406 protein-coding genes, 3 tRNA genes and 1 riboswitch (2 of these 410 cut by a window edge) are annotated in these 451256 nt (G+C 70.8%); of the genes, 195 read left to right on the top strand and 214 right to left on the bottom strand.

The features are described from left to right. A protein-coding gene (locus FFT10_RS02225) for a methyl-accepting chemotaxis protein (protein ID WP_137731129.1) crosses the window boundary here: on the bottom strand, positions 1-710 show its start. The gene continues 847 nt to the left of window position 1, outside the view; the window shows 710 of its 1557 coding nt (coding positions 1-710); it begins with the start codon at positions 708-710; its stop codon lies beyond the left edge, outside the window. A gap of 163 nt (positions 711-873) precedes the next feature. On the opposite strand from FFT10_RS02225, the gene FFT10_RS02220 reads away from it, so the two are divergent. The 12 genes from FFT10_RS02220 to FFT10_RS02170 all read left to right on the top strand — a co-directional run bounded on the left by FFT10_RS02220 (position 874) and on the right by FFT10_RS02170 (position 12563). After that, complete coding sequence (locus FFT10_RS02220) at positions 874-1392, top strand: low molecular weight protein-tyrosine-phosphatase (protein WP_137731128.1); 519 nt, start codon at positions 874-876, stop codon at positions 1390-1392. A 126-nt stretch (positions 1393-1518) separates the two neighbouring features. Next, the gene (gene iscR / locus FFT10_RS02215; protein ID WP_137731127.1) at positions 1519-2052 is read left to right on the top strand and encodes a Fe-S cluster assembly transcriptional regulator IscR; all 534 of its coding nucleotides are present in this window, start codon (positions 1519-1521) and stop codon (positions 2050-2052) included. 28 nt (positions 2053-2080) lie between these two features. Next, entirely contained in the window at positions 2081-3295 is a 1215-nt protein-coding gene (locus FFT10_RS02210) for an IscS subfamily cysteine desulfurase (RefSeq protein ID WP_137731126.1), read from the top strand. Between the two features lie 19 nt (positions 3296-3314). Next, positions 3315-3734, top strand: a complete 420-nt coding sequence (iscU, locus tag FFT10_RS02205; RefSeq protein ID WP_137731125.1) for a Fe-S cluster assembly scaffold IscU — start codon at positions 3315-3317, stop codon at positions 3732-3734. Positions 3735-3739: 5 nt separating this feature from the next. Continuing rightward, positions 3740-4063 carry an iron-sulfur cluster assembly protein IscA gene (gene iscA, locus FFT10_RS02200; protein ID WP_137731124.1) on the top strand — a complete coding sequence of 108 codons (324 nt, stop codon included), beginning with the start codon at positions 3740-3742 and terminating at the stop codon, positions 4061-4063. Positions 4064-4144: 81 nt separating this feature from the next. Continuing rightward, on the top strand, positions 4145-4627 hold the full coding sequence (locus FFT10_RS02195; protein WP_137731123.1) for a GNAT family N-acetyltransferase: 483 nt from the start codon (positions 4145-4147) through the stop codon (positions 4625-4627). Between the two features lie 19 nt (positions 4628-4646). After that, positions 4647-5165, top strand: coding sequence for a Fe-S protein assembly co-chaperone HscB (gene hscB / locus FFT10_RS02190; protein WP_137731475.1), 519 nt, complete (start codon positions 4647-4649; stop codon positions 5163-5165). 47 nt (positions 5166-5212) lie between these two features. Then, positions 5213-7069 (top strand): Fe-S protein assembly chaperone HscA, encoded by a 1857-nt coding sequence (gene hscA, locus FFT10_RS02185; RefSeq protein WP_137731122.1) that lies wholly within the window; start codon positions 5213-5215, stop codon positions 7067-7069. A gap of 22 nt (positions 7070-7091) precedes the next feature. Further along, positions 7092-7430 carry an ISC system 2Fe-2S type ferredoxin gene (gene fdx, locus FFT10_RS02180; protein ID WP_137731121.1) on the top strand — a complete coding sequence of 113 codons (339 nt, stop codon included), beginning with the start codon at positions 7092-7094 and terminating at the stop codon, positions 7428-7430. A gap of 281 nt (positions 7431-7711) precedes the next feature. Next, positions 7712-11314, top strand: coding sequence for an alpha-1,6-glucosidase domain-containing protein (locus FFT10_RS02175; RefSeq protein WP_137731120.1), 3603 nt, complete (start codon positions 7712-7714; stop codon positions 11312-11314). Positions 11315-11325: 11 nt separating this feature from the next. Beyond that, on the top strand, positions 11326-11931 hold the full coding sequence (locus FFT10_RS27760) for a PEP-CTERM sorting domain-containing protein (RefSeq protein ID WP_162520675.1): 606 nt from the start codon (positions 11326-11328) through the stop codon (positions 11929-11931). Beyond that, positions 11928-12563: a PEP-CTERM sorting domain-containing protein gene (locus tag FFT10_RS02170; RefSeq protein WP_162520674.1), complete on the top strand. Its 636-nt coding sequence runs from the start codon at positions 11928-11930 to the stop codon at positions 12561-12563. Before FFT10_RS27760 ends, FFT10_RS02170 begins: the two co-directional genes overlap by 4 nt. Here FFT10_RS02170 and FFT10_RS02165 read toward each other — a convergent pair. Together FFT10_RS02165 and FFT10_RS02160 are read right to left on the bottom strand one after the other, a co-directional pair. Then, complete coding sequence (locus FFT10_RS02165) at positions 12495-12977, bottom strand: SRPBCC family protein (RefSeq protein ID WP_137731118.1); 483 nt, start codon at positions 12975-12977, stop codon at positions 12495-12497. The two genes, FFT10_RS02170 and FFT10_RS02165, sit on opposite strands and share 69 nt — an antisense overlap. Positions 12978-13054: 77 nt before the next feature. Beyond that, positions 13055-13408 carry a YciI family protein gene (locus tag FFT10_RS02160; RefSeq protein ID WP_137731117.1) on the bottom strand — a complete coding sequence of 118 codons (354 nt, stop codon included), beginning with the start codon at positions 13406-13408 and terminating at the stop codon, positions 13055-13057. Positions 13409-13553: 145 nt separating this feature from the next. Between FFT10_RS02160 and FFT10_RS02155 the strand changes: the two genes are divergently transcribed. Next, positions 13554-14498, top strand: a complete 945-nt coding sequence (locus FFT10_RS02155; RefSeq protein WP_137731116.1) for a LysR family transcriptional regulator — start codon at positions 13554-13556, stop codon at positions 14496-14498. Positions 14499-14513: 15 nt separating this feature from the next. On the opposite strand, the gene tolA is transcribed toward FFT10_RS02155, so the two are convergent. From tolA to FFT10_RS02100, 11 genes are read right to left on the bottom strand one after another with little or no spacing between them, the layout of a single operon-like run. Further along, positions 14514-15485 (bottom strand): cell envelope integrity protein TolA, encoded by a 972-nt coding sequence (tolA, locus tag FFT10_RS02150; RefSeq protein WP_137731115.1) that lies wholly within the window; start codon positions 15483-15485, stop codon positions 14514-14516. Continuing rightward, the gene (locus FFT10_RS02145) at positions 15485-15913 is read right to left on the bottom strand and encodes a biopolymer transporter ExbD (RefSeq protein WP_137731114.1); all 429 of its coding nucleotides are present in this window, start codon (positions 15911-15913) and stop codon (positions 15485-15487) included. The genes tolA and FFT10_RS02145 overlap by 1 nt, the downstream gene beginning before the upstream one ends. A gap of 3 nt (positions 15914-15916) precedes the next feature. Further along, positions 15917-16603, bottom strand: coding sequence for a protein TolQ (gene tolQ / locus FFT10_RS02140; protein ID WP_137731113.1), 687 nt, complete (start codon positions 16601-16603; stop codon positions 15917-15919). After that, the gene (ybgC, locus tag FFT10_RS02135) at positions 16600-17022 is read right to left on the bottom strand and encodes a tol-pal system-associated acyl-CoA thioesterase (protein ID WP_137731112.1); all 423 of its coding nucleotides are present in this window, start codon (positions 17020-17022) and stop codon (positions 16600-16602) included. The genes tolQ and ybgC overlap by 4 nt, the downstream gene beginning before the upstream one ends. Further along, positions 17019-18200 (bottom strand): pyridoxal phosphate-dependent aminotransferase, encoded by a 1182-nt coding sequence (locus tag FFT10_RS02130; protein WP_137731111.1) that lies wholly within the window; start codon positions 18198-18200, stop codon positions 17019-17021. Before FFT10_RS02130 ends, ybgC begins: the two co-directional genes overlap by 4 nt. Further along, positions 18197-18712, bottom strand: a complete 516-nt coding sequence (gene nusB, locus FFT10_RS02125; protein WP_373282448.1) for a transcription antitermination factor NusB — start codon at positions 18710-18712, stop codon at positions 18197-18199. Before nusB ends, FFT10_RS02130 begins: the two co-directional genes overlap by 4 nt. Positions 18713-18721: 9 nt before the next feature. Beyond that, entirely contained in the window at positions 18722-19186 is a 465-nt protein-coding gene (gene ribH / locus FFT10_RS02120; protein ID WP_137731110.1) for a 6,7-dimethyl-8-ribityllumazine synthase, read from the bottom strand. Between the two features lie 19 nt (positions 19187-19205). Continuing rightward, positions 19206-20303, bottom strand: a complete 1098-nt coding sequence (gene ribBA / locus FFT10_RS02115; protein WP_137731109.1) for a bifunctional 3,4-dihydroxy-2-butanone-4-phosphate synthase/GTP cyclohydrolase II — start codon at positions 20301-20303, stop codon at positions 19206-19208. Between the two features lie 58 nt (positions 20304-20361). Further along, a complete protein-coding gene (locus FFT10_RS02110) occupies positions 20362-21132 on the bottom strand; it encodes an arginyltransferase (RefSeq protein WP_137731108.1) in 771 nt (256 codons plus the stop codon). Beyond that, positions 21129-21938, bottom strand: coding sequence for a leucyl/phenylalanyl-tRNA--protein transferase (gene aat / locus FFT10_RS02105; RefSeq protein ID WP_137731107.1), 810 nt, complete (start codon positions 21936-21938; stop codon positions 21129-21131). The genes FFT10_RS02110 and aat overlap by 4 nt, the downstream gene beginning before the upstream one ends. A 16-nt stretch (positions 21939-21954) precedes the next feature. Then, entirely contained in the window at positions 21955-22719 is a 765-nt protein-coding gene (locus FFT10_RS02100) for an SDR family oxidoreductase (protein ID WP_137731106.1), read from the bottom strand. A 123-nt stretch (positions 22720-22842) separates the two neighbouring features. Between FFT10_RS02100 and FFT10_RS02095 the strand changes: the two genes are divergently transcribed. The 8 genes from FFT10_RS02095 to FFT10_RS02060 all read left to right on the top strand — a co-directional run bounded on the left by FFT10_RS02095 (position 22843) and on the right by FFT10_RS02060 (position 40716). Next, complete coding sequence (locus tag FFT10_RS02095) at positions 22843-23751, top strand: SDR family NAD(P)-dependent oxidoreductase (RefSeq protein WP_137731105.1); 909 nt, start codon at positions 22843-22845, stop codon at positions 23749-23751. Between the two features lie 16 nt (positions 23752-23767). Beyond that, positions 23768-24715 carry an alpha/beta fold hydrolase gene (locus tag FFT10_RS02090; protein WP_137731104.1) on the top strand — a complete coding sequence of 316 codons (948 nt, stop codon included), beginning with the start codon at positions 23768-23770 and terminating at the stop codon, positions 24713-24715. Continuing rightward, positions 24712-26001: a TetR/AcrR family transcriptional regulator gene (locus tag FFT10_RS02085; RefSeq protein ID WP_137731103.1), complete on the top strand. Its 1290-nt coding sequence runs from the start codon at positions 24712-24714 to the stop codon at positions 25999-26001. Before FFT10_RS02090 ends, FFT10_RS02085 begins: the two co-directional genes overlap by 4 nt. Continuing rightward, positions 25998-27104, top strand: coding sequence for a phosphotransferase (locus FFT10_RS02080; RefSeq protein WP_137731102.1), 1107 nt, complete (start codon positions 25998-26000; stop codon positions 27102-27104). Before FFT10_RS02085 ends, FFT10_RS02080 begins: the two co-directional genes overlap by 4 nt. A 295-nt stretch (positions 27105-27399) precedes the next feature. After that, positions 27400-35829, top strand: coding sequence for an SdrD B-like domain-containing protein (locus FFT10_RS02075; RefSeq protein ID WP_137731101.1), 8430 nt, complete (start codon positions 27400-27402; stop codon positions 35827-35829). Continuing rightward, positions 35816-39157: a hypothetical protein gene (locus FFT10_RS02070; RefSeq protein ID WP_137731100.1), complete on the top strand. Its 3342-nt coding sequence runs from the start codon at positions 35816-35818 to the stop codon at positions 39155-39157. Before FFT10_RS02075 ends, FFT10_RS02070 begins: the two co-directional genes overlap by 14 nt. Positions 39158-39180: 23 nt before the next feature. Then, on the top strand, positions 39181-40251 hold the full coding sequence (locus FFT10_RS02065) for an OmpA family protein (protein ID WP_137731099.1): 1071 nt from the start codon (positions 39181-39183) through the stop codon (positions 40249-40251). Between the two features lie 87 nt (positions 40252-40338). Beyond that, entirely contained in the window at positions 40339-40716 is a 378-nt protein-coding gene (locus FFT10_RS02060) for a 4a-hydroxytetrahydrobiopterin dehydratase (RefSeq protein WP_137731098.1), read from the top strand. Here FFT10_RS02060 and FFT10_RS02055 read toward each other — a convergent pair. Both FFT10_RS02055 and FFT10_RS02050 read right to left on the bottom strand, forming a co-directional pair. Beyond that, entirely contained in the window at positions 40707-41639 is a 933-nt protein-coding gene (locus FFT10_RS02055; protein ID WP_137731097.1) for a ProQ/FINO family protein, read from the bottom strand. The genes FFT10_RS02060 and FFT10_RS02055 overlap by 10 nt on opposite strands. Positions 41640-41713: 74 nt before the next feature. Beyond that, positions 41714-41998, bottom strand: a complete 285-nt coding sequence (locus tag FFT10_RS02050; protein WP_137731096.1) for a cupin domain-containing protein — start codon at positions 41996-41998, stop codon at positions 41714-41716. Positions 41999-42226: 228 nt separating this feature from the next. On the opposite strand from FFT10_RS02050, the gene paaI reads away from it, so the two are divergent. The 9 genes from paaI (at position 42227) to paaZ (ending at position 50495) form a co-directional block, all read left to right on the top strand. Beyond that, positions 42227-42688: a hydroxyphenylacetyl-CoA thioesterase PaaI gene (gene paaI / locus FFT10_RS02045; RefSeq protein WP_137731095.1), complete on the top strand. Its 462-nt coding sequence runs from the start codon at positions 42227-42229 to the stop codon at positions 42686-42688. 63 nt (positions 42689-42751) lie between these two features. Beyond that, entirely contained in the window at positions 42752-44068 is a 1317-nt protein-coding gene (gene paaK, locus FFT10_RS02040; RefSeq protein WP_137731094.1) for a phenylacetate--CoA ligase PaaK, read from the top strand. 23 nt (positions 44069-44091) lie between these two features. Further along, positions 44092-45102, top strand: coding sequence for a 1,2-phenylacetyl-CoA epoxidase subunit PaaA (gene paaA, locus FFT10_RS02035; RefSeq protein WP_137731093.1), 1011 nt, complete (start codon positions 44092-44094; stop codon positions 45100-45102). A gap of 11 nt (positions 45103-45113) precedes the next feature. Then, on the top strand, positions 45114-45413 hold the full coding sequence (gene paaB, locus FFT10_RS02030; RefSeq protein WP_137731092.1) for a 1,2-phenylacetyl-CoA epoxidase subunit PaaB: 300 nt from the start codon (positions 45114-45116) through the stop codon (positions 45411-45413). A 10-nt stretch (positions 45414-45423) separates the two neighbouring features. Continuing rightward, positions 45424-46197: a 1,2-phenylacetyl-CoA epoxidase subunit PaaC gene (gene paaC / locus FFT10_RS02025; RefSeq protein WP_137731091.1), complete on the top strand. Its 774-nt coding sequence runs from the start codon at positions 45424-45426 to the stop codon at positions 46195-46197. Beyond that, positions 46089-46718: a 1,2-phenylacetyl-CoA epoxidase subunit PaaD gene (gene paaD, locus FFT10_RS02020; protein ID WP_373282455.1), complete on the top strand. Its 630-nt coding sequence runs from the start codon at positions 46089-46091 to the stop codon at positions 46716-46718. The genes paaC and paaD overlap by 109 nt, the downstream gene beginning before the upstream one ends. Next, entirely contained in the window at positions 46715-47800 is a 1086-nt protein-coding gene (gene paaE / locus FFT10_RS02015; RefSeq protein ID WP_137731089.1) for a 1,2-phenylacetyl-CoA epoxidase subunit PaaE, read from the top strand. The genes paaD and paaE overlap by 4 nt, the downstream gene beginning before the upstream one ends. Next, on the top strand, positions 47800-48450 hold the full coding sequence (locus tag FFT10_RS02010; RefSeq protein WP_137731088.1) for a TetR/AcrR family transcriptional regulator: 651 nt from the start codon (positions 47800-47802) through the stop codon (positions 48448-48450). Before paaE ends, FFT10_RS02010 begins: the two co-directional genes overlap by 1 nt. Next, positions 48447-50495 carry a phenylacetic acid degradation bifunctional protein PaaZ gene (gene paaZ / locus FFT10_RS02005; protein ID WP_137731087.1) on the top strand — a complete coding sequence of 683 codons (2049 nt, stop codon included), beginning with the start codon at positions 48447-48449 and terminating at the stop codon, positions 50493-50495. The genes FFT10_RS02010 and paaZ overlap by 4 nt, the downstream gene beginning before the upstream one ends. A gap of 8 nt (positions 50496-50503) precedes the next feature. Here paaZ and FFT10_RS02000 read toward each other — a convergent pair whose 3' ends face one another. Genes FFT10_RS02000 through FFT10_RS01990 form a run of 3 tightly spaced genes read right to left on the bottom strand, consistent with a single transcriptional unit; the run spans position 50504 to position 52254 of the window. Continuing rightward, positions 50504-50977 (bottom strand): DnaJ family domain-containing protein, encoded by a 474-nt coding sequence (locus tag FFT10_RS02000; protein WP_137731086.1) that lies wholly within the window; start codon positions 50975-50977, stop codon positions 50504-50506. Positions 50978-50990: 13 nt separating this feature from the next. Next, positions 50991-51800 (bottom strand): N-formylglutamate amidohydrolase, encoded by an 810-nt coding sequence (locus tag FFT10_RS01995; RefSeq protein WP_137731085.1) that lies wholly within the window; start codon positions 51798-51800, stop codon positions 50991-50993. Continuing rightward, the gene (locus FFT10_RS01990) at positions 51793-52254 is read right to left on the bottom strand and encodes an MOSC domain-containing protein (protein WP_137731084.1); all 462 of its coding nucleotides are present in this window, start codon (positions 52252-52254) and stop codon (positions 51793-51795) included. Before FFT10_RS01990 ends, FFT10_RS01995 begins: the two co-directional genes overlap by 8 nt. 153 nt (positions 52255-52407) lie before the next feature. On the opposite strand from FFT10_RS01990, the gene FFT10_RS01985 reads away from it, so the two are divergent. From FFT10_RS01985 to FFT10_RS01965, 5 genes are read left to right on the top strand one after another with little or no spacing between them, the layout of a single operon-like run. Continuing rightward, entirely contained in the window at positions 52408-54747 is a 2340-nt protein-coding gene (locus FFT10_RS01985; RefSeq protein ID WP_137731083.1) for a bifunctional salicylyl-CoA 5-hydroxylase/oxidoreductase, read from the top strand. Continuing rightward, positions 54744-55280: a MarR family winged helix-turn-helix transcriptional regulator gene (locus tag FFT10_RS01980; protein WP_137731082.1), complete on the top strand. Its 537-nt coding sequence runs from the start codon at positions 54744-54746 to the stop codon at positions 55278-55280. The genes FFT10_RS01985 and FFT10_RS01980 overlap by 4 nt, the downstream gene beginning before the upstream one ends. Beyond that, entirely contained in the window at positions 55277-56146 is an 870-nt protein-coding gene (locus tag FFT10_RS01975) for an enoyl-CoA hydratase family protein (protein ID WP_137731081.1), read from the top strand. Before FFT10_RS01980 ends, FFT10_RS01975 begins: the two co-directional genes overlap by 4 nt. Before the next feature lie 14 nt (positions 56147-56160). After that, positions 56161-56565 (top strand): RidA family protein, encoded by a 405-nt coding sequence (locus FFT10_RS01970; RefSeq protein WP_137731080.1) that lies wholly within the window; start codon positions 56161-56163, stop codon positions 56563-56565. Between the two features lie 19 nt (positions 56566-56584). Continuing rightward, positions 56585-58213: an AMP-binding protein gene (locus tag FFT10_RS01965; RefSeq protein WP_137731079.1), complete on the top strand. Its 1629-nt coding sequence runs from the start codon at positions 56585-56587 to the stop codon at positions 58211-58213. Positions 58214-58250: 37 nt separating this feature from the next. Here the strand turns inward: FFT10_RS01965 and FFT10_RS01960 are convergent, their stop codons facing one another. From FFT10_RS01960 to FFT10_RS01925, 8 genes are all read right to left on the bottom strand, one after another. Beyond that, entirely contained in the window at positions 58251-59564 is a 1314-nt protein-coding gene (locus tag FFT10_RS01960) for a TRAP transporter large permease (RefSeq protein ID WP_137731078.1), read from the bottom strand. A gap of 1 nt (position 59565) precedes the next feature. Then, complete coding sequence (locus FFT10_RS01955; RefSeq protein WP_137731077.1) at positions 59566-60093, bottom strand: TRAP transporter small permease; 528 nt, start codon at positions 60091-60093, stop codon at positions 59566-59568. Continuing rightward, on the bottom strand, positions 60090-61103 hold the full coding sequence (gene dctP, locus FFT10_RS01950) for a TRAP transporter substrate-binding protein DctP (RefSeq protein WP_137731076.1): 1014 nt from the start codon (positions 61101-61103) through the stop codon (positions 60090-60092). Before dctP ends, FFT10_RS01955 begins: the two co-directional genes overlap by 4 nt. A 260-nt stretch (positions 61104-61363) precedes the next feature. Then, entirely contained in the window at positions 61364-62029 is a 666-nt protein-coding gene (locus FFT10_RS01945; RefSeq protein ID WP_137731075.1) for a TetR/AcrR family transcriptional regulator, read from the bottom strand. Beyond that, positions 62026-63219, bottom strand: coding sequence for an amidase family protein (locus FFT10_RS01940; protein ID WP_137731074.1), 1194 nt, complete (start codon positions 63217-63219; stop codon positions 62026-62028). The genes FFT10_RS01945 and FFT10_RS01940 overlap by 4 nt, the downstream gene beginning before the upstream one ends. Then, positions 63216-63683 carry a RidA family protein gene (locus tag FFT10_RS01935; RefSeq protein ID WP_137731073.1) on the bottom strand — a complete coding sequence of 156 codons (468 nt, stop codon included), beginning with the start codon at positions 63681-63683 and terminating at the stop codon, positions 63216-63218. The genes FFT10_RS01940 and FFT10_RS01935 overlap by 4 nt, the downstream gene beginning before the upstream one ends. Before the next feature lie 163 nt (positions 63684-63846). Then, positions 63847-64515, bottom strand: a complete 669-nt coding sequence (locus FFT10_RS01930) for a pyridoxamine 5'-phosphate oxidase family protein (protein WP_137731072.1) — start codon at positions 64513-64515, stop codon at positions 63847-63849. After that, entirely contained in the window at positions 64512-65579 is a 1068-nt protein-coding gene (locus tag FFT10_RS01925; RefSeq protein WP_137731071.1) for a carbon-nitrogen hydrolase family protein, read from the bottom strand. The genes FFT10_RS01930 and FFT10_RS01925 overlap by 4 nt, the downstream gene beginning before the upstream one ends. 227 nt (positions 65580-65806) lie before the next feature. Here FFT10_RS01925 and FFT10_RS01920 point away from each other — a divergent pair, with 227 nt between their 5' ends. Next, positions 65807-66799, top strand: a complete 993-nt coding sequence (locus FFT10_RS01920) for an AraC-like ligand-binding domain-containing protein (RefSeq protein WP_137731070.1) — start codon at positions 65807-65809, stop codon at positions 66797-66799. Positions 66800-66857: 58 nt separating this feature from the next. Here the strand turns inward: FFT10_RS01920 and FFT10_RS01915 are convergent, their stop codons facing one another. Further along, positions 66858-67532 (bottom strand): DUF6064 family protein, encoded by a 675-nt coding sequence (locus FFT10_RS01915; RefSeq protein WP_137731069.1) that lies wholly within the window; start codon positions 67530-67532, stop codon positions 66858-66860. Between the two features lie 22 nt (positions 67533-67554). Then, positions 67555-68487, bottom strand: coding sequence for an aldo/keto reductase (locus tag FFT10_RS01910; protein ID WP_137731068.1), 933 nt, complete (start codon positions 68485-68487; stop codon positions 67555-67557). A 169-nt stretch (positions 68488-68656) separates the two neighbouring features. Between FFT10_RS01910 and FFT10_RS01905 the strand changes: the two genes are divergently transcribed. Then, entirely contained in the window at positions 68657-71653 is a 2997-nt protein-coding gene (locus tag FFT10_RS01905) for a cyclic nucleotide-binding domain-containing protein (RefSeq protein WP_137731067.1), read from the top strand. A gap of 106 nt (positions 71654-71759) precedes the next feature. Then, positions 71760-72746: a Bug family tripartite tricarboxylate transporter substrate binding protein gene (locus FFT10_RS01900; RefSeq protein WP_137731066.1), complete on the top strand. Its 987-nt coding sequence runs from the start codon at positions 71760-71762 to the stop codon at positions 72744-72746. 16 nt (positions 72747-72762) lie between these two features. Here the strand turns inward: FFT10_RS01900 and FFT10_RS01895 are convergent, their stop codons facing one another. From FFT10_RS01895 to FFT10_RS01850, 10 genes are all read right to left on the bottom strand, one after another. Beyond that, positions 72763-73281 (bottom strand): YqhA family protein, encoded by a 519-nt coding sequence (locus FFT10_RS01895; protein WP_137731065.1) that lies wholly within the window; start codon positions 73279-73281, stop codon positions 72763-72765. Between the two features lie 48 nt (positions 73282-73329). After that, complete coding sequence (locus FFT10_RS01890) at positions 73330-74265, bottom strand: M14 family metallopeptidase (protein ID WP_137731064.1); 936 nt, start codon at positions 74263-74265, stop codon at positions 73330-73332. An 80-nt stretch (positions 74266-74345) separates the two neighbouring features. After that, on the bottom strand, positions 74346-75638 hold the full coding sequence (locus tag FFT10_RS01885) for a vWA domain-containing protein (protein ID WP_137731063.1): 1293 nt from the start codon (positions 75636-75638) through the stop codon (positions 74346-74348). Next, positions 75631-76740 (bottom strand): ATP-binding protein, encoded by a 1110-nt coding sequence (locus tag FFT10_RS01880; protein ID WP_137731062.1) that lies wholly within the window; start codon positions 76738-76740, stop codon positions 75631-75633. Before FFT10_RS01880 ends, FFT10_RS01885 begins: the two co-directional genes overlap by 8 nt. Before the next feature lie 10 nt (positions 76741-76750). Further along, entirely contained in the window at positions 76751-77737 is a 987-nt protein-coding gene (locus FFT10_RS01875; protein WP_137731061.1) for a hypothetical protein, read from the bottom strand. A 28-nt stretch (positions 77738-77765) separates the two neighbouring features. Beyond that, positions 77766-78527, bottom strand: a complete 762-nt coding sequence (locus tag FFT10_RS01870; RefSeq protein ID WP_137731060.1) for an SDR family NAD(P)-dependent oxidoreductase — start codon at positions 78525-78527, stop codon at positions 77766-77768. A 44-nt stretch (positions 78528-78571) separates the two neighbouring features. Continuing rightward, complete coding sequence (locus tag FFT10_RS01865; RefSeq protein WP_137731059.1) at positions 78572-79570, bottom strand: acetamidase/formamidase family protein; 999 nt, start codon at positions 79568-79570, stop codon at positions 78572-78574. A 67-nt stretch (positions 79571-79637) separates the two neighbouring features. Further along, positions 79638-80498 (bottom strand): hypothetical protein, encoded by an 861-nt coding sequence (locus tag FFT10_RS01860; protein ID WP_137731058.1) that lies wholly within the window; start codon positions 80496-80498, stop codon positions 79638-79640. Between the two features lie 21 nt (positions 80499-80519). After that, positions 80520-82031, bottom strand: a complete 1512-nt coding sequence (locus FFT10_RS01855; protein ID WP_162520673.1) for a carboxylesterase/lipase family protein — start codon at positions 82029-82031, stop codon at positions 80520-80522. 122 nt (positions 82032-82153) lie between these two features. Continuing rightward, on the bottom strand, positions 82154-82636 hold the full coding sequence (locus FFT10_RS01850) for a hypothetical protein (protein ID WP_137731056.1): 483 nt from the start codon (positions 82634-82636) through the stop codon (positions 82154-82156). A 39-nt stretch (positions 82637-82675) separates the two neighbouring features. On the opposite strand from FFT10_RS01850, the gene FFT10_RS01845 reads away from it, so the two are divergent. The 3 genes from FFT10_RS01845 (at position 82676) to FFT10_RS01835 (ending at position 85457) form a co-directional block, all read left to right on the top strand. Next, entirely contained in the window at positions 82676-83269 is a 594-nt protein-coding gene (locus FFT10_RS01845) for a cysteine dioxygenase family protein (RefSeq protein ID WP_137731055.1), read from the top strand. Then, positions 83266-84888 (top strand): rhodanese-like domain-containing protein, encoded by a 1623-nt coding sequence (locus FFT10_RS01840; protein ID WP_137731054.1) that lies wholly within the window; start codon positions 83266-83268, stop codon positions 84886-84888. Before FFT10_RS01845 ends, FFT10_RS01840 begins: the two co-directional genes overlap by 4 nt. Positions 84889-84992: 104 nt before the next feature. Beyond that, on the top strand, positions 84993-85457 hold the full coding sequence (locus tag FFT10_RS01835) for a DUF302 domain-containing protein (protein WP_137731053.1): 465 nt from the start codon (positions 84993-84995) through the stop codon (positions 85455-85457). Between the two features lie 13 nt (positions 85458-85470). Here FFT10_RS01835 and FFT10_RS01830 read toward each other — a convergent pair whose 3' ends face one another. Genes FFT10_RS01830 through FFT10_RS01820 form a run of 3 tightly spaced genes read right to left on the bottom strand, consistent with a single transcriptional unit; the run spans position 85471 to position 88026 of the window. Further along, positions 85471-86037 carry a histidine phosphatase family protein gene (locus tag FFT10_RS01830; protein WP_137731052.1) on the bottom strand — a complete coding sequence of 189 codons (567 nt, stop codon included), beginning with the start codon at positions 86035-86037 and terminating at the stop codon, positions 85471-85473. Between the two features lie 4 nt (positions 86038-86041). Then, entirely contained in the window at positions 86042-87652 is a 1611-nt protein-coding gene (locus FFT10_RS01825) for an AMP-binding protein (RefSeq protein WP_174246065.1), read from the bottom strand. Further along, on the bottom strand, positions 87649-88026 hold the full coding sequence (locus FFT10_RS01820) for a nuclear transport factor 2 family protein (protein WP_137731051.1): 378 nt from the start codon (positions 88024-88026) through the stop codon (positions 87649-87651). The genes FFT10_RS01825 and FFT10_RS01820 overlap by 4 nt, the downstream gene beginning before the upstream one ends. A 116-nt stretch (positions 88027-88142) precedes the next feature. Here FFT10_RS01820 and FFT10_RS01815 point away from each other — a divergent pair, with 116 nt between their 5' ends. After that, positions 88143-88523, top strand: a complete 381-nt coding sequence (locus FFT10_RS01815) for a VOC family protein (RefSeq protein ID WP_137731050.1) — start codon at positions 88143-88145, stop codon at positions 88521-88523. 7 nt (positions 88524-88530) lie between these two features. Here the strand turns inward: FFT10_RS01815 and FFT10_RS01810 are convergent, their stop codons facing one another. Continuing rightward, complete coding sequence (locus FFT10_RS01810; protein ID WP_137731049.1) at positions 88531-89010, bottom strand: ArsI/CadI family heavy metal resistance metalloenzyme; 480 nt, start codon at positions 89008-89010, stop codon at positions 88531-88533. Between the two features lie 115 nt (positions 89011-89125). Here FFT10_RS01810 and yghU point away from each other — a divergent pair, with 115 nt between their 5' ends. Continuing rightward, a complete protein-coding gene (yghU, locus tag FFT10_RS01805; RefSeq protein WP_137731048.1) occupies positions 89126-89986 on the top strand; it encodes a glutathione-dependent disulfide-bond oxidoreductase in 861 nt (286 codons plus the stop codon). A gap of 7 nt (positions 89987-89993) precedes the next feature. Here the strand turns inward: yghU and FFT10_RS01800 are convergent, their stop codons facing one another. Further along, positions 89994-90266, bottom strand: a complete 273-nt coding sequence (locus tag FFT10_RS01800; protein ID WP_137731047.1) for an ATP-binding protein — start codon at positions 90264-90266, stop codon at positions 89994-89996. Between FFT10_RS01800 and FFT10_RS01795 the strand changes: the two genes are divergently transcribed. Then, positions 90265-90807, top strand: coding sequence for a DUF2889 domain-containing protein (locus FFT10_RS01795; protein ID WP_137731046.1), 543 nt, complete (start codon positions 90265-90267; stop codon positions 90805-90807). The two genes, FFT10_RS01800 and FFT10_RS01795, sit on opposite strands and share 2 nt — an antisense overlap. 16 nt (positions 90808-90823) lie before the next feature. On the opposite strand, the gene FFT10_RS01790 is transcribed toward FFT10_RS01795, so the two are convergent. Continuing rightward, the gene (locus FFT10_RS01790) at positions 90824-91561 is read right to left on the bottom strand and encodes a siderophore-interacting protein (protein WP_137731045.1); all 738 of its coding nucleotides are present in this window, start codon (positions 91559-91561) and stop codon (positions 90824-90826) included. A gap of 36 nt (positions 91562-91597) precedes the next feature. On the opposite strand from FFT10_RS01790, the gene FFT10_RS01785 reads away from it, so the two are divergent. Genes FFT10_RS01785 through mtnA form a run of 4 tightly spaced genes read left to right on the top strand, consistent with a single transcriptional unit; the run spans position 91598 to position 95109 of the window. Further along, the gene (locus FFT10_RS01785; RefSeq protein ID WP_137731044.1) at positions 91598-92080 is read left to right on the top strand and encodes a MarR family winged helix-turn-helix transcriptional regulator; all 483 of its coding nucleotides are present in this window, start codon (positions 91598-91600) and stop codon (positions 92078-92080) included. Then, the gene (gene dusA / locus FFT10_RS01780) at positions 92077-93096 is read left to right on the top strand and encodes a tRNA dihydrouridine(20/20a) synthase DusA (RefSeq protein WP_228026910.1); all 1020 of its coding nucleotides are present in this window, start codon (positions 92077-92079) and stop codon (positions 93094-93096) included. The genes FFT10_RS01785 and dusA overlap by 4 nt, the downstream gene beginning before the upstream one ends. Before the next feature lie 43 nt (positions 93097-93139). Then, positions 93140-94033, top strand: a complete 894-nt coding sequence (locus FFT10_RS01775) for an S-methyl-5'-thioadenosine phosphorylase (RefSeq protein ID WP_137731043.1) — start codon at positions 93140-93142, stop codon at positions 94031-94033. Beyond that, positions 94030-95109: an S-methyl-5-thioribose-1-phosphate isomerase gene (mtnA, locus tag FFT10_RS01770; RefSeq protein WP_137731042.1), complete on the top strand. Its 1080-nt coding sequence runs from the start codon at positions 94030-94032 to the stop codon at positions 95107-95109. Before FFT10_RS01775 ends, mtnA begins: the two co-directional genes overlap by 4 nt. On the opposite strand, the gene FFT10_RS01765 is transcribed toward mtnA, so the two are convergent. After that, entirely contained in the window at positions 95106-95573 is a 468-nt protein-coding gene (locus FFT10_RS01765) for a MarR family winged helix-turn-helix transcriptional regulator (protein ID WP_137731041.1), read from the bottom strand. The genes mtnA and FFT10_RS01765 overlap by 4 nt on opposite strands. A 58-nt stretch (positions 95574-95631) precedes the next feature. On the opposite strand from FFT10_RS01765, the gene FFT10_RS01760 reads away from it, so the two are divergent. After that, entirely contained in the window at positions 95632-97017 is a 1386-nt protein-coding gene (locus FFT10_RS01760) for an MATE family efflux transporter (protein WP_228026909.1), read from the top strand. On the opposite strand, the gene FFT10_RS01755 is transcribed toward FFT10_RS01760, so the two are convergent. From FFT10_RS01755 to aptA, 12 genes are all read right to left on the bottom strand, one after another. After that, complete coding sequence (locus tag FFT10_RS01755; RefSeq protein WP_137731040.1) at positions 96960-97943, bottom strand: DMT family transporter; 984 nt, start codon at positions 97941-97943, stop codon at positions 96960-96962. The genes FFT10_RS01760 and FFT10_RS01755 overlap by 58 nt on opposite strands. Before the next feature lie 24 nt (positions 97944-97967). Continuing rightward, entirely contained in the window at positions 97968-99332 is a 1365-nt protein-coding gene (locus FFT10_RS01750) for a type III glutamate--ammonia ligase (protein WP_137731039.1), read from the bottom strand. Between the two features lie 57 nt (positions 99333-99389). Beyond that, positions 99390-100763: a DUF3138 family protein gene (locus tag FFT10_RS01745; RefSeq protein WP_137731038.1), complete on the bottom strand. Its 1374-nt coding sequence runs from the start codon at positions 100761-100763 to the stop codon at positions 99390-99392. 31 nt (positions 100764-100794) lie between these two features. Then, positions 100795-101634 carry an ABC transporter permease gene (locus tag FFT10_RS01740; RefSeq protein WP_137731037.1) on the bottom strand — a complete coding sequence of 280 codons (840 nt, stop codon included), beginning with the start codon at positions 101632-101634 and terminating at the stop codon, positions 100795-100797. Next, positions 101631-102566, bottom strand: coding sequence for an ABC transporter permease (locus FFT10_RS01735; protein ID WP_228026908.1), 936 nt, complete (start codon positions 102564-102566; stop codon positions 101631-101633). The genes FFT10_RS01740 and FFT10_RS01735 overlap by 4 nt, the downstream gene beginning before the upstream one ends. Positions 102567-102574: 8 nt before the next feature. Next, entirely contained in the window at positions 102575-103681 is a 1107-nt protein-coding gene (locus FFT10_RS01730) for an ABC transporter ATP-binding protein (RefSeq protein WP_137731036.1), read from the bottom strand. Between the two features lie 6 nt (positions 103682-103687). After that, the gene (locus FFT10_RS01725) at positions 103688-104809 is read right to left on the bottom strand and encodes a polyamine ABC transporter substrate-binding protein (RefSeq protein ID WP_137731035.1); all 1122 of its coding nucleotides are present in this window, start codon (positions 104807-104809) and stop codon (positions 103688-103690) included. Between the two features lie 112 nt (positions 104810-104921). Continuing rightward, the gene (locus FFT10_RS01720; protein ID WP_137731034.1) at positions 104922-106310 is read right to left on the bottom strand and encodes an aspartate aminotransferase family protein; all 1389 of its coding nucleotides are present in this window, start codon (positions 106308-106310) and stop codon (positions 104922-104924) included. 10 nt (positions 106311-106320) lie between these two features. Further along, the gene (locus tag FFT10_RS01715; protein WP_137731033.1) at positions 106321-107685 is read right to left on the bottom strand and encodes a glutamine synthetase family protein; all 1365 of its coding nucleotides are present in this window, start codon (positions 107683-107685) and stop codon (positions 106321-106323) included. Positions 107686-107776: 91 nt separating this feature from the next. Further along, positions 107777-108559: a gamma-glutamyl-gamma-aminobutyrate hydrolase family protein gene (locus FFT10_RS01710; protein ID WP_137731032.1), complete on the bottom strand. Its 783-nt coding sequence runs from the start codon at positions 108557-108559 to the stop codon at positions 107777-107779. Further along, complete coding sequence (locus FFT10_RS01705) at positions 108556-109857, bottom strand: NAD(P)/FAD-dependent oxidoreductase (protein ID WP_137731031.1); 1302 nt, start codon at positions 109855-109857, stop codon at positions 108556-108558. The genes FFT10_RS01710 and FFT10_RS01705 overlap by 4 nt, the downstream gene beginning before the upstream one ends. 59 nt (positions 109858-109916) lie before the next feature. Then, positions 109917-111311, bottom strand: coding sequence for an omega-aminotransferase AptA (gene aptA / locus FFT10_RS01700; protein WP_137731030.1), 1395 nt, complete (start codon positions 111309-111311; stop codon positions 109917-109919). A gap of 159 nt (positions 111312-111470) precedes the next feature. On the opposite strand from aptA, the gene FFT10_RS01695 reads away from it, so the two are divergent. After that, positions 111471-111950 (top strand): Lrp/AsnC family transcriptional regulator, encoded by a 480-nt coding sequence (locus tag FFT10_RS01695; RefSeq protein ID WP_137731029.1) that lies wholly within the window; start codon positions 111471-111473, stop codon positions 111948-111950. A gap of 290 nt (positions 111951-112240) precedes the next feature. Next, positions 112241-113539: an isocitrate lyase gene (gene aceA, locus FFT10_RS01690; protein ID WP_137731028.1), complete on the top strand. Its 1299-nt coding sequence runs from the start codon at positions 112241-112243 to the stop codon at positions 113537-113539. 128 nt (positions 113540-113667) lie between these two features. On the opposite strand, the gene FFT10_RS01685 is transcribed toward aceA, so the two are convergent. Genes FFT10_RS01685 through FFT10_RS01670 form a run of 4 tightly spaced genes read right to left on the bottom strand, consistent with a single transcriptional unit; the run spans position 113668 to position 117798 of the window. After that, positions 113668-115593, bottom strand: coding sequence for a GGDEF domain-containing protein (locus tag FFT10_RS01685; RefSeq protein WP_137731027.1), 1926 nt, complete (start codon positions 115591-115593; stop codon positions 113668-113670). A 48-nt stretch (positions 115594-115641) separates the two neighbouring features. Then, positions 115642-116562, bottom strand: coding sequence for a hypothetical protein (locus FFT10_RS01680; RefSeq protein WP_137731026.1), 921 nt, complete (start codon positions 116560-116562; stop codon positions 115642-115644). Between the two features lie 11 nt (positions 116563-116573). Continuing rightward, entirely contained in the window at positions 116574-117449 is an 876-nt protein-coding gene (locus FFT10_RS01675) for an ABC transporter ATP-binding protein (RefSeq protein ID WP_137731025.1), read from the bottom strand. A gap of 1 nt (position 117450) precedes the next feature. Then, positions 117451-117798 (bottom strand): GntR family transcriptional regulator, encoded by a 348-nt coding sequence (locus tag FFT10_RS01670; RefSeq protein WP_137731024.1) that lies wholly within the window; start codon positions 117796-117798, stop codon positions 117451-117453. Between FFT10_RS01670 and trkA the strand changes: the two genes are divergently transcribed. Both trkA and FFT10_RS01660 read left to right on the top strand, forming a co-directional pair. Next, positions 117784-119352 (top strand): Trk system potassium transporter TrkA, encoded by a 1569-nt coding sequence (trkA, locus tag FFT10_RS01665; protein WP_265575317.1) that lies wholly within the window; start codon positions 117784-117786, stop codon positions 119350-119352. The genes FFT10_RS01670 and trkA overlap by 15 nt on opposite strands. Positions 119353-119362: 10 nt before the next feature. Then, entirely contained in the window at positions 119363-120817 is a 1455-nt protein-coding gene (locus FFT10_RS01660) for a TrkH family potassium uptake protein (protein ID WP_137731022.1), read from the top strand. Here FFT10_RS01660 and gbd read toward each other — a convergent pair whose 3' ends face one another. Then, a complete protein-coding gene (gene gbd, locus FFT10_RS01655) occupies positions 120818-121978 on the bottom strand; it encodes a 4-hydroxybutyrate dehydrogenase (RefSeq protein ID WP_137731021.1) in 1161 nt (386 codons plus the stop codon). Positions 121979-122080: 102 nt separating this feature from the next. On the opposite strand from gbd, the gene FFT10_RS01650 reads away from it, so the two are divergent. After that, positions 122081-123001, top strand: a complete 921-nt coding sequence (locus FFT10_RS01650; RefSeq protein WP_137731469.1) for an alpha/beta hydrolase — start codon at positions 122081-122083, stop codon at positions 122999-123001. Continuing rightward, a complete protein-coding gene (locus FFT10_RS01645; RefSeq protein ID WP_174246064.1) occupies positions 122998-123861 on the top strand; it encodes a YbgC/FadM family acyl-CoA thioesterase in 864 nt (287 codons plus the stop codon). Before FFT10_RS01650 ends, FFT10_RS01645 begins: the two co-directional genes overlap by 4 nt. 34 nt (positions 123862-123895) lie before the next feature. Here FFT10_RS01645 and FFT10_RS01640 read toward each other — a convergent pair whose 3' ends face one another. From FFT10_RS01640 to ygfZ, 3 genes are read right to left on the bottom strand one after another with little or no spacing between them, the layout of a single operon-like run. Further along, entirely contained in the window at positions 123896-124393 is a 498-nt protein-coding gene (locus tag FFT10_RS01640; RefSeq protein ID WP_137731020.1) for a nuclear transport factor 2 family protein, read from the bottom strand. A gap of 5 nt (positions 124394-124398) precedes the next feature. Beyond that, positions 124399-124671, bottom strand: coding sequence for a DUF4936 family protein (locus FFT10_RS01635; protein WP_137731019.1), 273 nt, complete (start codon positions 124669-124671; stop codon positions 124399-124401). Then, positions 124672-125604, bottom strand: a complete 933-nt coding sequence (gene ygfZ, locus FFT10_RS01630) for a CAF17-like 4Fe-4S cluster assembly/insertion protein YgfZ (RefSeq protein WP_228026906.1) — start codon at positions 125602-125604, stop codon at positions 124672-124674. It lies immediately after the preceding gene. A gap of 66 nt (positions 125605-125670) precedes the next feature. Between ygfZ and mltG the strand changes: the two genes are divergently transcribed. From mltG to FFT10_RS01585, 9 genes are all read left to right on the top strand, one after another. Next, on the top strand, positions 125671-126690 hold the full coding sequence (gene mltG, locus FFT10_RS01625) for an endolytic transglycosylase MltG (RefSeq protein ID WP_137731017.1): 1020 nt from the start codon (positions 125671-125673) through the stop codon (positions 126688-126690). Then, a complete protein-coding gene (tmk, locus tag FFT10_RS01620) occupies positions 126687-127334 on the top strand; it encodes a dTMP kinase (RefSeq protein ID WP_137731016.1) in 648 nt (215 codons plus the stop codon). The genes mltG and tmk overlap by 4 nt, the downstream gene beginning before the upstream one ends. Continuing rightward, the gene (locus FFT10_RS01615; protein ID WP_137731015.1) at positions 127334-128428 is read left to right on the top strand and encodes a DNA polymerase III delta subunit-related protein; all 1095 of its coding nucleotides are present in this window, start codon (positions 127334-127336) and stop codon (positions 128426-128428) included. Before tmk ends, FFT10_RS01615 begins: the two co-directional genes overlap by 1 nt. Further along, positions 128425-128859 carry a PilZ domain-containing protein gene (locus FFT10_RS01610; protein WP_174246063.1) on the top strand — a complete coding sequence of 145 codons (435 nt, stop codon included), beginning with the start codon at positions 128425-128427 and terminating at the stop codon, positions 128857-128859. The genes FFT10_RS01615 and FFT10_RS01610 overlap by 4 nt, the downstream gene beginning before the upstream one ends. Positions 128860-128902: 43 nt before the next feature. Next, positions 128903-129706, top strand: a complete 804-nt coding sequence (locus FFT10_RS01605; protein WP_137731014.1) for a TatD family hydrolase — start codon at positions 128903-128905, stop codon at positions 129704-129706. Positions 129707-129708: 2 nt separating this feature from the next. Next, on the top strand, positions 129709-130365 hold the full coding sequence (locus FFT10_RS01600) for an ankyrin repeat domain-containing protein (protein ID WP_137731013.1): 657 nt from the start codon (positions 129709-129711) through the stop codon (positions 130363-130365). 144 nt (positions 130366-130509) lie between these two features. Further along, positions 130510-130722 (top strand): hypothetical protein, encoded by a 213-nt coding sequence (locus FFT10_RS01595; RefSeq protein ID WP_137731012.1) that lies wholly within the window; start codon positions 130510-130512, stop codon positions 130720-130722. After that, positions 130712-131164 carry a hypothetical protein gene (locus FFT10_RS01590; RefSeq protein ID WP_137731011.1) on the top strand — a complete coding sequence of 151 codons (453 nt, stop codon included), beginning with the start codon at positions 130712-130714 and terminating at the stop codon, positions 131162-131164. Before FFT10_RS01595 ends, FFT10_RS01590 begins: the two co-directional genes overlap by 11 nt. A 237-nt stretch (positions 131165-131401) precedes the next feature. After that, positions 131402-131641 carry a hypothetical protein gene (locus FFT10_RS01585; protein WP_137731010.1) on the top strand — a complete coding sequence of 80 codons (240 nt, stop codon included), beginning with the start codon at positions 131402-131404 and terminating at the stop codon, positions 131639-131641. Between the two features lie 100 nt (positions 131642-131741). On the opposite strand, the gene FFT10_RS01580 is transcribed toward FFT10_RS01585, so the two are convergent. The 12 genes from FFT10_RS01580 to FFT10_RS01525 all read right to left on the bottom strand — a co-directional run bounded on the left by FFT10_RS01580 (position 131742) and on the right by FFT10_RS01525 (position 142075). Beyond that, complete coding sequence (locus FFT10_RS01580) at positions 131742-132773, bottom strand: aldo/keto reductase (protein ID WP_137731466.1); 1032 nt, start codon at positions 132771-132773, stop codon at positions 131742-131744. A 10-nt stretch (positions 132774-132783) separates the two neighbouring features. Next, positions 132784-133746: a Gfo/Idh/MocA family oxidoreductase gene (locus tag FFT10_RS01575; protein WP_137731009.1), complete on the bottom strand. Its 963-nt coding sequence runs from the start codon at positions 133744-133746 to the stop codon at positions 132784-132786. A 1-nt stretch (position 133747) separates the two neighbouring features. Continuing rightward, positions 133748-134614 (bottom strand): class III extradiol dioxygenase subunit beta, encoded by an 867-nt coding sequence (locus FFT10_RS01570; RefSeq protein ID WP_137731008.1) that lies wholly within the window; start codon positions 134612-134614, stop codon positions 133748-133750. Beyond that, the gene (ligA, locus tag FFT10_RS01565; protein WP_137731007.1) at positions 134614-135003 is read right to left on the bottom strand and encodes a protocatechuate 4,5-dioxygenase subunit alpha; all 390 of its coding nucleotides are present in this window, start codon (positions 135001-135003) and stop codon (positions 134614-134616) included. The genes FFT10_RS01570 and ligA overlap by 1 nt, the downstream gene beginning before the upstream one ends. 2 nt (positions 135004-135005) lie before the next feature. Further along, entirely contained in the window at positions 135006-135938 is a 933-nt protein-coding gene (locus tag FFT10_RS01560; protein ID WP_137731006.1) for an amidohydrolase family protein, read from the bottom strand. Positions 135939-135941: 3 nt separating this feature from the next. Continuing rightward, on the bottom strand, positions 135942-136907 hold the full coding sequence (locus FFT10_RS01555) for an NAD(P)-dependent oxidoreductase (RefSeq protein WP_137731005.1): 966 nt from the start codon (positions 136905-136907) through the stop codon (positions 135942-135944). A gap of 14 nt (positions 136908-136921) precedes the next feature. Then, positions 136922-137911 (bottom strand): Bug family tripartite tricarboxylate transporter substrate binding protein, encoded by a 990-nt coding sequence (locus tag FFT10_RS01550; protein ID WP_137731004.1) that lies wholly within the window; start codon positions 137909-137911, stop codon positions 136922-136924. A 24-nt stretch (positions 137912-137935) separates the two neighbouring features. Further along, on the bottom strand, positions 137936-138619 hold the full coding sequence (ligK, locus tag FFT10_RS01545) for a 4-carboxy-4-hydroxy-2-oxoadipate aldolase/oxaloacetate decarboxylase (protein WP_137731003.1): 684 nt from the start codon (positions 138617-138619) through the stop codon (positions 137936-137938). 29 nt (positions 138620-138648) lie between these two features. Beyond that, entirely contained in the window at positions 138649-139677 is a 1029-nt protein-coding gene (locus tag FFT10_RS01540) for an amidohydrolase family protein (RefSeq protein ID WP_137731002.1), read from the bottom strand. A 28-nt stretch (positions 139678-139705) separates the two neighbouring features. Then, positions 139706-140407 carry a substrate-binding domain-containing protein gene (locus FFT10_RS01535; protein WP_162854842.1) on the bottom strand — a complete coding sequence of 234 codons (702 nt, stop codon included), beginning with the start codon at positions 140405-140407 and terminating at the stop codon, positions 139706-139708. A 117-nt stretch (positions 140408-140524) separates the two neighbouring features. After that, positions 140525-141088 carry a DUF427 domain-containing protein gene (locus FFT10_RS01530; RefSeq protein ID WP_137731001.1) on the bottom strand — a complete coding sequence of 188 codons (564 nt, stop codon included), beginning with the start codon at positions 141086-141088 and terminating at the stop codon, positions 140525-140527. 48 nt (positions 141089-141136) lie between these two features. Then, a complete protein-coding gene (locus tag FFT10_RS01525) occupies positions 141137-142075 on the bottom strand; it encodes a LysR family transcriptional regulator (protein WP_137731000.1) in 939 nt (312 codons plus the stop codon). A gap of 95 nt (positions 142076-142170) precedes the next feature. Here FFT10_RS01525 and FFT10_RS01520 point away from each other — a divergent pair, with 95 nt between their 5' ends. Together FFT10_RS01520 and FFT10_RS01515 are read left to right on the top strand one after the other, a co-directional pair. Further along, a complete protein-coding gene (locus FFT10_RS01520; protein WP_137730999.1) occupies positions 142171-142839 on the top strand; it encodes a flavin reductase family protein in 669 nt (222 codons plus the stop codon). A 17-nt stretch (positions 142840-142856) separates the two neighbouring features. Further along, positions 142857-143513 carry a DUF1345 domain-containing protein gene (locus tag FFT10_RS01515; RefSeq protein WP_162520672.1) on the top strand — a complete coding sequence of 219 codons (657 nt, stop codon included), beginning with the start codon at positions 142857-142859 and terminating at the stop codon, positions 143511-143513. Positions 143514-143528: 15 nt separating this feature from the next. Here FFT10_RS01515 and FFT10_RS01510 read toward each other — a convergent pair whose 3' ends face one another. Beyond that, complete coding sequence (locus FFT10_RS01510; protein ID WP_137730997.1) at positions 143529-144755, bottom strand: acyl-CoA dehydrogenase family protein; 1227 nt, start codon at positions 144753-144755, stop codon at positions 143529-143531. A gap of 179 nt (positions 144756-144934) precedes the next feature. Between FFT10_RS01510 and FFT10_RS01505 the strand changes: the two genes are divergently transcribed. Further along, entirely contained in the window at positions 144935-146122 is a 1188-nt protein-coding gene (locus FFT10_RS01505) for an acetyl-CoA C-acyltransferase family protein (RefSeq protein ID WP_137730996.1), read from the top strand. 345 nt (positions 146123-146467) lie between these two features. Here FFT10_RS01505 and FFT10_RS01500 read toward each other — a convergent pair whose 3' ends face one another. Further along, the gene (locus tag FFT10_RS01500) at positions 146468-147289 is read right to left on the bottom strand and encodes a C1 family peptidase (protein ID WP_137730995.1); all 822 of its coding nucleotides are present in this window, start codon (positions 147287-147289) and stop codon (positions 146468-146470) included. A 105-nt stretch (positions 147290-147394) separates the two neighbouring features. Further along, positions 147395-148507: a 5-methyltetrahydropteroyltriglutamate--homocysteine S-methyltransferase gene (locus FFT10_RS01495; RefSeq protein ID WP_137730994.1), complete on the bottom strand. Its 1113-nt coding sequence runs from the start codon at positions 148505-148507 to the stop codon at positions 147395-147397. Between the two features lie 130 nt (positions 148508-148637). Between FFT10_RS01495 and FFT10_RS01490 the strand changes: the two genes are divergently transcribed. Then, entirely contained in the window at positions 148638-149486 is an 849-nt protein-coding gene (locus FFT10_RS01490; protein WP_137730993.1) for a 3-hydroxybutyryl-CoA dehydrogenase, read from the top strand. Here the strand turns inward: FFT10_RS01490 and FFT10_RS01485 are convergent. Together FFT10_RS01485 and FFT10_RS01480 are read right to left on the bottom strand one after the other, a co-directional pair. Next, complete coding sequence (locus tag FFT10_RS01485) at positions 149480-154252, bottom strand: PAS domain S-box protein (RefSeq protein WP_162520671.1); 4773 nt, start codon at positions 154250-154252, stop codon at positions 149480-149482. The genes FFT10_RS01490 and FFT10_RS01485 overlap by 7 nt on opposite strands. Continuing rightward, complete coding sequence (locus tag FFT10_RS01480; RefSeq protein ID WP_265575316.1) at positions 154245-155288, bottom strand: HD-GYP domain-containing protein; 1044 nt, start codon at positions 155286-155288, stop codon at positions 154245-154247. Before FFT10_RS01480 ends, FFT10_RS01485 begins: the two co-directional genes overlap by 8 nt. Positions 155289-155431: 143 nt before the next feature. Between FFT10_RS01480 and FFT10_RS01475 the strand changes: the two genes are divergently transcribed. The 3 genes from FFT10_RS01475 (at position 155432) to FFT10_RS01465 (ending at position 159332) form a co-directional block, all read left to right on the top strand. Continuing rightward, positions 155432-156235 carry an ABC transporter substrate-binding protein gene (locus tag FFT10_RS01475; RefSeq protein ID WP_137730990.1) on the top strand — a complete coding sequence of 268 codons (804 nt, stop codon included), beginning with the start codon at positions 155432-155434 and terminating at the stop codon, positions 156233-156235. Positions 156236-156301: 66 nt separating this feature from the next. Further along, positions 156302-157297: an acrylyl-CoA reductase (NADPH) gene (gene acuI, locus FFT10_RS01470; protein WP_137730989.1), complete on the top strand. Its 996-nt coding sequence runs from the start codon at positions 156302-156304 to the stop codon at positions 157295-157297. Positions 157298-157412: 115 nt separating this feature from the next. Further along, complete coding sequence (locus tag FFT10_RS01465) at positions 157413-159332, top strand: methyl-accepting chemotaxis protein (protein ID WP_162520670.1); 1920 nt, start codon at positions 157413-157415, stop codon at positions 159330-159332. Positions 159333-159351: 19 nt separating this feature from the next. On the opposite strand, the gene FFT10_RS01460 is transcribed toward FFT10_RS01465, so the two are convergent. From FFT10_RS01460 to FFT10_RS01450, 3 genes are read right to left on the bottom strand one after another with little or no spacing between them, the layout of a single operon-like run. Next, positions 159352-160506 (bottom strand): acyl-CoA dehydrogenase family protein, encoded by a 1155-nt coding sequence (locus FFT10_RS01460; protein WP_137730987.1) that lies wholly within the window; start codon positions 160504-160506, stop codon positions 159352-159354. 10 nt (positions 160507-160516) lie between these two features. Further along, positions 160517-161722, bottom strand: a complete 1206-nt coding sequence (locus tag FFT10_RS01455; protein ID WP_137730986.1) for a thiolase family protein — start codon at positions 161720-161722, stop codon at positions 160517-160519. Further along, positions 161719-162102 carry a Zn-ribbon domain-containing OB-fold protein gene (locus FFT10_RS01450; RefSeq protein ID WP_137730985.1) on the bottom strand — a complete coding sequence of 128 codons (384 nt, stop codon included), beginning with the start codon at positions 162100-162102 and terminating at the stop codon, positions 161719-161721. The genes FFT10_RS01455 and FFT10_RS01450 overlap by 4 nt, the downstream gene beginning before the upstream one ends. Before the next feature lie 206 nt (positions 162103-162308). Here FFT10_RS01450 and FFT10_RS01445 point away from each other — a divergent pair, with 206 nt between their 5' ends. Both FFT10_RS01445 and FFT10_RS01440 read left to right on the top strand, forming a co-directional pair. After that, on the top strand, positions 162309-163274 hold the full coding sequence (locus tag FFT10_RS01445; protein WP_137730984.1) for a Bug family tripartite tricarboxylate transporter substrate binding protein: 966 nt from the start codon (positions 162309-162311) through the stop codon (positions 163272-163274). 91 nt (positions 163275-163365) lie between these two features. Beyond that, entirely contained in the window at positions 163366-164334 is a 969-nt protein-coding gene (locus FFT10_RS01440) for an exopolyphosphatase (protein ID WP_137730983.1), read from the top strand. A 147-nt stretch (positions 164335-164481) separates the two neighbouring features. Here the strand turns inward: FFT10_RS01440 and FFT10_RS01435 are convergent, their stop codons facing one another. The 6 genes from FFT10_RS01435 to FFT10_RS01410 are packed head-to-tail and all read right to left on the bottom strand — an operon-like array spanning position 164482 to position 169130. After that, a complete protein-coding gene (locus FFT10_RS01435) occupies positions 164482-165387 on the bottom strand; it encodes an SDR family oxidoreductase (protein WP_137731464.1) in 906 nt (301 codons plus the stop codon). A gap of 50 nt (positions 165388-165437) precedes the next feature. Next, a complete protein-coding gene (locus FFT10_RS01430; RefSeq protein ID WP_137730982.1) occupies positions 165438-166604 on the bottom strand; it encodes an acyl-CoA dehydrogenase family protein in 1167 nt (388 codons plus the stop codon). A 23-nt stretch (positions 166605-166627) separates the two neighbouring features. Continuing rightward, positions 166628-167041: a MaoC family dehydratase gene (locus tag FFT10_RS01425; protein ID WP_137730981.1), complete on the bottom strand. Its 414-nt coding sequence runs from the start codon at positions 167039-167041 to the stop codon at positions 166628-166630. Then, complete coding sequence (locus FFT10_RS01420) at positions 167034-167477, bottom strand: MaoC family dehydratase N-terminal domain-containing protein (protein WP_137730980.1); 444 nt, start codon at positions 167475-167477, stop codon at positions 167034-167036. The genes FFT10_RS01425 and FFT10_RS01420 overlap by 8 nt, the downstream gene beginning before the upstream one ends. Next, on the bottom strand, positions 167474-168664 hold the full coding sequence (locus FFT10_RS01415; RefSeq protein WP_137730979.1) for a lipid-transfer protein: 1191 nt from the start codon (positions 168662-168664) through the stop codon (positions 167474-167476). Before FFT10_RS01415 ends, FFT10_RS01420 begins: the two co-directional genes overlap by 4 nt. A gap of 31 nt (positions 168665-168695) precedes the next feature. Beyond that, entirely contained in the window at positions 168696-169130 is a 435-nt protein-coding gene (locus FFT10_RS01410; RefSeq protein ID WP_137730978.1) for a PaaI family thioesterase, read from the bottom strand. A 206-nt stretch (positions 169131-169336) separates the two neighbouring features. Here FFT10_RS01410 and FFT10_RS01405 point away from each other — a divergent pair, with 206 nt between their 5' ends. Genes FFT10_RS01405 through FFT10_RS01395 form a run of 3 tightly spaced genes read left to right on the top strand, consistent with a single transcriptional unit; the run spans position 169337 to position 172559 of the window. After that, a complete protein-coding gene (locus FFT10_RS01405) occupies positions 169337-170995 on the top strand; it encodes a Vgb family protein (protein WP_137730977.1) in 1659 nt (552 codons plus the stop codon). Next, the gene (locus tag FFT10_RS01400; RefSeq protein ID WP_137730976.1) at positions 170995-171747 is read left to right on the top strand and encodes a glucose 1-dehydrogenase; all 753 of its coding nucleotides are present in this window, start codon (positions 170995-170997) and stop codon (positions 171745-171747) included. Before FFT10_RS01405 ends, FFT10_RS01400 begins: the two co-directional genes overlap by 1 nt. A gap of 11 nt (positions 171748-171758) precedes the next feature. Next, on the top strand, positions 171759-172559 hold the full coding sequence (locus tag FFT10_RS01395) for a 2-keto-4-pentenoate hydratase (RefSeq protein ID WP_137730975.1): 801 nt from the start codon (positions 171759-171761) through the stop codon (positions 172557-172559). Positions 172560-172571: 12 nt separating this feature from the next. Here the strand turns inward: FFT10_RS01395 and FFT10_RS01390 are convergent, their stop codons facing one another. From FFT10_RS01390 to FFT10_RS01370, 5 genes are all read right to left on the bottom strand, one after another. Then, positions 172572-174359 carry an energy transducer TonB gene (locus tag FFT10_RS01390; protein ID WP_137730974.1) on the bottom strand — a complete coding sequence of 596 codons (1788 nt, stop codon included), beginning with the start codon at positions 174357-174359 and terminating at the stop codon, positions 172572-172574. Beyond that, on the bottom strand, positions 174356-176074 hold the full coding sequence (locus FFT10_RS01385; RefSeq protein ID WP_137730973.1) for a cation:proton antiporter: 1719 nt from the start codon (positions 176072-176074) through the stop codon (positions 174356-174358). Before FFT10_RS01385 ends, FFT10_RS01390 begins: the two co-directional genes overlap by 4 nt. After that, positions 176074-177504 carry an NYN domain-containing protein gene (locus tag FFT10_RS01380; RefSeq protein WP_137730972.1) on the bottom strand — a complete coding sequence of 477 codons (1431 nt, stop codon included), beginning with the start codon at positions 177502-177504 and terminating at the stop codon, positions 176074-176076. The genes FFT10_RS01385 and FFT10_RS01380 overlap by 1 nt, the downstream gene beginning before the upstream one ends. Beyond that, the gene (locus FFT10_RS01375) at positions 177501-178562 is read right to left on the bottom strand and encodes an AraC family transcriptional regulator (protein WP_137730971.1); all 1062 of its coding nucleotides are present in this window, start codon (positions 178560-178562) and stop codon (positions 177501-177503) included. The genes FFT10_RS01380 and FFT10_RS01375 overlap by 4 nt, the downstream gene beginning before the upstream one ends. 117 nt (positions 178563-178679) lie before the next feature. Further along, positions 178680-179210 (bottom strand): PEP-CTERM sorting domain-containing protein, encoded by a 531-nt coding sequence (locus FFT10_RS01370; protein ID WP_162520669.1) that lies wholly within the window; start codon positions 179208-179210, stop codon positions 178680-178682. A 110-nt stretch (positions 179211-179320) separates the two neighbouring features. Here FFT10_RS01370 and FFT10_RS01365 point away from each other — a divergent pair, with 110 nt between their 5' ends. Next, entirely contained in the window at positions 179321-180691 is a 1371-nt protein-coding gene (locus FFT10_RS01365; protein ID WP_137730969.1) for a TIGR03790 family protein, read from the top strand. 190 nt (positions 180692-180881) lie between these two features. Continuing rightward, positions 180882-183017, top strand: coding sequence for a putative bifunctional diguanylate cyclase/phosphodiesterase (locus FFT10_RS01360; RefSeq protein WP_162520668.1), 2136 nt, complete (start codon positions 180882-180884; stop codon positions 183015-183017). Here the strand turns inward: FFT10_RS01360 and FFT10_RS01355 are convergent. The 5 genes from FFT10_RS01355 to FFT10_RS01335 form a co-directional block, all read right to left on the bottom strand. After that, entirely contained in the window at positions 182990-184141 is a 1152-nt protein-coding gene (locus tag FFT10_RS01355; RefSeq protein WP_137730967.1) for an MBL fold metallo-hydrolase, read from the bottom strand. The genes FFT10_RS01360 and FFT10_RS01355 overlap by 28 nt on opposite strands. Positions 184142-184196: 55 nt before the next feature. Beyond that, on the bottom strand, positions 184197-185429 hold the full coding sequence (locus FFT10_RS01350; RefSeq protein WP_228026905.1) for an esterase/lipase family protein: 1233 nt from the start codon (positions 185427-185429) through the stop codon (positions 184197-184199). 192 nt (positions 185430-185621) lie between these two features. Next, on the bottom strand, positions 185622-187187 hold the full coding sequence (locus tag FFT10_RS01345; RefSeq protein ID WP_137730965.1) for a methyl-accepting chemotaxis protein: 1566 nt from the start codon (positions 187185-187187) through the stop codon (positions 185622-185624). Between the two features lie 181 nt (positions 187188-187368). Continuing rightward, positions 187369-188286 carry an AraC family transcriptional regulator gene (locus FFT10_RS01340; protein WP_228026904.1) on the bottom strand — a complete coding sequence of 306 codons (918 nt, stop codon included), beginning with the start codon at positions 188284-188286 and terminating at the stop codon, positions 187369-187371. A gap of 1 nt (position 188287) precedes the next feature. Further along, entirely contained in the window at positions 188288-189856 is a 1569-nt protein-coding gene (locus FFT10_RS01335; RefSeq protein WP_137730964.1) for a class I adenylate-forming enzyme family protein, read from the bottom strand. A 157-nt stretch (positions 189857-190013) separates the two neighbouring features. Here FFT10_RS01335 and FFT10_RS01330 point away from each other — a divergent pair, with 157 nt between their 5' ends. Both FFT10_RS01330 and FFT10_RS01325 read left to right on the top strand, forming a co-directional pair. Next, positions 190014-191225 (top strand): cytochrome P450, encoded by a 1212-nt coding sequence (locus FFT10_RS01330; RefSeq protein ID WP_137730963.1) that lies wholly within the window; start codon positions 190014-190016, stop codon positions 191223-191225. Positions 191226-191248: 23 nt separating this feature from the next. After that, complete coding sequence (locus FFT10_RS01325; protein WP_137730962.1) at positions 191249-192514, top strand: thiolase family protein; 1266 nt, start codon at positions 191249-191251, stop codon at positions 192512-192514. Between the two features lie 73 nt (positions 192515-192587). On the opposite strand, the gene FFT10_RS01320 is transcribed toward FFT10_RS01325, so the two are convergent. From FFT10_RS01320 to FFT10_RS01305, 4 genes are all read right to left on the bottom strand, one after another. Next, a complete protein-coding gene (locus FFT10_RS01320; RefSeq protein WP_137730961.1) occupies positions 192588-193238 on the bottom strand; it encodes a hypothetical protein in 651 nt (216 codons plus the stop codon). A 137-nt stretch (positions 193239-193375) separates the two neighbouring features. Further along, complete coding sequence (locus FFT10_RS01315) at positions 193376-194968, bottom strand: bifunctional aminoglycoside phosphotransferase/ATP-binding protein (protein WP_137730960.1); 1593 nt, start codon at positions 194966-194968, stop codon at positions 193376-193378. Continuing rightward, on the bottom strand, positions 194965-195543 hold the full coding sequence (locus tag FFT10_RS01310; protein WP_137730959.1) for an Lrp/AsnC family transcriptional regulator: 579 nt from the start codon (positions 195541-195543) through the stop codon (positions 194965-194967). The genes FFT10_RS01315 and FFT10_RS01310 overlap by 4 nt, the downstream gene beginning before the upstream one ends. 96 nt (positions 195544-195639) lie before the next feature. Then, positions 195640-196452: a hypothetical protein gene (locus FFT10_RS01305; RefSeq protein WP_137730958.1), complete on the bottom strand. Its 813-nt coding sequence runs from the start codon at positions 196450-196452 to the stop codon at positions 195640-195642. A gap of 204 nt (positions 196453-196656) precedes the next feature. On the opposite strand from FFT10_RS01305, the gene FFT10_RS01300 reads away from it, so the two are divergent. The 4 genes from FFT10_RS01300 to FFT10_RS01285 all read left to right on the top strand — a co-directional run bounded on the left by FFT10_RS01300 (position 196657) and on the right by FFT10_RS01285 (position 201859). Beyond that, positions 196657-197310, top strand: a complete 654-nt coding sequence (locus FFT10_RS01300) for a PEP-CTERM sorting domain-containing protein (RefSeq protein ID WP_137730957.1) — start codon at positions 196657-196659, stop codon at positions 197308-197310. A 131-nt stretch (positions 197311-197441) separates the two neighbouring features. Next, the gene (locus FFT10_RS01295; protein ID WP_137730956.1) at positions 197442-201011 is read left to right on the top strand and encodes an indolepyruvate ferredoxin oxidoreductase family protein; all 3570 of its coding nucleotides are present in this window, start codon (positions 197442-197444) and stop codon (positions 201009-201011) included. 18 nt (positions 201012-201029) lie between these two features. Continuing rightward, entirely contained in the window at positions 201030-201437 is a 408-nt protein-coding gene (locus tag FFT10_RS01290; RefSeq protein WP_137730955.1) for a hypothetical protein, read from the top strand. Next, the gene (locus tag FFT10_RS01285) at positions 201437-201859 is read left to right on the top strand and encodes a hypothetical protein (protein WP_137730954.1); all 423 of its coding nucleotides are present in this window, start codon (positions 201437-201439) and stop codon (positions 201857-201859) included. Before FFT10_RS01290 ends, FFT10_RS01285 begins: the two co-directional genes overlap by 1 nt. Positions 201860-202047: 188 nt before the next feature. On the opposite strand, the gene FFT10_RS01280 is transcribed toward FFT10_RS01285, so the two are convergent. The 13 genes from FFT10_RS01280 to FFT10_RS01220 all read right to left on the bottom strand — a co-directional run bounded on the left by FFT10_RS01280 (position 202048) and on the right by FFT10_RS01220 (position 220812). Beyond that, positions 202048-203850 carry an AMP-dependent synthetase/ligase gene (locus tag FFT10_RS01280; RefSeq protein ID WP_228026939.1) on the bottom strand — a complete coding sequence of 601 codons (1803 nt, stop codon included), beginning with the start codon at positions 203848-203850 and terminating at the stop codon, positions 202048-202050. Between the two features lie 142 nt (positions 203851-203992). Beyond that, positions 203993-204778, bottom strand: coding sequence for an ABC transporter ATP-binding protein (locus tag FFT10_RS01275; RefSeq protein ID WP_137730952.1), 786 nt, complete (start codon positions 204776-204778; stop codon positions 203993-203995). Then, positions 204775-205587, bottom strand: a complete 813-nt coding sequence (locus FFT10_RS01270; protein WP_137730951.1) for an ABC transporter ATP-binding protein — start codon at positions 205585-205587, stop codon at positions 204775-204777. Before FFT10_RS01270 ends, FFT10_RS01275 begins: the two co-directional genes overlap by 4 nt. An 8-nt stretch (positions 205588-205595) precedes the next feature. Beyond that, the gene (locus tag FFT10_RS01265; protein ID WP_137730950.1) at positions 205596-206672 is read right to left on the bottom strand and encodes a branched-chain amino acid ABC transporter permease; all 1077 of its coding nucleotides are present in this window, start codon (positions 206670-206672) and stop codon (positions 205596-205598) included. A gap of 3 nt (positions 206673-206675) precedes the next feature. Continuing rightward, a complete protein-coding gene (locus FFT10_RS01260; protein ID WP_137730949.1) occupies positions 206676-207551 on the bottom strand; it encodes a branched-chain amino acid ABC transporter permease in 876 nt (291 codons plus the stop codon). 175 nt (positions 207552-207726) lie between these two features. Continuing rightward, entirely contained in the window at positions 207727-208119 is a 393-nt protein-coding gene (locus tag FFT10_RS01255; protein ID WP_228026903.1) for a YkvA family protein, read from the bottom strand. A gap of 36 nt (positions 208120-208155) precedes the next feature. Then, entirely contained in the window at positions 208156-208626 is a 471-nt protein-coding gene (locus tag FFT10_RS01250; protein ID WP_137730948.1) for a hypothetical protein, read from the bottom strand. A 4-nt stretch (positions 208627-208630) separates the two neighbouring features. Then, positions 208631-209611, bottom strand: a complete 981-nt coding sequence (locus tag FFT10_RS01245; RefSeq protein WP_137730947.1) for a transglutaminase family protein — start codon at positions 209609-209611, stop codon at positions 208631-208633. Then, positions 209608-212268, bottom strand: a complete 2661-nt coding sequence (locus FFT10_RS01240; protein WP_137730946.1) for a circularly permuted type 2 ATP-grasp protein — start codon at positions 212266-212268, stop codon at positions 209608-209610. Before FFT10_RS01240 ends, FFT10_RS01245 begins: the two co-directional genes overlap by 4 nt. A gap of 84 nt (positions 212269-212352) precedes the next feature. Next, complete coding sequence (locus tag FFT10_RS01235) at positions 212353-215877, bottom strand: transglutaminase family protein (RefSeq protein ID WP_137730945.1); 3525 nt, start codon at positions 215875-215877, stop codon at positions 212353-212355. A gap of 59 nt (positions 215878-215936) precedes the next feature. Next, positions 215937-216893, bottom strand: coding sequence for an alpha-E domain-containing protein (locus FFT10_RS01230; protein WP_137730944.1), 957 nt, complete (start codon positions 216891-216893; stop codon positions 215937-215939). A gap of 20 nt (positions 216894-216913) precedes the next feature. Next, positions 216914-218350, bottom strand: a complete 1437-nt coding sequence (locus FFT10_RS01225; RefSeq protein ID WP_137730943.1) for a circularly permuted type 2 ATP-grasp protein — start codon at positions 218348-218350, stop codon at positions 216914-216916. Next, a complete protein-coding gene (locus FFT10_RS01220; RefSeq protein ID WP_137730942.1) occupies positions 218347-220812 on the bottom strand; it encodes a DNA internalization-related competence protein ComEC/Rec2 in 2466 nt (821 codons plus the stop codon). Before FFT10_RS01220 ends, FFT10_RS01225 begins: the two co-directional genes overlap by 4 nt. Positions 220813-220864: 52 nt before the next feature. On the opposite strand from FFT10_RS01220, the gene FFT10_RS01215 reads away from it, so the two are divergent. Both FFT10_RS01215 and FFT10_RS01210 read left to right on the top strand, forming a co-directional pair. Next, positions 220865-221320: a RidA family protein gene (locus FFT10_RS01215; RefSeq protein ID WP_137730941.1), complete on the top strand. Its 456-nt coding sequence runs from the start codon at positions 220865-220867 to the stop codon at positions 221318-221320. Positions 221321-221333: 13 nt separating this feature from the next. Beyond that, a complete protein-coding gene (locus FFT10_RS01210; RefSeq protein ID WP_137730940.1) occupies positions 221334-221810 on the top strand; it encodes a disulfide bond formation protein B in 477 nt (158 codons plus the stop codon). 6 nt (positions 221811-221816) lie between these two features. On the opposite strand, the gene FFT10_RS01205 is transcribed toward FFT10_RS01210, so the two are convergent. Further along, positions 221817-222665 (bottom strand): TauD/TfdA dioxygenase family protein, encoded by an 849-nt coding sequence (locus FFT10_RS01205; protein ID WP_137730939.1) that lies wholly within the window; start codon positions 222663-222665, stop codon positions 221817-221819. Between the two features lie 113 nt (positions 222666-222778). Between FFT10_RS01205 and FFT10_RS01200 the strand changes: the two genes are divergently transcribed. After that, entirely contained in the window at positions 222779-223402 is a 624-nt protein-coding gene (locus FFT10_RS01200; protein ID WP_137730938.1) for a glutathione S-transferase family protein, read from the top strand. A 14-nt stretch (positions 223403-223416) separates the two neighbouring features. Here FFT10_RS01200 and FFT10_RS01195 read toward each other — a convergent pair whose 3' ends face one another. The 4 genes from FFT10_RS01195 to FFT10_RS01180 form a co-directional block, all read right to left on the bottom strand. Further along, on the bottom strand, positions 223417-224145 hold the full coding sequence (locus tag FFT10_RS01195; RefSeq protein WP_137730937.1) for an alpha/beta fold hydrolase: 729 nt from the start codon (positions 224143-224145) through the stop codon (positions 223417-223419). Between the two features lie 127 nt (positions 224146-224272). Further along, positions 224273-225523, bottom strand: a complete 1251-nt coding sequence (locus FFT10_RS01190) for an MFS transporter (RefSeq protein ID WP_137730936.1) — start codon at positions 225521-225523, stop codon at positions 224273-224275. Continuing rightward, complete coding sequence (parC, locus tag FFT10_RS01185; protein ID WP_137730935.1) at positions 225520-227853, bottom strand: DNA topoisomerase IV subunit A; 2334 nt, start codon at positions 227851-227853, stop codon at positions 225520-225522. Before parC ends, FFT10_RS01190 begins: the two co-directional genes overlap by 4 nt. 87 nt (positions 227854-227940) lie before the next feature. Further along, positions 227941-229563 carry a long-chain-fatty-acid--CoA ligase gene (locus FFT10_RS01180; RefSeq protein ID WP_137730934.1) on the bottom strand — a complete coding sequence of 541 codons (1623 nt, stop codon included), beginning with the start codon at positions 229561-229563 and terminating at the stop codon, positions 227941-227943. Between the two features lie 112 nt (positions 229564-229675). On the opposite strand from FFT10_RS01180, the gene FFT10_RS01175 reads away from it, so the two are divergent. Beyond that, a complete protein-coding gene (locus FFT10_RS01175; RefSeq protein ID WP_137730933.1) occupies positions 229676-230839 on the top strand; it encodes an acyl-CoA dehydrogenase family protein in 1164 nt (387 codons plus the stop codon). A 110-nt stretch (positions 230840-230949) separates the two neighbouring features. Next, entirely contained in the window at positions 230950-231825 is an 876-nt protein-coding gene (gene htpX, locus FFT10_RS01170; protein WP_137730932.1) for a protease HtpX, read from the top strand. Positions 231826-231877: 52 nt separating this feature from the next. Here the strand turns inward: htpX and FFT10_RS01165 are convergent, their stop codons facing one another. From FFT10_RS01165 to FFT10_RS01155, 3 genes are read right to left on the bottom strand one after another with little or no spacing between them, the layout of a single operon-like run. Then, the gene (locus FFT10_RS01165) at positions 231878-232435 is read right to left on the bottom strand and encodes a GNAT family N-acetyltransferase (protein ID WP_137730931.1); all 558 of its coding nucleotides are present in this window, start codon (positions 232433-232435) and stop codon (positions 231878-231880) included. Next, positions 232428-234419: a DNA topoisomerase IV subunit B gene (locus tag FFT10_RS01160; protein WP_137730930.1), complete on the bottom strand. Its 1992-nt coding sequence runs from the start codon at positions 234417-234419 to the stop codon at positions 232428-232430. The genes FFT10_RS01165 and FFT10_RS01160 overlap by 8 nt, the downstream gene beginning before the upstream one ends. 11 nt (positions 234420-234430) lie before the next feature. Next, the gene (locus tag FFT10_RS01155) at positions 234431-234916 is read right to left on the bottom strand and encodes a GNAT family N-acetyltransferase (protein WP_137730929.1); all 486 of its coding nucleotides are present in this window, start codon (positions 234914-234916) and stop codon (positions 234431-234433) included. An 89-nt stretch (positions 234917-235005) separates the two neighbouring features. Between FFT10_RS01155 and FFT10_RS01150 the strand changes: the two genes are divergently transcribed. The 6 genes from FFT10_RS01150 to FFT10_RS01130 all read left to right on the top strand — a co-directional run bounded on the left by FFT10_RS01150 (position 235006) and on the right by FFT10_RS01130 (position 239947). After that, positions 235006-236235: an MFS transporter gene (locus tag FFT10_RS01150; RefSeq protein WP_228026902.1), complete on the top strand. Its 1230-nt coding sequence runs from the start codon at positions 235006-235008 to the stop codon at positions 236233-236235. Continuing rightward, entirely contained in the window at positions 236232-236357 is a 126-nt protein-coding gene (locus FFT10_RS28545) for a hypothetical protein (RefSeq protein ID WP_265575315.1), read from the top strand. The genes FFT10_RS01150 and FFT10_RS28545 overlap by 4 nt, the downstream gene beginning before the upstream one ends. Before the next feature lie 2 nt (positions 236358-236359). Then, positions 236360-236932 carry a class I SAM-dependent methyltransferase gene (locus tag FFT10_RS01145; RefSeq protein ID WP_137731460.1) on the top strand — a complete coding sequence of 191 codons (573 nt, stop codon included), beginning with the start codon at positions 236360-236362 and terminating at the stop codon, positions 236930-236932. A 59-nt stretch (positions 236933-236991) separates the two neighbouring features. Further along, a complete protein-coding gene (dapA, locus tag FFT10_RS01140; protein WP_137730928.1) occupies positions 236992-237873 on the top strand; it encodes a 4-hydroxy-tetrahydrodipicolinate synthase in 882 nt (293 codons plus the stop codon). Between the two features lie 135 nt (positions 237874-238008). After that, positions 238009-239115, top strand: a complete 1107-nt coding sequence (gene bamC, locus FFT10_RS01135) for an NlpB/DapX family lipoprotein (RefSeq protein WP_137731459.1) — start codon at positions 238009-238011, stop codon at positions 239113-239115. A gap of 37 nt (positions 239116-239152) precedes the next feature. Beyond that, on the top strand, positions 239153-239947 hold the full coding sequence (locus FFT10_RS01130) for a TIGR03084 family metal-binding protein (RefSeq protein WP_137730927.1): 795 nt from the start codon (positions 239153-239155) through the stop codon (positions 239945-239947). Between the two features lie 95 nt (positions 239948-240042). Here the strand turns inward: FFT10_RS01130 and polA are convergent, their stop codons facing one another. Further along, positions 240043-242841 carry a DNA polymerase I gene (gene polA / locus FFT10_RS01125; protein WP_137730926.1) on the bottom strand — a complete coding sequence of 933 codons (2799 nt, stop codon included), beginning with the start codon at positions 242839-242841 and terminating at the stop codon, positions 240043-240045. Positions 242842-242904: 63 nt separating this feature from the next. On the opposite strand from polA, the gene FFT10_RS01120 reads away from it, so the two are divergent. From FFT10_RS01120 to FFT10_RS01095, 6 genes are all read left to right on the top strand, one after another. After that, entirely contained in the window at positions 242905-243186 is a 282-nt protein-coding gene (locus FFT10_RS01120; protein WP_137730925.1) for a hypothetical protein, read from the top strand. A 10-nt stretch (positions 243187-243196) separates the two neighbouring features. Then, the gene (locus FFT10_RS01115; protein WP_137730924.1) at positions 243197-244165 is read left to right on the top strand and encodes a homoserine kinase; all 969 of its coding nucleotides are present in this window, start codon (positions 243197-243199) and stop codon (positions 244163-244165) included. Between the two features lie 45 nt (positions 244166-244210). Continuing rightward, entirely contained in the window at positions 244211-245032 is an 822-nt protein-coding gene (locus FFT10_RS01110; protein WP_137730923.1) for a BPSS1780 family membrane protein, read from the top strand. A 136-nt stretch (positions 245033-245168) separates the two neighbouring features. Beyond that, the gene (locus tag FFT10_RS01105; protein ID WP_137730922.1) at positions 245169-247460 is read left to right on the top strand and encodes a TonB-dependent receptor; all 2292 of its coding nucleotides are present in this window, start codon (positions 245169-245171) and stop codon (positions 247458-247460) included. A 2-nt stretch (positions 247461-247462) separates the two neighbouring features. Further along, on the top strand, positions 247463-248428 hold the full coding sequence (locus FFT10_RS01100) for a BMP family lipoprotein (protein WP_137730921.1): 966 nt from the start codon (positions 247463-247465) through the stop codon (positions 248426-248428). Positions 248429-248544: 116 nt separating this feature from the next. Then, positions 248545-251421 carry a valine--tRNA ligase gene (locus FFT10_RS01095; RefSeq protein ID WP_137730920.1) on the top strand — a complete coding sequence of 959 codons (2877 nt, stop codon included), beginning with the start codon at positions 248545-248547 and terminating at the stop codon, positions 251419-251421. 55 nt (positions 251422-251476) lie between these two features. On the opposite strand, the gene FFT10_RS01090 is transcribed toward FFT10_RS01095, so the two are convergent. After that, a complete protein-coding gene (locus FFT10_RS01090; RefSeq protein WP_137730919.1) occupies positions 251477-252400 on the bottom strand; it encodes an NAD(P)-dependent oxidoreductase in 924 nt (307 codons plus the stop codon). 72 nt (positions 252401-252472) lie between these two features. Between FFT10_RS01090 and galU the strand changes: the two genes are divergently transcribed. Next, on the top strand, positions 252473-253339 hold the full coding sequence (galU, locus tag FFT10_RS01085; protein WP_137730918.1) for a UTP--glucose-1-phosphate uridylyltransferase GalU: 867 nt from the start codon (positions 252473-252475) through the stop codon (positions 253337-253339). Between the two features lie 14 nt (positions 253340-253353). Here galU and FFT10_RS01080 read toward each other — a convergent pair whose 3' ends face one another. The 3 genes from FFT10_RS01080 to cysM are packed head-to-tail and all read right to left on the bottom strand — an operon-like array spanning position 253354 to position 255074. Beyond that, positions 253354-253581, bottom strand: coding sequence for a sulfurtransferase TusA family protein (locus FFT10_RS01080; RefSeq protein WP_137730917.1), 228 nt, complete (start codon positions 253579-253581; stop codon positions 253354-253356). Between the two features lie 27 nt (positions 253582-253608). Further along, on the bottom strand, positions 253609-254148 hold the full coding sequence (locus FFT10_RS01075) for an NUDIX hydrolase (protein ID WP_137730916.1): 540 nt from the start codon (positions 254146-254148) through the stop codon (positions 253609-253611). Positions 254149-254162: 14 nt separating this feature from the next. Next, positions 254163-255074, bottom strand: coding sequence for a cysteine synthase CysM (gene cysM, locus FFT10_RS01070; protein ID WP_137730915.1), 912 nt, complete (start codon positions 255072-255074; stop codon positions 254163-254165). 96 nt (positions 255075-255170) lie between these two features. Here cysM and FFT10_RS01065 point away from each other — a divergent pair. The 3 genes from FFT10_RS01065 to FFT10_RS01055 all read left to right on the top strand — a co-directional run bounded on the left by FFT10_RS01065 (position 255171) and on the right by FFT10_RS01055 (position 257074). Then, positions 255171-255255: transfer RNA gene (locus FFT10_RS01065), tRNA-Leu, on the top strand. A gap of 46 nt (positions 255256-255301) precedes the next feature. Further along, positions 255302-255907, top strand: coding sequence for a rhomboid family intramembrane serine protease (locus tag FFT10_RS01060; RefSeq protein ID WP_137730914.1), 606 nt, complete (start codon positions 255302-255304; stop codon positions 255905-255907). A gap of 111 nt (positions 255908-256018) precedes the next feature. Next, complete coding sequence (locus FFT10_RS01055) at positions 256019-257074, top strand: S1C family serine protease (RefSeq protein ID WP_137730913.1); 1056 nt, start codon at positions 256019-256021, stop codon at positions 257072-257074. Between the two features lie 15 nt (positions 257075-257089). On the opposite strand, the gene FFT10_RS01050 is transcribed toward FFT10_RS01055, so the two are convergent. Further along, positions 257090-257980 (bottom strand): NAD-dependent epimerase/dehydratase family protein, encoded by an 891-nt coding sequence (locus tag FFT10_RS01050; protein WP_137730912.1) that lies wholly within the window; start codon positions 257978-257980, stop codon positions 257090-257092. Positions 257981-258091: 111 nt separating this feature from the next. Between FFT10_RS01050 and FFT10_RS01045 the strand changes: the two genes are divergently transcribed. From FFT10_RS01045 to FFT10_RS28540, 9 genes are all read left to right on the top strand, one after another. Continuing rightward, entirely contained in the window at positions 258092-259123 is a 1032-nt protein-coding gene (locus FFT10_RS01045; protein WP_137730911.1) for a CDP-6-deoxy-delta-3,4-glucoseen reductase, read from the top strand. 144 nt (positions 259124-259267) lie between these two features. Further along, entirely contained in the window at positions 259268-260830 is a 1563-nt protein-coding gene (locus FFT10_RS01040; RefSeq protein ID WP_137730910.1) for a COG3014 family protein, read from the top strand. Between the two features lie 35 nt (positions 260831-260865). After that, entirely contained in the window at positions 260866-261267 is a 402-nt protein-coding gene (locus FFT10_RS01035; protein WP_137730909.1) for a YcfL family putative periplasmic lipoprotein, read from the top strand. 56 nt (positions 261268-261323) lie between these two features. Next, the gene (gene lpoB / locus FFT10_RS01030; protein ID WP_137730908.1) at positions 261324-261938 is read left to right on the top strand and encodes a penicillin-binding protein activator LpoB; all 615 of its coding nucleotides are present in this window, start codon (positions 261324-261326) and stop codon (positions 261936-261938) included. 17 nt (positions 261939-261955) lie between these two features. Next, complete coding sequence (locus FFT10_RS01025) at positions 261956-262813, top strand: hypothetical protein (protein ID WP_137730907.1); 858 nt, start codon at positions 261956-261958, stop codon at positions 262811-262813. 9 nt (positions 262814-262822) lie between these two features. Next, positions 262823-263806, top strand: a complete 984-nt coding sequence (locus FFT10_RS01020; protein ID WP_137730906.1) for an alpha/beta hydrolase — start codon at positions 262823-262825, stop codon at positions 263804-263806. Between the two features lie 24 nt (positions 263807-263830). Next, positions 263831-264832: a Bug family tripartite tricarboxylate transporter substrate binding protein gene (locus FFT10_RS01015; RefSeq protein ID WP_137730905.1), complete on the top strand. Its 1002-nt coding sequence runs from the start codon at positions 263831-263833 to the stop codon at positions 264830-264832. Between the two features lie 65 nt (positions 264833-264897). After that, positions 264898-265149 (top strand): hypothetical protein, encoded by a 252-nt coding sequence (locus FFT10_RS01010; protein ID WP_137730904.1) that lies wholly within the window; start codon positions 264898-264900, stop codon positions 265147-265149. Positions 265150-265178: 29 nt separating this feature from the next. Continuing rightward, the gene (locus tag FFT10_RS28540) at positions 265179-265313 is read left to right on the top strand and encodes a hypothetical protein (RefSeq protein WP_265575314.1); all 135 of its coding nucleotides are present in this window, start codon (positions 265179-265181) and stop codon (positions 265311-265313) included. 23 nt (positions 265314-265336) lie between these two features. Here FFT10_RS28540 and mobA read toward each other — a convergent pair whose 3' ends face one another. From mobA to FFT10_RS00975, 7 genes are all read right to left on the bottom strand, one after another. Next, positions 265337-265939: a molybdenum cofactor guanylyltransferase MobA gene (gene mobA, locus FFT10_RS01005; protein ID WP_137730903.1), complete on the bottom strand. Its 603-nt coding sequence runs from the start codon at positions 265937-265939 to the stop codon at positions 265337-265339. Beyond that, the gene (locus FFT10_RS01000) at positions 265940-266575 is read right to left on the bottom strand and encodes a TorD/DmsD family molecular chaperone (protein WP_137730902.1); all 636 of its coding nucleotides are present in this window, start codon (positions 266573-266575) and stop codon (positions 265940-265942) included. A gap of 11 nt (positions 266576-266586) precedes the next feature. Then, on the bottom strand, positions 266587-268830 hold the full coding sequence (locus FFT10_RS00995; RefSeq protein WP_162520667.1) for a 4Fe-4S binding protein: 2244 nt from the start codon (positions 268828-268830) through the stop codon (positions 266587-266589). Further along, on the bottom strand, positions 268736-269332 hold the full coding sequence (locus FFT10_RS00990) for a DUF3306 domain-containing protein (protein WP_137730901.1): 597 nt from the start codon (positions 269330-269332) through the stop codon (positions 268736-268738). The genes FFT10_RS00995 and FFT10_RS00990 overlap by 95 nt, the downstream gene beginning before the upstream one ends. A gap of 8 nt (positions 269333-269340) precedes the next feature. Then, positions 269341-269820, bottom strand: a complete 480-nt coding sequence (locus FFT10_RS00985) for a DUF3305 domain-containing protein (protein WP_137730900.1) — start codon at positions 269818-269820, stop codon at positions 269341-269343. A 75-nt stretch (positions 269821-269895) separates the two neighbouring features. Then, entirely contained in the window at positions 269896-271992 is a 2097-nt protein-coding gene (locus tag FFT10_RS00980; protein ID WP_228026901.1) for a sensor histidine kinase, read from the bottom strand. Beyond that, on the bottom strand, positions 271989-273434 hold the full coding sequence (locus tag FFT10_RS00975) for a sigma-54-dependent transcriptional regulator (protein ID WP_137730899.1): 1446 nt from the start codon (positions 273432-273434) through the stop codon (positions 271989-271991). Before FFT10_RS00975 ends, FFT10_RS00980 begins: the two co-directional genes overlap by 4 nt. A 201-nt stretch (positions 273435-273635) precedes the next feature. On the opposite strand from FFT10_RS00975, the gene FFT10_RS00970 reads away from it, so the two are divergent. The 9 genes from FFT10_RS00970 to FFT10_RS00930 all read left to right on the top strand — a co-directional run bounded on the left by FFT10_RS00970 (position 273636) and on the right by FFT10_RS00930 (position 281948). Next, positions 273636-273857, top strand: coding sequence for a formate dehydrogenase (locus FFT10_RS00970; RefSeq protein WP_137730898.1), 222 nt, complete (start codon positions 273636-273638; stop codon positions 273855-273857). A 17-nt stretch (positions 273858-273874) separates the two neighbouring features. Next, a complete protein-coding gene (locus FFT10_RS00965) occupies positions 273875-276859 on the top strand; it encodes a formate dehydrogenase subunit alpha (protein ID WP_137730897.1) in 2985 nt (994 codons plus the stop codon). Positions 276860-276881: 22 nt separating this feature from the next. Beyond that, positions 276882-277514 carry a formate dehydrogenase FDH3 subunit beta gene (gene fdh3B, locus FFT10_RS00960; protein WP_137730896.1) on the top strand — a complete coding sequence of 211 codons (633 nt, stop codon included), beginning with the start codon at positions 276882-276884 and terminating at the stop codon, positions 277512-277514. Continuing rightward, positions 277511-277750: a hypothetical protein gene (locus FFT10_RS00955; protein ID WP_137730895.1), complete on the top strand. Its 240-nt coding sequence runs from the start codon at positions 277511-277513 to the stop codon at positions 277748-277750. Before fdh3B ends, FFT10_RS00955 begins: the two co-directional genes overlap by 4 nt. A 19-nt stretch (positions 277751-277769) precedes the next feature. Next, positions 277770-278915 carry a formate dehydrogenase subunit gamma gene (locus tag FFT10_RS00950; protein ID WP_137730894.1) on the top strand — a complete coding sequence of 382 codons (1146 nt, stop codon included), beginning with the start codon at positions 277770-277772 and terminating at the stop codon, positions 278913-278915. A gap of 19 nt (positions 278916-278934) precedes the next feature. Further along, the gene (locus FFT10_RS00945) at positions 278935-279291 is read left to right on the top strand and encodes a hypothetical protein (RefSeq protein ID WP_137730893.1); all 357 of its coding nucleotides are present in this window, start codon (positions 278935-278937) and stop codon (positions 279289-279291) included. Between the two features lie 10 nt (positions 279292-279301). Further along, positions 279302-280258 (top strand): formate dehydrogenase accessory sulfurtransferase FdhD, encoded by a 957-nt coding sequence (locus FFT10_RS00940; RefSeq protein WP_137730892.1) that lies wholly within the window; start codon positions 279302-279304, stop codon positions 280256-280258. A 97-nt stretch (positions 280259-280355) separates the two neighbouring features. Beyond that, on the top strand, positions 280356-281237 hold the full coding sequence (locus tag FFT10_RS00935) for a 3',5'-nucleoside bisphosphate phosphatase (protein ID WP_137730891.1): 882 nt from the start codon (positions 280356-280358) through the stop codon (positions 281235-281237). Between the two features lie 87 nt (positions 281238-281324). Then, entirely contained in the window at positions 281325-281948 is a 624-nt protein-coding gene (locus FFT10_RS00930) for an L-threonylcarbamoyladenylate synthase (RefSeq protein WP_137730890.1), read from the top strand. Here FFT10_RS00930 and FFT10_RS00925 read toward each other — a convergent pair whose 3' ends face one another. The 3 genes from FFT10_RS00925 to plsY are packed head-to-tail and all read right to left on the bottom strand — an operon-like array spanning position 281949 to position 283397. Next, positions 281949-282305: a glutaredoxin family protein gene (locus tag FFT10_RS00925; RefSeq protein ID WP_137730889.1), complete on the bottom strand. Its 357-nt coding sequence runs from the start codon at positions 282303-282305 to the stop codon at positions 281949-281951. Between the two features lie 20 nt (positions 282306-282325). Beyond that, the gene (locus FFT10_RS00920) at positions 282326-282670 is read right to left on the bottom strand and encodes a RidA family protein (RefSeq protein WP_137730888.1); all 345 of its coding nucleotides are present in this window, start codon (positions 282668-282670) and stop codon (positions 282326-282328) included. A 4-nt stretch (positions 282671-282674) separates the two neighbouring features. Beyond that, the gene (plsY, locus tag FFT10_RS00915; protein WP_137730887.1) at positions 282675-283397 is read right to left on the bottom strand and encodes a glycerol-3-phosphate 1-O-acyltransferase PlsY; all 723 of its coding nucleotides are present in this window, start codon (positions 283395-283397) and stop codon (positions 282675-282677) included. Between the two features lie 131 nt (positions 283398-283528). Here plsY and FFT10_RS00910 point away from each other — a divergent pair, with 131 nt between their 5' ends. The 4 genes from FFT10_RS00910 to FFT10_RS00895 all read left to right on the top strand — a co-directional run bounded on the left by FFT10_RS00910 (position 283529) and on the right by FFT10_RS00895 (position 287505). After that, entirely contained in the window at positions 283529-283891 is a 363-nt protein-coding gene (locus FFT10_RS00910; protein ID WP_137730886.1) for a DUF2946 domain-containing protein, read from the top strand. Positions 283892-284044: 153 nt separating this feature from the next. After that, positions 284045-286417 carry a TonB-dependent receptor gene (locus FFT10_RS00905; RefSeq protein WP_137730885.1) on the top strand — a complete coding sequence of 791 codons (2373 nt, stop codon included), beginning with the start codon at positions 284045-284047 and terminating at the stop codon, positions 286415-286417. Positions 286418-286422: 5 nt separating this feature from the next. Continuing rightward, positions 286423-286962 carry a YcnI family copper-binding membrane protein gene (locus FFT10_RS00900; RefSeq protein ID WP_137730884.1) on the top strand — a complete coding sequence of 180 codons (540 nt, stop codon included), beginning with the start codon at positions 286423-286425 and terminating at the stop codon, positions 286960-286962. 78 nt (positions 286963-287040) lie between these two features. Next, positions 287041-287505 carry a copper chaperone PCu(A)C gene (locus FFT10_RS00895; protein ID WP_137730883.1) on the top strand — a complete coding sequence of 155 codons (465 nt, stop codon included), beginning with the start codon at positions 287041-287043 and terminating at the stop codon, positions 287503-287505. A 45-nt stretch (positions 287506-287550) separates the two neighbouring features. On the opposite strand, the gene exaC is transcribed toward FFT10_RS00895, so the two are convergent. After that, positions 287551-289074: an acetaldehyde dehydrogenase ExaC gene (gene exaC, locus FFT10_RS00890; RefSeq protein WP_137730882.1), complete on the bottom strand. Its 1524-nt coding sequence runs from the start codon at positions 289072-289074 to the stop codon at positions 287551-287553. A 230-nt stretch (positions 289075-289304) separates the two neighbouring features. Between exaC and FFT10_RS00885 the strand changes: the two genes are divergently transcribed. Next, on the top strand, positions 289305-291341 hold the full coding sequence (locus tag FFT10_RS00885; RefSeq protein WP_137730881.1) for a sigma-54-dependent Fis family transcriptional regulator: 2037 nt from the start codon (positions 289305-289307) through the stop codon (positions 291339-291341). Here the strand turns inward: FFT10_RS00885 and FFT10_RS00880 are convergent, their stop codons facing one another. The 3 genes from FFT10_RS00880 to ggt all read right to left on the bottom strand — a co-directional run bounded on the left by FFT10_RS00880 (position 291342) and on the right by ggt (position 298138). Next, positions 291342-294905, bottom strand: a complete 3564-nt coding sequence (locus tag FFT10_RS00880) for an ATP-binding protein (protein WP_137730880.1) — start codon at positions 294903-294905, stop codon at positions 291342-291344. It lies immediately after the preceding gene. After that, positions 294902-295831, bottom strand: a complete 930-nt coding sequence (locus tag FFT10_RS00875) for a PAS domain-containing protein (protein ID WP_137730879.1) — start codon at positions 295829-295831, stop codon at positions 294902-294904. The genes FFT10_RS00880 and FFT10_RS00875 overlap by 4 nt, the downstream gene beginning before the upstream one ends. A gap of 339 nt (positions 295832-296170) precedes the next feature. Then, complete coding sequence (gene ggt, locus FFT10_RS00870; RefSeq protein ID WP_137730878.1) at positions 296171-298138, bottom strand: gamma-glutamyltransferase; 1968 nt, start codon at positions 298136-298138, stop codon at positions 296171-296173. A gap of 165 nt (positions 298139-298303) precedes the next feature. Here ggt and dbpA point away from each other — a divergent pair, with 165 nt between their 5' ends. Beyond that, entirely contained in the window at positions 298304-299716 is a 1413-nt protein-coding gene (dbpA, locus tag FFT10_RS00865; RefSeq protein WP_137730877.1) for an ATP-dependent RNA helicase DbpA, read from the top strand. A 346-nt stretch (positions 299717-300062) separates the two neighbouring features. On the opposite strand, the gene FFT10_RS00860 is transcribed toward dbpA, so the two are convergent. Further along, complete coding sequence (locus tag FFT10_RS00860; RefSeq protein WP_137730876.1) at positions 300063-301619, bottom strand: Y-family DNA polymerase; 1557 nt, start codon at positions 301617-301619, stop codon at positions 300063-300065. 26 nt (positions 301620-301645) lie between these two features. Further along, complete coding sequence (locus FFT10_RS27975; protein ID WP_373282447.1) at positions 301646-302707, bottom strand: hypothetical protein; 1062 nt, start codon at positions 302705-302707, stop codon at positions 301646-301648. A 120-nt stretch (positions 302708-302827) separates the two neighbouring features. Here FFT10_RS27975 and msbA point away from each other — a divergent pair, with 120 nt between their 5' ends. Genes msbA through FFT10_RS00840 form a run of 3 tightly spaced genes read left to right on the top strand, consistent with a single transcriptional unit; the run spans position 302828 to position 306034 of the window. Beyond that, a complete protein-coding gene (gene msbA / locus FFT10_RS00850; RefSeq protein WP_137730875.1) occupies positions 302828-304564 on the top strand; it encodes a lipid A export permease/ATP-binding protein MsbA in 1737 nt (578 codons plus the stop codon). Between the two features lie 12 nt (positions 304565-304576). After that, positions 304577-305170 (top strand): peroxidase-related enzyme, encoded by a 594-nt coding sequence (locus FFT10_RS00845; protein ID WP_137730874.1) that lies wholly within the window; start codon positions 304577-304579, stop codon positions 305168-305170. A gap of 6 nt (positions 305171-305176) precedes the next feature. Next, positions 305177-306034: an aldo/keto reductase gene (locus tag FFT10_RS00840; RefSeq protein WP_137730873.1), complete on the top strand. Its 858-nt coding sequence runs from the start codon at positions 305177-305179 to the stop codon at positions 306032-306034. 27 nt (positions 306035-306061) lie between these two features. On the opposite strand, the gene FFT10_RS00835 is transcribed toward FFT10_RS00840, so the two are convergent. Then, positions 306062-307252, bottom strand: a complete 1191-nt coding sequence (locus tag FFT10_RS00835) for an MFS transporter (RefSeq protein ID WP_137730872.1) — start codon at positions 307250-307252, stop codon at positions 306062-306064. Between the two features lie 278 nt (positions 307253-307530). Between FFT10_RS00835 and FFT10_RS00830 the strand changes: the two genes are divergently transcribed. Then, a complete protein-coding gene (locus FFT10_RS00830) occupies positions 307531-308181 on the top strand; it encodes a DUF3011 domain-containing protein (protein ID WP_162520666.1) in 651 nt (216 codons plus the stop codon). A gap of 23 nt (positions 308182-308204) precedes the next feature. Then, complete coding sequence (locus tag FFT10_RS00825; protein ID WP_162520665.1) at positions 308205-309095, top strand: transporter substrate-binding domain-containing protein; 891 nt, start codon at positions 308205-308207, stop codon at positions 309093-309095. 31 nt (positions 309096-309126) lie between these two features. Here the strand turns inward: FFT10_RS00825 and FFT10_RS00820 are convergent, their stop codons facing one another. Both FFT10_RS00820 and FFT10_RS00815 read right to left on the bottom strand, forming a co-directional pair. Then, positions 309127-311193: an ATP-binding protein gene (locus FFT10_RS00820; RefSeq protein WP_162520664.1), complete on the bottom strand. Its 2067-nt coding sequence runs from the start codon at positions 311191-311193 to the stop codon at positions 309127-309129. A gap of 62 nt (positions 311194-311255) precedes the next feature. Next, positions 311256-312275 (bottom strand): helix-turn-helix transcriptional regulator, encoded by a 1020-nt coding sequence (locus tag FFT10_RS00815; protein ID WP_137730868.1) that lies wholly within the window; start codon positions 312273-312275, stop codon positions 311256-311258. Between the two features lie 173 nt (positions 312276-312448). Here FFT10_RS00815 and FFT10_RS00810 point away from each other — a divergent pair, with 173 nt between their 5' ends. Further along, positions 312449-313687: a hypothetical protein gene (locus FFT10_RS00810; protein WP_137730867.1), complete on the top strand. Its 1239-nt coding sequence runs from the start codon at positions 312449-312451 to the stop codon at positions 313685-313687. A 489-nt stretch (positions 313688-314176) separates the two neighbouring features. Here the strand turns inward: FFT10_RS00810 and FFT10_RS00805 are convergent, their stop codons facing one another. From FFT10_RS00805 to FFT10_RS00795, 3 genes are all read right to left on the bottom strand, one after another. After that, entirely contained in the window at positions 314177-314641 is a 465-nt protein-coding gene (locus tag FFT10_RS00805; RefSeq protein ID WP_137730866.1) for a hypothetical protein, read from the bottom strand. Next, positions 314638-315006 carry a hypothetical protein gene (locus FFT10_RS00800; protein WP_137730865.1) on the bottom strand — a complete coding sequence of 123 codons (369 nt, stop codon included), beginning with the start codon at positions 315004-315006 and terminating at the stop codon, positions 314638-314640. Before FFT10_RS00800 ends, FFT10_RS00805 begins: the two co-directional genes overlap by 4 nt. 134 nt (positions 315007-315140) lie before the next feature. Continuing rightward, a complete protein-coding gene (locus FFT10_RS00795) occupies positions 315141-315629 on the bottom strand; it encodes a thioesterase family protein (protein ID WP_137730864.1) in 489 nt (162 codons plus the stop codon). Positions 315630-315689: 60 nt separating this feature from the next. Between FFT10_RS00795 and FFT10_RS00790 the strand changes: the two genes are divergently transcribed. The 3 genes from FFT10_RS00790 to FFT10_RS00780 are packed head-to-tail and all read left to right on the top strand — an operon-like array spanning position 315690 to position 319452. After that, entirely contained in the window at positions 315690-316796 is a 1107-nt protein-coding gene (locus tag FFT10_RS00790) for a S1C family serine protease (RefSeq protein ID WP_137730863.1), read from the top strand. 52 nt (positions 316797-316848) lie between these two features. Beyond that, the gene (gene thrH / locus FFT10_RS00785; RefSeq protein ID WP_137730862.1) at positions 316849-317466 is read left to right on the top strand and encodes a bifunctional phosphoserine phosphatase/homoserine phosphotransferase ThrH; all 618 of its coding nucleotides are present in this window, start codon (positions 316849-316851) and stop codon (positions 317464-317466) included. 21 nt (positions 317467-317487) lie between these two features. Next, complete coding sequence (locus tag FFT10_RS00780; RefSeq protein WP_137730861.1) at positions 317488-319452, top strand: peptidase U32 family protein; 1965 nt, start codon at positions 317488-317490, stop codon at positions 319450-319452. Between the two features lie 21 nt (positions 319453-319473). Here the strand turns inward: FFT10_RS00780 and FFT10_RS00775 are convergent, their stop codons facing one another. Both FFT10_RS00775 and FFT10_RS00770 read right to left on the bottom strand, forming a co-directional pair. Next, entirely contained in the window at positions 319474-320334 is an 861-nt protein-coding gene (locus tag FFT10_RS00775) for a metal-dependent hydrolase (protein WP_137730860.1), read from the bottom strand. A gap of 14 nt (positions 320335-320348) precedes the next feature. Further along, entirely contained in the window at positions 320349-320786 is a 438-nt protein-coding gene (locus FFT10_RS00770) for a hypothetical protein (RefSeq protein ID WP_137730859.1), read from the bottom strand. Positions 320787-320909: 123 nt separating this feature from the next. Here FFT10_RS00770 and FFT10_RS00765 point away from each other — a divergent pair, with 123 nt between their 5' ends. Next, a complete protein-coding gene (locus FFT10_RS00765; protein ID WP_137730858.1) occupies positions 320910-321905 on the top strand; it encodes an LLM class flavin-dependent oxidoreductase in 996 nt (331 codons plus the stop codon). Positions 321906-321930: 25 nt separating this feature from the next. Here the strand turns inward: FFT10_RS00765 and FFT10_RS00760 are convergent, their stop codons facing one another. From FFT10_RS00760 to purL, 3 genes are all read right to left on the bottom strand, one after another. Beyond that, positions 321931-324138 (bottom strand): putative bifunctional diguanylate cyclase/phosphodiesterase, encoded by a 2208-nt coding sequence (locus FFT10_RS00760; protein WP_137730857.1) that lies wholly within the window; start codon positions 324136-324138, stop codon positions 321931-321933. Continuing rightward, positions 324135-324683 carry a heme NO-binding domain-containing protein gene (locus tag FFT10_RS00755; RefSeq protein ID WP_137730856.1) on the bottom strand — a complete coding sequence of 183 codons (549 nt, stop codon included), beginning with the start codon at positions 324681-324683 and terminating at the stop codon, positions 324135-324137. Before FFT10_RS00755 ends, FFT10_RS00760 begins: the two co-directional genes overlap by 4 nt. Positions 324684-324796: 113 nt before the next feature. Next, positions 324797-328804, bottom strand: a complete 4008-nt coding sequence (gene purL, locus FFT10_RS00750; RefSeq protein WP_137730855.1) for a phosphoribosylformylglycinamidine synthase — start codon at positions 328802-328804, stop codon at positions 324797-324799. A gap of 115 nt (positions 328805-328919) precedes the next feature. Here purL and map point away from each other — a divergent pair, with 115 nt between their 5' ends. Genes map through FFT10_RS00725 form a run of 5 tightly spaced genes read left to right on the top strand, consistent with a single transcriptional unit; the run spans position 328920 to position 334499 of the window. Next, on the top strand, positions 328920-329753 hold the full coding sequence (map, locus tag FFT10_RS00745) for a type I methionyl aminopeptidase (RefSeq protein ID WP_137730854.1): 834 nt from the start codon (positions 328920-328922) through the stop codon (positions 329751-329753). 36 nt (positions 329754-329789) lie between these two features. Beyond that, the gene (locus FFT10_RS00740) at positions 329790-332408 is read left to right on the top strand and encodes a [protein-PII] uridylyltransferase (RefSeq protein WP_137731456.1); all 2619 of its coding nucleotides are present in this window, start codon (positions 329790-329792) and stop codon (positions 332406-332408) included. Between the two features lie 7 nt (positions 332409-332415). Then, on the top strand, positions 332416-333480 hold the full coding sequence (gene mnmH, locus FFT10_RS00735) for a tRNA 2-selenouridine(34) synthase MnmH (protein WP_137730853.1): 1065 nt from the start codon (positions 332416-332418) through the stop codon (positions 333478-333480). A 12-nt stretch (positions 333481-333492) separates the two neighbouring features. Then, positions 333493-334278: a DUF2189 domain-containing protein gene (locus FFT10_RS00730; protein ID WP_137730852.1), complete on the top strand. Its 786-nt coding sequence runs from the start codon at positions 333493-333495 to the stop codon at positions 334276-334278. 2 nt (positions 334279-334280) lie between these two features. After that, positions 334281-334499: a DUF2788 domain-containing protein gene (locus tag FFT10_RS00725; RefSeq protein ID WP_137730851.1), complete on the top strand. Its 219-nt coding sequence runs from the start codon at positions 334281-334283 to the stop codon at positions 334497-334499. 16 nt (positions 334500-334515) lie between these two features. Here the strand turns inward: FFT10_RS00725 and FFT10_RS00720 are convergent, their stop codons facing one another. From FFT10_RS00720 to FFT10_RS00705, 4 genes are all read right to left on the bottom strand, one after another. Next, positions 334516-335676, bottom strand: a complete 1161-nt coding sequence (locus FFT10_RS00720; protein WP_137730850.1) for an extracellular solute-binding protein — start codon at positions 335674-335676, stop codon at positions 334516-334518. Between the two features lie 153 nt (positions 335677-335829). After that, the gene (gene phbB / locus FFT10_RS00715) at positions 335830-336570 is read right to left on the bottom strand and encodes an acetoacetyl-CoA reductase (RefSeq protein WP_137730849.1); all 741 of its coding nucleotides are present in this window, start codon (positions 336568-336570) and stop codon (positions 335830-335832) included. Between the two features lie 49 nt (positions 336571-336619). Then, the gene (locus tag FFT10_RS00710) at positions 336620-337801 is read right to left on the bottom strand and encodes an acetyl-CoA C-acetyltransferase (protein WP_137730848.1); all 1182 of its coding nucleotides are present in this window, start codon (positions 337799-337801) and stop codon (positions 336620-336622) included. A gap of 43 nt (positions 337802-337844) precedes the next feature. Next, the gene (locus tag FFT10_RS00705) at positions 337845-339578 is read right to left on the bottom strand and encodes a PHA/PHB synthase family protein (RefSeq protein WP_137730847.1); all 1734 of its coding nucleotides are present in this window, start codon (positions 339576-339578) and stop codon (positions 337845-337847) included. A 139-nt stretch (positions 339579-339717) separates the two neighbouring features. Here FFT10_RS00705 and FFT10_RS00700 point away from each other — a divergent pair, with 139 nt between their 5' ends. After that, the gene (locus tag FFT10_RS00700; protein WP_137730846.1) at positions 339718-340002 is read left to right on the top strand and encodes a hypothetical protein; all 285 of its coding nucleotides are present in this window, start codon (positions 339718-339720) and stop codon (positions 340000-340002) included. On the opposite strand, the gene pgeF is transcribed toward FFT10_RS00700, so the two are convergent. From pgeF to FFT10_RS00685, 3 genes are read right to left on the bottom strand one after another with little or no spacing between them, the layout of a single operon-like run. Beyond that, the gene (gene pgeF, locus FFT10_RS00695; protein ID WP_174246062.1) at positions 339925-340752 is read right to left on the bottom strand and encodes a peptidoglycan editing factor PgeF; all 828 of its coding nucleotides are present in this window, start codon (positions 340750-340752) and stop codon (positions 339925-339927) included. The two genes, FFT10_RS00700 and pgeF, sit on opposite strands and share 78 nt — an antisense overlap. Beyond that, the gene (gene maiA, locus FFT10_RS00690; protein ID WP_137730845.1) at positions 340742-341374 is read right to left on the bottom strand and encodes a maleylacetoacetate isomerase; all 633 of its coding nucleotides are present in this window, start codon (positions 341372-341374) and stop codon (positions 340742-340744) included. Before maiA ends, pgeF begins: the two co-directional genes overlap by 11 nt. A gap of 19 nt (positions 341375-341393) precedes the next feature. Next, positions 341394-342092: a fumarylacetoacetate hydrolase family protein gene (locus tag FFT10_RS00685; protein ID WP_137730844.1), complete on the bottom strand. Its 699-nt coding sequence runs from the start codon at positions 342090-342092 to the stop codon at positions 341394-341396. A gap of 85 nt (positions 342093-342177) precedes the next feature. Between FFT10_RS00685 and FFT10_RS00680 the strand changes: the two genes are divergently transcribed. Further along, a complete protein-coding gene (locus FFT10_RS00680; protein ID WP_137730843.1) occupies positions 342178-342720 on the top strand; it encodes an NUDIX hydrolase in 543 nt (180 codons plus the stop codon). A gap of 12 nt (positions 342721-342732) precedes the next feature. On the opposite strand, the gene FFT10_RS00675 is transcribed toward FFT10_RS00680, so the two are convergent. The 4 genes from FFT10_RS00675 to aceE all read right to left on the bottom strand — a co-directional run bounded on the left by FFT10_RS00675 (position 342733) and on the right by aceE (position 350755). Next, positions 342733-344385 (bottom strand): EAL domain-containing protein, encoded by a 1653-nt coding sequence (locus FFT10_RS00675; RefSeq protein ID WP_137730842.1) that lies wholly within the window; start codon positions 344383-344385, stop codon positions 342733-342735. A 147-nt stretch (positions 344386-344532) separates the two neighbouring features. Then, complete coding sequence (gene lpdA, locus FFT10_RS00670; protein ID WP_137730841.1) at positions 344533-346302, bottom strand: dihydrolipoyl dehydrogenase; 1770 nt, start codon at positions 346300-346302, stop codon at positions 344533-344535. Between the two features lie 28 nt (positions 346303-346330). Beyond that, complete coding sequence (gene aceF, locus FFT10_RS00665; RefSeq protein WP_137730840.1) at positions 346331-348004, bottom strand: dihydrolipoyllysine-residue acetyltransferase; 1674 nt, start codon at positions 348002-348004, stop codon at positions 346331-346333. Between the two features lie 24 nt (positions 348005-348028). Next, positions 348029-350755 (bottom strand): pyruvate dehydrogenase (acetyl-transferring), homodimeric type, encoded by a 2727-nt coding sequence (gene aceE, locus FFT10_RS00660; protein WP_137730839.1) that lies wholly within the window; start codon positions 350753-350755, stop codon positions 348029-348031. Between the two features lie 185 nt (positions 350756-350940). On the opposite strand from aceE, the gene FFT10_RS00655 reads away from it, so the two are divergent. The 5 genes from FFT10_RS00655 to FFT10_RS00635 all read left to right on the top strand — a co-directional run bounded on the left by FFT10_RS00655 (position 350941) and on the right by FFT10_RS00635 (position 357979). Beyond that, positions 350941-353550, top strand: a complete 2610-nt coding sequence (locus FFT10_RS00655) for a PAS domain S-box protein (protein ID WP_137730838.1) — start codon at positions 350941-350943, stop codon at positions 353548-353550. Continuing rightward, positions 353547-354188, top strand: coding sequence for a response regulator transcription factor (locus FFT10_RS00650; RefSeq protein WP_137730837.1), 642 nt, complete (start codon positions 353547-353549; stop codon positions 354186-354188). Before FFT10_RS00655 ends, FFT10_RS00650 begins: the two co-directional genes overlap by 4 nt. A gap of 83 nt (positions 354189-354271) precedes the next feature. Next, positions 354272-355123 carry a bifunctional methylenetetrahydrofolate dehydrogenase/methenyltetrahydrofolate cyclohydrolase FolD gene (gene folD / locus FFT10_RS00645; protein ID WP_137730836.1) on the top strand — a complete coding sequence of 284 codons (852 nt, stop codon included), beginning with the start codon at positions 354272-354274 and terminating at the stop codon, positions 355121-355123. A 79-nt stretch (positions 355124-355202) separates the two neighbouring features. After that, positions 355203-357239: a M3 family metallopeptidase gene (locus tag FFT10_RS00640; protein WP_137730835.1), complete on the top strand. Its 2037-nt coding sequence runs from the start codon at positions 355203-355205 to the stop codon at positions 357237-357239. A gap of 125 nt (positions 357240-357364) precedes the next feature. Continuing rightward, positions 357365-357979, top strand: a complete 615-nt coding sequence (locus FFT10_RS00635; protein ID WP_137730834.1) for a glutaredoxin family protein — start codon at positions 357365-357367, stop codon at positions 357977-357979. A gap of 11 nt (positions 357980-357990) precedes the next feature. On the opposite strand, the gene FFT10_RS00630 is transcribed toward FFT10_RS00635, so the two are convergent. From FFT10_RS00630 to FFT10_RS00595, 8 genes are all read right to left on the bottom strand, one after another. Further along, positions 357991-359202, bottom strand: coding sequence for an MFS transporter (locus FFT10_RS00630; RefSeq protein ID WP_137730833.1), 1212 nt, complete (start codon positions 359200-359202; stop codon positions 357991-357993). Then, a complete protein-coding gene (locus tag FFT10_RS00625) occupies positions 359199-360692 on the bottom strand; it encodes a DNA recombination protein RmuC (RefSeq protein ID WP_137730832.1) in 1494 nt (497 codons plus the stop codon). The genes FFT10_RS00630 and FFT10_RS00625 overlap by 4 nt, the downstream gene beginning before the upstream one ends. A 90-nt stretch (positions 360693-360782) precedes the next feature. Next, entirely contained in the window at positions 360783-362933 is a 2151-nt protein-coding gene (locus FFT10_RS00620; RefSeq protein WP_137730831.1) for a xanthine dehydrogenase family protein molybdopterin-binding subunit, read from the bottom strand. Between the two features lie 11 nt (positions 362934-362944). Next, the gene (locus tag FFT10_RS00615) at positions 362945-363415 is read right to left on the bottom strand and encodes a (2Fe-2S)-binding protein (protein ID WP_137730830.1); all 471 of its coding nucleotides are present in this window, start codon (positions 363413-363415) and stop codon (positions 362945-362947) included. Positions 363416-363533: 118 nt separating this feature from the next. Continuing rightward, positions 363534-364538 (bottom strand): 2-hydroxyacid dehydrogenase, encoded by a 1005-nt coding sequence (locus tag FFT10_RS00610; protein ID WP_373282454.1) that lies wholly within the window; start codon positions 364536-364538, stop codon positions 363534-363536. Between the two features lie 7 nt (positions 364539-364545). Next, complete coding sequence (locus tag FFT10_RS00605; RefSeq protein WP_137730828.1) at positions 364546-365955, bottom strand: sodium:proton antiporter; 1410 nt, start codon at positions 365953-365955, stop codon at positions 364546-364548. A 76-nt stretch (positions 365956-366031) separates the two neighbouring features. Next, a complete protein-coding gene (locus FFT10_RS00600; RefSeq protein WP_137730827.1) occupies positions 366032-366493 on the bottom strand; it encodes an acyl-CoA thioesterase in 462 nt (153 codons plus the stop codon). A gap of 36 nt (positions 366494-366529) precedes the next feature. Further along, a complete protein-coding gene (locus FFT10_RS00595) occupies positions 366530-367486 on the bottom strand; it encodes a histone deacetylase family protein (RefSeq protein WP_137730826.1) in 957 nt (318 codons plus the stop codon). 194 nt (positions 367487-367680) lie between these two features. On the opposite strand from FFT10_RS00595, the gene FFT10_RS00590 reads away from it, so the two are divergent. After that, positions 367681-368241: a phasin family protein gene (locus FFT10_RS00590; RefSeq protein ID WP_137730825.1), complete on the top strand. Its 561-nt coding sequence runs from the start codon at positions 367681-367683 to the stop codon at positions 368239-368241. Positions 368242-368367: 126 nt separating this feature from the next. Here FFT10_RS00590 and FFT10_RS00585 read toward each other — a convergent pair whose 3' ends face one another. Next, complete coding sequence (locus FFT10_RS00585) at positions 368368-369285, bottom strand: patatin-like phospholipase family protein (RefSeq protein ID WP_137730824.1); 918 nt, start codon at positions 369283-369285, stop codon at positions 368368-368370. 156 nt (positions 369286-369441) lie between these two features. Here FFT10_RS00585 and FFT10_RS00580 point away from each other — a divergent pair, with 156 nt between their 5' ends. From FFT10_RS00580 to FFT10_RS27600, 23 genes are all read left to right on the top strand, one after another. Further along, entirely contained in the window at positions 369442-370209 is a 768-nt protein-coding gene (locus FFT10_RS00580) for a sulfite exporter TauE/SafE family protein (RefSeq protein ID WP_137730823.1), read from the top strand. Between the two features lie 13 nt (positions 370210-370222). After that, a complete protein-coding gene (locus FFT10_RS00575; protein ID WP_137730822.1) occupies positions 370223-371911 on the top strand; it encodes a nitrite/sulfite reductase in 1689 nt (562 codons plus the stop codon). Between the two features lie 28 nt (positions 371912-371939). After that, on the top strand, positions 371940-372491 hold the full coding sequence (locus FFT10_RS00570; RefSeq protein WP_137730821.1) for a DUF934 domain-containing protein: 552 nt from the start codon (positions 371940-371942) through the stop codon (positions 372489-372491). Between the two features lie 11 nt (positions 372492-372502). Then, entirely contained in the window at positions 372503-373249 is a 747-nt protein-coding gene (locus FFT10_RS00565; protein ID WP_137730820.1) for a phosphoadenylyl-sulfate reductase, read from the top strand. Further along, complete coding sequence (gene cysD / locus FFT10_RS00560) at positions 373246-374205, top strand: sulfate adenylyltransferase subunit CysD (protein ID WP_137730819.1); 960 nt, start codon at positions 373246-373248, stop codon at positions 374203-374205. Before FFT10_RS00565 ends, cysD begins: the two co-directional genes overlap by 4 nt. After that, a complete protein-coding gene (locus tag FFT10_RS00555) occupies positions 374205-375527 on the top strand; it encodes a sulfate adenylyltransferase subunit 1 (protein WP_137730818.1) in 1323 nt (440 codons plus the stop codon). The genes cysD and FFT10_RS00555 overlap by 1 nt, the downstream gene beginning before the upstream one ends. Continuing rightward, the gene (cobA, locus tag FFT10_RS00550) at positions 375524-376288 is read left to right on the top strand and encodes a uroporphyrinogen-III C-methyltransferase (RefSeq protein WP_228026900.1); all 765 of its coding nucleotides are present in this window, start codon (positions 375524-375526) and stop codon (positions 376286-376288) included. The genes FFT10_RS00555 and cobA overlap by 4 nt, the downstream gene beginning before the upstream one ends. 112 nt (positions 376289-376400) lie before the next feature. Continuing rightward, on the top strand, positions 376401-376724 hold the full coding sequence (gene fdxA / locus FFT10_RS00545) for a ferredoxin FdxA (protein WP_137730817.1): 324 nt from the start codon (positions 376401-376403) through the stop codon (positions 376722-376724). Positions 376725-376728: 4 nt separating this feature from the next. Further along, positions 376729-377817: an NAD(P)/FAD-dependent oxidoreductase gene (locus FFT10_RS00540; protein WP_137730816.1), complete on the top strand. Its 1089-nt coding sequence runs from the start codon at positions 376729-376731 to the stop codon at positions 377815-377817. A gap of 76 nt (positions 377818-377893) precedes the next feature. Then, positions 377894-377996, top strand: a riboswitch (TPP riboswitch). A gap of 62 nt (positions 377997-378058) precedes the next feature. Beyond that, on the top strand, positions 378059-380215 hold the full coding sequence (locus FFT10_RS00535) for a TonB-dependent siderophore receptor (protein ID WP_137730815.1): 2157 nt from the start codon (positions 378059-378061) through the stop codon (positions 380213-380215). 38 nt (positions 380216-380253) lie between these two features. After that, a tRNA-Asn gene (locus FFT10_RS00530) sits at positions 380254-380329 on the top strand. Positions 380330-380563: 234 nt separating this feature from the next. Continuing rightward, positions 380564-381049 (top strand): hypothetical protein, encoded by a 486-nt coding sequence (locus FFT10_RS00525; RefSeq protein ID WP_137730814.1) that lies wholly within the window; start codon positions 380564-380566, stop codon positions 381047-381049. After that, positions 381046-381363: a hypothetical protein gene (locus FFT10_RS00520; protein WP_137730813.1), complete on the top strand. Its 318-nt coding sequence runs from the start codon at positions 381046-381048 to the stop codon at positions 381361-381363. Before FFT10_RS00525 ends, FFT10_RS00520 begins: the two co-directional genes overlap by 4 nt. Further along, on the top strand, positions 381356-382333 hold the full coding sequence (locus tag FFT10_RS00515; RefSeq protein ID WP_137730812.1) for a tyrosine-type recombinase/integrase: 978 nt from the start codon (positions 381356-381358) through the stop codon (positions 382331-382333). The genes FFT10_RS00520 and FFT10_RS00515 overlap by 8 nt, the downstream gene beginning before the upstream one ends. Next, positions 382330-382983, top strand: coding sequence for a hypothetical protein (locus tag FFT10_RS00510; protein ID WP_137730811.1), 654 nt, complete (start codon positions 382330-382332; stop codon positions 382981-382983). Before FFT10_RS00515 ends, FFT10_RS00510 begins: the two co-directional genes overlap by 4 nt. Positions 382984-383079: 96 nt before the next feature. Further along, positions 383080-383325, top strand: coding sequence for a hypothetical protein (locus FFT10_RS00505; protein WP_137730810.1), 246 nt, complete (start codon positions 383080-383082; stop codon positions 383323-383325). Between the two features lie 986 nt (positions 383326-384311). Then, on the top strand, positions 384312-384554 hold the full coding sequence (locus tag FFT10_RS00500) for a hypothetical protein (RefSeq protein WP_137730809.1): 243 nt from the start codon (positions 384312-384314) through the stop codon (positions 384552-384554). A 164-nt stretch (positions 384555-384718) separates the two neighbouring features. Then, on the top strand, positions 384719-385000 hold the full coding sequence (locus tag FFT10_RS00495; protein ID WP_137730808.1) for a hypothetical protein: 282 nt from the start codon (positions 384719-384721) through the stop codon (positions 384998-385000). Then, on the top strand, positions 385000-385335 hold the full coding sequence (locus FFT10_RS27755) for a hypothetical protein (RefSeq protein WP_162520663.1): 336 nt from the start codon (positions 385000-385002) through the stop codon (positions 385333-385335). Before FFT10_RS00495 ends, FFT10_RS27755 begins: the two co-directional genes overlap by 1 nt. A 10-nt stretch (positions 385336-385345) precedes the next feature. Further along, positions 385346-386578, top strand: a complete 1233-nt coding sequence (locus FFT10_RS00490) for a phage major capsid protein (RefSeq protein ID WP_162520662.1) — start codon at positions 385346-385348, stop codon at positions 386576-386578. Positions 386579-387044: 466 nt separating this feature from the next. Then, positions 387045-387209 (top strand): hypothetical protein, encoded by a 165-nt coding sequence (locus FFT10_RS27605; protein ID WP_154694074.1) that lies wholly within the window; start codon positions 387045-387047, stop codon positions 387207-387209. Continuing rightward, the gene (locus FFT10_RS00485; RefSeq protein WP_137730806.1) at positions 387206-387832 is read left to right on the top strand and encodes a hypothetical protein; all 627 of its coding nucleotides are present in this window, start codon (positions 387206-387208) and stop codon (positions 387830-387832) included. Before FFT10_RS27605 ends, FFT10_RS00485 begins: the two co-directional genes overlap by 4 nt. 248 nt (positions 387833-388080) lie before the next feature. Beyond that, a tRNA-OTHER gene (locus FFT10_RS27600) sits at positions 388081-388179 on the top strand. Positions 388180-388259: 80 nt separating this feature from the next. Here the strand turns inward: FFT10_RS27600 and FFT10_RS00480 are convergent. Further along, positions 388260-389924 carry an N-acyl-D-amino-acid deacylase family protein gene (locus tag FFT10_RS00480; protein WP_137730805.1) on the bottom strand — a complete coding sequence of 555 codons (1665 nt, stop codon included), beginning with the start codon at positions 389922-389924 and terminating at the stop codon, positions 388260-388262. 197 nt (positions 389925-390121) lie between these two features. Between FFT10_RS00480 and FFT10_RS00475 the strand changes: the two genes are divergently transcribed. Continuing rightward, positions 390122-390667, top strand: coding sequence for a 2,4'-dihydroxyacetophenone dioxygenase family protein (locus FFT10_RS00475; RefSeq protein WP_137730804.1), 546 nt, complete (start codon positions 390122-390124; stop codon positions 390665-390667). 3 nt (positions 390668-390670) lie between these two features. Here FFT10_RS00475 and FFT10_RS00470 read toward each other — a convergent pair whose 3' ends face one another. Both FFT10_RS00470 and FFT10_RS00465 read right to left on the bottom strand, forming a co-directional pair. Further along, positions 390671-390940, bottom strand: coding sequence for a DUF2277 domain-containing protein (locus tag FFT10_RS00470; RefSeq protein WP_137730803.1), 270 nt, complete (start codon positions 390938-390940; stop codon positions 390671-390673). 45 nt (positions 390941-390985) lie between these two features. Then, the gene (locus FFT10_RS00465; RefSeq protein ID WP_228026899.1) at positions 390986-392284 is read right to left on the bottom strand and encodes an MATE family efflux transporter; all 1299 of its coding nucleotides are present in this window, start codon (positions 392282-392284) and stop codon (positions 390986-390988) included. A gap of 227 nt (positions 392285-392511) precedes the next feature. On the opposite strand from FFT10_RS00465, the gene FFT10_RS00460 reads away from it, so the two are divergent. Further along, positions 392512-392904, top strand: a complete 393-nt coding sequence (locus tag FFT10_RS00460; RefSeq protein ID WP_137730801.1) for a DUF1428 domain-containing protein — start codon at positions 392512-392514, stop codon at positions 392902-392904. On the opposite strand, the gene garD is transcribed toward FFT10_RS00460, so the two are convergent. The 10 genes from garD to FFT10_RS00410 form a co-directional block, all read right to left on the bottom strand. After that, positions 392882-394453, bottom strand: a complete 1572-nt coding sequence (gene garD / locus FFT10_RS00455; protein WP_137730800.1) for a galactarate dehydratase — start codon at positions 394451-394453, stop codon at positions 392882-392884. The genes FFT10_RS00460 and garD overlap by 23 nt on opposite strands. Positions 394454-394469: 16 nt before the next feature. Continuing rightward, positions 394470-395600, bottom strand: a complete 1131-nt coding sequence (locus FFT10_RS00450) for an L-talarate/galactarate dehydratase (RefSeq protein ID WP_137730799.1) — start codon at positions 395598-395600, stop codon at positions 394470-394472. After that, on the bottom strand, positions 395597-396496 hold the full coding sequence (locus FFT10_RS00445; protein ID WP_373282453.1) for a 2-hydroxy-3-oxopropionate reductase: 900 nt from the start codon (positions 396494-396496) through the stop codon (positions 395597-395599). The genes FFT10_RS00450 and FFT10_RS00445 overlap by 4 nt, the downstream gene beginning before the upstream one ends. Positions 396497-396521: 25 nt before the next feature. Further along, positions 396522-397310 carry an HpcH/HpaI aldolase family protein gene (locus FFT10_RS00440; RefSeq protein ID WP_137730797.1) on the bottom strand — a complete coding sequence of 263 codons (789 nt, stop codon included), beginning with the start codon at positions 397308-397310 and terminating at the stop codon, positions 396522-396524. A 27-nt stretch (positions 397311-397337) separates the two neighbouring features. Then, positions 397338-398303 carry a Bug family tripartite tricarboxylate transporter substrate binding protein gene (locus FFT10_RS00435; protein WP_137730796.1) on the bottom strand — a complete coding sequence of 322 codons (966 nt, stop codon included), beginning with the start codon at positions 398301-398303 and terminating at the stop codon, positions 397338-397340. A 20-nt stretch (positions 398304-398323) separates the two neighbouring features. Beyond that, the gene (gene gudD / locus FFT10_RS00430) at positions 398324-399649 is read right to left on the bottom strand and encodes a glucarate dehydratase (protein ID WP_137730795.1); all 1326 of its coding nucleotides are present in this window, start codon (positions 399647-399649) and stop codon (positions 398324-398326) included. Continuing rightward, positions 399649-400620 carry a Bug family tripartite tricarboxylate transporter substrate binding protein gene (locus FFT10_RS00425; protein ID WP_137730794.1) on the bottom strand — a complete coding sequence of 324 codons (972 nt, stop codon included), beginning with the start codon at positions 400618-400620 and terminating at the stop codon, positions 399649-399651. The genes gudD and FFT10_RS00425 overlap by 1 nt, the downstream gene beginning before the upstream one ends. A 109-nt stretch (positions 400621-400729) precedes the next feature. After that, positions 400730-401761: a LacI family DNA-binding transcriptional regulator gene (locus FFT10_RS00420; protein WP_228026898.1), complete on the bottom strand. Its 1032-nt coding sequence runs from the start codon at positions 401759-401761 to the stop codon at positions 400730-400732. Between the two features lie 5 nt (positions 401762-401766). Further along, a complete protein-coding gene (locus tag FFT10_RS00415) occupies positions 401767-403242 on the bottom strand; it encodes an amidase (protein ID WP_137730793.1) in 1476 nt (491 codons plus the stop codon). 69 nt (positions 403243-403311) lie between these two features. Then, entirely contained in the window at positions 403312-404862 is a 1551-nt protein-coding gene (locus tag FFT10_RS00410; protein ID WP_137730792.1) for a fatty acid--CoA ligase, read from the bottom strand. 162 nt (positions 404863-405024) lie between these two features. On the opposite strand from FFT10_RS00410, the gene FFT10_RS00405 reads away from it, so the two are divergent. Beyond that, positions 405025-406068 (top strand): alpha/beta fold hydrolase, encoded by a 1044-nt coding sequence (locus FFT10_RS00405; protein ID WP_137730791.1) that lies wholly within the window; start codon positions 405025-405027, stop codon positions 406066-406068. Beyond that, positions 406065-406835, top strand: coding sequence for a tRNA-uridine aminocarboxypropyltransferase (locus FFT10_RS00400; protein ID WP_228026897.1), 771 nt, complete (start codon positions 406065-406067; stop codon positions 406833-406835). The genes FFT10_RS00405 and FFT10_RS00400 overlap by 4 nt, the downstream gene beginning before the upstream one ends. Before the next feature lie 9 nt (positions 406836-406844). Here FFT10_RS00400 and FFT10_RS00395 read toward each other — a convergent pair whose 3' ends face one another. The 9 genes from FFT10_RS00395 to FFT10_RS00355 all read right to left on the bottom strand — a co-directional run bounded on the left by FFT10_RS00395 (position 406845) and on the right by FFT10_RS00355 (position 416531). Continuing rightward, the gene (locus FFT10_RS00395) at positions 406845-407573 is read right to left on the bottom strand and encodes an SDR family oxidoreductase (RefSeq protein WP_137730790.1); all 729 of its coding nucleotides are present in this window, start codon (positions 407571-407573) and stop codon (positions 406845-406847) included. 22 nt (positions 407574-407595) lie between these two features. Next, entirely contained in the window at positions 407596-408045 is a 450-nt protein-coding gene (locus FFT10_RS00390) for a hypothetical protein (protein WP_162520661.1), read from the bottom strand. 44 nt (positions 408046-408089) lie between these two features. Next, positions 408090-409067: an NAD(P)H-dependent flavin oxidoreductase gene (locus FFT10_RS00385; protein WP_137730788.1), complete on the bottom strand. Its 978-nt coding sequence runs from the start codon at positions 409065-409067 to the stop codon at positions 408090-408092. Between the two features lie 103 nt (positions 409068-409170). Further along, a complete protein-coding gene (locus FFT10_RS00380; RefSeq protein WP_137730787.1) occupies positions 409171-410595 on the bottom strand; it encodes an MATE family efflux transporter in 1425 nt (474 codons plus the stop codon). A 22-nt stretch (positions 410596-410617) separates the two neighbouring features. Next, the gene (locus FFT10_RS00375) at positions 410618-412324 is read right to left on the bottom strand and encodes a class I adenylate-forming enzyme family protein (protein WP_137730786.1); all 1707 of its coding nucleotides are present in this window, start codon (positions 412322-412324) and stop codon (positions 410618-410620) included. Between the two features lie 3 nt (positions 412325-412327). Beyond that, positions 412328-413152: an enoyl-CoA hydratase gene (locus FFT10_RS00370; RefSeq protein WP_137730785.1), complete on the bottom strand. Its 825-nt coding sequence runs from the start codon at positions 413150-413152 to the stop codon at positions 412328-412330. A 20-nt stretch (positions 413153-413172) separates the two neighbouring features. Next, on the bottom strand, positions 413173-414084 hold the full coding sequence (locus FFT10_RS00365; RefSeq protein ID WP_137730784.1) for a MaoC family dehydratase: 912 nt from the start codon (positions 414082-414084) through the stop codon (positions 413173-413175). A 36-nt stretch (positions 414085-414120) separates the two neighbouring features. Next, on the bottom strand, positions 414121-415539 hold the full coding sequence (locus FFT10_RS00360; RefSeq protein WP_137730783.1) for a vWA domain-containing protein: 1419 nt from the start codon (positions 415537-415539) through the stop codon (positions 414121-414123). Positions 415540-415541: 2 nt separating this feature from the next. Then, complete coding sequence (locus FFT10_RS00355; RefSeq protein ID WP_228026896.1) at positions 415542-416531, bottom strand: AAA family ATPase; 990 nt, start codon at positions 416529-416531, stop codon at positions 415542-415544. Between the two features lie 144 nt (positions 416532-416675). Between FFT10_RS00355 and FFT10_RS00350 the strand changes: the two genes are divergently transcribed. Genes FFT10_RS00350 through FFT10_RS00335 form a run of 4 tightly spaced genes read left to right on the top strand, consistent with a single transcriptional unit; the run spans position 416676 to position 420772 of the window. Beyond that, a complete protein-coding gene (locus FFT10_RS00350; protein ID WP_162520660.1) occupies positions 416676-417449 on the top strand; it encodes an enoyl-CoA hydratase-related protein in 774 nt (257 codons plus the stop codon). 11 nt (positions 417450-417460) lie between these two features. Further along, positions 417461-418654, top strand: a complete 1194-nt coding sequence (locus FFT10_RS00345) for an acyl-CoA dehydrogenase family protein (RefSeq protein WP_137730781.1) — start codon at positions 417461-417463, stop codon at positions 418652-418654. Positions 418655-418658: 4 nt separating this feature from the next. After that, on the top strand, positions 418659-419810 hold the full coding sequence (locus FFT10_RS00340) for an acyl-CoA dehydrogenase family protein (RefSeq protein ID WP_137730780.1): 1152 nt from the start codon (positions 418659-418661) through the stop codon (positions 419808-419810). Next, on the top strand, positions 419807-420772 hold the full coding sequence (locus FFT10_RS00335) for a DMT family transporter (RefSeq protein ID WP_137730779.1): 966 nt from the start codon (positions 419807-419809) through the stop codon (positions 420770-420772). Before FFT10_RS00340 ends, FFT10_RS00335 begins: the two co-directional genes overlap by 4 nt. Here the strand turns inward: FFT10_RS00335 and FFT10_RS00330 are convergent, their stop codons facing one another. Continuing rightward, complete coding sequence (locus FFT10_RS00330; protein WP_137730778.1) at positions 420773-422083, bottom strand: toll/interleukin-1 receptor domain-containing protein; 1311 nt, start codon at positions 422081-422083, stop codon at positions 420773-420775. It lies immediately after the preceding gene. Between the two features lie 119 nt (positions 422084-422202). After that, positions 422203-422721, bottom strand: coding sequence for an OsmC family protein (locus FFT10_RS00325; RefSeq protein WP_137730777.1), 519 nt, complete (start codon positions 422719-422721; stop codon positions 422203-422205). 185 nt (positions 422722-422906) lie between these two features. Between FFT10_RS00325 and FFT10_RS00320 the strand changes: the two genes are divergently transcribed. The 5 genes from FFT10_RS00320 to FFT10_RS00300 all read left to right on the top strand — a co-directional run bounded on the left by FFT10_RS00320 (position 422907) and on the right by FFT10_RS00300 (position 433343). Further along, entirely contained in the window at positions 422907-424943 is a 2037-nt protein-coding gene (locus FFT10_RS00320; RefSeq protein ID WP_137730776.1) for an NADPH-dependent 2,4-dienoyl-CoA reductase, read from the top strand. After that, a complete protein-coding gene (locus FFT10_RS00315; protein ID WP_137730775.1) occupies positions 424943-425833 on the top strand; it encodes an alpha/beta fold hydrolase in 891 nt (296 codons plus the stop codon). Before FFT10_RS00320 ends, FFT10_RS00315 begins: the two co-directional genes overlap by 1 nt. A 1-nt stretch (position 425834) precedes the next feature. After that, positions 425835-427262: an MFS transporter gene (locus FFT10_RS00310; RefSeq protein WP_137730774.1), complete on the top strand. Its 1428-nt coding sequence runs from the start codon at positions 425835-425837 to the stop codon at positions 427260-427262. Positions 427263-427468: 206 nt separating this feature from the next. Further along, the gene (locus FFT10_RS00305; RefSeq protein WP_137730773.1) at positions 427469-428539 is read left to right on the top strand and encodes a helix-turn-helix transcriptional regulator; all 1071 of its coding nucleotides are present in this window, start codon (positions 427469-427471) and stop codon (positions 428537-428539) included. A 46-nt stretch (positions 428540-428585) separates the two neighbouring features. Then, positions 428586-433343, top strand: coding sequence for a hypothetical protein (locus tag FFT10_RS00300; RefSeq protein WP_137730772.1), 4758 nt, complete (start codon positions 428586-428588; stop codon positions 433341-433343). 33 nt (positions 433344-433376) lie between these two features. Here FFT10_RS00300 and FFT10_RS00295 read toward each other — a convergent pair whose 3' ends face one another. Then, on the bottom strand, positions 433377-436436 hold the full coding sequence (locus FFT10_RS00295) for an ATP-binding protein (RefSeq protein ID WP_162520659.1): 3060 nt from the start codon (positions 436434-436436) through the stop codon (positions 433377-433379). Positions 436437-436641: 205 nt separating this feature from the next. On the opposite strand from FFT10_RS00295, the gene FFT10_RS00290 reads away from it, so the two are divergent. Beyond that, positions 436642-437343 (top strand): helix-turn-helix transcriptional regulator, encoded by a 702-nt coding sequence (locus tag FFT10_RS00290; RefSeq protein ID WP_137731450.1) that lies wholly within the window; start codon positions 436642-436644, stop codon positions 437341-437343. Between the two features lie 55 nt (positions 437344-437398). Here FFT10_RS00290 and FFT10_RS00285 read toward each other — a convergent pair whose 3' ends face one another. The 7 genes from FFT10_RS00285 to FFT10_RS00255 form a co-directional block, all read right to left on the bottom strand. Then, positions 437399-437800, bottom strand: a complete 402-nt coding sequence (locus FFT10_RS00285) for a VOC family protein (protein WP_137730770.1) — start codon at positions 437798-437800, stop codon at positions 437399-437401. Positions 437801-437883: 83 nt separating this feature from the next. Further along, positions 437884-438312, bottom strand: a complete 429-nt coding sequence (locus FFT10_RS00280) for a sll1863 family stress response protein (RefSeq protein ID WP_137730769.1) — start codon at positions 438310-438312, stop codon at positions 437884-437886. 126 nt (positions 438313-438438) lie between these two features. Then, the gene (locus FFT10_RS00275) at positions 438439-439215 is read right to left on the bottom strand and encodes an SDR family NAD(P)-dependent oxidoreductase (protein WP_137730768.1); all 777 of its coding nucleotides are present in this window, start codon (positions 439213-439215) and stop codon (positions 438439-438441) included. A gap of 30 nt (positions 439216-439245) precedes the next feature. Further along, positions 439246-440052, bottom strand: coding sequence for an SDR family NAD(P)-dependent oxidoreductase (locus FFT10_RS00270; protein ID WP_137730767.1), 807 nt, complete (start codon positions 440050-440052; stop codon positions 439246-439248). A gap of 12 nt (positions 440053-440064) precedes the next feature. Further along, complete coding sequence (locus FFT10_RS00265) at positions 440065-441183, bottom strand: acyl-CoA dehydrogenase family protein (RefSeq protein WP_137730766.1); 1119 nt, start codon at positions 441181-441183, stop codon at positions 440065-440067. Positions 441184-441193: 10 nt separating this feature from the next. Further along, positions 441194-442372, bottom strand: a complete 1179-nt coding sequence (locus tag FFT10_RS00260; RefSeq protein WP_137730765.1) for an acyl-CoA dehydrogenase family protein — start codon at positions 442370-442372, stop codon at positions 441194-441196. A gap of 24 nt (positions 442373-442396) precedes the next feature. After that, positions 442397-443629 carry an acetyl-CoA C-acetyltransferase gene (locus tag FFT10_RS00255; protein WP_137730764.1) on the bottom strand — a complete coding sequence of 411 codons (1233 nt, stop codon included), beginning with the start codon at positions 443627-443629 and terminating at the stop codon, positions 442397-442399. Positions 443630-443768: 139 nt separating this feature from the next. Here FFT10_RS00255 and FFT10_RS00250 point away from each other — a divergent pair, with 139 nt between their 5' ends. Together FFT10_RS00250 and FFT10_RS00245 are read left to right on the top strand one after the other, a co-directional pair. Continuing rightward, complete coding sequence (locus tag FFT10_RS00250; protein ID WP_137730763.1) at positions 443769-444578, top strand: enoyl-CoA hydratase-related protein; 810 nt, start codon at positions 443769-443771, stop codon at positions 444576-444578. Position 444579: 1 nt separating this feature from the next. Next, a complete protein-coding gene (locus tag FFT10_RS00245; protein ID WP_137730762.1) occupies positions 444580-445647 on the top strand; it encodes a phosphotransferase family protein in 1068 nt (355 codons plus the stop codon). Between the two features lie 16 nt (positions 445648-445663). Here FFT10_RS00245 and FFT10_RS00240 read toward each other — a convergent pair whose 3' ends face one another. Beyond that, positions 445664-446302 carry a DUF2889 domain-containing protein gene (locus tag FFT10_RS00240; protein WP_137730761.1) on the bottom strand — a complete coding sequence of 213 codons (639 nt, stop codon included), beginning with the start codon at positions 446300-446302 and terminating at the stop codon, positions 445664-445666. Further along, positions 446302-447555, bottom strand: a complete 1254-nt coding sequence (locus FFT10_RS00235) for an acyl-CoA dehydrogenase family protein (RefSeq protein WP_373282452.1) — start codon at positions 447553-447555, stop codon at positions 446302-446304. The genes FFT10_RS00240 and FFT10_RS00235 overlap by 1 nt, the downstream gene beginning before the upstream one ends. Positions 447556-447808: 253 nt before the next feature. Between FFT10_RS00235 and FFT10_RS00230 the strand changes: the two genes are divergently transcribed. The 4 genes in view from FFT10_RS00230 to FFT10_RS00215 are tightly spaced (at most 34 nt apart) and all read left to right on the top strand, a layout consistent with a single transcriptional unit that may run on beyond the window. Further along, complete coding sequence (locus FFT10_RS00230; RefSeq protein WP_137730759.1) at positions 447809-449044, top strand: CaiB/BaiF CoA transferase family protein; 1236 nt, start codon at positions 447809-447811, stop codon at positions 449042-449044. Positions 449045-449057: 13 nt separating this feature from the next. After that, positions 449058-450248, top strand: a complete 1191-nt coding sequence (locus FFT10_RS00225) for an amidohydrolase family protein (RefSeq protein ID WP_137730758.1) — start codon at positions 449058-449060, stop codon at positions 450246-450248. A gap of 34 nt (positions 450249-450282) precedes the next feature. Then, positions 450283-451167 (top strand): crotonase/enoyl-CoA hydratase family protein, encoded by an 885-nt coding sequence (locus tag FFT10_RS00220; protein ID WP_137730757.1) that lies wholly within the window; start codon positions 450283-450285, stop codon positions 451165-451167. Continuing rightward, on the top strand, positions 451167-451256 hold the start of the coding sequence (locus FFT10_RS00215; protein ID WP_137730756.1) for a flavin-containing monooxygenase. It continues 1407 nt past the right edge of the window; the window shows 90 of its 1497 coding nt (coding positions 1-90); its start codon is at positions 451167-451169; the stop codon falls past the right edge of the window. The genes FFT10_RS00220 and FFT10_RS00215 overlap by 1 nt, the downstream gene beginning before the upstream one ends.

Here is a 451256-nt window from a genome sequence, read left to right as displayed (position 1 = left end):
GACAGGTCGCCGGCCGACATGCGCCGGGCCACGGCCACCGCCTGGCGCAGCGGTGCCAGGGCCAGTTGGCGCAGCCAGACCGACACGCCGGCCCCCACCAGCAGGCTGACCACCACCGCGGCGCCCAGGCCCCACTGCGCCAGCAGCCCGGCCGACAGGCCCACCGCCAGGGTGCCGGCCATCGTGAGGGCGCTCAGCCGGGCGCCGATGCCGGGCCGCAGCAGGCGGCCGACCGCGGCCCCCAGGCCGGCGATGTGGACATCGCCCTGGTGCAGGGTGTGCAGCAGGCGGCCGGCGGTGGCCTCGTCGCGCATGCGGGCGTACAGCGCCTCGGCCGTAGCCACCTCGTCGCGGCCCGGCGCGGTGCGCACCGACATGTAGCCGCAGGTGCGGCCGCCCTCGACCACCGGCGTGACGTTGGCCCGCACCCAGTAGTGGTCGCCGTTCTTGCGGCGGTTCTTCACCAGGGCGGTCCAGGGCTGGCCGGCCTTCAGCGTGTCCCACATGTCGCGGTAGGCCTCGGCCGGCATGTCGGGGTGGCGCACCAGGTTGTGCGGCTGGCCGATCAGCTCGTCGCGCTCGAAGCCGCTCACCTCGACGAAGGCCGGGTTGCAGTAGGTGATGTGGCTCTGCAGGTCGGTCGTCGACACCAGGGTCGTGCCGGGCGGCAGCAGATATTCACGCTGGGTGACAGGGCCGTTGTTGCGCATCTTTCTTGGTTCCTCGAAGTCTCGTCGTCTGGTCGACGTGTCTTCCTGGGATATCGGCGCCGCACCGCGCCTGTGCATGGCCTGGCTGTCGGGTGCGCTGGGCCGTGGTTGTGGGGAGTCCTCTCTGTCCGGGACCGCTCACCGCTGGGCTATCCTGCGTGCCATGCTGTCCCGCTGGTTCCGCCGCCCAGACCCGGCCCGTGTGCGCCTGCTGATGGTCTGCACCGGCAACATCTGCCGCTCGCCCATGGCCGAGGCGGTGCTGCGGGCCAAGCTGCAGCGCAGCGGTCTGGCCAACGCGGTGGCGGTGGACTCGGCCGGCACGCATGGTTTCCACAAGGGCACGCCGGCCGATCCGCGGGCGGTGGCCCAGGCCGCGCGCCGGGGGTACCGGCTCGACGACCTGGTCAGCCGCCCGGTGGTGGCGGCGGATTTCAGCCGCTTCGACCTGCTGCTGGCCATGGACCACGACAACCTGGCCACGCTGCACAAGCGCTGCCCGCCCGACGAGCAGCACCGCCTGCAGTTGCTGCTGGCCCACGCGCCGCAGCTGGGCGCTGACGAAGTGCCCGACCCGTACTACAGCTCGGTGGCCGCCTTCGACCATGCGCTGGATCTGATCGAGCCAGCCTGTGAGGGTCTGCTGACCGAGATTCGACGCCGTTTGTCCACGCCGGCCTGAGCGGCACCCGGCGCGCAATGCCGACCAAAACAGTCGGCTTCCGCTATACTTGAGCACATCAGTCGGGTACCCGCTGGTCCCCCCGGGCCAGCCTGCGTACCACTGGTGACCCTCAGGAGAATCCTCATGCGATTGACCACCAAAGGCCGTTTTGCCGTCACGGCGATGATCGACCTGGCGCTGCGCTCGAACAACGGGCCGGTCGCGCTGGCGGCGATCAGCCAGCGGCAGCAGATTTCGCTGTCCTACCTGGAGCAGCTGTTCGGCAAGCTGCGCCGGCATGAGCTGGTGGAATCCACCCGCGGCCCGGGCGGCGGCTATTCCCTCGGCCGCAAGAGCGACGAGATCACCGTGGCCGACATCATCGTCGCAGTCGACGAACCCATCGACGCCACCGGCTGCGCCGGCAAGGAAAACTGCATGGGCGACGACGCCGGCCGCTGCATGACGCACGACCTGTGGGCCAGCCTGAACCAGAAGATGATCGAGTACCTGGATTCCATCTCGCTGAAGAAGCTGGTGGAAGACCAGCTGGCCAAGGGCGTGTCCATCGAGGAGGCGCCGATCAAGCGCGCCATCTCCACCGTGCCGGTGGTCAAGCCGATCAAGATCACCGCCCCGAATTCCGTCTTCGCCCTCGGCAGCGCGCTGTCGAAGTGAGCCAGCGCCCAATCCTGCTCCCCACACCATGACCCCGCATTTCCCCATCTACCTCGACTACGGCGCCACCACGCCGGTGGACCCGCGTGTCGTCGACGCGATGATTCCCTGGCTGCGCGAGCACTTCGGCAACCCGGCCAGCCGCAGCCATGCCTGGGGCTGGGAGGCCGAGGCCATCGTCGAGAAGAGCCGCGAGCAGGTGGCCGCGCTGGTCAATGCCGACCCGCGCGAGATCGTCTGGACCAGCGGCGCCACCGAGAGCATCAACCTCGCCATCAAGGGCGCGGCGCAGTTCTACAAGGGCCGCGGCAAGCACATCATCACTGTCAAGACCGAGCACAAGGCGGTGCTGGACACGGTGCGCGAGCTGGAGCGCCAGGGCTTCGAGGCCACCTACCTCGATGTCGAGCCCAACGGCCTGCTCGACCTGGACAAGTTCAAGGACGCGCTGCGGCCCGACACCATCCTGGTGTCGGTGATGCTGGTCAACAACGAGATCGGCGTCATCCAGGACATCCCGACCATCGGCAACCTGTGCCGTGAGCGCGGCATCATCTTCCATGTCGACGCCGCCCAGGCCACCGGCAAGGTGGTGATCGACCTGGCCACGCTGCCGGTCGACCTGATGAGCCTGGCTTCGCACAAGACCTACGGGCCCAAGGGCATCGGCGCGCTGTACGTGCGGCGCAAGCCCCGCGTGCGGCTGGAAGCCCAGATGCACGGTGGCGGCCATGAGCGCGGCATGCGCTCGGGCACGCTGCCCACGCACCAGTGCGTCGGCATGGGCACGGCCTTCGACATCGCCCGCCAGGAGATGGCGACCGAGGGCGAACGCATCCGCGCGCTTCACACCAAGCTGGTCAGCGGCCTCACCGACATCGAGCAGGTGTTCATCAACGGCGACATGCAGCACCGCGTGCCGCACAACCTGAACATCTCGTTCAACTATGTCGAGGGTGAGTCGCTGATCATGGGTGTGAAGGGCATCGCGGTGAGCTCCGGCTCGGCCTGCACGTCGGCCAGCCTGGAGCCCAGCTATGTGCTCCGCGCCCTGGGCCGCAGCGACGAGCTGGCCCACAGCAGCCTGCGCATGACCATCGGCCGCTTCACCACCGAGGCCGAGATCGACTACGCCGTCAGCACCCTGAAGGACCGCGTGGCGAAACTGCGCGAGCTGTCACCGCTGTGGGACATGTACCGCGACGGCATCGACATCAGCAGCATCCAGTGGGCTGCACATTAAGACTGTTTGGAGGACTGACATGGCATACAGCGACAAGGTCATCGACCACTACGAGAACCCCCGCAACGTGGGCGGCTTCGACAAGGGCGACGCCGACGTGGGCACCGGCATGGTGGGTGCGCCGGCCTGCGGCGACGTGATGAAGCTGCAGATCAAGGTGAACCCGGCCACCGGCTTGATCGAGGACGCGCGCTTCAAGACCTACGGCTGCGGCTCGGCGATTGCCAGCAGCTCGCTGGTGACCGAGTGGGTCAAGGGCAAGACGCTGGACCAGGCGCTGGAGATCAAGAACACCAACATCGCCGAGGAACTGGCGCTGCCGCCGGTGAAGATCCACTGCTCGATCCTGGCTGAAGACGCCATCAAGGCGGCCGTCAGCGACTACAAGGCCAAGCACGGCGACGTGGCGGCCCAAGCCGGCAGCACGCAGGCCGCCTGAACGCCATGGCTGTCACCCTGTCAGAAGCCGCGGCCCGCCACGTCACGCGCTACATCAGCAAGCGCGGCAAGGGCGTGGGCGTGCGCCTGGGCGTCAAGACCACCGGCTGCTCCGGCCTGGCCTACAAGCTGGAATATGCCGACGATGTGGCCCCCGAAGACCACATCTTCGAGGCCCACGGCATCAAGGTGCTGATCGACCCCAAGAGCCTGCCCTACCTGGACGGCACCGAGCTGGACTTCGTGCGCGAGGGCCTGAACGAAGGCTTCAAGTTCCACAACCCGCGCGAGAAGGACCGTTGCGGCTGCGGAGAATCCTTCCGCGTGTGAGCCTCACCAGCCGGGTCTGGCACCCGGCTTGCAACAAGGCGCGGAGGCTGCATCCCGCGCCTTTGTCCTGTCTGGAATGCCATGCATGCAGAGCTTGTGATCCGCTCCGAGCGGCCTGACCAACCCGAGGTGCTGGCGCTGCTGGACGCGCTGGACACCTACCTGGCCGGCCTGTACGCGCCCGAGGACAACCACATCCTGGGTGTGCAGCAGCTGCTGGCCGAAGACGTGCTGTTCCTGGTGGCACGGCGGGGTGGTGCGGCGGTGGGTTGCGGCGCGGCGCGGCGCATGCCGGCCGAGCCCGACACCGGCGGCATGGCCTACGGCGAGATCAAGCGCATGTTCGTGGCGCCCGCCCAACGTGGCCAGCGCATCGCCGAAGCCATGCTGGCCCAGCTGGAGGCCGGCCTGCGCAGCGACGGCATCCCGCAGGCTTTGCTGGAGACCGGCGGCGACCAGGCCGAGGCCCTGCGGCTGTACCGCCGCGCCGGCTACGCGGTGCGCGGTCCGTTCGGTGGCTACCCCGACAACGGCCTGTCGGTGTTCATGGCCAAGGCCCTGTGAGCGCCCCATGGCCCCGACGATGCAACTCTCCGACGACGACTTCACCCTGTTCGGCCTGCCGCAGCGGCATGCGCTGGACGCCGCCGCGCTGGCCGACCAGTGGCGCGCGCTGCAATCCCAGGTGCACCCCGACCGCTTCGCCAGCGAGGGCGCGGCCGCCCAGCGCCTGGCCATGCAGTGGGCCGTGCGGGTGAACGAGGCCTACCAGCGGCTGAAAGATCCGCTCCGGCGCGGCGCCTACCTGTGTGAGCTGCGCGGCGTGCCGATCAACGCCGAGCACAACACCGCCATGCCCGGCGCCTTCCTGATGCAGCAGATGGCATGGCGCGAGGCGTTGGACGACGCCGCCGATGCCGACGCGGTGGAGGCGCTGGACGACAGCGTGGCCGCGCAGGAGCGCAGAATGCTGGCCCAGCTGACCGAGGCGCTGGACGGGCAGGGCGACACCGCAGCCGCCGCCCAGCAGGTGCGGGCGCTGATGTTCGTGGCCCGCTTCCGCGACGACATGGCCCGCCGGTTGAGTGCACTCGACCGCTGAGCGCGCCGACCCCAATCCCGTTTCCGCCGACCCACAAGACCAACAACATGGCCCTGCTGCAGATTTCCGAACCCGGCCAGACGCCCGACCCGCACGCCCGCCGCATCGCCGTGGGCATCGACCTGGGCACCACCCACAGCCTGGTGGCCGCCGTGCGCCACGGCGTGGCCGAATGCTTGCCCGACGGCGAGGGCCGCGCCATCCTGCCGTCGGTGGTGCGCTACCTGGACGGCAACCGCCGCCAGATCGGCTTCGACGCCCGCGCCACCCAGGCCGACGACCCCGAGAACACCATCGCCAGCGTCAAGCGCTTCATGGGCCGGCGGCTGGCCGATGTGGCCGACGCCGGCCGGCTGCCCTACCGCTTCGTCGACCAGCCGGGCATGGTGGCCATCGACACCCGCGCCGGCATCAAGACGCCGGTGGAGGTGTCGGCCGAGATCCTGGCCACCTTGCGCTACCGTGCCGAGGACACCTTCAACGACGACCTGTTCGGCGTGGTGATCACCGTGCCGGCCTACTTCGACGACGCCCAGCGCCAGGCCACCAAGGACGCCGCCCAGCTGGCCGGCCTGAACGTGCTGCGCCTGATCAACGAGCCCACCGCCGCGGCGGTGGCCTACGGGCTGGACAACGCCAGCGAGGGCCTCTACGCCGTCTACGACCTGGGCGGCGGCACCTTCGACATCAGCCTGCTGCGCCTGCAGAAGGGCGTGTTCGAAGTGGTGGCCACCGGCGGCGACGCCGCCCTGGGTGGTGACGACTTCGACCAGGCCCTGGCCGACTGGGCGCTGGCCCAGGCCGGCCGCAGCGCCGACAGCGCGCATGACAAGCGCGCCGTGCTGGTGGCCGCCCGCGCCGCCAAGGAAGCGCTGACCGATGCCGAGGCCACCGTGCTGCAGGCCGATCTGGCCGGCCAGCCGCTGACGGTGCCGGTGAGCCGCGCGCAGTTCGACGCCATCACCCGGCCGCTGGTCGACCGCACGCTGACGGCCGTGCGCAAGGTGCTGCGCGATGCGAAGCTGAAGCGCGATGACGTGGCCGGCGTGGTGATGGTCGGCGGCTCCACCCGCATGCCGGCGGTGCAGGCCGCGGTGGGTGAACTCTTCGGCCGCCCGCCGCTGACCAACCTGAACCCCGACGAGGTGGTGGCCGTGGGCGCCGCCATCCAGGCCAATGCCCTGGCCGGCAACGCCAAGGATGGTGAGCTGCTGCTGCTGGACGTGATCCCGCTGAGCCTGGGCCTGGAGACCATGGGCGGCCTGGTCGAGCGGGTGATCGAGCGCAACACCACCATCCCGGTGGCCAAGGCGCAGGACTTCACCACCTTCAAGGACGGCCAGACCGCGATGGCCATCCATGTGCTGCAGGGCGAGCGTGAGCTGGTGGCCGACAACCGCAGCCTGGCCCGCTTCGAGCTGCGTGGCATCCCGCCGATGGTGGCGGGTGCGGCGCGCATCCGCGTCACCTTCCAGGTCGATGCCGACGGCCTGCTCAGCGTGGCCGCGCAGGAGCTGGGCTCGGGCGTGCAGGCCTCGGTGGTGGTCAAGCCCAGCTACGGCCTGGCCGACGACCAGATCGCCAACATGCTGAAGGACGGCTTCGCCAGCGCCGAGGCCGACATGGCCGCCCGCTCGCTGCGCGAAAGCCGTGTGGAGGCCGAGCGCTTGACCCTGGCCACCCGCGCCGCGCTGGCCGCTGACGGCGAACTGCTGGACGAGGCCGAACGCCAGGCCATCGAGGCCCTGCTGGCCGACCTGGCCACCACCGCCGCCGGCGACGACCACGCCGCCATCGACACCGCGGTGGAACGCCTGGCCGAAGGCACCGAGGGCTTCGCCGCCGCCCGCATGAACCGCGGCATCCAGCAGGCCCTGACCGGCCGCAAGCTGGCCGACATCTGAATCTGCGACTCCCGCCACCACCATGCCCGTCATCAAGATCCTGCCCCATGCCGAACTCTGCCCCCAGGGTGCGGAGGTGAAGGCGCCCCGCGGTACCTCGATCTGCGAGGCCCTGCTGGACAACGGCATCGCGCTGGAGCATGCCTGCGACATGAGCTGCGCCTGCACCACCTGCCATGTGATCGTGCGCCAGGGCTTCCGCTCGCTCAATGCGATGGAAGAGGGCGAGGAAGACCTGCTCGACCGCGCCTGGGGCCTGGAGCCCGACTCGCGCCTGGGCTGCCAGGCCATCGTCGCCGATGCCGACCTGGTGGTCGAGATCCCGAAGTACACGATCAACCACGCGCGCGAGAACCACTGAGCGCTGCGCCCGCCCGCGGCCGGTGACCCGGCGCGGGATCCCCCGTTTCCCGCATAAAGACGCCGTCCCGGCAGGCTGGCGCGTGCCCGCCGCTGGCGTCCATTCGCCGGTGTTGGGAGTAAAACTACACCATCGATCTGCTGCATCGTCGCATGGAGCCCAACGGTCGTCAGCGCCTCACCCAGCCCTGGCCTAGAGATTGACCCTTGATCGGGATTTCACTGGGTTTCGGTTGTAGTTTTACTTCATTAGCATCCCGCCAAACAACGGGGGCTGAGACGATGGCGACATGGGGACGCTGGCTGGGGTGCCAGGCACGGCGCGCGACCACCGCGCTGGTGCTGGGGTTGTGCGGCTTGATCGCCGCCTGCGGCGGTGGTGGTGGTGACGCCGGTGCACAGGCCCAGGCAGTCGATGGCGGGTTGGCCGCCACCACGGACGTCAGCGTGGCCTTGCTGGCTGGCGTGCCGGCGGGCGCGTCGGCGTTGCCCGACCAGCGCATCGCCGCCGTCGCCACGCCGGCGGCGCCGGCCACCTCGCTGCGGGTGCACTACCGCCGCGCCGATGGCAACCATGCGGGCTGGCAGATCCACACCTGGAACGCGGCGCAGAGCCCGAACTGGAACGCCGGCTGGAACGCCTCGGGCAGTGACGACTTCGGCGTCTACTACGACGTGCCGCTGGCCGCTGGCAGTGGCACGGTGGGCTTCCTCTTCCACCTGGGTGACACCAAGGACAACGGTGGTGCCGACCAGAGCCACGTGCTGCAGTCCGGCGCCAATGAAATCTGGCGTCTGGAAGGCGACAGCACCAACTACACCAGCAACCCGCGCCTGCTGCCGGTGCCCGACATCAAGACGGTGCGGGTCCACTACAAGCGCTTCGACGGTGCCTACAGCGCCTGGGGCCTGCACCTGTGGAACGGCAGCGGCCTGGATGTGGCCGCGCTGCCCGCCGGCCTGCAGATCGACCGCTGGAACCAGCCGGTGCCGCTGAGCGCCATGCCGGGCCACGCGGCCGGCGACGGCGAGGTGGTGTTCGACATCCCGGTGCTGAACCCGCAGGGTGACGTGAGCCGCAGCGCGCTGGAATTCATCATCCACGGCATGCCGCCGCAGGAGAACGACAAGGACGGCCGTGACGCCAACATCCGCGTTCCCTATGCCTCGCTGACGGTGCGCAACCAGGTGGGCCACATCTGGCTGGTCGAGCGCGACACCCAGGTCTACACCGCTGCGCCGGATCTTCGCCAGGTGTCCACCACCGACGCCCGCGCCGTCTGGCTGAACCGCCAGCTGGTCAAGTGGCCGCGGCTGGCCGCCAGCGGCAGCGTGCGCCTGTACCACTCGGCCACCGGGCAGATCCGCCTGGGCCTGGACCAGCCGGTGCAGGGCGCCGACGGCTTCATCACGCTCGACGCCTTCACCGGCAGCGTGCCGGCGGCCGAGGCGCAGCGCTTCAAGTGGGTGGCCAGCGGTGCCGTGTTCCAGGTGCGCCCGGCCGACCTGCCACGCCTGCCGGCGCTGCACCAGCAGCAGCTGGTGCTGGTGCAGGAGGACGCCGCAGGGCGCGTGCAGAACGCGACGACGGCCCAGATCGCCGGCGCGCTGGACGACCTGTACACCGCCGCCGAGGCTGTGCCCGACCTGGGCGCGGTGGTGGCCGGTGGCAGCACCCGCTTCAAGCTGTGGGCGCCCACCGCGCAGGCCGTGTCGGTGGTGCTCACCACGCCGGTCAGCGGTTCCACGCTGCTGACCCGCACCACCACCGAGCCGATGACCCGCGATGCCGCCACCGGTGTCTGGCAGCTCAGCAAGCCCGGCAACCTGCAGGGCGCCAGCTACCGCTACCAGGTGCAGGTGTTCGTTCGCGGCGTCGGCCTGGTGCGCAACCTGGTGACCGACCCGTACTCGCTGGGTCTGACCCAGGGCGGCCAGCAGAGCGTGGTGGTCGACCTGCAATCACCGGCCACCAAGCCACCTGGCTGGGATGGCGCCTCGCCCCCGGCCACCGTGGCCGCCCCGGCCGACCTGAGCATCTACGAACTGCATGTGCGCGACTTCTCGGTCAACGATGCCAGCGTGCCCACCGCCCGCCGTGGCAAGTACCTGGCCTTCACCGAGACCCAGTCCAACGGCATGCGCCATCTGGCCGCGCTGGCCCAGGCGGGCCTGACCGACGTGCACCTGCTGCCGGTCTTCGACATCGCCAGCGTCAGCGAGAAGGGCTGCACCACGCCCGCGCCCAGTGGCACGCCCGACGGCACCAGCCAGCAGGCGACGGTGGCCGCCACCGCCGGCACCGACTGCTTCAACTGGGGCTACGACCCGCACCACTTCACCACGCCCGATGGCAGTTACGCCAGCAGCGTGGCCGACCCGCTGGCCCGCATCGTCGAGTTCCGGCGCATGGTGCAGGCGCTGCATGGCGTGGGCCTGCGGGTGGGCATGGACATGGTCTACAACCACACCACCGCCTCGGGCCAGAACAGCACCTCGGTGCTGGACAAGGTGGTGCCTGGCTACTACCACCGGCTCAACGGCAGCGGCGGCGTCGAGCGCTCCACCTGCTGCGAGAACACTGCCGCCGAGAACCGGATGATGGCCAAGCTGATGATCGACTCGGCCGTCACCTGGACGCGTGACTACCGCATCAGCTCGCTGCGCTTCGACATCATGGGCCACCACCCGCGCGCGGTGATGGAGGCACTCAAGGCCCGCGTCAAGGCCGCCGCCGGCCGCGAGGTGCAGATCGTCGGCGAGGGCTGGAACTTCGGCGAGGTGGCCAACGGCGCGCGCTTCGTCCAGGCCGAGATGCTGTCGCTCAACGGCTCGGGCATCGGCAGCTTCAACCCGCTGATCCGCGACGCGGTGCGCGGCGGCGGCTGCTGCGATTCGGGCAACGCGCTGGTGGCCAACCAGGGCTATGTGAACGGGTTCTTCTACGACCCCAACGGCAGCGCGGCGGGCCAGACGCGCGGCGAACTGATGTGGCAGGCGGACCGCATCAAGGCCTCGCTGGCCGGCTCGATCCGCAGCTTCCAGATGCAGACCAGCTGGGACGCGATGCTGCGGCTGGACCAGATCGACGTGGGCGGCATCCCCGCCGGCTGGGTGCTGGAACCGGGCGAGGTGGTGAACTACGTGGAGAACCACGACAACCTGACCCTGTTCGACAACAACGCCTACCGCCTGCCCACCGGCACCAGCCGCGAGGACCGTGCCCGCGTGCAGATCCTGGCGAACGCCATCAACACCTTCAGCCAGGGGGTGCTGTACTTCCATGCCGGCACCGACACCTTGCGCAGCAAGTCGCTGGACCGCAACAGCTACGACAGCGGCGACTGGTTCAACCGCCTGGACTGGACCCATGCCGACAACAACTTCGGCGTCGGCCTGCCGCCCGCCCGGGACAACGCCGACAACTGGCCGCTGGCGCGCCCGCTGCTGGCCAATCCGCTGATCAAGCCGGGCGCCGCCGAGATCGCCTGGACCCGCGATGCCTTCCGCGACCTGCTGCGCATCCGCCAGAGCAGCACCCTGCTGCGCCTGCGCACGGCCGAGGACATCAAGGCGCGGCTGAGCTTCCTCAACACCGGCTCCGGCCAGGAGCCCACCGTGCTGGTCGGCCGGCTCCACGGCGTGGGCTACCCCGGCGCCAACTTCGACGAGCTGGTCTACCTGATCAACGTCGACAAGACCGACAAGCAGCTCACGCTGCCGGCGCTGGCCGGCCGACCGCTGGAGCTGCACCCGGTGCACACCGCCGCCGGTGCCGCGGACCGCCGCGCCGCGCTGGCTGGCTTCGACCGTGCCACTGGCCGCTTCAGCCTGCCGGCGCGGACTGCCGTGGTGTTTGTGGCGCGCAGCGCGCTGTCCAAGTGAAAGGTTCTGTCATGCAATGTCCCCGTGCCTTCCTGCCCCCAGCCATCCGGTGGCTGGGCACCGGCCTGATCGCCTTGTCCCTGGCCGGCGCGGCGCAGGCCGCCGTGGACGTCCACACCACCGGGATCAGCAGCCACGGTCTGCTCGGCGACGAGGGCAACACCGTGCTGCAGATCGACATCGGCGCGTTCACCCGGCTGAATGCGCTGGATTGGTCGGTGCGGTTGGAGGCCTTCGCGCCCAGCACCCTGGCTGAACTGCAGGTCAGCTTCGGCAACAGCACCGGCCTGGATGTGGTGACCTTGGCGCCGGCCGCAGCCGACGGGTTCAGCGGCATCGGCGACTACACCGGCACGGTGGACCTGCGCGACCTCGGCCTGGCCGCCGGCGCGGATGGCGTGCTGCGCATCGAGTTCAGCGAGGCCTACAAGGACGCAGCCGCCGGCGTGGCAGACGGCCAATGGCTGTCGGGCACGCTGCGCTTCGAGATCAGCCCCGTGCCCGAGCCGGCCACTGCCGGCCTGGCCTTGGGCGGTGTGGCGTTGGTGGCCCTCGCCGCCGTGCGCCGTCGTCAACCCCCATCGCCCCAGCTGCGGGCACCAAGGAGCACGTCATGAAATCACCGACCTCGCTGCTGGCGGGCCTGGCCCTGTGCGGACTGCTCGGCCCCGCCAGTGCCGCCACGGGCACCTGGGCCAGCTTCGTCGGCGTCGATGCCGACGCGGACGGCCCGGATGCCACCCAGTGGTACGACACCTCGGCGTGGGCGACCGATCTGCTGCCGGACTTCGCCAACGCCAACCTGGGCAGCTTCACGCAGGGCAGCAGTGCCTGGCTCACCGGCGCCGACCTGTTCGTCTGGAAGAACAGCGGCGGTGACGTGACCGGCGCACGTGCCTACTGGCGCGTGGACAGCGGTGCCTGGCAGGAACTGACCCTGAACTGGGGCAGCAATGTGCCGCTGACCATTCCAGGCACCGCCAGCACCACCGGCGGCGGCGAAGACCAGAGCTGGCGCCTGGTCGGCGGGCAGGTGAACTTCCTGGCCGGTGCCAGCGCGGGCCAGCACCGCCTGCAGGTCTACTTCAAGGCCCTGACCAACGAAGGCGACCGCTTCAATGGGTCGGCCGACACGCCGTTCTCGGCGGGCTTCAGCGTCAGTGCCGTTCCGGAGCCCGCTTCAACGGCGCTGTGGCTGGCCGGGCTGGTCGCCGTCGGCCTGGGTGCGGCGCGGCGTCGCATGCGCTGAAAGCCGCTCCTCCGCCACCCGCTTGAGCGACTGCAGCGCGTGCGGCTGGGATTGGCGCATGCCTGCGCCGATCAAGCGGCCGAACAGCGGCGCCAGCAGCCCCTCGAACACCACCCGGTGGGTGGCTTTGGTGGCCTGGCCGGCGGGCACCAATTCATGCTCGAAACGCATGCGGCACAGCGGCAGCTTGCACAGCACATGGAAGCCGCGGTTGGGCACCACCTGGTTGAACACCACGGTCGACTTCGGGCCACCGTTGGGCACGATCACGCCGGTGCTGCCGCTGGCGAAGGCGCCGTTGATCGAGGCCGACTTGACGTCTGGATCCCAGTCGGTCCAGTTGGCGACGTCGGCGTAGAGCGCGAAGACGCTGGCTGCAGGGGCGTGGATCAGGATGGTGGATTCGATCTGCATGGCGGGGCTTCTGATCAGCAAGGCTGTGGCGGGTGGTGGAGGCGAGCGGGCGTGAAGGATGTGTGGCCGCAGTCGGCTCAGGCCGCCGCGTAGACGATCTCGCGCACCTCGATCGCACCGAACATCGCGATCGGGCACTTGGCCGCCCAGCCGGTGGCCGCGGCCTCGCCCGGCACGTCGACCACGTAGTAGCCGCCGATCTGGGTGTCACCGGCCAGGGCCGGGCCGCTCCGGGTGCGGATGTGGCCGTTGTCGCCGTACACCTTCTGGGCGGTGTCGGGCATCGCCAGCTGGCCGGCCGCGATCAGCACGCCGGCCTGGGTCAGCTGCTGGTTGAAGGCCATCATGGCCTCCATCATCTGTTGCTCGTCTTCGGCCGAGACAGTGGCAAAGGCGGCGGGCTGGATCTGGCAGAGCAGCAGGAATTTCATGGTTGTGTCCTTCGGGTTGGTGGGCCTTGTCGCTGCAAGGTGAAGCCACTTTAGGAAACCGGAAAGCAACGCACAACGCAGGCAATGGTGAATAGATTCCAAATGCAATCTTTGCAATTGACCGGTGCTGGCCTACCATCCAGCGATGCAGACGCTGCGTGGCATCCTCAATTTCACCCGCACCGCCGAGCTGGGCAGCTTCACCGCCGCCGCGCGCGAGCTGGGCATCTCGGCGGTGGCCGTCAGCCAGAACGTCAGCCGGCTTGAAGAGCGCCTGGGCGTGCGTCTGCTGGCCCGCAGCACCCGGGCGCTGACGGTCACCGCCGAAGGGCAGGCCTTCCTGGAGCAGTGCCGCGAGCCGCTGGCCCAGCTGGATGCGGCCTGCCGCGAAGCCAGCAGCGATGCCCGCGCGGCCAGCGGCCGGGTGCGGGCCAGCGTGGTCTCGCCGCTGGCTTTCCAGTACCTGGTGCCGCTGCTTCCCAAGTTCTACCAGCGGCACCCGCAGATCCAGCTGGACTTGGAGCTGAGCGAGGACTCCACGCCGTTGATCCCCAAGCGCATGGACGTGGGCATCCGGGTGGGCAGCCTGGACGACGCCGCCTTCGTTGCCCGGCCGCTGGGTCCGATCCGCCTGCTGCTGTGCGCGGCGCCCAGCTATCTGCAGGCGCGTGGCGTGCCGCGCAGCATCGAGGCACTGCAGCAGCACGACGCGTTGATGTTGCGCATCACGGGGCGGGAGCACACCCAGCCGCTGGTGCTGCAGCAGCGCAGCGACGGGGCGCGCAATGTGCAGCTGGTGCAGCTTCCCGGGCGTCTGGTCTGCAACGACTTCCGCAGCCTGCAGCAGGCGTGCATCGACGGCCTGGGCGTGGCCCAGCTGCCGCAGCCCATGGCCCTGCCGGCGCTGCAGGCCGGGCAGCTGCAGGTGCTGCTGCATGACCACCAGATCGATGGCTGGCAGCTGTTCATCCACTACCCCAACCGCAGACAGTTGCCGGCACGGGTGCGTGCCTTCGTGGACTTCTGTGTCGAGCACCTGGGCGGCCATGCCGACCTGCTGATGGATGCCGGCAAGTGGCGCGCCCGGTGAGCGGCCGCGCCCGGCTCAGCGTGTCTCGTTCTGGGAGAACACCAGCGTCATCGTGGCCGGGATGCGGCCGTTGTCCAGCGGCAGCTGGCGGGTCTTGTCGATGGCGCGCAGCACGGTCTCGTCCCAGGCCGGGTTGCCGCTGGGCTTGGTGATGCGGCGGCCGACGATGCTGCCGTCGGGCGCGCAGCGCACTTCCACCTCGGTGACCGGGTTGCCGCGTTCCTTGTCGGGCTGCACGATGTTGGGCAGGATGGCCGCCTTGATGCGGCCGCCGTAGCCGGCCGACGGCGCCGCATCGGCCTTGGCGCTGCCGGTGGCGTTGGCTGCGCCGGTGGCGCCCACCTGGCCCATCATGCGCTTGAGGTTCTCCTCGCGCAGCTTGGCGATCTGCTCGGCCTGGGCCTTGGCCTCGGCATCCGCCTTGGCCTTGGCGGCGACCGCCTTCTCGCGTTCCGCCTTGTCGCGTTCCTTCTGCGCGGCCAGGTCCTGCTGGCGTTTGGCCTCGCGCGCCTGCTCGGCCTTGACCTGTTCCGCCCGCTTCGCGTCCTGCTGGCGTTTCGCCTCCTGGGCTTCCTCCAGGCGTTTGGCCTCCAGCCGCTGCTTCAGCCGGCGGGCCTCCTCCTCGTCGCGCAGGCGTTGCTGGGCCTGGGCCTTCTCCAGCGCGATCTCGGCATCGCGGGCGGCCAGGCGCTCGGCGGCGGTGGGACCGGGGGGCGGTGCGGGTGCGGGCGGTGGTGGGGCAGGCGCTGGGGCCGGGGCAGGGGGTGGTGGTGCCACCTCGGCCGGGGCCGGGGCGGCCACTTGCGGCACCGCCGCCCACAGCTCGGCGCTGACCGCCACATCGGCAGTCGGCAGGCGCCAGTTCAGGCCCAGGGCCAGCGCGCCGATCAGGCCGCCGTGGGCCAGCAGGGCGAGGCCGGCGCCCAGGCCCAGGCGGTTGTCCTGCCGCGGCAGCAGGGCGTCGTGGCTGGCGGCCCAAGCGCCCATCAGCCGCCTTGCTTGACAGTGAGGCCCACCCGCTGAACGCCGCTGCGCTGCAGCACATCCATGGCGCGCACCACGGCCTCGTACTTCACCGACTTCTCGGCGGAGATCACCACCGGCACCTTGGCATTGCCGGCCTGCAGGGCCTTCACGTCGCTGGCCAGGCTGCGCAGGCTGGTGGGCTTGGGGTCGGCGCCGTCCAGGCGCAGGCGCAGCTTCTCGTCGCTGCCCACGATCACCTCCACCACGCTGTCGGGCCGCTGGGCGGCCTTACCCACGGTGGGCAGGTCGACGACGCCGACGCTGATCATCGGCGCGGTGACCATGAAGATGATCAGCAGCACCAGCATCACATCGATGAACGGCACCATGTTCATCTCGGCCATCACGCGCCGGCTGCGCCGGCCGCCACGGGAGACGACGCCCGGCATGGCCTAGCGCCCCGGCGCCGGCGGCTGGCCGGCATTGCGCTGCAGGATGTTGGAGAACTCCTCGATGAAGCTCTCCAGCTGGATGGCGATGCGGTCGATGTCGCGGGCGAAGCGGTTGTAGGCCACCACCGCCGGGATGGCGGCAAACAGGCCGATGGCGGTGGCCACCAGCGCCTCGGCGATGCCCGGCGCCACCGTCGCCAGCGTCACCTGCTGCACATTGGCCAGGCCCACGAAGGCATGCATGATTCCCCACACCGTGCCGAACAGGCCCACGTACGGGCTGACCGAGCCCACGCTGGCCAGGAAGCCGACGTTGCCCTCGATCACGTCCAGCTCGCGCTGCAGGCTGGCGCGCATGGCGCGGCGGGCGCCGTCGAGCTGGGCGCTGGCTTCCTGCCGGCGCTCGCGCAGCTTCAGGAACTCGCGCATGCCGCTGGCGAAGATGCGCTCCATCGGCGCGCTGTCGGCCTTGCCGCTGGCGGCGCTGTAGAGGTCGTTGAGGTTCTTGCCCGACCAGAACTCGCGTTCGAAATCGTCGTTGCCGCGGCGCAGGCTGCGCAGGCTGAACACCTTGCCGAAGATCACCGTCCAGCTGGCCAGCGAGGTGAGCAGCAGCCCGGCCATCACCAGCTGCACCACCAGGCCGGCCTGCATCACCAGGGTGATGATCGAAAAATCCTGGTTCATCGTGGCAAGACCTGGGTCACGGGTTCGGGAAAGCGGCGCGGGCGGAAACTCTGCGCATCGACACAGCCGATGCGGATGCGGCCCTCGCACAGCAGCACGGGTGCGGCATCGCCGGCATTGTGGCGCCAGGCATGTTGCTGCAATGTCATCGAGGCACGGCCGGTGTCCACCGGTTGCACCGTCACCGTCAGCAGGTCGTCCAGCCGGGCCGGTGCCAAGTAGCGCAGCGCCGTGTCGCTGACGATGAAGATGGCGCCGGTGGCCTCGCGCAGCGCCTGCTGGCCCAGGCCCAGGGCACGCAGCCATTCGGTGCGGGCACGCTCGAAGAACTTCAGGTAGTTGGCATAGAACACCACGCCGCCCGCGTCGGTGTCTTCCCAGTACACCCGCACGGTGTGCTGGAAGGCCGGTGCCGTCATGCCAGCACCCGCCGCAGGCGGTGCAGTGCCTCGTCCAGCTTGTCCTGGCTGCTGGCGAAGGACAGCCGCAGCCAGCGCTGCGGGTCGGCGCGGCCGAAGTCGCGGCCCGGCGTCAGCGCCACATGGGCGCTGTCCATCAACCCGAAGGCGAAGTCCCAGCTGTCGGCGTGGTGGGCGCTGCAGTCGATGTAGGCGTAGAACGCGCCGTCGGGCTCCACCGGCACGCGCAGGCCCAGGGCGTTGAGCGCCGGCACCACCTTGTCGCGCCGGGCGCGGAACTCGGCGCGGCGGCGTTCGTACTCGGCGATCGATTCGGCCTGGAAGCAGGCCAGCGCCGCATGCTGGGCGATGGTGCTGGCGCAGATGAACAGGTTCTGCGCCAGCCGTTCCATCGGTGCCACCATGGCCGGCGGCAGCACCAGCCAGCCCAGGCGCCAGCCGGTCATGTTGAAGTATTTGCTGAAGCTGTTGACGCTGACGATGTGCTCGCCCAGCTGCAGCGCACTGTGGCCGAAGGTGTCGTCGTAGCTCAGGCCCAGGTAGATCTCGTCGACGATGGTCACGCCGCCCTGGCCGCGCACCACCGTGTCGATGCGCCGCAGCTCATCGGGGTGGATGGACGTGCCGGTGGGGTTGGACGGGCTGGCCAGCAGCACGCCGCAGGTGGCCGGCGTCCAGGCCTGGGCCACCGCCGCCGCATCCAGCTGGAAGCGCTGGGCCGCGGTGGTGGGCAGCAGCCGCGCCACCGCATCGGCCGCCGCCACGAAGTGCCGGTTGCAGGGGTAGCTGGGGTCGGGCATCAGCACCTCGTCACCCGCCTCGAACAGTGCCAGGCAGGCCAGCTGCAGCGCAGCTGAGGCGCCGGCCGTGACCATGATGCGCTCGGCGCTGATCTGCAGGCCGAAGCGTTGTGCATACCAGCCGCTGATGGCCTCGCGCAGGGCCGGCAGGCCCAGGGCGTCGGTGTACTGGCTGCGCCCGTCGCGGATGGCGCGCTCAGCGGCTTGCTGCACCAGCGGCGGTGCGGTGAAGTCGGGCTCGCCGATGTTCAGGAACAGCATGCGCTCGCCGCCGCGGGCCGGATCACAGGCCGGGCTGGCGGCGATGCGCTGCGCCGCCTTGGCGCACTCCATCACGTAGAACGGCTCGATGTGCCCGAGCCGGCCGGCGAGCTTCATGCGCCCCGGCGCGCCGCCTGGCGCGCAGCCACTTCCACCGGCCGCAGGTCGGCGGCGCACTTGTCGAGCACGCCGTTGACGTACTTGTGGCCATCGGTGCCGCCGAAGGCCTTGGCCAGTTCCACCGCCTCGTTGATCACCACGCGGTAGGGGATGTCGATGCAGTGGGTCAGCTCGTAGACGCCGATCATCAGCACGCCATGCTCGACTGGCGACAGATCCTTCGTGCGCCGGTCCACATGCTTGGCCAGCGCCGCATCCAGCGCCGCGGCCTCGGCGATGCCGCCGTGCAGCAGGGCGTCGAAGTGCATGCGGTCGAACTTGTCGAAGCCGTCGTGCTCGGCCAGGTGGGCCTCGATCTCGGCGCCATCGGCACCGCTGATCAGCCACTGGTACAGGCCCTGCAGCGCCAGTTCACGTGAACGGCGGCGGGCGGAGGTGCCTTGCGGCTTGCGGGCGGCCTTCTTGGCGGGCGCCGGTGCCGGCAGGTCAGGAGGGGCAGAGTCGGTCACGGTGCGTCTTCAGCCCAGGTCATTCAGAAGGTTGGCCATCTCGACGGCCACACGGGCGGCGTCGCGGCCCTTGTCTTCGGCGCGGGCCCAGGCCTGGGCCTCGTTCTCGACCGTGAGGATGGCATTGGCCACCGGCAGGCTGGCATCCAGCGACACCCGGCTGACGCCGGCGCCGCTTTCATTGGCCACCAGCTCGAAGTGGTAGGTCTCGCCGCGGATGATGCAGCCCAGCGCGATCAGCGCGTCGAAGTCTTCGGTGTCGGCCAGCGCCTGCAGGGCCACCGGCACCTCCAGCGCGCCGGGCACGGTGACATGGCGGATGTTGGCGGCCGGCACGCCCAGCGCGGCCAGTTCGGCCAGGCAGGCCTCGGCCAGCTTGCCGGTGATGTCGGCATTGAAGCGGGCCTGCACGATGGCGACCGACAGGCCGCTGCCGTCCAGGTTGACGGCCTCGCCTTGGTTGGCGTGTTGCATGGATGCTTTCGGGGAAGGGTCAGCGGTCGGCGGCCTGGAAGCTGGTGACTTCCAGTCCATAGCCGGCCATGCTGGGCATGCGCCGCGGGCTGCCCAGCAGCTTCATCTTGCGCACACCCAGCTGGCGCAGGATCTGTGCGCCCACGCCGTAGGTACGCAGGTCCATCTGCATCGGCCGCGGCGGGCGGCTGGCCTGCTGCGGCAGCACCTGCGGCATCAGCGTGGCGATGTCGGTGCCGCAGTTCAGCAGCACCGCCACGCCGGCCGGCGCCGCCTGGATGGCCGCCAGCGCGGTGGGCAGCGGCCAGCTGTGGGCGCTGCGGCCCACATCGAGCAGGTCCATCGCGGTGAAGGGCTCATGCACCCGCACCAGCACCTCGTCGTCAGGCTGCCAGGTGCCCTTGCGCAGGGCGATGTGCAGGCCGCCGGAATGGTCGCGGAAGGCCTGGCAGATGAAATTGCCCTGGGCGGTCATCAGGCCGCGTTCGCCCAGGCATTCGATCAGCGTCTCGTTGTGCGAGCGGTAGGCGATCAGGTCGGCGATGGTGCCGATCTTCAGGCCGTGCTGCTGCGCGAACACCTGCAGCTCGGGCAGCCGGGCCATGGTGCCGTCGTCGTTCATGATCTCGCAGATCACCGCCGCGGGCGTGCAGCCGGCCATGGCGGCCAGATCACAACCGGCCTCGGTGTGGCCGGCGCGCATCAGCACGCCGCCGTCCTGCGCCTGCAGCGGGAAGATGTGGCCGGGCTGCACCAGGTCGGTGGGCTGGGCGTCCTTGGCCACCGCGGCCTGCACCGTGCGGGCGCGGTCGGCCGCGCTGATGCCAGTGGTGACGCCGGTGGCCGCCTCGATCGAGACGGTGAAGGCCGTGCCGTGCACCGTGCCGTTGCGGGTGGCCATCGGCGGCAGCTGCAGGCGCTCGCAGCGCTCCTTGGTCAGCGTCAGGCAGATCAGGCCGCGGCCATGCTTGGCCATGAAGTTGATGGTCTCGGCCGACACATGGTCGGCGGCGAGCACCAGATCACCTTCGTTCTCGCGGTCTTCCTCGTCGACGAGGATGACCATGCGGCCGGCGGCCAGCTCGGCCACGAGTTCGGGAACAGGGGAAAGTGCCATCCCTCGATTGTAGGCGGGCGGGTGTGGCGAGGCTGGCCACCGCCGGGCATGGCCGGGGTCAGTCCGGGGACTGGCTGGGCGGTTGCGGCTCAGGCCACTCCCAGCCGCGCTCGGTCAGCAACTGGTGCGGCCCGAAGCCGGCCTTGTAGGCCATCTTGTCGCTCTCAGCGATCCAGTAGCCCAGGTACAGGTGCGGCAGCTTCAGCAGGCGGATCTGGTCGATCTGCCACATCACGCCATAGGTGCCCAGGCTGCCCTTCAGATCGGGGTCGTAGAAGGTGTAGACGGCCGAGATGCCGTCATTGAGCACATCGACGATCGACACCATGCGCAGCGTGCCGGGGGTGGTGCTGCCCTCGGGCGCGGGGTCACGGAACTCGACCAGGCGGGAATTGACCCTGCTCTGCAGCAGGAACTGGGTGTACTGGTCGATGCTGTCGTGGTCCATGCCGCCACCGGCATGGCGGCCGGACTGGTAGCGCAGGTAGAGCTGGTAGTGCTCGGGCACGAAGCACAGGCGCAGCACCCGGGTCTTCAGGTGGCCGTGGGCCTTGAGCGCGCGGCGCTGGCTGCGGGTGGGCACGAAGGTGGCCACCGGCACGCGCAGCGGCACGCAGGCGCGGCAGCTGTCGCAATAGGGCCGGTAGGTGAACATGCCGCTGCGCCGGAAGCCATTGGCCACCAGGCCGGAATAGGCATCGGCGTGGATCAGGTGGCTGGGCGTGGCCACCTGCGAGCGCGCCATCCGGTCCGGCAGGTAGCTGCACGGATACGGTGCCGTTGCATAGAACTGCAACGACGATAGCGGGAGCTCCTTCGGGTGGGTCACGCGGGCGGGGTGGGGAGGGTGGTGGGGGTGGTGGGCGGCGCGGCGTCGCCGTCGGCCGGCGGGCCCAGATCCAGCTGCGCCCACAGCCCCGGATGATAGGCCCAGGCCCCAGGCGGGCTGCCCCCCAGCGTGCGGGACAAATGCGCTTCAAATTCGGTTCTGGGGATCTGCCGGGCACCGAAGCTGGCCAGATGCCGGGTGTGCTGCTGGCAGTCGATCAGCATGATGCCGTGGGCGCGGCAGAAGGCCACCAGCGCGGCCAGCGCGATCTTGCTGGCATCGGTGCGGTGGGCGAACATCGATTCGCCGAAGAACATCCGGCCGATGCCCACGCCGTAGAGCCCGCCCACCAGCTGGCCGTCGATCCAGGTCTCCACGCTGTGCGCCCGCCCCAGTTGGTGCCAGGCGGTGTAGGCGTCGAGGATGTCGTCGACGATCCAGGTGCCGTCCTGGCCCTCGCGCGGAGTGGCGGCGCAGGCCTGCATGACCTGGCGGAAGGCGCTGTCGATGCGGATCTCGCAGCCGGTCGTGCGGATGAAGCGCCGCAGCGTCTTGCGCAGCGAGTGCGACAGCCTGAACTCGGCCACCGGCAGCACCATGCGCGGGTCGGGCGCCCACCACAGCGGCGGGTCGCCCGGGCTGAACCAGGGAAAGATGCCCCGCCGGTAGGCCTCTTCCAGCCGTTGCGGGGTGACGCTGCCGCCGGCGGCCAGCAGGCCGGGCGCCTCGCTGCTCTCGCCCAGCGCCATCGCCGTGGGCGGCAGCGGGCTGCGGTCGTCGATCCAGATGAGGGAGTTGCCGGCCATGTGGCCGGCATCGTACCTAGATGGTCACGCCACCGTCGATGACCAGGCTCTGGCCGGTCATGAAGCGGCTGGCCGGCGCGGCCAGGTAGACCGCGGCGCCGGCGATTTCGTCCGGGTCGCCGATGCGGCGCAGCGGCGTCTCGGCATTGCGGGCGGCCAGCTGCTCGGGGTTGTCCCACAGGGCCTTGGCGAAGTCGGTCTTGATCAGGCCGGGGGCGATGCAGTTGACGCGGATGTTGTCCGGCCCCAGCTCGCAGGCGAGGTTGCGGGCCAGCTGCATGTCGGCGGCCTTGCTGATGCAGTAGGCGCCAATCACGGTGGAGCCGCGCAGGCCGCCGATCGACGACACGATGACGATGCTGCCCTCGCGCCGGGCGCGCATCTGCGGCGCCACCATCTGCACCAGCCAGTTGTTGGCGACGATGTTGTTGTCCAGGATCTTGCGGAAGGGCTCGTCGCCGATCTCCAGCTGCGAGCCGTAGTAGGGGTTGCTGGCGGCATTGCACACCAGGGTGTCGATGCGGCCCCAGGTGGACAGCGTCTTGTCGACCAGGCCCTGCAGCGCCGCCTTGTTGCTGATGCTGGCGGCATGGGCGATGGCGGTGCCGGCGCCGTGGCGGTCGTTGATGACCTTGGCCACCTCGTCGCAGGCCTCCTGCTTGCGCGAGGAGATCACCACCTTGGCGCCATGCTCGGCCATGCGCTCGGCAATGGCCCGGCCGATGCCGCGGGACGAGCCGGTGATCAGGGCCACCTGGCCTTGCAGGTTGAAGAGATTCATGGGGATTCCTCGGGGTGGGTGGATTAGGGTTTGCCACACCGATCTTTCCAAGGGTTGGTCCAAGCCGCCATCGGTACTTACGGTATAACCGGCGGCCGTTCCATACCCAAACACCAAAATTCCATGACCCTCGAGTTCAGCGGCCGCGTGGCCATCGTCACTGGCGCGGGCGGCGGCCTGGGTCGCGCCCATGCCCTGGCCCTGGCGGCGCGCGGCGCCAAGGTGCTGGTCAATGACCTGGGCGGCACCACGGCCGGCGACGGCGGCTCGCCCACCGCGGCGCAGGCGGTGGTCGATCAGATCGTCGCCGCCGGCGGCCAGGCGCTGGCCAACGGCGCTTCGGTCACCGACCCCGCGGCCGTGGCGGCGATGGTGCAGCAGGCCATCGACGCCTGGGGCCGGGTCGACATCCTGGTCAACAACGCCGGCATCCTGCGCGACAAGAGCTTTGCGAAGATGCCGCTGGAGGATTTTCGCGCGGTCATCGACGTGCACCTGATGGGCGCGGTGCACTGCTGCCAGGCGGTGTGGCCGCACATGGTGGCGCAGAAGTACGGCCGCATCGTGATGACGACCTCGTCGTCCGGCCTGTTCGGCAACTTCGGCCAGGCCAACTACGGCGCCGCCAAGATGGCCCTGGTGGGCCTGATGCAGACGCTGTCGATCGAGGGCGCCAAGAGCGACATCCGCGTCAACTGCCTCGCCCCCACCGCCGCCACCCGCATGACCGAAGGCCTGCTGCCGCCGCCGGTGCTGGCGGTGCTGACGCCCGAGGCGGTGGTGCCGGCCCTGCTGGTGCTGGCCTCGCAGGATGCCCCCAACCGCACCATCGCCTGCGCCGGCGCCGGCACCTTCGAGGCAGCCCACATCACGCTGACCACCGGTCTGCACCTGGGCAGCGGGCCCGACACGCCGGAGCAGCTGGCCGCCGCCTGGGCCCAGGTCAGTGATCGCAGCGGCAGCCAGGTGCCGGCCAGCGGCGCCGCGCAGGGCCAGAACGAGGTCACGCAGGCGATGGCGGCGCGCCGCTGAGGCGCGGCCGCCGGTCATGAACGCCCACCGCGCGCATCCGCCGCAATTCCCGCCGCCGCTGGCGCCGTTTGCCGGTGCCGTGCCGCCGGCGCCCAGCTGGTTCCAGCAGGCGCTGGCCGATGCACCCGAGCGCCGCTTCGTCACGGTGCAGGGCGCGCCGATCGAGGTGCTGGCCTGGGGCGCCACCGGCGCGCCGGGCCTGCTGCTGCTGCACGGCAACAGCGCCCATGCCGACTGGTACAGCTTCGTCGCGCCGCTGCTGCGGGCCGGCCGGCGGGTGGTGGCGATGAGCTTCTCCGGCATGGGTGGCTCGGGCTGGCGCACCCAGTACAGCGTGGCCCAGTGGGCCGACGAAGCCCTGGCGGTGGCCGAGTCCACCGGCCTGTTCGACAGCCCGGTGCCGCCGGTGGTGGCCGCGCACTCCTTCGGCGGCTTCGTGCTGATGAACCTGGCATCGCGCCATGGCCAGCGGCTGGGCCGGGCGGTGATCGTCGACACGCCGCTGCGGCCGCCGGCGCGGGCCGAGGCGCGGCGCAGCCGGCCCGAGCTGCTGCGCTCGGCCAAGGTGTACGCCAGCGAGGCGGAGGCACTGCAGCGCTTTCGCCTGCTGCCGCCGCAGGGCTGCGCGCACCCGTTCATCGCCGACCTGATCGCCCGCCGCGGCCTGAAGCAGACCACCGGTCCCGATGGCCGGCCGGGCTGGGTGTGGCGCTTCGACCCGTTCCTGTTCCGCCACTTCGCCTTCGGCCGGCCGCTGAAGGAGCTGCGCGCCGCCCAGTGCCCGGTCACCCTGGTGCGCGGCGGCCGCTCGCGCCTGGTCACGCCCGAGCTGATGCAGCTGGCCCTGCAGCATGCGCCGGCCGGCACGCCGCTGCGGGAGGTGCCCGATGCCGACCACCATGTGATGGTCGACCAGCCGCTGGCGTTTGCCGAGCTGCTGGCTGAACTGGTGCCTGCGGCATGACATCCGGAAGCACCCTGCGCTTCGCCGAGAAGCGCGAGCTGATCCTCGATGGCGCGGCACGGCTGTTCAACCGCCGCGGCATCAAGGCCGGCACCCTGTCCGAGGTGGCGGCCAGCGTGGGCCTGGCCACCAACAGCCTGACCTATTACTACCGCAAGAAGGAAGACCTGGTCGTCGCCTGCCTGATGCGCAGCATCGCCGCGCTGGACGGCGTCATCGCCGATGTCGATGCCCGCGTGCCGCCAGGTGACCTGGCCGGCCGGGTGCGGGCGCTGGTGCAGGGCTATGTGGCCATGCTGGCGGCCATCGAGGACCGCCTGCGCCCGGCGCTCATCTTCTTCGGCGACATGCGGGCGCTGCCGCAGCCGCAGGCCGAGCCGGCCTTTGCCGCCTATGTGGCGATGTTCCGCCGCCTGCGCGGCCTGCTGCATGCCGGCGGAGCGGGTGCCGACGTGGCCTTGCCGGTCGTGGGCAGCGCGGCGCGGCGGGCGCTCAATGCCCGCTGCCATGGCCTGCTGTCGCAGCTGCTGTGGGCGAGGGCCTGGCTGGGCCGCTACGAGACCAGCGACTACCCCCGTGTTGCCACGGCCATGGCCGACCTGCTGCTGCACGGCCTGGCCGCGCCCGACCAGGCCTGGCCTGCCGCGCCGCTGCCGGCGCCCGACCTGCCGCCGGCCGATGCCCCCGACAGCGACAACGCCACCCGCGAGGCCTACCTGCGCACCGCCACCCGGCTGGTCAACGACCACGGCGTGGGTGGCGCATCGGTGGAGCGCATCGCGGCCACGCTGGAACTGACCAAGGGCTCGTTCTACCACCACCACGACACCAAGCACGAGCTGATCGACGACTGCTTCGAGCGCAGCTTCGCGCTGATCCGCGGCGTGCAGTGGGCCGCGCTGGGCGAGGCCGCGGTGCGCAGCGCCAACGGCTGGCAGACCCTGCTGGCCGCCACCCTGCCGCTGATGGCGCTGCACACCTCGCCCCAGGGCCCGCTGCTGCGCCTGACCGCCTGGACCGAGTTGCCCGGCGCGTTGCGCTGGCAGAAGTACATCACGATGAACCGCCTGGGCGAGCGCTTTGCCGCGATGGTGGTGGCCGGCCAGGCCGACGGCAGCATCCGCCTGGTCGATCCGGCCGTGGCCGCGCAGCTGATCGCCGGCTTGATCAACGCCTTGTCCGAGGTGGAGCACTGGCTGCCTGGCGACGGCCCACCCGCGCTGCAGCCCCTGCTGGCCCGCCCCCTGCTGATGGGCCTGCTGGCCCCGCCCCTGGAAACCCCATGACCGCAACCGACACCAACCACCACAACTTCGCCCAGTTCACCGGCACCCGCCCGGTGGCGCCGCAGCACGCCTTCGATGTCGACAAGCTGGCTGCCCATCTGCATGCCCACATGCCGGCGCTGGCCGCCGGCCCGCTGCAGGTGGCGCAGTTCAAGGGCGGGCAGAGCAACCCCACCTTCATGCTCACCGCCGACGATGGCCAGCGCTATGTGATGCGGCGCAAGCCGCCGGGTGTGCTGCTGCCCTCGGCGCATGCGGTGGACCGCGAGTTCCGCGTCATCAGCGCGCTGGCGCAGACCGACGTGCCGGTGGCCCGCACCCATGTGCTGTGCGAAGACCCGGACGTGATCGGCACCGCCTTCTATGTGATGGACTGCGTCGACGGCCGCGTGCTGTGGGACCCGACCCTGCCCGGCATGACCCCCGCCGAGCGCAGCGCCATCTATGCCGAGCTGAACCGGGTGATCGCCGCGCTGCACCGGGTCGACCCGCTGGCCATCGGCCTGGCCGGCTACGGCAAGCCCGAGGCCTACCTGGCGCGCCAGGTGCGCCGCTGGACCCAGCAGTACCGCGCCGCCGAGACCGAGACCATCCCGGCGATGGAAGCGCTGATCGACTGGCTGCCGCAGCACCTGCCGCCCGAGGGGCCGGTGCGCATCGTGCATGGCGACTACCGGCTGGACAACGTCATGTTCCACCCCACCGAGCCGCGCATCCTGGCGGTGCTGGACTGGGAGCTGTCCACGCTGGGCGATCCGCTGGTCGACTTCGCCTACCACTGCATGACCTGGCACATGACCAACGGCCCCACCAGCCGCGGCCTGGCCGGGGCCGACCTGGCGGCGCTGGGCATCCCGGCCGAGCCGGCCTACCTGCAGACCTACCTGCAGGCCACCGGGCAGGGCGGCCGGCAGATCAGTGCCGATGTCTGGGGTTACTACATCGTCTTCAACATGTTCCGCCTGGCCGGCATCCTGCAGGGCATCCTGGGGCGGGCGCTGCAGGGCAATGCCAGCAACGCGGCGGCGCTGGAATCCGGCAAGCGGGCGAAGCCGCTGGCCGAACAGGCCTGGGCGCTGGCCCGGACCCTGCACCGCGGCTGAGCGGCCGATCGGCGGAAGAACGCACAAACTGCCCAGCATTTCGCAGAATTCAGGCTAAAGCGATCCAGACCTCCCCGCAAGCCATCAAGATCTCCCTGCTGCATTTATCATTTGTGACGGGTGAATCATCATCCAGTGCGGGCTGCAAGGGCCCGCCGAGGTGCACAGCGCAGACAGGGCGCGTCGAGGGGATCTCTTGGGAACAGGCAACGGCACGGCGCAAGCCGGGTGGACCACTGCGGCTGACGCGGGGCAGGGCGGGCAGGTGGCGGGCTGGGCACGGCGTGCCTGGCGCATGGCCGGCCAGCGGTGGCTGGCACTGGCCGCCGGGCTGCTGCCCGCGCTGGCCCTGGCGGCCGACCCGCAGGTGGCCGCACTGGTCGACAGCCCCGACCCGGTGGCCGCCGGCGGCACCTACAGCTACACCATGCGCATCGACAACAACGCCGTCGACGCCGCCACCAACACCCGCCTGACCTTCACGGTGCCCAGCGGCGCCAGCTTCGTCTCGGCCAGCCCGGCCGGCGCCAACTGCGCGCCCACCAGCGCCACCACGGTGCAGTGCAACCTGGGCACGGTCGGGGCCTCGGGCGCGGACGTGCGCACGGTCGTGCTGACCTGGCGTGCCGTGGTGGCCGGGCCGTCGGTCATCAATGCCAGCGCCACCATCAGCGCCGACAACGACACCAACAGCGCCAACAACACCCAGACCGACTCCACCACCGTCGTCGAGGGCGGCAACCTGGCGCTGACCAAGACCGGCAGCCCCAGCCCGGTGCCCGGCGGCGCCGTCATCACCTACACCCTGACCGCCAGCAACGCCGGCCCGAACGCCGGCGGCGCCATGGTCATCACCGACACCCTGCCGCCGTCGGTGGGTTTCCTGTCGGCTTCGGGCAGCGGCTGGACCTGCAGCCACAGCGCCGGCGTCGTCACCTGCAACCGCAGCGGCACGCTGGCCGTGGGTGCCTCCGCGCCGCCGGTCACCGTCACCGGCCGGGTGACGGCTGCAGGCGGCACCATCACCAACACGGCCTCGGTGGAGCCGGCCGTCGGCGGTGTGCTCGATCCCGTGTCCAGCAACAACGTGGCCACGGTGGACACGCCGGTGATCCCCGGCGCCGACGTGCGCATCGCGCAGAAGTCCGTCACCTCGACCTTGCCGGCCACCGCCGGCAGCAATGTCACGTTCCAGATCCAGCCGCGCAATGGCGGACCGTCGGCGGCGGTGAATGCCGTCGTCACCGACCCCCTGCCGACCGGATGGACCTACGTCTCGGCCACCGGCAACGGCTGGATCTGCGGCGCCACCGGCCAGGTGGTGCGCTGCACCCGCGCCAGCTTCCCGGTCGGCAACACCGACAACATCACCGTGGTGGCCACGGCGCCGGCCACGGTGGCGCCCGGCGGCACCGACTTCACCAACACGGCCAGCATCGCCAGCGACACGCCCGATGGCAACACCGGCAACAACAGCGACTCGGTGAATGTGCCGGTGCGCCCGGACGGCTCCGACCTGCGCCTGTCCAAGACCAAGACGCCCAACCCGGTGGCCCTGGGCTCCGACATGGTGTCGTCCATCACCGTGACCAACGGTGGCCCGCGCGTGGCCAGGGGTCCGCTGCGGGTGGTCGAAGTGCTGTCCGGCGAGACCTTCGTCAGCGCCACCGGCACCGGTTGGTCCTGCAGCCTGGTCAGCGGCGCGGTGGTGTGCGAGCACCCGAACACCGCCAACCTGGCGGTCAACGCGTCCCTGCCAGTGCTGTCCATCACCACCACCGCCACGGTGGCGGGTGCGGCGCGCAACGAGGCCTGCACCGGCGCGTCGCTGCCGGCCGGCGGCCCGGCCGGGCAGGCCAGCCCGCCTGTCGATGGCGATCCCAACCCCGGCAACGACTGCGCCACGGTCAGCGCCACGTCCACCACCATCCGGCCCGACCTGGCCATCGCCAAGTCGACCTCCACCCCGACGGGCGGCGACAAGACGGTCGACACCACCGAGGACCGGGTGACCTACACCCTGGTGGTCAGTAACCAGAGCCCGGGCAGCGACGGCGCCACCGGCGTGCGGTTCACCGACAGCGTGCCCGGCTTCCTCACCGGGCGCACCACCTTCGGCGCCTTCACCCCGGTGGTGTCGGCCGGCACGGCCACCTTCAGCTGCAGCGCCAGCGCCAGCGGCACCGTCACCTGCGCGCAGACCGGCGGCACCCTGGCGCCGGGCGAGACCGTCACCGTTCCGGTGGTGGTCATCCGGCCTCTGGCCGATGGCAGCTTCACCAACACCGCCACCGTCACCAATACCGTCGAGGGCGATCCCGACCGCGCCAACAACACGGCGCAGGACACCGTGGTGATCGCGCCCATCGCCGATGTGGAGATGACCGGCAAGTCGGTGACGCCCGGCAGCGTGCGCGCTGGCGAGAACGTCACCTACGTGCTGTCCTACCGCAACAACGGGCCGTCGCTGGCCCAGGGCGTGGTGGTGACCGACAGCTTCAGCTTCGGTGCTGGCGACACCGGCTTCACCGTGGTGTCGATCAGTTCCACCCGCGCCGGCTCGACCTGCAGCTTGGCCGCTGGCGCGCAGGTCACGCCGGCCGCGCCGGACTTCAGCTGCACCATCGGCACCCTGGCCAATGGCGACACCCACAGCGTGACCGTGGTGCTGCGGCCCAACTTCATGGCCGGCAACCCGGCGCGAACGGTCACCAACACCGCCACCATCACCACCACCAGCGTCGAGAACCCGGCCGGTGGCAACAACGGCAACAACGCCCGCAACGCGACGCTGACCATCAACCCGGCGCTGCTGAACCTGCTGACCAACAAGACCGACCAGGTCGACCCGGTGCCCTTCTACCTGCCCGGCGAGGGGCCCAGCGGCGGCACCTTCCTGAGCTACCGCGTCACGGTCAGCAACACCGGGCCGTCCTACGGCACCGGCGTGAAGATCTCCGAGGTGATGACGCCGCCGGCCGGCCGCCGCGTGCGCTTCATCTGCGACACCACCACCTACGGCGGCAGCACCTGCAACGCGCCGCCGCTGTGCACGGTGAGCAACGTCGACTCGGCAGCCGGCACCGCGCTGCCCACCTTCACCTGCGATGTGCCGGCCGGCAATGCCACCACCGGCGTGGGCCGCGGCGACCTCGCCTCCGGCCAGTCCAAGCCGATCTTCCTGCGCTTCGAGGCATTGGACCAGCCGGCGCCCGCCGGTGACGTGTTCCGCAACGTGGCCACGGCCAGCGCCAACGAGCCCGACAGCAACAGCACCAACGACAGCGCCAGCGAGCCCACCACCACCCGCCAGCGGGTGGACCTGCGCGTCACCAAGACCGGCAGCCTGCCCACCGCGGCGCTCAACCAGCCGTTCACCTGGACCATCACCACCGAGAACCGCGGTCCCGGCAACAGCCTGCAGACCGACCTGACCGACACCTTGCCGGTCGGCGTCGAGCTGACCGGCGCGGTGACCTTCACCCGCAGCTCGCCGGCTGGCAGCGGCACCTGCAGCGTCAGCGGCCGCACCATCAGCTGCAGCCTGGGCCTGCTCAATGCCACGGGCGTGGCCACCGTCACCGTGCCGGCGCGCTTCACCAGCGTGCCCGCCGGCGGCGCCGGCACCAACACCGCCACCGTCGATGTCGACCCCGCCAAGACAGGCGGCATCGACACCCCCGGCGGCAACAACACCGGCACCCACACGGTGAACGTGACGGCCGCCTCGCTGGCCGGCCTGGTGTTCCAGGACACCGACCGCGCCGGCAGCAATGCCGGCACGCCGCAGGCCGCCGGCACCGAGCCGCGCGTCGCCGGCGTGGCCGTGCGCCTGACCGGCACCGACGCCTTCGGCAACCCCATCGACCGCAGCACCACCACCGCGGCCGACGGCAGCTACAGCTTCGACAACCTGCCACCGTCCGACGGTACCGGCTACACCGTCAGCCAGACACAGCCCGCCGGCCTGGGCAACAGCCCGGCATCGCCGCCCACCAGCGGCGGCCTGGCGCCTTCTGCTGGCGGCAGCTACAGCGCCGGTGGCGGCAGTGGCAACAGCAGCTATTCCGGCGTGGTGCTGGCGGGCAGCACCGCTGCCACGCAGTACAACTTCCCCGAGGTGCGGCAGCCTTCGCTGTCGGGCTTCGTCTATGTCGACAGCAACCTGAACGGCGTGCGTGACGCCGGCAGCGACGTGGCCATCGCCAATGCCACGGTGCGCCTGCTGAACGCCGGCACCGGTGCCGTGGTGGCCACCACCACCACCGATGCCAGCGGTGCCTACAGCTTCGGCACCCTGGACCCGGGCGTGCTCTACACGCTGGAGGAGCCGCTGCCGTCCAGCCCGGCCAATCTGGCCAATGGCCCGGTCAACCCGGGCCTGGTCAACGGCGCGGCCTGCACCAGCGGCTGCACCGCGCAGGCCGACACCCCGGCCGCCGGCACCGACCGCATCACCAACATCGACCTGGGCGGCGGCCTGGACGGCACGCAGTTCAACTTCGGTGAACGGCAGCTGGCCAGCATCAGCGGCCTGGTCTATGTCGACACCGACCGCAACAACGCGCTGGGCGGCGGCGACACCGGCCGCATCCCCGGCGTGGTGGTGCGCCTGGTGCAGGGCGCCGATTGCGCCAGCGGCACCACGCTGCAGACCACCAGCACAGCGGCCGACGGCAGCTACCGCTTCGACAACGTCGTCGCCGGCGCGGCCTACCTGGTGTGCCAGACGCAGCCGGCCGCCTACGGCAACGGCAATGCCAATGGCACGGCCGCCAGCAACAGCATCAGCATCCCGGCGCTGGCCGCGGGCGGCTCTAGCAACAACCTGTTCGGCGAAGTGACCGCATCGCTGGCCGGCACCGTCTACCAGGACAACGGTACCGGCGTGGCCGCGCAGGCCGACAACGGCGTCAAGGATGCGGGCGAGGTGGGCATCGCCAATGTGCCGATCACCGTGACCGGCACCGATGTGCTGGGCAACCCGGTGAGCCGCAGCACCACGACGGACGCCAGCGGCAACTGGCGCATCGACGGCCTGCTGGCCGCCGACGCCAGCGGCTACACCGTGGTCGAGGGCAGCATCCCGCCGGCGTCGGGCAGCTTCCTCGACGGCCGCGAGACGGCGGGCACCGCCGGCGGCAACGCCTCGGCGGTGAACGACCGCATCAGCGCCATCCCGCTGGCCGCCGGCCAGCAGGCCACCGGCTACCTGTTCGGCGAGCTGGGCATCGCGCCGATCAGCGGCACGGTCTACATCGACCTCAACCGCAACACCACGCTCGATCCGGCACCCACCGATGGCCGCATTCCCGGCGTGACGCTGAACCTGGTGCGCGGCACCGACTGCAGCGCCACCCCGGTGGCCACCACGGTGACCGATGCCGCCGGCAACTACAGCTTCAGCGGCGCCGCCGTGGGGCTGACCTACACCATCTGCCAGGTGCAGCCGGCCGGCTATCTGCAGGGTGGCGAGAACCCCGGCGCCGGCAACACCAGCAGCGCCAACGCCATCACCATCGCCAACCTGCCGGTGGCCGGCTCGTCCGGCAACCACTTCGGCGAGATCGCCAGCAACAGCGTGATCGCCGGCAAGGTGTGGCTGGATGCCGACAACGGCGGCACCGTCAATGGCAGCGAGGCCGGCATCGCCGGCGTGGTGGTCGAGCTGAGCGGCACCGACATCGCCGGCAACACCGTCACCCGCAGCACCACCACCGATGCCAGCGGCAACTACAGTTTCGAGGCCCTGCCGCCCGGCACCTATGCCGTGCGCGAGCCGACCCAGCCGGCCGGCACGCTGAACGGCCGCACGGTGCCCGGCAACATCGGCGGCAGTAGCACCGGCACCGCCACGGCACCGGGCACCACGCCCAGCGCCATCACCGGCATCGTGCTGGGGCTGTCGCAGACCTCGGCCGACAACAACTTCGGCGAGCTGCCGCCCGCCCAGGTGGCCGGCCGGGTGTATGCCGACAACAACGACAACGGCAGCATCGACGCGACCGAGTCCGGCCTGGCGGGTGTGGTGATCACCCTCACCGGCACCGACGACACCGGCACACCGGTCACCCGCAGCACCACCACCGGCGCCGATGGCAGTTATGCCTTCGACAACCTGCGCCCGGGCAGCTACGCGGTGACCGAGCCGACCCAGCCCGCCGGCACGGTCAACGGCCGCACCACGCCCGGCACGCTGGGCGGTGCCGCCACCGCACCGGCGGTGGCGCCGTCGGCCATCAGCGGCATCACCCTGCCGCCGGGCGGCCAGAGCACGGCCAACAACTTCGGCGAGATCGGCAATTCGCCCGACCTGCGGGTGGCCAAGTCGCACAGCCCGGCCACGGTGACGGTGAACAACCGCTTCACCGCCACGCTGGCGGTGCGCAATGCCGGCGAGGTGGCCACCACCGGCGCCTACATCGTCAGCGACAAGCTGCTGGCCGGCATGGTGCTGGATGGCACGCCCGCCGGCACCGGCTGGACCTGCACCGGCGCCGCCGGCTCCACGGCCTTCAGCTGCACCAGCAGCACCGTGCTGGCCGCGGGCGCCAACGCCGCGCCGATCACCGCCCCGCTGCGGGTGACGGCCGATGCGCTGGCCAAGTCGCCGCTGCAGAACCTGGTGCTGGTGGAGGGCGGCGGCGAACTGCCGGCCCGCGCGCCCAGCGATGCCGACCGCGCCGCCTTCAACGCCGGCACGGCCGACGCGCTGCCGCTGTGCGACGCCGCCATCCTGCACAACGTCTGCCGCGATCCGGCGGTGGTGCAGGCCAGCGCGTCGATCGCCGGCACGGTCTGGTTCGACGGCGGCAGCACGCCGCGCCAGCTGGATGCCGGCGACACCCGGCGGGCCGGCTGGACGGTGGAGATCGTCGACGCCACCGGCGCGGTGGTGGCCACCACCACCACCGGGGCCGATGGCACCTGGCAGCAGGCCGATCTGCAGCCGGGTGTGCCCTTGCAGGTGCGCTTCCGCCATCCCGAAACCGGCGTGGCCTTCGGCTACCCGGTCAATGGCGACACCGGCCCCGGCTCGTCAGGCGCCACCTGCGAACCGGATGCCGCGGCCAAGGGCATCGCCAGCAGCTGCGCCCACACCCGCGGACAGCCGGTGCTGGATGTGGTGCTGGCCCCGGGCCAGCGGCTGCCGCAGCAGAGCCTGCCGTTGGGCGTGGACCCGAGTGGCGTGCTGTACGACGCCGGCACCCGCACGCCGGTGGGCGGCGGCGTGGTGACGCTGGCCCCCACGCCGGGCACGGTGTGCACCGGCTGGGATCCGCGCACCCAGGTGGCTGGGGCCACCATGGGCGGCTACACCATCAGCGGCAATGGCATCTCGATGCCGGTGGGCAGCGACGGCCTGTACCAGTTCCTGTTCCTGGCCAGCGCGCCGGGCCGCTGCAGCTTCGACATCACGGTCAACCCGCCGGCGGGCTACACCGCGCCGTCGGCGCTGATCCCGGGCAGCACCACGCCGCTGGTGCTGCCGGAAGGCCCGGGCATCTTCGCGGTGCAGCCCCAGCCGGCGCCGCCGCCGGCCGGTGCCAGCACCACCTGGTACACCACGGTGCTGTCGGGCTCGCGCGGGCCGGGCGTCGTCAACAACCACATCCCGCTGGATCCGGTGCTGCCCGGCGGCATCAGCCTGCAGAAGACCGGCGACCGTGCGGTGGCCGAGGTGGGCGACACGGTGCGTTACAGCATCACCGTGCAGCTGACCAGCGGCGCCCGGCCGCGCCAGACCACGGTGATCGACCGCCTGCCGGCCGGCTTCACCTACATCGCCGGCACGGCGATGGTCGATGGTGTGCGGATTGCCGATCCGGTGGGTGGCGTGGGTCCCGTGCTGGCCTTCAACCTGGGGCCGATGCCCGCCACCAACCGCCTGGTGCTGCAGTACCGGGTGCGCCTGGGCGTGGGCAGCCAGCAGGGCGACGGCATCAACCGGGCCCGCGCCCATGCCTGCGGCGTGCCCGCCGGCTGCGTGGGGCCGGACGGCCGCACGCCGATCGCCTCCAGCGTGGCCACCAACGAGGGCCAGCACCGGGTGCAGGTCACCGGCGGCGTCTTCGCCACCGAGGCCTGCGTGCTGGGCAAGGTGTTCGTCGACTGCAACGGCAACCATGTGCAGGACCGGGAAGAGCTGGGCATCCCCGGCGTGCGCCTGCTGCTGACCGACGGCACCCACCTGATCAGCGACAGCGAGGGCAAGTACAGCGTCTGCGGCCTGCCGCCGCGCAGCCATGTGCTGCGCATCGACCCGCACACCCTGCCGCGCGGCAGCCGGTTGACGACCAGCAGCAACCGCAACCTGGGCGAGGCCGGCAGCCTGTGGCTGGACCTGAAGAACGGCGAGCTGCACCGTGCCGACTTCATCGAAGGCAACTGCAGCAACACCGTGCTCGACCAGGTCAAGGCCCGCCGCGCCCAGGGCGAGGTGCGCGCGCCCGAGACCGAGCGGGCTGGCCAGCCGGCGCTGCGCTTCGACAGCAAGGCCCACGGCCTGGACGCCTTCAGCAGCCCGGCCCAGGGCACCGACGGCGCCAACCAGCAGGCCCCCAAGCCGCGTGCCACCGATGCACCGCCCGCCCGCGGCGCCGCCGATGGCACCGAACAGAACCAGCCCACCCCCGCCTTGCCGATGAACCGACCTCCGCCCTCCGGGCGATCCACCAGCCAGGCGCCTGACGCCGACAACGGAGGCCGCGATGCGAAGCGCTGACCGCCGCCCGTTGTTCCGCCGCACCGCGCTGGCGCTGGCCGCGCTGCTGTCGGGCACCGCGGGTGCCCAGATGGCGGCCACGTCGGCCCCGCCTGCGGGCTCGCCCACCGATGTGCGTTACACGCCGGTGGCCGGCGAGGCACCGCTGCTGTACCCGCGCATTCCGGGCACCGATGCCGAGCCCAGCCAGGTGCTGCTGGGCGACACACCGTTTGCGGCCAACGCCGCGGTGGCCCGTATCGTCGTCGAGGTCGACCGCAATGCCGTGCCGGCCGATGGTCAGAGCCCGGTGCAGCTGGTGCTGAAGCTCTACGGCCGCGATGGCCAGCCGCTGAAGACCAGCGCCTTCGTCACCATCGAGCACTCGGGCGGGCGCATCCTGCTGCCCGGCGGCCGCACGGATGAATTCGGCCCCCGCGGCCGCGATGCCGACCGCGCCACCCCGGGCGTGCAGCTGAAGGTGGACGGCGGCACCGCGCGCTTCACGCTGCTGGCGCCCGACCAGGCGCAGGACGTGCGCGTGCGCGTGTCCGCTGGCAGCCAGGAGGCCGCCGGCGTCGTCAGCTTCATCCCCGAGCTGCGGCCGATGGTGGCCGCCGGCCTGATCGAAGGCGTGGTGAACCTGCGCCGCGGTGCGCTGCAGGCCGTGCAGCAGGGCGATGTGTTCGAGCGCGAGATCCAGGCCTGGAGCCGCAGCTTCAACAGCGGCAAGGCCAACGTCGGCGTGCGCACCGCCTTCTACCTGAAGGGCACGGTGCGCGGCGACCTGCTGCTGACCGCCGCCTACGACAGCGACAAGGACACCCGCGCCCGCCTGCTGCGCGACATCCGGCCCGACGAGGTGTACCCGGTCTACGGCGACTCCTCACTGCGCACTGTCGATGCCCGTTCGGGCAGCAAGCTGTTCGTGCGGGTCGACAAGGACAAGAGCTATGCGCTGTTCGGTGACTTCGTCACCGGCGACGGTTTCACCCAGCAGGCAGGGCAGGGCAACAGCGCCAGCCTGAAGCAGCGCAGCCTGGGCCAGTACAACCGCACCGCCACCGGTGTGCGCCTGCACCATGAGAAGGACGGCCTCACCGGCAATGTCTTCGCCTTCCACGACAGCCTGCGCCAGGTGGTGCAGGAGTTCGCCAGCCAGGGCAGCGGCCCGTACGGCCTGCGCAACAACGCGGTGGTCGAGGGCAGCGAGAAGGTGGAGGTCGTGGTGCGCGACCGCCAGCAGCCGGCGCGCATCGTCAGCGTGCGGGCGCTGGCGCGGCTGGTCGACTACAGCTTCGAGCCGTTCTCCGGCCGCATCCTCCTGAACCAGTTCCTGCCGTCGGTCGACGACCAGCTGAACCCGGTCACGCTGCGTGTCAGCTACGAGGTCGACCAGGGCGGCGACGCCTTCTGGGTGCTGGGCGGCGATGCGCAGTGGCGCATCACGCCGCAGGTGGAAATCGGCGGCAGCCTCGTGCAGGACCGCAACGCGCTGGCGCCCTACGACCTGGCCAGTGCCAATGCCACGCTGCGCCTGGGCCCGCGCACCGCGCTGGTGGCCGAGCTGGCGCGCAGCCAGAGCACGGTCAACACCAACCCGACCAACCAGGTCACCTCGCCCGGCCTGGCCGGCCGCACCGGCGAGGTGTCGGGCAACGCCTGGCGGGTGGAACTGGCGCATGAGGGCGAGCAGCTCGATGCACGGCTGTTCGTCGGCCGCTCCGACCCCAGCTTCAACAACACCGCCGCACCGCTGAACGGCGGCCGCGGCGAGGCCCAGGCCCAGGCCAGCTGGCGCTTCGCCGACAGCTGGAAGCTGCAGGCCGATGCCCTGGCCAGCGAAGACCGCAACACCGGTGGCGGCACCCGCAAGGCCGCCGGCCTGGGCCTGCAGTGGCTTGCCAGCGACCGCCTGACGCTGGAGGCCGGCCTGCGCACCCGCCGCGAGACGGTGGGCACCCAGGCCAATGGCTGGTCGACCGTGCCGTTCGGCGACACCAGCGGCCTGTCCGGCAGCATCGTCACCGGCGCGGCCGGCGGCGCGCTGGGCTACGGCAACCAGACCATCGACACCGCCACCGGCCTGCCAGTCATCGGCCAGGGCGGCTTGGCCACGGCGGTCAGCAGCCTGCCGGTGGGCACGCAGCTGCGCAGCGACACCGTGCGCCTGGGGGCAGGCTGGCGCGCCACCGAGCGCTTCAGCCTGGGCGCCGAGGTGGAGGGTGATGTGTCGGGCGACCGCCGTCGCCGCATCGCGCTGGGTGGCGATTACCGGCTGGGCGAACGCACCCGGCTGTACGGCCGCTACGAGCGGCAGAGCGGCTGGGTCAGCCTGGCCGGCGTCACCGAGACCGGCACCCGCGCCAATGCGCTGGTGTTCGGTGTCGATGCCAGCGTGCTGCGCGACACCCAGGTGTTCAGCGAGTACCGCCTGCGTGACGCCATCAGCGGCCGCGACACCCAGCTGGCCTCGGGCATCCGCCAGGGCTTCGACCTGGCCGACGGCCTGCGCGCCACCGCGGCCTACGAGCAGATCCAGGTGCTCAACGGCAACACCGCCAAGGCCCAGGCCATCGCGCTGGGGCTGGACTACACCGCCGATCCGCTGTGGAAGGGCAGCACCCGGCTGGAGCTGCGGCGCAGCGGCGACATCGCCGACACCGCCACCGACGAGCGCTTCATCACCACGCTGTGGCAGGTGATGGCCGCCCGCAAGCTCGACCGCGACTGGACCTTGCTGGCCCGCAACTACTTCCTGCAGACCGACTACGCCGCCCGCGGCGACGTGCTGCAGAACCGCGCGCAGCTCGGCCTGGCCTGGCGGCCGGTGGACCACAACCGCTTCAACGCGCTGGGCAAGATCGAGCACAAGCTGGAGAAGGACGCCAGCCATGCCGCGTCGGGCGAGTTGCAGAGCCGCGCCTGGATCCTGTCGACGCATGCCGACTGGCACCCGTCGCGGCCCTGGTGGCTGACTGGCCGCGTCGCCGGCAAGTGGCAGACCGACACCCTGGAAGCCGGCGTGCGCAGCCGCTTCAACGCCCAGCTGCTGGCCGGGCGGGTGGTCTACGACATCACCGAGCGCTGGGACATCGGTGCCATGGCGGCTGTGCAGCTGGGCCAGCGTGGCGCCCGCCAGCATGCGCTGGGCGTCGAGGCCGGTTACCTGGTGCAGCAGAACCTGTGGCTGTCGGCCGGCTACAACCACAGCGGCTTCCGCGGTGATGCCGACCTGACCGGCTACGAGTACACCCAGCAGGGCGCCTACCTGCGGCTGCGCTTCAAGTTCGACGAGACCCTCTGGCGCACCCGCGACCCGCAGATCAACCGCAGCCTGGACCGCTGAGGCAGCCCATGAGCGAGAACCCGATGACACGCCCACACCGCATCCGCGCCACGCTGCTGGCCGCTACTCTGGCGGCCGCTGCGGCTGGCGCCCTGGCCCAGCCCGTGCTGACCGCACCCGACCAGCGCATCAGCGACCGCGCCATCGCCGCCGACCAGCAGACTTACGAGGCCGTGCAGGCCCGCCTGCGCGCCATCAACGCCGCCGGCCGGCCACTGCGCGACTACCACCTGGCCAAGGCCCAGTGCTGGCTGGACGTCAGCTTCCACGAGTACACCCGCAACGACCGCAGCGCCTTCCCGCAGGCGGCGCTGACCGAGGCCGACGTCCTGGCGCGCGGCATGGAGACGGGCCAACCCCCGCTGGGCATGGACACCCCGCTGTTGGCCGGCGCCGAGCGCCTGCGCCCCGACCTGTGGGCCCTGGCCACCGGCCTGCGCAACCAGCGTGGCTGGCGCTGCGCCCAGGCCAAGGCGGCCTGCGCCGAGGTGGAGCTGGTGCATGCCGGCCATGAGCAGGTGCAGGTCGGTTGGCGCCAGGCCAAGCCGTACGTGCAGATCGCCGAAGACCTGCTCGGCGAGGCCCAGGACCTGGCCGCCCGCTGCGATCCTCCGCCCCCGCCACCGCCGCCGCCGGTGGTGGTGCCTGTCCCACCGCCGCCCCCCGCACCGCCGCCGCCGGCTCCTGTGGAGCTGGGCGCCAGCGTGGTCTTCAACTTCGACCGCCACACTCCGGCCGATGTGCGGGCCTTCAGCCTGCAGCAGCTGCAGAGCCTGGTGGCCCAGGTCAAGGAGCGTGGCCTGGTGGCGCGCCAGCTGGTGCTGATCGGCCATGCCGACCGGCTGAACAGCACCGGCAACGCCGACTACAACCGCGCTTTGTCGGAGAAGCGTGCGGCCACCGTGCGGGCCATGCTGCAGCAGCTGGGCCTGCCCGGCATCTACACCGCCACGGTGTCGCAGGAAGCCGCCGGCGACAGCCGCCAGGTGCAGGACTGCAGCGGCAAGTTCGCCTCGCCGGCCGAGCTGCAGGAATGCCTGCTGCCCAACCGCCGGGTGGAGCTGCGGGTGGTGGCCCTGCCGGCGCCGCGCTGAACCGGGCGGGGCCGATCAGCCCGCCGGCCGCAGGGTCAGGCGGGCGCTGCTAGCCTTGGCGACTTGTTGTTGTGAGGAGGCATTGCCATGACCGTTGCGGCCCAAGCCGTGTTGCCCCTGGCCGAGGTGCAGGCCCACCTGCAGGCCCACCTGCCACGCTGGACGGTGTCTGACGGCGCCATCCGCCGCACGCTGCGCACCGGCGGCTGGAAGGGCACGCTGATGGCCGTCAACACCATCGGCCACCTGGCCGAGGTGGCATGGCACCACCCGGAGTTGCAGGTCAGCTACGCCACGGTGGCGATTGCGCTGAACACCCACGATGCCGGCGGCATCACTGCCAAGGACCTGGCGCTGGCCGCCAAGATCGAGCAGGTGCTGTGCTGGCAGCCGGGCGCCGACCCGGGCGCGGTGCTGGACGGCACGCCCGACACCGACGCCCACCGCTACATCGTCTACGACTGACCCGCCGGCCCACGCGGGCCACGGGGGCCGGCTGTGCCGCCGGGGCGGGCCGGTCGGCGGTCGTCGCGGCGCGGACCGCGGTGGTCAGGGCGCGGGCCGCCGGGGGCGCCAGGGCCGCGCGGCGCACCGGCATCGCGCCGGTTGTCTGGCCGACCCTCGGGCCGCGGGCCACGGCGGTCGTCAAAGCCGCGCGGCGGCGTGGGTGGCGCTTCGGCCGCTTCCTTCTTCGCCTGTTCCAGCAGCGGGTTCAGCACCTCGGGCGTCATGCCCTTGAGCGCGCAGAAATTGGCCATCGTCAGCGTGGTGCGCTGGAAGTCGCGCAGCAGCGCGGCACGCGCCAGGCGGGCCTGCTGCTGCTCGGCCTGCTGCGCCATCTCGGCGCGCTGGGCTTCGCGCTGCTGTTCACGCTGCTGGGCATGGGCCTGCTGTTCCCGCTCACGGGTGAGCTGGCGGCGGCGGGCCAGCTCGGCCACGGCGGCCTGCTTGTGCTCGTCGCTCAGTTCGCCGGCGGGCTGGCCGTCCAGGTCGAAGCGCTGGCTGGCCTTGCTCAGGCCGATCAGGTAGGCGGTGCTGCCGGTGTGGCGGCGGAAGTAGGCCGACAGCGAGGCCTTGCTGAACACACCCGGCACACGGGCCTGGATGTCCTGCTGGATGCGCAGCTTGAACGGCTTGGCCGGGCCGCTGAACAGTGCCGGGAAATGCTGGCGCAGCAGCTCCGCCGTGGCGGCGGGGGTCAGCAGGGGCAGGGCGGGTGCGCTGGTGCCAGGCGCGGTGACATCAGGCGCGGTGGCCTCATGCGCGGCGTCTGCATCGGCTTCTGGGGCATCGCCATGGTCCTCGGCCTCGACCGGCTCGGCGGGGGCAGCGGCGGGCGCTGCATCTTCAGGCAGGGGCGGGACGGGCAGGTCGGTCGGATCGGGCATGGCGGCGCCGCTGGGCGGCAGTGCTGGGTCAATCGCGCATTGTCGCCCGGCGCGGCGGCTTGGCCGCCACGTGATCAGGCCGCGTTGCGGCGGGCCACCCAGAAGGTGGCGCCCTCGGCGCCATAGCGCTCGGCATGCGGCACGTCCCGGTCGAGGGTGAAGCGGTCGCCGGCCTGCAGGTGGCGGGTGTCGTCGGCCACCGTCAGCCACATCTCGCCCTGCACCACCAGGGCGCTGACCGCGAACGGGTGGCTGTGGGTGCCGACCACCGTGTTCGGTGCCCACGGCCGCTCCAGCACCTCGTCGAAGCCCTGGGCCAGCTGGGTGGTCTTGAACTGCGCGAAGCTGGGTGCGGTCATCGGGGCTCCTGATGGTGGGACGCGTCGGAGCGTGAGTATCGCCATCCTGGTCGCGCCTGGCTGGTGCCGGCCCGGCGCAGCCATGCCGTTGGCGATGGCAGCCCTGCAGCATCGGGTAAACACGGGGTGCCTTGACTTGCGTCAGCCGACCGCCACCCGTAACATTGACCGACCGGTTGGTCGAAAGTAATTCCACCACTGGCCAATCCACCGCCGGAGTGCCGCACGATGTCCTCAGTCTCCTCCTCCGATGCCGCCGCTGCCGCCCAGGCCCTGGCCGAGCAGGTGCGTGATGCGATGTGGGTGGGCGACCACGCGACCAAGATGCTGGGCATGCAGATCACCAGCGTCGGCCCGGGCCGCGCCACCATCGAAATGACGGTGCGGCAGGACATGCTCAACGGCCACGCCATCTGCCATGGCGGACTGATCACCACGCTGGCCGACTCCAGCTTCGCCTTTGCCTGCAACAGCTACAACGAGCTGACGGTGGCCTCGGGCTTCACCGTCGACCTGATGGCCCCCGGCCGCCTGGGCGATGTGCTGACCGCCACCTGCACCGAGGTGAGCAAGGCCGGCCGCACCGGCGTCTACGACGTCACGGTGACCAACCAGCGCGGCGAGCGCATCGCCGTGTTCCGCGGCCGCAGTTACACGGCACGCGGCAAGCCCGTGCTTGCCGCTTCCTGATTCGGCAAGCCGGTCATTCCCGCTGCCTGAACCGACCAGACCAGACCCATCCGGAGACAACCGATGCCCGTGCGCACCCCCGCCCCCGGCGACCTGGAGCCGATCGAGACCGCCAGCCGCGATGAGATCACCGCGTTGCAGCTGCAGCGCCTGCAGGCCACGCTGCAGCGCGCCTACGACAACGTGCCGCACTACCGCAACGCCTTCGACCAGGCCGGTGTGCATCCGTCGGACTGCAAGTCGCTGGCCGACTTGGCAAAGTTTCCGTTCACCGGCAAGAAGGACCTGCGCGACCACTACCCGTTCGGCCTGTTCGCCGTGCCGCGCGAGCAGGTGGTGCGCATCCACGCCAGCAGCGGCACCACCGGCAAGCCGACCGTCGTCGGCTACACCCAGAACGACATCGACACCTGGGCGCACCTGGTGGCGCGCAGCATCCGCGCGGCCGGCGGCCGGCGCGGCGACATGGTGCATGTGGCCTACGGCTACGGCCTGTTCACTGGCGGCCTGGGCGCGCACTATGGCGCGGAGAAGCTGGGCTGCACCGTGGTGCCGATGTCGGGTGGCCAGACCGAGAAGCAGGTGCAGCTGATCACCGATTTCCAACCCGACATCATCATGGTCACGCCCAGCTACATGCAGGTGCTGATCGAGGAGTTCCGCCGCCAGGGGCTGGACCCGGCGGCGATGTCGGTGAGCGTGGGCATCTTCGGCGCCGAGCCGTGGACCGAGGCCATGCGCACCCAGATCCAGGCCGATGCCGGCATCAAGGCGGTCGACATCTACGGCCTGAGCGAAGTGATGGGCCCCGGCGTGGCCAGCGAATGCGTGGAGACGCAGGACGGCCCGGTGGTGTGGGAAGACCACTTCTACCCCGAGATCATCGATCCCGAGACCGGCGCGGTGCTGCCCGACGGCAGCGAGGGCGAACTGGTCTTCACCAGCCTGACCAAGGAAGCGCTGCCGATCATCCGCTACCGCACGCGCGATCTCACCCGCCTGCTGCCGCCCACCGCGCGCAGCTTCCGCCGCATGGGCAAGATCGTCGGCCGCTCGGACGACATGCTGATCATCCGCGGCGTCAACGTGTTCCCGACGCAGATCGAGGAGATCGTGCTGCAGAGCCCGAAGCTGTCGGGCCAGTACCAGCTGGTGGTGGGCCGCGACGGCCCGCTGGACACGCTGCAGGTGCGCACCGAACTGAACATCGCCAGCCTGCAGACGCCGGCGGCCGAGATCGACGAACTGAAACGCTGGCTGCAGCACCGCATCAAGACACTGGTGGGCGTGAGCACCACCATCGAGGTGCTGCCGCCCGACAGCATCGAGCGCACCCTGACCGGCAAGGCCCGCCGCGTGCAGGACCTGCGCAAGAACTGAATCCGATCCCACGAAAGGCTCCCATGTACACCCAGGCAATGGACACCATGCCCAAGGAATTGGGCGAGGCGCCGAAGACGCTGCGCTCGGCCGATGAACTGGCGCTGCAGGAACGCTTCGACGCCCGCATCGACGCCGGCGACTTCATCGAGGCCAAGGACTGGATGCCCGACAACTACCGCAAGACGCTGCTGCGCCAGATCAGCCAGCATGCACATTCGGAGATCGTCGGCATGCTGCCCGAGGGCCACTGGATCAGCCGCGCGCCCACGCTCAAGCGCAAGGCCATCCTGCTGGCCAAGGTGCAGGACGAAGGCGGCCATGGCCTGTACCTGTATGCCGCTGCCGAGACCCTGGGCACCAGCCGCGACCAGATGGTGAACGCGCTGCACACCGGCAAGGCCAAGTACAGCAGCATCTTCAACTACCCCACGCTGACCTGGGCCGATGTGGGCACCATCGGCTGGCTGGTCGATGGCGCGGCCATCATGAACCAGGTGCCGATCTGCCGCTGCAGCTATGCGCCCTATGCCCGGGCGATGATCCGCATCTGCCGCGAAGAGAGCTTCCACCAGCGCCAGGGCTTCGACAGCCTGCTGGTGATGATGAAGGACGGCACCGACGCCCAGCGTGCCATGGTGCAGGACGCGGTCAACCGCTGGTGGTGGCCTTGCCTGATGATGTTCGGCCCGCCGGACGACCAGAGCCCGAACAGCGCCCAGGGCATGCGCTGGGGCATCAAGCGGGTCAGCAATGACACGCTGCGCCAGAAGTTCGTCGATGCGACGGTGGACCAGGCCAAGCTGCTGGGCGTGACCCTGCCCGACCCCGACTTGAAGTGGAACGAAGAACGCGGCCATTGGGACTTCGGCGCCATCGACTGGGCCGAGTTCTTCCGTGTGGTGGCCGGTGACGGCCCCTGCAACCAGGAGCGCCTGGCCCAGCGGGTGCAGGCCTGGGACGACGGCGCCTGGGTGCGCGAGGCTGCGCTGGCGCATGCGCGCAAGCAGGCGACCAAGCAGCAAGCGGCCTGAGGGAGACCAAGATGACTGAACCCAACACCCAATCCGAATGGCCGCTGTGGGAAGTGTTCGTGCGCAGCCGCGCCGGCCTGGACCACAAGCACTGCGGCAGCCTGCATGCGGCCGATGCCCAGATGGCCATCCAGCTGGCGCGTGATGTCTACACCCGCCGGCAGGAAGGCTGCAGCGTGTGGGTGGTGCCCAGCGCCGCCATCACCGCCAGCGACCCCGGCGACAAGGCCATGTACTTCGACCCGGCCGAGGACAAGGTGTACCGCCACCCCACGTTCTACAAGCTGCCGTCCGAAGTCGACCACATGTGAGTGGCCCGAGATGACCGCCTCGATCCAACTGCACCACACACCCCAGCTGCAGTACCTGCTGCGCCTGGGCGACACCTGCCTGATCCTGGGCCAGCGCCTGGGCGAATGGACCGGCCACGGCCCGGTGCTGGAAGAAGACATCGCGCTGGCCAACATGGCGCTCGACCTGATCGGCCAGGCCCGCGCCCTGCTGACCCGCGCCGGCCAGACCGAGGGCCGGGCCTTCGACGAGGACCAGCTGGCCTTCCTGCGCGACGAGCGCGACTACCGCAACCCCACGCTGGTGGAGCTGCCGCGCGGCGACTTCGCCTTCACCGTGCAGCGCAACCTGCTGGTGGCCACGCTGCTGAAGCTGCTGTGGCAGAAGCTGGCCGAGTCCAGCGACGCCGAGCTGGCCGCCATCGCCGGCAAGGCGGTGAAGGAGGCGCGCTACCACCAGCAGCATGCCGCCGACTGGGTGGTGCGCCTGGGTGACGGCACCGACGAGAGCCGGCGCCGCAGCCAGGCCGCGCTGGCCCAGCTGTGGCGCTACGTGCCCGAGCTGTTCGAGGCCGACGCGGTGGACGAGGCGGCCGCCGCCACCGGCCTGGGCCCGCGTTGGGCCGATGTGCAGGCCGACTGGCAGGCCGAGGTGGGCGCGGTGCTGGCCGAGGCCGGCCTGACGCCACCGGCCGCATCGGCCTTCCGCAGCACCGGCAAGCGCGGCGTGCACAGCGAGCACATGGGCCCGATGCTGGCCGAGCTGCAGCAGTTGCAGCGCAGCTACCCCGGGGGCGTCTGGTGAGCCAGGCCCCGGTGGCGGCGGGCACACGCACCCAGCGCGCCTGGGCCGTGCTCGCCACCGTGCTCGACCCCGAGGTGCCGGCGCTCAGCCTGCGTGACCTGGGCATCGTGCGCGATGTGCGCGATGGCGGTGCGGCGCTGGAGGTGGTGCTGACGCCCACCTATTCCGGCTGCCCAGCCACCGAGGTCATCACCCAGAGCGTGGTCGATGCCATCGCCGCCGCCGGCCTGGGCCCGGTGACGGTGACGCTGCAGCGCGCCCCGGCCTGGACCACCGACTGGATCAGCGACGACGGCCGCCGCAAGCTGCGCGCGTACGGCATCGCCCCGCCCGGGCCGGTGGATGCCGCTGCCGGCGTGCCGATCCGCCTGGTCGGCCGCCGTGCGGCCCCCGCCATCGCCTGCCCGCGTTGCGACAGCCTGCAGACCGAGCGGCTGTCGGCCTTCGGATCGACCGCCTGCAAGGCGCTGTACCGCTGCCTGGCCTGCCGCGAACCGTTTGAACACTTCAAGCCCCTATGAGCACGCTCTTCCACCCCCTGACGGTGCGCCGCATCGAGCCCGACACCGCCGAGGCGGTGATCGTCAGCTTCGAGGTGCCGGCCGACCTGCGCGCCACCTTCGGCTTCACCCAGGGCCAGTACCTGACGCTGCGCCACACCATCGATGGCCAGGACCTGCGCCGCAGCTACAGCATCTGCGCCGGCGTGGACGATGGCGAGCTGCGGGTGGGCGTGCGCAAGGTGCGCGGCGGGGTGTTCAGCAACTGGATCAACAGCACGCTGCAGCCCGGTGACACCTTGCAGGTGATGGCGCCGCAGGGCCGGTTCTTCGTGCCGCTGGATCCGGCCGCCCGCAGGCACCACGTCGGCATCGCCGGGGGCAGCGGCATCACGCCGATCCTGTCGATCATGAAAACCGTGCTGCAGCGCGAGCCGCTGTCGCGCTTCACCCTGGTCTATGGCAACCGCAGCCTGCAGAGCACCATGTTCAAGGAGGAGCTGGAAGACCTCAAGAACAGGCACATGCAGCGCCTGGTGCTGCACCATGTGTTCAGCGACGAGCCCACCGATTCGCCGCTGAACATGGGCCTGATGAACCGCGACAAGCTCGGCGAGTTCCTGCGCAGCGTGGTGCCGGCCGACGGCATCGCCCATGCCTACATCTGCGGCCCATTCCAGATGAACGACGAGGCCGAGGCCGCGCTGCTGGCCGCCGGCGTGCCGGAAGACCGGGTGCACATCGAACGCTTCGGCGTGGCGCCGCAGGCGGGCGCCGCGGTGGGCGCCGTTGTCCATGAGGCCTTGCCCGGCGATGCCGAGGAAGCCCGCATCGTCATCCTGCGCGACGGTCTGCGCCGCGAGATCACCTTCCGCAAACAGCAGCCCAGCATCCTGGATGCGGCCGCCGCCGCCGGGCTGGAGGTGCCGTTCTCCTGCACCAGCGGCGTCTGCGGCACCTGCCGCGCCAAGGTGGTGGAAGGCGAGGTGCGCATGGAGCGCAACTTCGCGCTCGACAAGGCCGAGGTGGCGGCCGGCTTCGTGCTGTGCTGCCAGGCGCATCCGCTGACCGAGCGGGTGGTTCTCTCCTTCGACGACCGCTGATGGCAAGGGGCCGCGCCTCCGGCTACGACGCCCAGCGGGAGGCCATCCTGCAGCAGGCGGCGGCGCTGTTCGCCCGCCACGGCTACCCGGCCACGTCGATGAACCAGGTGGCCGAGGCCTGCGGCCTGAGCAAGGCCACGCTGTACCACTACTACCGCGACAAGGACGCGATGCTGGTCGCCATCGCCGAAGGCCATGTCACCCGGCTGAAGGCGCTGGTGGACGACGTGGCGGCCCAGGGCCTGGCGCCCGAGGCCCGGCTGCGCCTGCTGATCCACCGCATCGTGGCCGAATACGCCGATGCCCAGAACGCCCACCGGGTGCTGACCGAGGATGTGCGCTTTCTGCAGGACGATGACCGCCAACGTGTGCTGGGCATGGAGCGGGCGGTGGTGGCCGGCTTTGCCGAGGCGGTGGGCGCGCTGCAGCCCGGGCTGGCGCAAGCCGCGCTGGCCAAGCCGGTCACCATGCTGCTGTTCGGCATGATCAACTGGATGTTCACCTGGGTGCGGCCCGGCGGAGAACTGGACCATGATGCGCTGGCCCCGATGGTGGCCAACCTGTTTCTCGGCGGGCTGCCAGCCCTGGCGGCTGGCCATGTGCCTGCGATTCCACCCTCCAACCCCACTGCCGAGGTGACCCCACGATGAGCCACACCCTGCAAAGCCACATCGCCGGCCGCTGGATCGGCAGCCATGCCGCCACCGCGCTGCGCAGCGCCATCAACGGCCAGACGGTGGCCCACACCCATGCCGAGGCCATCGACTTCGCCGAGGCCGTGCACCACGCCCGCCACGTGGGCCTGCCCAACCTGCTGGCGCTCGACTTCCAGCAGCGGGCCGAGCGGCTGAAGGCCATGGCCAAGTTCCTCAACGAGCACAAGGAACAGCTCTACGCCGTCTCGGCCCACACCGGTGCCACCCGCGCCGACAGCTGGATCGACATCGAGGGTGGCAGCGGCACGCTGTTCGCCTATGCCGGCGTGGGCGCCAACGAGCTGCCGTCGGGCAACCTGGTGCATGAAGGCCCGGCCCTGGCGCTGGGCAAGACCAACCAGTTCGCCGGGACCCACATCCTGGTGCCGCGCGGCGGCGTGGCGGTGCACATCAATGCCTTCAACTTCCCGGTGTGGGGGCTGCTGGAGAAGTTTGCGCCCAGCTTCCTGGCCGGCATGCCCTGCATCGCCAAGCCGGCCACCGCCACCAGCTACCTGACCGAAGCCGCGGTGCGCCTGCTGCTGTCGTCGGGCCTGGTGCCCGAGGGCGCGCTGCAGCTGGTGATCGGCAGCACTGGTGACTTGCTCGACCAGCTGAACGGCCAGGACGTGGTCACCTTCACCGGCAGCGCCGACACCGCGGCCCTGCTGCGGGTGCACCCGAACATCGTGCGCCACAGCATTCCGTTCAATGCCGAGGCCGATTCCTTGAACTGCGCCATCCTGGCGCCCGAGTGCACACCCGACACGGCCGAGTTCGCGTTGTTCGTCAAGGAAGTGGCACGCGAGATGACGGTCAAGGCCGGCCAGAAGTGCACCGCCATCCGCCGCGCCATCGTGCCGCGGCAGCACCTGGATGCGGTGGCGCAGGCGCTGCGCGCCCGCCTGGCCAAGGTGGTGGTGGGTGACCCGGCGGTGGAGGGCGTCACCATGGGCGCCCTGGCCAGCCATGCCCAACTGGCCGATGTGAACGCCTGCGTGGCCCAGCTGCGCCACAACCACAACGCCGAGCTGGTGTGCGGCGGCGAGGGCGCCGTGCCGCTGGGCGCCGGCACCGCGCATGGCGCCTTCTTCGCGCCCACGCTGCTGCTGTGCAACGACCCGATGCACAACCACGCCGTGCATGAGATCGAGGCTTTCGGCCCGGTCAGCACGCTGATGGCCTATGAAGGCCTCGATGAAGCCATCGCCCTGGCGGCCAAGGGCCAGGGCAGCCTGGTGGCCAGCCTGGTCACCCGTGATCCGCAGGTGGCCGCCCGCGCCATCCCGCAGCTGGCGATGCTGCATGGCCGGCTGCACATCCTGGATGCCCAGGCCGCGCCCGAATCCACCGGCCACGGATCGCCGCTGCCGCTGCTGAAGCACGGCGGCCCCGGCCGGGCCGGCGGTGGTGAAGAGCTGGGCGGCCTGCGCGCCGTCACCCACTACCTGCAGCGCGCCGCGGTGCAGGGCTCGCCGGCGATGCTGACGGCGGTGACCGGCGAGTTCGTGCGCGGCGCGCCGCCCCTCGACACCGGCGTGCATCCGTTCCGCCGCCACTTCGAGGAGCTGCAGATCGGCGAGAGCCTGCTGACCCACCGCCGCACCGTCGGTGAGGCCGATCTGGTCAACTTTGGCGGCATCTCGGGCGACTACTTCTACATGCACTTCGACGAGGAGGCGGCCAAGGCCAGCCCCTTCGGCGCGCGCATCGCCCACGGCTACTTCGTGCTGTCGGCGGCGGCCGGGCTGTTCGTGTCGCCGGCGCCGGGGCCGGTGCTCGCCAACTACGGGCTGGACACGCTGCGCTTCGTCAAGCCGGTGCTGATCGGCGACACCATCCAGGCGCGGCTGACCTGCAAGCGCAAGATCGACAAGGCGAAGAAGGATGCCAAGGGCCAGGGCCAGGGCGTGGTGGCCTGGGACGTGGAAGTGCGCAACCAGCGCGGTGAACTGGTGGCCAGCTACGACATCCTGACGCTGGTGGCCAAGAAGGGCTGAGGCCCCGGTCAGCGGCGCAGCGATTCCATCCGCAGCGCCAGTGTCAGCTCCACCTGCGCCAGCGCCTGCTGCGCGGCGCGGGTCTCGGCCTCGGTGGTGGCGGCGGCCAGGCGCTGGCGCAGCGCCGCCCGTTCGCGGATCAGCTCCACCTCGTGCGGCACGATGCCGGCGCTCTTGAGCATCTTGAACGGCATGCGCACCTCGTCGGGCGTCTGCTGCCAGCCGTCGTCCTCGGTCAGCGGCTTGCCGTAGCCCTCGGCGCCGCGCAGGTCGCCGCGCTTCTCGGCCTCGGCGATCTGGCGGGCGATCTCGTCGTCCACCTGCCGCGGCGACGGCCCGGCACCCCCGCGGCGGCGGGCCAGCACCTGCACCTGCAGCCGGGCCTCGCTGCGGCCGGCTTCATCGGGCGGGGTCGCAGCCTCGCGCCGGCGCGCGGCGCGCCAGCGCAGCAGCGCGGCCTTCACATCGTCGAGCTTGAACATGCTGGCACGAAGCTTAGCGCCCGGCCAGATACCCCTGCTGGCGCAGGACGGTTGCCAGCGCGTCGGCCAGGTCTTTCGGCAGCTGCGGGTTCTGGCGCTGCTCGCGCCCCAGTTCGAGCTGGATGGCGTCGATGCCGTCGGGCTGGTGGCTGCCGTAGGTGGCCACGGTGTACCCGCCGGCAAAGCGCGGGTCTTCGCGCAGGTTGTCGCTGCCGATGGGCGGGTGCACGGCGTAGCCCCTGGCGGCCAGCCGGCCGATCAGGCTGTCGGGGCCCTGCAGCGCGGTGGGGCCCAGGCGTTGCAGCAGCGCCCGCGTGGTCAGCCCGGCGCGGGTTCCGCGGAACAGCACCGTGGGCTCCTGCCCCTGGCCGTGCACATCCACCAGCAGTGCGCCCTGCGGGTGCTGCGCCCGCGCCTGGGCCACGCAGCCGGCCACCGCCGCATGGTAGGCGCGGTAGGCGGGCAGGGCGCTGTCGCTCTCCAGGGCCTCGGCCTCGCTGCGGTTGGCATCGATGAAGCGCCGGCTGAAGCGGGCGATCACCACGCAGGGCCGCTGGCCCAGCTGCTGCGCCAGGAGGTCGGCCACCTGCTCGGCGACCGGCCGGGTGCCGATGTCGCGCACCGCCGTGCCCTGGCGCCGCACTGGCGTGAAGCCGACCGGCTGGTCGCCGTCGTGCGGCACGGTCAGCACCAGCGGCAGGGTGCCGGGTTGGTGGATCACCAGCGCATCGGTGTCCTGCGCGGCGGCAGCGCTGGCCATCACCACCTGGCAGGCCGCTGCCAGCAGCGCCTGCCAGCCGCGGCGCACGGCCGGCTCAGCCATGCACCGCCAGCACCGGTGCGCCCACGGCCAGGGCGCCGCCCACCAGCACGTCGGCGCGCAGGCCGCCGCGGTGTGCCCACCAGCGCACCACCTGCGCTGGCGTCAGGTCGGGGCCCTGCAGCGCATCGCCCAGGCCCAGGCAGGGCTCGCACAATTCCACGCCGCGGCAGCGCAGGCCGCCGATGGTGAATTCCTGGCCCACCAGGGCGTTCAGTTGCACACCGCGTGTCACCAGGTTGCGCCCGGTGATGGCCATGTCCAGCGGGCGCTGGTGGGCCTGTGCAAAGGCCTCGATCACCTCGGCCTCCACCAGGGTGAGGTTTTGACCGGGTTCGTCCTGCCGGCCGAAGTAGCGGTCGCCTTCAATGCCGCTGCCGGCCACCACGTCGGCCTGCGTCAGGGCCTGCAGCGGGCCGCCTGCGGGCGGGCGGATGAAGATGTGGGTGATGGTCATGTCGATGCGATCCGGTTTGCACGTGCCTGCCGCGGCATTTTGCTGCCAAGGCGCCAGCCGAGCCGCCGACCCATGGCCGGCCCGCCTTGACATCAAGTGCTTGATGTCTAAACTATTCAGATCTGATCGACTCACGGCCCAGGCCGGCACCCCATGAAGATCGTCTGCATCGGCGGCGGCCCCGCCGGCCTGTACTTCGGGCTGCTGATGAAGCTGCGCCACCCGGCGCACCAGATCACCGTGGTCGAGCGCAACAAGCCCTACGACACCTTCGGCTGGGGCGTGGTGTTCTCCGATGCCACCATGGACAACATGCGCCGCTGCGACCCGGTCAGCGCCGCCGAGATCCAGCAGGCCTTCAACCACTGGGACGACATCGAGCTGCACTTCAAGGGCGAGGTGTTCCGCTCGGGCGGCCACGGCTTCGTCGGCATCGGCCGCAAGCGGCTGCTGAACATCCTGCAGGCGCGCTGCGAGGCGCTGGGTGTGGAACTGGTGTTCGAGTGCGAAGCCACGTCCGACGCCGACTACCCCGATGCCGACCTGGTGATCGCCAGCGACGGCATCAACAGCCGCGTGCGCACGGCCCATGCCGCCGTCTTCCGCCCCGACATCGTCACCCGGCCCAACCGCTACATCTGGCTGGGCACGCCGCGGCTGTACGACGCCTTCACCTTCCTGTTCGAGAAGACCGAACACGGCTGGTTCCAGGCCCATGTCTACAAGTTCGACGCTCAGACCTCCACCTTCATCATCGAGTGCCCCGAGCATGTCTGGCTGGCCCACGGGCTGGACAAGGCCACCACCGATGAATCCATCGCCTTCTGCGAGCGGCTGTTCGCCGCCAACCTGCAGGGCGCGCCGCTGCTGAGCAATGCGCGGCACCTGCGCGGCTCGGCCTGGCTGAATTTCCAGCGCATCACATGCGCGCAATGGTCGCTGCACAACGGCCACAGCCAGGTGGTGCTGATGGGCGATGCGGTGCACACCGCACACTTCGCCATCGGCTCGGGCACCAAGCTGGCGATCGAGGATGCGATCGAGCTGGCCGGCCTGCTGCACGACGCCGGCCACGGCGCCGCTGCGCTGCCGGCGGTGCTGCAGCGCTACCAGGCGGTGCGAAATGTCGATGTGCTGCGCCTGCAGAACGCCGCCTGGAACGCGATGGCCTGGTTCGAGGTCTGCGGCGAGCGCTACTGCGACCAGCTGCCCGGCCCGCAGTTCATGTACAGCATGCTCACCCGCAGCCAGCGCATCAGCCACGAGAACCTGCGCCTGCGCGATGCGCAGTGGCTGGGCGGCTTCGAGCGCTGGTTTGCGCAGCAGGCCGGCCTGCAGGTGCCCGCGGACCGGCCGGCGCCGCCGCCGATGTTCACGCCCCACACCGTGCGCGGGCTGACGCTGAAGAACCGCGTCGTCGTCTCGCCGATGGCGCAGTACAAGGCGGTGGACGGCATCCCCGGCGACTGGCATCTGATGCACCTGGGTGCCCGCGCCCTGGGCGGCGCCGGCCTGGTGATGGCCGAGATGACCTGCACATCGGCCGATGCCCGCATCACCCCGGGCTGCCCGGGCCTGTGGACCGACGAACAAGGAGCGGCGTGGGCGCGCATCGTCGACTTCGTGCATGCGAACAGCGATGCCGCCATCGGCATGCAGATCGGCCATGCCGGGCCCAAGGGCTCGACCAACGCCCCGTGGGATGGCGCGGGTGCCGACCAGCCGCTGGCCGAAGGCAACTGGCCGCTGCTGTCGGCCTCGGCCGTGCCGTACCTGCCGGACGGGCAGGTGCCGCGCGCGATGACCCGCGCCGACATGGACCGGGTGCGTGACGACTTCGTCGCCGCCACCCGCCGCGCCGCCGCGGCCGGCTTCGACTGGCTGGAACTGCACTGCGCCCACGGCTACCTGCTGTCGGCCTTCCTGTCGCCGCTGACCAACCGGCGCGACGATGCCTATGGCGGCAGCCTGGCCAACCGGCTGCGCTACCCGCTGGAGGTGTTTGCCGCAGTGCGTGCTGCCTGGCCGGCGCACAAGCCGATGTCGGTGCGCATCTCGGCGGTCGATTGGGTGGACGGCGGCACCACGCCCGACGATGCGGTGGCCATGGCCCGCGCCTTCAAGGTCGCCGGCGCCGACATGGTCGATTGCTCGTCGGGCCAGGTCAGTGCCGACCAGAAGCCCAGCTACGGCCGCATGTACCAGGTGCCGTTTGCCGACCGCATCCGCCAGGAGGCCGGCGTCGCCACGATCGCTGTGGGGGCGATCTCCGAGGCCGACCATGTCAACAGCATCATCGCCGCTGGCCGGGCCGATCTCTGCGCCATCGCCCGGCCGCACCTGGCCAACCCGGCCTGGACGCTGACCGAGGCCGCGCGCATCGGTTACACGCCTCAGCCCTGGCCGGCGCCGTACCGTTCCGGCAAATCGCAGCTGGAGGCGGGCTTTGCGCGCGCAGCCGCGGCCCAGGCACCGGCCAAGGTGGAATCATGAAGAACGACGCCAGCCGCGCCACGCTGCAGCAGGCCGACCAGCTCGGCCACGAGGCCCGCGCCACCGGCGGCGACCATGCGGCGCTGAAGCTGTGGTTGCGCCTGCTGGCCACCAGCACCCAGATCGAGACCGAGATCCGCCGCCGCCTGCGTGAGCGCTTCGGCATCAGCCTGCCGCGCTTCGACTACCTGGCCCAGCTGCACCGCGCGCCCGACGGCCTGAAGATGAAGGACCTGTCGCGCCAGCTGATGGTGACCGGCGGCAACGTCACCGGCCTGACCGACGAACTGGAGCGCGAAGGCCTGGTCGAGCGCAGCGACAGCCCCACCGACCGCCGCAGCTGGATCGTGCGGTTGACACCCGCCGGCCGCAGCGGCTTCGAGGCCATGGCGGCCGAGCACGAGCAGTGGGTGCTGGAGCTGTTCGCAGGGCTCGATGCCAAGGCGGTGCAGCAGCTGCATGCCCAGCTGGGCGTGCTGCGCGTGCACCTCACCCGTTTGCAACAGAACACACTGACAGGAGACGAGGCTTGAACGACAACACCACCGACACCCCGCGCGTCGATCCCGCCCTGCTGGCCGGCAACCGCCGCCCCATGGCGTCTTACCAGGCCACCCACTTCCAGTGGCAGGTGCAGGGCGGCGTGGGCACCATCACGCTGCACCGGCCCGAGCGCAAGAACCCGCTCACCTTCAGCGCCTATGCCGAGCTGCGCGATCTGTTCAACAGCCTGCGCCTGGCCGACGATGTCCATGCGGTGGTGGTCACCGGTGCCGGTGGCAACTTCTGCTCCGGCGGCGATGTGCACGAGATCATCGGCCCGCTGATCCGGCTGACCGCGCCCGAGCTGCTGGCCTTCACCCGCATGACCGGTGACCTGGTCAAGCACATGCGTGGCTGCCCGCAGCCGGTGATCGCCGCCATCGACGGCGTGTGCGCCGGCGCCGGCGCCATCATCGCGATGGCCTCGGACATGCGCCTGGGCACGGCCAAGGCCAAGGTGGCCTTCCTGTTCAACAAGGTCGGCCTGGCCGGCTGCGACATGGGCGCCTGCGCCATGCTGCCGCGCATCGTCGGCCAGGGCCGGGCCAGTGAGCTGCTGTACACCGGCCGCAGCCTGGGCGGCGAGGAGGGCGAGCGCTGGGGCTTCTTCAACCGCCTCTGCGCGCCCGAGGCGGTGCTGGCCGATGCCCAGGCCCTGGCCGCCGACCTGGTGGCCGGGCCCACCTTTGCCAACGGCATCACCAAGACCATGCTGCAGCAGGAATGGGCGATGACCATCGAGCAGGCCATCGAGGCCGAGGCCCAGGCCCAGGCGCTGTGCATGCTGACGCAGGACTTCCACCGGGCGTACCACGCCTTCGTGGCCAAGCAGAAGCCGGTCTTCCAAGGCGATTGAGCATCGGAGCCCCCATGGACAAGCCCCACCAAGCCCTGCTGCCCGCCGGCTGGCCCCGTCCCAAAGGCTATGCCAATGGCGTGTCGGCCCGCGGCCGCCAGGTGTTCATCGCCGGCATGATCGGCTGGGATGCCCAGGGCCAGTTCCAGAGCGACGACTTTGCCGACCAGGCCCGCCAGGCGCTGGCCCACATCGTGGCGGTGCTGGCCGAGGCCGGCGGCCGGCCGCAGCACATCACCCGCATGACCTGGTACGTGACCGACAAGCGCGAGTACCTGGCCGCCGGTCGCGCGGTGGGCCAGGCCTTCAAGGAACTGATCGGCCACTTCGACATCGCGATGACCGCGGTGCAGGTGGTGGCGCTGATCGAAGACCGCGCCAAGGTGGAGATCGAGGCCACCGCCGTCATCCCGGACTGACAAGCCAGGAGCCCCCGCCATGCAGCCCAGTGCCCACGTCGACACTTTCGCCCGGGACCGGCTGCCGGCACCGGCTGACCAGCCGGCGTTCCTGTTCGAGTTGCCCGCACTGCAGTTTCCGCCGCGGCTGAACTGCGCCGCGATGCTGCTGGACGATGCGGTGGCCAGGGGCTGGGGCGGGCGGCGCTGCGTGATCGGGGCCGACGGCACGGTGTGGACCTATGCCGAGCTGCAGGCCCAGGCCAACCGCATCGCCCATGTGCTGGTGCAGGACATGGGCCTGGTGCCTGGCAACCGGGTGCTGCTGCGGGCGCCCAACAGCCCCATGCTGGCTGCTTGCTGGTGTGCGGTGATGAAGGCGGGCGGCATTGCGGTGGGCACCATGCCGATGCTGCGCGCCAAGGAGCTGGGCCAGATCCTTGCCAAGGCCCAGGTCAGCCACGCACTGTGCGACGCGGCGCTGGCCGACGAACTGGCCCTGGCCGCCGCCGCCCATCCGGTGCTGCGCGAGGTGCTGCACTTCGGTGTGGCCGCCGAATGCGGTCTGGAAGCCCGCGCCGCCCGCCAAAGTGATGCCTTCGCCACCGTCGACACCGCCGCCGACGATGTCTGCCTGCTGGCCTTCACCAGTGGCACCACCGGCCTGCCCAAGGCCACGATGCATGTCCACCGCGACGTGATGGCCGCCTGCGCCTGCTTTCCGCCGCATGTGCTGCGGCCGGTGGCCGACGATGTGTTCATCGGCAGCCCGCCGCTCGCCTTCACCTTCGGCCTGGGTGGTCTGCTGCTGTTTCCGCTGAGCGTGGGCGCCGCCACGGTGCTGCTGCCCAAGGCCGGGCCGAACGAGCTGCTGGAGGCGGTTCCGCGCCACGGCGCCACGGTGCTGTTCACCGCGCCCACATCGTACCGGGCGATGGCCGAGGCCGCCGGCCAGCGCCGGCTGGCGGTGGGGCAGGGCGGCACGCTGCGCAAGTGCGTCTCGGCCGGCGAGGCCCTGCCTGCGGCCACGCGGGCGCTGTGGCAGCAGGCCACGGGCATCACGCTGATCGACGGCATCGGCGCCACCGAACTGCTGCACATCTTCATCTCGGCCGACGAGACGCAGGCCCGGCCCGGCGCCACCGGCAAGGCCATCCCCGGCTACCGGGCCTGCGTGGTCGATGCCAACCTGCAGCCGGTGCCGCCGGGCACCGTGGGCCGCTTGGCGGTGCAAGGCCCCACCGGCTGCCGCTACCTGGACGATGCCCGCCAGGCCAGCTATGTGCAGGGCGGCTGGAACCTGACCGGCGACGCCTATGTGCAGGACGCCGACGGCTACTTCCACTACCAGAGCCGCACCGACGACATGATCATCAGCGCCGGCTACAACATCGCCGGCCCCGAGGTGGAGGATTGCCTGCTGCGCCACCCCGCGGTGGCCGAATGCGGCGTGGCCGGCGTGCCCGATGATGAACGCGGCCAGATCGTCAAGGCCTGGGTGGTGCTGAAGCCCGGCATGGCGGGCGACGCGGCCTGCGTGCAGGCGCTGCAGGACTTCGTGAAGGCCAACATCGCGCCCTACAAGTACCCGCGCGCAGTGGACTTCGTCGACAGCCTGCCGCGCACCGAGACCGGCAAGCTGCAGCGGTTCCGGTTGCGGGCGGGTTAGCCTGGATCTTTCGCGCGCAGCGGTTGCCCGCCGGACCTCAGAGCAAGCCTGGCAGCCAGGTCGCCAGCGACGGGAAGATGCCGACGACAAGCATGCCCAGGAGGAACAGCCCGACGAAGGGCCAGGCGGCTGCGAAGAGTTCCGTCATCGACACGTCGTTGCGGGCGCCCTTGAAGGCGAACATGGCGTAGCCGAAGGGCGGCGTGATGCCGCCCACCGTCACGTTCAGCAGCATCAGCAGCCAGAACCACAGCGGATCGAAGCCCAGCACGCCGACCAGTGGCAGGTAGATCGGAATGATCACCAGCATCACCGCCACCTGGTCGATGAACATGCAGAAGACGAACACCAGGGCCATCATCGCCAGCAGCATCCACACCGGGTCCCAATCCAGGTGGGTCACCCACTCGGTGAGTTGCCCCGTGGCGCCGCTGAGCGCCAGCAACTGGCTGAACAGCGTGGACGAGGCCATGATGACCAGGATCATCGCGGTGATCAGCACGCTGCCGCGCAGCGCATCCTTCAGCATGCCCAGGCGCAGGTTGCCGAAGACCGCCGCCGTGGCCATGGCGCCCAGCACGCCGGTGGCGGCACTTTCCGAGGGCGTGGCAATGCCCGCCAGGATCAGGCCCATGACCGCCGCGATGATCAACGTGAAGGGTAGACAACGCAGCGCCGCCAGGGCCAGACCGGGGCGATCCGCCGCCGCGGTGTCGCCCTCTTCGGCACGCCCCGGCGCGAGCCTGGGATTCCATCGAACCCGGATGAGTGCGTAGGCGATGAACACGCCACCAAGCAGCAAACCCGGCACGACGCCGGCCAGCAGCAAGCCGGCGACCGACACATTGGCCAGCGTGGCGATGATGATGGTGAGCACGCTCGGGGGGATGACCGGCGCCAGGCTCGCGCCGCCCAGGATCATGCCGATCGACAGCTTGCGGTCATAGCCGCGCGCTGCCATGCCGGGGAACACGCTCTTGGCCATCATGGCCGAGACCGCCATGTTGGAGCCCGACAGCGCGCCGAACACCGTTGCCAGCAGGCCCGCCAGCACGAACTGCCGCCCGAGCAGCCTGCCGACGAAGCGGTCGACCGCCTCGAACAGCACCTCGCTGGTGCCGGATCGGAACAGGATCTCGCCCATCAGCACGAACAGGCCGATCGCCGTCAGGCTGCTGGTGCTGGCGGTGGTGAACAAGGAGTTGGCCACCAGCCCGAACGCCTGTGGGCCGAGGAACAGCGCGACACCCGCGGTGTTGATGGCCAGGAACGCCAGGAAGACGGGCACGCCCAGGGCGAACAGCAGCAACAGCAGGGCCATGGCCCCACCCATCATCAGGATGCCGTCCATCTCAATCCGCCTGCGCGGGCGGCCACAGGGCCAGCCGCAGGAAGTACAGTGCCGAGCTCGCCAAGCCGTAGACGATCCACAGCGAGATCCAGGCCTTGGGCACCGGGTAGGCCGCCATCATGCGCACGCCACTGGTGGCCTGCCGCAGGGTCTCACCGAAGGTGATCCAGGTCAGCAGCGCGCACACGGCAGCGCCGACGAGCGCGATCACCTGACCGGCACGGCGCTGGTCTGCAGCCGGCAAGGTTTCGAGCAGGGCCGTGACGGCCACGTGCCCGCCCGTGGCGGTGACATGTGGCATGGCCATGAACGTCACGAACAGCAACAGGTACGACACCAGGTCGGCCGTCCAGCGTGTGGGCGTGTTGAAACCATAGCGCGCCACCACCTCCAGGGTGAATGCAGCCACGATCAACGCCAAGGCCGCCATGGCGGCCAGCACGCCCCACTCGGTCAGGCGGTCGTGCAACCGGAGCAGGGCAGCCAGGTTCCGGGATGCGGGCATGCCAGCCGCCGCGGTGCCGCTCACTGCGTCAGCCCGGCCTTGATCGCCATCGCACGCAGGGCGGCGGCCTCATCGCGGCAGCAGTCGGCGCCCAGCTTCCAGATGCTGTCGACGAAGGCCTTGCGCACCTTGGCAGCGGTGGCCGGGCTCATCTGGATGACCTGGACGCCCCGCTTGTTCAGCTCCGCATCTTCCTCGTCCTGGATGGCGTCGCCCAGTGCGGGCATCTCCAGCTCGGTCTTCTTGCCGGCCTCCAGCAGCACTTGCTGGGTCTTGGCATCCAGCTTGTTCCAGCGGTCCAGATTCACGAACACGGGCTGGGTGGCGGCGCCGAAGGTTGGGCGCAGGCGGTACTTGGCCACCTCGTAGTGGCGCATGCTGACCATGCCTGCGGCCGGCCAGCCGGCACCGTCGATCACGCCCGTCTGCAGGGCTGAATAGATCTCGGACCCGGGCAGCACCACCGGCTGCGCGCCCAGGGCCTCGATCACGCCAAAGTAGGTGGGCGTGCCGCGGATCTTGCGGCCGGCCAGGTCGCCGGCCGGGCTGAGCGGCTGCTTGGTGAAGAGGTGGTAGCCCTCGTTGCTCACCGACATCATCGCCACCAGCTTGAGCTTGTGCTTCCTCTGGTAGAAGGCATCGATGGCGTCCCACACGCCGCTGCTGCGCCGCAATGCCGGGTCCACCGCCATGGCATCGACGGTGAGTGCCAGCGAGCCATTGCCGGCATGGAACACCGGGTGGGTGTAGAGCATGTCGAAGGTGCCGCTGGTCACCGGCTGCAGCTGCTCGAAGATGGGCACCACCTCGGGACCGGCAACGCTGATGCGGATGCCGCCATTGCTGAGTGCCTTGACGTTGGCCAGATAACGCTCGAGCACCGCATAGGTGGGCTTCTGCGTGCTGTTGAAGCTGGAGAGCAGGCGCAGGTCGGCCGCGTGGGCGGCCACGCTGGCACCCGCCACCACCGCGGCGGCAACCAGCTGGCGGGCCAGACAGGCAAGACGGGATGTGGGCATGCGGAGGGCAGTCATCGGAGTCCTTTGGCGAGGTTGACGAAGCGGATCGGGCGCGCAGCCCTGTTCAGGCGCACCGCCTGGGCAGCGGGGCACGGCAGTGGTGCATCGGCGCTCCGGGATGCGATCTGGCGCACCACGGTGCAGCGTCTGGGGCAGGGATGCAGGACGGATTCATGGCAAGTACAGCATTGGTAAGCATCTTCTTACTTACCATGCATGTCCCATGCCAGCTGAGGCTCCCTTGGCGCGTCACCCGCCCGAAGCCCGACCGCCGCTCAGGTCGTCGAACCGCGGGGCGTCAGCAAACCGCCCAGGAGGATCTGCAGGACATGCGCACGCCGCGCCTCGATCCAGTCGGGCTGCGCGAGGTCGGTGCCGAAGGCGAAGGACAGCGTGTGCGCGTTGTTGATGTGGTGACAGGCCAACGCGGCGATGGACACATAGAACTGCAGCGGGTCGATGCCCGTGCGGAACACGCCTGTGGCCGCACCGCGCGTGAGGGCCACCTTGATCGCGTTGATCAGCGGCGAGGCGGTGCGCTGGATGATCGACGACTTCCGGATGAAGAGCCCATGGTTGGTGTTCTCCAGGCTGGTCAGGCGGACGAAGGTCGGATGGGTCCGGAAGTGGTCGAAGGTGAACAGGATCAGCCGTTCCATCGCCGCCTTCGGGTCCAGCGCATCGAGGTCCAGGTCGCGCTCCTGGCTCCGCAGATCCTCGTAGACCGCCTCCAGCACGGCGATGTAGAGCGCCTCCTTGCTGCCGAAGTGGTGGTAGATCATGCGCATGTTGCAGCGCGCTTCCTCGACGATGCGTTCCACGCGTGCGCCGGAGAATCCGTGCGCAGCGAACTCCTGTGTCGCGGCCTCGAGGATGCGCGCCCGTGTCGCCTGGCCATCCCGCGGCGGCTGCGCGGCGCGTTGGCGGGGTGTCGCGCTCACGCGTCGCCCACCCCCAGGGCGCGCTCGAGCGCGAGCGCGAGGCTGACCAGGCTGGCGTCGTCGCCGGGCCGCGCCGCCAGCATGGTGCCCAGCGGCAAACGGTCCCGGGTCTGGCCGCAGGGCAGCGCCGCGAGCGGGCCGCCGAACGCCGTCCAGGGGATCTGGTAATGGGCGGGTCCCGTTGCTCCCAAGCCGGCGGGCGCGGGCCCCGGCGCGGGCGGCAACAACAGGCCGTGCAGATCGGCGAAACCTGCCCAGCAGCTGTGTCCCAGTTCCTGCAGCAGGCTGCGCGCATCCGTGACCTCGGCCGCGCCCAGGACCGCACCCTCGCCAAGCAGTTCCCGGAAGCGGGGACCGACCCGGCCGTCAGCCTCCAAGCGGCCATGCGCTGCGAAGGCCTCTGCGGCCATCACGCGGCGGTGCAGCGCCACGACATGGGGCGTCTCGAAGGGCAGCCGGACCGGCACGATCCGGGCGCCCATGGTTCGCAACCGCGCCGACACCTGTGCGATCGCCCAGGCGCCGGCGGCATCGAGGTCGGGATGACAGTCGGGCATCGGTACCCCGATGACTGGCGCGGTCGGTGCGGCTGCATCCGGGATGCCCCAGCACCGCAGTGCGACGGCCAGGCGGGCCACGTCGCCGGCCATCAGCCCGATGGTGTCGAAGCTCGGCGCCAGCGGCACCATGCCGGTGGTGGGCACGCGGCCGCGTGTGGGCTTGAAGGCGGCCACACCACAGTAGGCCGCCGGGCGGCACAGGGAGCCGGCGGTCTGTGTCCCGATGGCCAGGTCGGCCATGCCTGCCGCGACAGCCGCGGCCGAGCCGCTGGAGGATCCGCCGGGCGTGTGCCCGGGGGCTGCAGGATTGGCCGTGGCTGCGGGGTCCATCGTCGCGAACTCGGTCGTCACGGTCTTGCCCAGCACCACCGCGCCTGCTGCCCGCAGCAGGGCCACGGCCGGTGCGTCGGCGGTGGCCGGCGCCACCTCGGCACGTGTCGGGCTGCCGGCTCGGGTGGGCAGCCCGGCAACGTCCAGCACGTCCTTGACGCCGAGCGTCCAGCCGCTGATGGGCCCGGGCGCTGGTGGAATCCGCGCGCCGACCCGGTCCACCACGGCCCACGCCCGGACCTCCGCGTCCTGCGCGTCGATGGCCGCGAGTGCCGGCCCGACCGGTCGCAACACCGTCATGCCCGCACCCGGAAGATGGCGTCCACTTCGACCACGGCATCCTGCGGCAGCGCGGCGACGCCCACCGCCGTGCGTGCGTGGCGTCCCTGTTCGCCCCAGAGCGCCAGGAACAGGTTCGAGGCACCGTTGATCACCATCGGCACCTGCGCGAAACCGTCCGAGGCATTCACGAAGCCACGCACCGACAGGCAACGCTCCACCTTGTCCAGATCTCCGCCGCAGGCCAGCTTCAGGCAGGCCAGCAGGTTGAGTGCGCAGACTTGGGCGGCTTCGGTCGCTGCCTCGATCGAATGGTCGCGGGGCACCTTGCCACGCAGTGTCGGCACCCCGCCGAGTTCGTTCACCTGTCCGGCGAGGTAGACCGTGTTGCCATCCCGGGTGAACGGGACGAAGGCGGCGATCGGTCGGGGAGGCGGGGGCAGTTCCAGGCCCATCGCAGCAAGGGAGGCTTCAATCGTCGTCATGTCAGCGCTTGGTCCAGGTCAGCCGGCCCGCATCAGCCGGCGCGCGGCTGTTCCGCACTGGCTTGCCCGACGCAGCCGTGGTCCGCAGTGCGCGTTCGAGGTAAGTGAATTATTACATCGAAGCCCGACTTCGCTGACGACCGGCGTCCTGCAGCGCGCTGGCTCAGGCCAGCGGGTCGCCCTGGCCCACCATCGCACCCCATTGGTCCATGCTGATCAGGCCGCCGGCCTGGTCGGCCTTGCCCTGGTCGCGCTGTGGCAGCACGCCCTGGATCGCGTCGATCCGCTTCCAGCCCGGGATCGGCTGGTGGCCGGTGGTCGGGTGGGGCACGTAGCGTGACGGCGCCACGCGCTGCATGCGGGGGATGTAGCGCGGGCAGTTGGTGATCAGCGCGGTGATCGCCACCCGGACGGCAAACTGCGCACCGGGCCACAGGCCGACGGTGTCCGGGTCGTCGGTCAGCACCGCATCGCCCTGCACCCGCAGACGGCTGGGGGTGACGAAGTCCATGAACAGCAGGCCGACATGCGAAGTGGCCGCGATGTTGCCCATCGAGAAGAACATGCCGTTGCCGTCGAAGCACGGGAACAGCAGGGTCTGGTCATCGGGCATCCTGACGAAGCCCGGCGCGCCGCCCTTGAAGCTGACCGTGGGCGAGCCCTGTGGGTCGACGCTGGCCAGCCAGAACATCTCCGCCTGGGCGATGAAGGTGCGGTCCTGCGGCGACAGGCTGTCGTGCACGATCACCTGCAGCTCGGCGGCGGCCAGGGCCTCTGTGTCGAAGCGGCGCTGCAGGGCCAGCGCCTCGTCGGTGTAGGCAAAGCCGCTCATCCCGGGGCTCCGGTGGTGCGGCGGGTGGCGCTGGTGGTGGTACCGACGCTGGCATCGCGCAGCGCGGGATCGGGTTCGCCGGCGTCGGCATCGGCCGCTGCGCGCTGGCGCAGCACCAGGCGGTCACCGGGGGTCTTGTCCAGCAGCAGGCGGGTGACGTCAGGCCGCGAATAGTGGCCTGCCGGATCGGCCGCCGCCTTGGCCAGCGAGATCATGCCGAGGTCGATGTCGGCATAGACCAGGCCTTCCTGGCCCTCGGGCAAGGGCTGGCTGATCAACTGCCCGTCGGGCGCGTAGATGCCGGTGAAGCCGCCGCCTTCCAGCAGCAGCTGGCGCTTCATCGGATCGTCGCCGCACAGCAGTTGGATCATCTCGGCCGACACCGTGGCACAGGGCGCCAGCACGAAGCACTGGCCTTCAACCGCGTAGATGCGGCTGGCGGCATTGTTGACCTCGGCGCCCAGCGCATAGGCGCCGCCGCGGTACAGCGAGAAACTGGGCCAGGCGGCGATGTGCACCTGCTCGTTCTGCGCATACATCGCGTACTTGGACAGCGGCTGCAGGTGCTCCCAGCAGCACAGCGCACCCACCCGGCCCAGCGGCGTGTCGTAGACCGAGAGGTCGCTGCCGTCGCCCTCGCCAAACACGGTGCGCTCCACATGCGTGGGCTTGAGCTTGCGGCGCTGGGCCACGGTGTTGCCGTCGGGGCCGATGATCCACTGGCCCATGTACAGGCTGCCGCCCGACTTCTCGCTGTGGCCCATCACCACCATGATGGCGTTGTCCTTGGCCGCCTGGGCCAGGCGATCGGCCTGCGGCGAGCCGTAGACCAGCGAATGGTCGTGGTAGCGCTGGATGAACTGCATGCCCCAGGCCGGTGAATCCAGCCAGATGAACCACGGGTAGCCCGGCAGCCAGGTCTCGGGAAAGGCGATCAACTGCGCGCCCTGGGCGGCGGCTTCGCGGATCAGGCCGATGGCCTTGTCGATGCCGGCGTCCAGGTCGAGGAAGGCGGGCGCGGCCTGCACGGCGGCGACACGGTACTTGGGGTGGGTGATGGCCATGTCGTGGATTCCTGCTTCAGCGGTGAGAGGGTTGAGGCAAACGGGGCGGGTTGCGCGGCAGACAGTCGATGCCGGCCGGGCCGAAGGCATCGTAGTCAGCAGCATCCCAAGCGGCTTGCCTGGGCGTGGCGTGGCACTTGTTCGCACGTCTCAAGCCCCGGTCGCGCCTGGGCCGCAGGGGCGGCTGCGCATTGCGGCCTGCCGCACCGGGCGATAAGCTCGCTGCGATGCAGCAGATGCTCAGCACCCAGCAGGTGGAGCCGGCACAACGCCTGGCCTTCTGGACCGACAGCGTGTGCAACACCTATGTGCAGCTGGACTGCGATGCCGCGGCCGGTGCAGCCAGCATCGAGGGCGACATCGCGGCGGCCACACTGGCGTCACTGCAGCTGTCGTGCGTCACCGCCACCGCGCAGCATGTGCGCCGCACGCCGGCGCAGATCGCCCGCGCCAGCGAAGACTACTTCCTGGTCAGCATCCAGAGCCAGGGCGAGGGCCTGATCCTGCAGGACGACCGGGTGGCCCACCTGCGGCCCGGCGACTTCGCGCTGTACGACAGCACCCGGCCGTACGAACTGCGCTTCGACGGCCCGTTCCAGCAGTACGTGCTGCGCCTGCCCGGGCCCACGCTGCGCACCGCGCTGCGGCACACGCCGTCGCTGACCGCCAGCACGGTCAGCGGCCAGCGCGGCGCCGGGCATCTGATGATCGGCATGATCCGCACGCTGGCGGCCGACATCGACACGCTGGCGCCCGAATCGGCCCATGCGGTGGCGGAAAGCGTCACCCAGATCCTGATCGCCGGCCTGTCGGGCCTGCCGGCCGCGCGGCAGGCGCCCGTCTCACAGCTGGCCGCCTACCACCGCCAGCAGACCAAGGCCGCGGCGATGGCGCGGCTGCGCGACCCGGCGCTCAGTGTGGCCAGCCTGGCCGCGCAGCTGCGGCTGTCGCCCAGCACCTTGCACCGGGCCTGGGCCGGCGAGGCCTGCTCGATCGCCGACTGGATCTGGGCCCGCCGCCTGGATGCGGCCCGGCGCGACCTGTGCGATCCGGCGCTGCGTGCACGCAGCATCAGCGAGATCGCCTTCGGCTGGGGCTTCAGCGATGCCGCGCACTTCAGCCGCGCGTTCCGCAGCCGCTTTGGCTGCGCGGCACGCGACATGCGCGCCGGCCAACCCGACCGCAGCGTCCAGACCGGCACCCCGCCGACGTCTGCCTGACGCGCCGCGGGTCCGTGTGGACCGTGGCGGGTTTGGCGCCCGACCGTCGCCGACCATCTCACCGCCGCCACCGTCCGACGGCGGCCACCACCACCGCCACCCCCAGCGCCCCCACCTGCGCGCGTTCCATGGTCGCCAGCATGAATCCGTTGAACAGGCACCAGGCCAGCACCAGCCCCCAGGCCAGCCAGGCCATGGCCTGCCAGCCGCGGTGGGCCGGGCGGGGCAAGGCCACCAGCCAGGCCAGGGTGGCGATGGCCGTGGCGTCGGGCGCCAGGCCCAGCACCTCGGCCTGAGCCCAGCCGTGGCCACTCAGCGGCGCCAGCAGCGGGTGCAGCCCCACCGCCCACACGCCCAGGGCCAGCGCCGCCGGCCGGGCCCAGCGGCCCGGTGGTGTGCTGGCGGGATCGGCCGCCGCCCGCCAGCCCAGCAGCGGCAGCAGCCCACCCAGGCCCACCAGCGCCGGCAGCAGTGCGGCCACGGCCCAGAGGATTGGCAGGTAGCGCTGGTGCACGAACACCAGCGCGCACAGCAGCCATGCCGCGCCGAGGCCCAGGCCAGTGGCGCGCCAGCCGCGGCCGCGGACCAGTGCCAGCAGGCCGGCCAGGCCGGCGCCCAGCAGCAGCCCTTGCAGCGGCCACCAGGTGGCGTTCACCAGCTCGAACAGCCGTCCGTACACCCGCGGCGAGAACATCAGGAAGTCCGACGGCCGGTAGCTCCACCAGTCACCCATCGGACCTCCTGCGCCGGGCCGTTCACAGCGCGGCGACGTCGGCCGCCATGCGCCGGCGCAGCGCGGCATCGGGCAGCGGCCCCAGTGCAGCCGCCATGTTCTGCCGCAGGTGGGCCACCTGGCTGGTGGCCGGGATGGCGCAGGTCACCGCCGGGTGGCTGATCACGAACTTCAGCGCCACCTGGGCCCAGTGGCTGCAGCCGATCTCGCGCGCCCAGCCCGGCAGTGGGTGGCGGGCCAGCTGGCGCAGCAGTGCACCCTCGCGGAACGGCCGGTTCACCAGCACCGCGATGCCGCGCTCGGCCGCCAGCGGCAGCAGGCGCTGCTCGGCCTCGCGGTCCAGCAGGTTGTAGCTCAGCTGCACGAAGTCCAGCAGCTGGCTGCGCATCAGCTGCTCCAGTTCGGCATGGCGCCGGCCTTCGCTGGTGGTGATGCCCAGGTAACGCAGCTGGCCAGCGTCCCGCATGGCCCGCAGGCGTGGCAGATGCTGCTCCCAGGCCAGCAGGTTGTGCACCTGCAGCAGGTCGAAGCGTGGCACGCCCCAGTGCTGGCGGGAGGCCTCGATCTGCGCCGGCCCGCGTGCGGCGTCGCCGGTCCACACCTTCTCGGCCGAGAACAGGGCCGCCGGGTGCCGCAGCCGCGCCAGCGCCTGGCCGATCACCGGCTGCGACGAGCCGTACATGGGGCTGCTGTCGATCAGCCGACCACCGGCCTCGAAGAAGGCCCGCACCACCTGGTAGCTGGCCTCCTGGCCGGCCGGATCGGTGCCCACGTTGAAGGTGATCCAGCTGCCCAGGCCCACCAGCGGCAGGGCCTCGCCGCTGCGCGGGATGGACCGGGTCAGCAGCGCCGGGGCAGGCGCGGCGGCCGGTGCCTGGGCCGCCGCGGGCCAGGCGGCCAGCCCGGTCAGCAGGCCCAGGCTTGCACGGCGGGTGGGGTGTCGGTGTGCAAACATGGCCGTGATGATGCGCCGGGTGCCTCAGCCCCGGCGCGGCCGTGGCATTGATTAACATGACCGCCACACGTCCCGCCCCGCCCATGCAGTCCCTCCGGATCCCGCCCTGGCATGCCTGGCCCGTCGCCATGACCGCCAGTTGCCGGGTCGCCGGCCGGGCTCCTGCGGCGTGAGGCTGGCCGGCCGGCTGGCGGCCGTCCCGGTCGAATGGCGGCTCACCGGGCTGCTGTTCGCGCTGTCGTTCTGCATCTCCGGCCTGCCGCGGGTCTACACCCAGACAGCGGCACACACCCTGTTCATCCAGGCTTACGGCGCGCAGGCCATGCCCTGGGCCTACCTGGCCGAGGCGCTGTGCGTGCCGCTGGCCGGCTATGCCTACCTGCGCTTCGAGCGGGTGGCCTCGCTGCGGGGCCTGCTGCTGGGCACGCTGGCCGCGCAGATCGTGGCGCTGGTGCTGTTCCGCGTCGGCATCGCGGCCGGCTGGCCGCTGGTGGCCGGCGCCAGCATCGTCTACTTCGAGATCGAGTTCGTCCTGTCGTCGCTGCTGCTGTGGGGCCTGGCCAACCAGCTGATGACGCTGCGGCAGGGCAAGCGGCTGTTCGGCTACATCAGCGCCGGCGAGCCGGTGGCCATCATCCTGTGCGGCGTCACGCTGCCGCTGCTGCTGCGCGGCCTGTCGGCGGCCGATCTGTTCCTGCTGTCGGCCGCTGGCGCCGTGCTGGGCATGTTGCTGGTGGTGCACATCCTGCGCCACCATGCGCCGGTGGAGGAGCGAGAGGATGCGCCCGCCGCCAGCCCGGATGCCAACGCGGCACCGGCCTCCTGGTGGCGGCACCGTTACGTGCTCACGCTGGTGGGACTGGTCGCCGTGGGACAGATGGCCTACTTCTTCGTCGACAGCGCGTTCTACCTCGAGGCGGGCCGGCGCTACCCCGACGAAGCCGACATGGCGGCCTTCCTCGGCCTGTACTCGGCGGCGATGGGGGGTGTGAGTCTGGTCTGCAGCGTGCTGCTGGCGTCCTGGCTGTTGCGCCGCTGGGGCGTGCGCGCCGGGCTGCTGGCGCTGCCGGGTCTGCTGGCGCTGGGCGCGCTGGGCACGGTGGCGGTGGCGGCCGCCGGCGGGCCGGCGGAATGGGTGTTCTACCTGGTGGTCGGCAACAAGATCATCGACCAGGCCTTCCGTTACACCCTGGACAAGACCACGGTCGTCACCCTGTTCCAGCCGCTGCCGCCGGGCCAGCGCCTGCGGCTTCAGGCCGGGTTGGAGAGTGCGGTGGAGCCGCTGGCCGGCGGCGTGGCCGGCCTGCTGCTGTTCGTGATGATGCAGGGCCTGGGCCTGGGGGCGGTGGGCATCACCGCCGTCATCGCGGCGGTGGCCTGCACCTGGGCCGGGCTGGTGGCCGTGCAGTACCGCGGCTACCTGGGGGCACTGCGGCGCGCCCTGGCCAGCCGGGCGCTGGTGCCGCAGCAGCTGGTGCTGACGGATGCCGCCTCGCAGGCGGTGCTGCGCAGTGCCCTGGCCAGCCCCCGCCCGGCCGAGGTGCTGTACGGCCTGACGCTGCTGGACGGTCTGGGCCAGGCGCCCACGGCCGACGAGGCGCGTGCGCTGTTGCGCCACCCGGCGCCCGAGGTGCGCCTGGCGGCGGCCCAGCGGCTGGATGCCGCGCGGTTGGACCTGGATGCGCTGCAGCAGGCCGTGCAGGCCGAGCGGCACCCACCAGTGCAGGCCGCATTGCTGGCAGCCCTGGCGGCCGCGGCACCCGATCCGGTGGCCGCGCTGGGTCCGTGGCTGGCCGATGCCGACCCGCTGCTGCGCCAGGGTGCGCAGGTGGCCTTGCTGCGCCATGGCGGCGGGGCAGGGCAGGCGGCGGTGGAACCCGCGCTGCAGGCCGATCTGGCCGCTGCCGATGCGCTGCGGCGGCTGGCCGCCGTGCAGGTGCTGGGGCAGGCCGGTGCACTGGCCTGGGCCGAGGCCCTGGCACCGCTGGTCACCGACCCCGATCCGGCGGTGGCCAGCGCCACCCGCCAGGCCCTGGCGCCGCTGGGCGCCGCCGCGCTGCCTGTGCTGGAACCCAGGTTGCGCCAGGCGCTGGCCGACGCCCAGCCGGCCGCCGTGGCGCTGCTGCAGGCCCTGGCCTGCCCGGCGGCCGACCAGCGCCTGCTGGCCGCGCTGCTGGCGCCGGCCACGCCGCCGGCGCTGCGCGGCCTGCTGCTGCAGGCCTGCTGGCAGCGCCGCCTGGCCGGCACGGCCGAACAGCAGCCCGCATTGCAGACCGCCGCCCTGGCCGAGGTGGATGCCGCCGCGGCCGCGTTGCAGGCCGGCGCCGTGCTCGGCGGCGAGGCCGATCCGTTGCAGCAGCTGCTGCAACGGCTGCTTGCCGACCAGGTGCAGCAGCACCGGCAGGCGCTGTTCGCCTGGCTGGCGCTGCTGCACCCGGGGCTGGACCTGCACACCGCCTGGTCGCACTACCGGCACGGCGGCCCGGCCCGGCGCGCCTATGTGATCGAGCTGCTGGACAACAGCCTGCCTGCGCCGCTGCAGCGGCGGGTGCTGCCCCTGCTGGAACTGGACGACCCGGCCCAGGCCGCCCGCGCGCTGGCGCCCGCTGGCAGCACCACCGACCCCACCGCCGCGCTGGCCGCCCTGGCCCGCGATGCCCATCCCCCGGTGCTGCGCGCCACCGCCGTCTGGCTGCTGGCCCGGCAGCACGGCGCCACCCCTGAGCTGGAGCCCGAGACCATGCTGACGATCGAGAAGATGCTGGCCCTGCGCAACGTGCCGCTGTTCGCCGCGGTGCGTGATGGCGAGCTCACCGCGGTGGCCGCCTCGGCCCGGCCGGTGGCGCTGGCCGCGGGCCAGACGCTGTTCGCCGAGGGCGATGCGGGTGATGCGCTGTACGTGTTGCTGCAGGGCGCGCTGGCGGTGTCGGTGCAGGGCCGGCGCATCAACACCCTGGGCGACCACGAGGTGGTGGGCGAGATGGCGGTGCTCGACCCGCAGCCGCGGTCGGCCACCGTCACCGCGCTGGAAACCAGCCAGCTGCTGCGCATCGGCGCGGCCGAGCTGGAGGCCTTGATGGCCGCCGACACCGCGCTGGCCCGCAGCGTGATCCAGGCACTGTGCCGCCGGCTGCGCCAGCGCGACCAGCGCGGCGCGGTGCGCTGACCGGCGCTGCAGGGTGCAGCCCGCGGCGGCCTCAGGGTATCGACTCTGTGCAACCGGCGGCGCCGGCGCCAGGATGGTGCATCCCCACCACCGTCTGTTGAACGCGATGACCCTGCGACTCCATCCCCTGCGCCGCCTGTGTGTGGCGGGCCTGGCCGGCCTGGCGGCGGGTCTGTGCGTGCTGCCCGTGGCGGCGCAGCCGTTTCCGTCCAAGCCGGTGCGCCTGGTGGTGCCGTTTCCGCCGGGCTCGGCCACCGACACCGTGGCCCGGGCCTTTGCCCAGGTGCTGGCGCCGGCGCTGGGCCAGCCGGTGCTGGTCGACAACAAGGCCGGCGCCGATGGCGCCCTGGCCGGGCAGGAGGTGCTGCGCGCACCGGCCGATGGCCACACGCTGCTGTTCGGCACCAACAGCCCGCTGGCCGTGGCGCCCGCGATGAAGAAGACACCGCCCTACGATCCGCTGACCGACTTCACGCCGGTCATCGACATCGGCCGCTACACCTTCTTCCTGGTGGTGCACCCGTCGGTGCCGGCCAACACGCTGGCGGAGTTCATCGCCCATGCCAAGGCCCACCAGGGCACGCTGAACTACGGCACCGGCAACACCACCGGCCAGGTGGCGATGGCCCAGTTCGCGGCGTTGTCCGGCACCCGCATGACGCATGTGCCCTACAAGGGCGAGCCGCAGGCGCTGACCGACCTGCTGGCCGGCCGGCTGCAGCTGATGGTGGTGTCGGCCGGCCCGTCGGTGCCGCACATCCGCGAGGGCAAGCTGCGGCCGCTGGCCGTCACCCTGCCGGTGCGCAGCGCTGCGCTGCCGCAGGTGCCCACCATGGCCGAGGCCGGCCTGCCGCAGTTCAGCATCACCTCCTGGGCAGCGGTGGTGGGGCCGGCACGCATGCCGGCCGAGGTGGTCGAGCGCCTGAACCGCGAGTTCACCGCCGCCATGGCCAGGCCCGAGGTGCTCACCGTCGCAGAGCGCCAGGCCTTTGCGCTCACCGGCTCGTCACCGGCCCGCCTGGGCGCCTTCATGCGGGAGCAGCTCGACAGCTACCGCGCCACGCTGAAGGCCGCGGGCATCGAGCCGGAGTAGACGCCGCCGGCCGCCTTCAGTGCTGCTCGCGCGTCAGCCGCTCGGCGAACGAGATGCCGATGGCCGACAGCACGAAGGTGAAGTGGATCACCGCCACCACCGCCACGATCTGGATGTTCTCGAGCGACAGGTCGCCGCTGAGGTAGGTCTTGAGCGCATGCACGCCCGAGATCGAGATGATCGCGAAGGCCAGCTTCAGCTTCAGGTTGTAGGTGTTGACATGGTCCAGCCAGTCGGGCTTTTTCATGTCCTTGGTGTCGAAGTGCCCGGTGGTGACGAACAGCGACACGCCGGCCAGCGCCACCACCCACACCAGCTGGGCCACCATGGTCATGTCGACCAGTTCCAGCACCTTGATGATCAGGTCGATCTTGGCCATGTCGCCCAGCATCAGGCTGTGCATCAGCTTCCAGGTCTCGACCACGAACTTGCCGAGGATGCCGATAATGATGGTGACCAGCCCGACGTAGAAGAAGAGCATCGTGAACCGCATGCCGTAGAGCAGCGATCCGACGCTGGACAAGAGTTTTTCCATGGAGGTCCTGGGGAATGGTCTGGGGATGTGGGGCGCGTCGCGCGGGCTTCAAGCCGCCAGGGCACGGGCCAGGTAGACGCCCTCGCGGCCGACGATGGCGGTCCGCGCCGGCATCAGCACGGTGCAGCCGTCGTCGGGCGCGTGGATCTGCGTGGGGCCGTCGGTGGCGATCAGTTCGCCCGGGCCGAAGGTCTCGAAGCCGATCAGCGGCCGGGTGAAGCGGAACTCGGGCGTCTGGATCACCACCGTCTGCAGCAGCTGGTAGCGCTGGGCGGGCGCGGGCGGCGCCCAGTCGTCGGGCGCAATCAGCCCGAAATGCGCCAGGAAACGGCGGGCGATGCGGATGGCCCTGTCGGCGCTGGCCTGCTGGAAGTGCTGGCCGCATTCGGCCACCAGGCCCACGCCGTGGAAGCCCGCCTCGCCGTGGCGGCCATGCTGGATCAGCGGCGTGCCGCTGCCCAGGCCCTGGGGCATCACCAGGTGCACCGCCGGTTCGCCGATGGCCAGCGCGGCCGCGGCATTGGCCGGCCGGTCGGGGTACACCCAGAACGGCTGCACCGGCTGGCTGGTGCTGTGGATGTCGAGGATGTGGTCGGCCGCGGCCACCACCGGGCGCATCTCCCGCGCACGGGCCAGCTCGGGGCTCAGCTCGGCGCCATCCAGCCAGGCGTCGCTCCAGATGCGGTTGAGGTTGTGCACCAGCTGCCGGCTGTCGAAGGGCTTGTCGATGGAGAAGCTCTCGTAGGCCGCCACGTTGGCGAAGCTGATGGTCAGCGTGCCCCGCAGCGGCCGCACGCCGGCATCCAGCAGGTGGCAGGCGGCCACCATGCCGCAGAACTCGTTGCCGTGGGTCAGCGCGTTGACCAGCAGATGCGGGCCGGGCTCGCCGCTGTCGAAACGGTGCACATACGGCACGCCGGTGTTGCCGGCGCGGTAGGCCGACAGGTCGCGGGGCAGGACTTCAAAGGCGGGAAGGGCGGACATGGTGCGGCCGAGGTGGACAAGGCCGGCAGCTTAGCGGCTACCGCTCCCATTCAGCCGCACCCATCGACTGGCCGCCGCCATCAGCGCAGGCCCAGCACCCGGCCGAACGGGGCGTCGCTGCGCTCGAAGGCCTCGGGCACGGCCCACACCACCGGGCAGGCCGGGCGGTGCAGGGCCGGGCCCTGCAGGTCGGTCAGCACCACCACCAGGTCGGGCGCATGGCGGCTGGCCTCTTCCAGCAGCGGGGTGAAATCGGTGCCGCCGCCGCCGGTGAAGCGCACGTCGCGCAGGTCGCTGCGGCCGGGCTCGAAGCGGCTGACCGACTGCACCCGCTCGTCGCCCACCACCAGCACCAGGCCGGCGCCCAGGCGGCGGGTCAGGGCCTCCACCTCGCGGGCGAAGCGGTCGAGCAGGTCGTCGGCGATCGAGCCCGACACATCCACCACCAGCACCAGCCGCGGCACCTGGCGGCTGCCGCTGAAGCCGGGCTCCCACGGCAGGCGGCGGGTGGGGCTGCTGCGGCCCTGGCGGGCGATGTAGGAGCGTGCCGGCCGGCTCCACGACAGCGCGCGCTGCGGCGCCAGCGCCCGGGCGGCCTGGGTGCGCAGCACCTGCTCCCACGGTGTGCGCACCGCCGGCAGATCGGCGCCCAGGGTGCGCAGCAGCGAGAACACGCCATCACCCGCATGGGCGCGCAGCAGGCGTTCCCGCCATTCGCGGGTGGCTTCGGCGGCGGCCTCGGGCGGGCCGGCGCTGGCCGGGTCGGGCAGCAGATCGCGGGCCTGTTCGGCGCCGAGGGCGCGTGCCTTGGCTGCACGCTGTCCATCCGGGCGGGGCTGGGCGCTGCTGCCTTGTTGTCCGGCGCGCTTGTCGGACTGCTTGCCGCTGCGGTCGCGCGGCGGGCGGTCGTCGACCGCGCGGTACAGCGCCTCCACGTCCCAGGCCAACAGGGCAGCCTCGGCGGTGGTGGTCTGGTCCAGCGTGGCCAGCAGCAGGCGGGGCAGGGTGATGGCGCCAGGTGGCAGCTGCAGCCAGTCCAGCTCGGCCATGCTGCTGTTGACGATGGCATCCGCGCAGATGTTGAACAGCTGCAGGTCGACCGGGCCGACCAGGCCTTGCAGATCGAGATAACGCGCCGGATGCCGCAGCGCGATGTGCAGCACCTGGTGCGCCACCAGGCCGGCCTGGCGCGGCAGCGGCAGCCCGGCAAAGGCCGGGCCGTAGAACAGGGTGTGGCCGTCGGTGGCCACCACCGGCGCGGCGGGGTCGTCCAGGTCGCGGTGGTGCACCCACAGCGCCAGCCCGCCAGTGGCCGGGGCGAACTCCACCAGGTGCTGGATCGCCCGCGTGCCGCGGTGGCGCAGTTCAGCCACCCAGACCGTCTTTCTGGCGCTGCGCGCTGTAGCGGGCGTAGGCCGGGCTGTCGAGGATGGCGCCTTCCAGCCCGCGCTCCAGGGCCTTCTGCATCATCAGCTCCATCGCCAGGGTCTGCGCCTCGCGCAGCGGCAGCGGCACGTTGCCCTTGGCTTCGGGCAGCTGTTCCACCACCTCCAGCGCGCGGGTCAGCACCGGCGCGCTGGTGCAGGCAGCCAGCAGGCCGTAGAGCATGCCGTACAGGCCGTCCAGGGTGCGCGGCAGCAGGGCCACGGTGTCGGCACCCGGCTTGGCGGCCAGCAGCTTGACCACATCGACGCCGGCCTGGATCTCGCGCAGCACGCCGAAGAACTCGGCCGCGTTGGCGGCGCCGATGCGCCCCTGCACGAAGTGCTGGCGTGCCGTCTCGCCCAGGCCCGACTGCAGCACCCGCGACACATCCTCCCAGCCGCGCGGGCTGGCGCCCACCAGGTGGTCCTGCGCCAGCTGGGCCTGGGTGTCGTCCAGCTTGTCGGGCCGCACCTTCAGGTAGGCCAGCACCTCGGGCGCCAGGCCCTGGGCGATGCCGTACTCCAGGAAGGCATCGACCACCGCCTGCACATGGAAATGGAACATGCGGTCGGCCAGCGCCGTGCCCATGTCGTGGCTGACCGCGCCGTGGAAGCTGGCGTTGCCGGCGGCCACCACCTGCCAGCCGTCGGGCAGGCGGTAGTGGCCCACCTTGCGGTCGAGGATCAGCGAGTAGGCCGAGATCTGCAGCCGCTGGTCGGCCGCGGTCAGCTCGTCCAGGAACAGGATGCCGGCCGGCTGCTCCGGCCCGGGCAGGAACTCGGGCGGGAACCACACCGTCTTGCCCTGCACCTCGTCGGCATAAATGGCGCCACGGATGTCCACCGGCTCGATGGTGGTCAGCCGCAGGTCGATCAGCGGCACGCGGAATTGCTCGGCCACCTGGCGCACGATCGATGACTTGCCCACGCCCCGCGTGCCCCACAGCATGGTGGCGCGCCGGCGCAGCACCGGATCGGCAAACTGCGCCGCCAGCGCGGCCTTGGCCGCCGCGATCGACAGCGGCGGGATGTTCATCGGGTTGGCAAGCATGCGGGGCGGCTCAGGTGGACAGCGTGGCGTGGGTGGTGGGTGCGGCAGTGTCGCCTGCGGCCTGCCAGGCCGCCTGGCGCAGCGGGCGCGGCAACGGCGGGATCTCGATGCGCGGAACCTCACGCAGGCAGAAGAAGCCGATCAGCAGCAGCGGCGGCGCGTTCAGGATCAGCATGCGCAGCACCGACTCCGGCGCCAGCGTGAGCTGCGGCACCGCGGCGGCGGCGGCCACCAGGCCCAGGCTCAGCAGCGCGGGGATGGACCGGCGACCGGTCACCCGCCAGCGGGCGCCCCAGTGTCGGCGGTGGAACAAGGCCGGTGGCGCGGTGAAGGTGGCGGCCAGGTGATCGGCGGTGCGCACCAGGCGCTGCTCCACCTGGGCGAAGGCGCCCAGGCCGTTGCCGCGCTGGCGCAGGTGGGCGATCCAGGCGCCGTCCATCGCCACCAGGCGGGTCCAGGGGTAGCCCAGCACGGCCAGAAGATCTTCCGGCAGGCGGGCCTGCGGATCGGCGGCGGCCAGGCGCAGCTCGCCCAGGCGGCTGTGCACCGGCGGCGGCGTCCAGCGCAGGCGGAAGCCGGGCAGCTGCACCGCCACCCGGGTGGGCTGCAGGCCGCCGCCGGCTGCGTCGGTGCTGCCGGTCACCCGGTGGCTGAGGGCCATCACCCAGCCCGGGCCCTGCCGCCACTGGCGCTGCACGGGCACGGCGGCCAGGCGGGCGAGCAGGGCGCCGGCATCGCTGCCGGTGGCCTCCAGTTCGGCTTCGAGACCGTCGCTGGCTGCGAGCACGCGCCGCAAAGTGAATGGCTCGCCCTCGGGGGCCAGCAGCCACAGCGTTTCGGTCAACGCCGGATGGGTGCCGTCGACCGCCGGGTGCTGCACCGGCCGGAAGGCGAGTTGGCGTTCCAGCCGCTGGCTGGCCGCCAGATCCACCTGCAGACCGGCACGGCTGAATGGCGCCACCAGCGCCACGATCTGGTGGTGGGTCAGCGGTTGCATGGGGCCGCGCCGCCGGTGTTGCCCAGGCTCAGAGCTGGACCCCCTTGGTCAGCGCGCCGTCGACCACCAGGTTGGTGCCGGTGATGAAGCTGGCCGCCGGGCTGGCCAGGAAGACGGCCGCGTTCGCCATTTCCTGCGGCGTGCCCATGCGGCCGGTGGGGTTCAGGCCCAGCGCCATGTTGTACAGATCGGGGTTGCCATGCTGGATCTTCTCCCACACGCCGCCGGGGAAGTAGGTGTTGCCGGGCGACACGGTGTTGGCGCGGATCTTCTGCCCCGCCAGGTGGTAGGCCAGACCTTGCGTGTAGTGGATGATGGCCGCCTTGAAGGCGCCGTAGGGCCCGGCGGCGAAGTCGATCTCGCGGCCCGACACGCTGCTGATGGTGACGATGGCCGCGGCGCTGCTCTTCTGCAGGTGCGGCAGCGCGGCATTGACCAGGCGCACCGTGCCCATCATGTCGGTCTCGAAGCCGGCCTTCCAGCCGGCCTCGTCGTTCGGGATCGCCAGCGCGCTGACGTTGGCCACGATGATGTCCAGCCCGCCCATCGCGGCGGCGGCTTCATCGACGAAGGCGGCCAGCGCCGCACCGTCCGACACATCGACCACCCGGCCGACGGCGGTCACGCCCTTGGCCTTCAGGGCAGCTTCGGTGGCCGCCACTTCCTCCGCGTTGCGGGCGCAGAAGGCCACATGCGTGCCCTCGGCCGCCAGGGTGTCGGCGATCGAACGGCCGATGCCCTTGGTGCCGCCGGTGACCACGGCCCGCAGGCCCTTCAATCCGAGATCCATGTTGACTCCTTGGTGTGTGTCTTGGGGGGGTATTGGGACGGGACTCAGGCCGCCGCCGGCGCCAGGTACTTCTTGTCGATGGCCGCGCCGACGGTGTACTTCGGGTCGACGAAGTTGCCCAGCCGCACCTGGCCGCACTGGCTGAGCATCATGTAGGCGTCCCAGCGGTCGTAGCCGAACTCGGCCTCCATCCACAGCACCAGTTCCTTGTAGGCGATGCGGGTGGCGTCTTCCAGCGGCCGGGCGCTGCCGATGCACATCAGCCGTGTCTCGGTCTCCAGCCGCGGCCATTCCAGCTGCCAGCCCTTGATCAGGTCGACCTGGATGGTGGTGGCGCTTTGGAACTCCACCGCGGTGCCGCAGACCTCGCCGTCGCCCTGGCAGGCATGGGCATCGCCGATGAACAGCCGGCCGCCGGCGGTGCGCACCGGCAGGTAGGTGATGCTGCCCGGGCCCATGTCGGGCAGGTCCATGTTGCCGCCGTGGCTGTCGGGCGTCAGGGTGTTGATCGAGTCGATCTCCGGGCTGCAGCTCAGCGTGCCGATGTGCGGCCGGTAGGGCAGGGTGACGCGCTTGCTCCAGTACACGCCGTTTTCGTCGACGTCGATCTTGCGCACGATCTCGGGCAGGTCGTCGGCCAGCAGGGCGGTCAGGCTGGTGCCGCTGAGCGCACCGAACTGCGGAATCATCGCGCAGGTGCCGCGGGGGTTGGGGCCGCGCGGGTCCATGCGCTCGATGTAGACCGCCAGCACATCGCCCTTCTCGGCACCTTCCACCATGATCGGCCCGTTCTGCGGGTTGACGAAGGGCATGGTCAGCACCTTGGACGGCAGGTCCTGCTCGGTCTTGACCTTGCCCTCGAAGGCATCGCGTGTGTCCACCAGCACCCGGTCGCCGGGCCGGATGGTCAGCACCGGGTCGGAATAGGGGCCGATGGTGTAGTGGAATTTTCCTTGCAGTGCCTCGGTCAGGTGGTGCAGCGTGGGCGTGCGGCCCTGGGCCACACCGCGCCGGCGCATGATGGAGTCGTTCAGCCAGGTCATTGTTTGCTTTCCTCGTGAAAGAAATCCCAGCCCTGGAGTCTGCCTTGCGCCTGCCCTGCGCGCCAGACTACGGCTTCTGGCTGTCGATGGATTTGTCCAGCTGCAACAGCCAGCCGGCCTCGCCGGGCACCAGGCGGTGGTAGAGCGCCCGCACGCCGCCGCTGGGGCTGGCATTGGCATCGCCCGGCTTGTAGACCGGGAAGCGCTGCACCAGGTGCCGGCCCTCGACCTGGAAGCTGTCATGCCCCTGGTAACCCTGGGCCTGGGGCGATGCCGGGTCCAGCGGCGGCAGGAACACGCCGCTCAGGCTCTTGCGCTTGTTCACCGCCCAGCCCAGCAGGCTGCCGGCCGAGCCCGAGCCGGCGCTGGTGATGCCGACGTACAGCTCGGGCGAGCCGTCGCCGTCCAGGTCAGCCACCTCGGCGCTGCTGACGGTGCCGTCGATTTCCTGCCGCTGCGGGCTGTTGTCGATGGTCAGACCGGCGGGCGCGACCAGCAAGGTGTTCTGCGAGCCCTGGTTGGCACTGGCCAGCGTGAAGCGGATGCCCTGCAGCGCCAGCGTGGTCTTCAGCGGCCCGCTGCCCCACAGCACCCGCAGCGTGCGGCCGTCGGCCAGGCGGAACTGCTGGCCACGTTTCCCCAGGCTGGCCTGGCGAAGCACCGGCTGGCCTTGCGCATCGGTGAAGCGGCCGGGGCCGCTGTCCTGCGGGCTGAAGTCATGCCGTTGGCCGCCGGCCAGCTGGATGCCGATGAAGCCTTGCCGCTGCGAGAACACGCAGGCCCGCACGGCCGTGGGCTGGCTGCCGCCCCTGGGCAGCAACTCGCACAGTGCGGCCGCGCTGTCGGCACGGGCGGGGCCGGCGGCAGTCAGGCAGGCAGCGGCCAGCAACACCGGCAGGCTCGGGAAGGCGGAGGTGGGCAGGGGCATGGGCGGGCGCGGGTCGTGGTGTCAACGGCTGCCGGCGAACCAGCCGGCCAGGGCGAGGCCGGCCACCAGGGTGTCCAGGCGCTGGCGCATGAAGTCGGGCACCACCGCCTCGGTCTCGCCGAACTCCAGCACCACCGGTTGCCAGCGGCTGTCGCGCGGCCAGGCCGGGCCGGCGGCGGTGTCGGGCGGGCCGCCGCGGGCAAAGGCGGCCCAGCGCGCCGAGACGCGCTGCCAGGCCTGGCGGTCGGCATCGCTCAGCGGCACGGCCAGGCACCGGCACAGGTCGCCGGTGCCGAACACCGCCGGCACCTCGCCGCCATGCGCCACGCCGGGCTGCGTGCCGCGGGCAGCCTCGGGCAGGCGGTCGAAGTGGTAGCGCCACACCGGTGCCCGGCGCGACTGCAGCACCGCGATGCGGCGGGCAAAGGCCGTGAAGGCCACGTCACGCACCACCTGGCGGCCCAGCTCGGCCTCGTCGGTCACGCCCGGGTACAGCGGCGCGAGCAGGATGCGCGCCGCACCCAGTTGCTGCACCAGCACCGCCGGCTGCAGGCCGAAGGCCAGGGCCACGCTGGCCTCATGGCTGGTGCTGCCGATCAGCAGCGGCACGGCGGCCTGGCGGCCGGCCTGGAAGGCGGGCAGCAGCGCCTGCGGCATTGCCGCGTCGCCGACGATCAGGCTGGGTGCCAGGCTGCGGCCCGGGCCCGCCTGGGCCACCAGCTGCGCCGCCGGCACCCGGCGCAGCTGCGTCAGGCTGGCGCGGGCGCCTGGCAAGCCCACCGCACTCGCCAGCCGCACGCCAGCCGCGCGGGCCTGCGCCCGGCTGTGGCTGGGGATGCCGTAGGCGCTCTGCACGATGGCGCGCTGGACCAGCCCGCGCGCGGGTGGCGCAGCCAGCAGCGCGAGCACGCTCTGCGCACCGGCCGACTGGCCGGCCACCGTGATCTGCCGCGGGTCGCCGCCGAAGGCGGCGATGTGGCGCTGCACCCAGCGCAGCGCGGCGATCTGGTCGAGCAGACCGAAGTTCATGGCACCGTCGGGTGACCGGGCCTCAAGCGCCGGGTGGTTGAAGTAGCCCAGCGGGCCCAGGCGGTAGTTCAGGGTCACCACCACCAGGCCCTGGCGTGCCAGCGCGGCGCCGTCGTAGATGTCGAGGCCACCGGCGCCCAGCACCAGGGCACCGCCATGCAGCCAGACCAGCACCGGGCGGGGACCCGGCGCTGCTGCCGCGTCGGCCGGCGCCCAGATGTTGAGGAAGAGACAGTCCTCGCTGAGGGGGCCGGGGTCGCCGCCGCCTTCCAGCGAGGGCCCCGGCGTCTGGGTGCAGGCGGCGCCGTTGGTGCCGGCCTCGCGCACGCCACGCCAGGGCGGCAGGGCCTGCGGCGGTTGCCAGCGCAGCGCACCCACCGGCGCCCGGGCATAGGGGATGCCGCGGAACACGGCCAGGCCGTCGACCACGCGGCCCTGCAGCCGGCCCGCGGCGGTCTGCACGGTGGCGCCGGCCTCGGCCCGGGCGCCCGGCAGCCACAGCACCAGCAGGCTCAGCAGCAGGGCCAGCTGCGCCAGGCTTTGCCGCAGCCCGCGAGTCGGCCATGCCGGTTCAGCGCCGCCGCACGCCGCGGGCGATCGCCTGGCCGGTGCGGCGGGATGGTGCATCAGGGCCGACCGAAGCCGCCGTCTGCCCAGGCCGTGGCGCTGGCGCGGTTCAACCGGAAGCCGGCCGACACCTTCACCCGTGCCAGCTCGGCGCCGGCCTCGTCGGCGGCGCTCAGCAGTGCATGCGGATCGTCGTCATCGGGCACGATGTCCAGCGCCACGGTGATGCGGCCGGCCACGTAGCTGATGGCGATCTCCTTGTGCAGCGTGGCCTGCAGGCTCTGCTCATGCCGGCGGATCACCTCGCTGGCGGTCTTCACCAGGGTGTTGAAGGCATTGGTGTCCAGCGGCTTCGGGTTCTTCTTGTCGCGGCCCATGGTCCAGGGGCCCACCAGGGCGGGCTCGGGCTCGCCGTCCTTGACCATGGCCACGGCCCAGCCCTCGTCGTCCTCGTTCTTGATCACCCGGGCCGTCCAGCCGTTGTCGCGCCAGAGGCGAGGTTCGTGGATGGGCTCTGCGGTGTCGGTGGGCGCGTCGTTCATGGGACAAGTCTAGCGAGGGCGCCAGCCCACAATGCCGGCATGACCGATCTCCGCCCCTTGCGCGACTTCGTGCGCGCCGCCACCGAGGCCGTGGCGCTGCCCCGGCCCGAGGCCGACCTGCTGGCCGATCTGCGGGGCCGCCTGGCCACGCTGGTGTCGCGCGACGACTGGCTGCCCGACGAGCTGGCCCAGCCGCACCCGCAGTTCTACCGCCAGTACCTGCTGCACTGCGATCCGCTGGAGCGCTTCTCGGTCGTCAGCTTCGTCTGGGGCCCGGGCCAGCAGACGCCGGTGCACGACCACACGGTGTGGGGCCTGATCGGCATGCTGCGCGGGCAGGAGGAATCCCAGCCCTACGCGCCCGATGCCGGCGGCGCCATGGTGCCGCAGGGCGCACCCACGCGGCTGGTGCCCGGCCAGGTGGAGGCGGTGTCGCCCACGCTGGGCGATGTGCACCTGGTGCGCAACGCGGTGCCCGGCCAGGTGTCGATCAGCATCCATGTCTACGGCGGCAACATCGGCGCGGTGCAGCGCTGGGTGTATGCGGCCGACGGCACGCGCAAGCCCTTCATCTCCGGCTACAGCAACACCATGCTGCCCAACCTGTGGGACCGTTCGAAGGAGGGCGCATGAGCACGCCCGATCTGCCCGTGATGACGCCCGCCCAGGTGCGGCAGCTGCTGCTGGACCGGCAGGAGCTCGCCCTGGTCGACGTGCGCGAGGAAGACCCGTTCGCCCAGGCCCATCCGCTGTGGGCGGTGCAGATCGGCGCCGGCCGCATCGCGCTGGACGCACCCTGGCGCCTGCCGCGGCGCGACGTGACCATCGCCGTCTACGACAACGGCGAAGGCCTGGCCGCGCCTGCCGCGCTGGAGCTGCAGGCCCTGGGCTACACCCGGGTGCATGTGCTGGACGGCGGCCTGGCCGGCTGGCGCGATGCCGGCGGCGAGCTGTTCCGCGATGTCAACGTGCCCAGCAAGAGCTTTGGTGAACTGGTCGAGCATGAGCGCCACACGCCCAGCCTGCCGGCCGAGGAGGTGAAGGCCCTGCTGGATGCGAAGGCCGATGTGGTGGTGCTGGATGCCCGCCGCTTCGATGAATACGCCACGATGAGCATCCCCGGTGGCACCAGCGTGCCCGGCGCCGAGCTGGCGCTGCGGGTGCGCGACCTGGCGCCCAATCCCAACACCCGGGTGATCGTCAACTGCGCCGGCCGCACCCGCAGCATCATCGGCACCCAGAGCCTGGTGAACGCCGGCATCCCCAACCCGGTGGCGGCGCTGCGCAACGGCACCATCGGCTGGCTGCTGGCCGGCCAGGTGCTGGACCATGGTGCGCAGCGGCGCTTCGGGGGCGTCAGCCCGGCCAACCTGGCGGCGGCGCGGGCATCGGCCCAGGCCCTGGCCGACCGCGCGGGCGCCGTGCGCCTGACCGCTGCCAGCCTGGCCGCCTGGGAAGCCGACACCCGCCGCACCCTGTACCGCTGGGATGTGCGCACACCCGAGGAATACGCCGCCGGCCACCTGCCCGGCTTCGGCAGCGCGCCCGGCGGCCAGCTGGTGCAGGAGACCGATGTGTGCGCCGCGGTGCGTGGGGCCCGCATTGCCCTGGCCGATGGCGGCCCGGCCAGCGACGGTGTGCGTGCCGCGATGACGGCCCACTGGCTGGCCCAGATGGGCTGGGAGGTGGGCTGGCTGACCGACCAACCCAGCGCCACCACGCCCGAGCAGCACACCGCCCACGGCCCCTGGCAGCCGCCGCACGCGCCATTGCCGGACGTGCCGCAGGTCGATGTGCCGACGCTCGCTGCCTGGCGCGACGCCGGCCGCACGCTGCTGCTGGATGTGGGCACCAGCGCCGCCCATGTGAAGGGCCATGTGCCCGGCGCGCACTGGCTGCTGCGCACCGACCTGCGCACCATCGCGCCCGAGCTGCCGGTGGTCGACCAGCTGGTCTTCACCTGCGGCGATGGCCGGCTGGCCCGGCTGGCCGCTGCTGACTTCACCCGCCTGACCGGCCGCCCGGCCCATGCGCTGGCCGGTGGCACCGCCGCCTGGGTGGCCGCCGGGGCGCCGCTGGAGCCGGGCGAGGCCAACCTGCTGAGCCTGCGCATCGACCGCTACCGCCGGCCCTACGAGGGCACCGATGCGCCGCGCGAGGCCATGCAGGGCTACCTCGATTGGGAGTTCGGTCTGGTCGCGCAGCTGGGCCGCGACGGGACCCACCACTTCCGCGTGCTGCCGGCTGCCTGACGGCAGTGGCAGTGGGTGGCGTGGCATACAGTCACGCCCGGCCGCGCTTGACGGCCCGGCAGGGCCGCACTGCCCTGCACGCCACCATCCCTCCCGAGGACGACATGCAATTCCTGCGTACCCTGGCCACCGCCGGCCTGCTGACCCTGGCCAACCTGGCCGCCACCCCGGCCCTGGCCGCTGACGGCCTGGTGGCCGTGAAGAGCCCGCACACCGCCGCCGAGACCATGAACCGCCTGGAAGCCCAGGTGAAGCAGCGCGGCCTGAACGTGTTCGCGCGCATCGACCATGCCGCCGGCGCCGCCAAGGTGGGCAAGACGCTGCGCCCGACCGAGCTGCTGATCTTCGGCAACCCGCAGGGTGGCACGCCGCTGATGGAATGCGCCCAGGGCGCCGGCATCGACCTGCCGCTGAAGGCCCTGGTGTGGGAAGACGCCCAGGCCCAGGTCTGGCTGGGCTACAACGATCCGGCCTGGCTGGCCCAGCGCCACGGCGCCGCGGCCTGCCCGGTGGTGCCCAACCTGCAGAAGGCCCTGGCCGGGATTGCCGAGGCGGTGACGGCCAAGTAACCCGCCGGGCGCTTCAGCCCAGCGACCAGCGCCCCAGCACCTGGGGCGCGCCGTCGGCGCCGGCCCGCAGCAGCAGGCCTTCGCTCACGCCGGTGTTCTGGCCGACCAGGTCGGCAAGCACAAACATGTGGGTCACCCACACCTCGAAGCGCCCGCGCTGGGCGCTGGCGCTGCGGATGGCCGCGCGCAGCGCTTCCAGGCTCTCGGCATTGGTGGCCTCGGTGGCGCCGCGCGGCGAGCCCAGTGCGGGCCAGGCCTCGTGGGTGCCGAAGGCCAGCTGCGCCGTGTCGACACAGCGGCACCAGGGGCTGGACCGCACCCGCGCCGGCTTCAGCCGCTGGGCCTGGAACCAGGCGCCGATGTCACGCGCCTGCTGGCGCCCCACATCGTTGAGGTTGCGCTGGGTGCTGCAGACGCCCAGCTTGAATTCTGGCGGATCGAAGGTGCCCGGTGCCAGCGCGTGGCGCAGGGCCAGCACCAGGCCGCCCTCGCGCAGCAGGTCCAGCGGTGCGGCCTGCGCGCCCGTCAGCAGGGCGGGCAGGACGAGCGGGGCGGCAAGGAGGTGGCGACGCTGCAACATCCAGTCAATGTACGGCGCGGCCCTGGCCGTGCCAGAACTGCGCCCGAATGGCCTTCTTGTCGAGCTTGCCAAGCCCGGTCACTGGCAGTGCATCGACGAAGTCGATGGCCTTGGGCGTGTAGACGGCGCCCTTCTTGTCGCGCACGAAGGCCATCAATTCGGCCATCAGCTTTTCTGCCGCCACGCTGGCGCCGGGCCGCAGCACCACCAGGGCGCGCACCGCCTCGCCCCACTTGGCATCGGGCACGCCCACCACCGCAGCGGCGGCCACGGCGGGGTGCTGGCTCAGCGCGTCTTCCACCTCGCGCGGGTAGACGTTGAAGCCGCCGCTGATGATCATGTCCTTGCTGCGGTCGACGATGTACAGGAACCCGTCGGCATCCTGCCGGGCCATGTCGCCGGTGTAGAGCCAGCCGTGGCGCAGGGCCTTGGCGGTTTCCTCGGGCTTGTTCCAGTAGCCCTGCATCACCAGCGGGCCGCGCACGCAGATCTCGCCCACCTCGCCACGCGGCACCTCGCGGCCATCGTCATCGAGCAGGCGCACCTGGGTGCCGACGCAGGGTGTGCCGCAGCTGGCCAGGCGTTCGGGGTGGTGCACCGGGTCATGCTCGTGCTGGTGCAGCACGGTGACGGTGTTGGGCGCCTCGCTCTGCGCATACAGCTGCATGAACACCGGACCGAACTCCCGGATGCCCTCGGTCAGCCGGGCCGGCGACATCGGCGACGCGCCGTAGATGATCAGCTGCAGGCTGGACAGGTCGGCGCCTGCGCGGGCCGGGCTGTCCAGCAGCACGTAGACCATGGTCGGCACCAGGAAGGTGGCGGTGATGCGGTGCTGCTCGACCAGGCGGATGAACTTCTCGGGTGTGAAGCCCTGGGTCATGGCGTAGGTGCCGCTCTTGAGCAGCACCGGCATGATCATCGCGCCCGAGGCATGGGTGATCGGCGTCAGCGCCAGGAAGCGGATCTCGCGCGGCCAGTCCCAGTCGGCCATCTCGGTGAGGATCATCGTGACATGCACCCGGTGGGTGTGCGCCACGCCCTTGGGCCGGCCGGTGGTGCCGCCGGTGTAGATCAGCACGCACACGTCCTCGGGTTCGGCCTGTGGCAGCAGCGGCCCCGGGGTGTGGGTGGCGGCGGCAGCCAGCAGGTCCTCGCCCAACCCGCCGCTGTCGCCGAAGGACATGGCCCGCTGCACGCCCGGCACCCGCTGGCGCAGCACCCGGGTGCGGTCGCCGAAGGTCTTCGGGCAGAAGAACAGCGTGGTCACGCCCGAGTCTTCCAGGATGTAGGCGTGGTCGTCCTCCGACGAGGTGGGGTTCATCCAGGTCAGCCGCAGGCCCATCAGGTAGGCCGCGGCGGTGATCAGGAAGGCCTCGGGCCGGTTGGCCGACAGCGTGGCCACCGCATCGCCGCGCCGCAGGCCGCGCGCGGCCAGGGCCTGCACCACCTGGCTGACCTTGGCGCCGAGCTCGCGGTAGGTCCACCGGGTGTCGTCGCTGATGAAGGCCACACGCTCGCCGCCACGGGCGATGGCGCTGGCGACCAGGTCGCCGACATTGGCGCCCTGGTACAGCGGCTGGTTGAAATCGGCCCGGGTGTTGGCGGCCGTCAATTGCGCACCTCGGTGGCAAACACCTTCTGCGCCACCTTCCACTGGCCGCCGATGCACAGCAGGTTGAGGTAATCGGTGAAGTAGCGCGGCGGGATCTGGCACTTGACCTTGACCAGCGCCGTGGTCGGGCCGCTCTGGTCGATCAGCAGGATGGCGTCGTCGCGGGCCAGGCCCCTGGCCTGGGGCGAGGGCCGCTCGCGCACCGCCTTCAGCCAGTCGGCCAGCGGCCACACCAGTACCGTGCCGGCGTTGTCGTAGGTGAGGGCGCTGCCGGGGTGGAACACGCTGGCCAGCTTGTCGGCGTTGCCCTCGTACAGGCCGTCGAAGTAGGTCTGGATGGTCTGCTCGATCGCGGCGCGGACGTCGGGTTGCATGCGTGTCTCCTTGAAAGCGGGCATGCTAGACCGCAGGCCCGGCGCTGCCGTCACCTGCCCGACACGGCGGCCGCACAATCCGCGCCAGCCCATCGGCACCACCCAGGAGCCCCGCGATGATCCACGGCATGAACCACTTCACCATCGTCGCCGACGACCGCGAGGCGACGCTGGCCTTCTACTGCGGCCTGCTCGGACTGGTGGACGGCCCACGGCCGCCGTTCGACTTTCCCGGCGCCTGGCTGTACGCGCCCGGCGGCACCCAGGCGGTGCTGCACATCGTCTTCGGCCGGCCGCTGCCGACGCCGCGCACCGGGGTGATCGACCACATGGCCTTCACCGCCACCGACCTGCCGGGCGTGAAGGCCCGGCTGGACGCGGCCGGCGTGCCGTACGACCTGCGGGAACTGCCCGGCGGCGGCCTGTGGCAGCTGTTCTGCCACTGCCCCAACGGGGCCCGGGTGGAGCTGGACTTCGCCGTTGCCGGCGTGGCCTGAGGCCAGTTCAGCAGCAGCTGCCGGCCGCCCTGACCGGGATGGACAGCGGCTTGCCGCGCGGCGCGGCCGGCGTGCAGCAGGCAGCCGGTTCGGCGGCGGCGGTCACCGGGGCCTCATGGAACACCGGGATGTTGCCCAGGGTATGGAAATGCTCCCAGGCGATGCCCTGCGGGTCGGTCACCCAGTGCTTCTCGCTGCGGGCATAGCAGCAGGTGGTCGTGCCTTCGTCCAGCAGCGCCATGTCGGCGGCGTCGGCGCGGGCCTTCAGCGCCGCCAGTTCGGTGGCGTCATCGGTCTGGATGCCTAGGTGGTCGATGCCGGCCTGTTGCCCGCGGGTGGAGATGGCGAAGTTGACCGGCGGGTCGTCCAGCATCCACTTGGCGTAGTCGTCTTCCTGCCGTGCCGGCTGGGCGGCAAACAGCTGGGAATAGAAGCCGATGCTCTTGGCGAGGTCATCGACATGCACGTGCACATGGAAGCGCTTCATCGGTGTCTCCGGTTGATATTTCGATCATTATGGAAATGAAGGACCGCGTCAAGCCCTGCCGGCCAACGGCCACGGGCGCTTCCCGTACAGTGGCCGGGCTGACAAGGAGACACCGATGACCGATGCAACCGCCTACGTTCCGCCCAAGGTCTGGGTGTGGAACAAGGCCAACGGCGGCCAGTTCGCCAACATCAACCGGCCGGTGGCCGGCCCCACGCATGACAAGGACCTGCCGGTGGGCAGGCACCCGCTGCAGCTGTATTCGCTGGCCACGCCCAACGGCGTGAAGGCCACGGTGATGCTGGAAGAACTGCTGGCCCTGGGCCACAGCGGCGCCGAGTACGACGCCTGGCTGATCCGCATCAACGAGGGCCACCAGTTCGGCAGCGGCTTCGTGGCGGCCAACCCCAACAGCAAGATCCCGGTGCTGGTCGACCGCAGCGGGCCGCAGCCGATCCGGGTGTTCGAATCCGGCGCCATCCTGCTGCACCTGGCCGAGAAGTTCGGCGCCTTCCTGCCCACCACCCAGCCGGCGCGGGCCGAGTGCCTGGCCTGGCTGTTCTGGCAGATGGGCAGCGCACCCTACCTGGGCGGCGGCTTCGGCCACTTCTACGCCTACGCGCCGACGAAGATGGAATACCCCATCGACCGCTTCGCGATGGAGACCAAGCGCCAGCTCGACGTGCTGGACCGCCGCCTGGCCGAAAGCGCCTACCTGGCCGGTGACGACTACACCATCGCCGACATCGCCGTCTGGCCCTGGTACGGCGCGCTGGCCCAGGGCCTGCTCTACAACGCCGGCGAATTCCTGCAGGTGCAGGACTACACCCATGTGCAGCGCTGGACGGCGGCCATCGCCGCCCGGCCGGCGGTGCAGCGCGGCCGCCGCGTCAACCGGGTGTGGGGCGATGCGGCCGAGCAGCTGGCCGAGCGCCACGACGCCAGCGACTTCGACGCGCCGCCAGCCGCCGGCTGAGCCTGCGTCAGCCCGTCGGCCGCACCATCCGGATCGCATCGAACGGGCAGCGCAGCGCGCACAGGCTGCAGCCGGTGCAGCGCTCGGCGCCCTGCAGCACGGCGTGCTTCTTCCAGTGCTGCACGTCGAGGCTCAGCAATTGCGGGGCGCAGGCGCCGACGCAGCGGCCGCAGCCGGTGCAGCGCCGGGTGTCCACCATGGGCAGCCGCGGGCGCCGCGCCGGTGTAGGCTGCGCGCCGGCGATCCCGCCCGTCTGACCCTGGTTGTCGTCCGTCTCCATGCCTCTGCCCACGCCCGATTGCGCCCGCGAAGCGGCCCATTGCCGCACCATCACCATCCAAGCCTACGCCCGCAGCGACGGCTTGTGGGATCTGGAGGGGCATCTGACCGATGTCTGGCCTGCGCCGGTGCCTTGTGCCGGCGGCATGCTGGAGGCCGGCAAGCCGATGCACGACATGTGGCTGCGGCTCACGGTCGACCGCACCGCCACCATCGTGGCAGTGCAGGCGGTGGGGGATGCCGGCCCCTACGGCCCCGTCTGCGGCGCGATTGCGCCCGACTACAGCCAGCTGGTGGGCGTGCAGGTGGCACGCGGCTACAAGGACGCGATCCGCCGCCTGTTCGGCCGCACCGCAGGCTGCACCCACATGAACGAGCTGGCCAGCGCCATGGGCAGCGCCGCGATGCAGGCGCTGTGGGACGCGATGCCGCGCGACCCCGAGCAGCGCCCCTTCGCCATCGACGGCTGCCATGCGCTGAAGGCCGATGGTCCCCAGGTGGCGACCTTCTTCCCGCGCTGGCACAAGCCGGCGGCGGACTGAGCACCGGCGGGGGCGGTCAGATCGCCAGCTCGTCGTGGAAGCTGGCGGCACCGCGCTTCCAGTAGGCCGACACCCGCATCGCCTCCTTGGGCTGGCCCTTGGCCAGCAGCAGGTCGCGCAGCCGCGCCATGGCGCCGGCCTCGCCGGCGCACCAGGCAAAGCCTTCGCCGGGCGGCAGGTCCAGTGCATCGATGGCCGACGCCAGGGCCGCCGTGTCGGGCACCCACTGCAGCGTGCGGTGCGCGGCGGTGGGCAGCAGGCGCTGGTCGGCCGCATCGGCTTGCACGATCACGATGGCCTGCGCATCGGCCGGCAGCTCGGCCAGGCGGCGCTGGATGGCGGGCAGGGCGCTGGCATCGCCGGCCAGCAGGTGCCAGTCGAAGTCGGTGGGCTCCACCATCGAGCCGCGTGGCCCGGCCACCACCACCGTCTGCCCGGGCCGGGCCTGGCGCGCCCAGTCCGACGCCACACCGCTGGTGTGCAGCGCGAACTCCAGCGTCAGCGTGGCGGCCTGGCGGTCGAAGGCGGCGGGTGTGAAGTCGCGCATCACCGGCTGGCCGTCGTCACCGGGCAGGATGAGCTTGAGGTGGTCGTCGAACCCGTCGGAGACAAAGCCGGCGAGCGATGGGTCGGCCAGGGTCACCCGCACGAAGCCCGGGGTGGGCCGGTCGACCCGGACGACGGTGGTGGTGCGGCGGTGGATCTCGTGGCGCACGCGGTGCACGCGGCGCTGGGCGGGGGCGGTGGTGGACATGGAGAGCCGGACAAATGGTTGATAATGTCATCCATCATGTCCAAAACAGTTGACCATGTCAACCAATCGGCTTCCGATCCCGACACCGCCGACGGCGACGAGGTGTTCGAAGCCATCCATGCGGTGATGCACCTGTACCGCTCGCCGCGCCACCGCAGCGCCATGCCCGACGCTGCCGAGCTGACCCACATGGAGCACAAGGTGCTGGGCTTCTTCTGCCGCCACCCCGGCGCCACGCAGAGCGACCTGGCCAGCCATGCCGGCCGCGACAAGAGCCAGCTGGCGCGGCTGATCGCCGGCCTGCGCGCCCGCGGCCTGCTCGACGCCCAGCCCGACCCCGCCGACCGCCGCAACCTGCGCCTGCATCCCACCGCCACGGCGCAGGCCGTGCAGCAGGCGGCGCAGCGCCAGGCCCGCGCGGTGGCCGCCACTGCGGTGGCCGGCCTCAGCGATGCCGAGCGGCTGCAGCTGCTGGCCCTGCTGCAGCGGGTGCGGGCCAACCTGGAGCCCGCTCCGTGACCGCACCGCTGAGCCCCTGGCGCCTGTCGGTCGCGCCGATGATGGACTGGACCGACCGGCACTGCCGCTTCTTCCACCGCCTGGTCACCCGCCACACCCTGCTCTACACCGAGATGGTGACCACCGGCGCCTTGCTGCACGGCGACCTGCCGCGCCACCTGGACTTCAACCCGGAAGAACACCCCCTGGCCCTGCAGGTGGGCGGTAGCGAGCCGGCCGACCTGGCCCAGGCCGCCCGCCTGGCCCGGCAGTGGGGCTACGACGAGATCAACATCAACTGCGGCTGCCCCAGCGAGCGGGTGCAGCGCGGCGCCTTCGGCGCCTGCCTGATGGCCGAGCCGCAGCTGGTGCGCGATGGCGTGCAGGCCATGCGCGATGTGCTGGGCAACGACCTGCCGGTGACGGTGAAGCACCGCATCGGCATCGACCGGATCGAGCGGTACGACTTCGCGCGCGACTTCATCGGCACCGTGGCCGAGGCCGGCTGCACCGTGTTCATCGTGCATGCCCGCAATGCCTGGCTGCAGGGCCTGAGTCCGAAGGAGAACCGCGAGATCCCGCCGCTGCGCCATGCGCTGGTGCACCAGCTGAAGCGCGACTTCCCGCACCTGACCATCGCCATCAACGGCGGCATCACCAGCAGTGACCAGGTGGCCGAACACCTGGCCGCGGTGGACGGCGTGATGGTGGGCCGCGCCGCGTACCACGAGCCGGTGGTGATGGCCGACTGGGACGCGCGCTTCTGGGGCGATGGCACGCTGCCGGTGGTGGACGATGCCTGGCGCCTGGCCATCGAGGACCGCATGCTGGCCTACATCGAAGCCGAGCAGGCCGCCCGCGGCACGCCGTTCGCGCACATCACCCGCCACATGCTGGGCCTGTGGAACGGCCAGCCCGGCGCGCGCCGCTGGCGCCAGGTGTGGAGCGACCACCGCCTGAAGGCACTGCCGGTGCGCCAGGTGGCGCAGCAGGCCCATGCCGCGCGCTGCGGCACCGCCACGCTGGCCGGCGCCTGAACCGACGACGGCAGAATCCGCGGCAATTCCTGGAGCACCTGCCATGACAATCTCTTCAGCCAACGGCCTGCTGGCCATCATCGGCGGCAGCGGCCTGTACGAGCTGCCCGGCCTGGCCGACACCGCCTGGGTCACGGTCGACACCCCCTGGGGCGCGCCGTCCGACCAGATCCTCACCGGCACGCTGGCCACGCCGGCCGGCCCGGCGCGGCTGGCCTTCCTGCCGCGCCACGGCCGCGGCCACCGTCTGACGCCGAGCGACCTGAACTACCGCGCCAACATCGCGGCCCTGAAGCAGTTGGGCGCCACCGATGTGCTGTCGCTCAGCGCGGTGGGCGGCCTGCGGGCCGATCTGCCGCCGGGCAGCTTCGTCATCGTCGACCAGTTCATCGACCGCACTTTCGCCCGCGAGAAAAGCTTCTTCGGCGCCGGCTGCGTGGCCCATGTGTCGATGGCCCATCCGGTGTGCCCGCGCCTGGGTGACCACCTGCAGGCCGCGCTGGCCGGCCTGGGCGTGCCGCATGTGCGTGGTGGCACCTACCTGGCGATGGAGGGGCCGCAGTTCAGCACCCTGGCCGAGAGCCGCCTCTACCGCAGCTGGAACTGCGACGTGATCGGCATGACCAACATGCCCGAGGCCAAGCTGGCCCGCGAGGCCGAGCTGTGCTACGCCACCGTGGCCATGGTCACCGACTTCGACTGCTGGCACCCGCACCATGACGACGTGACGGTCGAGGCCATCGTCGGCGTGCTGCTGCGCAATGCCGAGACCGGCCGCAGCCTGGTGGCCCAAGCCGCCGGCGCCGTCACCCACGACAGCCACGGCCCCGCCTGCACCTGCCGGCATGCGCTGGAGCATGCGCTGATCACCGCCCCGGCGGCGCGGGACGCCGCGCTGGTGGAACGCCTGCGCAGCGTGGCCGGACGGGTGCTGTGACCGGCACAGCAGCGCAGCGCCGCAGCCTCTGGACCACGCCCGAAGGCGATGCGCTGCTGGTGATCGACCAGCGCCAGCTGCCGCACCGGCTGGTGGTGGAACGGCTGGACAGCGTGGCCGCGGTGCGCACCGCCATCGTCGACATGTGGGTGCGTGGCGCGCCGCTGATCGGCGCCGCCGCCGCTTACGGCATCGCGCTCCAGTGCCGGGTGGCCGCCGACGACGCCAGCCTGGCCGCCACCCAGGCCTGGCTGGACAGCGCCCGCCCCACCGCTGTGAACCTGGCCTGGGCCACCCAGCGCATGGTGGTTGCGTTGCAGCCGCTGCCGGTGGACGCCCGAGCCGCCGCCGCCTGGCAGCTGGCCGGCGCGCTGGCCGATGAGGACGTGGCCACCAATGCCGCCATCGGCCGCCATGGCCTGGGCCTGCTGCAGGCGCTGGCCGCGCGGCACCCCGGCCGGCCGCTGAACCTGCTGACCCACTGCAATGCCGGCGCGCTGGCCACGGTGGACTGGGGCACGGCGCTGGCTCCGGTGTACGCCGCGCAGGCCGCCGGCCTGGCGGTGCATGTGTGGGTGGACGAGACCCGGCCACGCAACCAGGGCGCCAGCCTCACCGCCTGGGAGCTGGGCCAGCAGGGCGTGCCGCACACCGTGATCGCCGACAACACCGGCGGCCACCTGATGCAGCATGGCCAGGTCGACATCGTCATCGTCGGTGCCGACCGGGTGACGGCCCGCGGCGATGTCTGCAACAAGATCGGCACCTACCTGAAGGCGCTGGCCGCCCACGACAACGGCGTGCCGTTCTATGTGGCGATGCCGCTGTCGACGCTGGACCGCAGGGTGCACGACGGCGTGGCCGAGATCCCGATCGAGCACCGCAGCCCGCGTGAAGTGACGCACATCACCGGCCAGGATGCGGCGGGTGCCCTGGTGGAAGTGCAACTGGTGCCCGATGGCAGCCCGGCGCTGAACCCGGCCTTCGACGTGACGCCGGCGCGGCTGGTGACCGGGCTGATCACCGAGCGCGGCGTGCTGGCCGCCACCGCCGAGGCGCTGGCCGCCACCGCCTAGGCGCCGGCGTCTTCCGTGATCGGGACCGGCAGGTCCTGCAGGCTGTGCTGCACGTCGTCCATCAGCTGGTGCAGCTGCGCCACCTGGGCCGTGCCCAGGCGGGCATTCAGCGCCAGCTGGGCGCGCTTCCAGTGCTGGCGGGCCTCGGCCTGCTTCGCCGTGCCCGTGGGCGTGATGGTGATCAGCCGGCTGCGGGCGTCGGCCCCCGGGCCCTGCAGCACCCAACCCTTGTCGACCAGCGGGCGCAGGTTGCGGGTGAGGGTGGAGGCGTCCATGCCCATGCGCTCGGCCAGCGCCGACGGGGCGATCGGCCCCAGCGACAGCACATGCGACAGCAGCGAGAACTGCGTGGTCTTCAGCCCGGCCTGCGCCATCTCGGCGTCGTACAGCCGCGAGACGCTGCGCAGCAGCTGCCGCAGCTTGAAGTTGGTGCAGCCCTGGGGCTGTGCAGTGTCGCGTTCCATGTCACACTTGTAGGTGCAATGATTGCATGTGCAGTCGATTGATCCGCAGGATACCACCGTGACCGCTGCCGCCCTGAACCCGAACCCTGCCGCGCCCGCCGCGCGCCCGCCCGATCCGCTGCTGAGCGCGCCACTGCTGCCCACGCTGCTGCGGTTTGCGCTGCCCAACATGCTGGCGATGGTGGCCACGGCACTGGCGGCCATCGCCGAGACGGCCTATGTGGGCAGCTTCGGCGTGGCCTCGCTGGCCGGCATGGCGCTGGTGTTTCCGCTGGTGATGCTGCAGAACATGCTGTCGGCCGGCGCCATGGGCGGCGGCGTGTCGTCGGCCGTGAGCCGGGCCTTCGGCGCCGGTGACCCGGCACGCGCCAGCGCGCTGGCGGTGCATGCGATGTGGATCGGCGTGGCCGCCGGCAGCGTCTACATGGTGCTGATGCTGGTCTTCGGCCCGGCGCTGTTTGCCGCGCTGGGCGGGCAGGGCGAGGCGCTGTCCCAGGCGGTGGCCTATGCCAATGTGGCCTTCCTCGGCTCGGTGTTCATCTGGCTGGTCAACACCTTCTCGTCGGTGATCCGCGGCTCGGGCAACATGAAGGTGCCGTCGGCCACGCTGCTGATCGTGGCGGTGGCGCAGGTGCTGATCGGCGGCGCCCTGGGCCTGGGCTGGGGCCCGCTGCCGCGGCTGGGCATGGCGGGCGTGGCCGCGGGCCAGGTGGTGGCCAACTTCCTGGGCGCGGCCTTCCTGCTGTCCTACCTGGCCAGCGGCCGGGCCAAGGTGCAGCTGCGGGTGCGCAGCACGCCGCTGCAGTGGCCGCTGGCGCGCGACATCCTGCGGGTGGGCGCGGTGGCCTGCCTCTCACCGCTGCAGACGGTGCTGACCATCCTGATCCTCACCCGCCTGGTGGCCCACTTCGGCACCAATGCGCTGGCCGGCTACGGCATCGGCACGCGGCTGGAATTCCTGCTGGTGCCGATCGCGTTTGCCATCGGCGTGGCCTCGGTGCCGCTGGTGGGCATGGCGATCGGCGCCGGCAAGGTGGCGCGCGCCCGCCGTGCCGCCTGGACAGCCGCGCTGCTGGCCACCGGCCTGCTGGGCGTGCTGGGCCTGGTGCTGGCGGTGGCGCCGCAGCTGTGGACCCAGCACTTCACCACCGACCCCGAGGTGCTGGCCGCCGCCGCGCTGTACTTCCACTGGGCCGGGCCCTGCTACGGCCTGTTCGGCCTGGGGCTCAGCCTTTATTTTTCGTCGCTGGGCGCCGGCAAGGCGTTCGGCCCGGTGATGGCCGGCACCGTGCGCCTGGTGCTGGTGGCCGTGGGCGGCGCCGCGCTGGCCTGGGCGCAGACGCCGCCGTGGACCATCTATGCACTGGTGGCCTTCGCGATGGCGGCCTATGGCTTGTCCACCGTGCTGGCGGTGCGCATGACCTCCTGGGGCGTCGAGCGCTGATCGGCCCTGGCTGGCCAGGTGGCCAGCAGCAGCCCGGCCAGCGCCATCACCAGCGCCACCAGGTGGCCTGTGCCGAAGGGCTCGCCGAGAAAGACCACGCCCACCGCGGCGGCGGTGATCGGCAGCATCACGGTGAACACGCCGGCCTGCGGCGCCGGCACCTGGGCCAGGCCGCGCATCCACAGCCACACCGTGGCCATGCTGGCGGCCAGCGCATAGAACACCAGCAGCACCCAGGTGTCCGCGCGCAGGCTGCCGAAGTCGAACTGCAGCGCCTGCCACAGGCCCAGCGGCGTGACCAGGGCCAGGCCCCACAGGTTGATCAGCGCGCTGATGCGCCGGGGTGACACCCGGCCTGTCAGGCGCTTGCCGATGACCACGTAGGACGCCTCGCAGAACACCGCGGCCAGCAGCAGCGCATGGCCCAGCAGCGCGCCGCCGGGCAGCGCCGGCGCGGCCGATGGCGCAGCCTGCGGGCTGCCCGCCGGCGCACGCGCCAGTGCCAGCACCGCGATGCCCACCGCCGCGCAGGCGATGGCCAGCTGGGTGCGGCGGTTGATGCGCTCGCCCAGCCACCAGCGGCTGAGCAGGGCCACCGCCGCCGGGATGGCGGCCATCACCACGCCGGCCGACACCGCCGAGGTGAGCAGCACGCCGTAGAGCATGCACACCGAGAACAGGAAGTTGCCGAGAAAGCTCTCCCAGAACAGCAGCCGGCGATCCTGCGCTGACAGGGGCAGCTCACCCGGCCGGCGGCGCACCCAGTGCGCCATGGCCACCGCCGCGATGCCGAAGCGCAGCCAGGCCAGCAGGAACACCGGCAGCACCGCCACCAGCAGACGCGACGCGCCCACATAGCTGCCCACCAGCGCCATGCTGGCGGCCAGGCAGGCATAGGCCAGCAGCGGCGGTCGGGCGGTCGTCATCCGGCCGCATGCCGGCCGCGGCCGTCAGAACATCGTGGCATAACGGTCCAGCTCCCAGTCGCTGACATGGCGGGCGTGCTGCACATGCTCGTCGCGCTTGAGGGCGATGAACTGCGCCGTCAGCGTCTCGCCCAGGGCGCCGCACAGCACCGGGTCGGCCGCCAGTGCGTCCAGCGCCTCGCCCAGGTGCTGGGGCAGCAGGGCGATGCCGCGCTCGCGCACCTGGTCCAGGCGCAGCGCGAACAGGTCGTCGTCCACCGCGGCGGGCAGCTCCAGCTGGCGGGCGATGCCGTCCAGGCCGGCGGCAATCAGTCCGGCGCTGGCGAGGTAGGGGTTGGCGCTGGCATCGGGCAGCCGCCATTCGATGCGGCCGTGCAGGGTGCGCACCAGGGCGGTGCGGTTGTTCGGCCCCTGGGCGATGTAGGCCGGCGCCCAGGTGGTGCCCGACAGCGAGGTGCCCACGGTCAGCCGCTTGTAGCTGTTGACCGTGGGCGCCGCCAGCGCGCACAGGCCAGCGGAATGCGCCAGCACACCGGCGGCGAACTGCCGGCCCAGCGGCGACAGCAGGCCGCGGCTGTCGACGGCACCATCCGGGTGGTGCGGCACGCACAGATTGCGTGCATTGCCATGGCGGTCGTGCACCGGCCCGTTCCACAGCGACACATGGAAGTGCATGCCGCTGCCCGGCTGGTTGGCGAAGGGCTTGGGCATCATCGAGAACACCATGCCCTGCGCCTCGGCCAGCGCATGCGCGGCCATCTTGAAGAGCATCAGGTGGTCGGCGCTGGCCAGCACCTCGTCGTGGCCGAAGTTGACCTCGTACTGGCCCCGGGCGTCCTCATGGTCGATCTGCAGCACATCCAGCCCGCAGCCTTCCAGCGCCTGCTGCAGACCCTGCAGGAAGCCGCGTTGGCGCGGCAGGCTCTTCAGGTCGTAGCTGGGTTTGTCGAGGCGGTCGGCGTCGTCCGCGGGCAGCCAGCGGCCGTTGCTCTGGCGCAGCAGGAAGAACTCGGGCTCGACGCCGGTGCGCAGGTGCCAGCCCTGGGCCGCCAGCCGCGCCACCTGGCGGCGCAGCACCTGGCGCGGGCAGGCGTCGAACGGTTCACCGGCGACGAAGCCGTCACACACCACGCGGGCATAACCGGGCAGCCAGGGCAGGGCGGTGGCGGTGCTGGCGGCGCCCCGGCCCCAATACTCGCTGCGCGGCCCGCAGCGCGGCAGGCCGCTGCCGGCGATCGACGGACCGGAGAAGCCGACGCCGTCGGTCAGCAGGTCGTCCAGGTGGGCCAGCGGCACAAACTTGCCGCGGGCCACGCCATGCAGGTCGGTGAACTGCGCGATCAGGGTGTGCACGCCCTGGGCGGCGAGGCGTTCACGCAGGTCTTTCATCGGGCGCTCCAGTGCGGTGCCGGGTGGGCCACCCGGCACGTGTCCGGGCGCTGCGGTTCAGAAGGCGACGACCACCGAGGTGCCGAACACCGCATTGGTCTTGCGGTAGCTGCCGGTCTTCACGTCCAGGAACACCGGCAGGTCGGCGCGGTCGAAGCGGGCCTCGGCCTTGAAGGTGGTGCTGAGGTTGTAGCGGTAACTGGCGCCCAGCGACAGGGCCATGCGGTTGGCGCCACGCTCCGGGTCGCCGGCCTGGTCGGGGCCGATGCCGTTGCGGTCGTCGGCGAAGGTGTAGCCCAGCAGGCCGCCGCCGTTCTTGCGGTTGTTCAGGTAGTCCAGCCGCACGATGCCTTCGAGCCGCGGGTCGAACTTGTAGGCCACCAGGCCCGACGCACCCCACCAGCGGGCATCGCGCATCTCGCCGGTCACCGGGTCGGCGGTGATGGCGGCGTGCTTCTGCTGGCCGTAGCTCAGCTGGCCCTGCACCGTCCAGTCGCCGCGGACAAAGTAGCCATCGACCTCGAACAGGTCGAGGCGGGTGTCGGCGGTCTTGTACGGGTCCAGCGTGAACGGGTTGACGTCGTCGGAGCGGAAGTTGGCGCCCTTGCCGTGCAGGCCGGCGAAGCCGAAGCCCTGGAATTCGCCGCGCGAGTAGTCGACGCGGTAGACGAAGGCCGGGGCGCGCTCGCCAGCATTGCGGTTGCTGGTGTTCACGTTGGCCACCATCCAGCGGCTCCACCACTTGCCGCGCACGTACTCCATGCCGACGCCGGTGTACAGCGTGGGCAGGGTGAAGTCGTAGAGCAGGTTGTGGGTGATCAGCTTGTTCAGCGTGCTCTGCTGGTATTCATAGCCCGACCAGTCGGGAATCTGGCCGGCGATGATGCGGGTCTGCAGGTCACCCAGCGGCACCGAGACCGACGCCTCCTGCACGATGGAGCCGTCGCCGATGACGCTGCCGGTGCCACGGTTGGGCACCAGGGTCAGACGCCACTTGATGCCGCCTTCCATCTCCTTCTGGAAATCGAGGGTGACGCCGCCGAAGTAGCTGTTGTCGTAGTTGTAGCCGCCCAGCGACACCGGGTTCAGGAACTGGAAGCCGGCGCGGTTCTGGCGCTGGTTGTACAGCCACACCGGGTCCATGAAGCCGCTGATCTTCAGCATCTTCAGGCCCTGCGATTCGATCGCGTCCTCGGTGGCCTCGGCCTTCAGCGTGGCGCGGTTGAGTTCCCTGGCCTGGTCGGGCGTCATGCCCCACTGGCCGGCGGCCGGCGGCAGCTTGGCCTCCTGGGCCTTGAGCTTGCCTTCCAGCTCGGCGACCTTGTCCTTCAGCGCCTGCAGCTCCTTCAGGATGTCGGCATTGCTCTGGGCCTGGACCGGGAAGGCCGCAGCCAGGGCCAGGGCCAGGGCGGTCGTGGGAAACAGCTTCATCGAGGGGCTCCTCAGGCGGTTGTTGTCGAGGTCAGGCATGGCCGGCAGCGGCCAGTTCCCGGGCGCGCCGTCGTTCGGCGCGGGCAATCATGTAGCTGGCCAGCACCACGCCGATGGCCACCACCAGCACGATCAATGTGGCCACGGCATTGACGCTGGGATCCAGCCCCAGCCGGGCGCGCGAGAAGATCACCAGCGGCATGGTGGTGGCCCCCGGGCCGGACAGGAAGGCCGACAGCACCACGTCGTCGAGCGAGATGGTGAAGGTCAGCAGCCAGGCCGAGGCCAGGCTCTGGGCGATCATCGGCAGCGTGACCAGGGTGAACACCTGCCAGGGCCTGGCGCCCAGGTCCATGGCCGCCTCGGACAGCTGCGGGTTCAGGTCCTGCAGCCGGGCCTGGATCACCACGGTGGCATAGGCCATGCCCAGCAGCAGGTGGCCCAGCCAGATGGTGAGCAGGCCGCGCTCGGGGAAACCGATCGCGCGCTGGATGGACACCAGCATCAGCAGCAGCGACAGGCCGACCACCACCTCGGGCATCACCAGCGGCGCGCTGACCATGCCCGAGAACGCGGTGCGGCCAGTGAAGCGCCGGTACTTGACCAGGGTGAAGGCCGCCAGCGTGCCCAGCACCACCGAGCCGCAGGCGGTGAAGAACGCAATGCGCAGGCTCAGCCACAGGCCGGCCAGCATCTCGCGGTCGTTCGGCAGGTTGGCGTACCACTTCAGCGTGAAGCCGCGCCACACGTTCGGCAGCGGCGAGTCGTTGAACGAGAAGACGATCAGCGCCAGGATCGGCAGGTACAGGAAGGCATAGCCCAGGCTGAGCCAGCCGCGGGCGAACAGCTTGTTGAAGGCCGCCGTGTTCATCGTCCGGCCTCCTGCGCCTCGGCCTGGTACTTGTTGAACAGGGCCAGCGGCACGATGATCAGCAGCACCATCACCACCGCCACCGCGCTGGCCATCGGCCAGTCGTTGTTGCTGAAGAACTCGTCCCAGACCACGCGGCCGATCATCAGCGTCTCGGGCCCGCCCAGCAGCTCGGGGATGACGAACTCGCCGACGCAGGGGATGAACACCAGCATGCTGCCGGCGATGATGCCGGCCTTGGACAGCGGCACCGTCACCTTCCAGAACGCCACCCAGGGCGTGGCGCCCAGGTCGGCGGCGGCTTCGAGCAGGCGCAGATCCAGCTTGGCCAGGTTGCCGAACAGCGGCAGGATCATGAAAGGCAGGTAGGTGTAGGTCATGCCCAGCACCAGCGAGAACGGCGTGTTCATCAGCTTGCCCGGCGCGCTGATCACCCCGGCGGCCAGCAGCAGCTGGTCCAGCCCCAGGCCGACGATGGCGTCATGCGCCCAGCCATGCTCGCTGAGCAGGCCCTTCCAGGCATAGACGCGCAGCAGGAAGCTGGTCCAGAACGGCAGCATCACCAGCAGCAGCAGCAGGGGCTGGCGCTCGGGCTTGGCGCGCGCCATGAAGTAGGCGAACGGGTAGCCGATCAACAGGCACAGCACCGTGGTGGCCGCGGCGTACTGCAGGCTGGCGATGTACGTCTTGACGTACAGCGCATCCTGGGTGATGAAGAGATAGTTGCCCAGCTTGAGCTGCAGCTGCAGCAGGCCGTCCTGGTAGGTGATCAGGTCCTTGAAGACCACGTTCTCCATTTCGGAGACGCTGATCTTGGCCAGGATCAGGAACGGCAGCAGGAAGAACAGCAGCAGCCAGCCATAGGGGATGCCGATCACGGCCGAACGGCCGCTGAACAGCCGGCGGAACCAGGGCATGGAGGTGCTGGCCATGGCGCGGTTTACTGTGTCAGCACCACATGGGCCGAGCGCGACCAGTGCGCCCACACCGCGTCGCCCCAGGTCAGCTCGTCGTCCTTGTGGCGGGCGGTGTTGGCCTGGCTGATCTTGAGCCGTGCGCCGCTGGCCAGCTCGACGTGGTAGACGGTGAAGCTGCCGAAATACGACAGCTCCTTGATGGTGCCGTGGGCGGTGTTGAAGTCGTCGGCCGGCTTGTGGCGCGAGACGTGGATCTTCTCGGGCCGCAGCGCCACGGTGACCGCCATGCCCTGGGTGCCGGTGATGCCGTGGCCGACATAGTGCTTGCAGTCGGGGCTGCCGATCACCACATGGTCGACCTCGTCGACCTCCACCGTGCCGGGCATCAGGTTCACGTTGCCGATGAAGTCGGCCACGAACTTGGTGGCTGGCGTCTCGTAGATGTCGGCCGGCGCGCCCACTTGCAGGAAGCGGCCCTCGCTCATGATGGCGATGCGGCTGGCCATGGTCATGGCCTCTTCCTGGTCGTGCGTCACCATCACGCAGGTGACGCCCACCTGCTCGATGATGTTGACCAGCTCGATCTGGGTTTCCTCGCGCAGCTTCTTGTCGAGCGCGCCCAGCGGCTCGTCCAGCAGCAGCATCTGCGGCTGCTTGGCCAGGCTGCGGGCCAGCGCCACCCGCTGCTGCTGGCCGCCCGACAGCTGGTGCGGCTTGCGCTGGGCGAACTTGCCCAGCTGCACCAGCTTGAGCATGGCCTCCACCCGCTGGGCGATCTGGTCTTTCGGCAGACCCTCACGCTGCAGGCCGAAGGCGATGTTCTGCCACACGGTGAGGTGCGGGAAGAGCGCGTAGCTCTGGAACATCATGTTGATCGGCCGCTCGTAGGGCGGCAGGCCGGCCATGTCCTGGCCGTTGAGCACGATGCGGCCGCTGGTCGGCGACTCGAAGCCGGCCAGCATGCGCAGCAGCGTGGTCTTGCCGCAGCCCGACGAGCCCAGCAGCGCGAAGATCTCGCCCTTGGCGATGTCCAGGCTGACGTGGTTGACGGCCTTGTAGCCGCCGAAATCCTTGACCACGTCCTGGATGGACAGGTAGGCGGCATCGCCGCGCGCTGGACTGCCTGCCATGGTGGTTTACAACCCCGTCTTGAAGGCGGTGTAGGTGCGCGTCATCAGGCGGCGCAGGTCGTTGTTCAGCGCATCCGGCGCCTTCATCTTGGCCAGGTTCTCGGGGCTCAGGAAGACCGACGGGTTGCTGGCCACCTCGGGCTTGACGAACTTCTTCGACTCCAGGTTCGGGTTGGCGTAGAACACCTTGTTCGTCAACGCGGCATGCACCTCGGGGCGCAGCAGGTAGTTGATGAACTTGTGGGCATTGCCCGGCCGGGCGGCGTCCACCGGAATCACCATCACGTCGAAGAACAGCAGGCCACCGGTGCTGGGGATCTGGGCCTCGATCTTCTGGCCGGTCTTGCCGTCGATGGCGCGCTGGCGGGCGATGTTGATGTCGCCCGACCAGCCCAGCGCCACGCAGATGCTGCCGTTGGCCATGTCATTGATGTAGCCCGAGCTGCTGAACAGCGTGACATGCGGCCGGATGCTCTTGAGCAGCGCCGCCGCGGCGGTGTAGTCGGCCGGCACCTTGCTGAACGAGGGCTTGCCCAGGTAGTGCAGCGCGGCGGGGATGACCTCGGTGGCCGAATCCAGGAACGAGACGCCGCAGCCCTTGAGCTTGCTGATGTACTCGGGGTTGAAGACCAGGTCCCACACATTGGCCGGCATCGGCGTGCTGCCCAGCGCCGCCTTCACCTTGTCGACATTGATGCCCACCGTGGTGAACCCCCACAGCCAGTTCACCATGTGCTCGTTGCCCGGGTCCATGCGGGCCAGCTGCGCCTGCACCGCGGGATCCAGGTACTTCAGGTTCGGGATCTTGCTCTTGTCGATCTTGGCCAGCAGACCGCCGTCGATCTGCAGCTTGGCCCAGTTCGACGAGGGCACCACGATGTCGTAGCCGGTCTTGCCGGCCACCAGCTTGGCGTGGACGATCTCGTTGTTGTCGAAGTTGTCGTACCGGACCTTGATGCCGGTTTCCTTCTCGAAGTTCTTCAGCGTGTCTTCGGCGATGTAGTCGGACCAGTTGTAGATGTTGAGGACTTTCTCCTCCTCCTGGGCCTGCGCCGCCCCCAGCGGCAGCAGAGCCGCCAGCGCCAGCGCACCGAGCGTGGCCATCGAGAGCCGGGACTTCCGAGTCATGAAGCAACCTCCGAGGGATGTGGGAAATGCAAGGGTGGCAGAAATGGGGGGAGTCTAGGCAGGCTGCCGGCTGCGGCTCATCAGGGGATGCCCAGGTTGGTGCATGCGCGCGTCACAGCCAGCCGTGGCGCCGTACGTCGGCCAGCGTCAGATCCAGGCAGCGGCGGATCAGGGCCGCCATCTCGTCGATCTGGGCGCGGGTGATGACCAGCGGCGGCGCGATGATCATGCGGTTGCCCACGGCCCGCATGATCAGCCCGTTGGCAAAGCAGTGGCCGCGGCAGACCATGCCGATGCCCACGGCGGCGTCGAACGGCTTGAGCGTGGCTTTGTCCTGGACCAACAGCAATGCTCCCATCAGGCCGCAGGTTTCGGCAGCACCCACCAGCGGATGCTCGCCCAGCAGCGCAAAGGCTTCAGCAAGATACGGGCCCACGTCGTCATGCACATGGCCCACCAGGTTCTGGTCCTGGATGATCTTGATGTTGGCCAGCGCCACTGCACAGGCCACCGGGTGGCCCGAGTAGGTGTAGCCGTGCTCGAACTCGCCGCCCTGCTCGATCAGCACCTTGGCCACGCGGTCGCCGACCATCACGCCGCCCAGCGGGATGTAGCCGCTGGTCACGCCCTTGGCGAAGGTCATCAGGTCGGGCCGGAAACCCATGGTCTCGCAGCCGAACCAGTGCCCGGTGCGGCCGAAGCCGCAGATCACCTCGTCCGACACCAGCAGGATGCCGTGCCGGTCGCAGATGCGCTGGATCTCGGGCCAGTAGGTGGCCGGCGGGATGATCACGCCGCCCGCACCCTGCACCGGCTCGCCGATGAAGGCGGCGACCTTGTCGGCACCGATGGCCAGGATCTTGGCCTCCAGCCAGCCGGCGGCGCGGATGCCGAAGGCGTCCATGGTCTCGCCGGGCAGCTTGTGCTCCACCCAATAGGGTTGGTCGATGTGGGTGATGTTGGGGATCGGCAGGCCGCCCTGGGCATGCATGCCGCTCATGCCGCCCAGCGAGGCGCCGGCCATGGTGCTGCCGTGGTAGGCGTTGTGGCGGCTGATGATCACCTGCCTGGCCGGCTGGCCCAGCACGTCCCAGTAGCGCCGCACCATGCGCACCACGGTGTCGTTGCCTTCGGAGCCCGAGCCGGAGAAGAACACATGCTGGAACTGCGGCGGCGTCACCTCGGCCAGCTTCTCGGCCAGGGCGATGGCCGGCGGCGTGGCCGTCTGGAAGAAGGCGTTGTAGAACGGCAGCTGCTGCATCTGCGTGGCCGCCGCGTCCACCAGCGCCCGCTGGCCGTAGCCGACGTTCACGCACCACAGGCCGCTCATCGCGTCCAGGATGCGGTGGCCGTCGGAATCGCGCAGGTAGATGTTGTCGGCCTCGGTGATGATGCGCGCGCCCTTGCGGGCCAGGCCCTGGAAGTCGGTGAAGGGGTGCAGGAAGTGGGCCGAGTCGGCCGCCTGCCAATCTTGGGTGGTGCGCTGTGTGGTGCCGGTCATGGTGGTTCCTTCAAACGTGCAGGAGCAGGTGCTCGCGTTCCCAGGGCGAGATCACTTTCATGAACTCGGCGTACTCGATCTCCTTGACCTCGCTGTAGACGGTGACGAAGCTGGCGCCCAGCACCTGTTGCAGGTCCTTCTCGTGGCGCAGCAGTTCCAGCGCCTCGCCCAGGCTGCGCGGCAGCTGGAAGTCACCCAGGTAGGCATCGCCCTTGCACTCGGGCGTGGGCTCGATCTGCTGCTCGATGCCGATGTAGCCGCAGGCCAGGGTGGCGGCCAGGGCCACGTAGGGGTTGGCGTCGGCGCCGATCACCCGGTTCTCGATGCGCCGGGCCTGCGGGCTGGCCAGCGGGCTGCGGATGCCCACGGTGCGGTTGTCGGTGCCCCACTGGATGTTGATCGGTGCGGCATTGCTGCGCACCAGCCGGCGGTAGCTGTTGACATAGGGCGCGAACAGCGCCATGGCCGCCGGGATGTACTTCTGCAGCCCGCCGATGAACCAGTAGAACTCCTTGCTGGCCGTGCCGTCGGGGTTGCTGAAGATGTTCCTGCCGTCCTTGTCGACCACGCTCTGGTGCACGTGCATGGCGCTGCCGGGCTCGCCGGCGATCGGCTTGGCCATGAAGGTGGCGTACATGTCGTGGCGCAGCGCGGCTTCGCGCACGGTGCGCTTGAACATGAACACTTCGTCGGCCAGCCCCAGCGGGTGGGCATGGAAGAAGTTGATCTCCATCTGCCCGGCGCCCACCTCGTGGATCAAGGTGTCGACGTTCAGGCCCATGGTCTCGCAGTAGGCGTAGACATCCTCGAACAGCGGGTCGAACTCGTTGACGGCGTCGATGCTGTAGGCCTGGCGGCTGGTCTCGGCCCGGCCGCTGCGGCCGATCGGCGGCTTCAGCGGCATGTCGGGGTCGGTGTTGCGGGCCACCAGGTAGAACTCCAGTTCCGGCGCCACCACCGGGTTCCAGCCCTTGGCGGCGTACAGGTCGCACACCCGGCGCAGCACGCTGCGCGGGGCGAAGGGCACGAGCTGGCCGTCCTTGTCGTAGCAGTCGTGGATGACCTGCGCGGTGGGGTCGATCGCCCAGGGCACGATGCGCGCCGTGGTCGGGTCGGGCCGCAGGTGCATGTCCATGTCGGTGGGGCTGATGACGTCGTAGTACGGCCCCTCCTCGGGGAACTCGCCGGTCACGCCCATCGCCACCACCGCCTGCGGCAGGCGCATGCCGCGGTCCTCGGTGAATTTCAATCGGGGCAGGATCTTGCCGCGGGCCACGCCGGTCAGGTCGGGCACCAGGCACTCGATCTCGGTCACGCGCTGCTCGTTGAGCCAGTTTTCGAGGTCGCTGAAGCTGAAGTTTTCTCGGTTCACCATGGAACACCTTGGGTCGGGTTGCGGGGTCGGGTGCCGGCGCTTGTGGCGCGGCACCGGGGGCGGCGCGGGTGGGCGCCGTGGCAGATCGACACTACGGAATCGGGTTGCGGTGCGGCGTCTGCCGCTGCGCCCGCCAGGCGCGTGCCGCATCGCCGAAGGCGCTCAGCAACTGCATCGACACCGGGTTGCCGGCCGCCCGCCATTCGGGGTGCCACTGCAGGCAGAGGTTGAAGCCGGGCGCCGTCTCCACCGAAAAGGCCTCGACGATGCCGTCCGGCGCCACCGCCTCCACCCGCAGCCCAGGTGCCAGGCGGTTGACCGCCTGGCCGTGCAGCGAATTCACCTGGAAGCTGTCGCGGTCGACGATCTGCGCCAGCCGGCCGCCCGGCAGCACCTGCACCGGGTGGGTGTCGGCGTACTGCACATCGGCTGGCTGACCGCCGGGCGCGCGGTGGTCCTGGAACGGGCCGACCTCCTGCACCGCCTGGTGCAGCGATCCGCCCAGCGCCACATTCGTCTCCTGCGTGCCCCGGCAGATGGCGAACAGCGGCAGGCCGATGGCCAGCGCCTGGCGGATCAGCGGCAGGGTCCAGGCGTCGCGCGCCGGGTCCAGCGGCAGGCTGGGGTCGTGCACCTCCTCGCCGAAGTGGCTGGGGTGCACATTCGATGGCGAGCCGGTCAGCAGCACGCCGTCGGCCAGTGCCAGCAGGCCGGGAATCTCGTCCGCCTCGGCCGTGGGCACAATCAGCGGCGTGCAGCCGGCCAGGCGCACCGCATCCACATACTTCTGGCCGGCGATGTGGAACGGATGGTCGCCCAGTGGGCGGTTGCAGGCGGGCACCAGCACCAGGGGCTTGGGCAGGAGGGCGGTCATGCGAGAGCGTCTTTCAGTCGGTACCAGGCCATGCCCAGCACGAGGGCCGGCATGCGCAGCAGCCGGCCGCCGGGGAAGGGCCGGTGGCGCAGGCGGGCAAAGGTGTCGAAACGGGTGGCATCGCCGGCCATGGCCTCGGCCACCACCCGGCCGGCCAGGCCGGTCAGCGCCAGGCCGTGGCCGGAGAAGCCTTGCAAGTAGTAGACCTGCGGGCAATTGGGCAGGCGGCCGAAATCCGGCGCGCGGTTCATCGAGATGTCGACGAAGCCGCCCCAGGCATGGGTGACCGGCGTGCCGGCCAGCGCCGGGAAGGTGCCGACCATGCGCTGGCGCATGGATTCGGCCAGGTTCATCGGCGTGGCGGTGCTGTAGCTGACGCGGCCGCCGTAGACCATGCGGTGGTCGGCGCTGAAGCGGAAGTAGTCGAGCACGAAGTTGTTGTCGCACACCGCTGCGCCGCAGGGGATCAGCGTCTGCGCCAGCGCCGGGTCCACCGGCGCGCTGGCCACGATGTAGGTACCCACCGGCATGATGCGCGGCTCCAGCGCCGCCGCGATGCCCTGCAGGTAGACATTGCCGGCCAGCAGCACCTGGCGGGCGGTGACGCGGCCGTTGGCGGTGTGCAGCACCGGCCGGTCGCCCGGGGTCAGGGCGGTGACGGCCGTGCCTTCGTGGATGGTCACGCCCAGCCCGGCGGCAGCCCGGGCCAGGCCCAGCGTGTACTTCAGCGGATGCAGGTGGCCCGAGCGCGGGTCGTGCACCGCCGCTCGGTAGCGCGGGCTGTCGATCCACTGCGGCAGGTCGGACTGGGCGATGCGCCGCAGCGGGTAGCTGTAGGCCGTCTCGAGATGGTCGGCGCCAGCCAGCAGGTCACGCGCCTTGCCGGCGCTGGTGGCCACGCCCAGGTAGCCGTCGCGCCAGTCGCAGTCGATCTGGAAGCGGGCGCAGCGCTGGCGGATCACCTCCAGCGCCTCGATCGACATGGCGAAGACGCGGCGCGCTTCGTCCAGGCCGAGCTGCCGTTCGATCTCGTCCTGGTCACAGGCCAGGCCGTGGATGGCTTGGCCGCCGTTGCGGCCGCTGGCGCCGAAGCCGACCTCGCGCGCTTCCAGCACCCGCACCGAGAAGCCGCGGTCGGCCAGCTCGATGGCAGCAGACAGCCCCGCCAGCCCGCCGCCGACGATGGCCACATCGCAGTCTGCATCGCCCTGCAGCGCCGGATGCCGTGCCGCCCGCACCGCCGTGTCGGCGTAGTACGAGTGGCGCGTGAGTTCACGATCGACGCTGAGGAAATGCATACGGTGCGCGCTAGGCAGTGTCCTTGTGACGGTTGGCGGGTGCAGGCGGTCGGGTCAGATCAGGCGGCGTGCCGGCGGATCGCGCCGCGCACGGTGTCGATGATCTGGTCGATGTGGCTGCGCTCGATGATCAGCGGCGGGCTCAGGGCCAGCGTGTCGCCGGTGGTGCGGATCAGCACACCCTTCTCGTAGCAGTCCAGGAAGATGTCGAAGGCGCGCTTGGCCGGGCTGCCGGCGATGGGCGACAACTCGATGCCCGCCACCAGGCCGATGTTGCGGATGTCGATCACGTTCGGCTCGCCGCGCAGGCCGTGCACCGCCTGGGCGAAGTAGGCCGACAGCTCGCCGGCGCGGGTCAGCAGGCCTTCATCGGCGTAGGTTTCCAGTGTGCCCAGTGCCGCGGCGCAGGCCAGCGGGTGGCTGGAGTAGGTGTAGCCGTGGAAGAACTCGATCAGGTGCTCGGGCCCGTTCATGAAGGCATCGTGGATGTGCTGCTTGACGGCCACGCCGCCCATCGGCACCGCGCCGTTGCTCAGGCCCTTGGCCATCACGATGATGTCCGGCGTGACGCCGAAGGTCTGGGCGCCGAACGGGTTGCCGGTGCGGCCCCAGCCGGTGATCACCTCGTCGAAGATCAGCAGGATGCCGTGCTTGTCGCAGATCTCGCGCAGGCGGTTCAGGTAGCCCTTGGGCGGCACCAGCACGCCGGTGGAGCCGGCCACCGGCTCGACGATCACCGCGGCGATGGTCGACGCGTCATGCAGGGCCACCAGGCGCTCCAGGTCGTCCGCCAGTTCCGCACCATGCTCGGGCTGGCCCATGCTGAAGGCGTTGCGCTTCGGGTCATGGGTGTGGACGATGTGGTCGACACCGGACACCATGGCGCCGAACTGCTTGCGGTTGGCGACCATGCCGCCCACCGAGATGCCGCCGAAGTTGACGCCGTGGTAACCACGCTCGCGGCCGATCAGCCGGGTGCGGGTGCCTTCGCCGCGCACCTTGTGGTAGGCCAGCGCCATCTTCAGCGCGGTCTCGACCGACTCGGAACCCGAGTTGGTGAAGAACACCTTGTTCAGCCCGGCGGGCGTGAGCTTGGCCACTTTGTCGGCCAGCTCGAAGGCCTTGGGGTGGGCCATCTGGAACGGCGGCGCGTAGTCCATCTCGGCCGCTTGCTGCTGGATGGCCTGCACGATCTTCGGCCGGTTGTGGCCGGCGTTCACGCACCACAGTCCGGCCACGGCGTCGAGCACCTGGCGGCCTTCGTCGGTCCAGTAGTGCATGCCCTGGGCCTTGACGAACAGCCGCGGGTTCTTCTTGAACTGGCGGTTGGCGGTGAAGGGCATCCAGTAGGCATCCAGCGCGGCGCCACGCGGGCCCTGGACGAACTGCGCCAGCGGGTTGGCGGCGGCGTTGTGTTGGGTGTCGTCCGGTGCTTCGAGGTCGGTGGTGCTCATCGTCGGGCTCCTGGCTGGGGTGTGGGCGGCGGGCGTGCGCGACGCCGCGCAACATCATGCAGTCTAGACAGGCTCATGCGCAATGTGCATGCGCAATGCAGGTCCGCCAACGCAGGTCGCCGCATATAATTGCGCCAATCAACCCATGAACTGCAGAAAATGCGATCCACTGCCAGCAAGCCGCAACTCGATGCGATCGACCGCCAGATTCTCGACGCCCTGCAGCACGATGGCCGGCTGTCGAATGTGCAACTGGCCGAACGGGTGCATCTGTCGCCCTCGGCCTGCCTGCGGCGGGTGAAGCAGCTGGAGGAGAGCGGGGTGATCGGCCAGTACGTGGCCCTGCTCAATCCCAAGGCGCTGGGCCAGCACGGCACCTGTTTCTCGATCATCAACCTGCAGACCATGAGCGACGGCGTGCTCAAGGGCTTCGAACAGGCGGTGCGCGACGAGCCGGAGGTCCTGGACTGCTTCTATGTGGCCGGCAGCAACGACTACCTGATCCGCTTCAGCTACCGCGATGCCGAGGACCTGGAGCGCTTCCACACCCAGGTGCTGATGCGCCTGCCTGGCGTCGAGCGCAGCAATTCGATGCTGGTGCTGCGCACGGTGAAGAAGACCACCGCCTTGCCGGTGTAGCGGCGAGTCTGTCGGCCAGCGCCGGCCGTGTCGGCACATCATCTTTCACATCGGGAAATCCCGCTTTCATGATGTGAAATCAAGCCATGCTGCGCCGCAGCAGAACTTTCCATCATCAAGAATTGCGTTCCGCATCATGGAAAACGGCGTGTAAGTCGTTGATTTCAATGGAACAACAATTTAGTCTTCTATAAGACATAAGTCTTGGCAGCTGGCCGCACCGCCGTTACGCTAGAGCCATCGGTTCAGCCGGTTCCCTTGTTTCCAACTTGTCACTCCCAGGAGCTTCCATGACCAATCTCACCCGCGAACAACAGATTGCCGCCCTCGAAAAGGATTGGGCCGAGAACCCCCGCTGGAAGGGCATCAAGCGCGGCTACAGCGCCGCCGACGTGGTGCGCCTGCGCGGCAGCCTGCCCATCGAGCACACCCTGGCCAAGCGCGGTGCCGAGAAGCTGTGGAACCTGATCAACACCGAGCCCTTCGTCAACAGCCTCGGCGCGCTCACCGGCAACCAGGCCATGCAGCAGGTCAAGGCCGGCCTGAAGGCCATCTACCTGAGCGGCTGGCAAGTGGCCGGTGACGCCAACAGCAATGGCGAGATGTACCCCGACCAGTCGCTGTACTCGGTGGACTCGGTGCCCAAGGTCGTGCGCAAGATCAACGCCACCTTCAAGCGCGCCGACGAGATCCAGTGGAGCGAAGGCAAGAACGACATCGACTTCTTCGCGCCCATCGTGGCCGATGCGGAAGCCGGCTTCGGCGGCGTGCTGAACGCCTTCGAGCTGATGAAGGCCATGATCGAAGCCGGCGCTGCCGGCGTGCACTTCGAGGACCAGCTGGCCGCCGCCAAGAAGTGCGGCCACATGGGCGGCAAGGTGCTGGTCAGCACCCGTGACGCGGTGAGCAAGCTGGTGGCCGCCCGCCTGGCCGCCGACGTGATGGGCACGCCCACCATCCTGCTGGCCCGCACCGATGCCGAAGCTGCCGATCTGGTGACCAGCGACGTCGACGACAACGACAAGCCGTTCTTCACCGGCGAGCGCACCGTCGAAGGCTTCTACCGCAGCAAGAACGGCATCGAGCAGGCGATCAGCCGCGGTCTGGCCTATGCCGAGTACGCCGACCTGATCTGGTGCGAGACCGGCACGCCGGACCTGGCCTTCGCCAAGAAGTTCGCCGACGCCATCCACGCCAAGTTCCCGGGCAAGCTGCTGGCCTACAACTGCTCGCCCAGCTTCAACTGGAAGAAGAACCTGGACGACGCCACCATCGCCAAGTTCCAGCGCGAGCTGGGCGCGATGGGCTACAAGTTCCAGTTCATCACCCTGGCCGGCTTCCACAGCCTGAACTACGGCATGTTCGACCTGGCCTACGGCTACGCCCGCAACAACATGACGGCCTTCGTCGAGCTGCAGCAGAAGGAATTCGCCGCCGCCGAGCGTGGCTTCACCGCGGTGAAGCACCAGCGCGAGGTGGGCACCGGCTACTTCGACGCGGTGACCACCACGATCGAAGCCAATGCCTCGACCGCCGCGCTGAAGGGCTCGACCGAGGACGAGCAGTTCTTCGACCAGAAACACGGTTGATCGACGGCTGATCCGCCAACAACCTGCCGGCCGGGGCACCCGCCCCGGCATGGGGTGGGGAGACAAGCACTGCGGCGTTGCCCCCTCCGGGCAACGCCGTTTTGCTTGATGGGTCGACGTCCGGTCCGTCAGCTGCGCAGGCAGTCGCGGCCGTCGGCCTTGGCCTGGTAGAGCTGGCGGTCGGCCTCGGCCACCAGCGCGTCCAGGCTGGGTGTGTCGGCCCGCATCTCGGCGCCGCCCATCGAGAAGCTGCAGCCGTGCGGGCCGGTCACGCCCACGGCCGGCGTGGCCGCAAACTGAGCCCGCAGCCGTTCGAACACCGCCGGCAGCTCGGCGACCGAGGTGCCGGGCATCACCAGCAGCCATTCCTCGCCACCCCAGCGGCCCAGGCGGTCCTGGCCGCGCAGCACGCTGCGGGCGGCGGCCACCAGGGCGCGCAGCACCGCGTCGCCGCCGGCATGACCGAGGCTGTCGTTGACCTGCTTGAAGTGGTCGAGATCGATCATCGCCACCGACAGCGGCACGCCCAGCTTGCGCGCCTGGCCGAACTGCGCCTGGGCATAGGCCGTCACAGCACGGCGGTTGGGCTGGCCGGTGAGCTCGTCGCGCAGGGCCAGGTCGGCCAGCTGGCGGCGTTGCGCGAAGGCCCGCCATCCCCAGGCCAGCACCGCCGCCAGGCCCAGACCCAGCGTGCCGATGGCCGCCCACAGCGCCCGCTGGCGGGCGCTCTGCGCTTCCAGTGCCAGCTGGGCCGTCTCGCTGCGGTGGCGCAGGGCGGCGTTCTCGGCCTCGCGCTGGGCGGTGGCATAGCGGGCCTGCAGGCGGTTGACCTGCACATCGGTGGCCTGTCGACGGCCGGCCTCCAGCAGGGCATCGCTGCGCTGCACCTCGGCCCAGGCCTGGGCAAAGCGCCCCTGCGAGGCATAGGCCTCGGCCATCGCCCGCACCAGCCGGGCACGTTCCTGGGCGGGCAGGGTGTCGGTGTCCCAGCGGCGGGCGCGGTCGATGGCGGCCAGCGCCTCCGGCCGCTTCAGGCGCGCCAGGGCCTGCAGCTCGGCGCGTGCCACCGTGGGCAGGCGGTAGCCGCCATCGGTGTCGGCCAGCAGGCGGCGGGATTCGGCCAGCAGCGGCAGGGCCAACGCCGGCTGGTCGCGCTGCAGGTGCAGCTGGGCCATCTCGGTGCTGGCCGCGGCCACGCCGGCGCTGTCGCCGATGTCGCGCGACAGGCTTTGTGCTTCGCGCAGGCGCGCGAGCGCAGCGTCCCAGCGCTGTCCCTGGCCCAGGGTGATGCCGTGGTCCCAGGCGATGATGCTGCGCAGCTGCCGTGCCGGCCGGTTGCCCAGCACCTGCTCGGCACGCTGGAACAAGGTGTCGGCCTCGCCCAGGTTGCTGCCGCGGCCCTTGCGCACCAGCTGGCCCAGCGACAGGATGCCGCCGGCCTCGCGTTCGACCGAACCGGTGGCACGGCCGCAGCGTTCCACCGCCTCGGCGGCCAGCCAGGCTTCGTCCAGGCTCTGGATGTCCAGCAGCAGGGCCAGCTCCAGCTCGGTGAATTCGCAGCGCAGATGCGGATCGGTCTGCGCTGCCACCCGCGGCTGCAGTGCGCGCAGGCGGGCCTGTGCATCGGCCGGGGTTGCCAGGGTCCAGCCGACCTGCAGCTGCGCCAGTTCCAGCCACAGCCGCTGGCTGGCGCTGGCGCTGGTGTCGGCGCGCAGCGCCTCGGCGGCCTGCTGGGTGGTGGCCACGGCGTCGGCGCTCTGTTCCAGCTGGTTCTGCGTGCGTGCCAGGGCCAGCAGGGTCCAGAAGCGGTCGGACGCAGCTTGGGTGGCTTGCAGGCGCGCCTGCAGGTCGGCCATGGTGGTGCGCGGGTCGTCCTGCATCGCAGCGTCGACCTCGGCCTGCCAGGCCGGGCGGTCGGCGGCGCGGGCGTTGCCGACCCAGGGCGTCAGCAGGCCCGAGGCCGCCAGCGCCAGCACGGCGCGCGCCAGCAGCCGGCCGCCCCTGGCGGCCAGTTGGTCACCGGGCCGGTCGCGCATGCGCGCAGCGTGCTGCATGCCTGTGTTTTCGGCCGCGGCCGGCCGATCCTGAGGCTGCGCCAGCGGTCAGACTGCGCGCTGGCGCCGCAGCACCAGCAGGGCGAAGCCCAGCACACCGCCGGCCAGGGCCAGCCCGAAGGCCGGTGTCGCGGCACCGGCCAGCACACGGCCGGTGTCCTGCAGCAGCGCCATCGGCAGGCCGGCGACGGCATCGGCCAGGCCGCTCTGCGCCAACCGGTTCGGCCCGTCGAACAGATCGGGCGCCACCAGCGCGTACAGCGCCTCGGTGCCGATGCGGCGGAACGCGGGCCCGACCAGCGGCACCGGCAGGCGCGCATCCAGCCAGTACACCCCCAGCAGGCTGGCGGCCGACACCACCGGCACCGCCCAGCGCTTGAGCCAGGCGGATGCCGCCATGGTCAGCAGCAGCAACGGCGACAGCCACAGCACGCCCAGCAGCAGGCCCAGCACCAGGCGCAGCGCGCCCAGGCCATAGCTGGGCAGCAGCAGGCCCCAGGGCAGCTGCAGCCAGGCCAGGGGGCCGTGGTGCAGCACCACCGTCACCAGCACCACCAGTTGGGCACCCACCAGGCCCGCCAACAGCGCGGCCGCCGGCAGCAGCAGCAGGTGCATCAGCACGGTGGCGCCCACGCCCTGCACATGGCTGACCGGCAGCGAGCGCCAGAACTCGATCGACCGGTCCTGCTGGTCGCGCCGGGCCAGCCCGGGCAGCTGGGCCAGCAGCGTCAGCGCCACCAGCAGCCCGGCCAGGGCCAGCGTGGCCACGGTCCAGACCAGCGCCTGCAGCACCAGCGGCAGCGTCTGCAGTTCGCCGGCGTCGACCGAGCCGATCTGCACCGCCTCGCGGTCGAGCAGGCCCAGGCCCAGCATCACCAGGCTGGGCAGGGCCATCAGCACCAGCCAGCCGGTGCGGTGCTGCATCCATTCACGCAGCAGCAGGGTGCGGAAGCGGGTGAATCGGTCCATGGCGGCGGTGCTCACTGGGGTTGACTGGGGTTGATCTCGGGACGGCGGGTCAGCGCCACGAACAGGTCGACCAGGCTGGGCCGCAGCCGCTGGCCCAGCGCCGCCACCTCGGGCGGCGGCGCGCCGTCGAACAGTGCGGCGTTGCCGCCCTGCACCCGGTAGCGCAGCAGCGGGTGGGCGGCGGCCATGGTGTCGGCCACCGCCGGGTCATGGCCCAGGGCGACGAAGCGGCGGTCGATGTCCTCCAGACTCAGCGACAGCACCAGCTTGCCCTCGTTGAGCATCAGCACGTCCGACAGCAGGGTCTCGATCTCCTCGACCTGGTGGGTGGAGATCAGCACGCTGCGCTGGCCGTCGCACCACTCGTCGATCAGCATCTCGTAGAAGGCCTTGCGTGACAGCACATCCAGCCCCAACGTGGGCTCGTCCAGGATCATCAGCTTCGCGTCGATGGCCGCCACCAGGGCCAGGTGCACCTGCACCACCATGCCCTTGCTGAGGTTCTTCACCGTGTCGCCCAGGCCCACGCTGGTGCGGCGCAGCAGGGTGCGCGCCCGCTCGGCCGAGAACCTCGGGTGCAGGCCGGCCATCAGCGTGACCAGCTGCGACACCTTGGCCCAGCGCGGCAGGATGGCCACGTCGGGGATGTAGGCCAGGTCGTCGAGCAGGGCCACGCGGTCGCGGTAGGGGTCGCGGCCCAGCACCTGCAGCCGGCCTTCGGCGGCATGCAGGCCCACCAGGGCCTTCATCAGCGAGGTCTTGCCGGCGCCGTTGTGGCCCAGCAGGCCCACCACCCGGCCGGGCTGCACGGTGAAGGCGAGGTCGTCCAGGGCCTGCTTGCGGCCGTAGTGCAGTGTCAGGCCTTGGGCCTCGATCAGCGCAGTCATGTCAGGGGTTCCAGTCGAGGTCGTGGGGGGTGATGCCCAGGCGTTGCAGCCGGGCGCGCAGCGCCGGCCATTCGCTGGCCAGGAAGCGCTCGCGCGCGGCCTCGCGCAGCCGCTCGCGGGCACCCGGCCGCACGTACAGGCCCAGGCCGCGGCGGTTCTCCAGCAGGCCGTCCTCGTCCAGCGCCTGCAGCGCGCGGCTGACGGTCAGCGGGTTCAGCAGGTAGCGGCTGGCCAGCGCGCGCACCGAGGGCATGGGCTCGCCCTCGGTGAGTTCGCCGTCCAGCAGGCGGGCGGCCAGCTGGTCGGCGAGTTGCTGGTAGATGGGCAGTTGCTGGTGCCAGGGCTGCATGCAGGCATCCGGTGTGTTGCTGATGTAGCACACCATATCGCCTGCACGCTCCGATGCCCAAGCGGCGTGCGACGGGCTGCGCCAGCGGCCGACCAGTTGCACCTGTTCGTATCATGCGCGCCCATGAACATCATCATCCTGGGCGCCGGCCGCGTGGGCGAGAGCGTGGCCGAGAGCCTGGTGAGCGAGAAGAACGACATCACCGTCATCGACACCAGCCCCGAGCGCCTGCGCGGCCTGCAGGAGCGGCTGGATCTGCGGGGTGTGGCCGGCAACGGCATCCAGCCCTCGGTGCTGGAGGCCGCCGGCGCCCGCGATGCCGACATGCTGATCGCCTGCGCATCGGCCGACGAGACCAACCTGGTGGCCTGCAAGGTGGCACACAGCCAGTTCGGGATCCCCACCCGCATCGCCCGGCTGCGCTCGGCCGAGCTGCAGCAGGGCAGCCCGCTGCTGGCGGTGGAAGGCTTTGCAGTGGACGCGGTGCTGTGCCCGGAGGAATCGGTCACCGCCACCATCCGCAAGCTGATCGAATACCCGGAAGCGCTGCAGGTGCTGGAGTTCGCCGGCGGTGCCGTCAGCATGCTGGCGGTGCGGGTGGTGGGGGGCGGGCCGATGGTGCGCCACGTGATCTCCGAGCTGCCGCAGCTGGTGCCTGACGTGGCGATGCGCTTCGTCGCCATCTACCGCCAGGACGCCCATGGCAACGACCAGCGGGTGGTGTGTGACGGCAACACCCGCATCGAGCCGGGTGACGAGGTCTTCGTGCTGGCCGCCACCGCCGACATCCGCCGCGTGCTGGACACCTTGCGGCTGCGCGATGCGCCGGTGCGGCGGGTGATGATCGCCGGCGGCGGCCGCGTGGGCCTGCGGCTGGCGCGGCACATCCAGGGCCAGTACCGCATCAAGCTGATCGAGCCGAACCGCGAGCGCTGCGAGTACCTGAGCACCCAACTGGGCAGCGAGGTGCTGGTGCTGTGCGGCGACGCCACCGACGAAGACCTGCTGGAGCAGGAGCAGGTGCAGGACACCGACCTGTTCATCGCCGTGACCAACGACGACGAAGACAACATCATGTCCTGCCTGCTGGCCAAGCGCATGGGCGCGGGCCGGGTGGTGGCGCTGATCAACCGCCGCGCCTATGCCGAGCTGGTGCAGGGCACCCAGATCGACGTGGCGCTGAGCCCGGCGCAGACGGTGATCGGCGAGCTGCTGGCCCATGTGCGCCGCGGCGACGTGGAGGCCGTCTACAGCCTGCGCCGCGGCGCCGCCGAGGCGCTGGAGGCCGTGGCCCGCGGCGACCGCAAGACCAGCAAGGTGGTGGGTCGGCGCATCGACCAGATTCCGCTGCCGCCGGGGGCGGAGATCGGCGCCATCGTGCGCGGCACCGAGGCCGCCGGACCGGACGGCCAGCCGCAGCCGCCGCAGGTGATCATTCCCCACCACGACACGGTGATCGCGCGCGACGACCATGTGATCGTCTTCGTGCCGCGCAAGCGCCAGGTGCGCGAGGTGGAGAAGCTGTTCCAGGTCGGCGCCACCTTCTTGTTCTGAGGCCGCCGCGATGCATTCCCCGCTGGCTGTCGTCGCCCTGGTGGGCCGCATGGTGGTGCTGTTCGCTGCCATGCTGCTGGTGCCGCTGGTCTTTGCACTGGTGCAGCGCGACAGCGGCGTGCAGCCGTTTGCCAGCGCCACCATCATCACCCTGGCCGCCGGCCTGGGCCTGAGCCTGGTGACCCGCCGCTACCGCCGCGAGCTGCAGCCGCGCGACGGCTTCGTGCTGGTGGGCCTGACCTGGACGCTGCTGCCGGCCTTCGCCGCGCTGCCGCTGTGGCTGGCCATCCCCGGGCTCAGCGCCACCGATGCCTACTTCGAGGCCATGTCGGGCCTGACGGCCAGCGGCGGCACCGTGCTCACCGGGCTGGACAAGCTGCCGATGAGCGTGAACGTCTGGCGCTGCTTCATGGTGCTGATCGGCGGGCTGGGCATCATCGTGCTGGCGGTGGCGGTGCTGCCGCTGCTGGGCGTGGGCGCATCGCAGCTGTTCAAGGCCGAGACCGCCGGCCCGCTGAAGGACCACAAGCTGACACCGCGCATGGCCGAGACGGCACGTGGCCTGTGGACGGTGTACTTCCTGTTCTCGGGCGCCTGCTTCCTGGCCTACCGGGCCGCCGGCATGGGCTGGGCCGATGCCTTCATGCACATGTGCACCACCATGGGCCTGGGCGGCTTCTCGCCGTACGACGCCAGCATTGGCCACTTCCAGTCGCCGCTGATCGAGGCGGTGGCCATCGTCTTCATGCTGTTGGCCGGCGTCAGCTTCACGCTGTACTTTGCCGCCTGGCGGCTGCGTTCACCGGTGGTGCTGTGGCGCGACATCGAGCTGCGCGGCTTCCTGCTGGTGCTGGTTCTGGCGGTGGCGCTGGTGGCGCTGTTCCTCACCGCCCACGGCGTCTATGGCTTCGGCGAGGCGCTGCGCCATGCGGCCTTCAACGTGATCTCGGTGGCCACCACCACCGGCTATGCGTCGGTGGACTACGGCGCCTGGCCGGTGTTTGCACCGCTGCTGATGATCCTGCTGGGCTGCTTCGCCACCTGCGCCGGGTCCACCGGCGGCGGCATCAAGATGGTGCGCATGCTGCTCCTGCTGAAGCAGGCCCAGCGCGAGCTCGTGCGCATCGTGCATCCCAACGTGGTCAACCCGGTGGTGCTGGGCGGCAACGTGGTGCCGCCCAAGGTGATGCAGAACGTGATCGCCTACATGATGATCTATGGCGCCACCCTGGTCAGCCTGACCATGCTGCTGGTGTTCACCGACATGGATGTGGTGACCGCCTTCACCGCCGTGGTGGCCTGCGTCAACAACATCGGCCCCGGACTGGGCGAGGTGGGGCCGGCGGGCAACTACGGCGGGCTGACCGACTTCCAGACCTGGGTCTGCAGCTTCGGCATGCTGCTGGGCCGGCTGGAGCTCTTGGGCCTCCTCGTGCTGTTCACCCCCCAGTTCTGGAAAGACTGATCACATCGACGTGGCCAGCATCGCCCGGTAGTCGTCCCGCGTGGCGATGCGGGGGTTGGTCTTGTGGCAGTGGTCGGCCATGGCGCCGTCGATCACCCGCTCGAACAGGTCCTCGGTCACGCCCATCGCGCGCAGGCCGCTGGGCAGGCCCAGGCGGGCGTTCAGCGCACGGATGGCCTCGGCCAGCTCGGTGCCCTTGGCATCGCAGCTGCCGATGCCGATGGCATGCGCCATGCGCTGCAGGCGCTGTTCTTTCTGGATGGCTTCGGCCGGGGCGTTGAACAGCACCACCGCCGGCAGGAACATGGCGTTGAGCGTGCCGTGGTGCAGCTTGGGGTTCACGCCGCCCAGGCTGTGGCTGAGGCTGTGCACGCAGCCCAGGCCCTTCTGGAAGGCCATGGCGCCCTGCATGCTGGCGCTCATCATGGCCCAGCGGGCATCGCGGTCGCCACCGTGGGTGGTGGCGCGCTCGATGTGGGCCCAGCCGCGGGCCAGGCCGTCCAGCGCGATGCCGTCGGCCGGCGGGTTGACCGCCGGTGCCATGAAGGTCTCCAGGCAGTGGGCGATGGCGTCCATGCCGGTGGCCGCCGTCAGCCAGGCGGGCAGGCCCAGGGTCAGCTCGGGGTCGAGGATGGCGGCCTTGGGCATCAGGTGCCAGCTGTGGAAGCCCAGCTTGCGGCCGTCGTCGACGATGACGATGGCGCCGCGCGCCACCTCGCTGCCGGTGCCGGCGGTGGTGGGCACGGCGATCAGCGGCGGCACGGTGTCGGGGATCCTCGGGCTGCCGCCTTCGATGGTGGCGTAGGTCTTCAGCGCTCCATCCACCGGACCCTGGTGCGCAGCCAGGATGGCCAGGCCCTTGGCCAGGTCGATGCTGGAGCCGCCGCCCACGGCGATCAGGCCGTCGCAGCCCTGGGCCCGGTAGATGGCCAGTGCTGCGCGCACGCCGGCTTCGGTCGGGTTGCTGGGCGTCTGGTCGAACACCGCATGCGGCAGGTCGCCCAGCGCGGCCAGGGCCATGTCCAGCACGCCGGCCGCGCGCACGCCGGGGTCGGTGACGACCAGCGGCTTCTTCATGCCCACGCGCTGGCACTCTTCGGGCAGGCAGCGGCGGGCGCCGTGGTCGATCTCGATCTGGGTCAGGTACAGGATGCGGGCCATGCGGGCGTCTCCGGCGGTGTGTCTGGAAACCCGCAAGTATGCTTGCGGCCCCGCCCCAAGACTGTGCTGCCGGTGACTGCCTCCACCCTGCTGACCCCGGCCATGGCCGGCCTGCTCGACCGCATCCGCCGCGCCCAGCGGGTGCCCTTCCATGCGATGACGCCGGCCGAGGCCCGCACCGCCTACGACAAGGCCGCCGAGGTGCTGGAGCCGCCGCGCGCGCCGCTGGCACGTGTGCAGGACATCACCGTGCCCGCCGCCGATGGCACGCCGCTGCCGGCCCGGCTCTATGCGCCCAACCATGACCGGCTGCCGGTGCTGCTGTACCTGCACGGCGGCGGCTTTGTCATCGGCGGGCTGGAGACCCACGACAGCCTGTGCCGGCAGCTGGCGCTGCGCTCGGGCGGCGCGGTGCTGGCGCTGGACTACCGGCTGGCGCCCGCGCACCGCTTTCCCACCGCGGTGGACGATACCTGGGCGGCGCTGCACTGGCTGGCCGGGCCCGGCGCGGCGGCGCTGGGCCTGGACGGCAGCCGCCTGGCCGTGGGCGGCGACAGCGCCGGCGGCACGCTGGCCGCGGTGGCCGCCCTGCATGCCCGCGACTGCGGCCTGCCACTGGCGCTGCAACTGCTGATCACCCCCGGCACCACCGCCCACCAGGACACGCCGTCGCACCGGCTGTTCGCCAATGGCTTCCTGCTGGATGCGGCCAATGTCAGCTGGTTCTTCGACCACTACATCGACCACCACCACCGCACGGATTGGCGCTTTGCCCCGCTGCTGGCCGACGACCTGGACGGCGTGGCGCCGGCCTGGCTGCTGCTGGCCGAATGCGACCCGCTGGTGGACGAAGGCATCGCCTATGCCGACCGGCTGCGCATGGCCGGCGTGCCGGTCGACCTGGAACTGGTGCGCGGCATGACGCATGACTTCATCAAGATGGGCCGCGCGCTGAAGGAGGCTGGCCAGGCCCAGCAGGCCGCGGCCGATGCGCTGCGCGCAGCCTGGACAATGACGCCATGACCATCGCCCGTTCCCAATTCCGCCACTTCGAGCGCCTGCGTGTGCGCTGGGCCGAGATCGACGCCCAGCAGATCGTCTTCAACGGCCATTACCTGATGTACTTCGACACCGCCATCAGTGGCTGGTGGCGGGCGATGGCCTTGCCGTATGCAGCGACGATGGCCACGCTGCAGGGCGACTTCTACGTCAAGAAGTCCAGCCTGGAGTACCACGCCTCGGCCCGGCTGGACGATTTGATCGACGTCGGCGTGCGGATGGCGCGCTTCGGCAACTCCTCGATGCTGCTGCAGTGCGCCGTGTTCCGCGGCGATGCGCTGCTGGTCAGCGGCGAGCTGGTCTATGTGTTCGCCGACCCGGCCACCCAGACCAGCCAGCCCATCCCGCAGGCCTTCCGCGACGTGGTGGGCGCCTTCGAGGCGGGCGAGACCATGGTGACGGTGCAGGTGGGCGACTGGGCCACGCTGGGCACCGAGGCCGCAGCCATCCGCAAGGCGGTGTTCGTCGACGAGCAGGGCATTCCGGCCGAACTGGAATGGGATGCGGGCGACGCCGGCTGCGTGCATGCGGTGGCCCGCAACCGCCTGGGCCTGGCGCTGGCCACCGGCCGGCTGCTGGCGTACCAGCCCGGCGTGGCCAAGATCGGCCGCATGGCGGTGCTGCCCAGCCAGCGTGGCAGCCGCGTCGGCCGGCAGGTGCTGGACGCGCTGATGGCCGCTGCCAAGGCCCGCGGCGATGCCAGCGTGCTGCTGCATGCCCAGGCTTCGGCCGCGCCGTTCTACCTGCGCGCCGGCTACAGCGTGGAAGGTGAGCCGTTCGAGGAAGCCGGCATCCCGCACCTGGCGATGCGCCAGGCGCTTTGACGGCCCCGGCGGCCGGCTGCGGCCGCCTCGGCGATCAGCGCGGCTGTTTGCCCTCGGCCAGCCAGGCCTGGGTGGCGGGCAGATCCCGCAACTGCCGGCCCCAGCGCGCCAGCACCTTCTCGATGCGCGGCGCCGCCACGCCCAGCTGGGCCATGGCCACGCCGCCGTTCACCGATTCCCGGTAGTCGGCGATCAGGCCGTCGTGCAGTTCGAACCGGCTCATGCCGTCGATGACCACGAAGCGGCCGGCGAACTCGGGGATCTGCGAGGTGAAGCTCGACAGCGACCAGGCATAGCCCAGCTGGCCGTCGCACACCGGATCGAACATCTGCCAGCGGTAGTCGGGCCCGGCATCGCGGCGGAACAGGTCGGTCAGCATGTGGGCGATGCTGGCGCGGCCGGTGTGGTCGCCGTAGATGTAGTCGTGGTAGACACCATCGGGCGTGAAGCAGGCGGCGAAGGCATCGCCGTCGCCCGCCTCGGCCGCGGCACAGAAGCGTTGCAGCAGGGCGCGGAAGTCATCAGGGCGCATGTCGTTCACTCCAGCGGCTGAAACCACTCACTGTGGCGCGGCTGAGGCAGGGCGCTTGTCGCCTGGGTGATCGCTGCGAACACCGCCTCGCTCAGCGGGCCGGCGTAGGTCTCCATCAAGGTGACCTCGCCGTCGCGCAGCTCGGGCCGGCGCAGCAGTTCGGTCTGCAGGCCGGGATGCGCGGCTGCCAGCGCGGTCTGCACTTGCCGCACCGCCGCCACGGTGGCGGCCAGCAGCGCCTGCGGCACGCGGTAGTAGACGTACAGCCGCCGTGCCATTCAGCCTTGGTCGGCCGGAATGGGATAGGGGAGGTTGCCGCGCTGCAGCAGCGGGCCGTCGGCCGCGCCGGCATGCAGGCTGCCACCGTCCAGCGCCGACAGCTTGATCTCCACCAGCGCGCTGCTGCCGCCGTCGGGCCGCGAGGCGGCCAGCGCCACCAGGCCGGCGGGCTGGGCCGGGTCGTCGCTGTGGAACACCTCCTGACCGATGGCCAGCGGCGCGGCGCTGTGAAACACCAGGCTGCGGCGCTTCAGCGTGCCGCGGTACTGGCTGCGCGCCACGATCTCCTGGCCCGGGTAGCAGCCCTTCTGGAAGTTGACGCCACCCACCAGTTCCAGGTTCACCATCTGCGGCACGAACTGCTCCACCGTGGCGGCGGTGATGCGCACCACGCCGCTGCGCACTTCCAGCGCGGCCCAGTCGTTGGCGGCCAGCGCAGGCAGGGTGGGCGCGGGTACCTCGGCCGGCTGGGCCAGCAGCCAGCGCGGCGTGCCATCCACATCCGGCAGGCGGATCACCTGGCCGGTGCCCAGGTTGGCGCTGGCCCAGAGGGTGGTTGGCGCGGCATCGCCCAGCCAGGCGGCGGCCTCGGTGCCGGCCAGGCCGTACAGCGGCAGGTCGGCGCTGGCATCGCTGAGCTTGCACTTGGCGCGCAGCACGAACATCGACAGCCGCTTCAGCGTGGGCGCCAGCAGGTCGGCGCTGCAGGCCAGGTACAGCGTGTCGGCATCGCCGCGCCAGACGATGAAGCTGGCCATCAGCCGGCCCTTGGCCGAGCAGTAGCCGGCCAGCCGGGCCGTGCCTTCGCGCAGGCTGTTGGTGTCCTGCGTCAGCTGGCCATGCAGGAAGCTGGCGGCATCGGGGCCCTGGGCGCGGATCAGGCCCCAGTCGGTCAGGCGCAGCGCGCCCTGGAGAGCAGTGGTGGCAGTCATGCGTCCCATTATCATCACGCCCCCTCCACCCTGCCGGCGCTGCGGCCACCGGTTCCGCCCTGCAAGATGCTCTGGCGCCTGATCCGTTGGTCCCTGCTCGTCCTGCTGCTGGCCGCCCTGGCGGCGGCCGGCGCGGTGCGCTGGTGGCTGGACCACCCGCTGACGCTGGCCACGCCGGCGGTGGAGCTGTCGATCGAACCCGGCACGCCACCGCGCGAGGTGGCCGCCGCCTGGGTGCGCGCCGGCGTGCAGACCGAGGCCGACTGGCTCTACGCCTGGTTCCGCTTCAGCGGCGATGCCCGTCGCATCCGCGCCGGCAGCTACGAGATCGAGCCCGGCGCCACGCCGCGCAGCCTGCTGGCGCGCATGGTGCAGGGTGACGAGGCCTTCGAGCGGGTGCGGCTGATCGAAGGCTGGACCTTCCGCCAGTTCCGCGCTGCGCTGGCCGCGGCACCGCACCTGAAGCAGCAGGGCGCGGCGCTGTCCGAGGCCGATCTGATGACCGCCATCGGCCTGCCCGGCGTGCCGGCCGAGGGCCGCTTCTTCCCCGACACCTACCTGTACAGCCGCGGCGTCAGCGACCTGACGGTGCTCAAGCGCGCCGCCGCGATGCAGACCCGGCGCCTGGCCGAGGTGTGGGCCGCCCGCGCGCCCGACCTGCCGCTGCAGACGCCGGAGCAGGCGCTGGTGCTGGCCTCCATCGTCGAGAAGGAGACCGGCCGGCCGGCCGACCGCGGCCTGGTGGCCGGTGTCTTCATCAACCGGCTGCGCATCGGCATGCCGCTGCAGACCGACCCGACGGTGATTTACGGCTTGGGCGAGGCGTTCGATGGCAACCTGCGCAAGCGCGACCTGCTCGCCGACACGCCCTACAACACCTACACCCGCCGCGGCCTGCCGCCCACGCCGATCGCCATGCCGGGGCTGGCTTCGCTGCGCGCGGCGGTGCAGCCCGCGGCCACGCCGGCGCTGTACTTCGTGGCGCGGGGCGACGGCAGCAGCGTCTTCAGCGCCGACCTGGCAGCGCACAATCGTGCGGTGAACCAGTACCAGCGCGGCATCCCTCCAGCCGCGGCCAAGCCATGAGCGGTGGCCGCTTCATCAGCTTCGAAGGCATCGACGGTGCCGGCAAGTCCTCGCACATCGACGCGCTGGCCGCGGCGCTGCGCGCCCAGGGCCACACCGTGCTGCTGACCCGCGAGCCCGGCGGCACGCCGCTGGCCGAGCAGCTGCGCAGCCTGTTCCTGCAGCAGCCCATGGATGCGCTGACCGAGGCGCTGCTGGTCTTCGCCGGCCGGCGCGACCACCTGCGCACGGTCATCCAGCCGGCGCTGGCCGCCGGCCAGGTGGTGCTGTGCGACCGCTTCACCGACGCCACCTTCGCCTACCAGGGCGGCGGCCGCGGGTTCGATGCCACGGTGCTGGCCCAGCTGGAAACCTGGGTGCAGGCCGATGGCGCCGGTGGCCTGGTGCAGCCCGACCTCACCGTCTGGTTCGACCTGCCGCCGGCGGTGGCCGCGCAGCGCCGCGCCGCCGCACGCGACGCCGACCGCCTGGAGCGCGAAGACCTGGCCTTCTTCGACCGGGTGCGCGCCGGCTATGCCCGCCGCGCCGAGGCCGACGCGCAGCGCTTCGTGCGCATCGATGCCGACCAGCCGCGTGACGTGGTGTGGGCGGCGGTGCACCAGGCGGTCTTCGGCCGGCCGCTGGCTGCAGGGCAGGGCGGCTGATGGCCAAGGCCGATGCCGCGCTGCGCGACGGCCCGGCCGCGCCGCTGGGCGTGCAGCCCGACGGGCAGTTGCCGCTGCCCTGGCTGGCCGATGGCCTGGCCGCCGCCCGGCAACTGGCCGGCGCCCACGCGCTGCTGATCCACGGCCCGGCCGGCGCCGGCCACTTCGACATGGCGGTGCTGCTGGCGCAGACGCTGCTGTGTGAATCGGTGCCCGCCGGAACCGCCGCGGCCCGCGCCTGCGGACGCTGCGCCAGCTGCCACCTGGTGGCCACACGTGCGCATCCGGACCTGCGCCTGGTGCTGCCAGCCGCGCTGCGGGTGCAGCGCGGCTGGACCGACGAGGACGACTACATCGCACCCAAGGGCGAGGCCAAGCCCAGCCGCGAGCTGCGCATCGACCAGGTGCGCGCCGCCATCGACTGGGCCCAGCAGACCAGCGGCCGCGGCCGCGCCAAGGTGCTTCTGCTGCACCCGGCCGATGCGCTCAACCTGTCGGCGGCCAATGCGCTGCTGAAGACGTTGGAAGAGCCGCCCGGCCAGATGCGGGTGCTGCTGACCAGTGCCGACCCCGAGCACCTGCTGCCCACCGTGCGCAGCCGCTGCCAGCGCCTGCGCATCGCCCTGCCGCCGGTGGACCAGGCCCGCGCCTGGTTGCTGGGGCAGGGGCTGGACGCGCCCGAGGCCCTGCTGGCCCTGGCTGGCGGCAGCCCACTGGAGGCCTTGGCCTGGGTGCAGGAGGGTTTCACGCCGGCGCTGCTGTCGGGTCTGCCACGCCGGGTGGCGGCGGGCGATGCCGCAGCGCTGCAAGGCCGGCCGATCCCGCGGGTGGTGGAACTGCTGCTGAAGCTGGCGCATGACGCCCAGGTGCAGGCCGCCGGCGGCGCACCGCGCTTCTTCGCCGCCGCCGGCCTGCCGGGTGGCACCGATCTGGCGGCACTGCGCACCTGGCAGCAGGCGCTGCTCAGGGTGGCCCGGCATGACGAGCACCCCTGGAGCGCGGCGCTGTTGGTGGAGTCGCTGGTGTCGCAGGCAGCGGCCGTGTGGCCGGCACCCGCGCCAGCCCGCGGCGCTTCGCTACACTCGGCGCGATGAGCGATTCCGCCCCCTTCGGTGCGAGCAGCGGCCTGGCGTCCGCCGGCGCGGGCGGCGTGGCCACCAATGCCAATGGCGCGGCGGCCGCGGGCGCCCGGCCCAGCGTCATCCAGCTGGTGTTCCGCGAGAAGGGCGCGCTGTATGCCGCCTACATTCCACTGCTCAACGACGGCGGCCTGTTCGTGCCCACGCAGAAGCCCTACCGGTTGGGCGAAGATATCTACCTGCTGTTGTCGCTGCCCGACGATCCGCAGCGCTACCCGGTGGCCGGCAAGGTGGCCTGGATCACGCCGGCCAACGCCTCGGGCGGTCGCACCCAGGGCGTGGGCGTGCGCTTCCCCGCCGACGACAAGACCCGCCTGTTGAAGCTCAAGATCGAGGAGATCCTGGGCACGCAGATCTCCTCGTCCCGGCCGACGCAGACCGTCTGAGCCTGGCCGCCGCTGCAGCGCGGCGCCGGTGCGGCCCCATCCCATGTTCGTCGACTCCCACTGCCACCTCAGCTTCCCGGACCTGCACGGCCGCATCGATGCGGTGCGCGCCGACATGGCCGCCGCCCGCGTCGACCGCGCCCTGGTCATCTGCACCACATTGGAAGAGTTCGCCACCGTGCATGCGCTGGCCCTGGCGCATGACAACTTCTGGTGCACCGCCGGTGTGCATCCCGACAACGAGGGCGTGGCCGAGCCCGACATCGGCGGGCTGCGGGCCTTGGCCGAGTTGCCCAGGGTGGTGGGCGTTGGCGAGACGGGCCTGGACTACTACCGCCTGAACGGCCGCAGTGTGGACGACATGGCCTGGCAGCGGGCGCGCTTTGCGGTGCACATCGCGGTGGCGCAGGCGGTGGCCAAGCCGCTGGTGATCCACACCCGCAGCGCATCGGACGACACCGTGGCCATGCTGCGCAGCGCCCAGGCCGGCGCCCGCGGCGCGTTGACCGGCGTGTTCCACTGCTTCACCGAGACCGCCGAGGTGGCGCGCGCTGCCCTGGACCTGGGTTTCATGATTTCGTTCTCCGGCATCCTGACCTTCAAGACCGCCCAGGCCTTGCGCGACGTGGCCGCTTTCGTGCCGCTGGACCGCTGCCTGATCGAGACCGACAGCCCCTACCTGGCGCCGGTGCCGCACCGCGGCAAGACCAACAGCCCGGCCTGGGTGCCGCATGTGGCGGCGGAACTGGCGCGCATCAAAGGCGTGCCGGTGGAGGTGGTGGCGGCTGCCACCAGCCGCAATTTCGAAGCCCTGTTCCAGCTGCCTGCGCCCGCCACGGAGACCTGAGCATGTTCAAGCGTTACCTTCGATTTCTCGCCCAACTTGTTTTGACAATCGGCGTTTCTTCAAGCTGGGCAGGGGCTTACGAGGACTTCTTCAAGTCCGTCATCAACGACGATGCGCACACGGTCGCCGACTTGCTGGCCCGCGGGTTCGACCCCAACAGCCGGGATGAAAAGGGCCAGAATCTGCTGTACCTGAGCCAGCGCGACGGCGCCTTCAAGGTCGCCCAGGTGCTGGTCGACCATCCGCAGATCCGCCTCGATCTGCCCAACAATGCCGGCGAGACCGCGCTGATGATGGCCGCCCTGCGCGACCACGATGCCTGGGTGACGCGGCTGCTGGACAAGGGCGCCCGCATCGAAGGCCTGGCCGAAGGCGGCCAGGCGGGCTGGACGCCGCTGCATTACGCAGCGGCCGCGCCGGGCAGCAAGGCACTCGCCGTGCTCCTGACCCGTGGTGCGCGCGTCGACGCACGCTCGCCGAACGGCACCACGCCGCTGATGATGGCGGCGCAGTACGGGCCGGAGGATGCCGTGACGGCGCTGCTGAAGCAGGGCGCTGATGTGCGCCTGCGCAACGACCTCAACCTGGGCCCGGCAGACTTTGCACAGCGCGCCGCCCGCGAGTCGTTGGCCGCACGCCTGGCCGCCAGCGCCCGCTGACCGCCAGGCACGGGCCCGGCCGCGCTGACGCGGCTGTCATCCAAACGCTGACACGCGGCATGTCGCTGGACCGACTTCAGCTGACAAGGGTGGCGTCCTACAGTGGATTCACAGGCAAACCGCCGTGACCACCCAGGATCCACCATGCAACCGCTGCGCCGCAACGTCAATCCCTTTGCGCTGATGATCGACCCGCAGGCCGTGCTGGCGCAGATCGAGGCGTCGGACCGGCTGGAGCGCTTGCACCGCCGTGTCTGCCGCCCGCTGGACAAGCCGCTGCTCGGTGGTGCGCCGGACGGTGGCGACGATGCCGCCGACCAGAGTGCTGACGCCGGCGAGCCCGACGATGGCATCTGATCGGCCGCGCGCTGCTGGCGCCTGTCTGCTGTCGGTGCTGGCACTGGGGCTGGCCGGCTGCGCCACCCAGTCCGATGTGCGGCAACTGGCCACCGGCCGAAGCGACGTCTCGGCCTACGAATTGAATGGTGGCGACGTGCACCGATTGCGGCGCGAGGCTCAACGCCTCTGTCCGCTGGGCGGCGAGATCGTGCGCGAAGCCGGCCACAGCCTGCCGCCGGAGGCCGAGGCCGGGCGCTGGCGCAGCACCATGAAGACGCTGGCCGCCTGGGTCGAGCCGCCGCGGCGTCCCGCGCAACTGGTGGTCTTGTGCCGTGAACCCGGCGATCGCAGCCGGCTGCAGGCTGCCGTGGCACCCGCGCCGGTGGCGCCGCCGGCGGCCGCACCCGCAGCGGAGTGGACGGCCGGTTTGCCCATCGGGCCGGTGAACCCGGAGTGGTGAGGCCCGGGCGGGCGGCAACGCTGCTGGTGTCGGAGATGGCCAGTCAGATGGACTGGCAGGCGGTGTGGCTGCGCTCAGGGCATGCACCTCACCTTGTCCAAAACCGCGACGATGTATATTATGTCAAATAAACGACCTGTGGCATAATGCATGCATCTGGGCCGGATCTTCAGTATTCAGCCGCAGTGACGTGCAGGTCCCTGCACAGCCACTTCAACGCCCGCCCCGCGCACACCCATGGCCAAAGCCGATACCAAGACCTCCATCGATTCCGACGGCCTGCGTTATCGCAGCAAGACTCCTGGTTCTCCATTCACCGCGGCTGGCGCTTTCGGCGCTGCCACGATGTCCTGCTTCCTCTGCGGCAAACACCGGCCGCGCAGCCAGCTGAAGAGCCGGCGGTTGCTGGGCAAGGCGCAGTTCGTCTGCTCGCCCAGCTGCAAGGAAGCCGACGCCGAAGGCGGCAGCAAGCCCTGATGGCGATGGCCGGGTTCGCGCCCGGTTTGGTCTGACTGGGATTCAGAAAGCCCTGGCAGCGTTCCACGCAGGCCGGGTTGTGTTGTTGCCGTCCAGCCCGTCAGCCACCGTGGGCGGTGCCTGGAAAGTCTTCGGTGTCGATCTCGGCCTGGTTCTGGGCGTTGTAGCGCGGGCCATGGATGACCTGCGGCTGGAAAAGCGCGTCCAGCTGTGCCAGCACCTGCGGTGACAGTTGCACCGTGGCGGCGCCCAGGTTCTCGGCCAAGTGGTCTGGATTCACCGTGCCGGGGATGGGCACGATGTGCTCGCCCTGGGCCAGCAGCCAGGCCAACGCGAGTTGCGCCTGGCTGCAGCCGGCCTGCTGCGCGATGGCCGCGTACGGTTCCAGCAGCACCAGGTTGGCGGCATAGGTGGCCGGCGCAAAGCGCGGCATCGCGCGGCGGATGTCCTTGGCGTCGAAGGCCGACACATCACGCAGGGTGCCGGTCAGGTAGGCACGGGCCACCGGGCTGAAGGCCACGAAGGCTGCGCCGATGCGGTGGCATTCCGCCAGCACCGCGATCTCGGCGTTGCGGCTCCACAACGAGTATTCGCTCTGCACCGCGGTGATCGGCGCCACGGCGTGTGCGCGGCGAAGCGTGGTGGCGGATACCTCGCTCAAGCCCAGCGCGCGCAGCTTGCCTTCGGCTTGCAGCCTGGCCATTTCTCCCACCGAGTCTTCGATGGGCACGGCCTTGTGCCAGCGGTGCAGGTAGTACAGATCGATGACGTCGGTGCCCAGGCGCTGCAGGCTGGCCTCGACATCGCGGCGGATGGCCTCGGGCCGGCCGTCGATCACCCGCTGCAGCGCCCCGCCCTGCCCCACGGGCTGGCCGCTCATGCCACCCTTGCTGCACAGCGTGATGCGCTGGCGGTGCGGCTTCAGCACCCGGCCCACCAGCGTCTCGTTGGCACCGAAACCGTACAGCGCGGCGGTGTCGAACAGCGTGATGCCGGCATCCAGCGCCTGCAGCAGCAGCCGCTCGGCATCGGCATCGGCCACTGGCGGCGGCGCGCCGTAGGCATGGCTCAGGTTCATGCAGCCCAGCCCGATGGCCGAGACGGTGAAGGGGCCGATGCGGCGCTGCGGCAGGCTCATCGCGTCAACCGGCGGCGTTCAGCTGCTGTTCCAGCTTGTGCAGCACCTGGTAGCAGGGCAGCACCTGGGCCAGGCTGCTGTTGGGCTGGCGGCCTTCGCGGATGGCCGCAAAGAACTCGCGATCCTGCAGCTCGATGCCGTTGATGCTGACCGCCACCTGGCTGACGTCGATCTTCTCGTCCTTGCCGTTGAACAGGTCGTCGTAGCGGGCGATGTAGGTGCCGGTGTCGCCGATGTAGCGGAAGAAGGTGCCCAGCGGACCGTCGTTGTTGAACGACAGGCTCAGCGTGCAGATCGCGCCGTTGGCAGCCTTGAGCTGGATGCTCATGTCCATCGCGATGCCCAGCGTCGGGTGGATCGGGCCCTGGATGGCGTTGGCCTGCACGATCGGGCTGCCCGCCTGGTAGGCGAACAGGTCGACGGTGTGCGCCGCGTGGTGCCACAGCAGGTGGTCGGTCCAACTGCGGGCCTGGCCCAGCGCGTTCATGTTGGTGCGGCGGAAGAAATAGGTCTGCACATCCATCTGCTGGATGTGGAACTGGCCGGCGGTGATCCTGTTGTGCACCCACTGGTGGCTGGGGTTGAAGCGGCGGGTGTGGCCGCACATCGCCACCAGGCCGCTGGCCTCGGCCACGCGCACGGCCTCCTCGCCGTCGGCCAGCACGTCGCACAGCGGAATCTCCACCTGCACATGCTTGCCGGCGCGCAGGCAGGCCAGGGTCTGGCTGGCATGCATCTGGGTGGGGGTGCAGAGGATCACCGCGTCCACCTCGGACAGGGCCAGGCTGTCGGCCAGGTCGGTGGTGACATGGGCGATGCCGTACTTGGCCGCCACCTCCTTGGTCTTGTCCAGCTCGCGGCCAATGACCGAGACCACCTCCACGCCGTCGATGTTCCGGATGCCATCGAGGTGCTTGATGCCGAAGGCGCCCGCACCGGCCAGCGCCACCTTGATTGTCTTGGCCATGTCAGTTGTTCTCCAGGATCAGGTGGCCCACCGCGGTGTTGCTGGCGGGCACATGGTAGAAGCGGTGCCTGACCGTCGGCGCCGGGCCGCCGGCCACATCGGCCATCGCACCGCGGGCGATCAGCCACATCACCAGCTCGATGCCCTCGCTGCCGGCCTCGCGCACATAGTCGATGTGCGGCACGGCGGCCTGGCCGGCGGGGTCGGCAATCAGCCGGTCGAGGAAGGCGTTGTCGAAGGGCTGGTTGATCAGGCCGGCGCGTGGGCCCTGCAGCTGGTGGCTCATGCCGCCGGTGCCCCAGATCTGCACCTTCAGCGGCTGGTCGAAGGATTCGATGGCACGGCGGATGGCCTGGCCCAGCATGAAGCAGCGCTTGCCGCTGGGCACCGGGTACTGCACCACGTTGACGGCGAAGGGGATCACCGGGCAGGGCCAGGCGGGGTTGGGGCCACCGGGCTGGCCGAACATCAGGCTCATGGGCACGGTCAGGCCGTGGTCGACGTCCATCTTGTTCACGATGGTCAGGTCGAAGTCGTCCTGGATCACGCTCTGCGCGATGTGGGCGGCCAGCTCGGGGTGGCCGATCACCTGCGGCACCGGGCGCGGGCCCCAGCCCTCATCGGCGGGGGTGAAGCTGGCCGCCGTGCCGATGGCGAAGGTGGGGATCATCTCCAGGCTGAAGGCGGTGGCGTGGTCGTTGTAGACCAGGAAGATCACGTCGGGCGTGTTGTCGGCCATCCACTGCTTGCTGGGCTCGTAGCCCTTGAACAGCGGCTGCCAATAGGGCTCCTGGCTCTTGCCGAGGTCGAGCGCAGCGCCGATGGCCGGCACGTGCGAGGTGTAGACGCTGGCGGTGATGCGGGCCATCAGTTCTTCTCCCCGATGTAGCGGTTGCCTTCGGGCGAGCGGCCGCCGGCCAGCATCATCGCCGCATACTGTTCCTGGGTCATGCCGGTCATGCTGGCGGCCATGTACTGAAAGCTCTTGCCATCGGTGGCGCCGATCTTGGCCAGGAAATAGATGTTGCCGCCGGCGGCGATGCAGCGGTTCAGGTCGCGGGCCAGCACGGCCTGCTTCTGCTCCTCGGTCATCGGCCACTGGTCCAGGTAGGCCCGCTCATCGCGCTTGAAGGCCTCCCGGTTCGCGGCCTTCATCAGGCTCATGCAGAACTGGTTGAGGTGGTAGCCCTTGCGGGACTGGTCGGCGTCGAAGATGGTCGTGCCGGGCACGTCCAGATAGGGTTTGTCCAGGGCCATGGTCATGCCTCCTCGGGCCAGTAGAGACGCATCGGGTTGTCCACCAGCAGCTTCTGCTGCAGGTCGGCGGTGGGCGCGATGTGCGGGATGAAGTCGACCAGCAGGCCGTCGTCGGGCATGTGGTCCTTCAGGTTGGGATGGGGCCAGTCGGTGCCCCAGAGCACGCGGTCGGGGAACTGCTGGACGATGCGGCGGGCGAACGGGATCACGTCCTGGTAGGCATGGCGCTCGCCGTGCAGCGCCTTCGGGCCGGTCACCGACAGCCGCTCGGGGCAGCTGACCTTGCTCCACACATTGCCGTGCTCGCGCATGAAGCGCTCGAACAGCGCGAACTGCGGGCCGTCCACCGGCAGGCTGACATCGGGCCGGCCCATGTGGTCGACCACCACGGTGGTGGGCAGCGCGGTGAAGAAATCCCACAGCTCGGGCAGGTCGACCGCCTCGAAGTAGATGACGACGTGCCAGCCCAGCTGGGCGATGCGGCCGGCGATTTCCAGCAGTTCGTCCTTGGGCGTGAAGTCGACCAGGCGCTTGACGAAGTTGAAGCGCACGCCGCGCACGCCGGCGGCATGCAGGTCCTGCAGCTCGGCATCGCTGATGCTCCGCCTGACGGTGGCCACCCCGCGCGCCCTGCCAACGCTGGCGCGGCAGGCATCGACCAGGGCGCGGTTGTCGGCGCCGTGGCAGGTGGCCTGCACGATCACGTTGCGGGTGAAGCCCAGGTGGTCGCGCAGCGCGAACAGCTGCTGCTTGCTGGCATCGCAGGGGGTGTACTTGCGCTCGGGCGCATAGGGAAACTCGGCGCCCGGGCCGAAGACATGGCAGTGGGCGTCAACGCTGCCGGGTGGCAGCTGGAAGGCCGGCTTGCTGGGGCCGGTGTACCAGTCCAGCCAGCCGCTGGTCTTGGTGAAATCGCCCGTGGTGGGTTTGCTCATCGGTCAGTCCTTATTGCGGGTGGCCGCCAGCAGGCGGTCGGCAACCGCAGCCTCCAGGATGCGGTCGGCCTCTATGCGCCAGTCGGCGCTGCGGGCGAAGCCCGGTGCGCCCTTGGTTCCGAACACGCCGGCGTCGGCCAGGTCGGCGATGTGGGCCTGGCGCTCGGCGGTGCCAGTGGCGCTGTGCGGCACGAGGCCGGCCTCGCGCACCGTCTCGGCCACCTCGCGCACTTCCTCGCTGCGCCGGCGGCCGTGCTCGATCACCCGCTGGAAGAAATAGGCGCCCTGCTTCTCCCAATCGATGCCCGGGAAGGTCTCGTGCAGGCTGGCCAGCACGGCGTCCTCCACACCGTAGAAGCGCGCGGTGGTGAAGCTCTCGATGACCATGGCCTCCAGGCCCTTGATCATCACGCTGCGGCACATCTTGGTGGCGCTGGCCACGCCGAGGCGGTCACTCGCGACCTTCGCATCGAAACCCAGGGCGTTGAGCAGTGGTGCCAGCGTGGCGGCCAGGCCGCCTCCCAGCAGCAGGGGCACGCGGATGCGGTAGGGCGGGATGCTGGTCATCACCGCGCCTTCCACGTACCGGCCCCCTGCCCCGTCGACCAGCGCGGCGGCGCGCTGCTTGGCGCCTGGCGAGGCGGAGTTGAAGTCGAGGAAGAAGGCGCCGGGCTGGATCGCAGGTGCGCAATCGGCCGCCACCGGCACGGCCTGGCTGGCGGTGACGGCACTGACGATCAGGTCGACCCCGGCGGCCAAGGCCGCGGCGGATGTGGCCAGCTGCACGCCGTGGGCGCCGGCGTGCGCCCGTAGCGGCGCGGCACTGGCCGGGCTGGCCAGCTTCAGGTCCCAGGCGGCCACGGCCACGCCCTGGGCGCGCAGGTCCTCGGCCAGGATGTGGCCCACCTCGCCATAGCCGACGAGGCCGACCTGCCAGCGCTGGGGCTCGGTGGTGGCGGCGTGGGTCATCGCTGCAACCGCCATCAGTCGAGGCTGGCCTTGGCGCGCTTGATCACGTCGGCGTACTTGACCGACTCGGCGCCGATGAAGGCCTTGAACTGCTCGCGGGTGACCGGGAAGGCCTCGTAGCCGAAGGCGGCGAAGCGCTGCGCCATGTCGGGCTCGGCCAGTGCGGCGTCGACATCCTTCTGGATCTTCTCGGCCACTGCCTTGGGCAGGCCCGGCGGCGTGGCCAGGGTGGTCCAGCCGGTCATCTCGTAGCCGGCCGGTCCGCCCGATTCGGCCACCGTGGGCACGTCGGGGAAGGCCGGATGGCGCTTGGGTGCGGTGACCGCGATGAACTTGATCTTGCCGCCCTTCTGCAGCGCGCCGGCGGTGGCCAGCGAGCCCAGCGACCAGTTCATCTCGCCGGTGGCCACGGCGGTGTAGAGCATCGACGTCTCCTTGTAGATGACGTGCTGCATCTCGGTGCCGGTCATGGCCTCCAGCAGGGCCGAGCCCAGGTGCACCGGGTTGCCCACGCTCCAGCTGCCGTAGTTCAGCTTGCCCGGGTTGGCCTTGGCGTCGGCCATGATCTCGCCCACCGTCTTGTACTTGCTGCCCGCGCCCACGGCCACGAAGAAGTAGGTGCGGAACAGCGGCGCCACCTGCTCGAAGTCCTTCACCGGGTCGTAGGGCAGCTTCTTGAAGAGGTGCGGGTAGGCCACGAGGTGGGAGTTGTCGAGCTGGATCAGCTCATGCCCGTCGGGCGTGGCGCGCTTGAAGCCGTCGATGGCGATGAAGCCGTTGGCGCCGGGCTTGTTCTCCACCACCACCGGCTTGCCCCAGCGCTTCTGCAGCTTTTCGGCCAGCACGCGCAGCGCGGCATCGGGGCCGGCGCCGGCCGGGAACGGGGTGGTGATGCGCACCGTCTTGGTCGGCCAGTCGGTGGCGTGGGCCTGGGCCTGGGCCGCAGTGCCCAGCGCCAGCAGGCTGGCCGAAGCAGTGGCCGCGATGAGGAAGGAACGTCGCATGGTGTCTCTGGCGGTGGAGGTGGATCAGTCGATGTACTTCAGGCCCGCGGCGGCCAGCGGCTCGCGCATCTTGTACATGTCCAGGCCCAGCACGCCCTGGGCGAGCTGGTCGCGCTTGGCGCCTTCATTGGCCTCGCGGGCCTGGGCGGCCTGCAGCGTCTTGGCGGCCAGGGCGCGCGGCACGCAGACCACGCCGTCGTCGTCGGCCACGACCACGTCGCCCGGTGTCACCAGCATGCCGGCGCACACCACCGGGATGTTGACCGAGCCGATGGTCGCCTTGATCGTGCCCTTGCTGCTGATCGCCTTGCTCCACACCGGGAAGCGCATCTCGGTCAGCGTCTTGACATCGCGCACGCCGGCATCGATGACCAGGGCACGGGCGCCACGGGCGATGAAGCTGGTGGCGAGCAGGTCACCGAAGTAGCCGTCGGTGCATTCGGCGGTGATGGCGGCCACCACGATGTCGCCGGGGCGGATCTGCTCGGCCACCACATGCATCATCCAGTTGTCACCGGGGTGCAGCAGCACGGTGACCGCCGTGCCACTGACCTGTGCGCCGGCATAGATCGGCCGCATGTAGGGCTTGAGCAGGCCGACGCGGCCCATGGCCTCGTGCACCGTGGCGCTGCCCAGCGACGCCAGTGCGTCGGCGGTGGCCGCGTCGGTGCGGGTGATGTTGCGGTAGACGACGCCGAGTTCGTACATGGTGGGTGCTCCTGCGTGGGATGGAGAACTCAAAGGCCCTTGGCCTTGAGCTGCTTGTTGAGCCGGCCGAACACGCGGCGGGCATTGCCTTCGTAGACCAGCTGCTTCTGCGCGGCACTGAGTTGCGTGCTCGCTTCGATGTACCGCTTGGTGTCGTCGTAGTAGAAGCCGGTCTCGGGGTCGATGCCGCGCACCGCGCCGATCATCTCGCTGGCAAACAGGATGTTCTCCACCGGGATCACCTTGGTCAGCAGGTCGATGCCGGGCTGGTGGTACACGCAGGTGTCGAAGAAGATGTTCTTCAGCAGGTGCTCGGTCAGCAGGGGCTTCTTCAGCTCCTGCGCCAGGCCGCGGAAGCGGCCCCAGTGGTAAGGCACGGCACCGCCACCATGGGGAATCAGGAACTTCAGCGTCGGGAAGTCCTTGAACAGGTCGCTGGTCAGGCACTGCATGAAGGCCGTGGTGTCGGCATTCAGGTAATGCGCCCCGGTGGTGTGGAAGCAGGCGTTGCAGCTGGTGCTGACATGGATCATCGCCGGGATGTCGTACTCGACCATCTTCTCGTAGATGGGGTACCAGCTGCGGTCGCTCAGTGGCGGGCTGGTCCAGTGGCCGCCCGACGGATCCGGGTTCAGGTTGATGCCGACGTTGCCGTATTGCTCCACGCACTTCACCAGCTCGGGGATGCAGGTGGCGGGGTCCACGCCGGGGCTCTGCGGCAGCATGGCGGCGGGCACGAAGTGGTCGGGGAACAGCTGGCTCACCCGGTAGCACAGCTCGTTGCAGATCGCCGCCCAGGTGCTGCTGACCTGGAAGTCACCGATGTGGTGGGCCATGAAGCTGGCGCGCGGGCTGAAGATGGTGAGGTCGCTTCCGCGCTCGCGCATCTTGGCCAGCTGGTTCAGCTCGATGGTCTCGCGCAGCTCGTCGTCGCTGATCTTCAGGTCGGCGGCCTTGGGCATCTTCACGGGGTCGGCGATGCCGGCGATCTGCGCATTGCGCCAGGTCTCCAGCGCCTTGGGCGCGGTGGTGTAGTGGCCGTGCACGTCGATGATCATCTTGGTCTCCTGTGACGTTGGATGGGGGTCAGGCGGCGGCCATGCCGTGGCGCTGCTTGGCAGCCGCGGTGTCGGGTGACGCCAGCCAGGCCAGCAGCGCGCGCACGGCGTCGGCCTGCTGGCTGGTGGCGGCTACGGCGCCTGAGAAGATGGTGTCGATCTGCACCGGCGCCGGCAGGTCGCCCAGCAGCTGGATGCCGGCCAGGCCGATCAGCTCGCTGCGCTGCTGGAAGCCCAGCGCCACTTCGCCGCTGGCCACCAGGCTGCCCACCGGCACGCCGGCGCGGGCCTGCACCAGCCGGCCCTGCAGATGGTCGGTGAGGCCCCAGCGTTCGAACAGCTTCAGCAGCTGGGTGCCGCTGGGCCCGGTGGAGTAGCCGATGGTCGGCGCGGCCAGCACGGCGGCGCGCAGCGCGGCTTCACTGCCGATGTCGGGCTGCGGCGCGCCGGCCGGCACCGCCACGGCCACGGCCGACTGCACCAGATCGACCCGGCTGCCGGGCAACAGGTGGCCCGCCGCCAGCAGGGTGTCAATGGCGTCGGATGCCAGCACCACCACATCGAAGGCCTCGCCCGCCGCCACCCGCTTGGCGGCATCCACGCCGCCCACCGAGGTCATCGCCACCGGCTGCCCGCCCTGCGCCTGCCACTGCGCCAGCAGCTCGGCCAGCAGCTGGCGGGTGGCCATCGATGAGATGCCGTTCAGCGGGGCGGGCGGGGTCTGGGCCATGGCATGCGTTGGGGATGGGTGCGCTGCGCCGATTCTGGGCGCGGGCGCACCAACCACCCAGGCATTGCTGGCTCTAGCTGCTATGCCTTTGTGGCATGGCTTGAAGCCAGTGCCCCGTCACCAGCCTTCGCTGCCCGGCGCGCCCTTGAACGGGCCGACCAGCTCGGGCGTGATCCAGCCGCCGTAGAAACCGCCTGGCTGCGGTCGCAACGGTTGGCCGTCGATGGTCCCGGACAAGGCGCCGAGGTAGAACGCCACCCGGTCGGCCAGTGCCTCGGCGCCGGCCAGCGGCTGCGGGTAACTCCAGGCCACGCCGGGCAGCTGACGGCCGCCGTCGACCAGGTTCCAGTACCGTGCCGGGCCCTTCCACTCGCAATACGAGCCGCCGCCCGCCGGCTGCAGCAAGTGCCGCGCGACATCGGCCCAGGGCAGGTAGAAGCTGGGCGGGTGGGCGGTTTCCAGGACACAGAGGGCGCGGCGCGTGCGCGCCACCTCCAGCGTGCCCCAGCGCAGCACCACCTCGCGGGTGTCCGGCGCCAGCCGGGGCGGCCGTGGAAAGTCCCACACCGACACCTGGCCCGGCCCGGGCACCACGGCGAACGGCGGCCGCTGCTGACCGCGCCAAGCCCAGGCGTCACGGGCGGCCTGCAGCCAGTCAGGGGGCGGGGGTGATGGCGGCATGGGCGTGGCGCAGCGGGTGGACCAGCCCGCATCGTCGCCCAGGCCGCTTCACCCCGGCTGCGACGCGGCCGCCGCGCCCTGCGGCAGCGCCCGCACCAGCTCGGTCAGCAAGGCGGTGGTGGCGCGCACCAGCGGGCTGGGCCGCTGCCGGGCCGACACCGCCAGGCACAGCATGCTGTGCAGGCTGGGCTGCACCAGCGGGCGTACCCGCAAGGCGTCGGCCCGGCCGGAGGCCGACACCGCGCTGGCATGCAGCACCGCATGGCCGTAGCCGGCACACACCAGGTCGATGATGGCGGCGATGCTGCTCACCTCCCAGGCGATGTCCAGCTTCAGCCCGGCCAGCAGCGCCCGGGTCTCCAGCAGCTTGCGGATGGCGTGGCTGCGCTCGGGCACGATCAGCGGGTGATTCGGCAGATCGGCCAGCGGCAGTGCGGCACTGCTGGCGCCGTGCCCCCCCTGCCCTCCCAGTCCCATTGGCGAGACCAGGCACAGCGCCTCCTCGATCACCGGCGTGATTTCCAGTGCCGGCTGCGGCTCGGGGTTGTAGAGAAGGCCGGCGTCCACCCGGCCGGTGCTGATCCATTCGGTGATGTGGCTGGACAGGCCCTCGACGATGGCCAGCCGTGCCCGCGGGCAGCGGCGCTGGAAGCCATCGATCAGCGGCAGCGTCAGCTGGCGGCCCACGCTGGGCGGCAGGCCGATGGTGATGCGGCCCAGCGGCTCATCGCGCGCGCCGCCCATGTCGGCCTCGGCCTGGGCCAGGGCCTGCAGCAGGTTGCGGCCATGCTCGTACAGCCGCTGGCCGGCCTCGGTCAGCACCACGCCGCGGCCGTTGCGCAGCAGCAGGGTCTCGCGCAGGTCGGTCTCCAGCGCGCGCACCTGGCGGCTGAGCGCCGGCTGGGCGATGTCGAGCACCAGCGCGGCCTTGCTGAAGCTGCCCAGCTCGGCCACATGCACGAAGGATTCGAGTTGCTTGAAGTTCATGGCGGCCGGTGCGTTGCCCGGGATTGTCCGGCAGCGGACGCCACCCCGGCCGGCGCCGGCCGATACTGCGCCGTTGCCACCTGCCCAGCCCCACCATGCACTACCCCACCTCCGCCCGCGCCCCGGGCCTGGCCCATGATCCGTTCAAGGCCCTGGCCGTGCCGCGGCCGATCGGCTGGATCGGCACCGTCGATGCCGCCGGCGTGCCCAACCTGGCCCCCTACAGCTTCTTCAATGCCATCAGCGACCGGCCGCCGATGGTGATGTTCAGCTCCGGTGGCACCAAGGATTCGCTGCGCAACATCCTGGCCAATGGCGAGTTCACCTGCTCCATCGCCAACCAGGCGCTGACCGATGCGATGAACCTCAGCTCGGCGCCGGTGGCGCCGGGCGTCAGCGAATTCGGCCTGGCCGGGCTGGACGCGGCGCCGTCGATGCTGGTCAAGCCGCCGCGGGTGGCCCAGGCGCCGGCCGCCTTCGAATGCCGGCTGTGGAAGACGATCGAACTGCCCCTGCCCGAGGGCAAGGGCGGTGTACCCTACACCATGGTGATCGGCGAGGTGGTGGCGGTCTACATCGATGACCAGTACATCCGCAACGGCATCGTCGACACCGGCGCAATGCGGCCGCTGGCCCGGCTGGGCTACATGGACTATGCGGTCGTCAGCCCCGAATCGATGTTCACGCTGAACCGGCCGACGGCCAGCGCCGATGGCCAGCGTGCAGACGTGCAGCCCGGGCCCTGGGACGGCGTCTACCGCTGATTCCTGCCCGCCAACCCGTGCCGCGCCACCCGCTGCAGCGCCACCTGCGCGCCCATGTGCGGCTGGCCACGGCGGTGGCGGTGGGTGCCGGTGTCGCCCTGCTGCTGCCCGCCGACTGGGGCGGCCTGCAACGCGCCCTGGCCGGCTGGAACCTGGCGGTCTGGCTCTATCTGGCCCTGGTGGCCTGGATGATGCACCGCGCCGGCAGCGGCCACCTGCGCCGGGTGGTCGACCAGCAGGCCGACAGTGCCCGCACGGTGCTGGTGCTGGTGATCTTGGCGACGGTGGTGAGCCTGGTGGGCACGGTGGTGGAACTGGCCGCGGCGAAGGCACCGGGCGGGGCCCACGCCCTGCCGCATGTGCTGCTGGCGGCCAGCACCGTGGTGGGCGGCTGGCTGCTGCTGCCCACGGTGTTTGCGCTCAGCTACGCCAGCCACTTCCACAGGCCGGGCGGCGGCGGGCTGCAGTTTCCGGGTGCCGACGACCGGTTCGAACCCGGCTATGCCGACTTCCTGTACCTGTCCTTCACCATCGGCGCCACGGCGCAGACCTCGGACGTGGCCATCACCACGCCCGGGATGCGCCTGCTGGTGCTGGCGCAGGCGCTGCTGTCGTTCGCCTTCAACACCGCGGTGCTGGCGCTGGCCATCAACCTGGCGGCCAGCCTGTTCTAAACCGGCCGCGGCGCTTCACTTCGCCGGGGCGTACTTGCCGAGTTCGATCTTGGCAATCGCATTGCGGTGCACCTCGTCCGGGCCGTCGACGATGCGCACGGTGCGCTGGTGGGCATAGGCCTCGGCCAGCCAGGTGTCCTGGCTCACGCCGGCGGCGCCGTGGGCCTGGATGGCCCAGTCCACCACCTTGCAGCTCATGTTGGGCGCCACCACCTTGATCATCGCGATGTCGGCCTTGGCCACCTTGTTGCCCACCACGTCCATGCGGTGGGCGGCGTTCAGCGTCAGCAGCCGGGCCTGGTCGATCATGCAGCGGCTCTCGGCAATGCGCTCGGCCCACACGCTCTGCTGCGACAGCGGCTTGCCGAAGGCGATGCGGCCCGAGAGACGCTTGCACATCAGCTCCAGCGCCCGCTCTGCGGCGCCGATGCTGCGCATGCAGTGGTGGATGCGGCCGGGGCCGAGGCGGCCCTGTGCGATTTCGAAGCCACGGCCCTCGCCCAGCAGGATGTTGCTGGCCGGCACCCGCACGTTCTCCAGCACGATCTCCATGTGGCCGTGCGGCGCGTCGTCGTAGCCGAACACATGCATCGGCCGCAGCACCGTCACGCCCGGGGTGTTGCGCGGCACCAGCACCATGCTCTGCTGGCTGTGGCGCGGGCCGTCCGGGTCGGTCTTGCCCATCAGGATGAAGATCGCGCAGTTGCTGACGCCGGCGCCGGACGACCACCACTTGCGGCCGTTGATGACGTATTCGTCGCCCTCCCGGCGGATGCTGCACTGGATGTTGGTGGCGTCCGACGAGGCCACCGCCGGCTCGGTCATCAGGAAGGCCGAGCGGATCTCGCCGCGCAGCAGCGGCTCCAGCCACTGGTCCTTCTGGGCCTCGGTGCCGTAGCGCTCGATGGTCTCCATGTTGCCGGTGTCCGGCGCATTGCAGTTGAAGACCTCGGACGACCACATCACCCGGCCCATCTGCTCGCACAGCGGCGCGTAGTCCAGGTTCGACAGGCCCTCGGGTGCGCGGTGGCTGTGCGGCAGGAACAGGTTCCACAGGCCGGCGGCGCGGGCCTTGGGCTTGAGTTCCTCGATCAGGTCCAGCGGCTCCCACTGAGTGTCGGCCCGGCGGCGGTGGTGCAGCTCTTCGTGGTGGCGCGCCTCGTTCGGGTAGATGTGCGCGTCGTAGAAGGCCCGCATGCGGTCGAGCAGGTCCTGGGTGCGGGCAGAGGGTTCGGCAAACATGGCAATGGTTGGGTGGCAGGTGTCAATGCGGGCGGATTCAACCACCGGGCCCCAGGCCGGGCGGTCGCCTTGGCGACGTGGCCCCGGCCGCCGGTGCATGCGCTTGCGCAGCGTCAGCCCGCTGCAAAATTCGGGGCCTATCCTGCGATCCGCACACCCCACACCAAGGAGATTCCGCCATGTCCACAGCCCGTGATGTCTACGTCGTCAGCGCCGCCCGCACCGCCATCGGCACCTTCGGCGGCACGCTGAAGGACACCACCCCGGCCGACCTGGCCACCGTGGCGGTGAAGGCCGCGCTGGAGCGCAGCGGCGCCGCCCCTGACAGCGTGGGCCACCTGGCCATGGGCACCGTGGTGCTGACCGAGCCGCGTGATGTCTACCTCAGCCGCGTGGCGGCCATGCATGCCGGTCTGCCGAAGGAGACGCCGGCCTTCAACGTCAACCGCCTCTGCGGCTCGGGCCTGCAGGCCATCGTCTCGGCGGCGCAGTCCATCCTGCTGGGTGACTGCGACGTGGCCGTGGGTGCCGGCTGCGAGGTGATGTCGCGCGGCGCCTACCTGCTGCCCAGCGCCCGCTTCGGTCAGCGCATGGGCGACGCGCAGATGCTCGACCTGATGGTCGGTGCACTGCACGACCCGTTCCACAAGATCCACATGGGCATCACCGCCGAGAACGTGGCCGAGCAGTTCGGCATCAGCCGCAGCATGATGGACGAGCTGGCGACCGAGAGCCACCGCCGCGCCGCTGCGGCCATCGCCGCCGGCCGCTTCAAGGACCAGATCGTCCCGGTGATGATCAAGTCCCGCAAGGGCGATGTGGCCTTCGACACCGACGAGCATGTGAAGGCCGACACCACGATGGAGACGCTGGGCAAGATGCGCCCGGCCTTCAAGAAGGACGGCAGCGTGACGGCAGGCAATGCCTCGGGCATCAACGACGCCGCCAGCGCGGTGGTGCTGGCCGCCGGCGATGCGGTCAAGGCCCAGAACCTGAAGCCGCTGGCCCGCCTGGTGGGCTATGCCCACACCGGCGTGGAGCCCACCATCATGGGCATCGGTCCGGTGTCGGCCACGCGCAAGGTGCTGGCCAAGGTCGGTCTGAAGGTGTCCGATCTGGACGTGATCGAATCCAACGAAGCCTTCGCCGCCCAGGCCTGCGCGGTGGTGAAGGAACTGCAGCTCGACCCGGCCAAGGTCAACCCCAACGGCTCGGGCATCTCACTTGGCCACCCGATCGGCGCCACCGGCGCCATCATCACCACCAAGGCCATCTACGAACTGCACCGCACCGGCGGCCGCTACGCGCTGGTGACGATGTGCATCGGTGGCGGCCAGGGCATCGCTGCGATCTTCGAGCGCTGCTGAGCTTCGGGCCGCTTAGGGCAGCTCTCTGCGGACATGCATTGATCTGCGCGAGGCCGAGGCCAGTGGGCAACTGGCCGACTCCGTGTCCCCCCGGGCCTGCTGGCCCTCCTTCCTCTTACCTGCGTCGGCCAGTCACCCACTGTCCTCGTCCAGCCACCATCGCCGCATGCGGCGCGTGCCACGGTGGTGGCTGAGCGCCGGGCCGGGAGGGCCTGCTTTGCGGAAGTGAAGGCGGAGTCCTATGCGCCGCTTGCGGCGTGTAGGACGGGGGACATGGAGCAAAGCAGGCCCTCCCGGCCCGGCACGATCGCGCAGAACCTCAGATCGCGTCGAGCCCGGAGGCGTCTAAAGCACCACGCCAAACGCCTCGGTGAACGCCGGCTGGGCGTAGCTGTCGGCAGCATGGGCGAAGCCCTTGTCGCCCCAGTCGGTGCCCCAGCTGTTGCGCACGATGAAGCGGCCGTTGACATAGCCCACCAGCGCCACGCAGTGCCCGCCCAGCCCGCTGTTGGGCGTGTAGGTGTCGAGCTTGCCCTTGCTGGCAGTGGCCTGCATGAAGGCGTTGTCCACGTCCAGCCGGGTCAGGATCGGGCCCTTGGTGGCCAGCCAGTTGCGCCAGGCCGACAGGTTGCGCCCCAGGTTGAAATAGGACGCGATGCGCCGCTGCGCCGCCAGCGCGTAGAAGGTGTTCGCGCTGCCGGTGTACATCTGCGACTGGCCGCCCAGCTTGAACGGCAGCACCTTGTCGGTCACCACGCCGAACTTCTGCGCGATGCCCAGCGCCGCCGTCAGCCAGGTGCCGTCGCTTTCGACGAAGCTGGTCGGCCGGGTGGTGTATTGATCGGTCTCCTTCGACGCCATCCAGATGTAGCGCACCGAGAGCTTCTCGGTCTTGGCCAGGCGACCGGCCTTCACGAAGTGCCAGCGCAACACCGCGTCGGCCGTGCCCCAGCCCACGCAGCTGCCGGTGTTGCCCTGGTCGCCGACGGCCCACCAGGCTTCCCGCAGGTCGATGTTGGCGGCCGCGGCGGCGGCCGACTTCGGCGTGCTGGCGCTGGTGATGCCGGCGGCGGCGGCCGTCTCCAGCGTCCAGTTCTTCTCGGGCTTGGGCGACGGCAGGCAGTTCAGGATGAAGGGGGAGGGCTTGGTGCGGCTGCGGGTGGCCATGGCGGTCTCCTGTGGTGGGATGCGCCGCATGCTGCGCCGCCGCCTGCCGGGCCGCAAGCGCTGCACTGGGGGCGAGCCGCTGCCGCGTCCTCCGGCTTGGGGATTTCAGGACCAGACGCGCCGTGCCACTTCCACCACCCGCTCCAGCTTGCGCCACTGGTCGTCCTGCGACAGCGCATTGCCGTGGTGGGTGCTGGAGAAGCCGCACTGTGGCGACAGGCACAGCTGGTCCAGCGGCACCACCTTGGCCGCCTCGTCGATGCGGCGGACCAGGTCGTCAGCGCTCTCCAACTCGCCCAGCTTGGTGGTCACCAGGCCCAGCACCACCTGCTTGCCGGCCGGCAGGTGGCGCAGCGGCTCGAAGCCGCCGGCGCGGGCGTTGTCGAACTCCATGAACCAGCCGTCGACATCGGTGCTGAACATGGCCTCCACCACCGGGTCGTAGCCACCCTCGGCCACCCAGGCGCTCTTGAAGTTGCCGCGGCAGGTGTGGATGGTCACCGCCATGTCGGCCGGCCGGCCGGCCAGCGCGGCGTTGATCACCTGGGCATAGCGGCGCGGCAGGGCATCGGGATCGTCACCGTTGGCGCGGCAGTTGTCGCGGATCTTCGGATCGCACAGGTAGGCGAACGTGATGTCGTCAAGCTGCAGGTATTTGCAGCCCGCATCGGCCAGGTGGCCGATGGCCACGCGGTAGGCTGTGGCCACGTCGTCCCAGAAGGCGTCCAGGTCGGGGTAGGCGGCGCGGGAGATTGCGGCCCGCCCGCCGCGCAGGTGCAGCATCGACGGCGACGGGATGGTCATCTTGGCCACCGCACCGGGACCGCCCTCCCGCGCGACCACGCCGGCCAGGAAGCGGAAGTGCTCGGCCATGATCGGCCCGCTGCAGGCCACCCGGCCGGTGACCGAGGCGATCGGCGGCTGCTCGCTCTGCCCAGCGATCCTGAACTTCTGGCCACTGTTGTCGACCAGCGTCACGCCGTCCAGCTGCGCCAGGAAGTCGAGGTGCCACCAGTCGCGGCGGAATTCGCCGTCGGTGATCGACTGCAGGCCGCAGGCGCGCTGGCGGCGCACGGCCTCGGTGATGGCGGTGTCTTCCGCGGCCTGCAAGGTGGCGGCATCGATGGCCCCGGCACGGTGGCGGGCGCGGGCATCGGCCAGCGCGGCGGGGCGCAGCAGGCTGCCGACCTGGTCGGCACGGAACGGGGGCTGGGGCATGGCGGCTTTCGGCTGTGGACAGTGGCGGCCATGATGCCCAGCCACCGCAGGTGGCCGCCATCGGTGCCGGCCCCAGCGCAGCGGTTAAGCTGCTGCATCGCAACATTCCAACCGTCCGCAGGAGACCCACATGAACATCCAGACCATCGGCGTGATCGGCGCCGGCACCATGGGCAACGGCATCGCGCAGGCCTGCGCGGTCAGCGGCCTCGACGTGGTGATGGTCGACATCGACGACGCCGCGGTGCAGCGTGGCCTGGCCACCGTGTCGTCCAGCCTCGACCGGCTGGTGAAGAAGGACAAGCTCAGTGCCGAGGCCAAGGCCGCGGCCATGGCCCGCATCCAGGGCAGCACCGACTACGCTGCGCTGAAGCCGGCGCAGCTGGTCATCGAAGCGGCCACCGAAAACGAAGGCCTCAAGCGCAAGATCCTGGCCCAGCTCGATGCCACGCTGCCCGCCGAGACCCTGGTGGCCACCAACACCAGCAGCATCTCGATCACCAAGCTGGCCGCCGCCACGCAGCGGCCGGACCGCTTCATCGGCATGCACTTCTTCAACCCGGTGCCGATGATGGCGCTGGTGGAGGTGATCCGTGGTCTGCAGACCAGCGACGCGACGCACGACGCCGTGTTTGCCATGGCGCAGAAGCTGGGCAAGACGCCGATCACGGTGAAGAACGCGCCCGGCTTCGTCGTCAACCGCATCCTGATCCCGATGATCAACGAGGCCTTCTTCGTGCTGGCCGAGGGCCTGGCCAGCGCCGAGGACATCGACGCCGGCATGAAGCTGGGCACCAACCAGCCGATCGGCCCGCTGGCCCTGGCCGACATGATCGGCCTCGATGTGTGCTTGGCGGTGATGAACGTCTACGTCGAGGAATACGCCGACAGCAAGTACCGCCCTGCCCCGCTGCTGAAGGAAATGGTGGCGGCCGGCTGGCTGGGCCGCAAGACCGGCCGCGGCGTCTACCGCTACTGAGGCGCGGCCGCCTCGGCCCGCGGCGCCGACAGCGTGGCCAGCAGGGCCTCGGCCTCGACCAGCGCAGCCTCGTGGTCGTGCTGGCGCAGCGGGCGGGCCAGGCGTGCGGCAGCGGCCGGACCCAGGCTGGCGCGCAGGCCGGGCTCCAACCGGCGGAAGGCATCGCCGGCCTGGAAATCGGCCTGACGCAACAGGCCGGCCAGCTGCTGCAGGCTGTTGGCCAGCGCAGCGGGTGGCGGGCTGTCTGCTGAAGCGAACGGCGGTGCATCGGTGTCCAGGCGTTGCCGCACCGCTGCGATCAGGCTGGCCAGGCTGGCTTGCAGCGCCGCGCCATCCGGCGCAGTCTGCGCTGGCGTGCCGGCGGCGCCCAGGGCCTTCAGCTGCAGCTCCAGGCCCTGGGCCTCGGCCTGCAGCGCGGTGGCGCCCACCGCGCCGCAGGCGCCGCGCAACGCATGCAGCTGGCGCTGCGCGGCCGGCCAGTCGGCCGCCTGCAGCGCGGCGTCCAGCCCGGGCACGCCCTGGCCGTAGTTGTCGCAGAACTGGCGCAGCACCCGGGCATACACCGCATCGCGCCCCGGCAGGTACAGCAGCGCACGCGACATCGTCAGGCCCGGGATGCCGGAGAAGTCCGGCTGGCCCGCCGGCGCCGCCGCAGCTGCGGGCACAGCCGGCGGCACCACGCCCGGCTCGGCAGGCGGGGCCGGCGCTGCGGCTGGCGCGGCGGCCTTGGCGTCCGGGACCCGTGCGGCGGCTGGCTCCGGCGGCGGTTCACTGTCGACCACCCGCGCCGGCAGCCAGCGGCCCAGCAGCGCGTACAGCAGTTCCGGATCGACCGGCTTGGCGATGTGGTCGTCCATGCCGGCGTCCAGGCAGGCGCGGCGGTCGTCGCCGAAGGCGTTGGCGGTCATCGCCAGGATGGGCGTGCGGGCATGGCGGGCGGTGGCGCGCAGCGCCCGGGTGGCGGCCAGCCCGTCCATCACCGGCATCTGCATGTCCATCAGGATCAGGTCGTAGTGGTGGGCCATGGCCAGTGCCATGGCCTGGCGCCCGTCTGCTGCGAGGCTGACCTCGATGCCCACGGCTTGGAGCAATTCGCTGGCCACTTCCTGGTTGATGGGGTTGTCCTCGGCCAGCAGCACCCGCTGGCCGGCGGCACGCTGCAGCAGCGCCCGTTCATGCGGTTGTGCGGTGGCGCGGTCAGGCTCGGCGCGCTGCCAGGGCTGCTGGTCCAGCCGGTCGATGCAGGCCGACAGCGCCGACTGCATCACCGGCTTGACCAGGCTCACCACGGCCGTGCCGCCAGGCAACGGCAGGTGGCCGGTGCCGCGCTCGTCATCGACGATGAGGATGCAGGGCGGCGTGCTGCCTTCGCCCAGCCGCGCATGCAATTGCTGCAGCGCTGCCACGCCACCGGTGCCGGGCATGCCGGCGTCCAGCAGCAACAGCTCATAGGGCCGGCGGCGCTGCTCGGCCTGCAGCGTGGCATGCACCGCCGCCTCGCCGCTGTCCACGCTCTCGACCTGCATGCCCATGCGGCGCAGCATGTCGGCCAGCGCGGCACGGGCCTCGGGCAGATCGTCGGCCACCAGCACCCGCCGCCCGGGCAGGCGGGCCGTGTCCGCCAGGGCTGGTTGGGTGGCGCGCTCGAAATTGGCGGTGAACCAGAAGCAGCTGCCATGCCCCTGCACCGTGTGCACGCCCACATCGCCGCCCATCAGCAGGGCCAGCCGGCGGGTGATGGCCAGGCCCAGGCCGGTGCCGCCGAAACGCCGGGTGGTGGAGGTGTCGGCCTGCTCGAAGGCGTTGAACAGGTCGACGATCTTGTCGGCCGGCACGCCCACGCCGGTGTCGCGCACCGAGAAGCGCAGCCGCAGCATGTCGGCATCGGCGCCCATCAGCTCGCAGCGCAGCACGATGGACCCGTGATCGGTGAACTTCACCGCATTGCTCATCAGGTTGAGCAGCGCCTGCGAGACCCGGGTCGGGTCGCCGCGCAGCAGGCTGGGCACACCCTCGGACTTGAGCACCAGCTCCAGCCCCTTGGCGCGCGCCCGGTCGGCCACCAGGCCGCAGGTGCGCGACAGCACCGCGTCGATCGGGAAATCCGTCTGCTCCAGGTGCAGCTTGCCGGATTCGATCTTGCTCAGGTCGAGCACGTCGTTGATCACGTCCAGCAGGTGGTGGGCGGCGTCGCTCACCTTGCCCAGGCGTTCGGCCACCGGGCCGCTGCCGGCGTCGCGCTGCATCAGGTGGGTCAGGCCGATGATGGCGTTCATCGGCGTGCGGATCTCGTGGCTGATGTTGGCCAGGAAGGCGCTCTTGGCGCGGTTGGCTGCCTCGGCGCGGTCGCGCGCGGCCACCAGTTGCTCGTTCAGGGCCTGCAGCCGCAGTTCGGCCTGCTTGACATCGGAGATGTCGGCAACCAGCACGAACACGCCGGCCACGCGGTCGCCCTGCCGGTCGGGGATGTAGTGGATCCAGGCGTAGCGCACCTCGCCCAGCGGATTGGTGAGGGTGTACTCGAAGCGCTGCGTCTGGCCCGCCAGGGCCGCGTGGAAGGCGCGCTCGGCGGCATCGTCGTCGCGTTCCGGCGGACCGAACAGGTCCAGCCGGGTGCCTCCCACCGGATCCCGGCCCGGGGCGAACCAGTCGCGGTAGGTGCGGTTGGCGAAGCGCAGCACGCCGTCGGCATCCCAGTAGCCCACCATGTCGGGGATGTTGTCGGCGATGGAGCGCAGGAAATGCTCGCCCTCGCTGCGGGCGCGCACCGCCTGCTGCATGGCCCGGGTGCGCTCGGCCACCTCGGCCTCCAGGTGCTGGCGGTGCTGCGCCAGCTCGGCGGCCACCTGCACCCGCTCGGTGATGTCCTCGGTGACCGACACCAGGTAGCTGGGGTTGTGCGCGGCATCGCGCACCACGCTGCAGCTCACCGCCACCCAGATGGTGCTGCCGTCCTGCCGCTGGTAGCGCAGCTCGCGCCGGGCCGAGGCCAGCTCCCCGCGCAGCAGGCGCTGCAGCTGCGGCCACTCCTCCTGGCGGTCCACCGGGTGGAACAGCGTGCGGTAGTCCAGCGACATCAGCGCCTGGCGGCTGTAGCCGGTGATCTCGCACAGCCGCCGGTTGACGGTGAGCCAGCGCCCGTCCAGGCCATGCTCGGCCATGCCCACGGCCGAGTTCTCGAAGGTGGCACGGTGGCGCGCCTCGCTCTCGCGCAGCGCGGCCTCGGCCTGCTTGCGCTGGGTGATGTCGCGGCAGACCGCGAAGACCAGTTGCTGCCCGTCGGCCAGCACCTGGCTGGCGCTGACCTCCAGCTGCAGGGCCTGGCCATCCGGTCCGGCGATGGCCACGTCGAAGCTGATGCGCTGACCCGGCGACTTGCACAGCTGGCCCATCAGATCGGCGTCGGGCAAGGCCACGCCCAGGGCCTGCACCGCCGTGCCGGGCAGCGTGGCCAGCGGCCGGCCCAGCATGGCCGCCATGGCCGGGTTGGCCTCCAGCACCTCGCCGTTGGCGCCCAGCACCAGGATGCCATCGCGCGACTGCTCGAACAGCTCGCGCCGGCGCGCGGCCTCGCGGGCCAGCAGGGCCTGGGCCGCGCGCTGGGCGGTGATGTCGCGCACGGTGCCCACCATGCGCCGCGGCAGGCCGCTGCTGTCCAGCACCAGGCGGCCCCGGTCCTCCAGCCAGCGGGTGCCGCGCGGGTGGTTGACCACCTGCAGCTCGACGGCGAACTCGCCATCCTGCAGCGCCGCGCGGCGGGTGGCGTCCATCAGCCGCTCCAGGCTCTCGGGCGTCAGGCGGTCGGCCAGCTGGCCGAAGGACACCGGCGCGCCGGCGGGGCCGACGGCAGGCAGGCCGATCATCTCGTGCAATTCGGCACTGAAGTGCACGTCGCTGCGGTCCAGGTCCCAGTCCCAGACGCCCGCCCCGCTGGCCTTCAGCGCCATGCCCAGGCGGGCTTCGCTGGCGCGCAGCGCGGCCTCGGCCTGGCGGCGCTGGGTCACGTCCTGCAATGCGCCCAGCAGGCGCAGCGGCTGACCGGCGTCGTCGTGCTGCAGCACACCGGTGGCCGACAGCCACATCACCTGGCCGCCCTGCCGCAGGTAGCGGAACTCCACCGCCATCGGCTGCACGTCGTCGAGCGCGCGACGCGCGGCCTCGCGCACCGGCGCCACGTCATCCGGGTGCAGCGACTGGAACAGCCCGGACCTGCCGGACGCCGCGCCGGCGTTGTCGTCAGGCTGCCGGCCCAGCAGCGCCCACACCTCGGGCGAGGCGGTCAGCCGCTGGGCGCGGATGTCCCAGTCCCAGGCGCCCATGCCGGCATTGGCCATCACCAGTTTCAGCCGCTGCTCGGTGGCGCGCAGGGCCTGCTCGTCCTGGCGGCGGTCGGTGATGTCGCGGCTGCTGCCGACGATCAGCCGGCCGGTGCCGTCGGGCACGCTGTGGAGGCGGGTCTCCACCAGCCGCAGCGTGCCGTCGGCACGCCGCCATCGGGATTCGCAGCTGACGGCTTCGGGTGCATCCTGCCGCAGCAGCGCGCGCGCGCGGGGCTCCGGGTGGTCGATGTCCCAGTCCCACAGCCGCAGCGTCAGCACCTCGGCGGCACTGCGGCCCAGCAGGCGGGCGAAGGCGTCGTTGGCCTCGCACACCCGGCCGTCCACGTCCAGCGCGAACAGCGCATCGGGCGCCTGGGCGAACAGCAGGCGGCGCCAGGCCAGGTCATGCTGCGGCATGCTGCCCGCGGGCGGCGGCGTGTCAGCCATGGCGCAGGCCGATGGCCGGCCAGTCGTCACAGACCTCGAGGAAGGCGTCGACCACGTCGGGGTCGAACTGCCGCTCGCGTTCGGATGCCACCACGGCCCGGGCATCGGCATGCGGCAGGGCCTGGCGGTGCGGACGCCGCACGGTGAGTGCATCGTAGGTGTCGACCACCGCCATCAGCCGCACTGGCCAGGGGATGGCATCGCCAGCCAGGCCGCCAGGGTAGCCGGCCCCGTCCCAGCGCTCATGGTGGCCGTGGGCGATCGCACGGGCCCAGGGCAGCCAGGGCGCCGGCGCCAGCCGCGCCAGCACGTCGGCACCCAGCTGGGCATGGCGCTGCACCAGCTGACGCTCGCTGGCATCCAGCGGGCCCGGCTTGTCCAGCACCCGGTCGGGCACGGCCAGCAGGCCGATGTCATGCAAGGGCGCGGCGCGCAGCACCAGCTGCACCTCGCGCTCATCCATCAAACCGGCGAAGCGCGGGTTGCGGCGCAACACCTTGCACAGGCTGCGCAGGTAGGCCTGGCTGCGCAGCCGGTGGCGGGCGGCATCGGGGTCGCGCACGTCCTGCATCTGCAGCAGGGCCTGCAGGGTGTCGTCGCGTGCCGCGAGCAGTTCGGCCTGCTGCTGCTGCAGGTCGGCCGCCAGCTGCTGCATGTCGGCATGCTGGCGCCGGCTGTCGCTGCGCTGCGCCAGCAGGCGTGCCACGCGCGCCAGCAGCACCGCCGGGCGCACCGGCTTGGTCAGGTAGTCGGCTGCACCCAGCACCAGACCGCGCTCCTCGTCCTCGGCGCTGTCGAGCGCGGTGAGCAGCACCACCGGGATGTCGGCGGTCTCGGGGTTGTCGCGCAGGGCACGCAGCACGTCGAAGCCGTCCATGCCGGGCATCATGACGTCGAGCAGGATCAGGTCGGGACGCGGCGCCATCCGCGCCAGCTGCAGCGCACGGGCACCGCTGTTGGCCACCCGCACCGCATGCCGGGGCAACAGCAGTTCGCCCACCACGCTCAGGTTCTCGGGGTTGTCGTCAACGATCAAGACCAGGGGCGGTGGCACGGTACGACAGGACGTGGCGGACTGCAAGTCACGATGCAGACGTTTGTATCACGCAGCAGATGCGTCCATACGCCGAGGAAACACCGCTTTCCTGCCGCTCGTCAAGCCGCCGGACAATCGCTGCCATGCCCCACACCCTGCCCGAACGCATCGTCTGCCTGACCGAGGAACCCACCGAGGTGCTCTATGCCCTGGGCCAGCAGGCGCGCATCGCCGGCATCTCGGGCTACACCGTGCGCCCGCCGCAGGCGCGGCATGAGAAGCCCCGCGTCAGCGCCTTCACCAGCGCCAAGATCGACAAGATCCTGGCACTGCAGCCCGACCTGGCCATCGGTTTCTCCGACATGCAGGCCGACATCGCTGCGGCGCTGATCAAGGCCGGGGTGGAGGTGTGGATCAGCAACCACCGCAGCATCGACGGCATCCTGGGCTATGTGCGCCGGCTGGGCGCCCTGGTGGGCAGCACGGCCGACGCCGAGCGCTATGCCGACGGCCTGCAGGCCCGGGTGGACGCGGTGCGCGCGGCCGCTGCCCGCCTGCCGCGCCGGCCGAGGGTGTACTTCGAGGAATGGGATGTGCCGGCGATCAGTGCCATCCGCTGGGTCAGCGAGCTGGTGGGCGTGGCCGGAGGCGACGACATCTTTCCGCAGCGGGCGGTGGCCTCGCTGGGGCGCGACCGCATCGTGGCCGACGGCGCCGAGGTGGTGGCCGCCGCGCCCGACATCATCATCGGCAGCTGGTGCGGCAAGAAGTTCCGGCCCGAGCAGGTGGCGGCGCGGCCGGGCTGGGCAGGCATCCCGGCGGTGCGCGACGGCGAACTGCACGAGGTGAAGTCGCCGCTGATCCTGCAGCCCGGCCCGGCGGCGCTGACCGACGGCCTGGACCGGCTGCACGCCATCATCGCCGGATGGGCGCTGCGCCACGGGTGACAGCCCCGGCCGGCAGCGCCTGCGATCATCCTGCCCGACCCCCTTCCACCCCCCCGAGGAGACACGATGTTCAAGGCCATCCTGCTGCAGCAGACCGACGACAAGAAGACCCGCGCCGCACTGGTCGACCAGGACGACAGCGCCCTGCCCGACGCGGCCACCCATGCGGTGACGGTGGACGTGGCCTGGAGCACGCTGAACTTCAAGGACGCGCTGGCCATCACCGGCAAGGGCGCGGTGGTGCGCAACTGGCCGCTGGTGCCCGGCATCGACCTGGCCGGCACGGTGGCCGAGAGCCGCGATCCCGCCTGGCAGAAGGGCGACCCCGTCGTGGTCACCGGCTGGGGCATGGGCGAGAACTTCTGGGGCGGCCTCACCCAGCGCCAGCGGGTGCAGGCCGGCTGGCTGCTGAAGATCCCGGCGCCGTTCACGCCGCGCAGCGCGATGGTCATCGCCACCGCCGGCTTCACCGCCGCGTTGTGCGTGATGGCGCTGCAGAAGCACGGCCTGAAGCCGGGCGACGGCGAGGTGCTGGTGACCGGCGCCGCCGGCGGCGTGGGATCAATCGCCGTGGCCCTGCTGGGCAAGCTGGGCTACACCGTGGTGGCCTCCACCGGCCGGCCGCAGGAGGCCGACTACCTGACCCGCCTGGGCGCCGCCCGCATCGTCGACCGCCAGGCCTACACCGCGCCGGGCAAGCCGCTGCAGAAGGAGACCTGGGCCGGCGTCGTCGACACCGTGGGCAGCCACACCCTGGCCAATGCCTGCGCCGCCACCCGCTTCAACGGCGCCGTGGCCGCCTGCGGCCTGGCCCAGGGCGGCGATTTCCCCACCACGGTGATGCCGTTCATCCTGCGCGGCGTCACGCTGTACGGCATCAACAGCGTGTTCGTGCCCAACGACCAACGTGCGCAGGCCTGGGCACTGATGGCCGCGCACCTGGATGCCGGCCTGCTCGACAGCCTGACCACCGAGATCGGCCTGACCGAGGTGATCGACTACGCGCCGCGGCTGCTGGCCGGCACGGTGCGCGGCCGCACCGTGGTCAACACCGCACGCTGAGGCGCACCGCCTGACGCGTTGGCGGTGTTCTTGCTGCACCGCATCATGGTCTCCCCACTTCAGGCCTGTGGCCTGGCGGCCGATCGGCATGGCTTCGTCCATTCCAGGCAGTGCCATGTCCTTCGTCCGAGATTTGCCGTTGCGTCTGAAGTTCGCCCTGCTGGCCGCGCTGATGGTGCTGCTGTGCACGCCGCCGACGGTGCTGCTGACCGTGGAGGCCTTCGACGACATCCGCACCACCCAGGCCGAGCGTGCCGGCGTGCAGCCGGTCGGCACGCTGCTGAAGCTGGTGCGGCAGACGCAGGTGCACCGCGGCGCCAGCACCGGCTGGCTGGGTGGCAATGACGGCCTGAAAGCCCGCCGCGAGGCCCAGGCCACCGAACTGGACGCCACCCTGGCGACCATGCAGGCCGACACCGCGATCTACCCCGGCGGCCGGCTGGCCGAGCGCCGCAGCGCGGTGCAGCAGGCCTGGGCCGCGCTGCGTGACGATGTGTCGGCGCGCCGCATCGACGGTCCGACCGCCTTTGCCCGCCACACCGCGCTGATCGCCACCCAGCTGCAGCTGCTGGGCGACGTGGCCGACCGCTCGGGCCTGGTGCTCGACCCGGAAGCCGGCACCTACTACCTGCTGGTGGCGGTGGTTGACACCCTGCCGAAGATGAGCGAACTGCTGGGCCAGACCCGGGCGCTGGGCTCGCTCTACCTGACCCGCCAGGCCATCACCCCGGCCGAGCGCGAGCGCCTGGTGATGACGCTGGCCCAGCTGGCCCAGCGCCGCACCGAGCTGGAGCGCTACTTTAGCAACGCCGCCCAGGCCGATCCGCAATTGGCGGCCACCATCGCCGCGCCGCGCCGCGCGGCCGAGGAGGCCGTGGTCGCCGCCGCCGCGCTGGTGCAGCGCCAGCTGGTCGATGCGCCCGCGCCGGCAGGCGAAGCCGTGGTCTATTTCAATGCGCTGACCGGGTACATCGACGCGCTGTTCAAGCTGACCGATGCCAGCTTCGCCAACCTCGACGTCCACCTGGCGGATCGGCTGCAGGCGCAGCAGCGCCAGCTGGCGGCGGTGGCTGTCGCCCTGCTGGTGATCGGCGCGCTGTCGGCGGCCTTCATCCTCACGCTGGTGCGCGGCATCCTGGGCACGCTGGCCGGCGCCCAGGCGGCGGCCGAGGCGCTGGCCCGCGGCGATCTCACCCACCCCGTGGCCACCGGTGCACAGGACGAACTCGGCCGCATGGCGGGCACGCTGGCGGGCGCCATGGACCGGCTGGCGGGCCTGGTGCGGGAGATCAAGACCACCGGCGAGTCGGTGGGCACGGCGTCGGCGCAGATCGCCGCCGGCAATGCCGACCTGAGCGCGCGCACCGAGCAGACGTCGGCCAACCTGCAGCATGCCGCCTCGGCGATGGAGCAGCTGCATGCCACGGTGCGGCACAACGCCGAATCGGCGCACCAGGCCGCCGCGCTGGCCGGCCAGTCGCAGCAGGTGGCGGCCGAGGGCGGCGCGCTGGTGGGCCGGGTGGTGGAGACCATGCAGGCGATCAGCCAGCGCTCGGACAAGATCGTCGACATCATCGGCGTGATCGACGGCATCGCGTTCCAGACCAACATCCTGGCCCTGAATGCGGCGGTGGAAGCCGCCCGTGCCGGCGAGCAAGGCCGCGGCTTTGCGGTGGTGGCCAGCGAGGTGCGGGCCCTGGCCCAGCGCAGCGCTGCCGCGGCGCGCGAGATCAAGACGCTGATCCAGGGCAGCGTGGAGACGGTGCAGGCCGGCACCGCGCTGGTGGGCCAGGCCCAGCAGACGATGCAGGCCATCGTGCAGCAGGTGCAGCAGGTCAGCACCCTGGTCGGCGAGATCGGCACCGCCACGGCGCAACAGACGGCGGGCATCGCCCAGGTCAGCGGCACCGTCGGCCAGCTGGACCAGGCCACGCAGCAGAACTCGGCCCTGGTGGAGGAAAGCGCCGCGGCTGCGGACAGCCTGCGCCAGCAGGCCACCAGCCTGGTGGCGGTGGTCGGGCAGTTCCGGGTGTGAGCGGTGCAGCGCGGCCGCGTCAGCCGCGCTGCTGCTTCATCAGGTTGCGGCCGATCACCAGCTGCATGATCTGGCTCGTGCCTTCGTACAGCCGGAAGATGCGCACGTCCCGGTAGAAGCGCTCGATGCCGTACTCGGCCATGTAGCCGGCGCCGCCGAAGATCTGCACCGCGCGGTCGGCGACCCGGCCGCACATCTCGCTGGCAAACAGCTTGCAGCAGGCGGCTTCGGTGCTGACCGGGCGGCCGTCGTCGCGGCGGCGGGCGGCGTCCATCACCATGCATTCGGCGGCGTAGATCTCGGTTTCGCTGTCGGCCAGCATGGCCTGCACCAGCTGGAAGTCGCCGATCGCCTGGCCGAACTGCTGGCGCTCGGCCGCGTAGGCCAGCGCGTCGGCCAGCATGCGGCGGGCCACGCCCACGCAGACCGCGGCGATGTGGATGCGGCCCTTGTCCAGCACGCGCATCGCCATCTTGAAGCCCTGCCCTTCCCGGCCGCCGATCAGGTTGGCCGCCGGCACCCGCACGTTGTCGAAGATCACGTCGCAGGTGTGGGCACCGCGCTGGCCCATCTTCTTGTCGGGCTTGCCGAGGCTGATGCCCGGCGTCTTGGCGTCCAGGATGAAGGCCGACACGCCACCGGCACCCTTGTCGCCCGGGTTGGTGCGCGCCATCAGCGTGAACACGCCGGCCTGCGGCGCGTTGGTGATGTAGCGCTTGCTGCCGTTGACGACGTAGTGGTCGCCGTCCTTGATCGCCGTGGTGCGCAGCGAGGCCGCGTCCGACCCGCTGCCCGGCTCGGTCAGCGCGAAGCTGGCGATGAGCTCGCCGGTGGCCAGTTGGGGCAGCCACTGGGCCTTCTGTTCGGGCGTGCCGTCGAACACGATGCCCTGCGAGCCGATGCCCACCGTGGTGCCGATCACCGAGCGGAACGACGGCGAGGTGCGGCCCAGGGCCATCATCACCCGCACCTCCTCTTCCATCGTCAGGCCCAGGCCGCCGAATTCCTCGGGGATGGTCAGGCCGAACAGGCCCATCTCCCGCATGTCCTGCACCACGTCGGGCGGAATCTGGTCGGTCTCCGACACCTCGGCTTCCAGCGGCCGCAGCCGCTCGGTCACGAAGCGCTCGACCGTGGCCACCAGGGCCTGAATGGTTTCCTCGTCGCGGATCATGGGGCGGCCCTCACAGCGCGCTGGCCGCGCCGAGGATGGCGGTGGCCTGGCTGCTGAGCGTGCCGCCGTTGCCATGGGCCAGGGCCACATGCACGCCGGGCACCTGGCGCTCGCCGCCCTCGCCGCGCAGCTGCTGCACCGCCTCGATCAGCGCGAAGATGCCGTACATGCCCGGGTGCGTGCAGGACAGCCCGCCGCCGTTGGTGTTGACCGGCAGGCTGCCGCCGGGGCCGATGGCGCCGCTCTCCACGAAGGCGCCGGCCTCGCCCTTGGCGACGAAGCCCAGGTCCTCCAGGAACAGCAGGGTGTTGATGGTGAAGGCGTCGTACAGCTCGGCCACCTGCACATCCTTGGGTGTGAGACCGGCCATCGCGAAGGCGCCGGCGCCGCTCTGGCTGGCGGCGGTCACCGTCAGGTCGGGCATGCTGCTGATCTGGCGGTTCCAGCAGGCGGTGGCGGTGCCCAGCACATAGGCGGGCGCCTTGGGGCCGGCCTTGGCGGCATCGGCCCGCTGCAGCACGAAGGCGCCGGCGCCATCGGTCACCAGGCAGCAGTCGCGCACCGTCAGCGGGCTGGCCACCATGCGGGCCTTCAGCACATCGTCCACCGTCAGCGGGCCGCGCTCGAAGGCATCGGGGTTCTTCTGCGCCCAGGCGCGGGCCGACACCGCCACCTGCGCCAGCTGGCGCCGCGTGGTGCCGTACCTGGCCATGTGGGCCGCCGTGGCCAGCGCATAGGCCGACACCGGGAACACCGGGTCGTAGGGCATCTCGTAGGGCTGCGGGTCCATCTGCCGGCGGGCGGCGGCCACGGCGGCGCGGTTCATCGTGCCGCTGCGCTGGGTGCTGCCATAGCAGACCAGCACGTTGTCGCACTGGCCGGCCTGCAGCGCCAGCATCGCCGGCATCAGGTGGGCGATGAAGCTGCTGCCGCCGAGCATGGTGCCGTCGACGAAGCGCGGGTTGATGCCCAGGTACTCGATCACCGGCATCGGCCACATGGTGCTCAGCACGCTGGCGGTGCACAGGCCGTCGATGTCCTGCATCGTCAGGCCGGCGTCGGCCACCGCGCGCTTGGCGGCCTCGGCCAGCAGCTCCATGTCGGTGTAGCCGGGGGTTTCGCCATTGCCGAACAGGCCGATGCCGCTGATGGCGGTGGCGCCGCGCAGGGCCTTGAGCTGCGGCGTCATTGGCATGGGGCGGGGAAACGTGCTCATGCCGCCACCTCCGGATCGAACACCACCAGGCCCTTGCCATCGGTCAGCTGCACCCGGGCGCGCACCCGCAGGCCGATCTGCACGGCGTCGGGCGCCAGGCCCTCCACCCGGCTGAGCAGGCGCACGCCTTCGTCCAGGTCAACCAGGCAGACGTGGTAGTTGCCGCCCTGGTCGGGCTTGCGGCCGATGGTGGTGACGGCGGCCACCGTGCCGGTGCCGGCCGGCGGCACCAGAGCTGGCTCGTCGGCGCCGCAGTGCGGGCAGACGGCGCGGGGGAAATACACGTGCTTGCCGCAGGCAGCGCAGTGCTGGATCAGGAAACGGCCCTGGTCCAGCGCCTGCTGGTGCCGGGCCTGGATGCCTTGCTGGGGTTGGGTCATGTCGGGGCGCGCAAGCGCGGAACGGGGGAATGACCGCAGTCTGCCCAAGCTGCCGCCCCAGCGCCATTCGGTTTTGCCGAAGGGGCCCCACACCCGGGCGCGAAGCGCGCGGGGCCTTGGTGCAAACCCCGGCCTTGGGTTTTGCGAATTGCCGCCAGGGCCGAGCGGCGCCAAGCTGTGGGCCTGTCCCACTGCCGAGCTTCACCATGCCCCGTGTTTGCCGCCGCACCCTCCTGGCCAGCCTGGCCCTGGCCGCCATCGCCCCGCTCGCCCAGGCCCAGGCCCCGGCCGCCAACGTGCGCCTGCTGGTGGGCTATGCCGCCGGCGGACCGGTGGATGCGATGGCGCGCATCTTCGCGCCGGCGCTGGCCAGGGAGCTGGGCGCCAGCGTGATCGTCGAGAACAAGCCTGGTGCCAGCGGCGCGCTGGCCGGCGAGATGACCAGCACCGCGGCGGCCGACGGCACCACCTTCTGGTTCGCCGCCAGCCCCACCGTCACCATCGTGCCGAACATCCAGAAGAAGCTGAAGTTCGACGCAATGCGCGACCTGACGCCGGTGGCGCCGCTGTTGACCTATGCCAACGTGCTGGTGGTGCCGCAGGCCAGCCCGCTGAAGACGGTGGCCGACCTGCTGGCCCAGGCCAAGGCCAGCCCGGGCAAGGTGTTCTACGGCTCGGCCGGGGTGGGCGCGTCCAACCACCTCAGTGGCGAGCTGCTGGCCCACCAGGCCGGCGTGCAGCTGACCCATGTGCCCTACAAGGGCAACGCCCCGGCGATGAACGACGTGATCGGCGGCCAGCTGCAGATGATGTTCGACATCGTCGGCGGTGCGCAGAAGTTCATCACCGGTGGCCAGGTGCGGGCGCTGGCGGTGACCTCGGCCGCGCGCAACCCGATGCTGCCCGAGGTGCCGACGATGCGCGAGGCCGGTCTGCCCGGCTACGAGGTGGTGGGCTGGATGGCGCTGTACGGCCCGCCGAAGCTGCCCGCCGCGGCCACCGAGCGCATGGCCGACGCCACCCGCAAGGTGCTGGCCACGGCCGACTTCCAGCAAAGGCTGGCGGCGCTGGGCTACACGCCCTGGCCCGGTCCGGCGGCCGAGCTGGTGGCCCAGGCCACCAAGGAGCGGGCGATGTGGGGCACGGTGACCAAGGGCATCGAAATCGACTGAGCCGGCTCAAGCCGGGCGCCGGGCGGCCGATAGGAAAGGCGAGAACGCGCGTCACGCGCGTCGCCCGCCCTGCAGACACGGAGCCCCGCTGATGACCGACACCAAGACGACCTACCGCCTCCTCACCCGCAGCGACATGGACGGCCTGGTGTGCGCCGTTCTGCTGAAGGAACTGGGCATCCTCGGCGAGATCGTCTTCCACCACCCGAAGGATGTGCAGGACGGCAAGGTGCCGGTCACCGAGCGCGACATCCTGACCAACCTGCCCTACGTGCCCGGCTGCGGCATGTGCTTCGACCACCATGCCAGCGAGGCGCTGCGCAACGGCGGCAAGGACACGCCCGGCTACATCCTCGAGCCCGATGCCAAGTCGGCCGCCCGTGTGGTCTACAACCACTTCGGCGGCAAGGCACGCTTCGGCGACCGCATCAGCGACGACATGATGGACGCGGTGGACAAGGCCGACTCCGCCGGTTTCAGCAAGGACGATGTGCTGCATCCCAAGGGCTGGGAGCTGCTGTCCTTCCTGATGGATGCCCGCACCGGCCTGGGCCGCTTCCGCGAGTTCCGGGTGTCGAACTACCAGCTGATGATGATGCTGATCGACTGCTGCCGGGCGATGAGCATCGACGAGATCCTGGCCATGCCGGACGTGAAGGAGCGGGTGAGCCTGTTCTTCACCCAGCATGCGCTGTTCCGCACCCAGATCAGCCGCATTGCCAAGGTGCACGAGAAACTGGTGGTGCTGGACCTGCGCAACGAGGAGACCATCTATGCCGGCAACCGCTTCGTGGTCTACGCGATGTTCCCGCAGTGCGATCTGTCGATGCACGTGATGTGGGGCCGAGAGAAGCAGAACACGGTCTACACCGTGGGCAAGTCGATCTTCGACCGCGGCAACCCGATGGATGTGGGCGCGCTGATGCTGGAGCATGGCGGTGGCGGCCACCATGCCGCGGGCACCTGCCAGGGTCCGAACGAGACGGCCGATGCGATGAAGCAGGAACTGATCGAGACGTTGGTGGCGAAATCGCGGCGCTCACATGGGCTGGCTGCCTGAGGCTGTCGGCTGCGGGCTCGAAGCGGAACTTGCCGGTTCGCCATCATCAGCGCGAGGGCGAACGCCTCGGTCGTGCCTGAGCGCAGGGCCTCCCGGCCCGGCGCGATCGCTCAAACACAGCGACCGCTTCGAGCCCGAACCGGAACCTCAGATCGGATCCCAGGTGAACACGTCGCCTGAGCGGTCCAAGCCGTAGAAGCCGCTCTTGAGCGCCGGCATGGCGTGCGAGGCCACGGTCTCGGCGGTCCAGCCTTCGCTGCGGTGCACGCTGCGCTCGGGGCGCGGCTGGCTCATCAGGAAGATCTCGTTGTTGCGCACGGCGAAGATCTGGCCGTTGACGTCCTTGGCTGCATCGCTGGCCAGGTAGACGGCGATCGGCGCGATCTTGGCCGGGGTCATCTGCTGGATCTTGGCCACCCGGGCCTGCTGCTCCGGCGTGTCGGTCGGGATGCTGCCGATCATGCGGCTCCAGGCGAACGGCGCGATGCAGTTGCTGCGCACGTTGAACTTCATCATGTCCAGCGCGATGCTCTTGCTCAGCGCCGCGATGCCCAGCTTGGCCGCCGCATAGTTGGCCTGGCCGAAGTTGCCGATCAGGCCCGAGGTGCTGGTCATGTGCACATAGGCGCCGCTGCCCTGCTCCTTGAAGTGGTTGGCGGCCGCCCGGCTGACGTAGTAGGCGCCGTACAGGTGCACCTTGATCACCGCGTCCCACTCGTCCAGGCTCATCTTGTGGAAGAAGCGGTCGCGCAGGATGCCGGCGTTGTTCACCACGCCATCAATTCGGCCGTACGTGTCCATCGCGGTCTGGATGATGCGGCCGGCCGCGGCCACCTCGCTCACGCTGTCGGTGTTGGCCACCGCCTGGCCGCCGGCGGCCACGATCTCGGCCACCACCTTCTGCGCCGGGCCGGCGTCGCCGCCCTCGCCCGACACGCTGGCGCCGATGTCGTTGACCACCACCCGGGCGCCTTGCGCGGCGCATTGCAGGGCGATGTCACGGCCGATGCCGCCGCCGGCGCCGGTGACGACGACGACCTTTCCTTCGAGCATGGTTCCTTGGGGCATGGTTGTTCTCCTCAGTTGCGAATGGGGTTGCAGGGTCAGCGCTTGGCGCTGTCCATCTGGCGGGCGATCAGTTCCTTCATCACCTCGTTGCTGCCGCCGTAGATTCTGCCCACGCGGGTGTCGGCATACAGCCGGGCGATCGGGTAGTCGTTCATGTAGCCGTAGCCGCCGTGCAGCTGCACGCATTCGTCGACCACCTGGCCGACCATCTCGCTGACCCACCACTTGCTCATCGACGCGGTGGCCACGTCCAGCGTGTCGTCCAGGCTGCGCTGGATGCAGTCGTTGATGAAGCTGCGGGCAATCGTCAGCTTGGTCTGGCATTCGGCCAGCTTGAAACGGGTGTTCTGCATCGCCATCAGCGGCTTGCCGAAGACCTGGCGCTGCTGCACATAGGCCAGCGTCTCGTCGATGGCGCGCTGCATCGTGGCCACGCCGCCGATGCCGATGATCAGCCGTTCACGCGGCAGCTGCTCCATCAGCTGCACGAAGCCGCGGCCCTCCTCGGTGCCCAGCAGGTTGCTCACCGGCACCCGCATGTCGTCGAAGAACAGCTCGGCGGTGTCGATGGTGTGCTGGCCCACCTTGTCCAGCAGCTTGCCGCGGCGGAAGCCTTCCAGACCGTCCACCTCGGCCATGATCAGGCTGATGCCCTTGCCGCCCTGCTCGGCCCCGGTGCGGGCCACGATGCAGATCAGGTTGGCGTGGTAGCCGTTGGTGATGAAGGTCTTGGCGCCGTTGATGACGTAGAAGTCACCGTCCTTCTTCGCGCTGGTGCGGATGGCCTGCAGGTCGGTGCCGGCGCCGGGCTCGGTCATGGCGATGGCGGCCACCATCTCGCCGCTGGCCATCTTCGGCAGCCACTTCTTCTTCTGCCACTCGGTGGCGTAACGCAGGATGTAGTGGGCCACGATGGCCGAGTGCACGCTGTTGCTGAAGCCGCCGGCCATCTTGTAGGCATGGCTCTGGGTCAGCACCACCTCGTGGCGGAAGTCGCCGCCGCCGCCGCCGTACGCCTCCGGGATGCTGGCGCACAGCAGGCCGGCGGCGCCGGCCTTGGTCCACAGGTCGCGGTCGGCGCGGCGCTGTTCGCGCCAGCGGGCGTCGTTGGGCAGGCATTCGCGGTCGAAGAACTTGTTGCCGGTGTCGGCCAGCATCTCCAGGTCGCTGTCCATCCAGGCGGGGGTGGGATTGGTGATCATGGTCGTGTCCTTCTTGGAAGTGTTCAGGCGATGGCGATCACGGCATCGCCGGTCAGCTTGACGTGGCCGTGCTGGTTGGTGGTCTGCAGGGCCAGGCGGGCGCGGCGCTCGCCGTTGACCTCGAACAGTTCGGTCACCGTGCCGCTGCAGGTGATGGCCTCGCCCACCTGGGTGATGGCGACGAAGCGCACACCGTATTCGCGGATGCGGCGCTGCGGCACCCAGTTGGTCAGCAGCCTGCCCAGGTAGCCCATGCTCAGCATGCCGTGGGCAAACACGTCGGGCGAGCCACCGGCCTTCGCGTAGTCGGTGTCCACATGCATCGGGTTGTGGTCGCCCGAGGCACCGCAGTACAGCGCCAGCGTCAGCCGGGTCACAGGCGGGGTGGTGAAGGCGGGCAGCGCGTCACCGGCTTTCAGTTGCGACAGTTCAACCATGTCTCACCACCGTGATGCCGTGCAAGTCGGCGATGTGTTGACCATGCTGGTTGGTGACGCGGGTCTCGCGCACCACGAACTCCAGCAGCCCGCCCTTCTTGGCATAGATGTCGGCGATGCGCTGCGCAAAGGTCAGCGTGTCGCCGGCAAAGGCCATGGCGTGGTAGCTGAAGCGCTGCTCGCCGTGCAGCACCTTGGGCACCGGCAGGTCCAGCAGGTCACGGATGGCGCCGGGGTTGGGCGCGTCCATCTCCAGGCAGAACAGGAAGGTGGGCGGCACCGGCAGCGCCGGGTGGCCGGCGGCCCTGGCGGCGGCATCGTCGGTGTAGACCGGGTCGGTCTGGCCGATGGCCTTGGCGAAGAACTTCAGCCGGTCCTTCTCCACGTCCACGCTGAACGGCGGGAAGGTGTGGCCGATGTGGCGGGTGTCGATCATGCGCCCACCTTCTCGTAGAGGGTGACGACGCAGGCGCCGCCCAGGCCCAGGTTGTGCTGCAGCGCCAGCCGGGCACCTTCCACCTGGCGCTGCTGGGCCTGGCCACGCAGCTGCCAGGTCAGTTCGGCGCACTGGGCCAGGCCGGTGGCGCCCAGCGGGTGGCCCTTGCTGAGCAGCCCGCCCGACGGGTTGGTGACCACCCGGCCGCCGTAGGTGTTGTCGCCATCCAGGATGAATTGCTCGGCCGTGCCCTCGGGCGTCAGGCCCAGGCTCTCGTAGGTGATCAGCTCGTTGGCGGTGAAGCAGTCGTGCAGTTCCACCACGTCCACATCCTCGGGGCCGATGCCGGCCTCGGCATACACCTTGGCCGATGCCGCGCGCGCCATGTCGGCGCCCACCAGCTTGCGCACATCGTTGCTGCCGAAGGTGGACGGGCCGTCGGTGGTCATCGCCTGGGCGGCGATGCGCACCCGGCCATCCAGCCCATGCCGGCGGGCGAAGTCGGCGCTGCACACCACCGCGGCGGCGGCGCCGCAGGTGGGCGGGCAGCACTGCAGGCGGGTCAGCGGGTCGAACACGCTGGGCGAGGCCAGCACCTCGTCCAGCGTCACCGTCTGGCGGAACACCGCCAGCGGGTTGCGCGCCGCATGCTGGCGCGCCTTCACCGAGATGCGGGCGAAGGTGCTGGGCGCGATGCCGTGCTCGGCGATGTAGTCGCGCGCCGCGCCACCGAAGAACTGCGCCGCCCGCGGCACCGCGGGGTCGAAGCCCTGGTGGGCCTCCAGCGTGTCGATGAAGCGGCCCAGCGGCGACGGCCGATCGGCCCACACGCCCTTCAGCGGCCCGGGCACCATCTGCTCGAAGCCCAGCGCCAGCACGCAGTCGACCATGCCCGAGGCCACCGCCTGCCGCGCCAGCCACAAGGCAGTGCTGCCGGTGGCGCAGTTGTTGTTGACATTGACCACCGGGATGCCCGACAGCCCGACGCCGTAGATCGCCGCCTGGCCAGCCGTGCTGTCGCCGAACACATAGCCCACGTAGGCCTGCTGCACCAGCGCGTAGTCGATGCGGGCATCGTCCAGCGCCAGCTTGGCGGCGCGGCTGCCCATCACGTCATAGGCCTCGCTGGCCCCGGGTTTGGTGAACGGGATCATGCCCACGCCCACCACATGCACGGCCTGTGTCATCGCGGTCTCCTGTCGGGTTGCGGTTGGTCCATCACTCACCGGCCTTGGACGGGCCCGGCGTGCGGTAGCGGAAGGTGCCCATGGCCTTGGCCGTCACCGTGCCTTCGGCATCGGTGATCTCGGCCTCGCAGAAGCACACGCTCTTGCCGCCGCCGGTGGCGCGGCCGGTGGCGGTCAGGTCGCCCACCGCCGGCTTCATGAAGGCGATGTGCATGTCGATGGTGACCACCTCGCGCAGGTAGTCGACGCGGCTGAGCGCGGCATTGGCCATGGCGCTGTCGAGCAGGCTCATCACCACGCCGCCGTGGCCGCCGCCGTGGTTGTTCAGCAGGTCGGGCCGCAGCGCCAGCTGCACCACGGCCACGCCGTCGGCCTCATGCGTGATGCGGGCGCCGATCATCACCAGGAACGGGATCACCCGTGCACGGCCGTCGTACGGGGCGGGGGTGGGTTCGGGCAGCGGCATCGGGGCGGTGGATCAGCGCGAGAGGGTGCAGCATCGGCGCGTGCCGGCGCCTGGCCAATGGCCAAGCCGCACTTTGTCATTGGCCAAACCGATCAGCCAGGGTTTGCCCGGATGCCGGGCCCGCAGGTCAAGGCGGCGACACCAGCCGCCCGGCGGGCCGCCTAGAGTGACCGGTCCCAACACCAACAAGCCTGAAGGAGACCGCCATGCCGCTGCCCACCTCCCCTGCGCCGCGCCGCCTGCTCACCACCCTGGCCGCCGCCACCGCCCTGCTGCTGTCGGCCTGTGCCGGCATGGGCCCCGGCAAGCCGGCCAGTTGGGCTGCGCCGCAGCCATTGGTGGCGCCGTCCAGCTTCACCGGCGTGCATGGCCTGGCGGTCGACAAGCAGGGCCGGCTGCTGGCCGGCAGCGTGGTGGGCAATGCGATCTGGGAGGTCGACCGCAACACCGGCGCGGCCAAGATCCTGGTCGGCGGGCCCGATGGCCAGGCCGACGACATCGCCATCGCCCCGAACGGCGCCATGGCCTGGACCAACTACTTGCAGGGATCGGTGCGCATCCGCGACAACGACCAGCAGCCAGCGCGGGTCATCGCCTCGGGTCTGCCGGGCCTCAATTCGCTGAACTTCGACCCGCGCAACGGCAAGCTCTACGCCACCCAGGTGTTCCTGGGCGATGCGCTGTGGGAGCTGGACCCGAGCGGCGCCCAGCCGCCACGCCTGATCGCCAAGGACCTGGGTGGCCTGAACGGCTTCGAAGTCGGCCCCGACGGCATGATCTACGGCCCGCTGTGGTTCAAGCGCAGCGTGGTGCGGGTCGATCCCAAGGACGGCGCGGTCAGCGTGATCAGCGCCAGCTTCGAGACGCCGGCCGCGGCCAACCTGGACGGCAAGGGCAATGTCTGGGTGATCGACACCGCCACCGGCGAGCTGTCCAAGGTGGCGCTGGACAGCGGCGCCCGCCAGACCGTGGCCAGGTTGTCGAGTGCCCTGGACAACCTGGCCATCGCGCCCGACGGCACGGTCTACGTGTCGAACATGGCCGACAACGGCATCCAGGCCGTCAACCCGGCCACCGGCGCGGTGCGCCAGCTCACCCGCGGCGCGCTGGCGGTGCCCGGTGGCATCAAGGTGGACGGCAACAGCCTGTGGGTGGCCGACATCTTCACCTTGCGCAAGGTCGACCTGGGCAGCGGCGCGGTGACCGATGTCAAGCGCATGCACGCCGTCGACGGCGACATGGAATACCCGTTCGCCGTGGGGCTGGGCAGCAAGACCATGGCCTTGTCGTCGTGGTTCACCGGCACGGTGCAGCTGATCGACCGCGCCAGCGGCAAGACCATGGCCATGCTGCATGGCTTCAAGGCGCCGTACGACGCCATCCCGATGGACGACGGCAGCCTGCTGGTGGCCGAGATCGCCACCGGCAGCATCACCCGCGCCAGCGGCGCCAACTTCGTCGACCGCACGCCGCTGGCCAGCGGCCTGGGCGGCCCGGTGCAGATGGTGCTGGGGCCCGATGGCCAGCTGTATGTGACCGAGGCAGCCGGCAGCATCCAGCGCATCGATCCCAAGACCGGCGCCAAGACCCAGGTGGCCACCGGCCTGGCCCTGCCCGAGGGCCTGGCCTTCACCCCCTGGGGCACGCTGGTGGTCGCTGAAGCCGCCGCCGGCCGGCTGACCGAGCTGGACCTGGCCGCCAACCAGCGCCGCACCATCGCCGAGAACCTGCCCATCGGCCTGAGCGCCGGCCCCGGCCTGCCGCCGCCCTACGTGCCCACCGGCGTGGCCGTGGGGGCGGATGGCAGCATCTACCTGAGCGCCGACCGCAACAATGGCCTCTACCGCATCAAGCCGGTGCGCTGATGGCCGGCCCGGTGGTGATCGTCACCGGCGCGGCCGGTGGCATTGGCGGTGCGGCGGTGCTGGCCTTTGCGCAGGCCGGCGCGCGGGTGGTGGCAGCCGATCTGGACGGCGCAGGCGCTGAAGCCGCGGCGGCAGCCGCCCGGGCTGCCGGTGCCCAGGCGGTGGGCGTGCAGGTCGACGTGACCGACAGCGCCAGCGTGCAGGCCATGGTGGCCGCGGCGGTGGCCCAGTTCGGTCGGCTGGATGCGGCGTTCAACAACGCCGGCGTCGAGCTGGAAGGCGTGGCCACGGCCGATGCCGATGAGGACCTGTTCGACCGCACCATCGCCGTCAACCTGCGCGGCGTGTTCCTGTGCATGAAGCACCAGATCCGCCAGATGCTGGCCCAGGGCGATGGCGGCGCCATCGTCAACACCGCCTCGGTGGCCGGCCTGGTGGGTGCGGCCACAATGCCGGCCTACACCGCCAGCAAGCACGGCGTGGTGGGCCTGACCAAGGCCGCGGCGCTGGAATATGCCAAGCGCAACATCCGCGTCAACGCCGTCTGCCCGGGCGTGGTGCGCACGGCGATGACCGAACGCGCCGTGGCGCAGCGGCCCGAGCGCGCCGCCTTCATCGACAACCTGCATCCAATGGGCCGCATCGCCGAACCGGCCGAGATCGCCGCCACCGCGGTCTGGCTGTGCTCGCCGGCAGCCAGTTTCGTCACCGGCCAGGCGCTGGCGGTGGACGGCGGCATGGTGGCGCGCTGATGGCGTCCAGCATGGCGCCCGCCACCGCCGCCCAGGCCGCCGCGCTGCTGTGGCAGCACCGCCAGGCCGGCAGCAAGCTGACTGCCCTGCCCGCTGGGCTGCGGCCGGCCGATGCCGACGCCGGCCACGCGATCCAGGCGCAGCTGCCGGTGGTGGCTGGGGATGCCGTGGCCGGCTGGAAGATCGCCGCCACCAGCAGCGCCGGCCAGGTCCACATCGGCGTCGGCGGGCCGCTGGCCGGCCGGCTACTGGCGGCCACCGTGGCGGGGGACGGCGCCAGCTGGTCGCTCACCGGCAACGGCATGCGGGTGGCCGAGCCGGAGTTCGTGTTCCGGTTCGGCGCGGACCTGCCGCCACGCGGCGAGCCCTACACCGTGGATGACGTGCTGACCGCCGTGGCCGCGCTGCACACCGGCATCGAGGTGCCGGACTCCCGCTTCACCGACTTCGTCACCGCCGGTGAGGCACAGCTGCTGGCCGACGATGCCTGCGCCCACCAGTTCGTGCTGGGCCCCGCCACGGCGGCCGACTGGCGGGCGCTGGACCTGAGCCGCCATGCGGTGCAGGCCACCGTCGACCAGGCCGGTGGGCAGCAGCTGCTGCGCGAGGGCAGCGGCGCCGCGGTGCTGGGCGATCCGCGGCTGGCGCTGGCCTGGCTGGTCAACGACCTGCGCCAGCGCGGCCTGGGCCTGGCGGCTGGCCAGTTCGTCACCACCGGCACCTGCATGCCGCCGCTGGCCATCGCGCCCGGCGACCGCGTGTGGGCGGATTTCGGCCTGCTGGGCCGGGTGTCGGCCGCCTTCACCGCCTGACCGGCCGCCAGCTCAGTACAGCCGCACCGCGCCGTCGAAGTGCCAGGTGCGGCGGATCTCGACCACGTCGAACTCGCGCGCCAGTGCCGGCTGGAACGGCTGGTAGGGCGCCAGGCCCTCGACGATGCGCTGCACCGCCTGGTCCAGCTCGGGCACGCCGCTGGAGGTGACGAAGCGCACCGATTCCACCGAACCGTCGGCCCGGATGGCCACCGTCACCATCGGCTGGGTGTGCCGACGCCGCACCAGCTCGCGCAGTGGCTCGAAGTTCTGGTTCAGCTGGATGCGGCGGGCCCAGGCCTCCGCATAGTGCACCAGTTCGGTGTTGGCATCGACGCGGCCGAACAGGCGGCCACGGCGCAAGCTGCTGGCCGACGGCGGCCCGCGTGATGGCAGCGCCGTGGCGGCGGCCGCGGCATCGCGCCGGGCCGCTTCTTCGTCCAGCTGGCGCCCGATGGCGCGCAGCCGCGCCTCGCGCCGGGCCTCGGCCTCGGCGGCCGACGCGGCGCGTGCTGCTTGGGCTGCTTGGGCTGCTTGGGCTGCCTGCGCGGATTGCGCCTGTTGTACTGCTTGTGCTGCTTGTGCTGCTTGTGCAGCCTGGGCGGCCTGCGCCATGGCCGCCGCAGCGCGCGCCGTGTCCTGCGCTGCGGCCAGCCGCTCGGCCTCGATGCGGGCTGCTTCCAGCCGGGCCACCTCAGCGCGCTGCGACGCCAGGCGTTCGGCTTCCAGACGCTCGGCCTGCTGCCGTGCCGCGGCCTGGCTGGCCGCCGCGGCGCGCGCGGCGGCGGCTGTGCGTTCGGCCTCCAGGCGTGCGCGCTCTGCCTCCAGCCGCTGCCGCTCGGCCTGTTCGGCCGCCAGCCGTTCGCGGGCCTGCTGCGCGGCTGCAGCGCGCTCGCGCTCCAGCCGGCTGGCTTCGGCGCGTGCAGCGTCCTGCCGGGCCGCTTCGGCGCGCGCGGCTTCCTGGCGCGCAGCTTCCACGCGTGTCGCCTCCGCCCGCGCTGCCTCCAGGCGCGCAGCCTCGGCCCGGGCTGCCTCGACCTTCGCCGCTTCCACCCTGGCGGCTTCGGCACGCGCCGCTTCTTCGCGCGCGGCCTCCAGTGCAGCCTCGCGTGCGGCCTGGCGCGCCTGCGCCTCCGCGGCCGCGCGGGCCTCGGCGGCCGCCAGGGCCTGCGCCGCGGTGTCGGCGGCCGGCGCTGCCGATGCCGCCAAGGTCGGCGCCGAGGCGGCCACCACCGGCAGTGCGGGCAGGTCGTCCCGCGGCGGAGGCATCGCGATCACCACCGGCGCGGGTTCCGCTGCCGGTGTGGCCGGTGGGGCTGTGGCGGGTTCGGCCGGCAGTTCCACCACCGCCATGGCGGGTGGCGGTGCGGCCGGCGCGGTCTGCGGTGTCCCGGCGGCCTCGGGCGGTGGCGCGGCGGCTGTGGCGGTCGCGACAGGCTCCGGCGTCTCGGGCGTGGCGGCCGCTGGGGCCGCCTCGGGTGGCGGCGTCGGCGTGACCTCCGGGATGAACACCGGGACGGGCGCCGGGATCGTCCCGACGGCCCGGTCCGCGGCCACCGGCCCTGTCGGGTCGGCCGCAGCGGCCGGTGCCGGCCGCAGCGCCACCCGCAGGTCCGGCAGTTCGCCCCGGCGCTCCTGCCAGGGCAGGCTGAAGCCCGGCAGGCCGGTGCCGTCGCCGTCCACCACCAGGCCCAGCAGCAGCCCATGCAGCAGCAGCGACACGACCAGCGCGCCATTCAGCCGCCGGTCGCTGACGTGCCACGCCGTCTGCACTGCCAACCCCAGGCGCTGCAGGCTCAAGCCGCGGCCTCCGCGTCCGCCGCCGGCCGGTTGAAGCGGGCCAGCACATGGCCGGCCATGCCCTTGGCGAGCTCATCCTCGCCGAAGAACACCGTGCCCGGGATCGCCTGCCGCAGCAGGTCGCATTCGGCATCGCTGTGGGCCCGCAGCACCACCTCGATGGCGGGGTTCAGCGTGCGGGCGGTGTCCACCATCTGGCGCAGGCCCAGGCTGTCGCCGGTGGCCACCACCAGCAGCGCAGCATGGGCGATGTGGGCCTGCACCAGCACCGTGGGGTCGGTCGCGTCGCCGCTGACGGCGGCCTGCCCGCTGCGGCGCAGACTGTCCACCAGCTCGCGGTTCTGGTCGACCACCACATGCGGGATGCCGCGCCGCTGCAGCGCCCGCGCGATGCGTGCGCCCACCCGGCCATGGCCCACCAGCACCACCTGGCCCTGCAGGTACTGCCGGCCGGTGTCCATCGGCAGCGCGGCCAACGGGTCGTCGCGCTGCTCCAGCCGGCGCGCGGCCGCCGAATGCCGCAGCACCCATCGGCTGAACGGTGCCACCGCGGTGAACACCAGCGGGTTGATGGCGATCGAGATCAGGGCGCCGGCCAGCACCAGGCTCATGCCCTCCGGCGGCAGCAGCCCCAGCGCCAGGCCCATGCCGGCCAGGATGAAGGAGAACTCGCCGATCTGGCCCAGGCTGGCGGCCACCGTCAGCGCGGTGTTCAGCGGGTAGCGCAGCAGCAGCACCAGGCCGGCCGCGGCCAGGCTCTTGCCCACCACGACGATGGCCACCACCGCCAGCACCCGCAGCGGCGCATCGACCAGCACCACCGGCTCGAACAGCATGCCCACCGAGACGAAGAACAGCACCGCGAAGGCATCGCGCAGCGGCAGCGACTCCTCGGCCGCCCGCTGGCTGTAGGCCGATTCCCGCATCACCATGCCGGCGAAGAAGGCGCCCAGCGCGAACGAGACGCCGAACAGCGCCGATGCACCGTAGGCGATGCCGATTGCCGCGGCCACCACGCCCAGCGTGAACAGCTCGCGCGAGCCGGTGCGTGCCACCTGCCACAGCAGCCAGGGCAGCACCCGGCGGCCGGCCACCAGCATGATGGCCACGAAGGCGCCCACCTGCAGCAGCGTCTGGGCGATGGTGCGCCACAGTGGGTGGCCCTCGGGGTTGGCCACGGCGGTGCCGCCCAGCACGCCGGCCAGCGGCGGCAGCAGCACCAGCATCACCACCGTGGCCAGGTCTTCCACCACCAGCCAGCCCACGGCGATGCGGCCATTCATCGTCTCCAGCAGGCGGCGGCTCTCCAGTGCCTTGAGCAGCACCACGGTGCTGGCACACGACAGCGACAGCCCGAACACCAGCCCCGCGCCGCCGCCCCAGCCCCAGGCCCAGGCCAGCGCCATGCCCAGGCCGGTGGCGATGCCCATCTGCACCACCGCCCCGGGCACGGCGATGCGCTTGACCGCCATCAGGTCGGCCAGCGAGAAGTGCAGGCCGACGCCGAACATCAGCAGCATCACGCCGATCTCGGCCAGCTGCGAGGCGATGTCGATGTCGGCCACGAAACCCGGCGTGGCCGGGCCGATGGCGATGCCGGCCAGCAGATAGCCCACCAGAGCGGGCACCCGCAGCCGCTCGGCCAGCACGCCGAAGACCAGCGCCAGGCCGAAGCCGGCGGCCACGGTGGTGATCAGCGTGAGTTCGTGGTCCATCAGCCGTCAGCCGCCATCCACTGCCGCAGCAGGGCGAGGCCGTCGGGCGGCAGCGGCAGCTGTTCACGCTGGCACAGGAACAGCATCTGGTTGGTCAGCCGCTGGGCCAGCGTGGCCACATCGTCCAGCCCGCGGCCGAAGACATGGCCATTGAGCTGCATGCCGCGCAGCAGGAAGACCACGTCGCGCAGCGACACGTCGATGGCCGGCGTGCGCGCCAGGCAGGCGCTGCGCACCCGGCGGGCGGTCTCGGTGGGCTCGTAGGGCCGCTGGGCCAGGTCGGCGCACAGGGCATCCAGCACCGCGCGCACCACCGGCGGCGGCAGCAGCGGCGCGCCGGTGAGCTGGCTGATCTCGCGCGCCAGCGGCAGCAGCAGCGCATGCCCGGCCCACGCAGGGTCGGCCGGCGCAGCGGCATCAGGCCCGTCGGCCAGCGCGGCGGGCACGGTGTCGGCCGTGTCGGCCACGGTGTCGGCCGCGTCATGGGGACCAGGCGGCGCGGCCAGGGCCTCGGCAGCCGGTGCCTCGGCTTCGGCCGGTGCGGCCAGGCCGCTGGCATGGCGGTCGGGGTCGGCAATGCGCCCGCCCGAGCCGCTGAGCCACACCAGCCGGTCCAGCCCCAGCGAGCGGAAGAAGGGCTTGAACAGGCCATGGCCGTTCCAGTTGTCCAGCGCCGGGCCGTGGACCTGGCGCAGCCGCAGCGCCAGCGGCCCGGCCGGCACCGGGTGTGCCGACTGCGCCACCGCCGCCTCGATGCGCCGGGCGATGTCGGCCAGCTGCGCCGGCGCCAGCGGTGGCGGCGGTGGTGCCGCGGGCTCGGCCGGCGCCGCGGCATGGGCCACGGCGGCCTGCGGCGTGCCGGGCGTGGGTGCGGTCTCGGTGTGCTCGCCGTGGTCCGCACCCTCGGCGGCCAGACCCAGGGCCTGCTCGATGAACTGCCGCTCGTCGATCAGCAGGTCGGCGCTGGCCTGGTAGGCCGCCGACGGGAAGCCGATGGCCAGCACCGAGGTGCGGCGGTCGTAGCGGCGCAGCTTGCGCAGCACCGGGGTGAAGTCGGCATCGGCCGACAGCACGATGAACTCGTCGTAGCGGGTCTCGTGCTGCAGCAGCTCGATGATGTCGAGCACCATGTGGATGTCGGTGCTGGTCTTGCCCTGGCTGGTCACCGGCGGGCAGTCGACGATCTCGAACCCCGCACGCAGGAAGGCATGGCGGTACTGCTGGTACCAGTTGGGGTTGAGGTAGCAGCGGCGCACCAGCACCCGCCGCCGCGCGGCGGGGTCGGCATGGCCGTCGGGGATCTCCAGCCGCTCGGCCAGCCAGCGCATCCATTCCACCGGCTGGCGGGCAAAGCGTTCGGCGGCAGCCGGCTGCAGCGCCCGCAGCTGGGTGAAGACATTGTCGAAGTCGACGAACAGGGCGCTTTTCATGGGGATCCGGTGGTGGCGGGGGCAGGCGGTGGCGGGCTGCCGGGCGAGGGGGCGGCGGCGGCCATGCGGGTCAGGCGGTACTCACCGGGCGCCACGCCGGTCCATTTCTTGAAAGCGCGGTGGAAGGTGCTGGCCTCGGAGAAGCCCAGCCGCTGGGCGATCTCGGGCAGCGTCAGCTCGGGCCGGGCCAGGTGGGCGATGGCGGCGTCGCGGCGCAGCGCGTCCTTCAGCGCCTGGAAGCCGTGGCCCTCCTCGCGCAGCCGGCGTCGCAGGGTCTGCGGCGACACGGCGATCGCCTCGCCCACCGCTTCCAGCGACAGGTCGGCGGCATCCAGCCGGCGGTGCAGCAGCCGGCGGATGCGCTCGGACAGGCTGGCCGCGTCGCGGTACTTGATCAGCAGGTTGGCGGGCGACCCGGCCAGGAACTCCCGCAGGCTCTGCGGGTTCTGCACCACCGGCAGCTCCAGCCAGCGGGATTCGAAATGCAGGCCGACATGGGCCTGGTCGGGTCGGATCGGTGCCTGGTAGACACGCGAGCTGTCGCTGCGCGGCGCTGTCTCGGTGTAGTCGACCCGCAGCACCGGCACCCGGCGCGCCACCAACCAGCAGGCCAGGCCGAAGGCGAACAGCAGAAAGGCCTTCTGCGCATAGTCCAGCCGCGGGTTCCAGGGCAGGCGGCGCAGCAGCTGCACCCGGGCGGTGTCGCCCTGCACCACCAGCCGCGGCACGAAGTCGGCCAGCAGGCCGTGGTAGCGGCGAAAACCCAGGCGCAGCGCCTCGTCCAGCGTCTGGCAGCGCACCAGCTGGCTGGCGCAGTGGCCGAAGCTGCCCACCGGCAGCGGCTGGCTGCACAGGCCCCACAGCTCGTCACGCAGCTGGCGGCGCAGCACCCGGATCAGCAGCGCGTACTGCGCCTGCGAGACGCGGGCCAGCGGCGACTCCAGCAGCGCCGGAGGAATGCCCGCGCGCTGCAGCAGCGGCGCAACCGGCCGGCCCTGGTGGCGTGCGCCCTGCAGGATCAGGCGCACCTGCTGGATGGCGACGGTGTGCTGGGTCATGGCCCAGCGGGCCGCAGGTGCGGCGGTGATCGGCAGAGTTGCGGTGTGGCCATGCCCGGATCGTACGATCCGCGGCGACACCGCTGCGGCGCAGCCTGCGCTGCGCGGGCTGCGGCCTCAGGCGCGCTGGCGCCGGCGCACCTGGCGCACGGCCGTCACGCCAGCCAGGCCGGCCAGCATCAGCGCCCAGCTGGCCGCCTCCGGCACGGCCGTCACCGACGCCGTCACGAAGCCACTGTTGTTGAACGAATCCGTGTCCAGAAAGGCCAGGTAGAGGGTGCCGGCGCTGGCTGCCACGCCGCTGTAGCTGGTGCCCACCTTGAACCAGGTGTTGTCGGCCAAGGCGTCAGCGCCGATCTTGCCGATGAGCGAGAAGTAGTTGATGCCCGTGATCGGGTCGTTGCCGTAGCAGGTGGTGCCATTGGCATCGAAGATCCCGCAGCCGCCGCCATCCCACAGGCCGGTGGCTGAGATGGCCAGCGCGTCGCCGAGGTTCAGCGTGATCCCGGTGTTCAGCGGCACGGCATCGCGCGCGGTCGTCGCCAGGCTGTTGGCGTTTGCCTTGACCTCGAAGGTCTGCGTGCCGGCCTGCACCGCCATCGAGACGGACGACAAGACGGCACCGGCCACCAGCCACCGCCCAAACATCTTCACCATCATGCACTCCCACACTTTACCTCGTGACAGTATTCGCGGGTCGGGGCTGTGCCGGTATCCCGCGTCCCGGGGGCTGGTGGTGCGCGGTGTACAACCAGGGCATGCCCCCTGTTGCCGCCTGCCGCCGCCGCACCGCGCGTGACCGTCCCTGGTGGTCGGCGCTGGCCGCCGCGCTGCTGGGCACCCTGTCGCCGGTCGCGGACGCGGCAGGCACGGCGCTGCTGACACTGACCCTGCCACGCGCCAGCCTGCAGGCCGTCGACCTGGCGGTGCTGGTGGCCGAGGGCGATGCGCTGAGCGAGGCCGTGGCCCTGGCCTACCAGCAGGCGCGCGGCATCCCGGCGGCCAACATCATCCGCGTGCCGGTGCCCACCGGCAGCGACAGCATCAGCGACAGCGACTTCGCCACGCTGAAGACCGCCATCGACGCCCAGATGCCCGCCGGCGTGCAGGCCAGCCTGGTCACCTGGACCCAGCCTTCCAGGGTGCAGGGCGCCGGCTGCGCCATGGGCATCACCAGCGCCCTGGCCTTCGGCTACAACCCGGTGCTGTGCGGTGGCTGCGCACGCACCCAGGCCTCGGCTTATTTCGACACCGACACCACCCGGCCCTGGACCGACCTGCGCCTGCGCCCGGCCATGATGCTGGGCGCGGCCACGCTGGAACAGGCCCAGGCGCTGATCGCGCGCGGCCTGGCCGCCGAGGGCAGCGTGCCCACCGGCACCGGCTGGCTGGTGCGCACCGCCGATGCCGCCCGCAGCGTGCGCTGGACCGACTACCCTGCCCTGCCAAGCCAGTGGTCCGCCGTGCCGGGCCTGTCCCTGCGCTACCTGGACGCCAGCGCCGCCACCAGCCCGCAGGAGGTGACCGGCCAGGCCGACCTGCTGTTCTACTTCACCGGTGCGGCGCGGCTGGCGCAGCTGGCGAGCAACCGCTTCCTGCCCGGGGCGGTGGCCGACCACCTCACCTCCTTCGGCGGCTTCCTGCCCGGCGGCAAGGGCCAGATGACCGCCACCGCCTGGCTGGCTGCCGGCGCCACCGCCAGCTACGGCACGGTGGAGGAGCCCTGCAACCACCCGGACAAGTTCCCCCGCGCCTCGGTGCTGATCGAGCACTACCTGCGCGGCGCCACCGTGCTGGAGGCCTACTGGAAGTCCGTGGCCTGGCCGGGCCAGGGCCTGTTCGTCGGCGATCCGCTGGCCCGGCCCTGGGCCCACACGCCCGCCGCCACGGTCGAGGGTGATGTGCTGGTCGTGCGCACCCGGTCGCTGCGCCGGCTCACCACCTACCAGGTGCAGCTGCAGCCGGCCGGCAGCAGCCAGTGGCGCCTGCTCGACAGCCTGTCGGCCGGCCAGCCGCGGCCGGTGGTCTGGCGGATTCCGCTGCCGGCCGATGCCGCCGGTGGCCGCCTGCGCTGGCTGGGCCCGTGCCCGCTGCGTCCGGTCGACCGCTGCGTGCTGGCCGAAGGCTGAGGGATGATCAGCGGGCACGTGCAGTGCGTTTCTGCACGCACCTCCCCGCAGTCCGTTGCATGGTGCTCAAGCCTGCAAGCCTGGGGCCGACATGCCGGACAGAGCCCGCCCGCCGGCCCCCCCAACCGCTGTCTCCGCCGCCCCACGCCCCTGCATGCTGAGCGCTGATTCCTCCCCGCACGGCGACACCGTGGCCGCCACCGCACGGCTGCTGATCGTCGACGACGACGAGGTGATGCGGGCCATGGCCACGCACACCCTGCGCCAGGCCGGTTTCGACGTGGCCGAGGCCGATGACGGCGGCACTGCGCTGGCCATGCTGGCCGCTGGCGGCATCGACCTGGTGCTGCTCGATCTGGTGATGCCCGGCCTCGACGGCTACGAGGTCTGCCGCCGCATCCGCGCCCTGCCCCAGGGGGCGCTGCTGCCGGTGCTGGTGCTGACCGGCCTGAACGACACCGTGTCGATCGACGCCGCCTACGAGGCCGGCGCCAGCGACTTCATCGCCAAGCCCATCCACTGGACGCTGCTGTCGCACCGGGTGCGCTATGCACTGCGTGCCAGCGCCGCCATCACCAGCGCGCAGCGCACCCGCGAGCGGCTGGAGCGGGCGCAGCAGATCGCCCACATGGGCCACTGGGAGCTGGTGGTGGCCAACCAGCAGTTCCACTGCTCGCCCGGGCTGGCCCAGGTGTATGCGGCGCCGCCGGAGGCGGTGGCCACGGCCACCGCGCGCAGCTTCGCCGGCCGTGTCTGCCCGGGCGACCGGCAGCGCGTGCTGTCGGCCCGCAAGGCCGCGGCCCTGGGTGGCCAGCCCTACCAGATGAGCTTCGAGGTGCAGCGCTTCGACGGCGCGGTGCGCACCGTCTTCGAGCAGGTGGTGGTGCTGCGCGATGCCAGCGGCGCGCCCGAGCGGCTGGAAGGCATCACCCAGGACATCACCGACCGCATCGAGGCCGAGCGCCGCATCACCCAGCTGGCGCACTTCGACAGCCTGACCGGCCTGCCCAACGGCCGCTTCTTCCGCGAACTGTGCACCCCGGCGCTGGAGCGCTCGGCCCGGCTGCACCGCAGCTGCGCACTGCTGCAACTGGACATCGACCGCTTCAAGGCGGTGAACGATGCCGTCGGCCATGCCGAGGGCGATGCGGTGCTGCGCCAGGTGGCCGAGCGGCTGATGGCCTCGATCCGCGCCAGCGACCTGGTGGTCAGCAGCCGCTCGCTGCGTGAATCGGTGGTGGCCCGGGTCGGCGCCAACAGTTTCAACCTGCTGCTGGTCGATGTCGACCAGGCACAGGCCGCCACCAGCGTGGCCGAGCGGGTGTTGCGGACGCTGTCGGCGCCCATCCTGCTGGACGGCCGCGAGCTGGTGCTGACTGCCAGCCTGGGCATCGCGCTGTTCCCGCGCGACGCCACCGATGCCGATGGCCTGGTGCGCTGCGCCGAGCAGGCGCTGTACAGCGCCAAGGCCGCCGGCCGCGGCCAGCACCGCTTCTTCGACGAGGCGATGAACCAGGCCGCCAGCGCCCGCCTGGCGCGCGAGAGCGACCTGCGCCATGCCATCGGCCATGGCCAGCTGCGGCTGCACTACCAGCCCAAGGTCGACGCGGCCACCGGCGCCACCAGCGGGGTCGAGGCGCTGGTGCGCTGGCAGCATCCGGTGCAGGGACTGGTACCCCCGGTGCAGTTCATCCCGCTGGCCGAAGAGTGCGGTCTGATCAAGCCGCTCACCGACTGGGTGCTGGAGGCCGCCTGCCACGACAGCCGCCAGCGCCTGGACGCCGGCCTGCCGCTGCTGCCGGTGGCGGTGAACCTGGCCGCGCCCAGCTTTGCCGACCCCGGCCTGCCCGACCAGCTGCTGGCGGTGCTGGCGCGCCACCAGCTGCCGCCCGGCAGCCTGGTGCTGGAGGTGACCGAATCGCTGCTGATGACCGATGTCGACCGCGCGGTGAAGCGCCTGGGTGCGCTGCGGGCCCAGGGCTTCGCGATCGCGCTGGACGACTTCGGCACCGGCTACTCATCGCTGAACTACCTGAACCGCTTTCCGCTGGACGAGCTGAAGATCGACCGCAGCTTCATCACCGACGTGGCCCTGGGCGGCCGTCACAGCGCGATCGCCGCGTCGGTCATCGCGCTGGGGCGCGAGTTCGGCCTGCGGGTGGTGGCCGAAGGTGTGGAGACCGCCGCGCAGGCAGAAGCGCTGCTGCGCCTGGGCTGCCGCCAGCAGCAGGGCTGGCTGCATGCCCGGCCGATGCCGGCCGAGGCGCTGGTGCAGCGGCTGCGCGCCGAGGCGGCGGCTCAGCCGCCCGCCGTGACCGCCCTGTAGCGCCGCACGCCGTCGGCGCCCAGCTCGGCCACCGCCTCGCCGCGGGCCACCAGGTGGTTGATGTGGGCCAGGCTCTCGCCGGTGGCCATGCCCAGCAGCTCGCCCTTGCTGTCGATCGGCCGGGCGAACAGCGCGCCGAACACGTCGATGGCGCGCTTGGGCGCATCGGCCAGGCTGCGGCGCAGGCGGGTCAGGCCGCGCTGGTGGCCGGCGGACAGCCGGTCCAGCCGGGCATGCAGGCCGCGGAACGGCTCGCCATGGGCCGGCAGCACCAGCAGCTGGTCGCCCAGCGTGGCGCGCAGGTGGGTCAGCGAGGCGATCCAGTCGCCCAACGGGTCGGCATCCGGCTCGGTCGGGAAGACGCTGACGTTCGACGAGATCTTCGGCAGCACCTGGTCGCCCGAGACCAGCACACCGAGGTCGTCGCAGACCAGGCAGGCATGTTCCGGCGAGTGGCCGCGGCCGACGATCACCCGCCAGGTGTGCTTGCCGATGCGGAGTTGCTCGTTGTCAGAGATGCGGCGGAAGCTGTCGGGCAGTGCATGCAGGTAGCGGCTGAAGCCGCCGAAGCGGGCGCGGTAGACATCCAGCGCCTCCTCGGGCCAGCCGGTCTGGCGGTAGAAGCGGATCGCGTCGTCGGGTGCCTCGCGGCCGGTGTCGGCGGCCAGGGTGCGGCAGGTCAGGTACTCCAGCCGCGTCATCCACAGCCGGCACTGGGCCTTGCGCGTCAGCCAGCCGGCCATGCCGACATGGTCGGGGTGCATGTGGGTGCAGAAGATGCGGGTGATGCGTGCGCCCTGGGCCGTGGCCGCCAGCGGGCCGTCGTCGGCGATCAGTTGGCGCCAGGCGGCCAGCACATCGGGCGTCTTCGTGCCGGTGTCGACGATGGCCCAGCCGGGCCCTTGTTCATCTTCGTCGGCAATCGCCCACAGGTTGATGTGGTTCAGCGCGAACGGCAGCGGCATGCGCAGCCACAGCACGCCGGGCGCCACTTCCTTGACCGCGCCGGGGGCCGGTGGCTCACCGCAGGGGTAGACCAGGGCGGAGGCAGGAAGCCCGGCACCGTCGGCGGCATCGGGGGTGGCGCCATCCGGGCGGCCGTCGGAGGTGGGGGCATCGGACATGCCGCCGATTGTGCCGGCGGGCGCTGCGCGCCCGTGTCACGTCGGCAGCGGTGGCTCAGCCCATCCAGGACAGGAGCTTGCGGTAGACCAGCGGGTCGCTCAGCAGATCGAGGTGGTGGATGCCATGGCCCACCCAGGTGTGGCCGGCCGGCAGGCCCAGCCGCATGGCCGGGCGGCGGTGGTGGCCCAGGGCGCTGTCCACCGTCACCAGGCCGTCGCTGACCAGCGAGCCGCGCTGGCCCGGGCCGCCCACCGTGCTGGCGATGGCCCAGGCCTGCACACCGGCCGGCAGCGGCACCGGCGTGCGGTGGTCGGCGCTGTCGTAGCGGTTGTGGCCCTGCCAGTCGGCATCGAGCAGGTTGCCGTGGCGCAGGTCGGTGATGCCCTGGCTGCGCAGCCGCGACAGCCGGGTGAACGGCGCCACGTAGGGGCTCAGGTCCATCACCCGGTGCAGCCAGTTGCCGGCCCGCTCCAGCGGCGCGCCATTGTGCGGCGTGCCCAGGAACACCAGCGATTGCAGCCGCGCCGGCCAGGTGTGGCCGGCCGCGGCCGCCTGCGCCAGCGCGCTGCGGGCCACCAGGCCGCCCATGCTGTGGCCCACGATGTCCAGCCGGGTCAGCGGCGTGGGCCAGCGTTGCAGCAGCGACTCCAGCGCCTGCGACAAGGCCCTGCCGTTCTGGCTGATGTGCAGGCCGCTGTTGTAGAAGGCGTAGACCGGCGCGGCGCCCAGCGCCGGCGCCAGGGCCTGGCCATGGTCATGGCCGTTGCGGCACCAGCCCCCGTCGCTCATGCACAGGCCGTGCACCAGCAGCAGCACCCGGCCCGGGGCCTGCGGCCCCAGCGTGGCGGCATCCAGCGGCTGGCCGCCCTGGCGCAGCTGGAACGGCAGCGCCAGCGGGTTGCCGCTGCGCAGCAGGTGGTCGCCCAGCACGCCGTTGAGCGCCGCCACCAGGGCATCGCGCCGGGGCGACGGCGTGGCTGGCACGGCCAGCGCCCGGTCGAACGGGGCCAGCAGGCCGTCGAGCCCGTCGCCCACCAGGCGGGTGGTGCCCTGGATGCTGCGGTAGACCAGCCCGGTGAGTCCGCGGGTGGGTGGCAGGTCGTCCTGGGCGGCCGGACCGCCCAGGTCGGCGTCGAGCCAGTCGCGCCGGCGCAGCGGCGGCGCCAGGCGCTGCACCTGGCCGTGCAGCGCCTCGACCAGGCCGGTGACATGGCGGGTGCCGTCGACCAGCAGGCGCAGGCCGCCCCGGGCATCGGCCACGGGGCTGGTGGTGGGGTATCGGCGCAAGGGCGGTCTCCAGAGCGGGCCGGTGGAGCCGGCATGGCAGCACCGGGGCCCGCGTGCCGCCATTGAGGCGCAGCGTCGGGCTGCCGGGTCTGCGTCAGATCAACGCCCTGCCCTGCAGCGCCCGCGCATTGGAGCATGCGTGCACTGCATCAAATGGGGAGCCGCCCCCAGACCACCGCGGCCAGGAGGCACTCAGCGGGTCCGGGAATTGAACACGCCGATGGCCTCGGCCAGGCGCTCGGCCTGGTCTTGCAGCCGGGCGGCGGACTGGGTGCTGTCCTGCACCAGGCCGGCATTGCGGCGGGTGGCGTCGTCGAGCTGGCTGACGGCGGTGTTGACCTGGTCGATGCCCTGGATCTGCTCGGCCGAGGCCTGGCTGATGTGGTCGATCAGCTGGGTGACCTGGCTCACCTTGTTGACGATGTCGCCCATCGCGCGGCCGGCGTCGTCGACCAGGCTGCTGCCGGCCTCCACCGTCTGCACGCTGGCCTGGATCAGCTGCTTGATCTCGCGGGCCGCATCGGCCGAGCGGCGGGCCAGGCTGCGCACCTCGCTGGCCACCACCGCGAAGCCGCGGCCCTGCTCGCCGGCGCGGGCGGCTTCCACCGCCGCGTTCAGCGCCAGGATGTTGGTCTGGAAGGCGATGCCGTCGATGGTGCCGATGATGTCGGCGATGCGGCGCGAGCTGGCACTGATCTCCGACATGGTGCCCACCACCCGGCCCACCACGTCGCCCCCGCGGCTGGCGGCTGCGCTGGCCTCGCCGGCCAGGCTGGTGGCGGTCTGGGCGGTCTCGGTGTTGGTGCGCACCGTGGCCGTCATCTCTGCCATCGACGAGGCGGTCTGCTGCAGCTGCGATGCGGCCTGGTCGGTGCGCTGGCTCAGGTCGCTGTTGCCGCTGGCGATGGTGTCGCTGGCCTGGCGCACGCCGCTGACCTGCTGGGCCACGTCGTCGACCAGCGACTTCAGGTTCAGCCCCGACTGGTTGACCGCCCGCATCAGCATGCCGATCTCGTCGACGCGGTCGAAGTGCAGGTTCTGCCCGGCCTGGCCGGCGGCCACGCTCTGCGCCTGCGCCAGCACCTGCTTGAGCGGTTGCACGATCTGCGCCTGCAGCAGCCAGTAGGCCAGCAGCGTGGCCACCGCCAGCACGCCGCCCAGTGCGGCCAGGCCACCGAAGCCGTCGCCGTCCAGGCCCAGCCAGTGGGCCGTGGCCAGCGCCAGCACCGCATTCACCACCAGCGGCAGGGCCAGGCGCCAGGTGATCGGCAGGGTCTGTCCGACCGAGCGCCAGGCCATCAGGCCCTTGTGCACCACCAGGCCGCGGTGGAAGGCGCGGCTGCCGGCGCGGCCTTCGCGGAAGTCGCGGTACAGGGTCTCGGCTTCCTGCACCTCCAGCGGGCAGGGCTTGGTGCGCACCGACATGTAGCCCACCACGCTGCCACCACGCACCACCGGCGTGGCATTGGCACGCACCCAGTAATGGTCGCCGTCCTTGCGGCGGTTCTTCACCAGCGCCGTCCAGGACTGGCCGGACTTCAGCGTCTCCCACATGTCGGCGAAGGCCTCGCGCGGCATGTCGGGGTGGCGCACCATGTTGTGCGGGCTGCCCAGGATCTCGTCACGCTCGAAGCCACTGACCTGGATGAAGGCTTCGTTCGCGTAGGTGATGTGGCTGCTGGTGTCGGTGCTCGACATCAGCGTGGCATCGGCGGGGAAGTCGAATTCGCGTTGGGTGACGGGCAGGTTCTGACGCATGGGGGCATCCAGATGGTGGGTGGAGAGACCCAGCGGATGTCGGCGCCGGCGGTCATGGCTTGATGCCCGACCAACTTGGTCAGCTAAATGCACCGATCCGGCGTGGCGGATTGCGCAGACAACCCCGCTTCGGCTGTCTCCGGTTTGTGCTGGATCAACCCGCCGGCCTGGCCGGCCGCTGTCAGCGCCAGGCTTCGGCGCGCGCGGCGGCCCGGGCGGCCGGGCTGTCGCCCAGCACGGTGAGCTGGCGCGAGCCGGCGAACAGGTCACGTGGCTTCAGGCCGTAGACCTGACGGATGCTGTGGCTGAAGTGGGTGGAATCGGGGTAGCCGGTGTCCAGCGCCACATGCACCAGGTTGGTGTCGCGGGTGACATGGTGCAGCAGGCTGCGCGCGCGCTTCCAGGTGCGCAGGCTGCGGAACGGCGTGCCCACCTCGGCCTTGAACAGGTGCAGGAAGCGGGAGAACGACAACCCCACCCGGGCGGCGCAGTCCTGGGCGGTGGTCAGCTGGGCCGGGTCGTCGCGCATGCTGTCGAGCACCTGGGCGATGCGGGCATCGATCTGCCGCGGCGCCAGCGGCTGGCCGAACAGCGCCTGGTCGAAGCAGGCGGTCTGCCAGGCCACCTGGCGGCCCTGGGTGCGCAGCCAGGTGTGGGCGGCGCGCACCCGCTGCAGCATCGGCAGCGCATCGGGGTGGCTGGCCGGCACCGGGCCGGGATGCAGGCGCACCCAGGCCGGCAAGGCGGTTTCGTCGACCGTTTCGGGCTCGATGGTGATGCTGCAGATCAGCCGCTCGTCGCAGGCCACGCGGTGCGGCACCCAGGGCGGCACCACGGCCAGCTGGGCCGCCTGCCAGGGAGCGTCGGCGGCGGTGATGCCGGCGTCGGCCTCTTCCAGTGCGATGCGCAGCGGCGCGCCCAGCGACGCATAGACCAGCCAGCCGCCCATGGTGCGGGTGCTCACCGCGCCCAGCAAGCCGGCGTAGAACACCCGGTCGTTGTTCAACCACATCACGCGGTTGCGGCGGTCGGACAGCGGCAGGTCATCGGCCGGCGGCCGGATGCGGATGCCTTGGAGCGTGTGCAGGGCTGCTGGCATGTCAGATCGCGGTTCCGGTTCCGGCCCAGTAGGGCTCGCGCAGGATGCGCTTGAGCACCTTGCCGAGCGCGTTGCGCGGAAACTCGGCGCGGAACTCCACCGCGGCCAGCCGCTGGTGGCGCGCCAGCCGCTCATTCGCCCAGCCGACGATGGCCGCTGCGTCTGGCTGCACACCGGCCTTGGGGATCACCAGCGCCAGCACCGTCTCGCCCCATTTGTCGTGCGGGATGCCGATCACGGTGACATCCAGCACGTCCGGATGGCCACCGACGATGGCCTCGATGTCGGTCGGGAAGACATTGAAGCCGCCCGAGATGATCATGTCCTTCTTGCGGTCAACCAAGGTGATGAAGCCCTGCGCATCCAGCTTGCCGACATCGCCCGAGCGGATCCAGCTGCGGCCGCGGGCGTCGCGCCAGATCAGCGCGGCGGTCTGCTCGTCGCGCCGGTGGTAGCGCGCCATCATGCCGGCGCCGTGGCCGGCGATCTCGCCCACCTCGCCGGGCGGCAGCACGTTGCCCTCGTCATCGAGGATGCAGACCTCGCAGCCGATCACCGGCCGGCCGACGCTGTCGAAGCGGTGGGCATGCTGGTCGGGCTTGAGCATCGCGCCGAAGCCCTCGGAGAAGCCGTAGAGCTCGATCAGCTTGTTGCCGAAGCGCTTGAGCACCTCGCGCTTGGTGTCGCGCCGCAGCGGGCTGCCGGCGCACAGCAGGGTTTGCAGGCTGCTGGTGTCGAAGCTGTCGAACTCGGGATGGGCCAGCACCATCAGGAACTGCGCTGGCACCATGAAGGTGTGGGTGATCTGCTCGCGCACCAGCGTGGCCAGGAAGTCGCGCGCGTCGAAGGCCGGCATCACCACGCAGGTGGCGCCGACGAACAGCGACGGCAGCATGGTCAGCCAGGTGCCGTTGGAGTACAGCGCCGTGGTGGTCAGCGCCCGGCTGCGCTCGGAAAACCCCTGCTCGATGGCATTGAACATCGCCCAGTGGGTGCGCGTGCGGTGGGTCTGCACGATGCCCTTGGGCAGGCCGGTGGTGCCCGAGCTGTAGATGATGTTGAACGGCAGCGCGGCATGGCAGCTGGCCGGCGGCGGCGTGGTGGGCGCATCGCCCAGGAACGCCGCAAAGCCCTGCCAGCCGGGTGAGTCGCAGAACACGCTGACCAGGCCGTCGGCCCGCAGCTTCGGGCAGCGGCTGCGGTGTGCACCCAGCCGGTCGATGAAATCAGCTGTGGCGAACAGGGCCACGGCGTCGCTGTCGTCGATCAAGGTTGCCAGCTGCTCGCCGGTCAGCAGGCCCGACAGCGGCACCACGCAGGCGCCGGCGCGCACCACGCCGAACATGACTTCCAGGATCTCGACCGAATTGCCCATCAGCACCGCCACCTGGCAGCCGGGGCCGATGCCGCGGGCATTCAGCGCGTTCGCCACCCGGTTGATGTTGGCAGCGAAGTCGCCCCAGCTGCGGCGCACCGGGCCGCACACCACCGCCTCCTTGTCGGGGTGGGTGCGGGCATGCACCTCGAACACGTCGGGGATCAGCACACTGGTGTCGTCGAGGGTGTCCATGCAGCTGCTGTGGTCGGGTTGTCGGACAGAAGTCGGCCTCGCGTCAGCCTAGCAGGCCCACCGCGCCGCACCAGCCGGGAAAGCCTGCAGGCCGCGCCGCCCGGCCGTGTCACCTGCAGGCCAGCAACGGCGCCCGCGCTGCGCTAGGGTGCGCCGCATGACAGCCCTGGCCTACGACCCTGCCGACCCCGCCGTGCGGCGCAACCCGTTCCCGCTGTACGCCCGGCTGCAGGACGACGACCCGGTGCACTGGAGCCCGGCGCTGAAGGCCTGGGTGCTGACCCGCTACGACGACGTGCGCCAGATGCTGCTGACCGACCAGATGTCGCCCGACCGGCTGCGGCCGTTCTATGCCCAGCTGCAGGGCGAGCGGCGCGACACCCTGGCCGAGGTGATGCGCTACATGGCGCTGTGGATGGTGTTCCGCGATCCGCCCGAGCACACCCGGCTGCGCCGCCTGGTCGGCACGGTGTTCAACCTGAAGGCGCTGGAGGCGCTGGACGGCCCGGTGTCCCGGGTGGTCGACCACCTGCTCGACCAGCTGCCGACTGGCCAGCCCGTCGACTGGGCCCGTCAGGTGGCGGCGCCGCTGCCGGCCTACGTGATCATGGACATGCTGGCGATCCCGTACAGCGACTTTCCGGAGCTGAAGGAGGCATCCGACGAGCTGCGTGCCTTCATCGGCGGCGCCCGCGCCGACGGCGACCGCTATGCCGTGGCCCGCCGGGGTGCCGAGCGGCTGGCCAGGTTCTTCCGCGACCTGATCGCCCAACGCCGGGCCGACCCGGGCACGGATTTCGTCAGCCGCATGATCGCGGCCCGCGACGACGAGGGCCGGCTGACGGAAGACGAGCTGGTGGCCACCTGCATGCTGGTGCTGTTTGCCGGCCACGAGACCACCACCCACCTGCTGGGCAATGCGGTGAACGCCCTGCTCGACCACCCCGGCCAGCTACAGCGGCTGCGCGAGGATCCGGCGCTGATCCAGAGCGCGGTCGAGGAATTCCTGCGCTACGACGGCCCCAGTAACGCCCTGGCCCGGGTGGTGAAGGTGGACCACCAGATCGACGGCAAGACCCTGCGCGCCGGCGACCGGGTGTTCGGCTTCGCCAATGCCGCCAACCGCGACCCGCGTGCCTTCAGCGACCCGCAGGGCCTGGACCTGGGTCGCACGCCGAACCGCCACCTCACCTTCGGCTTCGGCACGCATTTCTGCATGGGCGCGCCGCTGGCCCGGCTGGAAGGCCAGCGCTGCATCGGCGCGCTGGTGCAGCGGTTTGCCAGCATCCGGCGCGCGCCCGGCGAGACCGACTGGGTCGACGCGCTGGCCATGCGCGGCGTGTCCACCCTGCCGGTCATCCTGAACTGAGCGCCTGAACGGAGGAATCCACCATGCCCGACGCCTACCTGATCGGCACCAGCTGCACCCGCTTCGGCAAGCAGCCCGGCGCCAGTTTCAAGGACCTGACCCGCCAGGCCTACCTGGCCGTGCTGGCCGATGCCGGCCTGGACAGCGGCGACCAGATCGCCAATGCCTGGTTCGGCAACTGCGGCATGGCCCAGTGGGGCCAGGGCAACATCCGCGGCCAGGTCTGCTTCACGCCGCTGGTGCGCGAGGGCCTGTTCCCCGAGCGGGTGGGCATGACCAATGTCGAAGGCGGCTGCGCCACCGCCAGCATGGCGCTGCACGGCGCCTGGAAGGATGTGCTGTCGGGCACCGCCGACCTGAGCCTGGCCATGGGCGTGGAGAAGACCTACGTGCCCGAGACCGTGCCGGACGCGGCGGCCAAGCAGCAGGCCATCTTCGACAACGGCATCGACCAGCTCGACCCGGCCGACTGGATGGCCTACTACGCCGCGGCCGGCGAGGAAGCCGGCAAGCCCTTCCTGCCCAAGGACGGCGGCGGCACGCTGTTCATGGACACCTATGCGATGCAGGCGGCCTGGCACATCAAGCACCACGGCAGCACCCCCGCGCAGATCGCCATCGGCGCTAGCAAGAACCACGCGATGGGCGCGAAGAACCCGCTGGCGCAGTACCGCTTCGAGGTCAGCCCGGAACAGGTGCTGGCCGACCGCATGGTGAGCTGGCCGCTGACCAGGTCGATGTGCGCGCCCATCGGCGACGGCGCCGCCGCGGCGCTGGTGTGCTCCGAGGCCTTCCTGAAGACCCTGCCCGCAGCGGTGCGCGAGCGCGCGCTGCGCATCCCGGCGGCGGTGCTCACCGGCGGCAAGTACCGGCGGCTGGACGAGCCCGGGCTGAGCCACCTGGCGGCCCGGCGCGCCTATGCGATGGCCGGCATCACGCCGCAGCAGGTCAGCGTGGCCGAGGTGCACGATGCCACCAGCTTCTGCGAGCTCTACCAGGCCGAGATGATGGGTTTTTGCCCGATGGGCCAGGGTGGCGCCTGGGTGGCAAGCGGCGCCACCAGCTTCGGCGGCGTGCAGCCGATCAACCTGTCGGGCGGGCTGGTCAGCAAGGGCCACCCGGTGGGCGCCACCGGTCTGTCGATGGTCCACGAACTGGCGCTGCAGCTGCGCGGCGAGGCCGGCGAGCGCCAGCATCCTGGCGCCCACATCGGCCTGGCGGAGAACGGTGGCGGCGTGATGGGCTTCGACGAAGCGGCCTGCGCCGTCACCATCCTGCAGCGCTGCTGAACCCACGGCCGGGCTTGCATGCCCGGCCGCTTCGCCAGGCACCCAGCGTCCTCAGGACGCTGGATGTCCGGGCTCAGCCAGGCGCCTTGCAGCCCTTGGCGAGGTACAGGCCGCCCAGCTGCTCCTGGCGCGAGCCGGCCAGTTGCTGAAGCGCACCGCCGCCGGGCGTGGCCACCGGCTGCGCGGCCTGGGCGGCGCTGAGCACCCCGCCCAGCATGCTCAGCACGCCGCTGGCCTCGGCCTGGCCACGGCCGAGGCCACGCTGCTGGGCCAGGGCCTGCAGCGTGGCCACCTGGGCCACGGCGGCGGCCTGCGCCTGGGCCTGGGATGACGCCTGGGCCGTGTCACCCGACGGTGCGCCCTGCACCGCCTGGGCCACCTGCACCAGCTGCAGCACCTGGCCGGCCGTGCCCTGGGCGGCCGGCGCTACTGGCGCACCGCCGCCCACCAGGCCACCCAGCATGCTGCCCAGGCCGCCGGCCGACCGGCCGCTGCGGGCCGCGGCCTGCTGCGCCAGCGCGCCCAGCAGCTGGGCGCCGGCGGTGGCGTTGTTGTCGGCCGCCGCGGCGGGCTGGCCGGCAGCCAGCGCCGTCAGCTCGGCATGCAGCTGGGCGCAGTCGAGGTGGGTGTCGGCGGCGGGCTGGGCCTGGGCTGCAGTGGCCAGCGCGGTGAGCACCAGGCAGGCGGCCAGGCGGGCCAGGCGACGGGGACGTTGGATGGACATGGTGGGCACTCCTGCCGGTGGGCATGGCGGGCCTCGGGGCGAGACCCTCTGCCTGCCAACGCAACATGCTGGCCGCAAACGGCTCACAGCCGGTGGTGATTTGCCACGCCGGCCGCCGTGCGGCGGCAGCGGCCGGCTCAGAGTGCCAGGGATTGCACGCGCGCCAGCACCTCGGACAGCGGCGCATCGGTGTCCAGCCACCGGGTGTGGGCGGCATCGTCGGGCCCCGGCCACTGCGCCCAGGTGGCCTGCTGGTCCAGCAGGGCGGGCGTGGCGTCCGAGGCATCGGTGCCAGCGGCCAGGCGCGCCCGCACCCGCTCGGCCAGCACCGGCAGTGGCGCATTGCACACCAGCACGCGGAAGCCGGCGCCGCTGCGCTGCGCCACCGCCTGCATGGCCTGGCGCTCGGCGGCCTGCAGGCTGGCGGCATCCACCACCACCGGCACGCCGGCGGCCAGCGCATCGCCCGCCAACTGCTGCAGCCGGGCATAGGTGGCGGCGCCGGCCTGCGGCGTGTAGAGATCCGGCCCGCCGCGGACCGTGGGTGGCAGGCCAGCCAGGAGCTTGCGTTCCACATCGCTGCGCAGCCGGATGCCGCCCAGGCGCTCGGCCAGCGCTCCGGCCACCACGGTCTTGCCGGAGCCCGACAGACCGCAGGTAAGCACCAGCCAGGGCGGTGATGCGGATGGCGCCGACAGTGCAGCGGCCACCGCCAGGTAGCGCTGCAGGCCATCGGGCAGGCCGGCGCCTGCGGCGTCCCCAGGCGCCGACAGCAGCGCCACCTTGGCCCGCACCGCGGCGCGGTGCACCAGCCACCAGGCCAGCAACGGCAGGCCGTCATGCTGGCCGGTGGCTTCCAGCCAAGCGCTGGCCAGGCGCCAGGCCAACGCCGGCAGGCCGGCCGCCAGCAGGTCCATGCAGGCGAAGGCCAGGTCGCCGACCAGGTCGATGTGGCGCAGCGCGGGGTCGAATTCCAGCGCATCGAACAGCACCGGCGCGCCGTCGGACCACACCAGGTTGGCCAGGTGCAGGTCGCCGTGGCCTTCGCGCACCTGGCCGGCGGCACGGCGCTGCTGCATGCGGTCAGCCAGCTCGGCACCGCGGCGGGCCACCCAGGCCTGCACCTGCACCACGCTGGCGGCGGCTTCGGCGGCACCCGGCAGGCCTTGCCAGCGCGGGCTGGCCAGCAGCGTGGCCAGCTCCTGCAGGTTCAGCGCCGCCGCGGCCTGCAGTGCGGCGGGGTCGCCGAAGGCCGGCGGCGACGGTGGCAGGCTGTTGTGGAAGGCGGCCAGCACGCCGGCCAGGGCGTCGATGTGCAGCGGCGCCAGTTCACCGCGGGCAGCCAGGCGGCTGAACAGCAGGCGGTCGTCGAAGCGGCGCATCTGCAGGGCCCAGTCCAGCAGCGGGCCGTCGGGACGCGGCCGGCCGGCGGCCGGGATGCAGGCGCCACCGGCGGCGCCGATCACCGGCACCACCGCCTGGTACCAGTGCGGCGCGGTGCGGCGGTTCAGCCGCAGGGCCTCGTCGCAGGCCGCGCGGCGCTTGTCGAGGCTGGAGAAATCGACAAACGGCAGCGCCACCGGCCGCATCAGCTTGTAGACCTGGCCGCCGCACAGCAGCAACGACGAGATGTGGGTCTGCACCAGGCCGGCGCCATCGGGGTGGCCGCCACAGGCACCGGGGCGGCGCAGCTGGGCCAGCAGCGCGGCATGGTCGTCGGCAGCCGTCATGCGGGCGGCAGGCGGCCGGGGGCGCGCAGGTGGCCCAGCGGCAGGGCCGCGCCCGACTTCACCTCGCCCAGCGAGAAGCTGGTGTGGATGTCCTTGACGTTGGGCAGCTTGAACAGCGTGTCCATCGCCCAGCGGCTGTAGGCGTCGAGGTCGGTGGTCAGCACCTGCAGCTCGAAGGTGCCGGCGCCGCTGATGTAGTGGCAGCTCACCACCTCGGGCAGCGCACGGATGGCGTCTTCCAGCGCCTGGGTGGCCTCGGCGTTGTTGCGCTCGGCATCCACCCGCACGAAGGCCAGTGCGCCCAGGCCGATCTTGCGGCGGTCGATCTCGGCGCGGTAGCCGGTGATGATGCCCTGGGCCTCCAGCCACTTCACACGCCGCCAGGTGGGCGCCGCCGACAGGCCGATGCGGGTGGCCAGCTCGGCGTTGGACAGGCGGGCATCGCGCTGCAGTTCGCCGAGGATGGCGATGTCGTAGCGGTCGAGCTGGTCGCCGTTCGGTCGGGCGGTGGCGTCGGCCGACGCTGCAGCAGCGGTCGGCCTGGCGGGCATGGGCTTCTTGTCGCGGATCGGCATGGCGGGGCGGCGTGCAGGCTGCAGTGTCGCCCATGGCGGGCGACGGCCTGCGCCGGCCACCGCACGGCTGGCCGCCAGCGGCGGGGCCCGGCCTGCTCAGGGCAGGTGGTCGAGCTGCTGGGCCGCGGTGCGGTCGCGGCCACCCAGGATCGTCGCCCAGTTGCCGGTGGTCTGGTTGTTGAAGCCGCCCACCACCACCGAGTAGGTGCCGGTGGCGATGTTGCCGGTGCCGCCCAGGACCGACGCGTGGTGGCCATTGCTGGTGTTGTTGATGCCGGTGATGTAGGCACCGTTGCGGGTGAAGTTGGCGCCGGAGCCGGCGATCAGGTTGTGGGAGCCGGTGCGCACATCCGGGTTGGCGGCGCCCTGGTTGCGGGATTCGTTGTAGCCCAGGATCAGGTTGCCCAGGCCATTGCCGGTGCTGTAGGTGCTGCCGAGGCCGTTGCGGATGAAGACGTTGGCGCCGTTGATCAGCAGGTTGTTGCCGCTGCGGCTGACATGCACCAGCTTGTCGCTGACGGGCGCCAGGCGGCTGTCCGAGTACGCATTGGCACTGGCCCGCGCCAGGTTGGCGGCATTGTCGGCATGGCTGCGGGTCTCGGCGATCTTCTGGTCGAGTGCCGCCTGCAGGCTGGCGATCGTGGCCGACTGGGTGTTCAGCTGTGTGCCCATCGCCTGCGACCGGGCGGTCAGCTGCTTGACGTCCGTGGCCAGCGTGTTCACCTGGAACACCAGCGCGGCATTCTGGTTGCGCAGGTCGTTGACGGCCGTCGCCAGGTTGGCCGCCAGCGCCTCGACATCGGACAGGCGCTTGACGAAGGCGGTACTGGGCTGGGCGGCCACCAGCGCGGGCAGCGCCAGCAGGCACCAAGCCGCCAGCAGGCGGCGGAACGTCGGCAGGACAGGCATGGATGCTCCTTGTGTGGGGTGGTTCGGGCGGGTCGCCGTGGTGCGTGCAGACCGCACCGGGCGCCGTGAAAGATTGGACGCCGCCCTGCGCCGCACGGCGCCCCCTGAACAAGGGAAACCGGCTGTCAAACTTCAACCGCATCTCCAGCGCCGCGGCGGGCCGCTCCTAGACTGGCTGGGCCGCCACCTGTCCGGAGATGCACCATGTCCCGTCGCCTGCGTTCCTGCGCCGCCAGCCTGCTGGTGCTGGCCACCACCCCGGCCGTGCAGGCGCAGGTGTCAGCCATCACGCTGACCGAGCCGGGCCCGACCTTCGAAAGTGCGCCCTACACCCTGGGATTCGCCTTCCGCGTGGAAGCCGATGTGCACCTGGTCAGCCTGGGCGTGTACGACCACCTGGCCGATGGGCTGGAGGCCGCCGCCGAGGTGGGCCTGTGGGAAGGCGACAGCACGGCCGCACGGCTGCAGACCGTGGTGCCCGCCGGCACCGAGGCCGCGCTGGACGGGCTGTTCCGGTTTGCGCCGGTGACGGCGCTGCGGCTGCAGCCCGGCCGGGTGTATGTGGTCGCCGCCTACCTCGACGCCGGCGTGGCCTCGTCGTTCGGCATCGCGGACACCGGCGCCGCCAGCATCGACCCGCGTGTCACCGTGCTGGGCGACCGCTTTGGCGACGGCTTCTTCAGCCTGAGTCACCCCGGCATGAGCGACGGCACGCCGGGTGGCTGGCTGGGCGCGAACTTCCAGCTGGCCCCGGTGCCCGAGCCCGGCCCGGCCGCCCTGCTGGCGCTGGGCCTGGCCGTGCTGGGCTGGCGGCAGCGGCACTCCGTGTTTTCCCGGAGATCGACTGCTCGCGCCTGATCCTTTCTCTGAAGTCGATTCAATCGCAGGTTTCATTGCGCTGAAGCTGGAAATCGCGACCAACAAAGAAAAGACTTCACCGGCGGCACTTCCTACACTCTGGCATCTTCTTCGGCCTGGAGCCAGATGCCATGAACGCCCCGCTGCCCGAGTCCATCCGCCTGGCCCTGGAGCGCGTGACGCTCGACGACAAGTACACCTTGCCGGCCGGCCGGGCCTTCATGTCGGGCATCCAGGCCCTGGTGCGCCTGCCGATGCTGCAGCGCCAGCGCGATGCCGCCGCCGGGCTGAACACCGCCGGCTTCATCAGCGGCTACCGCGGCAGCCCGCTGGGCGGCTATGACCAGGCGCTGTGGCAGGCCAAGCAGCACCTGGCCGCGCAGAACATCGTGTTCCAGCCCGGCGTGAACGAGGAACTGGCGGCCACCGCGGTGTGGGGCACGCAGCAGCTGGAATTCGACGCCGCCAACAAGAAGCACGACGGCGTGTTCGGCATCTGGTACGGCAAGGGCCCGGGTGTGGACCGCTGCAGCGATGTGTTCAAGCACGCCAACATGGCCGGCACCGCGCCGCACGGCGGCGTGATCGCCCTGGCCGGCGACGACCATGTGGCCAAGAGCAGCACCGCCGCGCACCAGAGCGACCACATCTTCAAGGCCTGCGGCCTGCCGGTGTTCTTCCCCAGCAGCGCGCAGGAGATCCTGGACCTGGGCCTGCACGCCTTCGCGATGAGCCGTTTCGCCGGGGTGTGGACCTCGATGAAGACCATCCAGGAGGTGGTGGAGAGCTCGGCCAGCATCGATGTCTCGCCCGACCGGGTGAACATCCTCCTGCCCGAGGACTTCCAGATGCCGCCCGGCGGCGTGCACATCCGCTGGCCCGACGTGGCGCTGGTGCAGGAAGCGCGGCTGTTCGACTACAAGTGGTACGCGGCGTTGGCCTATGTGCGGGCCAACAAGCTGAACCACAACGTGGTTGCCGGCCCGCACGACCGCTTCGGCATCATCGCCAGCGGCAAGGCCTTCAATGACACCCGCCAGGCCCTGGCCGACCTGGGCCTGGACGACGCCACCTGCCGCCAGCTGGGCATTCGCCTGCACAAGGTGAACGTGGTGTGGCCGCTGGAAGCCACCATCACCCGTGACTTCGCCCTGGGACTGCAGGAGATCCTGGTGGTGGAGGAGAAGCGCCAGGTCATCGAGTACCAGCTGAAGGAAGAGCTGTACAACTGGCGGCCGGATGTGCGGCCCAATGTGCTGGGCAAGTTCGACGAAGTGGAGGGCGACAGCTCCGGCGGCGAATGGAGCCAGGCCAACCCCAGCGGCAACTGGCTGCTGCGGGCCAATGCCGACCTGACCCCGGCGATCATTGCCCAGGCCATCGCCAAACGGCTGAAGAAACTCGGCGTGCCGGCCGACATCGTCGCGCGCATGGACGCCCGCCTCGGCGTGCTGGACGCCAAGGAACGCGCCATGGCCGCCGGCACCACCGGTGGCGCCGACCGGCAACCCTGGTTCTGCAGCGGCTGCCCGCACAACACCAGCACCAAGCTGCCCGACGGCTCGCGCGCGATGGGCGGCATCGGCTGCCACTTCATGGCCACCTGGATGGACCGCGAGACCATCGGCTTCACCCAGATGGGCGGCGAAGGCGTGCCCTGGGTGGGCCAGGCCCACTTCAGCAAGCGGCCGCACATGTTCGCCAACCTGGGCGACGGCACGTTCTACCACTCGGGCAGCCTGGCGGTGCGTCAGAGCATCGCCGCGGGCATCAACATCACCTACAAGATCCTCTACAACGACGCGGTGGCGATGACCGGCGGCCAGCCGGTGGACGGCATCCTGACCGTGCCGCAGATGACCCGGGTGCTGGAGGCCGAGGGCGCCAAGACCATCGTCATCGTGACCGACGACCCGGGCAAGTACAACGGCGCGCTGCAGCTGGCGCCCGGCGTGACGGTGCGCCACCGCGACCAGCTCGACCAGGTGCAGCGTGAGCTGCGCGAGGTGCCCGGCTGCAGCATCCTGATCTACGACCAGACCTGCGCCACCGAGAAGCGCCGGCGCCGCAAGCGCGGCAAGATGGTCGATCCGGCCAAGCGGGTGGTGATCAACGAGCTGGTGTGCGAAGGCTGCGGCGATTGCGGCGTGCAAAGCAACTGCCTGAGCGTGGAGCCGCTGGAAACCGAGTTCGGCCGCAAGCGCCAGATCAACCAGAACAGCTGCAACAAGGACTACTCCTGCACCAAGGGCTTCTGCCCCAGCTTCGTCACGGTGGAAGGCGGCCAGCTGAAGAAGCCGAAGAAGGCCACCCGGCCCGACCCGGCCACCCTGCCCGCCATCCCCGAGCCCACGCTGCCGCTGCCGCTGGACGGCCAGGGCCGCGACCGGGCCTGGGGCATCGTGGTGGCCGGTGTGGGCGGCACCGGCGTCATCACCATCGGCCAGCTGCTAGGGATGGCCGCGCATCTGGAAGGCAAGGGTGTGGTCACGCAGGATTCCGCCGGCCTGGCGCAGAAGGGTGGCGCCACCTGGAGCCACATCCAGATCGCCGCCACGCCCGAGGCCATCCACACCACCAAGGTCGACACCGCCAAGGCGGATCTCGTGATCGCCTGCGACAACATCGTGGCTGCCGGCAAGGCCACGCTGGCGCTGATGCGCGAGGGCACCACCTACGTGGCGATGAACAGCCACGCCACGCCCACCGCTGCGTTTGTGAAGAGCGCCGACTGGCAGGCGCCCACCGCCGGCTGCGAGGCCGCGCTGGTGGGTGCCGTGGGCCGCAGCCAGCTGGGGCTGCTGGACGCAGAGCAGGTGGCGGTGCAACTGCTGGGCGACAGCATCTATGCCAACCCGCTGCTGCTGGGCTACGCCTGGCAGCAGGGCCGCGTGCCGCTGGGCCGCGCTGCGCTGCTGCGCGCCATCGAGCTGAACGGCACCCAGATCGAGAACAACCAGGCCGCCTTCGAATGGGGCCGCCGCTGCGCGCATGACCTGGCGTCGGTGCAAGCGCTGTTCAAGGCGGCACAGGTCATCCAGTTCGTCAAGAAGCCGTCGCTGGACGAGATGATCGCCAAGCGGGTCGACTTCCTCACCGGCTACCAGGACGCCGCCTATGCCGGCCAGTACGCGGCCTTCGTGGCCCAGGTGCGGCAGGCCGAGGCGGGGCTGAACAGCACCCGACTCACCGAGGCCGTGGCCCGCTACCTGTTCAAGCTGATGGCCTACAAGGACGAGTACGAGGTGGCCCGGCTGCACACCGATGCGGCCTTCACTGCCAAGATCGCCGGCATGTTCGAAGGCGAGTACAAGCTGGTGCACCACCTGGCCCCGCCGATCCTGGGCAAGGTGGACGCGCAGGGCCAGCCGGTCAAGCAGGCCTTCGGCCCCTGGATGCGCAGCGCCTTCGGTGTGTTGGCCAAACTGAAGGGTCTGCGCGGTGGCCCGCTGGACCTCTTCGGCAAGACCGAGGAGCGCCGCACCGAGCGGGCGCTGATCGGCACCTACCGCAGCACCATCGAGGAGCTGCTGCGTGGCCTGACCGCCGCCAACCTGGAGGCAGCGCTGGAGATCGCCCGCCTGCCGGAGGACATCCGCGGCTATGGCCATGTCAAGGCACGGCACCTGGCCGCGGTCAAGCCGAAGTGGGACCGGCTGCTGGCGCAGTGGCGTGCCGGGGGCGCGCAAGCCGCCGCTTGAGCGACCGAAGGTGGTGGCATGAGCCTGGACCTGTGGGTTTCCTGCTTCTGCCATGGCGAGCCGCACCCGGCGCCGACCGCCGGGCTGCGCGCGCCCTTCGATCCGCTGGTGCTCCGCACCGAGCCGGGCTGCCTGGTGCTGGGCCTGCCCGGCGACCAGGAGAGCCTGCTGTTCATCGACACCACCGCCGCCACCGCGACCGGCTTCACGCTCAATCGGCCGGTGCGGGATCCGGCGCTGTGGCGGGCCTTGTTCAGCGCGCTGCAGCACACCGGCCGCGTGCTGGTGGTGCCGGGCGAGGTGCCGCCGCTGATCGGCGTGGCCGACACCGTCCCGCACCTGCCGGCGGACCTGGTGGAGTCACTGGGCCCGCCGGTGGTGGTGACCGACGGTCTGGCCATCCGCCACTGGGTGGAGAACGCCTGATGGCCTTCGTGCCGACCCTGCGCCGCGTGCTGGCCAACCTGCGGGAGGGCCTGCCCGCCGAGGCGGTGCGCACCGGTGAACCGGTGCCGGCCAGTGCCGCCTATCGCCAGCGCGTGCAGGCGCAGGCCGCCACCGACGCCTGGCTGCAGACGCTGCTGCCCACCGTGCCCGCCCACCTGCACGCCGCCTTGCAGCAATGCACCGCCCTGCACGAGGACGCGCCGCCCATCACCTGCCTGCCTGCCCTGCTGGAGACCGTCACCCAGAAGCGCCACAGCCTGCAGGCCGTGCTGGACCGCGGGGACATGCCGGCCACGGCGGCCGATCTGGCCCTGCTCGGTCACCTGTCGGAACTGCTGACACGGCTGCCACAGCTGGCGGAACCCGGCGGCGCCGGCGGCATCCCACCTGGCATCCGCTGAGCCACCTTGCCGCGCTGGCACAAGCCTTCGCGGACCTGGCAACGCTGGTCACAGCCCACCTGCCGCCTGAAGCAGCGGCCAGGGCCATCGCCAACATGGTGCAGCGGCTCCAGTCCGGGGCGGCATGCCGGTGTCGGCACCGCTGCGCAGCCTGACCCACCACCTTCACCAACGGCGTGCCGGTGTGATCAGCCGGCCGACTTGCCGCTGTACATGCCCTCGATCATGTCGGCGTACTTCTTGTTGATCAGCGAGCGCTTGAGCTTCATCGTCGGCGTCAGCTCCTCGTCTTCGGCGGTCAGGCGCTGCTCGATCAGCCGGAACTGCTTGATCTGCTCGACACGGGCGAACTGCTTGTTGACCTTGGCGATCTCTTCCTCGATCAGCGCCTGCACCTCGGCACTGCGGCACAGGCTCTTGAAATCGCTGAACTGCACGTCGCGGTCCTGCGCCCACTGGGCCACGTTGTCCTCGTCGATCATCACCAGGCAGCTGAGGTAGGCGCGCTTGTCGCCGATCACCACCGCGTCGGTCACGTAGGGGCTGAACTTCAGCTGGTTCTCCCATTCGCTGGGCGTGATGTTCTTGCCGCCGGCCGTGATGATGATGTCCTTCATCCGGTCGGTGATGTAGAAGTAGCCGTCGTCGTCGACCCAGCCCACATCGCCGGTGTGCAGCCAGCCCTCGCTGTCGATGGCCTCGGCGGTCTTCTCGGGCAGGTTCAGGTAGCCGGCAAAGCAGTTGCCACCGCGCAGCAGGATCTCGTTGGTCACCGGGGCGATGCGCATCTCCACGCCCGGGCCGGGCTTGCCGATGCTGCCGGGGCGCAGGGCGTCCACCGGCGTGATGGTGCCGCCGCCGGTGGTCTCGGTCATGCCCCAGCCTTCACGCAACGGGATGCCGAGTGCCAGGTACCAGCGGATCAGTTCGGGCGAGATCGGCGCCGCGCCGGTCAGCGCCATGTGCACCCGGTTCAGGCCCAGCGCTCGACGCACGTTGTTCAGCACCAGCAGCCGGGCCAGGCTGTACTGCATGGCCAGCGCCCCAGCGGGCTTCTGGCCGGATTCGGCCAGCCTCGCCACCTGCTGGCCGATGCCGATGGCCCAGCCGTAGGCGGCGCGCTGGCTGGCGCTGGCCTCCTTCAGCGTGATCATCACGGTGGAGTACATCTTCTCCCACACCCGCGGCACCGCGAAGAACACATGCGGCTGCACCTCGCGCACGTTCTCGAACACCGTCTCCGGGTTCTCGACATAGTTGACGACAGAGGCGCGGAAGATCGGCACGTACTCGCCGATCAGCCGTTCGGCGATGTGGCACAGCGGCAGGAAGGCCACCCGCTCCTCGTCGCCCGGCAGGCCCTCGAACAACCCACCGTTGACGCCCGACAGCGTGGCGCAGAGGTTGGCGTTCTTCATCATCGCGCCCTTGGGCCGGCCGGTGGTGCCGCTGGTGTAGACCAGCACGGCCAGGTCGTCCGCGCCACGGCGCTTGAGCCGCTGTTCCACCAACTGCGGCTGGCGCTGCAGTTCCTCGCGGCCCAAGGCACGCAGCGCGTCCAGGCTCATCACCTGTGGGTCATTGAACTGGGCCAGGCCTTCCATGTCGATGACGAACACGTGGCGCACCTGCGGCAGCTGGTCGCGCACTTCCAGCCACTTGTCGAGCTGCTCCTCGTCCTCGACGAACAGGTAGACGCTGCCGGAATCGGCCGCCAGGTACTGCAGCTGGCTGGCCGCGTCGGTGGGGTAGACACCGCTGACCACGCCACCCATGGTCTGCGCCGCCAGGTCGGCCCACACCCATTCCCGCCGGGTGTTGGCCAGCACCGAGACCACCTCGCCGGGCTCGAAGCCCAGGCGCACCATGCCGGCGCCGATCTCGCTGACGATCTGGCCCACCTCGGCCCAGGTGTAGGTCTTCCAGATGCCCAGGTCCTTCTGCCGCATCATCACCTTCGGACCGTGCTCCTGGACCCGCAGCCAGAACATCTGGGCGATGGTCTCGAAGGGCAACTGCTCCAGCACCCAGCCGGGCCGGTCGGTGGTGGTGACGATGCGGTGCGGGTCGCGCTTCTGTGCGGCAGGTGCCGGGCGTTCTTGCGTGGTGGTGTTCATCGGTGTTGCTCCTGGGTCAGCGCCACGTCTTCTTCTTCTTCCAGCGGCGTTCACCGCGCACGCCGGTTTCCTTCATGCCAAGGTAGAACTCGCGGATGTCTTCCTTCTCGCGCAGCACCTCGCAGCGGTCTTCCATCACGATGCGGCCGTTCTCCAGCACATAGCCGTAGTCGGCGGCATTGAGCGCCATGTTGGCGTTCTGCTCGACCAGCAGGATGGTGGTGCCGCGCTCGCGGTTGATGCGCACCACGATCTCGAAGATCTCCTTGGTCAGCTTCGGCGACAGACCCAGGCTGGGTTCATCCAGCAGGATCAGGTCGGGCTGGGCCATCAGCGCGCGGCTGATCGACAGCATCTGCTGCTGGCCGCCCGACAGCAGGCCGGCATCCTGGGCCTGGCGCTCGCGCAGGATCGGGAAGTAGGTGTAGACCTGCTCCATGTCACGGGCCACGCCGTCCTTGTCATGGCGGGTGTAGGCGCCCATCAGCAGGTTGTCGCGCACCGACAGCAGCGGGAACACCTCGCGCCCCTCGGGCACATGGGCCAGGCCGCCGCGCACGATCTCGGCCGGGTCCTTGCCGGTGATGTCGGCGCCCTTGAACATGACGGTGCCGCGGGTGGGATCGAGCACGCCGGAGATGGTCTTCAGGATGGTGCTCTTGCCCGCGCCATTGCTGCCAAGCACGGTGCCGATCTCGCCCTTGCGCACCTTCAGGCTGACGCCGCGGATGGCCTTGATCGGGCCGTAGGCGCTCTCGATGTTGGCGACGGACAGCAGCACGTCGGCTTCGGCGGTGCTCATGCTGCCTTCCTCCGCAGGCTCGACACATCGTCCACCGAGCCCAGGTAGGCCTCGATCACGCCCGGGTGGCTCTGCACCTCGGCCGGCGTGCCCAGGGCCAGCACCTCGCCCTGGTTCATGGCCAGCACCCGGTCGGACACGCGCGAGACCAGGCTCATGTCGTGTTCGACCATCAACACGGTGATGCCCAGCTCGTTCTTGATGTCGTGGATCCACCAGGCCATGTCCGAGGTTTCCTCCACGTTCAGGCCCGATGAGGGCTCGTCCAGCAGCAGCAGCTTGGGGCCGGTGCACAGCGCTCTGGCCAGTTCGACGACCTTCCGCTTCCCGTATGGCAGGCCGGCGACGAAGGTGTCGCGGTAGTGCTGCAGGTCCAGCAGCTCGATCACCTGCTCGGCCCGCAACCGGGCGGCCAGCTCGGCCTGGCGCGTCGCCTTGGTGAAGAACAGGTTGCTCCAGAAGCCGGCGCCGCGGTGGATGTGGTGGCCGATCAGCAGGTTCTGCAGCACCGTGGCGTTCTCGAACAGCTCGATGTTCTGGAAGGTGCGGGCGATGCCCAGCGCGGCGATGTCGTGCGGCGGTTTGTCAGAGAGCAGCTGGCCCTCGAAGTGCAGCGTGCCGGTGGTGGGCGTGTAGATGCGGCTGATCAGGTTGAACACCGTGGTCTTGCCCGCGCCGTTGGGGCCGATCAGGGTGAAGACCTCGCCGCGCTGCACGTCGAAGCTGACCTTGTTGACGGCCAGCACGCCGCCGAAGCGCACGCTCAGGTCGCGGGCGCTGAGCAAGGGGGTGGAGTTGGTGTCGCTCATGGTCGGCATCACTTCAGGCGTTCAGACTTGGCATACGACTTCTGCCGCTTGAACATGCCCTTGCGGTAGAACGGGAACAGCTGCAGCCAGGTGCGCACCTTCAGCCAGCGGCCGTACAGGCCATGCGGCTCGAACAGCACGAAGGCCATCAGCACCACGCCGTACACCACCGCCTGCAGGCCGGCGGCCTGGCCGATGGCCGGCGGCAGGTAGTCCTTGCCCAGAGCGATCAGCTGCGGCATGGTGATCAGGAAGATCGCGCCCAGGAAGGCGCCGTGCACGCTGCCCACGCCGCCCACCACCACCAGCAGCAGCAGGTCCACGCTCTGCACGATGCCGAACTGGTCGGGCGAGATGAAGCGCAGCTTGTGGGCATACAGGGCGCCCGCCAGGCCGACGATGGCCGCGCTCAACGCAAACGCCAGCGTCTTGTAGCCCGCCAGGTGGATGCCCATGCTCTGGGCCGAGATCTCGCTGTCGCGGATGGCGATGAAGGCACGGCCGGTGGCGCTGCGCAGCAGGTTCAGCACGCCCAGGGTGACGAGCACCGTGGTGCCCAGGGCGATGTAGTAGAAGGCCTCGCTGCTGGCCAGATCGGCACCGAAGAACTGCGGCGATGTGACGCTCATGCCGGCATTGCCCTTGGTCACGCTTTCCCAGCGGGCCAGAACTTCCTCGACGATGAAGCCGAAGCTCAGCGTGGCAATCGCCAGGTAGATCCCCTTGACCCGCAGTGCCGGCAGGCCCACCACCACGCCCACCGCGGCGCTCAGGCCGGCGGCCATGGCCATGGTGACCGGGAACGGCCAGCCCTTGGCCGACAGCACTGCCTGCACATAGGCGCCCACGCCCAGGAAGGCGGCGTGGCCGATGGAGGCCAGGCCGGTGAAGCCCGAGAGCACCATCAGCCCCAGGCCGGCCACCGCATAGATCAGCACGAAGCTGATCTGCGACAGCCAGTAGTCGCCGGCCCACAGCGGCGCAGCCAGCATGGCGGCCATCAGCAGCCCGTACCAGAAGGCCTGGCCGCTGTGCTTGACGATCTGCAGGTCTTGCGCGTAGTCGGTCTTGAAGATGAATCGCATGGCTCAGACCTTCTTGCGCATCGCGCCGCCGAACAGGCCGTTCGGCTTGACCACCAGCATGATCAGCACCACCACGTAGGCGGCGATGTCCTTGAAGCCCTCGGGCAGGTAGAACCCGGCGAAGGCCTCCACCAGGCCGATCACCAGGCCGCCGACGATGGCGCCCGGCAGGCTGCCGAAGCCGCCCACCACCGCCGCCGGAAAGGCCTTCAGGCCGATGAAGCCCATGTTGGCGTGCACGAAGGTGACCGGCGCCAGCAGCAGGCCGGCAATGGCCGCCACCGCCGCCGACAGGCCCCACACCAGGCCGTTGATGCGCCGCACCGGGATGCCCATGTAGTAGGCCGCCAGCTGGTTCTGCGAGGCCGCCTGCATGGCAATGCCCAGCTTGGTGTACCGGAACATCAGGTACAGCACCAGGCACAGCACCGCCGTCATGCCGATCACGGCCACCTGCTCCAGGCTGATCACCGCGCCGCCGACGTTGAGTACCTGGCCGGCGTAGGGCACCGGCAGGGTGTGGGTCTCGGTGCCGATCTCCGGGATCATCGAGATCAGGCCGCGGGCGGTGTAGCCCACGCCGATGGTCAGCATCACCACGGTGAACTGCGGCTGGCCCAGGATGGGCCGGATGACCGCCCGCTCCAGGCCGATGCCCATGAAGAACATCAGCACCACCGCCAGCGGCGCGGCCAGCCAGAACGACCAGCCGAAGATGGTCATCATCACCAGGCCGCCGAAGGCACCCAGCATCATCAGCTCGCCCTGGGCGAAGTTGACGGTCTCGGTGGCCTTGTAGATGAGCACGAAGCCCAGCGCGATCAGCGCATAGATGCACCCGAGCGAGATGCCCGAGATCAACAGTTGCACGATGGCCAAACAGGTCTCCTGCAGCGGCCGGATGGCCGTTGGTTGACGGGTGGTGGTGGGGGAGGCAACCGCCTCGAACGTCGCGCAGGCTAGGCGCGGCACCGGCGGTTGTCTTGTGCCTAGATGCTGCCAGCCCCGGCAAGGCGTCCAGCCCCGGGAAAGCCCCCGGTCGCTGCCCCCCGGATCAGGGCCGCAGCCACCACCACAGGGCCAGCGCAGCGGCGGCCAGCCACAGCAGCACAATGGCCACCGCCGCCGCCCGGCTGCGCGGGCGCGCCAGGGTCAGCGCGGCCTGGCGGCGGGCATCGGCCAGCACGTCGGCCGGCAGCAGGCGGATGACCAGCAGCAGGCCCAGCGGCACCAGCACCAGGTCGTCCAGGTAGCCGAGCACCGGCACGAAGTCGGGGATCAGGTCGATCGGGCTCAGTGCATAGGCCGCCACCAGCAGCGCCAGCAGCCGCGGCAGCCACGGCGTGCGCGGGTCGCGCGCCGCATGCCAGATGGCGACCACGTCCCGCTTGAGGCCGCCTGCCCAGGCCTTGGCGCGGGCCAGCAAGCTGCGGTGTGCAGGCGTCACCGACAAGCGCGACGCCGGTTGCCCGGGCGTTGCAACTCAGCGTGCCGGCAGCACCGGCCGGTAGACGTCGGGCGGGAACTCGCCGGAGACATACAGCGACAGCTCGCCCTTCTGCACCAGCACCTGGCCCAGGATGCTGGCCGGGTGCTGGCGGATGGTCTGCGGCGGCGCGTTGCAGGCCGGCGTGGCGGTGTGGGTGAACTCCACCGTGTAGCGGCCAGGTGCCTGCCGCTTCCAGCGGCCCATCGACGCATTGCCGATCCGTCCGTTGGCGAAGCAGCTGCGGAAGTAGCCGCCAGGCAGGAAGACCAGCCGCTCGGCGCTGGTGGTGCTGGCCCAGGTGCCGGTGATGGTGTTGCCCAGGCGCTCGGCGGGCGCGGTGGCCGGTCCGGCGGTGGCCAGGCCCGGCACCAGCAACGGCAGCAGGACAGACATCCGCCAAGACCCCCCCAGCAGCGCTGCCAGCCGGCGGGCCGGGTGCAGGCCGAACGTGACCAGGCCAGGCATGCTGCTAGACCGGCTCCACCGTCACGCCCACCGACGGCGGCGCCGTGCCGCCGCCACGGATCACGCCGCGCAGCGGTGCCACGTCGGCATAGTCGCGGCCCCAGGCCAGGGTGACATGGTCCTGCCCCACGCGGACGTTGTTGGTCGGGTCCAGCGCCACCCAGCGGTGCAGCGGGCACCACACCGCCACCCAGGCATGGCTGGCATCGGCGCCCACCAGGCGGGGCTGGCCTTCGGGCGGGTGCGTCAGCAGGTAGCCGCTGACATAACGCGCGGCCAGGCCCAGGCTGCGCAGCGCGGCGATCATCAGGTGGGCGAAGTCCTGGCAGACGCCCTGCCCCTGGGCCAGCGCCTGCAGCGCGCTGGTGGCCACATCGGTGCTGTGGGGCTTGTACTGCATGCGCTCGTAGACCCGGGCCATCAGCGCCTGCGCGCCCTGCAGCAGCGGCCGGCCGGGGGTGAACAGGTCGCGGGCATAGGCCGCCAGCTCGGGCGCATGCTGCGCAAACTGGCTGGGCAACACGAATTCCACCGCCTCGGGCTGGGTGACGCCGGCGCGGTAGCGCAGTGCCGCCGCAGCCTCTTCCCAGGGCGGACTGTGGGCGTCGTCCAGCGCGGGCGGCGCGGTCATCAGCACCTGGAAGCGGCTGGTGACGGTGAGCCGGTCATGCACCCGGGAATGGCTGAAGCCATGGCGCCAGTTGCCGAAGGCGTCCTTGCTCTCCTGCACCGCGCTTTCGGGCAGCGGGTCGATCTCCAGGTCCCAGCGCTGCACCTTCTGCACCTCGGTGTCGCGCGGGCGCAGCCAGGCGCTGTGGTGGGCCACCTCCACCGCCGCGTCGTAGTCGTAGCAGGTCTCGTGGGTCACCTGCAGCAGGCGGTGGCCGGGCGCCGGCGGGCGCCGCTGGGCCGGCGGCAGCGGCGCCGGGCCCTGGCTCTGCGACTGGGCGTGCGCAGGTGCAGCGGCGGGCGCTTGATCGCTCATTGCCACACCGTGCGGTCGCGCGATTCCACATGCGCGAAGAGGTGGCGGCTGATCTGGTCCGACAGGCCACGCGCGGCCGTGCTGCAGGCACGCAGGGCCTCGATCAGCTCGGTGTGGCGGCCCTTGTCGTCGGCACGCGCCATGCGGGCCAGCAGCCAGTCCTCGGGCATGGGCAGGTCGCGGGTGACCTGGTGCACCCACAGCGGGTCATGCCGGGCCAGCTTGCGCAGGCGGTCGCGCATGGTGCGGGCCACCCAGGCCAGGCTGCGCGGGTTGTCGGTGTCCATGGCCAGCAGGTGCAGCAGCGGCAGCACCTCGCGCCGGCCCTGGAACTGGGCGCGGTAGGTGATCACGCTGTCGAACATGCCCAGCAGCAGGTGGAAGCCGTCGTCGGCCTCGTGCACCTTCAGCTCGAAGCCCAGGCCCAGCGCATGCGACAGCATGTCCAGCCGTTCGATCTGCCGGCCCACGCTGAGCAGGCGCCAGCCGTCGTCGCGGGTCATGCGGTCGGTCTGGGCGCCGGTGATGGCCGCCAGGTGGGTGGTGGCGCGGCCCAGCACGCCCAGCACATCGGGCACCGGCGCATGGCCCTCGCCCAGCGACAGCACCACGCCCAGGTGCTGCTCGAAATGGTCGCCCACCTCGTGGATCAATTTCCAGTGCTCGGGCGACAGCCGCTCGCGCAGGGCCTGGGCGCACTGGCGCAGACTGCGCAGGTTGTGGGCCACGCTGGTTGTGGGGCCGTACATCGGCCCGCCGATGCTGGCATCCACCGGCGCGCCGTGGCCGCGCGGCAGCAGGCCGTGGATCAACGCCCGCTCGAACACCCGCGGCGCCTTCAGCACGCCCGGCACGCCGGCGCCCACCAGGCCGTGGAAGCGGGCCAGCCGGTCGAGCAGGCGCAACACCGGCTCGCTGCCCTCGCGCAGCATCTCCAGCATCAGCCGCACCAGGCGCACCGAGTTCTCGGCCCGCTCGGTGTAGCGGCCCAGCCAGAACAGGTTCTCGGCGGCGCGGCTGCTCACCGCCCGGTGCACGCCGCCCAGTTCATCGGCGGTCAGCGGCTTGGGCAGCAGCGTGCTCTTGTCGACCGCGCCGCTGGCGATCACCCAGGTGTCGACGCTGGCGCTGCCGTGCTGCATGCTCAGCCAGGGGTCGTGCGCGCTGCCGGGCTGCTGGCCGCTGCGGTTGGCCACGCGGGTCAGCGCGCCAGGCAGCACCTGCCAGCCACCCTGCCCGTCGGCCAGCGCAAACACCCGCATGACCGCGGCCCGCGGGTGCAGCTGGCCGCCGGGGCTGGCGCTGTCGGCGCTGCCATGGCCCCACACCGGCGTCTCGCTGGGCCGCACCCGGGCCTGCAGGGTGTAGGCGGCGGGGTCGGCGTCGATGCGGTCGCGCAGCGCGCGGCGCTCGGCCTCGCCCATCAGCGCGGCCACCCGCGGGCCGAAGCCGCTGTCGGGGAAGGTGGGCGCCACCACGAAGCTGGCCAGGTCGTCACGCTGGCGGCTCCACACGGCGGATTCGCCGCACCACCAGCTGGTGGAGGCCGGCAACAGCAGGTCCTCGCCCAGCAGGCGCTCGGCCACACCGGGCCAGAAGGCGGCCAGGCCGGGGCTTTCCAGCACGCCGGCGCCGGGGGCGTTGGCCATCACCACCTCGCCGGCGCGCAGCGCCTGCAGCAGGCCGGGCACGCCCAGCTGGCTGTCGGGCCGCAGCTCCAGCGGATCGAGGAATTCATCGTCCACCCGGCGCAGCAGCACATGCACCTGCTCCAGGCCGTGCAGGGTCTTGAGGAACAGCTTCTTGCCGCGCACCGTCAGGTCGCTGCCCTCGACCAGAGTGACCCCCAGGTAGCGGGCCAGGAACACCTGCTCGAAGTAGGTTTCGTTCAGCGGGCCAGGCGTCAGCAGCACGATGCGGCTGCGCTCGCCGGCCGGGCTGGCGCGCACCAGTCCGTCGAGCAGGCTGCGGAAGGTGCCGGCCAGGCGCTGCACCCGCAGGTCGGCAAACTGGTCGTGGAACTGCGGGCCGATGATCAGCCGGTTCTCCAGCAGGTAGCCCAGGCCCGACGGCGCCTGCAGCCGCTGCGACAGCACCCGGAAGCCGCCCTCGGGCGTGCGCGCCAGGTCGAAGGCGGCGATGTGCAGGCCGCAGCGCTCGGCCGGCCACAGGCCGCAGGCCGGCCGCAGGTAGTGCGGATGGGCAAAGATCAGGCTGGCCGGCAGCAGTGCATCGCGCAGCAGGGTCTGCGGGCCGTAGATGTCGGCCAGCGTGGCGGCCATCAACCGGGCGCGCTGGGTGACGCCGGCCTCGATCTGCGCCCACTCATCGGCCGGCACGATGAACGGCAGCAGCTCCAGCGGCCAGGCGCGTGGCGCATCCACCCCCTCGGCATAGATGTTGTAGGTGGCGCCGTCTTCGCGCACCCGGGCCTGCACCCGTTGCGCACGGGCGCCCAGGTCGGCCCAGCCTTCGGTGCCCAGGGTGTCGAAGAACTGCCGCCAGTGCGGCGCCGGCAGGTGGCCGGCCGCGCTGGCCGTGCCCGAGACCGAGGCGCACCACTCATCGAAATGGCCAGGCGTGGCGCGCTGCGCCACCGACGCCACCAGGCTGGCGGCGTCGGGCAGATCGTCGTCGGCCAGCAGACTGCTTTGCATCCCGCCATCATGCCCGGGAAGCGGGGGCTTTTCGCTTGGGCCCATCCCCTGTGAACGCGGGTCAGCAGCGGCTGGACACGGCCGTCAGGCCGTGCGCAGGTCCAGCGTGAACGGGAACTCCAGGCTGCGCACCGGCTTGCCGACCACCATCTTGCCGGGCGTGTGGCCGATGGTGAAGAAGCGCGCCAGCCGCCGGCTCTCGGCCTCGAAGGCGTTGATCGGGAAGGTCTCGTAGCTGCGGCCGCCCGGATGGGTGACGTGGTACTGGCAGCCACCCAGGCTGCGCTGCATCCAGGTGTCGACCAGGTCGAAGGTGAGCGGCGCGTCGATGCCGATGGACGGGTGCAGCGCGCTGGGCGGCAGCCAGGCGCGGTAGCGCACGCCGGCGACGAACTCGCCGGTGCGGCCGGTGGGCTGCAGCGGCACGGGCACGCCGTTGCAGGTGAGCACATGGCGTGGGTTGACCAGGCCGCTGACCAGGACCTCGATGCGCTCGACCGATGAATCGACATAGCGCACCGTGCCGCCGCTCGATCCTTCCTCGCCCATCACATGCCAGGGCTCGAGCGCGCTGCGCAGCTGCAGGTGCACGCCCTCGGCAGTGAGCTCGCCCACCTTGGGGAAGCGGAATTCGAAGTGCGGCGCGAACCAGGCGGCGTCGAAGCCGAAACCGGCCTCGCCCATTTCCTCCATCACATGGCCGAAGTCCTGCCAGACGAAATGCGGCAGCAGGAAGCGGTCATGCAGCTCGGTGCCCCAGCGCACCAGTTCGTGTCGGTACGGCTCGTTCCAGAAGCGGGCCACCAGCGCCCGCAGCAGCAGCTGCTGCACGATGGACATGCGCGCATGCGGCGGCATCTCGAAGGCGCGCAGCTCCAGCAGGCCCAGGCGGCCGGTGGCGCTGTCGGGCGAGTACAGCTTGTCGATGCAGAACTCGCTGCGGTGGGTGTTGCCGGTGATGTCGACCAGGATGTTGCGCAGCGTGCGGTCGACCAGCCAGGGCGGCATCTGCTGGCCGTAGACCGCCTTGTTCTTCTCGATCTCGCCGAGGGCGATCTCCAGCTCGTAGAGCTGGTCGTTGCGCGCTTCATCGACCCGCGGCGCCTGGCTGGTGGGGCCGATGAACAGGCCGCTGAACAAATAGCTCAGGCTGGGGTGGTTGTGCCAGTAGGCCAGCAGGCTGCCCAGCACGTCGGGCCGGCGCAGGAAGGGGCTGTCGGCTGGGCGCGCGCCGCCCATCACGAAGTGGTTGCCGCCGCCGGTGCCGGTGTGGCGGCCGTCGAGCATGAACTTCTCGGTGGACAGGCGGGACAGCCAGGCCGCGTCGTAGAGGAATTCGGTGTGCTCGACCAGCTCGGTCCAGTTGCTGGCGGGGTGGATGTTGACCTCGATGACGCCGGGGTCGGGGGTGATGGCCAGCACCTTCAGCCGCGGGTCGCGCGGTGGCGGATAGCCTTCCAGCACGATGGTCACACCCTGGGCGGCGGCCGTGGCTTCCACCGCGGCCAGCAGCTCCAGGTAGTCTTCCAGTTGCTTGAGCGGCGGCATGAAGACGTACATCACGCCGCTGGGGCTGCCCACGGCCTCGGCCTTGGGGCCGTTGGCGCGGCGCGGGTCGCGCACTTCCACCACCAGGGCGGTGCGGGTGATCCAGTGTGCGGATTCACCGCGGCTGGGGCTGCGGGTCGGGTCCAGCGTGCTGATGCTGGCACCGCTGCCCTTGCCGGCGGCAGCACCCCGCCCGGCCAGACCGGCCATGGCGCCACCGGCGCCCAGGATGCCGTCGCCTGCATCACCGCCAGCACTGCCGCCCTTGGCCTGCAGCGCCACCACGCCACCCTCGGCGAAGCCGCCGCCGATCACATGCGCGGCGTACTGGCTGCGGATGGCCGCGGCGGCCGGCAGGGCATCGCGCGGCGCGAAGGGGTCGCTCTCGATGTGGTACGGGTACTCGGTGGTCTTCACCCAGGGCAGGCTGTCCAGCGGCAGGCGGTAACCCATCGGTGAATCACCGGGGTGCAGGTACATGCGCTCGTCGCGGAAGAACCACGGGCCGGTCTGCCAGCGGCTGCCTTCCAGGGCCGGCACGCCATCCAGCCCATCGCTGCGCTTGAGCGGCAGCGCATAGCCCACCGGGTACTCCAGCCCCTGGTCGAAGACGCGGCGCAGGCGGATGCGCTCCATCTCGTCCTCGAGCTTGGATTCGAACGGATCGACGTTGACCGGCAGCCGGCGCTCGCGCCACAGGTGGTACCAGGTGTCCTCGTAGCCGGTCTGCACATGGGTGTCGGTCACGCCCAGGCGGGCGCACAGGGCCGACATGAAGGCCTTGGCATCGGCGCTGGTGTAGTGGGTGGGGTAGCGCTCGTCGGTGAACAGCTTGGGATCGTGCCAGCAGGGTTCACCATCGGCGCGCCAGCAGATGCTGAGCGCCCAGCGCGGCAGCTGCTCGCCCGGGTACCACTTGCCCTGGCCGAAGTGCAGGAAGCCGCCCTGGGCATAGTGCTCGCGCAGGCGGTTGGTCAGGTCAGTGGCGAACAGCCGCTTGGTCGGGCCCAGGGCATCGGTGTTCCACTCGGCGCCGTCGCGGTCGTCCACGCTGACGAAGGTGGGCTCGCCGCCCATGGTCAGCCGCACATCGCCAGCATCCAGCTGCGCATCGACCTGCTCGCCCAGGGTCAGCACCTGCTGCCACTGCGCATCGGTGTAGGGCTTGGTGACGCGCGGCGATTCCCAGATGCGGCTGATCTGCATGTGGTGGGAGAACGCCACCTCGCACTCGTCGATGGCGCCGCTGATCGGCGCCGCGCTGCCGGGCGTGGGCGTGCAGGCCACGGGGATGTGGCCCTCGCCGGCCAGCAGGCCGGAGGTGGGATCCAGCCCGATCCAGCCGGCACCGGGCAGGAACACCTCGCACCAGGCGTGCAGGTCGGTGAAGTCGACCTCGGTGCCGCTGGGACCGTCCAGCGCCTTCACATCGCTCTTCAGCTGGATCAGGTAGCCGGAGACGAAGCGCGCCGCTAGGCCCATGTGGCGCAGCGTCTGCACCAGCAGCCAGCCGCTGTCACGGCAGCTGCCGCTGCCCAGGGTCAGCGTCTGCTCCGGCGTCTGCACGCCCGGCTCCATGCGGATCAGGTAGCGGATGTCGCCCTGCAGCCGCTGGTTGATGGCGACCAGGAAATCGATGGTGCGCTGTTCTTTCCGGTCGATCGTGGCCAGGAACTTGGCAAACGCCGGCGTGGCCGGCTCGGTCACCAGGTAGGGCTGCAGCTCCAGCTTGGTGGGTTCGTCGTAGGCGAACGGGAAGTTCTCCGCCTCCGGCTCCAGGAAGAAGTCGAAGGGGTTGTAGACCGACATCTCGGTCACCAGGTCCACCGTCACCTTGAACTCGGTGGCCGGCTCGGGGAACACCAGCCGCGCCAGGTAGTTGGCGAAGGCATCCTGCTGCCAGTTGATGAAGTGGCCCTCGGGCTCGACCTTCAGGCTGTAGCTCAGGATGTTGCTGCGGCAGTGCGGCGCCGGACGCAAGCGCACGATGTGCGGCGACATGCTCACCCGGCGGTCGTACTTGTAGTGGGTGACGTGGTTCAGGGCGACGTGGATCGACACGGTGTGCTTTCAATGGCTTGCGATGCTGCGTTGCAGCATTGTCGCCTGCGAGACAGGATTCAGGCCGGGACGAGGAAATCGCGGCTGATGCCGGCGCCGATGTCGTTGACGCGGTCCAGGAACTGGGTGAGGAAGGCATGCAGGCCGGTGGCCAGGATCTCGTCGATGCGGCCGAACTGCAGGTCACTGCGCAGGCGGCCGGCGCGGCGGCGGGTCTCGGCGCTCTGCTCGTTGGCCACCAGGTCGAGATTGGCCATCACCTCGTTCATGCAGGCGGCCAGCGAGCGCGGCATGTCGGGCCGCAGGATCAGCAGCTCGGCCACCTTGTCGGGCCGGATCACGTTGCGGTAGACCTTGCGGTAGATCTCGAAGCCGGAGACCGATCGGAGGATCGCGCTCCAGTGGTAGAAGTCGACCTCGGGCGCGCTGTCGTCGGCCCAGGTGCCGAAGTAGTCGCCGGCCAGGGCATGGAACTTCACGTCCAGCAGGCGGGCGGTGTTGTCGGCCCGCTCCAGGAAGGTGCCGATGCGGATGAAGTGCAGCGATTCATCCTGCAGCATCGTGCCCACGCTGACGCCGCGGCTCAGGTGAGAGCGGAACTTCACCCATTCGAACAGCGCCGCCGGGTCGCGCTCGAAGTCGTCGCCCTTGAGCATGCGGTTGAACTCCAGCCAGGTCTGGTTGGTGGTCTCGAACAGCTCGGTGGTCAGGGTGCCGCGCACCGCGCGGGCGTTCTCGCGCGCCGCATGCAGGCAGGAGACGATGGACGACGGGTTGCTGGCGTCGCGCACCATGAAATCCATGACATTGGCGGCGGTCACCGCGTCGTGCTTCTGGTTGAACGACCAGGTCAGCTCCGAGATGCCCAGCACGCCGGCCCAGCCTTCTTCGGCCCGGTCGGCCGACTGCGGCAGCAGCGAGGTCTGGTAGTTCACATCCAGCATGCGGGCGGTGTTCTCGGCCCGCTCCATGTAGCGGCTCATCCAGAACAGGTGGTCAGCGGTTCGCGAAAGCATGTTGTCGTGTTCCCTCGTTGTCAGGCTTCCAGCACCCAGGTGTCCTTGGTGCCACCGCCCTGGCTGCTGTTGACCACCAGCGAGCCCTCCTTCAAAGCCACCCGGGTCAGGCCGCCCGGCACCATCTGCACGTTCTTGCCCGTCAGCACGAAGGGCCGCAGGTCGATGTGGCGCGGCGCCACGCCGCTTTCCACGAAGGTGGGCGTGGTGCTGAGTGCCAGCGTGGGCTGGGCGATGTAGTTGCTGGGTCGGGCCAGCAGCACCTCGCGGAACTCGGCGATCTCGGCCTTGGTGCTGGCCGGGCCCACCAGCATGCCGTAGCCGCCGGCGCCGTGCACTTCCTTCACCACCAGCTCGGGCAGGTGGTCCAGCACGTACTGCAGATCGTCCTTCTCGCGGCACAGGTAGGTGGGCACGTTCTCCAGGATCGGCTTCTCGCCGAGGTAGAACTCCACCATCTTCGGCACATACGGGTAGATCGACTTGTCGTCGGCCACGCCCGTGCCGATGGCGTTGCACAGGCTGATGTTGCCCTTGCGGTAGACATCCAGCAGGCCGGCGCAGCCCAGCGTGCTGTCGGGCCGGAAGGCCTTGGGGTCGAGGAAGTCGTCGTCCACCCGGCGGTAGACCACATCCACCCGGCGTGGGCCCTGGGTGGTGCGCATGTAGACGAAGTTGTCCTTGACGAACAGGTCCTGCCCCTCGACCAGCTCCACGCCCATCTGCTGGGCCAGGAAGGCATGCTCGAAGTAGGCGCTGTTGTACATGCCCGGCGTCAGCACCACCACGGTCGGGTCGTTGACGCCGGCCGGCGCCACGTCGCGCAGGGTTTCCAGCAGCAGGTCGGGGTAATGCGCCACCGGCGCCACCCGGTGCTGGGCGAACAGCTCGGGGAACAGCCGCATCATCATCTTGCGGTTCTCGAGCATGTAGCTCACGCCGCTGGGCACGCGCAGGTTGTCTTCCAGCACGTAGTAGGTGCCGCTGCCGTCAGGTTGCGCGGCGCGCACGATGTCGATGCCGGCAATGTGCGAATAGATCTGGCCCGGCAGGTCCACGCCCATCATCTCGGGCCGGAACTGGGCGTTCTTCAGCACCTGCTCGGCGGGCACGATGCCGGCCTTCAGGATCTCCTGGTCGTGGTACACGTCGTGCAGGAAGCGGTTGAGCGCCGCCACCCGCTGGGCCAGGCCCTGCTGCATGCGGGCCCACTCGTCGCTGGGGATGATGCGCGGGATCACATCGAACGGAATCAGCCGCTCGGTGCCGGCGCCGTCCTCATCCTTGGCGCCGTAGACGGCGAAGGTGATGCCGACGCGGCGGAAGATCATTTCTGCCTCGTCGCGGCGGGCGGCCATCAGTTCACGCGGTTGCTGCTGCAGCCAGCGGTCGAAGCCGCTGTAGTGCGGCCGGACCGCGCCAGCACCGGCCTGCATTTCGTCAAAGGAAGGTTTCATGGGGAAGGGGCTCCTGGCCCTGACGAGTTAGCAACAATCGCACCACCCACGGGCGCGGCCGCGTGCCAGTAGCGGCGGCGCACATCGCGGGTGCATGCGGCCGCACCATCGTGCCACAGCCATGCACCGCAACCATCCGTACGCACCACATCAATGCGGCGCTCGGCATAACGCGCCAGCACATCAGGCGCCGGATGGCCGAAGCGGCTGCGGTAGGCGGCCTGCACCACCGCCAGCTGCGGCTGCACCGCATCCAGGAAGTCGGCGGTCGACGAGGTGCGGCTGCCATGGTGGGGCACCACCAGCATGGTGCTGGCCAGCGCCGCGCCGGTGCGCCGCAGCAGCGCGGCCTCCTGCGGTGCCTCGATGTCGCCGGTGATCAGCAGGCTGCGGCCCAGCGCGTCCTGCACCCGCAGCACGCAGGACACGGCATTCGGCTTGGCAGCAAAGGCCACGTCGTCGGGCGTAGGGTGCAGCATGCGGAACTGCACGCCGTCCCAGTCCCAGGACTGGCCGGCGCGGCAAGGGGTGTGCGGCACGCCGCGGTCCAGCAGCGGATGGCCCGGCTCCAGCGAGCTGTTGAGCGCCTTCACCGGGTGGGACGCCAGCAGGCTGGCGGCGCCACCGACATGGTCCATGTCGCGGTGGCTCAGCACCAGCAGGTCGATCGGACCCTCGCCACGGGCGCGCAGCAGCGGCAGCAGCACCCGCTGGGCGGCATCGCTCTCGCGGGAATACTGCGGCCCGGTGTCGTAGACCAGCAGGTGGTGGCGGGTGCGCAACAGCAGCGCCGTGCCCTGCCCCACATCGGCGGCCAGCACGCTGAAGCGGCCCGGCGCCGGCCGGTCCAGCGGCGGCCACAGCAGCGGCAGCACCAGCGGCAAGGCCAGCCAGCGCAGCGCCCAGGGCGCCGGCAGCACCGCCAGCACCGCGCCCAGGGCTGCGGCAGCCACCAGCCATCCGGGTGCAGCCGGCACCTGCCACACCGCCAGCGGCCACTGCGCCAGCCAGCCCAGGCCCCACAGCAGCGCCTGCACCAGGGCGGCGGCCAGCCACCACAGGCCCGGCACCAGCATGCCCAGCAAGGCCAGCGGCGTGATCAGCAGCGTCACCAACGGAATGGCCACCAGGTTGGCCAGCACCCCCACCAGGCTGAACTGCTGGAAGAACACCAGCGACAGCGGCGCCAACCCCAGCGTGGCCACCGCCTGGGCACGCAGGTGGCCAGCCAGCAGCCCGCCCGCGCCACGGCCCGGCACCGGCCCGCCGGCCATCGGCTCGCTGGCCATCAGCAGTGCCACCGCGGCGAACGACAGCCAGAAGCCCGGCTGCAGCAGCGCCCAGGGGTCGACCGCGGTCACCACCACCGCCGCGGCCAGCAGCACCAGCGCCCAGGGCCAGCGCCAGCCGGCGCTGCGCAGGGCCACGGCCACCGCCAGCATCAGCACCGTGCGCTGGGCCGGCACGCCCCAGCCGGCCAGCAGCGCATAGCCGGTGGCCGCGGCCAGGCCGATCCAGCGGCCGGCGGTGGGCGTCGGCAGCCAGGCCATCGCGCGCGGGCTGCGGCGCCAAGCCCAGCCGGCCACCGCGGCGGCCAGCCAGGCGAACATGGTCACATGCACGCCGCTGATCGAGACAAGATGGGCGATGCCGGTGGTGCGGAACAGCTCCCAGTCGTCGCGCTCGATCGCGGCCTGGTCGCCCACCGTCAGCGCGGCCAGCATGCCGGCGCTGCGCGGATCGGCCACCGCGCGCTGCAACTGGTCGCGCAGGGTCTGGCGCAGGCGGTCGACCGGGTGGCCGGCATCGGCCGCCAGCAGCTGCGCCGGCTGCCAGCCGCGCACCACCCGCACATAGCCGATGGCGCCCACGCCCTGCTCGAACCACATCAGCTCGACATCGAAGCCATGCGGATTGAGCCCGCCCTGCGGCCGCTTCAGCCGCAGCGGCAGGCGCCAGCGCTGGCCGGCACGCAGCTCGTCGCGCGGGTCGTCCAGCCAGGCCTCGTCGTTGTACTGGGTGTACCAGCCCAGGCTCAGCCGGGGCGGCAAGGCCACCGCCTGGCCGCGCCGGGTGGCCGATTCGACATCGAACAGGAAGCGGGTGCCGGCCGGCCCGGTCTGCGGCAGGCTGGCCACCACGCCGGTGACCAGCAGATCCTGCCCCTCCAGCGCCGCGGGCAGGCGCTCGGCCAGCCGCTGATCGGCACGCCAGCCGGTGCTGCCCAGGGCCAGCAGCGCCAGCGCCAGCGGCCACAGCCAAGGCTGCCAGCGCAGTGCCACCAGCGCCAGCAGCAACGCCACCGCCACCAAGCCCTGGTAGGTGGCCAGCGGCCACAGCACCGTTTGCTGCAGCTGCCACGCCAGACCCAGCAGCCAGCCCAGGCCGGCGGCCACGGCCAGCCAGCCGGTGGCCTGCAGGCCGGTCGGCCAGCCCCTGTGCCCGATGCTGCCGGCTGCCATGGGGCCAGTGTAGGATCGCCGCCCACCCCTGAACCAACCCCGCACACCTGCCATGTCCGTCTACGACAAGCTCACCGCCCTGGGCATCAGCCTGCCCCCCGTGGCCACGCCCGCTGCCGCCTATGTGCCCTTCGTGCGCACCGGCAACCTGGTGTTCCTGTCGGGCCACATCGCCAGGCGCGAGGGCAAGCCCTGGGTGGGCCAGTTGGGCACCGACATGGTCACCGCCGATGGCAAGACCGCCGCGCGCGCCATCGCCATCGACCTGCTGGGCACGCTGCATGCCGCCGTTGGCGACCTGAACAAGGTGACCCGCATCGTCAAGCTGCTGGGCCTGGTCAACAGCGCGCCCACCTTCACCGAGCACCACCTGGTGGTCAATGGCGCGTCGGAACTGATCGGCGAGCTGTTCGGCCCGGCCGGCGCCCATGCACGCAGCGCCTTCGGCGTGGCGCAGATCCCGATGGGCGCCTGTGTCGAGATCGAGCTGATCGCCGAGGTGGCCTGAGGTTGGTGCGCTGATGCGATCCCCTGCCCGCCTGCTGCTGGGCGGCATGGTTGTGCTGCCGCTGCTGGCGGTGGCCGCCGCGCTGTACACCCAGTACCGCATGGACATGATGCCCTGCGCCTGGTGCGTGCTGCAGCGGCTGTGCTTCGTGGTGCTGTCGCTGGCCAGTCTGCTGGCCTTGTTGATGCCTCGGCTGGCCCTGCGCCGCGCCGCCGCGCTGCTGGCGCTGCTGGCCGCACTGGGCGGCATCACCGCCGCGCTGTGGCAGCACTTCGTGGCGAATGCATCCGCCTCCTGCGCGATGTCCCTGGCCGACCGGCTGATGGGCTTCACCGGCCTGGACAGCCGATTCCCCGAGGTGTTCGCGGCCTATGCCTCGTGCGCCGATGCCAAGGTGGACCTGTTCGGGCTGCCTTATGAATTCTGGAGCCTGGGCCTGTTCATCGTGCTGGCCGCGGCCGCGCTGCGGGTGGTGGCGCGGCCGGTCTGAACCACCTCACCGCTCGCCGACGGTGATGCGGTGCAGCAACCGGCGGTGGCCGTCGTAGCCGCCAGTGGCGGCATGCACCAGGCAGCGGTTGTCCCACAGCAGCAGCGTGCCCTGCTGCCAGACATGGCGGTAGACGAACTCGGGCCGCGCCTGGTGCTGGAACAACTCCTTCAGCAGCGGCCCGGCCTCGTCGTCGGGCATGCCGTCGATGCCGATGGTGTAGCCCGGGCTGACGAACAGCGCGGTGCGGCCGGTCTCGGGGTGCACCCGGGCGATCGGCTGCAGCTGCGTGGCCAGGGCCGAATCGTCGTAGCGGATGGCCATCGAGCGGCCCTTGTCGCCCGCACCATAGCGGCCGTCCTTGGCATAGCCGCGGCGGGCCGAGTGCACGCCCTGCCTGCCCTGCAGCAGCGCCTGCATCGCCGGGGACAGCGCGTCCCAGGCAGCGTACTGGTTGGCGAACAGCGTGTCGCCGCCCATCGGCGGGATCACGTCTCCGTACAGCATCGTGGCCGCCGGCGGGCTGGCCAGGAAGCTCCAGTCGGAGTGGAAGTTGTCGGCAAACAGGGTGCTGGTCTCGTCGGCCTCGCGCTTGACCTGGGCCACATGCGGATGGCCGGGCACCGACTCGAAATACGGATCCTGCCCGTATGGACCGATGGTGAGCGCGAACCGCTCCAGGTCCTCCAGCGTCATCGACTGGTCGACGAAGGCCAGCACCTGGTGCTGCAGCCAGGCGGCGCGGATGGCCTGCGTGGTGGCGGCATCCAGCGGTTGCGACAGGTTCAAGCCGCGCACCAGCGCGCCGCAGGGCGCGTCTTGCGGGGTCACTTGCAGGGCGGTTGGCAAGGCCATGGGTGTCTCCTGGGTTTCGCCTCGGGCCGGGCGTTCCGGGCAGGATACGCAGCGCGCCGTGTCGGCGCACCCCGTGCAACCCCCCAGACCCCCTTCCATCGACAAGGCCCGCCATGCTGACCGTCCACCACCTCAATGATTCCCGCTCGCAACGTGTGCTGTGGCTGCTGGAGGAACTGGGCACGCCCTACGAGATCCGCCACTACGCGCGCAACGCCACCACCCGGCTGGCGCCGCCCGAGCTGATGGCGGTGCACCCGCTGGGCAAGAGCCCGGTGATCGAGGACGACGGCCTGACGGTCATCGAATCCGGCGCCATCGTCGACTACATCCTCCGGCGCCATGGCGGTGGCCGGCTGCAGCCGGCGGCCGGCTCGCGCGAGTACGAGGTCTACAACCAGTGGCTGCACTACGCCGAAGGCTCGGGCATGCTGCCGCTGATGCTGCGGCTGTACACCGGGCGCCTGGGTGAGGCCGCCGCGCCGCTGAAGCCGCGCATCGACAGCGAACTGGCCAACCACCTGGGCTATGTGAACCGCAGCCTGGAAGGCCGCGACTACCTGCTGGGCAGCGAGCTGACCGGCGCCGACATCCAGATGAGCTTCGTCGGCGAGGCCGCGCGCGACCTGCGGGTGCAGTACCCGGCGATGGACGCCTGGGTGCGCCGCCTGCAGGCCCGGCCGGCCTACCGCCGCGCGCTGGAGCGCGGCGGCCCGTATGCGCTGGCCAACGGATGAGCGTCCGGGCTGGCTCAGGCCAGCGTCATCAATTCGGCCGCCAGTTCGGCCGGCATGTCGACCATGACGTCGTGGCTGCTGGCCATCTTGGCGACGCGCCAGCCCGGCTGGCCATCGAACTTGGCGGCGAAGTGCCGGAACGGGCTCGGATCCCAGCCGTCGGCCAGGATGTACAGGCGCTGCGGCACGGCGGCGCCGGCGCCGGTCAGCAGCAGCGGCACCTCGAAGGTGGCCAGCGGCTGGCCGACGCAGCGGCGGTCGACCCAGGCGCGGTTCTCGGGCTTGATGCCGAACATCTCGGCCGGGATCGGCGCCATCAGGCCGCTGTTGTTTTGCAGTGCCGTGGTGTGGAACGAGCCCAGGAACACCGCCGCCACCTCGGCCGGCAAGGCGATGCGCAGCAGGTCGGTGAGCGACTGGCCGTGCTCGGGCACGAAGGCGTCCAGGTACACCAGCGCCTTGATGCGGCCGGCCATGCGGTCGGCCACGCCGGTGATCACCATGCCGCCGTAGGAGTGGCCGCACAGGATCACGTCCTGCAGTTCCTCGGCCTCGATGCAGCCGCAGACATCGCGGATGTGGGTTTCCAGCGTGATGTGCTCGGCCGACTGGTGGGCACGCTCACCCACGCCGCTGTGGGTGGGCGTGTGCACCGTGTGGCCGGCGGCGCGCAGCGCGCGGGCGGTGTCGCGGTAGCACCAGCCACCATGCCAGGCGCCGTGCACCAGGACGAAATTTGCCATCGTGGGTCTCCAGGGGTTGGGGGCCGGGGTGCAGGCCAACCCCCACCACCGGAGCGCGCACGGTAGCCGCGGCCCTCGGCGCGCCGCAAGCTGGGGTTGACCCATGCCTTGGCGCGGTGGCGCCGCATCAGCGTGGCGGGGTGCCCAGCCCCTCCAGCCGCACCACGCGGCTGCTGGCGGCGGCCAGCGCCAGGGCCGCCATCACCGCGGCAAACGCCAGCGCGGTGGCGGTGGCGCCCACCCGCTCGGCCAGCGCACCGCACACCACCGCGCCCACCGGATACAGCACGTTGGCCGCGAAGCGGAAGGCGCTGTTGACGCGGCCCTGCAGCCCGTCGGGAATCATCGCCAGCCGGCGGCTCAACTGCACCACGTTGTAGACCGGGCCGCAGAACATCAGCACCGCAAACGCCGCGCCCAGCGTCCATGGCCCCGGCGCCCAGGCCAGCAGCGGCAGCATGGCCGCCTGCACCGCCAGCGTGCCGACGATCACCTGGCCGAAGCTGAAGCGCCGCGCGAACCAGCCGCCGGCCAGCGCGCCCAGCAGGCCGCCGGCGCCGCTGGCGCTGAAGGCCAGGCCGATCTGCGCCTCGGTGGCGCCCTGCCCCTTGGCCAGCACGATGACCAGCAGCGGCACCGCTGCCATCACGAAGTTCGACAAACAGGTCAGCCCGGCGATGCGCCGCACCAACGGCTGCTGCCACAGCCAGCGCAGGCCCACGGCCATCTCCTTGCGCAGGCTGCGCGGGCCGGCCGCCGGGTCCACCGGCGCGGCGGCCAGCGGCGTGCGCAGCTTCCAGACACACCAGGCCGAGGCCAGGTGGCCCAGCACATCGACACCGAAGGGCAACGCCCGGCCGCCACTTTGCCCGCCGACCTGCAGCAGCCAGGTGCCCAGCGCCGGGCCGGCGATGGCGGCGCCCGAGTGGCCGGCCTGGTTCTGGGCGATGGCCTGCGTCAGCTGCCCCTTGTCCACCACCTTGGGCAGGGCCGCCACCTCGGCCAGGTTGAAGAACACCATGCAGATGCCCTGCAGCACCGCCACGGTGTAGAGCTGGGTCAGCGTCAGCGCGTCCAGCAGCAGGGCCACCACCAGGCTCAGCGTGGCCAGGGCACGCCCGATGTCGCAGACCACCATCACCCGCTGGCGGTTCCAGCGGTCGACCAGCACGCCCACCGGCAGGCTGAGCAGGATGTAGGGCACGATGCCCAGCGCCGACGCGAAGCCTGCCGCGGTGGCCGAGCCGGTCATCGCCAGCACCAGCAGCGGCACCACGATGCCCGAGGCGCTGCCACCCAGCGTGGCCGCCACCTGGCCGGTCCACAGCAGCATGTATTCGCGTTGCCGCCACAGCGGCGGCAAGGCGGGTGTCGTCATGCCAGGCGCAGCGCCTTCTTGAACCCTTCGACCACCTTGCCCTTGCGCGCCCGCTTGCCGACGTGGCCCGCCAGCGCACTGTTCTTCAGCAGCTCCTCCCTGGGCTTGTCACCGCGCCCGGTGCCGATGACCGTGACGCTGTCGGCCAGCGGCGCCACCGACAGCAGCGGCGTCTTGGCATCCACCTCCATCAGCGTCAGGCCCTTGCCGCCGCCGGGCTGCAGCTTCAGCTCGTCCAGCGCAAACACCAGCAGCCGGCCATCGGCGGCCAGGCAGGCCACCTGGTGGTGGCCGGGCAGCACCAGCCGCGGTGGCAGCAGGCTGGCGCCCTCGTCCACCGTCAGGAAGGCCTTGCCGCCCTTGTTGCGGCCATGCATGTCGCCGGCCTTGGCCATCAGTCCGAAGCCGGCGCTGCTGGCAAGCAGCAGCGTGGCATCGGCGGCACCGGCGAAGTAGTGCGCCGGCTGGGTGCCGGGCTCCAGGTCGATCAGGCTGGTGACCGGCACGCCGTCGCCCCGCCCGCCCGGCAGGCTGCTGACGGCCACCGAGTACACCCGCCCGCTGCCCTTGGCCGCGCTGCCGAAGACCAGCAGCGTCTCCACGCTGCGGCAGTTGAACGTGGCCAGCAGGCCATCACCCGCCTTGAACTGCAGCGCTGACGCATCGACCTCATGGCCCTTGAGCGCCCGCACCCAGCCCTTCTGGCTGACCACCACGGTGACCGGTTCGTCGACCACCTTGATCTCGGCCACCGCCCGCTTCTCGGCCTGGATCAGCGTGCGGCGGTCGTCGCCATGGGCCTTGGCATCGGCCTCGATCTCCTTGATCAGCAGGCGCTTCAGCGCCGACGGGCTGCCCAGGATCTCTTCCAGCCTGCCCTGCTCCTCGCGCAGCGTCTTCAGCTCCTGCTCGATCTTGATGGCCTCCAGCCGCGCCAGCTGGCGCAGGCGGATCTCGAGGATGTCCTCGGCCTGGCGGTCGCTCAGGTTGAAGCGGGCGATCAGCGCCGGCTTGGGCTCGTCGCTCTCGCGGATGATGCGGATCACCTCGTCGATGTTCAGCAGCACCAGCTGGCGGCCTTCCAGCACATGGATGCGGGCCAGCACCTTGTCCAGCCGGTGCTGGCTGCGGCGCGCCACCGTCACCTGGCGGAAATCGATCCACTCGCTGAACATCTGGCGCAGGCTTTTCTGCGTCGGGCGGCCGTCGCGGCCCACCATGGTCAGGTTGATCGGCGCGCTGGTCTCCAGGCTGGTGTGGGCCAGCAGCTGGGTGATGAGTTCATCCTGCGCCACGGTGCGGCTCTTCGGCTCGAAGACCAGGCGCACGGCATCCTGCTTGCCGGATTCATCGCGCACCGTGTCCAGCACGCTCAGCAGGCTGGCTTTCAGCTGCACCTGGTCGGCCGAGAGCGCCTTCTTGCCGGCCTTGACCTTGGGGTTGGTCAGCTCCTCGATCTCTTCCAGCACCCGCTGGCTGCTGACGCCCGGCGGCAGCTCGGTCACCACCAGCTGCCACTGGCCACGCGCCAGGTCCTCGATCTTCCAGCGGGCGCGCACCTTCAGGCTGCCGCGGCCGGTGGCGTAGGCATCGCGGATGTCGGCCGGGCTGCTGATGATCTGGCCGCCGCCGGGGTAGTCGGGGCCGGGCACCAGGGCGTGGAGCTCGTCGTCGCTCAGGTGCTCGTTGCGGATCAGCGCCACGGCGGCGGCGGCCACCTCGCGCAGGTTGTGGCTGGGGATCTCGGTGGCCAGGCCCACGGCGATGCCCGAGGCGCCGTTGAGCAGCGCAAACGGCAGCCGGGCGGGCAGCTGCTTCGGCTCTTCGGTGCTGCCATCGTAGTTGGGGATGAAGTCGACCGTGCCTTCGTCGATATCGTCCATCAGCAGCCGGGCGATCGGCGACAGCCGCGCCTCGGTGTAGCGCATCGCCGCTGCGCCGTCGCCGTCGCGGCTGCCGAAGTTGCCCTGGCCGTCGATCAGCGGGTAGCGCAGCGCGAAATCCTGCGCCATGCGCACCAGGGCGTCGTAGGCGGCCTGGTCGCCGTGCGGGTGGAAGCGGCCCAGCACATCGCCCACCACGCGGGCGCTCTTCACCGGCTTGGGGATGCCCGCCGCGCCCGGCCCGGTGTGGCCCAGGCCCATGCGCTGCATGCTGTAGAGGATGCGCCGCTGCACCGGCTTGGCGCCGTCGCACACATCGGGCAGCGCCCGGCCCTTGACGACGCTGAGCGCGTATTCCAGGTAGGCGCGCTCGGCGTAGTGCGCCAGGGTGATGGCGTCGGGGTTCTCGGGCGGCGGCGGGGTCAGCAGATCGAGTTGGTCGGGCATGGGAGCAGGGTCACGGGCGCCGCGGCAGCTGCCGGGCAACCCGGTACTGTATATCCGACCATGCCCGGGCCAGCGCCCGGGCGCGGGTCAGCGCGGGAACATCTCCCGCAGCTTCAGCTTCCAGAACTTGCCGGTGCTGGTGCGCGGGATGGCGGCGATCACCTCGTAGCGCTCCGGCAGCTGCCACTTCACGAAGCCGCGCTCCAGCATCAGCGCGTTCAGCTCGGCCGGCGTGGCCGACTGGCCGGGCTTGAAGACCACGCAGGCCAGCGGCCGCTCGCTCCACTTCTCGTCGGGGATGGCGACCACCGCCGCCTCGGCCACCGCCGGGTGGCTCATCAGCACGTTCTCCACATCCACGCTGCTGATCCACTCGCCACCGCTCTTGATCAGGTCCTTCGTGCGGTCGGTGATGCGGACATAGCCCAGGTCGTCCTGGGTGGCCACGTCGCCGGTGCGCAGCCAGCCATCGGCGGTGAACTTGTCTTCCGTCACCGGCACCTCGTGGTAGCGGCCGGTGATGAACGGGCCGCGCACCTGGATCTCGCCCATGGTCTTGCCGTCCCAGGGCGCGATGGTGCCCTCGTCGGTCTTCAGGCGCAGTTCCACCAGCGGTGCCACCGTGCCGGCCATGGCCGCGCGGCGGTAGCGCTCGTCGGCGCTGGCGCCCGCCAGTTCGGCGCGGGGGTAGCTGATGGTCGCGATCGGGCTGGTCTCGGTCATGCCCCAGCCCTGCATGATCCAGATGCCATGCTTGTCGAAGGCGCGGATCAGCGATTCCGGCACCGCCGCGCCGCCCACCAGGCTGCGCATGCCGGCCGGCAGCTTCCAGCGGCCCGGCGTCTCGGTCTGCGCCCGGTCGAAGATCTGGATCAGGCTCATCCAGATCGTCGGCACGCCCAGGCTCAGCGTGGGCGGGTGCAGCTGCATCAGGTCCAGCAGGTCATCGGGGTGCAGGTGCGGGCCGGGGAACACCAGCTTGGCGCCGACCATCACCGCGCCGTAGGGCATGCCCCAGCTGTTGGCATGGAACATCGGCGTGACGGGCATCACCACGTCGGTGCCCTTCAGGCCCCAGTGGTCGCCCAGGCTGCCGACCAGCGTGTGCAGCACGGTGCTGCGGTGGGAGTAGGCCACGCCCTTGGGCCGGCCGGTGGTGCCGCTGGTGTAGCAGATGGCGATGGGGTCGTTCTCGTCGTGCGGCTCGGTCTTGAAGCTGGCGGCGTCCGCACCGGCGAGGAAGGCCTCGTAGTCGGTGAACTCGGCCGGCACCGGCGCGCCGCTGAACGGAAAGACGATCACCTTCTCGAAGGCATGCAGCGGCAGCACCTGGCGGAACAGCGGCAACAGCACGTCGTCGACGATGATGAAGCGGTCCTTGCAGTCGGCGGCAATCCAGCCGATCTCCTCGGCCGACAGCCGCAGATTCAGCGTGTGCATCACGCCGCCGGCGGCCGGGATGCCGAAGTAGGCCTCCAGGTGGGCATGGTGGTTCCAGCAGAGTGTGGCCACGCGGTCGCCCTTCTGCAGGCCGGCGGCCTTCAGCGCCGCGGCCAGCTGCAGCGTGCGCTGGTGCCACTGGCCGTAGGTGTGGGTGACCAGGCTCTTGTCGGGCAGTCGCGAGACGATGGTGTTGCGCTGGAACAGCGTGCCGGCACGGTCCATGAAATGCAGGATGGACAGCGGCACATTCATCATCGTGGCTTGCATGGGCGGTCTCCGGGGCAGGCTGGGAATGGGCGGGGATGATGCGTGAAAACACCGCCCCGCAGCCGTCGCTTGCGTGTCAAGCGGGCCGCCTGCAGCGCCCTACCCTCGTGCCATGGACTTCAACCTCAGCGACGAGCAGCAGCAGATCGTGGACGCCATCGGGCGCCTGTGCCAACCCTTCGACGCCGACTACTGGCTGCAGAAGGACACCGACGGCGGCTTCCCGCATGACTTCCACCAGGCCCTGGCGCAGGCCGGCTGGCTGGGCATCGCGATGCCGCCGGCCTACGGCGGGGCCGGCCTGGGCATCACCGAGGCGGCGCTGATGATGCACACCATCGCCGCCACCGGCGCCGGGCTGTCGGGCGCGTCGGCCGTGCACATGAACATCTTCGGCCTGCACCCGGCGGTGGTGTTCGGCACCGACGAACAGAAGGCCCGCTGGCTGCCGCCGCTGATCGCCGGGCAGGACAAGGCCTGCTTCGGCGTCACCGAGCCGGACAGCGGCCTGAACACCCTGGGCCTGAAGACGCGGGCCGTCCGCCACGGCGACCACTACCGCGTCAATGGCCAGAAGCTGTGGATCAGCAGCGCCCAGGTGGCCAACCGCATCCTGCTGCTGGCCCGCACCACACCGCAGGACGAGTGCAAGGGCACCGAGGGCCTGAGCCTGTTCTACACCGCGCTCGACCGCACGTCCATCGCGGTGCACGAGATCCCGAAGATGGGCCGCAAGGCAGTCGACAGCAACCAGCTGTTCATCGACGACCTGCGCATCCCGGTCGAAGACCGCATCGGCGAGGAAGGCAAGGGCTTCCACTACATCCTGCACGGCCTGAACCCCGAGCGCATCCTGATCGGCGCCGAGGCCATCGGCCTGGGCCGTGCCGCGCTGGCCCGGGCGGCCGACTATGCCAAGGAACGGGTGGTGTTCAACCGCCCGATCGGCCAGAACCAGGGCATCGCCCATCCGCTGGCGCGCAACTGGATGGAGCTGGAAGCCGCCCACCTGATGGTGCACAAGGCCGCCACGCTGTACGACGCCGGCCAGCCCTGCGCGGCCGAGGCCAACGCCGCCAAGTTCCTGGGCGCCGAGGCCTGCTTCCGGGCCTGCGAATCGGCCATGTTCACCCATGGCGGCATGGGCTATGCCAAGGAGTACCACGTCGAGCGCTACCTGCGCGAGGCCTGGATCCCGCGGCTGGCGCCGGTCAGCCCGCAGCTGATCCTGTGCTTCATCGCCGAGAAGGTGCTGGGCCTGCCCAAAAGCTACTGAAGCTCAGGAAAAACCGAAACATCCAGCAGCCTCTGGCTGGTTTTTCTAGGCAGCTGGTCCGGCCAGAATGCAGCCCATCTGCATCCTGCGCCCACCCTGCGCCTGCCACCATGAAACGCATTGCCCTGTTCCTGCTGACCAACCTCGGTGTCATGCTGGTGCTCGGCCTGGCCGTCAACCTGCTGGGCCTGAACAGCTTCCTCACCGCCAACGGCCTGAACCTCACCTCGCTGCTCGGCTTTGCCCTGGTGATGGGCTTCGGCGGCGCCTTCATCTCGCTGCTGATCAGCAAGCCGATGGCCAAGTGGACCACACGGCTGCAGCTGGTCAACGACTCGCCCGATCCCACCCACCGCTGGCTGGTGCAGACGACCGAGCGCTTTGCGCAGAAGGCCGGCATCAAGACGCCCGAGGTCGGCATCTACGAGGGCGCACCCAACGCCTTCGCCACCGGCGCGTTCAAGAACTCGGCGCTGGTGGCGGTGTCCACCGGCCTGCTGCAGTCGATGACCAAGGAAGAGGTCGAGGCGGTGATCGGCCACGAGGTGGCCCACGTCGCCAACGGCGACATGGTGACCATGGCGCTGATCCAGGGCGTGATGAACACCTTCGTGGTCTTCCTGTCGCGGGTGATCGGCTACTTCGTCGACAAGGTGGTGCTGCGCAACACGAACGACGGCCCGGGCATGGGCTACTACATCACCACCATCGTGCTCGACATCCTGCTGGGCGTGGTCGCCGCCATCATCGTGGCCTGGTTCTCGCGGCAGCGTGAATTCCGCGCCGACGCCGACGCCGCCACCCTGATGGGCCGCAAGCAGCCGATGATCAACGCCCTGGCCCGTCTGGGCGGCCTGGACCCCGGCGAGATGCCCAAGGCCATGCAGGCGATGGGCATCAGCGCCCGCCCCAGCGGCCTGATGGCGCTGTTCTCCAGCCACCCGCCGATGGAAGAGCGCATCGCCCGCCTGAAGCAGCAGGCCTGATCGCTGCCGCACCACCAAGCCGCTGGCCGGGTGTCCCCCGGCCAGCGGCGTTTCAGGCGGCTTCCAGCCCCAGCGCCACCCGGGCCTGGTACTCGCGGTCGAGCAGGCTCATGACGACCAGGCTGTCGTAGCCGTCCGCGGCATTGCCGGTCAGGCGCACGCTCTCGCGCAGCCGGCCTTCCTCGATAAAGCCCTCGCTCAGGTACAGCGTCTGCGCCCGGGTGTTGAGCAGCTTCACATCCAGCCAGAAGCGGTGGGCATGCAGGTCACGGAAGGCCATCTGCTTGAGCAGGCGCACCGTGGCCCGGCCCAGGCCCTGGCCCTGACCGTCGTGGCGCAGCACCAGGCGTTTCAGCTCCACGCTGCGGTGCGGGTTGCGGCAGCCCTGCAGGATGACGAAGCCGGTGGGTGTGTAGGCCGGCCCGGTTTCGATGATGAAGTGGCGGAAGTCGGGGAAGCGCACCGCGCCTTCATGCTGCGGCCGCTCCCAGGGCGTGATGAACGGCAGGTTGTGGCTGTCGGTCTCTACCTGGATCACGAAGTCCAGGTCGCTGAGCAGCGTGGGCCGCAGGTGCACCCGCTCCACCTGGACGCCACCCGGCTCAGACATCGACGTCGACCGAGTCGCCATGCAGCTCCATCAGCTCGCGGCGGGATGCCGCCTCGCCCTTGCCCATCAGCTTGGTGAACGAGCCCACGGTCTCGTCGAACGTCAGCAGCCCCCAGGCCACCGGCAGCAGGCGGCGGGTCTCGGGGTTCAGCGTGGTTTCCCACAGCTGCTCGGCGCTCATTTCGCCCAGCCCCTTGAAGCGGCTGATGCTCCAGGCGCTTTCCTTCGCGCCTTCCTTGCGCAGCTTGTCCAGCGTGGCGTCGAGCTCGCCCTGGTCCAGCGCATAGATCTTGGCCGCGGGCTTCTTGCCGCGCGCCGGCGCATCCACCCGGAACAGCGGTGGCTTGGCGATGTAGACATGGCCGCGCTCGATCAGCTTGGGAAAGTGGCGGAAGAACAGCGTGAGCAGCAGCACCTGGATGTGCGAGCCGTCCACGTCGGCATCACTCAGGATGCAGACCTTGCCGTAGCGCAGGCCTGAAAAGTCAGGGCTGTCGTTGGGCCCGTGCGGGTCGACGCCGATGGCCACCGAGATGTCGTGGATCTCGTTGTTGGCGAACAGCCGGTCGCGCTCCACCTCCCAGGCGTTCAGCACCTTGCCGCGCAGCGGCAGGATGGCCTGGGTCTCCTTGTCGCGGCCCATCTTGGCGCTGCCGCCAGCGGAATCGCCCTCGACCAGGAACACCTCGTTGAGTTGCAGGTCGCGACTTTCGCAATCCGTCAGCTTGCCCGGCAGCACGGCCACGCCGCTGCCCTTGCGCTTCTCCACCTTCTGGCTGGCGCGCTGGCGGGTCTGGGCCTGCTTGATGACCAGCTCGGCCAGCTTCTTGCCGAAGTCCACATGCTGGTTCAGCCACAGCTCCAGCGGCGGCCGGGTGAACTGGCTGACCAGGCGCAGCGCATCCCGGCTGTTCAGCCGCTCCTTGGTCTGGCCCTGGAACTGCGGGTCCAGCACCTTGGCGCTGAGCACAAAGCTGGCGCGCGAGAACACGTCCTCGGGCATCAGCTTCACGCCCTTGGGCAGCAGGCTGTGCAGGTCGATGAAGCTCTTGACGGCGCCGAACAGACCGTCCTTCAGGCCACTCTCGTGGGTGCCGCCGGCCACCGTGGGGATCAGGTTGACATAGCTCTCGCGCAGCACATTGCCTTCCTCGGTGAAGGCCAGCACCCAGGCCACGCCCTCGCCTTCGGCGAAGTTCTCGCTCTCGCTGCCGCTGGCATAGCCCTCGCCCTCGAACAGCGGCACCAGCGGGTCGGCCGCCAGGCCCTGGCTCAGGTAGTCGCGCAGGCCGCCCTTGTAAAGCCAGGTCTGGGTGTCGCCGGTCTTCTCGGTCGTCAGCGTCACCGTCACGCCGGGCATCAGCACCGCCTTGCTGCGCAGCAGGTGCATCAGCTCGGCGCGCGGCAGCTCGGTCGATTCGAAATACTTGGCATCCGGCCAGGCGCGCACGCTGGTGCCCTGCTTGCGCTCGCCGCGCTCGGCCGGGCGCACCACCAGCGGCTCGACCACGTCGCCGCCGCTGAAGGCCAGGCTGGCGCACTGGCCCTCGCGCCACACCGTCACCTGCAGGCGCTTGGCCAACGCGTTGGTCACGCTCACGCCCACGCCGTGCAGGCCGCCCGAGAAGCTGTAGGCGCCGCCGGCGCCCTTGTCGAACTTGCCGCCGGCATGCAGCCGGGTGTAGACGATCTCGACCACCGGCACCTGCTCTTCCGGGTGCAGGCCGAAGGGGATGCCGCGGCCGTCGTCGTCCACCGACACCGAGCCGTCGGTGTGCAAGGTGACGGCGATGCGCTTGCCGAAGCCGGCCAGCGCCTCATCGGCCGCGTTGTCGATCACTTCCTGGATGACATGCAGCGGGTTGTCGGTGCGGGTGTACATGCCCGGCCGCTGCTTGACCGGCTCCAGGCCCTTGAGAACGCGGATCGAGGCTTCGCCGTAGCTGCCGGCGGGCTTGGTGGAACTGGAGGGGGGGGTCGCCATGGGCGGCGATTCTAGGAGCCGGCCTCCGGGGCGCCCTGGGGCGGCAGGTCGAAGCGCATGAAGCAGAAATCCGCCCGCACCGGCTGGTGCAGCACCGCACCCAGCCGGGTGTAGAAGCCCGGACCATCGGTGCCGAAGTAGACCCGCCGCACGCCCAATGCCTGTGCGCGCTGCAGCAGCGTGCGCACCAGCAGGCTGCCGATGCCCTGCCCCCGCCAGGGCGCCGCCACCACCATGCCGGCCAACCACGGGTGCCAGTCCGGGTGGTCTTCATCGTCGTTGTCGACCAGGTTGACCACGCCCACCAGCTGGCCGCCCTGCAACGCCACCAGGCACAGCGGGATGCGGTCGGGCCGGTCGGCCTGCAGCAGGCGGCGGGCCATGCCCTCGGCGCTGGCGCCGGGCACCTCGGTCCAGAACTCGCCGTGGATCAGTGCGGCAGCTGCGGCGCGGTGTGCCGGCACCTGGCACAGGTCGGTGACAGTGACGTTGGCCATGGTGTGCGGGATCCTGGCAGACGACGCACGCAAAGTCCACCTGCAGCGGCGCAGCCGGGCCGCCGGGTGGCTTGGGTAGCATGCGCGCCATGTCCACGCCCGCCCCAACACCTGTGCCACGCCTGTCGATGACCCAGGTGCTGGTCTGCGGCGCGTTCATCGTCACCCTCAGCATGGGCATCCGCCACGGCTTCGGCCTGTGGCTGCAGCCCGTCACCATGGACCGCGGCTGGACGCGCGAGACCTTCGCCTTCGCCATCGCGGTGCAGAACATCGCCTGGGGCATCGCCGGGCCGGTGGCCGGCATGCTGGCCGACCGCTACGGCGCCTACCGGGTGCTGGTGGTCGGCGCCCTGCTCTACAGCCTGGGCCTGGTGCTGATGGCGCTGTCCACCTCGGGCCTGGCCTTCACCGGCTCGGCCGGTCTGCTGCTGGGCATGGCGCAGTCGGGCACCACCTATGCGGTGGTCTACGGCGTGATCGGCCGCAACGTGGCGGCTGAGAAGCGCAGCTGGGCGATGGGCGTGGCCGCGGCGGCGGGTTCGTTCGGCCAGTTCCTGATGGTGCCGGTGGAGACCTGGCTGATCAGCACCTGGGGCTGGCAGAACGCGCTGTTCGTGCTGGGCTGCCTGGCGCTGGCCATCGTGCCGCTGGCCGTGGGGTTGAAGGAGCCGGCACAGGCGGCGGCCACCGGCTTCCAGCAGAGCGTGGGCTCGGCCGTGCGCGAGGCCTTCGCCCACCGCAGCTTCCAGTGGCTGATGGCGGGCTACTTCGTCTGCGGCTTCCAGGTGGTGTTCATCGGCGTGCACATGCCCAGCTACCTGAAGGACCACGGCATGGCCCCGGGCGTGGCCACCACCGCGCTGGCGCTCATCGGCCTGTTCAACGTGTTCGGCACCTACACCGCCGGCTGGCTGGGCGGGCGCATGCCCAAGCGCTACATCCTGTCGGGCATCTATGCCCTGCGGGCGGTGGTGATCAGCCTGTTCCTGCTGGCGCCGCTGACGCCGATGAGCGTCTACATCTTCGCCGCCACCATGGGCTTCCTGTGGTTGTCGACCGTGCCACCCACCAATGCGGTGATCGCGCAGATCTTCGGTGTGCAGTACATGTCGATGCTGGGTGGCTTCGTCTTCTTCAGCCACCAGGTGGGCTCGTTCCTGGGCGCCTGGATGGGAGGCAAGCTGTACGACCTGACCGGGAACTACGACATGGTCTGGGGCATCGCCATCGCCCTGGGCGTGTTCGCCGCGCTGGCCAACCTGCCGGTGCGGGAAGAACCCATCCCGCGCGGCCAGCCGGCGGTGGCCGCGGCATGAAGCCTGCCGTGCGCCTGGCGGCCTGGGCCGGGGTGCTGGCCGCGCTGGCACTGGTGTTCAGCGCCTACCTCAGCCCGCACTTGGTGGTCGACCTGGCCAACCGGGTGTGGGCCTGCTTCTGATGATGCACGGCAGCGGCGCGCCCTCTCTCTGGCTGCAGCGCTGGGCCCACCTGCTGCCAGCCGGCGGCACGGCGCTGGACCTGGCCTGCGGCAGCGGCCGCCACCTGCGCTGGCTGGCCGGCCTGGGCCTGCACCCCACCGGCATCGACCGCGATCCGGCGGCCCTGGCCGCGTCATCCGATCTGGCCCAGGCCGGCGCGGCCACCCTGGTGCAAGCCGATGTCGAGCAGGGCCCCTGGCCCCTGCCCGGGCAGCAGTTCGCGGCGGTGGTCGTCACCCACTACCTGTGGCGGCCGCTGTGGCCGCAGATCCTGGCCAGCCTGGCGCCGGGCGGTGTGCTGATCTACGAAACCTTCGCAGACGGCAACCAGACGGTGGGCAAGCCGTCGCGGCCGGATTTCCTGCTGCAGCCCGGAGAACTGCTCAGCCGCTGCGCCAGCCTGCGCATCGTCGCGTACGAGGACGGCTTTCTCGACGCCCCGCCGCGTTTCCTGCAGCGGGTGGTGGCAGTGCGGCCTGCGGAGGCCGGCGCAGGACCGGCACGCCACCACCTGCAGCCAGCTGGCGGTGGCTGACGCGCCCGCCGGCCGCCCCCACGGCGCCGGCTAAAATCGCCGATTCGCAAGGAACCCGCATGAAACCCATTGTTGGCAGCATCGTCGCCCTGGTCACGCCGATGCACGAGGACGGCAGCGTCGACTACCCCGGCCTGCGCGCCCTGATCGACTGGCACATCGCCGAGGGCACCGACTGCATTGGCGTGGTGGGCACCACCGGTGAATCGCCCACCGTCAGCGTCGACGAGCACTGCGAGATCATCCGCGTGGCGGTCGAGCATGCGAAGGGCCGGGTGCCGATCATGGCCGGCGCCGGCGCCAACAGCACCCGCGAGGCGATCGAGCTCACCAAGTTCAGCAAGGAAGTCGGCGCCGACTGCTCGCTGCAGGTGGTGCCCTACTACAACAAGCCCTCGCAGGAGGGCATCTACCAGCACTTCAAGGCCATCGCCGAGGCGGTGGACCTGCCGGTGGTGCTGTACAACGTGCCCGGCCGCACCGTGGCCGACATGCAGCCCGAGACCGCCCTGCGCCTGGCCCAGGTGCCCGGCGTGGTCGGCATCAAGGAAGCCACCGGCAACATCGAGCGGGCGGCCCAGCTGATCAAGCACGCGCCCGACAGTTTCAAGATCTACTCCGGCGACGACGGCACCGCCGTGGCGCTGATGCTGCTGGGCGGGCATGGCAACGTCAGCGTCACCGCCAACGTGGCGCCGCGGCTGATGCACGAGCTGTGCATGGCCGCCATCGCCGGCGATGTGGCCACGGCCCGCGCCATCCACCTGCGCCTGCTGGCGCTGCACAAGCAGCTGTTCTGCGAGCCCAGCCCGGCCCCCGCCAAGTGGGCCCTGTCGCGCCTGGGCCGCGGCCGCCCCGATGTGCGCTTGCCGATCACGCCGCTGACGCCGGCCGGCCAGCAGCTGGTGGACGCCGCGCTGCGCGACGCCGGCCTGCTCTGAGCGCCGTACCGACTTGCGCCACACTCCCGCCTGAGATTTCCAGCCTGCATCCGCCCGCTGCCTGCAGCGGGCCACCATGCCCCCGCGCCCCTTCCGGAGACCCGCCACGTGAATGCCCCCATCGCCCCCACCCGCCTGCGGGCCACCACACCGCTGCTGGCGCTCTGCCTGGCGCTGTCGCTGGCCGGTTGCTCGTCGTTCGAGAACCTGATGTCGGGTGACAAGGTGGACTACCGTGGCGGTTCGCAGAAGACGGCGCCGCTGGAGGTGCCGCCCGACCTGAGCCAGCTGGCCCGCGAAGGCCGCTACCAGCCGCAGACCGGCGTGGTCAGCGCGACCACCCTGCGCCAGCCGAACGCGCCGCAGCAGGCCGCCCCGACGGTGGTAGCGCCGAACACGGTGGCCGACATGCGCATCGAGCGCCAGGGCAACACCCGCTGGCTGGTGAGCAGCCTGCCGCCCGAGAAGCTGTACCCGCTGATCCGCAGCTTCTGGCAGGAGCGCGGCTTCTCGCTGGCGGTCGACAACCCCGAGATCGGCCTGATGGAGACCGACTGGGCCGAGAACCGCGCCAAGATCCCGCAGGACGTGCTGCGCCGCACCCTGGGCCGGGTCATCGAGAACCTGTACTCCACCCCCGAGCGCGACCGCTTCCGCACCCGCATCGAGCGCACCGCCAACGGCAGCGAGGTCTACATCAGCCACCGCGGCGTGCAGGAGATCTACACCAGCGAGCTGAAGGACGCCACGGTGTGGCAGCCCCGGCCCAGCGACCCGGAGCTGGAAGTCGAGTTCCTGTCGCGCCTGATGGTCAAGCTGGGCGCCAAGGAAGAGACCGCCCGGCCCACGGTGGCCGCCGCGCCGGCCGCACCGGCCAAGGCCCGCGTGACCACGATACCGGCCACCGCCGCGATGGAGATCGACGAGGGCTTCGACCGCGCCTGGCGCCAGGTGGGCCTGGCGCTGGACCGCAGCGGCTTCACCGTGGAAGACCGCGACCGCAGCGCCGGCATCTACTTCGTGCGCTACGTCGATCCCAAGCTGGCCGGCAAGGACGAGCCGGGCTTCTTCTCCAAGCTGTTCGGCGGCGACAAGGAAGCCGCGCGGCCGCAGCGCGTGCGGGTGCTGGTCAAGGCCAGTGGCGCCAAGTCGCAGGTGACGGTGCAGACGGCCGACGGCAACCCCGACAACAGCCCGCAGGCCCGTACCATCGTCGGCAAGCTGATCGATGAACTGAAGTGACCTGGCCGGCGCCCGCCGGCCCCCAGGAGACAAGCGCATGCAGCAAGCAGACGACTTCCGCGCCGAGAGCCAGGCCTTGTTCAACCTGCTCGACGGTGCCGATGCCGCGGTGTTCAGCGAGCCCACGCTGTTCAAGGGCTGGACCATCAACGCGGTGCTGCAGCATCTGCACTTCTGGAACCAGATGGCCGGCCTGCAGCTGACCGACGAGCCGCTGCTGCTGCAGCGCATCGCCGCCGTCAAGAGCCACCAGGGCGGCATGCGCGCGTTCGAGAACAGCCATTTCAACGGGCTGTCGGGCCGGCCGCTGCTCGACGCCTGGCACCAGGGCTTCCAGGCCACGGCCGACGCCTTCGCCCAGGCCGACCCCAAGGCCCGGCTGAAGTGGCCCGGCCCCGACATGAGCGCCCGCTCGTCGATCACTGCCCGGCTGATGGAGACCTGGGCCCATGGCCAGGAGGTCTATGACCACCTGGGCGTGGTGCGCCAGAACGCCGACCGAGTGCAGAACATCGTGATGCTGGGCGTCAACACCTTCGGCTGGACCTACGCCACCCGCCAGCAGACGCCCCCGGGGCCGATGCCGCACCTGGTGCTGACCGCCCCGTCGGGCGCGGTGTGGACCTACGGCGAGCCCAGCGAGACCGAGCGCATCGAAGGCCCTGCCGACGCGTTCTGCCAGGTCGTCACCCAGGTCCGCAACGTGGCCGACACCAGCCTGAAGGTGACAGGCCCGGTGGCCACCGACTGGATGTCCAAGGCCCAGTGCTTTGCCGGCGGGCCGGAGACGCCGCCCGCACCGGGTACGCGCCACACTCGGGCGCTGAACTGAACGAACCAAGCGGGCGCCGCGGAACCGGCTTGGCCGGGCCGCTGGGGCCGCCCCCTTGAGGGTGAGCGCCGAAGGCGCTTCGGGGGTTAACGGCTCTAGTGGGCCTGCTCCCAGTTCGGGCCAATTCCGACTTCGGCCAGCAGCGGCACGCTGAGTTGCGCCACGCCGGCCATCAGTGCCGGCACCTGCTCCCGCACCCAGGGCAGCTCGTCGTCGGGCACCTCGAACACCAGTTCGTCGTGCACCTGCATCACCATCGCGGTGCGCTTGCCGGCGGCGTCCAGCGCGCCCTGCACCGCGATCATCGCCAGCTTGATCAGGTCGGCCGCCGTGCCCTGCATCGGCGCGTTGATGGCCTGGCGCTCGGCGCCGGAGCGGCGCGGGCCGTTGCCGCCGCGGATCTCCGGCAGCTCGATGCGGCGGCCGAACAGCGTCTCCACATAGCCCTTGTCGGCCGCACTGGCCTTGGTTTCGTCCATGTAGCGCTTCACGCCGGCAAAGCGGGCGAAGTAGCGGTCGATGAAATCGCGCGCCATCTTCTGGTCGATGCCCAGGCTTTGCGCCAGGCCGAAGGCGCCCATGCCGTAGATCAGGCCGAAGTTGATGGTCTTGGCGTAGCGCCGCTGCTCGCTGGTCACCGCGTCCACCGTGGTGTTGAACACCTCGGCGGCGGTGGCCTTGTGCACGTCCAGCCCCTCGGCGAAGGCACGTGTCAGACCGGGGTCGCCGCTGATGTGGGCCATGATGCGCAGTTCGATCTGGCTGTAGTCGGCCGACACGATCACATGGCCCGGCGGCGCGATGAAGGCCTCGCGCACCCGCCGGCCCTCGGCCGTGCGGATGGGGATGTTCTGCAGGTTGGGATCGTTGCTGGACAGCCGCCCGGTGATCGCCACCGCCTGCGCATAGTTGGTGTGCACCCGGCCGGTGGCGGGGTTCACCATCAGCGGCAACTTGTCGGTGTAGGTGCCCTTCAACTTGGCCAGGCTGCGGTGCTCCAGGATGCGGGCCGGCAGCGGGTAGTCGGCCGCCAATTCCTGCAGCACCTCTTCATCGGTGCTGGGCGCGCCGGAGGCGGTCTTCTTCTTGACCGGCAGGCCCAGGCGGTTGAACAGGATCTCGCCGATCTGCTTCGGGCTGCCCAGGTTGAACGGCTGGCCGGCGATCTCGTAGGCCTGCTGCTCCAGCTGCATCATGCGCTCGGCCAGCTGGTGGCTCTGCTGGGCCAGCACGCCGGCATCCACCAGCACGCCATGGCGCTCGATGCGCTGCAGGATCAGCGAGACCGGCATCTCGATGGCGCGGTAGACATGCAGCAGCCCGGGCACCGCGGCCACCCGCGGGTGCAGCACCTGGTGCACCTGGAGCGTCATCTCGCTGTCCTCGCCGCTGTAGGTGGTGGCGCGTTCGATGTCGACCTGGCTGAATGGAATCTGGTTGACGCCCTTGCCGCACAGGTCTTCGTAGCTCAGGCCCCGGCGGCCCAGGTGGCGCTCGGCCAGCTTCTCCAGGCTGTGCGTCAGGTGGGCCTCGAACACATAGCTTTCCAGCAGGGTGTCGTGCTGCCAGCCGCGCACGCTGATGCCGTGGTTCGCCAGCACATGGGTGTCGTACTTGATGTTCTGGCCCACCTTGGGCGCGGCGGCATCCTCCAGCCAGGGCCTCAGCGTGGCCAGCACGGCGTCCAGCGGCAGCTGGTCGGGCGCGCCGGCGTAGTCGTGCGCCACCGGCACATAGGCCGCCTCGCCCGGCTGCACCGCGAAGCTGATGCCGACGATGCGGGCGCGCATCGGGTCCAGGCTGTCGGTCTCGGTGTCCAGCGCGGCCAGCGGCGCGGCCTGCAGCCGTTCCAGCCAGGCGGCCAGGCGGTCGGCGTCCAGCACCGTCTCGTAACTGCGCGCCAGCGTGCTGTTGTCGGGCTTGGCAGGCTCGGCGCCGGTGCCGTCGGCGTCGAACAGACCCGGCGTGGTCACCGCCACGCTGCCGCCCACGCCCAGCTCGGCTTCCAGCTCCTTGCGCCAGGCCTTGAAACCATAGCGCTGGTAGAAATCGAGCAGGCCCTCGCGGTTGACCGGCTGCAGCGCCAGCGCCTCCACCGCCGGCCAGCCAGCGATGTGGGCCGACAGGTCGCAGTCGGTCACCACCGTCACCAGGCGGCGGCCCTGGGGCAGCCAGTCCAGGGCCTTGCGCAGGTTCTCGCCGGCCACGCCCTTGATGCCGTTGGCCGCGGCCATCACACCATCGAGGCTGCCGTGTTCGGCCAGCCATTTCACCGCTGTCTTGGGACCGACCTTGTCGACGCCCGGCACGTTGTCCACCGTGTCGCCGATCAAGGTCAGGTAGTCGATGATCCGGTCCGGCGCCACGCCGAACTTGGCGACCACGCCGGCGATGTCCAGCCGCTCGTTGCTCATGGTGTTGATCAGCGTGACGCGCTCGTTCACCAGCTGGGCCAGGTCCTTGTCGCCGGTGGAGATCACCACCTGGTGGCCGGCGGCCGCGCCCACCCGGGCCAGCGTGCCGATGGCGTCGTCGGCCTCGATGCCGGGCACCTCCAGCACCGGCCAGCCCAGCAGGCGCACCACCTCGTGGATGGGCGCGATCTGGGTGCGCAGGTCGTCGGGCATGGGCGCACGCTGGGCTTTGTACTGGTCGTACCAGGCATCGCGGAAGGTGGGGCCGGAGGCGTCGAACACGCAGGCCGCATGGCCGCCGGGGCCGCTGCCGATGATCTGGTCGCGCAGGCGCTTCATCATCGCCACCAGGCCGTGGATGGCGCCGGTGGGAAAGCCGTCCGGGCTGCGCAGGTCGGGCATGGCGTGGTACGCCCGGTACAGGTAGCTGGATCCGTCAACCAGCAGCAGCGTGGGCAGGGGGGTGTTGGCATCGCTCATGCCCGGATTGTGGTGGCTGCCGGCCCACCTGCCGACCGGGCAGCCGCCACCTAGAATCCGGGCATGAAGACGACCCTGCTGCTGTGCTGGTGTGCCACGCTGACGGCCTGCGCCGGCCTGGCACCACGGCCGGCTGTCGATGCCGCCGTGCAGCAACTGGTCAGCGAGGACGACCAGGTCCGCATCACCGAGCTGCGGGTGCGCGGCCAGACCCAGCGCATCAGCGTCGACAACAAGGACAGCGCCGCGCCGGCCTACCAGATCACGCCCCAGGCCGCCGGCAGCGACCCGTCGGCCGCCAAGACCGGCGCCGGCCAGCGGGTCTGGACCGTGCTGAGCTTCTAGCCGCATCCCCATGGCCGTGTTCACCGATGTCACGCCGGCCCAGGCCGGCGCGCTGACCGAGCGCCTGGGCGCCGGCACGCTGCAGCGCCTGCAGGGCATCGGCGCGGGCATCGAGAACAGCAACTTCTTCGTCACCACCACCCAGGGCGACTGGGTGCTGACGCTGTTCGAGCGCCTGACGGCCGCGCAGCTGCCCTACTACCTGCAGCTGATGCAGCACCTGGCCCAACGCGGCCTGCCGGTGCCCGCGCCACGGGCCGATGCCGACGGCCAGATCCTGCACCAGCTGGCGGGCAAGCCGGCGGCCCTGGTCAACCGCCTGCCCGGCCACCACCAGCTGGCGCCCGGTCTGCACCACTGCGCCCAGCTGGGCAGCCTGCTGGCGCGCATGCACCTGGCCGTGGCCGACTTCCCGCTGCAGCAACCCAATCTGCGTGGGCGCGACTGGTGGCCGCTGATTGCCCCCCAGGTGCGGCCGCACCTGCCGCCGGCGCAGCAGCAGTTGCTGGACGACGAGCTCGCCTTCCAGCAACAGGTGGCCGCATCACCCGCGTTTGCGGCACTGCCGCAGGGCGCGGTGCATGCCGACCTGTTCTGCGACAACGTGCTGTTCGACGGCCTGCCCGGCCACGAGAAGCTGACCGGCGCCTTCGATTTCTACTTTGCCGGCACCGACAGCTTCGGCTACGACCTGGCGGTGTGCCTGAACGACTGGTGCCTGAACGCCGACGACGCCAGCCTGGACGAGGCCCGCGCCCAGGCGCTGGTGCAGGCCTACGAGGTTCACCGCCCGCTGTCCGCCGGCGAGCACCGGCTGCTGCCGGCGCTGCTGCGGGCCGCGGCGCTGCGTTTCTGGCTGTCGCGCCTGGGCGACTGGCACCTGCCGCGCCCCGCCGCCCTGCTCCAGCCCAAGGATCCGGGGCACTTCGAGCGCGTGCTGCGCGCCCGCATCGCCCAGCCCTGGCACGCCGTGCGCTGACGCGCCGCAAAGCCTTCCAACCCCCACCCGAGACCACGCCCACCCATGGGACTTCGACTCCAACCGGTCGCCCCGGCGCAAGGCTGGCGCTGGCTGCGCCAAGGCCTGCAGCTGTGGCTGCAGCGGCCGCTGTCCTTCGTCGGCCTGTTCGTCTTCTTCCTGTTCACCGTGCTGCTGCTGATGGCGCTGGTGCCGTTCCTGGGCGGTCCGCTGGGCATGGCGCTGCTGCCGATGCTGAGCCTGGGTTTCATGATCGCCAGCAAGAGCGCGCTGGCAGGCGGCCCGGTGCACATCGGCCAGCTGGCCGAGGGCCTGCGCCACCCGGTGCCCAGCCAGCGCAAGGCGCAGTGGCTGCTGTGTGGCGCCTATGCGCTGGGCACCATGCTGGTGATCACCTTGGCGGACTGGGTGGATGCCGGCACCTTCGAAGACCTGCAGCGCGAAATGGCCGCCGCTGGCGCCGACGGCAAACCCTCGGCCAAGCTGGATGCGATCCTGGCCGATCCGCGCCTGGTGCAGGGCATGCTGGTGCGCATCGGCCTGGCTGGCCTGCTGTCGGTGCCGTTCTGGCATGCGCCGGCCCTGGTGCACTGGGGCGGTCAGGGCGCACTGCAGGCGCTGTTCAGCAGCACGCTGGCGTTGTGGCGCACCCGCGGTGCCTTCCTGCTGTACCTGGTGGGCTGGATGGGCGTGATGCTGGTGGCCGGCGTGTTGTTCTCGCTGCTCGCGGCCGTCACCGGCGCAAGCCAGCTGCTGGGGCTGATGACGCTGCCGATCGGCCTGGCGTTCTCGGCGGCGTTCTATGCATCGCTGTGGTTCAGCTTCGCCGACACGTTCGGCGGCAGCCCGGACACGCCGGCAGCCTGAGCGGTGACACGGCGACGTTACATCGGCGCAACACTGGCGTCACACTGGCCGGGGCCGTCATCGGCCACCGGTGGGTTGAACCGCAGAATCTGACCATTCCGCGTTTTCCCCACGTTCACCCTGCCGAGGTCCCACGATGCCGCGCCACACCGTCGCTTCCGCCCCCGTCCTGTCGCCCCTGGTCGCCGCCGTGCTGGTGGCCTTGGGCGCGCCCGCTGCCGCCCAATCCACGCCCGGCCAGCTGCAGACCGTCACCGTGACGGCCGAGCGCCGGGTGGAGAACGTGCGCGATGTGCCCAGCTCGATCTCGGTGCTCAACAGCGAGCTGCTGGACAGCCTCAACACCAGCGGCCAGGACCTGCGCATGCTGGCCGGCCGCGTGCCCAGCCTGAACATCGAATCCTCGTTCGGCCGGGCCTTTCCGCGCTTCTACCTGCGCGGCTACGGCAACACCGATTTCCGGCTGAATGCCTCGCAGCCGGTGTCGCTGGTCTATGACGACGTGGTGCAGGAGAACCCGATCCTGAAGGGCTTCCCGGCCTTCGACCTCGACCGCATCGAGGTGCTGCGCGGCCCGCAGGGCACGCTGTTCGGCCGCAACACGCCGGCCGGCGTGGTGAAGTTCGAATCGGTCAAGCCGTCGACGAAGAAGATGGACGGCTATGCCAGCCTGTCCGTCGGCACCTACAAGACCATCAACGCCGAGGCCGCGGTGAACCTGCCGGTGTCGTCGGACATGGCCATCCGCATCTCGGCGCTGAACCAGACCCGCAGCGACTGGGTGGACAACACCCACCCGAACCCGCTGACCAAGGATCTGGAAGGCTACCGCGACAGCGCCCTGCGGGTGCAGGCCCTGTACGAGCCGAACAAGCAGTTCAGCGCCCTGGCCAATGTGCATGTGCGTGACTACGACGGCTCGGCCCGCCTCTTCCGCGCCAACATCATCAGGAAGGGCAGCAACGACCTGGTCGCCGGCTTCACGCCCGACAAGGTGGCCTACGACGGCGCCAACGAGAGCAGTGTGCAGAACTACGGCGCCAACCTGCGCCTGCGCTGGAACCTGGGCGGCATGGCGCTGAACTCGATCACCGGCTTCGAGCAGGTGAAGACGTTCAGCCGCGGCGACATCGACGGCAGCGCCGGGCCCTACTTCACCGCCGAACTGCCGTTTGCGTCGGAGACGGCCGACGGCATGCCCAAGCATTCGCAGTTCACCCAGGAGTTCCGGCTGGAATCGCTGGGCAGCGGGCCGCTGGGATGGCAGGCAGGCGTCTACCTGTTCAAGGAAGACTACAAGATCGAGAGCTTCAGCTACGACTCGACCAGCGCCAGCGCGCAGGACGGCTACCAGCGGGTGCGCCAGAAGAATGACGCCTACGCGATCTTCGGCGCCATCAATTACGACGTGAGCCCGGCACTGAAGCTGCGCGGCGGCCTGCGCTACACCCAGGACAAGAAGAAGTTCACCGTCGAAGCTTACGAGCAGAGTGGCTTTGCGCCTTGCATCGGGCCGACGCTGGGCATCCCGGGGTCCGGGCCCCTGAAGTGCAACATCACCCAACTTGCCGGCCTGGAGCCCGATGGTGACCTGTCGGCATCGCCCAAGGACAGCAAAGCCAGCTGGGACGTCAGCGGCACCTATGCGCTGAACAGGGACACCAACCTGTACGCCCGCGTGGCCACCGGCTTCCGCGGCAGCAGCGTGCAAGGCGCTGGCGCCTTCAACGGCAAGTCTGTGGCCGGACCGGAGACCAACACCTCGTACGAGGCCGGCGTCAAGGCCGACCTGTTCAACAAGCGGGCACGGCTGAACTTCGGCGTCTTCCACTACAACGTGAAGGACCTGCAGCTCACCGCCGTGGGCGGCGCCACCGGCAATGCCAACGTGCTGGTGTCGGCCAAGAAGGCGACGGGCCAGGGCTTCGAAATGGATCTGCAGGCCTTTGTCACCGACAACCTGCTGGCCACCCTGGGTGTGGGCTACAACGACACCAAGATCAAGGACGCCGGCCTGGCTGTGTCGCCGTGCGCCGCTTGCACGGTACTGGATCCGGTCGATGTCAACGGCAAGGCCCTGATCAACGGCAACCCGCTGCCGCAGGCCCCCAAGACCACGATCAATTTCACCCTGAAGTACAGCCAGCCGATGGCCAACGGTGGTGAGCTGTACGCCTACACCGACTGGGTGTACCGCAGCAAGGTGAACTTCTTCCTGTACGAGAGCACCGAGTTCACCAGCAAGCCGGTGACCGAGGGCGGTCTGCGGGTCGGCTACACCTGGGGCAACGGCAAGTACGACGTGGCCGCCTTCGGCCGCAACATCACCAACCAGATCCGGGTGGTGGGCGGCATCGACTTCAACAACCTCACCGGCTTCATCAACGAGCCGCGCACCTGGGGCCTGCAGTTCAAGGCCCAGTTCTGACGATGCGGCGGGCGTTGGGGCTGGCGCTGCTGGGCGCTGCGCTGGCCGGCAACGCACTGGCCCAGCCCGCTGTCATCTACGAACTCGGCGGCAAGGCCGACCGTTCGTTCAACCAGGCTGCGTTTGAAGGCGCCGAACGCTGGCGCCAGGCCACCGGCGGCCGCTACCTGGAGTTCGAGGTGGCGCAGTCGGCCCAGCGTGAGCAGGCGGCGCGCCGCTTCGCCCAGCGCGGCGCGGCGCCGGTGGTGGCCATCGGCTTTCCGCAGGCCTCGGCCGTCGCCACGGTGGCCAAGGAGTTTCCGCAGACGCCGTTCGCCATCATCGATGCGGTGGTGGATCTGCCGAATGTGCAAAGCGTCATCTACCGCGAGCACGAAGGCGCCTTCCTGGTCGGCCTGCTCGCGGCCATGGCCAGCAAGAGCGGCAAGATCGGCTTCGTCGGCGGGCAGGACATTCCGCTGGTGCGCAAGTTCCTCTGCGGCTATGAGCAGGGCGCCCGCCACGCCAACCCCAAGGTGCAGGTGCTGTCCGCCATGTCGGGCAGCACACCGGCCGCCTGGACCGATCCGGCCCGCGGCGCCGAACTGACCAAGACCCAGATCGCCCAGGGCGTGGATGTGGTGTTCGCCGCCGCCGGCACCACCGGCCTGGGCATCATGCAGGCGGCCAGGGATGGCGGCATCCTGGCCATCGGTGTCGACAGCAACCAGAACCACCTGCACCCCGGCACCATGCTCACCTCGATGGTCAAGCGGGTCGACCGCGCGGTGGAGCAGGCCTTCCGCGGCGTGCAGCCCGGCATCACCACGCTGGGACTGAAGGAAGGCGGCGTCGACTATGCGGTCGACCAGCACAACGACAAGCTGCTGACCCCAGCCATGCGCCAGGCCGCCGAGACGGCGCGTGCCGCCATCGTGGCCGGCCGGCTGAAGGTGACCGACTACACGGTGGCCAACACCTGCCGCTGAGGCCGCGCCCAGCCTCCGCGCCGCCCGGCCGGGGGCCGGCTTCTACAATCGGTCATCCCCTCTGACCTGCCTGACGCCACCGGTGCACACCGCGGGCCGGGCGCCTTGCTGCTCCCATGACCGAACTCGCCAAATCCTTCGAACCCGCCGCCATCGAAGCCCGCTGGGCGCCGCTGTGGGAGCAGAGCGGGGTCTACGCGCCGTCGCTGGACCCGGCGAAGCCCTCGTTCTGCATCCAGCTGCCGCCGCCCAACGTCACCGGCACGCTGCACATGGGCCACGCGTTCAACCAGACCATCATGGACGCGCTGACCCGCTACCACCGCATGGGCGGCTTCAACACCCTGTGGGTGCCGGGCACCGACCATGCCGGCATTGCCACGCAGATCGTGGTGGAGCGGCAGCTGCAGGAACAGGGCGTCAGCCGGCATGACCTGGGCCGGGAGGCCTTCACCGCCAAGGTGTGGGACTGGAAGGCCCAGAGCGGCGCCACCATCACCCGGCAGATGCGCCGCATGGGCGACAGCGTGAGCTGGGACCGTGAGTACTTCACGATGGACCCGCAGCTGTCGCAGACAGTGACCGAGACCTTCGTGCGGCTGTACGAGGAAGGCCTGATCTACCGTGGCAAGCGCCTGGTCAGCTGGGATCCGGTGCTCAAGAGCGCGGTGTCCGACCTGGAGGTGGAGAGCGAGGAGGAAGACGGCTTCCTCTGGCACATCCGCTATCCCCTGGCTGACGGCAGCGGCAGCCTGGTGGTGGCCACCACCCGCCCCGAGACCATGCTGGGCGACACCGCGGTGATGGTGCACCCGGAGGACGAGCGCTACACCGGGTTCATCGGCAAGCAGGTGAAGCTGCCGATCACCGGCCGTCTGGTGCCGGTGATCGCCGATGCCTATGTCGACAAGGCCTTCGGCACCGGCGTGGTGAAGGTGACGCCGGCGCACGACACGAATGACTACCAGGTCGGCCTGCGGCACAACCTGGAGATGCTGACCATCTTCACCCTGGACGCCAAGGTGTGGGACGGCGCACCCGAGGCCTACCGCGGCCTCGACCGCTTCGTCGCCCGCAAGCAGATCGTCGCCCAGCTGGACGCCGAAGGCCTGCTGGTCGAGACCAAGAAGCACCGCCTGCCGGTGCCACGCTGCGCCCGCACCGGCCAGGTGATCGAGCCGATGCTGACCGACCAGTGGTTCGTCGCGATGACCAAGCCCGGCGCCGGTGGCAAGAGCATCGCCCAGCAGGCCATCGACGTGGTGGCCTCGGGCGAGGTGCAGTTCGTGCCCGAGCAATGGGTGAACACCTACAACCAGTGGATGAAGAACATCCAGGACTGGTGCATCAGCCGCCAGCTGTGGTGGGGCCACCAGATCCCGGCCTGGTACGGCGATGGTGGCGAGCTGTTCGTGGCGCGGGATGAAGACAGCGCCCGCGCCCAGGCCACGGCGGCCGGCTACACCGGCCCGCTCCAGCGCGACCCCGACGTGCTGGACACCTGGTACTCCAGTGCCCTGGTGCCCTTCTCCACCCTGGGCTGGCCGGCCCAGACCATCGAGCAGGACCTGTTCCTGCCCAGCAGCGTGCTGGTGACCGGCCACGACATCATCTTCTTCTGGGTCGCCCGGATGATCATGATGACGAAGCACTTCACCGGCAAGGTGCCCTTCCGCCACGTCTACATCCACGGCCTGGTGCTGGATGCGCAAGGCAAGAAGATGAGCAAGAGCGAGGGCAATGTGCTCGATCCGGTCGACCTGATCGACGGCATCGCCCTGGCACCGCTGCTGGACAAGCGCACCACCGGCCTGCGCAAGCCCGAGACCGCGCCCAAGGTGCGCAAGGCCACCGAGAAGGAGTTTCCCGAGGGCATCCCCGCCTATGGCGCCGATGCGCTGCGCTTCACCTTCGCCGCCATGGCCACGCTGGGCCGCACCGTCAACTTCGACACCAAGCGCTGCGAGGGCTACCGCAACTTCTGCAACAAGCTGTGGAACGCCACCCGCTTCGTGCTGATGCACTGCGAAGGCCAGGACTGCGGCCTGAAGGAGCACACCAAGGCCGAATGCCAGCCCGGCGGCCCGGCGCACGGCTACATGCGCTTCAGCGCGGCCGACAAGTGGATCAGCAGCGAGCTGCAGCGTGTGGAGGCGGCGGTGGCCGAGGGCTTCGCCAGCTACCGGCTGGACAACGTGGCCAACGGCATCTACCAGTTCGTCTGGGATGCCTACTGCGACTGGTACCTGGAGATCGCCAAGGTGCAGATCCAGAACGGCGATGCTGCCCAGCAGCGGGCCACCCGCCGCACACTCATCCGCACGCTGGAGACGGTGCTGCGCCTGCTGCATCCGGTGGCACCGTTCGTCACCGCCGAGCTGTGGGACACGGTGGCGGTGGTGGCCGGCCGCAAGGCCGCCGGCAGCGCCGACACCATTGCCAGCGCGCCCTATCCGCAGGCCCAGCTGGACAAGATCGACCCGGCCTCGGACGCCTGGATGGAGCGCCTGAAGACAGTGGTGGCGGCCAGCCGCAGCCTGCGCAGCGAGATGGGCCTGTCGCCGGCCGAACGGGTGCCGATGCTGGTGCGCGGACACAGCGCCGACGATGCCGCCTTCATCGACGCGGCCGGCCCGCTGCTGCAGGCGCTCGCCAAGCTGTCGGGCGTGCGCCGCATCGACGACGAGGCCGTCTTCGCGGCCGAGAGCGCCAGCTCACCGGTGGTGGTGCAGGCCGGCCTGCGCCTGGCGCTGCAGGTGCAGGTGGACGTGGCGGCGGAACGCGCCCGCCTGGGCAAGGAGATCACCCGGCTTGCGGGCGAAGTGGCCAAGGCCGAGGCCAAGCTGGGCAATGAGAGCTTCGTGGCGCGGGCGCCGGCCACGGTGGTGGCGCAGGAGCGCGAGCGCATTGCCGGCTTCAGCCAGACGCTGCTGCGGTTGAAGGAACAGCTGGCCCGCCTGCCGGTGGCTGAGCCCGGACACCAACCGTCCTGAGGACGGTTGGTGCCTGGCGAAGCGGCCGAGCTCTGCGAGGCCGTGGACGCGACGCTCAGCTGACCGGCACCATGTCGGTGCCCGGCTGCAGCAGGTCGTCGATGCGGCGGGCCACATCCCAGGCTGCCCGCACCCGCGATTCCAGCGTGGTGCTGGCCACCCGCGGCGTCACCTGCAGGGTGTCGATCTGGTGCAGCAGGCGCCCCGGCCCCAGCAGGCCGGGCTCCACGCTGTCGAACCAGGCAGCCGCCATGCGGCCCGAGCCCAGCACATCGGCCAACGCGTTCTCGTCGAACAGGCTGGTCGAGGCCAGGCTCACCAGCACCTGGTTGGGCTTGCAGAAGCCCAGGTAGCGCTCGCCCAGCAGGCCCTGGTAGCGGGTGAAGTAGGTCAGCATCACGCAGACGGCGTCGCTCTGCTCCATCAGCTCGCGCAGGCTCACCGGCTCCACCAGCCAGCGCGCCCACAGCGGATCGCTGGCATGCAGCGTCGGGTCGTAGCCGATCACCCGTGTGCCGAAGGCCTGCAGCAGCTGCGCGGTGGGCTGGGCCGCCGGGCTCATGCCGATCAGGCCGACGGTGGCACTGCCCAGCTCGCGGCCCACCAGCAGACCCTCGGGGTTGACCACGGGCACGCGCCGCAGCATCTGCAGCAGCGCACCGATCATGAACTCGGCCTCGGCCTGGGCGGTGGCGTCACTGGGCCGCACCACTTCGACACCCGCACGGGCGCAGGCCTCGAAGTCGATGTTCTCGGCACCGGCCGACAGCCGGCCCACCGCCCGCAGCTGCGGCGCACGCGACAGCGCATCCGCATCAAGCGCCACCGTGGGCGGAATGATCAGCGCCTGCACACTGCGCAACGCCTGGCGCAGGCCGCGCGGGTCACGGGCCAGATCGGGCGCGTAGCGCACCGCATGCCGTGCCACCAGCCACTGCATCACCTCCGGATCAAGCGGCTCGACGATCAGGACCACCACGCAGCCCTCACGTCCTGGCGCCACATCTGCATGCCAGAATCAACTTGCTCCCTCACAACGACGAGTCATCCAATGTTTGTCAAGAAGGCGATTTTCCCGGTGGCCGGCCTCGGCACCCGTTTCCTGCCTGCGACCAAGGCGCAGCCGAAGGAGATGCTGCCGGTGGTGGACAAACCCCTCATCCAGTATGCGGTGGAAGAAGCGTATGCCGCGGGCGTGCGGGAGATGATCTTTGTGACAGGTCGCCACAAACGACCGATCGAAGATCACTTTGACATGACCTTCGAGTTGGAGGTAGCCCTGGAACAGGCGGGCAAGGAAGAGCTCTTGCATGTGGTACGCAGTGTGAAGCCGCATGACATGGAATGCATCTACGTGCGCCAGGCGCAGGCACTGGGCCTGGGCCATGCGGTGCTGTGCGGCCAGCGCCTGGTGGGCAACGAGCCCTTCGCGGTGCTGCTGGCCGACGACCTGATGGTCGGCAGCCCGCCAGTGCTCAAGCAGATGGTCGAGCAGTTCAACGAGTGGCGCGCCTCCATCCTGGCGGTGCAGGAGGTGCCGCTGGAGCACACCCGGCGCTATGGCATCGTCGACGGCATCCGCGTCAACGACCGGCTGGTCGATGTCAACCGCATCGTCGAGAAGCCGGCGCCCGAAGACGCACCCTCGCGCCTGGGCGTGGCCGGGCGCTACATCCTGACGCCTGGCGTGTTCCACGAGATCGCGAGCCAGCCGCGCGGCGTGGGTGGCGAGATCCAGCTGACCGACGGCATCGCCTCGCTGTTGCGCCGCGAGAAGGTGTTCGCCTTCCGCTACGAAGGGCAGCGCTACGACTGCGGCAGCAAGGAAGGCTTCCTGCAGGCCAACGTCGAGCTGGCGCTCAACCACCCCGAGGTCGGCGCCAGCTTCCGCGCCTATCTGCAGGGCCTGCACCTCTGAGGCCCGGCGCCGGCTCAGCGTCGGCGCATCAGGTGCACGAACTCGTTGCCGATGCTGGTCTGCTCGACCAGTTCGTGGCCAGTCTGCCGCGCGAAGGCCTGGAAATCGCGCAACGAGCCCGGGTCGGTCGACACCACCTTCAGCACCTCGCCGCTCTGCAGTGCGGCCAGTGCCTTCTTGGCCTTCAGGATGGGCAGCGGGCAGTTCAGGCCGCGGGTGTCGAGTTCTTGGGTGGCGTCCATGGTGGTCGGTGGTGGTTGGCAGGGTGGTCAGCCGCGGCGCGGCAGGTCCATGAAGCGCGGCTCGATGCCGCGCCGGCGCAGCCAGGCGGCCAGCGCATAGCCGGTGCCGGCGGGCCAGCAGACCAGGTCCTCGGGCGCGTACAGCTTGTACTCGGCCAGCTCGGGTGACAGCCGCACCTCGCCGCGGGCCAGTGCGTGGTAGGCGATGATGACCTGGTTCATGCGCTGGAAGTCGTAGACGCCGATCAGGTCCAGCGACAGCACCTCCAGGTTGGTCTCCTCGGCCACCTCGCGGGTGATGCCTTCCTCGGGCGTCTCGCCGGCCTCCATGAAGCCGGTGATCAGCGCGAACATGCGACCCGACCAGGCCGCGTTGCGGGCCAGCAGCACCCGGCCGCCCTGGTCGGCGCATTCGATGATGGCAGCCAGCACCGGCGTCGGGTTGTTCCAGTGCGTCCACTGGCAGGCCGGGCAGCGCAGGCGGGTCTTGAGGCCGCCGTCCTCCAGGCTTTCGGTGGGCTGCAGCTCGGTGCTGCAGGATGGGCAGAAGCGGAAGGCGTGGGCCATGGCAATCCTTGCGGTCAGGCCGGAAACACGCCGGTCGACAGGTAGCGCTCGCCACGGTCGCAGACGATGAAGACGATGGTGGCCTCGGTCAGCTGCTGGGCCAGCTGCAGCGCCACCCAGGCGGCGCCAGCGGCCGAGATGCCGGCAAACAGCCCTTCCTGCCGCGCCAGGCGGCGTGCCATGTCCTCGGCATCGGCCTGGCTGACAAGCACCAGTTCGTCCACCTGCGCGGGGTCGTAGATCTTCGGCAGGTAGGCCTCGGGCCACTTGCGGATGCCGGGGATGCGCGAGCCCTCGGCCGGCTGGGCGCCGACGATGCGCACGTTCGGGTTCTGCTGCTTCAGGTACCGCCCCACCCCGGTGATGGTGCCGGTGGTGCCCATCGCGCTGACGAAGTGCGTCACCCGCCCACCGGTCTGCTGCCAGATCTCCGGGCCGGTGGTCTCGAAGTGGATGCGCGGGTTGTCGCCGTTGGCGAACTGGTCGAGCACGCGGCCCTTGCCGTCGCGCTGCATCTGCTCGGCCAGGTCGCGGGCGTACTCCATGCCGCCAGAGCGGGGCGTGAGGATCAGTTCGGCGCCATAGGCCTTCATCGTCTGGGCCCGCTCGATGGACAGGTCCTCCGGCATGATCAGCACCATGTGGTAGCCGCGGATGGCGGCGGCCATGGCCAGCGCGATGCCGGTGTTGCCCGATGTGGCCTCGATCAGGGTGTCGCCGGGGCGGATGTCACCGCGCTCCTCGGCACGGCGGATCATGCTCATCGCCGGCCGGTCCTTCACCGAGCCGGCCGGATTGTTGCCCTCCAGCTTGCCCAGCACCACGTTGCCGCGGCTGTCGCTGGTGGGCCCGGGCAGGCGTTGCAGGCGCACGACCGGCGTCTGGCCGATCACGTCTTCGATGGTGGGATAGGGATTGCGCGACAAGTGACACCTCCTGCCCGGATTGTGTCAGCCGCCGCCTGGGCCCGCTGAACACGCGTGACATAATCGCAGACCGCGGCAAGCTCCTCGCTGCGGCCTGCCCGCGTGACGAAATCGGTAGACGTAGCGGATTCAAAATCCGCCGCCGCAAGGCGTGCCAGTTCGAGTCTGGCCGCGGGCACCACACCCCTCCCCCGGCTTGCGCCGCCCCAGCTGCCCAACGCTCCTCCATGCCGCCTCTGCCCCCGGTCACCCAGGCGTTGATGATCATCTGCTCTGCAGTGTTCTTTGCACAGACGCTGCTGCGCTTCCTGCCGCTGGAACCGCTGTTCGCGCTGTGGCCGCTGGGCAGCGGCGGCTTCTGGCCCTGGCAGGTGCTGACCTACGCCTTCCTGCACGGCGATTTCATGCACCTGTTCTTCAACATGCTGGGCATGTGGATGTTCGGCAGCGAGCTCGAGCGCCTGTGGGGCCCGCGCCGCTACCTGCAGTTGCTGGCCGCCAGCGTGGTGGCGGCGGCCCTGGTGCAGCTGGTGTTCACCATGCTCACCGGCTCGGGCGCGCCCACGGTGGGCGCCTCGGGCGGTCTGTACGGTTTGCTGCTGTCCTTCGGCATGCTGTTCCCCAACCGGGTGATCGTGCCGCTGATTCCGCCCATCCCGATGAAGGCGCGCACCTTCGTGCTGGTGTTCGGCGCGATCGAGCTGCTGTCGGGCCTGTGGGGGCCGAGCGGCGTCGCCCACTTCGCCCACCTGGGCGGCATGCTGGGCGCCTGGCTGATGCTCAGCTGGTGGCGCGGCCGCCTGCCCTTCGGCGGCCCGCCACGCCGGCGCTGAGCCCACCACGCCGGCCCTGACCGGCGACTGCCGCTGCATCCCCCCGTGTGGACAGGGGTCAGCGGAACGGTTCATGCTTGCAGCCTGGCCCACCACGTCGGGAGTGCTGCGATGAAGCGTCGTCTGTCCCAGGGTTCCACTGTCGCCTGGACCATGCTGCTGGCCGTGCTGGCTGCCGTTCTGCTGTTGATGCCGGAGGCGCAGGCGGCCGATGCCCCGTTGAGCGACCAGTCGCGCGCCCTGCAGCGCGCGCAGCAGTCCGTGCTCGGCGTGGAAACCGTGGCGGTGGATGAGGCGCGGTCCGCCAACACACTGGGCAAGGCGCGGCAGGGCTCCGGTGTGCTGATCAGCCAGGACGGTCTGGTGCTGACCATCGGCTACCTGGTGTTGGAGGCCGAGCGGGTGGAACTGCTGCGTGACGACGGCCGCCGCGTGCCGGCGCGGGTGGTGGGCTATGACGTGGCCACCGGCTTCGGCCTGCTGCAGGCGCTGGCGCCACTGGGCCTGGAGCCCGCGCCGCTGGGCCGCGCCGACCGGCTGGTTGCGGAGCAGCCGCTGATGGTGGCCAGCGGCGGGGACGATGGTGCGGTCAGCGTGGCCGAGCTGGTGGCCCGCCGGCCGTTCTCGGGCTACTGGGAGTACCACATCGACGGCGCGCTGTTCACCGCACCGCCGCGGCGCGACCACAGCGGCGCCGGCCTGTTCAACACCGCCGGTGAGCTGGTGGGCATCGGCTCGCTGGTGGTGGCCGATGCCACCGGTGCCGCAGCCGGCCCGACGCCAGCGCCACGGCGCAGCGGCAACATGTTCGTGCCGGTGGATCTCGTCACGCCCATCCTGGCCGATTTGCGACAGCAGGGGTTCGGCGCGGCCAGCCGGCGGGCCTGGCTGGGGCTGAACTGCGCCGAGGTCGAGGGCCGCATCCGCGTGGTGCGGGTCAGCGACGACAGCCCGGCCGATGTGGCCGGCCTGGCGGTGGGCGACCGCATCCTGCGCATCGACGGCACCGAGGTGCAGACGCTGGCCGGCCTGTGGCAGGCACTGTGGGCCGGCGGCGCGCCCGAGCGCGAGATCAGCCTGATGATCGAGCGGGCCGACGGCCAGCAGACGCTGAAGGTCCACAGCGTCGATCGCATGAAGACGCTGCGGCGCGCCCAGGGCATCTGAGGCGGCCTGGCCGGATCAGGCCAGCAGGCCGGTGGCCACCGTCGGGTGGCGCAGGCGCAAGCGCAATTCCTGCTTCAGCCGCCGGTTCAGCAGCCGGCGGGATTCACCCATGAAGCTCAGCTGCATTGGCGACAACACGGCCGCCGCCTCGGCGCGCGACAGGCGCGGCGGCCGCGGCAGGCCGCAGAGGTCGGCGGCCAGGTCGAAGTAGTCGCCCATGCGCAGGTCGGTGTCGTCGCAGACGTTGACCACCCGTTGCCGGCCGCCACGCCACAGCGCTGCCACGCAGGCCCGCGCCAGATCGTCGGCATGGATGTGGTTGGTGTAGACGTCGTCCTCGGCGCGCAGCGCCGGCGTGCCGCGGGCCAGCCGTTCACGCGGGTGGCCGCCGGGCCGGTCACCGGCATAGATGCCCGGGATGCGCAGCAGGGTCACCGCCGCGCCGGTGGCCAGGCCAAAGGCGCGCAGCCGGGCTTCGGCATCCACCCGGCGCCAGGCGCGGTCGGTGCCCGGTGCCACGGCGCGGGTCTCGTCGAACTTCGCGCCCTGGGCATCGCCATAGACCCCGGTGGTGCTGCCGTAGACCAGCCGCTGCACCCGGCCACCGCGGGCCAGGGCCTGCAGCAGGTGCGCGGTGCGGGTGTCGGTGCGGCCGTGCGACGGCGGCGGTGCCAGGTGCAGCACCCGGTCGGCCAGGCTGCCGATGCGGGCCAGGCTGGCGGCATCGTCCAGGTTGCCCAGCACCGGCACGGCGCCGGCGGCACGCAGCGTGGCCTGGCGCTCGGGTGACGAGGTCAACGCCAGCAGCCGCCAGCGGCCGCGCAGCAGCCGCAGCACCCGCAAGCCGACATCACCGCAGCCCACCACCAGCAGGCTGGGCTGGCGGGTCATGGCGGCGGCGGGCATGGTCGACAAGGGGCGCGGGGCACAATTGCAACGAGTTTACGTGCCGGCTTCCCTGCCCCCTGGCGCACTGTTCCACCCTTTTCTTCCGCGGTCCGCACCGCCCTGCCCGGCATGACCCTGCGCATCACCCTCCAACCCTCGGGCCTGGTCTTCCAGGTGCAGCGTGACGAAACCCTGCTGGCTGCGGCCATCCGTCAGGGCGTGGGCTTGCCTTACGGCTGCAAGGATGGCGCCTGCGGTTCCTGCAAGAGCCGGCTGCTCGACGGCCGGGTGCTGCATGGCGCCCACCAGCTGAAGGCCCTGACCGCGACCGAGGAGGAAGCCGGCCTGGTGCTGACCTGCTGCGCCACGCCGCAGACCGACTGCACGCTGGAGGCCCGCAGCGTGCCTGGCGCTGGCGAGTACCCGGTGCTGAAGATGCCCACCCGCGTGCTGGCGATCCACCGCCCGGCGCCCGATGTGGCGGTGCTGCGGCTGCAACTGCCGGCCAACCAGCGCTTCCAGTACCACGCCGGCCAGTACATCGAGTTCATCCTGCGCGACGGTGCCCGCCGCAGCTACTCGATGGCCAATGCGCCCTCGCGGCTGGACAACCCACCCTCCATCGAGCTGCACATCCGCCACCTGCCCGGCGGACTGTTCACCGACCAGGTGTTCAGCACCCTGAAGGAGAAGGACATCCTGCGCATGGAAGGGCCGTTCGGCAGCTTTTTCCTGCGGGAGTCGGCCAAGCCCATCATCCTGCTGGCCTCGGGCACCGGCCTGGCGCCGGTGAAGGCGCTGATCGAGCAGTTGCGCGACACCGGTGACACACGCCCGGCCTGGCTGTACTGGGGCTGCCGCACCCGCCGCGACCTGTACCTGCATGACTGGGCGCTGCAGACCGCTGCCGACTGGCCCCAGCTGCGCTACATCCCGGTGCTGTCGGACGCACCGGCCGGTGATGCCTGGCGCGGGCGCATCGGCCTGGTGCACCAGGCGGTGATGGCCGACTGGCCCGACCTGTCCGGCCACCAGGTCTATGCCTGCGGCACGCCGGCCATGGTGGACGCAGCGCAGACCGACCTGATCGCGCACCGCAACCTGGCGGCTGACGACTTCATCGCCGATGCCTTCACCTCCGAGGCGGACAAGCTTCGTTGAACTTGTGCACGGACCCTGGATGCAGGGGGGCAACTTCGCGCAACAGTCTGGAAACACTTTGATAAAGTGGTTCGAGGCGAGGACGAGCCGCGGCGACTGACCGTGCGCCTCCTCGGATCAGAACATCCAGATCAGGGAGAAGCGATGCTTTCTAGGCAGTTGGCCCAGCGGGCCGTGGTGGTGGCCGTGGTCGTCTTGACCGGTTGCGCCAACATGGAGAGCCACGACAAGCTGGCCACCCAGGTGCAGGCGGCCAACACCGCCGGTGGCCCGGCCGCCGCGCTGAAGCAGCTGGAGGCCTCGGCCACCACCGACGACGCCCGCAAGGCGCTGCTGTTCAACCTGGAGCGTGGCGAGTTGCTGCGCCAGAACAGGCAGTACAAGGACAGCACCGCCGCCTGGCTGGTCGCCGATGCCAAGGTCAACGAGTGGGAAAACACGGCCAAGACCGATCCGAACAAGCTGTTCGGCATGGTCGGGGCCACGCTGATCAGCGAGCGCCTGAAGCCCTATGAGGGCCAGGACTACGAGAAGGTCTGGCTGACCACCCGACTGGCGCTGAACCGCATCGCCGAGAACGACTGGGACAACGCCCGCGTCGACATCAAGCGCACCCATGAGCGCGAGGCCGTGATCGCCGAGCTGCGCTCCAAGGAGACGCTGGCCGCCGAGCAGGAGGCCAAGGCCAAGGGCGCCCAGGTCACCAACAAGGAGATCAACGGCTACCCGGTCGAGAGCCTGAACGATCCCGAGGTGCTGAAGCTCAAGAACGGCTACCAGAACGCCCTCAGCCACTACCTGGCCGGCTTCCTCTACGAGGTTCTGAACGAAGGCGGCCTGGCCGCGCCGGGCTACCGCAAGGCGATCGAGCTCAAGCCCGACACGCCGGTGCTGATGGAAGGCCTGCGTGGGCTGGACGACCGCACCAGCTTCACCCACCGCCGCAAGCAGCGCATGACCGATGTGCTGTTCGTGCTGGAATCCGGCACCGCACCGGCGCGCAAGCCCAGGAACTTCACCATCCCGGTGCCCGTCGCGGGCCGCTTGAATTCCGTCAGCATCTCCTACCCGGTGATCGAGCCCAGCGTGCAGCCGGGTCCGTCGCGGCTGACCCTGGGAGACGTGACGCTGCAGCCGGCCGTGGTGGCCGACCTGAACGTGATGGCGCGCCGGGCCCTGAAGGACGAGATGCCCGGCATGATGATGCGTGGCGTGGTGCGCGCCGTCGCCAAGGGCGTGGTGCAGAACGAGCTGAACAAGGCCGCCGGCCCGCTGGGCGGCTTGATCGGCGCGGCCGCGGCCATCGCCACCGAGCAGGCCGACGACCGCATCTGGCGCACGCTGCCGGGCGTGGTGTCGGTGGCGCGGGGCTATCTGCCGGCTGGCGAACACCGCCTGCTGGTCGACGGCCGCGACACCGGCCAGGTGGTCACGGTCGCCGGCCAGTACATGCTGGTGCCGGTGCAGCTGCTCGGCGCCGCTGTCACCGTGGGCCAGGCCACCAGCTTCGGTCAGCTGGCCGCTGGCGCGCCGGCTGCCGCGCCGTCGGCCGCCACATCGGTGCCCAGCAACCTGGTCACGCCCGCTTCCACCGCCGCACCGGCCAAGCCGGCCGCCAGGCCTGCGGCCAAGCCTGCTGCACAACCGGCGGCGCCCAAGCCCACCGCGAAGCCGGCTGCCGCCACCGGCGCCGTCACCAAGCCCTGAGCAACCACAAGACCACGCAGGAAGGACCGACACCGATGAACACCCTCCTCCGCACTGGCGCACTGTGTGCCGCGTTGCTGCTGTCGCAAACGGCTTCTGCCCAGTTGTTCCGCCCGGCCGACAACGCCCCACCCAGCCCGCCGGCCGTGGCCGGCAAGCTGGCCACCCGCGGCGAACTCAAGGGCATCCGCGTCTACGAGATGCGCATGGTGCGCCGCAACGACGTGCTGGTGGTCGAGGCCGACATCAGCAACACCCTGAACGACGACCGCTTCGTCTACTACCGCTTCAAGTGGATGGACGGCGGCGGCATGCAGGTCGGCGACGGCGAGAGCTGGAAGCAGCTCAAGGTGATGGGCCAGCAGGTCCAGACCGTCAAGGCCGTGGCGCCGAATGCACGGGGCGAGGACTTCCGCCTCGAGTTCAACGTCGAATGACGCCGCGCCACGCCAGCACCAACTGCACCCTGCAACAGAACCCGGAGCCCCTCTCCATGCAACCCACCCGCCGCATCTCCCTGCTCTGCCTGGCCGGCCTGGCCGTGCTGGCCACGGGCTGCGAGACCAACAAGGTCTCGTCGCCGGTCATCCGCTTCGACCGCCAGACCACCAACTACGGTGACGCCAAGGGCGTCGAACTGGTCACCAACGAGTTCGGCTCCACCGACCTGCAGATGATCGCCGAGAAGATGACCGGCAGCCTGCTCGAGACCGGCATCTTCCAGGGCCGGCCGACGGTGACGATCTCGACGGTCAAGAACAAGACCAGCGAGTACATCGACACCACCAACGTGATGAACTCGATCCAGACCGCGCTGGTCAAGTCGGGCAAGGTGCGCTTCACCCGCAGCATCCAGGAGATGCAGGCCGGTGTCGATGAGCTCACCCGGCAGAACCAGAGCGGCCTGTACAAGCAGGGCACCACCGCCAAGGTGGGCAACATGACGGCGGCCAAGTTCAGCGTCGAAGGCGAGCTCACCAGCATCGTCAAGCAGAACAGCCAGACCAAGGACGTGTACTACAAGTTCACGCTCAAGCTGTTCGATGTGTCCGAGGGCACCATCGAATGGCAGGACGAGAAAGAAATCCGCAAGACCACCAAGAAGTGAGCCACGGGGAGCCAACCATGAAGCAACTGTTGACGACGGCCCTGCTGGGGCTGGCCTGCACCGCGGTGTTCGCGCAGCCGCGCATCGCCGTGACCGACCTGGCCTACACCCAGGCCGTGGCCGAGTACTTCGAAGCCGCCACGATGAAGGAGCAGTCCACGCTGAACGCCAACCGCAACAGCCTGTCGGCCAGCCACCAGGCCAGCGGCACCTATGTGGCCGGCCGCTACAGCTATGTGGAGCAGCGTGAGCTGGGCTCGTTCACCAACGACATCAAGGGCGCGCTGCTCAAGGGCACGAACTTCCGCCTGGTGCAGGGCAAGATGTTCGACGCCGGCGCGCCGCAGCCCACCAAGGCCGAGCAGGTGCTCAACCAGCTGCAGGGCGGCAAGATGGCCAAGCCGGTGGCCCAGCCCCAGGTGCACGACATCATCGCCCGCATCAAGAAGGGCGAGTTCCCGGGCGCCGACTATGTGCTGTTCGGCACCCTGACCAGCCTGCAGTTCCGCGACACCGTGTCCACCATCCAGGGCACCACCAACGCCAGCCACATCTTCAGCCTCGACCTGGTGGCCGATTTCTCGCTGATCAGCACCAAGACCTACGAGATCAAGGCGTCGTTCTCGGCCCAGGGTGAAGGGTCGGAGACCAAGCTGCTGTCCAACCGCGGCGATGTGCTGCCGCCCAACCGCGGCAAGGTGATCCGCGACACGAGCAAGACGCTGGCCGGCAATGTGTTCGAGCAGTTCAGCGACCAGATCAGCATGGCCGAGACCGGCATGGCGCGGCAGATCCGGCCGACCGCCGGCAGCCGCGACGTGCAATCGCCGGCCGCGCCGCCGGCCCGCACCGAATCGGTGACCACGCTGCGCTGACCGCGCCGGGTGGTCCACCCCCACACGGCCGCGCCAGGGTTCTGGCGCGGCTTTGTCGTTCTGGGCGCTGCCGCGCTGCTGGCCGCCGCCGCTGGCGCCCAGCCATTGCCGCCGGCAGGCCCCGACGCACGTTTTGCGGCACTGGCCACCGAGCCGGACGATGGCGCCGTGCTGGTCCGGCCGGCGCTGCGCGCCCCGGCGCGCTGGCGGGTGCTGATCGTGCCCGGCTCGGGCTGCGCCAGCCTGGCGCCATCGGCCGACCGGCTGGCCCGCGGCCTGCGGCAGGCCCAGGTGGTGCTGCTGCAGAAGCCGGCGCTGTCGCCGCCCGGCCAGCCCTGCAGCCGCGCGCACCTGCAGGCCGACAACCTGGCCGACTGGCAGCAGCGCGCCCTGCGCCTGGCCGCGCAGGGTCTGGCCAGCACCGATGCCCAGCTGCCGCTGGTGCTGGTGGGCCTGTCCGAAGGCGCCGAACTGCTGCCCGGCCTGGCCGCGGCGCGTGCGGCGGTCGCCGCGCTGGTGCTGGTCGGGCATGCCGGGCTGGACCCGGCCGAGGCCGGCGCGCTGCAGGCGGCGCGCCAGGGTCAATCCGCCGCCTGGTGGACGCTGATGGCCGAGACCCGTGGCGCGCGCGACGACGATGCCCTGCTGCAGGGCCGCCACTGGCGCTACTGGCAGGTGCTGCAGCGCTGGCCGTTGCAGGCGCCGCTGCTGGCCGATGCGCGCCCGCTGCTGCGCGCCTGGGGCGGCGCCGATGCGCTGATGCCGGCCACCGCCTACCAGCGCTTTGCTGACCTGGCGCGGCGGCGTCCGGCACCGTTCTGCGACATCCGCTTCCCCCGCACCGACCATGAACTGCGCGAGCCCGGCGCCGACCGGCTGCAGCAGCTGTGGCGCTGGCTGGACCAGACGGCCGCAGCCATGGCCACCCAGCCCGGCGCGACAATCCCGCTGCAGGATTGCGCCGCCTGGCAGGCCGAGGCCGCGCAGCCCTGACCCTTCAGCTCCTCTGCCGCCACCATGCCCCAGACCCCCACCAACCCCACCCGCCGCCAGCTGCTGGCCGCCACCAGCCTGGCCCTGCTGCCGGGCTGGGCCGCGGCCCAGCCGTCCCGCCCCATCCGCCTGATCGTGCCCTACCCGCCCGGCGGCCCGCTGGACGTGGTGGCCCGCCTGCTGGCCAACGCGGTGAAGGACAGCCTGGGAACGGTGGTGGTCGACAACAAGCCCGGTGCCGGTGGCAACCTGGGCGCCGACCTGGCCGCCAAGGCCGCGCCCGATGGCCTGACCATCGTGATGGGCGCCGTGGCCACCCATGCCATCAACCCCTGGCTGTTCAGCAAGCTGCCCTACGACCCGGTGCGCGACTTCACGCCCATCACCCGCGTGGCCATGGTGCCCAACGTGCTGGTGATGAATGCCGCCGCGGCCGACCGTCTGAAGATCGGCAACCTGGCCGACCTGGTGGCCCATGCCCGCGCCAACCCGGGCAGGCTGAACTACGGCTCCGGCGGCAACGGCAGCGCCGGCCACCTGGCCGGCGAGATGTTCAAGACCCAGGCCGGGCTGTTCATCGTGCACATCCCCTATGCCGGCGGCAACCCGGCGCAGCTGGGCCTGCTGTCGGGCCAGGTGGATCTGAACTTCGACAACCTGGCGAGTGCTGCCGCCAACATCCAGGCCGGCAAGCTGAAGGCGCTGGCGGTGACCACCGCCGCCCGCGCCAGCGCCATGCCCGCCCTGCCCACGGTGGCCGAGGCCGGGCGCAGCCTGGGGCTGGGCCAGTTCGACGTGGGCACCTGGTTCGGCCTCTTCGGCCCGGCCGGCCTGCCGCCAGAGGTGCTGGTGCGGCTGCACAAGGCCTTCAGCGAGGCGCTGGGCGCGCCCGAGGTCAAGGCCCGCATGGCCCAGCTGATGGCCGAGCCGTCGCCCACCACGCCCGAGCAGTTCAGCGCCTTCGTCAAGGCCGAGCTGGCCAAATACGGGCCGGTGGTGAAGGCCTCGGGCGCCAAGGTGGACTGACGCAGCGCGCGCAGGCGCGGCCCTGTCCTACAGCCCGGCGCCTGCGCAGGGCGCAAGCTGCGGGCATGCCTGCCCACCACCGCGTCCGCACCGTGCTGCACCTGGCCGTCCCGGCCCTGCTGGCCTGCGCGGCCGGCCCCACCTGGGCGCAGCCCCGACCCGTGGGCCCGCCAGCCTCGGCCGCGGTGGCACCAGCGCCCGCCGCATCCGCCGGCGGCCTGAGCGATGCCGTGGCCCGCTGCGAAGCCCGGCCCGACGGGCTGGAGAAGCGCGCCTGCCGCCGCGCCCTGGCGCACCAGTCGCCTGGCCGCACCTGACCCCCGATTTCCCCACCCCGAAAGCACCCATGTCCAAAGGCCAACGCGGCAACAAGGAAGCGAAGAAACCCAAGGCCGTGCCGGCAGCGCCGGTGCCCGAGGCCGTGGCCGGCGTGCTGCCGTCTGGCCGCAGCGCGCCGCTGCCGCACCCCAAGAAGCGCTGACGAGGGCTGGGGCCCGCGGCCGCTCAGCGCGGCTGCAGGCGCTGCAGTTCGTCCAGCGTGTTGGCGTTGAAGAAGGCGTCGGCGTCGTCGAACACCACGGTGGCGCAGCGGTGCTGGCCGGTCCAGCGGTCGATCTTGCGCTGCCCGCCCTGGGTGAAGGCGACCAGGCTTTCCAGCAGCGTGGTGGCCATCAGGCAGAACACCGGCTGCACCTGCAACTGGCCGTCTTCCCGTGTGGCGGCCATCGCGATCTCGGCGTCCTCGGCCACCAGGGCGGCGGCCAGGCGCTCGACCAGATCGACGGGAAAGTTCGGCGTGTCGCAGGGCACGGTGACCAGGTAGGGCGTCTCGCAGCGCTCCAGCCCGGCCAGGAAGCCGGCCAGCGGGCCCGGGTAGTCGGCCAGCGCATCGGGCCACACCGGCACGCCCATCGATTCATAGGCCGCCAGGTTGCGGTTGGCGTTGATCATCAGTGCTCCCACCTGCGGCTGCAGTCGCAGCAGCGCCTGCATCGCCAGCGGCAGGCCCAGGTGGTTCTGCAGGCCCTTGTCGACACCGCCCATGCGGCTGCCGCGGCCGCCGGCCAGGATCAGGCCGGTGATCTGCTCGGTCGGGATGGCGGACATTCAGGTCTCCAGCAGGTCGAAGGCCTGGGTCTCGACCTCGATGAAGGCCGCGGTGAAGCCGGCCACCGCCCGCCACACCTGGGCGCGCGGATGCGCGGCCGTCGCATCGCACAGCTGCGCCGCCCAGGGCTGCAGGTGCTGGCGGAAGAAGCGGCGCTGCTGCTCCAGGTTGCACACCGCGATATCGTCGCCGGCGATCAGGTAGCGCATCACCTCCAGCACGAAGGCGATGTGGTCCTCGGTCTCCAGCCGGTCACCGTCGCGCGCCAGGCCCAGTGCGGCGAGGTCGCTGCGCAGCGTGGCCAGCGGCTTCTCGTTCAGGTAACCGGTCAGGTAGAACGAGCCGTAGGCCAACACCTCGGGTTTGCCGACGCCGTGGAACAACGCGGCGTGCTCGGCGGCGGCCGCATCGACGGTGGTGGCGCGCATCGCCGCCACCAGATCGCCCCAGGGTGCCTCCAGGTGGCCACCAGGCTGCGGTGCCTGGGTGACGGCCACCTCGAACTGCTGCAGCAGCGCGGCATCGGGTGGCGTCAGCCACAGGCTGGCCAGCAGGCCGTAGAGCTCGGCGCGGGCCAGTTCCTCGCTGTCGTCGGCGGTGGCGAAGCTCAAGGCCCGCAGGTGGGGGTCGGACATGGTTGGGCCGCTCACAGGTCGGTGATCTTCACTTCGTTCGGATTGGTGTGGATGTCGATCACCCGGCAGTCACCGCACATCTTCAGCCGCTGGGCCGCAGCGCCCTGGAAGGCCGGATGGCCGCCCAGCTTGGCGATCATGCCCTCGATGGCGCGCAGCGTGCCGAAGGGCTTGCCGCAGCGCACGCAGGCAAACGGTTCCACCTCGTGCAGCACCCGGGCGGCGGCGCGTGCCTTGCCGCCATCGGCCAGCCACAGCCGCGGCTGCAGGGTGATGGCCGATTCGGGGCAGGTGGTGGCACACAGGCCGCACTGCACGCAGTTCTTCTCGATGAAGCGCAGTTGCGGCTTGTCGGGGTTGTCGGCCAGCGCGCCGGCCGGGCAGGCGCCGACACAGCTCAGGCACAGGGTGCAGGCGGCGGTGTCGACCTGCAGGCTGCCGAAGGGTGCGCCAGCGGCGGGCAGCGGGATGGTCTCGGCCGGCACCGGCGCCTGGGCGAGCAGGTGGTCCAGCGCCAGGTCCAGCGTGCCGCGCTTGTCGCCCTGGGCAGCGAAGCTGGCGGGGCGGGCGACGGTCTTCGCCGGGGCGGCGCGCAGCGCGGCATCCAGCGCGGCCAGGTCACGCGCATCGCGGGCTTCGATCAGCCGCAGGTGCTCGCCGGCATAGCCCAGGCCGGTCAGCACGGCATTGGCCACGGCCATCTGGGCGGCCAGGGCGTCGCGGTACTCGGGCGCCTCCTCGTCAGTGAGCAGCACCCACACCTGGCTGGCGCCCTGGGCCTTGGCGGCCAGCCACAGGTCCAGGCCCACGCTGGCGGTGTGCCACAGCGCCACCGGCAGCACCCGCGCCGGCACGCCGTGCAGGCCGCCCTGGGCCAGGGTGGCACGGCGGTCGCTGCGGGCCGCGCGGCCCAGCTCGTCGATCAGGCGGGCGCCGGCGCCTTCGCTGTGCAGCAGCAAGGCCGCATCGCGGCCACCGGCGCGGGCATAGGTCTGCAGCAGGGTGCGCAGCCGCCTGCCCTGGTCCACCGGGCCGGGATAGGCGAAGGACATGGCGCCGCTGGGGCACACCGTGCTGCAGGCGCCGCAGCCGACGCACAGGTGCGGGTCGACCACCACGCCGCCGCCCTGCCCCGCCGGTGCGCCGGGTGCCGGTGCGCCGGGCACCGGGCCGCGGCTCTTGCCGGTGCGCTTGCCCTTCAGGCTGGCATCGCTGCGGATGGCGCGGGCCGAGCACACGTCGATGCAGGCGGTGCAGCCGGTCTGCTGGTTGCGGCTGTGCGCGCACAGGCTCTGGCGGTACTGGAAGAAGCGCGGCTTCTCGAAATCACCCACCCGCTCGCGCAGGTCCAGCACCGCGGCCATCAACCGGCGCTCGTCGCCACCGGCATGGAGGTAGCCCTGCGGCGGCTGGTGCTGGGTGAAGTGCGGCTGCGGCCGCAGGTCCAGCACCAGGTCGAAGGTCTCGCTGACGGTGACCGGCTCGCGCTGGAAGTCGATGGCGCCGGCGGCTTCGCAGACGCGCACGCAGTCGCGGTGGTTCTTGCACAGCGCCAGGTCGACCTGGTAACTGAAGTCGATCGCGCCTTCTGGGCAGGCATCGACGCAGGCATTGCAGCGGGTGCACAGGTCCAGGTCGATCGGGTTGGACGTGGTCCAGCTGGCTTCGAAGCGGCCCAGGTGCCCGGTCAGGCCGGTGAGCTGGCCGCTGTGCACCGCATGCTGGTGCTGCTGCGCCAGCGCGCCGCCGGGCTGGGTGACCAGCAGGCTGACCTGCAGCTTGTCGGCCAGCAGCGCGGCGGCGCGCTCGGCCGCCTCGGCCCCGCCGATCACCAGGCAGCGGCCGGCGCTGTGGTAGCCGACGGTGCCCACCGGCTCGGCATCGGGCAGCTGGGCGGCGGCGATCAGCGCGGCCAGCTTGGGCGTGGCCTGCGCGGCATCACGCGACCAGCCGCCGGTCTCGCGCAGGTTGACGAAGTGGATGGGCCGCACATCCGGCCCGGCGCTGCCTTCGGTGGCGGCATTCAGCTCGGTGAACAGCCGGCTTTCCTGGGTGCAGGCCACCAGCAGCGGCTCGGCCTGGCCGGCGGTGGCCACGGCGGCGCGCTGGAACTGGCCGGCCTCGCGCCGGCACAGGCCGCTCAGCGGGGTGTCGATGCCCTCAGCACTGGCGCCCGGCGTCTGGGCCAGGGCCTTGGCCAGCGCTGGCCGGTCCAGCGGCATCGTGCGGTTGCAGTCGCAAAGCAGCATCTTCATCGGGAGTGGCCTGGGCCAGTGGAGTGGGGTTGGGTGCCGCGTCAGCCGCGGCATCGGGGGTGGGTGGTTCGTCGGCGAACAGGCCGAGGGCCTGTGACTGCACCATCTGCCGCAGCATGCCGGCCGGCAGCGGATCGGGAATGCCGTAGTCGTCGATGTAGGTGTCCAGCCCGTCCATCAGGTTGAAGTGCGGGTCGGTGAACAGCTGCTTCAGCGCAGCGTTCTTGACGCCCGTGTCGACGCCGGGGGCGACGAAGCGGGTGTAGTCGCTGTCGCGGGTGAGCAGGGCCACGTCGGCCAGCGTGGGCGGGGGTGGCGCTTCCGGCACCGCGGACACCGGCTCGGCGGCGGCCACCGGCGCGGGCGGCACGGGCGTCGGGCTGACCGGTTGCGCCACCGCCGCCGGCACCGGCTCGACCGGCGCCACACCCTGGCGCACCAGCGCCTTGCGGCGTGACCAGCGCGACAGGAAGCCGCTGTCGTCAGGCGGGGCGTCGGCCATGGCGGGGCTCAGCGCTCGCCCGGCGCCTTGAACGACGCCGGCCGCCGCCGCTGCTTGGGCTCGGGCCGGTGGTGTTCGTCGACGAAGGCCTGCAGCCAGCCGCACAGCGGATCGGGCAGCGGCAGGTTGTCCACCCGCTCCTGCGCGTCCATCAGGCGGCCGGCCTCGTTGTACGACAGCGTGACCAGCTCGGGCCAGGCGCGCGATGGGTCATCCTCGTCCACCCGCCACATCACGAACCACACCGGCGTGCCGGTGCTCAGGTTCAGGTAGTAGCCTTCGGCCTCGTCGCGGTGCAGGGTGACGCCCAGGCCGGTGTGCAGCACCTGGGCGGTGCGGCCGTCATCGCGCAGGGTGCGCGGACCGGCGCCCAGCCCGCCTTCGTCCACCAGCACCTCGGCAATGCGGAAGCGCCAGTCCTCCCAGGCATTGGGGGCCTTCTGGCGTTCGATCACCACCGCCACGGGGCAAAACGTTGTGGGCTGCATCGCGGCGCGAGTCTAGCGGCGGGGGGTGCGACAGGTTGTCGCATCCGGCCGCCGGAGGCCATGCCCCAGGGTTTGTCAGGAGCTGCCGGCCGCCGGCTCGGGCTCGGTCAGCAGCAGCACCGTCAGCACCGCGCCGGCGCCCTCGGCGGCCGGGCGGTTGCCGGCGGTGATGTCACCGCCATAGCGCTCCACCAGGCTGCGGCTGATCCACAGGCCCAGGCCGGTGCCGTCCTTCTTGCGGGTGACGAAGGGCTGGAACAGCTCGCGCAGCAGCTCGTCGGCCAGGCCGGGGCCGGTGTCGGCCACGGCGATGGCGACGCCGGGCCGGCCTTGGGCATCGGTCCAGTCCTGCGTGGCCAGCGTCAGCGTGCCGCCCCCGGGCATGGCGTGGATGGCGTTGACCATCAGGTTCACCAGCACCTGCTGCAGCTCCTGGCGGTTGATGCCGGCGGCGCGGCTGGCCTGGTAGCGGCGGTCGATGGTGATGCTGCTGCGCGCCAGCAGGTGGCCGGTGAGCACCAGGCAATCCTCCAGCGTGCGCTGCGGGTCCACCACCTCGACATAGCCGGCGTATTCGTTCGGCCGGGCGAACTGCAGCAGCTGGGTGACGATCAGCCGCATGCGCTCGATCTGCTGGTCGACCAGGTTCAGCTCGTCGGCCACCGGCCGTGCATGCGCACCCAGCAGTTCACGCACCAGGTCGAGGTTGCCCTGGATCACCGCGATCGGGTTGTTCACCTCGTGGGCGATGCTGGCGGTGAGCTGGCCCACGGCAGCCATCTTCTCGGCGCGCAGCAGCTGGCTCTGCGCGGCCTGCAGCTCGCGGGTGCGGCCTTCCAGTGCCTCGGTGCGCTGGGCCACCTTGGCGTCCAGCTCGGCATTCCAGCGCTGCAGCGCGGCGGTCTTGTCGGCGATGGTGTCGAGCAGGTGGTCCAGGTGGCCGGCCAGCGCACCGATCTCGTCGCCGCCCGGCACCGGGCCCACCCGCGCCTGCAGCGCGCCGCCCTCCACGTCGGCCATGGTCTGGGCCATCTGCTCCAGCGGCCGGAAGATCTGCCGCGCCCAGCGGGCCGACCACAGCGCCGCGGCGATCATCACCGCGAAGAACACCGCGCCGATGCCGGCCAGCACGCCGTACTTCAGCCAGGTGAAGGGCCGCTCCAGGTAGCCGACGTAGAGCATGCCCACCCGCTGGCCGCCGGCATCGGCCAGTGGGGCATAGGCCGAGACATACCAGTCGTTGACGACGAAGGCGCGGTCCAGCCAGGTGCTGCCGCGGCCCAGCACCGCGTCGCGCACCGCCATCGACACCCGGGTGCCGATGGCGCGCTGGCCGCCGGCGGCGGCGCCCTCCGCATCGAACAGCCGCACGTTGGTGGAGATGCGCACATCGTCGAGGAACAGCGTGGCCGTGCCGCGGCTGCCGAAGGGCAGTGCGCCGTCGGGGTAGACGATGGCGTTGATGTGGTCGATGAACGGCAGGTTCTGGTTCAGCAGCACGCCGGCCTGCACCCAGGCCAGCAGGCGGCCGGCGGCATCGTGCACCGGCGCGCTGGCCTGCAGCACCATGGCCCGGTCCTCATGGCTGCGCTGCGTGGGCTGGGCATTGCGGGTGGCCACCAGGGGCACGGCCACCCGCGCCCGCAGTGCCGGTGCCAGCAGGCCCTGCTGCGCCGGGGACAGCACGGCCACGGTGGCCACGGCGCGGCGGCCGTCCGCCGCGTGCGCCACCGGCAGCGGCGCTGCCACGCCAGCGGCCAGCGTGGCGCCGTCCACGTCGGCGGCCAGCAGGCGGCCGTCGGCGCTGCGCAGGTTGATGAAGTCCAGCCCCTCGCGTTGCTGGAAGCGCAGCAGCAGCGGGCGCAGCTGCGCCGCGTCCAGCGCGCCCGGGCCGTTCAGCGCGGCATGCAGGGCCTGGGAATCGGCCACCGCCCGGGTGCTGGCCGCCACCTCGCCCTGCACCCGCTCGAAGTAGCCGTGGGCCACGGCCAGATCGGAGCGCACCTTGGTGATCAGCAACCGGTCCAGCGCCGCATTGCCCCAGACCAGCAGCACCACACCCAGCAGCGGCAGCACGCCCAGCAGCGGCAGCAGCACCATCGCCAGCAGCTTGCGGCGGATGGGCCACTGCGCGAAGCGGGCCCCCGCCGGCGGGCCACGGTGGCTGTTCACCCGCCCTGGCCCCACTCGGCCACGCGGCGCTCCAGCGTGCGGCGGGAGATGCCCAGCAGCTGCGCAGCGCGGGTCTTGTCGCCGCCCACGCTGTCGAGCACCGCCAGGATGTGCTGCTTCTCCAGCGTGTGCAGGTCGGTGGTGGCGGGCAGCGCGGTGGTGCCGGCAGCAGCTGCCGTGCGCGGCGCGCCGGCCTCCTGCCGGCGGTCCTGCCGGGCCAGGCCCTGGTACAGCGCCGACACATTCAGCGCCCCCAGGATCAGCGAGCGCTCGATCAGGTTGCGCAGCTCGCGCACATTGCCGGGCCAGTCGTACTGCTGCAGGTAGCGCAGCTCGTCGTCGGTCACGGTGATCGGCGGCACGCCCAGGCGCGGTGCCAGCGTGGCGATGAAATGCGCCACCAGCGCGGCCATGTCCTCCTTGTGCGCGCGCAGCGGCGGCAGGTTGATCTCGACCACCTGCAGGCGGTAGTACAGGTCCTTGCGGAAGCGGCCGGCCTCCACCTCGTCGGCCAGCTTGCGGTGGGTGGCGGCGACGATGCGCACATCCACCGGGATCTCCTGCTCGCTGCCCACCGGGCGGATGCGCCGCTCCTCCAGCACCCGCAGCAGCGTGGCCTGCTGGGCCGGCGGCAGCTCGCCGATCTCGTCGAGGAACAGCGTGCCGCCCTGGGCATAGACGAACAGGCCGTCGCGCCCCGGCCGACCGCTGCCGGGCGTGCTGCCGGTGATCTGCGCCTGGCCGAACAGCTCGCTGTCGATCAGCTCGGGCGACAGCGTGGCGCAGTTCACCGGCACGAAGGGCCCGGCCGCGCGCGGGCTGTTGTGGTGCAGGGCCAGTGCGGCCAGTTCCTTGCCGGTGCCCGATTCACCGGTCAGCAGCACGATGCTGTCGACCGCCGCCACCCGCTGCAGCGCGGCCTGCAGGCCCTTGATGGCGATGGAGTCACCCACCAGGCCATCGGCCGCGGGCGTGGCCTGGTGCAGCGCCCGGCGCAGCACCCAGTTCTCGCGCCGCAGGCCGGCCCGCTCCAGGCCCTGGCGCAGCGCATTGAGGATCTGCGTCACCCGGAAGGGCTTGAGGATGAAGTCGCTGGCGCCGGCGCGCAGCGCCTCGATGGCGGTGTCCAGGTCGGCGAAGGCGGTGATCAGCACCACCTCGCCATCGAAGCCGCGCTCGCGCAGTGCCTTCAGCCAGCTGATGCCGCTGATGCCTGGCAAGGCGATGTCCAGCACCACCAGGTCGTAGCGGTGGCGGCGCACCAGGTCGTCCGCCGCTTCGGCCGAGGCGGCGCTGTGCACCTGGCCCACCCGCGGCTGCAGCGTCTTCTCCAGGAAGTGGCGCATGCCGGGCTCATCGTCGACCACCAGCACCGCGGCCAGCGGCCAGTGTTCGCGCGGGGCGGTGGCGGGCTGCAGGCTGGGATCGGCGGTGTCGGGCATGGTGGTGTCGCGGGCAGCGGATTGTAGGAAGCCCGCGACCGCCGACAGTTTGTCCAGCCGACTGGACAGCGTGCGACAAGTTGTCCATCGCCCACCCGGGCCGGCCCGAATTGCCGCAGGGTTAGCCCTGATCCCTAATCCTGGCGTGGATATGCAGTGCCGTGCAAGGGCTGCATTCCGTCGATCCGCCAGGAGGCCCCGATGCGCAAGTCCCCCGAAACCTCGCCCAGCCCGGTGTCACGCCGCCGGCTGTTTGCCGGTGCCGGCACCGCCGGTGCCCTCGCCGCTGCCGCCACCGTGCTGCCGCTGTCGCGCACGCCCGAGCCGGTGGCCGAGGCCCAACCCCAGGCCGCGCCCGAAGCCGGCGGCGGCTACCAGCTCACCGCCCACGTGCAGCACTACTACCGGACCGCCAAGGTCTGACGCCGGAGGCCATCCCGATGCTGTTGACCCGCAAGCCCGGCGCCCCCTCGGCAGGCGCCCCCTCCTCCGGCCTGGTGGCCAGCCTGGCGCGCGGCGTGTCGCGCGCCATCCCCACGATGGACCGGCGGGCCTTCCTGCGCCGCTCCGGCCTGGGCGTGGGCGCCGGCATCGCCGCCTCGCAGCTGGTGCTGGTGAAGAAGGCCGAGGCCACCGATGCCGCCAAGGCTGCCGACGGCGTGGCCAAGAAGGTGGAAGTCCGGCGCACGGTCTGCGGCCACTGCTCGGTGGGCTGCGCGGTGGACGCTGTGGTGGAAAACGGCGTCTGGGTGCGGCAGGAGCCGGTGTTCGATTCGCCGATCAACCTGGGTGCGCACTGCGCCAAGGGCGCCGCGCTGCGTGAGCACGGCCATGGCGAGTACCGCCTGAAGTACCCGATGAAGCTGGTGGGCGGCAAGTACCAGCGCATCTCCTGGGACCAGGCGCTCAACGAGATCAGCGCCAGGATGCTTGACCTGCGCAAGCAGAGCGGACCGGATTCGATCTTCGTGGTCGGCTCCAGCAAGCACAACAACGAGCAGGCCTACCTGCTGCGCAAGTGGATCAGCTTCTGGGGCAGCAACAACACCGACCACCAGGCCCGCATCTGCCACAGCACCACGGTGGCCGGCGTCGCGAATACCTGGGGGTATGGCGCGATGACCAACAGCTACAACGACATGCAGAACGCCAAGGCGGCGATCTACATTGGCAGCAACGCCGCCGAGGCGCACCCGGTGTCGATGCTGCACATGCTGCATGCCAAGGAAAACGGCTGCAAGGTGATCGTGGTCGACCCGCGCTTCACCCGCACCGCGGCCAAGGCCGACGAATACGTGCGCATCCGCTCGGGTTCGGACATCCCGTTCCTGTTCGGCGTGATGCACCACATCTTCAAGAACGGCTGGGAAGACAAGCAGTACATCGCCGACCGCGTCTGGGGCATGGACAAGGTGCGCGAGGAATGCCTGAGCAAGTGGACACCCGACAAGGTGTTCGAGGCCTGCGGCGTGGACGAGGCGACCACGCTGAAGGTGGCCACCATCCTGAACGAGAACCGCCCTGGCACCATCGTCTGGTGCATGGGCCAGACCCAGCACACCATCGGCAATGCCATCGTGCGGGCCAGCTGCCTGCTGCAGCTGGCGCTGGGCAACGTGGGCAAGAGCGGCGGCGGCACCAACATCTTCCGCGGCCATGACAACGTGCAGGGCGCCACCGATGTCGGACCCAACCCCGACAGCCTGCCCGGCTACTATGGCCTCGCCGACGGCGCCTGGAAGCACTTCGCCAAGGTCTGGGATGTCGACTTCGAGTGGATCAAGAAGCAGTACGCCCCCGGCATGATGACCAAGCCGGGCATGACGGTCTCGCGCTGGGTCGACGGCGTGCTCGAGAAGAACGAGCTGATCGACCAGGAGAGCAACCTGCGCGGCCTGTTCTTCTGGGGCCACGCGCCCAACAGCCAGACCCGCGGGCTGGAGATGAAGAAGGCGATGGACAAGCTCGACCTGCTGGTCGTCGTCGATCCCTTCCCCAGCGCCACCGCGGCCATGGCCGCGATGCCCGGCAAGCCGGAAGACCAGAACCCCAACCGCGCGGTCTACCTGCTGCCCACCACCACCCAGTTCGAGACCAGCGGCTCCTGCACCGCCAGCAACCGCAGCATCCAGTGGCGCGAAAAGGTGATCGAGCCGCTGTGGGAGAGCCGCACCGACCACATGATCATGTTCCAGCTCGCCGAAAAGCTGGGCTTCGCCAAGGAACTGGTCAAGAACTACAAGATGGTGCAGGGCAAGGGCGGCATCGAGCCCGAGACCGAATCCATCCTGCGCGAGATCAACAAGAGCGTCTGGACCATCGGCTACACCGGCCAGAGCCCCGAGCGGCTGAAGGCCCACATGCGCAACATGAACGTCTTCGACGTGAAGACGCTGCGCGCCAAGGGCGGCATCGACAAGGAGACCGGCTACAAGCTCGATGGCGACTATTTCGGCCTGCCCTGGCCGTGCTACGGCACGCCGGCGCTCAAGCACCCCGGATCGCCCAACCTGTACGACACCAGCCGCCATGTGATGGACGGCGGCGGCAACTTCCGCGCCAATTTCGGTGTCGAGCGGGACGGCCAGAGCCTGCTGGCCGGCGACGGCTCGCACAGCCTGGGCGCGGATCTCACCACCGGCTACCCCGAGTTCGACCACCTGCTGCTGAAGAAGCTGGGCTGGTGGGCAGATCTCACCGAGGCCGAGCAGAAGGCCGCCGAGGGCAAGAACTGGAAGACCGATCCGTCGGGCGGCATCATCCGCGTGGCCATGCAGGTGCACGGCTGCCACCCCTTCGGCAATGCCAAGGCGCGCGCCGTGGTCTGGAACTTCCCCGACCCGGTGCCGCAGCACCGCGAGCCGCTCTACAGCACCCGGCCCGACCTGGTCGCCAAGTACCCGACGCACGACGACCGCAAGGCTTTCTGGCGCCTGCCCACGCTGTTCAAGACGGTGCAGGAGCAGAACAAGGACGTCGGCAAGACCTTCCCGCTGATCATGTCCAGCGGCCGCCTGGTCGAGTACGAGGGCGGCGGCGAGGAGACCCGCAGCAACCCCTGGCTGGCCGAGCTGCAGCAGGAGATGTTCGTCGAGATCAACCCCAAGGCCGCCAACGACCGCGGCATCCGCCACGGCGACTGGGTGTGGGTGAAGACACCGCCGATGGCCGCCGTGCCCGACTTCAAGGGTCTGCGGCTCAAGGCCCTGGTCACCGAGCGGGTGGACGCCGAGACGGTGTGGATGCCCTTCCACTTCAGCGGCCGCTGGGGCGGCGTGGACATGTCGCCCTACTACCCCGACGGCGCCATGCCGGTGATCCGCGGTGAATCGATCAACACCGCCACCACCTACGGCTACGACAGCGTCACGATGATGCAAGAGACCAAGACCACGGTCTGCCAGATTGAGAAAGCCACGGCCTGAGGCCGCAGCAGGAGACACCAGCATGGCCCGCATGAAGTTCATCTGCGACTCGGAGCGCTGCATCGAGTGCAACGGTTGCGTCACCGCCTGCAAGGCGGAACACGAAGTACCCTGGGGCGTGAACCGCCGCCGGGTCGTCACCCTCAACGACGGCGTGCCCGGCGAGAAGAGCATCTCGGTGGCCTGCATGCACTGCAGCGACGCACCCTGCATGTCGGTCTGCCCGGTCGACTGCTTCTACCGCACCGACGAAGGCGTGGTGCTGCACGACAAGGACGTGTGCATCGGCTGCGGCTACTGCAGCTATGCCTGCCCCTTCGGCGCGCCGCAGTTCCCCACCAACGGCACCTTCGGCCTGCGCGGCAAGATGGACAAGTGCACCTTCTGCGCCGGCGGCCCCGAGGCCAACGGCAGCGAGGCCGAGTACGAGAAGTATGGTCGCAACCGCCTGGCCGAAGGCAAGCTGCCGGCCTGCGCCGAGATGTGCAGCACCAAGGCCCTGATCGGCGGCGACGGCGACGTGGTGGCCGACATCTTCCGCACCCGGGTGCTCACCCGCGGCAAGGGCAGCGAGGTCTGGGGCTGGGGCACGGCCTACGGCAAGCCGGTGGCCGGCGCCGCCGCACCCGCCCAGCCGAAGGCCACCAAGTCATGAGGCGCCTGCACCTGGCGGGCCTGCTGGCCGCCGCCGCCCTGCTGGCCGCCTGTGCCGAGAAGCCGCAGTCGGCCGCCACCAGGCAGCACGACACCCAGCCCTGGAAGGGCCCGGCCGCCGGCCAGCGTGCCGATGCCGGCTTCAAGGCGGGCGACAAGGCCGCGTGGGAAGAGCAGCTGCGCACCCGTGCCCAGCGTGGCCAGAACGAGTACACCCGGGCGCCGGCCCAGCCCTGAGCCGGCCGCAGGAGCTGCCATGCATTCCATCCTCCGTCACCTTCTGGCCGCCGCCACACTGACGCTGGCCGCCGGCGCCAGCCTCGCGCAGGCCACGGCAGCCCCCGCCGATGCGGTGCCCAAGGGCCCGCCGGCCGGCTTCGTCGCCCCGGCCGACCCCAAGCCGGGCGAGAGCAATGCCGAGCGCATGCGCAGCCAGCCCGGCAACAACGCGCCGATGTGGCGCGCGGTGCGCGATTCCGGCGTGCAGCCCGGCACCAGCAACCTGCCCGGCGCCGAGCAGGGTGTGCTGATCCAGCCCTTCGTGCAGTACCCCGGCGCGCGTTTCACCAACGCCGGCGAAGCCTGGCGCCAGGTGCGCAACCAGTGGCTGCTGCCCTATGGCGGCTCGCTGCTGCTGATCGTGGTGGTGGCCCTGGGCCTGTTCTACTGGCGCAGGGGCCCGCTGGGGCATGACCATGCCGATGCCGGCCTGGTGATCGAGCGCTTCACGCCGCTGGAGCGCGCCGCCCACTGGACCAACGCCATCGCCTTCGTCACGCTGGCCATCTCGGGCATCGTGATGGCCTTCGGCAAGTTCTTCCTGCTGCCGGTCATCGGCAGCAGCCTGTTCGGCTGGCTCACCTATGCGCTGAAGACGGCGCACAACTTCGTCGGGCCGCTGTTCGCGGTGTCGCTGGTGATCGTGCTGGTCACCTTCGTCAAGGACAACATCGCCACGGTGTGGGATTTCAAGTGGCTGGTGCGAGGCGGTGGTCTGTTCGGCAAGGAAGAGATCCCGTCGCACCGCTTCAACCCCGCCGAGAAGGGCATGTTCTGGTGGGGCATCTGCGTGCCGGGCATCTTTGTCGTCGGCTCCGGCCTGGTGCTGGACAAGCTGCTGCCCGGGCTGGACTACCTGCGCGGCGACATGCAGGTGGCCCACATGATCCATGCGGTGGCGTCGATCCTGATGATGACCTTCCTGCTCGGTCACATCTACATGGGCACCATCGGCACCCGCGGCGCCTACAAGGCCATGCGCACCGGCTATGTGAACGAAGGCTGGGCCCGCGAACACCATGCGCTGTGGCTGGACGACGTGAAGGCCGGCAAGATCCCGGTGCAGCGTTCCACCCCGCCAGGCGGCAGCCGCCCGGTGGGCGATGCCGCACCGCAGGCCTGAAGCTGCAGGAGAATCCAGGATGACGATGCGCACCACCCTCACCGCCCTGTTGCTGGCGACCTTGGCCGGCACCACCCTGGCCAAGCTGCCCGCGCCCAGCGACGAGGCCAAGGCCAAGGCGGCCGAAACCGCGGCCAAGACGGCCCATGCCGGCAAGGTCGACAACTACAAGCTCTGCCTGGCGATGGACAAGGTGGCGGCCAGCTACCAGGCCAGCGCCAAGAAGGCCGGCAAGCCCGCGCCGGCGCCCACCGAGACGCCGGCCTGTGCCGACCCCGGACCGTTCGTCTCCACGCTGCCTGGGGCCGCGCCAGCGGCGGCCGCGGCCCCCGCGCCGGCCATGGCCGCGGCACCCGCCGCGCCCGCCAAGAAGTGATGTCCCGCTGATGGCCCTGCAGCGGCGCCACGCCCAGACCACGGCCACGCCGGCGCGGGCTGCAGACACTGGCGAGCCCCGCGCCTTCGAGGCCCCGGTGCAGCCGCCCCTGGTGCCCGGCGCGCCGCGGCTCACCACCGCCCAGGGCACGCTGCTGCGCGAGATCACGGTGCAGGACGAGCATGGCGCCCGCCGCCTGCTGCACATCCCGGCCGAGCGCCCGCTGACGGTCTTCGTCGACAAGCGCGAGCTGGTCACGCTGATGACCCTGGGCGCCTGCCCCGAGCTGCTGGTGCTGGGCTGGCTGCTGAACCAGCGGCTGATCGCCGATGTGGCCGAAGTGGCCTCCATCACCGTCGACTGGGATGTCGGGGCCGCTGCGGTGCAAACACAGACCGGCATCGCCGACCTGGCCGGCAAGACGGCGCACCGTGTCGTCACCACCGGCTGCGGCCAGGGCACGGTGTTCGGCGACGCGATGGACCAGCTGGGCGGCATCCGCCTGCCCGATGCCGCCAGCGCCCGCATCCGCCAGGGCACGCTGAATGCGCTGCTGGAGCAGATGCGCCAGCGCCACAGCATCCACCGCAAGGCCGGCTCGGTGCATGGCTGCGCGCTGTTCACAGGCAGCCAGATGCTGGTGGCGGTGGAAGACGTGGGCCGCCACAACGCCATCGACACCATCGCCGGCTGGATGGCGATGCACGGCGTCACCGGCGCGGACAAGACCTTCTACACCACCGGCCGGCTGACCAGCGAGATGGTGATGAAGTCGGCCCAGATGGGCGTGCCGATCATCGTCTCGCGCAATGGTGTCACCGCCATGGGCCATGGGCTGGCCGAGCAGCTGGGCATGACGCTGTTCGGCCGCGCCGCCAACCGCCACTTCCTCTGCTACACCGGCTTCGAGCGTTTCGACGCCGAGCCCGAGGCCCAGCCCGCACCGGTGCGGGTGGTGGCCGGTTGAGGCGCACCCGGCGCCTTGGGCGGCGCCTGCGCAGCAATGCACAGGGTCGTCGCGTGCGCGCCAGCACGCCACCCGGCCAAGCTGCGAAAATACCCAGGTGCACCTTCTCAACGCCGACCTGCATTGCCACTCCCGTTTTTCCGACGGCACCCTGAGCCCCACCGCGCTGGCCCGGCGTGCCCATGACAACGGCGTCGAGCTCTGGGCCCTGACCGACCATGACGAGGTCAGCGGCCTGGCCGAGGCCGCCGCGGCCGCTTCCGCCCTGGGCATGGGCTTCGTCAACGGCGTCGAGATCTCGGTCAGCTTTGCCAAGGAGACGGTGCACATCGTCGGCCTCGGCTTCGACGCCTCCAATCCCGCCCTGTTGGCCGGCCTGGCCCGCACCCGCGGCGGCCGCCTGGCCCGTGCCCAGGCCATGGCCGACGGCCTGGCCCAGGTGGGGCTGAAGGGTGCCTTCGAAGGGGCGCTGCGCTACGTGGGCAACCCGGCCCTGGTCTCACGCACCCACTTTGCCCGCTGGCTGGTGGAGACCGGCACCTGCACCGACACCGGCGCGGTGTTCCGCCGCTTCCTCACCGAGGGCAAGCCCGGTTTCGTGCCTCATGAGTGGGCTGGCCTGGGCGAGGCGGTGCGCTGGATCACCCAGGCCGGTGGCGTGGCCGTGATCGCCCATCCGGGCCGCTACAAGTTGACCGTCAACGAGGAGTACGCGCTGTTCTCCGAGTTCAAGGCCCACGGCGGCCAGGGCGTGGAAGTGCTGACCGGCAGCCACGGCCAGGCCGACACCGCGAAGTACACCGCGATGGCGCAGGAGTTCGGCTTGTTCGCCTCGCGCGGCAGCGATTTCCATTCGCCCGAGGAAAGCCGCACCGACCTGGGCACCCTGCCCGACCTGCCTGGCGTGCTGCAGCCGGTGTGGCAGGCGCTGGCGCGGCCCGGCAACGCCTGGGCAGCCGCTGCCAGCCTGCAGGTTTGATCAGATGCATGCGGCAGCGGCCGCACACGGCGTAGAGTCCCGGGGTTGCCCAGTCTTTCCCGTCCACCGCCCGCCCTCTGGCCGCGCATGTCGCAGTTCTTCGAAGTCCACCCCGACAACCCCCAGCCGCGGCTGCTGAAGCAGGCGGCGCAGCTGCTGCACCAGGGCGGCGTCTGCGCCGTGCCCACCGACAGCAGCTATGCCCTTGTCTGCCACCTCGACGACAAGGCCGCCGCCGAGTCGCTGCGCCGCATCCGCCAGGTCGACGACAAGCACCACCTCACCCTGCTGTGCCGGGATCTGTCGGAGCTGGCCAACTACGCCCGGGTCGACAACCGCCAGTACCGGCTGCTGAAGCTGGGCACGCCCGGGCCCTACACCTTCATCCTGGAGGCCACCAAGGAGGTGCCGCGCCGGCTGTCGCACCCGTCGCGGCGCACCATCGGCCTGCGGGTGCCGGCGCACAAGGTGGCGCAGGCGCTGCTGGAAGAGCTGGGCCAGCCGCTGCTGGCCACCACGCTGATCGCCCCGGGCGAGACCGAGCCGATGAACGATGCCGAGGACATCCTGGTGCGCTACCAGAAGCTGATCGCCGGCGTGGTGGATGCCGGCGCCTGCCCGATGGCGCCGACCACGGTGATCGACCTGAGCGGCGACACGCCGGTGCTGGTGCGCAAGGGCCGCGGGGACCTGGCGCGTCTCGGCTTGTGATCAGCGGCGGGCCTGCAGCCCGTCCAGCACCTGCTGCGGGCTGAAGCCCAGCTGCACCTGGCCACGCACCAGCAGCGTGGGCGTGCCGCGCGCGCCCATGGCCTGGTAGCGCGCCGCGCAATCGGCGTCGCGCTCGATGAAGCATTCGCCGAACGGCACCTGCTGGTCGGTCAGCCAGCGCCGGGCCGCAGTGCAGTAGACACAGGTGGTGGACGAGAGCATCTGGATGTCGCCCGGCCGGGCCAGCGCCACCAGCTGCTCGCCCAGGCTGCCGGCCAGGTGGCTGCGCCACCACTGGCTGGCGCCACTCGCCAGGGCCACCACCACCGCCAGGCCGGCCAAGCTGCGCCAGGGCACGCGCCCGGGCGCAGCAGCTGTCACAGCGCGGCGGTGACGACGATCTCGACCTTCCACTCCGGCTTGGCCAGCGCGGCCTGCACCGTGGCGCGCGGCGGCGTGTGGCCGGCCACCACCCAGCTGTCCCACACCGTGTTCATGCCGGGGAAGTCGGCCATGTCGGCCAGGTAGATCTGCGCCCGCAGGATGCGGGTCTTGTCGGTGCCGGCCTTGGCCAGCAGCGCATCGACGGCGGCCAGCACTTCGCGGGTCTGGCCGGCGATGTCGGGCGCGCCGCCCACGGCCACCTGGCCGGCCAGGTAGCACACGCCGTTGTGCACGGCCATCTCGGACATGCGGGCGCCGACGTCGTAACGCTGAACCATGGTGTCAGTTTCCTTTGGAACGGGAGGATCGGGAATCGATGCCGGGGGCGTTGCCGTCCTGCAGGCGCCGCACGCGGCGCCGACGGCGCCGCGGCTGCGACGGGTCGGATTCGGGGCTGGCCTTCTCGCCCAGGCGAGATTCCTTGCCCTGCATCAGCTTGACGATGTTGCGCCAGTGGCGCCACACCAGCAGCAGGCTCATCACCGTCACGGCCAGCGCCACGCTGGGCCGGTCGACGAACAGCAGGGTGAAGAACGGCGCGAAGGCCGCGGCGATCAGCGAGGCCAGCGAGGAGTAGCGGAAGATCGCCGCCACCACCACCCAGCACAGCAGGGTCAGGCCACCCAGCAGCGGGTCGTAGGCCAGCAGCACGCCGGCCGCGGTGGCCACGCCCTTGCCGCCCTGGAACTTGAAGAACACCGGGAAGAGGTGGCCGATGAAGGCCGCCACGCCGACGAAGGCGATGGTGGTGTCCTCGAAGCCCAGCTCGAACGCGTAATGCTGCACCAGGGCGGTCGGCAGGTAGCCCTTCAGCGCATCCAGCAGCAACGTCAGCACCGCGGCGACCTTGTTACCCGAGCGCAGCACGTTGGTGGCGCCGGGGTTCTTCGAGCCGTAGGTGCGCGGGTCACCCAGCCCCATCAGCTTGCTGATGACGACGGCGAACGAGATCGAGCCGATCAGGTAGGCAATGAAGAAGGCGACGTAGCTGTAGACCAGATCCATGGCGGGCCGCGGCGGGCTGAACAGCCAGGGAGTGTAAGTCGCCCACCCGGCCACGGCGGGCCTGCGCGCCGCGCAGCGGCACACCCGTTTGCGCGGCCCCGGTCCGAGGGGGGCCGCTACACTGCGCGCCCATGCCGCTGTCCCGCCGCCGTCCGCTCCACTGGGTGCTGCTCTGCGCCCTGGTGCTGGCGGCCATGGCGCCGACGGTGTCGCGTGCACTGGCCTTTGCGCAGGGCACCCTGGCGCCTTGGTCGGTGGTGTGCACGGCGCCGGCCGGGACACCGATGACACCGGCCGGCGACCCCAGCCACCGGCTGGAGCAATGCGCCTGGTGCCAGCTGCAACAGGCGCACTGGGCGCCACCGCCGGTGCTGCCGCAGCTGCACGGTCCGATGCTGCAGCACCTGATGCCGGCGCTGTTCCTGCACGCGCCGCAGCCGCTGCCGATCTGGGCCTCCGCCCAGGCCCGCGCTCCGCCCGCCCTGGCTGGATGACCCCTGCCGGCGCCAGCCGGCAACCCCTTGCCCGCCACCGGGCCGCGCCTTGCCGCGCGCTGGTGCCGGGCGCCCTGTCATCCAGCCATTCCGGTGTCCGGCGCGCCGCCATCGCAGCGGCCGGCTCCGGGGTGTGCCTTCCGCACCCATGCCATGACGTTCCCGATCCGTCCCCTCGCCCTGGCGGCGCTGGCGGCTAGCCAGGCCGTGGCGGCCCTGGCCGACGACAACGCGCCTGATCCCACCCGCCGCGCCGGCGTGGTGGTCATCACCGGCCTGCAGCCCAGTTCGCTGCCCACCCGCATCCCCACCACCATCGAGGGCACCACCGCCGCCGAGATCGACCGCAGCATCAACGCCACCGACAGCGAAGACGCGCTGAAGTACCTGCCCAGCCTGCTGGTGCGCAAGCGCTACATCGGCGACTACAACCACGCGGTGCTGTCCACCCGCGCGTCGGGCACCGGCAACAGCGCCCGCTCGCTGGTCTATGCCGACGGCGTGCTGCTGTCCAACCTGCTGGGCAACGGCGCCACCTTCACCCCGCGCTGGGGCATGGTCACGCCCGAGGAGATCGCCCGGGTGGACGTGCTCTACGGCCCGTTCTCCGCGGCCTACCCCGGCAATGCGGTGGGGGCGGTGGTCGACTACATCACCCGCATGCCGCAGGCCTTCGAGGCCCATGCCAAGCTGGGCGTGAGCCACCAGCCCAACGACCAACCTGGCCAGCGCCGTAGCTTCAGCGCCTGGCAGGCCAGCGCCTCGCTGGGCAACCGCGCGGGCCCCTTCAGCTGGTGGATCAACCTCAACCGGCTGGACAGCCAGGGCCAGCCACTGACGTTGGCGACACGGCTGCTGTCAGCCGGCACCGCGCTGCGCGGCGGCGAGACGGCCACCACCGGTGCGGTGGCCGGGCTCGACCGCAGCAACCAGGCCTGGTGGCTGATCAGCGGCGGCACCCAGTACGACACGGTGCAGGACCACCTGAAGCTCAAGCTGGCCTGGGACATCACGCCCGTGCTGCGGGCCAGCTACCTGGGCGGCTTCTGGCACAACCAGTCGGACAACAGTTCGGCCAGTTGGCTGCGCGATGCCAGCAGCGCGGTGGTCGACAACACCAGCGGCGGTGGCATCAGCCAGCCGGTGGCCATCGGCGGGCAGCGCTACACGCTGGCCGCCAGCGACTTTCCGCGCAGCCGCGAATCGCTGCAGCACCAGATGCATGCGCTGAACCTGAAGTCGCGCACCCGCGGCGTGTTCGACTGGGAACTGGCCGCCAGCGTGTACGACTATGGCCGTGACCAGGCCCGCGCCTACGCACCCACCGGTGCCGCCGCACCGCAGGCCGGCCGCATCACCGACCAGGCCGGCACCGGCTGGCAGACGCTGGCGGCCAAGGCCACCTGGCGGCCCGACGGTGCCAACGGTGCCCACACGGTGGACCTGGGCCTGGGCCAGGACACCGACCAGTTGCGCAACAGGGTGCACACCACGCCCGACTGGCAGACCGGCGCGGCCGGCGCCTTCGCCTCCCGCTTCGACGGCAACACCCGCACCCGCAGCCTGTTCGTGCAGAACACCTGGATCGTCGCCGAGGACTGGGCCACGGTGCTGGGCCTGCGTGCCGAGCGCTGGGCCGCCTGGGACGGCGCCACCGAATCAGCCTTCACCGGCACGGCCGACCGGGGCATCTGCAGCGTGGCCAGCGGCCGCTGCCTGCTCAGCCATCCTGCCCGCAGCGCCAGCCACCTGTCGCCCAAGGCGGCGCTGTCGCACCAGCTCAGCGACGCCTGGGTGCTGAAGGCCAGCACCGGCCGCGCGGTGCGCTACCCCACGGTCAGCGAGCTGTACCAGGGCGGCGTCAATGCCGCCGGCCAGGCCATCAACAACAACCCCGACCTGCGGCCCGAGCGCAGCTGGACCAGCGAGCTCAGCGCCGAATGGACGGCGGTGGGCGCCAGCGCCCGCGCCACGCTGTTCCACGAGGACACACGCGATGCGCTGTACAGCCAGCTGAACACCGCCACCAATGCCAACACGGTGCAGAACGTCGACCGCATCCGCACCACCGGGCTGGAGCTGGCGGCCCGCGCCGGCGGCCGCTGGACCGACTGGCTACTGCGGGGCCTCGATCTGCAGGGCAGCCTGACCTGTGCCGATTCACGCACCGTGGCCAACAGTGGCTTCGTCGCCACGCCGGGCGACACCATCGGAAAGTGGCAGCCGCGGGTGCCGCGCTGGCGGGCCACTGCGCTGGCGGTCTGGCAGGCCACGCCGCAGCTGTCGGCCAGCCTGGGCGCGCGCTACAGCGGCCGGCAGTTCAGCACGCTGGACAACAGCGACCCCAACGGCTTCGCCTACCAGGGCGCCAGCAAGTACTTCACCACCGACGTGCGGTTGCGCTGGAAGTTCGACCGCCAGTGGCAGGTGGCCGTGGGCATCGACAACCTGAACAACTACCAGTACTGGAACTTCCACCCCTACCCGCAACGCACCTGGACTGCGGAACTGAAATTCGACCTGTGAACCCCATGCAGACCTTGAAGCACACCCTTCCCCTCGTCCTTTCCGCCACCTGCCTGGCGGCCGCCGCCCATGTGGTGCTCGACCAGCCGCAGGCAAGCGCCGGCAGCGCCTACACCGCCAGCCTGCGGGTGGGCCATGGCTGCGACGGCAGCCCCACCCACACCGTCACGGTGCAGGTGCCTGCCGGTCTGCGCGGCGCCAAGCCCCAGCCCAAGCCGGGCTGGACGCTGAGCGTGCGCAAGGCGCCACTGGCCCAGCCCTACACCAGCCACGGCCGCACCGTGACCGAGGACGTGGTCGAAGTGCGCTGGCAGGCCGCCAGCCGCGCGGCCTGGCTGGACGACGCCTGGTTCGACACCTTCCACCTGCGCGGCCAGTTGCCGGCCCAGCCTGGGCCGCTGTGGTTCCGCGTGCAGCAGCTGTGCGAGACAGGCCAGCTCGACTGGACCGAGGTGCCAGCCAGCGGCACCAGCACCCAGGGCCTGAAGGCCCCGGCCGCCCTGCTGCAGGTGCAGCCAGCCCAGCCGGCCGGCCACCAGCATTGACCCACCCAGGCGCGGCACACTGCAGGCCGGTGGCTGCGCCCCCAGTTTCCTCACCCACCACCCTTGAACGGACCCACCATGACCCACACCCTGCGCATTGCCGCCCTGACCCTCGCTCTGCTGAACCTGCCCGCCCTGGCCCAGACCACCGTGAAGGACCCCTGGGTGCGCGGCACCGTGGCCCAGCAGAAGGCCACCGGCGCCTTTTTCCAGATCACCAACGCCACGGGCGGAACCCTGGTCTCGGCCAGCTCGCCGGTGGCCGGCGTGGTCGAGATCCACGAGATGTCGATGGAGGGCAGCACGATGAAGATGCGCGCCCTGCCCAAGGGCCTGGCGCTGCCCGCCGGCAAGGCGGTGGAGCTCAAGCCCGGTGGCTACCACGTGATGCTGATGGACCTGAAGGCGCCGCTGAAGACCGGCGAGTCGGTCGACATCACGCTCACCGTCGAAGGCAAGGACGGCAAGAAGGAGACCGTCGCGGTGAAGGCACCGGTCAAGGCCATGGCCGAAGCCGGCGGCCACGGCCACCACAAGCACTGAGCGCAGCCGGGCGCCTCCCGGCGCCCGGTGTGGCCAGCAAGGCCGTCAGAAGAAGCCCAACGCCTTCGGCGAGTAGCTCACCAGCAGGTTCTTGGTCTGCTGGTAGTGGTCGAGCATGGCCTTGTGGGTCTCGCGGCCGATGCCCGATTCCTTGTAGCCGCCGAAGGCCGCCCCCGCCGGGTAGGCGTGGTAGCAGTTGGTCCACACCCGGCCGGCCTGGATGGCGCGGCCCATGCGGTAGGCGCGGCTGCCGTCGCGGCTCCACACACCGGCGCCCAGGCCGTAGGGCGTGTCGTTGGCAATCTGCAGCGCCTCGGCTTCATCCTTGAAGGTGGTGACGGCCAGCACCGGGCCGAAGATCTCCTCGCGGAACACCCGCATGTTGTTGTGGCCCTTGAACAGCGTGGGCTGGATGTAGTAGCCGCCGGCCAGGTCACCACCCAGCTCGGCCTTGCCGCCGCCGATCAGCACCTGCGCGCCTTCGGCCTTGCCCACTTCCAGGTACGACAGGATCTTGTCCATCTGCAGCGCAGAGGCCTGCGCGCCCATCATGCTGTCGGTGTCCAGCGGGCTGCCCTGCTTGATGGCGGCCACGCGCTCGAGCGCGCGGTCCATGAACCTGTCGTAGATCGATTCCTGGATCAGCGCGCGGCTGGGGCAGGTGCAGACCTCGCCCTGGTTGAAGGCGAACAGCACCAGGCCTTCCACGGCCTTGTCGAAGAAGTCGTCGTCGGCGCTGGCGATGTCCTCGAAGAAGATGTTGGGGCTCTTGCCACCCAGCTCCAGCGTGGCCGGGATCAGGTTGGTGGCCGCGGCCTGGGCGATCACGCGGCCGGTGGCGGTGCTGCCGGTGAAGGCGATCTTGGCGATGCGCTTGCTGGTGGCCAGCGGCATGCCGGCCTCGCGGCCGTAGCCGTTGACAATGTTCAGCACGCCCGGGGGCAGCAGGTCGGCAATCAGCTCCATCAGCACCAGGATGCTGACCGGCGTGCTCTCGGCCGGCTTCAGCACCACGCAGTTGCCCGCGCCCAGCGCCGGCGCCAGCTTCCAGGCGGCCATCAGGATCGGGAAGTTCCACGGGATGATCTGGCCCACCACGCCCAGCGGCTCGTGGAAGTGGTAGGCGATGGTGTTGCCGTCCACCTCGGTCAGCGATCCTTCCTGCGCGCGCAGGCAGCCGGCGAAGTAGCGGAAGTGGTCGGCAGACAGCGGGATGTCGGCGTTCAGCGTCTCGCGGATGGCCTTGCCGTTGTCCACCGTCTCGGCATAGGCCAGCAGCTCCAGGTTGGCGTCGATGCGGTCGGCGATCTGCAGCAGGATGTTGGCCCGCGCCGCGGCCGGCGTGGCGGCCCAGGCGTCCTTGGCGGCGTGGGCGGCGTCCAGCGCACGCTCGATGTCCGCAGCGCCGGAACGGGCAGCCTGGGTGTAGACCTGGCCGGTGATCGGGGTGATCACGTCGAAGTACTGGCCTTCGACCGGCGGCACGAACTGGCCGTTGATGAAGTTGTCGTAGCGGGTCTTGTAGACGAGCTTGGCACCAGGGGTGCCGGGGGCGGCGTAGACGGTCATGGTTGTCTCCTGACGGGTTGAACAGGTGGATGGAGCGGGTGGAAGCGCCGGTGGCGAAACCCCGTGGCCCGCCACCGCAGGGCAGCCGCCTTTGCACCCGCCGTGCCAGGCTTGATTTCGCGCCAACACCGGCGGATCCGGTGGAAACCGGGCCTGTTTCCTGCGCTGTGCTGTGCCATCGGCCTGTGCAGTGCACAGGCTGTTCAAAAGCAGCACACCCGAGGCCCGCCATGCCGCTGAACTGTCCCCCCCGTCCCGACACCCCCCGGGTCAACCCCCATGCACAGCCGTGCATAGCCACCCGCCTGCGTGATGCGCGCCGCTGCCTGGCCGCACAGGCCGACGGCCCGGCCGATGACCTGCTGCCGGCGCTGACGCCCTTGCTGGGCGAGGTGCTGGCCCGCAGCTGGCAGCGCAGTGCCCAGGCCGGCCTGGCGCCGCAAGGGCGGCGGCACGGTGCGCCGCATGCTTCGGCGGCCCAGCTGGCGCGGGCGATGCAGCGGCAGTACGAACTGCTGTCGCATGCCCAGCCGGTGCTGGACTACATGGCCCAGCAGGTGGCTGGCACGCCCAGCCTGCTGATCCTGGCCGATGCCCAGGGCATGCTGCTGCGCACCCAGGGCGATGCCGACGTGGCCGGCCGTGCCGAGCGGGTGGCGCTGCGCCCGGGTGCCCACTGGGCCGAGGCCTGGCGCGGCACCAATGCCATCGGCACGGCACTGGCTCAGGAGGCGCCGGTGGTGGTGCACGGCGGCCAGCACTACCTGGAGCGCAACGGCTTCCTCACCTGTGCCGCCGCGCCGATCATCGACCCCGCCGGCCGGCTGATGGGTGCCTTCGACATCTCCGGCGAGCAGCGCGCCCACCACCCGTCCAGCCTGGGCCACACGCTGGGGCTGGCGCGCTCGGCGGCGCGCATGGTCGAGCACCGGCTGTTCGACACCTGGCATGCCGGCAGCCTGCGCCTGCGCCTGCACCCGCAGGCCGAGGGCCTGGGCACGCTGGGCGAAGGCCTGCTGGCCTGGTCGGGCGAGGGCCTGCTGATCGGTGCCAATGCTGCCGGCCTGGCCGCGCTGGGCCTGGGTCGAAGCGCCATCGGAACGCTGCAGCTGGCGCAGTGCCTGCAGACCACGCTGGACAGCCTGTTGGACTGGGCGCTGCAGGCCAGCCGCAGCAGCCACACCCCGCCGCGGGTGCTGCACCGGCTGGACGGCGCGCCGCTCTGGTCGCGTGTGCAAGGCGGCGCCACGATGGCCCCGCGCCGGCCGGCCGCAGCGGATGCCACACCAGCCATCGACGCACCGCCCGCGCGCAGCGATGCCCTGGCTGCGCTGGACACCGGTGACCCGGCCATGGCCGCCGCGGTGCAGCGCGCCCGGCGGGTGGTCGACAAGCCGATCGCGCTGCTGCTGCAGGGCGAGTCGGGCGTGGGCAAGGAGGTGTTCGCCCGCGCGGTGCATGCCAGCGGGCCGCGCCGGGCGGGCCCGTTCGTGGCGGTGAACTGCGCGGCCCTGCCCGAGACGCTGATCGAGGCCGAGCTGTTCGGCTACCAGGGCGGCGCCTTCACCGGTGCCCGGCGCGAGGGTGCGCCCGGCCGCATCCGCGAGGCCCATGGCGGCACCCTGTTCCTCGACGAGATCGGCGACATGCCGCTGGCCATGCAGGCCCGGCTGCTGCGGGTGCTGCAGGAACGCACGGTGGTGCCGCTGGGTGGCGGCAAGCCGGTGGCGGTGGACTTTGCGCTGATGTGCGCGACCCACCGCACCCTGCGCAGCGAGCTGGACGCCGGCCGCTTCCGCGCCGACCTGTACTACCGGCTGAACGGCCTGACCCTGCACCTGCCGCCGCTGCGCGAGCGCGGTGACCTGATGGGCCTCGTGGCGCAGATGCTGGCCGACATCGCGCCCGACCGGCCGCTGGTGCTGGACGCGCCGCTGACCCAGGCCCTGGCCGCCTACCGCTGGCCCGGCAACCTGCGCCAGCTGCACAACGCGCTGCGCACCGCGGTGGCGCTGCTGGGTGATGGCGAGCTGCAGATCGGCTGGGCCCAGCTGCCCGACGACCTGGCCGCCGACCTGCAGGCCGCGCGCGCCCGCCGCCCGCCCGAGCAGCTGGCCGACGAGGAGGCCGACCTGCGCCTGCAGCAGGCCCACAGCGTGGCGCGCATGGTGGAGGTGTGCCACGGCAACCTGTCGGAGGCTGCGCGCCGGCTGGGCATCAGCCGCAACACCCTCTACCGCAAGCTGGGCCGCGCAAGCCCCGGCTGATCAGCCCGGCACCGGCTCGGCGCAGGTCTGCAGGCCGGCGGCCAGCCGGGCCATCTCGTCGGCCAGGGCCTGGGCCTGGTCCGGCACGGCGCTGCGCTGCGCCGGCGTCGCATCACGGGCCACCCCCTGCTGCACCGCCGCGGCCAGCATGGCCAAGCGTGTGGCACCGAGGGTGGCACCGGTACCCTTGAGCTCATGCGCCAGGCGGCCGGCCTCGGCCGGCTCCTGCAGCGCCAGCAGGGCCAGGATGCGCGCCGGATCCTGCTGCTGCTGGGCAATGAACTGCTGCAACAGCCGCTGGTAGCGCGGCAGGTCGCCGCGCACGCGGGCCAGCGCTGCGGGCACGGCATCGCCCAGCAGCGCGGTCAGCGGTGCCAGCGGGTCGGCCGACGCCGGCGGCATCGCCAGCAGCGGCGCCTGCGCAGGCGGCGGCAGCGCCGGGGTGACAGCCCTTGGCGCGCTGTCCAGGCACAGCAGCAGTGCGGCATACAGGTCGGGCGGGTTGACCGGCTTGGCGACGAAGTCGCTCATGCCGGCGGCCAGGCAGGCCTGGCGGTCTTCGACAAAGGCGTTGGCCGACATCGCCAGGATCGGCATGCAGGCCAGCGCCGGATCGCGCCGGATCGCACGGCTGGCCTCCAGGCCGTCCATCTCCGGCAGCTGCATGTCCATCAGCACCAGGTCGTAGCGGCGCTGGCGCAGCCGGTCCAGCGCGGCGCGGCCATGCTCGGCGCTGTCGGTCTGCAGGCCGGCAGCCTGCAGCAGGGCCTCGGCCACCTCGCGGTTGATCGGGTTGTCCTCCACCACCAGCACCGTGGCACCGGCATGGCGCTGGCGCAGCAGGGCCTGCGGGTCATCGCCCTGGCGGCGGCTGTGGCTGGGCGGCTGGCCCTGGCCCAGCGCCAGCGTGGTGGTGAACCAGAAGGTGCTGCCCTGCCCCAGCTGGCTGTCCACACCCACGGTGCCACCCATCAGCTCGACCAGGCGGCGGGTGATGGCCAGGCCCAGGCCGGTGCCACCGAAGCGCCGGGTGGTCGACACATCGGCCTGGGCGAAGGGCTGGAACAGCTGCGGCAGCTGCGCCGCGGCGATGCCGATGCCGGTGTCCTGCACCTCGAAGCGCAGCCGAACGCCGTTGTCGCTGCTGCCCAGCAGCCGCGCCCGCAGCGTCACCTGGCCCTGCTGGGTGAACTTGACGGCATTGCCGCTGAAGTTGAGCAGCGCCTGGCGCAGGCGGGTCGGGTCGCCGCGCAGCCACAGCGGCATGGCGTCGGCCTCCAGCTGCAGCGCCAGGCCCTTGGCGGCGGCGCTGCCGGCCACCATGGCACGCACGCCCTCCAGCAGCGCCGGCAGGGCGAAGTCCACCTGCTCCAGCTGCATCTGGCCGGCCTCGATCTTCGACAGGTCGAGGATGTCGCTGATGATGGCCAGCAGGTGCTGTGCGGCGGCATCGATCTTGTCCAGCCGGCTGCGCTGGCCGGGGCTCAGCGGCTCCAGCCGCTGCAGGTGGGTGAGGCCGATCACCGCATTGAGCGGCGTGCGGATCTCGTGGCTCATGTTGGCCAGGAAGGCGCTCTTGGCCAGGTTGGCGGCATCGGACGCGGCGCGGGCCGATTCCAGCTCGGCGGTGCGGCTGGCCACCAGCTCTTCCAGGTGGTGGCGGTGGCGGGCCAGCTCCTCGCCCTGGCGGCGCTGCGCGGTCACGTCCTCCAGCAGCGCCAGGTAGCGGGTGACGGCGCCGCCCTCGCGGCCGCGCAGCGGGGTGATCACGGCCGCGTCCACCGCCAGGCGGCCATCACGCCGGCGGTTGATGAACTCGCCACGCCAGGTCTCGCCGCGGGCCAGCGCGGCCTTCAGCGCAGCGTCGGTGGCCGGCGGCGTGTGGCCCGAGCGCAGGCAGCCCACCGGCTGGCCCACCACGTCGGCCCGGGCATGGCCGGTCTGGCGCAGGAAGGATTCGTTGACGTACTCGATGCGGCCGCCGGCATCGGTGATGACCACCGCCTGCGCGCTCTGCTCCAGCGCCTGCGACAGGTCCTGCAGCGCGGCGTTGGCGGCCTCCAGCCGGTGGCGGGCGGCCAGCGCATCCTCGATCAGGTTCAGCGAGGCCAGGCGGGCGCGGCGCTGCTCCTCGGCGGCGGCGGCCTGGGCATCGCGCTGGCGGGCGGCCTCGGCACGGTCGGCGGTCACGTCCTGCCAGCTGGTCAGCATCTGGTCGCCGATCATCACCAGGTGCACCTCCACCAGGCGGTCGATGCCGTCCTTGCAGCGCAGGCGGTATTCGCCGGCGTCCACCACGTCGCCGCCGCGGGCCTGCTGCTGGGCCAGGCGCCGGCGCGCCACCACGGTGGCCCGGTAGGCCGGATCGGGGTAGGCCTGGGCCGACCAGTCCTCCAGCGTCGCCAGGTCGGCCAGCGTGTAGCCGAAGGCCTGGCTGAAGCGCTGATTCAGGTCGACCACGCGGCCGGACTCGTCGACCAGGGCCTGCGGCACCGGCGCATGGTGGAACAGCTGGCGGAAGCGCGCCTCGCTGGCCAGCAGCGTGGCCTCGCCATCGGCACGGCGGCGGGCGGCATCGACCAGCGTGTCGCGGATCGCGGCGATCTCGCGGATGCCCAGCGCGGCGCCGTCGGCGGCATGCGGCGTCAGCAGCTGCGACAGCATGCGGCCCAGCCGCCGGCTGGCCAGGTGGGCGCCGGCCAGGCCCAGCAGGCTGGCCGACAGCACCGCGGCCGCCATCACCAGGGCTGCGGCCAGCACCGGCGTCAGGTGCACCTGCGGCGCCAGCGCCACGATGATGCTGTGGCCGCTGACGGCCGAGCGCACCACCTGCACCAGGCCACCATGGTCCCGGGCTGCCTGGGGATCGGGCTGCCACCCGTGGTGGGCCAGCTGGGCGCCGCGGGTGTCGCGCAGGGTGATGCCCCAGCCTGCCGGCAGGTTGCGCTTCTCCAGCCGGCGCTGCACTTCTTCGGTGCCGATCAGGATCACCAGCAGGCGCGGCGCCAACCCGGGGCGCAGCACCGGCACCACCAGCGCGGCCCGCGGTGCGGCCGGTGGCGGCTGGGCGTCGAGATCGCTGACGGCAGGCGCACCCGTCTCGATGGCGCGCAGCGCCGCCGCCCGCAGCGCCGCGCCCTGCAGCGGCGCCAGCACGGCATCGGCCGGCTGGCTGGTGTCGATGCGTGGCTGCAGGTCGGCATCGGCCAGCACCACGTCGTGGCCGCTGGAGCGCCGGTAGGCCAGCACCAGCGGCCGCACCGCCGTCCACTGCGCCGGGTCGTCCAGTGCCGGCGAGGCGGCCAGCACCCGCAGCCCGGCCAGCCGCCCCGCCAGGTTCTGGTCGATGCGCGCCGCCACCTCCGAGGCCATCTCGGCGGCCAGGGTGGCCTGCCGCTCCTGCACCGTCTGCACCCGCTCCCAGGCCAGGCCGGCAGCCAGCAGCACCAGCGGCGTCAGCCCCAGCCAGAACAGCCGGGTGAAGAACCAGTGCAGCGACACCGGCTGCGCACCGTGGCCGCGCTGCAGCCAGCCCCGCAGCAGGGTGGCGGCGGCGGCCGTCATGGCACGGCCACCTGGTCGCCGGGCGTGGCCGCAAACGCCAGCCGATACGGCGGCGGCAGCTGCTGGGCCTGCGACAGCAGGTTGATCTGCGCCTTCAGCGCGATCATGTCCATCTCGCGGTCGACCGCGGCGCGGTTGAAACGCGCCAGCTCGGCATAGCGGTCGGCCAGCTCCTGGCTGTTGCGGCGCAGCGTGTCCTGGTCCACCCGGCGGGCGGTGATGTCCTCGGCGATGCCGGCGATCATCGCCACCTCGCCCTGCTCGTCGCGCACCAGGGTGCGGCGGTCGGAGATCCAGCGCAGCTCGCCGTCGGCGCGGCAGATGCGGTACTGCATCTCGGCGCTGCCACTGCTGAACAGCTGCTGGCCCGAGCGGTGCGCGGCGCTGCGGTCGTCGGCATGCACATGGGCCAGCCACAGCGACGGGTCGCGCCGGAAGTCCTCGGCCGCCAGGCCGTAGACCTGCTCGAACGCCGGGCTGAGGTAGAGCAGCGCGCGGCCATCCGGGGTGGCCAGCCACAGCACCTCCGACAGGCTGGCGTGCAGCGCGCGGAACTGCTGCTCCTGGCGCTGCAGGGCCTGCTGTGCCGCCACCTGGGCGCTGATGTCCACCGCCAGCACCAGGATGGCCGTGCGGCCGCCGTAGCGGGCCTCCTTGGCGCTGATCTGGATGTCCAGCCAGCCGCCGGTCTTGCAGCGGTGGCGGGTGCAGTGCACCACGCTGGCACCGGGGGCGCGCTGGCGCAGCCGCTCGACCAGGTCCGCGCGCTCGGCCGGGTGGCGCAGATCAGGCACCTGCATCTGCAGGAACTCGGCCTGGCTGTAGCCGTACAGCCGCACGGCCGCGTCGTTCACCTGCAGGAAGGCCAGCGTCTGCGGGTCGTAGTACCACATCGGCTGCGGGTGGCCTTCGAACAGGTCGTGCACGCGGATGGCACGGTCGCGGCCCTGCCACCGGACCGCACGCAGTCGGCCGGCGCGCAGCCGCACCCAGGCCGCAGCGGCCGGTGCAGCCTGTCGGCAGGCATGCTGGAGTCGTGCGAGGACGCGCGGCAGTCTCAATGGCACAGGGGATCCCGACGATGTCAGATCGACCCGTCGGATTCTGTGGAGGACCACGCTGCGGCATCCCCGGATCAGCCGGGTGCCAGGCGGCCTGTTCCTGCTGCCGTTCGCCGATGCGCTGCACCGCGTCGTTGCGGGCCTGGTCCCAGCGGCCGCCGGCGCGCCACCCGGCTGGAGGCCGGTGGCGCGCGCGGGGCGCGGTCAGTAGCCGTCGCCGAGCACCAGACCCTCGCGCCGCGGATCGGCGCCGCCGGCCCAGGCCGGCAGGCCGTTGTCGCGGCTGGTGCGCACGATGGTGCTGGTGCCGCTGCTCTGCGCCACCACGCTGACGGTGTGGCCCAGCGCGCGCAGGCCGGTCACCAGGGCGTCGTCGTTGCCGCTGTTGGCGGTGTTGAGGTTCGGATGCTCGCCGCCCAGGCCGGTGGTGGGCCCGTTGCTGGAGCCGAAATTCATCATCGACGTGGCCTGCTGGGCGTCCAGCCCCCAGTCGAGCACGCCGATGATGGTCTTGGCGACGTACTGGATGATGTTGCCGCCGCCCGGCGATCCGGTGGCCATCACCAGGTCGCCGGCCGAGCCGTCGGCTGCCTGCTTGAACACCAGCGTGGGCGCCATCGAGCTGCGCGGCCGCTTGCCCGGCTGCACCCGGTTGGCGATGGGCACGCCGGCACCGTCGGCCGGCGCGGCGTTGAAGTCGGTCAGCTGGTTGTTGAGGATGAAGCCGCGCACCATGCGCCAGGCGCCGAAGCCCGACTCCACCGTGGTCGTCATGCTGACCACGTTGCCCCACTTGTCGACGATGGTCATGTGGGTGGTGCCCGCCTCGACCGGCTGCACGCCGGTGCCCAGCGGCACCGGGCCCAGGTTGCCAGGCTGGGCCGTGCCCAGGCTGCTGTTGAAGCTGATCAGGTCGGCCCGGCTGCGCAGGTAGGGCTTGGCCAGCATCGCGTCCCAGCTGCCACCGGGCAGCGCCACGAAATCGGTGTCGGCGATGTACTTGTTGCGGTCGGCATAGGCCAGGCGGTTGGCCTCGGCCACCAGGTGCACGCCCAGCACCGTCGGCTTGCCACCGTAGATGTCGATGGCGGTGGGCCGGTGCTGCGCCAGATCGAAGTTCTCCAGGATGCCCAGGGTCTGGGCGACCGTGATGCCGCCCGACGACGGCGGGCCCATGCCGCAGACCACATGGGCCCGGTAGGTGGTGCACACCGCCGGGCGCTGCTTGGCCTGGTAGCCGGCCAGGTCGGCCAGGGTGGTGGCGCCCGGGGTCAGGGCCGCGCCATTGGCACCGGTGGTGGCATTGATCTCGGCGACGATGTCCTGGGCGATGGGACCGGTGTAGAACGCATCGGCCCCGCCGGCAGCGATGGCGCGCAGCGTGTCGGCATAGGCCGGCAGCGTGAAGGTGGTGCCCAGGGCCTTGGGCGTGCCGTCGGCATTGAAGTACGCGGCCATCGCGTCGGCATCGCGCTGGAAGTTGGCACCGGCGCCGGCGATGGCATCGGCCATGCGGCCGCTGATCTTGAAGCCGTTGGTGGCCAGGTCGATGCCGGGCTGGAACAGGCCGGCCCAGGGCAGCTTGCCATGTGCGTCATGGGCCAGGGCCAGCATGCGCACCGCGCCGGGCGTGCCGATGGAGCGGCCGCTGGCACGCGCGCTGGGCAGCGGCGTGGTGCGCGTGTCGCTGCTGATCCAGCGCAGGTAGTCCTCGGTGGCGCCGGCCGGCGCGGTCTCGCGGCCGTCGTAGCTGACCACGGTCTTGCTGGCGGCGTCATAGTGGAGCATGAAGGCGCCGCCGCCCAGGCCGCTGCTCTGCGGTTCGACCAGGCCCAGCACCATCTGCACCGCCACCGCGGCATCCACCGCGCTGCCGCCGTTCTTCAGCACCTCGCAGCCGGCCTTGCTGGCCAGCGGGTTGGCGGTGACGACCATGTAGCTCTTGGTCTGCACCACCGTCTTGCCGGTGCGGTAGCCCGACGACGGCTCCGGCGCGGCCGGATCGCCCGCCGCGCCCGAGCCCACCACCACCGAGCCATCGGCGGTGGTGGTCTGGCAGGCAGCCAGCTGTTCTTCCTCGGCCACGCCACCACCGCAACCGGCGGCCAGCAGCGCCAGCGCGCTCACCCAGACTGTCAGCGACGCGGCGCGCCAACCCTCGAATCGACCCATGCAGAACTCCTTGTTGTGGAATGGCCTGCCCGCCGATGCGGGCGGCCTGCCGCAGACCATAGCGAGTTGCGCGCCAGCCTGTGCTGCGGGTTAACGCGGGTGGGCGCCCCGTGCTGGTGCAGCCCGCCTGGGCAGGCCTGCAGTGGCCATGGCCGACAATCGTGCATGACCGATTCCGCTTCCCCCGCCGGCCCGACCGGGCCGGCCTTCGCCCAGCTGCCGCTGTCGCCGGCCATGCTGGCCAACCTGCAGGCCCTGGGCTACCTGGCAATGACGCCGATCCAGGCCGCCGCCCTGCCACTGGCCCTGACCGGCCACGACCTGGTCGCGCAGGCCGCCACCGGCAGCGGCAAGACCGCCGCCTTCGCCCTGGCGCTGCTGCACCGGCTGGACATCGCCCGCCCGGAGGTGCAGGCCCTGGTGCTGTGCCCCACCCGCGAGCTGGCCGACCAGGTGGCGCAGGAGATCCGCCGCCTGGCCCGCGCCGACGGCAACACCAAGGTGCTGACGCTGTGCGGCGGCACGCCGATCAAGCCGCAGTCCGACAGCCTGGCGCATGGTGCGCACATCGTGGTGGGCACGCCCGGGCGCATCGTCGACCACCTGGCGCGCGGCAGCCTGCTGCTGGACGGCCTGGCCACGCTGGTGCTGGACGAGGCCGACCGCATGCTGGACATGGGCTTCGCCGAGGACATCGCCACCATCGGCAGCCGCTGCCCGAAGGCGCGCCAGACGCTGCTGTTCTCGGCCACCTACCCCGAGGGCCTGGCGCAGATCAGCCGCCGTTTCCTGCGCGACCCGCAGGAGGTGACGCTGGCGGCCCAGCCCAGCGCCAGCAAGATCCGCCAGCGCTTCTACGAGGTGACCGAGGACCAGCGCCTGCACGCCGTGGGCCTGCTGCTGAACCACTGGCGGCCCGAGCGCACGCTGGCCTTCTGCAACACCAAGGTGCAGTGCCGCGACCTGGTGGCGGTGCTGCAGGCCCAGGGCGTGGCCGCGCTGGCGCTGCACGGCGACCTGGAGCAGCGCGACCGCGACCAGGTGCTGATCCAGTTCGCCAACCGCAGCTGCCCGGTGCTGGTGGCCACTGACGTGGCCGCCCGCGGGCTGGACATCGTCGGCCTGGAGGCGGTGATCAACGTGGAGGTGACGCCCGATGCCGAGCAGCATGTGCACCGGGTGGGCCGCACCGGCCGGGCCGATGCCGACGGCTGGGCCTTCAGCCTGGCCAGCCTGGACGAGATGGGCCGGGTCGGTCGCATCGAGCAGCTGCAGGGCCGGGCCTTCGAGTGGTTTCCGCTGGACGGCCTGACGCCCACCGGCAGCGGCCCGCTGCGCGCGCCGATGGTGACGCTGCAGATCCTGGGCGGCCGCAAGGAGAAGATCCGCCGCGGCGATGTGCTGGGCGCGCTGACCGGCGACGGCGGGCTGCCGGCAGCGGCCATCGGCAAGATCGACATCAACGACTTCTCCACCTACGTGGCGGTGGACCGTGCGATTGCGACCAAGGCGCTGAAGGCGCTGAACGAGGGCAAGGTGAAGGGCAAGAAGGTGAAGGCGCGGGTGCTGGAGGGGTGATGGTCGGGTTGGGGCTCTCTGCGGACATCCATTGATCTGCGCGAGGCCGAGGCCAGCGGGCAACTGGCCGACTCCGTGTCCCCCCGGGCCTGCCGGCCCTCCTTCCTCTTACCTGCGTCGGCCAGTCACCCACTGTCCTCGTCCAGCCACCATCACCGCATGCAGCGCGTATCTCGGTGGCGCCTGAGCGCCGGGCCGGGAGGGCCTGTTTTGCGGAGGTAGAGGCGGAGTCCTATTCGCCGCTTGCGGCGTGTAGAACGGGGGACATGGAGCAAAACAGGCCCTCCCGGCCCGGCGCGATCGCGCAGAACCAAACGTCCGCCAAGAGCCCACATCAGACAGATGCTCAGGCAAACAGCCCCTGCAGGAACCACCCGGGCTCACCGGCCGCCACCGGCAGCCGGCTGCGATAGATCCACACCAGGGCGCCGTCGGCGGCCTGGGCGATGAAGTAGTCGCGCAGCACCAGGTCGCCGTCCCACCAGCCGCATTCCAGCCGCTCGGGCCCGGCCAGCAGTTGCAGCGGCCGACCATCCAGCAACGGCAGGCTGTCGCGCTCGCACAGCACCTGGGGCTGGGGCAGCAGCCACAGCGGCTGGGTGCCCAGCGTGTGCACGCCGGCCTGCACATCCACACCACCGGGCAGCGCAGCGCCCAGCCGGGCCGGGTCGGCCGGCTGCCAGCAGGTGCCGCGTTCGGGCCGGTAGTCGGCCACCGGCGACAGGCACTGCACCTGGGCGGTGCCCAGCCGGGCCTGCAGCCGCTCGACCAGCCGGGCCAGACCGTCGCGCTGGCTGTCGGGGCTGGCGAACTGGGCGCCGAACAGCTCGGCATTCGGCGGCGCGGCATCCACCCGCGCATCGCAGTGCAGGCTGAGTTCCAGCGCCGGCGCCGGCAGCGGCAGCCTGCCCAGGCGCTCGGCCAGCAGGCTGTGCAGGTGCGCGGCATCGGCCGACGGCAGCGCCGGGGCGATCTCCAGCGGCGTGTGGGTGGGGCTGGTGCTGTCGCTGCGGTGGCGCGGTTCATGGTGCATCACCAGCCGGAAGTGCGCCACGCAGCCCTGGCTGGCCTGCACCCAGGCCACCAGCCGCGCCAGCAGCACCTGGGCACCGGCCAGCACCTGGGCGCTGGTGTCGGCGCGGTGCATCAGCTCCAGCCGGCTGGCAAAGCGCGGCGGCAGCGTCAGCCAGGCATGGGCCTCGGGCAGATGCCCGCGGGCCTGGTCGATGCGCGCGAGCAGGCCGGCGCCGAAGCGGCGCGCCAGGCCATCACGCGGCAGGCGGCGCAGGTCGGCCAGGCGGTGCAGGCCCATGCCGGCCAGGGCCTGCAGCTGGCCGGCGTCGGCGACCAGCAGGTGCAGCGGCAGGCGGTCGAGCAGGTGCTGCAGGGCTTCGCGGCCCTGCACATGCGTGCCCTGCTCCAGCCCGCTGCGCCAGCCGGCCAGCAGGGCCGCGCCCAGCGCGGTGGGCGCGCAGGCGATGCGCAGCTGGTGGCCCAGCGGCGCCAGCGCCGCGCGCAGCGTCTCCAAGAGCCGCGGCAGGCCGCCCCAGTAGCGCAGGCAGCTCTGCACCTCCAGCCGCACGCCCACCAGCGCGGCGGGGGTGTCGTCGTTGGCGGCCGGCAGCCAGGCCACCGACGGGCTGAAGCCCAGCGCCACATCGGCCACCGCGCGCAGCGCACGGGCATCGCGCCGGGCATCGGCCTGGCCCAGCTGCAGATCGGGCGCCAGCGCCAGCGCGGTGGCGCGCTGCATGCCCACCTGCACGCCCCGCGCCAGCGCGGCGGCATCGGCATGCTGCACCCGGTGGTCGGCGATCAGCACGGCCGGGCGGGCATCGGCCGGCGCGCCGGCTCGCCATGATTCCAGCGAAAGCGCCGGCAGGTGCAGGGCCACCCACAGCATGGTGAACGACGGATCCGATCGGCACGCTAGCGCGGGATCGATGCCAGGCCCTGGCTGAGCTGCTGCGCCTCGGCCTGCGCCTGCAGCTGGGCCTGCAGATGCGCTGGCAGCACCGGCGGCAGCGCCAGGCGCAGCGGCTGGGTGGCCTGCGGGCCGCGGCGCTTGAGCAGGCGCAGCGTCAGGTGGTCGGCGCCGGCGGGCTGCAGCAGCAGGCGCAGCGGCGCCGGGCTGGGCCGGCCGCGGGCCAGGGCATCGCGGAACAGGAACACCGGCCCGGCCTGGGCCTGGGCAGCCAGCTGCAGCCGGCGCAGCGCATCGGCCCGCAGGTTGACCGGCAGCCAGGCCAGCACCGCGCCCACCTGGCCGCTCTTGAGCGCCTGCTCCAGCGCCCACAGCACATCGGCCCCCGGCAGCAGCGGCGCCAGCCGGCTGGCGCCACGCGGCACGCCGGGCGCCACGTCCGGCTGCCAGGCCAGCGGCGCCGCCGACGGCGCCCCGGGGCGGCCCTGGCTGCCGGGGCGTGAACGCACCACCAGCCAGTGCCGGCTGTCCAGCCCGCATTGGGCCAGCGCCCAGGCGCTCAGCGCCGCCGGCGGGTCGAACAGCATCACGCAGCGGGCCGCCTCGGCCGGCGCAGGCTGGCGCGCGGCCCGGCCCGACCGCGGTGCCGGGCTGGCCGCAGCCGGCGCCGGCGCCGCACGCAGCGGCGACAGCGCCGCCAGGGCCGGTGCCAGCAGGCGCAGCTCGCCGATGCCGGGCTGCGGCAGCAGCAGCTCGGTCAGCACGCCATGCGGCCAGCCGCCGCCAGGCAGCTCGGCATCCAGGCCGGCAAAGCCGCTGGGGCTGGTGGCCTGGGCGCCGCCACCCAGCTGGCTGGCCCGCCACACGGCCGGATGCAGCGCCAGATCGAGGCCGGGCGGCTCCTGGCTGGCCTCGTCGGGCAGCAGGCCCAGGCCGCGCAGCGGCACCGCCGACCCCGGCGCCTGCGGTGCCGGCGGCGCAGCCAGCGGCACCGCCCCGGCGGGCGCTGCCGGGGCAGCGTCCTGCAGGTCGTCGTCGAAATCGAACAGGGGCAGCGACAGGTTCACGGCAGAACTGTACGTTCATACAGTGTTGTCGGCAAGCGCCAGACTGCACGGTGCAGGCCCTGATAATCCGCCACCCCCGCGGCGCGCACCTTCCTGGCGCACCGCCGGCCCCACCGCCCCATGCCCAGCCTGCTGCAGCGCTTCGCCCGCATCACCCCCTACTTCCGCCACAGCCGCCTGGCCGTGGGCGTGGCCTTCCTGGCGTCGCTGGTGGGGGCGCTGACCGAGCCGCTGATCCCGGCCATGCTCAAGCCCCTGCTCGACCAGGGCTTCACCGCCGGCGCGCTGCCGCTGTGGCTGGTGCCGGTGGCCATCATCGGCGTGTTCGCGGTGCGGGGTGCGGCCGGCTTCGTGGCGCAGTACGCCCTGGCCTGGGCCGCCCACCGCGGCGTGCAGGATCTGCGCGAGGCGCTGTTCCAGCGCATCCTCACCGCCCAGCCGGCGATGTTCGCCCGCCATTCGGCCAGCAGCCTGACCAACACCCTGGTCTACGAGGTGCAGAACGGCGCGCTGCAGCTGGTGCAGTCGGTGCTGGTGCTGCTGAAGGATTCGCTGACCCTGGTGGCCCTGCTGGGCTACCTGCTGTGGCTGAACTGGAAGCTGACGCTGTTCGTCGGCGTGCTGTTTCCGGCGGTGGCGCTGCTGATGCGCGGCGTCAGCCGCCGCCTGCGCCGCCTGGCCCGCGAGGGCCAGGACGCCACCGACGGCCTGGCCTACGTGGTCGAGGAGAACGTGCTGGCCTGGCGCATCGTGCGGCTGCACGGCGCCGCACCGGCCCAGGCCAGCCGCTTCGAGCAGCATGCGCTGACGCTGCGCCGGGTGCTGCTGAAGGCCGCTGCCTCGGCCGGCGTGATGACGCCGCTGACCCAGCTGTTCACCGCGGTGGCGCTGTCGGCGGTGATCGTGGTGGCGCTGTGGCAGAGCAGCAGCACCGGCAGCACCGTGGGCGGCTTCGTCGCCTTCATCACCGCCATGCTGATGCTGGTGGCGCCGGTCAAGCACCTGGCCGACGTGATGGCGCCCATCACGCGCGGCCTGGCCGCCATCGAGCGCGGCATGGAGCTGCTCGACACCAGCCCGGCCGAGGTGGGCGGCAGCCACCAGGCCGGCGCCACCGCCACCCGCGCCCGCGGCCACCTGCAGCTGCAGGACGTGGTGCTGCGCTATGCCGGCGACCAGGCCCCGGCGCTGGACGGCCTGACGCTGGACGTGGCCGCCGGCGAGACGGTGGCCCTGGTGGGGCCGTCGGGTGCCGGCAAGTCGTCGCTGATCAACCTGCTGCCGCGCTTCGTGGCACCGACCAGCGGCCGCATCACGCTGGATGGCGTGGCCCTGGACGACTGGCAGATCGACGCGCTGCGCCGCCAGTTCGCCCTGGTCAGCCAGGACGTGGTGATGTTCAACGACAGCATCACCGCCAACGTGGCCCTGGGCACGGACGTGGATGCCGCCCGGGTGCGCGCGGCGCTGGCCGGCGCCAACCTGCTGGAGTTCGTCGACGGCCTGCCGCAGGGCGCCGACACGGTGATCGGCCACAACGGCAACCAGCTCTCGGGTGGCCAGCGCCAGCGCCTGGCCATCGCCCGCGCGCTGTACAAGGACGCGCCGATCCTGATCCTGGACGAGGCCACCTCGGCGCTGGACAGCGAGAGCGAGCGCGCGGTGCAGACTGCGCTGGACGCGCTGATGCGCGGCCGCACCACGCTGATCATCGCCCACCGGCTGTCCACCATCGAGCATGCCGACCGCATCGTGGTGATGGAGGGCGGCCATGTCGCCGAGCAGGGCACGCATGCCGCCCTGCTGGCCGCCGGCGGGCTGTATGCACGCCTGCACGCCATGCAATTCCGCACCTGAAGGAGACGCACCATGACCACCCCCACCATCAGCCGCTACCCCGTGCCCGAGCTCGCCAACCTGCCCGACGACCTGCGCGAGCGCATCCTCGCGGTGCAGGAGAAGGCCGGCTTCGTGCCCAACGTGTTCCTGGCGCTGGCCCACCGGCCGGCCGAGTGGCGCGCCTTCATGGCCTACCACGACGCCCTGCTGCTGAAAGAGACCGGCAACCTCACCAAGGGCGAGCGGGAGATGATCATCGTCGCCACCTCGGCGGCCAACCAGTGCCTGTACTGCGTGGTGGCGCACGGCGCCATCCTGCGCATCTACGAGAAGAAGCCGCTGATCGCCGACCAGCTGGCCACCAACTACCGCAAGGCCGACACCACGCCGCGCCAGCGGGCGATGCTCGACTTCGCGATGAAGGTCTGCCTGCGGTCGGCCGAAATCGACGAGGCCGACTTCGCCGCCCTGCGCGCCCACGGCTTCGACGACGAGGACATCTGGGACATCGGCGCCATCACCGCCTTCTTCGGCCTCAGCAACCGCATGGCCAACCTGACCGGCATGCGGCCGAATGACGAGTTCTTCCTGATGGGGCGCCAGCCCCGGCCGCCCAAGGCCTGAGCGCCGGTGCCCGCGGCTGCGCTGCCCAACCCGGCCGGGCTGTCGCCGGTCATCGCCGGGGCCTGGCGGCTGGCCGAGTGGCAGTGGACGGCCGAGCAGCGCCTGGCCTGGATCGAGGCCAACCTCGACATCGGCGTGACCAGCTTCGACCATGCGGATGCCGATGGCAGCCACAGCGTGGCCCGGCTGCTCGGCGAAGCCCTGGCCCTGCGGCCGGGCCTGCGCCAGCGCGTGCAACTGGTGGGCACCTGCCACCTGGGTGCAGCCGCCACTGCCGCGGCCGACCTGCGCGCGGCGGTCGACGCCATGCTGCGGGCCCTGCAGACCGACCACCTGGACCTGCTGCTGATCCAGCCAGCGGCCACCCTGCCCGACCCGGACCTGCTGGCCGCAGCGGTGGCCGGCCTGCGCCAGGCCGGCAAGCTGCGCCACGCCGGGCTGGCCAACGCCACCGCGCCGCAGGTGGCGGCGCTGCACGCCCGGCTGCCGCTGGCCACCCACCAGGTGGCGCTGTCGCCGCTGCAGCGCCGCGCCCTGGACGACGGCCTGCTCGACCAGTGCCTGCAGCTGGGGCTGCGGCCGATGCTCTGGGCGCCGCTGGCCGGCGGCCGCATCTTCACCGGCCAGGATGCCGACGCCTGCCGGCTGCGCGCCGTGCTGGCGACGCAGGCCGCGGCGCTGGGCATCGCCGTCACCACGCTGGTGATCGCCTGGCTGCTGCACCACCCCAGCCGGCCGCTGCCCATCCTGGGCTCGCGCCGCATCGTGGTGGCGCAGCAGGCCCTGGCCGCCCTGCCCTTGCAGCTGGAGGCGGCCACCTGGTGGCAGATCTGGTCGGCGGCCAGCGGGCAAGCCGTGCCCTGATCCGCGGCACCGGGCCCGGCTTGCGGCTCAGGCCGCCCGCAGCGCCCGCCAGGCCAGCGGCAGCGCCGCCAGCGACACCAGCAGCCCCAGGCCGGCAGCAGCCGGCCAGCCACCCAGCTGCACGCAGGCCGCCATGGCCGGCGGTCCCAGCAGCGAGCCCGAGGCACCGCACTGCGCCAGCAGGCCATTGGCCCGCACCAGCTGGCCGGGGCCGGCCGCCAGCCGCGGCAGCAGCGCAAAGGTGAGGCTGGCGAACACGCCGCCCAGCATGTTCAGCAGCACCGCCAGGCCGATGGCCAGCGCCGGCTGCGGCGCATTGGTGAACACGCCGAACAGCAGCAGCGGCGGCAGGCCCAGCGACAGCAGCACCGGCCCGCGCAGCCCCGTGCCATGGCGCAGCAACAGCGCCGCCGACGCGCTGCCGCCCACTGCCGCCAGCGCCGCCAGGCCGGTCCACTGGCCAGCTGCCGCGGCGCTGAGCCCGGCCTGCTGCACCAGCAGCGTGGGCAGCAGGCCGAGCATGCCCACCTCGAACAGGGCAAAACCGCCGAAGGCCAGGGCCAGGCACCAGAGTGCCGGCGTCAGCGCGGGCGGCGATGCGGGCGGCGGATCGGCGGTCACGCTGCCGCCATCGGCTGGCAGGCGTGATCGCCAGAGCACGGCCCACAGCAGCAGCGCCACCCCGCCGCCCAGCGCCACGGCACCGCGCCAGCCCAGCCAGACGGCAGCGCCCGCACTGCCCCAGGCACCCAGGGCCATGCCCACCGGCACGAAGGTGCTCCACAGCGTCAGCGCCAGTCCCTGGGTGCGGGCGCCGGCGGCACCGCCGGTGCGGGCGGCATGGCGCGCGATGAGCACCGGCGCGCTGACGATCACGCCCAGGTAGCCCACGGCCTCCAGCAACCGCCAGCCGAACAGGCCGACGGCGCCCTGCGCCAGCGCGCCACCCAGGCCGGCCAGCGCCAGCGCGCCCACGCCCCAGCGCAGGCAGCGCGCCAGCCCCAGCCGCTGGGCCAGCAGGCCGGCCACCGTGCCCAGCGTGGCACCGCCCAGCTCGATCAACGAGATGGCCAGCGCCACCAGCGGCAGGCCCAGGCCCAGCGCCGCGGCCACCAGCGGCGCCAGCGCCGACAGCTTGCCCAGCTGCGCCGCAGCCAGCAGGCCGCACAGGTACAGCAGCCCGACCAGCGGCCAGGGCGACGCACCCGGACGGCTCACTGCCGGGCGGCGGCTTGGTGGTGCCGCGGGTCAGGCTGGATCTGCAGGGGCAATCTCTGGTCGTGCCATCGGGTGACGCCGGCATGGCGGGCGAATTGGCATTGCGTGGCGCGGCGGACGGGGGTCATGGCCGGCAGCTTAAGGGCCATCGTCACCACGTCGGCCGGGCATGGCGGCGGCATCTGCGCTGCAGCAACCGTGACCGCGCCGCAAGAGTGTTAGCGTTGCAACTGCCGCGCCGCGGTGCGGCTGCCGACCGACCTTCGACGGAGTCCTCCATGCAACCTCGACCGCTGTCGCGCGCCGTGGCGCCGCTGATCTGTCTGGCCCTGGTGGCCGGGCCCTTGCCCGCCAATGCGAACCAGACCATCCGCTGCGAGAGCTACAACAACGGCTACAACTTCTGCTCGGCCAACACCGACAACCGGGTGGAACTGGTGCGCCAGATCTCCAACACCGACTGCCGGGAGAACCGCAACTGGGGCTACTCGCGCTCCGGCGTGTGGGTCAACCGCGGCTGCGGGGCGGATTTCCGCGTCGGCCGCGGCTCGGGCAGCAACGACAAGGCCGCTGCCGCGGCGGTGGTCGGCCTGATCGGACTGGCCGCCATCGCGGCGGCTGCCAACAACCAGAACAAGCATGCGCAGGAGGATGTCGGCGCCTGGTCGGTCGGCAGCTTCAGCGGCTACGACGAGCGCGAGGGTGTCGACGTGACGCTACGCATCCTGCCCGGCGGTGCGGTCTCCGGCCGCGCCGGCCGCAACGAGTTCTCCGGCAGCCTGGACGGCAACCGGCTGCAGGCTGGCCGCCAGCAGTTCCGCATTTCCCGCTCGGGCAGCGGCTTCGTCGCCGTGGACGAGCGCGACTCGGGCCACCGCGTCGTCTTCCAGCGCAGCTACGAGCGCCACTACGACGGCGGAGGCTACTGATGCGCAACCCGATCCAACACCCCATGCGCACCCTCCGTTCCAGCCTGCTGGCCGCCGTGCTGGCCACCGGCCTGGCCGCACCCGGCTGGGCCCAGACCCCGGCCACGCCCGCATCGCCGGGCAGCGGCTTCGCCGACCCGTCCCGCCCCGCACTGCGCGCGCCGCCACCGGAAGCCGGCCTGGTCTGGCGCGGCCCGGCGGTCGACACCCTGGCCACCGTGCGCCAGCGCGGCCTGCTGCGGGTGTGCGTGGTGCCGGTCGACCCGATGGTGATGAACGACGGCAAGGGCGGCTTCGCCGGCTACAGCGTCGACCTGTCGCGCAAGCTGGCGCAGGACCTGGGCCTGGAGATCGAGTTCGTGCCCTCGTCCTGGGGCCTGGTGGTCAGCGACCTGGTCGACCGGGCCTGCGACCTGATCGCCAGCGGCCTGTGGATGACGGTGACCCGCGCCATGGCCGTCAACTTCACCACCCCCACGGTGCACGACGGCGTCTACCTCGTCGCCAGCCAGGCCAAGGCACCGGGCAAGACGGCGCTGGCCGATTTCGACCAGCCCGGGATGGCGGTGGCGGTGTATGCCGGCACGCCGCAGGAGGCGCTGGCGCGCAAGCTGCTGCCCAAGTCCCGGCTGATCGCCACCAGCGACGACCCGCTGCAGCTGGTGCTGCAGGGCCAGGCCCAGGCCGCGCTGGCGCCCACGCTGTCGCCGCAGGCGCTGCTGCAGGCGGCCCCCGGCCAGCTCTACCTGCCGCGCAACACGCCGCTGGCCAGCACGGCCGCGGCGATGGCGGTGCGCAAGGGCGACCCGGACTTCCTGGCCTTCCTGAACACCTGGCTGGCGCTGCAGCGCGACAGCGGCTGGCTGGAGGAGCGGGTGCTGTTCTGGTCGGACAGCAGCCGGTGGCCGAAGTGAGCGGCCGGCGCGGCGGGCATGGCGCCGCCGCTCAGGCCGGCGCCGGGTCCAGCGTGAACTCGGCCACCGTGCCCACGCCGGGCGCGCTGCGCAGGCGCACAGCGCCGCCATGGTGCTCGACGATGCGGCGCACCAGGCTCAGGCCCACGCCGCTGCCCTCGAACCGGCTGCCTTCGTGCAGGCGCTGGAAGGGGGTGAACAGCCTGCCGGCAGCGGCCATGTCGAAGCCCACGCCGTTGTCCGCCACCCGGTACCAGGTGCCGCGGTCATCCTGGTGGCTGCTGACGGCCACCTTGGCCGGATCCCGCCCGTCGCTGTACTTGGCGGCATTGCCCAGCAGGTTCTGCCAGACCTGGGCCACCAGATCGGGGTCGCCCTGGGCCGGCGGCAGCACGTCGACACGGAACTCCATCCGCCGGTCGGCCAGCTGGGGCTGCAGCAGGGCCCAGGTGTCCTCGGCCAGGCGCACCATGTCCAGCGGCTGGCGCTGCAGCGGTTGCTGGTCCACCCGGGCCAGGCGGCCCAGCGCGTCGATCATCGCCGTCATGCGCCGGGCCGCCGCGGCCATGCGCTGGGCATGCACCATCGCCTCCTGCACATGGCCTGCGCGCAGCCGCTGCTGCAGCAGGCCCAGGTAGCCCTGCACCGCATTCAGCGGCGTCTTCAGATCGTGCGAGACCGCGCGGGTGAAGGTCTGCAGCCGGTCCTCGGCCTCGGTCTGGCGCACCTGGGCGGCCTGCAGTTCATGGCGGGCCAGGTTCAGCTGACCGGCCAGGCTGTCATAGCCCTGGCGCAGCAGCGCATCGCGGGCCAGCTGCTCGGTGATGTCGCGCAGCAGGCAGAACACATGCGGCCGGTCGCCCACCGGCAGCACATCGGCGCTGACCAGCGCATCGCGCGGCGAGCCGTCGGCACGCCGCAGGCGCAGCGGTGCCGCGTCCAGCCGCCCGTCGTCGGTCAGGCGCTGCACCAGCTGGCGCAGCGCCGCCGCATCGACCACGCCGTCCAGCGCATCCAGCGGCCGGCCGATCAGCGTGTCGGCCGGCAGGCCCAGCAGGTCCAGCAGGGCGGCGTTGGCATCGCGCACCACGCCGCTGTCGCGCTCGACCAGCAGCATGGCATCCGGATGCTGGGCAAAGCTGTGCAGCAGCAGGCGCTCGGCCTGCTGCAGCGCAGCCTCGGCCGCCTGGCGGCCCTGGCGCTCGGTGGCCACCCGGCGCCCGCGCCACCACAGGCCGGCACCCAGCACCAGGGCTGCACCAGCACCGGCGGCGGCCACCTGCCAGGTGCGGCTGCGCTGCGTCGCCAGGCCGCGGCTGAGCAGCTGGCGCTCGGCCAGCGCCTGGTGGCTGCTCAGCCAGCGGGTGCGCAGGGCCTCCAGTCGGCCGTCGGCCTCCAGCGCATCCAGGCCCTGCTGCAGCCGCGCCTGCAGGTCGGCGCGGCCCGGCGCCACCGCCAGCGCATAGGTCTGCAAGGGCAGGTTCAGCGCACTGGCGACGACATCGGGCGCGGCACCGGCGGCCAGCAGCGGGTCGGCATAGGCACGTGGCAGCAGGGCCACGTCGGCCATGCCTTGCTGCAGTGCGGCCAGCGCGGCGGCGGCATCGGCCTGCAGCAGGAACGGGCCCGGCAGGCCAGCCAGCCAGGTGCGCAGGGTGTGGCGCATCGGCTCGCTGTCCGGCACCGCGACGCGCAGGTTGGCCAGGCCGGTGAGGCCCTGCGGATCGGGCTGACCGCTGCGCCGGTACACCGCCAGCGCCGGCGTGGCATGGCCGCGGGTGAACAGCGCCCAGGCGCGCCGTTCGCTGGTGTCGACCATGCCGACCACGTCGACCTGGCCCGTGCGGAAGGCCCGCTCGGTCTGCGCCCAGGGCGCCAGGCGGATGTCGAACTCGACGCCGGCCAGCGGGCCCAGCGCCGCCAGCAGCGCGGTCTGGAAGCCCTGTGGCTGGCCGTCGGCGTCCAGCGACTCGAAGGGCGCGAAAGCCGCGTCGCCGCCGTAGCGCAGGCGCAGCGGCTGGGCCGCCACCCCGCCGGCGCCCAGGCACCAGCCCGCCCCCGCCAGCGCGGCACCCACCAGAAGACTGCGTTTGTTCATGTGGGGACGACCACGCGGCGGCATGACACGCCGGCATTGTCGGCCAGCCGGCGCCGGTGCGGTCAGGCTGCCGGCGCGGCGCCGCGGTAGACGGCCAGCGCCGCGGCCAGCCGCTGCTGCACCGCCGCGCACAGGCTGTCGGGCGCCAGCACCTGCACCTGCTCGCCCTGGCGCAGCAGGTCCATCACCAGCTCGGTCTCGTCGACGTAGGGCAGGCGCAGCTCCCAGCTGCCGTCGTCCAGCCAGCGGCCCTGCTGGTCGGGGTGCCATTCCTCGCGGCTGATCCAGGGCGCCGCCTGCGGGCTGAAGCGCAGCAGCGCCTGCTTCGGCGTGCCGCCGGCAAAGATGCCGTAGCCGCCGTCCATCTCGGCCTGCACCTGGCGCAGCGCGACATCCTTGGCGCGGGCGGGCAGCACGCGGGCTTCCTGCACGGCATCGAGCGCAAAACGCAGCAGCCGGTCGCGGCTGTGGCACCAGGCATCCAGGTACCAGGTGTTGCGGTAGTGCACCAGGCGCTGCGGCGAGACCTCGCGCTCGCCCACCTCGCCGCGGGCGCGGGTGAGGTAGCGCATGTGCAGGCGGCGGCGGCGCAGCAGGGCTTCACCCATGCGCTCGAAACAGTCGGGCGGCACCGGCCGGCGCAGCGCGCTGACGATCTTCACCCGCTTCATCAGCGCCTGCGCATCGCTGTCGCCGCCCGGGCCCAGCAGCTCGTGGATGCGGTCGAGCAGCGGCTGCAGATGGCGGCTGAGGGTGCCGTCGGCATCCAGCCCGGCCAGCAGCTGGTGGGCCATCAGCAGCGAGTACAGCTCGCGCTCGCTGAACCACAGGCCGGGCAGCTCATGCTTCTCGCCGCGCCAGGCCGGGGTGCCGCTGGCCCCGCCGGCCGGCATGTCGAAGCGGTAGCCGTTGCTGTCGCGGTCGTAGACGATGGGGGCGCCGAGCTGGTCGCGCAGGTATTCCAGGTCACGCTTCAGGGTGGCGGGCGACACCTCCAGCGATTCCAGCATCTGCGCGAAGCTGACGCTGCCGCGGTGGCGGATCAGCTGCTCGATCTTGTACAGGCGTGCGGTCTTGGTCATCGGCGCGGGGTGGGCGTGGGAGGCGGCAGTCTGCCACGTCGGTGGCTCACGGCGTGAGCCATCCCGCAGGTGCGGGGCTGTGCCGGCATCCGTTTGACTGGCTCATGCTGTGAGCCAGTGGTCGCAGAGACTGTGTTGGCCGGAATGTCCTGGCGCCACTTCCTGGAGACCCCATGGCCCAAGCCGCCTTCGAGTTCAGCCCCCTGGTGCCCACGGCCCTGCCCGCCGCCCTGCCCGGCACCACCCCCGCCGCAGCCGCCACGGCCACGCTGGATGCCTGCGGCTTCGCCATCGGCTGGGACCATGCCCACCACCGCGTCACGCCGCCGCTGGCCCATCTGAACGACCACAACCCGGTGGGCCAGGGCTGGGCGGCCGGCCGCGCGGCCTTCGGCGAGCGGCGGCTGCGCACCACCGCGGCAGTGCGCCAGTGGCTGGCGCTGCGGCTGCGGGCCTGGCAGGACGGCGCGGTGTTCGAGGACCAGCAGGTCAACCCGGCCTTCCTGGCCCGCATCGACGTGCCGCAGTGCCCGGTCACCCGCGCGCCGCTGCTGCTGGCCACCGGCGGCAGCGACGACGCCACCGTGGTGCGGCTGAACACCGCCGCCGCCTATGCCGCCGGCAACCTGGCGGTGCTCAGCCAGCAGGCGGCGCAGGCCTGGGGCCCGGGCGACTGGGCGGCGGCCCAGGCCCAGGCCGTGGCACTGGCCGACAGCGGCGGCCGCCACCTGGGACTGGATGCCGCCGCCTGGCAGCGCCTGGTGGTGCTGGCCAGCTTTGCCACGCCGCTGCCGCATGCCCAGGCGGCGCTGCTGCCGCTGCGGGTGCTGCCACCGAACCGGGTGCGGGTGATCAACCCGGTGCAGGCGCTGCAGGTGATGCTGACGCTGCAATTCAGCCAGGCCGGCTATGCCCGCCGCCTGCTCGGGCTGTCGGCCCTGGTGCCGGGCAGCGAGGCCCGCCAGGCCTTCCAGATCTTCATGCACACCCTGCTGGCGCGCCGGCTGGCGGTGGGGCCGCAGCCGACGCCACAGCAGCTGCGCCAGGCCATGGAGGACACCTGGGGTGATGTGCTGGTGCAGCGGCGCTGGCAGCGCCTGGCCAGCCGCCTGGGTGCGGCGGATTGCGAATTGCTGCTGCAGCGCGCCAGCCAGCGCGGCCTGGTGGTGGGTGGTGGCCGCTGGTTGAGCGCCGATGCCGCCACCGACGGCTGGGCGCTGGCCGCGCCGGCGCAGGCCGACGGCGTGCGCCGACAGTCCCCTTTGGTGGCGGGGCGCCGGCCGGCGGCTGCTCAGGCCACCGCAGCCGGCGTGCCGCCGGCGCTGGTGGCCAGGCCGGGCAGCGCCCGCAGGCGCGGCTCGCAGAAGGCCGCCAGCTGCGCCGGGCTGACCGACTGCAGCTCACGCCAGTAATGCCGGGCGGCGCCGACGTGGGTGGCCAGGCATTCCAGCACGGCCACGCCGGGGTCGAACTGGCACAGCACGTTGACGCCACGCCACAGCGCCGCGGTCGGCTGCTGGCAGTCGCCAGCCACCGCCATCGCGCTGGCGATGCTCTGCAGCATCACGTCGACCCGCCACTGGGCGCGCCAGTGCGCCGGCTCCAGCAGGCGGTTGTCGCCGCCCTTGTAGGCCAGGCACAGCAGGCCGTCGCCATGCGCCAGCACCGCATCCGGCTGGGCCAGCAGCCCACCGGCCCGGTAGCTGCGGCGCTGGCCCTCGGGCGCCAGCAGGCGCGGCGGCTGGTGTCGCAGGATGGGCAGCTGGCGGGCGACGAAGTCGGGGCGGGCGTCGACGTCGGCCGGGTCGAAGAAGAAGGCGCGCACACGCACGCCCAGCACATCGGCTTCGTCGTGCCAGGGCAAGGGCTCGGAGGGCGTGGGGGTCATCGGCGGGCCGGGGTCAGAGGGCGGCAGTCAGGCGTGGCGGCAGGGCGGCGCTGGCCCCGGAGGCCGGCGTGGCCGCACCCGGCGCGGTCGGCAGCACGCGGGTCTCGGGGCTGGGTGGTGCAATCGGTGTGGCGCCGGGGTGCCGTGGTGCGGCCAGCGCCGGCATGGCCGGGGTGGTGGCCGGCGGCAGGTCGGCCGCCGCGCCGGGCGGCCCGACCTGCACATGGGCCGTCCACAACGCGGCACCCAGCCCCAGGCCGACGACCAGCAGCTTCAGCGCACCCAGGCGCAGGGTGCCGGCCGTGGCACTGCCCACCGGCTGCGCGGGTGGCTGTGCGGCCGACGCACTGGCCATGTCGGCCAGCACCGCGGCGGGTGCGGCCGCCGTCTGTCCCAGGTCAACCGGCTCCATCAGCACCCAGCGCACGCCGCTGACACCCTGCGCAGTCAGCTGGCTGGCGATCTGCACATGGATCATGGTGTGCTGGCCTCGGCCACATCGGCCACCGGGACCGGAGCGGACACCACCGGCGCGGGCGCCGGCCGGCGGTCGGCAGCGCTGCCGGGCCGGGCATCGCGCTCGGCGGCGGCGCGGGCCAGCGTGGCACGCACCAAGCCGGCCAGCGCCTCGGGCGGCAGGGCCGCGGGCGCCGGCGCAGGCCGGCCGTGGAAGTGCAGGTGCAGGCCACCGCAGGCCAGGCCGGCCAGGAAGCCCCAGGCTGCGAAGCACTGTGCCACCCAGGTCGCCTGCGGGTGGCCGGCATACAGCGTCCAACCCACCGCGGCCAGCGCGCAGGCGCTGCTGGCACCCCCCATGCCCAGGGCCACCAGCAGCCTCAGCATGGCCAGTCTCCCGGTTGTCGGTCAGGCAAGAGCGCGCAGGCAGTGGCGCTGGGCGGCGGTGAGGCGGGCACGGGCATGCCAGCCCTTTCGGCGGCCGGCGGCCAATCTTGAGGCCTGGCCGCCCGGGGCCGGCATCAACTCACGATGTAGGCCGCGGCGGCGGTGGCGATCAGCTCGCCGTCATCGTTGTGCAGCCGCATCTGGGTGGAGCCCACCCGGCCGCCGAGGCGGGTGACTTCGGCGCTGGCGATGAAGTGCCTGCCCAGGCCCGGCCGCAGGAAGTCCACCCGCAGGTCGATGGTGCCGATGCGCAGGAAGCGGTGCATCACCTGCTCGGCCGTCTCGTGGGGATGGCGCTCGCCCAGGCCGACCATGATGGCGCCGCCGCCCAGGCCGTCAAGCGCGGCCGAGATCACGCCGCCGTGCAGCCGGCCGTAGTGGGCATGGCCGACCAGCTCGGGCCGCATGTCGAAGCGCAGCAGCAGTTGCGGCAGCAGCTGCTGCACCTTCAGGCCCAGCACCTGGTTGAAGACGATGCGGTGCTCGATCAGGTCGGTCAGCTCGGCGTCCAGCCGGGCCTGCTCGGCCGCATCGCGGCGCGGCGGTGGGGGGGCAGCGGTCATCGCCCGAGCATAGCGCCGGCCTGCCTATCATTCCGGCTGCAACTTCCCGCCCGCCGCGCCATGTCCTCGCCCCTCGATCCGATCCGCCGCCGGCCCCTGCTGCTGGCATTGCCCCTGCTGCTGAGCACGGCCTGCTTCGAGAGCCGGTCCCAGAAAGGCGAGGCGGCCCCCCGCGCGGTGACGCCCCGCGGCGCCCTGGCCGCCGACGAGCTGGCCAACATCGACGTGTTCAAGCGCATCGCGCCCAGCGTGGTGCACATCACCACCCTGGCCACCGAGCGGGATTTCTTCAACCGTGCGGTGCAGCAGGTGCCGCGCGGCACCGGCACCGGCTTCGTGTGGGATGCCGGCGGCCACATCGTCACCAACTTCCACGTCATCCAGGACGGCAGCGGCGCCCGCGTCACCCTGCTCGACCAGACCACCTGGCCGGCCAAGCTGGTGGGCGCCTTCCCCGACCGCGACCTGGCGGTGCTGAAGATCGACGCGCCGCGCGAGAAGCTGCCGCCGATTCCCATCGGCACCAGCCGCGATCTGCAGGTGGGCCAGAAGGTCTACGCCATCGGCAACCCGTTCGGGCTGGACCAGACGCTGACCACCGGCATCGTCAGCGCGCTCAACCGCGAGATCGAGAGCTTCAACAGCCGCACCATCCGCGGCGTGGTGCAGACCGACGCGGCCATCAACCCCGGCAACTCCGGCGGGCCGCTGCTCGATTCCGCCGGCCGGCTGATCGGCGTGAACACCCAGATCGCCAGCCCCAGCGGCGCCAGCGCCGGCATCGGCTTCGCGATTCCCGTCGACGAGGTGAACCGCGTGGTGCCGCGGCTGATCCGCGATGGCCGCATCACCCGGCCGGCGCTCGGCATCAGTGCGGCCAGCGAGCAGATCCACCGCGCGCTGCGCCTGCCCGATGGCGTGGCGCTGGTGCAGGTCAGCCCCAACGGGCCGGCGGCCAAGGCCGGGCTGCAGCCGTTCAGCCGGGCACGCGACGGCAGCATCGTGGCCGGCGACATCATCGTGGCCATCAACGACGAGCCGGTGGCCAGCCTGGACGACATGCTCACGCTGCTGGAGAAGCGCCAGCCCGGCGACCAGGTGACGCTGAGCCTGTCGCGCGCCGGCCGCGGCCGCAAGGTGCCGGTGGTGCTGGGATCGTCGGACTGAGCCGGCCTGTCGGGTAGCATCGCGGCCGCTTCCAACCCACCGGTTCCCCACCATGCAAGTCGTCTGCCTCGACCTCGAAGGCGTGCTGATTCCCGAGATCTGGATCGCCTTTGCCGAGCGCACCGGCATCGCCGAGTTCCGCCGCACCACCCGCGACGAACCCGACTACGACAAGCTGATGCGCTGGCGCCTGGGCCTGCTGCGCCAGCATGGCCTGAAGCTGGCCGACATCCAGGCGGTGATCGCCGGCATGGCGCCGATGGACGGCGCCAAGGACTTCCTCGACGACCTGCGCAGCCGCTACCAGGTGATCATCCTGTCGGACACCTTCTACGAGTTCGCCGATCCGATGATGCGCCAGCTGGGCCGGCCCACCCTCTTCTGCCACAAGCTGGTGGTTGATGGCGAGGGCTTCGTGGCGGATTACAAGCTGCGCCAGCCGAACCAGAAGTTCCATGCCGTCAATGCGCTGAAGGGCCTGAACTACCAGGTGATCGCCGCCGGCGACAGCTACAACGACACCGGCATGCTGGGCGCGGCCGATGCCGGCTTTTTCATCCACCCGCCCGAGAGCATCGTGGCGCAGTTTCCGCAGTACCCGGTGAACCGCAGCTATGCCGAGCTGAAGGCCAGCATCGACGGCGCGGCGGCGCGCCTGCTGGCGGCCTGAGCACCCCCTGAAAGACCGGCCATGGCGGCACGACAGCGCCCGATCGAACTGCTGGCACCGGCACGCGATGCCGACATCGGCATCGCCGCCATCACCCACGGCGCCGATGCGGTCTACATCGGCGGGCCGGATTTCGGCGCCCGCGCGAACGCCGGCAACACCGTGGCCGACATCGAACGGCTCTGCGCCCATGCCCACCGCTTCAACGCCCGCATCTTCGTCACGCTGAACACCATCCTGCGCGACGACGAGCTGGAACCCGCCCGCCGACTGGTGTGGCAGCTGCACCAGGCCGGCGCCGACGCGCTGATCGTGCAGGACATGGGCCTGCTGGCGCAGGACCTGCCGCCGATCCAGCTGCATGCCAGCACCCAGACCGACATCCGCACGCCGGAGAAGGCCCGCTTCCTGCAGGACGTGGGCTTCAGCCAGATGGTGCTGGCGCGTGAACTGGACCTGAAGCAGATCCGCGCCATCCGCGCGCAGGTGCAGCAGGCCACGCTGGAGTTCTTCATCCACGGGGCGCTGTGCGTGGCCTACTCAGGCCAGTGCTTCATCAGCCATGCCCACACCGGGCGCAGCGCCAACCGCGGCAACTGCAGCCAGGAATGCCGGCTGCCCTACACCGTGACCGATGCGGCCGGGCACATCATTGCCCACGACAAGCATGTGCTGAGCCTGAAGGACAACGACCAGAGCGCCAACCTGCGTGCGCTGATCGACGCCGGCATCGGCAGCTTCAAGATCGAGGGCCGCTACAAGGACATGGGCTACGTGAAGAACGTGACGGCCCACTACCGGCAGTTGCTGGATGCCATCCTGGACGGCGACCGCGGCCTGCAGCGCAGTTCATCCGGCCGCAGCGTGCACTTCTTCCGGCCCGACCCCGCGCAGAACTTCAACCGCAGCGCCACCGACTACTTCGTCAACGGCCGCCAAGACGACATCGGCGCCTTCGACAGCCCCAAGCATGCCGGCATCCCGCTGGGCGAGGTGCTGCGGGTGGGCCCCGACCATTTCGACGTGCAGATCACCCCGGAAGCCGGCGCGCTGCACAACGGCGACGGCCTGACCTGGTGGGACCTGCAGGGCGAGCTGAACGGCGTGCCGATCAATGTGGCCAGGCAGCTGGATGCGGGCGACCCGCTGCGCTGGCGGCTGTGGCCCAACGAGCCCATGGCGGGCCTGAAGGATCTGCGCAAGCACACCGCGCTGTTCCGCAACCGCGACATGGCCTGGGACCGCCAGCTCGACCGGCCCTCGGCCGAGCGCCACATCGGCGTGCAGCTGCGGCTGGACGAGACCGGCAGCGGCCTGCTGCTGACCATCTCCGACGAAGACGGCCACACCGCCCAGGTGGAGCAGCCGATGGCGCTGCAGCCGGCCCGCGATGCCGCCCGGGCCGAGCAGGCGCTGCGCGACGGCCTGGCCAAGCTGGGCGGCACCGACTTCCGCGCCACCGAGGTGGACCTGGCGCTGAGCCAGCCCTGGTTCGTGCCGGCATCGGCGCTGAACCAGCTGCGCCGCGACGCCGTGGCGGCGCTGGCCGCCGAGCGTGCTGCCAACCGCCAGCGCCTGCCGCGGGCCGTGCCGGTGGAGCCGCCGGTGCCCTACCCCGACGACACCCTGACCTACCTGGCCAATGTCTACAACCATGCCGCGCGGGATTTCTACGCCCGCCACGGCGTGCAGGTGATCGGCGCCGCCTACGAGAGCCACGAGGAGCTGGGCGAAGCCAGCCTGATGATCACCAAGCACTGCGTGCGCTACAGCCTGAGCCTGTGCCCCAAGCAGGCCAAGGGCGTGACCGGCGTGCAGGGCACGATCCGCGCCGAGCCGCTGGTGCTGAAGCATGGCAACGACACGCTGACCCTGCGCTTCGACTGCAAGCCCTGCGAGATGCATGTGGTGGGCAGCATGCGCAAGAACGTGCTCAAGCAGCTGGCGGCAGAGCCGCTGACCTTCTACCGCAGCCGCCCGGCCTGAGCGCAGCGCGGAACCAACGCCTTAGACCGCCGGTTGCCGCACCGGCGACCAGGCGTCGGTGTGCCGCGCCAGCCACTGCACGGCCTCGGCGTTGTCGCGCTGGGCGGGGTGGAAGTCGGCGCGGCGGTAGTCGTGCCAGGGCGCCCACAGCGCCGGCACCAGGCCCTGGCGGCCGAACAGGTAGCGCCAGCCCTGGGCCCAGGTGCGGGGCTGCCACCAGGTGCCGTCGCGCCACAGGTTGTGCAGCGTCTGGCGCAGCAGGTCGGTGCAGAAGTGGAAGGTGACGACGTAGAACAGCCGCAGGCGCCAGCGCTCGTTGCCACCCAGCGCGCGGTACAGGTCGAAGGCGGTGCTGCGGTGCTCGGCCTCCTCGCTGGCATGCCACAGCCACATCGTCTGCAGCCGCGGCTCGGCGCCGGCCAGCTGGTCGGGGTGGCGCAGCAGGTGCTCCGCCAGGATGGCGGTGAAGTGCTCGGTGGCGGCAGTGACCGCCAGCCAGGCGCGCACGTCGTAGGTCTTCAGCCGCGTCAGCCGGCGCGTGATGCGCGGCGACCAATGGTCGACCAGGCCCTGTTTCTGCAGGTGGGCGTTGAAGCGGTCGTGCACATGGCGGTGGGTGGCTTCCTGGCCGATGAAGCCGCGCACCTCGTCCTGGAACCGGGCCTGCTGGTCGGCCGGCAGCCGCGCCACGCCAGCGCGCACCGAATCGATGAAGAACTGCTCGCCGACCGGGAAGCTCATCGACAGCGCGTTGAACAGCGCGGTGCGGAACGCATCGCCGCCCAGCCAGTGCCGCGCCAGCGGCACACGCAGATCCACCAGCAGGCGGCGCACGACCAAGGGCGGGCTGGCGGGGTCGGGCAGTGGCAGGGCTTGGGGCATGGTGATCGGTTCGGTCAGCGCTGGCTGGCGGGGCGGTTGAGGATGCAGCGCCCGGCCTCGCAGCGGGCGCCCGGATCAGGCACGACGCTGCAAGTCGACATCATGCCTTCAGCCGCCTGCCGTTGCTGCTGCCGGGCCGCCAACTCTGCCGCAAGCGTCTGCAGCCGGTCGCCCTGGCTGGCGCTGGCCGACCAGGCCAGCCAGCCGGCCGGCCCGCCGCAGGCCTTGCTGCCCATCGGCAGCGTGCGGCAGTCGGCCTGGCTGCTGCAGGCGGCGCTGCCCACCTCGGCATGGATGCGCTGCAGCAGCGCCGCCTCGGCGGCGGCGCCGGACGGCGCGCTGCCGGACGCCAGGGTCTGGGCCTGGCAGGCCACCAGCATGGCGGCCAGCAACAGGCCCGCCGGCCAGCGGCTGGGGCGGCAGTGCCCGGGGCGGGCAAGGGATGGGGGCATGGCGGTCTCCGCGCCGCGGATGCGGCCTTGGCCGGATGGTGCCGCATGCAGGTTGCGGCCGCATTGCCGCCGCGCAAGGCCCCGGGCTGCACACCGGCCGACGCGGCAGGCATGATGTTGGCCATGACTGCCCTTTCCGTCCTCGATCTCGCCCCCATCGTCGAAGGCAGCAATGCCGCCGAAAGCCTGCACCGCGCGCTCGACCTGGCCCGCCATGCCGAGGGCTGGGGCTTCAAGCGCTACTGGCTGGCCGAGCACCACAACATGGACGGCGTGGCCTGCAGCGCCACCGCGGTGCTGGTGGGCCATGTGGCCGGCGGCACCAAGAGCATCCGTGTCGGCTCGGGCGGTGTGATGCTGCCCAACCATGCGCCGCTGGTCATCGCCGAGCAGTTCGGCACCCTGGCCACGCTGTACCCGGGCCGCATCGACCTGGGCCTGGGCCGCGCGCCCGGCACCGACCAGATGACCGCCCGCGCGCTGCGCCAGAACCTGGTGCGCGACGAAGACGCCTTCCCGCAGGACGTGGTGGAACTGCAGGCCTACCTGGGCGATGCGCAGCCCGGCCAGGCGGTGCGCGCCATCCCCGGCATGGGCACCAAGGTGCCGATCTGGCTGCTGGGCAGCAGCTTGTACAGCGCCCAGCTGGCCGCCTACCTGGGCCTGCCCTTCGCCTTTGCCTCGCACTTTGCGCCCGACTACCTGATGCAGGCGCTGGACATCTACCGCAGCAGCTACCGGCCCAGCGCCGACTGGCCGAAGCCCCATGCGATGGTGGCGGTCAACGTGGTGGCGGCCGACACCGACGACGAGGCCGCCGTGCTGTTCACCTCGATCCAGCAGCGCTTCCTGGGCATGCAGCGCGGCGTGCGCGGCCCGCTGCCGCGGCCGATCGACCCGGCGGCGATGGAAGCGCTGTGGAACCCGCGCGAGAAGGCCGGCGTGCAGCGCATGCTGGTGGCCAGCGCGGTGGGCGGGCCGGCGGCGGTGCGCCGGCAGCTGCAGGCCATCGTCGACCAGACCGGCGCGAACGAACTGATCGCCGCCGGCGCCATCCACAGCCACACCGCCCGGCTGCACAGCTACGAGCTGCTGGCCGAGGTGGGCCGCCAGCTCTGACAGCAGGCGCCGCATCCACCGGCGGTCAGCGCCGCACGGCTTGCTGCTGCAGCATGGTCAGCCAATCGGTGTGGTCCTGCGGACGGGCGAACAGATAGCCCTGGAACTCGTCCACGCCCATGCTGCGCAGGGCGTGGAACTGCGCCTCGGTCTCCACCCCTTCGGCCACGGTCACCAGGCCCAGGTTGCTGCACAGGTGCACCACGCCCTGCAGCATCACCCGCGACGCCTGCGAGCGGTCCAGGTCGCAGACGAAGCTGCGGTCGATCTTCACCTTGTGGAACGGCAGGTCGCGCAGGTGGCTCAGCGACGAGTAGCCGGTGCCGAAGTCGTCCAGCGACAACCGGAAGCCATGCCGCCGCAGCCGCGCCAGCAGGCGGGCCACGATGGCAATGTCCGACACCAGGGCCGACTCGGTCATCTCCAGCTCCAGCTGCGCCGGCTGGATGCCGTGGTGCTCGCAGGCATGCAGCACGGTGCGCTCCAGGTCGGGGCGCAACAGCTGGCGCGGGCTCAGGTTGACGGCCACCGTGGCCGCGCTGCCCAGGTCGCCCACCGCCCGGGCGATGCGGGCAGCGGCATGCAGCGCATGGCGGCCCATCAGCGGGATCACGCCGATCTGCTCGGCGATCGGGATGAACTCGGCCGGCGACACCGGGCCGAACTCGGCCGTGGTCCAGCGCATCAGCAGCTCGGCCCCGGTGCTGCGGCCCTGGCTGTCCACCATGGGCTGCACCACGAACTGGAAGGCATTGCGCTCGGCATCGGCGCGGATCAGACCCTGCAGCCGGCTGCGGCGCTCCACGCCGTCGTCCATCTGCGGCGCATACAGCACCAGGCAGTTGCGGCCCTGTGACTTGGCGCCGTACATCGCGGCATCGGCGCGGCGCAGCAGCAGTTGCGCATCACGCCCGTGCTCGGGGTGGTTGACGGCACCGATGCTGGGCGTGACCGACAGGCGGTGGCTGTCCACCAGGAAGGGCTGGCCCAGCGTGGCGATGATCAGCTGGGCGCTTTCGCGCAGCAGGTAGTCGTCGGCACCATCAGGCAGGGCCACCACGAATTCATCGCCGCCCCAGCGGCCGATGAATGCATCCGGCAGCACCTGGCGCAGCCGCTCGGAGGCCTGCTGCAGCAGCTGGTCGCCAGCACGGTGGCCGAACGAGTCGTTGACGCCCTTGAACCCGTCCAGGTCGATGAACATCAGCGAGAACGGCTGCGCGTCGGGCTTGGCCAGCCGGTCGGACAGATGCTGGTTGATCGATGCGCGGTTGGCCAGCCCGGTGAGCGTGTCGAACAGCGCCATGCGCTGCAGGGCCAGCTCGGCACGGCGCTGCTCGCTCACGTCCCGCAGCGCCACCAGATGCTGCGGCGCCTGGCCGCGCAGGCTGGCGATCCGGGTGATCGCCACCTCGAACACCGGCGCGGGGTCGGCGCCGGCCGGGTCGGCCGCAGCACGCAGGCTGGCCTCGCCGCGCCAGGGCCGGGGCCGGGCCAGTGCCGGCCTGAATTGCAGCAGCTGCGACAGGTCCTGCCCGTCCATCGCCACGTTGGCACAGCCGAGCAGGGCCGCCGCGGCGGCATTGCCCTGCACCACCGTCCAGCCGGTGTCCAGCACCACCAGGGCGTCCATGGTGCTGGCAAAGGCATGCGCCAGCATCTGCGCCAGCTGTTCCGCGTCATGCTGGGCCGACACATCGCGGATGGTGCCGGTGACCTGCAGGGCGCGCTGCTGCGCATCGCGCTGCAGCGCCCGGCCCCGCGCCCGCAGCCAGCACCAGGCCGCGCCTGGCGTCGGTGTCGGCGACACGCGGAACTGCAGGTCGATCGGCGTGGCATCACCGGCGGCATGCTGTTCCAGCGCGTCGCGCACGGCGTCGGCATCGGCCGGGTGCACCCGCGCCAGCAGTGCGGCCATGGTCACCGGGCCATCGGGCAGCGGCGTGCCACCCAGCACCAGGCCGCTGATGGTCACCGTGCCGGCCGCCGGCTCCCATTCCCAGATGCCTTCGCCGGTGGCCCACAGGGCCAGGTTCAGCCGCCGCTCGGACCGCTTGGCGTCCTGCAGCGCCGAGAACAGCGCGCGGCTCTTCTCGTTCAGCAACTGCTCGGCGGCCTTGCGCGCCTGGCGCTCACGCTCCAGCCGGCGCTGCGCCAGGGCTGCAGCGGCCGCCGGGTCGGGTGCGGCAGGCTCACCGCCGGGCACGCCGTTCGGAGGCTCGGCGAAGTTCAAGACAGGCGCTTGACCAGCGTGAACAGCACGCCCGGGCCCTCGGGGCCGTCATACGGCGCATGGCGGATGTCGCAGGGCTCGCCGTAGTGCACGGCCGCCTGCTCCAGCAGCCCCTGGGCCAGCTGCTCCATCCGGCGGGGCGACTGGTAGAGCAGGTGCAGCGTCTGCGCATCCCGGCGCAGCACGGCAAAGCGTGGCAGCGTGGCCTGGTCGTAGAGCTTGTGCACCTCGACATGGATCTCGCCATGGATCGACGCCACGAAGTCGAACAGGTTGGCCTGGCGGGCGAACATGTCGCCATGGGCGGCCGCGAACTTGTGCAACAGGTGGCCGCCGAAGGTCTTGACCAGATCCCCCGCGGGCACGCCGGTGTGGCGCGACAGTGCGCCCACCATGGCCACCATCTCTTCATGCGGGTAGTTGCCCACCGCGGTGTAGGCCCCGCCGTGGGGTGACGCCACCTCGGTCAGCACGGCATCCGCCGTCTCCGGCGAGAACTTCTCCTCGACCAGCTCGACGAATTCGGTGAACACGAGACCCAGCATGGATGCTCCCCGCAGACAGGGTGGAAACCCTGCATGCTAGGCAGCGGCCGGCCGCCTGATCGACCGAACTGCGGTGGTTCCGCCGGCTGCTTCCACTGCGGCCGGCCGGCCGTTCAGCCCAGGGCGCGGCGCGCGTTCTGGAACATCCGCATCCAGGGGCTGCGGGCCGACACGTCGCCGCCAGCCGCAAAGCTCATCTGGGCGTTGCGGAACACCCGCTCGGGGTGCGGCATCAGCACGGTGAAGCGGCCGTCGTCGGTGGTGACCGAGGTCAGGCCGCCCGGGCTGCCGTTCGGGTTGAACGGGTAGGCCTCGGTGGCCGCACCGTGGTGGTCGACGAAGCGCATCGCCGGGCGCACCTGCTGGGCGTTGCCCCGCTGGGAGAAATCGGCGAAACCCTCGCCATGGGCCACCGCGATCGGCAGCCGGCTGCCGGCCATGCCGGTGAAGAACAGCGACGGGCTGTCCAGCACCTCCACCAGGCTCAGCCGGGCCTCGAACTGCTCGCTCTTGTTGCGGGTGAAGCGCGGCCAGGCGGCGGTGCCGGGGATGATGGAGGCGAGTGCGGCCATCATCTGGCAGCCGTTGCACACGCCCAGGGCCAGGGTGTCGGGCCGCTGGAAGAAGGCGGCGAACTGCTCGGCCAGCGCGGGGTTGAACAGGATGCTGCGGGCCCAGCCCTCGCCGGCGCCCAGGGTGTCGCCGTAGCTGAAGCCGCCGCAGGCCACCAGGGCCTGGAACTGGTCCAGCCGTGCCCTGCCCGACTGCAGATCGGTCATGTGCACGTCGAAGGCCTCGAAGCCGGCCTCGGCCATCGCATAGCTCATCTCGACATGCGAGTTGACGCCCTGCTCGCGCAGGATGGCCACCTTGGGCTTCGCCCGCTGCAGGAACGGCGCGGCCGGGTTGGCGGCCACATCAAACGTGAGGTGCTGGTGCAGCCCCGGGTCGCCCACCGCGCCGGCGGCGGCATGCTCGGCATCGGCGCAGGCCGGGTTGTCGCGCAGGCGGGCGATCTGCCAGCTCACCGCATCCCAGGCCTGCTGCAGATCGCGCAGCGGGGCGCTGAACTGCAGCTTGGCATCGCGCCAGACCTCCACCACGCCCCGGTCGTTGGGCTTGCCCACCACATGGCTGTGGCGTGACAGGCCATGGGTGCGCAGCACGCCCATCACCGCGTCGCGCTCGGCGCGCGGCACCTGGATCAGCACGCCCAGTTCCTCGTTGAACAAGGCCTTCAGCGTCAGCTCGTTGCGGCGGGCGCTGATCTGGGTGGCCCAGTTCTTGGAATCGCCCATCTCGGCGCGGCTGTCGGTGATGCCGTCGCCCTCGGTCACCAGCAGGTCGACATTCAGGCTCAGGCCCAGCTGGCCGGCAAAGGCCATCTCGCAGGCCGCCGCCCAGAGGCCGCCGTCGCTGCGGTCGTGGTAGGCCAGCAGCTTGCCTTCGCTGCGCAGCTGGTTGATGGCGGCCACCAGAGCCTTCAGCTGCGCCGGATCGTCCACATCCGGCACCACATCACCGAACTGGCCGGTCACCTGCGCCAGCATGCTGCCGGCCATGCGGTTCTGGCCGCTGCCCAGGTCGACGAGGATCAGCGTGGTGTCGCCGGGCTGCAGTTGCGGCGTCAGCGTGCCGCGCACATCGTCCAGCGTGGCGAAGGCGGTGATGATCAGGCTGACCGGCGCGGTCACCTGCTTGTCGACGCCATCGTCGTGCCACTTGGTGCGCATCGACAGGCTGTCCTTGCCCACCGGGATGCCGATGCCCAGGGCCGGGCATAGGTTCATGCCCACGGCCTTCACCGTGTCGTACAGCGCAGCATCTTCGCCCGGCTCGCCGCAGGCGGCCATCCAGTTGGCGCTGAGCTTGACGCGCGGCAGGCTGATCGGCGCGGCCAGCAGGTTGGTGATGGCCTCGGCCACCGCCATGCGGCCGCTGGCCGGGGCGTGCAGAGCCGCCAGCGGCGTGCGCTCGCCCATGGCCATGACCTCGCCGCGGAAGCCGGCGTAGTCGGCCAGGGTCACCGCGCAATCGGCCACCGGCACCTGCCAGGGGCCGACCATCGGGTCACGGTGGCTCAGGCCGCCCACGGTGCGGTCGCCGATGGTGATCAGGAAGCGCTTGCTGGCCACCGTGGGGTGGCGCAGCACGCTGAAGGCCACGTCTTCCAGCTTGACGCCGGTGAGATCGAGCGGCTTCTCTGACCGGACCACACGCTGCACATCGCGGTGCATCTTGGGCGGCTTGCCCAGCAGCACCTGCATCGGCATGTCGATCACCCGCTCGCCGCCGGGGCCGTCTTCCAGCACCAGGTCGGGCGCATCGGTGGCCACGCCCACCACCGCGAAGGGGCAGCGCTCGCGGGCGCACATCTGTTCAAACAGCGGCAGCAGGTCAGGGTCGACAGCCAGGGTGTAGCGCTCCTGGCTCTCGTTGCACCAGATTTCCTTCGGCGCCAGGCCGGTCTCCTCCAGCGGCACTTTCCGCAGATCGAAGGTGGCGCCCTTGCCGGCGCCGTCCACCAGTTCGGGAAAGGCATTGCTGATGCCGCCGGCGCCCACATCGTGGATGGCCAGGATGGGATTGCCCTCGCCCAGCGCCCAGCAGTGGTTGATGACCTCCTGCGCCCGGCGCTGGATCTCGGGGTTGCCGCGCTGGACGCTATCGAAATCCAGCGCCGCGGTGTTGGTGCCGGCGGCCATGCTGCTGGCCGCGCCGCCGCCCATGCCGATGCGCATGCCCGGCCCGCCCAGTTGCACCAGCAGGGTGCCGGCGCCGAACGGGCGCTTGTGGGTCTGGCCGGCGCTGATCGTGCCCAGGCCGCCGGCGATCATGATGGGCTTGTGGTAACCGCGCTGCACGCCGGCCACCGGCTGCTCGAAGACGCGGAAGTAGCCCGCCAGGTTGGGCCGGCCGAACTCGTTGTTGAAGGCCGCGCCGCCCAGCGGGCCGTCGACCATGATCTGCAGCGCACTGGCGATGTGCGACGGCTTACCGACCGGGTGCGCCTCCCAGGGCTCGGCCAGGCCGGGCAGGTGCAGGTGGCCGACCGAGAAGCCGGTCAGCCCCGCCTTGGGCCGGGCGCCGCGGCCGGTGGCGCCTTCGTCGCGGATCTCGCCGCCGGCGCCGGTGGCCGCGCCCGGGAACGGGCTGATGGCCGTGGGGTGGTTGTGGGTCTCCACCTTCATCAGCACGTGGGCGATTTCCTCGCGCGGGCCATAGGCCGGGGCGTTCGTGAACCCCTGCGGCAGCCAGCGCTGCACCGGCCCGCCCTCCATCACCGCCGAGTTGTCGCTGTAGGCCACCACGCTGTGCTGCGGGTTCAGCTTCTCGGTGTTGCGGATCATGCCGAACATGCTCAGCGGCTGAAGGGCGCCGTCGATGCTGAAGTCGGCGTTGAAGATCTTGTGGCGGCAATGCTCGCTGTTGGCCTGGGCGAACATCATCAGCTCCACGTCGCTGGGGTTGCGGCCCAACGTGGTGAAGGCGTCGACCAGGTAGTCGATCTCGTCGGCGCTCAGCGCCAGGCCGAATGTGGTGTTTGCGGCCACCAGCGCCGCCCTGCCCCCGTTCGGGCCGGCGCCCAGCACGTCCACATGGGCCAGCGGCTCGGCGGCGCGCGCATCGAACAGATGGCGCGCGCCATCGCGGCTGAAGGCCACACTCTCGGTCATGCGGTCGTGCAGCAGTGCGGCGCAGGCCTGCAGGTCGTCGGCCGACAGCGGCTTGGCGCTGCCCAGCAGCGGCTTCTTCAGCTGCAGGCGGAATTCGGTCACCCGCTCCACCCGGTGCAGCACCAGGCCGCAGTTGCGGGCGATGTCGGTGGCCTTGCTGGCCCAGGGCGACAGCGTGCCCAGGCGCGGCATCACCAGCACCAGGGTGCCGTCATCGCCGCCGGTGTAGGCATCGCCGTAGCGCAGCAGGCCGGCCAGCTTGTCGGTGTCCAGGGCCTGGCCAGGTTCGGGCAGCACCCAGTGCACATGGCGGGCCACCACGCCGGTGATGCGCTCGCACACCGCCTGCAGCTGTGGCAGCAGGGCCTGGGCACGGAAGGCCGAGAGCGCGTTGCCGCCCTCGAAACACAGGGGCTGGACGGCGTTCAGGGGAGCTTGCGGCATGGCGGACCGGTGGAGTTGCCGGGTGTGGGAACACCGCAGTGCCGCGCGCTGGGGCCCTGGCGGGCCCATGCCCGTGAAAACCCGGCATTCTAAGTGGCGGTGGGATAATTCCCGGATGGCCATCACCCTCAAGACCACCCCCGCCGAGATCGCCGGCATGCGCACCGCCGGCCGGCTGGCCTCGGAAGTGCTGGACATGCTGACCCCCCACGTCGTGCCCGGCATCACCACCGAGGCGCTGGACAAGCTGGCCCACGACCACATCGTCCATGTGCAGGGCGGCATCCCGGCGCCGCTGAACTACGCCCCGCCCGGCTACGTGCCCTACCCCAAGTCGATCTGCACCTCGGTCAACCACCAGGTCTGCCACGGCATCCCGAACGACAAGCCGCTGAAGAACGGCGACATCGTCAACATCGACGTCACCGTCATCAAGGACGGCTGGCACGGCGACACCAGCCGCATGTTCGTGGTGGGCGACGGCAGCATCGCCGCCAGGCGGCTGTGCGCCATCACCTATGACGCGATGTGGAAGGGCATTGCCAAGGTCAAGCCGGGCGCCCGCCTGGGCGACATCGGCCATGCGATCCAGACCTTCGCCGAGCACCAGGGCTTCTCCATCGTGCGCGAGTTCTGCGGCCACGGCATCGGCAGCAAGTTCCATGAAGAGCCGCAGGTGCTGCACTACGGCCGCCCCGGCACGCTGGAAGAGCTGGTGGCCGGCATGATCTTCACCATCGAGCCGATGATCAACGCCGGCCGCCGCGAGATCCGCGAGCTGGGCGACGGCTGGACCATCGTCACCAAGGACCGCTCGCTGTCGGCCCAGTGGGAGCACACCGTGCTGGTCACCGAGACCGGCTACGAGGTGCTGACGCTGTCGGCCGGCTCGCCGCCGCCGCCGGCCTTCGTCACGCCGGTGGCCGCCAACGTCACCAGCGCCGCCTGACCCCAGGCTGCCCGGCGCGTGAACCCGCGAGACCCGGTGGCCTTGCCACCCCCCACACCGCCGCTAGACCTGCCTGCCCTGCGGGCGCGCTTCCGTGAAGGCAAGCGGGCGCTGATCGACCACTTCATGCAGGCCCGGGCCACCGCCCCGGCCGCCACCCGCCTGATCAAGGCGCTGACCCGGCATGTCGATGCCACGCTGGCCGAGCTGTGGCAGCAATGCGGCCTGCCCGCCAATGCGGCGCTGCTGGCCGTGGGCGGCTATGGCCGCGGCGAGCTGCTGCCGCACAGCGATGTGGACGTGCTGCTGCTGCTGCCCGACGACGCCTCGGTGCTGACCGGCAGCCCGCTGAAGGACACGGTGGAGTCCTTCATCACCGCCTGCTGGGACATCGGGCTGGAGATCGGCTCGTCGGTGCGCAACGTGGCCGAATGCGTGCTGGAAGCCCGCGCAGACCAGACGGTGCAGACCTCGCTGCTGGAGAGCCGCCTGGTCTGCGGCGCACGCAAGCTCAACACCCAGTTCCAGCGCGAAACCGCCGCGCTGATGGACCCCAAGGCCTTCCTGCGCGCCAAGACGCTGGAGATGCACCAGCGCCACACCAAGTTCGACAACACGCCCTACGCGCTAGAACCGAACTGCAAGGAAAGCCCCGGCGGCCTGCGCGACCTGCAGGTGGTGATGTGGGTGGCCCGTGCCGCCGGCCTGGGCCGCAGCTGGGCCGAGCTGGCGGCCAACGGCCTGATCACGCCGTTCGAGGTGAAGCAGCTGCAGCGCAACGAGGGGCTGCTGAAGCTGATCCGCGCCCGCCTGCATGCGGTGGCCGGCCGGCGCGAAGACCGGCTGGTCTTCGACCTGCAGACTGCCGTGGCCGAGAGCTTCGGCTACACCAGCAGCAAGGTGCAGCGCTCGTCGGAAGTGCTGATGCACCGCTACTACTGGGCGGCCAAGGCGGTGACCCAGCTCAACCAGATCCTGATGCTCAACATCGAGGAGCGCATCAACGGCAGCGAGGCCGCGCCGATGCGGCAGATCAATGCCCGCTTCCTCGACCGCGCCGGCATGCTGGAGGTGGCCGAGGACAACCTGTACCTGGAGAATCCGCACGCCATCCTGGAGACCTTCCTCGTCTTCCAGCAGACGCCGGGCATCAAGGGCCTGTCGGCCCGCACCCTGCGCGCGCTGTACAACGCCCGCGAGGTGATGGACAGCAGCTTCCGGCACGATCCGATGAACCGCGAGCTGTTCATGGACATCCTGCGGCAGCCCACCGGCACCACGCATGCCTTCCGGCTGCTCAACCAGACCTCGGTGCTGGGCCGCTACCTGTGGGTGTTCCGCCGCATCGTCGGACGCATGCAGCACGACCTGTTCCACGTCTACACCGTGGACCAGCACATCCTGATGGTGCTGCGCAACATGCGGCGCTTCTTCATCCCCGAGCATGCGCACGAGTACCCGTTCTGCAGCCAGCTGGCCAGCGAATGGGACAAGCCCTGGCTGCTGTACGTGGCCGCGCTGTTCCACGACGTGGCCAAGGGCCGCGGCGGCGATCACAGCCTGCTGGGCACGGTGGAGGTGCGCCGTTTCTGCCGCGACCACGGCATCGGCAAGGAAGACACCGCGCTGGCCGAGTTCCTCGTCAAGCACCACCTGACGATGAGCCACACCGCGCAGAAGGAAGACCTGTCCGACGCCGACGTGATCCGCGCCTTTGCCGACAAGGTGGGCGACGTGCGCCGGCTGACCGCGCTGTACCTGCTGACGGTGGCCGACATCCGCGGCACCAGCCCCAAGGTGTGGAATGCCTGGAAGGCCAAGCTGCTGGAAGACCTGTACCGCAGCACGCTGCGGGCCCTGGGCGGCGCCAAGCCCAACCTGGACGCCGACCTGGAAGCGCGCAAGCAGGAGGCGAGGCAGATCCTGGCCCTGCACAGCGCCCTGCCCGGCACCGAGGTGCCGCTGTGGAAGACGCTGGAGCTGAGCTACTTCGCCCGCCATGACGCCAGCGAGATCGCCTGGCACGCCCGCGCCCTGTGGCGCCACCTCGACCCGCCGCAGGCGGTGGTGTGCGCCCGCCCCAGCCCCATCGGCGACGGCCTGCAGGTGCTGGTGCATGCGCCCGACCGGCCTGATCTCTTCGTGCGGATCTGCGGCTACTTCGACGGCGCCGGCTTCTCCATCCAGGATGCCAAGGTGCACACCAGCCGCACCGGCTTTGCACTCGACACCTTCCAGGTGGTGCACCCGCAGTTCGAGGCGAATGACCAGAGCGGCTACCGCGACCTGATCTCGCTGGTGGAGACCCAGCTGGCCCAGGCCATGGACAGCGACGCGCCGCTGCCCGAGCCCAGCCGCGGCCGGGTGTCGCGGCGGGTCAAGTCCTTCCCGGTCACGCCGCGGGTGTCGCTGCAGCCGGATGAGCGGGCCCAGCGCTGGCTGCTGTCGGTCAGCACCAGCGACCGCTCGGGCCTGCTCTACGGCATCGCCCGCGTGCTGGCGCGCCACGGCATCAACCTGCAGCTGGCCAAGGTCAGCACGCTGGGCGAGCGGGTGGAGGACACCTTCCTGGTCAACGGTCCGGCGCTGCAGCAGACCCGCGCCCAGCTGCAGATCGAAAGCGAGCTGCTCGACGCCCTGGCGCCGGTGCGCTGAATCCACCATGCCCCTGCGCTCCCTCACGCCGGCCGAAGCCGCGGCCGACCTCGGCGGCTTCGACGCCATCCTCGACGCCCGCTCGCCGGCCGAGTTCGCCGAAGACCACCTGCCCGGCGCCGTCAACTGGCCGGTGCTGGACGACGAGCAGCGCCGCATCGTCGGCACGCTGTACGTGCAGACCTCGGCATTGGAGGCGCGCAAGCTGGGCGCCACCATGGTGGCGCGCAACATCGCCGACCATCTGGACCGCTGGATCGCCGACAAGCCGCGCGACTGGCAGCCGCTGGTCTACTGCTGGCGCGGCGGCCAGCGTTCGGGCTCGCTGGCCTGGTTCCTCGACCAGATCGGCTTCAGAACCGCCAAGCTGGCCGGTGGCTACAAAGGCTTCCGCGCCGTGGTGCGGCAGGACCTGGAGGCCTGGCCGGCGCGCTTCCAGTTCCGCGTGCTGGCCGGCCGCACCGGCAGCGGCAAGACGCGCCTGCTGCAGGCCCTGGCCGCCGCCGGCGCCCAGGTGCTGGACCTGGAGGGCCTCGCCGCCCACCGCGGTTCCATCCTGGGCGGCCTGCCCGGCCAGCCGCAGCCCACGCAGAAGGCCTTCGACAACCGGCTGTGGCAGGCCCTGCGCGCGCTCGACCCCGCCCGCCCGGTCTACGTGGAGAGCGAGAGCAAGAAGATCGGCCGCCTGCAGGTGCCCGAGGCGCTGATCGGCCAGATGCATGCCCAGGGCGAGGTGCTGCGGGTGCAGATGCCCGACGACGCCCGGGTGCAGCTGCTGCTGGAGGACTACGGCTTCTTCGCCCAGGATGTCGAGCGCTTCTGCCAGCTGCTGGATGGCCTGGTGGCGCTGCGTGGCAAGGAGACGGTGGCCCGCTGGCAGGCCCAGGCCCGCGCCGGCGACTGGGCCGCGGTGTTCAGCGACATGATGCTCCAGCACTACGATCCGCTGTACAACCGCTCGATGGACCGCCACTACGCCAGCTATGCCCAGGCCCGGCCGGTTCAGTTGGCCGACGGCAGCGCGCCGGCGCTGGACACCGCTGCCCGCGCGCTGCTGACCCAGCGCCCCTGATGCCCGCCGCGCATGCGTGAGAGCCCGGCCCTGATCGAGTCGCGCGCCTTCGGCGTGCGCCACATCCCGCTGCTGCGCCCGCTGGGCTGGCTGGCCCGCGGCTGGCGTGACCTGGTGCGCTGTCCCCTGCCCGGCCTGCTGCACGGCCTGGCGCTGGCGTTGTTCGGCGCGGCGCTGGCTGTGCTGGCGCATGACCACTTCTGGCTGCTGTCCGGCGCCTTCACCGGCTTCCTGCTGGTGGCGCCGGTGCTGGCCACCGGACTGTATGCAGTGAGCCGGGCGCTCGAGAAAGGCCAGCGGGCCGACCTGTCGGTGGCCCTGGCAGCCTGGAAACCCGAGGGTCGGCTGATGGTGTTCGGCCTGCTGCTGGCCTTTGCAGGCACCGGCTGGGTGCTGACCTCGGCCTCCCTGGTGACCGGCTTCGCCGCTGCGCCGGTGACCACGCCGCTGGACTTCCTGAAGGTGGTGGTGCTCAACGACCACTCGCCGCTGTTCCAGATCTGGCTGCTGATGGGCGCCTTCCTGGCCGCGCCGGTGTTCGCCAGCAGCGTGGTGGCCATCCCGCTGCTGCTCGACCGCCAGGTCAGCGTGCTGGCCGCGGTGCTGACCAGCTGGCGCGTGGTGCAGGCCCACCCGCTGCCGATGGCGCTGTGGGCCGCACTGCTGATGGCGCTGACGGTGCTGGGCATGGCCACCGCGCTGGTGGGCCTGGTGGTCATCGCACCCTGGCTGGCCCATGCCAGCTGGCATGCCTACCGCGACCTGATCAGCACCAGCGGGCTGGAAGAGCGTCCCTGAGCATGTTCGGCCTGACCGAGGAGCAGATCGCCACCTTCGGCCTGACCTTCGGGGTCGGTGCCTTCATGCTCTACATGGTGTTCATCATCTTCCAGCTGGCGCGTGAATCCAAGGCAGGCCGGCTGGGCACCTTCGTGCTGTTCCTGGCACTGGGCTTCGGCCTGCTGGGCTTTGCGGCCAAGGGCGTGATCAAGTACTTCCTGGCCGGCGTGGTGGAGTGACGCCGGCGCCGCCGCCTCACTGGCGGTTGGCCTTGAAGTCGGTGAACACCCGGGTCTGCACCCGGCGCACGTCGTTCGGCAGGTCGCGCATCACCGCCAGCTTGGCGATGTCGGCCGCCGGCGGGAAGATCGTCGGGTTGGCGGCCAGCTCGGGCTTCACATGCGCCTTCGATGCCGCATTCGGGTTGCCGTAGAACACGGCGTTGGTCAGCGTGGCATGCACCTCGGGCCGCAGGATGTAGTTGATGAAGGCATGGGCCTCGGCCACGTTCTTCGCATCCTTGGGGATGGCCATGCTGTCGAGGAACATGGTGGCGCCGCGCGGCGGGATCAGCGGCTTGATGGTGAACGTCTTGCCGGCCTCGCGGGCGCGCTGGTTGGCGATGTTGAAGTCGCCCGAGTAACCCAGTGACACGCACAGTGCACCGGATGCCAGGTCGTTGATCGGGCCGGGCGAGAAGATGCGGGTGACGTTCGGCCGCGCCGCCGCCAGCACCTGCCGGGCGGCGTCGTAGTCCTTGGCCGTGGCGCTGAAGCCGTCCTTGCCGGCATAGAGCATCGCCACCGGCACCACCTCGCTGGCCGAATCCAGCACATGGATGCCGCAGTTCTTCAGCTTGCTGGCGTATTCGGGCTTGAAGACCAGGTCCAGCGGGTTGGCCGGCAGCGGCGTGCTGCTCAGCACCTCGCGCACCTTCTGCTCGTTGATGCCGACGGTGACAAAGCCCCACATCCAGTTCACCAGGTGGCGGTTGCCGGGGTCGGACTGGGCCAGTTTCTCCAGGATGGCCGGATCCAGGTTCTTCCAGTTCGGCAGCAGGTCGCGGTTCAGCGGCTGCAGCAGGCCGCCCTTGATCTGCTTGGCGGCGAAGTGGGCGCCTGGCACGACGATGTCGTAGCCGGTCTTGCCGGCCACCAGGCGGGCATGCAGGGTCTCGTTGCTCTCCACGGTGGCGTCGTAGCGCACCTGGATGCCGGTTTCCTTCTGGAAGTTCTGGATCACGTCGGGGCCGATGTAGTCGGCCCAGTTGTTGATGTTCAGCACCCGCTTGGCCGGCTGCGCCTGGCTGGGCGTGGCCGCGGCGGCCAGCAGGCCGGCCAGCAGCAGGGCGACGGCACCGGCGCGCCGGCGGCGCACGGGGTGGTGGACAGGCAGGACGGCAGGGGCGGCGGGCATGGGCAGTGGCTCCGTTGGCGGTTGGTGGCTCCCGCCGCACTGACCCCGTGGGGCGCAGAAGTTCCCCGCAGGCCGCAAAAAGCGCGCCGGCCCCGGTGCACCGCGTCGTTCGACGCAGCACACCGGGGCCGGCGTTCGGGCAGCTGTCTGCCGTCAACCCATGTGCAGGCCGCCGTTGCAGCTGAAGTCGGCGCCGGTGGTGAAGCCGGAATCCTCACCCGCCAGCCAGGCGCAGATCGAGCCGATTTCATCCGGCGTGCCCAGGCGCTTGACCGGGATGGTGGCGACGATCTTCTCCAGCACCTCGGGCTTGATGGCACGGACCATGTCGGTGCCGATGTAGCCCGGGCTGACGGTGTTCACCGTCACGCCCTTGGCGGCCATTTCCTGGGCCAGGGCCATGGTGAAGCCGTGCATGCCGGCCTTGGCGGCCGAGTAGTTGGTCTGGCCGGCCTGGCCCTTCTCGCCGTTGACCGAGCTGATCTGGATGATGCGGCCCCAGCCCTTTTCCACCATGCCCGGCACCACCTGCTTGGTGACGTTGAACATGCTGTTGAGGTTGGTGTCGATCACCGCCTTCCAGTCCTCGGGCGTCATCTTCAGGAACATGCGGTCGCGGGTGATGCCGGCGTTGTTGACCAGCACGTCGATGCTGCCGTGCTCGGCCACGGCCTTGCTGAAGGCCTCGACGGTGCTGTCCCAATCGGCCACGTTGCCCACCGAGGCGTAGAAGCTGTAGCCCAGGGCCTTCTGCTCGTCGAGCCACTTGGTGAAGTCGCGGCTGGGGCCGCAGCCGGCGATGACCTTGAATCCGTCCTTGTGCAGGCGCTGGCAGATGGCGGTGCCGATGCCGCCCATGCCGCCGGTGACGTATGCGACTTTGTTGTTGGCCATGGTCTCTCTCTCCTGGTTGGTGTGCGTGGTGGTGTGGTGTGCGCTGGGGTCAGCGCTCGATGGTCAGGGCCACGCCCATGCCACCGCCGATGCAGAGGCTGGCGATGCCCTTCTTCGCGTCCCGCTTCTGCATCTCGTGCAGCAGCGTCACCAGGATGCGGCAGCCGGAGGCGCCGATCGGGTGGCCGATGGCGATGGCACCGCCGTTGACGTTGACCTTGCTGGTGTCCCAGCCCATCTCCTTGTGCACCGCACAGGCCTGGGCGGCGAAGGCCTCGTTGATCTCCAGCAGGTCCAGGTCGGCCGGGTTCCAGCCGGCACGCTGCAGCGCCTTGCGGGCGGCCGGCACCGGGCCCATGCCCATCACCTTGGGGTCGAGGCCGGCGCTGGCGTAGCTGGCGATGCGGCCCAGCGGCTTCAGGCCCAGGGCGGCGGCCTTGGCGGCCGTCATCAGCACCACGCCGGCGGCGCCGTCGTTCAGCCCGCTGGCGTTGCCGGCGGTGACCGAACCGGCCTTGTCGAAGGCGGGGCGCAGGCCGGCCAGGGCGTCGGCGCTGGTCTTCTTGTTGATGAACTCGTCGCTGTTGAACAGGATCGGGTCGCCCTTCTTCTGGGCGATGGAGACCGCGGTGATCTCGTCCTTGAAGCGGCCGGCTTCCTGGGCGGCGGCAGCCTTCATCTGGCTGGCCAGGGCCAGCTCGTCCTGCTGCTCGCGGCTGATGCCGTACTGCTTGGCCACGTTCTCGGCGGTGATGCCCATGTGGTACTGGTTGTACACATCCCACAGGCCGTCGGTGATCATGCTGTCGACCATCTTCCAGTCGCCCATGCGCTGGCCGTCGCGGCTGTTCATCAGCACATGCGGGGAGGCGCTCATGTTCTCCTGGCCACCGGCGATGACGATCTCGCTGTCGCCGTCGCGGATGGCCTGGGCCGCCAGCATCACCGCCTTCAGGCCCGAACCGCAGACCTTGTTGATGGTGAAGGCCGGCACTTCCAGCGGCAGGCCGGCCTTGACCACGGCCTGGCGGGCGGCGTTCTGGCCCGAGCCGGCGGTGAGCACCTGGCCCAGGATCACCTCGTTGATCTGCGCGCCAGTCAGGCCGCTGCGCTCCAGCAGGGCCTTGATGACTGTGGCGCCCAGTTCGGGGGCCGGGGTCTTGGCCAGGGTGCCGCCGAACTTGCCGACCGCGGTGCGGGCGGCGGCGACGATGACGATGTCGGTGCTCATGGGTGGGGTCTCCAGATGGGGTGGACGGGGATCAGACCGGATCTCAGGCCTTTTGTTTCACATAGCGGCCGGGAGCGGCCTCGATCACCTTGTGGCTGCGGTTGCCGTAGGCCTTGGGGGCGGGCACCTGCTTGCCGCCATGCTGGCCCAGCCAGCCCGACCACACCGGCCACCAGCTGCCGGGTGTCTCGGTGGCGGTCTTGAACCAGTCGTCGGCGGCGGCCGGCAGCTTGCTGTTGATCCAGTGGCTGCGCTTGTTCTTGCTGGCCGGGTTGATGACGCCGGCGATGTGGCCCGACGCGCCCAGCACGAAGGTCTTGTCCTTGCTGCCGGCCAGCACGCCGGTGCTCTTGTAGGCGGCCTGCCAGGGAACGATGTGGTCTTCGCGCGAGCCGTAGATGAACACCGGGCAGGTGACCTTGGTCAGGTCCAGCGGCACGCCGCAGACGGTGAGCGCGCCGGGCTGGCGCAGCGCGTTGTCCAGGTAGGTGTGGCGCAGGTACCAGCAGTACATCGGGCCCGGCAGGTTGGTGGAGTCGCCGTTCCAGTACAGCAGGTCGAACGGCGGCGGCGCCTCGCCCTTCAGGTAGTTGCCGACCACGTAGTTCCAGACCAGGTCGTTCGGCCGTAGGAAGCTGAAGGTGGTGGCCAATTCCTTGCCCTTGAGCAGGCCGGGGCCGCCGGGCGCCTGGGTGCCGATGGTGACCTCGCGCAGCTTGACGCTGGCCTCGTCGACGAACACATCCAGGATGCCGGTCTCGCTGAAGTCGAGCAGCGTGGTCAGCAGCGTCATCGACGCGGCCGGCTGCTCGCCGCGCGCGGCCAGCACCGCCAGCGCGGTGGCCAGGATGGTGCCGCCCACGCAGAAACCCAGGGTGTTGATCTGCTCGCTGCCGGTGATGTCCTGCACCTGGGCGATGGCGGCGATCGGGCCTTGCTCGATGTAGTCGTCCCAGGTCTTGGCGGCCAGACTGGCATCGGGGTTGCGCCAGCTGACGACGAACACCCGGTGGCCGTTCTCGACGGTGTAGCGGATCACCGAGTTCTCGGGCTGCAGATCGAGGATGTAGTACTTGTTGATGCACGGCGGCACGAACAGCATCGGCCGCGCATGCACCTTGGTGGTGAGCGGCTTGTACTCGATCAGCTGGAACAGCTCGTTCTCGAACACCACCGCGCCTTCGCTGGTGGCCACGTTGCGGCCCACCTCGAAGACCGTCTCGTCGGTCTGCGACATGTGGCCCTGCTCGATGTCCTTCCACAGCAGCTGCAGGCCCTGGGTGATGCTCTCGCCCTTGGTCTCGATGGCCTTGGCCAGCGCCTCGGGGTTGGTGGCCAGGTAGTTGGCCGGACTGGCGGCGTCCACCCACTGCTGCACCGCAAAGCGGATGCGGGCCTTGGTCTTGGCATCGCCCTGCACGCTTTCGGCCATCTGCAGCAGGGTGCGGGCGTTCAGCAGGTAGGCCTGGGCATACAGCGCGGCGGCCGGGTTCTTGGCCCAGGCTTCGGCGGAGAAGCGCTTGTCGCCCAGCGGCGCGGCCGGCGTGCCGTCCTTCTGGAAGGCGGTGAGGGTGTTGTTCCACATCGCCGTGGCCTGGCTGATGTAGTCGCCCTGCAGCTTGGCCATGGCGTCCATCGGCAGGCTCAGGCCGGACATGGTCTTCCACATGTCGGTCATGGCGGTGCTGAAGGCTTGCACATTGGCCTGAACTTGCGCCTGGGTGGCCTGGGCGGCCTGGCCAAGAGCGTCGACGGCTGGGACCGGCTTCTGAGTCATTGTTGTCTCCACCTTTGCCGGGCAACGCAAGCCGCGTGCCCTTGTGCGATGCTGTGTCACTTCGCACGTTGTACGGGTTCTAGCTTACCCGATGATGACTTGATTTTTCGATACGCGATATTACGTACCGCAATCTGAAATGCACATCGTTGCCATTGCCTGGATGTTCGTCGTGGTGCTGATGGCGGTGGCGGAGGCCACGTCGACCCAGGGCACCGTGCTGGGCGCGTTCTTCACGCTGCTGCTGTACGGCGCCCTGCCGCTGTCGATCGTGCTTTATGTGCTGGGCACGCCCGGGCGCAAGCGCGCCCGCCAGCTGGCCGAGGCAGCAGAACAGGCGGCGGCCTCAGCCGGCCCCGCGGATGGCAATGGCGGCGGCCAGGCGCCCGGTGCGGGGCTGACGCCGGAACGAAAAGAACCGTGAGCCATGCGCCACGGTGCACCAGTGGCCGCCATGCACCTGGGTCAGTCCCAGTGCAGCCAGCCGCCGGCGCGCCAGGCCCGGCAGATCAGCCCGCCAGCGCGTGCTGCCATCCGGCCGCGGGCTGAAGCGGAACAGCGCCGCGTCGGCCGGCGCCAGTGTCTGCGGGTCGGCGCCGAAGGCCTGCAGCACGTCGGCGCCCACCTCGAAAGCATCGGGCCCGATGCAGGGACCCAGCCAGGCCAGCAACTTGTCGGGCGCGCAGCCCGCCGCCGCGCACAGCGCGGCCACGGTGTGGTCCAGCACGCCGCCGGCCAGGCCGCGCCAGCCGGCGTGGGCGGCGCCCACCGCCCGGCCGTCGGCACTGCAGAACAGCACCGGCAGGCAATCGGCCACCAGCACGGTGCAGGCGATGCCCGGCGTGGTGCAGATGCTGGCATCGGCGCGCAGCAAGGGCGCACCGGGCGCCAGGTGGTCGGGCGTCAGCCGCAGCACATCGGCGCCATGCACCTGGTTCAGCCAGACCGGCTGTGCACCCAGTGCCTGGGCGAAGCGCCGCTGGTTCTCCAGCACCGCATCCGCTGCATCGACGCCCTCGCCACCCAGTGCGGGCGGCCGCAAGTTCAGGCTGTCGAACGGCGACACACTGACCCCGCCGACACGGGTGCTCATCAGCGCGGTGATGGCCGGGGGCGCCGGCCAGCCGGGCCGGATTGCATCCGGCAGCAGCACGGCCTCTGGCTCAGCCGGCATCCGGGCAGGCCGACGGCTGGGTCTGGCGGAAGGCGTCGAGCTGCATGCAGGCCTCGAACACCCGCATCACCTGCGGCACATGCTCGGTGCGGCAGTGGAAGCGCTGGGCATTGAAGATCTGCGGCACCAGGGTCAGGTCGGCCAGCGTCGGCGCATCGCCGTGGCAGAAGCGCGCCGGCTGCGCAGCCAGTTGCCGCTCCACCGCCTCCAGGCCGGTCTCGACCCAATGCCGGTACCAGCGGTTCTTGTCGTCCTCGCTGAGCTTGAGGTCGTGCGTCAGGTAGCGCAACACCCGCAGGTTGTTCAACGGGTGGATCTCGCAGGCGATGTCCTGGGCGATGGCCCGCACGCGGGCGCGGCCCAGCGCGTCGGCCGGCAGCAGCGGCGGCTTCGGGTGGGTCTCCTCCAGGTATTCGATGATGGCCAGCGACTGGCTCACCAGCGCGTCGCCATCCTGCAGCGTGGGCACCAGGCGCGAGGTGGACACGGCGGTGTAGCCGTCGTCCAGGTGCTCGCGCTTGACCAGGTGGACCGGGATGTAGTCGTAGTCCAGCCCCTTCAGCGCCAGCGCGATGCGCACCCGGTACGACGCCGACGAGCGGAAGTAGTTGTAGAGCTGCATGGCGACTCCGGCGGCGGCTTCAGCCCTGCTGCACCCGCACCTGCAGCGTGCCCAGGCCGGCAATGGCGCCTTCCATCACATCCCCCGCCACCACCGCGCCCACGCCAGCGGGCGTGCCGGTGTAGATCAGGTCGCCCGGCTGCAGGGTCCAGGCCTTGGACAGCGTCTCGATGGTCTCGGCCACGTTCCAGATCAGCTCGGACAGGTCGCCCTTCTGCTTCTGCACGCCGTTGACCGCCAGGGTGATGGCGCCGCGGGTCAGCTCGCCGGTCTTGGCGATGGGGTGCAGCGGGCCGATCGGCGCCGAGGCGTCGAAGGCCTTGCCGATGCACCAGGGGCGGCCCTGCTTCTTCATCTCGTTCTGCAGGTCGCGCCGGGTCATGTCCAGGCCGATGGCATAACCCCAGATGTGCTTGGCGGCATCGGCCGCGGCGATGTCGCGGCCGCCGGTGCCGATGGCCACCACCAGCTCGATCTCGTGGTGCAGGTTGCCGGTCAGCGTCGGGTAGGGGATGGTGCCCACCGCGCCATCGGCCACCGGCACCACCGCATCGGCGGGCTTCAGGAAGAAGAACGGCGGCTCGCGGCCGGTGAAGCCCATCTCCTGGGCATGCTCGGCATAGTTGCGGCCGACGCAGTAGACGCGGTGCACCGGAAACAGCCCGCCACCCGCCACGGGAACGGACGGTACGGCGGGAGCGGGGATGACGTAGGACATGGCGGCGGGTCCGGAGAAGGGGTTGATCAGGGTTGTTCAGAGGGCGAAGAATCATCATGCCACGGCCCGCCGCTACACTTTCCCGATGATTGAGTTGCGTCGCATCAAGCATTGCCGTGCCTGTGGCACCCCCGTGGGCTACAAGGTGCCCGACGACGACAACCGCGAGCGCGCCGTCTGCCCGGCCTGCGGCCTGATCCACTACGAGAACCCTCTGAACGTGGTGGGCACGGTGCCGGTGTGGGGCGAGCAGGTGCTGCTGTGCAGGCGCGCCATCGAGCCGCGCCACGGCTTCTGGACGCTGCCGGCCGGCTTCATGGAACTGGGCGAAACGGTGGAAGACGGTGCCCGCCGCGAGACGGTGGAGGAAGCCGGCGCCAACATCGAGTTGCAGGACCTGTTCACCATGATCAGCGTGGTGCGGGTGGGCCAGGTGCACCTGTTCTACCGCGCCCGCATGACCGACACCACGCTGGACCCCGGGCCCGAGACGCTGGAAGCCCGGCTGTTCCACGAGCATGAGGTGCCGTGGGACCAGATCGCCTTCCGCACGGTGAAGGAGACGCTGCAGCACTACTTCGCCTGCCGCCGCGCGGGCAGTTACCCGCTGCAGTGCAGCAGCATCTGAACCCGTTGCCGTTCAGCTGACGGTGACGGGCGCTGGCACCGGCGCAGGCTCGGCCACCAGTGCCGGGCCGGTGGCGGCATCAAAGCCCAGCTGCCACAGCATCTCCAGATCGTCGGCGCTGCGCACGCCTTCGGCTGTCACCTGCAGACCCACCGCCTGCACCAGCTTGACCAGGCCCTGCAGGTGACGGCGCGCGTCCCCTGCGCCATCGCCACTGATGCCCTGCACGAAGCGGGCGTCGATGCGCACGCAGTCCAGCCCCAGGTCGATCAGCCGCGGGATGCGGGCCAGGCCCTCGCCGGCATGCTCCAGCCCCAGCATCACGCCCAGCGGCCGCCAGCGGCGCGACACCTCGCGCACCAGCAGCGGCCGGTCCAGCGCCAGCGCCTCGGGCAGATCCACCCACAACCGGCAGGCCGCCTCGGGCGCATGCTCCAGCCGGCGTGCAACCGCGGCCACGAACTCGGCCGAGCCCACCGACTGCGCCGCCACGTTGATGCAGCGGGCCTGGCCGTCGCTGTCGATGGCGGCCAAGGCCAGCGCCACGGCCTTCTCGTCGACCTCGGCACACAGCCGGCTGCGGGTGGCCAGTGACAGCCAGCGGCTGGCCGGCTCCAGCGGGCCATCGGCCTGCAACTGCACCCGCAACGGGCAGTCCAGGTGCAGCTGGCGGCCGTCGGGCGTGCGCACCGGGTAGGCAGCCAGCGCCACCCTGCCCTGCACCAGCGCCCGGCTGATGCGCCGCTGCCAGGAGGATTCCCCCTGCGCCATGCCAGCATCCAGCGGCGGCAGGTCGGCCGCCGGCAGCGCAGGCGGCAGCACCAGGCCGGCTTCGGCCCGGGCCAGCGCGGCGTCGGCCAGGGCCAGGGCCTGGGTGGCGTTCATCGGCCGGTCCAGCTCCACCGCGCCGGCGAACACCCGCGCCTGCGGATCGATGGCCAGCAGCGGCAGCCGCATCGCCTGGGTCAGCGCGGCGGCGGTCTCCTGCACCATGCCGCCCACCGGCAGCAGCAGGGCGAAGTCGGCGCCGTTCAGGCGGCCGGCAAAGCAGCGGCCGATGCGGTCGGTGTAGGCCTGCAGCGCACCGGCCACGGCCAGCAGGGCGCGGTCGGTGGCGGCATGGCCCACCCGCTGGTTCAGGCCCTGCAGGTCCCGCATGCGCAGCAGCAGCAGGCCAGCCTCGGCCGGCGCCTGGCCGGCGCCCAGCACCGAATCCAGCATGGCCATGAAGTGGCGGCGGTTGGCCAGGCCGGTCAACGGATCACTGTGGGCCTGGCGGCGCAACGCTTCCAGTTGCTCGGCCTGCACCGCATACAGCGCCTGCTGCCGGCCCACCAGGGCGCGGATGCCGTCCGCCAATGGCGCCAGCTCGGGCGGCGTCGCCATCGCATGGCGGGCCATGGGCAGGGCCGCGCCGTCATCGTCTGTCGCATCGGCAGGCGTGGGCGGCGCCTGGACCAACTCGGCCGCTGCACGGGCCACGGCACGCCGGCCCACCCAGGTGCCCAGGACCAGGCCGATGCCCACGCCGGGCAACACGGCCAGCAACGCGCGGTCCGCCAGCAACGCCCAGCCGGCCAGGCCGGCGCAGGCCAGCAAGGCGGCCCACTGCCCGGAGGACAGCGTGGGGCGACGGGCAGCAGGAACAGGCGCGGACGCAAGCATCGGGCGGGGCGCATGCCGCGAGGCATGGCAGACAGCAACGGGGGCAGGCGAGCACCCAGCCGCCTGCCACCCGCGCAGGCCGCTGGATCACCCTCTGACGTTGTTGTCGGCCCGCGCCGGCCGAACTTGACCCGCCGCGCGCCGCGGCTACTTGCGCGCCGGCGGCAGGTCGGTGCAGCTGCCGTGGGCCACTTCCGCCGCCATGCCGATGCTTTCGCCCAGCGTGGGATGCGGGTGGATGGTCTTGCCGATGTCGACGGCGTCGGCGCCCATCTCGATGGCCAGGGCCACCTCGCCGATCATGTCGCCGGCGTGCGTCCCGACGATGCCGCCGCCCAGGATGCGGCCGTGGCCGTGGGCCTCGGGGCTGTCGTCGAACAGCAGCTTGGTGAAGCCTTCGTCGCGGCCGTTGGCAATCGCCCGGCCGCTGGCCGACCACGGGAACAGGCCCTTCTTGACCCGGATGCCCTGGGCCTTGGCCTCGTCCTCGGTCAGGCCCACCCAGGCCACCTCGGGGTCGGTGTAGGCCACGCTGGGGATGACGCGGGCGTCGAACTGCGCCTTGGTGTCACCGGCCGCCACCTCGGCCGCCACATGGGCCTCGTGCACCGCCTTGTGCGCCAGCATCGGCTGGCCGACGATGTCGCCGATGGCGAAGATGTGCGGCACGTTGGTGCGCATCTGCACGTCCACAGGGATGAAGCCGCGGTCGCCGACGACCACGCCGGCGGCGTCGGCGCCGATCTTCTTGCCGTTGGGCGTGCGGCCCACGGCCTGCAGCACCAGGTCGTACACACCCTCGCTCTTCGTGCCGTCCAGGCCCTCGAACAGCACCCGGATGCCGTCGGCCGTGGCCTCGGCACCCACCGTCTTGGTCTTGAGCATCAGCTTGTCGAAGCGGTGGGCGTTCATCTTCTGCCACACCTTGACCAGATCGCGGTCGGCGCCCTGCATCAGGCCGTCGAGCATCTCCACCACATCGAGCCGGGCGCCCAACGTGGAATAGACCGTGCCCATCTCCAGGCCGATGATGCCGCCGCCGATCACCAGCATCGACTTCGGCTGCTGGCGCAGCTGCAGCGCGCCGGTGCTGGTGACGATGCGGTCGTCCTGTGGCAGGAAGGGCAGCTTCACCGCCTCGGACCCGGCGGCGATGATCGCCTGCTTGAACTTGATCGTCTGGGTCTTGCCGTCGGCCATGGTGACGGCCAGGTGGTGCGGGTCGGCAAAGCGGCCATCGCCCTGCACCACCGTCACCTTGCGCATCTTGGCCATCGCAGCCAGGCCGCCGGTGAGCTTGCCCACCACCTTGTTCTTGTGGGCCAGCAGCTTGGACAAGTCCACCTTCGGCGCAGCGAACTCCACGCCCAGATCGGCAAAGTGCTTGACCTCGTCCATCACCGCGGCCACGTGCAGCAGCGCCTTCGACGGGATGCAGCCCACGTTCAGGCAGACGCCGCCCAGCGTGGGGAAGCGCTCGACCAGCACCGTCTTCAGGCCCAGGTCGGCGCCACGGAAGGCGGCGGAATAGCCGCCCGGGCCGGCACCCAGCACCAGCAGGTCGCATTCCAGGTCGGCGCCGCCGGCGTAGCTGGCCGCCTGCGGCGCGGGCGCCGCAGTCGCCGCCGGTGCGGCGGCGGGCGCCGGTGCTGCGGCTGCTGGCGCCGCCGCAGCGGCACCGGCGGCCTCCAGCGTCAGCACCAGGCTGCCCTGGTTGACCTTGTCACCGATGGCGAGCTTCAGCTCCTTCACCACGCCGGCATGGCTGGAGGGGATCTCCATCGAAGCCTTGTCGCTCTCCACCGTGACCAGGCTCTGGTCCACCGCGATGGTGTCGCCGGGCTTCACCAGCAGCTCGATCACCGCCACGTCCTTGAAATCGCCGATGTCGGGCACCAGCACGTCGATCACTGCCATGTCTGTCTCCTGTGGGTTGCGGCGTCCGTCACAGCACGATGCGGCGGAAGTCGGCCAGCAGGCTGGCAAAGTAGACGTTGAAGCGTGCGGCGGCGGCGCCATCGATCACCCGGTGGTCCCAGCTCAGGCTCAGCGGCAGGATCAGGCGTGGGGCGAACTGCTTGCCATCCCAGCGCGGCTCCATGCTGCTCTTGCACACGCCCATGATGGCCACCTCGGGCGCGTTGATGATCGGCGTGAAGTAGCGCCCGCCGATGCCGCCCAGGCTGCTGATCGAGAAGCAGCCGCCCGACATGTCGGCCGGGGCCAGCTTGCCGTCGCGGGCCTTCTTGGCCAGCTCGCCCATCTCGGTGCCGATCTGGAAGATGCCCTTCTTGTCGGCATCCTTGATCACCGGCACCACCAGGCCGTTGGGCGTGTCGGCGGCGAAGCCGATGTGGAAGTAGTTCTTCAGCACCAGCTGGTCACCGTCCAGGCTGGCGTTGAACTGCGGGAACTTCTTCAGCGCCGCCACCGCGGCCTTGATCATGAAGGCCAGCATCGTGACCTTGATGCCCGACTTCTCGTTCTCCTTGTTCAGCTGGACGCGGAAGGCCTCCAGCTCGGTGATGTCGGCATCGTCGTGGTTGGTGACATGCGGGATCACCACCCAGTTGCGGTGCAGGTTGGCGCCGCTGATCTTCTGGATGCGCGACAGGTCCTTGCGTTCGACGGGGCCGAACTTGCTGAAGTCGACCTTGGGCCAGGGCAGCAGGTCCAGGCCACCGCCGCCACCGCCGGCCGCGGCAGCCGGCGCCGGCGCCTTGGCCTTCTGCGCCGCGGTCTGCACCGCGCCAGCCATCACCTGCTTGACGAAGCCCTGCACGTCGGCCTGCAGGATGCGGCCCTTCGGGCCGGAGCCGGCCACCTCGGCCAGCGGCACGCCCAGCTCGCGCGCCAGGCGGCGGATGGTGGGCGAGGCATGCGGCAGGCCGGCCTTGGCCACTGTCGGCTCGTGCGCCGGCAGCGCGGCCGGGCCAGGCGCCGCCACGGGGGCGGGCGCCGGGGCCGCGGCTGCGGCAGGCGCGGCCGACGGTGCGGCAGGTGCGGGTGCCGGGGCAGCCATTGGCACCGCAGCAGCGCCCACCGCGCCTTCCAGCACCACGACCAGCGAGCCCATCGCCACCTTGTCGCGGAGCTGGACCTTCACCTCCTTCACCACGCCGGCATGCGACGACGGGATCTCCATCGAGGCCTTGTCGCTCTCCACCGTGATCAGGCTCTGCTCGACCTTGATCGCATCGCCGGGCTTGACCATCACCTCGATGACGGCCACCTCGGCGAAGTCGCCGATGTCGGGCACACGCACCTCGATCAGGCCGGTGGCCGCCGGGGCGGCCGGCGCTGCGGGCGCCGGCGCGGCGGCCACCGGGGCCGCTGCGGCAGGCGCCGCCGCAGCCGGTGCCGGTGCGGCGGCAGCCTCGCCGGCTGCCTCCACCACCACCAGCAGCGACCCCTCGTTCACCGTGTCGCCGATGGCGACCTTGATCTCCTTGACGACGCCGGCGTGGCTCGACGGGATCTCCATCGATGCCTTGTCGCTCTCCACCGTCACCAGGCTCTGATCGACGGTGATGGTGTCACCCACCTTCACCATCAGCTCGATGACCGCCACATCCTTGAAGTCGCCGATGTCCGGGACCTTGACGTTGACCAATGCCATGTTCTTGTCTCCGTGGATGGTGCGTCAGGCGTACAGCGGGTTGATCTTGTCGGCGTTCAGGCCGTACTTCCTGATCGCGTCGGCCACCTTGGCGGCGGGCAGCTTGCCCTCGTCGGCCAGCGTCTTGAGCGCAGCCACCACGATGTAGTGGCGGTTCACCTCGAAGTGCTCACGCAGCTTGCTGCGGAAATCGCTGCGGCCGAAGCCGTCGGTGCCCAGCACCTTGTAGGTGGTGCCCTGGGGGATGTAGGCGCGGATCTGCTCGCCGTAGACCTTGATGTAGTCGGTCGAGCAGATCACCGGGCCGGCATGGCCGGCCAGCTGCTGGGCCACGAACGGCACGCGCGGCGTCTCGGTCGGGTGCAGCAGGTTCCAGCGCTCGCAGTCCTGGCCGTCGCGGGCCAGCTCGTTGAAGCTGGGGCAGCTCCAGACCTTGGCGGCCACGCCCCAGTCCACCGCCAGCAGCTGGCGGGCGGCGATCGACTCACGCAGGATGGTGCCCGAGCCCATCAGGTTCACCACCGGCTGGCCGGCCGCGGCGGGCGCGTCCTCCAGCAGGTACATGCCCTTGATGATCTGTTCCTCGGTGCCGGGCTTGAGGCCGGGCATCGGGTAGTTCTCGTTGAGCAGGGTGATGTAGTAGTAGACGTTCTCCTGCTTCTCCACCATGCGCTTCAGGCCGTGGTGGATGATCACGCCCACCTCGTGCGCATAGGTCGGGTCATAGGAGATGCAGTTCGGGATGGTGCCGGCCAGGATGTGGCTGTGGCCGTCCTCGTGCTGCAGGCCTTCGCCGTTCAGCGTGGTGCGGCCGCTGGTGCCGCCCAGCAGGAAGCCCCGCGCCTGCATGTCGCCGGCGGCCCAGGCCAGGTCGCCGATGCGCTGGAAGCCGAACATCGAGTAGTAGACGTAGAACGGCACCATGATGCGGTTGTTCGTGCTGTAGCTCGTGGCCGCGGCGATCCAGCTGCACATGCCGCCGGCCTCGTTGATGCCTTCCTGCAGGATCTGGCCGTCGGTGGCCTCGCGGTAGTACATCACCTGGTCCTTGTCGACCGGCGTGTAGTTCTGGCCCAGCGGGTTGTAGATGCCGATCTGGCGGAACAGGCCTTCCATGCCAAAGGTGCGGGCCTCGTCCACCAGGATGGGCACCACGCGCGGGCCCAGCGCCTTGTCGCGCAGCAGCTGGGTCAGGAAGCGCACATAGGCTTGGGTGGTGCTGATCTCGCGGCCGTCCGGCGTGGCGTCGAGCACGGCCTTGAAGGTGTCGAGCGAGGGCACGGTGAAGCTCTCGTCGGCCTTGGCGCGGCGGTGCGGCAGGTAGCCGCCCAGCTTCTGCCGGCGCTCGTGCAGGTACTTCATCTCCGGCGTGTCGTCGGCCGGCTTGTAGAACGGGATCTTCGGCAGCTCGCTGTCGGGGATGGGGATGTTGAAGCGGTCGCGGAAGTAGCGGATGTCGTCGTCCGTCAGCTTCTTGGTCTGGTGGGCGGTGTTCTTGCCTTCGCCGGCGCGGCCCATGCCGTAGCCCTTGACCGTCTTGACCAGCAGCACCGTGGGCTGGCCCTGGGTGTTGTTGTTGGCGGCATGGAAGGCGGCGTACACCTTGCTGGCATCGTGGCCGCCGCGGCGCAGGTTCCACACCTGCTCGTCGCTCATCTTGGCCACCATCTCCAGCGTGCGCGGATCACGACCGAAGAAGTGCTTGCGCACGAAGGCGCCGTCATTGGCCTTGAAGGCCTGGTAGTCGCCGTCCAGCGTGTCGAGCATGATCTTGCGCAGCGCGCCGTCCTTGTCGCGCGCCAGCAGCTCGTCCCACTGCTTGCCCCACAGCAGCTTGATCACGTTCCAGCCCGAGCCGCGGAACTCGCCCTCCAGCTCCTGGATGATCTTGCCGTTGCCACGCACTGGGCCGTCCAGCCGCTGCAGGTTGCAGTTGACGACGAAGACCAGGTTGTCCAGCTTCTCGCGCGCGGCCAGGCCGATCGCTCCCAGGCTCTCGGGCTCGTCCATCTCGCCGTCGCCGCAGAACACCCACACCTTGCGCTTGGCGGTGTCGGCGATGCCGCGGGCATGCAGGTACTTCAGGAAGCGCGCCTGGTAGATGGCCATGATCGGCCCCAGGCCCATGCTGACGGTGGGGAACTGCCAGAACTCCGGCATCAGCTTGGGGTGCGGATAGCTCGACAGGCCCTTGCCGTCGACTTCCTGGCGGAAGTTCAGCAGCTGCTCCTCGCTCAACCGGCCTTCCATGAAGGCGCGGGCATAGATGCCGGGCGCGCTGTGGCCCTGGATGTAGAGCAGGTCACCGCCGTGGCTGCCGCCCTTGTCGGTGTCGTCGGCATGCCAGAAGTGGTTGAAGCCAGCGGCGAACAGGTGCGCCACCGACTGGAACGAGCTGATGTGGCCGCCCAGGTCGCCACCGTCGGCCGGGTCATGCCGGTTGGCCTTGACGACCATGGCCATCGCGTTCCAGCGCATGTAGGCGCGCAGCCGGCCCTCGATCTCCAGGTTGCCGGGGCTGCGCTCCTCGTCCACCGGCTCGATGGTGTTGATGTAGGGCGTGGTGGCCGAGAACGGCCGGTCGATGCCGTTGTGGCGGGCTTCCTCGATCAGCTTTTCCAGCAGGAAGTGGGCACGCTCCGGGCCCTCGGCGCTGATGACGGCGTCCAGCGCCTCCAGCCATTCACGGGTTTCCTGGGCGTCGGTGTCCAGGGCGCTGGAGGCGCTCGGGTTGTTGGGGATGGCGGACATCGCTTGTCTCCTCGTTCCGGGGCTGTGGTGGGTCGGTGGCGGTCTCGAACGGCGCGCAGTGTTGCACAAAGCCCGACCATTTTCAAATCGTGCGAGTTGATTTCGTATTGTGGCAAACCACAACGCGCAACCGGTGTGCAGCGTGCGTGAGCCCGGGTGCCCGCGCGCTCGGGATAATCCCGCCCATGCCTGCGCCGCCGCCCACTCCGCCCAACCAGCTTTCCGGCGCCCAGGGCCAGCGCCGCCTGCTGGGCCGCTGGTGGCGCCGGCAGTCGCCGGCCCGGCAGGACCGCTTCGCCACCCTGGGCCCGCTGGCCAGCGTGCTGCTGTTCCTGGCGGCGATCATTTCGGCCTTCTGGTACCTGCGCAACGAGGAGTTCGACCGCGAGACCGAATCGGTCAAGCGCGACACCGAGATCGCCCAGCAGCAGATCCGCCTGCGGCTGATCGAGAACCAGGAACAGCTGGTGCGCATGGCGCGCGAGCTGGTCACCCGCGAACTGGACGCCAGCGAGTTCACGCCCCAGGCCGCCGCCTTCATGAACGACCGGCCGGAGATCACCCAGTTCCTCTGGCTGGCCGCCGACCAGAGCACCCGCGCCCGCCATTCCGCCCAGGCCGACCGCGAGGAACAAACCGCCGCCGATGCGCCGCAGGCACTGAAGGCGCCGGGACGCACCGAATCGGAATGGGCCTTCATCGCCGCGCGCGACCTGCGCCAGCCGATCTACAGCCGCGCCTTCAAGGACCGCCACGGCGGCCTGGTGTTCCAGGTGCATGTGCCGATGCTGGCCCGCGGCCAGTTCAACGGCGCCCTGGTGGCCGACTACAGCATCGACGTGCTGCTGCGCCACTTCGTGCCCACCGAGGTGACCCGCCGCCACGCGGTGGCGGTGGTCGACGACCGCGAGCAGGTCATCGCCAGCAGCGTGCTGCAGATGCCCGGCGAGGCGCAGCAGCGCGCCGCGATCCTGCACGACGTGCCGCTGGCGCCTGCCGCCAACGGCCTGGTGCTGCGCGGCAGCGGCTACCGCACCTCCGTCGGCCTGATCGGCAACACCCTGTTCTGGATGGTGGTGGCGCTGTCGGTGCTGACGCTGTGGATGCTGCTGGGCACCTTCCGCCATGTGCGCCGGCGCGGCCAGATCCAGGGCGCGCTGGTGCAGGAGACCAACTTCCGCCGGGCGATGGAGAACTCCATGCTCACCGGCATGCGGGCGATGGACATCGAGGGCCGGGTCAGCTACGTGAACCCGGCCTTCTGCGCGATGACCGGCTTCACCGAGCATGAGCTGATCGGCCGCCTGCCGCCCTACCCCTACTGGCCGCCCGACCGCATCGAGGAGAACAGCCGCCTGCTGCAGCAGGAGCTGCAGGGCCGCAGCCCGGCCGGCGGCATCGAGGTGAAAGTGATGCGCAAGAACGGCACGCTGTTCGATGCGCGCATGTACGTCTCGCCGCTGGTCGATGCCCGCGGCCACCAGACCGGCTGGATGACCAGCATGACCAACATCACCGAGGCCAAGCGCATCCGCGACCAGCTCTCGGCCAGCCACGAGCGCTTCACCACCGTGCTGGAAGGCCTGGAGGCGGCGGTGTCGGTGCTCAGCGTGCAGCAGGGCGAGCTGCTGTTCGCCAACCGCAGCTACCGGCTGTGGTTCGGCGCCGACGCCCGCGGCCATGCGCTGCTGGCCAGCGGTGCCGTGCCCAACCTGCCCACCGACCTGACCGGCCATGACGACGAGGACGGCCTGTCCGGCATCCCGACGCAGGAGCTGGCCGGCCAGGGCGCCAATCCGCGCGAGGTCTATGCCGCCCAGCTGGACAAGTGGTTCGACGTGCGCGCCCGCTATCTGCAGTGGACCGATGGCCGCCTGGCGCAGATGCTGATCGCCACCGACGTGACCGCCCGCCGCCGGGCCGAGGAACAGGCCGCCCAGCAGGCCGAAAAAGCCCAGGTCAGCAGCCGGCTGATCACCATGGGCGAGATGGCCAGCTCGGTGGCCCATGAGCTGAACCAGCCGCTGACCGCCATCACCAACTACTGCAACGGCATGGTCAGCCGGGTCAAGGCCGACACCATCGACCGCGACGCACTGATCGCCGCCCTGGGCAAGACGGCGCGCCAGGCCGAGCGCGCCGGTCAGATCATCCACCGCATCCGCGCCTTCGTAAAGAAGAGCGAGCCGCAGCGCCAGACCGCCCAGGCCAAGGCCATCGTCGAGGAGGCGGTGGAACTGGCCAGCATCGAGCTGCGCCGCCGCAACGTGGCCATCCACCACTACGTGGCCCAGCGCCTGCCCGACCTGCAGTGCGACCCGATCCTGATCGAGCAGGTGCTGCTGAATCTGCTGAAGAACGCCGCCGAGGCCATCGACTCGGCCAAGATGCCGGCATCGCGCCGCCACATCGAGCTGCGGGTGATCCCCCGCCACACGCCCGACGAGGGCGGCGTGATCGAGTTCGCCGTCACCGACCAGGGCCCCGGCCTGCCCGAGGAAGTGATCGCCCGGCTGTACGAGGCCTTCTTCTCCACCAAGGCCGAGGGCATGGGCATCGGCCTGTCGCTGTGCCGGTCGATCGTGGAGAGCCACCGGGGCCGGATCAAAGCGCAAAACCTCTACAATGGCACGGTTGTGACAGGGTGCCGGTTCGCCTTCACCCTGCCCGTCGAAACCACCGCGCGGCACGAGGAGACAACGCTGTCCCATCCCTCTGATGACACAGCGCCAACCGTCGCAGCCCCGGCCGATCCTTCCGTCGACAAACCGGCAGCAGCCAGAACCCCCCCATGAGCCTGATTCCCAAGAAGGGCACGGTCTACGTCGTTGATGACGACGAGGCCGTTCGTGACTCCCTGCAGTGGTTGCTGGAAGGCAAGGACTACCGCGTCAAGTGCTTCGATTCGGCGGAATCCTTCCTGTCGCGCTTCGATCCGCGCGAGGTGGCCTGCCTGATCGCCGACATCCGCATGGACGGGATGAGCGGCCTCGAGTTGCAAGACCGCCTGCTCGAGCGCAAGAGCCCGCTGCCGGTGGTCTTCATCACCGGCCATGGCGATGTGCCGATGGCCGTGACCACGATGAAGAAGGGCGCGATGGACTTCATCGAGAAGCCCTTCAAGGAAGACGAGCTGATCGGCCTGGTCGAGCGCATGCTGGACCAGGCGCGCAGCGCCTTCAGCCAGCACCAGGAACAGGCCAGCCGCGACGCCCTGTTGAGCCGCCTGACCACCCGCGAGGCCCAGGTGCTCGAGCGCATCGTCGCCGGCCGGCTGAACAAGCAGATCGCCGACGACCTGGGCATCAGCATCAAGACGGTGGAGGCGCACCGCGCCAACATCATGGAGAAGCTGAACGCCAACACCGTGGCCGATCTGCTGAAGATCGCCCTGGGCGCCAACAGCGCGGCCGGCAGCGCCGCCAAGGCCTGATCCACGGCACCGCCGCCAGCCCTGTTTCCCCCGCCAGGCCGCTGCCACCCAGCGGCCTGCGTTGTTTCTGAAGGACCGCATCCATGCCCGCCCAATTGATCAACGGCACCGCCCTGTCGCAGCAGATCCGCGCCGACGTGGCCCGGCGCACCGCCGCCCTCACCGCCCGCGGCGTCAAGCCCGGCCTGGCCGTCATCCTGGTGGGCGAGGACCCGGCCTCGGCCGTCTATGTGCGCAACAAGGTCAAGGCCTGCGGCGAGGCCGGTTTGCACTCGGTGCTGGAGAAGTACGACGCCAGCCTGTCCGAGGCCGACCTGCTGGCCCGCATCGAGGCACTGAATGCCGATCCGGCCATCCACGGCATCCTGGTGCAGATGCCGCTGCCGAAGCACATCAACCCGCAGCGGGTGATCGAGACCATCAGCACCGCCAAGGATGTGGACGGCTACTCGGTGCAGAGCGCCGGCGACCTGATGGCCGGCCTGCCCGGCTTCCGCCCCTGCACGCCCTACGGCTGCATGAAGCTGATCGAGAGCACCGGCGTCGACCTGCGCGGCAAGCATGCGGTGGTGATCGGCCGCAGCAACACCGTGGGCAAGCCGATGGCCCTGCTGCTGCTGCAGGCCAATGCCACCGTCACCATCTGCCACAGCGGCACGCCCGACCTGGGCCTGCACACCCGCCAGGCCGACGTGGTGGTGGCCGCCGTGGGCCGGCGCAACACCGTCACCGCCGACATGGTGAAACCCGGCGCCATCGTCATCGACGTGGGCATGAACCGCAACGACGAGGGCAAGCTCTGCGGCGATTTGGACTTCGCCGGCGTCAGCCCGGTGGCCGGCTGGATCACCCCGGTGCCCGGCGGCGTCGGGCCGATGACCATCACCATGCTGCTGGTCAACACGCTCGAATCCGCCGAACGCGTGACCCGTTGACCGCCCGCGGCCCCACATGGGCAGCCCGGCCGCACTACAGTGGTGGCAGCAGACTTGCTGGCGCCCGAGGACAACTCCCATGCACAACCCCCTGCTCTCCACCGCTCCGCTGCCTGAATTTGCCGCCATCCAGCCCGAGCACCTGACGCCCGCGCTGGACGTGCTGCTGCCGGCCGCGGATGCCGCGCTCGAGCGCGCCGTCAGCGATGCGGTGCCGGCCGACTACGACGCCCTGTCCGCGGTGCTGGACGTGCCGCTGGAGCGCTTGTCGCGCGCCTGGTCGGCGGTCAACCACCTCAACGCCGTGGCCAACACGCCGGCGCTGCGCGAGGCCTACAACGCCAACCTGGCGCGGGTGACCGAGTTCCACACCCGGCTGGGCGCCGACGAGCGGCTGTATGCCAAGTACAAGGCATTGACCGCCAGCGGCAGCCACCTGAACCCGGCGCGCCAGCAGGCATTGGCCCATGCCATCCGCGACTTCGTGCTGTCGGGTGCCGAACTGCAGGGCGATGCCCGCCAGCGCTTTGCCGCCATCCAGGAGCGCAGCGCCGAGGTGGCCCAGCAGTTCAGCGAGCATGTGCTCGACGCCACCGACGGCTACAGCCTCACGGTTCCCAGTGAACGCATGGACGGCGTGCCGGCCGACGTGCAGCAGCACACCGCTGAGGCCGCCCAGGCTGCTGGCGAAACCGGCCACAAGCTCAGCCTGCACATGCCGGTCTACATGCCGGTGATGCAGTACGCCACCGACCGCGCGCTGCGCGAGCAGCTCTACCGCGCCTATGCCACCCGCGCCAGCGACCTGGGCCCGGCCGCGCAGGACAACACCACGCTGATGACCGAACTGCTGCAGCTGCGCCAGGAAGAGGCCGCGCTGCTGGGCCAGGCCAGCTATGCCGATCTGTCGCTGGTGCCGAAGATGGCCGAATCGCCCGCGCAGGTGCTGGGCTTCCTGCGCGACCTGTCGCAGCGCGCGCGCCCGCATGCCGAGCGTGATCTGGCCGAACTGCAGGCCTTCGCCGCCGAGCACCTGGGCCTGCCCGCGCTGCAGGCCTGGGACCATGCCTACGCGTCCGAGAAGCTGAAGGAGGCCCGCTACGCCTTCAGCGAGCAGGCGGTGAAGCAGTACTTCACCGAACCCAAGGTGCTGGAAGGCCTGTTCCACATCATCGAGACGCTGTTCGACGTGCGCATCCGGCCCGACACGGCCGAGGTTTGGCACCCCAGCGTGCGCTTCTACCGCATCGAGCGGCCGGGCACCGGGGATGCCGCGCCGCAGCTGGTCGGCCAGTTCTACCTCGACCCCTACGCCCGCCCCGGCAAGCGGCCCGGCGCCTGGATGGACGGCGTGCGTGGCCGCTGGCTGCGGCCCGACGGCCAGGGCCTGCAGACGCCGGTGGCGCAGCTGGTGTGCAACTTCGCCGCGCCGGTGGGCGACAAGCCCGCGCTGCTGACCCACGACGACGTGATCACGCTGTTCCATGAGTTCGGCCACGGCCTGCACCACATGCTGACCCAGGTCGATGAGCTGGCGGTGGCCGGCATCTCTGGCGTGGAATGGGATGCGGTGGAGCTGCCCAGCCAGTTCATGGAGAACTTCTGCTGGGAATGGGCGGTGCTGTCGCGGATGACGTCCCACGTCGACACCGGCGAGGCGCTGCCGCGCGACCTGTTCGACCGCATGCTGGCGGCCAAGAACTTCCAGAGCGGGCTGCAGACGCTGCGGCAGATCGAGTTCGCGCTGATCGACATGCGCCTGCACCACGAGGCCGATGCGCCCGGCCAGGTGCAGGCGGTGGTGGACGGCGTGCGTGCCGAGGTGTCGGTCAACCCGCCGCCGGACTTCAACCGCTTCCAGCACAGCTTCTCGCACATCTTCGCGGGCGGCTACTCGGCCGGCTACTACAGCTACAAGTGGGCCGAGGTGCTGTCGGCCGACGCCTTCGCCGCCTTCGAGGAGCAGGGCGTGTTCAACCCCGAGGTCGGCCAGCGCTTCCGCCGCGAGATCCTGGAGGCCGGCGGCAGCCGCCCGGCGATGGACAGCTTCAAGGCCTTCCGCGGCCGCGAGCCCAGCATCGATGCCTTGCTGCGCCACCAGGGCATGGCGGACTGACCCCCCCCGAAGCGCCTGTGGCGCTCCCCCCCAGGGGGGCGCCGTCAGCGGCCCGGCGGAGCCGGTTCCGCGACGTCTGCTTGGCCACCACCACATGCAGGCAGGCATGCGCTAGATTCGAGGCCATGCGCCTGCAACTTGCACTTCTCATTGCGTTGACCATTGCTGCGGTCTTCCCCGCACATGCCCAGTACAAGGTGGTGGGCCCGGATGGCAAGGTCACCTACACCGACCGCCCGGTCGTCGCGCCGGCCGGTGGCCAGGTGCAGCCGCTGCGCGCCGCGGTGGCCGCCGCGGCCGCTGCCCGGGCGCCGCTGCCGCTGGAGCTGCGCGGCGTGGCCGAGCGCTTCCCGGTCACCCTCTACACCAGCGCCGACTGCCCGCCCTGCGACAGCGGCCGCGCCATGCTGCAGCAGCGCGGCATCCCGTTCACCGAGCGGCTGGTCAGCAGCGACGACGACACCGCCGCGCTGCAGCGCATCACCAACGGCCGCACCGTGCCGGCGCTGACGGTCGGCGGCCAGGCACTGCGTGGTTTCCTCGATGCCGACTGGCAGTCCACGCTGGACCTGGCCGGCTACCCGAAGGAATCGAAGCTGCCGCGCGGCTGGTCGGCCGGGCCGGCCACGCCGCTGGTGGCGCGGGCACCGGCGCCCGACGCCCCCGCCGCACGGCCGCCCGCAGCCGCTGCGCCGGCGCCCGCCGAGCCAGCGCCGGCCAGCGGCGGCATCCGCTTCTAGGCAGTCGCCACTCAGGCCGGCGGCGCGAACACCCGCCGCAGCCCGTTCACCGCCCAGCTGCCGCCGCCCACCGCGGCGCCCATCAGCCAGAACAGCGCACCCGGCCCCAGCGCCGTGCCGGCCAGGCCGAAGGCCAGCGGCATCACGCTGCTGCTGAAGTTGATGGTCATCGAGCGGATGGCGATGGCCTCGCCATGGCGGTCGGGCGGTGTCATCTGGTGCAGCGTGCTCATGATCATCGGCTGCACCGCCCCCAGCGCCAGGCCCAGCAGGGTGGCGCAGCCGGCCATCAGCCAAGGCGTGCCGGCAAACGGGTAGATGGCGAAGACGCCGGCCGTCATCACCATCGCCGCGCGCAGCACCGTCACCTCCTGCAGCCGGTGGGCCAGCAGCGGGATCACGAAGCGCACCACGGTGACGGCCGCGGTGAAGATGCCCAGCACCAGGCCGATGGTGGTGGCGTTGTAGCCGCGGGCATGGCCCAGCACCGGCACGGCGAAGCTGTGCACATCCCAGCTGGCCGACAGCAGCCAGTTGATGAACAGCAGCCGCTTGAGCCCCGGCGTGGCCAGCAGCGCCCAGCGGCTGCTGCCGGCCGGCCGGGCGACGACAGCGGCTGGCGGCTGCGCCGGCACCCGGCGCATCACCCAGACCGAGACCAGCGGCATCGCCAGCAGCACGCCATACGCCGCCGCAAAGCCGCCCAGGTCGATCAGGAAGCCCGCTGTCACCGGCCCCAGCACATTGGCGCCGGAAAACGCCATGCCCAGCCAGCTGAACACCCGCATGCGCTCGGTGCTGTCGGTGGCCAGCAGGCCGGCGGCGCGCAGCACCACGATCACGCCGACGTTGGTGCCGGCGCCCGAGGCCGCCGCGCCCAGACACTGCAGACCGAACTGCCACCAGCCCGACAGGAAGCAGGCCGCCAGCGCACAGGCCACGCCGAACAGGCTCAAGCCCACCGCCAGCCCCTGCGGCCGGTGGTAGCCATGGCGGTCGGCCATGCGGCCGGCGGGCATCGCGATCAGCACCGGCAGCGCGGCGAACAACGCCAGCAGCACGCCCACCGTCCAGGCGCTGTGGCCGGCTTCCAGCGCCTGCAGCGGGGCGGCCATGCGCTGGCCGGCCATGGCCGCATGCAGCGCGATCTGGCCCACCATCAGCAGAACCAGCATCCGGGTGCCGGCCGGCGCACTGGCGGGGATGGGCGCTGGTGCGGTCATGCGGGGGTGTTGCTCCCCGCGTCGTCGGCGCCGTTGTCAGCCTCGTCAGCGAGCAGGCCCGGCAGCAGCTGCTGGGCCCGGTGCTCGGGCAGCTGCTCCACGCCGCGCAGCTGGCGGGTCATCGCCCGGGTGCGCACCTCGGCATCGTCGATGGTCTTGCTGGCCTCGGCCAGCTTCTTCTTCGTCTTGGCCAGCACATCGCCGAACTTGCCGAACTCGGTCTTCACCGCGCCCAGCACCTCCCAGACCTCGGCGCTGCGCTTTTCCAGCGCCAGCGTGCGGAAGCCCATCTGCAGGCTGCTGAGTGTGGCCAGCAGCGTGGTGGGGCCGGCCAGCATCACCTTGTGCTCGCGCTGCAGCGCCTCCATCAGGCCGGGGCGGCGCAGCGCCTCGGCATACAGGCCCTCGGTGGGCACGAACAGGATGCCGAAATCGGTGGTGTGCGGCGGCGCGATGTACTTGGCGCGGATGGTGCGCGCCTCCAGCTTCAGCTGGGTCTCGATGCCCTTGCCGGCGGCCTCGGCGGCCACCGGGTCGGCGCGGTCCTGGGCGTCGAGCAGGCGCTCGTAGTCCTCGCGCGGGAACTTGGCGTCAATCGGCAGCCACAGCGGCACGCCGTCGCTGCGCTGGCCGGGCAGGCGGATGGCGAATTCCACCCGCTCATTGCTGCCCGGCAGCGTGGCCACGTTGGCGGCGTACTGCTCGGGGGTGAACACCTGCTCCAGCAGGCCGGCCAGCTGCACCTCGCCGTAGATGCCGCGGCTCTTCACATTGGTCAGCACGCGGTTGAGCGAGCCGACATCGCGCGCCAGGGTCTGCATCTCGCCCAGGCCCTTGTGCACCTGCTCCAGCCGCTCGGCCACCTGCTTGAAGCTCTCGCCCAGGCGCTGTTCCAGCGTGGCGTGCAACTTCTCGTCGACCGTGGCGCGCATCTGCTCCAGCTTGGCCTCGTTGCCCTGCTGCAGCTGGGTGAGGCGGCCCTCCACCGCCTGGCGCAGCTCGGCCAGGCGCAGGGCATTCGATTCGCTCAGCGCCTTCAGCTGCTCGGTCAGCGTGGCCGACAGGCGCTGCAGCGCGCCATCCTGCGCCTCGCGGGCGGCCAGGCCTTGCGTGGCCAGCTGGCTGCCGGCCTGGACCAGCGCCGCCACCACCTGCTGCTGCAAGGTGGCCAGCTGGGTGCGGAAGGTGTCGATCTGCTCGTTCTGGGTGCGGGCGACATCGCCGCTTTGCGCCAGCAACGTCTGCTGGAAGGTGGCCAGCGTGCCCTGCAGCTCGGTGCGGCTGGCGCGGGCACTGTCCTGCAGCTCGGCACGCAGGTCGCGCGCCGCTTGCTCAGCCTGCTGGCGCTGCACATCGGCGGCGGCCTGCACCGCCTGGCGCACCGGCTCGGCGGCCGCTGCCGGGTCCACCCGCCGGCTGGCCAGCCACAGCAGGCCCAGCAGGTTCAACAGGCCCAGGCCCAGCAGGGCGGGCAGCACCCAATCCGTCATCACGCCATTGTCTCAGGCCGGCCGGACGGCCCATGCAGACGGGGCCTGCGGCTGTGCAGCCGCAGACCCCGTGGCAGGGTGCGCAGGTGGTCAGGCCTGGGCCAGGGCTTCGGCCGTCAGCGGCATCTTGCGCACCCGCTTGCCGGTGGCGGCGAACACCGCGTTGGCCACCGCCGGGCCGACCAGCGCCGTGGCCGGCTCGCCGATGCCGCCAGGCTTTTCGCCGCTGGGCACCAGCACGATGTCGATCTGCGGCGCCTCGTTGTTGCGCATCACCCGGAAGCGGTCGAAGTTGGCCTGCTGCACCCGGCCCTTGTCGACGGTGATCTCGCTCCACAGCACACCCGACAGGCCGAAGATCACGCTGGACTGGATCTGCGCCAGCACCGTGTCGGGGTTGACCATCGCGCCCAGGTCGGCCACCACGGTGACCTTGTGCACCACCGGCGCGCCACCCTGGATCGACACCTCGGCCACCTGGGCCATGTAGGTGTCGTAGCCCTCCATCAGGCTGACGCCGCGGAAGCGCCCGGCCGCAGCCGGCGTGCCCCAGCCGGCCTTGGCGGCGGCCTGCTTCAGCACGTTGGCCATGCGTGGCTGGCCGTCCAGCATGGCCAGGCGGTAGGCCACCGGATCCTGCCCGGCGGCGGCGGCGCATTCGTCGATGAAGCTTTCGTTGGCGAAGGCGTTCATGTTGTGGCTGACCGCGCGCCAGTAGCCCACCCGGATGCCGGCATCGTGCTTGACCACGTCCTGCCGGATGGCGGGGATGGCATACAGCGGCGTGGCCGCCTCGGTCATCAGGCCGTCCGGTGCCTCCGGCGGCAGGCCGAAGGCCCGGGCGGTGACCGATTGCGAGGCCACCCGCCAGGTCAGCGCCGCCGGCTTGCCGTCGGCACCCAGGGCCGCGGCCAGCTGGTGCACCGCCAGCGGGCGGTAGAAGTCATGCTGCATGTCGTCCTCGCGGCTCCAGACCAGCTTGACCGGCTTGCCCGGCACGGCCTTGGCGATCTGGGCGGCCTGCAGGATGTAGTCGAAATCGATGCGCCGACCGAAGGCCCCGCCGAGGAAGGTGTTCTCCACCGCCACGTTCTCGACCTTCAGGTTCAGCATCTTGGCCACCGCGCCCTGCACCGCATCGGGCCATTGGGTGGGGCCGACCAGGTGGATGCGATCGCCCTGGAAATGGGCGGTGTAGTTCATCGGCTCCATCGGCGCATGGCTCAGGTTCTGCGTGCGGTACTCGGCACGCACCACCTTGGCGGCGGCGGCCACGGCGGCATCGGCGTCGCCCACCTTCTTGTGCGGGATGGGCTTGCCCGAGGCCAGCGCGGCCTGGGTGCCGGCGAACATGGCTGCGGTGCTGAGGTTGGCGTTCGCGCCCTCGTCCCAGTCGATCTGCAGCAGCTGGCGCGCCTTCACTGCATGCCAGTAGGTGTCGGCCACCACGGCGATGCCGTCGGGGATCTGCACCACGTCGAGCACGCCCTTGGCCGCCTTGGCCTTGGCGCCGTCGAAGCTCTTCACCTTGCCGCCCTGCACCGGCGACATCGCGATGCTGGCGTACACCATGCCCGGCAGCTTCACGTCGATGCCGAAGCGGGCCGTGCCATTGACCTTGGCCGGCGTGTCGAGCCGGGTGGTGGGCTTGCCGACGATGCGGAACTGCGACGGGTCCTTCATCGCCGGCTTCTCGGGCACCGGCATCTTGGCCGCTGCCGCGGCCAACTGGCCGTAGCTGGCCTTCTTGCCGCCAGGGCCGGTGACCATGCCGTTCTCGGCCTTCAGCGTGCTGGCGTCGACCTTCCACTGGTCGGCGGCCGCGGCCACGAGCATCTCGCGCACCTGGGCGCCGGCCAGGCGCAGCTTGTCGTAGCCCTCGCGCACCGAGGTGGAGCCGCCGGTGAGCTGCAGGCCGAAGATCAGCGCATTGCCGTACACCTTGCCCGGTGGCGCAAAGGCCACCTTGACCTTCTGGATGTCGATGTTCAGCTCTTCGGCGATCAGCATCGGCATGCTGGTGTACACGCCCTGCCCCATCTCGGCGCGGGCCGAGATCAGGGTGATGGTGTTGTCGTCGGCGATGTGCACCCAGGCGCTGGGCGTGTGCAGCGTGGCAGCGGCCTGGGCCGGCCCGGAGACCGGCAGGGTGACGCCGACCATCAGGCCGCCGCTGAAGGCGGCCGAGGACTGCAGGAAGCCGCGGCGGCTGGTGTTGAGTCGGGTGGTGGTCTTGGTCATCGCAGCGCTCCTCAGGCCTTGGCGCCGCGCATTTCGGCGGCCGCCGTCTTGATGGCCGCGTGCACGCGGGTGTAGGTGCCGCAGCGGCAGATGTTGCCGGCCATTGCGCCGTCGATCTCTTCGTCGCTGGGATTCTTGTTGCGGGCCAGCAGGGCCGCGGCGCTCATCAGCTGGCCGCTCTGGCAATAACCGCATTGCGGCACGTCGTGCTGGATCCAGGCCTTCTGCAGCGGGTGGCTGTTGTTGCGCGACAGGCTTTCCACGGTGGACACCAGCTTGTTGGCCACCTGCGCCAGCGGCGTCGAGCAGGAACGCACCGCCGTGCCATCCACATGCACGGTGCAGGCACCGCACAGGCTGGCGCCGCAGCCGAACTTGGTGCCGGTCAGGCCGATCTCGTCCCGGATGACCCACAGCAGCGGGGTGTCAGGCTCGGAAGTGGCCTTCACGGGCTTGCCGTTGATCTTGAATGCAGTGGTCATGGGGTCTCCTCGTCGAATTTGATGCGCCTCAAGCGCGCAACGATGGTGCTACCCGACGGGGAGGCGCCACGAGAGGACAAACCCGCGCCGTTGCGCGGCGGCACTGCGCCGGGCTGGATCAGGCCGGCCGCAACGGCAGCACCTGCGGGTTCAGCGCCGTGGGCGGCTGCTGGCCGCTCAGCGCGGCCGCCAGGTTGGCCGCGGCCAGATCGGCCATGGCGCGCCGGGTGCGCAGGCTGGCGCTGGCGATGTGCGGTGTCATCACCACGTTGGGCACGGTCAGCAGGTCGGGATGGACGGACGGCTCGCCTTCGAACACGTCCAGCCCGGCCGCTGCGATCGTGCGTGCCCGCAGGGCCTGGGCCAGCGCCGCATCGTCGACCACGCCGCCACGGGCGATGTTGGTCAGCGTGGCGCTGGGCTTCATCAGCGCCAGGTCGGCCGCGGCCACCAGGTGGTGGGATGCGGGGCTGTACGGCACCACGATCACCAGGTGGTCGGCCTCGCGCAGCAGCGTGGCCTTGTCCACCCAGCGGGCGCCCAGTTGCTGCTCGATGGCGCCATCGAGCCGGCTGCGGTTGTGGTAGATCACCGGCATGCCGAAGCCCAGCGCGCCGCGGCGCGCGATCGCCTGGCCGATGCGGCCCATGCCCAGCACGCCCAGCGTTGCGCCGTGCACGTCGGCACCGGCGAACATGTCGTAGGCCCAGTGGGTCCAGCGGCCGGCGCGCAGGAAATGCTCGCTCTCGGCGATGCGCCGGGCGGTGGCCATCATCAGCGCGAAGCCGAAGTCGGCGGTGGTCTCGGTCAGCACGTCGGGCGCGTTGCTCACCAGCACGCCGGCGGCCGTGCAGGCCGGCAGGTCGATGTTGTTGTGGCCCACCGCCATGCTGCACACCGCCCGCAGGCTGGGCGCGGCGGCCAGCAGGGCCGCATCGATGCGCGGGCTGCCGGCCACCAGCAGGCCGGCAGCGCCCTGGGCGCGGGCGGCCAGGCTGTCGGCCGTCCAGTCGATGGGGGTGGCGGTGCCGCAGGGGGCATCGACCTCGAACCGCTCGGCCAGCGCCGTCAGCACCTCGGCAAACATCGGGATGGTGACCAGCACCCTCGGCTTGTGGGACATCGTCATGTCAGCGCATCCAGATGAAGGTGAGGACCACGAACAGTGGCACCAGGATGCCGAACGACCAGGCCATGTAGCCGAAGAAGCTGGGCATGCGCAGGCCGCGGTCCTCGACGATGGCCTTGACCATGAAGTTGGGCGCGTTGCCGATGTAGCTGTTGGCGCCCATGAACACCGACCCGGCCGAGATGGCCGCCAGCGTGGCCGCCAGCGGGCCCATCAGCGTGGCCGGATCGCCCCCGGCAAGGTTGAAGAACACCAGGTAGGTGGGCGCGTTGTCCAGGAAGGACGACAGCATGCCGGAGAACCAGAAGTAGGCCCAGGGCAGCGGCTGGCCATCCGGCCCTGTGACGGCGCGCGCCACCGCGGCGAACGACCCGGCCTCGCCGGCCTTCAGGATGGCCAGCACCGGCAGCATGGTGATAAAGATGCCGATGAACAGCTTGGCCACTTCCTGCATCGGCGCCCAGCCGAACTGGTTGTCGCGCCGCACGCTCACCGGCGTGAGCCGCAGTGACAGCAGGGTGACGCCGATCAGCGCCACATCGCGCACCAGGTTCTGCAGTTCCACCGGCGTGCCGGCGATGTCGAAGGCGATGCCGGGCTTCCAGGTGCCGCTCATCAGCACCAGCAGCACCACCGCGCCCAGCAGCACGACGTTGACGCCGCCTTCGGCGCCGAAGGGCTTGGTGGTGTCGGGTGTCGGGTCGACCGGCAGCACGCCTTCACGCCGGTACCAGTAGCTGTCCAGCAGGTAGAAGATCACCAGCAGCGAGGCCAGCATGAACAGCGTCTCGGGCCACAGGTACTGGGCCGTCCAGAAGAAGCTGACGCCCTTCAGGAAGCCCAGGAACAGCGGCGGATCGCCCAGCGGCGTGAGCGAGCCGCCGATGTTGCTGACGATGAAGATGAAGAACACGAACACATGCACCGTGTGCTTGCGGTTGTCGTTGGCGCGGATCAGCGGCCGGATCAGCAGCATCGAGGCACCGGTGGTGCCCATGAGGCTCGCCAGCACCGCCCCCAGGGCCAGGATGGTGGTGTTGGTCAGCGGGCTGCCGTGCAGATTGCCGCGGATGTAGATGCCGCCGGAGACGGTGAACAGCGCGGTCAGCAGGATGATGAACGGCAGGTACTCGGCCAGCAGGGTGTGCACCAGCGCCTGCGCCGCGCTGCCGATGCCGAACAGCGCCGCGAACGGCAGCAGCATGGCCAGGGCCCAGCCCGCCGCCACCTTGCCGAAGTGGTGGTGCCAGAACTCCGGCACCAGCAGCGGCATCAGCGCGATCGACAGCAGCATGCCGGCGAACGGCAGACCCCACCAGGCGGTGAGTGCCGCGCCGTCGATCTCGGCCGCGCTGGCCAGGCCGGATGCGGCGCAAAGGCCGAGCAGGACAAACAGACGGCCAGGGCGCATGGGATCTCCAGATGTTGTTGTGGTTGCCGGCAAGGCGGCGCGATTCTAGGGAGGGCGGCGGGCCGTCCGGTGCCGGTCAGCCGGCAGCCGCGGTGCGCAGCGGCGCCAGCGCGGCCAGCAGTGCGTCGGGCAGTTGCACCGGGCGGCGGGTGTCCCGGTCGACGTACACATGCACGAAGTGGCCCATCGCCGCGGCCAGCGGCTGGCCGGGCGCGAACAGGCCGACCTCGTAGCGCACGCTGCTGCGGCCCACCTGCGCCACCCGCAGCCCGGCTTCCACATCCTGCGGAAAGGCCAGCGGCGCGAAGTAGTTGCAGTGCGTCTCGACCACCAGGCCGATCACCGCGCCGGCATGGATGTCCAGCGCACCGGCGGCGATCAGGTAGCGGTTCACCGCGGTGTCGAAGAAGCTGTAGTACTGGACATTGTTGACGTGGCCGTAGACATCGTTGTCCATCCAGCGGGTGCTGATGGACGACAGGTGGGCATAGCGGTCACGGGAATCGGGCTGGGGTTTTGGCTGGAGCGGGGCAGTCATCGGCGGGATTGTTCCAGCCGGCCCGCGCCGGCGCTGTCACCGCGCTGCCACCGCCTGCCAGGCCTGCCAGGCGGCATGCGCCAGCTGCACCGTGCGCAGCTGCACCGCCACCGTGGTGTGGATGTCGTGGCCGTAGCCGCCGGCCATGGTGACGGCCACCGGCACGCGGTGGCGCTGCAGCCAGTCGAAGACGCGCTGGTCGCGCGCGGCCAGGCCGGCGTCGGTGAGCTTCAGCCGGCCCAGGCGGTCGCCCTCGTGCGGGTCGGCGCCGGCCAGGTAGAAGGCCAGGCCGGGCGGGCCGCCGGCATCCAGCTGGCGCTGCCAGGCCCGGGCCAGGGCGGCATCCAGCGCGTCGAGGTAGGGGCCATCGGTGCAGCCATCGGGCAGGTCCACGTCCAGGTCGCTGGCCTCCTTGCGGAACGGGAAGTTCCTGGCGCCATGCAGCGACAGGGTGAAGACCGACGGGTCGTCACGCAGGATGGCCGCCGTGCCGTTGCCCTGGTGCACGTCCAGGTCGATCACCCACACCCGCAGGCCCTGGCGCTGGTGGCGGAACACCTCGGCCTGCATCAGGCGCGCGGCCACCACCACGTCGTTGAACACGCAATAGCCCGAGCCCTTGTCGGCATAGGCGTGGTGGGTGCCGCCGGCCAGGTGCAGGGCCACGCCGCCACCGGGCGCCGCCAGCGCCGCCCGCGCCGCGGCGATGGTGGCGCCCACCGAGCGCAGGCTGCGCGCCACCATGCGCTCGCTCCAGGGAAAGCCGATCTCGCGCTGCGCCGCCGCACTCAGCGTGCCCTGCAGCACCGCGCCGATGTAGTCGGGCGTGTGGGCCAGCGCCAGCTCGCCCTCGGTGGCCGCCGGCGACTCGGTGACGGTCAGCGCCGGACATTCGGCTTCCACCCGGTCGCGCAGCAGCTGGTACTTGGGCATCGGGAAACGGTGGCCCGGCGGCAGGTCCATCGAGAAGCGGGCGTTGCTGAAGACATGCATCGGCCGATTCTGCCCAGTGGCGGGTTTCTGGGCCGGCACCCCTAATTTGCTGCAGCGCAACAAAAACTGCTTGCAATCCCCGATCTGGTGCCTATACTTGGTTTCATGTTGCAGTGCAGCATGCCTGGCGAAAGCAGAGGCACCCCCTGCACCCCGAATCTGTCCCCTGTCCCATTCAACCTCTGGAGCACACCATGAACTTCATGACCGCTGACCAATTCGCCGCCGCCAACAAGGCCAACCTCGAAACCCTGTTCGGCCTGACCCACAAGGCGTTCGAAGGCGTGGAGAAGCTGGTCGAGCTGAACCTGCAAGTGGCCAAGGCCACCCTGGCCGAGAGCGCCGAGAACGCCAAGGCCGCCCTGTCGGTGAAGGACGCCCAGGAACTGCTGGCCCTGCAGGCCAGCATGCTGCAGCCCTCGGCCGAGAAGGCCGCTGCCTACAGCCGCCACCTGTACGACATCGCCACCAGCACCACCGGCGAATTCACCAAGACCGCCGAAGCCCAGATGGCCGAGCTGCAGAAGAGCTTCGCCGGCATGGTGGACGGTGCCCTGAAGAACGCCCCCGCCGGCAGCGAGCAGGCCGTGACCCTGGTGAAGTCGGCCATGACCGCCGCCAACAACGCCTACGAAAGCGTGCACAAGGCCGCCAAGCAGGCCGCCGACATCGCCGAAGCCAACTTCACCGCCGTGACCAACACCGCGGTCAAGGCCAGCCAGGCCGCCGCCAAGTCGGCCAAGCGCGCCGCCTGATCACCGCCGGGTGCCGCCTGGCGGCACCCACGAGGATTGTCTCCTCGGTCCCCTCGAACTCGGTTCTGGGGACCCTTCGGCCCAGCGGCTTCTGCCGTTGGGCCTTTTTCATGGGCGGTCGGCTGGTCAGAGGGCCGTTGCTGCCAGCCGCTGGCGCAGCGCTGGCAAGGCCGCCAGGGCGGCCGCGCGCCCGGCGTCGATGGCCCGCTGGCGCGCGGTGAAGTCAGCGCTGGAGACACCCGTCAGCTGCGGCCGCAGCACCACGTCGGCATCCTTCAGCTCGAGCTGGTTGATGCTGCGGCCCATGATGGCGAAGGTCTGCAGCAGCAGCTTGAACGGGTCGCTGGTGGGGTTGCCGTCGGGCGGGCTGGAGATGTCGACGGCGATCACCAGCTCGGCGCCCATCTGGCGGGCGAAGCGCACCGGCACCGGCGACACCAGGCCGCCGTCCACATATTCCCGCGTGCCGATCTTTACCGGCTGGAAGATCGCCGGCACGGCGCTGGAGGCACGCACCGCCGCGCCCACATCCCCGCGCTGGAACAGCATGCCCTGGCCGTTGTCCAGATCGGTCGCGACGATGCCCAGCGGCATCGGCAGCTGCTCGATGGTCTTGCCGCCAGTCTGCTCGCGCACATAGCGCGCCAGTGCCTCGCCGCGGATCAGCCCGCGCCCGGGAAACGCCCAGTCGGTGATGGCCGATTCATCCATTGCCAGCGCCAGCCGGGCCAGGGTGGCGCCGTTGCGGCCGGCGGCATACAGCGCGGCCACCAGGCTGCCGGCCGAGGTGCCGGCCACCAGGTCCACCTTGATGCCGGCTTCCTCCAGCACCTGGATCACGCCGATGTGGGCGAAGCCGCGCGCCGCACCGCCGCCCAGGGCCAGGCCGATGCGCGGCGGGCGGGGTGGCTTGGGAACCGGCGGCGGCACCGGCGGCACAACCGGCGCCGCCGGCGGCGGGGCCACCGGCGCAGTCTGGCAGGCCGCCAGGCCGGCGGTGGCCGTCAGTGCCAGCAGGCGGCGGCAGGCATCTCGGCGGTTCATGGCGTGATTGTAGGAAGCCACACCGCTGGCTTTATATTCAATCGGACATGAGCAACCAACAAATCAATCGTTTTCGGTGATTAGAAGCGTCGGTACAGTCGCGCCTCTCCGCCGTGGCATGGGGCCTGGCGGCCACACCCCGGACAACGCATGGGCATGGATTGGATCGCAGTGGCCAGCGGCTTCGGCATCGGCGCCATCGTCGGCATGACCGGCGTGGGCGGCGGCTCGCTGATGACGCCGCTGCTGATCAGCGTGTTCAAGCTGAACCCGGCGGTGGCCATCGGCACCGACCTGTGGTTTGCCGCCATCACCAAGAGCGGCGGCGCCTGGGCGCACCAGCGCCATGGCCATGTCGACTACCGCATCACCGGGCTGATGCTGGCCGGCAGCATCCCCGCGGCGCTGGCCACCATCGGGCTGATGCACTTCACCGGCGTCACCAAGGGCTGGGCGCAGGCGCTGACCTTCTCGCTGGGCATCGCCCTGCTGGTCACTGCCGTGGTGGTGGCCTACCGCCAGGCCTGGCAGGCCCTGGGCCTGAAGCTGGAGCGCTGGCTGCCCGCGCGCCGCAAGGCCGGATTCACGGTGGCCGCCGGCCTGCTGCTGGGGGTGCTGGTGAGCCTGAGCTCGATCGGCGCGGGGGCACTGGGTGCGACGCTGATCCTCTTGCTGTACCCTCGACTGCCCGCGCACCGGCTGGTGGGCACCGACATCGCGCATGCGGTGCCGCTCACCCTGGTGGCCGGCATCGGCCACGCCACCCTGGGCCATGTGGAATGGGGGTTGCTGGCCGCCCTGCTGGTGGGCAGCCTGCCCGGCATCTGGCTGGGTGCGCAGCTCACCAAGTCCATGCCCGAGCGGCTGGTGCGCGGACTGCTGTGTGTGTCGCTGGTGACCGCCGGCCTCAAAGTGATCCATTGACCCTGCCCCGACGATGTACGCCTACACCGATTTCGACCGCCAGTTCGTGCACGCCCGTGCCGCACAATTCCGTGACCAGCTGCAGCGCCACCTGGCCGGCGAGCTGCCCGATGAAGACTTCCGCGCCCTGCGGCTGCAGAACGGCTGGTATGTGCAGCGCCATGCGCCGATGCTGCGCGTGGCCGTGCCCTACGGCGCGCTGAGCGCCAAGCAGCTGCACACCCTGGCCGACATCGCCCGGGTGCATGACCGCGACTACGGCCACTTCACCACCCGGCAGAACCTGCAATACAACTGGATCCCGCTGACCCAGGCCGCCGACGTGATGGACAAGCTGGCCGCGGTGGACATGCACGGCATCCAGACCAGCGGCAACTGCATCCGCAACATCACCAGCGACGCCCTGGCCGGTGTGGCTGCCGACGAACTCGTCGACCCGCGGCCCTACTGCGAGGTGATGCGCCAGTGGAGCACGCTGCACCCCGAGTTCGCCTTCCTGCCGCGCAAGTTCAAGATCGCCGTCAGCGGCGCCGCCGAAGACCGTGCCGCCATCGGCTGGCACGACGTGGGCCTGCAGCTGAAGAAGAACGCCGCCGGCGACATCGGCTTCCAGGTGCTGGTGGGTGGCGGCATGGGCCGCACGCCGATCATCGGCACCGAGATCCGCAGCTTCCTGCCCTGGGACCAGATCCTCTGCTACCTGGAAGCCATCGTCCGGGTCTACAACCGCTACGGCCGGCGTGACAACGCCTACAAGGCGCGCATCAAGATCCTGGTCAAGGCCGAGGGCCAGAAGTACTTCGACGCGGTGGAGGCCGAGTTCAGCCGCATCCTGGCCGAGGACGTGGGCGCCGGCCTGCAGCTGATCCCGCAAGCCGAGTTCGACCGCATCGCCGCCAGCTTTGCCCGCCCGGCTGGCGTGGTGCCCGCGGCCGACCTGCCGACACCGGCCGATGCGCCCCAGCCCTACCAGCGCTGGCTGCAGCGCAATGTGCATGCCCACCAGGTGCCGGGCTACAAGGCGGTGACGCTGTCGCTGAAACGTGCCGGCCTGCCGCCGGGCGACGCCACCGCCGACCAGATGGATGCCGCCGCGGCCCTGTCCGAGCGCTACAGCCAGGGCGAGCTGCGGGTCAGCCATGACCAGAACCTGGTGCTGCCCTGGGTGCGCCAGGCCGACCTGCCGGCGCTGTTCGAAGCGGCCCGCGCCGCCGGCTTCGCCACGCCCAACATCGGCTTGCTCACCGACATGATCAACTGCCCCGGCGGCGATTTCTGCGCCTTGGCCAATGCCCGCAGCATCCCGGTGGCCGCGGCCATCACCGAGCGCTTCGCCGACCTGGACGAGGTCTACGACATCGGCGACATCGACCTGCACATCAGCGGCTGCATCAACAGCTGCGGCCACCACCACAGCGGCCACATCGGCATCCTCGGCGTCGACAAGGACGGCAGCGAGTGGTACCAGGTCTCGCTGGGCGGCAGCGATGGCAGCACGATCAGCGGCGCCGCCACCGCCGGCAAGGTGATCGGCCCGTCGTTCGCCGCTGAAGAGGTGCCCGACGTCATCGAGGCGGTGATCGAGACCTTCCGCGCCCAGCGCCAGGCCGGCGAGCGCTTCATCGACACCGTGCGCCGCATCGGCCTGCCGCCGTTCAAGGCCGCCGCCGATGCCCAGCGCCACCTGACCGCGTCCCATTGACGGCGACCCATCCATCCGCGTGACCACCATGCAATTCATCACCCACGCCTCGCAAGACCCCTGGCACGCCGACACCGGCGAAGACGGCCCCCAGCCGCACCCGCCGGTGCGCGCCCACAGCCTGCTGACGCTGGAACAGTGGCATGCGGTGCGCGAGGACTGGCCGGCCACCGTGCCGGCCGGCATCCAGCTCGCCAACACCGTCGACATCGAGGCCCTGGCCGGCGACCTGCCGCGCTTCGGCCTGGTGGTGCTGCACTTCCCGAAGTGGGTCGACGGCCGCGCCTACTCCCAGGCCCGGCTGATGCGCGCCCGCTACCGCTTCCGTGGCGAAGTGCGCGCCACTGGGGATGTGCTGGTCGACATGGTGCCGCTGCTGGCCCGCACCGGCTTCAGCCAGGCGCAGCTGCGTGCCGACCAGAAGGTGGACGTGGCCCAGCGCGCGCTGGGCTTCTTCGCCGGCCACTACCAGGGCGATGTGCTGCAGCCCAAGCCGGCCTTCGCCCGTGACCTGAGCCAGGAAGCCGGCCCCGCCGCAGAACGTGCCCGCGCCGAGCTGCATGCCGGCCAGGGCATCTGAAGGACCCCGCCATGAGCGCCATCGCCCTCTACGCCCGCGCCACCGCCGGCTTCGATGACCGGGTGGCCGCCACGCTGCAGCGCCTGCGGGACGCCGCCGCGGCACATGCCGGCCACGTCGTGCAGTCCACCAGCCTGGGTGCCGAGGACATGGTGGTGACCGACCTGATCGCACGCCACCGGCTGCCGATCACCATCGCCACGCTGGAGACCGGCGCGCTGCATGCCGAAACGGTGGCGCTGATCGGCACCATCACCCAGCGCTACGGCGTGCCGGTGGCGGTGTTCCGGCCGCAGGCCGAGGCGGTGGTGCAGTTCGTGCGCACCCATGGCGACAAGGCCATGTACGAGAGCCTGGACCTGCGCAAGGCCTGCTGCGGCATCCGCAAGATGGAGCCGCTGGGCCGCATGCTGGCCGGCCAGACGGCCTGGGTGACCGGCCTGCGCCGCGAGCAGAGCAATGCCCGCGGCGAGGTGCCGTTCGCGGACACCGACGATGCCGGCCGCGCCAAGCTCAACGTGCTGGCCGACTGGAGCTGGGCCGATGTGTGGCACTACATCCAGCTGCACGACGTTCCCACCAACCCGCTGCATGACCAGTTCATGCCCAGCATCGGCTGCGCGCCCTGCACCCGCGCCATCGCGGTGGGCGAGCCCTTCCGCGCCGGCCGCTGGTGGTGGGAGGACGAATCCCTGAAGGAATGCGGCCTGCATGTGAAGCAGGACGCCGCTGTCTCGATGATCGGAGAGAAGGCATGAACGCCCGCGTGAACCTCGACACCCTGCTGCCCGAGCTGGACCACCGGCACCTGGACTGGCTGGAAGAGGAAGCCATCTTCATCCTGCGCGAGGTGGCAGCCACCTTCGAGCGCCCTGCCCTGCTGTTTTCCGGTGGCAAGGACAGCTGTGTGGTGTTGCGCCTGGCCGAGAAGGCGTTCAAGACACGGATCAGCGGCAATGACTTCAAGGGCAAGCTGCCCTTCCCGCTGCTGCATGTGGACACCGGCCACAACTTCCCGGAAGTCATCAGCTTCCGTGATCAGCGCGTGGCCGAGATGGGCGAGCGCCTGGTGGTCGGCCACCTGGAAGACAGCATGAAGCGCGGCACGGTGCGCCTGGCGCACCCGCTGGAGTCGCGCAACGGCCACCAGACGGTGACGCTGCTGGAAGCCATCGAGGAGCACCGCTTCGACTGCCTGATCGGCGGCGCCCGGCGCGACGAGGAGAAGGCCCGCGCCAAGGAGCGCATCTTCAGCCACCGCGACAGCTTCGGCCAGTGGCAGCCCAAGGAGCAGCGGCCCGAGCTGTGGACGCTGTTCAACACCCGGCACCGCCCCGGTGAGCACTTCCGCAGCTTCCCGATCAGCAACTGGACCGAGCTGGACGTGTGGCTCTACATCGCCCGCGAGAACATCCCGCTGCCCGGCCTGTACTACGCCCACCAGCGGGAAGTCATCCGCCGCAAGGGCCTGCTGGTGCCGCTGACCGACGTGACGCCGCCCGAGGCCGGCGAGACGGTGGAGACTGCCACCGTGCGCTTCCGCACCGTGGGCGACATGACCTGCACCTGCCCGGTGGAAAGCGGCGCCGAGACCGCCGCCGACATCGTGGCCGAGACCCTCACCGTGACGGTGAGCGAACGTGGCGCCACCCGCATGGACGACCGCACCAGCGACGCCAGCATGGAGCGCCGCAAGAAGGAAGGGTATTTCTGATGAGCGCCGTGCTGCAACCCACCGAGCAAGTGGCCGACCACCGGGCCCTGCGCTTCCTGACTGCCGGCAGCGTGGACGATGGCAAGAGCACGCTGATCGGCCGCCTGCTGTTCGACAGCCAGGCCATCCTGGCCGACCAACTGCAGAACCTGGAGAAGCGGGCCGCCGGCGCGCCGGTCGACCTGAGCCTGCTGACCGACGGCCTGGAGGCCGAGCGGGAACAGGGCATCACCATCGACGTGGCCTACCGGTACTTCGCCACCCGCAGCCGCAAGTTCATCATCGCCGACGCCCCCGGCCATGAGCAGTACACCCGCAACATGGTGACCGCCGCCGCCGGCAGCGATGCCGCGGTGGTGCTGGTCGACATCACCAAGATCGACTGGAAGTCCGGTGCGCCGGTGCAGCTGCTGCCGCAGACCCGCCGCCATGCGCTGCTGGCCCACCTGCTGCGGGTGCCCAGCATCGTGTTCGCGGTCAACAAGCTCGATGCGGTGGACGACCCCGCGCGCGCCTTCCGCGCCACGGAGGCCGCGCTGCAGGCCTTTGCGGCCGAAGCCGGCATCACCACCGTGGCGGCCACCATCCCGGTGAGCGCACTGCGCGGCGACAACGTCACCGTGCCGCTGGATGCGCCCTGGTACCGCGGCCCCAGTCTGCTGCAGCTGCTGGAACGCCTGCCCACCACGCAGGAGCGCACCGAAGGCTCGCTGCTGCAGCCGGTGCAGTACGTGGCGCGTGACGAGGCCGAGGCCGGCCAGTCGGCCCAGGGCGCCGGCCACCAGCCGCGTGTGTTCTGGGGCCGCATCGCCCATGGCAGCGTGCAGGCCGGTGATGCGGTGCAGGTCTTCCCCAGCGGCGAGACCGCGGTGGTCGCCGCAGTGCGCCGCGCCGGCAGCACCGTGGCCAGCGCCCAGGCGGGTGAGTCGGCGGGCATCGTGCTGGACCGGCAACTGGACATCTCCCGCGGCGACTGGATCGCCAGCCCCGGTGGTCTGCAGCCGGCGCAGCGCTTCACAGCCACGCTGGCCTGGCTGGACACCGAGCCCGCGGTGGTCGGCCGCAAGTACTGGGTGCGCCACGGCAACCGCTGGGTGCAGGCGCGCATCGGCGCCATCGCCCACCGGCTGGACATCCACAACCTGCAGCCGGTCGGTGCCGAGACCCTGCAGGTCAACGAGATCGGCGACGTCACCATCGAGCTGCAGCAGCCGCTGCCGGTGGAGCCCTACGCCAGCAACCGGGTGGGCGGCGCGCTGATCGTCGTCGACCCCGCCAGCAACCGCACCAGCGGAGCCCTGCTGGTACGCTCGGCCGGGTGACCTGGCCTGCTGTCCTGCCCGACGTTGCCGCCGCCCCGCCCGGGGCGCGGGTGGCCTTCATCGGCGCCGGGCCCGGCGCGGCCGACCTGATCACCGTGCGTGGCGCCCAGCGCCTGGCCCAGGCCGAGGTGGTGCTGTTCGACGCCCTGACCGACCCGGCGCTGCAGCGCCTGGCGCCGCAGGCCCGCTGGCTGGATGTGGGCAAGCGCGGCTTCGGCCATGCCACCGGCCAAGCGGCCATCAACGCGCTGCTGGTGCAGGCCGCCCAGGCCCATGCGCGGGTGGTGCGGCTCAAGGGTGGCGATCCCAGCGTCTTCGGCCGGCTGGAAGAGGAGATGGCTGCGCTGCAGCAGGCCGGCGTGGCGTTTGAAGTGGTGCCTGGCGTCAGCGCCGCGCTGGCAGCCGCGGCCGGCACCCAGCGGCCGCTGACCCGCCGCGGCGCCGGCCGCAGCGTCAGCCTGACCACCGCCATGACCCACCTGGGCACGCTGCAGGCCACCCGCACCGCCGACACCGAGGTGTTCTACATGGCCGGCCGCCAGCTGGGCGCGCTGGCCGCGCATCTGATGGAAGCCGGCTGGCCCGGCACCACGCCGGCCTACGTGGTCTCGCGCGCCGGCTGGCCCGATGCCCTGACCACCGACCACACCGTGGCCACGCTGGCCGACGCCACCGCACCCCATGCCGACCGCCCCGCGGTGGTGACGGTGGGCGCCGGCGCCCGGCCGGTGGCGGGCCCGGCCACCGTGCAAGACCCTTGAGCATGCCCACCCTCCTGCCTGGGGACGGTGGCGCCCCGCATAAAATCGACACACTCCTCAGCGGCAGGCCGGCTGCCGCCCCTTCACCTCTCCCCCACAACACCAACGCGCCATGACCCACGTCGTCCTCGAATCGTGCATCCGCTGCAAGTACACCGACTGCGTCGACGTGTGCCCGGTCGATTGCTTCCGCGAAGGTCCGAACTTCCTGACCATCGACCCCGACGAGTGCATCGACTGCGCGGTGTGCATCCCCGAGTGCCCGGTCAACGCCATCCTGCCCGAGGAAGACGTGCCCGCCGACCAGGTGGCCTTCATCAAGCTGAATGCCGACCTGGCCAAGAACTGGCCCAGCATCACCAAGCGCAAGTCGCCGCTGCCCGATGCGGACGACTGGAAGGACCGCAAGGACAAGCTGTCCGAGCTGATCCGCTGACGCCATGCCCGGGGCTGACGCTGCCGCCGGCGCGGCAGCCGCCGTGCCCACCACCTGCGACGCGCTGGTCATCGGCGCCGGGCCGGTCGGCCTGTTCCAGGTGTTCCAGCTGGGCCTGCAGGGCATCGCGGCCGAGGTGGTGGATGCGCTGCCCGAGCCCGGCGGCCAGTGCAACGAGCTCTATCCCGACAAGCCGATTTACGACATCCCCGCGGTGCCGGTGTGCACCGGGCGCGAGCTGGTGGAGCGGCTGCTGCTGCAGATCCGCCCCTTCGCGCCGCGCTGGCACCTGGGCCAGCAGGTCACGCAACTGCAGCCACGCGCCAACGGCGGCTTCGATGTGGCCACCTCCACCGGCCAGGCCTTCATCGCCCGCACGGTGTTCATCGCTGCCGGCGTGGGCGCCTTCCAGCCGCGCACGCTGCCGGCCGAGGGCATCGACACCCTGGCGCCCGCGCAACTGCTCTACCGCCTGCCGCCCGCAGGCACCCTGGCTGGCCGGCGGGTGCTGGTGGTCGGTGGCGAAGATGCGGCCGTGCAGTCGGCCCTGGCACTGGCCGATGCGCCTGACATGGAAGCGCCCGCGGCCATCACCCTGCTGCACCGCCGCGCCACGCTGACCGCCGAGCCCGCATTGCTGGCCCGCCTGCAGGCCTGCATCGACAGCGGCCGCGTGGTGTTCCAGGTTGGCCAGGTGCTGTCGGTGCAGCAGGCCGCAGGCGCGGTGGCCGTGCAGGTGGCCGATGCCGCTGGCCAGACCCTGGACCTGGCCGTGGATGCCCTGCTGGTGCAACTGGGCATCAGCCCCAAGCTGGGCCCGATCAGCCAGTGGGGCCTGGCCATGGAGCGGCGCCAGCTGGTGGTGGACGCTGCCCGTTTCGAAACCAGCCTGCCCGGGCTGTTTGCGGTGGGCGATGTCATCACCTACCCGGGCAAGAAGAAGCTGATCCTCTGCGGCTTCCACGAGGCGACGCTGGCCACCTTTGCGGCCGTGGCCCTGCTGCGGCCCGACGAGCCGCAGCTGCTGCAGTACACCACCACCAGCCCGCGCCTGCACCAGCGCCTGGGCGTGGCCACGCCGCCGCGCGGCTGACGGGGCGGCTGCCCCAGCCCCGGCGACCGGCCGGCGGCTTGCACTATCATCGCGCCGCTGCGGCCCCCGGGCCGCGGCACTTCGCTAGGGGTGTTGCACGGCGCAAGCCGGGCGACTGAGACAGTCCCTTTGAACCTGATTGAGGTAATCCTCGCGCAGGGAAGCAGCGTGATCCGGCCACGGGTTCTCCGTGCGCGTCGTCCAGCGTTTGCCCACCTGCCATCGCCTTGAAAGCACCACGATGGCATTCCGTTCCGTTTCCGTTTCATCCACGCACCAGCTCCACCGCCTGGCCTGTGCCGCGCTGCTGGCCTGCAGCGCGGCGACCCAGGCCCAGACGGCCGATCCCGCCGTGCAAACCGTCACCGTGAGCGGCCGCAGCGCCGGCCCCGCCAGCGTGGCCGGCTTCGGCGACGTGCCACTGTCGAAGTCACCGTTCTCGGCCACCGTGCTCAACGCGAATGCGCTGCAGGATGCCGGCATCACCGGCATCGCCGACCTGACCCGGCTGGACGCCGGCACCACCGACGCCTACAACGCGCCCGGCTACTGGGGACAGCTGGCGGTGCGCGGCTTCACGCTGGACAACCGCTTCAACTACCGCCGCGACGGGCTGCCGATCAATGCCGAGACGGTGATCGCCAACGGCAACAAGCAGGCGATCGAGATCCTCAAAGGCACCAGCGGCCTGCAGGCCGGCACCAGCGCGCCGGGCGGGTTGGTCAACCTCGTCGTCAAGCGGCCCAAGGACAACGTGGGCACGGCCACGCTGGCATGGACCGAGCGCAACAGCCTCGGCGTGGCGGTGGACCTGGGCCGGCGTGCCGACGGCTTCGGCTGGCGCCTGAACGCCGACATCGAGCACCTGGACCCGCTCACCCGCCATGCCGACGGCCAGCGCCGCATGCTGGCCCTGGCGGTGGAGGCGCAGCCCAGCCGTGGCAGCCTGCTGGAGGCCGAGGTGGAACTGAGCCGGCAATCACAGCCCAGCACGCCCGGCTTCAGCCTGCTGGGCAGGCGCCTGCCGGACGCCAGCAGCGTCGACCCGCGTCTGAGCCTGAACAACCAGGCCTGGAGCCTGCCGGTGGTGATGAGCGGCCGCACCGCGTCACTGCGCTACACGCAGGACCTGGACCGCGACACCCAGCTGGTGGCCCATGCCATGCAGCAGCGCCTGCACAGCGACGACCGCATCGCCTTCCCCTTCGCCTGCGGCGCCGAGAACCCCGACTTCATCCCACCCTACACCTACTGCAGCGACGGCAGCTTCGACCTCTACGACTTCCGCAGCGAGGGCGAGCGCCGCACCAGCAGCGCCATCGACCTGGCCGTCAGCGGCCAGGCCACCTTGGCCGGCACCCGGCACCGCTACAGCGCCGGGTTGATGGCCACACGCTACCAGGCCCGCTTCAACCGCCAGGCCTACAACTGGGTGGGCAATGGCCAGGTGGACGGCAGCGTCCAGCTGCCAGCCGACCCCCGCCTGACCGACGAGAACACCAACCGCGACGAACGCACCACCGAACTGCACCTGCAGGACGCGGTGACGCTCTCGCCGCAATGGAGCCTGTGGGCAGGCCTGCGCCACACCCGCCTGCACCGGGAGAGCGTGCGCACCGATGGCTCGCGCCAGACCGGCTACAGCCAATCGTTCACCACGCCCTGGCTGGCGCTGAGCCATGCGCTGACCGCGGAGGGCCAGGCCTACCTGAGCTGGGGCCAGGGCATCGAGTCGGAGGTGGTGCCCAACCGCAGCCGCTACAACGGCCCGGGCGAGGCCCTGCCGGCCCTGAAGAGCCGGCAGGTCGAGCTGGGCTACAAGCACAGCGGCCCGTCGCTGGACTGGCGCGTGGCGGCCTTCGACATCCGCCGCCCGGCATGGCGCGATGTGGGGAGTTGCGGCAGCACGGCCGGCAGCTGCACCCGGCAGATCGACGGTGCGGCGCGCCACCGCGGCATCGAGGCCGAGGCCGACTGGCGCATCGGGCCGCTCAACCTGCGTGGCAGCGCCATGCTGCTGAAGGCCAGGCGCGAGGGCTCGACCGATGCCAGCCTGAACGGCCTGCGCCCGACCAACGTGCCGGCGCGCAGCCTGAAGCTGCAGGCCGCGTACAACCTGGGCCAGGTGCCTGGCCTGGCCCTGCTGGCCTTCATCACCCATGAAGGCGACCGCCAGGTGCTGCCCGACAACAGCGTGGCCACGCCGGGCTGGACCCGCCTGGACGTCGGCGCGCGCTACACCCAGCGCCTGGCCGGCCGCACCGTGGTGTGGCGCGCCGGCATCGACAACCTGGCCAACCGCCGCGCCTGGCAGGAAGCGCCCTACCAATACGACCATGCCTACCTGTACCCCCTGGCGCCGCGCACTTTGCACGCCTCGGCGCAGCTGTCTTTTTGACGGGGACTGATTTTTCTGGCTATACTGCGAGGCTCTGTTCCCCGATAGCTCAGTCGGTAGAGCGCCGGACTGTTAATCCGTAGGTCCCTGGTTCGAGCCCAGGTCGGGGAGCCAAAGTCTGACGGTGACAAGCACGCAAGTGCTTGTCACCCCTCAGCAAAGCTCCATGCGTTGACGGTCCCTCAGGTACCCCTCACTTAGTCCGCCGGTGATTTCAGGCGGACGGTCTAGGAGGTTACCGAGATGTCCCAAGCTATCCAGTCCCCCGGTTTTCGCCCGGCAGTGTCCGCCAGCACTGCCACCGCGCCGAAAACCACGCGCAAAGCGCAGCCAGCCCTTGGCCCCAAGGTGCTGCCCTTCCCGTGCCTGCCGTTTGTCACCGACCAAGATGGTCGGGCGCCGTGGCGTTGTCACTTCGATCTGCAGGCGCAGACCTACGAAGACGGCCACGTCACCGGCGGCGAGGTCTTCCGGCAATGCATGCGGTTCCTGGCCGATGCCCAGGGCAATGCCACGCTGCAGGCTGGCCGTCGTGATGTCGTGCTGGACGTCATCGTCGAGGCCGGCGCCATTGCCGCCGACCGCGACGACACCAGCGGCCGGCGCGGCGCTGCCGTCGCTTTCCTGCGCCTGGCCGTCGACATGCTGCGCGCCGGGGCTGGCGCGGTCGACCATGAGCAGATGGCCGACGTTGCCCTGGCTGACGCCAGGCAGCGGCGCGGCCGCTGGCAGGTGCAGGAGGCCACGCGCAAGGCCGTCTTCACCGACCGCATGCAGCGCGCAAAGCTGGCCAAGCGCACAGCAGCAGCCCAGGCCGCAGGCGGTGCCCTGTGAGCCGGCCCGCCGACATCCTGCGGCCGGCCGAGCTGCGCACGCGGCTGGCGCATGGGGCATCGTGTGAGCTGAGCGAGTTGCTGTGTTACCTGGCGCGGTCACTGCGCGTCGACGCCCAGCGCGACGAAGCGCTGCCGGTGTGGCGCAGCATCGTCGAGCGGGCGAACACCCTCAACGACGCCGTCTTGGGTGTCCTGGGTGGCGATGATCCAGCCGTGCAGGAGCTGGCCGAGGTGGTGCACGGTGATGCTGCGCACTGGCCGGCTTGGTTGACCGCCCCGAACGGCGCAGAGCAGGGAGCCACCCATGGCTGAGCCGGTGACCACCACGACGAACGACGGCGCCACGGCGGCCCTGCCGATGCGCGATGGCTCCATCACCATCGCAGCGCTGATCGACCACTACATGGCGCAGTACGCCGGGCGCGACTGCACCCGGGTGCAGCGCCTGGGCTGGTGGGCCCGGCAGATCGGCGCCCACCGGCTCGATGAGGTGACCGACGACCACCTGCACATCGCGCTGGAGACCCTGGCCGACCGATCCGCCCGCTACTACGCCGGCAAGGATGCCGACGGCCAGCCGATCTACCGGGCCAAGCGCAAGCCGATGGCGCCTGCCACCGTCAACCGCTACGCCGCGTCCATCTCGGCGGTGTTCACCTGGTCGATCCGCAAGCGCGTGGCGCCAAAGGGCTGGGACCACCCGGGCCGGCGTATCGAGCGCAAGCCTGAGAACAACGACCGCACCCGGTTCCTGAGCGACGACGAACGGGTGCGCCTGCTGGCCGCCTGCAAGGCGTCGAAGTGGCCGCGCCTGTACCTGATCGTGCTGCTGGCGCTGACCACCGGCGCGCGCAAAGGTGAGCTGCTGGGGCTGCGCTGGTGCGATGTCGACCTGGCGCGCCAGCTGGTGCACGTCGGGCGCACGAAGAACGGCGACCCCAAGGCCTTGCCGCTGGTGCCGGCGGTGGTGGCCGAGCTGGAGCGCTTCAAGCCCGAGCGGCAGGGGCCTGAGCTGGTGTTCGGCAAGGCGAAGGCGCCCACCCTGCCCTATGCCTTCGAGGGGCGGTGGCACGAAGCCATGCGGGCGGCGAAGCTGCGGGATTTCTGCTTCCATGCCCTGCGGCATTCCTGCGCCAGCCTGCTGGCCCAGAACGGCGCCACGTTGCTGGAGATTGGCGACCTGCTGGGCCATCGTCAGATCGCCATGACGAAGCGCTACAGCCACCTGGCCGCCGGGCACCGCACGGCCCTGGTTAATCGCGTGTTGGGCGATCTGCGGTGAGAGCTGCGCCAGTCGTTCCTAGCGGCTGGCGCCTGCCTGTCCTGGCCCGGCGTGAGCTTGCCGCGCTGGTCGGGGATGCGGAGCGGGCGGCGTGGCTGATCGGCTGGGCGGAGTACCTGCTGGCCGATCTGCTGGAAGGGGGCGGCCTGGAGGCATTCAGCGCGAGGGATCGCAAGCACCGATTCCGGCGCGTCGAGGCCGCGTCGGGCGAGTTGCTGGCGGCACTGGGGGCCATCAGCCACAAGTCGCACACTGACTCGATGCTTCAGTTCCTCATAGAGCAGGCGGCTGCTGAAAACTCTGTTCTTCCGCCGCCCTTTGATGATGAGCGGCTGTCGTTGAGTGATTTGGTGGTGAGCCTCTACCAGCTGCAGGCCGCAGCGCTGCGCTTGGGCGCTATGCCTGTACCGCCAGGCCGTCAGCTGGATGACCGCCACGCAGTCGCCTGCGATGTGTTCCGCCTGGCCCTGATGGCGTGCGGCATCAAGGATGCACGGTCGGCCGACTCGAAGATGGGCGCGGCGTTCGCGGTGTTTCTGCAGGCGGGCGGGCTGGCCCGCTCGGACGTGCGCTCGCTGCTGCAGGCGCTGGCGAACTGGCGGCAAAGCCACCCCTCAGACACCGGGCTTTACCTGGGCTTTCTTGGGTGATCTAGGCGCGCATAGGCGCATGGTGTGATTAGGTGTTGAGCGGTGCAATCGGTGCAAGGTTCCTGGCGGGACCGTCAACGCACCGGAGCAACACCGATGAACACCATTCAACCTCTCGACCTGATGACCCCGGCGGACTACGTCGCCAAGCGGTCGCAGATTTTCCCTGGCGTCGAGTCCCTGCGATGGTTCGAGCGCCAGCACCGCGCCGAGCTGATCGAGTGCGGCGCCGTCCTGATGCCGAACGGCCGCAAGCTGGTCGACCCGGCGGCGTTTGACCGTGCTGTGGTCGAGATCGGCAAGCGCATGGCAACCGCCAGGCAGAACCGCGGGGCGGCATGATGGCCCCGGGGCATCGGTGGCGCCGGGGTCCATCGTTGGCAGAGCGAACCGACACCGCAGCTCGAGCTGCATGGACCGTGCCGCCGTGGGAGTACGAGCCGGGCGCAGCGCCTGTCATCAGCCGGCCTGCACCATTGGAAGTGCCGCCATGGGAGCACCTACCGGGTGAAGTGACCACGGTGCGACCGGCCACACCGACGCCAGCAGCCACCATGCGCAGCGCAGCGAGCCTGGTCCCACCGTGGGAAGACATGCCAGCCGGGCCTGCTGCAACCGCAGGTGGGTGCCGATGAATGGCCAAGCAGTCCAGTCGATCCGCGCGCGACGGCGGGCAATTTCTAGCCCTGCCACATGTGGTGCTACAGAGCCCGGGCTGGGCTCAGGCAGGCCACACCGCACGGTCCCTGTTGATCGACATTGCCTGCCAGTACACCGGGCGCAACAACGGGCGCTTGGTGGCCACGCTGGATCACCTGAGCCGGCAAGGCTGGAAGAGCCCTGCTGTGATCGGGCAGGCGCGCCAAGAGCTGATCGCGTGCGGCCTGTTGGCGGAGGTCCGCAAGGGCGGATTCCCGAATCGCGCGGCATGGCATGCGCTGACGTGGCTTGCCCTCGATCAGTCGGATGGCTTGGACTTCAGCCCTCGAAGCTACGAGACCTTGCACAGGCGCGCATACATGCGCCCCGTGCCGTATGTGCGGCCATCCCGGGTGAAGAGTGCGCAGCCTGCTACGCGGCACGTAGCAGAAGCGCTGGCTACAGCTACGCGGCAAGTAGCAGAGCCATCAATTCCAGATATGCGCTGCGTAGCTGTTGGGGGCTGAAATGCGCTGCGCCTGCTACGCGCCGCGCAGCGTATCTAGACCTGCCATCTGTAGGGCGGCAGCCCTTGGAGGGGGGGGCAAGAAAGTCCAAGCGGGCACTGCCGCAGACCGGTCCGTTACCTCCGTTCGCAACGTGGCAAAACTCAGGGGGGGGGCTATCCGATGGCAACACATGACGCAATCGGCATTGGCTATGGGGCTCCGCAGCCTCTCGGCTCGCCAGACAGCCTGAGCCGAGCCCTGGCCGAGGCCATCGGCGCCGCCTGCGCTGCGCGCGGCGACAACGAATCAAACCGCGCAGCGCTGCTGGCCGAGTGCCTGCAGCTGGATGCGGCCGGCCAAGCCGACATGCTCGAACACTTCCGCGCCGAGGCCCAGCGTTTCGGCGCCGGCGACCGGCGGTGAGGGGTTGCGCCATGGCTCTGCACACCCTACTTGCCCGCCTGCAGCCCCTGCGGCACCGCTGGGCCAGGCGCCGCGCTGCAGAGCGCGCCCTTCGCCGATTCATGAGCCGGCGCCAGGCACTGCGAGTCGCCCGCCTGATCCCCTGAACACGAAAGACCTAACCCATGAGCATCACGACCACCACGAACCAGACCAGCGGCGGCGACGTAGCCGAGGAGTTCCGAGCCTTCGCCCTGGCGGGCCTGCAGATCGGCGCATCCATGCTGGGCACACTGACCGCCGAACAGCAGCATGGTGTGGACGGCGCGATCCAAGCCGGCGCCCGGCTGGCGCTGGAGTTCGGGCCGCTGCCCGCCTTCGAACGGCTGCAGCTGGTGCTGATCGAGCGCGAAGGTGCCAGGCATGCCCTGGCCGCTGTCTCGTTGAATCGGGAGCCCGTGCGGTGATGACGCGGCGCTTCCGCGACGGCCGCCTGGTGCGCGCCCGCCGGTTGCGCCGGGCCAGCCTGCAGAACGAACGAAATTTGGCGCTGCAGCGCGTCGAGGGCATGCTGCAGGCAGTTGATCGCTTTTCTTTGATGCTCGACGCGCTGGCAAGCCAGACGCGGCGAGCGGCGGCGGAGGAACCAGCGGGCGACCGGGCTGCGGGATGCAGCAAGGACGGCTGCCAGGCCACCGCCGAGCCTGATGGGTTGTGCGACGGCGTTTGCTGGGGGGATCCCGGTACAGACTCATCGGACCCAGGCAGGACCACGGCGCCATGCGCCACTTCAACCCAATGAGGACTACACCATGAAACACACCCGTACCCTGGCCATCCTGGCCGCGGCCGCACTGGCCTCCTTCGCTGCCTTCGCTGGCGGCTTCGCCGACCCCATCCTGGCGCTGTTCAGCAGCGAACCCAGTGGGGGCCTCATGCTTGCCATGGCCGCTGGCGCGGTCGACATGGGCCTGATCATGAAGGGGCTCGACGCGATCGAGACCCGGCTTCAGAAGCTGCCCGAGCTGGCCGCGCAGCAACTCGAACTCGCCGACCGGCTGCAGTCGCTGGAGCAGAAGCAGTTTCAGCCCACCGGCGGCCCTGGCCCAACGGCACGCAGCTTCGGCGCCGATGTGGCCGAACAGTTCACCAAGAACAAGGAATTGTTCGCCCGCACCAAGAGCATCAGCCTGGAGGTCAAGGCCAACCCGGGCAACTTCGCCACCGTGCTAGGCACGCACCGCAGCATCAGCGGCACCGGCGGTCCCGGGCTGTCGCCCACGCTGTTGGTGAGCCGGATGCGCAATCGGGCGCTTCTCGGCACCACAACGCTGCACTACGGGCGCCGCCGTGTCGCGCTGGCAAACGGCCAAGGCGCCGCGGTGCAAGCCGAGGAAGGCGCCAACAAGAACGAAGTTCGCCCGATCTTCGATGCCATCGCTCAAACCGCCGTGACCGTCGCCGGCTATTGCCCGGTTTCGAACCAGAGCCTGAATGCCGAAGGTGAGCTGCAGGCCATCGTCAACCAGGTTCTGATGCGTGAAGTCATGATCGCGGCCGATGTGACGCTGGTTGCTGGCACAACGGCTGTCGGCTGGTCTTTCCCTGGTTTGAAGTCCATCGCTGCCGACTACGTCAGCACGGTCTACACCGGTCTGGCCGATACCGTGGTCGAGGTGGCTTCGCACATGCGCTGGGGCGGCTATCAGCCGACCATCGTGGTGATGAATCCGATGTCCTACCTTGGGATCGCGCTGGCCAAGTCGACCACCGGCGAGTACCTGACCGGCCAGTACATGGGTGAGATCCCGCTGGTTCTCCACGGCATGAGCGTGTGCTTCAGTTCCGAGATCGCGATCGGCCGCGCGCTTTTGATCGACGAAAACTTCGTCGAACTCGGCATTGCCGATGCGTTCAAGGTCGACATCGGCACGGTCGACGGCCAGTTCGTGCAGAACATGCAGACCATCCGCGCGGAAATCGGCATCCTGCCCATCGTTCGGGATGCTGGGGCGGTGATGGAGGCGATCCCGAAGGCGCCGTGATGGCGAGCCGAACAGCGGCATCACGCGAGCCAGCCAGGCCATAGAGTGATGCCGTGCCGCGAGCCTCTTGCAAGGCGGGCGGCTGGTTTCCAGGTCATGGCCTGGCATCGGCGCTGCATCAGCAGCGCGAGGCACCTCGACGGCTACGGCCGGACGGTGCAACCCGTCCATCCCCCACATGGCACGACCTCGCGGCGAGATTCGCACGGTTCTTCACGATGCCCTGGAGGCCGGCAGCGGCACCTCCAGGGAGTTGGCCGCACGTAGCGGAGTAGGTTTCGCGGCGTGTATGCGAACACTCGACAACATGGTCAGCGCTGGAGAGGTGGAGAAGCTGCCCGCTGTGCGGGTTGTCGGTGTGAAGCGCCCCGTGCCGGTCTATGGGCTATGCCGTCAAGTCGACGGCACATGCCCAGCCGCTGACCTGGGCCGAGTTCTCTCAAACTGGAAATGAAAGCGATCAATCATGGCTGAGCCGATCTCAACGGCCCTTTTCGCCATCGCGATGGCGGGCGAGTCAGCAGTGGCCTTCAACATCGCGGCGTTCATCTCAACGAATGCCGCCTTGGTGAACTTTGCTGCGGTCAGTTCGTGCGGGTGCCTGGCGCGCAGGCCTGCGGTGCGCCCATGAGTCTGCTGATCGCGCATCTACAGCCCGACCGGGCGCTGGTGGCTGTTGACACTGCCTGCCGCTTCATCGATGGCAGCTATGGACACACAACTAAGCTCTACAGCGTTCCTCACATCGGGGCTGTAATTGCAGCGCGAGGCGCAGCAGGCTTCCTGGTGAGCATGGTGATTGGTGCTGTTGGAGTCGCCCAGTCCTTCGAGCAGGCCCGGGAGGGCGTCGAGCGTGGTTTCGCAGAACTTCTCGCGATGTTCCAGCGCATGGCCAGCGAGCAAGGGTCGGCGGCCCAGATGGTCATTGACGGCCGGCAGGAGCTGCTGTTGGTCGGTTGGTCGCAGAACTTGGGCCGCATGGCTGCTGCCACCTTCTGTAAGGCCGCCGGAGAGAGCCTGTTGGTTGTCGACGACTTGGACGCGGGCGACTGCATTTTTGCGCCCGGCGACATGCCGGACTGGATGCCTGACCCCGACACTGCCGATCACGCCATCAGCGCGGCGCGATATCAGGTCGAAAACTGGCAAGGCGCAGCGGCAGGCGATCCCGTGGGCGGCGATTTGATCGTGGCGCAGATGGCCCGGAATTCCATCACCATCACTCGCCACCATGCGTTCGCTGGTGCGATCTAGAGGCCGACGCTAGCGCCAGGCCGGCCAGCGCCTGCGCCAGCACCTGGTCGAGGCACTGCCCATGCAGCGCCAGCACCAGGCCCGTCAGCGCCCGCGCCAGCACCTGGTCGAGGCACTGCCATGCAGCGCCCGCGCCAGGCCCGCCAGTGCCTGCGCCAGCACCTGGTCGAGGCATTGCGCTGCAGCGTGCTGTCGGACCGTGCGCCCGCACTCGCTACGGGTAGCGTCAGTCCGTTGGAAATCGGGATTCCAGCCCGGTGCAAATCGGTGTAGATTCGCGCTCTGCGGTGCCTGAGAGTGGTCTGTTAATCCGTAGGTCCCTGGTTCGAGCCCAGGTCGGGGAGCCACAAAAAACCGAAATGAATGAAGCACCCAGGTCCAACGGTCTGGGTGCTTTTTTCTTGCCTGGTCGCCAGGCGACACACGCTCACGCCCCAACGCGGTGCCGCAGCACCCGGCCGGCGCGCTCGCCGGTCAGTTCGCCATCGAGCAGGTTGAAGCGGCCGTTGACCAGGGTGGCGCGGTAGCCGGTGGCGCGCTGGATGTAGCGCGCCGCGCCGCCCGGGAAGTCATGCACCATGCGCGGCTGCTGCTCGCCCACCCGGTCGGGGTCGAACACGTTGATGTCGGCCCGCTGCCCCACGGCCAGCCGGCCGCGGTCGGCGAGTCCCAGCACCGCGGCGGGAGCCGATGTGAGCCTGCGCACGCCCTCCTCCAGGCTGTACAGGCCACGGGCGCGCACCCAGTGCGCCAGCACGAAGCTGGCCCAGCCGGCATCCATCACCTGCGACACATGGGCGCCGGCATCGCCCAGCCCTGGCAACACGTTCGGGCTGCCGATCAGGTGGGCCAGCGCCTCCATGTCGGGGTTGAACATGCGCAGGGTGAACAGCGCCCGGCCCTGTGTTTCGAGCGACAGGCGCAGGAAGGTCTGCGCCCAGTGCTCGCCGGCGGCCGCGGCCATGGCCAGCAGCTGCCGTTCCTGGCCGGCGGCGTAGTCGGGCGTGGCGCCGTCGCCCATGTAGAAGACACGCTCGATGCCGGCGCCCAGCAGCTGCGGAAAGCCGTCGCGCTGGGCCTCGGCCACCAGGGCCTGCCGCCGCTGCGGATCGGCCAGCACCGCCAGCCGCTGGTCCAGGCTCATGCGCTTGAGCTGTCGCCAGCCGTCGGCGCGGGTGGCGATCGGCATGGCCGACTGCAGGCCGAAGACAAAGCCCGAGCTGCGCACCTGGGCCACCGCGGTGACATCGCGGCCCTGGCACAGCGCCTCCAGATCGCGGCGGCGCTGCGCCGCCAGCGTGCCGTCGGGGCCCACGCCGTAGCTGAACAGCACGCGGCTGCCGCCGGCATCGGCCAGTGCCCGCAGCAGGCTGAACTCGGCGCCCACCGCCTGCATCAGCGCACCACGGCGGGCCACCGCACGTGCGATGTCCACGCACTCGCCCTCGTCGGCGAAGGTGCCGGGAATGGCGCGGCCGTCGGGCAGCTTGTGCGCGGCGAAGCGGTTCAGCGAGCAGCCCATCGCCCCGGCATCCACCGCCGCACCGGCGATCTGCGCCATGCGCGCACGCTCGTCGGGCGTGGCCTGCTCCTCCACCGCCCGCTCGCCCATCACGTAGAAGCGCAGCGCGCTGTGGCCCACCAGGCCGCACAGGTTGATGCCCGGCTGCAGGCGGGCGATGCTGTCGAGGTAGCCGCCGTAGTCTTCCCAATCCCAGGGCAGGCCACCCAGGATCGCCTCGCGCGGGATGTCCTCCACCGTCTCCATCATCGCCGCCAGCAGCGGCCGGTCGGCCGGCTTGCAGGGCGCAAAGGTGACGCCGCAGTTGCCCATCAGCGCCGTGGTCACGCCATGCCAGCTGACCGGCGTGCAGTCCGGGTCCCAGCCGACCTGGGCGTCCAGGTGGGTGTGCAGGTCGATGAAGCCGGGGCTGACGGCGTGGCCGCCGGCGTCGATCTCCCGCCGCCCTGCCCCGTCCACATGGCCCACCGCACTGATGCGGTCGCCGTCGATGGCCACATCGCCGGGGAAGGCGGCGCGGCCGGTGCCGTCGACCACCAGGCCGCCGCGGATCACGATGTCATGGGTCATGAACTGTCTCCTGGAAGGGTGGCCCGCCGCCGATGTGCAGCTTGCCGGACCATTCTGGGCAAGCACCTGCACGGCGCGGTGGCGCCTGGGCGACTCTGCGCCGATGCACGGAGCGCCGGCACGCGCGCGTGACAGCGCGCCAGCACAGGGCTGGCTAGCATCGTTGCACCCATCACCCGACCGAGACCACACCGCCCATGGACCCGACCACCCCACCCCTGCGCGACCCCCACGCCCCGGCCGGCTTTGCCGGGGGCCAGCCCTTCGGCCTGGTGCCGGAGATGGTGCACGGCGGCGCCTTGTCGAACGCCCTGCAGGACGACGCGCTGTGGGTGCCGCAGAGCGAAGGCGTGTGGTTCAAGCCGCTGATGCTCAATGTCAGCCAGGGCTACTTCGTCAACCTGCTGCGGGTGCGCAAGGCCGGTGTGCTGTCCTGCCACCGGCACACCGGGCCGGTGCATGCCTTCGTGCTGAAGGGCCGCTGGTACTACCTGGAGCACGACTGGGTGGCCGAGGAAGGCAGCTATGCCTTCGAGCCCCCCGGCGAGATCCACACCCTGTACGTGCCACCCGACGTGCCGGAGATGATCACCCTGTTCCACGCCACCGGCGGCTATGTCTACATCGATGCCGATGGCAACCCGGTCGGCTACGAGGACGTGTTCAGCAAGATCGGCCACGCCCGCAAGCACTACGAGGCGATCGGCCTGGGCGCCGACCACGTGCAGCGCTTCATCCGCTGACGGTCAGTTGCCGAACCGCCGGGCCGACAAGGCCCGGGCCTTGGCCGCCTCGGCCTCGCGGTTCTTCGGCGGTGCGTGCGTGACGAGGCTGGCCATCAGCCGCCGGGCCACGGCGGCCACCTCGTCCACCGCCTGGTCGAACGCCGCCGCATTGGCCTGCGACGGCACGTTGAAGCCGCTGAGCTTGCGCACGAACTGCAGCGACGCATCGCGGATCTCCAGCTCGGTGGCCGGCGGCTCGAAGTTGAACAGCGTGCGGATGTTGCGGCACATGGCGTGTCCTCCAGCGCAGTGGTGGTGCAGGTGCGCGGCCCGCGCTCAGGCCGGCGCCGGCCGCGCCGCCGGCTCCCAGGGCGTGTAGCGCACCAGCAGGATCGACGCGGTGCCGTAGGCCGCCATGCCCAGCGCCACCAGCGCAAAGATCGACCAGGCCGGCGCCTGCGCCGCCACCAGGGCGGCACCACCGCCGGCCACCAGCAGCAGGCGCAGCGTGCCGGCCAGCACCTGGCCGCCCACCCGGTTGGCGGCGATGGCCGACGAATACAGGCTCAGGCCCGCACCGTAGAGCGCATAGAACGGCCCGGCCCAGTGGAAGTAGGTGTCGGCCGCGGCCAGCACCGCCGGATCGTGGGTGAAGTGGTCGGTCCACAGCTGCGGCACGATGGCCAGCACCAGGCCGGCGCTGCCCAGCAGCAGGCCGGCCATGCCGGCGGCCGTCCAGCCCACCTGGCGTGCCCGCGCCACCTGGCCGGCGCCGATGGCCATGCCGATCAGCGGCACCGACGCGGCGCCGAAGCTGAAGGCCAGCGGCACCAGCAGGTATTCCAGCCGGGTGCCGATGCCGAAGCCGGCCAGCGCCTGCGGGCCGCTGCGGGCCACCAGCCAGGTCAGGATCATCATGGTGCCGATGGTCTGCACCGGCGAGGCGCAGGCCTTGGCGCCCAGCTGCAGCAGGTCACGCGCCAACCCAGGCTGCCAGGGAATGCCGCGCAGGCGCAGCCGGATGCGCGCCTTGCCGGCGGCCAGGTACCAGGCCAGCACCGCGGTGCCGCCGGCATAGGCCAGCACCTGGCCCATCGCGATGCCGGGCATGCCCAGCCGCGGAATCGGCCCGGCGCCCAGGCCGAACACGCCGGCCAGCGCCACCTGGGTCAGCCCCACCGCGATCAGCACGGCCGAAGGCACCAGCATGTTGCCGGTGGCCCGCAGCACCGCCGACAGGGTGTTGAGCAGCCACACGCCGGTGGAGCCGAGAAAGGCCACATGCGCATAGGCCACGGCCTGGGCCAGCGGCTCGCCGCGGCCGCCCAGCAGCCCGAACACCGCATCCGACAGGGTGAGCATCACCACCGTGGTCACCAGCCCGGCCACCACCGCGATGCCCAGCGCATGCACCACCAGCGCCTCGGCCCGCGCGGTGTTGCCGGCGCCCAGCGCGCGCGACACCAGCGAGGCGATGCCGCCGCCCATGGCCCCGCCGGAGAACATCTGCTGCAGCATCAGCAGCGGAAAGACCAGCGCCATGCCGGCCAGCGCCGGCACGCCCAGCTGGCCGATGTAGGCCGTCTCGGCAATCGCCGCCAGCGCGCTGCCGACCATCGCGATGATGTTGGGCACGGCCAGGCGGCAGAGGGTGGGCAGGACGGGGGCGGTGAGGAGGGGATTGGAGGAAGGAACAGGAGACGCGGCCATGGGGCAGTATGGCCAGCGTGCAGCATTGGGCTGTCGCCCAGGCGGCAGGCCTGGCGGTGGGCCCTGTCGATTTGGCCCGTTGCCGTTCGACCAAGGCTTGCGCGCGCCCACAGGCGGGTGCGCCGCCCTGTCCACCCACAAGGAGTGAAGCAATGTCCTACATCGATGGTTTCGTGATCGCGGTTCCCACCGCCAACCGGCAGGCATTCATCGCGCATGCCAGTCATTTCGACCCGCTGTTCCTCGAGCTGGGTGCCCTCCGCGTGGTCGAGGCCTGGGGCGACGACGTGCCCGACGGCAAGCTCACCGACTTCCGCCGCGCCGTGCAGGCCACGCCCGAGGAGACCGTCGCCTTCGCCTGGGTCGAATGGCCTGACAAGGCCACCCGCGACGCCGGGATGAAGAAGATGATGGAAGACCCGCGCATGGATCCTGCCACGCCCGGCAACCCGCCCATGCCGTTCGACGGCAAGCGCATGATCTTCGGCGGCTTCACGAGGGTGGTCGACGTGAAGGCCAGACTCAGGTCACCGGCGCAGGATTGAACAGCACCAGCGCGTTGTGCAGCTTCCACTGCTCGGCCCAGGTCTTCTTGCGGCCGCTGGCCACGTCCAGCATCAGCTGGAACAGCTGCCAGCCCACCTGCTCGATGGTCTGGGTGCCGTCGGCGATCGTGCCAGCATTCACGTCCATCAGGTCGTGCCATCGGCGCGCCAGATCTGTGCGGGTGGCCACCTTGATCACCGGGCACTCGGCCAGGCCGTAGGGCGTGCCGCGGCCGGTGGTGAAGACATGCAGGTTCATGCCGGCGGCCAGCTGCAGCGTGCCGCAAATGAAATCACTGGCCGGCGTGGCGCAGTAGGTCAGCCCCCTGCCCTGCAGCTTCTCGCCGGGCGCCAGCACCTGCCGGATCGGCGCGCTGCCGCTCTTGACGATCGAGCCCATCGCCTTCTCGACGATGTTGCTCAGCCCGCCGGCCTTGTTGCCCGGCGTGGTGTTGGCGCTGCGGTCGGCGCCGCCGCGCTGCAGGTAGGCGTCGTACCAGGCCATCTCGCGCACCAGGGCGTCGGCCACGGCGGGCGTCGCGGCGCGGGCGGTCAGCTGGGCGATGCCGTCGCGCACCTCGGTGGTCTCGCTGAACAGCACGCTGGCGCCGGCACGCACCAGCAGATCGGTGCAGAAGCCCACCGCCGGGTTGGCGGTGACGCCGCTGAAGGCATCGCTGCCGCCGCACTGCACGCCCACCACCAGTTCGCTGGCGGGCACGGTCTCGCGGCGGCGGGCGTTCAGGCGCTGCAGGTGTGCATCGGCCTGGCGCACGATGCTGTCGACCATCGACAGGAAGCCGACATGGGCGTTGTCCTGCAGGCAGACCACGTCCAGTTGGGAATCGTCGGCGGCCCGCTCATCGCGGATCGCAAAACTGCCGGGCGGCAGCAGCCGCTCGGGCTGCAGCTTCTCGCAGCCCAGGCTCACCACCATCACCTCACCGCCGAAGTTGGGGTTCAGGCTGATGTGGCGCAGCGTGCGGATCGGCACCTTGGCATCGGGCGCATCGATGGCCACGCCGCAGCCGTAGCCATGTTCCAGCGCCACCACGCCGTCGACGTTCGGGTAGCGCGGCAACAGCTCGGCCCGGATGCGCTGCACCGCAAAGTCGACCACGCCGGCCACGCACTGCACCGTCTGGGTGATGGCCAGGAGATTGCGCGTGCCCACCGAGCCGTCGGCATTGCGGTAGCCCTCGAAGGTGTGGCCGGTCAGCGGCGGTAGATCGGGCGGCGTGGCGGTGGCCATCGGCAGGTCGACCAGGCCGCGCGCGTCGGGCATCTGCAGCAGCCGCTCATGCACCCAGCGGCCGGCTTCGATGTCTTTCAGCGCATGGCCGATGGGGATGCCGTAGCGCAGCACCGGCGCGCCGGCGGGGATGTCGACCAGAGCAACCTTGTGGCCTTGCGGGACACGGTCCTTCAGCACCAGGCCGGCACCGGGCTCGTTGACCAGGGCGGTGCCGGCATCCAGCCCGCCATCGTTGCCGACGATGGCCACGTTGTCGGCCGCATGCATGCGGATGGTGTGCGGAACAGCGTTCATGGCGGTGGCTTGCAATTCAGGGGCGGACACCGAACTCGGCGGTCTGCCGGGTCCAGGCACGGGCCTGGTCGCTCAGGCTGAGGCCCAGGCCTGGTCGTGTCGGCACCAGCATCCGCCCGTTGGCGATGGCCAGCCGCTCGTTGAACAGCGGTTCCAGCCAGTCGAAGTGCTCCACCCAGGGCTCGGTCGGGTAGGCCGCGGCCAGGTGCACATGCAGTTCCATCGCGAAGTGCGGCGCCAGCATCACGCCGGCGGCCTCGGCCTGGGCCGCAATCTTCAGGAAGGGCGTGATGCCGCCCACCCGCGGCGCGTCCGGCATCAGGTAGTCCGCCGCGCCGTGGCGGATCAGGCTGGCATGGTCGGCCACGCTGGTCAGCATCTCGCCGGTGGCGATCGGCGTGTCGAACTGCGCGGCCAGCGCGGCATGGCCAGCGTGGTCGTCGGCGTCCAGCGGCTCCTCGATCCAGACGAGGTTGAAATCCTCGAAGGCGCGGCACATGCGCTGGGCGGTGGGCCGGTCCCATTGCTGGTTGGCGTCGACCATGATCGGCGCGTCATCGCCCAGGTGCTTGCGCACGGCTTCCACGCGGCGCAAGTCCAGCGCCCGGTCGGGCTGGCCCACCTTGAGCTTGATGCCGCCGATGCCACGCTCGCGCGAGGCCTGGGCATTGACCAGCAACTGCTCCAGCGGCGTGTGCAGAAAGCCGCCCGAGGTGTTGTAGCAGGCCACGCTGTCGCGCCAGGCGCCCAGCAGCTTGGCCAGCGGCAGACTGGCGCGGCGCGCCTTCAGGTCGTACAGCGCCACGTCGAAAGCGCCGATGGCCTGCACCGCCAGGCCGCTGCGGCCCACCGACGCGCCGGCCCAGCACAGCTTGTTCCACAGCCGGGCGATGTCGTTCGGGTCTTCGCCGATCAGCGTGGGCGCCAGCTCCCGCGCATGGGCGAACTGACCCGGGCCACCGGCGCGCTTGCTGTAGCTCAGGCCCAGGCCGGTGTGGCCGTCGGCCGTCTGCAGCTCGGCAAACAGCATCGCGATTTCGGTCATCGGCTTCTGCCGGCCGGTCAGCACCTTGGCATCGCTGATCGGATTGGCCAGCGGCAGGATGACGCTGGACAGGCGGATGTGGGCGATGCGGTCCAAGCTCAACCCTCGGCGACGGGGTGGTCGGCCATGCGCTCCAGCGCCTTCACCAGCGCCGAATGGTCGAGGTCGCCCATGCCGTTGGCCGCGCACACCTGCATCAGCTGGGCGGCACCGGCGGTCTGCGGCAGCGCCACGCCGATCTCGCGCGCGCCCTGCAGCGCCAGGTTCAGGTCCTTCTGGTGCAGCTTGATGCGGAAGCCGGGGTTGAAGGTGCGCTTGATCATGCGCTCGCCATGCACTTCCAGGATGCGGCTGCTGGCGAAGCCGCCCATCAGTGCCTGGCGCACCTTGGCCGGGTCAGCGCCGGCCTTGCTGGCGAACAGCAGGGCCTCGCCGACGGCGGCGATGTTCAGTGCCACGATGATCTGGTTGGCCACCTTGGTGGTCTGGCCATCGCCATTGCCACCCACCAGGGTGATGTTCTTGCCCATCAGCTGCAGCAGCGGCAGCACGCGGTCGAAAACGACCTGGTCACCACCGCACATGACGGTCAGGCTGGCGGCCTTGGCGCCCACCTCTCCACCGGAGACCGGCGCGTCGATGTAGTCGGCACCCAGCGCATTGATCTTCGCGGCGAAGGCCTTGGTGGCCATCGGCGAGATGCTGCTCATGTCGACCACCACCTTGCGGGCGCCGGCGCACGGAAGCGCCTCGGCCACGCCGCCAGCACCGAACAGCACCTGCTCCACATCCGGCGTGTCCGGCACCATCAGGAACACCACCTCGGCCTGGCGCGCCACCTCGGCGGCATTGGCACAGCGCACGGCGCTGGTGGCCGCCACCGCCTCGGGCAGCTTGCTGCGGGTGGTGACGAAGAGCTGGTGGCCGGCGTTGAGCAGGTGCAACGCCATCGGCGTGCCCATGATGCCCAGGCCGATGAATCCGACGTTCATGGGAATGTGGTCCTTGGTTGATGGGGTGGAATCAGTAGCCGCTGGACGGCTTGGCCGGCTGGCCGGCACGCATCGCGGCCATGATCTGCTGCGAGCCTTCGGCGATCAGCTTGGCGTCCGAGCTGACGGTGACGAACTGGAAGCCCATGCCGATGCGCCGCAGTGCCGACGCCGGCCCGGCGTTGTGGATGCCGGCCACCACGCCGTGGTGCTTGGCGCGGGCCAGGATGTGCTCCACCGCCTGCTGGGCCTTGGGCTCCAGGTCGTCCATGCTGGGCTTGCAGCCCAGGGCCAGCGACAGATCGGACGGGCCGATGTAGACCGCATCCAGCCCTTCGACCGACAGGATGTCGTCGAGGTTGTCCAGCGCCGCGGCCGTCTCGATCATCGCGAAGCGCACCACCGTCTTGTCGGCATGGGCCGGGTAATCGGCGCCGCCGTAGTACAGCGCCCGCACCGGGCCGAAGCTGCGGGTGCCCTTGGGCGCATAGGTGGTCCAGGCCACCAGCTTCTGCGCTTCTTCCCGGGTGCTGACCATCGGGCAGATCACCGCGTAGGCGCCGGCGTCCAGCGCCTTCATCAGGATGCCGGGCTCCAGCCAGGGCACGCGCACCACCGGCACGGTGGGCGTGGTGCTGATGGCCTGCAGCATGGTCACCATCGCCTGGTAGTCGACCACGCCGTGCTGCAGGTCGATGGTGAGCGTGTCCCAGCCCTGGTGGGCCATGACTTCGGCGGAGAAGCTGTTGGGCACGGCCAGCCAGCCGTTGACGGCGGCGCCGCCGGCTTGCCAGATCGTGCGCAGGTTGTTGGTCCGCATGGGAACGTCCTTGGGTGAAGTGAGGGATCAGTCGATCTTGACACCGCTTTGTGCGACCGTGCCGGCCCACTGCTTGCGCTCGCGCTCGAAGAAGGCGGTGAACTCGGCCGGGCTCATGGTGTGCACCTCGGCACCCTGCGACACCAGGCGCTCGCGCACCGCCGGGCTGCGGATGATGCGGGTGACCTCGGCCGACAGCCTGGCCAGCACCGCCGGCGGCGTGGCTGCGGGCACCAACAGGCCCTGCCAGGTGCCGCTCTCGAAGCCCTTGACGCCCTGCTCGGCGATGGTGGGCACATTGCCCAGCAACGGCATGCGGGTCGCCTTGCTCACGCCCAGCACCTTCAGCTTGCCGGCCTGCACCTGCGGCAGCGTGGCCAGCATGCCGTTCATCAGCACCTGGGTCTGGCCGGCGACGGTGTCGCCGATGGCCTGGGCGCCGCCCTTGTAGGGGATGTAGGCCCATTCGGCGCCGGTGGCCTTCTCCACCGCCACGCCGGCCATGTGCGGCGCGCTGCCGATGGCGGTGACGGCGAAGTTCAGCTTCTGCTTCTTCGACAGCGCCACCAGCTCGGCCAGGTTGTTGGCCGGCACCGACGGGTGCACCACCAGCAGGTGCGGCGAATAGGCCAGCATGGTGACGCCGCGCAGGTCCTTGCCCGGGTCGAACGGCAGCTGCTTGTAGACCGAGGCGGTGATGGCCAGCGCGCCCACGTCACACAGCAGCAGGGTGTGGCCGTCGTTGCTCTTGGCCACGAAATCGGTGCCGGTGTTGCCGTTGGCGCCGGGCTTGTTCTCCACCACCACGGTCTGGCCGAAGGCCTCGCCCAGGGCCGGGGCGATGGCCCGGGCAATGATGTCCGACGAGCCGCCGGGCGGGTACGGCACCACGATGCGCAGCGTCTTGCTGGGCCAGGCCTGGGCCTGGGCAGCGGTGCAGGCGGCCAGCGCCAGGGCGGCGATCAAGGTGCGGCGGGTGGTGGTGGGATGCATGGGGTCTCCTGGGAAAGTTGTCAGCGCAGCAGGGCCGGCCGCTTGGGATCGAAGCGCCAGCCGGGAATCAGGTGCTGCATCGCCACGGCATCGTCGCGTGCACCCAGGCCGTGCTGCAGGTAGAGCTGGTGGGCGCGTTCCACCGCGCCCATGTCCAGCGTCACGCCCAGGCCAGGCGCCTGCGGCACCTGCACCATGCCGCCGACGATCTGCAGCGGCGCTTCCGTCAGGAACTGGCCGTCCTGCCAGATCCAGTGGGTGTCGATGGCCGTCACCTTGCCGGGCGCGGCCGCGCCCACATGGGTGAACATCGCCAGCGACACATCGAAGTGGTTGTTGGAGTGGCTGCCCCAGGTCAGGCCCCAGTCGCGGCAGGTCTGGGCCACCCGCACGCTGCCGGCCATGGTCCAGAAATGCGGATCGGCCAGCGGGATGTCCACGCTCTGCAGCGCCAGCGCATGGGCCAGCTGGCGCCAGTCGGTGGCCACCATGTTGGTGGCCGTGGGCAGGCCGGTGGCGCGGCGGAACTCGGCCATCACCTCGCGGCCGCTGAAGCCACCTTCGGCACCGCAGGGGTCTTCGGCATAGGCCACCACGCCGTGCAGATCACGCATCAGGCGCACCGCGTCCTTCAGCGACCAGGCGCCGTTCGGGTCCAGCGTGATGCGGGCCTGCGGGAAGCGCTGGTGCAGCGCGGTGACGGCGGCCACCTCTTCCTCGCCGGCCACCACGCCGCCCTTGAGCTTGAAATCCTGGAAGCCGTAGCGCGCCTGCGCCGCCTCGGCCTGGCGCACGATGGCCTCGGGTGTCAGCGCGGTGCGGTGGCGCAGGCTCAGCCAGTCGTTGCTGTCGTCGTCAGCGACATACGGCAGATCGGTGCGGCGCCGGTCACCCACGTAGAACAGGTAGCCGAGCATCTGCACTGCATCGCGCTGCTGGCCCTCGCCCAGCAGGGCGGCCACCGGCACGCCCAGGTGCTGGCCCAGCAGGTCGAGCAGGGCCGACTCGATGGCGGTGACCGCATGGATGGTGGTGCGCAGATCGAAGGTCTGCAGGCCACGGCCGCCACTGTCGCGGTCGGCAAAGGTCTGCTGCACCCGCTGCAGCAGCTGCAGGTGGGCACCGATGGGCTGGCCGATCAGCAGCGCGGCGGCATCCTCCAGCGTCTGGCGGATCTTCTCGCCGCCGGGCACTTCGCCGATGCCGGTGCGGCCGGCGCTGTCGGTCAGGATCAGCAGGTTGCGGGTGAAGAACGGGCCGTGCGCGCCGCTCAGGTTGAGCAGCATGCTGTCGCGCCCTGCCACCGGGATGGCGCGCAGCGCAGTGATGACGGGGGTGGACACCATCAATCCGCCGTGATCTTGCCGGTCTCGATCACCTTCTTCCAGCGCGCGAACTCGGCGGCCTGGAAGGCGGTGAACTGCTCGGGCGTGTTGCCCACGATCTCGAAGCCCAGGTCCAGCAGCTTGGTCTTGATGGCCGGGTCGGCCAGGCCGGCCAGCAGGGCCTCGTGCAGCTTGGCCTTGATGTCGGCCGGCAGGCCTTTGGGCGCTGTAAATGCCTGCCAGGAGGTGACGGTGACGCCCTTGTAGCCCAGCTCGTCCATGGTCGGCACATCGGGCAGCAGCGGCGAGCGCTTGGCACTGGTGATGGCCAGCGCCCGCAGTTTGCCGCCCTTGATGTTGGCCAGGCCGGTGTTGATGTTCATGAAGCTGGCGTCCACCTGGCCGCCCAGCAGGTCGCTCATCGCCGGCGCGCCGCCCTTGTAGGGGATGTGCAGGCCGGTGGTCCTGGTCTCCTGCCAGAACAGCTCGGCCGTCAGGTGGTCGCTGGTGCCGTTGCCGGCCGAGGCAAAGCTCATCTTGCCCGGGTTGGCCTTGTGGAAGGCCAGCACGTCGGCCAGGCTCTTGTGCGGCGACGCGGCCGGCACCGCCAGCACATTCGGCGCCTGCACCGCCACGGTGAGGTAGTCGAAGTCCTTCAGCGGGTCGTAGGCCACGCCCTTGACCAGGTGCGGCCCGATGACGAACGGGCCCAGCGACGAGACGAAGATGGTGTAGCCATCGGGCGCCGCACGCTTGGCCGCCGCCGCACCCACGGTGCCGCCGGCACCCGCCTGGTTGGCCACGACGAAGGTGCCGCCCAGCTTCTCCTGCAGCTTCGGCCCCAAGGTGCGGGCGATCATGTCGGTGGACCCGCCGGGCGGGAACGGCACCAGCAGGGTCACCGGCTTGCTGGGCCAGGTGTCGGCCCAGGCGGCGCCCAGTGGCGCGCAAGCCAGGGCCAGTGCGGCCAGGGCGGTGGTCAGGCGGGTCATCGTGCAGTCTCCTGTGTGCGGCAGGCGCAAGGTAGCGCTACCAAATCCGCCGAATGGTAGCGCTACCGATGCTGCGCGACAAGGCGCTGCAGCTCAGGTCAAACCCGGATCAGGCGCTCTGCCGCGGCACGATGGAGAAGCCGATGTCGACCACCGGCGTGGCCACGGTGCGGCCCTCGGCCCGGTCGACGATGCACTGCGCCGCCTGCCGGCCGATGGCCGCGCCCTTGATGTGCACGGTCGTCAGCGACGGCGCCAGCGCAGCGGCGAACTCCAGATCGCCGAAGCCCACCACCGCCAGATCGTCCGGCACGCCCAATCCACGGGTGCGGGCCTCGGTCATCACGCCCAGGGCCAGCAGGTCCGAGCTGCAGAACACCGCATCCACCCTCGGCTGCTGCGCCAGCAGCTGCGCCAGGCCATCCCGGCCGCGCTGCAGCGTGGTCGGCGTGGCCACCTGCACGATGGGCACCTCCGGCAATCCCAGTGTGTGCGCGGCGGCCTGGAAGGCGGCACTGCGCCGGCGGGCGCGCTCGTCGTCGCCGGTCACCACGCCCAGGCGCTGGCGGCCCTTGGCATGCAGGTACAGCGCCACCGCCCTGCCCACCTCGCTGTGCGAGAAGCCCACCAGCATGTCGATCGGCGTGGGCGTCAGGTCCCAGGTCTCGACCACCGGGATGCCCGCGGCCTGCAGCCGCCTGCGGCCTTCGGCCGAATGCATGATGCCGGTGAGCACGATGCCGTCGGGCCGGCGGCCGATGATGGCTTCGAGCAGCGCGTCTTCGCGGTTGCCGCTGTAGCCGGCCTGGCCCAGCATCAGCTGGTAGCCGTGCGCGGCCAACGCCTCGGTGAGCGACTGCACCGTTTCCAGGAACACCATGCCCGAGATCGTGGGCACCACCGCCGCCACCAGCCGGCTGCGGGTGGAGGCCAGGCCGCCGGCCAGCAGGTTGGGCACATAGCCGGTGCGGGCCACCGCATCGGCCACCTTCTGGCGCACCGCCTCGGACACCTGCTGCGGTGTCTTCAGCGCGCGCGAAGCGGTGATCGGCGCCACGCCGGCCAGGCGCGCCACGTCGTGCAGGGTGACGGCGCCACTGCCGCGGCGGCTGCGCTTGGGGCTGGGCGGCTCTGGCGCCACGGCACTCAGCCCCGGGTGACGTGCACCGCCGGCACGCGGCCGTCGTTCCAGCGGCCGCCCAGCGCCCGCTCGACCTGCGCGGCCAGCTGCAGCAGCAGGCCGTCGTTGGCCTGCTTCGCCTGGAAGTGCATGCCCAGCGGCAGGCCGTTGGCCTGCCAACCCAGCGGCAGCGACACCCCCGGAATGCCGCACAGGTTAGACAGCGGCGTGTAGGCGAAGCTTTGCCAGAGGTTGTCGAACCAGTCCAGCACCGACGGGTTGGTGCTGGTCGTCAGGTACTCGGTGGTGCCGATGGCCGGCGTGGGCAGCGCGGTGATCGGCGTGAGGATGATGTCCCAGTCCTCGAAGAAGGCGCCGAAGCCGCGGGCGGTGGTGTTGAACACCGCCTGCATCTGCGCCCGCTCACTGAAGCTGGTGCCGATGCCGGCCTGCCAGATGCGGATGTTGATCGGCTCAATCATCCCAGGCGGCGGCTCGGACAGCCCGCGTGCGGCCAGCAGGTTGGCAATCGTCTGCGCGAAGTTGCTGATGTAGCAGGTGGTCTGGGCGGCGAAGGCGGCGCGCAGGTCCACCGCGGGCAGCGCCCAATCGACCTGGTGGCCCAGGCCTTCGAGCAAGCGGCCGACACGCTTCAGCTCATCGACGAAGTGCGGCGTGGCGCTGTAGCCACCCCACGCATGCGACAGCGCGATGCGCAGCGGCTTCGGGTCGCGCGCGATCAGTTGCAGGCAGGGCTCGGCCGGCATCCAGTACGGCATGAACTCGCCCGGTGCGCCGCCGCGGCAGTGGTCGATGAAGGCAGCGGTGTCGCGCACCGTGCGGCTCTGGCAGCCCTGGGTGGAGACCAGGCCGGTCAGGTCCGACAGCTTGGGCGCGATCGAGAACACGCCGCGCGACGGCTTCAGGCCGATGTTGCCGTTGGCGCCGGCGGGGATGCGGATCGAGCCGCCGCCGTCCGTCGCATGCGACAGCGGCAGCACGCCCGACGCCACCGCCGCCGCCGTGCCGGCACTGCTACCCAGCGTGGTGTAAGCGGTGTCCCAGGGGTTGCGGGTGATGTAGACCGCCGGGTTCTCGGCCGACGAGCAGACGCCGAACTCCGGCGTGGTGGTGCGGCCGATCAGATTCAAGCCGGCGCGGCGCATCTGGCCGGTGAGGAAGGCATCCTCGGTGGCACGGTTGCCGCGCATGAACAGCGAGCCCATCTCCTGCAGCCGGCCGGCCATGGTCGGGCCCAGGTCCTTCATCAGGAAGGGCACACCGGCGAAGAAGCCGTCGGATTTCGCGCCGGCAGCCAGCGGATCGGCCACCGCGTCGTCGAACAATTCGACCACCGCGCTGAGCTGCGGGTTGACCCGGGCCACGCCGGCGGCGGTTTGGGCGGCCAGTTCGGCGGGCGTCAGGTCGCCGCGGCGCACCCGTTCGGCCAGGGCCACGGCGTCATGCGCCACCCATTCGTCCCACCCCATCGCCAATGTCATGTCGCCTGCATCCTGAAGATCGGTGCCGGCACTGCGCCGGCGCGGCGCCAGTCTAGGGCAGCGCGCCGGTCAGTTCACCTGGCGGTCGCGCCCTTCCCAATATGGCGCCCGCAGCGCCCGGCGCAGGATCTTGCCGGTGGGGTTGCGCGGCAGCTCGGGGATCACGTCCACCGTCTTGGGCACCTTGAAGCCGGCGATGCGTTCACGCGCCCAGGCGATCACCGCCGCCGGGTCCACGGTGTGGCCGGGGCGCGGCACCACCACCGCCTTCACCGCCTCGCCCCAGGTGGGGTCGGGCACGCCGATCACCGCCACGTCGGCCACGTCGGGGTGGCCGTAGATGGCGTTCTCCACCTCGGCCGGGTAGACGTTCTCGCCGCCGCTGATGATCATGTCCTTCACCCGGTCGTGGATGTAGACATAGCCGTCGGCATCCATGTAGCCGGCGTCGCCGGTGTGCACCCAGTTGTCGGCCGTCTTGGTGCGGGCGGTGGCCTCGGGCTGCTTCCAGTAGCCCAGCATGTTGTTGCTGGAGCGGGTGACGATCTCGCCCACCTCGCCGGTGGGCACGGTCTGGCCGTCGGGGCCGACGATCTTCACCTCCACGCCCGGCACCGGCTTGCCGGCGGCGCGCATGCGCGGGCTGCCCTTGGGATCATGGTCTTCCGGCGGCAGGGTGACCACGGTGCCGGTGGTCTCGGTCATGCCGTAGGCCTGCAGGAACTGGCAGCCGAAGGCCTGCACGCACTGCTGCAGCAGGGCCAGCGGGATGGGCGCGGCGCCGTAGAAGATGTACTTCAGCCGGCTGAAGTCGGTCTTGGCGCAGCGCGGGTGGTTCACCAGCATCTGCAGCGCCGCCGGCACCGCGAAGAAGCGGGTCACGCCCTCCTTCTCGATGGCGTCGAAGCAGCCGTCGGGCGTGAATTCGGCCATCACGCAGCCGCTCACCCCGCCGGCCAGGGCCATGAAGCCCAGGCCGGTGCCGCCGATGTGGGCGCAGGGCATGGCCACCATCACCACCTCGTCGTCGTCCCAGGCGGCCCAGGGCAGGCCGGCCTGCTGGGCCTGGCGGCGCAGGCCGAACAGGTTGCGGTTGCACAGCTCCACGCCCTTGGGGTTGCCGGTGGTGCCCGAGGTGTAGAGCTGCAGGATGGCGTCTTCCGGCCCGCTGGCGACAAACGGGGCCGGCGTGGTGCCATCGATCCAGGCCCAGGCCTCGTCGGCCGAGAAGATGCGCTGCACCAGCGGCAGCTGCGGCGCCATCGCGCGGGCGTCGTCGGCGAAGCCCTCGCCGGCAAACAGCAGCTTGCTCTCGGTGTCGTGCACGATGTAACGCCGCTCCGGCGCGGCCAGCCGCCAGCCCACCGGTGCCATCACCACGCCGATGCGCGCCGCGCCGAACAGCAGGGTGAAGTACAGCACCGCGTTCTTGCCCAGCCAGGCGATGCGGTCGCCCTTCTTCAAGCCGGCGGCCAGCAGCGCGGTGGCCACCCGGTGGGTGCTGGCGTCGAGTTCGGCGAAGTGGATGCGCCGCTCGCCCACCATGGCCGGGCGCTGCGGCCGGTCCGCAGCCCAGTGGCGGATGAAGGCATCGATGGTCAGCAGTTCAGGCGTGTCCATGGCGGGTGCACCGGTCGGATGGGGATGGCCCACTCTAGCGACGGGGGGCCGCCGGCGGCCCCGGGACCATCCCGCAACCGGCGGCCGGTGTCGCCTCGGCGACGCCTGCACCCCTGACCGGCACGCGGGCGAGAATCGCCCGACTCTCCTGCCAGGCCTGCCATGACCACCTCCACGCCCGTCGATCCCGCCACCGGCACCGAAGGCAGCTTCGACGCCGGGCATGTGGTGCTGCAGTCCGGACGCACCTTCCGCCACATGCGCCTGGTCTACAAGACCTTCGGCACGCTGAATGCCGACAAGTCCAACGCCATCCTCTACCCCACGTCCTACGCGGCCCAGCATGACGACATCGCGCACATGGTGCGCACCGGCGGCGCGCTCGACCCGTCGCGGCACTTCATCATCATCGCCAACCTGTTCGGCAACGGGCTGTCCAGTTCGCCGTCGAACACGCCCTGGCCCGACACCGGCAGCCGCTACCCGGATGTGACCTGCTTCGACGCGGTGCATGTGCAGCGCCGCATGCTGCAGACCGTGTGGGGCATCGACCGGCTGGCGATGGTGTACGGCTGGTCGATGGGCGCGATGCAGGCCTACCACTGGGCGGCGCTGTTCCCGCAGGCGGTGGAACGCATCGCCGTGGTGTGCGGCGCCGCCCGCTGCGCGCCGCACAACCAGGTGTTCATCGAGGGCGTGAAGGCCGCGCTGATGGCCGACCCGACCTACCAGGACGGCGCCTTCACCGGCCGGCCGGTGCGCGGCTTCCGCGCCATGGGGCGCATCTACGCCGGCTGGGCCCTGTCGCAGACCTTCTACCGCCAGGAGCTGTGGCGCGGCCTGGGCGCCAGCTCGCTGGAGGACTACCTGGTGTCGTCTTGGGAAGCGAACTTCTCGCGGCGCGATCCGGCCGACCTGCTGGCCCAGTTCTGGACCTGGCAGCACGGCGACATCAGCGCCAATGCGCTGTACGGTGGCGACCTGCCCCGCGCGCTGGCCGCCATCGAAGCCAAGGTGCTGCTGATGCCCGGCGACCACGACCTGTACTTCCAGGTCGACGACAACCGGCTGGAGCTGCCGCACTTGCGCCACGGTGCGCTGCACCCGATCCCGTCGGTGTGGGGCCACCGCGCCGGCAACCCGGTCAGCCAGCCCGAGGACCGCGCCTTCATCGAAGGCCACGTGCGCGCGCTGCTGGCCAGTTGACCGACCACACGCACCCGGTGCCGCATGCGGTGGCCCGCCTGCGGGCCGACCGCCTGGCCCGCAGCACCAAGCCCTTCCTGGCCCGTGGCGGGCCCAAGGGCGCGCGCTGCGGCGGCTGCCGCCTGCCAACCAGCCACTGCCTGTGCGCCTGGCAGCCGCGCGTGCCCACGCAGGCGGGCATCTGCCTGCTGATGGCCGACACCGAGCCGCTGAAGCCCAGCAACACCGGCTGGCTGGTGGCCGATGTGGTGCCGGACACCGCCGCCTTCGGCTGGGCCCGCACCGCCACCGACCCCGGGCTGGCCGCCCTGCTGGCCGATCCGCAGTGGCAGCCGCTGGTGGTGTTTCCGCAGGAGTACGCAGCGCCGGAGCGGGTGGTGCAGCAACTGCCCTCTCCCGCTGACGACGACCGTACACCGGCCCGCCGACCGCTGTTCATCCTGCTGGACGGTACCTGGGCCGAGGCCCGCAAGATGTTCCGCAAGACGCCGCTGCTGGATGCGCTGCCGGTGCTGCACCTGCAGCCCGACCAGATCTCGGCCTACCGCCTGCGGCGCAGCCGGCGCAACGACCACTTCTGCACCAGCGAGGTGGCGTCGCTGTGCCTGCAACTGGCGGGCGAGCACCACGCCGCGGCGGTGCTGGACGCCTGGCTGGATGTCTTCACCCACCACTACCTGCAGGCCCGCCACCAGTTGCCGGCCGACTTGCAAGGCCCTGCGCACCAGCAGTTGCGCGCGGCCGTGGCGGCCTGCGCGGCCGCCTGACGGGCGCGGCTACCAGCTCTCCAGCCAGGGCCGCAGTTCGGTCTCGTGCGTCCAGGCATTGCGCGGCTGCTGGTGGATCTGCCAGTAGGTCTCGGCGATGCTGTCAGGGTCGAGGATGCCCTGCTGGTCCTTCAGTGCATAGCGCTCGGGGAAGTTGCTGCGGATGAACTCGGTGTCGATGGCACCATCGATCACCGGGTGGGCCACGTGGATGCCTCGGGGCCACAGTTCACGCGCCATGCTCTGCGCCAGCGCGCGCAGCGCGGCCTTGGCGCCGGCGAAGGCCGAGAAGCCCTCGCGGCCGCGCAGCGATGCGGTGGCGCCGGTGAACAGGATGGTGCCCCGCCCGCGCGGCAGCATCACCTTGGCGCACTCGCGGCCCATCAGGAAGCCGGCGAAGCAGCCCATTTCCCAGACCTTGGTGTACACCCGGGCGGTGGTCTCGGTGATCGGGAAACGCACATTGGCACCGATGTTGAACACCGCCACCTCGATGGGCGCGATGTCGCGCTCGATGCGCGCCACCAGGTCGACCATCTCGTCTTCCTTGCGGGCGTCGCTGCCGAAGCCATGGGCCTCGCCGCCGTCGGCGCGGATCTGCGCGAGCAGCGGCTGCAGCTTGTCGGCGCTGCGGCGGGTGACGCAGGCGATGTAGCCTTCGCGCGCAAAGCGGCGGGCGATGGCGCCGCCGGTGGCGTCACCGGCGCCGATCACCAGGATGGCTTTCTTGTCGGTCATGGCATGTCCTCGGTGGGCGGGCTCAGGCGCCCAGCAGCTTGTCCATGCGCTTGCGCGCCAGCCGCTTGATCACGGCCCGCTGCAGCGCGTTGGCATTGGCCAGCAGGCGGTTGGCCTCGCCGGCGCAGGCGGTCTGGCGGGCGGCCAGTTCGGCCGGGCTCAGGGCGCGCTGGGCCGCCTCGGCCTGGTCGACCAGGGCGCGGGCCTGGTCTTCATTGGCATTGCCGTGCAGGTAGCTGTCGCCCACGAAGGCAGCGCCTTGCGTCAGCCGGTCCAGCAGCGGCTTGCGGGCCGTCTCCTTGCCGGCCTTGACCTGGCGCACCAGGTCATCGGCGCTGGCTTCCAGGGCGGCCACGCACTGGGCGGCGCGCCGGTCCTGTGGCGTGGGTTCCGCCGCCTGGGCCGCGGCGGCAGCTGCCAGCGCGGCCAGCAGGACAGTCAGCAGGGCCCGGCAGGTGCGTGTGAACATCATCGGTGTTCAACGCACGCCGGGGCCTGCCGGTTGTCCTGAGCGCCTCAGGAGGCGGCGAAACGCGCCAGCCGCTGGCTGATGATGGCCTCGGCCTCGGCCATGATGCGGTCGATCAGCTCCTGGACGGTGGGGATGTCGTGGATCAGGCCGGCCACCATGCCGCAGCTCCAGGCGCCGGCTTCCATGTCGCCGGTGGTCATGATCTTCGGGTAGACGCCGGCCACCTCGTCGATGATGTCCTCGAACTTGATGCTGGCGCCCAGGGCCTTCTCCTTCTCCAGCAGGCGGTCGACCGCGGCATTGCGCAGCACCCGCTCGGTGTTGCGCAGCGGGCGCATCACCAGCCGGGTGTCCAGCTCGCTGGCGGCGACGATGGCGTCCTTCACGTTCTGGTGCACCGGCGCCTCCTTGGTGGCGATGAAGCGGGTGCCCATGTTCATGCCCTCGGCGCCCAGGGCCAGCGCGGCCACCAGGCTGCGGCCGTCGGCCATGCCGCCGGAGGCCACGAACGGGATCTTCAGCTCGTCGGCCGCGCGCGGCAGCAGGATGAAGTTGGGGATGTCGTCCTCGCCCGGATGGCCGCCGCACTCGAAGCCATCGACGCTGACCGCATCGCAGCCGATGGACTGCGCCTTCAGCGAGTGGCGCACGCTGGTGCACTTGTGGATCACCTTCACGCCGGCCTCGTGCAGCATCGGCAGCCACTTCTGCGGATTGTTGCCGGCGGTTTCCACCGCCTTGACGCCGCCGTCGAGGATGGCGCGGATGTAGCCGGGGTAATCCGGGCTGCTGACGGTGGGCAGGAAGGTCAGGTTGACGCCGAACGGCTTGTCGGTCATCTCGCGGCAGCGGCGGATCTCGTTGGCCAGCAGCTCGGGCGTCTTCTGCGTCAGGCCGGTGATCAGGCCCAGACCGCCGGCGTTGGACACGGCCGCGGCCATCTCGGCGAAGCCGACATAGTGCATGCCGCCCTGGATGATGGGGTGCTGGATGCCGAACAGTTCGGTGATGCGGGTCTTCATGGCGGTCTCCTGTGGGGATGGATGCAGGGGCAGGATCGAAGCAATGGCGGGAGCTTAGCGGCCCGCCGGACGGAAAACTTGCGTGGCGTGGTCACCGGGGTTGTCACTCCCCGAGGTGGCCCTCCTCGTACTGGCTGTCCAGCGACGCCAGCATCGGCCGGTTGCGCCGCCAGCTGCCGCGCCGGTACCAGGCCCAGGCCACCAGCGCCGACAGCAGGCTGCCGAATGGAAAGCTCCACCAGATCGCATCGGCGCCCAGCCAGGGCTGCAGCGCATGGGCGAAGGGCACCCGCCCGGCCCACATGGTGGCGGCGAAGATCAGCGTGGGCGCCAGCATGGCGCCGTTGGCCCGCATCATCGCAAACAGGCCCATGGTCACCGACAGTGCGATCCAGCCCCACAGCACCACATGGTTGATGTGCAGCGCCTCGGCCAGCACCGCCGCATCGCGCGGCACGAACAGCTGCAGCGGCAGCGTGCCGGCGGCCAGCATGGCCACGGTGACGGCACTGGAAATGCCGAAGCTCAGCAGGCAGCCGCGGCGGGCGATCTGGTCGACCCGGTCCCAGCGGCCGGCGCCGATGTTCATCGCCGCCATCGCCGACATGGCCGCGGCCAGTGCATTGCTGGGCAGCTGCACGAAGCCCCACAGCTGGGCCGACGCCGCATAGGCCGCCGCGGTGGCCGCGCCGTAGGTGTTGACCATCGCCAGCAGCGTGAAGTAAGCGCCCTGAACGATGACGGATTCGGCCGCCATCGGCAGGCCACGCTTGACCAGCAGCACCAGCAGGACCGGGTCGGGCTGCAGGTGGCGCAGGTCTTCACCATGCAGGGCGATCGGCGAGCGCTTCAGGTAGACGTAGACGACGATCAGCGCCAGCGCCAGGCCGCTGGACAGCAGGTGCGCCAGCCCCAGCCCGGCCATGCCGAAACCGCTCCAGGCGCCGATGCCCGAGACCAGCAGCGGCGTCAGCAGCACCGCGCCGACGATCCATACCAGGGTGAAGCGGAACGGCGTGCGCGCATCGCCCGAGCTGCGCAGCATCATCATCATCACCATGTAGGTGAAGATGCCCGGCATGGTCAGGCAGGTCATGCGCAGGTGGGTGATGGCGAAGCCGCGGGATGCCGCCGGCACCGCCATGCCGTCGACGATGGCCGGCGTCAGCGCCCAGCCCAGCCCCGCCAGCACCAGCGACAAGCCGCCGACGAAGGCGATGGCGCAGCCCACCACCCGCTTCACCGCCGTCATGTCGCGGGCGCCCAGGCTCTGGCCGATGGCCACGCCGGCGGCGGTGCCGATGCCCATGGCCGAGCCCATCACCATGTACATCAGCACGGTGGCGGTGGCCACCGCGGTCAGCGCATCGGCCCCCAGGCTGCGGCCGACCCAGATCGCACCCCAGGTGCCGGTCAGCGAATGCAGCAGGTTGGTGACCAGCAGCGGCAGTGCAAACCGCGCCAGCGTGGGCGCGATCGGACCGCTGGTGAAGCGGCCGGCGGCGGCGTAGGACTGCGAGGCGGTCACGCGCCGATGTCGGTCACCAGCGTCACGCGCCGCCGGGCGCGCCCGGCTGCAGCTGCGCCAGCGCCGCCTGGCGGATCTGCCGCTTCAGCACCTTGCCCGAGGGCGTGCGCGGCAGCGGCTCGTCGGACTTCAGGATGTAGCGCGGCAGCTCGAACTTGGCCAGGTGCTGGGCCAGGAAGTCGCGCAGCGCATCCACATCCAGCGCCGGGTCACCATGCACCGTGGCGCCGACTTCCTCGCCCAGGCGCTCGTCGGGCACCGCATACACCGCGGCTTCATGCACCTGCGGATGCATCAGCAATGCAGCTTCCACCTGGCCGCAGCCGATGTTCTCGCCGCCGCGGATGATCAGGTCCTTGATGCGGTCGACGATGAAGATGAAGCCCTCGTCGTCGAAATAGGCCACGTCGCCGGTGCGGAACCAGGCGCCGTCGGCATCGGGGATGAAGACCTGGGCATTGGCATCGGGCCGGTTCCAGTAGCCCTGGAACAGCGACGCGCCGCGCACCAGCAGTTCACCGCGCTCGCCGGCCGGCAGTGGCTGGCCGGCGTCGTCGATCACCCGGAGGTCCAGCACCACCGCGCTGCGGCCCGAGCTGGCCGGCCGGTCCAGGTAATCCTGCCCGCCGATGCCGCAGCCGATGGCATTGGTCTCGGTCATGCCCCAGCCGGTGCCGGGCAGGGCCTGGGTGAAGCTCTTGCCGATCTGGCGCACCTGCTCGGGCGCGCGCGGCGCACCACCGCCGCCCACGATCTGCAGGCTGGCGAGGCTGTACTTGCCGGCTTGCGCCAGGCGCAGCAGATCGCCTGTCACGGCCGCCGGACCGATCATCGAGCTGAGCTGGTGGTGGTCGATCAGGCGGGCGGCCTCCTCCACATCCCAGCGGTACATGGCCACCAGCCGCCGCTGGGCGCGAAACCCGGCCAGGTAGCTGGCATGCAGGCCGGTGACATGGAACAACGGCACCGCCAGCAGCGTGCCCGGCTGCACGGCAGGCGCCGGCGGCACGATGCCGGTCACCTTCTCGCCGATGAACCGGTCCAGCTCCCAGGACATCAGCGCGCTGACGATGTTGCGGTGGCTGCTGAGCACGCCCTTGGGGTGGCCGGTCGAGCCCGAGGTGTAGAGGATGGTGGCCGGGTCGTCGGGCTGGATGTCCACCGGCGGCATCGGCACCTCGCCGGCTGCCGCGGTCAGGTCGGCCAGGTTGCGCACGCCGGCGGCCAGCGGCTTGCTCGGCCGCACGGCCAGCACCCGCAGCCCGGGCAGGTCGCCGCAGGCCGCCACCCGGTCCAGCCGCTCCTGGTCGGCGATCAGCACCTTGGCGCCGCTGTCCTGCAGGCCGTAAGCCATCTCGTCGGCCTGCCAGTGGGCATTCATCGCCACCGCCACCGCGCCGATGGACGTGGCGGCGTTGAAGGCCAGCATCCATTCGGGGTAGTTGCGCATCGAGATCGCCACCCGGTCGCCGGGCCGCACGCCGCAGTCATGCACCAGCACATGGCCGATGCGCGCGGCCGCCGCCCAGGCCTGGGCGAAGCTGAAGTGTTCGTCCAGGTAGGTGATGCAGGACAGCTCGCTGGTGGTGCTTTCGAACAGCACCCGCAGTGAAGCCGGTGCGTTGACGAAGGTGCGCAGCCGGCGGCCGTTGAGCACCTGCTCGCGCAGTTCGTAGGGCTGGCCGGGGGCGGTCAGTTCGGCGATGGCCTGGGCGCGGACGGGGTTCATCGCTCAACGTCCCTTGAACACGGGTTCGCGTTTTTCGACGAAGGCCTTGGTGGCCTCGCGGTGGTCTTCGGTCTGGCCGCAGTGGATGTGGTGGGTGGCCTCCAGGTCCAGGCAGTCGTCCACGTCACCCGCCATGGCGCGGTTCAGGTTCTCCTTCATGTAGCGGTAGGCCACGCTGGGGCCGTTGGCCAGGCGCAGCGCGATCTCGCGGGTTTTGGCGGCCAGGTCCTCGGGCGCGCAGACCCAGTTGGTCAGGCCCAGGCGCAGCGCCTCGTCGGCGCCGATGCGGTCGCTGAGGTAGTACATCTCCCGCGCCTTGGCCGAACCCACCAGCTGGGTGAGGAAGTAGGTGCCGCCGTAGTCGCCCGAGAAACCGACCTTGGCAAACGCGGTGGTCATGATCGCGCTGCTGGCCATGATGCGCAGGTCACAGGCCAGGGCCAGTGCCAGGCCGGCGCCAGCGGCCGCGCCGGGCAGCGCCGCCAGCGTGGGCTTGGGCATCTTGAACAGCTTGCCGGCGGTGGCGCGCTGGTTGACCCGCTGGCGGTGGATGGCCTGGTCGATGGTCTGTGCGCCCACCGTGCCGTCGCCGCTGGCCGCCATGCCCTTGACGTCGCCGCCGGCACAGAAGCCCTTGCCGGCGCCGGTCAGCACGATGCACTTCACATCGTGGTTGAACTCCGCGGCAGCCAGTTGCTCCTGCAGCGCCTGGTTCATCGCCTTGGACATCGCGTTGCGCGCGTCGGGGCGGTTCAGCGTCAGCGTCAGCACGCCGGTGTCCAGCGTGGCCAGCAGGTCTTGCGTGCCGGTGTCGATGTCTTGGGCCATGCGTGTCTCCTCAGCGGTGTTCAGCGGTGTTCGAAGAAGGCGTTGTTGAAGACGGTGCGGTCGCCCGCGACGCCGCCCTGCACCCGCGCCTCGATGGTCAGGCGGCCGGGCCGGTCCTGCCAGCCCAGCACCTGCAGGGTGTCGCCGGGATACACCGGCGCCGAGAAGCGCCCGCGCAGCGCGCCGAAGCGTGCCGGGTCGCCGCCGCAGACGGTGGCCGTCAGCAACTGGGCGGTGTGTCCATAGGTGCACAGCCCGTGCAGGATGGGCGCCGGAAAGCCGCCGAACTTCGCCGATTCGGGGTCGATGTGCAGCGGGTTGTAGTCGCCCGACAGCCGGTACAGCGCCGCCTGGTTGTCGGCGATGCGGATGCTGGCGGTCACGTCGGCCGGGCGCTGCGGCACCTCGGTCTTCACCGAGCGGGTGGTGCCCGCGCCCTCGAACGGCGCGATGTCGCCCAGCGCCGCGACGCCACGCTGGAACAGGCCGGTGGTGATGCGCATGCACACGGTGCCGGCGCCATCCAGCACCTCGGTCTCGAACTCGGTGAAGGCGCCGCCCTTGCCGCGGGGGTGCACCGCCAGCAAGCGGCTGCGCACCTGCACGGTCGTGGCCTTGTCGGCGCCGATCCCCACGGGCACGGGCAACGGCGCAAGCTGCTCGATGCAGCGCTCGGCGTCGATCATCAGCGGCCCGGGCGACGACGGCACCGCCGTGCGGTCGATCTGCAGGCCAGCGCTGCCCCAGCGGATGGCGAAGCTGGGGAAGACCGCGAACTGGGGATGCCCTTCGTAGGTGAAGCGCAGGTCGCTGCAGCCGATGCCCACCGCGTACAGCAGCACATCGCGCTGGTCGTAGGTGATCGGCACCGGCGCGCTCCAGGCGCCGGGCTCGTTGCCGGCCAGGATGGCGCGGGGGTTGAAGGTTGCCATCGTCGTTGTCTCCGGGTCGTTGTTGTCGTGTCGCGGTCAGCCGTAGGCGGAGAGCGCCTCGTCGATCGCCCGCTCCAGATCGGCCGCCGTCGCTGCATGGCCCAAATGGGTGCAGAACGGCCGGTACTGCAGCAGCGCGCTGTCGCCGGTGCCCCAGCGGCCCTCGCCCTCGGGGCTGAGCCACACCACCCGCTTGGCGCGGGCGGCCAGCTCGCCGAACAGGTCGAGCCGCGGGTTGGTCATGTTGCTGCGGCCATCGCCCAGCACCAGCACCGTGGTGCGGCCGTCGATGAGCTGCCAATGCTGGTCGTACAGGTCCTGCCAGGCCTGGCCGTAGTCGGTGCTGCCACCGCCCACTTCCTTCAGGATCAGGGCCATGGCGTCGTCGAAGGGCAGCGTCTCCAGCGGCGGGCCCACGTCGCGCAGCCGGTTGCTGAAGGCGAAGGCCCGGAGATCGGCCACCGTGCCCTGCAGCGCATACAAAAACAGCAGCAGGAAGCGCACATGCGCCGCCACCGAGCCCGACACATCGCACACCGCCACGATGCGCGGCTTGTCGACCCGCTTGTGCTTGAAGTGCAGCTTGACCGGCACGCCGTCATGGCCGGCGTTGGCGCGGATGGTGCGGCGCAGGTCCAGCTGGCCGCGCAGGGTGATGCGGCGGCGGTGGCTGTGGCGCTGGGCCAGGCGCTTGGCCATGCGGGCCACCGCCGTCTTCATGCGGTCCATGTCGGCCGGGCTCATGCGGCCCAGCGGCCGCTGCACCGCCACCTCGGCCATGAAGGCCTCGGTGGCCGGCTTGCCGAACAAGGCGAAGCGCTGCTCCACATGGGCGCGGGCCTGGCGCTGCAGCCGGGCACGGGCGGCGGCCAGGGTCTGGCGCAGCGCGGTGCCGGCTTCGCCTTGCTCGCCCTCTTCGCCTTCAGCGCCGGCTTCCAGCTGCTGCTGTTGCTGCTCCAGCTTGCGGATGCCCATGGCCTCCAGCAGCTGGCGGGTCAGGAAGGCGGTCTGCGACTGGAAGCGGATGTCGTCCACGCCCGCCTTCTGGCCGGCGCGCTGCAGCGCGGCCGCCATGGCGCCGGGGTCGCCGGCGGCCTGCTGTTCGGCCAGGTCGAGCAGTGCGTCAACCTCGGCATCGCCGGTGCGCGGCGCGGGCGGCTGCTCGCCGTCAGACCCGTCGCCATCGGCAGACTGTTCGGCATCCTGGCCGCGTTCGGGCACGCGGAAATACAGCTCGAACACTTCGTCGCAGATGGCCTTCTCTTCTTCCGACTTGGCCAGCGCCACCGACAGGCTGGACTTCAGCGTCTCGCGGTCGGCATAGCCCACCAGGGCCACGGCGCGGGCGGCGTCGATGGCCTCGGCCACCGAGGCCTCGGCACCGGCGGCGCGCAGCGCGCGCACGAAGCCGGCCAGCTGGTGGTCGATGCCCTGCAGGCCCAGTTCGCGGGCCACGGTCAGGCCGGTGCCCGGGCCGCGGGTTGGGCGGCGGCCTGCACAGCCGCCTGGGCCAGCTGGCCCAGCGTGCCCTGCACTTCCTGGATGTCGGTCTCGCGCTTGAGCAGCACGTTCAGCGTGTCGCGCACCAGGGCTTCGTCCAGCGCGTCGGCATGCAGCAGCAGCAGGGTGCGGGCCCAGTCCACCGATTCGGCCATCGACGGCGGCTTGCGGATGTTCTGCAGCCGCAGCAGCTGGATGAAGGCCACCAGCTGGCCCAGCAGCTGCTCCGGCAGGCCGGGCACACGGGCGCGCAGCACCCGCTGCTCCAGCACCGCGTCGGGGTAGCCGATGTGCAGGTGCAGGCAGCGGCGCTTGAGCGCATCGCCCAGCTCGCGGGTGTTGTTGGACGTGAGGATGACCAGCGGCGGCACCTGGGCGCTGATGGTGCCGATCTCGGGGATGGTCACCTGGTAGTCGGCCAGCACCTCCAGCAGCAGGGCCTCGAAGGATTCTTCGCTCTTGTCGATCTCGTCGATCAGCAGCACGCTGCCGCCGGGCTGCTCCATCGCCTGCAGCAGCGGGCGCGGTTGCAGGAACTCGCGGCTGAAGAACAGGTCCTGGAAGCCGGCCAGCTTGGTGAAGGCACCGTCCAGCGTGTCGCTGTCGCCGATCAGGTGGCCGATCTTTTCCTTCAGGATCTGGGTGTAGAGCAGCTGCTTGCCGTACTTCCACTCATACAGCGCGCGGCTGTCGTCCAGGCCCTCGTAGCACTGCAGGCGGATCAGCGCGTGCTGCAGCGACTTGGCGATCGACACCGCCAGGTCGGTCTTGCCCACGCCGGCGGGGCCTTCGATCAGCACCGGCTTGCGCAGGTGGTGGGCCAGGTACACCGCGGTGGCGATGGGCCGGGTGGCGATGTAGCCCACGCTGGCCAGCGACGCGGTGACGGCGTCGATCGAGGCGAGGCCTGGGGTTTGCGCGGTGGGATGCAGGGTGTCAGCGGGCACGGTGGACCAGGAAAGCGGCGGGGCCTGCCAGTGTCAGGGCAGGCCCGGGGGCCGACTGTTCCGGCTGTGACACCTGCCCGGGCGCGTGCCATGGAAGATGATGCGGGGGCCAACCGGCCCGTCCACCCTGCCCTGCCCGACCCGATGACCGCCACCACTGCCACGCTCTACACCGTCCGCCAGGGCGCCGCCTGGATCACGCTGAACCGCCCCGAGCAGCGCAATGCGCTGTCGGCCGCGCTGGTCAATGAACTGCATGCCCACCTGCAGGCCGCGCTGGCCGACGACGCGGTGCGCGCCATCGTGCTCACCGGCGCCGGAAGCGCCTTCTGCGCCGGTGCCGATCTGAAGAGCCCGCCCGGCCAGGTGGTCGACGGCCAGCAAAGCGTGTCGCTGGCCACGGTGCTGGCGCTGATGCAGGACTGCACCAAGCCGGTGATCGGTGCCATCAACGGCGCCGCCTTTGCCGGCGGCCTGGGCCTGGTGGGCGCCTGTGACCTGGTGATCACCGTCGACGAGGCGCCTTACAGCTTCAGCGAGGTCAAGATCGGCGTGATCCCGGCCGTGATTTCGGTGGTGTGCCTGCCCAAGCTGGGGCCGCTGCACGGCATGAAGCTGTTCCTGACCGGCGAGCGCTTCTCCGGCACCGAGGCGGTGGGCTACGGCCTGGCGCACCAGGCCGTGCCGGCCGCACAGTTGCAGGCCACGGTGGATGCCCTGGTGGCAACACTGGCCGCCGGCGGTCCGATCGCCGTGGGCGAGTGCAAGAAGCTGGTGCGCCGCATCCCCACGCTGGACCGCGACACCGCCTTCGCCGAGGCCAGCGAGTGGAGCGCCCGCATGTTCCGCAGCCCCGAGGCCGCCGAAGGCATGGCCGCCTTCCGGGAGAAGCGCAAGCCGAACTGGATCAAGCCCTGAGGCACCACACCATGACGACCGACCTGGACGACTTCCGCCAGCAGGTGGCCAACTGGCTGCAGGCCAACACCCCGCCCAAGCCCGACTTCCTGCTGCCCGAGAGCTTCATGGAGGTGGGTACCGATGCCCAGTTCCAGTACCTGCGCGCCTGGCAGAAGAAGCTGTACGAGGCCGGCTACCTGGGCATGGCCTGGCCCGAGGCCTACGGGGGCGGTGGACGGCCGCAGGCCTACCAGGACATCGTCAATGCCGAGCTGGCGCGGCAGAAGTGCCCGTTCGTGCCCAACACCATCGGCCTGAACTGGGCCGGCCCGCTGATCCTGGCCATCGGCACCGAAGAGCAGAAGCAGCGCTACATCCGGGGCATGCTCAGCTGCGACGATGTCTGGTGCCAGGGCTTCTCCGAGCCCGACAACGGCAGCGACCTGGCCGCCACCGCCACCAAGGCCGTGCGCGATGGTGACCACTACATCCTGAACGGCGCCAAGATCTGGACCAGCCTGGGCAGCTATGCCAAGTACATGATCCTGCTGGCGCGGACCGACCCCGGCAGCAAACGGCATGCGGGCCTGTCGTTCTTCCTGATCCCGATGGACGCGCCGGGCATCCGCACCGTGCCCATCCGCAAGCTCACCGGCGAGTACGGCTTCACCCAGACCTTCTTCGACAACGCCCGCGTGCCGGCCGACGGCCTGATGGGCCGCGAGGGCGAAGGCTGGTCGGTGGCGATGAAGACGCTGACCTTCGAGCGCGGCGCCGCCGGCGGCCAGGCCGGTGGGCTGGCGCGCATGCACCTGGGGGTGGACGACGTGGTGGAACTGGCCCGCCGCACCCGGCGCGACGGCCGCCCGGCCATCGAGGACCCGCAGGTGCGTGAGCAGCTGGTGCGCTTCCTCACGGAGGCGCAGGGCGACAAGCTCACTGCCGCGCGTGGCCACATCCCGGCGCTGTGCAGCGAGCGGCCCGACGCCATTCCGCTGTCGATGAAGCTGCGCTGGACGGAACACAGCCGCCGGCTGCTGCAGTTCGCCATCAGCCTGCAGGGCGCCAACGCCGGCCGCTGGGTGGGCGATGCCACCGCGGTGGACGGCGGCCTGTGGCAGCGCAGCTACTTCAACGCGTTTGCCGCCACCATCGGCGGCGGGCCCAGCCAGATCCAGGCCAACATCGTCGGCGAGCGGGTGCTCGGCTTGCCCAAGGATTGATGTGATGAGCGCCACCCTGAACGCCCGCATCACCTTCAGCGACGAGCAGGCCATGCTCCTCGAAGCCGCCACCAGCTTCTGCCGCGACCAGTCACCCAGCAGCGCGGTGCGCGCCCGTTTCGGCAACCCACATGACGACAGCACGGGCTTCGACCCCGCCCACTGGCAGGCCATGGTCGACATGGGCTGGCTGGGCATCGCCGTGCCCGAGACCCATGGCGGCAGCGGTCTGGGCATCGCCGCCTGTGCGGTGCTGGCCGAGCCGCTGGGCCGGCACCTGTTTCACACCCCGTTTGTCGCCACCCAACTGGCCATCCAGGGCCTGCTGGCTGGCGGCAGCACCGCGCAGCAGGCCGACTGGCTGCCGCGCCTGGCCACCGGCGCGGTGGGCTCGGTGGCGCTGTTCGAGGACGACGGCGACTGGGACCTGGCCGCGCTGCAGAGCCAGGCCCGGCTGGCGGGCGGCACCGCCACCCTCAGCGGCCGCAAGACCCTGGTGGCCGATGCCGCCGTGGCCGACCTGGTGCTGGCCAGCGTGCAACTGAACGGCGCCCCCGCGCTGGCGCTGCTGACCCGGGCCGACGTGGCCGGTCGCCTGCAGCGGGAGACGGTGATCGACGAGACCCGCCGCAGCTTCGGCCTGACCCTGGACGGCCTGACGGTGCCGGCCGACCGGTTGATCACCGGCGACGCTGCCGCGCGCGCGCTGCCGGCCATCCGCCAGGCCGCCTGGCTGCTGGCGGCAGCCGAGGCCGCGGGCGGCATCGCCGGTGCACTGGCCGTCACCGTCGACTACCTGAACACCCGCAACGCCTTCGGCCGCAAGATCGGCAGCTACCAGGCGCTCAAGCATGGCTGCGCCGACATCCTGTGCCAGCTGGAGCGGGTGCGCTCCCACGTCTACCACGCGGCCACGCTGCTGGCCGACGGCCGGGATGCCGAGATCGCCCTGCGCATGGCCAAGGCCGAGGCGGGTGATGCCGCAGTGCAGGCCGGCGACCGGGCGGTGCAGTTCCACGGCGGCTTCGGCTTCACCTGGGATTGCGATGCCCAGCTCTACCTGCGCCGGGCGCTGTGGCTGCAGCCCTGGTTCGGCGATGCCGGCCACCACCGGCGCATGCTGGCCGGCCTGCTGCTGGACACCGCCGCGGCTTGAGCACGCCAACCGATCACCCGGCGACCAGCCACCAACCCAGCCACCAACAGCTGGCGCTGCTGGCCGGCCTGGCCGTGGTGGCCGTGTGGGGCGCCAACTTCGCGGTGCAGAAGGCGCTGTTCGGCCTGCTGCCGCCTGGCGCCTTCCTGTTCGCCCGCTACCTGCTGATGCCGCTGGCCGGCGCGCTGCTGCTGCTGCATGCCAACGGCTGGCGCTGGCCACGCCTGCCGCGGCGTGACCTGGTGCAGCTGGCCTGGCTGGGCATCCTCGGCCACACCCTGCATGTCAGCATGGTCACCTTCGGCATCCACTGGAGCACGGCCTTCTCCAGCGCGCTGATCATGGCCTGCTCGCCGGTGTTCACCCTGCTGATCCTGCACTGGGCCGGCATCGAGGCGCTCAGCCGCGGCCAGGTGGCCGGCGTGGCGCTGGCCTGCGCGGGGGTGCTGATCTTCCTGTCGGACAAGCTGCTGGGCGGCAACTTCGCCGCCACCGGTGGCGACCTGATGATGCTGCTGGCCGCGTCCTTCTTCAGCTACTACACGGTGATGAGCAAGCCGCTGATCCAGCGCCACGGCGGCAAGGCGGTGATGGCCCACTGCCTGCTGGCCGGCAGCCCGCTGATCGTGCTGGGCGGCCTCCCGGCGGCGCTGGACGCACCCTGGGCGCAGATGGGCGCGTACCACTGGGGCCTGCTGCTGTGGGCCAGCCTGGTGTCGGCCTTCCTGGGCTGGCTGGTGTGGGGCTGGGTCAACGAGACCCGCGGCGTGGCACGCACCGCGCCGCTGCAGTACCTGATGCCGCTGGTGGCCGGCGTGGTGGCCTGGTGGGCCACCGGCGAGCGCTTCACCGGCCTGAAGATCGGCGGCGCCCTGCTCACCCTGGCCGGCGTGGCCTGGGCGCAATATGCGGTGGCCGGCCGCCGCAGTGCGGCGCAGGATGCCGCGGCCGGGCTCGATTGATCAGCCGAGATCCTGCACCGCGTGCATGAACTGCCTGCTGGCCAGGCCCAGCCAGTGGCTGTTGTTGTCCAGCAGGTCTTTCAGCAACATGGCCAGCTCATCGGCCTGCAAGGCGGTGGCATCGCGGAGCTTGGCGGTGCCGCGCATCCAGTCGTCGGCGCAGGCTGTCACCTCGCCGCGCAGGTCCTTGTGGAAGGTGGCAAAGAAACGATCCAGCCCGGACTGGCCATCGGCCTCCGACTGCCGCTGCATCTGGTCGTAGTCGGCCACCACCAGGCGCGCCAGCTCCAGGCAGCGGGCCGGCGCCGGCGCCTTGTAGCGGGCCTCCTGGTAGCGCGGCTCCAGGATGTCCCAGCGGGCGCGGAACATCATGCGCACCAGGTGCAGCAGGTACTTCACCGGGTCGGGCATGCCGCGCGGGAAGCTCCAGCCCAGCATCGGCACCAGGCGCTCGGCATGGGCCGGCACGAAGATCAGCACCAGCTGCCGCACCTGGCCATCGGCGCTCTCGGCCTTGATCACCAGCGGGATGTAGATGCCATCGGGCGTGCGGAACGGGCTCAGCGCCGGCGGCAGCGCACCGGTGGGCACGCTGACCGCGGCCTGCGCCAGGTCCAGCAGCCAGGCGCCGTGCTCGCCCAGCCGGGCCTGCAGTGCCGACCAGCGCGTCGGCACCGCGGCGCTCAGCCCCAGCAGGTGCAGGCCTTCGGCATTGCCATGGATGGTCGAGGCGTCGGCATCCAGGCGACCCTGGTCGTCGTGCACCACGCTGACCACCAGACGGCGCTCGTAGAGGTGCTCACGCACCCGGGCGTCGGCAAACTGCTTGGCCAGCTCGGCCGCCACCTCGCCGGCGCGCGCCTGGAACTTGGACGTGACCTTGTCCACGCCCGCATTCAGCACCCGGCCGCCGGTGAGCGCACCGGTGGCAAACAGCTCGCGCAGGAACTTCATCAGCCCGTCGGTGTCGGCGTCGTAGGCCTGGTACGGCTGGAAGGCCGGCGGCGGCTGGGGGATGTCGGTGTTCTTGATGCAGACCACCGGCCGCCGGCTGTCCTGCTCGTAGAAGCGGCCCAGCTCGTAGTTGCACCAACCCATCTCCATGCCGGCATGCGGATAGAGCAGCAGGAAGATGTCGGCCGTGCGCACGTTGTGGTCGATCCACTGGCGCCAGTCGGTGGCCCCGGCCATCTGTTCGCTGACGCGGATCTCCAGCGCCTGGTCGGATTCCAGCGCTTCCAGTGCCAGTTTCAGGCTGGCGGCCAGGTCGCGGTACTTGCTGCTGTGGCTGACGAAGATCTTCACGCGCATGGCCGCCTCCCGGCGGCCCGGCCGTGCATCCGCACCATGGCGACGACATCCCCGGACCGCAGCCGCAGTTCAGCACCACGGCCTGCGGCCGTCAATGCCGCGGCGGCGCCCCGCGTCGGTCAACCGATGGACGGGCTGCGCCGGTGGCTGGCCGACAACGCCGGCGGCTGGGCCAGGGTCTGGAAGATCACGCAGTAGCGCTCGGTCAGCTTCACCAGCGTGGCCACCTGCTCGTCCGAGGCGTCGGTGTCCAGGTCGAAGCGCAGGCGGATGTTGCGGAAGCCCACCGCCGCATCCTTGGCCACGCCCAGCGTACCGCGGCTGTCGATGTCGCCCTCGGCATGCACCGTGGCATCCCGCAGGGTGATGCCCAGCGACGTGGCCACCGCCTTCATCGTGACGCCGGCGCAGGCCACCAGCGCCTCCATCAGCATGTCGCCCGAGCAGGCTTCCATGCCGGTGCCGCCGGCCACCGGGTGCAGGCCGGCGGTGACATCGCCACGCGGCGTGCCCAGCCGGCAGGTGATGCCCTCGCCCAGTTGGCCCTCGGCGCGCACGGTGAACACCGCGGTGTCGGGTTGCTCGCGGTAGCGGGCCTTCAGCGGGGCCTGGATGGCGCGCAGTTCGTCGGCGTTCATGCGGGTGCTCTCGGGATTCTGTGGTGGCTGGAACTTATCCAGCCCAGGCCCAGGCGTCCATCGGGGTTGGCGGCAAGCTGCGACGATTCGTCACTTCCGACGATACCCTCGGGCGGGCAGCCTGGGTCACCATCGCCGGGCTGCCCGCCGCGGCGGTTTTGTCACGACCCCATTCCGAGGCCTCCATGACCGGCTCCACCCGCTATCCGCACATCTTCAACCCGCTCGACCTGGGCTTCACCCGGCTGAAGAACCGCATCCTGATGGGGTCGATGCACACCGGGCTGGAAGAGGCGCCCGACGGCTTCGAGCGCATGGCCGCCTACTACGCCGAGCGCGCCCGCGGCGGCGTGGGCATGGTCATCACCGGTGGCATCTACCCCAACACCGAGGCCGGCCGCGGCAGCAAGCTGTCCACCCGGGCCGAGGCCGACCAGCACCGCAAGATCACCACCGCGGTGCACGCCGCCGACCCCGACGTGAAGATCGTGATGCAGATCCTGCACACCGGCCCGCTGGCCCGCACGCCCGACTGCGTGGCGCCGTCGCCGGTGAAGAGCCGCATCGGCAGCCACACACCGAACGAGCTGACCGAAGACGGCATTCAGAAGCAGCTGAACGACTTCGCCAACTGCGCCGCGATGGCCAAGCTGGCGGGCTACGACGGCGTGGAGATCATCGGCTCGGCCGGCTACCTGCTGTCGACCTTCCTGGTGCAGAAGACCAACCTGCGCACCGACCAGTGGGGCGGCCCGTGGGAGAACCGCATGCGCTTCCCGGTGGAGGTGATCCGCCGGGTGCGGGCGGCCGTGGGGCCGAACTTCATCGTGATCTTCCGCATCTCGGCGATGGACATGCTCGAAGGCGGCCTGGCCTGGGACGAGATCGTCTCGCTGGGTCAAGCGGTGGAAGCCGCCGGCGTCAACATCGTCAGCACCCATTTCTGCTGGCACGAGGCGCCGGTGCCCACCATCGCCACCATGGTGCCGCGTGCGGCCTTTGCCAGCGTCACCGGCCGGCTGCGCAAGCACCTGACCGTGCCGATGATCACCAGCAACCGCATCAACATGCCGCAGGTGGCCGAGGATGTGCTGGCCCGTGGCGATGCCGATCTGGTGTCGATGGCCCGGCCGATGCTGGCCGACCCGGACCTGGTGAACAAGGCGGCACAGGGCCGCGAGGACGAGATCAACACCTGCATCGGCTGCAACCAGGCCTGCCTGGACCACACCTTCGGCGGCAACAAGCAGGTCAGCTGCCTGGTGAACCCGCGCGCCTGCAACGAGACGCTGCTGAACTACCACCCCACGGTGCGGGCCAAGCGCATCGCCGTGGTGGGCGCCGGCCCGGCCGGCCTGGCCTATGCCACGGTGGCGGCGCAGCGCGGCCATGCGGTCACGCTGATCGATGCCGGCAGCGAGATCGGCGGCCAGTTCAACCTGGCCAAGCGCGTGCCGGGCAAGGAAGAGTTCCACGAGACGCTGCGCTACTACCGCACCATGATCGCCAAGCTCGGCATCACGCTGCGGCTGAACACCCGCGCCGAGGCGCAGGCATTGAAGGCCGAGGGCTTCGACCAGGTGGTGGTGGCCACCGGCATCCAGCCGCGCACGCCGGCCATCCCCGGCATCGACCATCCCAAGGTGGTGCCCTACATCGACGCCATCCTGGGCCGACAACCCATCGGCAAGCGGGTGGCCATCATGGGCGCCGGTGGCATCGGCTTCGACGTGGCCGAGCTGATCACCCATGCCGGGCCGTCAGGCGCCACGGACATCGACGTGTTCGCCAAGGAGTGGGGCATCGACTTCAAGAACCACCCCCGCGGCGGCGTGACCGGTGTGGTGCCGCAGGTGGCCAGGAGCGAGCGCGAGGTGATCCTGATGCAGCGCAAGGCCGACGCCCTGGGCAAGACCCTGGGCCGCACCACCGGCTGGACCCACCGCATGGTGCTCAACCGCCGCGGTGTGCAGATGGTGGGCGGCGTGGACTACCTGAAGATCGACGACGCCGGCCTGCACACCCTGGTCAACGGCGAGCCGCGGCTGTTCGAGGTGGACACGGTGATCGTCTGCGCCGGCCAGACGCCGCTGCGCACGCTGTACGACGAACTGCAGGCGCTGGGCGTGAACACCAGCCTGGTGGGCGGTGCGTTTGAATCGGCCGAGCTGGACGCCAAGCGTGCCATCGACCAGGCCAGCCGCATGGCCGCGGAAGTCTGATGGACCAGCCCACCCTGCACTTCACCGACGCCCCCGGCATCCGCCTGGCCCACTTTGAATGGCAGGCCGACCGCCGTGGCCACGGCCCGACGTTGTGGCTGGTGCATGCCACCGGCTTCCACGGCCGGGTGTGGGACCAGGCGGTGCGCCGCCTGCCTGAGCAGCGCCATGTCATCGCCATCGAGCAGCGCTGCCATGGCCGCAGCGATGCGGTGCCGTTCGACAACTGGCGCCATTTCGGCCACGACCAGGTTGCCCAGATCGACGCACTGGGCCTGCAGGGTGCGCTGGGCGTGGGCCACAGCATGGGCGCGCATGCGCTGGTGCAGGCGGCCTCGCAGCGGCCGGGTGCCTTCCGCCGGCTGATCCTGGTCGATCCGGTGATGTCCGCCCCGGAGGCCTACCAGCAACCGCCGGTGCCGCTGGGCCAGCTGCATCCCGCCGCCCAGCGCAAGAACCAGTTCGATTCGCCGCAGGCGATGTTCGACCGCTTCGCCGACCGGCCGCCCTATGCGGTGTTCGACCGCGCTGCATTGATGGACTACTGCCAGCACGGCCTGCGCCCTGCCGACAGCGGCAGCGGCTTCCAGCTGTGCTGCGCACCGCAGCACGAGGGCCAGGTCTACCCGCTGGCGCGCAACTTCCCCGGCACCTACGACCTGGTGCGGGCGCTGGACATCCCGGTGCTGGTGGTGCGTGCCCGCACGATGGACCCGGCCATCCAACCCTGGGATCCGCTGGGCTCGCCCACCTGGCCCGGGCTGGCGGCAGAATTCCCGCAGGGACGCGACCTGTTCCGCCCCGACCGCACCCACTTCCTGCCGATGGAAGACCCGGCCGGCATGGCCACGCTGATCGAGGCCGAACTGGCCGCCTTCCCATCGCCCTGACATGACAGCCGCTGGCGCCCCCACCACCAGGACGCTCACCCTGGTGGTGGCGGCGGCGCTGTTCATGGAGAGCCTGACCAGCACGGTGATCGCGACCTCGCTGGCGCCCATCGCGGCCGACCTGCAGGTGGATCCGCTGACGCTGAAGCTGGCCTTCACCGCCTACTTCGTGGCGCTGGCGATCTTCATTCCGATCAGCGGCTGGTGCGCCGACCGCTTCGGCGCCAAGACGGTGTTCGCCGCCGCCATTGGCGTGTTCACGCTGTCGTCCATCGGCTGCGCGCTGGCCTGGAACTTGTCCAGCCTGGTGGTGGGCCGGTTCTGCCAGGGCCTGGGCGGGGCGATGATGCTGCCGGTGGGCCGGCTGATCCTGCTGCGCGCCATCCCCAAGGCCGAGATGGTGTCGGCCATGGCCTGGCTGGGCATTCCCACGCTGTTCGCACCCATCCTGGGGCCGCCGGTGGGTGGCTTCATCACCACCTACCACCACTGGCGCGGCATCTTCTGGCTGAACGTGCCGGTGGGCCTGCTGGGCCTGGCGCTGGCGCTGTGGTTCGTGCCACAGGTGCGCGCGGCCGACGCGCCGCCACTGGATTGGCGCGGCTTCGCGCTCACCGGCAGCGGCCTGTCGCTGGCGATCTTCGGCTTCACGCTGCTGGGCAGCCGGTCCGCCCACCCTGGCCCGGCGCTGACGATGATGGCCGCCGGCGCCGCGCTGCTGTGGGCCTATGTGCAACACGCGCGCCGCACGCCGCACCCCATCCTCGACCTGACCCTGCTGCACAGCGCCAGCCTGCGCATCTCGATCATGGGCGGCAACCTGTTCCGCCTGGCGGTGGGCGCCCTGCCCTTTCTGCTGCCGCTGATGCTGCAGCTGGGTTTCGGCATGAGCGCCTTCGAATCCGGCCTGCTGACCTTCAGCGCCGCGGTGGGCGCGGTGACGATGAAGCTGACCGCCGCGCCCATCCTGCGGCGCTGGGGCTTCCGGCGGGTGCTGCTGGCCAACGCCTGGATCAGCAGCGCGATGATGGCTGCGCTGGCGCTGTTCACCGCCGCCACGCCGGGGCCGGTGATCATGGCGGTGCTGCTGGTCGGCGGGTTCTTCCGCTCGCTGCAGTTCACCAGCCTCAACACCCTGGGGTATGCCGATGTGGCGCAGGCGCGCATGAGCCGTGCCACCGCCCTGGTGGCCGTGGCCCAGCAACTGAGCCTGGCCGCCGGCGTGGCGGTGGCCGCGATGCTGCTGGACGCCTCGCGCCTGGTCGATGGCCGGCAGGCGCTGGTGGCGGTGGATTTCAACCGTGCGTTTGCCGCGGTGGGCCTGCTGTCGCTGGCCTCGATCTGGTGGTACCGGCAACTGGCGGCGGATGCGGGGGCGGAGATGTCGGGGCACCGGGTGGCACCCGGGGCGCCGCCAGAGGTGCCTTGAAGACCGACCGCCTTGCTGGTGATCCCACATGCACAGGTGGGAATGCCACTGCAGCGCAGCGACTACGCTCTGCCGGCGCCCCTTGCTCGAGGGTGGCCGGCCAGTCGACACTTGGCGCAGGCCGCACGTCGGCACCAGCAGTCCAGGAGCCTCCCGATGTTCCAGATCGTCCAGCCCATGCCAACCAGCATGCTGCCGGTGCCCGCATGAGCGCCGCCGGATCCGCCCGCGTCACGCTGCGGCAGCTGTGCCGCCTGGAAATGCCCGGGCCGGTGCTGCTGCCGTCGCTGCTGCCTGTGCTGCGCCAGGTCGTGCCGGCATCCCACGCCGGCTTCTTCTTCTGCGACGACCGCGGCAACATCACGAACATGTATGCCGAGCGTATGCTCGAGCCCGAGCGCATGGCCGGCTACCACGCCCAGCATGACAGCGCGCAGTTCCGCCGCCAGTACCTGGCCCGCTGCGCGGCCGCCAACCCGCTGAGCCGCCGCTCGGTCACGCCGGAGGAACGCGAGACCGCCTACTACCGCGACGTGCTGGCGGCGCTGGATGTCGAGCATTTCCTGTATGCCATCGTGCGCCATGAAGGCCGGGCGCTCGGGCAGCTGAGCCTGTACCGCGGCGCTGGCAGCACGCCGTTCGACGAGCACGACGAACAGGCGCTGGCCGGTGTGCTGCACTACCTGGGCATGGCCGTGGCCGAGCCGTCACCGCCCGCGTTGCGCGGGCTGCAGGACCAGGTGGTGGAGGAAGGCCTGGCCCTGCTGGAGGAAGGCACCGGCCGCGTGCTGTACGCCGACGCCCACTGGCCGCGCCTGGTGCGGCTGGCCCACGGCAATGCCATCAACCCCGCCCTGGCCCGCACCGAGCACGAAACCCTTCCGCGCTTTGTGGCGGCGGTGCTGGCGGCGGTGGTCAGCGCGCCCAACGCGGTGCACATGGTGCGCACGGCCTGGGGCCAGTTCGCGTTTCGCCGCCATGCGCTGACATCGGGCGACGGCAGCAGCACCGCAGTGGCGCTGCTGTTGTCCCGCCTGGCGGCACAGCCGTTGCGGCTGGCCCAGGGCGCCGCGGCGCTGGGCCTGTCGCCGCAGCAGCGCGAGGTGGCCCTGCTGCTGGCCCGGGGCCTGAGCAACCAGGAAATCGCCGGCGAACTGGGCATCACCGTGAACACCGCCAGCTACCACGCCAAGCGCGTGTTCGAACGCCTGGAAGTACACGAGCGCAGCGCCATCGGCAAGGTGCTGGCGGCGGCCGCAGGACAAATGGCGCACTGAGCGCGCCCAGGGGTGGACACAACCCCGCTTCCAGGGAGGACAGACCGTGCGCAAGCAACTCAAGACCGAGAACCCCAGCCTGGCCGGCGGGACGGAACTGGTGGTCCGCGCGCCGCTGCGCCAGGGCATGGTGCCGTCGCTGGAATCGGTGACCTACCGCAGCCGCACGCAGGCCCTGCTGCGCCTGCTGCATGCGGGGCGCCGCGGTTCGCACGAGTACCAGCTGTTCCGGGCGATGTCCGACGCGGTCGAGCGGGTCGGCGCCATCCATTCGGTGCGGGTGGCGGTGCTCGAGCCGCAGGGCGAGGTGATGCTGTCGGTCAACTTCGACGGCCCGTTCGAGGCGTACGTGCGGGTGATCTGGCAGAAGGCGTCGCGGCTGCTGGACCTGATCTTCTGCAACACGCAGAACTATCCCCTGGGCTGGCGCAGCAGCCATTCGGTCTGGCGCGACTGGCTCGAGTCCGTCCGCGTGGACACGCCGTTCTTCTACGCCCTGCCCGGCCAGACCTACCAGGACGGCCAGTACTTGGCCGTGCATGAGCGCCTGCAGCGGCGCAGCCCGGACGACCTGGCGCTGGCCCGGCTGGCCGTTCCGGAGGCCGAGCAGATCGCCTGGGATCTGGTGCTGACGACGACCGAGCCCGGAGGTGAAGGTCCGCCGGAGGACACGCTGTCCGGCCCCCGCGCGGCAATCCGCCAGGGCCTGCAGAGCCTGGCGGGCCTGTACCGCCTGGCCGACCTGTACCCACCCGGTACGGCCGACGGACAGGTGCTGCTCGATGCCGCGCATGAGCTGCTGCCGGAGTTTGCGCGGCTGCAGCACATCGACGCCTTTGCCGAGGCCACCGACAAGGCCGCCACCCGCTTCCGCGATCAGCTGGCCTGGTTCCGCCAGACCAACCCGCGCCCGGCCCTGCGGGTGCCGCCGCCACTGGCCGACGCCCCGGTGCTGCCGCTGGCCAATGTGCAGGGCGGCGTGCTGGCGCCGTTTCCGAACGTCAGCCACGGCCTGCTCTGCCTGGTGGCACTGGACCTGCCCGCCGGCGGCGCCGCCCTGATCGAGAAGGCCCTGCCCCTGCTGGGCAGCGGCGACCAGGTCCCCGCGCTCCACAGCGTGGTGCTGAACATCGCCTTCACCGCCGAAGGCCTGCGGGCCTGCGGTCTCGACGAGCGCAGCCTGGCGGGGCTGCCGCATGAGTTCCGCCAGGGCATGGCCAACCGCTGCGGCTTGCTGGGCGATCTGCGCCACAACCACCCGCGCCGCTGGACGCTGCCGCCGCTGAACGGGGAAGCCGGGCTCGATCCGGCCTGGAAGGCCACGCCCACCACCCCGGTCGTGCCGACCGAACTGGTGCATGTGCTGCTGCAATGGCGCTGGATCGCGGCGCAGGATCCGTCCGACACCGCGGTGGCCGACACGACCACGCCCACCAGGGCGCTGGCCGACGCCGCCCGCCACCTGCTGGCAGGGCTGGACGGCGTGCGCCTGCTGTCGGTGCAGTGGATGTCGCGGGTGGATGATCAGGGCCGGCGGCTCGACCACTTCGGCTTCGCCGACGGGCAGTCGCAGCCCGTCTATGACCGGGCATCGGCCGGCACCATCTTCCCGAACCAGGTTGCGCCGGGCGAGGTGCTGGTGGGCCACGACAACGCTGCCGACCATGCCGCCGACCTGCCCGAGAACCGCGATCCGGCCCGGGCATGGCTGCGTGACGGCAGCTACCTGGTGGTGCGCAAGCTGGGCCTGGACACGGCCACCTACCGCCAGGCCGTCGACAGCGCGGCCGAGGCCAACAAGCTGGACCGCCAGCTTGTCCTGGGCAAGATGATGGGACGCTGGCCCCAAGGCAGCGCGTACCCTGGGCACCCGATGGTGGCGGCGGACCCGGCCACGCCGAATGACTTCGACTATGCCGATGACGCACTGGGCCAGGGCTGCCCGTTTGCCGCGCACATCCGGCTGGCCAACCCGCGCAGGTCGGTGTCCACCGAGGCGGACGATGCGGGCAGCCTCACCGAGACTCCCGGCGGCCGGCCTCCGCGCATGGTGCGCACCGGCCTGCCCTTCGGCCCGAAGGCGCCGGATTGGCCGAGCCCTGGCAGTGGCGGCCCGCTGGACGACGGGCAGGACCGCGGCCTGGTGTTCATGGCCTACAACGCCAGCATCGCCGAACAGTTCGAGGTGGTGCAGCGCTGGCTCAGTGGCGGCAACAGCACCGGCATCGCGTCGGCCCATGCCGATCCGTTCACCGCGGTGCCGCGCCAGGGCCATGCGCGGATGTTCCGCTTCGAGCACCAGGGCAAGGTGGTGCGCATGCCGCTGGACGGCAGCGCCGCAGTCGATGCGCCGGTGCGCAGCATCACCCGGCTGCAATGGGGCCTGTACCTCTTCGCGCCGGCGCGCAGCGGCCTGCAATGGCTGGCGCAGCAGGCGCGCCAGGCCAGCCCGACGGCCCCCCCGGTGCCCTGGGACGCCGCCGACGGCGCGCGCACGATCCGGCAGCTGCTGCAGCTGGAGCAGGACGCCGGTGCCGAGCGCGCCGCGCTGGCCTGGAAGGCCGCGCTGGAAGACCCCGAGGCCGTGGCCGACTGGCGCAGCGCGTCGGTCTGGGCGGCGATCCGCCAGTTCCACGGCGGCGCCCTGCGCACGCCGTACGGCGTGCTGGTGGCCAGCGAAACGCTGGTCAACGAGGTGCTGCGCAATGCCCATGGCCATGTCACCGTGGACGGCTACCAGCAGCGGCTGCGCGACAGCATCGGCGAGATCTACCTCGGCCTGGATGACGGCTCGGCCTACCAGCAGCAATCGGCGGCCTGCAACCGGGCGATCATGGCGCTGGACTTCGACCACGGGTTCACCCCCGCATTCGAAGCGGCCCGCGACGCACTGGCCGCCTTCGTCCAGGATGCGCAGGACCGCGCGGCCGATGACCGCAGCAGCCGCTGGGACCTGGCGCTGGATGCCCGCGAACTGATCGACGCGGTGCTGGCCGCGCTGTGCGAGAACTGGTTCGGCCTGTCCGAACTGGGTGGGCACTTCGTCCGCGGCGGCAGCAGCTGGCCGGCGGACGGCGCGGACTGCGGCATGACACCCCGCTACCCCGGCCATTTCACCGCCGCATCGCGGGCCACGTTCCAGCCGGCGCCGGGCGACCTGGCGCGCCGCCTGTCCCGCAACCACGGCCAGGCGGTGCGTCGGGCGATGCAGGCCTTTCTTGCGGCCAACATGGCCACCACCGCGCCGGTGACCCGCGCGGTGCTGGACGACGTGATCACCCGGGCCGGGCCGGGCGGCCAGCCCGACCTGGACCTGGCCGGCCGCACCATCGCCGGCGCGCTGATGGGCTTTCTGCCGACGACCAGCGGCAGCCTGCGCCGCATCCTGGCCGAATGGCTGCAGGACGGCACGCTGGCCGCGCTGCGCGCCAGCCATCCCGCCGCGGCGGGCTGGAACGTGCCGGCCGATGCCCGCCAGCGCATGCATGCACGCCTGCGCGAGACCATGCAGGCACGGCCGGTGCCCGAGCTGATCTGGCGCACGGCGCGGCGCGCCCATGTGCTGCAGGACGGCAGTGAACCGGCCTGCAGCGTCGAGGCCGGCGACACCGTGGTGCTGGCGCTCGTCTCCGCCACCCAGCAGGCACTGGCGCGGGGCGGCGGCGATGTGATGCCGATCTTCGGCGGGCGGCGCGACATGCCGACATCGCCCACCCATGCCTGCCCTGGCTACCTGGCCGCCATGGGCGTGATCGTCGGCGTGCTGGCCGCGGTGGCGGCGCGGCAGGACACCCTGCGCAGCGGGGCGGCCAGCGGCGTGCTGTACTTCGATGGCCCGATGCCGGCAGCGGCGCCCGGCGACCCGGCAGCAGCTGGCGGCACGTCCAGGTCCACCACCGTGCAGACGGAAACGCTGAAGACCTTCAGCGCGGCCCTGAAGCTGCCGCTCACCGGCACCGCCGATCCGGTGGCCGCGCTGTTCGCGCCCGGCACCAAGGGCCGGCTGCTCGGCTGGGGCGATTCCTGGATCAACAACCCGCTCGCCCAGGGACGCAATCTGCACGATGCGCTGGAGGCCATGGGCTACGACACCAGCGGCATGGGCACGCCGTTTTCCTTCGGCACGCTGCTGTCCAGCATGGCGAAGGAGAACCCGAAGGCCCCCTTCCCCGGGCCCATCTGGCGCCACATCCGGCAGGCGCTGCTCGCCGCCAGCGATCCGGTCCAACCCAGGCCGCTGCCCTTGGCGGTGATCGTCAGCGGCGGCGGCAACGATGTGCACCGCGAAGACGGCAACGGGCGCATCCCGCTGTTCGAGATGCTCAACCCGAAGGCTGTCGGCACGCCGTTCTTCAACGGCCAGAAGGACCAGTTCATCCAGGGCCGCCTGGCCGGCGATCTGCGCGCTGCACTGGGGCTGCTGGTCGGTGCGACCAAAGGGGCCATCCCGGTGCTGGTGACGGGCTACGACCATCCGATCCCCGACGGCCGGCCCGCCCTCTCGATCAAGAAAGCCCCGCTGCAACCGCCCATCAGCGCGCGGGGCTACAGCGTGGCCGAGGGCCGGCAGATCATGGAGGCGCTGATCACCGAGCTGAACGGCCAGATCGCCACCGTCGTGGGCGAATTCAGCCAGTCCAACGTCCATGCGGCGAACCTGACCGGCACGCTGACATCGCCCGACCACACCCTGGACTGGGGCGATGAACTGCACCCGACCGTCGCGGGCTTCGCCGCCCTGGCGGCGAAGCTGGTGACCTTCATTCCACCACCGCCCGCACCCACGCCCGCACCCACGTCGTGAGGGCACCGCAGCCGGGGCCGGCAGCCGCGGGCCTCAGCGCATCGCCTGCAGCCACCGCTGCGCCGCACCGGCATGCCAGTGCATCTCCAGCGACAGCAGGTCGGTGCAGGCGGCGGCGCCATCGCGGGCCGCCGCGCCCGCATCGCCCAGCGCCGCATGCAGCCGGGCGCTGCACAGGCGATTGAGCGCCTGCTCGCGCTGGGAGCCGCGCCGCAGCGCCACGCTGTCCGCCAGCGCCATGCGCCGCCATGCCCGGCGTGCGTCGCCGGCCGCAGCATCGGCCAACGCCAGCGCCCGGCACCCGCCTGCCAGGCCGAGCAGCTCGCCGGCCCGCGCCCGGGCAAACAGCCGGGCGGCAGAGCGCCGGGCCAGTGCGGCCTGCCCCTGGTCGACCAGGGCCTCCACCAGCCAGCCGTGGTACAGCGTGGTGTAGAAGTGCACCTGCCGCTGCGCCATCCACTGCACCGCTTCCTCGATCATCGCGAAGCCGTCGTCGGCCTGGTCCCGCATCCACAGGGCGCAGCCCTTGGCGGCGCGGGCGATCGTCATCTGCAGCAGCGCCGACGAGCGCTGCGCCAGCCAGATGCTTTCATCGGCCACCGCCTGCGCGTCGTCCCAGCGTCCCTGCCACAGCAGCACCATCACCGCCCAGCTGCGCACCGAGTTGGCCACCGGATGGGCTGAATCGCCCACCAGCGCGTGGGCCTCGTCGAACGCCGCATGGGCCTGCGCGAACCGGCCACGGTCGCCCAGCACGCTGGCCTGGCAGGCCAGGGTGAATGCCGAGCCGATGGCCAGGTTGCTGCCGGCACGCACGCTGCCGCGCTTGGCCACCAGGGCATCCGACATCAGGCCCATGGCGTCGTCGTAGCGGCCCAGGGCGGCCAGCACCTGGCCGAGCGTGGCCCGCAGCTGGGCGGCGAGCCGGGCATCGCCCGCCAGACCGGCCAGCTGCAGCCCCCGCCGGCAATGGGCCTCGGCCTGCCGCGGGTGGCCGTGGCCGTAGCACAGGTAGCCCATCCAGTAGTCGGCCCGCGCACGCACGCCCGCGTCGCCCAGCGCATCGGCCAGGTCCACGGCGCGGCGGAACAGCTGCAAGGCATCGGGCAGCGCCAGCGTGTCGAAGATGCAGGTCATGCCGAGCTTGTTCGACAGCAGGCACCAGCGCCGGGCGGCGTCGCCCTCCAGCGCGCCCTGCCGCTCCAGGGCGGTCATGGCGGCCAGGTACATGCGCCGTGCGCTGTCGAGCGCGAACATGCCCATCGCCCGGTCGCCGGCCTGCTCGGCATGCAGGGTGGCTGCGGCCCAGTCGGCGGCGCCGTGGCTGTGGCGGGCCAGGGCTTCCAGGCCGTCGCTGCCGGCTTCACCGGCCTCGCGCTGCATCGCATCCTGCAGGCGCCGATGCAGCGCCACCCGCGCGTCACGCCCGATCGACTCGTACACCGCGTCGCGGGTGATGCCGTGCTTGAAGCGCAGCGCCCGGCCACCAGCCTCAGGGCGCAGAAAGTCGGCGTCCGCCAGGGCCTGCAGCAACGCGGGTGCGGGCAAGCCGCCGCAGGCCACGGCCAGCCAGTGCAGCGGCACCAGATTGCCGACCACGGCGGCCGCGCGCACCACGGCCGCCTGGTCGTCGGGCAGGCGCTGCAACCGTGCGACCACCAGCGTGGCCAGCCAGCCCTGTGAACCGCCGCGCCCGCCGATCGCCGTCAGCAGGTGGTCGGCCGACACCGAGTGGCACAGCTCCTCGATGAACAGCGGCACGCCGCCGGCGTCGTCGTGGATGCGGGCGATCAGGAACGGGTCGGGCCGCGGCAGCAGACGCTGCACCGCGGCATCGGTTTCGGCCGGCGTGAAGGGCTGCAGATCGGCATGCGCCACATCGGCCAGCCAGGGCGCGCCGCCCTCGCGCGGACGGGCCGCCAGCAGCAGCCGCGGCCCGTCGACCTGGCCCAGCAGGCCCTGCAGCAGCTGGCGGCTGGCATCGTCGGCCCACTGCCAGTCGTCGATCACCAGCACGCAGGGCTGCTGCCTGGCCAGCGCGACAAAAGCGCGCTGCAGCAGCCCGACAGCACCACCGGCCAGATCGCCCGGCAGCGCCGATGCGGCAGGCGCACCGGCCACGGCACGCAAGGCGGCCGCATCGTCGGCCGGCAGCGACGGCGCCAGCGGCAGGTCGGCACGCGCCGCCAGCCACGACCGCAGCATCTGCAGGAAGGGCTGCAGCACTTCGGCGCCGAGATCGCTCTCGCAGCTGCCGCGCAGCAGCAGCGGCGCGTTGTCGCCGGCCTCGGCCTCGGCCAGCACCTCTTCCAGCAGCCGGGTCTTGCCCAGGCCGGCAGTGCCCTGCAGCACCAGGCAGCGGCCATCGGTCGGCACCGCTTGCTGCAGGAACGCCAGCAGCCGCCCATGCAGCATGCCGCGGCCGATGAACGGCGTGAGCCCGCGGCGGGCGGTGGCATCGAAGCGCCGCGCAGCGCTGCTGCGCCCCAGCACCGACTGCACCGGTGGTGGCGCGGCCGCATGCCAGGTGGCCACGCCGCCCTGCAGCACCGCCAGTGCTGCCGGCGGCGGGTCGCCCAGCTCGAAGAACATCGCGTTCGGACCCAGCGCCGCCGACGTGGCCAGCACCTCGCCAGGCCGGGCAGTGCGCACCAGCTGCACCGTGGTGTTGAGCACACCGCCGGACAGGTCGAACACCCCCTGCTCGATGTCGCCCGCGGCCAGCAGCAGCGTACCCGCATGCACGGCCGAGTGCATGCGCAACGGCAGCCGCGCCGCCGGCACGCCGGCCGGCCGCAGCGCGGCCACCCGTGCATGCACCCGCAATGCGGCGTCCACCGCGTGGCGGCCATCCTGCTCGCCGGCCAGCGGGATGCCGAACGCGATCAGCGCCCCGTCGCCCTGCGTCAGCACCACTCGGGCCTGCAGCGCCTGCGCCACCTCGTGCCAGATGGCCCGCAAGGCCTGCAGCAGCGCCCGGTAGTCCTCGGGCTCCATCGCCGCGCCGAGCGCTGTGGACCCGACCAGGTCCGTGTACAGCAGCGTTGGGCGCCGGCGCGAGACCGCGGGTCCGTCCGAGCTTGTGTCCACCATGTTCCCCCTGGTGCCGCACAGCGGATCGACGTGCGTCGGCTGTCTGCGTGCACCTCCTTCACACTGATGATATGCGCCGCCCGCCCAGCACGGCACCCGTGGCGGCCCGCACGGCATCACCGGCGTCACGGCAGCTCCTACCCGGCTGCGTAGGTCCGCGCAAGTGCACAAAGCACGATGATTCCTCCAACAGACGGAGGACAGCATGTACACCGAGACCGACACCGCCACCTTTGCACAACCGGTCAACTGGCAGGCCCTGCGCGCGGCCGCGCCGGCACCGCAGTTGCAGCCGCCAACGCAGCAGGTCCATCCTGCGGCGCTCGGGTTGCCGCTGCAGTTGCTCGATGTCGTGGACATCGGCGTGCTGCTGGTCGACGTGGCGGCGCGGCTGCTGTACGCCAACCCGGCTGCGCGGCTGGCCTGCCAGGAAGGTGCACCGCTGGCCCTGTGCCAGGGCCAGCTCCATGGCAACCCGCAGACCCAGCAGCGGGTCGACACCGCCCTGCTGGCGGCACAGCGGGGCCAATGGTCGATGTTGTCGCTGCGCCGCGGCAGCCGGACGCAGGCCGTGGCCGTGGTGCCCCTCGGCAGCAACAGCGGCATCGGCGGCGGCGCCACCGCTGCGCTGCTGCTGGGCAGCGACGGCCGCCCGAGCCGGCTGGCCCTGCAGTTCTTCAGCCAGAACAGTGGCCTCACCCCGGCCGAGGCCGCGGTGCTGGATGCCCTCTGCGCCGGCCTGAAGCCCGCGCAGATCGCCCTGGCCGGCGGCGTGGCGGTGTGCACCGTGCGGTCACAGATCAGCGCGGTGCGCGCCAAGACGGGTGCGCGCAGCGTCAGCGATCTGCTGCGCACCGTCGGCGGCCTGCCGCCGATCGCCCGTCACACCACCCAGGCGCTGGCCTGAGTTCCCGAGCTGCCGCTTGGGGGACCGGCCACCGCACCGGTCTGCCTGCCACAGGTCAACCGATCTGCAGGAACTCCACCCAGTTGCCGTCCGGATCGGCCACCATGGCGATGCGCACGCCGGGCCGGATCTCGCGCTCGATCCACACCACGGCCGCGCCGGCCTCGGAGCAGGTCGCCACCATCTCGGTCAGGTTGGTCACGGTGATCGTCCAGTAGCGGTAGCCGGCACCGCCCTGGATGCCACCGGGCGCCGCCGCGGCGGGCGTGCTGGGCACCACCACCAGCTTGATCAGGCTGTCGCCGCTGAGCAGGCGGTGCATGGTGCCGCCGCCGGGCATGGGCATCTGGCCCTGCACCTTCAGGCCGATCACATCACGGTAGAAGGCCAGCATGGCCTCGCCGTTGGTGGTGACGATGCCCAGGTCGATCGACGGCTTGCCGAGTTGGATGCCCATGGTGTGCTTCAGAAGTGCGGAAGCCCCGGACTCTGCAGGCCGGGGCTTCACGGGACAGTCACCCGGGCGACCGGGCAGGCTGCTTACTTCTTGATGGCGGCAGCGGCCTTGTCGTACGCGGCGGCCAGCGCCTTGCCGGCGTCGGAGAAGCCGGTCTTGGTGGCATCCCAGGCCTCGCCGCTGGCCTTGCCCAGCTTGTCGAGTTCAGCCTGGGCGGCCTTCTTCTTCTCCTGCAGTTCCTTCATGTTCGCCTCATGGGCCGCCTTGGTCTCGGCGGTGGCGTTCTTGGTGTCCTTGGCCAGCGCGGCGATCTTCTTGTCGGTCTCGGCAATCAGCTTCTTGCCGGCGGCCACGGCCTTCTCCTTCTCCTTGTGGGAGAAGTCCTTGACGTTGTCCCAGGTGCTTTCAGCCTTGGGCGCGTCGGCCTTCTTGGCCGGCTCGTTGGCGGCGTGGGCCGACAGCGCCATGCCCAGGCAGAGCGACAGTGCCGCCGCGGTCTTCCATCCCGTCATTGCTTTCTCCTTGATCGATCCGCAGGCCCTGGAGCGGCGGGCCGCATGCCGTCGGGCCACCGGCAGGCCGGTGGACTCGGTCACGATTCTGCACCCGCCGGGGGCGGCGGCCTGCCGGCCGGCCGCTCAGAACTTGGTGTAGCCGCCGTCGATGATGAACTGCTCGCCGGTGGTGTAGGCGGCCGCGTTGCTGGCGAGGTAGACGGCGATGCCGCCGAAGTCATCGATCTCGCCCCAGCGGCGGGCCGGAATGCGCGGCATCACCGCGCCGGCGAACTTGTCGTTGCCCACCGACTTCTCGGTCATCTCGGTCACGATCCAGCCCGGCAGGATGCTGTTGACCCGGATCTTGTGGCGCGCCAGTTCCACCGCCAGCGCGCGCACGAAGGCCGTCACCGCGCCCTTGCTGGCGCCATAGTGGCTGTTGCGGGCGGCGCCCTCCACCGCCGCGGTGCTGGCGGTCGCCACCAGCGATCCGCCCTGGCCGTGCGCAGCCATGTGGCGCGCAGCCGCGCGGAAGGTCAGGAACACCCCCTCCACGTTGATGCGCTGCACCCGGCGGAACTCGTCGAGCGTCATGTCCATCACCATGTTGCCCTTGCCGGACACGCCGGCATTGGCGAAGCAGGCATGCACGTTGCCGATCGCCGCCACCGACTGCGCAAACGCGATGTCGACCTGGGCCTCGTCGCCCACGTCGCACACCAGCGCATGCACCCGGCTGGCATCACCACACTCGGCGGCCAGCTGGGCGCGGGCGGCCTCGGTCTTCTCGGCCCGGTTGCCCCAGATCGACACCTTGGCGCCGGAGGCCAGCAGCGCCCGGGCCATGCCCAGGCCGATGCCGCCATTGCCGCCGGTGACGACGACGCCGCGGCCGCTCAGGTCGAAGGGTTGGTACATGGCTGTCTCCTGGTTGTTGTGGTGTCGGTGTCAGACCGCTGTCTGGCCGGGCAGCTGCCGGGTGACCGGGTGCGAGCTGCTGAGCCCGCCGTCCACCGCGATGGCCTGGCCGTTGACATAGCTGCTCTGGTCGCTGGCCAGGAACAGGGCCACGTTGGCCAGTTCCTCGGGCTGGGCGGCGCGGCGCAGCGGGTTCAGGCGGCCCAGCTTGTGGGTCACGCCCTTGTCCTTGGCGTAGTTGAAGGTGGGCGCGGTCATGCCGGTCTCGGTCAGCCCCGGGCAGAGGGCGTTGACGCGCACACCGGTCTCGCACAGCTGCTGGGCCGACACCATCGCCAGGTTGATCACGCCGGCCTTGCTGGCCGAGTACGCCGGCCCGCCGGCGCCGGAGCGGATGCCGGCCACGCTGGCGGTGCAGATGATGGAACCGCCGTGGCCCGCATCGGCCATGGCCTTGCCGGCATGCTTGACCATCAGCCAGGGGCCGATCAGGTTGACGCGCAGCACCTCGGTCCACAGCTCGGGCGTGGCCTCGAAGATGCTGGCCATGCCACCGGCGATGCCGGCGTTGGCGAAGGCCACATCCAGCCGGCCGTAGGCCGCCTGCGCGGCCGCCACCAGGTGGGCCACATCGGCTTCCACGCCAGCGTCCATCTGGAACGCGGTGGCCTGGCCGCCGCTGGCCACGATGGCTTTCGCCACATCGCGCACCGCATCCGTCTTGTCGCCCAGCACCAGCTTCGCGCCTTCGGCCGCGAACAGCAGCGCCGAGGCGCGGCCGATGCCCGAGCCAGCCCCGGTGATGATGGCCACCTTGCCTTGCAGTCTGTCTCCCATGGCGGGCTCCGGTCAGGTCAAGCTGGCGTAGCGTTCCAGATGGTGGTCGGCATCGCCGAAGCGCTGCTGGGCCATGGTCAGGCGGCGGAAGGTGTGCGAGACCTTCAGCTCCTCGGTCATGCCCATGCCGCCGTGCAGCTGCACCGCCTCCTGGCTGACCTGGCGGGCCGCATCGGCCACCTTGACCTTGGCGGCCGACACCACACGGGCGCGCTCGGCCGGGTCGCTGGCATGGTCGACGGTGCTCGCAGCCTTGATGGCCAGCGACCGGGCCTGCTCGGTGCAGATCACCATCTCCACCATGCGGTGCTGCAGCACCTGGAAGCTGCCGATGGCCACGCCGAACTGCTTGCGCTGCTTGATGTAGTCCAGCGTGGCGTCGCAGGCGCTCTTCATCGCACCCACGGCATCGGCGCACAGCAGCGCGGTGGCGAAGTCGTGTGCCTCGTCAATGGCCGCCTGCGCGCCACCGGCGGCGCCGAGCAGCGCATCGGCGCCCACCACCACGCCGGTGAAGGTGATGTCAGCCACCCGCAGACCGTCCACCGTGCGGCTCGGGTTCAGGGCCACGCCGGCAGCCGCCGGGTCGACCAGGAACAGGCTCGCGCCCTGCGGTGCCGCGGCCGACACGATCAGCCTTGTGGCCGTGGGCGCACCGACCACCACGCACTTGGTGCCCGACAGCACCCAGCCAGGGCCCTCGGGCGTGGCGGTGGTGGTGGCGGGCGCCAGGTCGTATCGGCGTCCGGGCTCCAGGCCGGCAAAGGCCAGCTTCACCGCGCCGTCGATCAGCCCCGGCATCCAGGCCGCCCGCTGTGCGGCCGAGCCGCAGCGCGCCAGCAGCCGGCCGGCCAGGCCGACGGTGTCGAGCAGCGGCTCGACCACCAGGGCCTCGCCGCAGGCTTCCATCGCGGCCATCAGGTCGACCGCGCCGCCGCCGAAGCCACCGTCGGCCTCGGGCAAGGCGATCGAGGTCAGGCCCATTTCGGCGAAGGTGGTCCACACCGCGTCGCTGGTGCCGGTGGCCGAGTTCAGGATGGCCTTGCGCTGCTCGAAGCTGTAGTTCTGCGTCAGGTATTTCTGCAGGCTGTCGGCCAGCTGCTGCTGCTCGTCGCTGTAGTCGAAGTTCATGGGGTCGTCCTCACAGGCCCAGGCTCGCCTTGGCGATGATGTTGCGCTGGATCTCGTTGGACCCGGCGTAGATGCTGGCCTTGCGGTAGTTGAAGTAGCGCGGCGCCAGGCGGCTGGTGAAGAAATCAATGGCGCCGTTGTCCACCGCCTTGAAGGGCTGGGCCATGGGGCCGGCGGCCTGCATCATCAGCTCGGTGATCATCTGCTGCACCTCGGTGCCGCGGATCTTCAGCATGCTGACGTCGGCCCCCGGCGGCTGGCCGGTGCGGCGCATCTTGTCGAGGAAACGCATCGAGGTGACTTCGAGCGCGTCCAGCTCGATCTCCACGCGTGAGAGCTTGTCGCGGAAGCGCGGGTCGTCGATCAAGGGCTTGCCGTTCTTCAGCTCGCGCTTGGCCAGCGCCTTCAGCGTGACCAGCTCGCGCTTGCTGCCGCCCACGTTGCCCGAGCCCATGCGCTCATGGCCGAGCAGGTACTTGGCCACCGTCCAGCCCTTGCCTTCCTCATGGACCAGGTTCTCGACCGGCACCTCGACGTTGTCGAAGAACACCTCGTTCACCTCATGCCCGCCGTCCATCAGGATCAGCGGACGCACGGTGATGCCCGGGGTCTTCATGTCGATCAGGATGAAGCTGATGCCTTCCTGGCGCTTGCCGGTGTTGTCGGTGCGCACCAGGCAGAAGATCCAGTCGCCGTAGTGGCCCAGCGTGGTCCAGATCTTCTGGCCGTTGACGATGTACTTGTCGCCCTGCCGTTCACATCTGGTCTTCAGCGATGCCAGGTCGGAGCCCGAGCCCGGCTCGGAGTAGCCCTGGACCCAGAAATCGTCGCCCTCGCGGATGCGCGGCAGGTAGCGCGCCTTCTGCTCGGGCGAGCCGAACTTCAGCAGCACGCTGGCGCACATCGACGGGCCGAAGCTGGGCAGCGCCGGCGCGCCGATCAGGCCGAACTCTTCCTCGTAGATGTAGCGCTGGGTGATGTTCCAGCCGGTGCCACCCCATTCCACCGGCCAGTGCGGCACGCTCCAGCCCTTGGCGGCCAGGATTTTGTGCCAGCGGATGATGTCGTCCTTGCTCAGCCCCTGGTAGCCCACCACCTTCTGGCGGATGTCCTCAGGCAGGTTGGCAGCCAGCCAGCTGCGCACCTCGTTGCGGAAGGCCAGTTCTTCGGCCGAATAGCTCAGGTCCATGGCGGGTCTCCGGCAGGATGGGGATCAGACGCGTTCGATGATGATGGCCGGAGCCATGCCGCCGGCGGCGCACATCGTCACCAGGCCACGCTTGAGGTCACGGCGCTCCAGCTCATCCAGCAGGGTGCCGATCAGGATCGAACCGGTGGCGCCGATCGGATGGCCCAGCGCCATGGCGCCGCCGTTGACGTTGACCTTGTCGCGGTTCAGGCGCAGGTCGCGGATGAACTTCTCGGCCACCACGGCGAAGGCCTCGTTGATCTCCCACAGATCGATGTCGTCGACCGTCAGGCCGGCCTTGGCCAGCACCTTGCGGGCGGCGGGCACCGGCGCGTTCAGCATCAGCGTCGGGCTGTCGCCCACGTTGGCATAGGCGATGACCTTGGCGCGGGCCTTCATGCCGTTCTTCTTGGCATAGGCCGGCGAGGCCAGCAGCAGCGCGCCCGAGCCGTCGACCACGCCCGACGAGTTGCCGGCGTGGTGCACGAAGTTGATGTCCAGATCCGGGTACTTGGCGGTGATCAGCCGGCGGTAGGTGGTGCCCTGGCCGTCCAGGTCCACATCGGCCATGGTGGTGAAGGCGGGCTTCAGGCCGGCCAGGCCTTCGCGGGTGGTCTGCGGGCGGGGAAACTCCTCGCGGTCCAGCGCCAGCGAGCCATCGGCCTTGTAGACCGGCACCACGCTCTTCTTGAAGTGGCCGCCGGCAATCGCCGCGGCCGCGCGCTGCTGGCTGACCAGGGCCAGGTCGTCCAGCGCCTCGCGCGGGATGCCCTCCAGCGTGGCGATGGCATCGGCGCACACGCCCTGGTGGCTTTGCGGGTGCTTGGCGCGCAGGCGGGTGTTGCCGGCGTCCATGAAGCCCGGGCCGTCGCGCATCGTGGCCGTCAGGCTCATCATCTCGCAGCCGCCGGCGATCACCAGGTCTTCCATGCCGGACATGATGGACGCGGTGGCCAGGTTCACCGTGGTGATGCCGCTGCCGCAGAAGCGGTCCAGCGTCATGCCGCTGGCCTTGACGTCGTAGCCGGCATCCAGCGCGGCCATGCGGCCCATGTCGTTGCCCTGGGCACCCTTCTGGGTGCTGGTGCCCCAGATGATGTCGTCGACCTCGGCGGTCTTCAGGTTGTTGCGCTCGGCCAGGGCCTTCAGCACGCTGGCGGCGAGGTGCTGCGGGTGCATGTCGGCCAGGGCGCCCTTGCCCTGCTTGCCGATGCCGCGGGGGGTGCGGCAGGCGTCGATGATGAGGGCTTCGGTCATGGCCAATCTCCGGCGGTGGTGAGGGAAGGCGCCGATTGTGGGCATGCGCCCCAGGCGATCACAGTCCATCTGGTGACAGATGCCGACTGTCGCCCCGCCTACCCTGCCGGCCATCCTCTTCCCACCACCCGAGCCCGCCATGACCACCGACGCCCTGCCCACCTTCGAGACCATCCGCCTGGCGCTGCAGGGCGGCGTGGCCACGCTGACGCTGAACCGGCCGCAGCGGCTCAATGCCGCGCCGCCGCAGATGTTCGACGAGATCCGTGCCGCACTGCAGCAGTTGCCCGGCCTGGGCGCCCGTGCGCTGCTGATCACCGGGGAGGGCCGCGCCTTCTGCAGCGGCGCCGACCTGGCGGGCCGTGGGGATGCACCGGCCACCGGCCGCGGCGCCGGCACCTTCCGCGCGCTCACCCAGCACTACAACCCCACCATGCTGGCGCTGGCCAAGCTGGACATGCCGGTGGTCACCGCGGTCAACGGCGTGGCCGCCGGCATCGGCTGCAGCCTGGCGCTGGCGGCGGATTTCACTGTGGCGGCCAGGTCGGCCTACTTCCTGGAGGCCTTCGTCAACATCGGCCTGGTGCCCGACGGCGGCACCACCTGGATGCTGGCGCGCCAGATCGGCAAGGCCCGCGCCACCGAGATGATGATGCTGGGCGAGCGCATCCCGGCCGAGAAGGCCGAAGCCTGGGGCCTGATCCACGCGGCGGTGGACGATGCCGAACTGATGGCCCGCGCCGGCGCGCTGGCCGAACGGCTGGCCAACGGCCCGACCCGCGCCTACAGCCTGATGCGCCAGGGCCTGATCCGCGCGATGGCGCAGACTTACGAGGAAGGGCTGGCCACCGAGGCCGCCCACCAGGCGCAGTGCGCCGACTCGGCCGACGCGCGCGAAGGCGGCATGGCCTTCCTGGAAAAGCGCAAGGCGCAGTTCAAGGGCGCCTGACATGAGCGCGCCCGCCACCCCCACCGCCGACCCGGTCGGCTACCGGCGCGAGGCCGTCGAAGCCTGGCTGGCCGCCCATGTGCCTGCGCTGCGCCAGCCGCTGCGCTGGACACGCCTGGAAGGTGGCCACAGCAACCTCACCTACCTGCTGGAAGACGCCGACGGCCAGCGCGCGGTGATCCGCCGCCCGCCGATGGGCGACCTGCTGCCCAAGGCCCACGACATGGGCCGTGAGTGGGCGCTGATCAGCGCGCTGGGTCCCACGCCGGTGCCGGTGCCGGCTGCGCTGGGCTTCTGCGACGACCCGGCGGTCACCGGCGCGCACTTCTACGTGATGGGCCACATCGACGGCCATCCGCTCTACAACGCCGACGATGCCCGCCGCTGGGCGCCGCCGCCGCTGCGCATGACGCTGTCGCACAGCTTCATCGACGTGCTGGCCGACCTGCATGCGGTCGATCCCGACGCGGTGGGGCTGAGTGACCTGGGCAAGAAGGACGCGTACATCGAGCGCCAGCTCAAGACCTGGTACCGCAGCTGGAATGCGTCGATCGAAGGCGCCCAGCTCGATGACCCGCGCGCCCATGCGCTGCAGGCCTACTTCCTGGCCCACACGCCCGACCAGGGCCCCGCCCGGGTGGTGCATGGCGACTACGGCCTGCACAACACCCTGGTGGGCGCCGACGGCCGCATTGCCGCGGTGGTCGACTGGGAGATCAGCACCCTGGGCGACCCGCTGGCCGACCTGGCCTATGCGCTGAACCAGTGGGCCCAGCCTGACGATCCGCCGGCGGTGCGCGGCAACCCGCCCACCGCCCAGCCCGGCTTTGCCAGCCGCGCCGAGCTGGCCGACCGCTACGCCGCCCGCACCGGGCGGGATCTGTCCAAGCTGGATTTCTACATCGGCTTCAACCGCTGGAAATCGGCCTGCATCGTGCACGGCGTCTATGCCCGCTACATGGAAGGCAAGAAGAGCACCGACGGCGTGGACATGGCCGGGCTGAAGCGCGGCATCCTGCAGTCGCTGGCGCAGGCCGAGGCGGCGGTGGAGCGGCTGGAGCGGCGCTGAGCCGCCTGCCAGGGTCTCAGCGGCCCTGGTTCATCGCCCGCATGCGGGTCATCACCGGCCCGTCGGCCTTGTACGACCAGCAGGTGTCGACCAGTTCATCGACACGCCAGACCCGCACCGGTTCGGCCTCGCCAGGGTCCCGCGGGCGGTAGTTGTCGCTGGCAAAGGCCTGCACCGCGGCGGCGGCCATCATGTCGAGCAGCATCACGATGTGGGTGCAGCCTTCGGTGCCGCCCAGGCGCTCGCGCAGCGCCTTGCGGAAGCCGCGGCCCATGTTCAGCCCCACCACCTGCTGGAAGTTGGGCTGCACGCTGGTGCAGGTGGTGTACGGCGTGCTGGGCATGGCGGAAACCAGCGCCACGATGGTGCGCTTGCGGTCCAGCGTCACCCGCAGCTGCATGTGGTGCAGGGCCGACCCGGCCTCGCACGCACCGCGGAAGGCGTTGTCGTAGGCGAACGGCCGGGTGTCGGCGAAGCGGGCGTCGATGTCGATCAGGCCATCGTCGCGCCGGAAACTACGGAACACCATGCTGCGCGTCTGCACAGCCTGGCGTGCCGCCGGTTCCGGCAGCACCCAGCCGTCGTCCAGACCGGCGTGCAGCGCTTCGCCGGACGCCAGGCCGCCGCCGGGCGAGGCTGCGGTCGGCTGCGCCATCAGTTCCGGAAGACCTGCAACATGCTGGCGTCGTCCATGTTGCCTTCCATGCGCTGGATCTCGCTGCGGCCCACCACCAGGTGGTGCACCTCATCCGGGCCGTCGGCCAGGCGCAGCGTGCGCTGCTGGGCGTACATGTGGGCCAGCGGGGTGTGCTGGCTCACGCCCAGGGCGCCGTGCATCTGGATGGCCTGGTCGATGATCTTGCACACCTGCTCGGGAATCATGGCCTTGACCATGTGCACCCAGATGCGGGCCTCGCGGTTGCCCAGCACGTCCATCGCCTTGGCGGCCTTCAGCACCATCAGGCGCATGGCCTCGATCTCGATGCGGGCGCGGGAGATGATCTCCACGTTGCCGCCCAGCCAGGCGAGCTTCTTGCCGAAGGCCTCGCGGCTGACGCCACGCTTGACCATCAGGTCCAGCGCCTTCTCTGCCGCGCCGATGGAGCGCATGCAGTGGTGGATGCGGCCGGGGCCCAGGCGCACCTGGCTGATCTCGAAGCCGCGGCCTTCGCCCAGCAACATGTTGTCCTTGGGCACCCGCACGTTGTTGAAGCGGATGTGCATGTGGCCGTGCGGCGCATGGTCTTCGGCGAACACATGCTGGGCGCCGACGATCTCGACCCCCGGGGTGTCCTTGGGCACCAGGATCATGCTCTGCTGCTTGTGCGGCGGGGCGTCGGGGCTGGTGCGCACCATGGTGATCAGGATCTTGCAGCGCGGCGAGCCGGCGCCCGAGATGTAGTGCTTCTCGCCGTTGATCACCCACTCGTCGCCGATCAGCTCGGCCTTGGTGGCCACGTTCTTGGCGTCCGACGAGGCATGGTGCAGTTCGGTCATCGCATAGGCCGAGCGGATCTCGCCGTTCAGCAGCGGCTTGAGCCAGCGCTCCTTCTGCGCCGGCGTGCCCACGCGCTCCAGCACTTCCATGTTGCCGGTGTCGGGGGCCGAGCAGTTCATGCACTCGCTGGCCATCGGGTTCTTGCCCAGCTCGCTGGCGATGTAGGCGTAATCCAGGTTCGACAGGCCCTCGCCGGTCTCGGCGTCGGGCAGGAAGAAGTTCCACAGGCCCTGCTTCTTGGCTTCGGCCTTGGCGCCTTCCAGCAGGTCCAGCTGGCCGGGGGCGTACTGCCAGCGGTCGGCGCCATGGCGGTTCTTGCCCAGTTCCTCGTACTTGGCGCTCATCGGGTTCACCACCTCGACGATGAAGCGCTTCACATGCTCGTACAGCGGCATGGCCTTGGCCGACATCCGCAGGTCGTTCAGCGGATCGTCGGGGCTGAGCAGGAAGGGCGAGGCGGTCTTGACGGCTTGGTCCATGGGGGTCTCCGGTGTGCGGTGCAGGGTGCAATGCCGACTGTGCGGGCGATGCCGAACAGCCGCAGTCGTTCGGGTGACACCGTGCCGGCCGGCGCCGGGTGTCCGGCGGGTGACGCCCGCTGCCGCTCCCGATTGACACCATGCCGGTGCGGCCCTAGCTTGGGCGCACCGCGCAGGAGCCGATGTGACCGCAGCCGCCAGCACCGACGAGCCCCTTCCCTTCCAGGGGTTGAAGGTGATCGACTGCGCCAGTTTCATCGCCGCGCCGGTAGCCGCCACCCTGCTGGCCGACCTGGGTGCCGACGTGGTCAAGGTCGAGCCGCCCGGCGGCGACCCGCACCGCACCCTGTCCCAGCGGGTGGGCTGCCTGGCGGATTCGGTGGCGGCCGACAACAACTTCGTCTGGGACCTGAACAGCCGCCACAAGCGCAGCATCGTCCTCGATTTGAAGCAGCCTGCCGGCCAGGCGGTGCTGCACCGGATGGCGCAACAGGCCGACGTGTTCATCACCAACCTGCCGCTGCCGGTGCGCGCACGGCTGGCCATCGATGCCGACACCCTGCTGGCGCTGAACCCGCGGCTGGTCGTGGCATCGATGACGGCCTACGGCGAGACCGGGCCCGAAGCCCCCAAGAGCGGCTTCGACGTCACCGCCTACTGGGCCCGCGCCGGCCTGATGGACCTGGTGCGCGCCGACCACACCGCACCGCCCACACGGCCCGTGCCCGGCATGGGCGACCACCCCAGCGCGGTGACGCTGTTCGCCGCCATCACCACCGCGCTGTACCGGCGCGAGCGCACCGGCCGCGGCGGCCTGGTCAGCACCTCGCTGATGGCCAACGGCCTGTGGTCCAACGCCATCCAGGTGCAGGCGCAGCTGGCCGGGGCCCGCTATCCGCAGCGGCTGCCGCGCAGCCATGCCACCAACCCCTTGTCCAACATCTACCAGGCCGGCTGCGGCCGCTGGCTGAGCATGGTGATCCTGAACGAGCCGCGCCAGCTGGGGCCGCTGCTGCACACCTTGGATCTGGACCACCTGCAGGACGACCCGCGCCTGGCCACGGCCGCCAGCCGCGAGGCGCACGGGCCGGACATCGTCGCGCAGTTCGACGCCGCCTTCGCCCGCCACGACCTGGCAACCTGGCGGCGCAAGCTGGATGCAGCCGGCATCACCTTCGGCGTGGTCGGCACGCTGGCCGACATGGACGACGACGAACAGATGCGCGCCGCCGGCGCCCTGGTGCCCTACGGCCACCGTGCGGGCACCACGGTGGCCGCGCCGATCCTGCTGCACGGCAGCACCCCACGCCCGCCCGGCCCGGCGCCGGGCCTGGGCGAACACAGCCGCACGCTGCTGGCCGAGGCCGGCTACGACGATGCACAGATCGCCCACCTGCTGCACAGCGGCGTGGTGCAGTGACCGGAGACACACGATGACCTATGCCAACGGCCGCCTGATCCACGATGCCGACAGCCACCTGATGGAGCTGGACGACTGCCTGGATGCCTATTTCGACACCGCCCTGCTGGCCCGCTACCACGCCAGCGCCGGCTACCAGGCCCAGCTGGCGCGCGGCCTGCGCCCCGGCCGCTCGCCCCAGGCGCATGCCGACCCGGCCTTCCGCGCCGCGGTGGCGCCGAACATCATGCTGCGCAAGAACCACGAGGCGCACGGCGCCTTCCTGCGGGCTGATCGGCCCGAGGCGCTGGACCTGCTGGGCTTCGCCAGCCAGCTGGTGTTCACCACCTTCTGCCTCAGCAACTTCGGGCTGGACCAGGGCGACGACATGGCGCTGTGCTACGCCGCCGCCGATGCCCACAACCGCATGCTCACCGACTTCTGCAGCGTCGACGAGCGCCTGTTGGCCACCGCTTACGTGCCGCTGGAAGACTTCGACCGCGCCGCCGCCACCGCAGCCCTGGCCATCCGCCTGGGCGCCAAGGCGCTGATGGTGCCCAGCGCCTGCCCGCAGCGGCACAGCCCCAGCCACGTTGGCCTGCACCCGGTGTGGGCCCAGGCGCAGGAGGCCGGCATCCCGGTGCTGTTCCATGTGGGCGGCGAGGAGAAGATGAACCCGGTCTACAAGCGCAACGGCGGCCCGCCGGTGCCCGATTTCCACGGTGGCGACGACAACTTCACCTCGGTCAGCTACATGCCCATCCCAAGCGCGGTGATGCAGACCCTGGCCACGCTGATCTTCGACGGCGTGTTCGACCGCTTCCCCCGGCAGAAGTGGGGCGCCATCGAGCTGGGCGCGGCCTGGGTGCCGGGCTGGATGCGGGCCATGGACAGCGCCGCCCATGCCTTCCGCCGCAACGAGACGCGGCTGCAGCAACTCAGCGCCCTGCCCAGCGAGATCGTGCGCCGGCAATTGCGGGTCACGCCCTATCCGCACGAGGACGCCGGCTGGATCATCGCCAACAGCGGCCCCGAGGTGGCGCTGTTCTCGTCGGACTACCCGCATGTGGAAGGCGGCCGCGCGCCGCTCAAGCGCTTCGACGAATCGCTGGCCCGCACGCCCGAGGCCGACCGCCGGCGCTTCTATGCCGACAACTTCATCGACCTGATGGGCGCCGGGCTGGCGCCGCATCTGCGCCGGCCGAAGCACCTGCAGGCCGCCTGACTTCCCTTCCCACGCACACTGGAGAAACCACCCCATGGCCCTGCCCACCTACGAGACCCTGCTGTACGACGTGCAAGACGGCATCGCCACCGTCACCCTGCACCGGCCCGAGAAGATGAACGCCTTCACCACCCAGATGCGCGACGACCTGGTGGCGGTGTTCGACGAGACCGACCGCAACGACGATGTGCGCGTGGTCATCATCACCGGCGCCGGCCGGGCCTTCTGCGCCGGGGCCGACCTGTCGGCTGGCGGCAAGACCTTCGACTACGACTCGCGCGGTGAATCGGCGCGCGACAAGTACAAGGTCAACGGCATCTACCGCGACGGCGGCGGCATCGCCACGCTGCGCATCTTCAAGAGCCTCAAGCCGGTGATCGGCGCGATCAACGGCGCGGCCGTGGGCATCGGCATGACGATGCAGCTGCCGATGGACATCCGCATGGCCAGCACCACCGCGCGCTTCGGCTTCGTGTTCGCCCGGCGCGGCATCACGCCCGAGGCAGCGTCCACCTGGTTCCTGGGCCGGCTGGTGGGCATGCAGACGGCGCTGGAGTGGTGCTTCACCGGCCGCGTCTTCGATGCCCAGGAAGCCAAGGACCGCGGCCTGGTGCGCAGCCTGCACGCGCCCGATGAACTGCTGCCGGCCGCCCGCGCGCTGGCCCGCGAGATCGCCGACAACACGGCGCCGGTGTCGGTGGCGCTGACCCGCCAGATGCTGTGGCACATGGCCGGGCAGGACCACCCGATGAAGGCCCACCAGGTCGACAGCCGCGCCATCCAGGCGCGGGGCCAGTCGGCCGATGCGCGCGAGGGCGTCAGCAGCTTCCTGGAGAAGCGCACGCCGGTCTATCCCAACAAGGTCAGCACCGACATGCCCGACTTCTTCCCCTGGTGGGACGAACCCGAGTTCAAGTGATGGCGATGGCGTCGCCCGTGCAAGACCTCGATGTGCTGATCGTCGGTGCCGGCATCTCCGGCATCGGCGCCGCGGTGCACCTGCAGCAG

It is taken from the genome of Pseudaquabacterium pictum (assembly GCF_005403045.1).
GTDB lineage: Bacteria > Pseudomonadota > Gammaproteobacteria > Burkholderiales > Burkholderiaceae_C > Pseudaquabacterium > Pseudaquabacterium pictum.
The sequence above is the reverse complement of the archived record's forward strand: the minus strand, read 5'-3'. Positions and strand labels throughout refer to the sequence as shown.

What these genes read in the sequence shown, in the direction of transcription:
- FFT10_RS02220 (WP_137731128.1), top strand. Translation starts at nt 874, where the DNA reads ATGCTGTCCCGCTGGTTCCGCCGCCCAGACCCGGCCCGTGTGCGCCTG.
- iscR (WP_137731127.1), top strand. Translation starts at nt 1,519, where the DNA reads ATGCGATTGACCACCAAAGGCCGTTTTGCCGTCACGGCGATGATCGAC.
- FFT10_RS02210 (WP_137731126.1), top strand. Translation starts at nt 2,081, where the DNA reads ATGACCCCGCATTTCCCCATCTACCTCGACTACGGCGCCACCACGCCG.
- iscU (WP_137731125.1), top strand. Translation starts at nt 3,315, where the DNA reads ATGGCATACAGCGACAAGGTCATCGACCACTACGAGAACCCCCGCAAC.
- iscA (WP_137731124.1), top strand. Translation starts at nt 3,740, where the DNA reads ATGGCTGTCACCCTGTCAGAAGCCGCGGCCCGCCACGTCACGCGCTAC.
- FFT10_RS02195 (WP_137731123.1), top strand. Translation starts at nt 4,145, where the DNA reads ATGCATGCAGAGCTTGTGATCCGCTCCGAGCGGCCTGACCAACCCGAG.
- hscB (WP_137731475.1), top strand. Translation starts at nt 4,647, where the DNA reads ATGCAACTCTCCGACGACGACTTCACCCTGTTCGGCCTGCCGCAGCGG.
- hscA (WP_137731122.1), top strand. Translation starts at nt 5,213, where the DNA reads ATGGCCCTGCTGCAGATTTCCGAACCCGGCCAGACGCCCGACCCGCAC.
- fdx (WP_137731121.1), top strand. Translation starts at nt 7,092, where the DNA reads ATGCCCGTCATCAAGATCCTGCCCCATGCCGAACTCTGCCCCCAGGGT.
- FFT10_RS02175 (WP_137731120.1), top strand. Translation starts at nt 7,712, where the DNA reads ATGGCGACATGGGGACGCTGGCTGGGGTGCCAGGCACGGCGCGCGACC.
- FFT10_RS27760 (WP_162520675.1), top strand. Translation starts at nt 11,326, where the DNA reads ATGCAATGTCCCCGTGCCTTCCTGCCCCCAGCCATCCGGTGGCTGGGC.
- FFT10_RS02170 (WP_162520674.1), top strand. Translation starts at nt 11,928, where the DNA reads ATGAAATCACCGACCTCGCTGCTGGCGGGCCTGGCCCTGTGCGGACTG.
- FFT10_RS02165 (WP_137731118.1), bottom strand. Translation starts at nt 12,977, where the DNA reads ATGCAGATCGAATCCACCATCCTGATCCACGCCCCTGCAGCCAGCGTC.
- FFT10_RS02160 (WP_137731117.1), bottom strand. Translation starts at nt 13,408, where the DNA reads ATGAAATTCCTGCTGCTCTGCCAGATCCAGCCCGCCGCCTTTGCCACT.
- FFT10_RS02155 (WP_137731116.1), top strand. Translation starts at nt 13,554, where the DNA reads ATGCAGACGCTGCGTGGCATCCTCAATTTCACCCGCACCGCCGAGCTG.
- tolA (WP_137731115.1), bottom strand. Translation starts at nt 15,485, where the DNA reads ATGGGCGCTTGGGCCGCCAGCCACGACGCCCTGCTGCCGCGGCAGGAC.
- FFT10_RS02145 (WP_137731114.1), bottom strand. Translation starts at nt 15,913, where the DNA reads ATGCCGGGCGTCGTCTCCCGTGGCGGCCGGCGCAGCCGGCGCGTGATG.
- tolQ (WP_137731113.1), bottom strand. Translation starts at nt 16,603, where the DNA reads ATGAACCAGGATTTTTCGATCATCACCCTGGTGATGCAGGCCGGCCTG.
- ybgC (WP_137731112.1), bottom strand. Translation starts at nt 17,022, where the DNA reads ATGACGGCACCGGCCTTCCAGCACACCGTGCGGGTGTACTGGGAAGAC.
- FFT10_RS02130 (WP_137731111.1), bottom strand. Translation starts at nt 18,200, where the DNA reads ATGAAGCTCGCCGGCCGGCTCGGGCACATCGAGCCGTTCTACGTGATG.
- ribH (WP_137731110.1), bottom strand. Translation starts at nt 19,186, where the DNA reads ATGCAACACGCCAACCAAGGCGAGGCCGTCAACCTGGACGGCAGCGGC.
- ribBA (WP_137731109.1), bottom strand. Translation starts at nt 20,303, where the DNA reads ATGGCACTTTCCCCTGTTCCCGAACTCGTGGCCGAGCTGGCCGCCGGC.
- aat (WP_137731107.1), bottom strand. Translation starts at nt 21,938, where the DNA reads ATGGCCGGCAACTCCCTCATCTGGATCGACGACCGCAGCCCGCTGCCG.
- FFT10_RS02100 (WP_137731106.1), bottom strand. Translation starts at nt 22,719, where the DNA reads ATGAATCTCTTCAACCTGCAAGGCCAGGTGGCCCTGATCACCGGCTCG.
- FFT10_RS02095 (WP_137731105.1), top strand. Translation starts at nt 22,843, where the DNA reads ATGACCCTCGAGTTCAGCGGCCGCGTGGCCATCGTCACTGGCGCGGGC.
- FFT10_RS02090 (WP_137731104.1), top strand. Translation starts at nt 23,768, where the DNA reads ATGAACGCCCACCGCGCGCATCCGCCGCAATTCCCGCCGCCGCTGGCG.
- FFT10_RS02085 (WP_137731103.1), top strand. Translation starts at nt 24,712, where the DNA reads ATGACATCCGGAAGCACCCTGCGCTTCGCCGAGAAGCGCGAGCTGATC.
- FFT10_RS02080 (WP_137731102.1), top strand. Translation starts at nt 25,998, where the DNA reads ATGACCGCAACCGACACCAACCACCACAACTTCGCCCAGTTCACCGGC.
- FFT10_RS02075 (WP_137731101.1), top strand. Translation starts at nt 27,400, where the DNA reads ATGGCCGGCCAGCGGTGGCTGGCACTGGCCGCCGGGCTGCTGCCCGCG.
- FFT10_RS02070 (WP_137731100.1), top strand. Translation starts at nt 35,816, where the DNA reads ATGCGAAGCGCTGACCGCCGCCCGTTGTTCCGCCGCACCGCGCTGGCG.
- FFT10_RS02065 (WP_137731099.1), top strand. Translation starts at nt 39,181, where the DNA reads ATGACACGCCCACACCGCATCCGCGCCACGCTGCTGGCCGCTACTCTG.
- FFT10_RS02060 (WP_137731098.1), top strand. Translation starts at nt 40,339, where the DNA reads ATGACCGTTGCGGCCCAAGCCGTGTTGCCCCTGGCCGAGGTGCAGGCC.
- FFT10_RS02055 (WP_137731097.1), bottom strand. Translation starts at nt 41,639, where the DNA reads ATGCCCGATCCGACCGACCTGCCCGTCCCGCCCCTGCCTGAAGATGCA.
- FFT10_RS02050 (WP_137731096.1), bottom strand. Translation starts at nt 41,998, where the DNA reads ATGACCGCACCCAGCTTCGCGCAGTTCAAGACCACCCAGCTGGCCCAG.
- paaI (WP_137731095.1), top strand. Translation starts at nt 42,227, where the DNA reads ATGTCCTCAGTCTCCTCCTCCGATGCCGCCGCTGCCGCCCAGGCCCTG.
- paaK (WP_137731094.1), top strand. Translation starts at nt 42,752, where the DNA reads ATGCCCGTGCGCACCCCCGCCCCCGGCGACCTGGAGCCGATCGAGACC.
- paaA (WP_137731093.1), top strand. Translation starts at nt 44,092, where the DNA reads ATGTACACCCAGGCAATGGACACCATGCCCAAGGAATTGGGCGAGGCG.
- paaB (WP_137731092.1), top strand. Translation starts at nt 45,114, where the DNA reads ATGACTGAACCCAACACCCAATCCGAATGGCCGCTGTGGGAAGTGTTC.
- paaC (WP_137731091.1), top strand. Translation starts at nt 45,424, where the DNA reads ATGACCGCCTCGATCCAACTGCACCACACACCCCAGCTGCAGTACCTG.
- paaE (WP_137731089.1), top strand. Translation starts at nt 46,715, where the DNA reads ATGAGCACGCTCTTCCACCCCCTGACGGTGCGCCGCATCGAGCCCGAC.
- FFT10_RS02010 (WP_137731088.1), top strand. Translation starts at nt 47,800, where the DNA reads ATGGCAAGGGGCCGCGCCTCCGGCTACGACGCCCAGCGGGAGGCCATC.
- paaZ (WP_137731087.1), top strand. Translation starts at nt 48,447, where the DNA reads ATGAGCCACACCCTGCAAAGCCACATCGCCGGCCGCTGGATCGGCAGC.
- FFT10_RS02000 (WP_137731086.1), bottom strand. Translation starts at nt 50,977, where the DNA reads ATGTTCAAGCTCGACGATGTGAAGGCCGCGCTGCTGCGCTGGCGCGCC.
- FFT10_RS01995 (WP_137731085.1), bottom strand. Translation starts at nt 51,800, where the DNA reads ATGGCTGAGCCGGCCGTGCGCCGCGGCTGGCAGGCGCTGCTGGCAGCG.
- FFT10_RS01990 (WP_137731084.1), bottom strand. Translation starts at nt 52,254, where the DNA reads ATGACCATCACCCACATCTTCATCCGCCCGCCCGCAGGCGGCCCGCTG.
- FFT10_RS01985 (WP_137731083.1), top strand. Translation starts at nt 52,408, where the DNA reads ATGAAGATCGTCTGCATCGGCGGCGGCCCCGCCGGCCTGTACTTCGGG.
- FFT10_RS01980 (WP_137731082.1), top strand. Translation starts at nt 54,744, where the DNA reads ATGAAGAACGACGCCAGCCGCGCCACGCTGCAGCAGGCCGACCAGCTC.
- FFT10_RS01970 (WP_137731080.1), top strand. Translation starts at nt 56,161, where the DNA reads ATGGACAAGCCCCACCAAGCCCTGCTGCCCGCCGGCTGGCCCCGTCCC.
- FFT10_RS01965 (WP_137731079.1), top strand. Translation starts at nt 56,585, where the DNA reads ATGCAGCCCAGTGCCCACGTCGACACTTTCGCCCGGGACCGGCTGCCG.
- FFT10_RS01960 (WP_137731078.1), bottom strand. Translation starts at nt 59,564, where the DNA reads ATGGACGGCATCCTGATGATGGGTGGGGCCATGGCCCTGCTGTTGCTG.
- dctP (WP_137731076.1), bottom strand. Translation starts at nt 61,103, where the DNA reads ATGACTGCCCTCCGCATGCCCACATCCCGTCTTGCCTGTCTGGCCCGC.
- FFT10_RS01940 (WP_137731074.1), bottom strand. Translation starts at nt 63,219, where the DNA reads ATGACGGTGTTGCGACCGGTCGGGCCGGCACTCGCGGCCATCGACGCG.
- FFT10_RS01935 (WP_137731073.1), bottom strand. Translation starts at nt 63,683, where the DNA reads ATGACGACGATTGAAGCCTCCCTTGCTGCGATGGGCCTGGAACTGCCC.
- FFT10_RS01930 (WP_137731072.1), bottom strand. Translation starts at nt 64,515, where the DNA reads ATGAGCGGCTTTGCCTACACCGACGAGGCGCTGGCCCTGCAGCGCCGC.
- FFT10_RS01925 (WP_137731071.1), bottom strand. Translation starts at nt 65,579, where the DNA reads ATGGCCATCACCCACCCCAAGTACCGTGTCGCCGCCGTGCAGGCCGCG.
- FFT10_RS01920 (WP_137731070.1), top strand. Translation starts at nt 65,807, where the DNA reads ATGCAGCAGATGCTCAGCACCCAGCAGGTGGAGCCGGCACAACGCCTG.
- FFT10_RS01915 (WP_137731069.1), bottom strand. Translation starts at nt 67,532, where the DNA reads ATGGGTGACTGGTGGAGCTACCGGCCGTCGGACTTCCTGATGTTCTCG.
- FFT10_RS01910 (WP_137731068.1), bottom strand. Translation starts at nt 68,487, where the DNA reads ATGTTTGCACACCGACACCCCACCCGCCGTGCAAGCCTGGGCCTGCTG.
- FFT10_RS01900 (WP_137731066.1), top strand. Translation starts at nt 71,760, where the DNA reads ATGACCCTGCGACTCCATCCCCTGCGCCGCCTGTGTGTGGCGGGCCTG.
- FFT10_RS01895 (WP_137731065.1), bottom strand. Translation starts at nt 73,281, where the DNA reads ATGGAAAAACTCTTGTCCAGCGTCGGATCGCTGCTCTACGGCATGCGG.
- FFT10_RS01890 (WP_137731064.1), bottom strand. Translation starts at nt 74,265, where the DNA reads ATGTCCGCCCTTCCCGCCTTTGAAGTCCTGCCCCGCGACCTGTCGGCC.
- FFT10_RS01880 (WP_137731062.1), bottom strand. Translation starts at nt 76,740, where the DNA reads ATGCTTGCCAACCCGATGAACATCCCGCCGCTGTCGATCGCGGCGGCC.
- FFT10_RS01875 (WP_137731061.1), bottom strand. Translation starts at nt 77,737, where the DNA reads ATGCAACCGCTGACCCACCACCAGATCGTGGCGCTGGTGGCGCCATTC.
- FFT10_RS01870 (WP_137731060.1), bottom strand. Translation starts at nt 78,527, where the DNA reads ATGGATCTCGGATTGAAGGGCCTGCGGGCCGTGGTCACCGGCGGCACC.
- FFT10_RS01865 (WP_137731059.1), bottom strand. Translation starts at nt 79,570, where the DNA reads ATGACCTGGCTGAACGACTCCATCATGCGCCGGCGCGGTGTGGCCCAG.
- FFT10_RS01860 (WP_137731058.1), bottom strand. Translation starts at nt 80,498, where the DNA reads ATGCCCCTGCCCACCTCCGCCTTCCCGAGCCTGCCGGTGTTGCTGGCC.
- FFT10_RS01850 (WP_137731056.1), bottom strand. Translation starts at nt 82,636, where the DNA reads ATGAACGACGCGCCCACCGACACCGCAGAGCCCATCCACGAACCTCGC.
- FFT10_RS01845 (WP_137731055.1), top strand. Translation starts at nt 82,676, where the DNA reads ATGACCGATCTCCGCCCCTTGCGCGACTTCGTGCGCGCCGCCACCGAG.
- FFT10_RS01840 (WP_137731054.1), top strand. Translation starts at nt 83,266, where the DNA reads ATGAGCACGCCCGATCTGCCCGTGATGACGCCCGCCCAGGTGCGGCAG.
- FFT10_RS01835 (WP_137731053.1), top strand. Translation starts at nt 84,993, where the DNA reads ATGCAATTCCTGCGTACCCTGGCCACCGCCGGCCTGCTGACCCTGGCC.
- FFT10_RS01830 (WP_137731052.1), bottom strand. Translation starts at nt 86,037, where the DNA reads ATGTTGCAGCGTCGCCACCTCCTTGCCGCCCCGCTCGTCCTGCCCGCC.
- FFT10_RS01820 (WP_137731051.1), bottom strand. Translation starts at nt 88,026, where the DNA reads ATGCAACCCGACGTCCGCGCCGCGATCGAGCAGACCATCCAGACCTAC.
- FFT10_RS01815 (WP_137731050.1), top strand. Translation starts at nt 88,143, where the DNA reads ATGATCCACGGCATGAACCACTTCACCATCGTCGCCGACGACCGCGAG.
- FFT10_RS01810 (WP_137731049.1), bottom strand. Translation starts at nt 89,010, where the DNA reads ATGAAGCGCTTCCATGTGCACGTGCATGTCGATGACCTCGCCAAGAGC.
- yghU (WP_137731048.1), top strand. Translation starts at nt 89,126, where the DNA reads ATGACCGATGCAACCGCCTACGTTCCGCCCAAGGTCTGGGTGTGGAAC.
- FFT10_RS01795 (WP_137731046.1), top strand. Translation starts at nt 90,265, where the DNA reads ATGCCTCTGCCCACGCCCGATTGCGCCCGCGAAGCGGCCCATTGCCGC.
- FFT10_RS01800 (WP_137731047.1), bottom strand. Translation starts at nt 90,266, where the DNA reads ATGGAGACGGACGACAACCAGGGTCAGACGGGCGGGATCGCCGGCGCG.
- FFT10_RS01790 (WP_137731045.1), bottom strand. Translation starts at nt 91,561, where the DNA reads ATGTCCACCACCGCCCCCGCCCAGCGCCGCGTGCACCGCGTGCGCCAC.
- FFT10_RS01785 (WP_137731044.1), top strand. Translation starts at nt 91,598, where the DNA reads ATGTCCAAAACAGTTGACCATGTCAACCAATCGGCTTCCGATCCCGAC.
- FFT10_RS01775 (WP_137731043.1), top strand. Translation starts at nt 93,140, where the DNA reads ATGACAATCTCTTCAGCCAACGGCCTGCTGGCCATCATCGGCGGCAGC.
- FFT10_RS01765 (WP_137731041.1), bottom strand. Translation starts at nt 95,573, where the DNA reads ATGGAACGCGACACTGCACAGCCCCAGGGCTGCACCAACTTCAAGCTG.
- FFT10_RS01755 (WP_137731040.1), bottom strand. Translation starts at nt 97,943, where the DNA reads ATGACGACCGCCCGACCGCCGCTGCTGGCCTATGCCTGCCTGGCCGCC.
- FFT10_RS01750 (WP_137731039.1), bottom strand. Translation starts at nt 99,332, where the DNA reads ATGAAAGACCTGCGTGAACGCCTCGCCGCCCAGGGCGTGCACACCCTG.
- FFT10_RS01745 (WP_137731038.1), bottom strand. Translation starts at nt 100,763, where the DNA reads ATGAAGCTGTTTCCCACGACCGCCCTGGCCCTGGCCCTGGCTGCGGCC.
- FFT10_RS01740 (WP_137731037.1), bottom strand. Translation starts at nt 101,634, where the DNA reads ATGAACACGGCGGCCTTCAACAAGCTGTTCGCCCGCGGCTGGCTCAGC.
- FFT10_RS01735 (WP_228026908.1), bottom strand. Translation starts at nt 102,566, where the DNA reads ATGGCCAGCACCTCCATGCCCTGGTTCCGCCGGCTGTTCAGCGGCCGT.
- FFT10_RS01730 (WP_137731036.1), bottom strand. Translation starts at nt 103,681, where the DNA reads ATGGCAGGCAGTCCAGCGCGCGGCGATGCCGCCTACCTGTCCATCCAG.
- FFT10_RS01725 (WP_137731035.1), bottom strand. Translation starts at nt 104,809, where the DNA reads ATGACTCGGAAGTCCCGGCTCTCGATGGCCACGCTCGGTGCGCTGGCG.
- FFT10_RS01720 (WP_137731034.1), bottom strand. Translation starts at nt 106,310, where the DNA reads ATGACCGGCACCACACAGCGCACCACCCAAGATTGGCAGGCGGCCGAC.
- FFT10_RS01715 (WP_137731033.1), bottom strand. Translation starts at nt 107,685, where the DNA reads ATGGTGAACCGAGAAAACTTCAGCTTCAGCGACCTCGAAAACTGGCTC.
- FFT10_RS01710 (WP_137731032.1), bottom strand. Translation starts at nt 108,559, where the DNA reads ATGACCGCCCTCCTGCCCAAGCCCCTGGTGCTGGTGCCCGCCTGCAAC.
- FFT10_RS01705 (WP_137731031.1), bottom strand. Translation starts at nt 109,857, where the DNA reads ATGCATTTCCTCAGCGTCGATCGTGAACTCACGCGCCACTCGTACTAC.
- aptA (WP_137731030.1), bottom strand. Translation starts at nt 111,311, where the DNA reads ATGAGCACCACCGACCTCGAAGCACCGGACGACACCCAACACAACGCC.
- FFT10_RS01695 (WP_137731029.1), top strand. Translation starts at nt 111,471, where the DNA reads ATGCGATCCACTGCCAGCAAGCCGCAACTCGATGCGATCGACCGCCAG.
- aceA (WP_137731028.1), top strand. Translation starts at nt 112,241, where the DNA reads ATGACCAATCTCACCCGCGAACAACAGATTGCCGCCCTCGAAAAGGAT.
- FFT10_RS01685 (WP_137731027.1), bottom strand. Translation starts at nt 115,593, where the DNA reads ATGCAGCACGCTGCGCGCATGCGCGACCGGCCCGGTGACCAACTGGCC.
- FFT10_RS01680 (WP_137731026.1), bottom strand. Translation starts at nt 116,562, where the DNA reads ATGGACCGATTCACCCGCTTCCGCACCCTGCTGCTGCGTGAATGGATG.
- FFT10_RS01675 (WP_137731025.1), bottom strand. Translation starts at nt 117,449, where the DNA reads ATGACTGCGCTGATCGAGGCCCAAGGCCTGACACTGCACTACGGCCGC.
- FFT10_RS01670 (WP_137731024.1), bottom strand. Translation starts at nt 117,798, where the DNA reads ATGCAGCCCTGGCACCAGCAACTGCCCATCTACCAGCAACTCGCCGAC.
- FFT10_RS01660 (WP_137731022.1), top strand. Translation starts at nt 119,363, where the DNA reads ATGCATTCCCCGCTGGCTGTCGTCGCCCTGGTGGGCCGCATGGTGGTG.
- gbd (WP_137731021.1), bottom strand. Translation starts at nt 121,978, where the DNA reads ATGGCCCGCATCCTGTACCTGACCCAGATCGAGATCGACCACGGCGCC.
- FFT10_RS01650 (WP_137731469.1), top strand. Translation starts at nt 122,081, where the DNA reads ATGGCCGGCCTGCTCGACCGCATCCGCCGCGCCCAGCGGGTGCCCTTC.
- FFT10_RS01645 (WP_174246064.1), top strand. Translation starts at nt 122,998, where the DNA reads ATGACCATCGCCCGTTCCCAATTCCGCCACTTCGAGCGCCTGCGTGTG.
- FFT10_RS01640 (WP_137731020.1), bottom strand. Translation starts at nt 124,393, where the DNA reads ATGCGCCCTGATGACTTCCGCGCCCTGCTGCAACGCTTCTGTGCCGCG.
- FFT10_RS01635 (WP_137731019.1), bottom strand. Translation starts at nt 124,671, where the DNA reads ATGGCACGGCGGCTGTACGTCTACTACCGCGTGCCGCAGGCGCTGCTG.
- ygfZ (WP_228026906.1), bottom strand. Translation starts at nt 125,604, where the DNA reads ATGACTGCCACCACTGCTCTCCAGGGCGCGCTGCGCCTGACCGACTGG.
- mltG (WP_137731017.1), top strand. Translation starts at nt 125,671, where the DNA reads ATGCTCTGGCGCCTGATCCGTTGGTCCCTGCTCGTCCTGCTGCTGGCC.
- tmk (WP_137731016.1), top strand. Translation starts at nt 126,687, where the DNA reads ATGAGCGGTGGCCGCTTCATCAGCTTCGAAGGCATCGACGGTGCCGGC.
- FFT10_RS01615 (WP_137731015.1), top strand. Translation starts at nt 127,334, where the DNA reads ATGGCCAAGGCCGATGCCGCGCTGCGCGACGGCCCGGCCGCGCCGCTG.
- FFT10_RS01610 (WP_174246063.1), top strand. Translation starts at nt 128,425, where the DNA reads ATGAGCGATTCCGCCCCCTTCGGTGCGAGCAGCGGCCTGGCGTCCGCC.
- FFT10_RS01605 (WP_137731014.1), top strand. Translation starts at nt 128,903, where the DNA reads ATGTTCGTCGACTCCCACTGCCACCTCAGCTTCCCGGACCTGCACGGC.
- FFT10_RS01600 (WP_137731013.1), top strand. Translation starts at nt 129,709, where the DNA reads ATGTTCAAGCGTTACCTTCGATTTCTCGCCCAACTTGTTTTGACAATC.
- FFT10_RS01595 (WP_137731012.1), top strand. Translation starts at nt 130,510, where the DNA reads ATGCAACCGCTGCGCCGCAACGTCAATCCCTTTGCGCTGATGATCGAC.
- FFT10_RS01590 (WP_137731011.1), top strand. Translation starts at nt 130,712, where the DNA reads ATGGCATCTGATCGGCCGCGCGCTGCTGGCGCCTGTCTGCTGTCGGTG.
- FFT10_RS01585 (WP_137731010.1), top strand. Translation starts at nt 131,402, where the DNA reads ATGGCCAAAGCCGATACCAAGACCTCCATCGATTCCGACGGCCTGCGT.
- FFT10_RS01575 (WP_137731009.1), bottom strand. Translation starts at nt 133,746, where the DNA reads ATGGCCAAGACAATCAAGGTGGCGCTGGCCGGTGCGGGCGCCTTCGGC.
- FFT10_RS01570 (WP_137731008.1), bottom strand. Translation starts at nt 134,614, where the DNA reads ATGGCCCGCATCACCGCCAGCGTCTACACCTCGCACGTGCCGGCCATC.
- ligA (WP_137731007.1), bottom strand. Translation starts at nt 135,003, where the DNA reads ATGGCCCTGGACAAACCCTATCTGGACGTGCCCGGCACGACCATCTTC.
- FFT10_RS01560 (WP_137731006.1), bottom strand. Translation starts at nt 135,938, where the DNA reads ATGAGCAAACCCACCACGGGCGATTTCACCAAGACCAGCGGCTGGCTG.
- FFT10_RS01555 (WP_137731005.1), bottom strand. Translation starts at nt 136,907, where the DNA reads ATGACCCACGCCGCCACCACCGAGCCCCAGCGCTGGCAGGTCGGCCTC.
- FFT10_RS01550 (WP_137731004.1), bottom strand. Translation starts at nt 137,911, where the DNA reads ATGCGACGTTCCTTCCTCATCGCGGCCACTGCTTCGGCCAGCCTGCTG.
- ligK (WP_137731003.1), bottom strand. Translation starts at nt 138,619, where the DNA reads ATGTACGAACTCGGCGTCGTCTACCGCAACATCACCCGCACCGACGCG.
- FFT10_RS01540 (WP_137731002.1), bottom strand. Translation starts at nt 139,677, where the DNA reads ATGATCATCGACGTGCACGGCCACTACACCACCGCGCCCAAGGCGCTG.
- FFT10_RS01535 (WP_162854842.1), bottom strand. Translation starts at nt 140,407, where the DNA reads ATGGCCCAGACCCCGCCCGCCCCGCTGAACGGCATCTCATCGATGGCC.
- FFT10_RS01530 (WP_137731001.1), bottom strand. Translation starts at nt 141,088, where the DNA reads ATGCCGCCATCACCCCCGCCCCCTGACTGGCTGCAGGCCGCCCGTGAC.
- FFT10_RS01525 (WP_137731000.1), bottom strand. Translation starts at nt 142,075, where the DNA reads ATGAACTTCAAGCAACTCGAATCCTTCGTGCATGTGGCCGAGCTGGGC.
- FFT10_RS01520 (WP_137730999.1), top strand. Translation starts at nt 142,171, where the DNA reads ATGCACTACCCCACCTCCGCCCGCGCCCCGGGCCTGGCCCATGATCCG.
- FFT10_RS01510 (WP_137730997.1), bottom strand. Translation starts at nt 144,755, where the DNA reads ATGTTTGCCGAACCCTCTGCCCGCACCCAGGACCTGCTCGACCGCATG.
- FFT10_RS01505 (WP_137730996.1), top strand. Translation starts at nt 144,935, where the DNA reads ATGTCCACAGCCCGTGATGTCTACGTCGTCAGCGCCGCCCGCACCGCC.
- FFT10_RS01500 (WP_137730995.1), bottom strand. Translation starts at nt 147,289, where the DNA reads ATGGCCACCCGCAGCCGCACCAAGCCCTCCCCCTTCATCCTGAACTGC.
- FFT10_RS01495 (WP_137730994.1), bottom strand. Translation starts at nt 148,507, where the DNA reads ATGCCCCAGCCCCCGTTCCGTGCCGACCAGGTCGGCAGCCTGCTGCGC.
- FFT10_RS01490 (WP_137730993.1), top strand. Translation starts at nt 148,638, where the DNA reads ATGAACATCCAGACCATCGGCGTGATCGGCGCCGGCACCATGGGCAAC.
- FFT10_RS01485 (WP_162520671.1), bottom strand. Translation starts at nt 154,252, where the DNA reads ATGGCTGACACGCCGCCGCCCGCGGGCAGCATGCCGCAGCATGACCTG.
- FFT10_RS01475 (WP_137730990.1), top strand. Translation starts at nt 155,432, where the DNA reads ATGCCCCACACCCTGCCCGAACGCATCGTCTGCCTGACCGAGGAACCC.
- acuI (WP_137730989.1), top strand. Translation starts at nt 156,302, where the DNA reads ATGTTCAAGGCCATCCTGCTGCAGCAGACCGACGACAAGAAGACCCGC.
- FFT10_RS01465 (WP_162520670.1), top strand. Translation starts at nt 157,413, where the DNA reads ATGTCCTTCGTCCGAGATTTGCCGTTGCGTCTGAAGTTCGCCCTGCTG.
- FFT10_RS01460 (WP_137730987.1), bottom strand. Translation starts at nt 160,506, where the DNA reads ATGATCCGCGACGAGGAAACCATTCAGGCCCTGGTGGCCACGGTCGAG.
- FFT10_RS01455 (WP_137730986.1), bottom strand. Translation starts at nt 161,722, where the DNA reads ATGAGCACGTTTCCCCGCCCCATGCCAATGACGCCGCAGCTCAAGGCC.
- FFT10_RS01450 (WP_137730985.1), bottom strand. Translation starts at nt 162,102, where the DNA reads ATGACCCAACCCCAGCAAGGCATCCAGGCCCGGCACCAGCAGGCGCTG.
- FFT10_RS01445 (WP_137730984.1), top strand. Translation starts at nt 162,309, where the DNA reads ATGCCCCGTGTTTGCCGCCGCACCCTCCTGGCCAGCCTGGCCCTGGCC.
- FFT10_RS01440 (WP_137730983.1), top strand. Translation starts at nt 163,366, where the DNA reads ATGACCGACACCAAGACGACCTACCGCCTCCTCACCCGCAGCGACATG.
- FFT10_RS01435 (WP_137731464.1), bottom strand. Translation starts at nt 165,387, where the DNA reads ATGCTCGAAGGAAAGGTCGTCGTCGTCACCGGCGCCGGCGGCGGCATC.
- FFT10_RS01430 (WP_137730982.1), bottom strand. Translation starts at nt 166,604, where the DNA reads ATGATCACCAATCCCACCCCCGCCTGGATGGACAGCGACCTGGAGATG.
- FFT10_RS01425 (WP_137730981.1), bottom strand. Translation starts at nt 167,041, where the DNA reads ATGGTTGAACTGTCGCAACTGAAAGCCGGTGACGCGCTGCCCGCCTTC.
- FFT10_RS01420 (WP_137730980.1), bottom strand. Translation starts at nt 167,477, where the DNA reads ATGATCGACACCCGCCACATCGGCCACACCTTCCCGCCGTTCAGCGTG.
- FFT10_RS01415 (WP_137730979.1), bottom strand. Translation starts at nt 168,664, where the DNA reads ATGACACAGGCCGTGCATGTGGTGGGCGTGGGCATGATCCCGTTCACC.
- FFT10_RS01410 (WP_137730978.1), bottom strand. Translation starts at nt 169,130, where the DNA reads ATGCCGCTGCCCGAACCCACCCCCGCCCCGTACGACGGCCGTGCACGG.
- FFT10_RS01405 (WP_137730977.1), top strand. Translation starts at nt 169,337, where the DNA reads ATGCCGCTGCCCACCTCCCCTGCGCCGCGCCGCCTGCTCACCACCCTG.
- FFT10_RS01400 (WP_137730976.1), top strand. Translation starts at nt 170,995, where the DNA reads ATGGCCGGCCCGGTGGTGATCGTCACCGGCGCGGCCGGTGGCATTGGC.
- FFT10_RS01395 (WP_137730975.1), top strand. Translation starts at nt 171,759, where the DNA reads ATGGCGCCCGCCACCGCCGCCCAGGCCGCCGCGCTGCTGTGGCAGCAC.
- FFT10_RS01385 (WP_137730973.1), bottom strand. Translation starts at nt 176,074, where the DNA reads ATGGACCACGAACTCACGCTGATCACCACCGTGGCCGCCGGCTTCGGC.
- FFT10_RS01380 (WP_137730972.1), bottom strand. Translation starts at nt 177,504, where the DNA reads ATGAAAAGCGCCCTGTTCGTCGACTTCGACAATGTCTTCACCCAGCTG.
- FFT10_RS01375 (WP_137730971.1), bottom strand. Translation starts at nt 178,562, where the DNA reads ATGACCCAGCACACCGTCGCCATCCAGCAGGTGCGCCTGATCCTGCAG.
- FFT10_RS01370 (WP_162520669.1), bottom strand. Translation starts at nt 179,210, where the DNA reads ATGTTTGGGCGGTGGCTGGTGGCCGGTGCCGTCTTGTCGTCCGTCTCG.
- FFT10_RS01365 (WP_137730969.1), top strand. Translation starts at nt 179,321, where the DNA reads ATGCCCCCTGTTGCCGCCTGCCGCCGCCGCACCGCGCGTGACCGTCCC.
- FFT10_RS01355 (WP_137730967.1), bottom strand. Translation starts at nt 184,141, where the DNA reads ATGTCCGATGCCCCCACCTCCGACGGCCGCCCGGATGGCGCCACCCCC.
- FFT10_RS01345 (WP_137730965.1), bottom strand. Translation starts at nt 187,187, where the DNA reads ATGCGTCAGAACCTGCCCGTCACCCAACGCGAATTCGACTTCCCCGCC.
- FFT10_RS01340 (WP_228026904.1), bottom strand. Translation starts at nt 188,286, where the DNA reads ATGCCAGCAGCCCTGCACACGCTCCAAGGCATCCGCATCCGGCCGCCG.
- FFT10_RS01335 (WP_137730964.1), bottom strand. Translation starts at nt 189,856, where the DNA reads ATGGACACCCTCGACGACACCAGTGTGCTGATCCCCGACGTGTTCGAG.
- FFT10_RS01330 (WP_137730963.1), top strand. Translation starts at nt 190,014, where the DNA reads ATGACAGCCCTGGCCTACGACCCTGCCGACCCCGCCGTGCGGCGCAAC.
- FFT10_RS01325 (WP_137730962.1), top strand. Translation starts at nt 191,249, where the DNA reads ATGCCCGACGCCTACCTGATCGGCACCAGCTGCACCCGCTTCGGCAAG.
- FFT10_RS01320 (WP_137730961.1), bottom strand. Translation starts at nt 193,238, where the DNA reads ATGTCCATCCAACGTCCCCGTCGCCTGGCCCGCCTGGCCGCCTGCCTG.
- FFT10_RS01315 (WP_137730960.1), bottom strand. Translation starts at nt 194,968, where the DNA reads ATGACGGCTGCCGACGACCATGCCGCGCTGCTGGCCCAGCTGCGCCGC.
- FFT10_RS01310 (WP_137730959.1), bottom strand. Translation starts at nt 195,543, where the DNA reads ATGCCGATCCGCGACAAGAAGCCCATGCCCGCCAGGCCGACCGCTGCT.
- FFT10_RS01305 (WP_137730958.1), bottom strand. Translation starts at nt 196,452, where the DNA reads ATGCCTGTCCTGCCGACGTTCCGCCGCCTGCTGGCGGCTTGGTGCCTG.
- FFT10_RS01300 (WP_137730957.1), top strand. Translation starts at nt 196,657, where the DNA reads ATGTCCCGTCGCCTGCGTTCCTGCGCCGCCAGCCTGCTGGTGCTGGCC.
- FFT10_RS01295 (WP_137730956.1), top strand. Translation starts at nt 197,442, where the DNA reads ATGAACGCCCCGCTGCCCGAGTCCATCCGCCTGGCCCTGGAGCGCGTG.
- FFT10_RS01290 (WP_137730955.1), top strand. Translation starts at nt 201,030, where the DNA reads ATGAGCCTGGACCTGTGGGTTTCCTGCTTCTGCCATGGCGAGCCGCAC.
- FFT10_RS01285 (WP_137730954.1), top strand. Translation starts at nt 201,437, where the DNA reads ATGGCCTTCGTGCCGACCCTGCGCCGCGTGCTGGCCAACCTGCGGGAG.
- FFT10_RS01280 (WP_228026939.1), bottom strand. Translation starts at nt 203,850, where the DNA reads ATGTTCTGGCTGCGGGTCCAGGAGCACGGTCCGAAGGTGATGATGCGG.
- FFT10_RS01275 (WP_137730952.1), bottom strand. Translation starts at nt 204,778, where the DNA reads ATGAGCACCGCCGAAGCCGACGTGCTGCTGTCCGTCGCCAACATCGAG.
- FFT10_RS01270 (WP_137730951.1), bottom strand. Translation starts at nt 205,587, where the DNA reads ATGAGCGACACCAACTCCACCCCCTTGCTCAGCGCCCGCGACCTGAGC.
- FFT10_RS01265 (WP_137730950.1), bottom strand. Translation starts at nt 206,672, where the DNA reads ATGCGATTCATCTTCAAGACCGACTACGCGCAAGACCTGCAGATCGTC.
- FFT10_RS01250 (WP_137730948.1), bottom strand. Translation starts at nt 208,626, where the DNA reads ATGCCTGGCCTGGTCACGTTCGGCCTGCACCCGGCCCGCCGGCTGGCA.
- FFT10_RS01245 (WP_137730947.1), bottom strand. Translation starts at nt 209,611, where the DNA reads ATGAGCGATCAAGCGCCCGCCGCTGCACCTGCGCACGCCCAGTCGCAG.
- FFT10_RS01240 (WP_137730946.1), bottom strand. Translation starts at nt 212,268, where the DNA reads ATGCAAAGCAGTCTGCTGGCCGACGACGATCTGCCCGACGCCGCCAGC.
- FFT10_RS01230 (WP_137730944.1), bottom strand. Translation starts at nt 216,893, where the DNA reads ATGCTTTCGCGAACCGCTGACCACCTGTTCTGGATGAGCCGCTACATG.
- FFT10_RS01225 (WP_137730943.1), bottom strand. Translation starts at nt 218,350, where the DNA reads ATGAAACCTTCCTTTGACGAAATGCAGGCCGGTGCTGGCGCGGTCCGG.
- FFT10_RS01220 (WP_137730942.1), bottom strand. Translation starts at nt 220,812, where the DNA reads ATGGCAGCCGGCAGCATCGGGCACAGGGGCTGGCCGACCGGCCTGCAG.
- FFT10_RS01215 (WP_137730941.1), top strand. Translation starts at nt 220,865, where the DNA reads ATGTCCGTCTACGACAAGCTCACCGCCCTGGGCATCAGCCTGCCCCCC.
- FFT10_RS01210 (WP_137730940.1), top strand. Translation starts at nt 221,334, where the DNA reads ATGCGATCCCCTGCCCGCCTGCTGCTGGGCGGCATGGTTGTGCTGCCG.
- FFT10_RS01205 (WP_137730939.1), bottom strand. Translation starts at nt 222,665, where the DNA reads ATGGCCTTGCCAACCGCCCTGCAAGTGACCCCGCAAGACGCGCCCTGC.
- FFT10_RS01200 (WP_137730938.1), top strand. Translation starts at nt 222,779, where the DNA reads ATGCTGACCGTCCACCACCTCAATGATTCCCGCTCGCAACGTGTGCTG.
- FFT10_RS01195 (WP_137730937.1), bottom strand. Translation starts at nt 224,145, where the DNA reads ATGGCAAATTTCGTCCTGGTGCACGGCGCCTGGCATGGTGGCTGGTGC.
- FFT10_RS01190 (WP_137730936.1), bottom strand. Translation starts at nt 225,523, where the DNA reads ATGACGACACCCGCCTTGCCGCCGCTGTGGCGGCAACGCGAATACATG.
- parC (WP_137730935.1), bottom strand. Translation starts at nt 227,853, where the DNA reads ATGCCCGACCAACTCGATCTGCTGACCCCGCCGCCGCCCGAGAACCCC.
- FFT10_RS01180 (WP_137730934.1), bottom strand. Translation starts at nt 229,563, where the DNA reads ATGCAAGCCACGATGATGAATGTGCCGCTGTCCATCCTGCATTTCATG.
- FFT10_RS01175 (WP_137730933.1), top strand. Translation starts at nt 229,676, where the DNA reads ATGGACTTCAACCTCAGCGACGAGCAGCAGCAGATCGTGGACGCCATC.
- htpX (WP_137730932.1), top strand. Translation starts at nt 230,950, where the DNA reads ATGAAACGCATTGCCCTGTTCCTGCTGACCAACCTCGGTGTCATGCTG.
- FFT10_RS01165 (WP_137730931.1), bottom strand. Translation starts at nt 232,435, where the DNA reads ATGTCTGAGCCGGGTGGCGTCCAGGTGGAGCGGGTGCACCTGCGGCCC.
- FFT10_RS01160 (WP_137730930.1), bottom strand. Translation starts at nt 234,419, where the DNA reads ATGGCGACCCCCCCCTCCAGTTCCACCAAGCCCGCCGGCAGCTACGGC.
- FFT10_RS01155 (WP_137730929.1), bottom strand. Translation starts at nt 234,916, where the DNA reads ATGGCCAACGTCACTGTCACCGACCTGTGCCAGGTGCCGGCACACCGC.
- FFT10_RS01150 (WP_228026902.1), top strand. Translation starts at nt 235,006, where the DNA reads ATGTCCACGCCCGCCCCAACACCTGTGCCACGCCTGTCGATGACCCAG.
- FFT10_RS28545 (WP_265575315.1), top strand. Translation starts at nt 236,232, where the DNA reads ATGAAGCCTGCCGTGCGCCTGGCGGCCTGGGCCGGGGTGCTGGCCGCG.
- FFT10_RS01145 (WP_137731460.1), top strand. Translation starts at nt 236,360, where the DNA reads ATGCACGGCAGCGGCGCGCCCTCTCTCTGGCTGCAGCGCTGGGCCCAC.
- dapA (WP_137730928.1), top strand. Translation starts at nt 236,992, where the DNA reads ATGAAACCCATTGTTGGCAGCATCGTCGCCCTGGTCACGCCGATGCAC.
- FFT10_RS01130 (WP_137730927.1), top strand. Translation starts at nt 239,153, where the DNA reads ATGCAGCAAGCAGACGACTTCCGCGCCGAGAGCCAGGCCTTGTTCAAC.
- polA (WP_137730926.1), bottom strand. Translation starts at nt 242,841, where the DNA reads ATGAGCGATGCCAACACCCCCCTGCCCACGCTGCTGCTGGTTGACGGA.
- FFT10_RS01120 (WP_137730925.1), top strand. Translation starts at nt 242,905, where the DNA reads ATGAAGACGACCCTGCTGCTGTGCTGGTGTGCCACGCTGACGGCCTGC.
- FFT10_RS01115 (WP_137730924.1), top strand. Translation starts at nt 243,197, where the DNA reads ATGGCCGTGTTCACCGATGTCACGCCGGCCCAGGCCGGCGCGCTGACC.
- FFT10_RS01110 (WP_137730923.1), top strand. Translation starts at nt 244,211, where the DNA reads ATGGGACTTCGACTCCAACCGGTCGCCCCGGCGCAAGGCTGGCGCTGG.
- FFT10_RS01105 (WP_137730922.1), top strand. Translation starts at nt 245,169, where the DNA reads ATGCCGCGCCACACCGTCGCTTCCGCCCCCGTCCTGTCGCCCCTGGTC.
- FFT10_RS01100 (WP_137730921.1), top strand. Translation starts at nt 247,463, where the DNA reads ATGCGGCGGGCGTTGGGGCTGGCGCTGCTGGGCGCTGCGCTGGCCGGC.
- FFT10_RS01095 (WP_137730920.1), top strand. Translation starts at nt 248,545, where the DNA reads ATGACCGAACTCGCCAAATCCTTCGAACCCGCCGCCATCGAAGCCCGC.
- galU (WP_137730918.1), top strand. Translation starts at nt 252,473, where the DNA reads ATGTTTGTCAAGAAGGCGATTTTCCCGGTGGCCGGCCTCGGCACCCGT.
- FFT10_RS01080 (WP_137730917.1), bottom strand. Translation starts at nt 253,581, where the DNA reads ATGGACGCCACCCAAGAACTCGACACCCGCGGCCTGAACTGCCCGCTG.
- FFT10_RS01075 (WP_137730916.1), bottom strand. Translation starts at nt 254,148, where the DNA reads ATGGCCCACGCCTTCCGCTTCTGCCCATCCTGCAGCACCGAGCTGCAG.
- FFT10_RS01060 (WP_137730914.1), top strand. Translation starts at nt 255,302, where the DNA reads ATGCCGCCTCTGCCCCCGGTCACCCAGGCGTTGATGATCATCTGCTCT.
- FFT10_RS01055 (WP_137730913.1), top strand. Translation starts at nt 256,019, where the DNA reads ATGAAGCGTCGTCTGTCCCAGGGTTCCACTGTCGCCTGGACCATGCTG.
- FFT10_RS01050 (WP_137730912.1), bottom strand. Translation starts at nt 257,980, where the DNA reads ATGCCCGCCGCCGCCATGACCCGCCAGCCCAGCCTGCTGGTGGTGGGC.
- FFT10_RS01045 (WP_137730911.1), top strand. Translation starts at nt 258,092, where the DNA reads ATGACCCTGCGCATCACCCTCCAACCCTCGGGCCTGGTCTTCCAGGTG.
- FFT10_RS01040 (WP_137730910.1), top strand. Translation starts at nt 259,268, where the DNA reads ATGCTTTCTAGGCAGTTGGCCCAGCGGGCCGTGGTGGTGGCCGTGGTC.
- FFT10_RS01035 (WP_137730909.1), top strand. Translation starts at nt 260,866, where the DNA reads ATGAACACCCTCCTCCGCACTGGCGCACTGTGTGCCGCGTTGCTGCTG.
- lpoB (WP_137730908.1), top strand. Translation starts at nt 261,324, where the DNA reads ATGCAACCCACCCGCCGCATCTCCCTGCTCTGCCTGGCCGGCCTGGCC.
- FFT10_RS01025 (WP_137730907.1), top strand. Translation starts at nt 261,956, where the DNA reads ATGAAGCAACTGTTGACGACGGCCCTGCTGGGGCTGGCCTGCACCGCG.
- FFT10_RS01015 (WP_137730905.1), top strand. Translation starts at nt 263,831, where the DNA reads ATGCCCCAGACCCCCACCAACCCCACCCGCCGCCAGCTGCTGGCCGCC.
- FFT10_RS01010 (WP_137730904.1), top strand. Translation starts at nt 264,898, where the DNA reads ATGCCTGCCCACCACCGCGTCCGCACCGTGCTGCACCTGGCCGTCCCG.
- FFT10_RS28540 (WP_265575314.1), top strand. Translation starts at nt 265,179, where the DNA reads ATGTCCAAAGGCCAACGCGGCAACAAGGAAGCGAAGAAACCCAAGGCC.
- mobA (WP_137730903.1), bottom strand. Translation starts at nt 265,939, where the DNA reads ATGTCCGCCATCCCGACCGAGCAGATCACCGGCCTGATCCTGGCCGGC.
- FFT10_RS01000 (WP_137730902.1), bottom strand. Translation starts at nt 266,575, where the DNA reads ATGTCCGACCCCCACCTGCGGGCCTTGAGCTTCGCCACCGCCGACGAC.
- FFT10_RS00995 (WP_162520667.1), bottom strand. Translation starts at nt 268,830, where the DNA reads ATGAAGATGCTGCTTTGCGACTGCAACCGCACGATGCCGCTGGACCGG.
- FFT10_RS00990 (WP_137730901.1), bottom strand. Translation starts at nt 269,332, where the DNA reads ATGGCCGACGCCCCGCCTGACGACAGCGGCTTCCTGTCGCGCTGGTCA.
- FFT10_RS00985 (WP_137730900.1), bottom strand. Translation starts at nt 269,820, where the DNA reads ATGCAGCCCACAACGTTTTGCCCCGTGGCGGTGGTGATCGAACGCCAG.
- FFT10_RS00975 (WP_137730899.1), bottom strand. Translation starts at nt 273,434, where the DNA reads ATGCCCGACACCGCCGATCCCAGCCTGCAGCCCGCCACCGCCCCGCGC.
- FFT10_RS00970 (WP_137730898.1), top strand. Translation starts at nt 273,636, where the DNA reads ATGCGCAAGTCCCCCGAAACCTCGCCCAGCCCGGTGTCACGCCGCCGG.
- FFT10_RS00965 (WP_137730897.1), top strand. Translation starts at nt 273,875, where the DNA reads ATGCTGTTGACCCGCAAGCCCGGCGCCCCCTCGGCAGGCGCCCCCTCC.
- fdh3B (WP_137730896.1), top strand. Translation starts at nt 276,882, where the DNA reads ATGGCCCGCATGAAGTTCATCTGCGACTCGGAGCGCTGCATCGAGTGC.
- FFT10_RS00955 (WP_137730895.1), top strand. Translation starts at nt 277,511, where the DNA reads ATGAGGCGCCTGCACCTGGCGGGCCTGCTGGCCGCCGCCGCCCTGCTG.
- FFT10_RS00950 (WP_137730894.1), top strand. Translation starts at nt 277,770, where the DNA reads ATGCATTCCATCCTCCGTCACCTTCTGGCCGCCGCCACACTGACGCTG.
- FFT10_RS00945 (WP_137730893.1), top strand. Translation starts at nt 278,935, where the DNA reads ATGACGATGCGCACCACCCTCACCGCCCTGTTGCTGGCGACCTTGGCC.
- FFT10_RS00940 (WP_137730892.1), top strand. Translation starts at nt 279,302, where the DNA reads ATGGCCCTGCAGCGGCGCCACGCCCAGACCACGGCCACGCCGGCGCGG.
- FFT10_RS00930 (WP_137730890.1), top strand. Translation starts at nt 281,325, where the DNA reads ATGTCGCAGTTCTTCGAAGTCCACCCCGACAACCCCCAGCCGCGGCTG.
- FFT10_RS00920 (WP_137730888.1), bottom strand. Translation starts at nt 282,670, where the DNA reads ATGGTTCAGCGTTACGACGTCGGCGCCCGCATGTCCGAGATGGCCGTG.
- plsY (WP_137730887.1), bottom strand. Translation starts at nt 283,397, where the DNA reads ATGGATCTGGTCTACAGCTACGTCGCCTTCTTCATTGCCTACCTGATC.
- FFT10_RS00910 (WP_137730886.1), top strand. Translation starts at nt 283,529, where the DNA reads ATGCCGCTGTCCCGCCGCCGTCCGCTCCACTGGGTGCTGCTCTGCGCC.
- FFT10_RS00905 (WP_137730885.1), top strand. Translation starts at nt 284,045, where the DNA reads ATGACGTTCCCGATCCGTCCCCTCGCCCTGGCGGCGCTGGCGGCTAGC.
- FFT10_RS00900 (WP_137730884.1), top strand. Translation starts at nt 286,423, where the DNA reads ATGCAGACCTTGAAGCACACCCTTCCCCTCGTCCTTTCCGCCACCTGC.
- FFT10_RS00895 (WP_137730883.1), top strand. Translation starts at nt 287,041, where the DNA reads ATGACCCACACCCTGCGCATTGCCGCCCTGACCCTCGCTCTGCTGAAC.
- exaC (WP_137730882.1), bottom strand. Translation starts at nt 289,074, where the DNA reads ATGACCGTCTACGCCGCCCCCGGCACCCCTGGTGCCAAGCTCGTCTAC.
- FFT10_RS00885 (WP_137730881.1), top strand. Translation starts at nt 289,305, where the DNA reads ATGCCGCTGAACTGTCCCCCCCGTCCCGACACCCCCCGGGTCAACCCC.
- FFT10_RS00880 (WP_137730880.1), bottom strand. Translation starts at nt 294,905, where the DNA reads ATGACGGCCGCCGCCGCCACCCTGCTGCGGGGCTGGCTGCAGCGCGGC.
- ggt (WP_137730878.1), bottom strand. Translation starts at nt 298,138, where the DNA reads ATGGGTCGATTCGAGGGTTGGCGCGCCGCGTCGCTGACAGTCTGGGTG.
- dbpA (WP_137730877.1), top strand. Translation starts at nt 298,304, where the DNA reads ATGACCGATTCCGCTTCCCCCGCCGGCCCGACCGGGCCGGCCTTCGCC.
- FFT10_RS00860 (WP_137730876.1), bottom strand. Translation starts at nt 301,619, where the DNA reads ATGCTGTGGGTGGCCCTGCACCTGCCGGCGCTTTCGCTGGAATCATGG.
- msbA (WP_137730875.1), top strand. Translation starts at nt 302,828, where the DNA reads ATGCCCAGCCTGCTGCAGCGCTTCGCCCGCATCACCCCCTACTTCCGC.
- FFT10_RS00845 (WP_137730874.1), top strand. Translation starts at nt 304,577, where the DNA reads ATGACCACCCCCACCATCAGCCGCTACCCCGTGCCCGAGCTCGCCAAC.
- FFT10_RS00830 (WP_162520666.1), top strand. Translation starts at nt 307,531, where the DNA reads ATGCAACCTCGACCGCTGTCGCGCGCCGTGGCGCCGCTGATCTGTCTG.
- FFT10_RS00825 (WP_162520665.1), top strand. Translation starts at nt 308,205, where the DNA reads ATGCGCACCCTCCGTTCCAGCCTGCTGGCCGCCGTGCTGGCCACCGGC.
- FFT10_RS00820 (WP_162520664.1), bottom strand. Translation starts at nt 311,193, where the DNA reads ATGAACAAACGCAGTCTTCTGGTGGGTGCCGCGCTGGCGGGGGCGGGC.
- FFT10_RS00815 (WP_137730868.1), bottom strand. Translation starts at nt 312,275, where the DNA reads ATGACCAAGACCGCACGCCTGTACAAGATCGAGCAGCTGATCCGCCAC.
- FFT10_RS00810 (WP_137730867.1), top strand. Translation starts at nt 312,449, where the DNA reads ATGGCCCAAGCCGCCTTCGAGTTCAGCCCCCTGGTGCCCACGGCCCTG.
- FFT10_RS00805 (WP_137730866.1), bottom strand. Translation starts at nt 314,641, where the DNA reads ATGATCCATGTGCAGATCGCCAGCCAGCTGACTGCGCAGGGTGTCAGC.
- FFT10_RS00800 (WP_137730865.1), bottom strand. Translation starts at nt 315,006, where the DNA reads ATGCTGAGGCTGCTGGTGGCCCTGGGCATGGGGGGTGCCAGCAGCGCC.
- FFT10_RS00795 (WP_137730864.1), bottom strand. Translation starts at nt 315,629, where the DNA reads ATGACCGCTGCCCCCCCACCGCCGCGCCGCGATGCGGCCGAGCAGGCC.
- FFT10_RS00790 (WP_137730863.1), top strand. Translation starts at nt 315,690, where the DNA reads ATGTCCTCGCCCCTCGATCCGATCCGCCGCCGGCCCCTGCTGCTGGCA.
- thrH (WP_137730862.1), top strand. Translation starts at nt 316,849, where the DNA reads ATGCAAGTCGTCTGCCTCGACCTCGAAGGCGTGCTGATTCCCGAGATC.
- FFT10_RS00780 (WP_137730861.1), top strand. Translation starts at nt 317,488, where the DNA reads ATGGCGGCACGACAGCGCCCGATCGAACTGCTGGCACCGGCACGCGAT.
- FFT10_RS00775 (WP_137730860.1), bottom strand. Translation starts at nt 320,334, where the DNA reads ATGCCCCAAGCCCTGCCACTGCCCGACCCCGCCAGCCCGCCCTTGGTC.
- FFT10_RS00770 (WP_137730859.1), bottom strand. Translation starts at nt 320,786, where the DNA reads ATGCCCCCATCCCTTGCCCGCCCCGGGCACTGCCGCCCCAGCCGCTGG.
- FFT10_RS00765 (WP_137730858.1), top strand. Translation starts at nt 320,910, where the DNA reads ATGACTGCCCTTTCCGTCCTCGATCTCGCCCCCATCGTCGAAGGCAGC.
- FFT10_RS00755 (WP_137730856.1), bottom strand. Translation starts at nt 324,683, where the DNA reads ATGCTGGGTCTCGTGTTCACCGAATTCGTCGAGCTGGTCGAGGAGAAG.
- purL (WP_137730855.1), bottom strand. Translation starts at nt 328,804, where the DNA reads ATGCCGCAAGCTCCCCTGAACGCCGTCCAGCCCCTGTGTTTCGAGGGC.
- map (WP_137730854.1), top strand. Translation starts at nt 328,920, where the DNA reads ATGGCCATCACCCTCAAGACCACCCCCGCCGAGATCGCCGGCATGCGC.
- mnmH (WP_137730853.1), top strand. Translation starts at nt 332,416, where the DNA reads ATGCCCCTGCGCTCCCTCACGCCGGCCGAAGCCGCGGCCGACCTCGGC.
- FFT10_RS00730 (WP_137730852.1), top strand. Translation starts at nt 333,493, where the DNA reads ATGCGTGAGAGCCCGGCCCTGATCGAGTCGCGCGCCTTCGGCGTGCGC.
- FFT10_RS00725 (WP_137730851.1), top strand. Translation starts at nt 334,281, where the DNA reads ATGTTCGGCCTGACCGAGGAGCAGATCGCCACCTTCGGCCTGACCTTC.
- FFT10_RS00720 (WP_137730850.1), bottom strand. Translation starts at nt 335,676, where the DNA reads ATGCCCGCCGCCCCTGCCGTCCTGCCTGTCCACCACCCCGTGCGCCGC.
- phbB (WP_137730849.1), bottom strand. Translation starts at nt 336,570, where the DNA reads ATGGCCAACAACAAAGTCGCATACGTCACCGGCGGCATGGGCGGCATC.
- FFT10_RS00710 (WP_137730848.1), bottom strand. Translation starts at nt 337,801, where the DNA reads ATGAGCACCGACATCGTCATCGTCGCCGCCGCCCGCACCGCGGTCGGC.
- FFT10_RS00705 (WP_137730847.1), bottom strand. Translation starts at nt 339,578, where the DNA reads ATGACTCAGAAGCCGGTCCCAGCCGTCGACGCTCTTGGCCAGGCCGCC.
- FFT10_RS00700 (WP_137730846.1), top strand. Translation starts at nt 339,718, where the DNA reads ATGCACATCGTTGCCATTGCCTGGATGTTCGTCGTGGTGCTGATGGCG.
- pgeF (WP_174246062.1), bottom strand. Translation starts at nt 340,752, where the DNA reads ATGCCGGCTGAGCCAGAGGCCGTGCTGCTGCCGGATGCAATCCGGCCC.
- maiA (WP_137730845.1), bottom strand. Translation starts at nt 341,374, where the DNA reads ATGCAGCTCTACAACTACTTCCGCTCGTCGGCGTCGTACCGGGTGCGC.
- FFT10_RS00685 (WP_137730844.1), bottom strand. Translation starts at nt 342,092, where the DNA reads ATGTCCTACGTCATCCCCGCTCCCGCCGTACCGTCCGTTCCCGTGGCG.
- FFT10_RS00680 (WP_137730843.1), top strand. Translation starts at nt 342,178, where the DNA reads ATGATTGAGTTGCGTCGCATCAAGCATTGCCGTGCCTGTGGCACCCCC.
- FFT10_RS00675 (WP_137730842.1), bottom strand. Translation starts at nt 344,385, where the DNA reads ATGCTTGCGTCCGCGCCTGTTCCTGCTGCCCGTCGCCCCACGCTGTCC.
- lpdA (WP_137730841.1), bottom strand. Translation starts at nt 346,302, where the DNA reads ATGGCAGTGATCGACGTGCTGGTGCCCGACATCGGCGATTTCAAGGAC.
- aceF (WP_137730840.1), bottom strand. Translation starts at nt 348,004, where the DNA reads ATGGCATTGGTCAACGTCAAGGTCCCGGACATCGGCGACTTCAAGGAT.
- aceE (WP_137730839.1), bottom strand. Translation starts at nt 350,755, where the DNA reads ATGTCCGCCATCCCCAACAACCCGAGCGCCTCCAGCGCCCTGGACACC.
- FFT10_RS00655 (WP_137730838.1), top strand. Translation starts at nt 350,941, where the DNA reads ATGCCTGCGCCGCCGCCCACTCCGCCCAACCAGCTTTCCGGCGCCCAG.
- FFT10_RS00650 (WP_137730837.1), top strand. Translation starts at nt 353,547, where the DNA reads ATGAGCCTGATTCCCAAGAAGGGCACGGTCTACGTCGTTGATGACGAC.
- folD (WP_137730836.1), top strand. Translation starts at nt 354,272, where the DNA reads ATGCCCGCCCAATTGATCAACGGCACCGCCCTGTCGCAGCAGATCCGC.
- FFT10_RS00640 (WP_137730835.1), top strand. Translation starts at nt 355,203, where the DNA reads ATGCACAACCCCCTGCTCTCCACCGCTCCGCTGCCTGAATTTGCCGCC.
- FFT10_RS00635 (WP_137730834.1), top strand. Translation starts at nt 357,365, where the DNA reads ATGCGCCTGCAACTTGCACTTCTCATTGCGTTGACCATTGCTGCGGTC.
- FFT10_RS00630 (WP_137730833.1), bottom strand. Translation starts at nt 359,202, where the DNA reads ATGACCGCACCAGCGCCCATCCCCGCCAGTGCGCCGGCCGGCACCCGG.
- FFT10_RS00625 (WP_137730832.1), bottom strand. Translation starts at nt 360,692, where the DNA reads ATGACGGATTGGGTGCTGCCCGCCCTGCTGGGCCTGGGCCTGTTGAAC.
- FFT10_RS00620 (WP_137730831.1), bottom strand. Translation starts at nt 362,933, where the DNA reads ATGACCAAGACCACCACCCGACTCAACACCAGCCGCCGCGGCTTCCTG.
- FFT10_RS00615 (WP_137730830.1), bottom strand. Translation starts at nt 363,415, where the DNA reads ATGACCACTGCATTCAAGATCAACGGCAAGCCCGTGAAGGCCACTTCC.
- FFT10_RS00610 (WP_373282454.1), bottom strand. Translation starts at nt 364,538, where the DNA reads ATGTCCCACAAGCCGAGGGTGCTGGTCACCATCCCGATGTTTGCCGAG.
- FFT10_RS00605 (WP_137730828.1), bottom strand. Translation starts at nt 365,955, where the DNA reads ATGCGCCCTGGCCGTCTGTTTGTCCTGCTCGGCCTTTGCGCCGCATCC.
- FFT10_RS00600 (WP_137730827.1), bottom strand. Translation starts at nt 366,493, where the DNA reads ATGACTGCCCCGCTCCAGCCAAAACCCCAGCCCGATTCCCGTGACCGC.
- FFT10_RS00595 (WP_137730826.1), bottom strand. Translation starts at nt 367,486, where the DNA reads ATGCATGTCTTCAGCAACGCCCGCTTCTCGATGGACCTGCCGCCGGGC.
- FFT10_RS00590 (WP_137730825.1), top strand. Translation starts at nt 367,681, where the DNA reads ATGAACTTCATGACCGCTGACCAATTCGCCGCCGCCAACAAGGCCAAC.
- FFT10_RS00585 (WP_137730824.1), bottom strand. Translation starts at nt 369,285, where the DNA reads ATGAACCGCCGAGATGCCTGCCGCCGCCTGCTGGCACTGACGGCCACC.
- FFT10_RS00580 (WP_137730823.1), top strand. Translation starts at nt 369,442, where the DNA reads ATGGATTGGATCGCAGTGGCCAGCGGCTTCGGCATCGGCGCCATCGTC.
- FFT10_RS00575 (WP_137730822.1), top strand. Translation starts at nt 370,223, where the DNA reads ATGTACGCCTACACCGATTTCGACCGCCAGTTCGTGCACGCCCGTGCC.
- FFT10_RS00570 (WP_137730821.1), top strand. Translation starts at nt 371,940, where the DNA reads ATGCAATTCATCACCCACGCCTCGCAAGACCCCTGGCACGCCGACACC.
- FFT10_RS00565 (WP_137730820.1), top strand. Translation starts at nt 372,503, where the DNA reads ATGAGCGCCATCGCCCTCTACGCCCGCGCCACCGCCGGCTTCGATGAC.
- cysD (WP_137730819.1), top strand. Translation starts at nt 373,246, where the DNA reads ATGAACGCCCGCGTGAACCTCGACACCCTGCTGCCCGAGCTGGACCAC.
- FFT10_RS00555 (WP_137730818.1), top strand. Translation starts at nt 374,205, where the DNA reads ATGAGCGCCGTGCTGCAACCCACCGAGCAAGTGGCCGACCACCGGGCC.
- fdxA (WP_137730817.1), top strand. Translation starts at nt 376,401, where the DNA reads ATGACCCACGTCGTCCTCGAATCGTGCATCCGCTGCAAGTACACCGAC.
- FFT10_RS00540 (WP_137730816.1), top strand. Translation starts at nt 376,729, where the DNA reads ATGCCCGGGGCTGACGCTGCCGCCGGCGCGGCAGCCGCCGTGCCCACC.
- FFT10_RS00535 (WP_137730815.1), top strand. Translation starts at nt 378,059, where the DNA reads ATGGCATTCCGTTCCGTTTCCGTTTCATCCACGCACCAGCTCCACCGC.
- FFT10_RS00515 (WP_137730812.1), top strand. Translation starts at nt 381,356, where the DNA reads ATGGCTGAGCCGGTGACCACCACGACGAACGACGGCGCCACGGCGGCC.
- FFT10_RS00505 (WP_137730810.1), top strand. Translation starts at nt 383,080, where the DNA reads ATGAACACCATTCAACCTCTCGACCTGATGACCCCGGCGGACTACGTC.
- FFT10_RS00500 (WP_137730809.1), top strand. Translation starts at nt 384,312, where the DNA reads ATGGCAACACATGACGCAATCGGCATTGGCTATGGGGCTCCGCAGCCT.
- FFT10_RS00495 (WP_137730808.1), top strand. Translation starts at nt 384,719, where the DNA reads ATGAGCATCACGACCACCACGAACCAGACCAGCGGCGGCGACGTAGCC.
- FFT10_RS27755 (WP_162520663.1), top strand. Translation starts at nt 385,000, where the DNA reads ATGACGCGGCGCTTCCGCGACGGCCGCCTGGTGCGCGCCCGCCGGTTG.
- FFT10_RS00490 (WP_162520662.1), top strand. Translation starts at nt 385,346, where the DNA reads ATGAAACACACCCGTACCCTGGCCATCCTGGCCGCGGCCGCACTGGCC.
- FFT10_RS27605 (WP_154694074.1), top strand. Translation starts at nt 387,045, where the DNA reads ATGGCTGAGCCGATCTCAACGGCCCTTTTCGCCATCGCGATGGCGGGC.
- FFT10_RS00485 (WP_137730806.1), top strand. Translation starts at nt 387,206, where the DNA reads ATGAGTCTGCTGATCGCGCATCTACAGCCCGACCGGGCGCTGGTGGCT.
- FFT10_RS00480 (WP_137730805.1), bottom strand. Translation starts at nt 389,924, where the DNA reads ATGACCCATGACATCGTGATCCGCGGCGGCCTGGTGGTCGACGGCACC.
- FFT10_RS00475 (WP_137730804.1), top strand. Translation starts at nt 390,122, where the DNA reads ATGGACCCGACCACCCCACCCCTGCGCGACCCCCACGCCCCGGCCGGC.
- FFT10_RS00470 (WP_137730803.1), bottom strand. Translation starts at nt 390,940, where the DNA reads ATGTGCCGCAACATCCGCACGCTGTTCAACTTCGAGCCGCCGGCCACC.
- FFT10_RS00460 (WP_137730801.1), top strand. Translation starts at nt 392,512, where the DNA reads ATGTCCTACATCGATGGTTTCGTGATCGCGGTTCCCACCGCCAACCGG.
- garD (WP_137730800.1), bottom strand. Translation starts at nt 394,453, where the DNA reads ATGAACGCTGTTCCGCACACCATCCGCATGCATGCGGCCGACAACGTG.
- FFT10_RS00440 (WP_137730797.1), bottom strand. Translation starts at nt 397,310, where the DNA reads ATGCGGACCAACAACCTGCGCACGATCTGGCAAGCCGGCGGCGCCGCC.
- FFT10_RS00435 (WP_137730796.1), bottom strand. Translation starts at nt 398,303, where the DNA reads ATGCATCCCACCACCACCCGCCGCACCTTGATCGCCGCCCTGGCGCTG.
- gudD (WP_137730795.1), bottom strand. Translation starts at nt 399,649, where the DNA reads ATGGTGTCCACCCCCGTCATCACTGCGCTGCGCGCCATCCCGGTGGCA.
- FFT10_RS00425 (WP_137730794.1), bottom strand. Translation starts at nt 400,620, where the DNA reads ATGACCCGCCTGACCACCGCCCTGGCCGCACTGGCCCTGGCTTGCGCG.
- FFT10_RS00415 (WP_137730793.1), bottom strand. Translation starts at nt 403,242, where the DNA reads ATGACATTGGCGATGGGGTGGGACGAATGGGTGGCGCATGACGCCGTG.
- FFT10_RS00410 (WP_137730792.1), bottom strand. Translation starts at nt 404,862, where the DNA reads ATGGACACGCCTGAACTGCTGACCATCGATGCCTTCATCCGCCACTGG.
- FFT10_RS00405 (WP_137730791.1), top strand. Translation starts at nt 405,025, where the DNA reads ATGACCACCTCCACGCCCGTCGATCCCGCCACCGGCACCGAAGGCAGC.
- FFT10_RS00395 (WP_137730790.1), bottom strand. Translation starts at nt 407,573, where the DNA reads ATGACCGACAAGAAAGCCATCCTGGTGATCGGCGCCGGTGACGCCACC.
- FFT10_RS00390 (WP_162520661.1), bottom strand. Translation starts at nt 408,045, where the DNA reads ATGATGTTCACACGCACCTGCCGGGCCCTGCTGACTGTCCTGCTGGCC.
- FFT10_RS00385 (WP_137730788.1), bottom strand. Translation starts at nt 409,067, where the DNA reads ATGAAGACCCGCATCACCGAACTGTTCGGCATCCAGCACCCCATCATC.
- FFT10_RS00375 (WP_137730786.1), bottom strand. Translation starts at nt 412,324, where the DNA reads ATGAACCCCGTCCGCGCCCAGGCCATCGCCGAACTGACCGCCCCCGGC.
- FFT10_RS00370 (WP_137730785.1), bottom strand. Translation starts at nt 413,152, where the DNA reads ATGGCCCAAGACATCGACACCGGCACGCAAGACCTGCTGGCCACGCTG.
- FFT10_RS00365 (WP_137730784.1), bottom strand. Translation starts at nt 414,084, where the DNA reads ATGGCAACCTTCAACCCCCGCGCCATCCTGGCCGGCAACGAGCCCGGC.
- FFT10_RS00350 (WP_162520660.1), top strand. Translation starts at nt 416,676, where the DNA reads ATGACCGCCACCACTGCCACGCTCTACACCGTCCGCCAGGGCGCCGCC.
- FFT10_RS00345 (WP_137730781.1), top strand. Translation starts at nt 417,461, where the DNA reads ATGACGACCGACCTGGACGACTTCCGCCAGCAGGTGGCCAACTGGCTG.
- FFT10_RS00340 (WP_137730780.1), top strand. Translation starts at nt 418,659, where the DNA reads ATGAGCGCCACCCTGAACGCCCGCATCACCTTCAGCGACGAGCAGGCC.
- FFT10_RS00330 (WP_137730778.1), bottom strand. Translation starts at nt 422,083, where the DNA reads ATGCGCGTGAAGATCTTCGTCAGCCACAGCAGCAAGTACCGCGACCTG.
- FFT10_RS00325 (WP_137730777.1), bottom strand. Translation starts at nt 422,721, where the DNA reads ATGAACGCCGACGAACTGCGCGCCATCCAGGCCCCGCTGAAGGCCCGC.
- FFT10_RS00320 (WP_137730776.1), top strand. Translation starts at nt 422,907, where the DNA reads ATGACCGGCTCCACCCGCTATCCGCACATCTTCAACCCGCTCGACCTG.
- FFT10_RS00315 (WP_137730775.1), top strand. Translation starts at nt 424,943, where the DNA reads ATGGACCAGCCCACCCTGCACTTCACCGACGCCCCCGGCATCCGCCTG.
- FFT10_RS00310 (WP_137730774.1), top strand. Translation starts at nt 425,835, where the DNA reads ATGACAGCCGCTGGCGCCCCCACCACCAGGACGCTCACCCTGGTGGTG.
- FFT10_RS00305 (WP_137730773.1), top strand. Translation starts at nt 427,469, where the DNA reads ATGAGCGCCGCCGGATCCGCCCGCGTCACGCTGCGGCAGCTGTGCCGC.
- FFT10_RS00295 (WP_162520659.1), bottom strand. Translation starts at nt 436,436, where the DNA reads ATGGTGGACACAAGCTCGGACGGACCCGCGGTCTCGCGCCGGCGCCCA.
- FFT10_RS00290 (WP_137731450.1), top strand. Translation starts at nt 436,642, where the DNA reads ATGTACACCGAGACCGACACCGCCACCTTTGCACAACCGGTCAACTGG.
- FFT10_RS00285 (WP_137730770.1), bottom strand. Translation starts at nt 437,800, where the DNA reads ATGGGCATCCAACTCGGCAAGCCGTCGATCGACCTGGGCATCGTCACC.
- FFT10_RS00280 (WP_137730769.1), bottom strand. Translation starts at nt 438,312, where the DNA reads ATGACGGGATGGAAGACCGCGGCGGCACTGTCGCTCTGCCTGGGCATG.
- FFT10_RS00275 (WP_137730768.1), bottom strand. Translation starts at nt 439,215, where the DNA reads ATGTACCAACCCTTCGACCTGAGCGGCCGCGGCGTCGTCGTCACCGGC.
- FFT10_RS00270 (WP_137730767.1), bottom strand. Translation starts at nt 440,052, where the DNA reads ATGGGAGACAGACTGCAAGGCAAGGTGGCCATCATCACCGGGGCTGGC.
- FFT10_RS00265 (WP_137730766.1), bottom strand. Translation starts at nt 441,183, where the DNA reads ATGAACTTCGACTACAGCGACGAGCAGCAGCAGCTGGCCGACAGCCTG.
- FFT10_RS00260 (WP_137730765.1), bottom strand. Translation starts at nt 442,372, where the DNA reads ATGGACCTGAGCTATTCGGCCGAAGAACTGGCCTTCCGCAACGAGGTG.
- FFT10_RS00255 (WP_137730764.1), bottom strand. Translation starts at nt 443,629, where the DNA reads ATGACCGAAGCCCTCATCATCGACGCCTGCCGCACCCCCCGCGGCATC.
- FFT10_RS00250 (WP_137730763.1), top strand. Translation starts at nt 443,769, where the DNA reads ATGACCACCGACGCCCTGCCCACCTTCGAGACCATCCGCCTGGCGCTG.
- FFT10_RS00245 (WP_137730762.1), top strand. Translation starts at nt 444,580, where the DNA reads ATGAGCGCGCCCGCCACCCCCACCGCCGACCCGGTCGGCTACCGGCGC.
- FFT10_RS00240 (WP_137730761.1), bottom strand. Translation starts at nt 446,302, where the DNA reads ATGGCGCAGCCGACCGCAGCCTCGCCCGGCGGCGGCCTGGCGTCCGGC.
- FFT10_RS00235 (WP_373282452.1), bottom strand. Translation starts at nt 447,555, where the DNA reads ATGTCGGCCAAGGCCATGCCGCTGTACGAGCATGTGAAGCGCTTCATC.
- FFT10_RS00225 (WP_137730758.1), top strand. Translation starts at nt 449,058, where the DNA reads ATGACCTATGCCAACGGCCGCCTGATCCACGATGCCGACAGCCACCTG.
- FFT10_RS00220 (WP_137730757.1), top strand. Translation starts at nt 450,283, where the DNA reads ATGGCCCTGCCCACCTACGAGACCCTGCTGTACGACGTGCAAGACGGC.